The 461,373-nt window shown below is 63.3% G+C and carries 394 protein-coding genes and 1 pseudogene (2 of these 395 running past the window's edge); 200 read left to right on the forward strand and 195 right to left on the reverse strand.

The window, feature by feature from the left end; translation table 11 throughout:
• From LDO41_RS04570 to LDO41_RS04605, 8 genes are all read right to left on the reverse strand, one after another.
• Position 1 carries a 1-nt sliver of an IclR family transcriptional regulator gene (locus tag LDO41_RS04570; protein ID WP_223982540.1) on the reverse strand. The gene continues 788 nt to the left of window position 1, outside the view, so only 1 of the gene's 789 nt is visible here; its start codon straddles the left edge of the window (only 1 of its three bases is visible, at position 1); the stop codon falls past the left edge of the window.
• A gap of 10 nt (positions 2-11) precedes the next feature.
• Positions 12-755: a sulfite exporter TauE/SafE family protein gene (locus LDO41_RS04575; RefSeq protein WP_223982543.1), complete on the reverse strand. Its 744-nt coding sequence runs from the start codon at positions 753-755 to the stop codon at positions 12-14.
• Positions 748-2,016, reverse strand: a complete 1,269-nt coding sequence (locus LDO41_RS04580) for an amidase (RefSeq protein WP_223982545.1) — start codon at positions 2,014-2,016, stop codon at positions 748-750. Before LDO41_RS04580 ends, LDO41_RS04575 begins: the two co-directional genes overlap by 8 nt.
• A gap of 7 nt (positions 2,017-2,023) precedes the next feature.
• Positions 2,024-2,842 (reverse strand): ABC transporter ATP-binding protein, encoded by an 819-nt coding sequence (locus tag LDO41_RS04585; RefSeq protein ID WP_223982547.1) that lies wholly within the window; start codon positions 2,840-2,842, stop codon positions 2,024-2,026.
• Positions 2,843-2,844: 2 nt separating this feature from the next.
• Complete coding sequence (locus tag LDO41_RS04590; RefSeq protein ID WP_223982549.1) at positions 2,845-3,612, reverse strand: ABC transporter permease; 768 nt, start codon at positions 3,610-3,612, stop codon at positions 2,845-2,847.
• Positions 3,613-3,640: 28 nt separating this feature from the next.
• Positions 3,641-4,624: an ABC transporter substrate-binding protein gene (locus LDO41_RS04595; RefSeq protein WP_223982551.1), complete on the reverse strand. Its 984-nt coding sequence runs from the start codon at positions 4,622-4,624 to the stop codon at positions 3,641-3,643.
• Between the two features lie 621 nt (positions 4,625-5,245).
• Positions 5,246-6,634: an ISNCY family transposase gene (locus LDO41_RS04600; protein WP_223984182.1), complete on the reverse strand. Its 1,389-nt coding sequence runs from the start codon at positions 6,632-6,634 to the stop codon at positions 5,246-5,248.
• A gap of 392 nt (positions 6,635-7,026) precedes the next feature.
• Complete coding sequence (locus LDO41_RS04605; protein WP_223982554.1) at positions 7,027-8,220, reverse strand: Shedu immune nuclease family protein; 1,194 nt, start codon at positions 8,218-8,220, stop codon at positions 7,027-7,029.
• Positions 8,221-8,986: 766 nt separating this feature from the next.
• Between LDO41_RS04605 and LDO41_RS04610 the strand changes: the two genes are divergently transcribed.
• Positions 8,987-10,402 (forward strand): hypothetical protein, encoded by a 1,416-nt coding sequence (locus LDO41_RS04610; protein WP_223982556.1) that lies wholly within the window; start codon positions 8,987-8,989, stop codon positions 10,400-10,402.
• 239 nt (positions 10,403-10,641) lie between these two features.
• Positions 10,642-15,855 carry an AAA family ATPase gene (locus LDO41_RS04615; RefSeq protein ID WP_223982558.1) on the forward strand — a complete coding sequence of 1,738 codons (5,214 nt, stop codon included), beginning with the start codon at positions 10,642-10,644 and terminating at the stop codon, positions 15,853-15,855.
• 156 nt (positions 15,856-16,011) lie between these two features.
• On the opposite strand, the gene LDO41_RS04620 is transcribed toward LDO41_RS04615, so the two are convergent.
• The 6 genes from LDO41_RS04620 to LDO41_RS04645 form a co-directional block, all read right to left on the reverse strand.
• Entirely contained in the window at positions 16,012-17,838 is a 1,827-nt protein-coding gene (locus LDO41_RS04620) for a tyrosine-type recombinase/integrase (protein WP_223982560.1), read from the reverse strand.
• Positions 17,839-18,055: 217 nt separating this feature from the next.
• Positions 18,056-19,834, reverse strand: coding sequence for a phage integrase family protein (locus LDO41_RS04625; RefSeq protein WP_223982562.1), 1,779 nt, complete (start codon positions 19,832-19,834; stop codon positions 18,056-18,058).
• Positions 19,815-21,173, reverse strand: coding sequence for a hypothetical protein (locus LDO41_RS04630; protein ID WP_223982564.1), 1,359 nt, complete (start codon positions 21,171-21,173; stop codon positions 19,815-19,817). The genes LDO41_RS04625 and LDO41_RS04630 overlap by 20 nt, the downstream gene beginning before the upstream one ends.
• Entirely contained in the window at positions 21,170-22,192 is a 1,023-nt protein-coding gene (locus LDO41_RS04635) for an ATP-binding protein (RefSeq protein ID WP_223982566.1), read from the reverse strand. Before LDO41_RS04635 ends, LDO41_RS04630 begins: the two co-directional genes overlap by 4 nt.
• Positions 22,193-22,206: 14 nt before the next feature.
• Positions 22,207-24,075 carry a hypothetical protein gene (locus LDO41_RS04640; protein ID WP_223982569.1) on the reverse strand — a complete coding sequence of 623 codons (1,869 nt, stop codon included), beginning with the start codon at positions 24,073-24,075 and terminating at the stop codon, positions 22,207-22,209.
• 128 nt (positions 24,076-24,203) lie between these two features.
• The gene (locus tag LDO41_RS04645) at positions 24,204-24,869 is read right to left on the reverse strand and encodes a hypothetical protein (RefSeq protein ID WP_223982572.1); all 666 of its coding nucleotides are present in this window, start codon (positions 24,867-24,869) and stop codon (positions 24,204-24,206) included.
• A gap of 567 nt (positions 24,870-25,436) precedes the next feature.
• Here LDO41_RS04645 and LDO41_RS04650 point away from each other — a divergent pair.
• Positions 25,437-25,868, forward strand: coding sequence for a hypothetical protein (locus LDO41_RS04650; RefSeq protein WP_223982574.1), 432 nt, complete (start codon positions 25,437-25,439; stop codon positions 25,866-25,868).
• A gap of 310 nt (positions 25,869-26,178) precedes the next feature.
• Entirely contained in the window at positions 26,179-26,424 is a 246-nt protein-coding gene (locus LDO41_RS04655) for a hypothetical protein (RefSeq protein WP_223982576.1), read from the forward strand.
• A 19-nt stretch (positions 26,425-26,443) separates the two neighbouring features.
• On the opposite strand, the gene LDO41_RS04660 is transcribed toward LDO41_RS04655, so the two are convergent.
• From LDO41_RS04660 to LDO41_RS04670, 3 genes are all read right to left on the reverse strand, one after another.
• Positions 26,444-27,439 carry an HNH endonuclease gene (locus LDO41_RS04660; RefSeq protein ID WP_223982578.1) on the reverse strand — a complete coding sequence of 332 codons (996 nt, stop codon included), beginning with the start codon at positions 27,437-27,439 and terminating at the stop codon, positions 26,444-26,446.
• Positions 27,440-27,925: 486 nt separating this feature from the next.
• Positions 27,926-29,242: a DUF6602 domain-containing protein gene (locus LDO41_RS04665; protein ID WP_223982580.1), complete on the reverse strand. Its 1,317-nt coding sequence runs from the start codon at positions 29,240-29,242 to the stop codon at positions 27,926-27,928.
• Positions 29,243-29,456: 214 nt separating this feature from the next.
• Positions 29,457-29,987, reverse strand: coding sequence for a DUF4365 domain-containing protein (locus LDO41_RS04670; RefSeq protein WP_223982582.1), 531 nt, complete (start codon positions 29,985-29,987; stop codon positions 29,457-29,459).
• Positions 29,988-30,455: 468 nt separating this feature from the next.
• Here LDO41_RS04670 and LDO41_RS04675 point away from each other — a divergent pair, with 468 nt between their 5' ends.
• The 3 genes from LDO41_RS04675 (at position 30,456) to LDO41_RS04685 (ending at position 32,627) form a co-directional block, all read left to right on the forward strand.
• On the forward strand, positions 30,456-30,626 hold the full coding sequence (locus LDO41_RS04675) for a hypothetical protein (protein WP_223982585.1): 171 nt from the start codon (positions 30,456-30,458) through the stop codon (positions 30,624-30,626).
• Between the two features lie 171 nt (positions 30,627-30,797).
• The gene (locus LDO41_RS04680; RefSeq protein ID WP_223982587.1) at positions 30,798-32,129 is read left to right on the forward strand and encodes a hypothetical protein; all 1,332 of its coding nucleotides are present in this window, start codon (positions 30,798-30,800) and stop codon (positions 32,127-32,129) included.
• 12 nt (positions 32,130-32,141) lie between these two features.
• Entirely contained in the window at positions 32,142-32,627 is a 486-nt protein-coding gene (locus LDO41_RS04685) for a hypothetical protein (protein WP_223982589.1), read from the forward strand.
• 529 nt (positions 32,628-33,156) lie between these two features.
• On the opposite strand, the gene LDO41_RS04690 is transcribed toward LDO41_RS04685, so the two are convergent.
• The 3 genes from LDO41_RS04690 to LDO41_RS34330 all read right to left on the reverse strand — a co-directional run bounded on the left by LDO41_RS04690 (position 33,157) and on the right by LDO41_RS34330 (position 37,090).
• Complete coding sequence (locus tag LDO41_RS04690; RefSeq protein ID WP_223982592.1) at positions 33,157-34,251, reverse strand: CHAT domain-containing protein; 1,095 nt, start codon at positions 34,249-34,251, stop codon at positions 33,157-33,159.
• Between the two features lie 14 nt (positions 34,252-34,265).
• A complete protein-coding gene (locus tag LDO41_RS04695; RefSeq protein ID WP_223982595.1) occupies positions 34,266-35,180 on the reverse strand; it encodes a hypothetical protein in 915 nt (304 codons plus the stop codon).
• Positions 35,181-35,818: 638 nt separating this feature from the next.
• Positions 35,819-37,090: a tyrosine-type recombinase/integrase gene (locus tag LDO41_RS34330; protein ID WP_223982598.1), complete on the reverse strand. Its 1,272-nt coding sequence runs from the start codon at positions 37,088-37,090 to the stop codon at positions 35,819-35,821.
• A gap of 765 nt (positions 37,091-37,855) precedes the next feature.
• On the opposite strand from LDO41_RS34330, the gene LDO41_RS04705 reads away from it, so the two are divergent.
• The 7 genes from LDO41_RS04705 (at position 37,856) to LDO41_RS04735 (ending at position 45,472) form a co-directional block, all read left to right on the forward strand.
• Positions 37,856-39,025 (forward strand): ABC transporter substrate-binding protein, encoded by a 1,170-nt coding sequence (locus LDO41_RS04705; protein ID WP_223982600.1) that lies wholly within the window; start codon positions 37,856-37,858, stop codon positions 39,023-39,025.
• Between the two features lie 13 nt (positions 39,026-39,038).
• Positions 39,039-39,899: a branched-chain amino acid ABC transporter permease gene (locus LDO41_RS04710; RefSeq protein WP_223984185.1), complete on the forward strand. Its 861-nt coding sequence runs from the start codon at positions 39,039-39,041 to the stop codon at positions 39,897-39,899.
• Positions 39,896-40,858, forward strand: a complete 963-nt coding sequence (locus tag LDO41_RS04715; RefSeq protein ID WP_223982603.1) for a branched-chain amino acid ABC transporter permease — start codon at positions 39,896-39,898, stop codon at positions 40,856-40,858. Before LDO41_RS04710 ends, LDO41_RS04715 begins: the two co-directional genes overlap by 4 nt.
• The gene (locus tag LDO41_RS04720) at positions 40,855-41,670 is read left to right on the forward strand and encodes an ABC transporter ATP-binding protein (RefSeq protein WP_223982606.1); all 816 of its coding nucleotides are present in this window, start codon (positions 40,855-40,857) and stop codon (positions 41,668-41,670) included. The genes LDO41_RS04715 and LDO41_RS04720 overlap by 4 nt, the downstream gene beginning before the upstream one ends.
• A complete protein-coding gene (locus tag LDO41_RS04725; RefSeq protein ID WP_223982609.1) occupies positions 41,663-42,412 on the forward strand; it encodes an ABC transporter ATP-binding protein in 750 nt (249 codons plus the stop codon). The genes LDO41_RS04720 and LDO41_RS04725 overlap by 8 nt, the downstream gene beginning before the upstream one ends.
• Positions 42,413-42,562: 150 nt before the next feature.
• The gene (locus tag LDO41_RS04730) at positions 42,563-43,660 is read left to right on the forward strand and encodes a porin (protein WP_223982612.1); all 1,098 of its coding nucleotides are present in this window, start codon (positions 42,563-42,565) and stop codon (positions 43,658-43,660) included.
• 66 nt (positions 43,661-43,726) lie between these two features.
• Positions 43,727-45,472 (forward strand): amidohydrolase, encoded by a 1,746-nt coding sequence (locus LDO41_RS04735; protein WP_223982615.1) that lies wholly within the window; start codon positions 43,727-43,729, stop codon positions 45,470-45,472.
• A 24-nt stretch (positions 45,473-45,496) separates the two neighbouring features.
• On the opposite strand, the gene LDO41_RS04740 is transcribed toward LDO41_RS04735, so the two are convergent.
• The 5 genes from LDO41_RS04740 to LDO41_RS04760 form a co-directional block, all read right to left on the reverse strand.
• Complete coding sequence (locus tag LDO41_RS04740) at positions 45,497-46,225, reverse strand: GntR family transcriptional regulator (protein WP_223982618.1); 729 nt, start codon at positions 46,223-46,225, stop codon at positions 45,497-45,499.
• A gap of 91 nt (positions 46,226-46,316) precedes the next feature.
• The gene (locus tag LDO41_RS04745) at positions 46,317-47,570 is read right to left on the reverse strand and encodes an NAD(P)/FAD-dependent oxidoreductase (protein ID WP_223982620.1); all 1,254 of its coding nucleotides are present in this window, start codon (positions 47,568-47,570) and stop codon (positions 46,317-46,319) included.
• Positions 47,571-47,573: 3 nt separating this feature from the next.
• A complete protein-coding gene (locus LDO41_RS04750) occupies positions 47,574-47,897 on the reverse strand; it encodes a 2Fe-2S iron-sulfur cluster-binding protein (RefSeq protein WP_223982622.1) in 324 nt (107 codons plus the stop codon).
• Positions 47,898-47,935: 38 nt separating this feature from the next.
• Positions 47,936-49,372 (reverse strand): glutamine synthetase family protein, encoded by a 1,437-nt coding sequence (locus tag LDO41_RS04755; RefSeq protein ID WP_223982624.1) that lies wholly within the window; start codon positions 49,370-49,372, stop codon positions 47,936-47,938.
• A gap of 94 nt (positions 49,373-49,466) precedes the next feature.
• A complete protein-coding gene (locus LDO41_RS04760) occupies positions 49,467-50,783 on the reverse strand; it encodes an aromatic ring-hydroxylating dioxygenase subunit alpha (protein WP_223982626.1) in 1,317 nt (438 codons plus the stop codon).
• 302 nt (positions 50,784-51,085) lie between these two features.
• On the opposite strand from LDO41_RS04760, the gene LDO41_RS04765 reads away from it, so the two are divergent.
• The 3 genes from LDO41_RS04765 to LDO41_RS04775 all read left to right on the forward strand — a co-directional run bounded on the left by LDO41_RS04765 (position 51,086) and on the right by LDO41_RS04775 (position 54,219).
• Positions 51,086-51,859 carry a gamma-glutamyl-gamma-aminobutyrate hydrolase family protein gene (locus tag LDO41_RS04765; RefSeq protein ID WP_223982628.1) on the forward strand — a complete coding sequence of 258 codons (774 nt, stop codon included), beginning with the start codon at positions 51,086-51,088 and terminating at the stop codon, positions 51,857-51,859.
• Positions 51,860-51,963: 104 nt separating this feature from the next.
• The gene (locus LDO41_RS04770; RefSeq protein WP_223982630.1) at positions 51,964-53,331 is read left to right on the forward strand and encodes an MFS transporter; all 1,368 of its coding nucleotides are present in this window, start codon (positions 51,964-51,966) and stop codon (positions 53,329-53,331) included.
• 93 nt (positions 53,332-53,424) lie between these two features.
• Positions 53,425-54,219 carry a type 1 glutamine amidotransferase domain-containing protein gene (locus LDO41_RS04775; RefSeq protein ID WP_223982632.1) on the forward strand — a complete coding sequence of 265 codons (795 nt, stop codon included), beginning with the start codon at positions 53,425-53,427 and terminating at the stop codon, positions 54,217-54,219.
• Here LDO41_RS04775 and LDO41_RS04780 read toward each other — a convergent pair.
• The 4 genes from LDO41_RS04780 to LDO41_RS04795 form a co-directional block, all read right to left on the reverse strand.
• On the reverse strand, positions 54,216-55,769 hold the full coding sequence (locus LDO41_RS04780; protein ID WP_223982635.1) for a hypothetical protein: 1,554 nt from the start codon (positions 55,767-55,769) through the stop codon (positions 54,216-54,218). The two genes, LDO41_RS04775 and LDO41_RS04780, sit on opposite strands and share 4 nt — an antisense overlap.
• Positions 55,770-55,860: 91 nt before the next feature.
• A complete protein-coding gene (locus LDO41_RS04785; RefSeq protein ID WP_223982638.1) occupies positions 55,861-56,883 on the reverse strand; it encodes an LLM class flavin-dependent oxidoreductase in 1,023 nt (340 codons plus the stop codon).
• 103 nt (positions 56,884-56,986) lie between these two features.
• Positions 56,987-58,456, reverse strand: coding sequence for a sensor histidine kinase (locus LDO41_RS04790; protein WP_223982641.1), 1,470 nt, complete (start codon positions 58,454-58,456; stop codon positions 56,987-56,989).
• Positions 58,453-59,196, reverse strand: a complete 744-nt coding sequence (locus LDO41_RS04795; RefSeq protein WP_223982644.1) for a response regulator transcription factor — start codon at positions 59,194-59,196, stop codon at positions 58,453-58,455. Before LDO41_RS04795 ends, LDO41_RS04790 begins: the two co-directional genes overlap by 4 nt.
• Positions 59,197-59,337: 141 nt before the next feature.
• Here LDO41_RS04795 and msrB point away from each other — a divergent pair, with 141 nt between their 5' ends.
• From msrB to LDO41_RS04820, 5 genes are all read left to right on the forward strand, one after another.
• Positions 59,338-59,868 (forward strand): peptide-methionine (R)-S-oxide reductase MsrB, encoded by a 531-nt coding sequence (gene msrB / locus LDO41_RS04800; protein ID WP_223982648.1) that lies wholly within the window; start codon positions 59,338-59,340, stop codon positions 59,866-59,868.
• Between the two features lie 19 nt (positions 59,869-59,887).
• Positions 59,888-61,639 (forward strand): cytochrome c biogenesis protein DipZ, encoded by a 1,752-nt coding sequence (locus LDO41_RS04805; RefSeq protein WP_223982651.1) that lies wholly within the window; start codon positions 59,888-59,890, stop codon positions 61,637-61,639.
• A gap of 32 nt (positions 61,640-61,671) precedes the next feature.
• Positions 61,672-62,418: a peptide-methionine (S)-S-oxide reductase MsrA gene (gene msrA, locus LDO41_RS04810; protein WP_223982654.1), complete on the forward strand. Its 747-nt coding sequence runs from the start codon at positions 61,672-61,674 to the stop codon at positions 62,416-62,418.
• Between the two features lie 209 nt (positions 62,419-62,627).
• Complete coding sequence (locus tag LDO41_RS04815; protein WP_223982657.1) at positions 62,628-63,680, forward strand: porin; 1,053 nt, start codon at positions 62,628-62,630, stop codon at positions 63,678-63,680.
• A 195-nt stretch (positions 63,681-63,875) separates the two neighbouring features.
• Positions 63,876-65,117 carry an MFS transporter gene (locus tag LDO41_RS04820; RefSeq protein WP_223982659.1) on the forward strand — a complete coding sequence of 414 codons (1,242 nt, stop codon included), beginning with the start codon at positions 63,876-63,878 and terminating at the stop codon, positions 65,115-65,117.
• 1 nt (position 65,118) lies between these two features.
• Here the strand turns inward: LDO41_RS04820 and LDO41_RS04825 are convergent, their stop codons facing one another.
• From LDO41_RS04825 to LDO41_RS04835, 3 genes are all read right to left on the reverse strand, one after another.
• Entirely contained in the window at positions 65,119-66,270 is a 1,152-nt protein-coding gene (locus tag LDO41_RS04825; RefSeq protein ID WP_223982662.1) for an ATP-binding protein, read from the reverse strand.
• An 85-nt stretch (positions 66,271-66,355) separates the two neighbouring features.
• Positions 66,356-67,162 (reverse strand): alpha/beta fold hydrolase, encoded by an 807-nt coding sequence (locus LDO41_RS04830; RefSeq protein ID WP_223982665.1) that lies wholly within the window; start codon positions 67,160-67,162, stop codon positions 66,356-66,358.
• Positions 67,163-67,285: 123 nt separating this feature from the next.
• Positions 67,286-68,254 (reverse strand): GlxA family transcriptional regulator, encoded by a 969-nt coding sequence (locus tag LDO41_RS04835; protein WP_223982668.1) that lies wholly within the window; start codon positions 68,252-68,254, stop codon positions 67,286-67,288.
• Positions 68,255-68,565: 311 nt separating this feature from the next.
• On the opposite strand from LDO41_RS04835, the gene LDO41_RS04840 reads away from it, so the two are divergent.
• The 6 genes from LDO41_RS04840 (at position 68,566) to LDO41_RS04865 (ending at position 75,615) form a co-directional block, all read left to right on the forward strand.
• The gene (locus tag LDO41_RS04840) at positions 68,566-68,880 is read left to right on the forward strand and encodes a c-type cytochrome (RefSeq protein WP_223982672.1); all 315 of its coding nucleotides are present in this window, start codon (positions 68,566-68,568) and stop codon (positions 68,878-68,880) included.
• A gap of 19 nt (positions 68,881-68,899) precedes the next feature.
• The gene (locus LDO41_RS04845; RefSeq protein ID WP_223982675.1) at positions 68,900-69,358 is read left to right on the forward strand and encodes a (2Fe-2S)-binding protein; all 459 of its coding nucleotides are present in this window, start codon (positions 68,900-68,902) and stop codon (positions 69,356-69,358) included.
• An 11-nt stretch (positions 69,359-69,369) separates the two neighbouring features.
• Positions 69,370-71,622 carry a xanthine dehydrogenase family protein molybdopterin-binding subunit gene (locus LDO41_RS04850; RefSeq protein ID WP_223982678.1) on the forward strand — a complete coding sequence of 751 codons (2,253 nt, stop codon included), beginning with the start codon at positions 69,370-69,372 and terminating at the stop codon, positions 71,620-71,622.
• Between the two features lie 227 nt (positions 71,623-71,849).
• Positions 71,850-72,383, forward strand: coding sequence for a (2Fe-2S)-binding protein (locus LDO41_RS04855; protein WP_377741401.1), 534 nt, complete (start codon positions 71,850-71,852; stop codon positions 72,381-72,383).
• A complete protein-coding gene (locus LDO41_RS04860; RefSeq protein ID WP_223982685.1) occupies positions 72,383-73,384 on the forward strand; it encodes an FAD binding domain-containing protein in 1,002 nt (333 codons plus the stop codon). Before LDO41_RS04855 ends, LDO41_RS04860 begins: the two co-directional genes overlap by 1 nt.
• A gap of 17 nt (positions 73,385-73,401) precedes the next feature.
• Entirely contained in the window at positions 73,402-75,615 is a 2,214-nt protein-coding gene (locus LDO41_RS04865; protein ID WP_223982687.1) for a xanthine dehydrogenase family protein molybdopterin-binding subunit, read from the forward strand.
• Between the two features lie 7 nt (positions 75,616-75,622).
• Here LDO41_RS04865 and LDO41_RS04870 read toward each other — a convergent pair whose 3' ends face one another.
• From LDO41_RS04870 to LDO41_RS04890, 5 genes are all read right to left on the reverse strand, one after another.
• Positions 75,623-76,816 carry a type III effector gene (locus LDO41_RS04870; protein WP_223982689.1) on the reverse strand — a complete coding sequence of 398 codons (1,194 nt, stop codon included), beginning with the start codon at positions 76,814-76,816 and terminating at the stop codon, positions 75,623-75,625.
• 100 nt (positions 76,817-76,916) lie between these two features.
• The gene (locus tag LDO41_RS04875; RefSeq protein ID WP_223982691.1) at positions 76,917-77,450 is read right to left on the reverse strand and encodes a nucleotidyl transferase family protein; all 534 of its coding nucleotides are present in this window, start codon (positions 77,448-77,450) and stop codon (positions 76,917-76,919) included.
• A gap of 217 nt (positions 77,451-77,667) precedes the next feature.
• Positions 77,668-78,963: a c-type cytochrome gene (locus LDO41_RS04880; RefSeq protein ID WP_223982692.1), complete on the reverse strand. Its 1,296-nt coding sequence runs from the start codon at positions 78,961-78,963 to the stop codon at positions 77,668-77,670.
• A gap of 11 nt (positions 78,964-78,974) precedes the next feature.
• Positions 78,975-81,230 carry a xanthine dehydrogenase family protein molybdopterin-binding subunit gene (locus LDO41_RS04885; RefSeq protein WP_223982694.1) on the reverse strand — a complete coding sequence of 752 codons (2,256 nt, stop codon included), beginning with the start codon at positions 81,228-81,230 and terminating at the stop codon, positions 78,975-78,977.
• Position 81,231: 1 nt separating this feature from the next.
• Positions 81,232-81,687 carry a (2Fe-2S)-binding protein gene (locus LDO41_RS04890; protein ID WP_223982696.1) on the reverse strand — a complete coding sequence of 152 codons (456 nt, stop codon included), beginning with the start codon at positions 81,685-81,687 and terminating at the stop codon, positions 81,232-81,234.
• A gap of 239 nt (positions 81,688-81,926) precedes the next feature.
• Here LDO41_RS04890 and LDO41_RS04895 point away from each other — a divergent pair, with 239 nt between their 5' ends.
• The 3 genes from LDO41_RS04895 to LDO41_RS04905 are packed head-to-tail and all read left to right on the forward strand — an operon-like array spanning position 81,927 to position 84,545.
• A complete protein-coding gene (locus LDO41_RS04895; RefSeq protein WP_223982698.1) occupies positions 81,927-83,360 on the forward strand; it encodes a cytochrome ubiquinol oxidase subunit I in 1,434 nt (477 codons plus the stop codon).
• A 3-nt stretch (positions 83,361-83,363) separates the two neighbouring features.
• The gene (cydB, locus tag LDO41_RS04900) at positions 83,364-84,371 is read left to right on the forward strand and encodes a cytochrome d ubiquinol oxidase subunit II (protein ID WP_223982701.1); all 1,008 of its coding nucleotides are present in this window, start codon (positions 83,364-83,366) and stop codon (positions 84,369-84,371) included.
• An 18-nt stretch (positions 84,372-84,389) separates the two neighbouring features.
• The gene (locus LDO41_RS04905) at positions 84,390-84,545 is read left to right on the forward strand and encodes a DUF2474 domain-containing protein (protein WP_223982704.1); all 156 of its coding nucleotides are present in this window, start codon (positions 84,390-84,392) and stop codon (positions 84,543-84,545) included.
• 31 nt (positions 84,546-84,576) lie between these two features.
• Here LDO41_RS04905 and LDO41_RS04910 read toward each other — a convergent pair whose 3' ends face one another.
• The gene (locus LDO41_RS04910; RefSeq protein WP_223982707.1) at positions 84,577-85,701 is read right to left on the reverse strand and encodes a porin; all 1,125 of its coding nucleotides are present in this window, start codon (positions 85,699-85,701) and stop codon (positions 84,577-84,579) included.
• A gap of 148 nt (positions 85,702-85,849) precedes the next feature.
• On the opposite strand from LDO41_RS04910, the gene LDO41_RS04915 reads away from it, so the two are divergent.
• Positions 85,850-86,539, forward strand: coding sequence for a MarR family winged helix-turn-helix transcriptional regulator (locus LDO41_RS04915; protein ID WP_223982710.1), 690 nt, complete (start codon positions 85,850-85,852; stop codon positions 86,537-86,539).
• Here the strand turns inward: LDO41_RS04915 and LDO41_RS04920 are convergent.
• The 8 genes from LDO41_RS04920 to LDO41_RS04955 form a co-directional block, all read right to left on the reverse strand.
• Positions 86,522-87,496 (reverse strand): hydroxymethylglutaryl-CoA lyase, encoded by a 975-nt coding sequence (locus tag LDO41_RS04920; RefSeq protein WP_223982712.1) that lies wholly within the window; start codon positions 87,494-87,496, stop codon positions 86,522-86,524. The two genes, LDO41_RS04915 and LDO41_RS04920, sit on opposite strands and share 18 nt — an antisense overlap.
• 35 nt (positions 87,497-87,531) lie before the next feature.
• On the reverse strand, positions 87,532-89,151 hold the full coding sequence (locus tag LDO41_RS04925; RefSeq protein ID WP_223982714.1) for an AMP-binding protein: 1,620 nt from the start codon (positions 89,149-89,151) through the stop codon (positions 87,532-87,534).
• Entirely contained in the window at positions 89,148-89,936 is a 789-nt protein-coding gene (locus LDO41_RS04930; RefSeq protein ID WP_223982716.1) for an enoyl-CoA hydratase/isomerase family protein, read from the reverse strand. Before LDO41_RS04930 ends, LDO41_RS04925 begins: the two co-directional genes overlap by 4 nt.
• A gap of 17 nt (positions 89,937-89,953) precedes the next feature.
• Positions 89,954-91,165: a CaiB/BaiF CoA transferase family protein gene (locus tag LDO41_RS04935; RefSeq protein ID WP_223982718.1), complete on the reverse strand. Its 1,212-nt coding sequence runs from the start codon at positions 91,163-91,165 to the stop codon at positions 89,954-89,956.
• A gap of 6 nt (positions 91,166-91,171) precedes the next feature.
• Positions 91,172-91,903, reverse strand: coding sequence for an enoyl-CoA hydratase/isomerase family protein (locus LDO41_RS04940; protein WP_223982720.1), 732 nt, complete (start codon positions 91,901-91,903; stop codon positions 91,172-91,174).
• 34 nt (positions 91,904-91,937) lie between these two features.
• Positions 91,938-92,891, reverse strand: a complete 954-nt coding sequence (locus LDO41_RS04945; protein ID WP_223982722.1) for an NAD(P)H-dependent flavin oxidoreductase — start codon at positions 92,889-92,891, stop codon at positions 91,938-91,940.
• A gap of 79 nt (positions 92,892-92,970) precedes the next feature.
• Complete coding sequence (locus LDO41_RS04950) at positions 92,971-93,936, reverse strand: Bug family tripartite tricarboxylate transporter substrate binding protein (protein ID WP_223982724.1); 966 nt, start codon at positions 93,934-93,936, stop codon at positions 92,971-92,973.
• Positions 93,937-94,547: 611 nt separating this feature from the next.
• Entirely contained in the window at positions 94,548-97,100 is a 2,553-nt protein-coding gene (locus LDO41_RS04955) for a two-partner secretion domain-containing protein (RefSeq protein ID WP_223982726.1), read from the reverse strand.
• Positions 97,101-97,308: 208 nt separating this feature from the next.
• On the opposite strand from LDO41_RS04955, the gene LDO41_RS04960 reads away from it, so the two are divergent.
• Positions 97,309-98,328 carry an extracellular catalytic domain type 2 short-chain-length polyhydroxyalkanoate depolymerase gene (locus LDO41_RS04960; protein WP_223982728.1) on the forward strand — a complete coding sequence of 340 codons (1,020 nt, stop codon included), beginning with the start codon at positions 97,309-97,311 and terminating at the stop codon, positions 98,326-98,328.
• Between the two features lie 12 nt (positions 98,329-98,340).
• Here the strand turns inward: LDO41_RS04960 and LDO41_RS04965 are convergent, their stop codons facing one another.
• Both LDO41_RS04965 and LDO41_RS04970 read right to left on the reverse strand, forming a co-directional pair.
• Positions 98,341-99,540, reverse strand: coding sequence for an arabinose transporter (locus LDO41_RS04965; protein WP_223982730.1), 1,200 nt, complete (start codon positions 99,538-99,540; stop codon positions 98,341-98,343).
• Positions 99,541-99,562: 22 nt separating this feature from the next.
• Positions 99,563-100,888, reverse strand: coding sequence for an amidohydrolase family protein (locus LDO41_RS04970; protein WP_223982732.1), 1,326 nt, complete (start codon positions 100,886-100,888; stop codon positions 99,563-99,565).
• Positions 100,889-101,051: 163 nt separating this feature from the next.
• Between LDO41_RS04970 and LDO41_RS04975 the strand changes: the two genes are divergently transcribed.
• The gene (locus LDO41_RS04975) at positions 101,052-101,993 is read left to right on the forward strand and encodes a LysR family transcriptional regulator (protein WP_223982734.1); all 942 of its coding nucleotides are present in this window, start codon (positions 101,052-101,054) and stop codon (positions 101,991-101,993) included.
• Here the strand turns inward: LDO41_RS04975 and LDO41_RS04980 are convergent.
• From LDO41_RS04980 to tehA, 3 genes are all read right to left on the reverse strand, one after another.
• On the reverse strand, positions 101,990-102,670 hold the full coding sequence (locus tag LDO41_RS04980) for a hypothetical protein (RefSeq protein WP_223982737.1): 681 nt from the start codon (positions 102,668-102,670) through the stop codon (positions 101,990-101,992). The two genes, LDO41_RS04975 and LDO41_RS04980, sit on opposite strands and share 4 nt — an antisense overlap.
• 174 nt (positions 102,671-102,844) lie before the next feature.
• On the reverse strand, positions 102,845-104,008 hold the full coding sequence (locus tag LDO41_RS04985) for an AI-2E family transporter (protein WP_223982739.1): 1,164 nt from the start codon (positions 104,006-104,008) through the stop codon (positions 102,845-102,847).
• Positions 104,009-104,148: 140 nt separating this feature from the next.
• The gene (tehA, locus tag LDO41_RS04990) at positions 104,149-105,141 is read right to left on the reverse strand and encodes a dicarboxylate transporter/tellurite-resistance protein TehA (RefSeq protein ID WP_223982741.1); all 993 of its coding nucleotides are present in this window, start codon (positions 105,139-105,141) and stop codon (positions 104,149-104,151) included.
• 246 nt (positions 105,142-105,387) lie between these two features.
• On the opposite strand from tehA, the gene LDO41_RS04995 reads away from it, so the two are divergent.
• Both LDO41_RS04995 and LDO41_RS05000 read left to right on the forward strand, forming a co-directional pair.
• A complete protein-coding gene (locus tag LDO41_RS04995; RefSeq protein ID WP_223982744.1) occupies positions 105,388-106,452 on the forward strand; it encodes a maleylacetate reductase in 1,065 nt (354 codons plus the stop codon).
• Positions 106,453-106,475: 23 nt separating this feature from the next.
• Entirely contained in the window at positions 106,476-107,345 is an 870-nt protein-coding gene (locus LDO41_RS05000; RefSeq protein ID WP_253074772.1) for an NAD(P)-dependent oxidoreductase, read from the forward strand.
• Positions 107,346-107,349: 4 nt separating this feature from the next.
• On the opposite strand, the gene LDO41_RS05005 is transcribed toward LDO41_RS05000, so the two are convergent.
• Positions 107,350-108,300, reverse strand: coding sequence for a LysR family transcriptional regulator (locus tag LDO41_RS05005; RefSeq protein ID WP_223982747.1), 951 nt, complete (start codon positions 108,298-108,300; stop codon positions 107,350-107,352).
• Positions 108,301-108,442: 142 nt separating this feature from the next.
• On the opposite strand from LDO41_RS05005, the gene LDO41_RS05010 reads away from it, so the two are divergent.
• The 12 genes from LDO41_RS05010 (at position 108,443) to LDO41_RS05065 (ending at position 122,185) form a co-directional block, all read left to right on the forward strand.
• Positions 108,443-109,804 (forward strand): amidohydrolase family protein, encoded by a 1,362-nt coding sequence (locus LDO41_RS05010; protein WP_223982750.1) that lies wholly within the window; start codon positions 108,443-108,445, stop codon positions 109,802-109,804.
• Positions 109,805-109,814: 10 nt separating this feature from the next.
• Positions 109,815-111,323, forward strand: a complete 1,509-nt coding sequence (locus tag LDO41_RS05015; RefSeq protein WP_223982753.1) for a sugar ABC transporter ATP-binding protein — start codon at positions 109,815-109,817, stop codon at positions 111,321-111,323.
• A gap of 1 nt (position 111,324) precedes the next feature.
• The gene (locus tag LDO41_RS05020) at positions 111,325-112,353 is read left to right on the forward strand and encodes an ABC transporter permease (RefSeq protein WP_223982755.1); all 1,029 of its coding nucleotides are present in this window, start codon (positions 111,325-111,327) and stop codon (positions 112,351-112,353) included.
• Positions 112,350-113,330, forward strand: coding sequence for an ABC transporter permease (locus tag LDO41_RS05025; RefSeq protein ID WP_223982758.1), 981 nt, complete (start codon positions 112,350-112,352; stop codon positions 113,328-113,330). The genes LDO41_RS05020 and LDO41_RS05025 overlap by 4 nt, the downstream gene beginning before the upstream one ends.
• A gap of 41 nt (positions 113,331-113,371) precedes the next feature.
• Positions 113,372-114,337: a sugar ABC transporter substrate-binding protein gene (locus LDO41_RS05030; RefSeq protein ID WP_223982760.1), complete on the forward strand. Its 966-nt coding sequence runs from the start codon at positions 113,372-113,374 to the stop codon at positions 114,335-114,337.
• Between the two features lie 30 nt (positions 114,338-114,367).
• Positions 114,368-115,243 (forward strand): intradiol ring-cleavage dioxygenase, encoded by an 876-nt coding sequence (locus LDO41_RS05035; RefSeq protein ID WP_223982763.1) that lies wholly within the window; start codon positions 114,368-114,370, stop codon positions 115,241-115,243.
• Positions 115,240-115,542, forward strand: a complete 303-nt coding sequence (locus tag LDO41_RS05040) for a Dabb family protein (protein ID WP_290370863.1) — start codon at positions 115,240-115,242, stop codon at positions 115,540-115,542. Before LDO41_RS05035 ends, LDO41_RS05040 begins: the two co-directional genes overlap by 4 nt.
• Before the next feature lie 8 nt (positions 115,543-115,550).
• The gene (locus LDO41_RS05045) at positions 115,551-115,835 is read left to right on the forward strand and encodes a YciI family protein (protein ID WP_223982766.1); all 285 of its coding nucleotides are present in this window, start codon (positions 115,551-115,553) and stop codon (positions 115,833-115,835) included.
• A complete protein-coding gene (locus LDO41_RS05050; RefSeq protein ID WP_223982769.1) occupies positions 115,819-117,525 on the forward strand; it encodes a GMC family oxidoreductase in 1,707 nt (568 codons plus the stop codon). Before LDO41_RS05045 ends, LDO41_RS05050 begins: the two co-directional genes overlap by 17 nt.
• Before the next feature lie 366 nt (positions 117,526-117,891).
• Entirely contained in the window at positions 117,892-119,373 is a 1,482-nt protein-coding gene (locus LDO41_RS05055; protein ID WP_223984193.1) for an efflux transporter outer membrane subunit, read from the forward strand.
• A gap of 29 nt (positions 119,374-119,402) precedes the next feature.
• Positions 119,403-120,641, forward strand: a complete 1,239-nt coding sequence (locus LDO41_RS05060; RefSeq protein WP_223982772.1) for an HlyD family efflux transporter periplasmic adaptor subunit — start codon at positions 119,403-119,405, stop codon at positions 120,639-120,641.
• Positions 120,638-122,185, forward strand: a complete 1,548-nt coding sequence (locus tag LDO41_RS05065; RefSeq protein ID WP_223982774.1) for a DHA2 family efflux MFS transporter permease subunit — start codon at positions 120,638-120,640, stop codon at positions 122,183-122,185. The genes LDO41_RS05060 and LDO41_RS05065 overlap by 4 nt, the downstream gene beginning before the upstream one ends.
• Positions 122,186-122,244: 59 nt before the next feature.
• On the opposite strand, the gene LDO41_RS05070 is transcribed toward LDO41_RS05065, so the two are convergent.
• The 5 genes from LDO41_RS05070 to LDO41_RS05090 form a co-directional block, all read right to left on the reverse strand.
• Positions 122,245-123,441, reverse strand: coding sequence for a glycosyltransferase family protein (locus tag LDO41_RS05070; RefSeq protein WP_223982776.1), 1,197 nt, complete (start codon positions 123,439-123,441; stop codon positions 122,245-122,247).
• 66 nt (positions 123,442-123,507) lie between these two features.
• Positions 123,508-130,506: a calcium-binding protein gene (locus tag LDO41_RS05075; protein ID WP_223982778.1), complete on the reverse strand. Its 6,999-nt coding sequence runs from the start codon at positions 130,504-130,506 to the stop codon at positions 123,508-123,510.
• 36 nt (positions 130,507-130,542) lie between these two features.
• Complete coding sequence (locus LDO41_RS05080; RefSeq protein WP_223982780.1) at positions 130,543-131,013, reverse strand: hypothetical protein; 471 nt, start codon at positions 131,011-131,013, stop codon at positions 130,543-130,545.
• Positions 131,014-131,120: 107 nt separating this feature from the next.
• Positions 131,121-132,551, reverse strand: a complete 1,431-nt coding sequence (locus LDO41_RS05085) for an HlyD family type I secretion periplasmic adaptor subunit (protein WP_223982782.1) — start codon at positions 132,549-132,551, stop codon at positions 131,121-131,123.
• A complete protein-coding gene (locus tag LDO41_RS05090) occupies positions 132,548-134,725 on the reverse strand; it encodes a peptidase domain-containing ABC transporter (protein WP_223982784.1) in 2,178 nt (725 codons plus the stop codon). Before LDO41_RS05090 ends, LDO41_RS05085 begins: the two co-directional genes overlap by 4 nt.
• Positions 134,726-134,926: 201 nt before the next feature.
• Between LDO41_RS05090 and LDO41_RS05095 the strand changes: the two genes are divergently transcribed.
• The 3 genes from LDO41_RS05095 to LDO41_RS05105 all read left to right on the forward strand — a co-directional run bounded on the left by LDO41_RS05095 (position 134,927) and on the right by LDO41_RS05105 (position 137,712).
• Positions 134,927-135,103, forward strand: coding sequence for a hypothetical protein (locus LDO41_RS05095; protein WP_223982786.1), 177 nt, complete (start codon positions 134,927-134,929; stop codon positions 135,101-135,103).
• A 342-nt stretch (positions 135,104-135,445) separates the two neighbouring features.
• Positions 135,446-137,140 carry a hypothetical protein gene (locus tag LDO41_RS05100; protein ID WP_223982788.1) on the forward strand — a complete coding sequence of 565 codons (1,695 nt, stop codon included), beginning with the start codon at positions 135,446-135,448 and terminating at the stop codon, positions 137,138-137,140.
• Between the two features lie 122 nt (positions 137,141-137,262).
• Positions 137,263-137,712 carry a cupin domain-containing protein gene (locus LDO41_RS05105; RefSeq protein ID WP_223982791.1) on the forward strand — a complete coding sequence of 150 codons (450 nt, stop codon included), beginning with the start codon at positions 137,263-137,265 and terminating at the stop codon, positions 137,710-137,712.
• Positions 137,713-137,721: 9 nt separating this feature from the next.
• On the opposite strand, the gene LDO41_RS05110 is transcribed toward LDO41_RS05105, so the two are convergent.
• Positions 137,722-138,597 (reverse strand): VOC family protein, encoded by an 876-nt coding sequence (locus tag LDO41_RS05110; protein WP_223982793.1) that lies wholly within the window; start codon positions 138,595-138,597, stop codon positions 137,722-137,724.
• A 176-nt stretch (positions 138,598-138,773) separates the two neighbouring features.
• Here LDO41_RS05110 and LDO41_RS05115 point away from each other — a divergent pair, with 176 nt between their 5' ends.
• Together LDO41_RS05115 and LDO41_RS05120 are read left to right on the forward strand one after the other, a co-directional pair.
• A complete protein-coding gene (locus tag LDO41_RS05115; protein WP_223982796.1) occupies positions 138,774-141,707 on the forward strand; it encodes an ATP-binding protein in 2,934 nt (977 codons plus the stop codon).
• Positions 141,708-141,784: 77 nt separating this feature from the next.
• Positions 141,785-142,213, forward strand: a complete 429-nt coding sequence (locus LDO41_RS05120; RefSeq protein ID WP_223982799.1) for an SRPBCC family protein — start codon at positions 141,785-141,787, stop codon at positions 142,211-142,213.
• Here LDO41_RS05120 and LDO41_RS05125 read toward each other — a convergent pair.
• Positions 142,159-142,956, reverse strand: a complete 798-nt coding sequence (locus LDO41_RS05125; protein ID WP_318036271.1) for a response regulator transcription factor — start codon at positions 142,954-142,956, stop codon at positions 142,159-142,161. The genes LDO41_RS05120 and LDO41_RS05125 overlap by 55 nt on opposite strands.
• Before the next feature lie 221 nt (positions 142,957-143,177).
• Between LDO41_RS05125 and LDO41_RS05130 the strand changes: the two genes are divergently transcribed.
• Together LDO41_RS05130 and LDO41_RS05135 are read left to right on the forward strand one after the other, a co-directional pair.
• On the forward strand, positions 143,178-144,197 hold the full coding sequence (locus tag LDO41_RS05130; RefSeq protein ID WP_223982802.1) for an aldo/keto reductase: 1,020 nt from the start codon (positions 143,178-143,180) through the stop codon (positions 144,195-144,197).
• 172 nt (positions 144,198-144,369) lie between these two features.
• Positions 144,370-145,866 carry an ATP-binding protein gene (locus LDO41_RS05135; RefSeq protein WP_223982805.1) on the forward strand — a complete coding sequence of 499 codons (1,497 nt, stop codon included), beginning with the start codon at positions 144,370-144,372 and terminating at the stop codon, positions 145,864-145,866.
• A gap of 45 nt (positions 145,867-145,911) precedes the next feature.
• Here LDO41_RS05135 and LDO41_RS05140 read toward each other — a convergent pair whose 3' ends face one another.
• Positions 145,912-146,694, reverse strand: coding sequence for an IclR family transcriptional regulator (locus LDO41_RS05140; RefSeq protein ID WP_223982808.1), 783 nt, complete (start codon positions 146,692-146,694; stop codon positions 145,912-145,914).
• Between the two features lie 158 nt (positions 146,695-146,852).
• On the opposite strand from LDO41_RS05140, the gene LDO41_RS05145 reads away from it, so the two are divergent.
• The 4 genes from LDO41_RS05145 to LDO41_RS05160 all read left to right on the forward strand — a co-directional run bounded on the left by LDO41_RS05145 (position 146,853) and on the right by LDO41_RS05160 (position 152,848).
• The gene (locus tag LDO41_RS05145) at positions 146,853-148,883 is read left to right on the forward strand and encodes a hydantoinase/oxoprolinase family protein (RefSeq protein ID WP_223982811.1); all 2,031 of its coding nucleotides are present in this window, start codon (positions 146,853-146,855) and stop codon (positions 148,881-148,883) included.
• Between the two features lie 2 nt (positions 148,884-148,885).
• Positions 148,886-150,535, forward strand: a complete 1,650-nt coding sequence (locus tag LDO41_RS05150; protein ID WP_223982814.1) for a hydantoinase B/oxoprolinase family protein — start codon at positions 148,886-148,888, stop codon at positions 150,533-150,535.
• Between the two features lie 31 nt (positions 150,536-150,566).
• The gene (locus tag LDO41_RS05155; protein ID WP_223982817.1) at positions 150,567-151,811 is read left to right on the forward strand and encodes an ABC transporter substrate-binding protein; all 1,245 of its coding nucleotides are present in this window, start codon (positions 150,567-150,569) and stop codon (positions 151,809-151,811) included.
• 92 nt (positions 151,812-151,903) lie between these two features.
• Positions 151,904-152,848 carry a LysR family transcriptional regulator gene (locus tag LDO41_RS05160; protein ID WP_223982820.1) on the forward strand — a complete coding sequence of 315 codons (945 nt, stop codon included), beginning with the start codon at positions 151,904-151,906 and terminating at the stop codon, positions 152,846-152,848.
• A gap of 15 nt (positions 152,849-152,863) precedes the next feature.
• On the opposite strand, the gene LDO41_RS05165 is transcribed toward LDO41_RS05160, so the two are convergent.
• From LDO41_RS05165 to LDO41_RS05175, 3 genes are all read right to left on the reverse strand, one after another.
• Positions 152,864-153,763 (reverse strand): glycine betaine ABC transporter substrate-binding protein, encoded by a 900-nt coding sequence (locus LDO41_RS05165; protein ID WP_223982824.1) that lies wholly within the window; start codon positions 153,761-153,763, stop codon positions 152,864-152,866.
• 110 nt (positions 153,764-153,873) lie between these two features.
• A complete protein-coding gene (locus LDO41_RS05170; RefSeq protein WP_223982827.1) occupies positions 153,874-155,424 on the reverse strand; it encodes a UdgX family uracil-DNA binding protein in 1,551 nt (516 codons plus the stop codon).
• Positions 155,421-156,653 carry a putative DNA modification/repair radical SAM protein gene (locus tag LDO41_RS05175; protein ID WP_223982830.1) on the reverse strand — a complete coding sequence of 411 codons (1,233 nt, stop codon included), beginning with the start codon at positions 156,651-156,653 and terminating at the stop codon, positions 155,421-155,423. Before LDO41_RS05175 ends, LDO41_RS05170 begins: the two co-directional genes overlap by 4 nt.
• A gap of 220 nt (positions 156,654-156,873) precedes the next feature.
• Here LDO41_RS05175 and LDO41_RS05180 point away from each other — a divergent pair, with 220 nt between their 5' ends.
• Complete coding sequence (locus tag LDO41_RS05180) at positions 156,874-158,121, forward strand: aminotransferase class V-fold PLP-dependent enzyme (RefSeq protein ID WP_223982833.1); 1,248 nt, start codon at positions 156,874-156,876, stop codon at positions 158,119-158,121.
• Between the two features lie 7 nt (positions 158,122-158,128).
• On the opposite strand, the gene LDO41_RS05185 is transcribed toward LDO41_RS05180, so the two are convergent.
• The 5 genes from LDO41_RS05185 to LDO41_RS05205 all read right to left on the reverse strand — a co-directional run bounded on the left by LDO41_RS05185 (position 158,129) and on the right by LDO41_RS05205 (position 162,887).
• Positions 158,129-158,494, reverse strand: coding sequence for a response regulator (locus LDO41_RS05185; RefSeq protein ID WP_223982836.1), 366 nt, complete (start codon positions 158,492-158,494; stop codon positions 158,129-158,131).
• Between the two features lie 19 nt (positions 158,495-158,513).
• Positions 158,514-159,104, reverse strand: a complete 591-nt coding sequence (locus tag LDO41_RS05190; RefSeq protein ID WP_223984315.1) for a hypothetical protein — start codon at positions 159,102-159,104, stop codon at positions 158,514-158,516.
• Positions 159,089-159,820 carry a methyl-accepting chemotaxis protein gene (locus LDO41_RS05195; RefSeq protein WP_223982839.1) on the reverse strand — a complete coding sequence of 244 codons (732 nt, stop codon included), beginning with the start codon at positions 159,818-159,820 and terminating at the stop codon, positions 159,089-159,091. Before LDO41_RS05195 ends, LDO41_RS05190 begins: the two co-directional genes overlap by 16 nt.
• Complete coding sequence (locus tag LDO41_RS05200) at positions 159,817-162,198, reverse strand: ATP-binding protein (RefSeq protein ID WP_223982842.1); 2,382 nt, start codon at positions 162,196-162,198, stop codon at positions 159,817-159,819. Before LDO41_RS05200 ends, LDO41_RS05195 begins: the two co-directional genes overlap by 4 nt.
• A gap of 398 nt (positions 162,199-162,596) precedes the next feature.
• Positions 162,597-162,887: an antibiotic biosynthesis monooxygenase family protein gene (locus LDO41_RS05205; RefSeq protein WP_223982845.1), complete on the reverse strand. Its 291-nt coding sequence runs from the start codon at positions 162,885-162,887 to the stop codon at positions 162,597-162,599.
• 203 nt (positions 162,888-163,090) lie between these two features.
• Between LDO41_RS05205 and LDO41_RS05210 the strand changes: the two genes are divergently transcribed.
• The 3 genes from LDO41_RS05210 to LDO41_RS05220 all read left to right on the forward strand — a co-directional run bounded on the left by LDO41_RS05210 (position 163,091) and on the right by LDO41_RS05220 (position 165,168).
• Positions 163,091-163,663, forward strand: coding sequence for a uracil-DNA glycosylase family protein (locus LDO41_RS05210; RefSeq protein ID WP_223982848.1), 573 nt, complete (start codon positions 163,091-163,093; stop codon positions 163,661-163,663).
• Positions 163,664-163,849: 186 nt separating this feature from the next.
• The gene (locus LDO41_RS05215) at positions 163,850-164,053 is read left to right on the forward strand and encodes a cold-shock protein (RefSeq protein ID WP_223982851.1); all 204 of its coding nucleotides are present in this window, start codon (positions 163,850-163,852) and stop codon (positions 164,051-164,053) included.
• Between the two features lie 194 nt (positions 164,054-164,247).
• Positions 164,248-165,168, forward strand: a complete 921-nt coding sequence (locus LDO41_RS05220) for a YihY/virulence factor BrkB family protein (protein ID WP_223982854.1) — start codon at positions 164,248-164,250, stop codon at positions 165,166-165,168.
• Here the strand turns inward: LDO41_RS05220 and LDO41_RS05225 are convergent.
• The 5 genes from LDO41_RS05225 to LDO41_RS05245 form a co-directional block, all read right to left on the reverse strand.
• A complete protein-coding gene (locus LDO41_RS05225) occupies positions 165,159-166,472 on the reverse strand; it encodes a phospholipase D-like domain-containing protein (RefSeq protein ID WP_223982856.1) in 1,314 nt (437 codons plus the stop codon). The genes LDO41_RS05220 and LDO41_RS05225 overlap by 10 nt on opposite strands.
• 109 nt (positions 166,473-166,581) lie before the next feature.
• Positions 166,582-167,889 (reverse strand): NAD(P)/FAD-dependent oxidoreductase, encoded by a 1,308-nt coding sequence (locus tag LDO41_RS05230; protein ID WP_223982858.1) that lies wholly within the window; start codon positions 167,887-167,889, stop codon positions 166,582-166,584.
• Positions 167,886-168,638 carry an amino acid ABC transporter ATP-binding protein gene (locus LDO41_RS05235; protein ID WP_223982860.1) on the reverse strand — a complete coding sequence of 251 codons (753 nt, stop codon included), beginning with the start codon at positions 168,636-168,638 and terminating at the stop codon, positions 167,886-167,888. The genes LDO41_RS05230 and LDO41_RS05235 overlap by 4 nt, the downstream gene beginning before the upstream one ends.
• Positions 168,635-169,306 (reverse strand): amino acid ABC transporter permease, encoded by a 672-nt coding sequence (locus tag LDO41_RS05240; protein WP_223982862.1) that lies wholly within the window; start codon positions 169,304-169,306, stop codon positions 168,635-168,637. Before LDO41_RS05240 ends, LDO41_RS05235 begins: the two co-directional genes overlap by 4 nt.
• Before the next feature lie 4 nt (positions 169,307-169,310).
• Positions 169,311-170,090, reverse strand: coding sequence for an ABC transporter substrate-binding protein (locus LDO41_RS05245; RefSeq protein ID WP_223982864.1), 780 nt, complete (start codon positions 170,088-170,090; stop codon positions 169,311-169,313).
• A 179-nt stretch (positions 170,091-170,269) separates the two neighbouring features.
• Here LDO41_RS05245 and LDO41_RS05250 point away from each other — a divergent pair, with 179 nt between their 5' ends.
• The gene (locus LDO41_RS05250) at positions 170,270-171,082 is read left to right on the forward strand and encodes an IclR family transcriptional regulator (RefSeq protein WP_223982866.1); all 813 of its coding nucleotides are present in this window, start codon (positions 170,270-170,272) and stop codon (positions 171,080-171,082) included.
• A 7-nt stretch (positions 171,083-171,089) separates the two neighbouring features.
• On the opposite strand, the gene LDO41_RS05255 is transcribed toward LDO41_RS05250, so the two are convergent.
• Positions 171,090-171,395: a putative quinol monooxygenase gene (locus tag LDO41_RS05255; RefSeq protein ID WP_223982867.1), complete on the reverse strand. Its 306-nt coding sequence runs from the start codon at positions 171,393-171,395 to the stop codon at positions 171,090-171,092.
• A gap of 218 nt (positions 171,396-171,613) precedes the next feature.
• On the opposite strand from LDO41_RS05255, the gene LDO41_RS05260 reads away from it, so the two are divergent.
• A complete protein-coding gene (locus LDO41_RS05260; RefSeq protein WP_223982868.1) occupies positions 171,614-172,720 on the forward strand; it encodes an FUSC family protein in 1,107 nt (368 codons plus the stop codon).
• An 8-nt stretch (positions 172,721-172,728) separates the two neighbouring features.
• On the opposite strand, the gene LDO41_RS05265 is transcribed toward LDO41_RS05260, so the two are convergent.
• Positions 172,729-173,121 (reverse strand): VOC family protein, encoded by a 393-nt coding sequence (locus LDO41_RS05265; RefSeq protein ID WP_223982869.1) that lies wholly within the window; start codon positions 173,119-173,121, stop codon positions 172,729-172,731.
• A 165-nt stretch (positions 173,122-173,286) separates the two neighbouring features.
• Between LDO41_RS05265 and rclC the strand changes: the two genes are divergently transcribed.
• The gene (gene rclC, locus LDO41_RS05270) at positions 173,287-173,865 is read left to right on the forward strand and encodes a reactive chlorine resistance membrane protein RclC (protein WP_223982870.1); all 579 of its coding nucleotides are present in this window, start codon (positions 173,287-173,289) and stop codon (positions 173,863-173,865) included.
• A 155-nt stretch (positions 173,866-174,020) separates the two neighbouring features.
• A complete protein-coding gene (locus LDO41_RS05275) occupies positions 174,021-174,857 on the forward strand; it encodes an alpha/beta fold hydrolase (RefSeq protein WP_223982871.1) in 837 nt (278 codons plus the stop codon).
• Here the strand turns inward: LDO41_RS05275 and LDO41_RS05280 are convergent.
• On the reverse strand, positions 174,837-176,174 hold the full coding sequence (locus tag LDO41_RS05280) for an MFS transporter (protein ID WP_223982872.1): 1,338 nt from the start codon (positions 176,172-176,174) through the stop codon (positions 174,837-174,839). The two genes, LDO41_RS05275 and LDO41_RS05280, sit on opposite strands and share 21 nt — an antisense overlap.
• Positions 176,175-176,245: 71 nt before the next feature.
• The gene (locus LDO41_RS05285) at positions 176,246-177,433 is read right to left on the reverse strand and encodes a M20 aminoacylase family protein (protein ID WP_223982873.1); all 1,188 of its coding nucleotides are present in this window, start codon (positions 177,431-177,433) and stop codon (positions 176,246-176,248) included.
• A gap of 120 nt (positions 177,434-177,553) precedes the next feature.
• Between LDO41_RS05285 and LDO41_RS05290 the strand changes: the two genes are divergently transcribed.
• The 3 genes from LDO41_RS05290 (at position 177,554) to LDO41_RS05300 (ending at position 180,860) form a co-directional block, all read left to right on the forward strand.
• On the forward strand, positions 177,554-178,447 hold the full coding sequence (locus LDO41_RS05290; protein ID WP_223982875.1) for a LysR family transcriptional regulator: 894 nt from the start codon (positions 177,554-177,556) through the stop codon (positions 178,445-178,447).
• Between the two features lie 151 nt (positions 178,448-178,598).
• Positions 178,599-180,353: a biosynthetic-type acetolactate synthase large subunit gene (ilvB, locus tag LDO41_RS05295; protein ID WP_377741369.1), complete on the forward strand. Its 1,755-nt coding sequence runs from the start codon at positions 178,599-178,601 to the stop codon at positions 180,351-180,353.
• 99 nt (positions 180,354-180,452) lie between these two features.
• Positions 180,453-180,860 (forward strand): putative quinol monooxygenase, encoded by a 408-nt coding sequence (locus LDO41_RS05300; protein ID WP_223982877.1) that lies wholly within the window; start codon positions 180,453-180,455, stop codon positions 180,858-180,860.
• A gap of 37 nt (positions 180,861-180,897) precedes the next feature.
• On the opposite strand, the gene LDO41_RS05305 is transcribed toward LDO41_RS05300, so the two are convergent.
• Positions 180,898-181,884: a LysR substrate-binding domain-containing protein gene (locus tag LDO41_RS05305; RefSeq protein WP_223982878.1), complete on the reverse strand. Its 987-nt coding sequence runs from the start codon at positions 181,882-181,884 to the stop codon at positions 180,898-180,900.
• A 151-nt stretch (positions 181,885-182,035) separates the two neighbouring features.
• Here LDO41_RS05305 and LDO41_RS05310 point away from each other — a divergent pair, with 151 nt between their 5' ends.
• The 5 genes from LDO41_RS05310 to LDO41_RS05330 all read left to right on the forward strand — a co-directional run bounded on the left by LDO41_RS05310 (position 182,036) and on the right by LDO41_RS05330 (position 188,544).
• Positions 182,036-183,061, forward strand: a complete 1,026-nt coding sequence (locus tag LDO41_RS05310; RefSeq protein ID WP_223982879.1) for a tripartite tricarboxylate transporter substrate binding protein — start codon at positions 182,036-182,038, stop codon at positions 183,059-183,061.
• Positions 183,062-183,082: 21 nt separating this feature from the next.
• Entirely contained in the window at positions 183,083-184,606 is a 1,524-nt protein-coding gene (locus LDO41_RS05315; RefSeq protein WP_223982881.1) for a UxaA family hydrolase, read from the forward strand.
• Between the two features lie 48 nt (positions 184,607-184,654).
• The gene (locus tag LDO41_RS05320) at positions 184,655-186,172 is read left to right on the forward strand and encodes an NAD-dependent succinate-semialdehyde dehydrogenase (protein ID WP_223982883.1); all 1,518 of its coding nucleotides are present in this window, start codon (positions 184,655-184,657) and stop codon (positions 186,170-186,172) included.
• Positions 186,173-186,232: 60 nt separating this feature from the next.
• Complete coding sequence (locus LDO41_RS05325; RefSeq protein ID WP_223982885.1) at positions 186,233-187,036, forward strand: aldolase/citrate lyase family protein; 804 nt, start codon at positions 186,233-186,235, stop codon at positions 187,034-187,036.
• A gap of 86 nt (positions 187,037-187,122) precedes the next feature.
• Positions 187,123-188,544, forward strand: a complete 1,422-nt coding sequence (locus LDO41_RS05330) for an FAD-binding oxidoreductase (protein WP_377741457.1) — start codon at positions 187,123-187,125, stop codon at positions 188,542-188,544.
• Positions 188,545-188,557: 13 nt separating this feature from the next.
• Here LDO41_RS05330 and LDO41_RS05335 read toward each other — a convergent pair whose 3' ends face one another.
• Genes LDO41_RS05335 through LDO41_RS05350 form a run of 4 tightly spaced genes read right to left on the reverse strand, consistent with a single transcriptional unit; the run spans position 188,558 to position 191,588 of the window.
• Positions 188,558-189,562 carry an alpha/beta fold hydrolase gene (locus LDO41_RS05335; RefSeq protein ID WP_223982889.1) on the reverse strand — a complete coding sequence of 335 codons (1,005 nt, stop codon included), beginning with the start codon at positions 189,560-189,562 and terminating at the stop codon, positions 188,558-188,560.
• Between the two features lie 3 nt (positions 189,563-189,565).
• Positions 189,566-190,198 (reverse strand): cysteine hydrolase, encoded by a 633-nt coding sequence (locus tag LDO41_RS05340; RefSeq protein WP_223982893.1) that lies wholly within the window; start codon positions 190,196-190,198, stop codon positions 189,566-189,568.
• 15 nt (positions 190,199-190,213) lie between these two features.
• Positions 190,214-190,837, reverse strand: coding sequence for a cysteine hydrolase (locus tag LDO41_RS05345; RefSeq protein WP_223982896.1), 624 nt, complete (start codon positions 190,835-190,837; stop codon positions 190,214-190,216).
• Positions 190,746-191,588 (reverse strand): response regulator transcription factor, encoded by an 843-nt coding sequence (locus LDO41_RS05350; RefSeq protein WP_318036272.1) that lies wholly within the window; start codon positions 191,586-191,588, stop codon positions 190,746-190,748. The genes LDO41_RS05345 and LDO41_RS05350 overlap by 92 nt, the downstream gene beginning before the upstream one ends.
• Before the next feature lie 197 nt (positions 191,589-191,785).
• Between LDO41_RS05350 and LDO41_RS05355 the strand changes: the two genes are divergently transcribed.
• From LDO41_RS05355 to LDO41_RS05375, 5 genes are all read left to right on the forward strand, one after another.
• Positions 191,786-193,324 carry an MFS transporter gene (locus LDO41_RS05355; RefSeq protein ID WP_223982899.1) on the forward strand — a complete coding sequence of 513 codons (1,539 nt, stop codon included), beginning with the start codon at positions 191,786-191,788 and terminating at the stop codon, positions 193,322-193,324.
• Positions 193,321-194,403, forward strand: a complete 1,083-nt coding sequence (locus LDO41_RS05360; protein ID WP_223982902.1) for an HlyD family secretion protein — start codon at positions 193,321-193,323, stop codon at positions 194,401-194,403. Before LDO41_RS05355 ends, LDO41_RS05360 begins: the two co-directional genes overlap by 4 nt.
• 68 nt (positions 194,404-194,471) lie before the next feature.
• Entirely contained in the window at positions 194,472-195,830 is a 1,359-nt protein-coding gene (locus LDO41_RS05365; RefSeq protein WP_223982905.1) for an efflux transporter outer membrane subunit, read from the forward strand.
• A 143-nt stretch (positions 195,831-195,973) separates the two neighbouring features.
• Entirely contained in the window at positions 195,974-196,675 is a 702-nt protein-coding gene (locus LDO41_RS05370) for a winged helix-turn-helix transcriptional regulator (protein ID WP_223982908.1), read from the forward strand.
• A gap of 106 nt (positions 196,676-196,781) precedes the next feature.
• Positions 196,782-197,123, forward strand: a complete 342-nt coding sequence (locus LDO41_RS05375; protein ID WP_223982911.1) for a winged helix-turn-helix transcriptional regulator — start codon at positions 196,782-196,784, stop codon at positions 197,121-197,123.
• A 106-nt stretch (positions 197,124-197,229) separates the two neighbouring features.
• Here LDO41_RS05375 and LDO41_RS05380 read toward each other — a convergent pair whose 3' ends face one another.
• Positions 197,230-197,409 carry a CsbD family protein gene (locus tag LDO41_RS05380; RefSeq protein WP_223982914.1) on the reverse strand — a complete coding sequence of 60 codons (180 nt, stop codon included), beginning with the start codon at positions 197,407-197,409 and terminating at the stop codon, positions 197,230-197,232.
• Between the two features lie 297 nt (positions 197,410-197,706).
• Between LDO41_RS05380 and LDO41_RS05385 the strand changes: the two genes are divergently transcribed.
• The 5 genes from LDO41_RS05385 to LDO41_RS05405 all read left to right on the forward strand — a co-directional run bounded on the left by LDO41_RS05385 (position 197,707) and on the right by LDO41_RS05405 (position 202,247).
• Positions 197,707-198,864 (forward strand): ABC transporter substrate-binding protein, encoded by a 1,158-nt coding sequence (locus tag LDO41_RS05385; protein ID WP_223982918.1) that lies wholly within the window; start codon positions 197,707-197,709, stop codon positions 198,862-198,864.
• The gene (locus LDO41_RS05390) at positions 198,864-199,697 is read left to right on the forward strand and encodes an ABC transporter permease (RefSeq protein WP_223982922.1); all 834 of its coding nucleotides are present in this window, start codon (positions 198,864-198,866) and stop codon (positions 199,695-199,697) included. The genes LDO41_RS05385 and LDO41_RS05390 overlap by 1 nt, the downstream gene beginning before the upstream one ends.
• Before the next feature lie 13 nt (positions 199,698-199,710).
• Positions 199,711-200,514 (forward strand): ABC transporter permease, encoded by an 804-nt coding sequence (locus LDO41_RS05395; RefSeq protein WP_223982927.1) that lies wholly within the window; start codon positions 199,711-199,713, stop codon positions 200,512-200,514.
• 27 nt (positions 200,515-200,541) lie between these two features.
• The gene (locus LDO41_RS05400; RefSeq protein WP_223982929.1) at positions 200,542-201,381 is read left to right on the forward strand and encodes an ABC transporter ATP-binding protein; all 840 of its coding nucleotides are present in this window, start codon (positions 200,542-200,544) and stop codon (positions 201,379-201,381) included.
• Between the two features lie 107 nt (positions 201,382-201,488).
• Positions 201,489-202,247 (forward strand): MetQ/NlpA family ABC transporter substrate-binding protein, encoded by a 759-nt coding sequence (locus LDO41_RS05405; RefSeq protein ID WP_377741454.1) that lies wholly within the window; start codon positions 201,489-201,491, stop codon positions 202,245-202,247.
• Between the two features lie 9 nt (positions 202,248-202,256).
• Here LDO41_RS05405 and LDO41_RS05410 read toward each other — a convergent pair whose 3' ends face one another.
• The 5 genes from LDO41_RS05410 to LDO41_RS05430 form a co-directional block, all read right to left on the reverse strand.
• On the reverse strand, positions 202,257-203,090 hold the full coding sequence (locus tag LDO41_RS05410) for a phosphate/phosphite/phosphonate ABC transporter substrate-binding protein (RefSeq protein ID WP_223982935.1): 834 nt from the start codon (positions 203,088-203,090) through the stop codon (positions 202,257-202,259).
• Positions 203,091-203,101: 11 nt separating this feature from the next.
• Positions 203,102-204,067, reverse strand: coding sequence for a fatty acid desaturase (locus LDO41_RS05415; protein WP_223982938.1), 966 nt, complete (start codon positions 204,065-204,067; stop codon positions 203,102-203,104).
• Between the two features lie 180 nt (positions 204,068-204,247).
• The gene (locus LDO41_RS05420) at positions 204,248-205,711 is read right to left on the reverse strand and encodes an FAD/NAD(P)-binding protein (RefSeq protein WP_223982941.1); all 1,464 of its coding nucleotides are present in this window, start codon (positions 205,709-205,711) and stop codon (positions 204,248-204,250) included.
• A 10-nt stretch (positions 205,712-205,721) separates the two neighbouring features.
• On the reverse strand, positions 205,722-207,104 hold the full coding sequence (locus tag LDO41_RS05425) for an LLM class flavin-dependent oxidoreductase (RefSeq protein ID WP_223982943.1): 1,383 nt from the start codon (positions 207,102-207,104) through the stop codon (positions 205,722-205,724).
• A gap of 16 nt (positions 207,105-207,120) precedes the next feature.
• The gene (locus LDO41_RS05430) at positions 207,121-208,503 is read right to left on the reverse strand and encodes an LLM class flavin-dependent oxidoreductase (RefSeq protein WP_223982945.1); all 1,383 of its coding nucleotides are present in this window, start codon (positions 208,501-208,503) and stop codon (positions 207,121-207,123) included.
• Positions 208,504-208,659: 156 nt separating this feature from the next.
• On the opposite strand from LDO41_RS05430, the gene LDO41_RS05435 reads away from it, so the two are divergent.
• The 8 genes from LDO41_RS05435 to LDO41_RS05470 are packed head-to-tail and all read left to right on the forward strand — an operon-like array spanning position 208,660 to position 217,844.
• Positions 208,660-209,859, forward strand: coding sequence for an acyl-CoA dehydrogenase family protein (locus LDO41_RS05435; RefSeq protein ID WP_223982947.1), 1,200 nt, complete (start codon positions 208,660-208,662; stop codon positions 209,857-209,859).
• On the forward strand, positions 209,856-211,427 hold the full coding sequence (locus LDO41_RS05440; protein ID WP_223982949.1) for an FAD-dependent oxidoreductase: 1,572 nt from the start codon (positions 209,856-209,858) through the stop codon (positions 211,425-211,427). The genes LDO41_RS05435 and LDO41_RS05440 overlap by 4 nt, the downstream gene beginning before the upstream one ends.
• Positions 211,428-211,441: 14 nt before the next feature.
• Positions 211,442-212,983, forward strand: a complete 1,542-nt coding sequence (locus LDO41_RS05445) for an ABC transporter substrate-binding protein (RefSeq protein WP_223982951.1) — start codon at positions 211,442-211,444, stop codon at positions 212,981-212,983.
• A 19-nt stretch (positions 212,984-213,002) separates the two neighbouring features.
• Positions 213,003-213,920, forward strand: coding sequence for an ABC transporter permease (locus LDO41_RS05450; RefSeq protein WP_223982953.1), 918 nt, complete (start codon positions 213,003-213,005; stop codon positions 213,918-213,920).
• Entirely contained in the window at positions 213,913-214,809 is an 897-nt protein-coding gene (locus tag LDO41_RS05455; RefSeq protein WP_223982956.1) for an ABC transporter permease, read from the forward strand. Before LDO41_RS05450 ends, LDO41_RS05455 begins: the two co-directional genes overlap by 8 nt.
• Before the next feature lie 13 nt (positions 214,810-214,822).
• Positions 214,823-215,854, forward strand: a complete 1,032-nt coding sequence (locus LDO41_RS05460; RefSeq protein ID WP_223982959.1) for an ABC transporter ATP-binding protein — start codon at positions 214,823-214,825, stop codon at positions 215,852-215,854.
• Positions 215,851-216,858: an ABC transporter ATP-binding protein gene (locus LDO41_RS05465; protein WP_223982962.1), complete on the forward strand. Its 1,008-nt coding sequence runs from the start codon at positions 215,851-215,853 to the stop codon at positions 216,856-216,858. The genes LDO41_RS05460 and LDO41_RS05465 overlap by 4 nt, the downstream gene beginning before the upstream one ends.
• Entirely contained in the window at positions 216,855-217,844 is a 990-nt protein-coding gene (locus LDO41_RS05470) for a TauD/TfdA dioxygenase family protein (protein WP_223982964.1), read from the forward strand. Before LDO41_RS05465 ends, LDO41_RS05470 begins: the two co-directional genes overlap by 4 nt.
• Before the next feature lie 38 nt (positions 217,845-217,882).
• Here LDO41_RS05470 and LDO41_RS05475 read toward each other — a convergent pair whose 3' ends face one another.
• The 3 genes from LDO41_RS05475 to LDO41_RS05485 are packed head-to-tail and all read right to left on the reverse strand — an operon-like array spanning position 217,883 to position 220,190.
• Positions 217,883-218,539 (reverse strand): methionine ABC transporter permease, encoded by a 657-nt coding sequence (locus tag LDO41_RS05475; RefSeq protein ID WP_223982966.1) that lies wholly within the window; start codon positions 218,537-218,539, stop codon positions 217,883-217,885.
• Complete coding sequence (locus LDO41_RS05480) at positions 218,520-219,368, reverse strand: methionine ABC transporter ATP-binding protein (protein WP_377741355.1); 849 nt, start codon at positions 219,366-219,368, stop codon at positions 218,520-218,522. The genes LDO41_RS05475 and LDO41_RS05480 overlap by 20 nt, the downstream gene beginning before the upstream one ends.
• Positions 219,369-219,374: 6 nt before the next feature.
• Positions 219,375-220,190, reverse strand: a complete 816-nt coding sequence (locus tag LDO41_RS05485) for a MetQ/NlpA family ABC transporter substrate-binding protein (RefSeq protein ID WP_223982968.1) — start codon at positions 220,188-220,190, stop codon at positions 219,375-219,377.
• A 248-nt stretch (positions 220,191-220,438) separates the two neighbouring features.
• Between LDO41_RS05485 and LDO41_RS05490 the strand changes: the two genes are divergently transcribed.
• From LDO41_RS05490 to LDO41_RS05505, 4 genes are all read left to right on the forward strand, one after another.
• Positions 220,439-221,071, forward strand: a complete 633-nt coding sequence (locus LDO41_RS05490) for a hypothetical protein (protein WP_223982970.1) — start codon at positions 220,439-220,441, stop codon at positions 221,069-221,071.
• Between the two features lie 25 nt (positions 221,072-221,096).
• A complete protein-coding gene (locus tag LDO41_RS05495) occupies positions 221,097-222,368 on the forward strand; it encodes a S1 family peptidase (RefSeq protein WP_223982972.1) in 1,272 nt (423 codons plus the stop codon).
• Positions 222,369-222,461: 93 nt separating this feature from the next.
• Entirely contained in the window at positions 222,462-222,779 is a 318-nt protein-coding gene (locus LDO41_RS05500) for a helix-turn-helix domain-containing protein (protein WP_223982974.1), read from the forward strand.
• Complete coding sequence (locus LDO41_RS05505; protein ID WP_223982976.1) at positions 222,776-224,056, forward strand: type II toxin-antitoxin system HipA family toxin; 1,281 nt, start codon at positions 222,776-222,778, stop codon at positions 224,054-224,056. Before LDO41_RS05500 ends, LDO41_RS05505 begins: the two co-directional genes overlap by 4 nt.
• A 14-nt stretch (positions 224,057-224,070) precedes the next feature.
• On the opposite strand, the gene LDO41_RS05510 is transcribed toward LDO41_RS05505, so the two are convergent.
• The 7 genes from LDO41_RS05510 to LDO41_RS05540 form a co-directional block, all read right to left on the reverse strand.
• The gene (locus tag LDO41_RS05510; RefSeq protein ID WP_223982979.1) at positions 224,071-225,072 is read right to left on the reverse strand and encodes a transketolase family protein; all 1,002 of its coding nucleotides are present in this window, start codon (positions 225,070-225,072) and stop codon (positions 224,071-224,073) included.
• Positions 225,069-225,914 carry a transketolase gene (locus tag LDO41_RS05515; RefSeq protein ID WP_223982982.1) on the reverse strand — a complete coding sequence of 282 codons (846 nt, stop codon included), beginning with the start codon at positions 225,912-225,914 and terminating at the stop codon, positions 225,069-225,071. Before LDO41_RS05515 ends, LDO41_RS05510 begins: the two co-directional genes overlap by 4 nt.
• A 33-nt stretch (positions 225,915-225,947) precedes the next feature.
• Complete coding sequence (locus LDO41_RS05520; RefSeq protein WP_223982985.1) at positions 225,948-227,279, reverse strand: MFS transporter; 1,332 nt, start codon at positions 227,277-227,279, stop codon at positions 225,948-225,950.
• A gap of 75 nt (positions 227,280-227,354) precedes the next feature.
• Positions 227,355-228,104: an SDR family NAD(P)-dependent oxidoreductase gene (locus LDO41_RS05525; RefSeq protein ID WP_223982988.1), complete on the reverse strand. Its 750-nt coding sequence runs from the start codon at positions 228,102-228,104 to the stop codon at positions 227,355-227,357.
• Between the two features lie 142 nt (positions 228,105-228,246).
• Positions 228,247-229,149, reverse strand: a complete 903-nt coding sequence (locus LDO41_RS05530; RefSeq protein WP_223982991.1) for a LysR substrate-binding domain-containing protein — start codon at positions 229,147-229,149, stop codon at positions 228,247-228,249.
• A gap of 59 nt (positions 229,150-229,208) precedes the next feature.
• On the reverse strand, positions 229,209-230,180 hold the full coding sequence (locus LDO41_RS05535) for a Bug family tripartite tricarboxylate transporter substrate binding protein (protein ID WP_223982994.1): 972 nt from the start codon (positions 230,178-230,180) through the stop codon (positions 229,209-229,211).
• Between the two features lie 27 nt (positions 230,181-230,207).
• Positions 230,208-231,011 (reverse strand): maleate cis-trans isomerase family protein, encoded by an 804-nt coding sequence (locus LDO41_RS05540; protein ID WP_223982997.1) that lies wholly within the window; start codon positions 231,009-231,011, stop codon positions 230,208-230,210.
• Positions 231,012-231,195: 184 nt separating this feature from the next.
• Between LDO41_RS05540 and LDO41_RS05545 the strand changes: the two genes are divergently transcribed.
• Positions 231,196-231,900, forward strand: coding sequence for a GntR family transcriptional regulator (locus LDO41_RS05545; protein ID WP_223983000.1), 705 nt, complete (start codon positions 231,196-231,198; stop codon positions 231,898-231,900).
• On the opposite strand, the gene LDO41_RS05550 is transcribed toward LDO41_RS05545, so the two are convergent.
• Positions 231,872-232,471: a cupin domain-containing protein gene (locus LDO41_RS05550; RefSeq protein ID WP_223983003.1), complete on the reverse strand. Its 600-nt coding sequence runs from the start codon at positions 232,469-232,471 to the stop codon at positions 231,872-231,874. The genes LDO41_RS05545 and LDO41_RS05550 overlap by 29 nt on opposite strands.
• Before the next feature lie 332 nt (positions 232,472-232,803).
• On the opposite strand from LDO41_RS05550, the gene LDO41_RS05555 reads away from it, so the two are divergent.
• From LDO41_RS05555 to LDO41_RS05570, 4 genes are all read left to right on the forward strand, one after another.
• A complete protein-coding gene (locus LDO41_RS05555) occupies positions 232,804-234,033 on the forward strand; it encodes an ABC transporter substrate-binding protein (RefSeq protein WP_223983006.1) in 1,230 nt (409 codons plus the stop codon).
• 43 nt (positions 234,034-234,076) lie between these two features.
• On the forward strand, positions 234,077-235,171 hold the full coding sequence (locus LDO41_RS05560; RefSeq protein WP_223983009.1) for an Ldh family oxidoreductase: 1,095 nt from the start codon (positions 234,077-234,079) through the stop codon (positions 235,169-235,171).
• 1 nt (position 235,172) lies between these two features.
• Positions 235,173-235,871: a pyridoxamine 5'-phosphate oxidase family protein gene (locus LDO41_RS05565; protein WP_223983011.1), complete on the forward strand. Its 699-nt coding sequence runs from the start codon at positions 235,173-235,175 to the stop codon at positions 235,869-235,871.
• A gap of 90 nt (positions 235,872-235,961) precedes the next feature.
• The gene (locus LDO41_RS05570; protein ID WP_223983013.1) at positions 235,962-236,249 is read left to right on the forward strand and encodes a hypothetical protein; all 288 of its coding nucleotides are present in this window, start codon (positions 235,962-235,964) and stop codon (positions 236,247-236,249) included.
• Positions 236,250-236,380: 131 nt separating this feature from the next.
• Here LDO41_RS05570 and LDO41_RS05575 read toward each other — a convergent pair whose 3' ends face one another.
• Both LDO41_RS05575 and LDO41_RS05580 read right to left on the reverse strand, forming a co-directional pair.
• The gene (locus LDO41_RS05575; RefSeq protein ID WP_223983015.1) at positions 236,381-237,412 is read right to left on the reverse strand and encodes a hypothetical protein; all 1,032 of its coding nucleotides are present in this window, start codon (positions 237,410-237,412) and stop codon (positions 236,381-236,383) included.
• A gap of 172 nt (positions 237,413-237,584) precedes the next feature.
• A complete protein-coding gene (locus tag LDO41_RS05580; RefSeq protein ID WP_318036273.1) occupies positions 237,585-238,355 on the reverse strand; it encodes a LysR substrate-binding domain-containing protein in 771 nt (256 codons plus the stop codon).
• A 147-nt stretch (positions 238,356-238,502) separates the two neighbouring features.
• Between LDO41_RS05580 and LDO41_RS05585 the strand changes: the two genes are divergently transcribed.
• Positions 238,503-238,988 (forward strand): SRPBCC family protein, encoded by a 486-nt coding sequence (locus tag LDO41_RS05585; protein WP_223984207.1) that lies wholly within the window; start codon positions 238,503-238,505, stop codon positions 238,986-238,988.
• Between the two features lie 50 nt (positions 238,989-239,038).
• On the opposite strand, the gene LDO41_RS05590 is transcribed toward LDO41_RS05585, so the two are convergent.
• Positions 239,039-239,656, reverse strand: coding sequence for a TetR/AcrR family transcriptional regulator (locus LDO41_RS05590; protein WP_223983019.1), 618 nt, complete (start codon positions 239,654-239,656; stop codon positions 239,039-239,041).
• 112 nt (positions 239,657-239,768) lie between these two features.
• Here LDO41_RS05590 and LDO41_RS05595 point away from each other — a divergent pair, with 112 nt between their 5' ends.
• From LDO41_RS05595 to LDO41_RS05635, 9 genes are read left to right on the forward strand one after another with little or no spacing between them, the layout of a single operon-like run.
• Positions 239,769-241,061: an NAD(P)/FAD-dependent oxidoreductase gene (locus LDO41_RS05595; protein ID WP_223983022.1), complete on the forward strand. Its 1,293-nt coding sequence runs from the start codon at positions 239,769-239,771 to the stop codon at positions 241,059-241,061.
• Positions 241,058-241,858: a DUF1365 domain-containing protein gene (locus LDO41_RS05600; RefSeq protein ID WP_223984215.1), complete on the forward strand. Its 801-nt coding sequence runs from the start codon at positions 241,058-241,060 to the stop codon at positions 241,856-241,858. The genes LDO41_RS05595 and LDO41_RS05600 overlap by 4 nt, the downstream gene beginning before the upstream one ends.
• On the forward strand, positions 241,855-243,120 hold the full coding sequence (locus LDO41_RS05605; protein ID WP_223983023.1) for an SAM-dependent methyltransferase: 1,266 nt from the start codon (positions 241,855-241,857) through the stop codon (positions 243,118-243,120). The genes LDO41_RS05600 and LDO41_RS05605 overlap by 4 nt, the downstream gene beginning before the upstream one ends.
• On the forward strand, positions 243,105-243,635 hold the full coding sequence (locus LDO41_RS05610) for a chalcone isomerase family protein (RefSeq protein WP_223983026.1): 531 nt from the start codon (positions 243,105-243,107) through the stop codon (positions 243,633-243,635). The genes LDO41_RS05605 and LDO41_RS05610 overlap by 16 nt, the downstream gene beginning before the upstream one ends.
• Positions 243,632-244,906 (forward strand): MFS transporter, encoded by a 1,275-nt coding sequence (locus tag LDO41_RS05615; protein ID WP_223983029.1) that lies wholly within the window; start codon positions 243,632-243,634, stop codon positions 244,904-244,906. The genes LDO41_RS05610 and LDO41_RS05615 overlap by 4 nt, the downstream gene beginning before the upstream one ends.
• A complete protein-coding gene (locus LDO41_RS05620) occupies positions 244,903-245,439 on the forward strand; it encodes a DUF3833 domain-containing protein (protein WP_223983032.1) in 537 nt (178 codons plus the stop codon). The genes LDO41_RS05615 and LDO41_RS05620 overlap by 4 nt, the downstream gene beginning before the upstream one ends.
• Positions 245,440-245,456: 17 nt before the next feature.
• Entirely contained in the window at positions 245,457-246,242 is a 786-nt protein-coding gene (locus tag LDO41_RS05625; protein ID WP_223983034.1) for an SDR family NAD(P)-dependent oxidoreductase, read from the forward strand.
• 7 nt (positions 246,243-246,249) lie between these two features.
• Positions 246,250-246,693, forward strand: coding sequence for a nuclear transport factor 2 family protein (locus tag LDO41_RS05630; protein ID WP_223983035.1), 444 nt, complete (start codon positions 246,250-246,252; stop codon positions 246,691-246,693).
• Positions 246,690-247,577 carry an alpha/beta hydrolase gene (locus tag LDO41_RS05635; RefSeq protein WP_223983037.1) on the forward strand — a complete coding sequence of 296 codons (888 nt, stop codon included), beginning with the start codon at positions 246,690-246,692 and terminating at the stop codon, positions 247,575-247,577. The genes LDO41_RS05630 and LDO41_RS05635 overlap by 4 nt, the downstream gene beginning before the upstream one ends.
• Positions 247,578-247,713: 136 nt before the next feature.
• Here LDO41_RS05635 and LDO41_RS05640 read toward each other — a convergent pair whose 3' ends face one another.
• From LDO41_RS05640 to cqsA, 3 genes are all read right to left on the reverse strand, one after another.
• Positions 247,714-249,135, reverse strand: coding sequence for a PIN-like domain-containing protein (locus tag LDO41_RS05640; protein ID WP_223983039.1), 1,422 nt, complete (start codon positions 249,133-249,135; stop codon positions 247,714-247,716).
• Between the two features lie 223 nt (positions 249,136-249,358).
• Positions 249,359-250,663 (reverse strand): sensor histidine kinase, encoded by a 1,305-nt coding sequence (locus LDO41_RS05645; protein WP_223983041.1) that lies wholly within the window; start codon positions 250,661-250,663, stop codon positions 249,359-249,361.
• Between the two features lie 24 nt (positions 250,664-250,687).
• Positions 250,688-251,962, reverse strand: coding sequence for an alpha-hydroxyketone-type quorum-sensing autoinducer synthase (gene cqsA, locus LDO41_RS05650; RefSeq protein ID WP_223983043.1), 1,275 nt, complete (start codon positions 251,960-251,962; stop codon positions 250,688-250,690).
• A gap of 446 nt (positions 251,963-252,408) precedes the next feature.
• Here cqsA and LDO41_RS05655 point away from each other — a divergent pair, with 446 nt between their 5' ends.
• The 3 genes from LDO41_RS05655 to LDO41_RS05665 all read left to right on the forward strand — a co-directional run bounded on the left by LDO41_RS05655 (position 252,409) and on the right by LDO41_RS05665 (position 254,835).
• The gene (locus tag LDO41_RS05655) at positions 252,409-253,275 is read left to right on the forward strand and encodes a CAP domain-containing protein (protein ID WP_223983045.1); all 867 of its coding nucleotides are present in this window, start codon (positions 252,409-252,411) and stop codon (positions 253,273-253,275) included.
• A gap of 185 nt (positions 253,276-253,460) precedes the next feature.
• The gene (locus tag LDO41_RS05660; protein WP_223983047.1) at positions 253,461-254,366 is read left to right on the forward strand and encodes a LysR family transcriptional regulator; all 906 of its coding nucleotides are present in this window, start codon (positions 253,461-253,463) and stop codon (positions 254,364-254,366) included.
• A 142-nt stretch (positions 254,367-254,508) separates the two neighbouring features.
• Entirely contained in the window at positions 254,509-254,835 is a 327-nt protein-coding gene (locus tag LDO41_RS05665) for a YciI family protein (RefSeq protein WP_223983049.1), read from the forward strand.
• Between the two features lie 34 nt (positions 254,836-254,869).
• Here the strand turns inward: LDO41_RS05665 and lpdA are convergent, their stop codons facing one another.
• The 3 genes from lpdA to LDO41_RS05685 all read right to left on the reverse strand — a co-directional run bounded on the left by lpdA (position 254,870) and on the right by LDO41_RS05685 (position 259,513).
• Positions 254,870-256,675: a dihydrolipoyl dehydrogenase gene (gene lpdA / locus LDO41_RS05670; protein ID WP_377741338.1), complete on the reverse strand. Its 1,806-nt coding sequence runs from the start codon at positions 256,673-256,675 to the stop codon at positions 254,870-254,872.
• Positions 256,676-256,780: 105 nt separating this feature from the next.
• Complete coding sequence (locus LDO41_RS05680) at positions 256,781-257,767, reverse strand: Bug family tripartite tricarboxylate transporter substrate binding protein (RefSeq protein ID WP_377741451.1); 987 nt, start codon at positions 257,765-257,767, stop codon at positions 256,781-256,783.
• A gap of 54 nt (positions 257,768-257,821) precedes the next feature.
• Entirely contained in the window at positions 257,822-259,513 is a 1,692-nt protein-coding gene (locus LDO41_RS05685; RefSeq protein WP_223983051.1) for an acyl CoA:acetate/3-ketoacid CoA transferase, read from the reverse strand.
• Between the two features lie 134 nt (positions 259,514-259,647).
• Here LDO41_RS05685 and LDO41_RS05690 point away from each other — a divergent pair, with 134 nt between their 5' ends.
• Positions 259,648-260,454 (forward strand): IclR family transcriptional regulator domain-containing protein, encoded by an 807-nt coding sequence (locus LDO41_RS05690; protein WP_223983053.1) that lies wholly within the window; start codon positions 259,648-259,650, stop codon positions 260,452-260,454.
• Between the two features lie 3 nt (positions 260,455-260,457).
• Here LDO41_RS05690 and LDO41_RS05695 read toward each other — a convergent pair whose 3' ends face one another.
• Positions 260,458-262,212: an FAD-dependent oxidoreductase gene (locus tag LDO41_RS05695; protein WP_223983055.1), complete on the reverse strand. Its 1,755-nt coding sequence runs from the start codon at positions 262,210-262,212 to the stop codon at positions 260,458-260,460.
• 283 nt (positions 262,213-262,495) lie between these two features.
• Here LDO41_RS05695 and LDO41_RS05700 point away from each other — a divergent pair, with 283 nt between their 5' ends.
• Both LDO41_RS05700 and LDO41_RS05705 read left to right on the forward strand, forming a co-directional pair.
• Positions 262,496-262,936 carry an Ohr family peroxiredoxin gene (locus LDO41_RS05700; protein WP_223983057.1) on the forward strand — a complete coding sequence of 147 codons (441 nt, stop codon included), beginning with the start codon at positions 262,496-262,498 and terminating at the stop codon, positions 262,934-262,936.
• Positions 262,937-263,011: 75 nt separating this feature from the next.
• Positions 263,012-263,476 carry a MarR family winged helix-turn-helix transcriptional regulator gene (locus LDO41_RS05705; RefSeq protein ID WP_223983059.1) on the forward strand — a complete coding sequence of 155 codons (465 nt, stop codon included), beginning with the start codon at positions 263,012-263,014 and terminating at the stop codon, positions 263,474-263,476.
• Positions 263,477-263,524: 48 nt separating this feature from the next.
• On the opposite strand, the gene LDO41_RS05710 is transcribed toward LDO41_RS05705, so the two are convergent.
• Both LDO41_RS05710 and LDO41_RS05715 read right to left on the reverse strand, forming a co-directional pair.
• Positions 263,525-263,815 carry a hypothetical protein gene (locus LDO41_RS05710; protein WP_223983061.1) on the reverse strand — a complete coding sequence of 97 codons (291 nt, stop codon included), beginning with the start codon at positions 263,813-263,815 and terminating at the stop codon, positions 263,525-263,527.
• 206 nt (positions 263,816-264,021) lie between these two features.
• On the reverse strand, positions 264,022-264,501 hold the full coding sequence (locus LDO41_RS05715; protein ID WP_223983064.1) for a VOC family protein: 480 nt from the start codon (positions 264,499-264,501) through the stop codon (positions 264,022-264,024).
• Between the two features lie 163 nt (positions 264,502-264,664).
• Between LDO41_RS05715 and LDO41_RS05720 the strand changes: the two genes are divergently transcribed.
• The 5 genes from LDO41_RS05720 (at position 264,665) to LDO41_RS05740 (ending at position 269,232) form a co-directional block, all read left to right on the forward strand.
• Entirely contained in the window at positions 264,665-265,384 is a 720-nt protein-coding gene (locus LDO41_RS05720) for an ABC transporter ATP-binding protein (RefSeq protein ID WP_223983067.1), read from the forward strand.
• Positions 265,381-266,685, forward strand: coding sequence for an ABC transporter permease (locus LDO41_RS05725; RefSeq protein ID WP_223983070.1), 1,305 nt, complete (start codon positions 265,381-265,383; stop codon positions 266,683-266,685). Before LDO41_RS05720 ends, LDO41_RS05725 begins: the two co-directional genes overlap by 4 nt.
• Positions 266,686-266,749: 64 nt before the next feature.
• Positions 266,750-267,238 carry a DUF3299 domain-containing protein gene (locus tag LDO41_RS05730; protein ID WP_223983073.1) on the forward strand — a complete coding sequence of 163 codons (489 nt, stop codon included), beginning with the start codon at positions 266,750-266,752 and terminating at the stop codon, positions 267,236-267,238.
• A gap of 12 nt (positions 267,239-267,250) precedes the next feature.
• Complete coding sequence (locus tag LDO41_RS05735; protein ID WP_223983076.1) at positions 267,251-267,886, forward strand: DUF3299 domain-containing protein; 636 nt, start codon at positions 267,251-267,253, stop codon at positions 267,884-267,886.
• Positions 267,887-268,008: 122 nt separating this feature from the next.
• On the forward strand, positions 268,009-269,232 hold the full coding sequence (locus LDO41_RS05740) for an MFS transporter (protein WP_223983079.1): 1,224 nt from the start codon (positions 268,009-268,011) through the stop codon (positions 269,230-269,232).
• Between the two features lie 48 nt (positions 269,233-269,280).
• Here the strand turns inward: LDO41_RS05740 and LDO41_RS05745 are convergent, their stop codons facing one another.
• On the reverse strand, positions 269,281-270,309 hold the full coding sequence (locus tag LDO41_RS05745) for an AraC family transcriptional regulator (protein ID WP_223983082.1): 1,029 nt from the start codon (positions 270,307-270,309) through the stop codon (positions 269,281-269,283).
• A gap of 135 nt (positions 270,310-270,444) precedes the next feature.
• Between LDO41_RS05745 and LDO41_RS05750 the strand changes: the two genes are divergently transcribed.
• The 4 genes from LDO41_RS05750 to LDO41_RS05765 are packed head-to-tail and all read left to right on the forward strand — an operon-like array spanning position 270,445 to position 274,383.
• Positions 270,445-271,398: a BKACE family enzyme gene (locus tag LDO41_RS05750; protein ID WP_223983085.1), complete on the forward strand. Its 954-nt coding sequence runs from the start codon at positions 270,445-270,447 to the stop codon at positions 271,396-271,398.
• A 52-nt stretch (positions 271,399-271,450) separates the two neighbouring features.
• Entirely contained in the window at positions 271,451-272,800 is a 1,350-nt protein-coding gene (locus LDO41_RS05755; protein ID WP_223983088.1) for an MFS transporter, read from the forward strand.
• 34 nt (positions 272,801-272,834) lie between these two features.
• Complete coding sequence (gene fabG, locus LDO41_RS05760; protein WP_223983091.1) at positions 272,835-273,575, forward strand: 3-oxoacyl-[acyl-carrier-protein] reductase; 741 nt, start codon at positions 272,835-272,837, stop codon at positions 273,573-273,575.
• A gap of 16 nt (positions 273,576-273,591) precedes the next feature.
• On the forward strand, positions 273,592-274,383 hold the full coding sequence (locus LDO41_RS05765; RefSeq protein ID WP_223983094.1) for an SDR family oxidoreductase: 792 nt from the start codon (positions 273,592-273,594) through the stop codon (positions 274,381-274,383).
• A gap of 13 nt (positions 274,384-274,396) precedes the next feature.
• Here the strand turns inward: LDO41_RS05765 and LDO41_RS05770 are convergent, their stop codons facing one another.
• The 3 genes from LDO41_RS05770 to LDO41_RS05780 form a co-directional block, all read right to left on the reverse strand.
• Positions 274,397-275,605: an alpha/beta hydrolase family protein gene (locus LDO41_RS05770; RefSeq protein WP_223983097.1), complete on the reverse strand. Its 1,209-nt coding sequence runs from the start codon at positions 275,603-275,605 to the stop codon at positions 274,397-274,399.
• Between the two features lie 78 nt (positions 275,606-275,683).
• Positions 275,684-276,079 carry a VOC family protein gene (locus LDO41_RS05775; protein ID WP_223983100.1) on the reverse strand — a complete coding sequence of 132 codons (396 nt, stop codon included), beginning with the start codon at positions 276,077-276,079 and terminating at the stop codon, positions 275,684-275,686.
• A 14-nt stretch (positions 276,080-276,093) separates the two neighbouring features.
• Positions 276,094-276,837: an SDR family NAD(P)-dependent oxidoreductase gene (locus LDO41_RS05780; protein ID WP_223983103.1), complete on the reverse strand. Its 744-nt coding sequence runs from the start codon at positions 276,835-276,837 to the stop codon at positions 276,094-276,096.
• A 142-nt stretch (positions 276,838-276,979) separates the two neighbouring features.
• Here LDO41_RS05780 and LDO41_RS05785 point away from each other — a divergent pair, with 142 nt between their 5' ends.
• Positions 276,980-277,885 carry an AraC family transcriptional regulator gene (locus tag LDO41_RS05785; RefSeq protein WP_223983106.1) on the forward strand — a complete coding sequence of 302 codons (906 nt, stop codon included), beginning with the start codon at positions 276,980-276,982 and terminating at the stop codon, positions 277,883-277,885.
• Here the strand turns inward: LDO41_RS05785 and LDO41_RS05790 are convergent.
• A complete protein-coding gene (locus tag LDO41_RS05790) occupies positions 277,854-278,468 on the reverse strand; it encodes a hypothetical protein (protein ID WP_223983109.1) in 615 nt (204 codons plus the stop codon). The genes LDO41_RS05785 and LDO41_RS05790 overlap by 32 nt on opposite strands.
• A gap of 290 nt (positions 278,469-278,758) precedes the next feature.
• On the opposite strand from LDO41_RS05790, the gene LDO41_RS05795 reads away from it, so the two are divergent.
• Genes LDO41_RS05795 through LDO41_RS05805 form a run of 3 tightly spaced genes read left to right on the forward strand, consistent with a single transcriptional unit; the run spans position 278,759 to position 280,721 of the window.
• On the forward strand, positions 278,759-279,625 hold the full coding sequence (locus LDO41_RS05795; protein WP_223983112.1) for a DUF2167 domain-containing protein: 867 nt from the start codon (positions 278,759-278,761) through the stop codon (positions 279,623-279,625).
• A 5-nt stretch (positions 279,626-279,630) separates the two neighbouring features.
• Positions 279,631-280,365, forward strand: a complete 735-nt coding sequence (locus tag LDO41_RS05800; RefSeq protein WP_223983115.1) for a hypothetical protein — start codon at positions 279,631-279,633, stop codon at positions 280,363-280,365.
• Positions 280,362-280,721 carry a J domain-containing protein gene (locus LDO41_RS05805; protein ID WP_223983118.1) on the forward strand — a complete coding sequence of 120 codons (360 nt, stop codon included), beginning with the start codon at positions 280,362-280,364 and terminating at the stop codon, positions 280,719-280,721. The genes LDO41_RS05800 and LDO41_RS05805 overlap by 4 nt, the downstream gene beginning before the upstream one ends.
• A gap of 24 nt (positions 280,722-280,745) precedes the next feature.
• On the opposite strand, the gene LDO41_RS05810 is transcribed toward LDO41_RS05805, so the two are convergent.
• Both LDO41_RS05810 and LDO41_RS05815 read right to left on the reverse strand, forming a co-directional pair.
• Positions 280,746-280,955 (reverse strand): DUF6434 domain-containing protein, encoded by a 210-nt coding sequence (locus tag LDO41_RS05810; RefSeq protein ID WP_223983121.1) that lies wholly within the window; start codon positions 280,953-280,955, stop codon positions 280,746-280,748.
• Between the two features lie 29 nt (positions 280,956-280,984).
• Positions 280,985-281,509: an AAA family ATPase gene (locus LDO41_RS05815; RefSeq protein ID WP_223983122.1), complete on the reverse strand. Its 525-nt coding sequence runs from the start codon at positions 281,507-281,509 to the stop codon at positions 280,985-280,987.
• 278 nt (positions 281,510-281,787) lie between these two features.
• Here LDO41_RS05815 and LDO41_RS05820 point away from each other — a divergent pair, with 278 nt between their 5' ends.
• Positions 281,788-282,141: an XRE family transcriptional regulator gene (locus LDO41_RS05820; protein WP_223983124.1), complete on the forward strand. Its 354-nt coding sequence runs from the start codon at positions 281,788-281,790 to the stop codon at positions 282,139-282,141.
• A gap of 64 nt (positions 282,142-282,205) precedes the next feature.
• Here LDO41_RS05820 and LDO41_RS05825 read toward each other — a convergent pair whose 3' ends face one another.
• A complete protein-coding gene (locus tag LDO41_RS05825; protein WP_223983126.1) occupies positions 282,206-282,817 on the reverse strand; it encodes a hypothetical protein in 612 nt (203 codons plus the stop codon).
• A 168-nt stretch (positions 282,818-282,985) separates the two neighbouring features.
• On the opposite strand from LDO41_RS05825, the gene LDO41_RS05830 reads away from it, so the two are divergent.
• Positions 282,986-283,648, forward strand: coding sequence for a GntR family transcriptional regulator (locus LDO41_RS05830; protein WP_318036274.1), 663 nt, complete (start codon positions 282,986-282,988; stop codon positions 283,646-283,648).
• Positions 283,649-283,666: 18 nt separating this feature from the next.
• Here the strand turns inward: LDO41_RS05830 and pruA are convergent, their stop codons facing one another.
• From pruA to LDO41_RS05845, 3 genes are read right to left on the reverse strand one after another with little or no spacing between them, the layout of a single operon-like run.
• The gene (gene pruA, locus LDO41_RS05835) at positions 283,667-285,265 is read right to left on the reverse strand and encodes an L-glutamate gamma-semialdehyde dehydrogenase (RefSeq protein ID WP_223983129.1); all 1,599 of its coding nucleotides are present in this window, start codon (positions 285,263-285,265) and stop codon (positions 283,667-283,669) included.
• A gap of 30 nt (positions 285,266-285,295) precedes the next feature.
• Positions 285,296-286,750 carry a short-chain fatty acid transporter gene (locus LDO41_RS05840; RefSeq protein ID WP_223983131.1) on the reverse strand — a complete coding sequence of 485 codons (1,455 nt, stop codon included), beginning with the start codon at positions 286,748-286,750 and terminating at the stop codon, positions 285,296-285,298.
• Positions 286,751-286,798: 48 nt separating this feature from the next.
• Entirely contained in the window at positions 286,799-290,128 is a 3,330-nt protein-coding gene (locus LDO41_RS05845) for a molybdopterin-dependent oxidoreductase (RefSeq protein ID WP_223984241.1), read from the reverse strand.
• A gap of 297 nt (positions 290,129-290,425) precedes the next feature.
• On the opposite strand from LDO41_RS05845, the gene LDO41_RS05855 reads away from it, so the two are divergent.
• From LDO41_RS05855 to LDO41_RS05870, 4 genes are all read left to right on the forward strand, one after another.
• Positions 290,426-291,406: a rubredoxin gene (locus LDO41_RS05855; RefSeq protein ID WP_290370866.1), complete on the forward strand. Its 981-nt coding sequence runs from the start codon at positions 290,426-290,428 to the stop codon at positions 291,404-291,406.
• 12 nt (positions 291,407-291,418) lie between these two features.
• The gene (locus LDO41_RS05860; RefSeq protein WP_223983134.1) at positions 291,419-292,051 is read left to right on the forward strand and encodes a tautomerase family protein; all 633 of its coding nucleotides are present in this window, start codon (positions 291,419-291,421) and stop codon (positions 292,049-292,051) included.
• 110 nt (positions 292,052-292,161) lie between these two features.
• Positions 292,162-293,124, forward strand: coding sequence for a Bug family tripartite tricarboxylate transporter substrate binding protein (locus tag LDO41_RS05865; protein ID WP_223983137.1), 963 nt, complete (start codon positions 292,162-292,164; stop codon positions 293,122-293,124).
• Positions 293,125-293,198: 74 nt separating this feature from the next.
• The gene (locus tag LDO41_RS05870; RefSeq protein ID WP_223983140.1) at positions 293,199-294,728 is read left to right on the forward strand and encodes a class I adenylate-forming enzyme family protein; all 1,530 of its coding nucleotides are present in this window, start codon (positions 293,199-293,201) and stop codon (positions 294,726-294,728) included.
• Positions 294,729-294,745: 17 nt separating this feature from the next.
• Here the strand turns inward: LDO41_RS05870 and LDO41_RS05875 are convergent, their stop codons facing one another.
• A complete protein-coding gene (locus LDO41_RS05875) occupies positions 294,746-295,648 on the reverse strand; it encodes a LysR family transcriptional regulator (RefSeq protein WP_223983142.1) in 903 nt (300 codons plus the stop codon).
• A 194-nt stretch (positions 295,649-295,842) separates the two neighbouring features.
• On the opposite strand from LDO41_RS05875, the gene LDO41_RS05880 reads away from it, so the two are divergent.
• Positions 295,843-296,640, forward strand: coding sequence for an enoyl-CoA hydratase/isomerase family protein (locus LDO41_RS05880; protein WP_223984247.1), 798 nt, complete (start codon positions 295,843-295,845; stop codon positions 296,638-296,640).
• A 19-nt stretch (positions 296,641-296,659) separates the two neighbouring features.
• On the opposite strand, the gene LDO41_RS05885 is transcribed toward LDO41_RS05880, so the two are convergent.
• Complete coding sequence (locus LDO41_RS05885) at positions 296,660-297,652, reverse strand: tripartite tricarboxylate transporter substrate binding protein (protein ID WP_377741325.1); 993 nt, start codon at positions 297,650-297,652, stop codon at positions 296,660-296,662.
• Between the two features lie 53 nt (positions 297,653-297,705).
• The gene (locus LDO41_RS05890; RefSeq protein WP_223983145.1) at positions 297,706-299,214 is read right to left on the reverse strand and encodes a class I adenylate-forming enzyme family protein; all 1,509 of its coding nucleotides are present in this window, start codon (positions 299,212-299,214) and stop codon (positions 297,706-297,708) included.
• 210 nt (positions 299,215-299,424) lie between these two features.
• Between LDO41_RS05890 and LDO41_RS05895 the strand changes: the two genes are divergently transcribed.
• Genes LDO41_RS05895 through LDO41_RS05910 form a run of 4 tightly spaced genes read left to right on the forward strand, consistent with a single transcriptional unit; the run spans position 299,425 to position 303,293 of the window.
• Complete coding sequence (locus LDO41_RS05895) at positions 299,425-300,603, forward strand: thiolase domain-containing protein (protein WP_223983147.1); 1,179 nt, start codon at positions 299,425-299,427, stop codon at positions 300,601-300,603.
• 27 nt (positions 300,604-300,630) lie between these two features.
• Positions 300,631-301,029 (forward strand): Zn-ribbon domain-containing OB-fold protein, encoded by a 399-nt coding sequence (locus LDO41_RS05900; RefSeq protein ID WP_223983149.1) that lies wholly within the window; start codon positions 300,631-300,633, stop codon positions 301,027-301,029.
• A gap of 30 nt (positions 301,030-301,059) precedes the next feature.
• Positions 301,060-301,974 carry an SDR family NAD(P)-dependent oxidoreductase gene (locus LDO41_RS05905; RefSeq protein WP_223983151.1) on the forward strand — a complete coding sequence of 305 codons (915 nt, stop codon included), beginning with the start codon at positions 301,060-301,062 and terminating at the stop codon, positions 301,972-301,974.
• A 26-nt stretch (positions 301,975-302,000) separates the two neighbouring features.
• Positions 302,001-303,293 carry a CaiB/BaiF CoA transferase family protein gene (locus LDO41_RS05910; RefSeq protein ID WP_223983153.1) on the forward strand — a complete coding sequence of 431 codons (1,293 nt, stop codon included), beginning with the start codon at positions 302,001-302,003 and terminating at the stop codon, positions 303,291-303,293.
• Between the two features lie 3 nt (positions 303,294-303,296).
• Here LDO41_RS05910 and LDO41_RS05915 read toward each other — a convergent pair whose 3' ends face one another.
• Both LDO41_RS05915 and LDO41_RS05920 read right to left on the reverse strand, forming a co-directional pair.
• Entirely contained in the window at positions 303,297-304,391 is a 1,095-nt protein-coding gene (locus tag LDO41_RS05915) for an alkene reductase (RefSeq protein ID WP_223983155.1), read from the reverse strand.
• 149 nt (positions 304,392-304,540) lie between these two features.
• Positions 304,541-305,089, reverse strand: coding sequence for an acyloxyacyl hydrolase (locus LDO41_RS05920; protein WP_223983156.1), 549 nt, complete (start codon positions 305,087-305,089; stop codon positions 304,541-304,543).
• A gap of 309 nt (positions 305,090-305,398) precedes the next feature.
• On the opposite strand from LDO41_RS05920, the gene LDO41_RS05925 reads away from it, so the two are divergent.
• A complete protein-coding gene (locus LDO41_RS05925) occupies positions 305,399-305,716 on the forward strand; it encodes a hypothetical protein (protein WP_223983158.1) in 318 nt (105 codons plus the stop codon).
• On the opposite strand, the gene LDO41_RS05930 is transcribed toward LDO41_RS05925, so the two are convergent.
• From LDO41_RS05930 to LDO41_RS05970, 9 genes are all read right to left on the reverse strand, one after another.
• Positions 305,674-306,648, reverse strand: coding sequence for a LysR family transcriptional regulator (locus LDO41_RS05930; RefSeq protein WP_223983161.1), 975 nt, complete (start codon positions 306,646-306,648; stop codon positions 305,674-305,676). The two genes, LDO41_RS05925 and LDO41_RS05930, sit on opposite strands and share 43 nt — an antisense overlap.
• An 83-nt stretch (positions 306,649-306,731) precedes the next feature.
• The gene (locus tag LDO41_RS05935; protein WP_377741322.1) at positions 306,732-308,267 is read right to left on the reverse strand and encodes an efflux transporter outer membrane subunit; all 1,536 of its coding nucleotides are present in this window, start codon (positions 308,265-308,267) and stop codon (positions 306,732-306,734) included.
• The gene (locus LDO41_RS05940) at positions 308,264-311,404 is read right to left on the reverse strand and encodes an efflux RND transporter permease subunit (RefSeq protein WP_223983164.1); all 3,141 of its coding nucleotides are present in this window, start codon (positions 311,402-311,404) and stop codon (positions 308,264-308,266) included. The genes LDO41_RS05935 and LDO41_RS05940 overlap by 4 nt, the downstream gene beginning before the upstream one ends.
• Positions 311,405-311,414: 10 nt before the next feature.
• Entirely contained in the window at positions 311,415-312,710 is a 1,296-nt protein-coding gene (locus tag LDO41_RS05945) for an efflux RND transporter periplasmic adaptor subunit (protein WP_223983167.1), read from the reverse strand.
• A 59-nt stretch (positions 312,711-312,769) separates the two neighbouring features.
• Positions 312,770-313,633, reverse strand: coding sequence for an alpha/beta hydrolase (locus tag LDO41_RS05950; RefSeq protein ID WP_223983170.1), 864 nt, complete (start codon positions 313,631-313,633; stop codon positions 312,770-312,772).
• Between the two features lie 318 nt (positions 313,634-313,951).
• Complete coding sequence (locus LDO41_RS05955) at positions 313,952-314,746, reverse strand: FadR/GntR family transcriptional regulator (RefSeq protein WP_223983173.1); 795 nt, start codon at positions 314,744-314,746, stop codon at positions 313,952-313,954.
• Between the two features lie 57 nt (positions 314,747-314,803).
• A complete protein-coding gene (locus tag LDO41_RS05960) occupies positions 314,804-315,781 on the reverse strand; it encodes a Bug family tripartite tricarboxylate transporter substrate binding protein (protein ID WP_223983176.1) in 978 nt (325 codons plus the stop codon).
• 50 nt (positions 315,782-315,831) lie between these two features.
• Positions 315,832-316,983: a mandelate racemase/muconate lactonizing enzyme family protein gene (locus LDO41_RS05965; RefSeq protein ID WP_223983179.1), complete on the reverse strand. Its 1,152-nt coding sequence runs from the start codon at positions 316,981-316,983 to the stop codon at positions 315,832-315,834.
• 55 nt (positions 316,984-317,038) lie between these two features.
• The gene (locus tag LDO41_RS05970; protein WP_223983180.1) at positions 317,039-318,046 is read right to left on the reverse strand and encodes an NAD(P)-dependent oxidoreductase; all 1,008 of its coding nucleotides are present in this window, start codon (positions 318,044-318,046) and stop codon (positions 317,039-317,041) included.
• A gap of 148 nt (positions 318,047-318,194) precedes the next feature.
• On the opposite strand from LDO41_RS05970, the gene LDO41_RS05975 reads away from it, so the two are divergent.
• On the forward strand, positions 318,195-319,235 hold the full coding sequence (locus tag LDO41_RS05975) for a tripartite tricarboxylate transporter substrate binding protein (protein WP_223983183.1): 1,041 nt from the start codon (positions 318,195-318,197) through the stop codon (positions 319,233-319,235).
• A gap of 42 nt (positions 319,236-319,277) precedes the next feature.
• On the opposite strand, the gene LDO41_RS05980 is transcribed toward LDO41_RS05975, so the two are convergent.
• Positions 319,278-320,378, reverse strand: coding sequence for an NAD(P)-dependent alcohol dehydrogenase (locus tag LDO41_RS05980; RefSeq protein WP_223983186.1), 1,101 nt, complete (start codon positions 320,376-320,378; stop codon positions 319,278-319,280).
• Positions 320,379-320,588: 210 nt separating this feature from the next.
• Here LDO41_RS05980 and LDO41_RS05985 point away from each other — a divergent pair, with 210 nt between their 5' ends.
• Positions 320,589-321,017 carry a hypothetical protein gene (locus LDO41_RS05985; RefSeq protein WP_223983189.1) on the forward strand — a complete coding sequence of 143 codons (429 nt, stop codon included), beginning with the start codon at positions 320,589-320,591 and terminating at the stop codon, positions 321,015-321,017.
• Positions 321,018-321,034: 17 nt separating this feature from the next.
• Here LDO41_RS05985 and LDO41_RS05990 read toward each other — a convergent pair whose 3' ends face one another.
• Together LDO41_RS05990 and LDO41_RS05995 are read right to left on the reverse strand one after the other, a co-directional pair.
• Entirely contained in the window at positions 321,035-322,210 is a 1,176-nt protein-coding gene (locus tag LDO41_RS05990) for a hypothetical protein (RefSeq protein WP_223983191.1), read from the reverse strand.
• Positions 322,211-322,284: 74 nt separating this feature from the next.
• A complete protein-coding gene (locus LDO41_RS05995; protein ID WP_223983194.1) occupies positions 322,285-323,160 on the reverse strand; it encodes a LysR family transcriptional regulator in 876 nt (291 codons plus the stop codon).
• Positions 323,161-323,305: 145 nt separating this feature from the next.
• Between LDO41_RS05995 and LDO41_RS06000 the strand changes: the two genes are divergently transcribed.
• Positions 323,306-324,367, forward strand: a complete 1,062-nt coding sequence (locus LDO41_RS06000; RefSeq protein ID WP_223983197.1) for an MBL fold metallo-hydrolase — start codon at positions 323,306-323,308, stop codon at positions 324,365-324,367.
• 21 nt (positions 324,368-324,388) lie between these two features.
• On the opposite strand, the gene LDO41_RS06005 is transcribed toward LDO41_RS06000, so the two are convergent.
• Entirely contained in the window at positions 324,389-325,897 is a 1,509-nt protein-coding gene (locus LDO41_RS06005) for an aminotransferase class V-fold PLP-dependent enzyme (RefSeq protein WP_223983200.1), read from the reverse strand.
• Between the two features lie 141 nt (positions 325,898-326,038).
• Complete coding sequence (locus LDO41_RS06010; RefSeq protein ID WP_223983203.1) at positions 326,039-327,682, reverse strand: alpha-keto acid decarboxylase family protein; 1,644 nt, start codon at positions 327,680-327,682, stop codon at positions 326,039-326,041.
• Between the two features lie 59 nt (positions 327,683-327,741).
• Here LDO41_RS06010 and LDO41_RS06015 point away from each other — a divergent pair, with 59 nt between their 5' ends.
• Entirely contained in the window at positions 327,742-328,749 is a 1,008-nt protein-coding gene (locus tag LDO41_RS06015) for a LysR family transcriptional regulator (protein ID WP_223983206.1), read from the forward strand.
• Positions 328,750-328,847: 98 nt separating this feature from the next.
• Positions 328,848-329,189: a DHCW motif cupin fold protein gene (locus tag LDO41_RS06020; protein ID WP_223983208.1), complete on the forward strand. Its 342-nt coding sequence runs from the start codon at positions 328,848-328,850 to the stop codon at positions 329,187-329,189.
• A gap of 87 nt (positions 329,190-329,276) precedes the next feature.
• On the opposite strand, the pseudogene LDO41_RS06025 reads toward LDO41_RS06020, so the two are convergent.
• The 4 genes and pseudogenes from LDO41_RS06025 to LDO41_RS06040 form a co-directional block, all read right to left on the reverse strand.
• Positions 329,277-329,875: pseudogene (locus tag LDO41_RS06025) on the reverse strand (IS30 family transposase); the annotation flags it as partial.
• A gap of 86 nt (positions 329,876-329,961) precedes the next feature.
• Entirely contained in the window at positions 329,962-330,297 is a 336-nt protein-coding gene (locus LDO41_RS06030; RefSeq protein ID WP_223983211.1) for a hypothetical protein, read from the reverse strand.
• Positions 330,298-330,410: 113 nt separating this feature from the next.
• Entirely contained in the window at positions 330,411-330,623 is a 213-nt protein-coding gene (locus LDO41_RS06035) for a hypothetical protein (RefSeq protein ID WP_223983215.1), read from the reverse strand.
• 12 nt (positions 330,624-330,635) lie between these two features.
• Positions 330,636-333,104: a DUF6531 domain-containing protein gene (locus LDO41_RS06040; protein WP_223983217.1), complete on the reverse strand. Its 2,469-nt coding sequence runs from the start codon at positions 333,102-333,104 to the stop codon at positions 330,636-330,638.
• A 785-nt stretch (positions 333,105-333,889) separates the two neighbouring features.
• Here LDO41_RS06040 and LDO41_RS06045 point away from each other — a divergent pair.
• Positions 333,890-334,855, forward strand: coding sequence for a DUF4238 domain-containing protein (locus LDO41_RS06045; RefSeq protein ID WP_223983219.1), 966 nt, complete (start codon positions 333,890-333,892; stop codon positions 334,853-334,855).
• Between the two features lie 68 nt (positions 334,856-334,923).
• Here LDO41_RS06045 and LDO41_RS06050 read toward each other — a convergent pair whose 3' ends face one another.
• The 5 genes from LDO41_RS06050 to LDO41_RS06070 form a co-directional block, all read right to left on the reverse strand.
• On the reverse strand, positions 334,924-335,616 hold the full coding sequence (locus tag LDO41_RS06050) for a hypothetical protein (RefSeq protein ID WP_223983222.1): 693 nt from the start codon (positions 335,614-335,616) through the stop codon (positions 334,924-334,926).
• 316 nt (positions 335,617-335,932) lie between these two features.
• Positions 335,933-336,352 (reverse strand): DUF1801 domain-containing protein, encoded by a 420-nt coding sequence (locus tag LDO41_RS06055; RefSeq protein ID WP_223984253.1) that lies wholly within the window; start codon positions 336,350-336,352, stop codon positions 335,933-335,935.
• 59 nt (positions 336,353-336,411) lie between these two features.
• Entirely contained in the window at positions 336,412-336,894 is a 483-nt protein-coding gene (locus LDO41_RS06060; RefSeq protein WP_223983225.1) for a helix-turn-helix domain-containing protein, read from the reverse strand.
• A 74-nt stretch (positions 336,895-336,968) separates the two neighbouring features.
• Positions 336,969-337,424, reverse strand: a complete 456-nt coding sequence (locus tag LDO41_RS06065) for a type II 3-dehydroquinate dehydratase (protein WP_223983228.1) — start codon at positions 337,422-337,424, stop codon at positions 336,969-336,971.
• Between the two features lie 10 nt (positions 337,425-337,434).
• Entirely contained in the window at positions 337,435-338,736 is a 1,302-nt protein-coding gene (locus LDO41_RS06070; RefSeq protein ID WP_223984255.1) for an MFS transporter, read from the reverse strand.
• A gap of 178 nt (positions 338,737-338,914) precedes the next feature.
• Between LDO41_RS06070 and LDO41_RS06075 the strand changes: the two genes are divergently transcribed.
• A complete protein-coding gene (locus tag LDO41_RS06075) occupies positions 338,915-339,700 on the forward strand; it encodes an IclR family transcriptional regulator (protein ID WP_223983231.1) in 786 nt (261 codons plus the stop codon).
• A gap of 6 nt (positions 339,701-339,706) precedes the next feature.
• Here the strand turns inward: LDO41_RS06075 and LDO41_RS06080 are convergent, their stop codons facing one another.
• A complete protein-coding gene (locus LDO41_RS06080) occupies positions 339,707-340,678 on the reverse strand; it encodes a LysR substrate-binding domain-containing protein (RefSeq protein ID WP_223983234.1) in 972 nt (323 codons plus the stop codon).
• Between the two features lie 92 nt (positions 340,679-340,770).
• Between LDO41_RS06080 and pcaH the strand changes: the two genes are divergently transcribed.
• From pcaH to pcaC, 4 genes are read left to right on the forward strand one after another with little or no spacing between them, the layout of a single operon-like run.
• Positions 340,771-341,472: a protocatechuate 3,4-dioxygenase subunit beta gene (gene pcaH, locus LDO41_RS06085; protein ID WP_223983236.1), complete on the forward strand. Its 702-nt coding sequence runs from the start codon at positions 340,771-340,773 to the stop codon at positions 341,470-341,472.
• Between the two features lie 5 nt (positions 341,473-341,477).
• The gene (gene pcaG, locus LDO41_RS06090) at positions 341,478-342,056 is read left to right on the forward strand and encodes a protocatechuate 3,4-dioxygenase subunit alpha (RefSeq protein WP_223983238.1); all 579 of its coding nucleotides are present in this window, start codon (positions 341,478-341,480) and stop codon (positions 342,054-342,056) included.
• Positions 342,057-342,060: 4 nt separating this feature from the next.
• Positions 342,061-343,464: a 3-carboxy-cis,cis-muconate cycloisomerase gene (locus LDO41_RS06095; RefSeq protein ID WP_223983240.1), complete on the forward strand. Its 1,404-nt coding sequence runs from the start codon at positions 342,061-342,063 to the stop codon at positions 343,462-343,464.
• Between the two features lie 19 nt (positions 343,465-343,483).
• Positions 343,484-343,930 carry a 4-carboxymuconolactone decarboxylase gene (gene pcaC / locus LDO41_RS06100; protein WP_223983242.1) on the forward strand — a complete coding sequence of 149 codons (447 nt, stop codon included), beginning with the start codon at positions 343,484-343,486 and terminating at the stop codon, positions 343,928-343,930.
• A gap of 11 nt (positions 343,931-343,941) precedes the next feature.
• On the opposite strand, the gene LDO41_RS06105 is transcribed toward pcaC, so the two are convergent.
• Positions 343,942-344,679: a class II aldolase/adducin family protein gene (locus LDO41_RS06105; RefSeq protein ID WP_223984257.1), complete on the reverse strand. Its 738-nt coding sequence runs from the start codon at positions 344,677-344,679 to the stop codon at positions 343,942-343,944.
• A 185-nt stretch (positions 344,680-344,864) separates the two neighbouring features.
• The gene (locus LDO41_RS06110; protein ID WP_223983244.1) at positions 344,865-348,815 is read right to left on the reverse strand and encodes a hypothetical protein; all 3,951 of its coding nucleotides are present in this window, start codon (positions 348,813-348,815) and stop codon (positions 344,865-344,867) included.
• Between the two features lie 316 nt (positions 348,816-349,131).
• Here LDO41_RS06110 and LDO41_RS06115 point away from each other — a divergent pair, with 316 nt between their 5' ends.
• Positions 349,132-349,533 (forward strand): lytic transglycosylase domain-containing protein, encoded by a 402-nt coding sequence (locus LDO41_RS06115; protein ID WP_223984259.1) that lies wholly within the window; start codon positions 349,132-349,134, stop codon positions 349,531-349,533.
• 67 nt (positions 349,534-349,600) lie between these two features.
• Here LDO41_RS06115 and LDO41_RS06120 read toward each other — a convergent pair whose 3' ends face one another.
• Entirely contained in the window at positions 349,601-350,380 is a 780-nt protein-coding gene (locus LDO41_RS06120; protein ID WP_223983246.1) for a response regulator transcription factor, read from the reverse strand.
• Between the two features lie 630 nt (positions 350,381-351,010).
• Here LDO41_RS06120 and LDO41_RS06125 point away from each other — a divergent pair.
• On the forward strand, positions 351,011-352,540 hold the full coding sequence (locus tag LDO41_RS06125; RefSeq protein ID WP_223983248.1) for a CoA-acylating methylmalonate-semialdehyde dehydrogenase: 1,530 nt from the start codon (positions 351,011-351,013) through the stop codon (positions 352,538-352,540).
• Between the two features lie 49 nt (positions 352,541-352,589).
• Here LDO41_RS06125 and LDO41_RS06130 read toward each other — a convergent pair whose 3' ends face one another.
• Complete coding sequence (locus tag LDO41_RS06130; protein WP_223983250.1) at positions 352,590-354,797, reverse strand: HrpF/NolX family T3SS translocon protein; 2,208 nt, start codon at positions 354,795-354,797, stop codon at positions 352,590-352,592.
• Between the two features lie 215 nt (positions 354,798-355,012).
• Between LDO41_RS06130 and LDO41_RS06135 the strand changes: the two genes are divergently transcribed.
• Positions 355,013-355,303 (forward strand): hypothetical protein, encoded by a 291-nt coding sequence (locus LDO41_RS06135; RefSeq protein WP_223983253.1) that lies wholly within the window; start codon positions 355,013-355,015, stop codon positions 355,301-355,303.
• 48 nt (positions 355,304-355,351) lie between these two features.
• Here LDO41_RS06135 and sctC read toward each other — a convergent pair whose 3' ends face one another.
• From sctC to LDO41_RS06185, 10 genes are all read right to left on the reverse strand, one after another.
• Positions 355,352-357,379 (reverse strand): type III secretion system outer membrane ring subunit SctC, encoded by a 2,028-nt coding sequence (gene sctC / locus LDO41_RS06140; RefSeq protein WP_223983256.1) that lies wholly within the window; start codon positions 357,377-357,379, stop codon positions 355,352-355,354.
• Positions 357,372-358,820, reverse strand: a complete 1,449-nt coding sequence (locus LDO41_RS06145; RefSeq protein WP_223983259.1) for a helix-turn-helix transcriptional regulator — start codon at positions 358,818-358,820, stop codon at positions 357,372-357,374. The genes sctC and LDO41_RS06145 overlap by 8 nt, the downstream gene beginning before the upstream one ends.
• A gap of 165 nt (positions 358,821-358,985) precedes the next feature.
• Positions 358,986-359,807, reverse strand: coding sequence for a type III secretion system export apparatus subunit SctT (sctT, locus tag LDO41_RS06150; protein WP_223983262.1), 822 nt, complete (start codon positions 359,805-359,807; stop codon positions 358,986-358,988).
• A gap of 3 nt (positions 359,808-359,810) precedes the next feature.
• A complete protein-coding gene (locus LDO41_RS06155) occupies positions 359,811-360,326 on the reverse strand; it encodes a hypothetical protein (RefSeq protein ID WP_223983264.1) in 516 nt (171 codons plus the stop codon).
• 3 nt (positions 360,327-360,329) lie between these two features.
• Positions 360,330-361,652, reverse strand: a complete 1,323-nt coding sequence (locus LDO41_RS06160; protein WP_223983266.1) for a FliI/YscN family ATPase — start codon at positions 361,650-361,652, stop codon at positions 360,330-360,332.
• Entirely contained in the window at positions 361,649-362,422 is a 774-nt protein-coding gene (gene sctL, locus LDO41_RS06165; RefSeq protein WP_223983268.1) for a type III secretion system stator protein SctL, read from the reverse strand. Before sctL ends, LDO41_RS06160 begins: the two co-directional genes overlap by 4 nt.
• Positions 362,419-362,958: a type III secretion protein HrpB4 gene (locus LDO41_RS06170; protein WP_223983270.1), complete on the reverse strand. Its 540-nt coding sequence runs from the start codon at positions 362,956-362,958 to the stop codon at positions 362,419-362,421. The genes sctL and LDO41_RS06170 overlap by 4 nt, the downstream gene beginning before the upstream one ends.
• 41 nt (positions 362,959-362,999) lie before the next feature.
• Positions 363,000-363,761 (reverse strand): type III secretion system inner membrane ring lipoprotein SctJ, encoded by a 762-nt coding sequence (gene sctJ, locus LDO41_RS06175; protein WP_223983272.1) that lies wholly within the window; start codon positions 363,759-363,761, stop codon positions 363,000-363,002.
• A 5-nt stretch (positions 363,762-363,766) separates the two neighbouring features.
• Positions 363,767-364,261, reverse strand: a complete 495-nt coding sequence (locus tag LDO41_RS06180) for a hypothetical protein (protein ID WP_223983274.1) — start codon at positions 364,259-364,261, stop codon at positions 363,767-363,769.
• 12 nt (positions 364,262-364,273) lie between these two features.
• Positions 364,274-364,768 (reverse strand): HrpB1 family type III secretion system apparatus protein, encoded by a 495-nt coding sequence (locus tag LDO41_RS06185; RefSeq protein ID WP_223983277.1) that lies wholly within the window; start codon positions 364,766-364,768, stop codon positions 364,274-364,276.
• Positions 364,769-365,036: 268 nt separating this feature from the next.
• On the opposite strand from LDO41_RS06185, the gene sctU reads away from it, so the two are divergent.
• The 12 genes from sctU to LDO41_RS06245 all read left to right on the forward strand — a co-directional run bounded on the left by sctU (position 365,037) and on the right by LDO41_RS06245 (position 374,758).
• Positions 365,037-366,110, forward strand: a complete 1,074-nt coding sequence (gene sctU, locus LDO41_RS06190) for a type III secretion system export apparatus subunit SctU (RefSeq protein ID WP_223983280.1) — start codon at positions 365,037-365,039, stop codon at positions 366,108-366,110.
• 1 nt (position 366,111) lies between these two features.
• Positions 366,112-368,091, forward strand: a complete 1,980-nt coding sequence (locus LDO41_RS06195; protein WP_223983284.1) for an FHIPEP family type III secretion protein — start codon at positions 366,112-366,114, stop codon at positions 368,089-368,091.
• Between the two features lie 26 nt (positions 368,092-368,117).
• Positions 368,118-369,014: a type III secretion HpaP family protein gene (locus LDO41_RS06200; protein WP_223983287.1), complete on the forward strand. Its 897-nt coding sequence runs from the start codon at positions 368,118-368,120 to the stop codon at positions 369,012-369,014.
• A 41-nt stretch (positions 369,015-369,055) separates the two neighbouring features.
• Entirely contained in the window at positions 369,056-370,108 is a 1,053-nt protein-coding gene (locus LDO41_RS06205; protein ID WP_223983290.1) for a FliM/FliN family flagellar motor switch protein, read from the forward strand.
• A complete protein-coding gene (gene sctR, locus LDO41_RS06210) occupies positions 370,098-370,751 on the forward strand; it encodes a type III secretion system export apparatus subunit SctR (RefSeq protein ID WP_223983293.1) in 654 nt (217 codons plus the stop codon). The genes LDO41_RS06205 and sctR overlap by 11 nt, the downstream gene beginning before the upstream one ends.
• A 1-nt stretch (position 370,752) precedes the next feature.
• The gene (sctS, locus tag LDO41_RS06215) at positions 370,753-371,016 is read left to right on the forward strand and encodes a type III secretion system export apparatus subunit SctS (RefSeq protein ID WP_223983297.1); all 264 of its coding nucleotides are present in this window, start codon (positions 370,753-370,755) and stop codon (positions 371,014-371,016) included.
• Positions 371,013-371,978, forward strand: a complete 966-nt coding sequence (locus tag LDO41_RS06220; protein ID WP_223983300.1) for a hypothetical protein — start codon at positions 371,013-371,015, stop codon at positions 371,976-371,978. The genes sctS and LDO41_RS06220 overlap by 4 nt, the downstream gene beginning before the upstream one ends.
• Entirely contained in the window at positions 371,975-373,141 is a 1,167-nt protein-coding gene (gene hrpD5 / locus LDO41_RS06225) for an HrpD5 family protein (RefSeq protein WP_223983304.1), read from the forward strand. The genes LDO41_RS06220 and hrpD5 overlap by 4 nt, the downstream gene beginning before the upstream one ends.
• A gap of 24 nt (positions 373,142-373,165) precedes the next feature.
• Complete coding sequence (locus tag LDO41_RS06230; RefSeq protein WP_223983307.1) at positions 373,166-373,405, forward strand: hypothetical protein; 240 nt, start codon at positions 373,166-373,168, stop codon at positions 373,403-373,405.
• 117 nt (positions 373,406-373,522) lie between these two features.
• Positions 373,523-373,747, forward strand: a complete 225-nt coding sequence (locus tag LDO41_RS06235) for a hypothetical protein (RefSeq protein ID WP_223983310.1) — start codon at positions 373,523-373,525, stop codon at positions 373,745-373,747.
• 79 nt (positions 373,748-373,826) lie between these two features.
• The gene (locus tag LDO41_RS06240; protein WP_223983313.1) at positions 373,827-374,282 is read left to right on the forward strand and encodes a CesT family type III secretion system chaperone; all 456 of its coding nucleotides are present in this window, start codon (positions 373,827-373,829) and stop codon (positions 374,280-374,282) included.
• A complete protein-coding gene (locus LDO41_RS06245) occupies positions 374,267-374,758 on the forward strand; it encodes a hypothetical protein (protein ID WP_223983316.1) in 492 nt (163 codons plus the stop codon). Before LDO41_RS06240 ends, LDO41_RS06245 begins: the two co-directional genes overlap by 16 nt.
• 21 nt (positions 374,759-374,779) lie before the next feature.
• Here the strand turns inward: LDO41_RS06245 and LDO41_RS06250 are convergent, their stop codons facing one another.
• From LDO41_RS06250 to LDO41_RS06275, 6 genes are all read right to left on the reverse strand, one after another.
• Positions 374,780-374,917 (reverse strand): hypothetical protein, encoded by a 138-nt coding sequence (locus LDO41_RS06250; RefSeq protein WP_223983319.1) that lies wholly within the window; start codon positions 374,915-374,917, stop codon positions 374,780-374,782.
• Positions 374,918-374,919: 2 nt separating this feature from the next.
• Complete coding sequence (locus tag LDO41_RS06255; protein ID WP_223983322.1) at positions 374,920-382,857, reverse strand: hemagglutinin repeat-containing protein; 7,938 nt, start codon at positions 382,855-382,857, stop codon at positions 374,920-374,922.
• A gap of 145 nt (positions 382,858-383,002) precedes the next feature.
• Positions 383,003-385,171 (reverse strand): glycogen debranching protein GlgX, encoded by a 2,169-nt coding sequence (gene glgX / locus LDO41_RS06260; protein WP_223983325.1) that lies wholly within the window; start codon positions 385,169-385,171, stop codon positions 383,003-383,005.
• A gap of 146 nt (positions 385,172-385,317) precedes the next feature.
• Positions 385,318-385,887, reverse strand: a complete 570-nt coding sequence (locus LDO41_RS06265; RefSeq protein ID WP_377741299.1) for a lipocalin family protein — start codon at positions 385,885-385,887, stop codon at positions 385,318-385,320.
• Positions 385,854-386,966, reverse strand: a complete 1,113-nt coding sequence (locus tag LDO41_RS06270) for a mechanosensitive ion channel family protein (protein ID WP_223983334.1) — start codon at positions 386,964-386,966, stop codon at positions 385,854-385,856. The genes LDO41_RS06265 and LDO41_RS06270 overlap by 34 nt, the downstream gene beginning before the upstream one ends.
• A gap of 79 nt (positions 386,967-387,045) precedes the next feature.
• A complete protein-coding gene (locus tag LDO41_RS06275; RefSeq protein ID WP_223983336.1) occupies positions 387,046-387,948 on the reverse strand; it encodes an AraC family transcriptional regulator in 903 nt (300 codons plus the stop codon).
• A 121-nt stretch (positions 387,949-388,069) separates the two neighbouring features.
• Between LDO41_RS06275 and LDO41_RS06280 the strand changes: the two genes are divergently transcribed.
• Positions 388,070-388,831: an SDR family NAD(P)-dependent oxidoreductase gene (locus LDO41_RS06280; RefSeq protein ID WP_223983338.1), complete on the forward strand. Its 762-nt coding sequence runs from the start codon at positions 388,070-388,072 to the stop codon at positions 388,829-388,831.
• Positions 388,832-388,854: 23 nt separating this feature from the next.
• Here the strand turns inward: LDO41_RS06280 and LDO41_RS06285 are convergent, their stop codons facing one another.
• From LDO41_RS06285 to gudD, 3 genes are all read right to left on the reverse strand, one after another.
• Complete coding sequence (locus tag LDO41_RS06285) at positions 388,855-389,892, reverse strand: LacI family DNA-binding transcriptional regulator (RefSeq protein WP_223983340.1); 1,038 nt, start codon at positions 389,890-389,892, stop codon at positions 388,855-388,857.
• Between the two features lie 214 nt (positions 389,893-390,106).
• Positions 390,107-391,126, reverse strand: coding sequence for a Bug family tripartite tricarboxylate transporter substrate binding protein (locus tag LDO41_RS06290; protein WP_223983342.1), 1,020 nt, complete (start codon positions 391,124-391,126; stop codon positions 390,107-390,109).
• Positions 391,127-391,181: 55 nt separating this feature from the next.
• Positions 391,182-392,528: a glucarate dehydratase gene (gene gudD, locus LDO41_RS06295; protein WP_223983345.1), complete on the reverse strand. Its 1,347-nt coding sequence runs from the start codon at positions 392,526-392,528 to the stop codon at positions 391,182-391,184.
• A gap of 242 nt (positions 392,529-392,770) precedes the next feature.
• On the opposite strand from gudD, the gene LDO41_RS06300 reads away from it, so the two are divergent.
• Positions 392,771-393,925: an acyl-CoA dehydrogenase family protein gene (locus LDO41_RS06300; RefSeq protein WP_223983347.1), complete on the forward strand. Its 1,155-nt coding sequence runs from the start codon at positions 392,771-392,773 to the stop codon at positions 393,923-393,925.
• Between the two features lie 12 nt (positions 393,926-393,937).
• On the opposite strand, the gene gcvA is transcribed toward LDO41_RS06300, so the two are convergent.
• The 3 genes from gcvA to LDO41_RS06315 form a co-directional block, all read right to left on the reverse strand.
• On the reverse strand, positions 393,938-394,831 hold the full coding sequence (gcvA, locus tag LDO41_RS06305) for a transcriptional regulator GcvA (RefSeq protein ID WP_223983349.1): 894 nt from the start codon (positions 394,829-394,831) through the stop codon (positions 393,938-393,940).
• Positions 394,832-394,912: 81 nt separating this feature from the next.
• On the reverse strand, positions 394,913-395,686 hold the full coding sequence (locus LDO41_RS06310) for an aldolase (protein WP_223983350.1): 774 nt from the start codon (positions 395,684-395,686) through the stop codon (positions 394,913-394,915).
• A gap of 51 nt (positions 395,687-395,737) precedes the next feature.
• Entirely contained in the window at positions 395,738-396,751 is a 1,014-nt protein-coding gene (locus LDO41_RS06315; RefSeq protein WP_223983352.1) for a Bug family tripartite tricarboxylate transporter substrate binding protein, read from the reverse strand.
• 160 nt (positions 396,752-396,911) lie between these two features.
• Here LDO41_RS06315 and LDO41_RS06320 point away from each other — a divergent pair, with 160 nt between their 5' ends.
• The 10 genes from LDO41_RS06320 (at position 396,912) to LDO41_RS06365 (ending at position 406,126) form a co-directional block, all read left to right on the forward strand.
• Complete coding sequence (locus tag LDO41_RS06320; protein WP_223983354.1) at positions 396,912-397,514, forward strand: helix-turn-helix domain-containing protein; 603 nt, start codon at positions 396,912-396,914, stop codon at positions 397,512-397,514.
• Positions 397,515-397,666: 152 nt separating this feature from the next.
• Positions 397,667-398,854, forward strand: coding sequence for a methyl-accepting chemotaxis protein (locus LDO41_RS06325; RefSeq protein ID WP_223983356.1), 1,188 nt, complete (start codon positions 397,667-397,669; stop codon positions 398,852-398,854).
• Between the two features lie 13 nt (positions 398,855-398,867).
• Positions 398,868-399,236 carry a response regulator gene (locus LDO41_RS06330; RefSeq protein WP_223983358.1) on the forward strand — a complete coding sequence of 123 codons (369 nt, stop codon included), beginning with the start codon at positions 398,868-398,870 and terminating at the stop codon, positions 399,234-399,236.
• 8 nt (positions 399,237-399,244) lie between these two features.
• Positions 399,245-399,517, forward strand: a complete 273-nt coding sequence (locus LDO41_RS06335) for an STAS domain-containing protein (protein ID WP_223983360.1) — start codon at positions 399,245-399,247, stop codon at positions 399,515-399,517.
• Positions 399,514-401,526: a chemotaxis protein CheA gene (locus LDO41_RS06340; protein WP_223983363.1), complete on the forward strand. Its 2,013-nt coding sequence runs from the start codon at positions 399,514-399,516 to the stop codon at positions 401,524-401,526. Before LDO41_RS06335 ends, LDO41_RS06340 begins: the two co-directional genes overlap by 4 nt.
• Positions 401,527-401,594: 68 nt before the next feature.
• Entirely contained in the window at positions 401,595-403,226 is a 1,632-nt protein-coding gene (locus LDO41_RS06345; protein ID WP_377741448.1) for a methyl-accepting chemotaxis protein, read from the forward strand.
• A gap of 17 nt (positions 403,227-403,243) precedes the next feature.
• Positions 403,244-403,753, forward strand: a complete 510-nt coding sequence (locus LDO41_RS06350) for a chemotaxis protein CheW (RefSeq protein ID WP_223983369.1) — start codon at positions 403,244-403,246, stop codon at positions 403,751-403,753.
• Between the two features lie 10 nt (positions 403,754-403,763).
• Positions 403,764-404,570, forward strand: coding sequence for a CheR family methyltransferase (locus tag LDO41_RS06355; RefSeq protein ID WP_223983372.1), 807 nt, complete (start codon positions 403,764-403,766; stop codon positions 404,568-404,570).
• Positions 404,567-405,679, forward strand: a complete 1,113-nt coding sequence (locus LDO41_RS06360) for a protein-glutamate methylesterase/protein-glutamine glutaminase (protein WP_223983374.1) — start codon at positions 404,567-404,569, stop codon at positions 405,677-405,679. Before LDO41_RS06355 ends, LDO41_RS06360 begins: the two co-directional genes overlap by 4 nt.
• A 51-nt stretch (positions 405,680-405,730) precedes the next feature.
• The gene (locus LDO41_RS06365; RefSeq protein ID WP_223983376.1) at positions 405,731-406,126 is read left to right on the forward strand and encodes a PaaI family thioesterase; all 396 of its coding nucleotides are present in this window, start codon (positions 405,731-405,733) and stop codon (positions 406,124-406,126) included.
• Here LDO41_RS06365 and LDO41_RS06370 read toward each other — a convergent pair.
• Genes LDO41_RS06370 through LDO41_RS06380 form a run of 3 tightly spaced genes read right to left on the reverse strand, consistent with a single transcriptional unit; the run spans position 406,119 to position 414,996 of the window.
• Positions 406,119-406,544, reverse strand: a complete 426-nt coding sequence (locus LDO41_RS06370; protein WP_223983378.1) for a hypothetical protein — start codon at positions 406,542-406,544, stop codon at positions 406,119-406,121. The genes LDO41_RS06365 and LDO41_RS06370 overlap by 8 nt on opposite strands.
• Before the next feature lie 38 nt (positions 406,545-406,582).
• Entirely contained in the window at positions 406,583-407,059 is a 477-nt protein-coding gene (locus tag LDO41_RS06375) for a hypothetical protein (protein WP_223983380.1), read from the reverse strand.
• Entirely contained in the window at positions 407,059-414,996 is a 7,938-nt protein-coding gene (locus tag LDO41_RS06380; protein WP_223983382.1) for a hemagglutinin repeat-containing protein, read from the reverse strand. Before LDO41_RS06380 ends, LDO41_RS06375 begins: the two co-directional genes overlap by 1 nt.
• A 268-nt stretch (positions 414,997-415,264) precedes the next feature.
• On the opposite strand from LDO41_RS06380, the gene LDO41_RS06385 reads away from it, so the two are divergent.
• Positions 415,265-416,956 carry an FAD-dependent oxidoreductase gene (locus LDO41_RS06385; RefSeq protein ID WP_223983384.1) on the forward strand — a complete coding sequence of 564 codons (1,692 nt, stop codon included), beginning with the start codon at positions 415,265-415,267 and terminating at the stop codon, positions 416,954-416,956.
• A gap of 12 nt (positions 416,957-416,968) precedes the next feature.
• On the opposite strand, the gene LDO41_RS06390 is transcribed toward LDO41_RS06385, so the two are convergent.
• From LDO41_RS06390 to LDO41_RS06420, 7 genes are all read right to left on the reverse strand, one after another.
• A complete protein-coding gene (locus LDO41_RS06390; RefSeq protein ID WP_223983387.1) occupies positions 416,969-417,694 on the reverse strand; it encodes a cysteine hydrolase family protein in 726 nt (241 codons plus the stop codon).
• Between the two features lie 106 nt (positions 417,695-417,800).
• Positions 417,801-418,382: a TetR/AcrR family transcriptional regulator gene (locus LDO41_RS06395; protein WP_223983391.1), complete on the reverse strand. Its 582-nt coding sequence runs from the start codon at positions 418,380-418,382 to the stop codon at positions 417,801-417,803.
• Between the two features lie 111 nt (positions 418,383-418,493).
• A complete protein-coding gene (locus LDO41_RS06400) occupies positions 418,494-419,324 on the reverse strand; it encodes an enoyl-CoA hydratase (RefSeq protein WP_223983394.1) in 831 nt (276 codons plus the stop codon).
• A 42-nt stretch (positions 419,325-419,366) separates the two neighbouring features.
• Positions 419,367-420,782: an aldehyde dehydrogenase family protein gene (locus LDO41_RS06405; protein ID WP_223983397.1), complete on the reverse strand. Its 1,416-nt coding sequence runs from the start codon at positions 420,780-420,782 to the stop codon at positions 419,367-419,369.
• Entirely contained in the window at positions 420,779-421,570 is a 792-nt protein-coding gene (locus LDO41_RS06410) for an enoyl-CoA hydratase/isomerase family protein (protein ID WP_223983399.1), read from the reverse strand. Before LDO41_RS06410 ends, LDO41_RS06405 begins: the two co-directional genes overlap by 4 nt.
• Complete coding sequence (locus LDO41_RS06415; RefSeq protein ID WP_318036275.1) at positions 421,567-423,708, reverse strand: acetate--CoA ligase family protein; 2,142 nt, start codon at positions 423,706-423,708, stop codon at positions 421,567-421,569. The genes LDO41_RS06410 and LDO41_RS06415 overlap by 4 nt, the downstream gene beginning before the upstream one ends.
• A complete protein-coding gene (locus LDO41_RS06420; protein ID WP_223983401.1) occupies positions 423,701-424,723 on the reverse strand; it encodes a Bug family tripartite tricarboxylate transporter substrate binding protein in 1,023 nt (340 codons plus the stop codon). Before LDO41_RS06420 ends, LDO41_RS06415 begins: the two co-directional genes overlap by 8 nt.
• A gap of 122 nt (positions 424,724-424,845) precedes the next feature.
• On the opposite strand from LDO41_RS06420, the gene LDO41_RS06425 reads away from it, so the two are divergent.
• On the forward strand, positions 424,846-425,751 hold the full coding sequence (locus LDO41_RS06425; protein ID WP_223983403.1) for a LysR family transcriptional regulator: 906 nt from the start codon (positions 424,846-424,848) through the stop codon (positions 425,749-425,751).
• A gap of 33 nt (positions 425,752-425,784) precedes the next feature.
• Here the strand turns inward: LDO41_RS06425 and LDO41_RS06430 are convergent, their stop codons facing one another.
• A complete protein-coding gene (locus tag LDO41_RS06430) occupies positions 425,785-427,206 on the reverse strand; it encodes a PepSY-associated TM helix domain-containing protein (protein ID WP_223984265.1) in 1,422 nt (473 codons plus the stop codon).
• A gap of 272 nt (positions 427,207-427,478) precedes the next feature.
• Between LDO41_RS06430 and LDO41_RS06435 the strand changes: the two genes are divergently transcribed.
• Genes LDO41_RS06435 through LDO41_RS06465 form a run of 7 tightly spaced genes read left to right on the forward strand, consistent with a single transcriptional unit; the run spans position 427,479 to position 434,027 of the window.
• Positions 427,479-428,891: an LLM class flavin-dependent oxidoreductase gene (locus LDO41_RS06435; protein WP_223983405.1), complete on the forward strand. Its 1,413-nt coding sequence runs from the start codon at positions 427,479-427,481 to the stop codon at positions 428,889-428,891.
• Positions 428,892-428,908: 17 nt separating this feature from the next.
• A complete protein-coding gene (locus LDO41_RS06440) occupies positions 428,909-429,454 on the forward strand; it encodes a carboxymuconolactone decarboxylase family protein (RefSeq protein ID WP_223983407.1) in 546 nt (181 codons plus the stop codon).
• Between the two features lie 41 nt (positions 429,455-429,495).
• Entirely contained in the window at positions 429,496-430,740 is a 1,245-nt protein-coding gene (locus LDO41_RS06445; protein WP_223983409.1) for an ABC transporter substrate-binding protein, read from the forward strand.
• Positions 430,740-431,537 carry an ABC transporter ATP-binding protein gene (locus LDO41_RS06450; protein ID WP_223983411.1) on the forward strand — a complete coding sequence of 266 codons (798 nt, stop codon included), beginning with the start codon at positions 430,740-430,742 and terminating at the stop codon, positions 431,535-431,537. The genes LDO41_RS06445 and LDO41_RS06450 overlap by 1 nt, the downstream gene beginning before the upstream one ends.
• Positions 431,534-432,271 (forward strand): ABC transporter ATP-binding protein, encoded by a 738-nt coding sequence (locus tag LDO41_RS06455; protein ID WP_223983414.1) that lies wholly within the window; start codon positions 431,534-431,536, stop codon positions 432,269-432,271. Before LDO41_RS06450 ends, LDO41_RS06455 begins: the two co-directional genes overlap by 4 nt.
• Positions 432,268-433,137: a branched-chain amino acid ABC transporter permease gene (locus tag LDO41_RS06460; RefSeq protein WP_223983417.1), complete on the forward strand. Its 870-nt coding sequence runs from the start codon at positions 432,268-432,270 to the stop codon at positions 433,135-433,137. Before LDO41_RS06455 ends, LDO41_RS06460 begins: the two co-directional genes overlap by 4 nt.
• Positions 433,134-434,027 carry a branched-chain amino acid ABC transporter permease gene (locus LDO41_RS06465; RefSeq protein WP_223983418.1) on the forward strand — a complete coding sequence of 298 codons (894 nt, stop codon included), beginning with the start codon at positions 433,134-433,136 and terminating at the stop codon, positions 434,025-434,027. The genes LDO41_RS06460 and LDO41_RS06465 overlap by 4 nt, the downstream gene beginning before the upstream one ends.
• Before the next feature lie 104 nt (positions 434,028-434,131).
• Here LDO41_RS06465 and LDO41_RS06470 read toward each other — a convergent pair whose 3' ends face one another.
• Positions 434,132-434,515 carry a hypothetical protein gene (locus LDO41_RS06470; protein WP_223983420.1) on the reverse strand — a complete coding sequence of 128 codons (384 nt, stop codon included), beginning with the start codon at positions 434,513-434,515 and terminating at the stop codon, positions 434,132-434,134.
• 312 nt (positions 434,516-434,827) lie between these two features.
• Here LDO41_RS06470 and LDO41_RS06475 point away from each other — a divergent pair, with 312 nt between their 5' ends.
• Positions 434,828-435,109, forward strand: coding sequence for a hypothetical protein (locus tag LDO41_RS06475; RefSeq protein ID WP_223983422.1), 282 nt, complete (start codon positions 434,828-434,830; stop codon positions 435,107-435,109).
• A gap of 31 nt (positions 435,110-435,140) precedes the next feature.
• Here LDO41_RS06475 and LDO41_RS06480 read toward each other — a convergent pair whose 3' ends face one another.
• The 4 genes from LDO41_RS06480 to LDO41_RS06495 all read right to left on the reverse strand — a co-directional run bounded on the left by LDO41_RS06480 (position 435,141) and on the right by LDO41_RS06495 (position 439,275).
• On the reverse strand, positions 435,141-437,408 hold the full coding sequence (locus LDO41_RS06480) for a zinc metalloprotease (RefSeq protein WP_223983424.1): 2,268 nt from the start codon (positions 437,406-437,408) through the stop codon (positions 435,141-435,143).
• 169 nt (positions 437,409-437,577) lie between these two features.
• Entirely contained in the window at positions 437,578-437,856 is a 279-nt protein-coding gene (gene bufA2 / locus LDO41_RS06485) for a BufA2 family periplasmic bufferin-type metallophore (protein WP_223983426.1), read from the reverse strand.
• Between the two features lie 55 nt (positions 437,857-437,911).
• Positions 437,912-438,706 (reverse strand): alpha/beta fold hydrolase, encoded by a 795-nt coding sequence (locus LDO41_RS06490; protein ID WP_223983428.1) that lies wholly within the window; start codon positions 438,704-438,706, stop codon positions 437,912-437,914.
• Between the two features lie 239 nt (positions 438,707-438,945).
• Positions 438,946-439,275, reverse strand: coding sequence for a DUF4148 domain-containing protein (locus tag LDO41_RS06495; protein ID WP_223983430.1), 330 nt, complete (start codon positions 439,273-439,275; stop codon positions 438,946-438,948).
• Between the two features lie 170 nt (positions 439,276-439,445).
• Between LDO41_RS06495 and LDO41_RS06500 the strand changes: the two genes are divergently transcribed.
• The 4 genes from LDO41_RS06500 (at position 439,446) to LDO41_RS06515 (ending at position 443,769) form a co-directional block, all read left to right on the forward strand.
• The gene (locus tag LDO41_RS06500) at positions 439,446-441,278 is read left to right on the forward strand and encodes an ABC transporter ATP-binding protein (protein ID WP_223983432.1); all 1,833 of its coding nucleotides are present in this window, start codon (positions 439,446-439,448) and stop codon (positions 441,276-441,278) included.
• Positions 441,279-441,383: 105 nt separating this feature from the next.
• Complete coding sequence (locus tag LDO41_RS06505) at positions 441,384-442,448, forward strand: acyl-CoA dehydrogenase family protein (RefSeq protein WP_223983434.1); 1,065 nt, start codon at positions 441,384-441,386, stop codon at positions 442,446-442,448.
• 8 nt (positions 442,449-442,456) lie between these two features.
• Entirely contained in the window at positions 442,457-443,068 is a 612-nt protein-coding gene (locus LDO41_RS06510) for a class I SAM-dependent methyltransferase (protein WP_223983437.1), read from the forward strand.
• Positions 443,065-443,769: a glycosyltransferase gene (locus LDO41_RS06515; protein WP_223983439.1), complete on the forward strand. Its 705-nt coding sequence runs from the start codon at positions 443,065-443,067 to the stop codon at positions 443,767-443,769. Before LDO41_RS06510 ends, LDO41_RS06515 begins: the two co-directional genes overlap by 4 nt.
• Here the strand turns inward: LDO41_RS06515 and LDO41_RS06520 are convergent.
• Complete coding sequence (locus LDO41_RS06520; protein ID WP_223983441.1) at positions 443,766-444,761, reverse strand: LacI family DNA-binding transcriptional regulator; 996 nt, start codon at positions 444,759-444,761, stop codon at positions 443,766-443,768. The two genes, LDO41_RS06515 and LDO41_RS06520, sit on opposite strands and share 4 nt — an antisense overlap.
• A gap of 264 nt (positions 444,762-445,025) precedes the next feature.
• Between LDO41_RS06520 and LDO41_RS06525 the strand changes: the two genes are divergently transcribed.
• Positions 445,026-446,174 carry an L-talarate/galactarate dehydratase gene (locus LDO41_RS06525; RefSeq protein WP_223983443.1) on the forward strand — a complete coding sequence of 383 codons (1,149 nt, stop codon included), beginning with the start codon at positions 445,026-445,028 and terminating at the stop codon, positions 446,172-446,174.
• 43 nt (positions 446,175-446,217) lie between these two features.
• Complete coding sequence (locus tag LDO41_RS06530) at positions 446,218-447,195, forward strand: Bug family tripartite tricarboxylate transporter substrate binding protein (protein ID WP_223983447.1); 978 nt, start codon at positions 446,218-446,220, stop codon at positions 447,193-447,195.
• A 316-nt stretch (positions 447,196-447,511) separates the two neighbouring features.
• Here the strand turns inward: LDO41_RS06530 and LDO41_RS06535 are convergent, their stop codons facing one another.
• The gene (locus LDO41_RS06535; RefSeq protein WP_223983450.1) at positions 447,512-448,528 is read right to left on the reverse strand and encodes a 1-aminocyclopropane-1-carboxylate deaminase; all 1,017 of its coding nucleotides are present in this window, start codon (positions 448,526-448,528) and stop codon (positions 447,512-447,514) included.
• 143 nt (positions 448,529-448,671) lie between these two features.
• Between LDO41_RS06535 and LDO41_RS06540 the strand changes: the two genes are divergently transcribed.
• From LDO41_RS06540 to LDO41_RS06550, 3 genes are all read left to right on the forward strand, one after another.
• Entirely contained in the window at positions 448,672-449,181 is a 510-nt protein-coding gene (locus LDO41_RS06540) for an Lrp/AsnC family transcriptional regulator (protein WP_223983452.1), read from the forward strand.
• A gap of 32 nt (positions 449,182-449,213) precedes the next feature.
• The gene (locus LDO41_RS06545; protein WP_223983455.1) at positions 449,214-450,458 is read left to right on the forward strand and encodes an NAD(P)/FAD-dependent oxidoreductase; all 1,245 of its coding nucleotides are present in this window, start codon (positions 449,214-449,216) and stop codon (positions 450,456-450,458) included.
• Between the two features lie 396 nt (positions 450,459-450,854).
• Positions 450,855-461,373, forward strand: the 5' portion of a protein-coding gene (locus LDO41_RS06550) for an Ig-like domain-containing protein (RefSeq protein WP_223983458.1). Its footprint extends 602 nt past the window's final position; the window shows 10,519 of its 11,121 coding nt (coding positions 1-10,519); the start codon lies at positions 450,855-450,857; the stop codon falls past the right edge of the window.

Here is a 461,373-nt window from a genome sequence, read left to right on the forward strand (position 1 = left end):
TCAACAAGAGTCTATGGCCACAAGGGTGCCAGCGTGAGCAGCGCGGATGCGAACAATACCAGCAGCACGTACCTCCGAAAGCCTGCGGTACCCGCCATCCTGAACAGCCGTTCTCCGGCCAGATGTCCGCCGATCATTCCTATACCGGCGATCGCGTAATCGCTTACGCTCATGACGGAAAACGCGCCGCGAATGCCGAGCGTGGAAACCGACACCAGGCCGAGGATCAGAAAAACCGATGTCGCGGTCAGCCGGATGACGCGGGCATCGAGTCCCGGGATGGCCATCAGTCCCGCCATCAGCGGTGGCCCGGAAACACCAGCCATACCCTGTGCCACGCCAGCACACAGGCCTACCAGCGTGAGCCGCGTCGGTGTCATTGTGCGGACCAACCGCCTGCCAGCCACGATGATACCGATGGACAGAAGCAGGATCGCGGCCAGCACGACGCGCATGGTGGATTCGGGCAGCCACTGCAGCAGTACTAGGCCGGGCACCATTCCGACAATGCCACCGCTGCAGATGCGCGCCAGCAATCGCCAGTCGAGCGACCGATACTCGCCGGCCACGATCGGTATCGTACTCAGCGTCTGGAACAGTACCGCGATGGCCACGGCCTGCGCCGGCGGCCAGACCAGCGACAGCAACGGCACGGCTACCAACGAAAAGCCGAGCCCCGACACCGCGCGCACCAGCGTGCCGGCGAACACGATCGCGGTCGTCGCGGCGAGGGGCATCCAGGCGGTACTACTCATCGGCACGCTGGCCAAGGATGGATTCGATTTGCGCAGCGGCCCGCAAAACGGCTTGGTCTTCGCCAAAACGGCCGACCAGTTGCACGCCGATGGGCAACCCGTCGCGCTCGCCCACGGGCAGCGTCAAGGCGGGCAGGCCTGCCAGGGTCCACAGCCGTTGAGGTGCCCGTGAGCCCGACCCTTCGGTCAGCCACGGTGCCACATCGAGCGTCGCGGGTGCGAGCGCGATCTCGCCGGGCAGCAGCATGGCATTGAGACGCGCCGATAGCTCGGCCTGCCGTGCCTCGGCGTCGTCGAACGCCGCGGCGCCGATACCTTCGCCCCGCGCCAACAACGTCATCAGTTTTGCCGAGACCTTGTCCGGCGGCGCGGCACGCAATGTCGCGCCATGGCGTTTTGCCAGTTCGTAGGTGAGCAGCGTATCGGTTAATTCGTTCTCCGTTGCCGCCGTCTCGGGATCGACGACCAACGGATCCAGGGCGAAGCCCTCCGAACGCAATCGGCTGTAGCAGCGCTCCAGCGACGACGATACCGCAGTGGATACCTCATCGTCGAACCACGGCTGCAGAACCCGGAGCGTCAGCGGCGGGCATTCGTGCCGCGCATCTTCGGCGGCGGCCGCGAGTACACGATCCACCGCAATCGCATCGGCGACACTGGCGGCAACGAGCCCGGCATGATCGAGCCGGGACGACAGGCAAAGGAAGCCGTCCGTCGTATAGCGCCCGAAGCTCGGCTTGAACCCGACCACGCCGCAGTAAGCTGCCGGCCGGATGATCGAGCCGATCGTCTGCGTGCCCAGCGCGAACGGGACAAGGCCGGCACTCACCGCGGCAGCTGAGCCGCTCGATGAAGCGCCAGGTGAACGTAATGCGTCGCGCGGGTGCACCGTCCGTGCCGCCGCCGCCAGCGCGTACTCGGTCGATGCCGTGATGCCGACCGGTACCGCGCCGGCGTCAATCAGCCTCTGTACAAGTGGCGCGTTGACAGCCGGCCTGCGACCGGCATGGATTGGAGAACCCCAGGCGCAGTGGAGGCCAGCCACGTCGATGACCTCCTTGATCGCCATCGGCATGCCGTGGAGCGGGCCGCGCGCATGCATTGGCAATGCATCGAGCTCGGCCGCGCGCTGCATCGCGCCAGTGGTGTCGAGCTCGATGAACGCGTGCAACGTGCGGTCACGCTGGCGTGCGCGCACCAGTGTCGAGGCAATACGCTCCTGCACCCCTGCTGCGGGATAGGACGAGTTGTGGGAATCCATCTGCTTGTCAGTCCGACACCAGTTGAGGCGCGGTTCCATATGTCTTGCGAAGTTCGTCGTCGAGCGCCGTCAGGATCATGGCCTCCAGTTCACGGAAACCTGGCGTGGCCAGGGTCCGCGGATACGGAAGGGCAACGTGCTGGTCGAGCTTGATGCGACCGGGGCGACTGGTCATGACCACCACGCGAGTGGCGAGGAACAAGGCCTCCTGCACCGAGTGGGTGACAAGCAGCACGGTCTTGCGATGCTCCCGCCAGATTCGAAGCAGCTCCTGCTGGAGGAAACCGCGCGTCAGCGCATCAAGCGCACCGAACGGTTCATCCATCAGGATCGTGCTCGGCTCGGTGGCGAACACGCGCGCCAGCGCCACACGCTGCTTCATGCCGCCTGACAGCGCGTCGGGTCGTGCATCGCCGAATTCGCCCAGGCCGACCAGATCCAGGTAGCGGTTGGCCACCGCTTCGCGCTCCTTGCGCGGCATGCCGCGCTGGCGCAGGCCGAAGGCGATGTTGTCGCGAATGTTAAGCCATGGAAACAGCGCATACTGCTGAAACACCATGCCCCGCCGCATGTCGGGCCGCGTGACTTTCTCCCCGTCGACGAGTACCACGCCGGCCGTCGGCGACTCGAAGCCGGCCACGATATTGAGCAGTGTGCTCTTGCCGCAGCCGGACGGCCCGATCAATGCCACGAACTCTCCCGTCGCAATATCGAGTGTGACGGGGCGCAGTGCCTCGACCGCTTCCCCAGTGTCCGTGTGGTACAGCTTGGACACGTTGTTGACGACCACGCCTGGGCGGGTCGAGGTGTGCAGCGACTGGTCCATGCTTACCCCTTGTAGCCCAGCCGATGGCCGAGCATGCGAAATCCGGTGTCGATCGCGATACCGAGTAGTGCGATGATCACCATGCCGGCCAGCACCTGGTCCGAGCGCAGAATCTCCATGCCGTTGGCAATCAGGTAACCGAGCCCCTTGTTTGCGGCAACCAGTTCCGCCGCGATGATTGCGGCCCAGCCAATGCCGAACGAAATGCGCAACCCAACCAGGATCGTGGGCATCGCGGCCGGTAGGATCACCTGCCAGAACAGCCGCGCGTCCGAACTGCAGCCGAGCACGCGACCCGCACGTACGAGCACTGGATCAACGGCCTTCACGCCCGATACAGTGTTTAGCAGGATCGGGAAGAAGGTGGCAATGAAGATGATGAAGACCTTGCCTGCCTCACCAATGCCGAACCAGAGTATCGCCATTGGAATCCAGGCCAGCGGCGAGATCGGCCGGAACAGCTCCACCAACGGCTCGAGCACGCTCGCCAGCCGCGGGCGCGTACCTTGCAATAAGCCCAGCGGAATGGCCACCAGTGCCGCCAGCAGCCACGCGGTCAGCACGCGGCCGAGGCTCGCGCCGATATCGCGGAAGATCGTGCCGGACGCAAAAAGGTCGTAGAGCGTGCGCGCGGTCAATTCCGGCGAGGGCAGTACCGCCGGACTGGGATGGGTAATGACCACGACCAGTTCCCACACCAGCACCACCGCGATCATCGCGGCGAGATAAGGGAACACACGGCGCGCCACTGACCGGGAAAGCGAAACCATCGAAGTCTCCTCTCTGCGATGCTGCGACTCAGGGAGTCTCTGCAGCCAGCGCCTTGCGGGCGGGCTCTGGGGCGAGCTTCGGCTCGTCGCCGTCCTGCAGGATGGCCGCCTGCTTGAGGAACGAGGCATAGATCTTCATAGTCTCGGCATCCGGCACGATGTCGGTGGAGTAAACCGAGATCCCTTCCTTCAGCGAGTACTCGATGACCTTGGGAGGAAAGCCGATTTCCTTAGCCCACATCTCCACGGCCTTCTGTGGTTCCTTGTTGATTAGCTTGATCGCGCGGATCTGCGCCGCCATGATGTCGCGCACGAGGTCCGGATTGGCGTCGATGAATGCTGTCCGACCGTAGAAGCCGTCACCGACATAGTGGCCACTTTTGATCGGCAGGATCTTCTCGGCCTTCAGCAGGACACGCGTCTTGCCACTGGCGAGCGCCATCGAGATATGCGGGTCCCACGTGATGCCGGCGTCCACGCTGCGCTGTTCCACCAGCGTGCCAACCTGCGAGCCGGAGGTTTTGAACAGCTGGACGTCGGACGCCTTCAGCCCGGCTTTCTGCAGCGCGTTGAGCAGCAGCGGATATTGCTGCGACCCCTCGCCCGGATAGGCGATGCGCTTGCCCTTTAGATCGGCGATCGTGCGCACCGGGGAGTCCGACGGAACGAGGATGGCGGTTTGCTCGAGAATCGTGATGCCCAGGAGTTTCGCGGGCAGCCGGGCTGCGGCCACCACCGCCGGGCCCATGCCCGCAGAAGCCAGGTCGAGGCTGCCGGCCGCCATTGCCTGGTTTTCCGGCGCCCCGTAGGGGAAGCTGTGGAACTGGAACGTGACGTTGTACTTGGCTTCCAGCGGCGCGAGGTAGCCCGCCGCCTTGGCGATGTAGATCGGCTGCGTCGCTGGCTGCACCCCGATATTGACTACCTGCGCGGCGCCCGCTGACAGCGCAGTCGCAAACAGCGTCACCCCCAATGTGCCAAGTGCACGGTGGATCATGGAACGTAGAGACATACGGATTTCCCCTTGCGCGCTCAGCCGCGCTGCTGGTTGAAGAATTTTAAATTTTCGGGACGAATCGTCTCGCAAATGATGGACTCAAACGCAAGAGTCGGGCCACCGGCTAATGTGCTTTATGCGCCTTTTTTGGGGCGTGGGTTGCATCGAAAGGGGGCGTTCCCGACCGCATCTGCCCGGGTCTGGGGCGGAGTTCACGAAAGCCACGCACCTACTGCCTTCGCCAGTTGTGGTCGGGCAGAGGCAGTGTGATAACTCTGACTGAGCCGCCCACCCCCCAATGCAAATGGCTGCTGCGACGAGCAGCACGATGCTGCCGACGGACTAGAAAAGGAGCAGGTGGTCGAACTTGGCAAACGCCTCGTTCAGCAAGAACTTGGATGCAGCGGGAATTTTTATGGTTCATCACCGATTTCCGGAGAAGGCTGCTCGGATCTTGAGGAAGAAGTAGTGGTCGTCGCGGATCGAATTGGAAGCTGCATGAAGCCGGTGCGTGAAAGGGCGGCGACGCTCCCGCGTTGCCACCGACGGGGAGTCTTTGCAGCGGTCTGCTTCCTAACTCAAAGCAGCCGTTAGTCACGAACTGGTTGGTGTCCGAGTTGGGTCGGAAGCCGACGGTCATTCGACATGAGGTGCGACCTGAGTCAGGTCATCGTCCGACACTGCGGCCAGCGGACTTTGCCGCATCGCGCGCTCCAGATCGAGGCGGTTGATTTGTCGCTGGCGTCGCGCGCCCGGTGTGACAGGCTGTGGGCCTGGCGGCATGCCTGACATGGTGCGCGACGGCCCCTCGTAGTGCCGATTGTCGCGTAGCGCCTGCACCTTCTGCGCAATCCCCAGTACATGGCCCAGCCGCTTGTTCTCGACGATCGCGGCCTGGTCGACGTCTGGATAGCGATAGTGAGTGGTGTAGGGCAGGGAGGTGTCATCAGCCCACAGCTCGATAGGGCCGTCGGGATATTCGGCCACCTCGATGTAGCGATGGATCAGCTGCCGGTGCTCCGGGAGATCCTCGAGCAGGTACATCGTCTTGTCGTACTGGAGGCTCAGGCTGTGGGTGACCTTGCGCCATTCGCGCCAGCAGAAGATGCGCCGTAAGTCCTCACGGCTGTGTATCGGCCGATGGGCGTTGAAATCGCTGCGCGGCACCTTGGCAAAGCGTGCGTTGAAATCGGCGATGAAGGCGGGCGCATACGCGTTGGCGTCGGCCATCGAGCTGATGCCGCGCAGGCGCAGCTCCTTCACCAGCCGGTCCTGCAGCGTGCCATTCATCCGTTCGACACGGCCCTTGGCCTGGCTTGAATTGGCGCACAGGATGTCGATGTTGAGCTCGAACAGCGCTCGGCCGAACTGCGTATAGCCGCGGCCCTCGGGCGTCTGCTGGCGGTTTGCGCGGAAGATGCCAGCCTTGTCGCTGTAGAACGCCAGCGGCTTGCCGTGTCGCTCGATATAGGCGCGCGTGGCGGTGAAATACGCCAGCGTCGATTCGGTCGGCGCGAACAGCAACTGCATCAGCTGGCCAGTTGCGTCATCGACGAAGACCAGCAGCGTGCACGCCGGCGCACGGTCCTCGAACCAGGCGTGGTCGCTGCCGTCGATCTGCACGAGCTCGCCGAGGCAGGCGCGGCGGTTGCGCGGCTGGTGAACCTTGGGCGGGCGCAGGCGGCGAGGTACCCAGAAGCCGGCGTCGATCATGATTCTGCGCACCGTTTGCACGGCCAGATCGATGCCGTGACGCTCGCGCAGCTTCTCGGCAGCCAGCGTCGGGCCGAAGTCGGCGTAGGTGTCACGGATCAGACCACGTACGCGCGATTCGAGGCCGGGTGGCAATTGCCGATTGCTGCGATGGCCGCGCTTGCGCGAGCCCAGCCCGACTGGACCGTCGGCGCGATACCGGACTGCGAGCCGCTCGATTTGGCGCCGCGACAGGCTAAGCTTCTCGGCTGCGCGCCAGACCGGCAGGCCGAGCTCGACTACTGCCTGAATAAACCTCCCAGCCGTGATCAGACGTGGAAGCCGCCAGCATGCCCGGTCTCCGGGCGTTGGGGTACGACATTTCTATTCGCCTCAGATGACAATACTATTTGGCACCAACAGCAGACTTTAGCATAATCCATCTTATGTTAAATTCGATTTTTGGCAGCGGCGGCCGGATCTAACTTCGTCCTGCGCGGCAGTGCTCGCACGTAAAGTTCGGCACTCACCGCGGCGACAACTGGTGTCGAGTTGTCGAAACATCATTTTGCTCTTTTGTGCTACTTATTCTGTCGTGAGGCGCTTAGCCGGTCTTGTGTGCACGCCTTTAGGTCAAAGTTCTCTAACGTCCGCGGCCCCTGGAACCCTTGACCGCATCGCGTCGAAACACTTGTGGCGTAGCACTGACTCGTTCCCACGCTCGATCACCCGTGGTCGGGGCCTACTTCACCCGACGTACGGCCAACCTCGGACTGAACGATGAAACGGCACCGTTCGAATAGTTCGTCGAACGTCAGAATGTCGATAGAGGAAATGCTGTTTCTGTAGAGCTCGAACGATCGAAGTTGTTCTGTATTCACGCCCGACTCGGTGGTGAATTCACTCAGCGCGCCTATAACAATGAAGGCTCTCGGCTTGAAGTTGAAGACCTCTTCGCCAGTCGGCACACCTTGAATGTCTGTTGGTCGTATGTACTCGTGCAGGCTCCTCATCGCAGAGGCTACGGTGGCTTGCACTTGGGCAACCGCACCCGAAAGCTCTTTCGATGGCGCCCAACACCCTGGACGGTACTGCGTCGAATCGATGAGTTTTGTTGTATGCGTCTTGATTTCTACAAAGCAAAGCGAACTAACGATGCCTCGCGTCTTCATCAGGGCATCGGCCCGCTTTCCACGGTTGATCAAGTCGTGGCCCTGGACGACTTGTTCCAGCTTTCTATTGTCGAATCCTGAAATGAAAAAGTAGCTGAGACCGTAGCCGAAGATCCATCGATTCCGTTCGAAAAATCTCTGCCATAGAGCTTCGTCTCCCCTCAAGCCCTTGGCCACTTTCACTTGTTCGAAGTAGGACGGCTCGCTGAGCAACTTGCAAAACGTGGCAACTTGCCGCTTGCGATAGCCGAGAGCGACGACATCTTCCTTCGTAATCTCTTGGCGGATGACCTCTGCAAAGATGTCCTGGTTATCGTGAACCAAGCTTACTGCTTGCTCCTTGGATAAAACAAGCCGCCTGAGTTCAGTGTCCGTAATGTTGATTCTATCCTGGTTGGGAAACTCAACAGATGCAATGTTCTCAAAGAATGTAAGCAGTTTGGGAATCTCTTCGCCGGTAAACGAAAAATGGGTTTTATGAGGTGTGCCCGTCTGGCCATTGAAGGCCTGAATTGTCAAGACACGCAAATCCCTTGTAGATTCCAGGAACTTTACGACGATCTCGGTGCGTCCTTTTTCCGTACGTCTTAGTACGACTTCTTTCTTCACTGTCGCATAGTGAATCCCGTCCGAGTCAATCACCTTGGAGGCTATGCGTACCGAATCGTGGGCGTCGATATAGATACGCGGACTAATATAAGTCTTATTTGGCAGCTTGTTACGATGAATCTTCTCTTCGTCATCCATTGTTCCCCCTACCGGCTTCATGGTATTTAGTCATATCCACACGACTGAAAGCAGCGAAAGCCGCCAAACGCGTCCGTAGCACCGGAGACAGCTCTCAAAACATTGTTGTACTTACTGAGCTTTCGTGCGGCCAGACTAGCACTCGGCAACTCCGAAGCTTCTGTCGTCCCTGTTACCTGTTCCCCACACCCATCTCCGACACGTATTTGTAGCCCATCAAATATCTATCGTCCGACCTGCGCACACTCAGCCACAACCTGCGTATCACCGTCCGCGTGTCTCTATTGGGAGCCCGCGCCGATGGACGAAGATGACGGTCACGCGATCGCAGACCATCTGGATGTGCGCGGCACGGTCCTACACCGCCGGTTCCGCGACTTCTCTCGCGACGCGGTCATGCTCGGGCGCTTCAACTGCGCCACATGGCGCCATAGATGGCCGCCCTCCTCGCTCCGTCGTCACATTAACGCTACGGCGCGCAGCTTCGGCGTCCATTCGCGAGGGGGTATCCACGTCGCGTTAAAATATCGTCATTCGGTTCTGCCAGGGCAGAGGTCTTTGCGCAGGTAAGCCGGCGGCTGGTGGGCGAGGCGCCGACAATTGTCAACTCACCCATGCTCTATTGCAACCAGATCGTGAAAGCTAAGCCGACGGCTGATGCCATCATCTGCGCCCGCTGCTTGCCGGAGGAGCCAGCAATATCCGGGAACCGTCAACGGGGTTGCCGTGACTTATACACAGTGGCTGCAAACTATTGCCGAATACTATGAAAGAAAAGAGCCCGTCCTACGTCGCTGATCTGCTTTTCATCAAGCTGCCGCCGCAGATCGCAGGAGGCCTATTCACTCTTGATGTGAACGGGAAGGCGTCACTCAATCTCTCGAATCCACATCTCGCTGGATATTTTTTCCACGAATGGCTTCACTATGTTCACAATACGTCGACGTTGAACGGTCTATATGCATTTGCCAGCATGATTAACTTGTGGGCGAATTTCAGACATAAGCTCGATGACCGAGGGCACTCCGTGGATGAACGAGTGCTGACAGACTATGCCTCGGCGGTAGTGAAACGAACCCACCTGTATCGAAAGGAAGCGGCACGTCTCGAACGGAATGCGTCTAGCCCTCTGCGCGAAACAGCTAGCGCGGTAACTACCATTTCTGCGAAGGAGCGGGTTGAGGCCTTGGCCGAGCGGCTGCCCGGCCACGACGCCGAGCACCTGACCGTTGTTGTGTGTGAGGCGAAGAACCCTATCGATGACTCCCTCATTACGTTCGAAGTGGGCGCCGTGGAGATCCTCGAAGGGGTTGCGTTCCTGCTGGAGGAGAAACTCGTGATGGCAAACGAGGAGTGGCCCACGCCTATACGCAGTGCTCCGTACAAGCTGCTTCAGTCGCTCGCTCAGAATGTCGTCGAAGATATTGAGACGGATCAGATTATTGCGACGGGTATTGCTGCGTTGCAGACGGACGATCCACCGGGAACGCTATTGCGGACTTTGCATCGGATGAAGTTTATCGCAGCGGACGCGCGGATGACTTGGCTTGAAGATTTGGCGGCAACCCACCTTGAAAAATATGTGCCGTTGATTCTCGAAATGATCGAACAGACTGCCGGTCACTTTCCGCTCTCTGAGCCAATGGGGAACGCCGTGAGGGAACTATTGGGCATCATTTCCGGAAAAATTGCTTTGCGGATCCGCGCGCCTTTCTTTGAGCTTGCCATGTTGAAGCAGATCAAGGATGAGAAGAAGGAGCAGCGGGGGGATTTGCTGGGCAGGATCATTGCGGAATACTCCTGCCCGAGAGTTCTTGCAATGGGCTCCATGTGTGACGATCAGGGGGGCGAGGATCAAATTTTTTATTGGGGACGGCCATCGGTTTCACAAGAGGCCTTGTTCGGGGCGCAAAAACTACACGCTGCGCTTCACTATGTGTTGCTGCATCTCGAGGACGAAGGATTCTTGGCGACGGACAAGATCTCTGCATCCGAGAAGCGAAAACGATGCCCCTTCTACGATGCATGCACGTATGAGCTTCGAATCGAGCAACCGGATCTTTGCGCGCACCGACCTTGGGAGTCGCTGGCGGTGCCAACGGACCCTTTAGAGGCCTGCTGGTATCGCGCCGCCGTGCGGGCAACCCGACCTCCTCAGGAGGAAGTCGCTAGTCCCGACTAAGTCTGAATTAGGTAGGATAAGTTCCACCCCCCCTGCTCGCATTCCTGGCTCGGACTGTGCTGACAATTCGATTCGAGGCAAGCTTGACTAAATCGGCTATGAACAAACCAGCTCGACAGCAAGAAACGCTAAAGAACAAACAGGCAACATCGACGGAACTAACGGGAGGTGCCGGGTTCAGCTACGAAGACAGGGTGGTCGCCTATTATCTAGCAGCCCTACTCCGCTGCGAGAAGGCAATGCTGCAGCAAGGCTATGTCAACAGCGTTGCAGTCCAGCAGGCTGGCCACGGCCAACCAATGGACGATCTTGTCGTCGAATTTTTGGATGCCGACGGTCCGAGAATCCTTGGACTTCAAGTGAAGTCCACGCTTACCATAAGTGGGGCCGCGGCTAACAAGGACTTTAGCGACGTTATTAATCGAGCGCGCAAAACCCGGCAGACGCCAGATTTTCAAACCGATCGCGATGCTTACGGATACGTCGTCGAGAACGTAGCTGAGGCAAGACAGCGGTCGCTCAACCGGCTCATTGCGTGGGCGAAAAGTAGTCCAACTCCAGTGGAGTTTGACCGGCGCTTTGCCGAAGATGGGGCAGCCGCAGCCGCGGAACGTACTCTTCGGAGCGAACTTGCACCTCTGATCGGAGCAAGTAGAACTGACGATGAATGGGCATTTTATCGACAATTCGCAGCTGCTCGACTTAACGGACTCGACGAAACAGGTATTGTTTGGGCAGAGATCACAAACCGCCTTCAAGAGATTGTTGCTAGCAATGAAGACGGTCAGGAAGTCCTGCTTTTCGACAGACTCTGCCGCATAGTTCGCGATGGCGCTGGCACAGCCCGCAAATGGACCCGCGCTTCCCTACTCGCACAACTTCGCGGGGTCGTCCGGCTAAAGGTCTCGCCGAGCTTCCGCGACGATGTGGAAACGCTCGCTCGGTTCTCAACCGATGGACTCAACGAAATCTCGGAGTGCGTCGACGGATTCGAGGTTGTCCGAGCAGACCTTCAGCAAGCCGTATCTGAGCGCCTTAGCGTCAGCCGAGTTGTGAACATTAGCGGCCTTCCGGGTTGCGGGAAATCTGTCGTACTCAAACGGGTGGCGACAAAGGCTAGGCACCGAGGGCCGATCCTTTTCCTTAAGTCGGACCGGCTGACCGGGAAGAGTTGGATGGAGTTTTCGGCAGCGTTGGGCCTCAAACATCGGAAGCTTGATGAACTCCTTGCGGAAGTTGGCGCAACCGGCACGGCCACGCTTTACATTGACGGCATCGATCGTATCAACCCCGACCAGAAGCGGATCATTCTTGATATCCTCAATACGATCCAAGCTGAGCCTAGCCTGAGCAACTGGCAGGTTCTGGCTACGTCGCGAGACCAGGGACTTGAGACGTATCGCGCCTGGTTTCCAGCAACCTTCTATCGCGGCACTCAGATTGGTGACGTGCAGGTCGAGCCCTTCAATGATGGCGAGGCGGAGGTCCTTGCGAAAGAGAAGCCTGGCCTTCGTCACCTGTTGATGGGCGCGCCTTCGGTGAAGGCGATCGCGCGACGTCCATTCTTTGCTGCGGTTCTTGCGCAGAGCTTTAGTGACGGGACAACCGAACCGCAGACTGAGGTCGATCTCATCAACACTTGGTGGGCACGAGCGGGACATGATGCTCCGGAGGCGATCGTGCCGCAGCGGCAGCGTGCACTGCTCGATATAGCGGAAAAGGGCGTCGCTAATCTGGGTAAAAACGTCGCGGCCCGGTCGCTGACGCCGGCGACGTTCGAGCACATCGCAGCACTAAAGAGCGACCTGCTCGTGCGCGGAAAAAATGGCGACGCCTCATTCTCGTTCACGCACGATATTTTCTTTGAATGGACATTTTTCCGCCTGCTCATCGACCTCGGCGAATCCTGGATCAAAGGGTTGGCGCAGGCCGGTGAGCCCCCGTTGCTGGGCCGAGTAGTCGGCCTATTGGCTCAGCATTCGATTGCCGAGCCAGGCAAGTGGTCGGCCGGTTACGCAGCCCTTAATCAATCCACGCTTCGGCCCCAATGGCGTCGGGAATGGCTGACCGCCCCACCGTTTACTAACGCTTTTGTTACTAACGGGAAAGAGTTCACTGAGCTTGTGACGGCCAACGACCATGCACTGCTCGAGAAACTGTTGGTTTGGTTTCAAGCGCAGCACACAATACCAAGTCCAGTGGTCCTCGCCAACGCGTCGGCGGGTCAATCTGCCCTTGATCGATTGGGTCTTGCCGAACTTCTGAGTTGGCCCTCGGATTTTGCAAGTTGGGGGCGATTTCTTGACTGGCTCTTGCCGCTTGCTCCTACCTTGCCCGTCCGGCTTCTCCCCAAGATCGTCGAAGTCTTCACTGTTTGGCAGAACGCACTTTCTGAGCTCCGCACGGCGCGATCGAAGGCCATCGTTGCCATCTGTGCCGAGTGGCTGATCGAGTTTGAGAAAGCTGTCTATCCAGAAAAGCTTGCGTTCGAACACGGCCGGTGGAAGGTGCTAGGTGGCGACGCGCAAAAGCAGTTTGCTACCGCACTCAGAGTCTTGATCGTACGGGCGGCGCGAGCTTTTCCCGAGGCCGCGAATGCGCTATTTGACCGCGCGGTGACCGACAAACGGATGCGCGGCGAAGCGTATTCTGACTTCATGGCGCTAGCTTGGATGATGGCGGAGGTGTCGCCTGAGCGACTGGCGGCCGTCGCGAAAGCGGAGCTGCTTGAAGAACTGCCGCAGGATCGTGTTGATCGCGAGGAACGGACACATCAAGAAAGGCTTCAGCGCATCCAACGAATCCGCGATAAGCCGGAAAGCGAACGTACGGACAAGGAAAGGCAAGCCCTTGCGCATGTGAACTTCCGCGTCCCGCATAGCTTTGAAGGTTTCGGCCGCGAGGAAATCGGAATCGACCGACATCACGACTTCTACTATCCGGTCTCTGCGGCACACGAGCCCTTCGCCAGCCTCTTCGCCAAGAATCCCGAAGTTGCTCTCGGATTGGTTCGTGATCTCTCCAATCACGCTACTACAGGCTGGCGCCAGATCGCGGACATCACCAGGCGAATCCACGGCACCCCTGTCCCAGCGACTATCGGCTTTCCGTGGGGAGAGCAGCGATTCTGGGGTGATTGGCCCGCTTACAATTGGCAGCTTGGTCAGCTCGGTGCCCAGCCGCTTGAGTGCGCCTTTTTAGCCTTGAGCTACTGGGCTTTCCGTCAAGTCGAATCCGGCCGCCCTATCGACGAAGTGATTCACCGTATCGTCGATGGTAACGACGCGATCGCCGCACCGGGCCTGGCGCTTCGGCTGGCGCTGGAGACGTTCCATACCTCCGAAACCACTCTCGCGCTGCTGACATGTCAACGCCTTTGGCCTTTCGACATCGCGCGCGCGCGTCAGGAACCGACACGAAACATTGATCTCTTTGGACTGGGTTTAATGAACCAGCTAACCGGAGACAAAAAAGTTGCGCAGGACTACCTGGACAAGCGGCTGAGCCGGTCCCGCGACGTGAAGCAACTTGCCATGCGGTTCGTGGTGAATGGCGACGAAGCGCTCACCGAGCGGCTTAAGCAGGCATTGGCCAATTTTGTTAACGAGCTGCCCTTCGAGCTCGAAGAGCAGCGCTCCAATCCCGCAGTGAAGGCGTCGCTGACCAAACAGGCAGAGGAATATGCGGCGCTCGCCATCGCCGAGAATTACAAGGGGTATCGTACTCCCGACAAACAGGTCATGGTTGTCTATGAGCCCCCGCTTTCACCAGAAACCATTCAGCGGGGGGAGGCTGCAGGTGTGTACTTGCTCCAAAGCAGCTTCCTTACGTGGGCGATGAAATCGTTGCAAGCCTTCGCCCTCGCCCCGGACAGGAGGTTGGCAGATGCCGTTGCGCTTGCTCGCCCGCTCGACCACCCAACGCTATTTGTCGAGCGTTTGGATGTCAAAGATCATACGCCCCAGAGCATGATCGCTGCCGTCGCTGCATGCGTCATCTGCTTTGGTGATGGCGCATCCGACGACTACAAATGGGCCTTGGGTGTCTTGGCGCGGATCGAGGGGATGAAGGAGCCCGCTGGTTTTTTCTACGGCTCGAAGATCGCCTGGCATCCCATGCTGCAATTGATCGTCGCTTTGCTTCACTTGCGACGCACGAATCCGTCTGACCTCGAGCGTGCTAGGCAGCTAGTCGGACTGACGGCTTACCCGCACCAAGAAACCGCAGACCTCGCCTTCTCTGCACTACTTGCTGACCTTGACGCGCATGTTTCATGGGCTGCGGCTCACCTTGTACTGGAAACGGCGTGCCGTTATTGTTCTGCCATACACGAAGACGGGGAGCTGGACTCTCGCCGGGCACAAGAGGCAGCGAGAGCTGCGCTTGATCGCGCCCTCGCAAGACTCAAGTCTGAGCAGTTCGATCCATTTGATTCGCTGCCACCAGCTTGGGTGAAGGCAGCGCCGGATTCCGGCGAAGAGGAAGTTGCTGACGCTGATGACGGATGGACCGATCCGGATCCGCTGTTTGATCCGCGGCATGCAGAGAAACACCTCAAGCATTTTCCGATCGAGAAGTGGTGCTCATCAGGTGAGTTAAAACCGCTCGTACTCGCGCTTGTTCGGGGCTTGGTCGAATGGACAGCTTTTCGCATGAACCCGTCGGGGGACGTCGAGCGGCGGCGTGCCCGCACCACCGGGCTGATCGGCTGGAATGACGCGCTGGGTGATCTGTTGGCTCGTGCAGCTCCATTTTATGATCTGGATGTTGTCAAGGCGGAGTTTCTCGCGCCCTTCTTGAAAAAACAGGACGACGATGGACTGGATGTGCTCGCCGCATTCACCAGTAGTGTGGTCACGCGCCACGTGCTAGACGCGTTAGTAATCCCCGCCGGCACACTGGAGTTGCTGGAGCTTTGCGTTGACTACGTCATTGCTGACAACACGTTTGCGCCGGGTGGATACCGAGTGGGAGAAGTCTTAGGCCAAGATATGCCGAAGCTGATCGAAGCCCTTCTAATGGTCAATATCGAAAAGGCTGGTGGAGCCGCCCGCTTCGTCAATGGCGATTGGTCCGAAATCGGTCTGGTCATGCCAATGATCACTCGCTTGGTGTCGGCTACAGGATGGTCAACCTTTGTCATGTCGCGATTTCTGCTGCTGTGTCAGCGCACGGAGGCTGCATACCCGCTTGACCATTTCATCCAACAAGTTAGCGCAGTATTCGAGAAGTTGGACTATGCCAAAGGCAACTGGGTGGGAACTAACCTTCCGGCGCGCACGGCAACGGCAGTGCAACGCCTTGCAGACGCCAGTTTCCCGCTACGACTCGATCAGGCCCAGGGGCTGCTGCGCATTCTCGACACTTTGATTGACCTTGGCGATCGGCGAAGTGCTGCACTTGAACAAACCGAGGCGTTCAAAGGAGTGCAAGCCGGATCCTTGACCCGCTGACATTCCGGGAAGACGGTTCTCGCTTCTGCACCTGGCAAATAGCGAGTTCCACCCAATTATTGGGTCCAAGCGAGACGCTCGCATTAGCGCTGCCCAGCTTCAGTGGAGGCGCGTGAGGCGGATTTCGGGGTGGAAGCGCAAGATGCGCAGCAGCGTTCAGTACATGCCGGCCTGATCGAGCTCTCGCGCACGCCGCGCATCCTCGGCGTGGACGTACACCGAGGTAGTGGCAAGTGATGCGTGCCCAAGCTGGTGCTGGACCACGTCAAGCGCGACACCGCGTGCGATCGCATGGGATCCGAACGTATGCCGCAGCCAATGGGCGCTAGCCTGCGTGAGGCGTGCCGCAGCGGCGGGGTCTTCGGTCTCCAGCACCGCGGCGGCCTGCGCAAAGAATCCCTTCCATATCGCATCGAGCTGCGAGACCGAGAGCCTGCCCGCGGCACCATCGTTCTTGACACGGCCGACCAGCGGCGTTTCCGGGTGCAGACGCTCGAATTCCGGGACCAGGCCACGTGCGGCCAGGTAGTCGCGCAGAGATTCGATCACCGGCGCGGGCACGTGAACCTCACGGGCGCGCGTGCCCTTCCCCACGAACGACAATGTCCACACGCCGCGCTGATCGGCGGCCAGGTCCTGCTGCCGCAGGTCGCCGACCGTGACCTGCGCCTGTTCCGAAATCCGCAGGCCTGTGGCATAGGCGAAGCGCAACAGGAACTGCATCCGCGGCGTGCGTGCGTCATCGGCTGGGAGACCTGCCGCGAAGCTGCGCAGGAACTGCCATTGCGCGTCGGTAAAGCTGCGTGCCACTTTCATGCGCCCCTGCCCGGCCGCTTTGGGCTTGGGTAGCAGCGAGAAGGGGTTGTAGCGCAGATATTGCGCGCTCACAAGCCACGCGCACAGGCTCTTCAGGATGGCGAACGCCTGTTGCACGCTGCCGGGCGAGAGCGGCCCTTCAAACGGCCGCCAGTCGAAACGATAGCGCGGCGTGCCGCGCGGCCCGACCCACTGCGCCGCCGGTTGCGGATCGGCCAGGAAGGCCACGTAGGCACTGCAGTCTTCGACCGTGAGATCGGACAGGGCCTTGCTGCGCGCGAACACCGCCCACAGCAGGAATCGCTCGGCCTGCGTACGATACGCGCGCCAGGTATGGCCACCGATCGGCAGATGCACACCGAGCCAGGCGTGTATCGCCATGAGATCGTTCTGCGCGGCGATGCGCTGCTCGCTGCCGGCGGCCGCACGGTTGTGGCCATGCCGGCCATCGAGCGCCGGCGGCAGCAGCAGCGATTCCAGTGGAGCGACCATCGCAGCGGGCGGACGCAGGCTCGACAGCTGGGCGGCGGTGGCGCTGCGTCGCGGGACCAACGCGGCGAGAGGAATCGCACCAAGCTCGGTCGCAAACTCGGCGAGCCACGCTTCGATACGTCGGGCCGTGTGGGCGCCGATGCGGTCGACACGCTGATACCAACGCGCCCCACCCTCCGTGATACCGGCCTGCAACGCGGCGAGCGTAGTCCAGCCTGCGGCGATCAGCCGCCGGGCGATCGCCGGGGTGAACCAGCCGCCGACCGCATCGCCGGGGGCCGGACGTGCGGCGAGCAGTGGCTGCAGCTCTTCGAGCGTCCGCACCTGGCGCTTGCGACGTGCCTGCCGGGCCGCGGCGCTCTCACCCGCCGGCGGGTGAAACAACGCGTGCCACGCGGACTCGCGCCAGCGTCTTGGGGCCCGAGTGCGATGGTCGCCGGCGGCCACCGCCCCGCCCTCCTCGCCGTTGCCTGCGGGCCGCGTCGCCAGACGCCGTACGCCACGGGCGAGTTCCTCGGCAATCCAGTCGATGGTTGAGCGCGCTACGCGCAGGTCCAGCCCCGTGTCCAGATAGCGATCGGCCAGGCGGGCCAGATCAACGCCCTCGAGCACGCCGCGATAGAACGCGAAGTGATGGGGCCCGAGCAGGCGCGTGGGCGCGACCGCTGCGCGCACGCGCCTGCGCACCGGCGGCTGACCTGTGGGCGCGGCAGATGCTGAGACGGAGCTGGGATTTCGGGGGAGGTCGGACACGTCAACATGACTGAATCAGGACCCCTCGATGGTACCGCGCGGCCGGCGGTTGCAGGCTTAAAGTGAGTATCGTGATAAGAGTATTTATCAAGATATGGCTATTTCTGTGCGGCGATTGAATGTGCTGCATAAGGAGTTTTTAGAGGGCTGTCTTCCTCGTCGAAGTCCGGCACTCCCGCCAATCCGTGCGCTGCCGATGCCGGACGGTGAGCCGCAGCGGCCCCTCTTTGTCGCGCAGCCGTTCGGGCACGGCGAGCGCGACGGTGCCATGTGACAGGTTGCCGGGGCGCACCTGCATGGCCCACTGCCCCAACTCCCGCTGGTCGGCGGGAAGCGATGACAAAAATGCGCAGAGCGCCCGCCGCACCAGCAGCCGAAGTCCACGGGCACTGTAGTGCGACGCTTGGGCTAGGTCCCCTCGCCTCGGTTTCTTCGGTGCGCAGATGCCACGCGGATACCCGATTGCATAACACGGGCTGTCATCGCGATCCTCCCAATGCGCGCGTAGTGCTGCAAACAGCCGCGGGCTTATCGGCCGCGACCGTATCGGTCTGTCCTGACGCAGGACCACGAGCTCCCGGGGCCCCGACGCGGAGGAGACGGCACGACCCGCGAGTGGTAGCTCGTTGACACTGGCAACGGCCGCGTCCTCACAGGACAAGCCTGTCTCCGCTAGCAACAGCAGCGCCGCACGCCAGAGCCTACCGCGCGGTCCACCGCAGGCCTCGCGATCTAACCAACGGAAAAGCATCTCCCAGAAGCGGTGCGGGATATCCACCGCCGGCAGGTCTTGTTCGGCGTGCAGCGGGACGTGACGAATATCGTCCCACGGATTCACCGCCACGTGATGCTGCCGGACGAGCCAGGCGAAGAGCAACTGCAGAATGCAGCGACTGAAGGCTTGGCTGCGTGCCGAAAGCGTACCGGTGAAGGGCCGCCACGCGGGATTGGCGGCCCAGGTCTCCCCGCTCCAGAGCAGCCGCGGCGCCCGTGGGCCGCACCACTTCGAATCGGGCGACAGAGAACTCAGAAACGTCAGATAGGCCACGCAATCACTCGGCACTGTGGTGCTCAGGACTTTGCCCTGCTCGATACATAGCCATGTGGCGAACCGCGCAACCTCTTTGGCATACGCACGCCGGGTCGCGGAGTTGCCACGCCATTGCCCCAACCATCGCTGAATGGCCTCGTCGTCGCGGGGGTCGCACACGATCGACCGTGGTAGGCCCCGTTGCCCGACAGATCCGACAGAGGCTTGTGTATCGCGCGGCGCAGATCGCATGAGCGCCAGGGTGATGGCGGCGAACGGATCGCCCACGTCGGCTGCCGGGACGCCGCAAGACGATCGAAGCGTCGCGGGCGGCGGCGCGCACGCTTGAATCGTGCGCGCATCCCATCCCGGAAAGGCACTGGCATGCCGACATAAGAAAACGCTGATCCGCCCGGCACCGACTGCGCCAAGACCCGGGACGTGGCGGAACCATGCACGGCCGTATCGGTTGCAGAGGGCGATCAGTTCGTCGAAGCGATGCACGCCGGCCGCTGCGAGACAGACGCCCGTGCGAGGCGATAACCACAGGCCGATCTCGTGCCACGGTTTGGGTGTTGGCGTGCCCATTGCCTCCAGGTGGCGCAACGCATCTACCGCACAGCGGCGCGACTTCCACGTCCAGCGTACAGGGGTCAATGCGTGCGCGAGCGATGATCGGTCATGTTGGCGTGCCCGGTGCGACGCGCCGGCAAGCAGTGTGTCCAGCAGCGCCTCGGCCGCTCTGGGAGTCGGCACGTGTTCCGTCTCATCCGTCTCCACCCATCGCATCACGACCAGGTCTGCCGGCAGGCCCTCGAGCCATGCCGACAGCGCCGCATAGCGCGCGCGGCTCAACGTGCCGGCCACCTCAGCATCGGTCGCTCGCATGGCTTCCTCGCTGGCTGCGAATGAACGGTTCAGGCTGCGCCAGCGAGAGCAGCGCAGCGCTAATGCCTTGTTCAACACGCGTGAATGGTCGGGTGGGCAACCCCGACAGTCCAGGAAAACATAAAAACCCCCAGCGGACGTCTTCCGTGATACCGCTGCAGAGGACTAACTCCGCGTCGGTGCGCACCCCTTCAGTCGTGGGTGAGAAATCGCTACGCCCCTGTGATCGCAGATAACTCTCGGCGAACATTGCCAGGAATATCGCGCGCATCGGCAGACGAGGACGATCACGCAGGGACGGCTCTGCTATCTGAAAATCCCATGCCGGCGTGGCCTCCGCCAGATCATGGCAGACCGGAAGATCGTCGCGGACGTGTTCCACGGCGTGGCGCAGGAGTTGATAGGCGCGCGCAGCGTGCTCCGCTGTCACATTGACCCTGCCCGCTGCCCTTTCCTCGCCGGCCGGTTCGGACGATGGCGAGGGAGACGCGCTCATGAGCCCGCCCCGCGCGGACAGCGTCGAAATCCAGCGCTGCAGGTTACGTAGCGTGGCGCGATACACCAATACGAGGCGTGCGGGATGGCGTCTCAAGTGACTTGCGCCCGCGTGCCGCTGCAAGCGCCAGGACAGTGTGGTCAGCGGGATCGCCGGGCGGATGCAATCGGCGGGTACGACGGCGCAAAGGACACTCGCCTGGCACGTTGCCAACGCTGACCGCACAGGTCTTCCGAAATCCGGCTGGAACAACGCCGGTAAGACGCGGCGCTTGGCCACGACTCGCTTGGCCCACAGCCAGTATGGTAGCCACGCCGCGCGCATGACCGACGCATGCTCGCGCAGCGCCAGGAAGGTTTCCGCGTCTGGCACCCGTAAGCCCAGGGGACGACCGCAGCAGGCGCACAGATAGGCTTGGGGTGGTAACAAACGCCCTCGAGAGGATGGCCCGAGTGGTGCTCCGCAACACGGACACTGCTGCCAGAGCGCCTCCTGATGCAAGGGGCATTCTGCGACACAGGTCAGCTGGTAGAAATAACTGTGATAGCCCCCGGCCAGACAGCGCGCGCAGAATCGGAAACCCGGGGCAATCATATGGGTATGCCGCAGTCGGTCCACCAACCAGGCTTCACGCGAATCGACCCGCCAGCCCGTCAGTTCGCGCAAGCACCGCGCGCCCGCCTGCGACAACTCCGCTGGCGCATCGCGCCGTTGGCTTAATACGATGCCGACGCAGGCGAGATCAGCCCACCGCATGCAGTTCCAGTGCATCAGTCGCAGTAGCAGCGACTGCGTCGATTCGTGCGGCAACGGGACCAGGTCGGACCCAGCCAGGCTGCTCATGGCGAGTTTCCATACAAGCGCGGCGGGACATAATCGGCCCGTGCCTGCGCGGTGCCGACGGCCCGCCTCCATTCGTCAGGATTGAAGCGAAAATGGGCGCCATCCGCTCCGGCATTGCGCAGCAGCGCCCGTCGCACCGCACCGAACAGCGTGGCCAATGTCGCGGGGCTCTTGTCCGCATGGGGCGAGCACTGCACCATCGCCTCGTAAAGTGCTGGCCCCTCCTGCGCAAGGCGTAAGCCATGCTGATACGCGAGCGGCAGGAAGAATTCCGTCCATCGCACCTCGGTGCCTTCAGGGAAATCAAGGGAATCGAAGGCATCCAGGATGTCAGTGACGTCGCCGGGCTTGCACAGGCCGCGTAGGGGATGTTCATGGCCAAAGAACCGGCGAGACAGGTCACTGCCGCTACACGCCGTTCCTCTTGCGCTGCGTGGGAGCGGAGATGGATCGGCCATCATCACAGTGAGAAGCTCCATGCCGTTGTCCCAAAGCCTGTGCTGCAGGTCGGCCAGCACTTCAAGCTCCCGACGTTGCATGTTGTGGGCATTGTCGACGCACCACAGCGCTGTGTGGCCAATGCCGCGGCGCCGCAGATCGTCGAGGATCTTGCCGACCAGCCGCTCCCGCAACATGATCGGGCTGCCCGTTAGCACGGCGTGGCCGGCACTGGTGAGCATGTCCTGCAAGGCGACTTTCTCATTGAAAATCCCCATTTCCGTGGACACATGTTGGTAGGTGACGATGTGGGAATACTCATGTTCGAGCAGGTGCGCGCAGGCGCGCAATGCCGAGGATCTGCCCTCGCCCGGTGCACCGGTGAAATATGTTCCTGGTTGGGCAAGCAAAACGGCGACCTTGAGCGCTCGATACATGTCCTTCGCCATCGGAGTTACGATCTGATGGTCTCCGCGCAATGCTGGGTGGCGGACCAGCAGCTCTTTACGCAGCGGCGTGTCTTCGAGCACGCTGCGCTTAGGTACTGATTGCCAACCGGTAACCTCAGCTTGCTCGATCACAACAGGATCTCGGCTCACGGGGTTCCTCTTCGCTTCGTATGGCCGACCGGTACGGCATCCAGGCCAAAGGGATCAGCGGTGGTGTCAGCTGAGAAATCCGCAGGCACATCGGCCACACCCTCCGGCGCAGGCGGTGCACCGGCATTGCATATATCGCGCTGCTTCTGAAGACGGGACTCCCGCGCAACCGATAGCGCGTCATGTGATGTCTTCTTGCGCTTTGCGGGGCTGCTACTCGTTTCCATCAGGCGCTGTTGCCTCGCCAGAACCCATGCAGGCATCGGGTCGATGCGCTCTGACGCCGCGGTTCGAAGCCCAGCGCGATTGATCAGCTTGCGCAGCCGCCACGACACAGCGTGATTCAGCCAGCGAGGCTCCGGCTCGAGGGGACCGATAATCTCACCGGTATCGGCTCGAATTGCAGTCACGCGTCGCGCATCGTAGCGTTTGATCTGCAATCGGATGGTCTTGCCTAGGAGTTCCCAGCTTGTGGCTAGCGTTGGACTCGTATAGCGGCATCGCATAGGTCGTACGTGGGGCCGCACGCCTTTTTGCAAGCTGCCGCGCACGATGCAGTCCTCGTAATGATCCAGTAGGCGGGGATCACGCTGCGTCGGCAGTGGCAACGGATTACAGAAGACACCGGACTCCGCTTGGCCTAACGCGCGCGCGAGGTAGGCGACAGGGGAACTGAAACCCAGGCGCTCGGTCGGATTCTCGTTATGGACGCGACAGCAGTGCTGAAGCGCGAGCTCTACGTCGCGATAGTCAATCTTGAGGCGGATTGCTTCTGCAGCGGCGTCTGGACGTAGCGGATCTGCCGGGCCGCTGCCATAACTGGAGGCAAAGCGCTTCGTGCCAGAGGCCGAGATTTGCCCGATGGTCTTCTCGATAACAGAACGCCTTGCCCAAGTGTGAATGGGCCCAAAATTGATCGCGCAACCGAACGTGTCGATAATGTTCTTGACTACCTCATGCGCCCGATTGCAGCGCGCATTGTCCAGCTTGAGCACAGTCACTCCCGAGAAACTCAAGCCCGGAAGCAACTCGTGGATATGGACCGGGACCGGTACGCCATCTGCGTTCCGGAGCCCATCGGCATAGGCGTCCGGCCGGAGCGCCCGATCGACGGCCTCCAGCACGCTATCAGCGCTTGGTTCGATCTCGAGCGTACTGAACGCGCTCCAGGTGGCTGATGTGAATTCGTCGACAACCAGTGCGATGTACCAACGCGGCAGTACCTGATGAAGACGCTTGCCTTCCGGTGTTTCAAAGCTGAAGCAGGAGGCTGCGTCGACGCGGGCAAAGTCGAGACTGGCGAAAGTCCCCGGCCGTAGCGGCCGAATCAGCGGGGGAATGCCACGCCCGACTATCGCCATGCGCGTCGCTGCCGCGCGGCCGAAGCGCCGACGCACCGCTCGCGCGGGCTCTTGCTGCATCAGCGCATGGCAATGCCGCACCAGGCTCGTGTAGCCCCTATCGCCGGTGCAAAATGGCCAATCGGCGCCAGTCAGGCCGAGCTTGCGTAACACGGTCAACCAATGCTGGTGCAACGCGCGAAATGTCGGTGCGCGGTCAAACAGCTGGCTGTGCGGAGCACCAAGCCCCAACAGACGTTCACATAACGCATCACGCGCGGCGGGATACTTATCGAACAGCGCACCCATTGCACCGGCATAGCCGCTAGACGCGCCGGGGTTCGGGGAGACCGGCTTCTGACGTTGGTAATCACGGATGCGCAGACCCGGCACCAGTGCCAGAAGTCCGTAGACACCACGGACGGGATGCGGTGTCATGAAGCGCTGCAACAGACGAAAAACCTCCCGCCGTGACAGCCCTGTTTCGTTCTTAATGGCATCGAACGACGCGTGCGCGCTGTACATGCGCACTGCCTGCTCACGCCGCCGAAAGGTCTCGCGAGCAGTCTCGCTGAATGACTCAAGAGACGGTGCCGACCAGTCGGCAGTTGCGCTAAAGGCAGGGCTTATCCGTCTGCGGGGGCGTTTAGCTGTCATGCCCGTCCGCCGCAAATTAAGGTGGTGGGAGCCAGCAGCGCCGTTGTGAGGTCTGCCTTTGCGTTCCCTAGCTGCAGCTGCCTGGCCACCACGGCGAGCATGATGGCGGGATCGCATTGCCGCCATTGCAATGCTCGACCGAGCTCAAAAGCCGTTCGCGCGTTCAACAGTGCCGTTAGCGCTTCCGCTTCGGCGTCCCGAGGACACGATCCCGCGGCCGTCATTGCTCTGCTCAGCACCAGCCAGTTGTCAAAGAGAATGCGATGCCCTTCCAACTGGCGCTCGGTCATCATTTCGCCGCGCGCCCCATTCATCGCGGCGTCGGTACAAAGAGCCTCCCTACGTGCCCTCAACGGCTCGGTGCCGAGCGAGGCTCCATGGTAGTAACCGAACCAAGTCTGGTTGCCGGCAAAGTCCCTTGCGACGGTGTACGACCGCAGCCGAGGCGCGCTCTCAAACGACACTCCCGCACGCGGTGGCTGGTAAGAGGCGATATCGGCCCTGCCCTCCAGTAGCACACAGTGCATGAAGGGCAAATCTCCCTCGATGTGCAGATATCGGCGATTTTTGTTGGAGTGGAAAATCCAAAGATTCGCAGCAAAGTTTCGGCGCGAGCTTGCCGCCGTACCAGCGGCTTCAGCCGACGCAGATTTGGCGCACATAATGAACTCCTGACAGGATTTCGCCATTTCGCTGCGCACGCGGCCCTTGACTTCGGCTGGATAACGACCAAAATCAAACCGTAGACAGCGAGGGATAGGAAGTCGCACTGTTGGCGCAGAGCGACTTCTGCAGATAGTCGGATTTTCGAGCTAGCGTTCTCCTAGATAGGCGGGGCGACCATTCTGGTTGCCCCGTTTGCATTGTCGTGATTAGTCCCACGTCACAAGACAAAACTAATCCAAAGGCGTTGGTTTGCAAGAAATTTGTCTTACTCTCTATCCACTACTAAGCTTCAAAGGCAGAGCTATATATTTTTCCCGCGAATTTTACTAATATAATTATATTATTCTTCGTCAGATATAAATCGCCCTGTAGGCAAACGACTCCAGCGGTCACCCTCACTTCGCAACGAATCAATTCGGCCGTGCAACATTCACCTCCCGTGAGACGTAGCATTTGAGCTTGCTCGACTCGCTTTTTGGCGCTCCTGATGTCATCATCGGACGAGACCAGCCTCGCGCGATGCGCTCTGTGGTTGGCCGCGTAACAAGACTGGTGGAGACGGAATGGCTGGCGAAGGACGGCAGTACCTAATGCTTGCAGATCGCGATGACCCCGTGAGGGAGGCCTTGATAGACCATTCCGAGGACATTCTCCGGATGAAGTCTTGCTTTTCTCAAGCGGGGTATGACGTGAATGCCGAAACGCTTGCAGCAGCATGGCTCTCTTACTCTCAAGGCTTTGCCGCCACGTGGCTTGGGCTTCCGGATGACGATCGCCGCCTGCTGAGAGATCTTCTGGAGGGGCAACACCCCGCGCTAGTTTTGAGTCCGACCGGTAAGGATTGCTGGCCGACTTCTCTGGTCAACAGCAAGGACGGACATAGCCACCGTGTGGAATTGCCAAATGAGCTCTTGGCCGAGTTGGGATGGGAAACCGCCGATGTCGTCGAGATCGCGCGTCTCCCATGTGGAGAGATCCGACTTCGTAAGCTCTAGGTGATGTTCGCTTGTCCGATCGGCCTCTCGACGCCTGTGCTGGCATCGTTAGCGTGGCCCTGCGGATTTCATTGGCCGGAGAGACGCCAATCGGCCAGAAGCAGTCGCTCGACATGCGCGTGTAAATTGCACACAATCCCGAGTTCGTGACGATACGAGAGCAATTCCGAGTCTGACACATCGAATGTCACCTTCGTCACCTAGGCGGGTGTCTAGAGAATAATCTGGCAGAGGGCTTAGTCGTAGCGATCGCGAGCGCTTGCGCAACAAGTACACCATCTTCTCCCGGTCGTTTCACTTACATTTCCACATGAACCTGATACCGCTATCTACAATCAGCGACATTCGCTTCGATATCTCGCAAGACGAGCTTGAGAGCGCAATTGGTAAGCCCGTGCGGCAGGGTCGAAACCGACGTGGCGAAGAAGAACTTATCTATACCAAAGGGATTTATCGTTTCGATGAGTTTGGACTGGTCGAGGTAACGCTTGATGTTGAGGCGATCACGATTGCTGGAGAGACTGATAGCTCTTCCAAGTGCGCTGACCCAGTCTGATCCCTCCGTCTGCGGCATCCTAGGTTCGCAATACCGACTCCAATCCGTGCGCATCTCTGTGAATCTTGAGGTACTTCCTGATACCCAAATGCTTGTTGAGCACATCGCTTCGCAATCGAATGTTCTGATCGACTCCGAAGTGATGCATTTGGCCACGAACCAGATGAGGATGAATGACTACGTTACCGTTGTCGTGAAAGCCGATTAATCCGCGGTCGAAAAGTCTATCTAGGCTTGGTGTGAGGAGCAGACCGTTATCTGGATCCCACCGCTCATTTGCGCTCTTGCAATTTCCCCAGGCATGGATGTGGGATGCGATGAGGAATTCGGTCAACCTGCAGCCTGTCACTGAGCAGCCCCCCCATCTCTGAATTAGCTGCTGCCGGTAGTTGCTCTGCCCTATGCGGACCTTCATCAAAGCGAGAAACTCTGATTCGCTAAGGTCATGGTTGCCCCGTAACTCCTCTAGTGCGGCCTCATCATGAAGCCGCTCTGATGCTGGTTTGTTGGGTCTGGTATCCGGTAGCGAGTCGTATTCGGTACCACCTGTCACAGCGGCCCTAACAAACAGGCAGAACGCTTCGCACAGAAGATAAATGCGAGCAGCAAAGGTTTCACCGGCCCAATCGGAGACATCAATTGTTGCCTCATAGCCGACGACAGGCCTACCATCATCCTCCAGGTAGCGCAACCAAGACGGTCCTGGATATGCGGCATTACGTGGCAGCGCAACCCCTTCAAACGAGAAAAACTTGCCCGACAGCAGTCGATCAATTTCCTCTTTGTCTTGCTCATATAGAAACGCGCGCAGCTTCATGTAGACCGGTCCATCACCGCGGTTTGGCGTGATCCCAATAAAGCGAACTTCGTCCATGGGATGCATAACCCGAATCCAAGGATGCCCGTCTGGGTTGAGCATTAAGTGCGACTTTATTCCCTTGCGTTCAAAAAGTTGATCCAATCCATCAGCTGCGATTCTCAATGCACCGACGACCCGCTCCAATCCTTCTCGCATGCGTCCTCCCCATCAATTTAATGATGAATTCTCACACAATCGCGGCCGTCAGCGAGCATACGGTATTCTGTGCCGCTGAATAGCCTCTTGCTCAGAACATGCCTCAGCGCACATATTGCGACAGCCGTTGACGAGGCTCGGTCACGACCGTACCCCGGCGAGATCGATATCGTTGTGAATTCTCGAGAATGCTCTTCAACTTGATCGCGGCAGGCCATGAACCGCCGGCGTACGTGGCCTAGATCAGCTGTGGATTCAACCGGTGAATGCAACACACTAGACCTGCGTTCGGCCGGCTGCGTTGCCATGATTCGCTGCCACCTTGATACATGTGGAGCTCATCTGACCTAAGTTGGCTAGGGAGATTCTGGCACTGTTCGCTTTTCTGCATATCGACTTGGCCGGGCTCGGCTACGTGTTGTGGCGGAGGGAGCCTGTATCCCTGGAGCGATGAATGCAAAGCTAGTGATAACCGATTATGGATGGTCAGCCCCAGGTCTGGTTTCCCATAGCCAGTGGCAATGGTGTGAGCACGAACGCCTGCTTGTCGCACCAGGCAGTCAGACGAGCCGTGTGCTGGTCCGTATAGCCCGTACCGTCTTCGCGTATGACGATCAAGGTGTTGCGTCCGATTGAGCGTAGTTCGTTGTCGGTCCTACAGTAGACCTGAGTGTTGACGAGCTCCGCGACCACATCGTCAAGAACTGCGCCATGTTTCTTGTGAATAGTTTCGGAGAGGGAGAGATCCAGCTTTAGAGGCCCGGGTTGGAAAGCAAGTGACTTGACCACGTCAACGGCTGCTGCGGAGAGCTTTCTCGGCTCCCAATCCGTGGCCCCTGGGCGCGCGAGGTCTTTCTCTGAAAGTTCATGCGCACTAAGCTCGAAGACACCCTTTCCGTCTACGGATTCGCCTCGCACGACGAGGAGTTCCGCAAGGTACTCATGATCTAGGTCCGGGCCGAAAGGCATCGGAACGCCACAGATAACCGAAATCTTCGTCCAAAGGAATTCCAAGAGGATACGCGCGACATGGTCCCTGCCTGACGCTAGAAGAACCCATCCTCCATTTGGGGCACGGCTCAGGTACGGTTGTCCCGTACACTTCACCAGACTGAAGGTGCCGGCGGTGATCAGGGCCGGCAGGATTTCTGGCAAATTCTTTGCCAACGCGCCTATGTTGGATCGGGCGAATTTGAGCATTGCCGAGCGAAGACCGTGCTCGGTGGTGTAGCCGTTAAATCCCAGAAGCACCGCTACCGGGGCGTAGCTTTGGCGGAGAAGGGTGAAGAAATTGATCCGATCCGGCTCCGGGAGGCTTAGTGCGGCCTGTGTACTGAGAGGCCCGGCGCGGCCAGTCAGCATTTCGTACGACTCTCGCGCCGACCTTATGTCGAAGTACTCACCTGCGTTGAGCCTGGCCCGGAAATCTACGTCGCAGTGGCGTAGGATGTCTGCCAGATGCATGATGCCTTCGGCTAGTGCGGTGCTGTCTAGGGTCTTTTTGACTTCGAGCACACACAGAACCTGACGTGCAGGATAGATGTATTGATCGGTTAGGCCGTAGCGCTGCCCCTCTCCCTGGACAAGCATGCCATCTATCTGTTTGGGACAGCCATCAATGAACCCAGAAACGACGCGCAGATCCAGTTCGGGGGGCAGAACGAATTGTTGATCGATGCCTTCTTTTGCGATCGCCTCGTAGGCGCTGCCGAGCGTCGGCATATGCTGCATCGAGGTGGACTCGACCTTTTCTCTCTCTTTGGCTATGAAGGCGGTCAGGAGATCGGATGCGTTCTTGATCATGGTGAGAGATTGTTGACGCTTAAAGATTAGATTTGCAGCTGCTAGTGGCAGACGTGGGCGAAATACAAAATTCTCTGATACCTTTTGATTTGAAAGGGGTGGCGGGGAATAAGTAGGCGACCCCATGGGTCGCCTTTTATGCTGGTCGCCTACGTAAGCCTGCTCAGGTGCACAGCGTTGAGCGCCCTCAACGCACTCTGTGAAGAAAGGCACGCTACGCTGATTCGCCGTTCTCTGCCTCCCAAGCGGACTCGAAGAGCTGTTGCTTAGCCTCTTCGGTCCGATTGTAGTCGCGCAGAACATGGAACTCAGCAGAACGCTCTGAAGCTTTGACCATGAGCGCGCCGCTTTCTGGCGTGAAGAGATCACTCGCTAAGTCAAAGTAGATCTTGTATGTCCCCTCTGAGGTTCGTACATATTTTTGACTCGGATCGATCAGATGCAGAAACATCTGCTCCTTTAGAAGATCGACGAGCACAACAAAAGCCGGAATCTCTGCGGAGACCCAGTAATCGAAATGATGTGCCTCAACATAGCAGCAACTCTTCTCTTCGGCTGTTGTAGTCTTGACTTGTATTGCTACGAAGCGTCCGGTGCTTTTTTCGCCCGCCATTATTTCGACTTGTCCATCGATTCCGATGTCTATGTCGAACAGACGGCAGGGCCAACGTAGCTCCTTCGCGATCTTGTACGCTGCGAAGAACTCCCCGGCATCTCCGGTAGCGGTCTTTCTTGGGTACTTCATCTTTTTCTCTAAGATTCTGCGGTTGCAAGGGAATGCGGAAATGTCTGACCGATGCATGACACGCGCTTTAGCCCTTAACATCTATCGGCCACGCGTCCCAGTTATTGAGTTCTTTGCGTCAGGTCAGACATCCTAATTCGCCTCGGTCCTGAAGAAGCTTGCCCTGTGTCGCGACCACAACCTGCAGGGGGTGGCCTTGAGAAAGTCTGGCCACATTCTCTCTTTCGATCATCTCAAACTAAAGTGGTGAAACGCTGTTACCGTCAGGTTGCCCTGACGAAGGTCTACGCGTGGGAGCTGATCGCTGACGACTGCCTAAGGGAGAAGGTGTCGTCATGGACGCGGAGCTATCCTGTCGCTGACCTCCAAGCAAGAACTCAATGACTGCTATGCCGTTGTGGAGTCGGACTTCAATGGCCGCGGCAAGTAGGCCGCCGTGAACGTCGGCTGCGAGGGCGAGCCCTCTCGGTGTTTTCCATCGAAATGAATCCGTTGCGCCTATCAGCTGATATCGTGCACGAACAGCGCACGACCGCTGTGATCGTCTTGACCACCGGCGCGGCATCCAACGACGGTCGATTTAGCGAAGACAATAGCTACACCCCCTATACCCCGCCTTCCTCGATCTCCGATATCTGACATCCACTTTCCCTGCCCCTCATAAATCCTCGTCGTCTCGCAGATTTCCTCCTATATTGAAACCTTGCTGCTTATGCTCAGCAACTGAGAGCATTATCGGTGGCACCTCACATAGCAGCACGGCGGGACTAGAATAATTACTTAATCCGCCCCAGATCATTTGGAGAGTATATGGCGGAATTTGATTTTCCCGTGCCCAGCATTGATATAACCGTTACAAATTACAAGCCGAGCTTCGATCAAGCCTCTAGAAAATTCAGATCGTGGCAGGTGGAATCTCTACTTAATAAGGCGGCCGACTTGCTTGATCGTTGTCTAGCCGAACAGGCGAAATACGACTCTCTCCGCGCTCAACAGGCCTTCTTGTCGACGACATTGGCGGCCGAGGAGGCTTCTCTATTGACAGAGGAAAAGCTTCGGGACGATGGGCAATATGATTTCCCGTCCATAGATACAACGGCCCGTGTTTCAAAATTAGCCGAAATGGCAGTAGATTACAAGAATGCCGAGGAATGGGCGGTAGCGACACATGCTCAGGAAGGGACTCCGGCGGCCGCGGCAACTATGCATGACCACAAGATCGCACACCTTCGCTTTAAAATGGAGAATACTCTCGCAGAGGTCGAAAAAATCCGTGCAGAGAAAACTGCGCTCGGAACTGTGGCTATCCACAAGGATAGATTAGACAAAGAAAGAAAGAGATTCGATGCAACGAAGATATACACTATAGATGGTAACGCATTAGATTTTAGATTTCAGGCGGAACGGTGTAGTCGTCGCGTGGTTCGCGACTATAGAGAGGCTGTGGACCGACTTATAGTTGCAGCCAGAGGTCTGGAACAGATCTACGGATATCAAGGCTACCAAACTGATAAGGATGTGGTCGTCGATTTTTCCTCAGTCATTCAGTCAGTGAATGATCTCACCCTCAAGCCGCTTGACGCAGTTACAACATGGGTACGGGAGGCAATCCGATGGCTCGCCGCCTTCAGCCACAGCGATCAAACGATCACTGTGGTCGTATCTCTCAAACAGGCCCTCGGTACGGAGTGGAATGCACTTTTGAGCCAGCCTGGCGCGCGTTCCTTCCCTATTTCACAGGACTTATTTTACCCATACCGGTTTGTCCGTCTTCGCGGGATGAGCGCGACCTTTCTATCTAAAGGCGGCTCAAGCAGTTATCCACTCCGCTGCATTATTACGTTGCCGAAATCTGCTCGATATTTTTTTCGGGATGAGCAGGGAAATGATTTAGGAACTTCGTCTGTGAATCAAAGAGAAATTCCACCCTGCGTGCTTGGGCGAGTAGCGGACAGAGGCTCCGCACGTGAGCCTGAGATCTGCGGTGCGATATCGTTAATGAACGCCAGTCCCATTGGAGAACCCGGGCCTAGTGGTCTCTTCACCATTGACGTGCAGCGAATCACAGATGATGATAAGACTTCTATTGCCGACATCCTTCTGGAGGTTATTGTATCGGCTCAGCCGGTGCATAATTTTTGATGGGGTATCATCATGCCTTATAATAGCCTATCATCAAAGGAATCGATTCACAGCTCACTTTGGATGCCCCCGTTGTCAAGCGCGTTGCGATGTGACGAACCACAATCTCGACTCGAATTAAATGCGGAGACGGCACTCATCGCACTAGCGGATAACAATGAAAAAGTCCAATCTCGAATTGAGGAGCAAGAAAGACGAGAGAAAATTATTAATGCGGTCGTTATCTCCCTGACGGCGATAATAAATCCAGAGAAAGAGTTGGAAGATTCTAATCAAGCCGCAATCTGGTCTATTATTCACGGTATTCTTGGAATTGAAACGCCGGATATATTGGAGTATCAGTTTAGTGAAAAAGCGAAGAAAGATGAGAAGATTAATGAGCTTTTCTCCGAATTAGAGAGGCAGCGTGCATCGGATGATGCTGAAATGGACAGTGGGCGCGATCGGCTCGATGTCCCGAATTCAGATGTGCTGCATTCGTCCCCACTTCTACCATGAACTATCGGGCGGCCAACAAATGTAAATGCCACCCCTAACCATGCTGGCTCCGGAGCATTTGGACTTCTCACACTTGCCGAATCGTCGTTCACCTTTAAGCGGCACGGCAACTGCAACTCTTGCTCAGCAGTTGAGCTACCTCGCGATCTCCGCACTGAGGAGCGGCTACTCTTGGTTTTCTGCACCTCCATATCAACATGTCCGAAGTTGGATGAAGCTCGCCCACATTGCAGGCGCGACTGCAACAGGGGGCCTGTTTTACAAAAATGTCGATCAGGACGCTGAAGCTTCTGGACTACATCAATCCGAGTATGGCGGCCAAGGGAGTTCGACGAGACTGCCACTCTGGGGGCGGGCCGCTTGCCGGCAGCCGAAGTTTGGCGGGTCTTTTTCATAAGAAAGTACAGGGGAATGCCAATCTAAGGTGGGGCATTCGAGCCCGGACGGCGCCGAGGGCTCCATTCGCGGGTATCCGAGGCGCGCCCTGGCGGTATTGACCTGTCTGCGGAACGCAGCCCAAGCGGCGTCCTTACCCAGCTGGATAGGGCGGAGCGTCTACGTCTCCAGCCGGCTTCCTCTTTCTACTTAGGCCCTTCGACTGAGGGTCGGCGAGTTGGTCCACGTCGAGAAGGCGCGATACCGCTGTATTGACGTTTTTCATCTCGGCACTCTCCGGCGTTAGATGCTGGACCGTCCTCGCGTAATCTAGAAGCGCATCACACAGAGTCGACGCGACCGTGAAGGTCTGACCACCGGCGGTGGTTCCACAGGCATAGATTCGAAAATCCTCACAGGTCGTCCATGTGACGTCGCCCCCAATCCGGCCTCGACGAGGCGCCGCGCGAATGACCTGACAAAGACATCGCGCCAAATATTCGTTGTCCGGCTCATCTCTACCTTGGTCATAACAAGCAAACTCTATGTCGTCCGTAAAAAAGACAACTTGGGAAGTGTTCGATGGGCAGCCGACGAGAAAGCACTCGAGGGTAATAAAGCCATCTTTTGTGAAACGAAACTGGGAGGAAGCGCTACGAGCGACGATTCTCGGAAGCGAGTGTAGACGATGTGTGCGAGCATCAAATGCGGATGCACTTTCTAGGACAGACGAAGCCAAACTATCGTGCAACGCTTCAATAATGCTGCGTCCTACCTCAAAGGCGTCTTGAACTGAACCGCCATGAAGGAGACGATCATAGAACGCCACGGCCGAGGCTCTCGCTGCCCCATTCGATACCAAGGCGGTCGTTCCGATCGCATATGGAACAGGTCCAACCACCGCCTCGGCCATCTCCTTAGAGTTGCAAGCATTGAAATAAACAATTTTAGGCGGGCTTTCATAGTTCAGGAAAGTTCGAAGCATGGAGCCCGTCACTGCTACTGGATTTCCTTTCTCATTTGCAAGCAGCAGTTCGCCGCTGTCACCATGTGCCGACAAATGAACGATGTCCGGCTTATTTATCAGCAACTCGAGTGGTAATTGCTCAACAGGCAACGAAGGCAAAAACCTAAAATCGACCGGCTCGCCTCCAGCATACGATGCACGGCGTTGTAACGCTGTAATCTCGCGTTCAAGAGTTAGCTCGGATGCACCATCTGGATTCGACGCGATATAAAATACTTTCATATGCTCTGGTACTCCTACTCGGGGAACGCGTAGATGAGGCGCGCCACCACGGGGTCGTCAAGGTACCCGGCGATCCCGTGATGGTTCCCCATGTGATTGCGAATATCCAGGACGTTGAGGACATCAGCACGCTCGATCGTGTTCAATGATGTGCAAGACTCAAATAAGTTGCTTCGGTCTAAGGCGCCATGGAGAGCTACGATGTCATCTCTGTCGGCCACGTTGATCCATTGTCGTACGCTTTTCGGCCACCGAGGAGGATCCATTGCTAAACGGGAGCGAATACATCCAACGCTCAGTGGGCTCCCGATTGTCACAAGAAGATCGATAGGTTCGCTGCGCCACCGCCAAAGGGCTTCCAGCGCGACAACAGTCCCTAGGGAATGTGCCACCACTACAAAGCGACGATCAGCTCCTGAGCGTGCTTGATGTGCAGCGAGCATGGCGGCATCGGCCATCTTAGATATCGCCGAGTGCACTTCTCGGGATGCCAAATATGCGGCGACTTGGGAGAGTACGAGATCGACAAATGCCGCCTGCACCTTGTTCGGAAGTATTGAAGAAAGCATCCGCAAAGAGCCGCTCATAACTCCGCGATTAAGATTATCTTTGTCCGTCTGTCGAGACTTCTCTCTGGCGATTTCAGTAATGAATTCCAGCTTGATATCATCTCCACCGGAATCTGTTTTTCTGCCATTCCGTGTTCGCGTGAGATTGTCTTGATCGCGATAGGAATTTTCAGCAGGTCCGCCTGATTTCGCGTCAGCAAGCAATTCACCGTAAAATGGCATTTCAACGATGGCGTCGCGAAGCGATACCGGACTCCCAGCCCGTTCCAACCCGGTTTCTATACTCTCAATCCAGAGCTTCCGCAGCTCATTTTGATTACTTCGCTCCTGCGCGATTCCATGAAAGAATAAAAATGGCATAACGTGCCCCTCAATCGATTATGCGCTCGGCCTCTTTTTGCCTTGTTTCTCTGTTCCTGAACGGGAAGAGGCTAGCACCACTCTCTGTGGAGGGGACCCGTGCACTCTACGCCTATGTGACCATCCACACATTCATGTGAGACAGACCTCGATGGCGTAGTGCAACGTTGCCGAGGGCAGACCGCTCCGTAGGGCGAGGCGCTTCTGGTGCGCGTAACAGCCTGCATAGCATCCGAGGCACGCTACGCCATCCTTTCGCCACCTAACATGTCTTAGACGCATCGACATCGGGCGCGGGGGGTGGGCAGCCGCCCAACGAATGGCCGCGAATGGCTGGGCCGAGAGGCAGTTACGGGTCGAAGAGCGTCCGTTGGCAGTGCCTGCCTCAGGACATACAGCCAGCCTCGAGTAGCAAGGAAAAAGACCGCCGCGCTGCCGTGAGCACGCACGGCGGTCGAACTACTGCTGGGATGACACGGCCAGTATCTATGCGGGAGCCTCCGGTTTCAATTCGAATCTGATGGGCCAGAATCTGGGGCACCGCCTCGGCACACCGACGAGTGAATGCTGATGCTGCGTGGACCTGCGGAGACAGGGACGTTGACACCTGCGAGTGACCGTCTGCGTCGGCCAAGCGATCAACTCACTCTTGAGACTGCAGGACTGCCGACGCGCGGCGTTCCGGGCTTTGGCAGCGGCCGCCCGCTCAACCCGTATCTTGTGTGTTGGAAGGTTGAAACGAGGTCTGTTCGTACCAGCAGATGATGTTCAGCGGCATATCGGAGGCCTCGTTGCATATCGTGATCTTGCAAGACTGCGGCCTTAATCATTTGACCGCGCGTCGCAGGCCCGTGGCGAGCAATGAATTCCAGAATTCGAGCTGCGCAAGTGTGACCCGCAAGAACTTTCCCCCCCATTCTTCGGTGCATGAGTTCTAGTTGGGACTCGACATACGATTGGTCTTCTATCTTCAGCATCCAGGAATGCATTTCAGCCACACCGTGCCCAGTACCATAGCGTAGCTCGATGTCACCCGTGGCCCAGCCGCAAATGGCGGCACGAAGATCGGCAGGGCAGCCAACGCGTCGCAATCGGTCAACCAGCGAGTGCCTGAAGCAGTGAAGCTGCTTAGTCACGCCGCGCCGTTTCAGCCAGGCATTAGCGGTGGATGAGGCGCCAACTCCGTTCGTGCGAGTGCGCTTATTGTAGCGAGGGAACGCGTGCAATTGACCCTGTCGCGCACTATCGAGGACGCGACGGGCTGCCCAGAGCGCGATGCCAACGAGAGGTACTTCGCGAACGCTGTGAGCAGACTTTAGTCGTCTCCATGGATGCACCTGGATGCGAAGGTGCGGAGTGGAGTGACGGAGCCGAATGTCGTCGATGGACAAGCCAGCTACCTCTGACAGCCGGGCGCCAGTATCGATGAGGATCGCAATCAGCCAGCGAATCTCATCGTCTTGGTGATAGCAGGCTGCCATCAGAGTGCTCAGTTCATCCGCTGTCAGTGGTTGCCTACGAATCTTGTCGTGCCCCTCCAGCGGGATGGAGACTTTGTGAAATGGATTCACGCACGGGAAACGAGCCTCGGCCAAGTAGGCTGACGTGGCAGCCGCTAGATGATGTAGATCCCGCCTTACGGTGCCTGTCTTCACGCCACTCGCCAAACGATGGCGTATGAAGCGCCACAGGTGAGATGGGGCAATCTCCGAAATTCGTCGGTCGCCGCTGACCTGAGCGTAGCGTTCAAACGCCTTACGGACTGGCTTGGCGAACTGAGGGCCATATCTATTGGGATGGTTCTTGATATAGCGCTCCACCACGATGCTGAGCGCTGGCGTCCGGCCGCCGAAACTGGCGCGTGCTGAGACTGAAACTCCTGCTCGCCGAGTGCGAAATCCTGCAAACATGCTCCCTCACAGTAGGGTAGAAAGAAGCATGCGAGCATAAAGCCGAGACTGTCCGGCGTTCACGATGCCAGAAAATTAGGCGTTACTGACTCCCCTCCGACGCATCGCACCCAGGGCGAAAATTGCGGCAGGCCGATCCGATCACTTTTCCTCCTGTGCATGCGGTTTCGTCAACTCTTCTCGCTTAGAGACACAGGACATACTCGTTCGCCAATGCTCCTGAGTTCGGCGGCCTAAAGCCGTTCTCTAAGACACCAAAAAATCGGCGCTTTCGCTTGCGAGGCAGTTCAAGCTTTGGTTTCTCAAGGGAAGTCGCGGACTTTGAGGGTGCATGGCTTTGTGTTTAAGCACTGCGGCTGCGCATAGCCTCCGAAGCCCCTTTCTGGGGCATCCGCACCTATTCGGAGCCACGTTCGTGGCTCTCTCGCGTGCACGGGCACTCCCTACCACGCCTCTATCGCCCTTAATCCACAACGAATTCTGAGCCGCCATGAGCGCTGCATGCAGCGCTGTGAACTTGGCACACACATTGCATTGCCTTGTATTCAAGAAACGCGATTCGCCCTAGGATTGACCCTAATAAAGTGCCGTATGCGTTGTTTATATCGGCATTTGTAGCCTATATGCATTGGCGTTTGGCTTTCGCTGCATGCAACAATGCGATCGCTGTCGACAATGGCAAAGGATTTTGATGAAAACGAGCATGCGTATGGATTTGCTGCATGCAGCCCTGCTTTCGCTTGAAGACACCCATAAGAGATAGACATGAACAAAATCGTCCGATTTTTCCTGCCGCTGCTTGCGGTCTCGTGTGCAGGCGCTGCGTCGGCGGCAGATGAGCCGATCCGCATTGGTGTCATCGCCACGTATTCAGGTCCTTACGCGGACTATGGGCGGCAGTTCGATGCCGGCATGGAGCTCTACCTCAGGCAGCACGGTGGAAAGCTAGGTGGACGGCCGGTCGAGTTGGTCAAGAAGGATACCGGCGGTCCCGCGCCTGAAGCGGCCAAACGTCTCGCCCAGGAACTGGTGGTCCGGAACAAGGTGCAATTTCTGGCCGGCCTCGACTTCAGCCCGAACGCCTACGCCGTGGCGTCGGTGGCGACGCAAGCGAAGATTCCGACCGTTGTCATGAACGCCAGCTCTTCCGGAATCCCCGCGGCCTCTCCGTATGTCGCGCGCGTGTCGTTCACGGTCGAACAGGTTTCCGCGCCGATGGCCAAGTGGGCGGCAAAGAACAAGATCAAGGAGGTGTACACGGTCACGGCCGACTATGCCTCCGGCGCGGATGCCGAGACGGCATTCACCAAGGCATTCACCGCGGAAGGCGGAAAGATCGTGGGAAGCGTTCGCACGCCCATGAGCAATCCGGACTTTTCGGCGTACGTGCAGCGCATCAAGGACGCCAAGCCGCAAGCGGTCTTTATCTTCTTCCCCTCCGGTGTCATGCCTCCAGCGTTCCTGAAGACATGGAAGGAACGCGGAATGGACGATGCCGGGATCAAGCTCATTGCAACGGGCGAAGCCACCGACGATAGCTACCTGGCGGCAACCGGCGATGTCGCACTGGGACTGACAACCAGTCATCACTACTCGTACGCCCACAAGTCCGCACTGAATCAGAAATTCGTCTCCGACTTCTATGCGGCCTATGGCAAGAAGATGCGCCCCAGCTACTTTGCGGTGGCGGCGTACGACGGCATGGCTGCATTCGATCTTGCGCTGAAAAAGACCAAAGGCGATACGGATGGAACGAAGGTGATGGTGGCCATGAGCGGCCTCCAGTTCGAAAGCCCCCGCGGCCCGATCGAGATCGATCCGAAGACACGAGACATCGTGCAGACCGTCTATATCCGCCAGACCGAGAAGGTCAACGGCGAACTCGTCAACGTCGAATTCGATGCATTCGAACGCGTTGCAAATCCAGGCAAATAGTAAAAAAACGACGATGGGAACAGTGATTTTTGATGGAGTGGCCTATGGCATGCTCCTGTTTCTGATAGCGGTAGGCCTGTCCATCACGATGGGTCTGATGAATTACGTCAATCTGGCGCACGGAACCTTCGCCATGGTGGGCGGCTATGCAGCGTCGCTGGCGATGCAGCACATGGCGGTGAACTTCTATGCGAGTCTGATCGCGGCCTTCGCCGTGGCGGCAGCCATTGGCGCCATCTGCGAACGCCTGCTATTCCGACGACTGTATCGGGCGAGCGCGCTGGACCAGTTGCTGATGTCGATCGGCGTCGTCTTTGTCTCGATTGCTGGCGCAACGTACTTCTTTGGTCCTGCCGTGCAGCCATTCACCCTTCCCCACAGTCTTCAGGGGCGTGTGGTGGTCGCAAGCGTGGAGGCGGGCTACTACCGACTGTTCCTGATCGCCTGCGGCATCGTCGTCTTTGCAGCGCTGATGCTGGCGATGACCCGAACCCGCTACGGCGCCATGGTGAGAGCCTCCGTCGATAACCAGCGGGTAGCCGAAGGCACCGGCATCCGCGTGCAGCGGCTCTTCCTGCTGACCTTCTCGCTGGGCTGTGGACTGGCCGGTCTGGGTGGCGCGCTCAGTCTGGGGACACTCGGACTGGAACCGACATTCCCGCTCAAGTACCTCGTGTACTTCCTGATCGTCGTGTGCGTCGGCGGCGCTGGCTCCATCGTCGGCCCGTTTGTCGCAGCGCTCATCGTCGGGTTGGTGGACGTGGCGGGCAAATATTACCTGCCGGAGACCGGCGCATTCCTTATCTATGTCTTCATGGTCGTCGCACTGCTGATTCGACCCAACGGCATTCTTTCGCGAAAGGCACTCGCGTGAAAACGATTCCCCTGACATCGCGCCACGCAGGCCTGGTCGAGCTCGCATTCTGGCTGGCCGTGGCAAGCAGCTATCTATTCCTGCCCGACAAACTGCCGCTGATCAGCCAGATCCTGATCATGGGCCTGTTCGCCCTGTCGCTGGATATCGCATTGGGATACGCGGGCATTCTCACCGTCGGCCATGCGACCTTTTTTGGCATGGGCGCGTACTGTGCAGGCTTGCTGGCCAAGCACGGATGGGGCGATCCGCTGCTTGGCGTGGCCGCCGCATTGATCGTGTGTGCCATCGCCGGTTATCTGCTCAGCTATCTGAGTGTGCGTGGAGGCGACCTGGCTCGCCTGATGATCACCATCGGCGTGGGGGTACTGCTCGCGGAGGTCGCCAATCGTGCGAGCGCGATCACCGGGGGAACAGACGGACTCCAGGGCATCGCCATGAATCCGCTGTTCGGACGATACGAATTTGATCTCTGGGGCCATACCGCATTCTGGTACGCCTTCGTCGTCGTGGCCGTCGCCTTTCTGATCGTCAGGTTGATGCTGCGATCGCCTTTCGGGCTCGTGCTGCGGGGCATCCACGACAACCGCAAACGCATGCTCGCGCTCGGCTGTCCGGTTGACGCGCGGCTTCGCCTTTCCTACTGCATGTCCGCTGCATTTGCCGGGGTTGCAGGCGCCCTCCTCGCACAGACCACCCAGTTCGTCGGCATCGAATCCCTCGGATTCGCCAAGTCGGCCGAGATCCTGATTATCCTGGTCGTGGGCGGCGCGGGACGCCTGTACGGCGGCATGGTGGGCGCGTTTGTCTATATGGCACTGCATGACGTGTTCGCCGATCTGGACCCACAGTTCTGGATGTTCTGGCTCGGGATCTTCCTGATCGCTTCCGCGCTGGCGGGTCGGGGCGGTATCACCGGCGCCCTGTCACGGTTCGTACCCATGGGGAGGCCGCAATGAGCAGCACGCTTTCTCTGCGCACCATGGACCTCGGCGTCCGCTTCGGCTCCTTCGATGCCGTCAGTGGTGTGAACCTGTGCATCGAACCCGGTGCCAGGCAGGCACTGATTGGCCCGAATGGCGCCGGCAAGACCACGCTGATCAACCTGCTGACGGGCGTAATTTCCCCCACATCCGGGCGGGTCGAACTCAACGGTCAGGACATCACGCGGCTACGCGCCGATCAGCGAGTGCGGGCCGGACTGTCGAGAACGTTCCAGATCAATACGCTGTTCCCCCGTCTGACGCCACTGAGTTCCGTCGTGCTGGCGATCTGCGAGCGCGAGGGCCTGGGCGCATGCTGGTGGAAGCCGGTCAGGTCCATGCGAAAGATCTACGACGAAGCGACGGCGATCCTCGGAAGTCTCCGGCTGGCAGATCTCGCGAACGTTCCCGTTATCGAGATGGCATACGGCAAGCAACGGCTGCTGGAGATCGCCCTCGCCCTGGCCACCCGGCCACAGATCCTTCTGTTGGACGAGCCCGCGGCGGGTGTTCCGGCCGGCGAGAGCACCGAACTCTTCGAAGTGATTGCGGCGCTGCCGGATGACATCAGCATCTTGTTTATCGAACACGATATGAATCTGGTCTTTCGCTTTGCGCAGCGCATCTCGGTCCTCGTAGCCGGGAGAGTATTTACCGAGGGTTCTCCAGAGACGATTGCAAACGACCCCGGTGTGAAGGAGGTCTACCTCGGGCGAAAAGGCAGCATCGCCGCCAAGTCAGGACACGGAACGGCGTCCGCGAGCCAGGGAGTCGCGCTTCATGGCTAGCTCGCTGATTTTTGACAAAGTGACCGCGGGCTACGGCGACGCCATCGTCCTGGAAGCCATGGACTTCGCCATTCCTGACGGCGAAAGCCTCGCGATTCTGGGACGCAACGGTGTGGGCAAGACGACCGTGCTGGAGACCCTGATGGGCAACACACGGGTCAGCGCCGGCGCGGTCCACTGGCTGGGCGAGGACATTACGCGTCGTCGCTCCTATGTCAGGGCCCGGGCGGGCCTGGGCTGGGTGCCACAGGAGCGAGAGGTGTTCCCATCCTTGACGGTTGAGGAAAACCTCACGGTCGTCGGGACCCGCGGATACTGGAATCTTCACCGGGTCTACGACCTGTTCCCCCGGCTGGCGGAGCGGCGGCGGAACTACGGCAACCAGTTGTCTGGCGGAGAACAACAGATGCTGGCGATTGGACGCGCGCTGATGACCAATCCTCGACTCCTGCTGCTCGACGAGCCCATGGAAGGGCTCGCGCCCATCATCGTGGAGGAGCTCGCACTGAGCATTCGCCGCATGCAAAGCCAGGCGGGCCTGCCTTCGATCGTCGTGGAGCAGCATCCAAGCCTTGCCCTCGAGATGACTGATCGCGTCATTGTCCTCGAGCGCGGAAGCATCATTTACGCGGGCACCAGCGCGCTATTGGCCAGCGATCCCGGCAAGCTCGAGGCGATGCTGGGTGTGAACGTCCGCGAGGAATCCGCGGAATCATCGACAAGCTCTTGCGGCAGCGGATGAAAACGCTGACGCGGTAAGCCGCCACCCTCACCCCCCGATCCAGATTCACCAGCCCTGCGCCGCTCTTCTCGAACGGTGCGGGTAGCACTCGCCTTTCATTTGTCCAGAACTATCAACATGGCCAAGCGCCACATGACCAGGGAGAGATGTATGAAGTTGAGCCGTATCGCTGTAGCCGTCTGTTTCCTTGCCTTGCCACTGGGTGCCTATGCCCAGTCCGTCACGCTCTACGGCGTGGTGGACACCGGCGTCGAGTTCGTCAATCACGTAGGCGCGAACGGGAACGGCCTGGTGCGCATGCCGAATCTGTCAGGCACGGTGCCATCCCGCTGGGGCATGCGCGGCTCCGAGGATCTTGGCAACGGTATCAAGAGCGTGTTCGTGCTCGAGTCGGGTTTTGCGGTGGACAGTGGCAGCTCCAATCAGGGGGGGCGCCTGTTCGGTCGCCAAGCCTTCGTCGGCCTGAATAGCGAATGGGGTCAGATCGCATTCGGACGTCAGTACTCCATGCTGTTCTGGGCAACGCTGGATACGGACATCCTGGGGCCAAACGCGTATGGCAGCGGCTCCATCGACAGCTACCTGCCCAACGCGCGGCACGACAATGCCGTGACCTACAAGGGCAAGTTCGGTGGGTTCACCGTCGGCGCAACCTACAGTCTGGGCCGCGACACCGTGCGCGCGAACAGCATCTCGGGCACGAACTGCGCGGGCGAAAACCCTGCCGATGTGCAGGCATGCCGCGCCTGGTCGGCATTGCTGATGTACGAGACGGCCAAATGGGGCGCTCATGTTGCCTACGATTCGCAGCGCGGCGGCGTCGACGCTTTTGGCGGACTGACCAGCAGCAGCCTGAAAGACGATCGTCTGTCGGTGGGTGGCTATGCGCTGCTCTCCAACGTGAAGATCGGGCTGGGCGTCATCAATCGCAACAACGAGGGCTCCGCCAATTCGCCGGGTCATAGCCAGCTTTACTACGCTGGCGCGTCCTATGACGTGACGCCTGCATTCAACGTTGCCAGCGAGGTGTTCTACGTCAAGTTCAACAACAGCCCGAACAAGGCATGGCTGGGCGCGTTGCGTGGCTCGTACTCGTTCTCCAAGCGCACGCTGGCGTACGCCACGGTTGGTTACATCGATAACCACGGAACGTTAGCCCTCTCCGCCAGCAATGCGGCGGGAGGCTCGGCGCCGGCACCAGGCGCCAATCAGCTGGGCGCCATGCTCGGTATCAAGCAGATCTTCTGACGTCTTGCGCCACGCGCGCAAGCGCGTGGCCGCGTCACAGATCATTTCACACCACAGGAGACTTCGATGATTCCGTTTCACCCCCCTGCCCGCCGCGCGCGCGCCTGGCTGCCCTCTCTGGCTGCGGTCGGTGCCGCCCTCGCGGCGGCTGCCTGCGCGCCCTCCACGACTTCCTCCTCGGCTTCGACAGCCTCGCCGGCCGATACGGTCTACCTCAACGGCAAGATCGTCACCGTCGACCAACGCTTCTCCATCGCTCAGGCCGTCGCCGTCAAGGACGGCAAGTTTATCGACGTAGGCTCGTCCGACGCCATGCGTCAGCACGTGACGGCGACCACCCGCGTCGTCGATCTGCAGGGTCGCACCGTGATTCCCGGCATGATGGACAGCCATAGCCATATGATCGGCGCCGGCACGGCGGAAACTACGGCGCAGGTCATCAGCGCCACGTCAGTCGCCGATACCCAGCGCATCATCGCGGAATTCATCCGCCGCAAGAACGTCGCGCCGGGGAACTGGGTGCTATCGGGCCGTTGGCACCCGCCGTCGCAACTGGCCGAGCATCGCTACCTGACGCGCCAGGAGCTGGATATCGCCGCACCGGCGAACCCGCTGTTCGTGCAGACGGTGGGACATTTCGCGATGGCCAATACCAAAGCGCTGGAGCTGGCAGGCATTACGCGCGCGACCAAGGACCCTGTGGGCGGCAAGATCTATCGCGATGCCAACGGCGACGCGACGGGGCTGCTGGAAGAAACCGCGATCGAGCTCGTCGAGCGCAGGATCCCGCGTCCCACGCGCGAACAGTTGATTACCCAGCTGGTTGCCGCGCAGCACGTCTACAACGCCTCGGGCATTACCAGCGCCATCGATGCCGCGCTGACCGAAGAGGAGATCGACGCCTATTTCGCGGTGGCCGAGCGCAAGCAGTCCACGGTGCGTACCGGCGTGATGTGGAAACCCATCGCACTGACCGCGGCAGACTTCGAGAAACAGCTGAACGCCGCGAAGTTCAAGGACGACACCGGTAACGACTGGGTGCGTACCGCCGGCATCAAGATCGTGTCCGATGGCGGCATGACGCTGAAATCAGCCTATATCCGCAAGGCCTACGCGGATGATCCCCACAATCACGGCACTCTGGCGCTCGACCCGGCGGCCTATAAGCAGAGTGTGATCCTCGCCAACCGCCATGGCTGGCGCGTGGGCACGCATGCGGTGGGCGACGCGGCCGTGGACCTCGTGCTGGATGCCTATGCCGGGGCAGACAAGGACAAATCGATCAAGGACCGCCGCCTGGTCGTGATCCACGGCAGCCTGATGACACGCGAACAAATGCAGCGCGCCAAGGCCCTCGGCGTGCGCGTGGACGCGCAGAACATCTTTATGTGGGACAAGGCCGCCACGGTGGAGAAATACATGGGCACCGAACTGGCCAATCGTGCCGTGCCGACACGCTGGCTGGTCGATACGCTGGGCATCGAGGGCACCGCCGCCGGCACAGATAACCAGGTGAATATCCTCAATCCGTTCGTTGGCCTGTACGTCATGGTCACGCGCAAGGACCCGCGCGGCAAGGTATATGGCGCCGATCAGGCCCTTTCGCGCGAAGAAGCGTTGCGGCTCTATACCAACGCCGGGCCGTACTACACGTTCGAGGAGAAGCGGAAGGGATCGATCGAGCCGGGCAAGTTTGCTGACATGGTGGTGCTGTCTGCCGACTACACCACCGTCCCGGAAGCCGAAATCAAGGACATCAAGCCCTTGCAGACGATCGTCAACGACAAGGTTGTCTATCAGGCATCGAACTAAACCACGCGCGGCCTGGGCGGACGCTCAGGCCGCTGTCACAAACAGGCGCATCGCGGGCATGACCTGCGATGCCTGTTCCGGACGATCGAGCGCGGTCTCGAGGTTCAGACGGGCCACGTTGACGTGCTCGGTGGCCAGCGCCTGTGCGCGGGTACCTTCGCCGCGCTGCATCGCATCGAACAGGCTGTGATGCTGGCGATGCGCGTAGACCAGCCACTGCTGGCCCTCTTCCACCGCGGACTGCATCGGCAGCATCGCGCTGGCGGCTGCGAACGGCAGCCGGTTGTTGAGCTCGATGGCGCGCGCCAGTGCACTATTGCCGCTGCCCTCGACGATCAACGCGTGGAAGCGATCGTTCATATTGCTGTACGCCACGTAGTCGTCGTAGTCGAGCTGCGCTTTCATCAGCGCGCGATCGCCCTCACGCAGGCAATCCTGCAGATCCAGCGTCAGTTGTCGCGACAGTCCATGCTCGGCCACCAGGCGGGCGGCCATGCCTTCGAGATGACCGCGCACGGCAATGGCGTCCTGGATCTCGCGTGGCGTAAAGCGCCGCATCATGTAGCCGCTGCTGGGCGACGGCTCGATCAGACCTTCCTGCTCGAGCGATGCCAGCGCCAGCCTGACTGGCGTACGCGAAACGCCGAGCTTCTCCGCCAGCGGAATTTCCGCAAGGCGGGCGCCCGGCTCGAACTCGCCCTTTAGAATCAGGTCGCGCAGCTGTACCAATACCCGGGTCTGGTGGGATTCCATGACACCCCTCATTGTTTTGATTTCAGGCGGCACTGCATACCGACAGGTAGGCACTGCATGCAATGACGGTATGGTACACCAGCGCGCCTGCTCAGGCGGGCGCCAACGACTTCAATGCAATCGACTCATCGCCCAGCACCACGGGGTCGGGCCGCAGCCGCGCGGCCACGAGACGCCGCACGGCCATATGGTCGATCGGGCGATTGACCGAATCCGCACCGATGAGTGTGCCGTCACGCAGATATAACGCCGTGAACTTGCCGCTAGCCACGTCCCCGCGCAGCACGATCTGTTCGTGCCCCGCGGACGCCCCGACCATTTGCAGCTTGTAGCCGTACTGATCCGACCAGAACCACGGCACGGCGTCGTATGGCGTGGCGCGGTCCGCCACCGTGGCGGCGGCAACCCTGGCGAGATCGTTTGCGCTCTGGATGGACTCCACGCGCACACAATGATTGGCCGACCCGCCCTGCCCGGATGCATTGAGCCACGGGTTCGGATACGACGCGCAATCGCCGGCCGCCACGATCGAGGGGTCGCTGGTGCGCGCAAAGGCATCCACCACGATGCCGTTGTCGACGACAAGCCCGCAAGCCTCGGCTAGTTCGACGTTAGGGACCACACCGAGCCCGGCGACGACCATATCGGCAGCGATCACCTCACCCGATTCGAGCTCCACCGCCGCAACCGTTGCCTGACCCACCAGACGGCGCACGCGCGACGACATGCGGAACCGCACGCCCTGTTGTTCATGCGCCTGCATCAGGAACGAAGAAATCAGTGGCGGTACAGCGCGCTGCAGCAGTCGCTCCTGCATTTCGACCACGGTGACGTCGAGGCCAAGCTTGCGCAATGCGGCCGCCACCTCGAGCCCGATAAAGCCGCCGCCGACCACCACGGCATGCCGGGCACGACTGGCGGCATCCCGAATCGCGCGGGCATCGGCCAGGTCACGCAGGTAATAAACGTTGCCGAGTTCGGCACCGTCGCACAACAACGTGCGGCAGCGTGCGCCAGTGGTCAGCGCCAGGCGGTCGTAGCCGATCGCGCTGCCATCGGACAATTCAACCGTGCGCGCGTCCCGGTCGATGCGAAGCGCCCTGACACCGGTCCGCAGCACGATACGTTCTTCCGCAAAGCGCTCCGGCGACTGCAACGGCAGACTGGACGCGTCGACCTCGTCGCGCAGGAAGCCTTTGGACAATGGCGGGCGCTGGTACGGCGCATGCGGCTCGTCACCGATCATGGTGATCGGGCCCGCGAAGCCGTTGGCACGCGCGGCCAGCGCGAGCTGGGTGCCCGCGTAAGACGCGCCGATGATGACAAGATCAGCGAGATCGGCCATGGTCTACCCCTGCGTCTCGGGCACTCGCACGATCATGCCGTCCAGTGCGTCGCTGACGACGATCTGGCAGCTGAGTCGACTGAAGTCCGTGCGCGTGGCGGCAACGCCTTCGAGTAGCTCGTTCTCCATCTCGTCGGGTACCGGCAGCTTGTCCAGCCAGGCCGCATCGATATACACATGGCAGGTGGCGCACGAGCAGCAGCCGCCGCACTCGGCGTCGATGCCGCGCACGTTGCTGGCGATCGCCAGTTCCATCAGCGTCTTTCCGTTGGCTGCCGCCACCGTCTTGGTGTTGCCGTCCTTCAGGACATAGGTAATTGTCGGCATGACATCCTCACTGCATGATCGTTAAAACGTGTCGAATTTCAGAACGTATCGAAATATTCGCGCTGCTCCCAGTCGCTGACTTCGAGGTTGAAGCGATCGATCTCGGCCTGCTTGATGTGGCAGAAGTAATCGACGAAGCCGTTGCCCATGCCTTCGCGCAGCACGTCGTCATGACGCAGGCATTCGAGCGCTTCGTCGAGCGTCTTCGGCAGGTATGGCGCCGGGGTTTCATACGGCGAGTCGGCGGACGGGCCCGGGTCCAGCTGGCGTCGAATGCCGTCCAACCCGGAAACGATCTGCGAGGCGAGGTACAGATACGGATTGGCCGCGGGTTCTCCCACTCGATTCTCGATGCGCGTGGCAGGATCGCCGGCACCGCCGAGCACGCGCAGCATCGCGCCACGGTTATCGCGCGCCCAGATCGCGCGGTCCGGCGCCAGCGAATAGGCGCGAAAGCGCTTGTAGCCGTTGATCGTCGGTGTGGAGAATGCCGTGGCGGCACAGGCGTGCTGCAGCAGCCCGCCCAGATAGTGGCGCCCCACGACGGAGAGGTCGTCGCCGGCACGCTCCGGCATCATCGCATTGGTGCCATCCTGCACACGCACGAGCGACTGATGCAGATGCCATCCGCTCGATACCACGTTAAGGATCTTCGGTCGGCACATAAACGTGGCGTGGTATCCGTGGCGTTTGCAGACCTGCTTGACCGCGCTGCGGAACAACACCATCGCATCGGCGGTCTCGCTGGGACTTGCGGGCGCGAACGTGAATTCGAACTGGCTCGGCCCGAACTCGATCTCCAGTGAGCGCACCGGCAATCCAAGCTGCTGGACGTTCTTGCGAATCAGCTCGATCACGGTGTCGGTGGCGTCGTAGCGCGACTCGGTCAGGAACTGGTAGCCATGCGACAGGAGGCCGACATCGGGCGGCTCGCCAGGCTGGCCGGCATCGTCGGGCGACATATGTTCGCCGAGCAGTTTGAAGACGTGAAACTCCACCTCCAGCCCGGTCAAGAGCCGGTAGCCCTGGGCCTCCAGCTGTTGCTCTGCATTGCGCAACTGGCGGCGCGTGGCAAAGGGCACCGCGCGGCCGTCCTGGAAGTACGGATCGCAAAGCACCCATCCGGTATTCGGCGCCCAGGGGAGCACCTTGAAGGTCGTCGGGTCCGGAATCAGCGTGACATCCGCCCCGCCCTGCATACCCGGGATATCGAAACCGCCGCCCGACTGGAACACCGGAAACACCGTGCGATGCGAGGTGTCCTTGGCGAACAGCGTAGTGGTGACATTGAGGCCGCTGCGCAGCGCCTTGATGGCCTCCGACGCGACCAGCGTCTTGCCGCGCAGCACGCCGTGCTGATCGGGGAATGAAAAGCGCACGACCTCGATATCGCCCGCGCCGATGCGGTGCGCGACTTCGTCCGCCGCGCGCGCCTGCGCATCGGTCCAGAGGCCGAATTTGTCTACAAATGCCATATGGGTCCGGCCCGCCGCGTCACGTCACGCGTGCGCGGGCGGGGCCGCCTCGGTAGTTGATGCGGTAGTTGATGAATCCTGCAGTCCGATGACGTCAGCCGCGCGACGCCCACTCCGAGTCGGCGCGACGTTTCGCATCGGCACCGCGCCAGTACGCGTCGTGCTCCATGTTGCCGACACTGACGCCATCGATCGACGGCGGCCCGGTCAGCGTGCTGGCCTTCCCGGCATCCACCATCATCAACGCCTTCTCGCCACGCTCGTTGGCCTCGATCGCCTCCACCAGCAACTTCCGGTAAGCGATGATTCCCTTGTCGGTGGTGCCCAGATGCTCGCGCGTACGATCCTGGATCGGCCCTTGCGATTCGACGGCCCACTGGTCATGCACGTTGATGTCGTTGCCCATGCCCGTGTACGTCTTGGTCAACTGCTCGTACGGATTGAACCCGTACTGATTGGCCTTGTTCTGACGCGGGCGGTAGTCGGGCAGTTCGTACAGCGCCAGTCGTTGGTCGCGCATCTGCTGCTTGTTCACGGGTTCCGTGAAGCTCGTGAAGATCGCGTACCAGTAGCAGCTGGTGTCGTCGATGGGCACGTGCCATTGCGCGATGGTCATTTCCGCACTCATCGGAATGATGAAGGCCTGCGGGAACACGACATTGGTGACGCGCACGTGTTGCTGACCTTCGCCCAGATCGCGCAGCGCGGTCAGGCGCATGCCGTAATCGGTCGAAGCAAGATTGATCACTGGACATTCGAACTCACGCAGCACCTGGGTGATCGGCATGGCGGAGTCGGCCGAAGCGCCACGGAACTGCTTGCCGTAGCTCTCGGAGGTGTCCTCGTCCTCGAAGAAACGATGCAGGAACGAGGCGTGCGCCGGATCGATACCGACTTCGAGCGCCTGGAGCCAGTTGCACTCGAGCAGCCCCTTGAACGCGAAGGTGTACTGGTTCGGCGCGACAAAACAATCGAACGCCGGAAACGCGGGCGGCTCGCCCTCGCCGATAAACGCAAACAGCATGCCGCTGCGTTCGACCACCGGGTAGGCCTTCTGCTTGATGCGGCTGCACAGCTTGCTGCCAGCCGGCTCGGCCGGCGTCTGCAGGCAGGTGCCGTTGCGGTCGAATAGCCAGCCGTGGAACGGACAGCGCAGCCCACCATCCTCGAGGCGCCCGAAGCTCAGGTCCGCGCCGCGATGCGGGCAGTCGCGATCGAGCATCCCATACTGGCCATGCTCGTCCCGGAACACCACGAAGTCCTGTCCCATCACGCGTACGGCTCGCACTGGGCGCTCACCCTCGAACTCGTCGATCAGCGCGACCGGCTGCCAGTACTGGCGCAATAGACGGCCAGCCGGCGCATCGGCGCCCACGCGGGTAATGAAGTCGTTTTGTTCCCTGGACATCATGATGGGGATCTCCTGCTCGAAGGTGGGTTGTGGACGGTTGGTCGATAAACACTCGACTCACTGTATGCAGCGATACTAGCTATTGCATACACATTGCACAAGGCAGGGATCATTTCTGCGACCGAGCGCGAGTCCACAACTCATAGAATTGACGTTTGAAATGTGTTCTACATTCCTGTTTTATATACTTTTATATCGACAATAATGTTGCGGTAGGTGTTTACCCTTGATGGCGCTTTATGTATGCAGCAAACTATCATCGGCATACAGTACATCGAAGCGCAGGATCAGAAACCATTTCCATGTCGTCATTTGCTACCTCCCCTCGGAAAGCCGACCGCCCGCTGGTTGGCGTCGTCTGCGACCGGTTCTTCGTCGGAGATCACGACCTCCACAGCGTCAAGGAGAGTTATCGCCGGGCCTTGAACCAGGCAGCCTCCGTCACGCCCGTGTTGATCCCGGCGGCCGAGGACATCGACGACGTGGCGTCCTATCTCGACGCGGTATCGGGGCTGCTGCTTCCCGGGGGCGCGTCCAATGTCGCGCCGGGGCTGTATGGAGGCGAGGAGCCCGCGGCATTCCTCGTCGATCCTGCCCGCGACCACGTTGCCATGCAGTTGATTCGGGGTGCCGCGTCGCGCGGCATGCCGATTCTTGCCATCTGCCGCGGCTTCCAGGAACTGAACGTGGCGTTCGGTGGCACCTTGCACCCCAACATCTACGATGCCGGTCACGACACCGAGCATCGCGAAGATCCTGCCGAAACGATGGCCGAGCGCTACCGCTACAAGCACGAGGTCACGCTGGCACCGGACGGTCTGCTCAGCGAATGGATCCACGCGGACACGGCGATCGTCAACTCGCTGCATACACAGGGCATCCGTACGCTCGCGCCAGGTTGCTCGATCGAGGCGAGCCATGGTGACGGTCTGATCGAGGCGATCCGACGCGATGACCACCCGTTCGCACTTGGCGTGCAGTGGCACCCCGAAGTCACGGCAGAGGTCGACCCACTGTCGCAGGCTCTGTTCGCGCAATTCGGCGAGGCCTGCCGCCGCTACGCCAGACGGCCCTGACCGCACCGCGCAGGAATACAAACCCTCATAACCGACGCTCCCGCCGCCCCAGACGGTGCGACATGGGAACGCATTTACCCAATTTTTTGCCCACGGAGAGAGACATGCAGCCCTCAAGCCCACCCGCGATCGGTACGGTCGATGTACAGACCCTGATCGATAACCGCCCCTTCTCGGCCTACCAATGGGCGATTCTCGTGCTCTGCTTCCTGATCGTCGCCATCGACGGTTTCGATACGGCGGCAATGGGCTACGTCGCGCCCGCGCTCGTGCAGGACTGGAACATCGACAAATCGACGCTCGGCCCTGTCATGAGCGCGGCGCTGTTCGGGCTGGCCTTCGGCGCGATTTTCGCCGGACCGATGGCCGATCGCGTCGGACGCAAGAAGGTACTGGTGTTGTCGGTGTTCTTCTTTGGCGCCTGCAGCCTTGCCACCGCGTTCTCGCCCACGCTCGCGTGGCTGACGGTACTGCGCTTCCTCACCGGGCTCGGTCTTGGCGCCGCCATGCCCAACGCGGTCACCCTGATGTCGGAGTTCGCGCCCGCCAAGCGGCGCGCGGTGCTGGTGAACACCATGTTCTGTGGCTTTCCGCTGGGCGCGGCGGCGGGCGGCTTCTTTGCCGCTGCCGTCATCCCGCACTTCGGCTGGCAAAGCGTGCTGCTATTCGGTGGTGTGGCGCCGCTGGTGCTGGGCGTGATACTCGTCTTCGCGCTGCCGGAATCGATCCGCTTCATGGTGGTGCGCCACTACCCGACCTCGCGCATTGCCGCCGCGCTCGAGCGCGTGACCGGGGCCAATGTTGCCGGCGTCGAGCGCTTCACGATTCACGAAACCGCGCCCGCCGCGAGCTCGGCAATCGGCACGGTGCTGGCACCGCGCTACCGGCTCGGCTCGATCATGCTGTGGCTGACGTACTTTATGGGGCTGGTCATCTTCTACCTGCTGACCAGCTGGCTGCCCACGCTGATGAAGGATGCGGGTTTCTCGATTCAGCGCGCCTCGTTGCTGACGGCGTTGTTTCCCCTGGGCGGGGGCATTGGCACCATCGCAGCAGGTTGGATGATGGACCGACTGAATCCCAACAAGGTGGTGGCCGCCATGTATGCGCTGGCCGGCGCCTTGATCTACACCGTGGGCCACGGCATGGGAGATCAGGTGCTTTTGGGCATATTGATTTTCCTGGCCGGTACGGTGATGAACGGCGCGCAGGCCTCCATGCCGACGTTGGCGGCCGGCTTCTATCCCACTCAGGGCCGGGCAACGGGTGTCGCGTGGATGCTCGGCATCGGCCGCTTCGGTGGCATCACAGGCGCACTGCTCGGCGGCGAACTGCTGCGCATGCATCTGGGCTTCGACACCATCTTCACCTTGCTGGCGGTACCGGCCTTTATTGCAACGGCCGCACTGATCGTGAAGTCCCTCAATGCACGGGATGAGGTGCGTGCGACGGACGTGGTCGCGTCACACTAACTTCACCACGATTAACACCTGCATGCCGGTTCGTTCGCATAGGATGGAACGACGCGCGGCGTGGGGCCCCGCTATCCACCGAAGGAGGTCGCAATGAGCAAGTGCAAAGTGCTGGTCATTGGTTCCAATGCTGACAGGATCGAGACGCAAGGCGGCGGTTGGGGAAAGACGGGACACTATCTGAATGAGACCGTCGTGCCGGCCATGGCCGTGATCGAGGCTGGCTATGAGGTTGTGCTTGCCACGCCGGATGGCACCAAGATGACGCTCGACCCGGCATCGGATGTGCCCGCGCATTTCGGTGGAGACGAGGCCGCGTACAAACGTGGGCGGCAGTTCTGGGACAGCGATCCCGTCATGACCAACGTGCGTACGTTGAAGTCGGTGATCGACGAAGGGCTCGACAACTACAGCGGCGTCTTCATTCCCGGTGGTCAGGCGCCTGTCACGGATCTGATGCAGGATGCCGAGCTCAGAACTATCCTCCAGCACTTCCACGAGAAATCCAAGCCGACCGCCATGCTGTGCCACGGTCCGATCTCGGCGACGGCGGCCATGCCGCACGCGCGCGAGTTCAGGGCGTCACTGATTGCCGGTGATCCGCAGAAGGCGCAGGAATGGGCCAAGGGTTGGCAATACACGGGCTACAAAATGACCGTGTTCACTGCCTCGGAGGAAAAGTACATCGAGGACAATATCCTCAAAGCCAAGCTCTACTTCAACATGCCTGACGCGTTGAATCTGGCGGGTGGCGAGGTCATCATCAATCCGACCGATTTCGCCCCGCACGTGATCGAGGACCGGGAGCTGATCACGGGACAGAATCCCGCGTCGGATCACCCGATCGCGGCAAAACTGGTGGCCGCGCTTGCTCGCGCCAACGGTTAATTCGCCAGCCGACCTGCTTCCGGTTGCAGCATGACGCGGTCGTGCATGCTGCTCAGGATCTTCTCCTGAAGCTTGATGTCACCGGGTCGATATGATTCGTCGCTCTGCTCCGCCGCTTTCACCAGCGCCAGCACGTCCGTTGTATGGGTGTTGGAAACCGGATCGGTCGTGTCGCTTTCCAGGCGGCCCAACTCATACTTCTGCACGCGACGCGATTGATCGGCGGATTGGGTAATCGACGCCTTCGTCAGGTTCCCATCCTGATACCCGATCTCCGTGTTGCTGCTGGCGCTGTCGTGAATCTGTTCGTAGAAATAGTTCTGCGAGAACCTGTTCTCGTCGAGCATCAGCGAGGTGTCGGCGAACAGCGAGCGATGGAAGCTGGCATCGAGTTTGGATTCCTGATGCTGCTTGATATTCCGGTCCAGCGCGCTTGCACCGGTGATCTTTGTGTCCTGCGATACCTGATACGAGAACGCGTCGACCTCGTCGGACCGCATCGGATTGCTCTTCACCGCGGTCTGGGTGATTGACGCGGAGAAATCGGCCAAGCCGGTCATCATCCCGTGGTCACCCGTGCTGAGCTGGATGCCGCGAATCTTCGGGGTTTCATCGGCGTTAATGTTGCTGTGTAGCGCCGCGAAGGCATCCTTGAACATCGTCATCAGCGCGGCATCGCCCTGCCCGCGCGAACGTGCTGCGTCGAATTGTTCCAGATACTTGTGGACCGCATCCGCCTGCTGCGTAGCGCTGCCTAGCATGGCGGTGTCCGCGACGTTCACGTCGACGTTCACCGTGCCGGTGAGGCTCTTGGACGTGAGCGTGCGTTGCTGATCGTTGGCGACCAGATCGATGGTCTGAATGTCGTTGTGGCCGCGATCCACGCTGGCGTGGAGATTCACGGACGCCAACACCTTTGGGTCGAACGCCAGCAGGTCGCCGACATCGAGGCGCGGCGGCATGGCGGTCAGCCCGTCGATCGCCTTCTGGAAAGCCCCTGACAGGTTGCTGAGCGCGTCACGCTCGGCGTCGGAGAGCTTCCCGTTCGTCACCGCGATCTGGACCGCGAGACGATCGTCATCGTTACCCAGCGACACCGTTACCGTGGCGCCGCTGCGCGTGGTGACCGTCAGCGCGACCTGGTTATCGGTCTGCGCGTGGAACGCGGACGCTTTCACGCTATCTGCTGGCGTGCCCGCTGGCAGTTGCATCACCGCCTGCGAGAAATCGCTGCCGTCGAGCTTGAAGCGGCTGAGCAGCGCCGCACCCAGCCCGTCGAAACGGTTGGCCAGATTGGGCGCATAAATGTTGCCCGCCATCCGGCTTGTCACGGCATCGCTGGCCACGCGCTCCCACACCGACTTGGGCGACAGTTGTGCCAGCGTGTAGGTCGGATCATTGCTCTGCTGATTCAGCGTGACCGAAGTCGAACCAGCCGCCGTGCTTTGCTGGCTTTGCGGCCATGCCGCCCCTGAGGTGGAACTGGCGGACGTCGCGGCGGATCGCTGCACGTTCGGATTCTGGTTGCTGAGGGGGGAGATGACCGTCATTCGATCGAACCGAGCAGAGTTGACTTGCCCCTGATAACGGCCATTTCCCCGCGGAACTTGAGCCCCGCGGAGCGCCCTCCTCGCCCGTGTACTAACGCCAGCCCAGGCTGGGCGCGACTTTCTGCAAGATGGCTTCGATCACGTGCGCGCAGTAGTCAACGCCCAATTGATTCGGCACCGTCAGCAGCAGCGTATCCGCGGCGGCGATTGCCTCGTCTTTGGCCAGTTGCTCGATCAATGCCTCGGGTTCGGCCGCGTAGTTGCGGCCAAAGATCTTCTGCACATCGTCGTCGAGAAAGCCGACAGTATCCGTGCTTTGCGTGCCCCGGCCGAAATAGGCGCGGTCCTTGTCATTGACCAGCGCAAAGATGCTTCGGCTTACCGACACACGCGGCTCACGCGTATGTCCTGCCGCTTTCCATGCCTCGCGATACGCACGGATCTGCTCGGCCTGCTGGACATGGAGCGGAAGCCCCGATTCATCATTCTTCAGCGTGGAGGTTTGCAGGTTCATGCCCATCGTGGCGGCCCACCGCGCCGTCGCGTCGGAACCCGAGCCCCACCAGATGCGATCGCGTAGACCGGGGGAATGCGGCTCCACGCGCAGCAACCCCGGCGGATTCGGAAACATCGGCCGCGAAGCCGGTTGGGCGAAACCTTTGCCCAGTAGCACCTCGTAGAACGCCTCGGTATGGTGGCGTGCGAGATCGGCATGCGTCTCGCCTTCGTCGGGTGCGTAGCCAAAGTAGCGCCAGCCGTCGACAACCTGTTCGCCCGAGCCGCGGCTAATCCCCAGTTGCAGCCGCCCGCCGGAGATAAGATCGGCAGCACCGGCCTCCTCCGCCATATATAGCGGGTTCTCGTATCGCATGTCGATGACACCCGTGCCGATCTCGATCCGCTTGGTTCTCGCGCCGACTGCCGCGAGCAGCGGGAACGGCGACGCCAGCTGTTGCGCAAAGTGATGGACGCGGAAGTACGCGCCATCCGCGCCCAGTTCCTCGGCGGCAACTGCCAGGTCGATGGACTGCAACAGGACGTCGGCTGCCGATCTTGTTTTAGAGCTTGGGCTGAGGCCCCAATGACCGAAGGAGAGGAAGCCGATCTTTTTCATGGCAATGTCGCACAGTGGTGTTACGCGCAATTATGGAACAAGGCGCGACATTGCATTAGCCTGGAAAACCGAGACTCTCTTTTCCATCCATGGAATAAACAGCTTACGCGCCACCGCCTTTGACGGTCGCCGGCAACGCGAAGCGCAGCGTTGCCCCAATCGCGCTGTCGATCAGCCGGATCTCGCTGCCGTTGAGTTGCAGCATGCGCTGCACGACCAGTAGCCCCAGTCCGCCGCCGCGGTGCGCGCCGCCCGAAGGGAACGGGCGATGGAAGATCGACTCTCGCAGCGCCGGTGGAATGCCGGGGCCGCTATCGCTGACGGTGACCACCACCGTGCCATCGTCGGCGGCCATATCTACTTCCACGGTGCCGCCGGTCGGCGTATGGCGAATCGCATTGTCGAGCAGATTCGTCAGCACGCGCTCGATCATCCCGAGATCGGCCGTGACGGCGGGCAACGTTGGTGGCACCCCAGCGCGAAGATGAAGCCCCTTGGCTTCCGCTGGCAAGGCGAACTTCTCGAGCACGTCCTGAGCCAGATCCACCATCGAGAAATTCTCGGGTACCGCCTGCACCATGCCGTGTTCCAGACGGGCCAGCTCGAACAGCGCCTGTGCCAGGCTACCGACCTTCGCACTCTGAGCCAGCGCGATATCCAGATAACGCTGACGCTCCTCTCTGGTCAGCACATCCGCCTTCAGCGACAGCGTTTCCAGATAACCATGCAGCGAGGTCAATGGCGTACGCAGATCGTGCGAGATATTGGCGACCATATCGCGCCGCTCCTGATCCTGCTGCGCAAGCTCACGCCATTGGGTGTCGATGCGGCTGGCCATCTGGGAGAACGCGGACTCCAGCGCGGTAATCTCGTCGCGTGACGAGGGCTCCGGCGGGCGTTCGATCCGCGAGCCGTGTCCGCCCGTCGAATCGAACTGGCTGATCCGCAGCGTCAGATGTTTGAGCGGACGCGTAATCAAGGCGAACGCGGCCAGCCCCGCGGCAAGTCCAAGCGCCGCCACCAGCGCCATGGACCATAACGTCGTGCGCATGACCGCGGTGCGTGATGCCTGTGCCGCGAGCTTGTCATGCGCTTCACCCTGCAGCACGACATAGATATACCCGCCCTGCCGCAGGGGCGCGGCGCTGAAAACCTTCCGCGCGGAGGCGCTTCTGGGATCATCGCCAAAGATCGGTAAGGCCCCACCATCGATCAGCTTCTTGATGGGTTCGAGATCGACCCGGTCTCTCACCAGATGGCCTGCGGGCGCGTCATGACCGCGGATTCGCCCCTGATCGTCGAGCAGATAGACCTCGACGCTCGGATTGACCACCATCAACTGCCCAAACAAACGTCGCAGCGCCGCGGGCTCGAGTTCGCTCTGGTCCTCGCGTAGCGCCGTGCGTCCAATGTAGGCGGCCAGCCCGCGCGAGATATCCTGAACGACCTCCGTTTCGTGCATCGCATTGGCGCGTACCTGCAACCATGCGGAAGCGCCGCAGCACGCCAGCAGCAGCGCCGCGAACACGCCCGCGAGTTTCTGGCTCAGCGAAAGCTTGACGTTGAGTTTCACGATGCCGCTCCGGACTCGGCCGCCTCAGCCGCGCGTGGATCCGCGACGAAGCGATACCCACGGCGCCAAACGGTCACGATGCGCCTCGGCTGTGCGGGATCGACCTCGATCTTGGTGCGCAGCCGGTTGATATGGGTATTGACGGTGTGTTCGTAGCCTTCGTGCTGATAGCCCCAGACCTCGTTGAGCAGGTCCATGCGCGAGAACACTTTGTCGGGATGACGCGCGAAAAAGTACAGCAGGTCGAACTCGCGCGGCGTCAGGTCCAGCCGCTTGCCATCGATCGTCGCTTCGTGGGCAATCGGATCCACGCTCAGGCCCGCGAGCTCGAGAATGCCGACGTTGGCTCGAACATCGCGCGCCATCGCGTCGACGCGACGCAGCAGCGCCTTGACCCGCGCCACCAGTTCCAGCATCGAGAACGGCTTGGCGAGGTAGTCGTCGGCGCCGAGTTCGAGCCCCAACACGCGATGGACCTCGCTGGAGCGTGCGCTGATAATGATGATCGGCGTATAGCGCGTCATGGCGCGCGCGCGACGACAGATCTCGAGACCGTCCACGCCGGGCAGCATCAGGTCCAGCACCAGCGCGTCCCACCCACCCTGCTCCAGCAGCCGTAGTCCCTCGGTGCCGTCCGCGGTATGCACGACCTCGTAGCGCTCATCGCGCAGATGCAGGGCGAGGACGTTGGCGATGCCGACGTCGTCTTCGACGAGGAGAATCCGTTTGGTATGGTCCATAGCGCAGGGCTGACGGGGAAACTGGCTCTATTGTGCAGAATTCCGCCGGTGCAGTTATCACGGAATGTTTAAGTTTCGGCGAGGACTTCGCCACGCACTGGCGCGTACTCTGCCTATACCGCATCCAGTCTGGAGTTCGCCATGGGCATGTCGAGACGCTTCCTGCTATCCGGTGGCACGCTTACCGCGGCGCTGGCCGCCATGGGCGGCTGGCGACTATTGAATGCCGCGCCTCAGCCGGGGGAAGGCGGCAAAGCGCCCGCAAAGCCTGCCGATACCTTCGAATTCCAGCTTTCCGACGCGGAATGGCGCGCCAGGCTCAGCGCGAACCAGTACGCCGTGCTGCGACGCCAAGGCACGGAGCGGCCGTACAGCAGCCCGCTCAACGACGAGCATCGCAAGGGCGTATTCTCCTGCGCGGGATGTCAGCTCGCGCTGTTCTCTTCCGCCACCAAGTTCGACAGCGGCACCGGCTGGCCAAGTTTCTGGGCACCGCTCGCGAATGCCGTCGGCACCGAGGATGACAGAAGCTTCGGCATGTTGCGCAGTGCGGTCCATTGCAGCAAATGCGGTGGTCACCTCGGTCACGTGTTCAACGATGGTCCCAAGCCGACCGGCCTGCGCTATTGCATGAACGGCGTGGCCATGACGTTCAGCGCGGCGGCCGCCTGATTTATACGGACTCATTGCCATGCTGCTCCTGGTCCTTTCCTTCCTTGGCGGGGTGCTCACGATCCTGAGCCCCTGCATCCTGCCCGTGCTGCCGTTTGTCTTCGCGCGCGCCGACCAGCCTTTTGTGCGCAGCGGCCTGCCGCTACTGGCCGGCATGGGTGTCACGTTCGCTGGCGTGGCAACCCTGGCCGCGGTGGGCGGGGGCTGGGTCGCACAGGCGAACGAATATGGCCGCTGGCTGGCCATCATCCTGCTGGCCGCGTTTGGGCTCACGCTTCTGCTTCCTCGGTTGGCTGAGCGGCTGATGCACCCGCTGGTCGGCGCGGGCAGTCGTCTGTCCAACTTTGCCCAAAGCGAAGGCGGCACGAATAGCGTCTCCTCATCGTTTCTGCTGGGTATCGCCACGGGGCTAGTGTGGGCCCCGTGCGCCGGCCCAATCCTCGGTCTGGTCCTGACCGGCGCGGCATTGCAGGGCGCGAGCGTCGGTACCACGCTGCTGTTGCTGGCGTATGCGCTGGGTGCCGCCACCTCGCTTGGCATCGCATTGCTGATCGGGGGGCGCGTGTTTGCCGCGATGAAGCGCTCGCTTGGTGTCGGCGAATGGATTCGGCGCGGCATCGGTGTCGCGATGCTGGTCGGTGTCGGCGCGATTGCACTGGGACTGGACACCGGCCTGCTGACGCGGATTTCCACGATCGCGGCGGCGGGCGGCCTCGAGCAGCGACTGGTCGACAGGCTCTCGCCCAAGCACGAGAGCGGCGGCGCCATGATGATGCGTGCCGCGGACCATCCCGCCACGCTGCCGGTGGAAGGCCGCTTCCCGGGTCTCGATGGCGCGGTGCAATGGCTGAACTCGCCACCGCTCAGCGCCGAAGCATTACGCGGCAAGGTCGTGCTGGTCGATTTCTGGACCTACTCCTGCATCAACTGCCTGCGCACCCTTCCCTATCTGAAGGCCTGGGCCGAGAAGTATCGGGATCAGGGGCTGGTCGTAATCGGCGTGCATGCGCCCGAGTTTGCCTTCGAGCGCAATATCGACAATGTCCGCAAAGCCGCGCACGATCTCGGCGTGACCTATCCCATCGCCATCGACAACAACTACGCGATCTGGCGCGCGTTCGGTAACAACTACTGGCCGGCCCACTATTTCATCGACGCGAAGGGCAACGTGCGCTTCCACCACTTCGGTGAAGGCGAGTACGAGAAGTCGGAGGCGGTGATCCGTCAGTTGCTGGCGGAAGCCGGACACCCGGACGTGGCCGAAGTGGCGACGCCCAAGGCAGCGGTGCAAGGCGTGGAAATGGCTGCCGACCAGGGCGCCATGCGTTCGCCGGAAACCTATGTTGGCTATGCGCGCGCCGAGAACTTCGTTTCGGCCGGCGGTGCTAAACAGAATCAGGCGACTGACTACCGCACGTCGTCCGATCTCGCACTCAATCAATGGGGCCTCACCGGCAACTGGAAGATCGGCAAGGAAGAGGCGACGCTTGGACAGGCCAGTGGCAGCATCGTGTATCGCTTTCACGCGCGCGACCTTCATCTTGTGCTGGGCCCCTCTGCCGATGGCAAACCGGTACGCTTTCGCGTGACGATCGATGGCAAGGCGCCGGGCACCTCGCATGGCACCGACGTGGCAGCCGATGGCGGTGGTACGGTGACGGAGCAGCGACTCTATCAACTGGTCCGCCAGAGCGGCGACGTTCGCGACAGAACCTTCGCCATCGAATTTCTCGACCCCGGTGTGCAGGCCTACGCCTTCACGTTCGGCTAAACCAAACTCGTCCACTTTCAGAGAGTCTGATCATGAAACTCATCGCCATGCTGCAACGCCGGATGCGCCCGACCACGGGCAAGATTGCCGGACTGGCCATTCTCGCGGCGCTGACTGCCGGCATTGCGCAGCCGGTGCTATCCAGTGAGCCCGCAGTAAAGATTCCCGCCCCGGTCGCTGACGAGAAGCCCCTGGCGTCGGGAGCGTCGGGTGCGGGCCGCACCCAGACCGCAGTCTTCGCAGGCGGATGCTTCTGGGGCGTACAAGGCGTGTTCGAGCATGTGCGCGGCGTGACGCGCGTGACGTCCGGCTATGCCGGAGGCGCGGCGAACACCGCGCAGTACGAGCGCGTGGGCACCGGCTCGACCGGTCACGCCGAGTCAGTCGAGATCCGCTACGATCCCACGCAGGTCAGCTACGGCAAGCTGCTGCAGATCTTCTTCTCGGTCGCGCACAACCCCACGCAACTCAACTATCAAGGTCCGGATCACGGCACACAGTATCGCTCGGCAATCTTCCCGACAACGCCGGAGCAACGGACGATCGCGCAGGCGTATATCACCCAGCTCGGTAGCACCAAGTCGTATGGCGCGCCGATCGTTACCCGTATCGAAGACGACAAGGGCTTCTACGCCGCCGAGGATTATCACCAGGACTTTCTGGTCAAGAACCCCAGGCATCCCTACATCGTCATCAACGACCTGCCGAAGATCGTCAATTTGAAGGCGATGTTCCCGGAGATCTATCGCGAGGATGCGGTGCTGGTTTCGAAGCGCTAAGCAAACGTAGGGTTGTTCCGTATTCTCACTCGAGGCTTCCGCAGTGCACAATTAATTTATAAATTCGAATGCTGTTCCATATAAGAACAGCCTCAGTACAAGCCGCTTCAATGCGGTGCTTCACTGCCCTCTCATTAACCACGTATTTGGATATCCGGTCGATCGACAGACCGGATGCGAGGTTTTTTGACAGAGAGGGAAGTGAAAGCATGAAGGCGAAGGAATTGCGTATTGCTGCAACAACCGTTGCAGCTTTTTTTACGGGCGCAGCATTTGCTCAGACATCGGTTACGTTGTATGGCGTGGTCGATGCCGGGGTGGAATTCATCAACCACGTCGGGACTGGCGACAATACGTCGGTCCGTCTGCAATCGGGCAACCTGTCCGGTTCGCGCTGGGGTCTGCGTGGCTCCGAGGATCTCGGTGGTGGTCTGAGCGCGGTATTTGCACTGGAAAGCGGCTTCAACATTGACGACGGCAAGAGCGGTCAGGGCCGTCTGTTCGGTCGCCAGGCATGGGTTGGTCTGCGCAGCGCCTATGGCATGTTGTCGCTGGGCCGCCATAACACGCCGATGTATGAATACGGCGTGCAATACGACCCAATGGCCATCTCCACGCGCTATTCGATCGGCGCACAGGACCCAACCTTCCAGTCGCGTGCTGACAATGCCATCCGGTACGAAGGCAAATTCGGTCCCGTTACGGGAAAGCTTTTCTATAGCACGGGCGCGGATGGCGTAGCCGGTGTCAACGCCGAAGTACCGGGCAACTATAAGGTCGGCCGCGAAATCAGCGGCAGCCTGGCCTATGAAAGCGGGCCACTGGCCGTCGCCGTCATCTACGACGAGCTGAATGGCAGTACGGTGGCCACGGACGACAACAAGACACGCAAGGCCGCGATTGCCGCCAATTACAAGATTGGCCCGGTGAGGCCGTATGTTGGCTATCGTTATGCGCGAATCATGACACCGCCCACATCGCAAACGACAAACCTGTACTGGGCCGGCGCCCAATGGGATGTCACGCCAGCGTGGTCACTGACCGGCGCCGCCTATTATCAGGATTTCCGCAACTCCGGCGCCGACCCCTGGATGTTTATCGTCTCCGCGGATTATCTGTTCTCCAAGCGCACCGACGCATATCTCACCGTGGCTTACACGCGCAACAAGGACGGTTCGGATCTGGGTGTCGGCGGCTTCGGCACCACGGTTGCTGGCAAGAACCAGACCGGTGTACTACTGGGCGTGCGTCACAGGTTCTGATACTCACTCCATGAACAGTTGCACCGCCGGCCATTGGGAATGGCCGGCGTTAACAAAAGATCTACGATCAGTTGTAGAGAGTCGGACGGTAAATCCAGGTTAAACGCGGTTAAAGGTGAGACTGTTCTGTCTGCATCCAGTCTCGGACGTGGGATGCTGCACTTTTTGAGCACGAGAATGGTGAACGGGGCGGCCTTGAAGCGGATTTACCTATTGCTGTTCGCGTTGACGTTGACGCTCTACGTCGATCGCGCGTCGCTGTCGATCTCGGCGATCGAGGTCAGTCGCGAGTTCGATCTGTCTCCGGTGGAGATGGGTTACCTGCTCTCTTCGTTCAACTGGTTATATTTCCTCGCGCTGGTTCCTGTGGGCCAGCTTATCGGCGCGTTCGGGCCGAAGCGCGTGGGCGGCCTCGGTATCGGATTGCTTTCGGTGGTCAGCGCACTCACGGGATTGGCCACGGGCTTCGCGTCGCTGCTGATGTGCCGGCTGGCGGGAGGTCTGTGCGCCGCTGTCACCTACCCGACCGGCATGCGCGCGATCCGCGACTGCGTACCGAAAAGCCAATGGGGATTGGCGGCCGCCATCCTCCACAGTGGCAGCTTGATCGGTCCCGCGCTTGGGGCCGTCGGTTTCGCATGGCTGCTTGGCCTGTTCACGTGGCGCGCCATCTTCGTTGTGGCCGGTGTCACGGGCTTGATCTGGTTGGCGGCATGGTTCGTCTGGTATCGCGAGCGTGACCAGACTGAATCGTCGTCCAATGCGGATGGTTTCGAGACAGATGCCGATGTGGCGCCGCCGATAGGCTTGCGCGGCATTGTCCGTTCCCCCGCGATGCGCGCGATCGCGCTGGCGCATGGCAGCGCGGGATTCGCCACGCATTTCTTCCTGTCATGGCTGCCCGGCTATCTGCAGATGGAAAAGGATCTGCCAGTGATGAACACCGGCGTACTGACCGCAGGCGCTTATCTCGGTGCGGCGGCGCTGGTGCTAGTGGCCGCGGGCCTCAGTGACCGGATTCTGCATGCCGCGGACCTGTCGCGCGGCCGCCGCAAGATCTGGGCGTCCGGCGTGCTGCTATGCGCGGCGACCGTTGTGATGGTGCCGTTGGTGAGCGAGCTCTGGCTCATCATGCTGATCGTGATGTTCTCGGTGGCCACCTGCGCCTCGGCGGTGTCACTGAACCTCGCGCTGGTGAACGACCTGACGCGACACCCACACGATGTGGGTACAGCGGTGGGTTTCATCAGCACGGTCGGCAATGTCTTCGGGCTGCTTTCGCCGATCGTCACGGGCTACGTCGTAGCGGAGACCGGCAGCTTCGCACTGGCCTTCGTCATCGCCGGTTGCCTGCTGGCAGCGGGCGCGCTCGTGCTGGCCGTCGTGCCAACCCGAAACGTCGCTGTGCGGGCGCCAGCGAGCCCCAGAACGAGGTGACCTACTTCGGCACCACGTCGAGCATGCCGGCCTCGGCCATCAAAGTCGCGAGGCCGGTTTCCTCCAGCGCATACACACCGCGCGCGGCACGCCAGACCAGCGCCTTGTCCTGCAATGCCGAGAGCGCCTGCTGAGCCCCGGACACGTCGATCTTTGCATCCTCTTCAGCCAATGTCGCCTTGAGAACGGCGTTATAGGCTTCGAGCGTGGCTCCTTCGAACGGTGCGAACGTCGCACCCCGCGCCGCCATCACGCGCAGCACGGCGGCTTGCGGTGGGGTCAGGCTATGCACTACGCGCAGTTGCTCGCGATCGTATTCGACGATCTGCTCTTCGATTGCCTGGGCAAAGCGTGGCGCGACGTCTTCTGGCGCGAGCCCGAATTCGAAACGCAGTGTGTCGGCTGCCGCGCCCAGCAGTTCCGGTCGAAATGCGGCGCGCTGAAATAGCGCGTGGACCGCGACCGGATCGAGTCTGGCGCCGAGATTGACCCGATCGCAGAACCATTGCACATAGTCCATTCCCAGCGACGGAAAACTGATCAGTGGCGCACCCATGAAGGCCTGGTCGCGCCCCGAACGCAGCATGGCCAGCTTGTCGCGATTGGATCCCGTGGCCACGATGCGCAGACCATGATGACGACTGCTGTTCAGCTCGTCTCGGGCTGCTTTGAGAGCGAACAGTGCATCGTTGCCCTTCTCGCTCACGATGGCGTGCTGCGCTTCGTCGATGACCAAGGCAATGGGCTGCTTCGCCTCGTCGGAGAGTGCGGCCAGTGCAATGGACAGTGAAATGCCCTCGCCGAGGCCAACGCGATCGAGCGAGAACGACACGCCTCCGAGCTCGACCTTGTCCATGCCGGCCGCACGCGCCAGGCGGGTAATCACGCCTTCGTGCCTGCCGAGTTCCTGCCGCACGGCACTGACGATTGTGTCACCCGGGTCCGCGCGCCGGTCTTCCCACAGGTCCGCGTAGACGACCAGTGCTCCTTCCTGTTCCAGCGCGGGACGAAGGTCCTCGCGCAGGAACGTCGATTTGCCCGTGCGCCGGGGCGCGGCCAGAAATAAGCCCGAACTCGCGGCGGACGTCGGCGAGACCTCGAGGATTTTCCTGGCGAGGTCCGCAGCCAGTGCCTGACGACGGAAGAAAGTCATGTGATGTTTTATGCTCTATAGCGAATTATAGGAAATTATAGAACATTATAGTAAGAGGAGCCTTATACCTCTCATTTGGTGTACTTCATTCAAGGAACCGGCCCACCTCCGCCACGAATTCTTCCGCTTCCTGAAACAGGAAAGCGTGGCCGGCATCGGGATAGAGGATCAGTTTGGCGTCCGGGGCCTGCTGCGCGAGGACGTACGAGCGGTACGCCGGCAGCATGACGTCGTGCGCGCCGTTGGCGACCAGCATCGGCAGGCGGAGTTCGGCGGCGCGGTGCAGGACGCCTTGCCATGACGAGATGGCTTTGACCTGGGCCATAAACGCTTCGGCCGTGACACCCGAGCCGCGATTGGGTTGTTCGGCGATGCGGGTCAGGCAGGCGCGGCCGGCCGCGACCGCGGTGGCCGATTCGGGGAAGAACAGGAACAGGAAATCGTCGATGTCGTTGATGGCGTGCGTCATCACCTGTGGCACGCGTGGGTGGGGCTGCGGTCCATCGGTGATACTGCCCGGGCTTGACGCCGCGACGATCAGGCGGCGCAGCAGATGCGGGGCATCGAGCGCCAGTTGCTGTGCTACCACCCCGCCGAGCGACCAGCCCAATATGTCGACCAGCCTGAGGTCCAACGCTTCAATCAACGCGCCGACTACCGCCGCCATGCCGGCGATCGTGCCAGGCACCTTGCCATCGGACAGTCCAATGCCGGTGCTGTCGAACCAGATCACGCGGCGGTCCGCGGCGATGGCTTCGATGAATGCGGGGTCCCAGTCGTCCATCGTGCCGCGAAACCGTTGCAGCAGCACAAGGGGAATGCCGCCGTCGGGGCCGGCTGTCCGCCCGCTCAGGCGGCCGACGGACGTGTGGATGGAGAAGTCTCGGTTCATGTGCGCGGGTTCTGGTTCGAAAGTACGTCCAGCGTATTGCCGAACCCGCGCGGCCGAATGACAAAGACGCCCAAGTTAAGGACATTAAGCCCGGGACATTAAGCCCGGGACATGTACATCCGGTCATTCCGTCGCTTGCGGCTCCACCGCTGTGTCCGCGGCATCGCTGCGCCGGAGACTGCTGGGCGTCAGGCCATACGCACGCACGAACGCGCGGCGCATGCGATCGCGATCGGCAAAGCCGGTGTCCTGTGCCACCGTCTCCATCGGGTGGCGCCCCGTCTCGAGCATCGCGCGGGCTGCCTCCAGCCGCAGCATCTCCACCGCCTTGGCGGGCGATTGCCCGGTCTCTTCCCGGAACACGCGACTGAACTGCCGTGGCGACAGGCGCGCCGCATCGGCGAGTTCTTCCACCGTCAGCGCATTGCGGAGGTTCTCCTTGGCATAGGTCAACGCACGCTTGACCCGGTCGCTGCGCGGCTCCAGTTCGAGCAACGCCGAGAACTGCGATTGCCCGCCGGGCCGGCGATAGTAGACCACGAGGCGGCGCGCGACATTGCGCGCCAACGCCGCGCCATGATCGTTTTCGATCAGCGCGAGCGCGAGGTCCATCGCGGCGGACATACCCGCCGAGGTCCAGATGTTGCCGTCCTGCACGAAGATGCGGTCTTCATCGACGCGTACTTCCGGGAAACGCTCCTGCAGGCGTCGCGCATGCAGCCAGTGCGTCGTGGCGGTGCGCCCGTTGAGCAGTCCGGCTTCGGCCAGCACGAAGGCGCCGGTGCAGATGCCCGCGACGCGGCGCGCCTCGGTGCCGGCGCGGCCGATGTAGGACATGAGTCCGGCTGGCAGTGGTCCCGGTACCCGGATGCCGGCGACCATCAGCGTGTCCGGCATGTCGTTCAACGCCGTGGTCTCGATCCCCACGCCGATGGTCGAGTGCACGACGCCGCCGTACTGAGACAGGATGGTCATGCGGTAACCGTCTTCACCAAGCTCCGCGTTGGCCAGCTCGAACGCGGAGAGCGCTGAGAGCGCTGAGAGCCCGATGATCTGGAAGCCGTTCTCAAGAATCAAACCTATATGCCGCATTACTTTCTTCACCTTCTATGACGGCCTCAATCTATGCGGGACGTGTGGTGCCGTCAAGCGAGCTGCCCGTGCTCCGGCGCACATGTGGCGCAAGATGTCCGGAAACTCCGCGAATACGTCAGTCTGTCGCATGCGACCGTCCCTATGCTTGGCGTACCGTGCCCACGAGGCGCGGCCGCTCTCACCTGAAGGGACAGGAAATGCCATCACAACTTGGAACCGCTCTTGTAACCTCGCGCACCGTCGCACCACGCTACGCCGATCGCGGCGACCGAGTTATCTGAAGCAACGCCCCACCGAAGTCCCCACAAATGAAAACAATGATTCCGCTCGCCATGGTCATCATGGCTTTCAGCGCCGTGCAGCGCCCCGCTCTTGCCAGCGAAGCGCTGGCGCAGAAATACGCGTGTATTGGCTGCCATCAGGCCAATGCGCGCCTCGTGGGCCCGTCCTGGAAAGAGATCGCCACCAAGTACAAGGACAACCCGAAGGCCGCGCAGCAGCTCTCCACCAGCATCAGGTCCGGTGGCAGCGGCAAATGGGGCGCCATCCCCATGCCGGCGCAGCCACAGGTGCCCGACGCTGACATCGCCGCGCTGGCGCGCTGGATTCTTTCGCAGAAATAAGGCCCTCACGAGTCCCTCCATGACCACTCTTAATATCAACGGCAAGACACTCGACGTCGATGCCGATCCGTCCACGCCGCTGCTCTGGGCGCTGCGCGACAACCTCGGCATGACTGGCACCAAGTTTGGCTGCGGCATGGCCGCGTGCGGCGCGTGCACGGTCCATATCAATGGCACCGCGACCCGCAGCTGCGTCATGCCGATCTCGGCCATCGCTGGCGTGCGCGTCAATACCATCGAGAGCATCGGTGACGACAAGATTGGTCGCGCGGTGCTCGATGCCTGGATTCGTCACGACGTGGCGCAATGCGGTTATTGCCAGAACGGCCAGGTGATGAGCGCCGTGGGCCTTCTGCGCACCAAGCCGCGGCCGACCGATGCTGATATCGATCAGGCCATGGCGGGCAATCTGTGCCGCTGTGGCACCTACCAACGGATTCGCGCGGCCATCAAGGATGCCGCGCGGGTCATCGCCTGAGGAGCGCCAGCATGCGTATTAGTGGACTGGAAGCGCTGGCAGGCGGCAGCGGCAACAACGTATCGGAGGCGGCCGTCGCCCCGCTCACGCGACGGAGCTTTCTCAAACTGACGGGCATAGCCGGTGGTGGCCTCGCTCTGGGCATGGTCGGGAGTGCCAGCACCGCGCGGGCGGACGAAGGTGGAGCCCCAATAGCGCCATCGGCGCCGCAGGCATTCGTGATCATCGCGCCGGACAACACCGTCACCATCGCGGTCAACCGGCTCGAGTTCGGCCAGGGCGTGCATACCGCCCTGCCGATGGTGCTGGCCGACGAGCTCGACGTCGAGTGGAAGAACGTGCGATCCGTGCTGGCCCCCGCCGGCGATGCGTACCGGGACCCGGGCTTCGGCATTCAGATGACGGCCGCCTCCACCGCGATCCGGCACTCGTTCACGCAGTATCGGGAACTGGGCGCACGCGCCCGCGCGATGCTGCTGACCGCCGCCGCGAAACAGTGGCAGGTAGACCCCGCCAGCTGCACGGCCGCGCAAGGCGTCGTGACCTCGGGCACGCATCGCGCCACATACGGCGAACTGGCCAATGCGGCGATGAACCTGCCGGTGCCCCAGGCCGTTACGTTGAAAGATCCTTCGCAATTCCGCCTGATCGGCCAGCGCATGCCACGGTTGGACACATCAGCGAAGTTGCGCGGCGATCCGGTGTTCGGCATCGACACGCGTCTCAAGGACATGGTGGTGGCCGTGGTCGCTCACCCGCCGCGCTTCGGCGGCAAGGTGAAAACATTCAACGCCGAGAAGACGCGCGCGATCAAGGGCGTGGTCGACGTCATGCAAGTGCCATGCGATCGCGGCGGCTCCGGTGTGGCCGTGGTCGCCAATGGCTACTGGGCTGCCAAACAGGGCCGCGATGCGTTGCAGATCGAATGGGAGGACGCAGGCTCGAAGGTCAGCACGCAGGCCCTGTACGAGGAATACGGCAAACTTGCCACTCAGCCCGGCCTGACCGCTCGTCCGTTCGAAGGCGATATGCAGGCGGCGCTGGCCGGCGCCGCGCGCATCATCGACGCCGAGTACCGCCTACCCTACCTCGCGCACGCGCCGATGGAGCCGCTGAACTGCACCATGCAGGCCGAAATCAGCGGCAACAAGGCCACCAGCGTCAAGGTGTGGGTCGGTTCCCAATTCCAGACTATCGATCAGGCGGCCATCGCCCACACGCTTTCGCTGCCCGTCGAGAAGGTGACGCTGAACACGATGATGGCTGGCGGCGGCTTTGGCCGGCGCGCGGTACCGACGTCCGACTATCTGGTGGAATCGGCCGGGGTCATGCGCGCATGGATTACCAAAGGCCACACCGCACCGCTCAAGGTGATGTGGAGCCGTGAGGATGACATCAAGGGCGGCTACTATCGCCCGCTGCACGTCCATCGCGCGCGCATCGGCCTCGACGCCAAGGGTCAGGTGGTGGGCTGGCAGCATGCGATCGTGGGCCAGTCGATCATCATCGGTACGCCATTCGAAGGCGCGCTGGTCAAGGACGGTGTGGACTCGACCATGACCGAGGGCATCGTCGAGAACGAATACGCGCTGCCGCTGCAAGTGACCGCGCATCACCCGAAGGCCGATGTCGCCGTGCTGTGGTGGCGTTCGGTGGGCAATACGCACACGGGCTTCGTCAAGGAGACGTTGATCGACGAGATGGCCACCGCGGCAAAGCAAGATCCCGTGGCATGGCGCATGGCGCGGCTGGACCCCACCAAGCACGTCCGGCAGCGCGCCGCGCTGCAACTGGCGGTCGACAAGTCCGGCTACGGCAAGCGCAAGCTGCCGAAGGGGCATGCCTGGGGCGTCGCGGTGCACGAGTCGTTTGGCACCGTGGTGGCGTACGTGGTGGATGTGTCGGTGGTCAAGGGCGAGGCGCGCGTGCACAACGTGACCGCGGGCGTGCACTGCAATCGCGTGGTCAATCCGTTGACCGCCGAAGCGCAGATTCAGGGCGGATGTATCTTCGGCCTGGCGATGACGCGCCCGGGCTTCGCCATCGAGATGGAGAACGGTGTCGTCCGCAACAGCAATTTCCCCGACTACCCGCCGCCGCGCATGCCCGATGTGCCCCATATCGACGTATTCTTCGTCCCCTCTGAAGACGCGCCGGGGGGTCTTGGCGAACCCGGCGTACCGCCGATCGCCCCGGCCATCGCCAACGCGTTGTTCCGGCTGACGGGCAAGCGACAGCGGCAAACGCCATTCGTGCTGGCATAAAGGTTCACGGCCGGTTTCCACACCGGCATGGCACACCCCGGCTCCTCCCTCCGGCCGGGGTGTGCGCGACGCACTGCTTGCCAAAGACGAATTTCTGTCCAACAGTAAGAGCGCAACGGTCGTCGATTTTGCGGTGACAGACGATCCGGCCGTTGTAGACATTACAAAACAGCAATCTGTCGTTCCCCGTTTTCCCCACAAAACCGTGGCGACACCCTGCAGGAGGGATGATGACCGACTCCATCACAACTGGAGCGGAGGCGGACCGCATGTCCGTCACGCTTACCGTCAACGGTGTCACACATCGCGTGGCCGTCCCGGCCAATGCGATCTTGCTCGACACACTGCGTGACCAACTGCATCTGACGGGTACCAAGAAAGGGTGCGATCACGGCCAGTGCGGCGCCTGCACGATTCACGTGAACGGCATCTCGATCAACGCATGCCTGTCGCTTTCCGTGATGCACGACGGCGATGCCATCACCACCATCGAAGGATTGGCCTCGGAAGATGGCGCGCTGCATCCTGTGCAGGAAGCGTTCTGGGATCACGACGCCTATCAATGCGGTTACTGTACGGCCGGGCAGATGATGAGCGCGGTCTGCGTGCTGCGGGATGCGCGGATTCCCGCCGACGACGCTGCCCTGCGCGAGGCCATGAGCGGCAATATCTGCCGCTGTGGCGCCTACAAGAACATCATCACGGCCATTCAGGATGCGCGCGGCAGGATCGGGAATGATGCCGGCGGGAGCAAAGCCTGATGCGTAACTTCCAATATATCCGCGCGGCCGATATCGACCAGGCCATCGCGCTGCATGCGCGCGGCGCCCGCGATGCCGATACCGTGTTTCTTGCTGGCGGGACAACGCTGCTCGATCTGATGAAGCTCGATGTCATGCGGCCCATTCAGGTCGTCGACATCAATCGGATCGGCCTCGATCGCGTGGAGGTGCTCGACGACGGCCGTGTGCGTATCGGCGCGATGGTCAGCAATACCGAACTCGCGCGGCATCCGCATATCGTGCAGCACCATCCGGCGCTGTCGCAATCGATTCTCTCCGGTGCCAGCACGCAGCTGCGCAACAAGGCCACCACCGCCGGCAACGTGATGCAGCGCGTGCGCTGCGGCTATTTCCGCGATGGGGTATCGCCATGCAACAAGCGCGCTCCGGGGTCGGGCTGCGCGGCGATCGACGGGCTCAATCGCAACGTGCACGCGGTACTCGGCGGCAGCGAGCATTGTATTGCCACGCACCCCTCGGACATGTGCGTGGCGATGATTGCCATCGGCGCCACCGTTCACGTGCAGGGGCCGAACGGCAAGCGCGATTTGCCGTTCGCCGATTTCCACCTGCTGCCGGGCAATACACCCTGGAAGGAAACCGCGCTGGGCGACGATGAGCTGATCACGCATATCACCCTCGATGCGCCCATGGCCGGCAGCCGCTCGGCCTATCTGAAACTGCGCGATCGCACGTCTTACCAGTTTGCGCTGGCCTCGAGCGCGGTGATCGTGGCACTGGATGGCGACACCGTGCGCGATGTGCGCATCGCGCTAGGCGGCGTGTCCACCCGGCCATGGCGCGCGCCCGATGCCGAAGCCGTGCTGCGCGGTCAGACCCTATCGGAGGCGCTGGTCTCGCAGGCGGCCGCGGCCGCGATGCACGGCGCGCAATCGTACGGGCAGAACGGGTTCAAGATCCTGCTCGGACAGCAGGCCGTGATGCGCAATCTGTCGCAACTGCTGCAGTTGCGCACTTGATGGAACGGGAGTCGAGCGTGACAAACACTGCCATTGGCGCTTCTCCGCGCCGCATCGACGGTCGCCTGAAGCTGACTGGCGCCGCCCGTTATACCGCCGACCACGTACGGCCGGACATGCTGTACGCCTACGGCGTCTACAGCACCGTGGCCGCCGGCAAGCTGGTCGAACTGGACCTGAGCGAAGCCCGTGCCGTGCCCGGCGTGGTCGATATCCTGCATCACGGCAACTTTCCGCGGCTCTATCGCGCGCCCAAGGCAGCAATCTCGATTGCGTCGATCCTCACTGCGGCGATCACCGACGAGCACCGGTTGCCGTTCGAGGACGAAACGATCCACTACGGCGGCCAGATGATCGCGATGGTGGTGGCCGATACGTTCGAGCATGCGCGCGAGGCAGCGTACCGCGTCCACGCACACTACACCGAGGCCAAGGCCGTGTTCGACCTCGAGCACGGCATCGAGGACAACGGCCTGCATGACGCCGGCGCCGGTCACACGCGCGGCACGGCCGAGGCGGCGTTCGACGCCTCCGCGATCCGCATCGACGCGCTCTATCGCACGCCGGTCGAAGCGCACAGCCCGATGGAAATGCACGCCACGCTGGCATGGTGGGACGACGGTCATCTGTATCTCTACGAGGCCACGCAGGGCGCCACCGGGCATCGCAACACCATCGCGCAGAACTTCGGGCTGCTGCCTGAGCAGGTGACCGTCGATTGCGCGTTTCTGGGCTCCGGCTTTGGCTCCAAGCTGTTCCTGTGGCCACATTCGGTCGCGGCGAGCGCCGCCGCGCAGGTCACCGGCCACCCGGTCAAGTTTGTGGTGCCGCGCTCGGCGATGTTCTCGACCACTGGCCAACGCCCCGAGACGCGGCAGCGCCTGCGGCTGTCGGCGGGCCCGGATGGCAAGCTGACGTCGATGCGGCACGAGTCTGTGAACACGACCTCTTTCGTCGATCAGTACGTGGAAACGTGCGGCAGCATGACGCAGAGCGCCTACGGTTGCGCCAATGTCACGGTAACCCACCACACCACCAACGTGCATCGCGGCGCGCCCACCTCGATGCGTGCGCCGGGCGCGGCGCCGGGGCTATTTGCGCTGGAGTCGGCCATCGACGAGCTGGCGCTGGCTTGCAACATGGACCCGGTGCAGTTCCGCTTGCTGAATATCTCCACGCGCGACGAGAGCCAGGACCTGCCGTGGTCGAGCAACCATCTGCGCGAGGCCATCGAGACCGGCGCGCGCGAGTTCGGTTGGGACCGCCGCGATCCGCGTCCGGGTTCCATGCGCGAGGGCACCGAGTTTATCGGTTATGGCATGGCCGGCTGCAATTGGGACGCGTATCGTACGCCGGCCGAGGCGCGCGTGCTGTTGCGTGGCGATGGCACCGCGCTGGTGTCATGCGCGGTGCAGGACATCGGCACCGGCATGTATACGATCGTCGCGCAGACCATCAGCGAACTGACTGGCCTGCCGTTCGACAAGATCGACGTGCGCATCGGCGATTCGTCGGCACCGGCCGCGCCGGTGGCCGGCGGTTCGTGGGCGACCGCGAGCGTGCTGCCGGCGGTTGCCGAAGCCACGCGCAACGCGATTGCGGAACTGCGCAAGTTCGCGACCGCGGAGGGCGCGGTGTTCGCAGGCGTCAAACCCGAAGCGCTGTCGATGAAGGATGGCCTGCTGACTGACGGCAAGCGCACCGTCGATCATGCCTCCGTGCTGAACGCGGAGCGCTACAGCGCTGCCGAAGGTTTCGCGCGCACAGGCGGCACGCCGACCGACAAGGTCGCCTTTATGTCGTTTGGCGCCCATTTCGTGGAGGTGCGCTGGGATCCGGGCATCTCGCGGCTACGGGTCTCGCGTGTCGTCAGCGTGATCGACGTCGGGCGCGCGATCAACCCGGTGACGGCCAGGAATCAGGTGGAAGGTGCCATCGTGATGGGGATCGGCATGGCGCTGTTCGAGGCCACCGAGTATGACGAGCGCAATGGCATGCCCGGCAACAACAATTACGCCGAGTATGCGGTGCCCGTGCACGCGGACCAGCCCGATATCCAGGTGATCCTGCTCGACTACCCCGATCTCGCGTTCAACGAATTCGGCGCGCGCGGCATTGGCGAGATCGGCATCACCGGTTTTGCCGCGGCGGTGGCAAACGCGGTCCATCACGCGACCGGCAAGCGCATTCGCGACTTGCCGATCGTCAAGGAGAAGCTGATGGAGGGGTGACGGGCGGTCAGACCATGCTGTCCGTCCCCAGAACCGCCGGATGCGAGGCCGGCGACGAAGGCGCGCTTGCCGCGACCCGCTCTCGTTCGACGATATGCTCCATGCCGGTAAGTGCAATCAAGTCGCCGTGCTCCGCCGCGAATTCCTCGATGTCCTGCGCGAGATCGGCGGGCGGTTGCGCCGGAACCGGCACGGCAGTCCTCGCGGTGGCCGGCGCCTGATTATCGGTCACGACCTTGCGGCCGAGGAACCACGTCGACAGCGCCATGATGCTGTTGATCGCGCCGTTGATCGAATTCATCGACTGCTTGCCAAGTTTGAGCCCATCCACCGGCTGGCTCGATGCGGCATTGATGTCCCCCAATGCGCTGACGGCGCCCGCCGCGGTGCCGCCGATCAGCCGCGCCTTGAACTCGTTCCACTGCCAGTTGGCCTTGACCGCGCCGAAGCCATCGGACATGCGTTGCGTCAGCGCTTCCGCCGTCGCGCCGCCTGCTGCCGAGAAACCGACGTCGATGGCGTAGAGGATAGCGGCGTCCTTCATGGGGTGGTCCTGCTCCGGCAGGTACGTCTTGGCGAGTCCTTTCAAGGCCATGAACGTGGTGAATGTGGCAATGAAAATTGCCTGCTTCGTGGCTTCGCTCTTCATCGTCGGGGTCTGCGCGACGCCGCCACCGATGCTCTGCCGCACGGCCTTGACGCCATGCTCCACCGTGTAATGCGCGGCACCGAGCGCGGCACCGCCGGCAAGATTGCCGATCAGCGCACCGATGATCTGACCGTAAAGGCGGCCCGCTTCCTCAGCCGGCTTGCCGGCCGTCGCCTTGCCGATCAACTCGCCCACGGCGGGGATGAGATCTTCGAACGCCTTGCGCGCCACGCCCCAGCTTGCCCCGCTCACGATCAACTGCTGGATGATCGAGGCAGCCTTCGCGTGGACGATCTGCTCGGGGGTGAGTTGCGGGCCCGCCGGCGTGGCCGGCGCTGCCTGCGGTGTGGCGGGCGGTGCATTGAGCCGTCTCCGCATGCCACCGGCGGAATATGTGGAAGTTTCAAGGCGTGGCTCCAGGCCCGCGGGACCTTTGCCGCTCAGGGTCGCGGCTTTTCCGCTCGACGTTGGCTTGGCTTTGCTGTCTGAATGCTCGACGGGTTGCAACGGCAATGCGGGATCGCTGCCGGTAACGGAAGGGTTCTTGAACATTTGGATGTCCTTGTGTGGTTGTCTCCAGGCACAAGACTAGTCACCACAGCCTTCCTCTACCCCGCCGATGCGAACCTTTAGACGCCGTAGCGAAGCGCGCTTACACCGCGTAGGCCGCGGCAAGTCGCTCGCGCGTGACGATCCGGGGCTGGTTTGCCGCGGGTTTCGACGATTGCGGCCGCGCGGGCTCCCATGTGGTGAGCGTCAGCGGCATCGGTTGCTCCACCTTGCTCGCCCGGCTCGCGCTGGGCACCGCCCTCACATTGCCGTCGAGATACTGCACCTCGCACAGATCCGCCAGATGGTCGCAGCGTGAGCGGCAGCCAAAGCCAACCACCAGCAGATCGATATCGTAAGCCAGCAGATCCATGACGCGCTGCTCCCACCCGGTTTCAGGAATCACGGTATCGACACCGGGGAACTGCCGGATCATCGCGGCGCGCACCGCGTAACGCGCGCCTGGCCGCTCGCCCTTGCGTGCCGCCAGCTCGTCGGTGGACACACCAACGATGATCGTCGTACCCAGTTGGCAGATGCGCTCCAGTTGCCGGGCCTGCGCGAGGTCGAACCGGTCAAACGTGCCGTAGGTGATCACGGCGCGGTGGGGACGGGAATCAGCGAGGCGAATGGTCATGGTGGGCTGCCGGGTCATGGTGGCTGGGAAAGATCCCAGTCCCATTAGCGCAACCCGTGTGCCAGCCCGCGGCAGCCCCTCAAATGTTGCCAATCGATGGCAATAGCCCGCCAACTTCCGGCATTGAGGCACGATTTGGTTACCCAACGACAGCCACCACCCGCGCGCAGGCGTTACGCGTTACGTAACGTTCCGGGCGCGGGTAACGGCCCGCCGCTCAATCCGCTTCCTGTCCGGTGGCCTTGCGAAGCTTCGTGACTTCAGCCTCTGTCACCGCCTTGGCCTTGTTGTTCCACCCCTGGCGAATGAACGTCAGCACGTCGGCCACTTCCTGATCGCTCAGCACATCGGCGAACTTTGGCATCGGATACGGTTGCGGCAGCCCCCGGATGATCAGCTCGTCGGAGCCGTTCAGCGTGACGTTGATCAGCGATACCGGGTTGCTTTCCAGGACGTTCGGATTGCCAGCCAGTGGTGACAGCAGCGGCGAGAACGCCTTGCCGTCGGCGCCGTGGCAGTTCATGCAGTACGTCGCATAGACCTTGGCCCCGGCGTTCCCGGCTGGCTTGCGCAACGCCGCCACGGTCGCAGTGGGATCGTAGGCATACGGCGGCGAACCATCGCCGCCCTGGCCGGGCAGAGACTTCAGGTACCGCGCGATGGCCGTCAGATCCTGCGGCGACATCTCCTGCAGGCTGTGGTTGATCACGCTGACCATGCCGCCAAACGCGCTGGCATGCTTGTTCGCGCCCTTGCCCATAAACTCGACGATGTCCTGCTCGCTCCAGCGGCCCAGCCCGTTATTGGACTCGCCGGTCAGATTCGAGGCGAACCAGTGCTCCACCACCGCGCCGGTCAGGTACGGTTTGCCCTTCTCGCTGAGTGCCTTCTCCTGAAAGCCCACGCCGCGCGGCGTATGGCAGGCGCCGCAATGCCCGAGCCCCTGCACGAGGTAGGCGCCACGGTTCCAGACCACATCCTGCTTGGGATCGTCTTTATAGGGAGCCTTGTCGAGGAAGACCATGTTCCAGAACTTCAACGGCCAGCGCATATTCAGCGGGAATGGAATCTCGGACTGGCGATTGGGCTGCTTGACCGGCTCCACGCCATGCATGAAGTACGCATACATGGCCTTGATGTCTTCCTGCCGCACCTTGGCGTAGGACGGGAATGGCATCGCCGGATACAGCGTATGCCCTTCCTTGGCCACACCCAGACGCACCGCGCGATCGAAGTCCGCCTCCGTGTAACGGCCGATGCCGGTGTCCGGATCAGGGGTGATATTGGTGGCGTAGATCGCGCCCATCGGGGTCACCATCTTGAAACCGCCCGCAAATGGCTTGCCGCCCGGCGCGGTATGGCAGGCGATGCAGTCGCCGGCCTTGGCCAGATATTCGCCGCGCTTGATCAGACCCTGATCGACATTGGCCGGCGGTGCGGCCCAGGCCTGAGTTGCCATGCATCCCACTACAAAGGACGCGCCAATCCCTGCACGCACTGTCAGTCGTTGCATGATGGCGCTCCCTAGGCGGTTTTGGGGTTGGTCTTGAGCTGCTTGACCAGCGGCAGCTTGCGCAGGCGCTTGCCCGTGGCGGCATAGACCGCGTTCGCGAGTGCCGCGCCGATCGCCGAGGTGCCGGGCTCGCCGATACCTCCCGGCGCTTCCGCGCTCTTGACCAGATGCACCTCGATCTTTGGGGTCTCGTTGATGCGCAGCATGCGATAGTCGGCAAAGTTGGTCTGCTGCACCCTGCCGTTGGCGAACGTGATCTCCCCCCATAACGCGCCGGTAATGCCGAAGATGATGCCGCCCTGCATCTGGGCCTCGACGGTTTCCGGGTTGACCAGCATGCCGGCATCCACCGCACAGACGACGCGCTTGACGGCCACGTCGCCGCTCTTGTCGACGCTCACCTCCGCGATCATGCAGAGGAAGCTGCCAAACGCATGCATCACGGACACGCCGCGGCCGGAGCCCTTTGGCAGCGCGCTGCCCCAGTTGGCCATTTTGGCGGCGATATCGAGCACGTTGCGCGCGCGTGGCGTGGGCCCGAGGATGCTCTGGCGGTATTGCACCGGATCGGAGTTGGCGCGAATGGCCAGCTCGTCGATCAGGCTTTCCACCACGAACGTGGCGCGGGTGGGACCGACGCCGCGCCACCACCCGGTGGGGACGTTGCGTGGCTCTTCGCGGATGTACTCGATCTGCTGGGTAGCGATCGCATAGGGCAGATCGGTGATCACCTCCACCGCGTCGATGTCGATACCGTTCTTGAAGACGGACGGCGCGAAACGCGCGAGAATCGACGAGCCCACCACCTTGTGATACCAGGCCACGGGCTTGCCCTTGGAGTCGAGGCCGACCGTCACTTCGTCGTAGTAGCACGGCCGATAGATATCGTGCTGCACGTCCTCCTCGCGGGTCCAGATCACCTTGACCGGGCCGTTGACGCGCTTGGCCACGCGCGCGGCCTGATAGACCATGTCCGCCTCCAGCCGCCGGCCGAAGCCGCCGCCGAGCAGGTGGTTGTACAGCACGATCTTGTCGCGGGCGACGCCGGTCGCTTTGGCGACCTCATCGACCGCGCGCGTTGGTACCTGCGTGCCGGTCCACACCTCGCAGCTGTCGGCCTTGACGTGCAACGTGCAATTGACGGGTTCCATCGGCGCGTGCGCGAGGAACGGCTGTTCGTAGGCGGCCGCGAAGGTCGACGCGGCCTTGTCGAGAGCGCCGCGGATATCGCCGACGGACTTCGCCACCGCGCCCGTTTTCTTGGCGGCGCGCTTCATATCGTCGAACAGGTCGCGCGTGACCATCTTGCCGTTGGGACCGTCGTTCCACCGGATCTTGAGCGCGGAGGCACCGCGCTTGGCCGCCCATGTGTGCTCGCCAATCACGGCCACGGTGTCGTCGAGCACGACCACCTGCGTCACGCCGGGGACCTGCTTCGCCACGGAGTCGTCGACGCTGGCCACTTTGCCGCCGAACACCGGGCAATTGACGATGATGGCGAACTTCATGTCCGGGATCATCACGTCGATACCGAACGTCGCGGTGCCGTTGCCCTTGGGCACCCCATCGAGCCGCTTGAGGGGTTTGCCGACGATCTGGAACTGGTCCGGGCGCTTGAGCGCGACTTCCTTGGGCACCGGCAGCTTGGCGGCATCGGTCACCAGTTCGCCGTAGGTCAGGCGGCGGCCCGTTGCCGCATGCAACACGGCGCCATCGCTGGCCTTGCAGGTGGACGGATCCACCTGCCAGCGGGAGGCGGCGGCACTGACAAGTACCGTGCGCGCCACGGCACCGGCCTGGCGCATCGGGTCCCACGCATAGCGGATCGAGGTGGACCCACCTGTGAGCTGCCCACCGAGCAGCGGATCGAAAAACAGCTTCTCGTCGGGCGGGGCGTGCGCGATGACTACCCGGGACAACGGCACCTCGAGCTCTTCGGCCAGCAGCATCGGGATGGCGGTGTAGACGCCCTGGCCCATCTCGACCTTGGGCATGATCAGCGTGACTTGCCCATCGGTGCCGATCTGCACGAAGGCATTGGGCGCGTACACCCCCTGGGGCGACACCACATTGACGAGTTCGTCGGTGACGCCCGCGCGTATCGGCGGGCCACCCGCGGCCGGCAGGCTGAAGCCGAGCAGCATGCCGCCACCGGCGCCGGTGGTGAGCAGCACACCGGCCTTGAGGAAGGTCCGGCGGGACGGGTTGACCGATTCCGGATCGGCGGGATGGGCGGCGGGGGACGTGTTGTTATGAGTTTGCGACATGTCAGCCCTCGTTGGCAGCCTGCTTGATGGCCGCCCGAATGCGCACGTACGTGCCGCAACGACAGATATTGCCGGCCATGGCGGCGTCGATATCGGCATCCGTGGGGTTTGGGTTCGCGGTCAGCAGCGCGGCCGCCGCGACCACTTGCCCCGACTGGCAGTATCCACACTGCACCACATCGAGGCTTTGCCATGCGTTCTGGATCTTGCGGCCGGCGGGTGTGGCGCCCACGGCCTCGATCGTGGTGATGCGCCGCCCCTGCACGGCCGCCACCGGCAGCACGCACGAACGCGTGGCTACCCCATCCACCTGCACCGTGCAGGCGCCGCATTGTGCGATGCCGCAGCCGAACTTGGTGCCGGTCATGCCCATCACGTCGCGTAGTACCCAGAGCAGCGGCATGTCGTCCGGCACCGCGACATTGCGCGTCTCACCATTGATATTCAGGCTAGCCATGTCAGTTTCCGCGTGAGGTTGGTTGGTCCCAGTATGGATATACGCAACCGACAGACCATTGTCACCACAACCATCGTATGGTGCCGGTCGCACCAAAGAGGCTTCGCGCAGACACGCGTGGGGGTCTAGGATCGCTGCATGCTCGGCATAAACGTGCCGCCGCAATGTGTTACCCCAATGTGTCACCCGATTGTGCCCACCCGAATGTGCCTCCCCCAGGCCAGCAGGAAGAGACGTCGATGCCCACACTTGAAGCTCTCGATCTAGCGCGCATTCAGTTCGCTTTCACGGTTTCCGTCCACATCATCTTTCCGGCGATCACGATCGGCATGGCGGCCTACCTGGCCGTGCTGGAAGCCTGCTGGCTGCGCACGCGCAACAAGGTCTACCGCGACCTCTATCACTTCTGGTCCAAGATTTTTGCGCTCAACTTCGGCATGGGGGTGGTCTCGGGCATCGTCATGGCCTACGAGTTCGGCACCAACTGGAGCTCGTTCTCCGAGTTCGCGGGTGGGATCACCGGCCCCCTGCTCGCCTATGAGGTGCTGACCGCGTTCTTCCTCGAGGCCGGATTCCTCGGCGTCATGCTGTTCGGCTGGAAGAAGGTTGGCCCGGGCCTGCATATGTTCGCCACCGCGATGGTCTGCCTTGGCACGCTGATCTCCTCGACATGGATCCTGGCGTCGAACAGCTGGATGCATACGCCGCAGGGCTACGAGATCATCAATGGCCGCGTGGTGCCGGTCGACTGGTTCGCGGTGATCTTCAATCCGTCGTTCCCGTATCGGCTCGTTCACATGGTGATTGCCGCGTTCCTGGCCACCGCGCTGTTCGTCGGCGCTTCGGGCGCCTGGCATTTGCTGCGTGGCAATGACAACCCGGCCATCCGCAAGATGCTGTCGATGGCGATGTGGATGATCCTGATCGTCGCGCCGATCCAGGCCGTGGTCGGCGATGCGCATGGCCTCAATACGCTCGAGCATCAGCCCGCCAAGATCGCGGCGCTCGAAGGCCACTGGGAGGCTGACGCGCCCGGACCACTACCACTGCTGCTATTCGGCATTCCGGATATGCAGGCCGAGGAAACACGCTATGCGATTGGCATTCCACGGCTGGGGAGTCTGATTCTGACGCATACGTTCAATGGCTCGATCAAGGGGCTCAAAGCGTTCCCGCCGCAGGACCGGCCCAACGCGACGATCATCTTCTGGACCTTCCGGGTGATGGTCGGGCTTGGCATGCTGATGATCCTGCTGGGACTGTCAGGGCTATTGCTGCGAAGACGCGCGCGCATCTTCTCGCATCGCGGCTTTCTCACGCTGGCGCTGGTGATGGGTCCGGCCGGACTGATCGCCTTGCTCGCGGGATGGTTCACCACCGAGATCGGGCGCCAGCCGTGGGTGGTCTACGGCCTGATGCGCACCGCCGATGCGGTGTCGCCGCACAGCGTCGGGCAACTCACGATCTCTCTCGCGCTGTTCGTGGTCACGTATTTCTTCGTATTCGGCGTGGGTATCGCCTACATGCTGCGCCTGGTGCGCAAGGGACCTCAGATGAACGAAGGCGATGCATTCGATGTCGAGCCTGAACCCGCCGCGCATCAGAAACCCGCGCGCCCCCTCTCCGCCATTCCCGACAACGTCGGCGTGGCCGCGGATCACAACCGGAGCTGACCCATGGGCATCGACCTGTCGCTAATCTGGATCGTGATCATCTTCTTCGGCGTGATGATGTACGTCGTGATGGATGGATTCGACCTCGGCATCGGCATCCTCTTTCCGTTCGTGCCCGACCGTCACGATCGCGATGTGATGATGAACACCGTTGCGCCGGTGTGGGATGGCAACGAGACGTGGCTCGTGCTCGGCGGCGCGGGTCTGCTCGCGGCGTTTCCGCTGGCCTACTCGATTCTGCTTTCGGCGCTGTATCTGCCGCTGATCCTGATGCTGCTGGGGCTGATCTATCGCGGCGTGGCCTTCGAGTTTCGCTTCAAGGCCAATGACCGCGAGCGCCCGGTGTGGGATATCTCGTTCATGGGTGGCTCGCTGGTGGCGGCATTCTTTCAGGGCGTGGCGCTCGGCACCTTTATCGACGGCCTGCCCGTGCGCGACGGCGCTTTCGCCGGAGACGCGTTCAGCTGGTTTGCACCGTTCCCGCTGTTCTGTGGCGTGGGCGTGATCATCGCCTACATGCTGCTGGGGACCACGTGGCTGATCATGAAAACCGAGGGCGACCTGCATGCGCGCATGGTGCGTGTGGCCACGCCGCTGATCTGGGTGATGCTCGCGAGCATTCTCGCGATCAGCATCTGGACACCGCTTGCGCATCCGCGTATCTCGGCGCGCTGGTTTACGTTTCCCAATCTTCTCTGGTTTTCGCCGGTGCCGATTCTGGTGGTGCTGGGCGCGATCCAGCTGTTGCGCTCGCTACGCGGTGAGGTTCACTCGAAGCCGTTTATCTATACGCTATGCCTGATCTTTCTCGGCTATAGCGGGCTGGCCATCAGCACCTGGCCCAATATCATCCCGCCGTCGATCTCCATCTGGACCGCGGCCGCGCCGCCGCAAAGTCAGGGCTTTGCGCTTGTCGGCGCGCTGTTCGTCATTCCGTTCATCCTCGTCTATACGACCTGGTCCTACTATGTGTTCCGGGGCAAGGTACGGCTGGGCGAGGGATATCACTGAGCGCGGGGAGACATTGCCATGGAGAACGCTGAACTGCGTACAGAAGCTCGTCCGAACCGGCTGCGTCAGCTGGCCTGGCTGGTAGGGATATGGGCCGCCGGTGTCGGCGGCCTCGGGGTGGTTGCGATGTTTATCAGGCTGATGATGGAAGCTGCCGGAATGCGCAGCCACTAGTCATCGCTCAGAACATCGCTCAGAACATCGCTCAAAAACGGTGCCGCATGCCCAGGAACACGCCCAGGCTGTTGTTGCGGCCCGCATAGGGGCCGTTCATGGTCGCGCCGACGCGGTTATATGACGTGGCCAGATAGGTGTCGGTGCGCTTCGAGAAGAAGTAGTCGCCGATCAGGAACGCCGCCAGCTTGGTACCGTTTTCGCCCGCCGCATTGACCTGACGCGCCGCGTCATAGAGAAACGCCGCCTTCAGCACCCACGCCTGCGTCGCCTGATACGTGGTGCCAATCTGGAACACGTGGTCGGTGCGCGGTGCGGTGCTGCTGCCGATATTGGTCACGCCGGGATTCGCGTAGAACTGCGCGTTGGTGCCGTACGTCGGCACAAAGTCCTGGCTTGCGGACGGCGCGAAGGCCCCGTCGCGACGCGTGTACAGGTAGTACCCGTGCAGCGTCACCTTGCCCAGCGTGTACGCGGCGCCCACCCCCGCATTGGACTGCTTGTTACTGTTGGGGTCGCGCGCCTGCTGGCCGACCGCACCCAGCACCATGGGCCCACTGGTGTAGTTCACGCCCGCCGAATAGATCGATCCCGCCGAGGCGCCCCCCGCGAACTCGCCGAACGTATACGCAGCCTCGATCTTGAGCGGACCGATGTTTTGCTGGTACTTGAGCGAGTTGTCCATGCGTGAGCCTTCCAGCAGCTGCACCCAGACGTCGCTCGCGCCCGTATTGCCCCAGCCGATCGTATCGAACGGCAGCAGAATGTCGAACGGCACGCTGTACTGACGGCCAAACGTGATCTGGCCATAGTCGGCGTTGAGGCCGACCCATGCCTGGCGGCCGAACAACCGTCCGCCCTGCAGCGACACGCCAGTGTCGGGCGCAAAGCCCGCTTCCAGCCGGAACACCGCCGAGGTGCCACCGCCGAGATCCTCGTTGCCGAGAATGCCGAAGCGCGAGCCGTTGAAGAACCCGGGCGCGATGCTGACCGCATTGCCCGCGCGCGTGGCGCGCCCCGCCGCGTTGGTGGCCGCGATCTGATTGGTCTGGTAAGCGATGGCTGTATCGATAAGGCCGTACAGCGTTACCGAGGTCTGCGCGTGCGCGGCCCCCGCCATCGTCAGCATGACGCCGAGCGTCGAAACCTTCTTCATTGTCTCCTCCTTGTAAATTGGTTTCGAATGTAAACTAACTGATGGACAACGTAAACTATATGGGCGCAGCTTCGCGTGATGGATGTGTCTTGGCGGCGACAATGGCGTTAGAATCGTTGACAGTGACAACCATTCGGAGTCGTACCTCATGAGCGCAACGAAGTCTGCGAAGGGAACGAAGACCGCAAGCAAGACCGCCGCGGCCCCCATTGCCGCGCCGCGCATCATCACGGACCTGCTCTCGTCGCGCCTGCACAACCTGGCCGGGCTCTCGGCCGCCAGCGCGTCGCTGCGCGTGCAACGCAAGTTCGGCCTGACGCTGCTGGAATGGCGCTCCATCGGCATGCTGGGTGCCTATGCGCCGTTGTCGCTGAAGGAGCTCGCGCGCCGTGCCGCGCTCGACAAGAGCTATGCGAGTCGTACGGTCTCGGCGCTGATCGAGCGCGGGCTGATTGTTAGCGAACGCAGTGACACCGACGCGCGCGCGGTGCTGCTGAGCCTGACCAAAGCCGGTGATGCGCTCTATCGCAAGGTGATCGTCGACGCCAACGCGCGCAACGAACGGCTGTTGCGACCCCTGAGTGCGGAGCAGCGCAGGGTGCTGATGGAAATGCTGGCGGTGCTGACCACCAGCGCGCGCGACGTGTTGGATGAGGAACGACGCGCTGCGGCGGGAGACCCCATCGACGATGAAGTGGCAGGCGACAGTACGTCCCTCCCGGCCACCAGCGCCGCGACAGAGGACACTGGCGGCGGCGCGGAGCTCGACCTCGCCGAACTCCGCTCGCTGGTATCGCGACTGAACCGGCTCGTCGGCGAGTCAGGCGGCAGCTTGTAATACCGCGCGCAGCGGATTGAGCCCGCTGCGCAGCACGCGGCTGTGTAGCTGACGGCCAAGCACCGTTTCGCATTCGCGCGCGGCTTCGAGCATGCCTTCGAGGTCGATGCCGGTCCGCACGCCCATCGCATCGAGTAGCGCGACCCAATCCTCGGTGCAGACGTTGCCGGTATGACCGCCGCCGTATTGCACCTTGGCCGGATGCCCGCCCACGCCGCCCATCGCGCAATCGAAGTGGGTCACGCCCGCCTCCAGCGCTGCCACGTAGTTGACCAGACCGGTGGCACGTGTGTCATGGAAGTGGGCAATCGGCGTAACGTCCGGAAAGTCACGCCGCATCTTGCGAAACAGCGCTCGCGTGGTCTGCGGCGTGGCCATGCCCGTGGTATCGCCGAGGGTGACCAGGGTCACGCCGAGATCGCGGAAGCGGCCGACATCGCGCAGCACCTGCTGGGCATCGACCTGGCCTTCGAACGGACAGCCGAAGGCCACCGAGATCGTGCCGACCATGCGGAAGTTGCCGCGCGCGGCATCGGCCATGGCACGGACGTTTTCCCACTGGTCGTCGCGACTGCGCTTGAGGTTGCGTTCGGAATGCGATGACGAGGCCGAAACCAGCAGGCTCACCTCGTTGGCGCCAATACCCGCTTCGCGGTCGGCCAGCGCGCGCGTGACGGCGTGGCCATTGGCACAGGTGGCCTTGTACATGACGCCATCACGGCGCGGCAGTGCTCGCAGCAGTTCAGTGGCATCACCAAACTGCGGCACCACCTTGGGGTTCGAGTATGAGGTCGCCTCCACGCGCGGAAAACCGATCGCCGCAAAGCGATCGATCAGCGCGACCTTGGTTTCGGTGGGCACGAAATCGGGCTCATGCTGCAGCCCATCGCGGGCAAAGCATTCGCACAGCACGACTTCTGCGGCAACGGTATTGAGAGAGTTGGTGTCGGCGGTCATCGTCTCAGCCTGCATAGGGGGGATGGCGGACACGCTCAGTTGGCGAGCCCGAACAGCGCGATCGCGTGCTCGCGCAACTTGTTTTTCTGTACCTTGCCGCTCGCGGTCATGCCGATGCGCTCGAAATCGGTCACCACGTCCGCATAGCGCGGCGTGCGGAAATTCGCCATGCGCGGCTTGCTCCAGGCCAGCAGCGCTTCGGCATCGAGCGTCATGCCCGGCTTGAGCGTGACAAACGCGGCCGGCACTTCGCCGAGGCGCGCGTCCGGCACGCCGACCACCTGCGCCGAAGCCACGGCCGGGTGCGACAGCAGTACCTGCTCCACTTCGGCGGGCGCCACGTTCTCGCCGCCCACGCGGAAGACATCCTTGAGTCGGCCGACCAGGCGCAGACGCCCATCGGCGCGCAGTGCGCCGAGGTCACCGGTACGCAGCCAGCCATCCGCGGTGAAGACCTTCGCATTGGCTTCCGGCTGCTTGTAGTAGCCGCGCATCACACCCCAGCCCTTGACCTGAATCTCGCCGACCTCGCCGCTTGCGCAGACCTTGCCCGTCGTGTCATCGACGATGCGGACCTCCACGCCATCGTGCGGCAGCGCAAAGCCGCCCACGCGCAGCGCCTCGTCATCGCGCCAGTCGTTGAGCACAACGTTCGGCGACGCCTCGGACAAACCATAGGCCCAACAGATGCGTCCGATGCCCATCTCATCGATGATGCGGCGCATGGTGTCCGGACCGGCGGCCGCCCAGCCGCCACGCAGGTGTAGCCGCGTGCGATCGAAGTTCTCGTGCGCGATCAGCAGCTGGAACAGCGTCTCGTTGCCGGAGATAAACGTGCAACGCTCCTGGTCGAGCATGCGCAGCGCGGCACCCGCTTCGAACGTCGGCAGCGTCGCGATGCTGGCGCCCGCGCACAGTGCGCACAGCAACGACAACGTGGAGCCGGCCACATGGAAGAATGGACGGCAGTTGAAATAGCAGTCCGTCGCATCGATGCCGAGCCGTTGGCCCACGGCCGTGGCGTTGCGCAGCATATTGTCGTGCGTAAGCATCACGCCCTTGGGATGCGCGGTCGTGCCCGACGTGAACTGGATCAGCAGCAGATCGTCGGGGACCACGGCCTGCATCGCCGCATCGAGCGCGTCGTCCGAGATCTCTTCCCCGCTCGCAAGGAACGCGTCCCATCCCAGTCCAGCGCGCGGCACGTCATCGCCAATCGCCACGACATGGTCCAGCAGCGGCAGTTCGGTGCCCGGCAGCGCGTGATCGACGGCCGGTTCCGCTTCGCGCAGATAGCCCATGAAGTCGATCTTGAGAAAGCGGTCGGCCAGAATCAGCAGCCGTACGTCGGATTGACGCAGGCAATATGCAATCTCCGCCGCCTTGAAGCGCGTGTTGACGGGTACCGTGACGGCACCGATCATCGCCGCACCGTAGAAACTCGCCACCCAGCGATCGTCGTTGCCGCACAGCAGCCCGACAAAGTCGCCATGTTTGATGCCGCGCGCCAGCAACGCCCGCGCGACGCGACGCGCCTGCAGTTCCAGCTGGCGCCACATCGTGCTGCCATCGGGGGTGACCAGTGCGCGTTGCACGCCACGCTGGCTGACCTGCTCGGCCAGCACGGCGGCGAGGGTACGAGGTTCCCAGCTCATGCGTCGGCTCCCGATCGGTTGGCGGTGAATCCGCTGATGCCCGAACGCCAGTCCGAGCGAGACAGGTTCTGTTCGATCGCCAGTAATTCTTCGGCCAGCGCGCCGCGCGGGCCCAGTTCGATGCCACGGTCGATGCAGCGCTTGGCCAGCCGCATGCCGAGCGGCGGCGCCTTGCCGATGGTGGCGGCCAGACGCGCAACCTCTTCCTCGAGCACGTCGCGCGCAACGAGTCGCGTGATCAGACCGACGTCGAGCGCTTCTTCCGCCGAGAGCCGTCTTCCGGTAAACATCATGTCCTTGGCCAGCCGCTTGCCGACGATGCGCGCCAGCCGCTGCGTGGCACCAACCGTGCCCCACTGCGCTTCCGGGGTCCAGAACGCCGCGTCGGGCGTGGCGATGGCAAAATCGCAGGCGGCGGCGATTTCCACGCCGGAACCTGCCGCCGCGCCTTCGATCACGGCGACCACCGGCATTGGCAGCGCCTCCAGCGCGTCATAGGCAAAGAAGCCGCGCATGCGCCGGGCCAGCACCTGCGCTTCGTCCATGGTCTTGCGTTCCTTGAGGTCCGCGCCCGCGCAGAACGCGGGGCCCGCACCGCGCACCAGCACCACGCGCACGTCCGGATCCGCCGCCGCCGCGGTGGCGGCCGCCTGCAAACCTTCGCACATGGCCAGATTCAGCGCATTGCGGCTGTCGGGCCGGTTGAGCGTAATGGTCGCGATGCCGGCATCCACGGCATACAGCACCGCCTGTTCGTTCGTATCCGGCTGGTTGGTTTCCGTCATGATTTCCTCTGCTTGCCTCAGATTGCCTTCGCCTCGCGCAGGGCGCGCACACGATCCGCGTCCAGGCCGAGCCGCTCGCGCAGCACGGTCTCCGTATGCTCGCCGAGCAGTGGCGGGCGGCCGAGCGAAGGATCGTCCCAGCCATCGAAGCGCAATGGCACCGGCAGTGCCGGGAATTCGCCGATGGCCGGATGATCGAAGTGGCCGACCATGCCGCGCGCCTGCACGTGCGGGTCGGACAGTACCTCATCGACCGAATTGATCGGGCCGGCCGGCACACTGGCCGCATCCATCGCCGCGCACAGCGCGTCGCGATCCCATGCGGCGATGGCCTCGGTCAGATGGCGCATCACCTCTTCGCGGCGCCGCACGCGGCCCGCGTTGGTCTTCAGTTCCGCATCGGCGCCCCATGCTTCGAGCTTGAGCACCTGGCACAGCGGCACCCAGTGCTGATCGCTTGCGGTGATATGCAGCCAGCGTCCGCCCTGCGCCTGAAAACTTGCCGACGGCACGCGACCCGGGTGTTCGGTACCAAGTCGCGGCGGGACTTCGTGCAGCGCGAACCAGCGCGCGGCCGCGAGCGTCAGCAGGCTTACCTGCGCATCGAACATCGACAGATCGATATGGCAGCCCTGCCCCGTCGCGCTACGGCCTTGCAGCGCGGACAGCACGGCGATCGCGGCCCACAGACCGGAGGTCAAATCGGCCACCGGCAGACCCGGCTTGACCGGACCGCCATCGCGTTCGCCGGTCAGGCTCATGATGCCGCCCATCGCCTGGAACACCGTGTCATAGCCCTTGCGTGGCGCGTAGGGGCCGGTCTGGCCAAAGCCCGTGCACGACAGATAGACGAGCTTCGGATTGATCTCGCGCAGCGCGTCGGGACCCAGCCCATAGCGCTTGAGCGTGCCCACCGGGAAGTTCTCGATCACCACGTCGACATCGGCGGCAAGGTCCCGCACGATCTGCTGCCCCTGCTCGCTGCGCAGGTTCACGGTGATCGACTGCTTGCTGCGGTTGAACGCCATGTAGTACGCGCTCTCGCCGCCATCGGGGTTGCCGTCCTTGTCTGCCACGCGCGGTTCGAAGCTGCGCGTTTCGTCGCCGGTGCCCGGCTGCTCGACCTTGATCACCGTGGCGCCGAGTTCGGCGAGGATCATCGAGGCGAACGGACAGGCGAGGACCCGTGACAGGTCCAGAATCGTGATGTGCTCGAGTGGCCTGGCCATGGCGCGTTACCGTTCCGTTCGCACGAAGCTGCGCATGCGCTTGTTGGCCTCGCGGCCGACTTCGAGGCCCTGTGCCAGCGGCATGTCCACCACTTCATGGAAGGTCTTCTTGGTGGTGGCCATCGCGGCGCGGCTGACCGCGGCCATGCGGCTGGCCATGGCCATCGCCTCGTCCATCAGCACCGCGTCGTCATGCACGGCGTTGACCATGCCGAGTTCCACCGCGCGCGCCGCGTCGATGGTCTCGCCGGTCGCGACGAGGTGGAACGCGGCCTTGCGGCCGATCTGGCGCGTGAGGTTCGGCAGCACGATGGCCGCCACGATGCCATGCTTGACCTCGGGATAGCCAAGGCGCGCCGAACGGCCGGCGATGGCGAGGTCGCAGGCAATTGCCAGCCCCGCGCCGCCGCCCATCGCAAAGCCGTTGATCGCGGCGATCACGGGCTTGCTCATGCGCGATACGCTCAGATGCAGCTGCATCGTCAGTTCGGCGCGTTCTTCCACGCGCGACATCTGGTCGGGCGTGAGGTCCTTGAATTCGGTGATATCGGCGCCCGCGCAGAAGGCTGCGCCATTGCCAGTCAGCACCACGACGTGCACGGTGTCGTCGGTCTCCGCCGCGGCCAGTGCGTCGACCAGCGCGCGCGTCAGCGCATTGTTCAGCGCGTTGCGCTTCTCGGGGCGGTTCAGGCGCAGCACGCGCACCTGGCCGACGTTTTCGATCAACAGTTCATTCATTGTCTTACCTCGATTCGGTTCAACTCGATGCGCTTCAGCTAAAGCGCGTCGTGGAGGCCAGCGCCTCGCGGGTCTCCGCCATGATGCGCTCCACCAGCGTCGCGGCCGGCACCAGTTCGTCGATCAGCGCCGCGCTTTGACCTGCTTCCACCTTGCCTTGATCGACATCGCCGTCGACGGCGGCCATGCGCAGCGAGCGGCTGCCGAACAGCGCTTCCAGCGCTTCACGCGACTGACCTTCGCGTTCGGCCGCTTCATATTCGGCTGTGAACGCGTTGCGCACCGCGCGAATCGGCAGGCCGCGCCAGCCGACGAGCGTGGTGTCGCCCACGCCAGCACCGAGCACCTTGTCCTTGTACGCGTCGTGCAACGACGCCTCGGGCGTGAGCAGGAAGCGCGTGCCCAGCTGCGCGGCATCGGCACCGAGGCACAGCATCGCCGCTACGCCAGCGCCATCGGCAATGCCGCCGCCGGCGACGATCGGCAGATCGACCGCGCGGGCAATCAGTCGGACCAGTACCAACGTGCTGGTGCCACTCGGCGGCGGATGACCGCCCGCCTCGCCACCGACTACGACCAGACCATCGACCCCCGCGTCGGCGGCCTTGCGTGCGTGATCGGGGTGGGCCACCACGTGCAGCCACTTGACGCCCGCAGCCTGAAAGCGCGCAATGTGCTCGCGCGGGCTGCCCTGCGAGGCGATCAGGATCGGCACGTGCTCGTCGAGCACGATCTGCAGATGTTCGGCCGCGCGCTTGTTGTACAGCGCGATATTGACCGCGAACGGCGCATCGGTGATCTCGCGCACTTCCTGAATCGCGCGGCGCAGATCGTCGGGACGCATCGGACCCGCGGCGATCACGCCAAGGCCACCGGCCTTCGATACCGCGCCGGCAAGCCGGGAACTCGAGGACGCCCAGCTCATGCCAGCCTGGATGATGGGATAGCGGATCCCGAGCAGTTCGGTGATGCGCGTCTTGATGCTCATGTATCGATTCCTCTGGATTCCCGTGTAAAACCTGTGGGCCTGGCCAGCGCCCCCAGTCTCTGCGGGCGTCCGGCTGGCGCTATTCGGCCGTGATACCGGCCGCCTTGATGATTGGGCCCCAACGGCCTTGCTCGGACTTGATCTGATTGCGATAGGCGTCCGAGGTGCTGGCCTGTGCGATGCCGCCCTGCTCCGCGAACTTTTCGACGACTTCGGGCGTACGCAGCGCGGCGGTGGCCGCCTCGACGATCTTTGCCGATACATCGCTCGGCAGGCCGTGCGGCGCCACGATGCCGTAGGCGCCGGCCGCGAGTACCTTGGGCAGACCCACATCGGCCGCGGTCGGCACCTCGGGCAGCGCGGGCAGACGCTTGCTGTCGGTCAGCATCAGGCCGCGCAGCTTTCCGGCCTTGATCAGATGCGCCACGGCGGGGACTTCCGCGATGAACATATCCACCTGACCGCCGATCAGATCCTGCACGGCCGGGGCACCACCCTTGTACGGAACGTGACACAGCTTGATGCCTGCCTCGCGCTGCAACAACGCGCCGACCACATGCGTGCTGCTGCCGACGCCGGCGGAGGCAACGGTGTATTTGTCCGGCTCACGCTTGGCGGCGGCCATCAGGTCCGCGACGGACTTGAACGGCGAGTTCGCATTGACGACGAGCAGATTGGGCGTCGACACCATGGTCGTCAGGTAAGTGACGTCCTTGAGCGGGTCGAACGGCATCTTGGGGGAGATAAACGGTGCGTACACCATCGCGCCAGTACCGGCCATGCCGAGCGTATAACCATCGGCGGTGGCGCGCGTGACGGCGGAGATACCAACGAGGCCACCAGCACCCGGGCGATTCTCGACCACGATGGGCTGCCCGAGGCGCGTGCCCATGGACTTGGCCATGGTCCGCGCCATCACATCGGCCGGACCACCGGCCGCGAACGGCACGATCAAGACGATCGGTTTATCCGGGAACGCCGCCTCGGCCGCCCCAAAGGCCAGCAAGGCGGCCACGCACAGCATGCCCCTCATCACGCGCAACATTTTGTCTCCTTGGTCTGTACTGCCTGTTGTTGGTGGACATCGTATTGGATATTGTTGTGTTTGTCCACTATTTGAGTACAACCAAGGGAGGAGCGTTCCATGCACCTCTCGGCGCTAACCTGAAGCCAGGAAAAACAAGACCCGACCGAAGTCGGGTCTTGTATGAGATCGATGCTGGGACGACCTCACTAGTCGCGCACTCGCCGCCGTGCGCTTGCCCGACTAGGCATCAGGCGTTTTGCCTTCGTAAGTTCTCTTTGCTTTTTTCCATTCCGACTCAGCAAACGGCCGGAGGCCAACGAGTGCCGCGCGCGACGCCAGGCCTCCGATGAGTACGGATGCGAACCCCGCTAGAGACATCGTGATGCCAGCCCATTTGGGAAGCCATTCCATGCCCATTCCTGTGGCTCCTATCGCGATTCCAACGAGAATAAGAGCAGCGCGCGCGGGCGCCGTTAAGTTTCCATCTTCTATCAATGTCATGTCATTCTTCAGATGTCGCCAGTCGATTCCAATTATCGTTTATCCAGTTTTTTACGTTATCCATAGCGGCGCTCGATTTGACGGCTATTCCTATCTCATGGATGGCAGTACCGGCCACGGGGTAACGTTCACCAAAGAAATAACCAATTGCGCCAATAGTCGGTAAGCCCCGCCTGCCAGAGAACCAGCGTTTGCGCGGCCGTCTGCGTCGGCGTGCCCGCCGTGGTGACGATGCTCGTGCGCGTGTTGCTGACCTGATTGGCCGCGATGTCGATATCGCCATCGGCTTCGATGTTGGCCGAGCGGTTGATCAGCGTGTTGACCTGATTGGCGAGCAGGCCAGTGTTCGGGTCGCGTGTGCCGTCGCGCGCGATTTGCAGGTTGCCAGCGCTGTAGAGCGTGGCGCCGTCGAGGTTCTGGACCGAGTTGGTGGCGTACAGGTTCAGGTTCTGAACGGCGGCCATCAGTGCCGAAGCGCCGTTGTTGGTGATGTCGGCGCCGGAGACGGTCACCGCGCCCGCGGCTGCCAACGTACCCGTATTGGTCAGCGTCCCGGTCGCCGCGATCTTCAAGTTGCCGTTGGCTTGCAACTGGTTGGTGGCGTCGTTGGTGTAGTCGCCCGCGACGTTGAGTGTCAGGTCGCGGCCAGCGATCATGGTGCCGCTGCCGGAGAGCGCGCCGGCTACAGCGATGTCCTGATTGGCCTTGACGGCACCGCCCACGTTCGAGAGGGATGCCACGCCGAGCTTGATGTCTTTGCCGCCAAGCACTTGGCCGCCCGCGTTGTCGATGCTGCCTGCGACCACTGACAATGCGTCGTGCGTGTTCGCGGATTCGATGCGCCCGCCGGTGTTAGTGAGCTTGCCGTCGGCTTGCAGCTTGAGGCCGTCCTCGGCGTGCAGGGTTGCGTTGGTGTTGTCGAGCGCGCCCTGAACGGCGAGACTCAGCGCCTTCTGCGAAGCCACGGTGCCGCCAGCGTTGTTGAGTGCGCCGAGGCGTGCCACCAGCGCGCCGTTGGTCTGGATGACACCGCTCACGTTGCTGGCCGCGCCCTGGCTCGTGATAGCGAGCGCCCCGCTGCCTGCGTGGGAGAGCTGGCCACGGTCGTTGGTCAGGCTCGCAGCGGTGACGGTCAGGTTCTGGCCGTTGGCGGCAATCGTGCCACCGGTGTTGTCGAGCTTGCCACCGGCGGTGATCGTGGTGTCGGTTTGGCCGGTCTGTTTCAGCGTGCCGCCAACGTTGATCAGATCGCCCGTGGTCTGGACCGCAAGCTGGGTGCCTTCGATCTGGCCGCTGGTGTTGTCGAGCGACTGCGAGGTGATGGCAACGGTGTTGCCCGTGACGGTGCTCTGGCGCGTGTTCGGTGCGCCGGCGTTGGCGGTGATCGCGCCGCCCGCCTGCACCTTCGCGCCCGACAGATCGACAGCGCCTCCGGAGACAGTCAGATCGCCGTTGGCGGCGGTCTGGCTGCCCGCAAGGCTGACGCTTGCGCCGTGGATCGCGACATTACCGCTGGCTGAGTTGCGGCCCGTGGCAGACAAGGCGCCGGTGGCGCTCAGCGCGAGATCCGCGTTGCCGACGGACGTACCGTCGGCACTCATGCCCGCAGCAAGCGTGCCCGTGGATGCCACGTTCTGCGCGTTCACGCCGAGCCATTGCTGGGCCGCCAGCGTGCCGCTGTTGGTCAGCGTGCCATCGGTCTGGACGCCGATGGGACCCTTGGCATACGTCGTGCCGCTGTTGTCGATGCCATCGCGTGCCACGACAGAGAGATTGCCGCTGGCATTGGTCTGGCCGCCCAGAATAATCTTGCCCTCGGACGTCAGCGTGAAGTCGCCCGCCTGCGCCGCGGCCACGCCGCGTAGCGATACGCCCACTCCGAGCTCCGTCGAAGCAAGGATGATCTTGTTGGCGTACATGCCGCCCAGCAGCGCCACGTCGATACCCGCCGGTGGCGCCGTGCCCGTACCAGTAATGGCCTTCGCGCCGAGCGTGTTGTAGTCGACCTGATTGGCGCCAGCCACCACGTTGAGCTTGTTCGCGTAGAACGCCGCATTCGCCTTCACCGCGCGTGCGATCACGTCGACCTGGTTGACACCCGCCACATTCAGGCCCGCGCCTCCGATGCTGATCTGACCGCCCGTCACACGGAAGGCGTCGAGGCTGCCAAGACCGCCGTACACCGGCAGACCTGTCGTCAGCGTGGCTCGAGTGGTATTGATGAAGCCAGCACCATCGACAAAGATTCCGTTCGGGTTGGCTACCACGACCCCGGCACCTGGCCCGGCGACTTCGAGGTACCCTCGCAACTGGCTCGGCAACGTGCTCGTGACCTGATTGACAATGATGCGCGCTGACCCGCCGGGTTGCAGGTTCGGATTGCCGTTGATGTAGCCAGCCTGCTGCGTGTTGACGACGGTCGGCGAGTTGTTGAGGATCGCACCACGCTTGCCGACGTCGAATTGAGAGTAGTGATTCGTCGAGACCCCCGCACCCGACGGACGTGTGATATTGACCTGCGGCAGGCCGTTGGGCGTGGCGATGACGGTGGGACGATTTACACCAGAGGTTGGATCTGCCGCGATCTGCGCGGCGACAGGCGGCGACAAAAGCAGGCCCGCCCACGCCGCGAGCACGATACGTACGCGATGAATATCAATGCAGCAGCAAGAACAAGCCATGACGATCCAGTCCCCGAGACGGACTGGACAGTGTGACGCGCACGATATTTTTTAGAATCGCCGATTCCCTAATTCTTCGGTGCGAACATCGAGTCAATATTTAATACAGTTTTCGGAAATTTCTTGATGAAATTGAAATTGACCGAAATCAACGTTTGAACTCGATGGGCGCTCCATTCTTCAGCTTCCATTTCACGGGAGCTCATGGATGAAAGCGCTTCGCACAATCGTTACTGCCGCCTTTGCACTCGCCGTCCTGCCGCATGCCGCGCAGGCCGCCAGCGCCCTGCCCGCCTATGCTGGCGACCCGACGCAGACCTCGGTCTCCGGCTTGTCGTCGGGCGCTTTCATGGCGGTGCAGTATCAGGTTGCGTATTCCGGTTCGGTGGTGGGCGCCGGTATCGTGGCGGGAGGTCCGTATTACTGCGCGGCTGGCAATATTCTTAACGCGCAGATCTGCATGGGGCAGGTGCCGTTCGTACCGCCGAATCCTGCGCTGATGGTCGCCGCGGCGACGGGTTTTGCATCGCTTGGCCAGATCGATTCGCTGTCCAATCTGGAGCGAGCCAGAATCTATGTGTTCAGCGGGACGAAGGATACGGTCGTCTACCAGCAGGCCGTCGATACGACGGTGTCTTTCTTCAAGGAAGCGGGTGTCCCCGCCGCAAACGTCAAGTACGTCAACAACGTGCCAGCCGGTCATGCGTTTATCACGCCGGCGTTCGGTAATGTGTGCGCGGATAACGCTTCTCCGTATATCAGTCATTGCACGGTCGGCAAGCAGATGTACGATCAGGCCGGTGCGTTGCTTCAGCAGATCTACGGTGCGCTGACGCAGCCCGCGCAGGCGCTGACCGGGAGCATCGTCCCCTTCGATCAGCGCGAATTCGCGTCGGCCGGGACGGGCATGGCGGATACCGGATACCTCTATGTCCCCAAGTCATGCGATGAAGGCGCGGCGTGCAAGGTGCACGTGGCCTTTCACGGATGCAAGCAGTCGGCGGCGGTGGTCGGCGACGATTACTTCGCGAAGACGAACTACAACCAATGGGCGGACACGAACAACATTCTGGTGCTGTACCCACAGGTGAACGCGTCCACCGTGCCGTTCAACCCGCAAGGCTGCTGGGATTGGTTCGGCTATACCGGCACCGATTACGCACTGAAATCCGGTGCGCAAATGAAAGCGGTCAACGCGATGGTTGACCGCTTGCTTGCCAGGCCCTGAAACCCTGAAGCACTACCGCTGCCGGATGCGGGCCAGCAGTACAAGCACCGCGCCCAGCAGCGCGCAGATCGCGCCAAGCAGATAGACCGCCGCATACCCGGCCTGCGCGGCGATGACGCCCGCCAGCGGCCCCGCGATGCCGTAGGCAATATCGAGGAACGCAACGAAGGCGCCCATCGCGCTGCCGCGATTGGCCGGCGGCACGCGCTTGAGCGCTTCCACGCCCAGCGCGGGGAAGATCAGCGCGCAGCCGAGCCCAGTCACCAGCGCGCCGGCCAGCGCCACGCTCTCCTGCGTGGCGTACCACAGCATCAGCTGGCCGATTGCCTCGACCGCAAGCGAGTACAGTGCCACGCGATAGCCACCCATCCTGTCCGGAAGATGACCGAAGACGAGGCGCACAGCGATAAAGCCCACCCCGAATGCGGTCATCACCAGACCCGCATGGCTCCAGTGGCGCGCGGCGAAGTACAGCGAGGCGAATGCCGTCAGGCCAGCCACACCGACACCCTGCAGCATCAGGCCAAGCCCTTCGCGCCAGATCTGCGCGAGCACGCGATGGAACGGTAGCCGCTGCCCGGACGGTGACGCATATGGTCGTGCGCCAAACGCGATGAGGCCGGCCAGCACCGGCGCCGCGAGGCAGGCCAGCATCGCGGCCTGAAAGCCCCACTGCCGGTACAGCGCCATGCCGGCCGGCGCGCCGATCGCCAGCGCGGCGAACATCGCGATGCCGGTCCACGACATCGACATGCCCGCGCGTTGCGGGCCAACCGAGGCGATCGACCACGAAACGCAGCCGGTCACGAACTGGCTCTCGCCAAGGCCCGCCGCGAGGCGGCCGGCCACGATGAGCGCCAGACTAGCGCCCTGCGATAGCACCGGCAGCGCCGCGAGCATATACAGCAGACCACCCAACGCGCAGAATGCCGCGCCCTGCAGCGCCGCGCGCCGGCCACCTAGCTGGTCGGTGACCGCGCCGGCATACCCGCGTGACAGCACGGTGGCAAGGAACTGGATGCCGATCACGAGGCCAACGACCACGTTGCTGAAGCCGAGCTGCTCGTGGATGAACAGCGGCATGACCGGCAGCGGCAGGCCCACCGCGAGGTAGCCCGCGAACAGCGCGGTGATCACCGGCAAGGACGGTCGCGTAAGGAGCGCCGCGCCTGGCGGCGCGCCGGCTTTGGTTTCCATGGTGACAGAAGACATGTCGATTTCCCGGTTGTCGCCCTCAGGCGTTGTCAAACAGCGCGGTACGATAGCCGCCGGCTTCCAGCAGATAGTCGCGCGACGCCACCGCTTCCGCGTGCAGCTTGGCCACATCGACGCCAATCAGCTTGCCGCCGCGCTTGCGCAGCTGGCCGGCCACCATCACGGTGTCCACATCGGCGCGTTCGACGGCCTGCACGATCGTGCCCACAGCATCGGTCAACGGAAACACCGCCACGCCGTCAGTCCGGACCATGATGAGATCCGCCTGCTTGCCCGGCGTCAGCGTGCCGATCGCATGCGCCAGCCCGGCGGCACGCGCACCATTGACGGTGGCGGAGGCAAGTACCGCCTGCACCGAGATCGGGGCCGGCACGTTGGCCTCGCCACGGAAGCGGCGATAGCGCATGGCCGAGCGTTGCTGCCCGAACAACGCGTGCATCTCGCCAAACAGGTCGCTGCCAAACGCAGTGTCGAGGTCAATGCCAAGCGCTGGCGCCAGACCGTGATCGACCGCCTGTTGCCAGGCAAAGCGATCGTCGTCGAAACCGAACAGCGCGTCCGAGCGCGGGTTGATGGTCACGTTGACGCCGGCGTCGGCCAGCAGTCGCCACGTGTCTTCCGGCAGGCGCGTGCAATGGTTGAAGATGTTGTGCGCGCCCAGCACCCCCGGTGTCGCGAACTCGGGCCCGAGCTTGGCGAGGTCACCGATAAATTCGGTCAGGATCTGCATGTCGAGTTCGCGCGCGGCCCGCCACCAGTCGAGGTTGAACTGTCCGAACAGGCCCACATGCACACGGCTGTCGGCGCCGTTCCAACGCGCGGCCAGACGCTCGAGATCGCCCGGCAGATGCGCCTTCGATGCGCGCGTGTCCATGGCCGCGCCAACCATATGCAGTGCGCGGATGCCGGCACCCTCCAGTGCATCGAGCGCGGCGTCCGTATGGGCCGGGCTGCGCGAGCTGTGGCAGGCATCGATGATCGTGGTAATACCCGCATCGAGCGAGGCCACGGCCGTGAGCCGCGTGCTCGCGTACATGTCATCCGGGCGGTAGTGCGCGCCCAGCGTTTCGGCCGCGACGTCGATATAGGCGAATAGATCGTCCACGTTCGGCATCAGGCGGCGCATGACGCCGAGCCACGCATGGTGGTGGGCGTCGATCAGACCGGGCATCACGATGGTGCCAGTGGCGTCGATGATTTGCGCGTCGGCGGCGACAATCTCGGGGCCGATAGCGGCAATGCGGTCGTCCTCCACGAGGACATCGCCGATGGCGAGGTTGGGGACTTTGGCGTCCATCGTGACGATGGTGCCGCCCTTGAACAGCGTGCGTTGGATCGCGGACATGGTGTACTCCAGCAATGGGTTGGCAGTTGGGTTGGACAGTCGATGGCGACGTCAGGGATGCGTCGTTGCTGGCAAGAATAGGGACTGGATGATTTTTGATTAAGATAGGCAGTCTCAAATCATTTTTGCTGAAAGTCATGAATCCGCACGAAGGGAAGTCACGATGAGTTTCGATGGCAGGCTGTTGTCGGGGATGAGCGTGCTGGCCGCCGTGGTGGAAAGCGGCAGCTTTACGCGCGCCGGGGAGGTGCTGGGGTTATCGGCATCGGGCGTCAGCCGCTCGATCTCGCGGCTGGAGGCGCGCATCGGCGTGCGTCTGCTCGACCGCACCACGCGCGCGCTGCATCTGACCAGCGAGGGCGCGCGGCTGTACGAACTGGCGGCGCCCCATCTGTCGGGCATCGAGGAGGCGGCCAATGTGGTGTCCGGCGCGGCCACCACGGTCCGCGGCGCGCTAAGGGTGAGCCTGAACCCGATTTTCGCGCGCCACGTGCTGGCGCCCGAGCTGGTCAAGTTTACGCAGCGATATCCGGAAGTCGAACTCACCACCGTGACATTGCCCGACTACGCCGATCTGGTCGCGGCCGGCGTCGATATCGCGATACGCTTCGGCCAGCCGCGCTCGTCGGGCATGACGTCGCGCAAGCTGCTGGACACCCGCGTGCTGACCGTGGCCTCCCCGGCCTACCTGCGCCAGTACGGCCAGCCGAAGACACCGCGCAAGCTGGCCGAGCATGACTGCATCCAGTTTATCGACCCGCAGCGGGGCAAGCCGTTCGAGTGGCTGTTTATGCGTGGCAAGGAAACCATCACAGTCGACACCAAAGGCCGGCTCACGCTATCGGACGGCGATACGCTGATCGGGGCCTGCCTTGCCGGCGCCGGCATCGGGCAGGTGCTGGCGCTGAGTGTGGAGCCGCTGCTTGCCAGTGGCGCGCTCATCGATCTGTTCCCCGACTGGCCCGGGGAAACCTTTCCGCTCTACATCGTGCGGCCGTCCCGGCGCCTGCCACCCGCCGCGGTTGAGGCCTTTCTGAACTTCTGCCTCGAACTGTGCGGGGATACGATGGCGAGCGGCAACAGCGAGCGCGGCCGCCGGCGCTAGGCGCGGATTCCCAACTGGGCCGGTGCGGTCGCCCGGGCCACAGGTATGTCCACTTGCATCTCCCTCAGCCGCGCGAGGACCTGCTGATGGCACTCGTCGGACGGTTGATAGTGGCCGCTCGATCTGTCGATATCCTGGAGCACCCCGTCCTGCACACTCAACTCGCCGGCGCCCGCCACGCGGCCTCCGGCCATAAAGCCGGTATGGTTGTCGACGACGCTGGCGTCCGCCGCGTACAGGCGGCCGCCTCCGTCCATCACGAACATGGTGTCGGGCTTAGTGTTCATCAGGACCTGATCGCCGCTGTCGCGGTCCCGCTGATAGAGCCGGCCGTTTCGACTGGTGACCTCGATGCCGCGGCGGGCGGCGTCGTCGAGGCTGTATTTTCCCCTCGCCACGTTGGTGCCCGGATGAAACTGCCCAATGGTGTAGTACCGGTCGTCCGCAACTTTTTTCATGCGCGGGTCGGTTGGTGGAGGCGTGGCCGGGGCACGGCGCGGTGCCGAGCTGCCTGCTGCTGCGCCAACGCGTGACTGCAACCGGTAATCGCCGGTATCGGCGCGGCGCGACACAGAACCGCGCTGCCCTCGCGCCACATTGGTGGCATCGTTTTGCTGATATGCAGTGTGCGTTGACGTGTCAACGGCGGCATTGGCGGTGGAATTGCAAAGACCCATGACGGACTCCTCGGTTGAACAAGAGCCGTCATTGTTTGGGACCATACCCCCGTCCGCCCAAGGCCCGCGCGAACGTCGCGCGCCCAATCCGAACCCCAACCCGCCGCATGCCCGACGTCGCCGTTGCATGCCAAAGACTTCGTGCGGACGGGCAACCCACAGCGGCGCTGCGGGCTAGTTGGTGGTCGCGCGATCCTGTTCCGGCTGCCCCGCTTTGTCGCGCGCCTGCTGTGCTTCCACACACGCCGGGCTGCCGCTCTGTGCTTCCTCGCGCAGGGTTTCGGGTGGCGCGCCCTCGCCGATGCTGTGCAGATCCCAGCAGGCGATAAACAGCGCCGCGACCAGCGGCCCGATCACGAAGCCGTTGAGACCGAACAGCGCCATGCCGCCCAGCGTGGAGATCAGCACCACGTAGTCGGGCATCTGCGTGTCCTTGCCGACCAGGATCGGGCGCAGCACGTTGTCGACCATGCCGATCACCAGCACGCCGAAGCCGATCAACACGAAGCCCTTGACCAGATCGCCGGTCAGCAGGAAGTACACCGCCACCGGGGCCCAGATCAGCGCGGCGCCAACGGCCGGCAGCAGCGACAGGAACGCCATGATCGCGCCCCACAGCAGCGAACCCTGAATGCCCAGGATCGCGAAGATCACGCCGCCGAGCGTGCCTTGCACGATGGCCACCGCGATATTGCCTTTGACCGTGGCGCGCACGACCATCGTGAATTTCTTGATCAGATGCTGCTTGTGCCCGGGGCTCAGCGGCACCGCAAGGCGCACGCGCCGCGACAGCTGCGGCCCATCGCGTAGCAGGAAGAACAGCAGATACATCATGATGCCGAAGCCAATAAGCATATGCGCGGTGTTCTGGCCGATGCTGAGCGCGCGCTGGGCCAGGAACTGGCTGGTCTGGACCGCACTGGCACTGAGCTTCTGCTGCAGGTCCGACAGGCTCTGCACATCGAAACGCGAGAGCAGATCACGCACGTACGGCGGCAGCGCATCCACCGCGCGCTGGAAGTACAGGCCGAAGTTGATCTGTCCCGAGCGGATGCTGTCGTAGAGGTTCATGCCCTCGTTGACCAGCGAAATCGTGATCAACGTCAGCGGCAGGATGACCAGCAACAGCACCAGCATCAACGTCAGCAACGACGCGATATTGACGCGCCCGTGAAGCCTGGCCACGAGCCGGCGCTGCAACGGCGCAAAGATGATCGCCAGCACCGCGCCCCAGAACACGGCACCGTAGAACGGCAGCAGGATCCAGAAGAACGCGATCGTCACGGCCGCCAGCAATAGCAGAAATGTCTTTTGATGCAGGCCGGTCGAATTGGCCATGTCTACCCCTTGGGCTACCGGTTACCTATCCATAATGGACTGGGCCGCCGGGATGGTTACCGGCGCCCACTGCGCATTGTGCACGCGGCGGGGCCCGGTACGCCATCAGTCGCTGTCCCACAAGGTTGTAATGCCGCGGGTTACACGCTTCGACGGAACAAACGGCCTTGCAGCAGCAGACGCAGCGTCATCAGAAACAGCGCCCCGATAAAGAGGTTGACGAACACGAACAGCGGCAGCGCGAGGCTGGCGAACAACGAGTTCGGCGCCAATGCCGCCGCGCGCAGGCACGCGAGCCCGAGCGCGGTCACGCCGAAGCTGAAGGCCCAGAAGGCCGGGGTCGTGCCCGATGCGGAAAACCAGCCGGCAAGCCGCGCAAGAAACAGAAACTGCATCAGCCCGTAACCGAACATCGCGTAGAACGGCCAGTCCAGACTGCCGCCGGTTACGGTCAGATAGGCCACCGCGCCCACCACGGGCGGGGCCAGCTGGATGCCAAGCGTCGGCCGTATCGCCGGCGGCAACTCGTCGCCAAGGTAGAGCCGGTAGGTCAGGATCGACTCGATCGCGAGCCACGAGAACAGCCCGGCGCCAAAGAACAGCTTGGCCAGATCGCCCCAGCCCAGCGCGCTGAGGGCGATTGCGGAGACGAAGTTGCCGGCCACGGTCGGCAGGTACATAACGGCGGTGGTATCGCCGAGCTTGCGCCCGCCGCGCATCATGCCGCCGCTGCGGAAGGTCGAGAACCCAAGCTGGGCGGCCGCGCCGAGCGCAATCAGCACCGCCCCGAGCGCCGGCATATACCCATGCAACCAGACCGCGACCAGCATCGTCGCCACCGGAATCAGCCCGATAAAGCAGCAGGCCACGGGATGGCGCGCCTCGGCCAGGGCCTCGTCGCGTTGCCATATCCATTTGGCTGCGAACGAGAGCACCAGCACCGCCCAGATCAGCGTGGTCACCGCGAACAACACGTCGTGGACCACGAGACTGGCGCCCCACAACGTATGGGCGAGCTTCCAGCAGTTGGCCAGCCCCGACATGCCAAGCACGATGCCGAGCGCCGAGGCGGGGATGGCGAACCCCGTGGCCGCGGGCGCGACGGGGACGGAGGCATTGCCGGTGGTGGTCATGGGGGTCCTTGGGGGCGAGGAAGCAAATGAACGGAAGCTTAAGCAAGCGGCGGCCGGATGCCAATGATCCAGCGGCATTGTTGCGCCATCATGTGAAGCGCCATCGTGCCTATCTAGAAGCGTGCGTCGCAGCACAAACCCGGGCGATTCTTCCACCTGCCTGAAGACTGTTTTTCGCCGGCACTGTTTCCTTGCGCCGGCAGGAAATATAAGGTCTTGGGCAACAAGCAACGGATTCCAGAAAAAATGCAGCCCTTTATATATGAAGCCCATGCGGCGCGCGTCGTGTTCGGCGCGGGTACCGTGCGGCAGGTAGGAGACGAGGTCGAACGGCTCGGGGGTACCCGGGCGCTGGTGCTCAGCACCCCCAACCAGGCCGATGCCGCCGACCGGGTAGCCGCCCAGCTCGGCGCGCGCAGTGCCGGCGTGCATGCCGGCGCGGTGATGCACGTACCGATCGAGGTCGCGCGCGAGGCCGTGGCGCGGGCCAGAGAAACCGGCGCGGACTGCATGGTGGCGATCGGCGGCGGCTCGACGACCGGCCTGGCCAAGGCCATCGCGCTCGAAACCGGCCTGCCCTACGTCGCGATTCCGACCAGCTACGCGGGTTCGGAGATGACGCCGATCTACGGCCTGACCGAAGGCGGCCAGAAACGCACGGGCCGTGACCTGCGCGTGCTCGCGCGCGCGGTGATCTATGACCCGGAGCTGACCATCGACCTGCCGCCCCAGTTGACGGTGACGAGCGGGCTCAACGCCATCGCTCACGCAGCCGAGGGGCTGTATGCCCGCGACTCCAACCCGGTGATGTCGCTGATGGCCGAGGAGGGTATACGCGCGCTGTTCGAAGGCATCCCGGCGGTGGTCGCCAACCCGCGCGACCTTGCCGCGCGCGCGCACTGCCTGTATGGCGCGTGGCTATGCGGTACGGTGCTGGGCAACGTCGGCATGGCGCTGCATCACAAGCTGTGCCATACGATCGGCGGCAGTTTCGATCTGCCGCACGCCGAAACGCATACGATCGTGCTGCCGCACGCGCTGGCCTACAACGCCGTGGCCGTGCCGGACGCGATGGCGCGCATCGCGCGCGCGATTGGTGGCGATGCGGCCGATGTGCCGGGCCGCCTGTTCGATATGGCAGCGCGGCAAGGCGTCCCCGTTGCGCTACGCGATATCGGCATGCGCGAGACCGATATCGAGGTGGCACTCGAACGCGCGCTGGCCAATCCGTACTGGAATCCACGCCAGATCGAACGCGAGCCGCTGCGCGCGCTGCTGCAGGCCGCCTACGCCGGCACACGGCCCAGCTAACAAGACGTACAGGAGCGAGACAAATGAAAATTGCATTCGTGGGAACCGGCAAGATGGGGCTGCCGATGGCCCGGCACCTTGCCGCTGGTGGGCATGAAGTCGTGGCCTTCGACATTGCGCCCGCGCAGGCCGCCGCTGCACGCGCCGCGGGCCTGACCGTGGCAGCCTCGCTGGCGGACGCCGTCGGCGGCGCCGAGGCGACGTTCAGCTCGATGCCGCATGACGCGGCCTTTGCTGCGGTGTCCGCCGAAGTGGCCGCGGCCGCCCGGCCCGGTTCGCTCTATATCGATACCAGCACGATCTCGCCCGTGGCCTCGGCCGCGGCGGCCACCGTGCTCGCGGCGCGCGACATCGGCTATCTGCGCGTGACCGTTTCCGGCAACAACCATATGGCCGAGGCCGCCAAGCTGACCTCAATGGTGTCCGGTCCCGCGTCGGCCTATGAGCGCGTGCAACCGCTGCTCGCAACGTTCGGCCCGACGCAGTTCTATCTAGGCGATGGCGAGCAGGCCCGCCTGATGAAGCTCGTGATCAACCTGCTGATCGGCCTGACCTCGGGCATGCTGGCCGAAGCGCTGACGCTGGGCCAGAAAGGCGGGCTCGACTGGAAGTCGATGTGGCAGGTGATTACCGCGAGCGCGGTGGCGTCGCCGATCGTCAAGGCGAAGTCGGAGCAATTGTCCGTGCACGACTACACACCGACGTTTACGGTCGATCAGATGCTCAAGGATGTCGGTCTGATTCTCGACGCCGGCGCGGACCTGCGCGTGCCGATGGGCCTGACCGCCCTGCTCGGCCAGATGCTGCAGGGCGCCGCCGCGCAGGGTTTTGCCGGCGACGACTACGCGGCGGTGATCAAATCCGCGGCGCGCTCGGCGGGCCTGCCTGGCTGAGCGATCAACTGGTCCACTTCCGCTCGTAATCCATGCGGTGGAAGTGGTCGACCAGAAACTCGATAAACAGGCGCACCCGCGCGGGCAGGTGTGCCCTGTTCTGGAACGCGATATTCACGGTCAGCCGTGGCAGATCCCAGTCGTCGAGCACCGGCACCAGACGGCCCGCGACGATATCGTCGTAGATGATGTACTTGGGCTGCACCAGGATGCCCATGCCCTTGAGCGCGGCCGCGCGCAGCACCTGACCGTCGTTCGACTCGAACGTGCTGCGCACGTTGATCACGCGCTTCTCCCCGCTGCCTGCACCACCGTCCACACCCTCTTCCGCACGCCCACGCGTAAAGATCAGCTCGTTCGGCCGGTTCGCGTACGAATAGATCAGCATCGCGTGATTGGCGAGGTCCTCGACCGTGCGTGGCGTGCCGCGCTGATCGAGGTAGCGCGGCGAGGCCGCGAGTATGCGTCGCGTCTGTGCCAGCCGCCGCACCGTGAGGTTCGAGTCCGGCTCGAACTCACGCGTGCGAATCGCGAGGTCGATGCCGCTATCCATGATGTCGTAGTACCGATTGGCCGCAATGATATTGACGCTGACCTTCGGATAGCGCGCGGTGAACTCCGGTAACAGCGGCGCAATATGGATCATCGAGAACGACAGAGAGGCGGTGACCGTCAGCGTGCCGTCTGCTTCGAGCACATTGGCGCTGACATCCGCCTCCGCTTCCTTCATCTCCGCTAGCACTTCCTTGCAGCGCCGGAAGAACTGTTCACCGACCTGCGTCAGATAGAGCCGCCGCGTGCTGCGTTCGATCAGGCGCGCAGATAACCGGCGCTCGAGCGAATTCAGATAGCGGCTGGCCGCGGCATTCGACATCTCGAGATTCTCGGCTGCCTTGGTCAGGCTGCCCAACTCGGCGGTCTGCACAAACAACTCGATCTCGGTCCATCGATCCATGCGTCGTCTCCATCGCTTTGCAGCGTTATTTTCTCGCCAGGAGGAAGAAACATTTCCTCAGGCGGCATTCTTTTTCGATTTGGCCGAGTATAGACTGCTTTGCAACCGGCCACTGATGATGCCGGACCAGGAGACAACCACGATGACGCGAACGCTTATTCGCGGGGCCACGCTCGTCACCATGGACCCGGTGCACGGCAACCGGAGCGGCGTAATGACCGGCGATCTGCTGATCGACGGCGACCGCATCGCGGCCATCGGTGCCAACCTCCAAACCGATGTGCCCGCCGATATCGTCCAGATCGACGCACGCGGTTTCATCGTCACGCCCGGCTTTATCAACGCCCACATGCATACGTGGCAAACCGCCCTGCGCGGCGTCGCCGCGGGCTGGACGCTCACCGAATACTTCCGCCAGATGCACGCGGGTCTGGCCACGCGTTTCACCCCCGAGGACATCCATATCGCCACGCTGGTGGGCGCATGGAACCAGCTCGATTGCGGCACCACCACGCTGGTCGACTGGTGCCACAACAACCCGACGCCCGCGCACAGCGACGCCGCCATCGATGCGCTGGACGCCTCCGGCATTCGCGCCGCGTTCTTCCACGGCTCGCCCAAGCCCGATCCCAAGCCTGGTGTCGCACCGTTCTGGGAAACGCCGCATCCGCGTGGCGAGGTCGAACGGATCGCGCGCCGTCTGCAGGGCAACGAGCGCGTCAGCCTCGGCCTCGCGATCCTCGGCCCGCACTATTCGACGCTCGACGTGGCGCTGCACGATTTCGCACTGGCCAGGGACTTCGGTCTGATCGCGAGCATGCATCAGGGTGGCGGCGCGGCGCGCACGCCCGAGGGCTGGGACCGCCTCGAAGCGGCTGGCCTGCTCGGCCCGCATATCAATATCGTGCACGGCAACAACCTGACCGATGCGCAGCTCGCGCGCTTTGTCGAGGCCGGCATGACCTTCTCGATCACGCCCGAGAACGAATTGACGCAGGGCCACGGATTTCCGATCACGGGCCGGCTGCGCGATCTCGGCACGGCACCGTCGCTCGGCGTCGATCTCGAATCGGGACTATCGGGCGAGATGTTCGTGGCCGCGCGCATCGCGCTCGGCGTGCAGCGCGCGCTCGATCACGCCGCTTATCGCACTGCGCACGAAGGCATTGCCGCGCAACATCAGGTCAGTTGCCACGACGCGCTGGCATGGATCACGGTGGCAGGCGCACACATGCTCGGCTTGTCCGACCAGCTCGGTTCGCTCACGCCTGGCAAGCAGGCGGACCTCGTGATGATCGATGCGCGCCGCATGAACATGTTCCCCGTGCACGACCCGGTGAGCGCGGTGGTGATGCAGGCCAGCCTAGCCAATATCGACAGCGTGTTCGTGGCTGGGGTTGCGCGCAAGCGCAACGGCCAGATGCTGGCCGAGGGCATGCCGTCCGCGCTCGCGCAACTGCGTGTGTCGGGCGAACGCCTGCTGCAGGGCCATATACAAGAATAGGAGGAGACTCATGAACACAATCTGCGACGCCCCGCCACTGTTGGAGATGCGGGGCATCTCGAAGACCTTCCCGGGCGTCAAGGCGCTCGACGACGTGTCATTCTCGGTCTATCCGGGCGAAGTCCATATGCTGCTCGGCGAGAATGGCGCCGGCAAGTCATCGCTGATGAAGGTGCTGTGCGGCGTCTATGTGGCTGACGCCGGCGAGTTCTATCACCAGGGCCAGCAGGTCAGCGTGGCGAGCCCCGCGGACACCATGCGCCTGGGTATCGCGGTGATCTTTCAGGAATTCTCGCTGGTGCCGTACCTGAACCTTGCGCAGAACATCTTTCTGGGCCGCGAGCCGCGTGGCTGGCTGCCCGGTTCGGTCGATCACAAGACCATGCATGCGGAAGCGCGTCGGCTGCTCGACCTGCTTGGCCTCGACCTGTCCACGCACACGCTTGTGCATGAACTGGGCGTGGCGCAGCAGCAGATGATCGAGATCGCCAAGGCGCTGTCGCAGAACGCGCGCATCCTCGTGCTCGACGAACCGACCGCCGCGCTGTCCGACCGCGAGACCGAGCGTCTGTTCGAGGTCATCGGTCGGCTCAAGGCCGATGGCGTATCGCTGATCTATATCTCGCATCGCATGGCCGAAGTGTTCGCGCTCGGGGACCGCATTACGGTGATGCGCGACGGCCGCAAGGTCGGCAGCTACCTGCCCGGTGATGCCACGCCGGATGAATTGGTCGCGCGCATGGTCGGCCGCAAGGTGGACATGACCTACCAACGCACGCGCGGTGGCCCCACCGGCGAACTGGCATTGGAAGTGCGCGGTGTGAGCGCGGCCAACGGCATCGAAGGCATCAACCTCAATGTACGCGCCGGCGAGATCGTCGGCCTGGCCGGTCTGGTAGGTTCGGGCCGCAGCGAGGTGGCGCGCGCGATCTTCGGCGCCGATGCGATTCACACGGGCGAAATCCGCATCTTCGGCAAAGCGATGACAGGCGGCCCGGAAAAGGCCCGCGCGCTCGGCGCGGCGCTGATTCCCGAGAGCCGCAAGACCGAAGGGTTGGCCCTGATCCGCACCGTGCGCGACAACCTGATGCTGGCCGGAATCGGCCGCGCATTTCCGGCGCGCTGGTATAGCGGCAAGAAGGCCGACGTGATGTCCGCGCGCGAGATCGAGCGGTTGCGCATCGCCACGCCAAGCGGCGACCAGCTCGCGCAGAACCTGTCGGGCGGCAATCAGCAGAAGATCGTCATCGGCAAGTGGCTGCTGGCCGAGTCGCGGCTGTTTATCTTCGACGAGCCGACGCGCGGCATCGACGTGGGCGCGAAGGCCGAGATCTTCGCGCTGATCGACGGCCTCGTGAAAGATGGCGCCGCAGTGCTGCTGATCAGCTCCGAACTGCCCGAGATCGTCAACGTCTGCGATCGCACGTATGTGATGCGCGAGGGCCGGGTTGCCGGCGAGCTCGACTACACGCAAATGACCGAGGAAAGCGTTCTGCAACTGGGGATGAACGATGCCTGACATGCCTGATACCCGCCCTGCCACGCCCGCCATGCTGCATGCCGATGCGCTCACGCTGGCCTCGGCCGCGCACCACTCCGCCGCCATCCCGCCTGCGCAACTGTTGGGCCGCGTGCCCGGCGCGGCCTGGGTGCTGCTGGCGCTGATCGCCGTCTTCAGCGTGTTCGGTCCCGGCTTTCTGAGCGTGGCCAACCTGCTCAACGTCGGCACCCAATCGACGATCCTGCTGCTGATCGCGCTGCCGATGACACTGATCATCATGACCGAAGGTCTCGACCTGTCGATCGGCGCGGTACTCACGCTGTGCGGCGTGGTGCTGGCGATGGTCAATATCAGCACGGGCTCGGTGTCGCTCGCGCTGCTGGCCGCGCTTGGCGTCGGCATTGCCTTCGGCCTCGTCAACGGTGGCCTGGTCACCGGGCTCGGCATCCCCCCGTTCGTGGCGACGCTTGGCACGCTGGGCGCCGCGCAAGGACTGGCGCTGGTGCTGACCGACGGCCAGAGCGTGGTCGGCATCTCCGATTCGATCCCCGACCTCTATGCAGGGACATGGCTCGGCGTGCCGATTCCGATCTGGATTGCGTTTGCCAGCTACGCGTTGTTCCACTGGCTGCTTTATCGCACGCGCTTTGGCGCCTATGTGTTCGCGCTCGGCGGTAATCGCGAAGCGCTGAAGTTCGCCGGCGTCAGCATCCATCGCTATCTGATTGCGGTGTACGTGCTGGGCGGCGTGATGGCCGGCATTGCCGCGCTGCTGCTGACCGCGCGCATGAATGCGGGCCACCCGACGGCCGCCATTGGCATGGAGTTCGATGCCATCGCCGCTGTTGCCGTGGGCGGCACCACGTTCGATCGCGGCAACGGCTGGCTGCCCGGCACCGTGCTCGGCGTGCTGGCCGTGGGCGTGCTGCGCAATGGCCTGAATCTGCTTGGCGTGCCCTCGGCGGTGCAGGTGGCGGCCATCGGTCTACTGGTGCTGCTCGTGCTGTTGATCGAATCGTTCAAGAACACCGCGAAGGAGCGCGCATGACTACCTCGACTACCGCGGGTGCGTCGGCACCGCTGTCCCTCTCTGCTGACGCGCGTTCGTTTGTCTATCGGCTGGCCGCGCTCGGCATCCTGTGCGCCGTGCTGGCGGTTGCCTCCGATGCGTTCCTGACCACCGGCAATCTGATCAACGTGTTGCGTCAAGCCAGTCTGCTGTTCCTGCTGGCCTCCGGCCTGACGCTGGTGATCCTGACCGGCGGCCTCGACCTGTCCGTGGGCGCGAACGTCGCCATGTCCGCGTGCCTGGCCGCGAGCGTGATCAAGGGCACCGGCTCGCCGCTGCTTGGGGTCGGCGCGGGCCTCGGCGCTGGCACGCTGATCGGCCTCGCCAATGGCTTGCTGGTCGCCAAGCTGCGTATTCCGCCGTTTATCGCCACGTACGGCATGTTGTGGGTGCTGCACGGCCTGACCTACTGGTTTATGGCCGGCGAGACCATTCATGGCTTTCCGCCCGAGTTTCGCGCGATTGGCAGTGGCTACCTCTGGGGCGTGCCGATCCCCGTGTTCCTGATGCTTGCGTTCCTGTTCGTCGGGATCGCGGTGGCGCAGAAGACCACGTTCGGGCAGGAGATCTATGCGATTGGCGCCAATCCCGTGGCCGCGCGGCTGTCTGGCGTGCCGGTGGGCCGCCGGCTGGTGCTGGTCTATGTGATCAGCGGCGCGATGGCCGGCCTTGCCAGCCTGGTGTTTCTCGCGCGGCTGAACTCGGCCGAGGGCGATATCGGCGAGGCCCTGACGCTGCCGGCGATTGCCGCGGTGCTGATCGGCGGTACCTCGCTGTTCGGTGGCGTGGGACGCGTCTCCGGCACGCTGATCGGCGCGATCATCCTCACGCTTGTGCTCAACGGCATGAACCTGCTGACCATCAGCGCCAACTGGCAACCGCTGGTCACGGGGGTCATCGTCGTGCTGGCGGTGTTTTTCGACACGCTGTCCCGCCGCAAGAGCGGAACGCGCTGATTTGCCTGCTTCTTATCACCATACCTACAACGGAGACTGACATGCCCAAGAATTTGCTCACGCTGACTGGCGCCCTCGCGCTGTCATTGCTTGCCATGCCTGCCGCGCATGCCGATGGCGAACGCATTGCCGTGTTCACCAAGAACCAGACCAACCCGTACTTCCAGGCGTTGCGTCAGGGTGCCGATGCGGCGGCCAAGGATCTGAACGCCAAAGTCACGCACTACATTCCGACCAAGCCGGACAGCATCCCCGAGCAGATGAGCCAGATCGAGGACGTGATCATCAAGAAGGCCGATGCGGTGGTGTTCGTGCCGGTTGACTACAAGGCGATGGGCCCCGGCGTGAAGAAGATCAACGCGGCCAATATCCCCGTGGTTAACGTGACCGACCGCAGCGAGGTGGGTAACTTCGTCGCCTTCGTTGGCGCCAGCGATTACGAGCTGGGTCTGAAGACCGCCACGCACCTGTTCAAGGCGATGGGCGGCAAGGGCAACCTGATTCTGCTGGAAGGCGTGAAGGGCTCGGCGACCAGCATCGACCGCACGCGCGGCGTGCGCGATGCGCTGAAGGCGTTCCCGAACATCAAGCTGGTGGCCTCGCAACCGGCCAACTACCAGCGCCTGCAGGCCCTGCAGGTGATGGAAAACCTGATGCAGTCGTACCCCCAGGTGGACGCGGTGTTCGCGGCCAACGACGCGATGGCGATCGGCGCGATCGAGGCGCTTCAGGGCGCCAATCGCAAGGCGCTGGTGTCCGGCATCAATGGCACCAAGGAGGCGATCGATGCGATCAAGGCCGGCACGCTGCTCGCCACCGGCGACTACAACGGCTTTATCCAGGGCTGCCTGGGCACCATGACCGCGATCCGCAAGCTGCGCAATCTGCCGGTGAAGACCGAGATCGTGCTGCCGGCGACCGTGATCGACAAGAGCAACTACCAGTCGGTGGATATCCCCGCGGACAAGCGAGCCTGTCCGCGCTGGGAAGACGTCGACAAGGCGTAACCAACATCTTTATCACCAGGAGCAACCACTATGCGCAACCTCAATGAGGAGACCATTACCCAGGCGGTACTGGCGCGCAACAACGACATGAAGGACGCGCGGCTCAAGGAGGTGATGACGAGCCTGATCCAGCATCTTCATGCGTTTGCCCGGGAAACCAGGCTGACCGAGGAGGAATGGGCCGCCGGCATCCAGTTCCTCACTGAGGTAGGCCAGGCGTGCACGCCGACGCGGCAGGAGTTCATCCTGCTGTCGGACACGCTTGGTCTGTCCACGCTCGTGACCGCGCAGAACCATCGCAAGCCGCAGGGCTGCACCGAGGCCACGGTGTTCGGGCCGTTCTACGTCGATGACGCGCCCGATTACGCGTTGGGCGCCGATGTCGGCAACGGCATGGCCGGCGAGCCGTGCTTCGTGAGCGGCCAGGTACGCGGCATCGGCGGCGAGATCGTGCCGGGCGCCAAGCTCGAGGTGTGGCAGGCGGACTCTGAAGGCTTCTACGACGTGCAACGTGACGGCGGGCCAGCGCAGGGCCGCGGCACGCTGCTGGCCGATCGCGAGGGGCGTTTCAACTTCCAGTCGATCGTCGCGGAAAGCTATCCGATTCCGCATGATGGCCCGGTGGGACGCATGCTCGATGCGATGGGCCGGCACCCCTGGCGGCCCGCGCACCTGCACTTCATGGTGTCCGCGCCCGGCTACGAGACGCTGGTCACGCACGTGTTCCGCGAGGGCTGCGAGTATCTGGACTCCGATGCGGTGTTCGGCGTGCGTTCGTCACTGATCGCGGACTGGGTCGAGCATGCTCCGGGCCGTACGCCGAATGGCGGCGAATCCGCGACGCCGTTCTACACGCTCGACTTCGATTTCATCCTGAACCCGGTGGCCAAGGAGAAAGTCGCGTGACCGTCAAACACATCGTGATGTGGAATCTGCGCGGCGAGAGCGAGACCGACAAGGTTTCCGCCGTCGCGCAGCTCAAGGCCGCGTTCGAGAGCCTGCGCGGCAAGATTCCGGGGCTGCTGCACCTCGAGATCGGCGTGGATTCGAGTCGTGTCGATTACGCCTGCGACGTGGTGCTGTACTCCGAATTCGATTCGCAGGGCGCGCTCGAACAGTACGCGGTGCACCCCGAACATCAGCGCGTCAAGCGAGAGCTTGGCGATCTGCGCATCGCCCGGTATCAGGTCGACTATCAACCTTAGGAGCAACCATGTTCTACGTAATTCATGCCCTCGACAAGCCCAATGCCGTCTCCGTGCGGTTGGCCAATTACGAGGCGCACAAGGCCTATCTGGGCCGCGCGCAGCTGCGCACGCTGATCTCCGGCCCGCTGCTCGCCGACGATGGCGAGACCATGATTGGTTCGTTCTTTCTGGTCGAGGCCGACCGCAAGGAAGACGTGGTGGCGTTCAACGCCAACGATCCGTTCGCGCACGCGGGGCTGTGGCAGCAGGTCAATATCCATCCGTTCAACAAGCGTGTCGACAATCGCTAAGTTGCCCAATCCTGTGCGGTACTTGATCGTCGGGGGCGGCACCGCCGGCGCGGTGCTGGCGGCGCGGTTGTCGGAGGACCCCGCTAACACGGTGGTGCTGCTAGAAGCCGGTGCCGATGTCCGGCCCGAGGCGATTCCGGCCGATATCGACGATGCATTTCCGAGCGCTTCGCTGAACCCGTCCTACTTCTGGCCGGGGCTGCGCGCGCGGCGGCGCGTGGGTGGCGACGAATTTCCGTATCCGCAGGCGAGGATTCTCGGCGGCGGGTCGAGCATCAATGGCATGTGGACGCTCCGCGGGCTGCCCAATGACTACGAGCGCTGGGTCGATGCCGGCGCGCGCGGCTGGGGTTGGCAGGACGTACGGCCCTATTTCGAGCGCGCGGAAGGCGATGCTGGCCGTGCGGGCGCGCCCGGCAGCGATGGGCCGTTCACGGTGCGGCGGCCACCGCGCGCGGAGTGGCCCGGCATTGCCGCCGCGATCGAGCGTGCCGCCAATGCGCGTGGGCTGGCGACCATCGACGATATCAATGTGCAGCCAGGCTGCGGGTTCTTTGCGATGCCCTATGCCGCGCAGGGTGGCAGACGTTCGTCGGGCGTGTCGTGTTACCTCACGGCAGCGGTACGTGCACGGCCGAACCTGACGATCGTCACCAGTGCCACGGTGATGCGGGTAGAGATCGAAGAAGGTCCGTTGGGGCGGCGGGCCACTGGCGTGACCTATCGCCACAATGACCAGCTCCATCGCCTTGATGCGGACGAGGTGGTGCTGAGCGCGGGTGGCGTACATTCGCCCGCGATCCTGCTGCGCTCGGGCATCGGTGACAGCGATACGCTGCGCGCGGCCGGCATTACACCGCGCTGGCATCTGCCCGGTGTTGGGCGGCATCTGCAGAACCACCCGTATCTGCAGTTCGCCATCACGCTGCCGCGCCATGCGCGCCAGTCCGCGGCGCTGCGGACGTTTGCCTGCGCGGGGGTGCGGCACTCGTCGGGGCAACCTGATTGTCCGGAAGGCGATCTGATCGTGTCGCTACTCGGGCGTGTGGGACCCCGCAGCTTCGGCACCGATCTGGCGATGCTCAGCGCAGCGCTGTACGCGCCCTACTCGCGCGGCGCCGTCAGCGTGACCTCGCCAGACCCGGATGTGCCCCCTTCGATCGAATTCCGGCTGCTCGACGATCCGCGCGATGCGCCACGCATGGTACTGGCCGCGCGCATGGTGGAGACGCTGCTCGGGTCATCAGCGATGCGCGACAGCTATCACGACGCCTTTATCCTGCCTCCGGTAATGGCTGCCAACCAGTTCAACCGCCCCGGTCTGGCCGGCGCGCTGATTGGGCTCGGCGCCAAACTGGCCCTCAATGCCCCATCGCACGTCTCGCGGCAGGTCATGGCCAACGCACTGAAGCCCGGACGCTGGATCGGCAATGCACGCGCGCAACGGCGGCTTACCGATGACGAGATTCTCGGCGCGGTGGCACCGATGGGCCATGTCACCTCGACCTGCCGCATGGGCCGTAGCGACGATCAGGAGGCCGTGGTCGATGCCAGTTGCCGCGTCATCGGCATTGATGGCCTACGCGTGGCCGACGCCTCGGTCATGCCCTCGACGCCAAGCGCGAACACCAACCTGCCGACCATCATGGTGGCCGAGAAGGCGGCGGATCTGATGCGGATGCGGGCCTGATGTCAGCGATGCACGGTCCGTCGTGTCCCGGAAAGCCATGTGATTTATGTCCAATTATTCTGCACACATAAATTATGTAATCAGCATAATTCAGCATAAACGCCTTAAGAATCACATTTTCATACTACCGGATTAACCCCGCCTCACAGGCCAAAACTTTCGTCCCGTGCAGGTAACTACCTTGCAGCAGGTGAACTCATACCTTCGGTTGACCGGTGACACACCACGCGTCAATTGGCGTGCGGCACCCCGACTCCTAGCATTCGGGCAACAAGCCAAGACCGAGGGGGATGTATGCGTTTACCAGACTTCAGCAAGCGAAAGCCCGTGTGGATTGCCCGTGGCGTGCTGCTCACGGTCGTGGCTATGGCGGTGGTGTCGGCGCTGTCCGGCTGCGTCAATTACGCCGGTATTCGCGACGACCGCAAGATTGCGTCGCCGGACAAGTTCGAGACCAGGCAGAGCCTGCCGGACGAGCATGGGCAGTGGCCCACGCTGTCGTGGGCACAGCAATTCGGCGATCCGCAACTGCCGGCGCTGATCGATGAGGCATTGCGTGGCAGCCCGACCATCGATGCCGCGCTGGCCCGGATCAACAAGGCGCGCTCGTATGTCGGCGAGGCCGATGCCGCGCGCTATCCCAATGTCAGTGGCTCGTATTCCTGGACGCGCGCGCGCCTGCCCGAAAATTCGGTCATACCGCCGCCCGCGGCTGGCACGTGGACGAACCTCAACAACGCATTCGTGCATGCGTCGTGGGACCTCGACCTGTGGGGCAAGCAGCGCGAAGGCCTGAAGCAGGCCATCTCGCAGGAGAAGGCCGCTGAGGCCGAGGCCGAGGCGGTGCGTATCGCCCTCGCCGCCTCGGTGGCCAGCGCTTATAACCAGCTCGCCCGGCTGTACGCGCTGCATGATATTCAGGCGCGCGAGGTGGGTAATCGTCAGGACATCGGCAGCGTGACCGAGCGGCGCGTGCGCGCGGGTCTCGATACCGACGTCGAGCGGCAGACCGCGCACGGCGAGACGTCGACCACCCAATCTACGGTCAGCGGTCTCGATGGGCAGATCCTCGCGGTGCGCTATCAACTGGCTGCGCTGCTCGGCGCGGGTCCGGACCGTGGCAACGCGATCGCGCGGCCCACGTTCGCCGGGCTCGACACCGGCACTCCCGTGATGACGCTGCCGGACCACCTGCCGGCCGATCTCATCTCGCGCCGTCCCGATATCGTCGCCGCCTACTGGCGCGTCGATGCCGCGCTGCACGACGTCAAGGTAACCAAGGCCGAGTTCTATCCCGATGTGAATCTGTCGGTCGATGCGGGCCTGAGTGCGCTGGGCTGGGGCCGGCTGTTACAGACCTCGGCGCGCACGCTGATCGCGGGCCCGGCGATCCATCTGCCGATCTTCGATGCCGGCGCGTTGCGCGCGCAACTCAAAGGCCGCTATGCGGACTTCGACGCCGACGTGGCGCACTACGACGAGACGCTGACCAATGCGCTGTCCGACGTGGCCAGCCAGGTCGCACGCATCCGCGCCGCCGATCGGCAACTGGTCGATGCACGTCAGGCGCTCGATGCCCAGACCACGGCCTACAAACTCGCGCTCATACGTTACCGCGCGGGGCTGATCGAACAGTTGTCGTTGCTGCGCGCCGATGACAACCGTCTGGCCGCCGAGACCTCCGTGGTCAATCTGGAGATGGATCGTCGCGATATGCAGATCGCGCTGATCAAGGCGCTCGGTGGTGGCTTTGATGCCACGCACGACACGACGCCGGGCACGGACACACCTATTCCGGGACAGACGACCGCCACCGCGGTGCCGAACGTCGTCGTCTCCCAACACTAATTTCCAGATTCACGCTCCAGGAGCGCTCCATGAATGCACCTGCTTCCGCCACGGCCGACGACACCGGCCTGGCCGCGCCCGCCACGAAGGCCCCCACAGCGCCGCCCGCCACGCCTGACCACAAGGCGCATGCGCGCAAGCTGTGGCTGGCCGTCATCGGCATCATCGTCCTTGTGGCCGGCGTCGGCTACGGCGTCTACTACGAACGCGTCGCGCGGTTCCATATCGATACCGATGATGCGTACGTGAACGGTAACGTGGTGCCAATCACACCGCAGATCACCGGCACCGTGATTGCCGTCGATGCCAACAACACGCAGGTCGTCGAGAAAGGCCGGCCGCTGGTGCGCATCGACCCCGCCGACGCGCGCATCGCGCTGCAGAAGGCGGAGGCCGATCTCGGCCAGACCGTCCGCCGCGTGCATGCGGTGTTCGTCGGCGACGACAAGCTGCGCGCCAATATCGTGCAGCGCCAGACCGATCTGACCCGCGCGCAGGGCGACCTGCAGCGCCGCCTCGACACCGGCGCCTCCGGTGCGGTGTCCACCGAGGACGTCTCGCATGCACAGGACGCCGTCGCCTCGGCGCGCGCCGCGCTGGTCTCCGCGCAACAGGCCCTGCGCGAGAACCGTGCGATGACCGACGACACGACCATCGCGCAGCACCCGGATGTACAGGCGGCCGCAGCGCGCGTGCGCGACGCCTACCTCGCGCTGGCCCGCACCACACTGCCCGCGCCTGTCAATGGCTACGTCACGCAGCGCAACGTGCAGGTGGGCCAGCGTGTGGCGCCGGGCACGCCGCTGATGTCGCTGGTGCCGCTGGAGCAGGCATGGGTCGATGCGAACTTCAAGGAATGGCAGTTGCGCAGTATTCGTGTGGGTCAGCCCGCCACGGTGACGGCCGATGTCTACGGCGATTCGGTGACCTATCACGGCCGCGTGGTCGGCCTGGCGCCCGGCACCGGCTCGGCACTGGCGCTGCTGCCGGCGCAGAACGCCACCGGCAACTGGATCAAGGTGGTGCAGCGCCTGCCGGTGCGTATCGCGATTCCAGTCGAGGAGCTGCGCGCGCATCCGCTGCGCGTGGGGCTGTCGATGAACGTCGATATCGATATTCGTCAGGACGATGAGGATGGCAAGGCGGCAGCGCAGGCCAAGGCCTTGATGGCGACATCCTTCGCCGACGACAAGACGGACGTGTTTGCAAAGTACGGAGACGAGGCCGACCATGACATCGCACAGATCATCGCGAGCAATGCAAGATGAGCGCCGCCAACGAACTGCCGCCGCTGACCGGCGCGCGCATGGCACTGGGCTCGCTCGGCATCGGGCTGGCCGGGTTCATGACGGTGCTCGACTCGTCGATCGCCAACGTCGCGATTCCAACCATCTCCGGCAATCTGGGTGTCTCTATCGATGAAGGCACGTGGGTCATCACGGTGTTTGCCGCCGCCAATTCGGTGGCGATTCCGTTGACTGGCTGGCTGACGCAACGCTTTGGACAGGTGCGCCTGTTCGTGGCCTCGATCCTGCTGTTCGTGTTTGCGTCGTTCCTGTGCGGCATCGCGCCGTCGTTGCCGCTGCTGCTCGCGGCGCGGGCGTTGCAGGGGGCGGTAGCCGGACCGCTGATTCCGCTCTCGCAATCGCTGCTGCTGAGTTCATGGCCCAAGGCCAAGGCCGCGTTCGCGCTGTCGCTGTTCTCGATGATCGTGGTCACCGGCCCGATCGTCGGTCCGTCGCTGGGCGGCTGGGTCACCGACAGCTATAGCTGGTCGTGGATCTTCTTTATCAACGTTCCGGTGGGCTTGCTGTCCGCCGGCGTGGTCTGGACCCTGTATCGCAAGCGCGAGACACCCTCGCGCAAGCTGCCGATCGACACCATCGGGCTCGCCTTGCTGGTGCTCTGGGTCGGCGCGCTGCAGATCATGCTCGACAAGGGCAAGGATCTGGACTGGTTCTCGTCCACGACCATCGTGGTGCTGACCGTGGTCGCCGTGGTCGCGTTCGCATTGTTCGTGGTCTGGGAGCTGACCGACAAGAATCCGATCGTCGATCTGACGTTGTTCAAGCAACGGAACTTCCTTGGCGGCACCGTGGCGATCTCAATCGCATACGGCATCTTCTTCGGCACGCTGGTGCTGCTGCCGCAATGGATGCAGGAGTACCTCGGCTATCGCGCGCTCGACTCCGGGCTGGCCACCGCGCCAATCGGCATCTTCGCGGTGATCGGCGCGCCGATCATGGGACGCCTGCTACCGAAAACCGATGCGCGCGTAATCGGCACGCTCGCGTTTGTCGGCTTTGCGGTGGTGTACTACATGCGCACGTACTTCTATGTGGGCATCGATGAATGGCACATCATCCTGCCGACGCTGCTTCAGGGCATTCCGATGGCACTGTTCTTCGCGCCGCTGACGACGCTCATTCTTGCGGGCCAGCCACCCGAGAAGGTGCCCGCGGCAGCCGGCCTGTCCACGTTCGCACGCGTATTCGGCGGCGGCGTGGGCACGTCGGTGGCCAACGTGCTGTGGAACAACCGCACCATCCTGCATCATCAGGTGCTCACCGAACAGGCCAGTGCAAACAACCCGGTATTCACTGGCCAGCTCGAGCACTACCACTCGCTACTCGGCCTTGGCCGCGATGCGGGGTACGCGTTGTTCGACGTCACCGTACAGTCGCAAGCCGCGATGATGGCGCTCAACGACATCTTCTACGGCGCCGCGATTGCAATGCTGGTGATCATTCCGCTGATCTGGATCACCAAGCCCGCACGCGGCGGCAGCGGCATGTCCGCGGCCGCGCACTGACGCTGGCGCAACGCCCACGACGAGAGCCCGCCTCGCGCGGGCGTTCGTCATCGCGAGCACTACATCATGGTGGATGCAATCGTGGATATTATTTGCGCCGTTTCACTTGGAACGTAGCTTCGCTTGGCCAATGCAAAAGCCTCGTTAGCCTCCCTGCTGTAATCCTTTCGCATATGCTGAACGAGTTCCGGTATCCGGCGTGTCTCAGTTGGTGACAGGTATGCTCCGAATTGCGAGGATTGGATACGCTTGGCGAGCATTGCTTGTTCAATCTGCTGGGGAAGCATCATCAATGGCTTTCCATGTAGAAGAGACTCGGCCGCGAGATTATGACTACCGTGGCAAATTACAAAGTCCGCGTCTATCAATAGACGATCGAGTTGCACCCGAGCGGTGGGGATCCGTAGCGTCGAGCTTGCATACTCTCGTGCCCAGCGATCACCACCAGGAATCGCCACGATCGAGGACAGGCCGGATCTAGTCAACGTACTCAGCAGCATCGCCAACTGCGGATAGTCTGGCTGTAGATACCCAACAACGCGGCCGTTGCCAGATGGCCAATCGATTGCCATGTCGCCCTTCGCAGATTGCGACGTGTGCAGTGGACCCAAAAAATTATCCCGTTCACGGGGACCATAGTGATCCAGTTCTGGCCAAGTGATCAGATATCGCGCTGCCGATCTGAATATCTCGTATGTGTATCGAAACTGGGGTTGTCCGCGGGCATTAGCCAGAACATTGAGCGCATGGAGGATCACCGTTTCCGTTCTTCCTCTGCGAGAGCGCGACTGGACCGTTTCTTGCCGGAAAAAAGGAAACGGCGTTTGTGCAGGGGGCAATGTAAATCCCGTACCCAGTGCCATATGCGGAAGGTCCATCAGCGACGCCGCAAGCACGGCAAAGGGAGCACTTTCCGCAAGGAGTAGGTCGAACCGCCCTAAGTCCAGCAGATCTTGCCACGCGTAGATAATCGCCGAGAGAGAGTCGGGATCGGCCGCCCCTTGCAAGGCCAAAATGTCCAGATACGACTCAGGCGGGCCGGTATGCTCAGTCGGACTCGCGAGCGGTGGCGGCATCGGAGCCGCGACAATCCTGTAGGTATTGAGTCCCAAGAGTCGGCGCGCATGAGTGAGGTCACGCATGGCGAACGTGACCTCATACCCTTGACGTCGCAGCGAATCGGCGATCGGCTGAAGTTGCGCAATGTGGCCAAAGTTCGCCCCTAGCTCCCATGCAACTAGTATTCGCTTCATCATCAACAAGGTCTGCAGACCGCGAGCAAAATGGAAGCCGCCGTCACCGGCGGCTCCCCGGAACACTCCTTAAGCGCTACGGAGTTGCTGATTCTCGCGACCAAACTGGCCACTGGCCAGGATCGCATTGGCGACGCCGTCTGCCGACAATTGCCCCGTCATACCGTACTGATAGGCAAGATCACCGCCGAGGGCAGCTCCATCACTCGAGGAAAGATGGAAGTCGAGCAGCGCGTTGGACAGCGACCAAGACGTGACGGCGGGAGATTCGGCCTGCTCGCTGTCGAATCTCCGCACAAGCCCGGCGAAGTCAAACTGCTGCACGTGACCGGCATGCAGCTCGTCGCCATTCGCGTCGTAGCCATTTACCTGACCCATCAGTACCTGCAGGGTTCCGACGCTGTGGTTACCTCCTGCATCCGCGTACCAGTCATCAAACTCGATGCGCTGATCGTCGGTCGTCGTCAGCACGAGATTGCTCCCCTCTCGGCTGAGCTTGAGGTCTTCGAGCTTGATGCCTCCACCGAGTGACAGGGTCTTGTTGACGCCCTGGCGTGCGGACACCGTGTCATTGCCGTCCGCGGCATTGATGGCGATGACGTCGTAGCCGTTCCCACCGTCAAGATGGTCGTCGCCGCTACCACCGATCAACAGATCGTCGCCGTCCCCGGCTGTTAGCGTGTCGTTGCCGGTCAGACCCATCAGAACGTTATTGCCGCGGTAGTCGGCAAGGATGTCATCCCCCACGGCCCCAACGCGGATGTTGCTATCCGACACCGTGTGCGAGCCGTCGCGGTTGATCGTCCAGACCGTCCCGTCGGCAAACTCGACACGATTGAGCTGGTTCTCGATCTGCACATCGGTAGATTGCCCGTCGTTCGTCTTGAGCGTGCCGAACCAATGATCGAAGTAGACGCCACCCAACTCTTCCTGTGAGTCGTAGTATTCGCCCGACCATTCGTCGAACTGCGGCGCTCTGTCGTAGATACGGAAAGCCATGTCTCCATTGGACTCGGCAACAACGTTCGAAGCACGGATGCTTGCGCCGAACTTCAACGTATCGTGCCCACTGTCAAGCAACTGACGGTGCGCGGACTGTTCCGCATCCAGATCGTCCCAACCCTGCTGGCGCATGTACTCGCCTCCGTAGGCTAGGTACTTCCAGTTATGACGTGCATCAGTTATCGAGTCATAACCATCGCCAAGGTCATATTCGAAGATGTCGTTGCCCGCAGTAGCATGGATATTATCGTTCCCTGCACCACCGTGGTACGTGCCACCGGCATCCCAGATGTCTCCACGCCCCTCGTTCGCTCGCGTTCCGCCGGCGAGGATGTCGTCGTCGTTGCTGCCGATCAGGATATCGCGTCCGGCATCGCCGTATAGCGAGCCCGCCGCCGTAAGCGTGAGTGTGTCATTCCCTCCCCCTCCGAACACCGTTCCGCTGGCAGCAAACGAATTGTCGAGTGCATCGGCATCGGCAGAAGGCAATTGGGGTGCCAGTGCTCGCAATTGATCAAGAGTAGCCGTACTGCCGTCGGCAAATCGGAACAGTTCCACTCCGCTACCGGCGTTCTGATAGGCGTGCGGCATTAGGATAGAGACCGTTTGGCTCTCGTCCCCCCAAGTCAACTCCATTGCCCAGTACATCGATGTGGTATCGGCCTCCGGCACCCGAAGGTACATATCCAAGAATACTTCCTCAGAAGGACCTTGAGCCGCAACCTGGACAAACCTCACCTGCAGATTCGATAGTGTGACGCCCGCCGGTAGTTCCAAAATGTCTTGCTGCCCGGGACGCAGGTCGAAGTCTCCGATCACGTCATGACCGTCGCCAGCGGCGACGACATAGGTATCACTGCCGCCACCGCCGTACAGCAGGTCGTCTCCCGTCCCGCCAATTATCGTGTCATTCCGCAGACCACCATATATTGCGTCATCGCCGCTGTTGCCAAACAGGAATGCGCCAATCTGGGCAGTGCCCAACATCCCTGCTGCGCGCTCGCCATAGGAGACTCCTCCGTCGTCCTCACTTTTAATGATGTCGTTGCCGCCACCAGCATCGACGATGGCATGCCCAGAGATTCGAATCTGGTTCGCGCTATCACCAGCAAAGAGTTCACGCACCGATACGCTGATGCTGGTCATATCTTCGCGGAAGTATTTGGTTTCGACTTGGTTTCCGTAGTGGGGACCCGATTCGGTCTCCGAAGGATAGAACACCCTATAGCCGAGAAGGGAAGGCTCCATCGTGGCGGACAGCCCGTTGTAGCGAGGCGGTCCGTAAATGGGAATTAGAGTTGCCCCCGCTGGGACTTGCACTCCTCCATCCAGCGAATCAAGCGAGATGAAGCGATCAGCCGGCGCACTTGTCGTGTTACTCGTGAGCCTGCGCACCACAGTCTGTTCGGTCCAATTATTGCCGCTTTCCGCTGTGGTCTGGAAATCATCCTTCCAATAGAAAATTTCCGATTCGTCGCTATACGTCACCTCGCCGTCCATCGAAACCCGATACGTTGATTTACTCCAACTGTTCTCGCTATCGCTGACATCTACACGCAAGAATGTGCCATCTGCTTGCCGAGTATATCGACTAGCGGCTAGCGACTCTCCCTGATCGGCTTGAAGCTGTAACTTGAAGCGTTCTCTCAAATCTGCAACGCCCTGCGCCGGCGCAGGCATGGCGATCGCTGGAAGCGCGACAGTCAAATCCACTGGTGCCGCGTCATCTGTTTGAACCGTCCAGGACGACATGCCTGAGTAAAAATCCTTGATAATGACCCCGCTCGAGCTCTCGCGTACAGTCAAGCGCAAATCGTTCCCCGAGCGCAATGCAAACAGGTCTGACAAACTAAGTCCACTTGTCAGCTTGAGCACGCTAGCATCGGTTCCGTCCTCGAAGATCGTGTCGAGTCCATTGCCACGATCAAGGCGGTAAATATCCGTACCTTTACCGCCATACAACACGTCATTCCCTTGGTTGCCGGCCAGCAGATCGGCGCCATCGTCGCCATATAGGACATCGTCACCCGCGCCACCGGCAATCTGGTCGTTACCACTCCCTCCACGCAAGACGTCGCCAAGCTCACCACCAACGATAGTGTCAGCCCCAGCACCGCCCGCCATGCGTACAGCCTTGTTGGCGGCCACCCAATACGAGATGGGTGTCTCCGACCGTAAAAAACTGCTTTCGCTTACTGTAGTTCCATCGGACGTCCGGAACTCTAGCGATTGAACCGTATCGTCGAACGACTGTTGGATGTACACGCGGCGCCCACCACCGTTGTCGAGTGCGAGGTAGAGGTTCCCATCATCACCCTGAATGTAGGATGCCATGATGCCGGCTGCATTAAGATCTCCCAAATTGACCACGCTCTTGCCCATGCCGTCGTTAATGAGCGTCGTACCAATAGAAGAATCCAAGACATAGATATCGTCGCCCGAGCCGCCTTCCAGACGATCACGGCCTTCGCCTGCAACGAGGGTATCGTTACCACTTCCGCCGAGGAGTAGGTCGCTACCGGCGCCGCCGTTCAAGACGTCATCGCCACCGCCGCCGTCTAACTCGTCGTTTCCGTTGCCCCCGAGGAGGATGTCGTTGCCTTCATTTCCGATGAGCGTATCGTTGCCGTCGCCACCATCGAGAATGTCGTCGAACAGTCCGTATCCGCCGTCGAGGCTATCGTCCCCTGCCTCGCCAAAGAGGTGATCGCTTCCGTCATCGCCGCGGATCGAATCATCTCCTGCGCCTCCGTGAATTACGTCGTCCCCTTCATTGCCTTGCATATGATCGCTCATGGACGTGCCCGTCGCCGCATCCCCCGACGCGCCCCCTTGCCAGTTCAACGGAATGCCGAACTGCTCCAGGAGCGCCAGATGCGAGACGCTACGTCCATCTGGTAATTCGTACACCAGACCTGGCGTGTTGGAGCTGCTGCTTATATAGAGGACGTCGCCTGCGGTCCCATACGCCAATGCGTAGTGGTTTCCATAAGAATATGTGCTCGGGTGATAGCCCGAAAAGATACTCATCTGAAGACTATCCAGGGTGACGTCACCGGCGAAGCGCACATGTTGCAATCCTTCTCCGCCGACCCAATCCTTGCCATCACCCTCGCGTAGAACAAGGGTTCCGTCGTGGCCTAACATGGAGATGACGTCATCGCCGCGGCCGGCCTTGACAGTAATATGGTCCCCAATCGCCCGAAGACTGTCTGCTTGAGCCCCGCCTACCAGCTTGCTCCCGCTTGCATTAGACTCCTTTTCAATGCGGGTCTCGCCGGTGTTCATAATTAGTTCGTCCAATTCGAGCGACGGCCCATCGCCAAACGAAACCCGGAACGACGATGCCGATGGATCGAACACTACCGCTAGCGCCTCAGTCTCATCGTTGTAAGAGATCACAACCTCCGAATCACTGAGGAGATAGGTCTTCATGTCACTTAGAGAGATTCCCTCTCCAAATATGATCTGATTATTACCTTGGGAGTCGAAAATTGAGTCCAGCAGCGCACCATCGGTCGTCGCGTCACCTCCCTCAATCAGATACACATCGTCGCCTTCCTCTCCCCACATTCCATCGATCCCGCTGTTGCCAGCGAGATAGTCGTTGCCTGACCCGCCATGCACGAGATCTGAGCCAGCCCCGCCCGACAGCGTGTCGTTACCCCCACCGCCCTTTAGGGTGTCGTTACCTTCGCCGCCATCCAGCTGGTCGTCGCCCTGATAGGTCTCAGCGAGACTACCGCCCTCGCGATCCCCCTCAAGATAATCATCGCCCTCGCCGCCCCAAAGAGTGTCTGCGCCTCCGCCACCAAATATGACGTCATCACCAATGCCACCATCAAGAAAATCATCTTTCTGGTAGACATCATCCAGCGCTTCAATTGCGTTGTCACCGTAGAGCGTATCGTTGCCACCGCCACCGAGCAACGTATCGGCGCCACCGTTCCCGATGAGCACGTCGTCGTCGTCTCCGCCGTCGAGGGAGTCATTTCCGTGTGAGGCTGGGTCGTATCCGTCTGCGCCCGAATCCCCCCAAAGCGTGTCCTTCCCCGCACCACCGAAGAGTTGATCGTCTCCCCCCCCTCCTTCCAGATAGTCATCGCCACTCCCGCCGTCGAGAACATCATCGCCATGAAATTCCGAGTTCAATGACGACCCGGGCTCATCGCCGTACATAACGTCGTTGCCCTCGCCACCGGAAAGTATGTCGTCCCGCCCTCCCCCTGCCATCCAATCATTGCCATCGTCTCCGCTAAGTACGTCGTTGCCCCAGTTGAGACGCTGTTCCGGAACACTCGCCGAGTAGGCGTCCCCCCACATCGCGTCGTCGCCGCTCCCCCCATAAAGCACGTCTTTCCCACCGCCGCCTTCCAGAAAGTCGCTCCCGTCGCCCCCGCTGATATAGTCATTTCCGTGATAGGAAGGATCAAGATCCCCATTTAGACTTTGATCACCCCAAAGATGATCATCCCCAGCTCCGCCGAAAAGTTGATCATCACCACCATTTCCAATGATTTGATCGTCTCCCTCCCCTCCATCGAGAGTATCCGCACCATGCAAAGCCCCTGCGACCGTGTTTAGCAATCCCGACGTAATGGGCCCGTCCCCCATCATGTAGTCATCACCCTCGCCACCGGAGAGCGTGTCATCACCCGCCAGGCCATAGAGCAAATCATCGCCAGTTCCACCGTCGATTGCGTCATTGCCCCAACTGCCCATGATGTCGTCATCACCGGCACCGCCATCAAGACTGTCTCCCGGTCCGGTTTCCGATGTGTACGCCGGTCCGGCGTAACCCCACACCGTCGCACCCCCGTACTTCACGACGCCCCAAGTTGAACCAGCGATAACTATCTGCGATCCGGGTGGCGGTTCCCATTGATCATCCGGGCCTACGCGGCGCCCCGCCAACAAATAGCCGCTTCCCTGGATAAAGTCATTTCCATTGCCCCCTCGGATTACATCGCGCCCTTTCCCGCCCGCAATCATGTCATCACCGACACCACCATCTATCTGGTCGTCACCTTCCCCTCCGTCCAATGCGTCGTTACCGCCGAATCCGTTGATCTTGTCATTACCCGTCGATCCGTAGATCACGTCGTTGAAGTCGGCCTCAGCAATACCGTTGTTGAGGCTGCCGTCTGCATTCCAACTCGTGGCAGCCCATTGATATGTGCTGTAAACGCTGCTGTCCGGCGCAACATCAAATTCCACTTCGACACCGCGAATCAACGGGCGTTGATCGCCGTTGTAGATCTTGACCGCGTCAGGCTGAGCTTCACCGAGCGTGATACCCCATTCTCCGGGATCGAAGTCTTCGCCGAGTTGGATAACTGATCCATCGGGCAGCTCGATGCGCCACGGGCTGTTGTGGGTAAGACGCACATTTCCGCTCTCATCACGCCAAGTGTTCGATGACCCGTCTTTAACCATGTAGCCACCGGAAAAAGAATATGTTTTGCCGTTAAACAATAATCTCCCACCATCTTTGTCATCAATGATGTCATTACCATCACCTTCGTTCCAAACATATAAATCATCCCCCCTCCCGCCATTTAGGTAATCTACCCCCTGCCCTCCATTTAATATATCGACGTCCATCCCCCCGTATAGATCGTCGTCTCCCTCACCACCTTCCAAGACGTTGGAGCCGTCAAATCCAACAAGAACGTCATGACCCTTACCCCCAAGCAAAATATCCGCACCGGCGCCTCCGACAACGATATTTTGTTCCATTCCCACACTCTTTCCATCGCTATCAATAGCATCCACACGATTTATTTCCCCGAACGATTTATTCGCAGAATAATAGATTGCGAGTGGATTATAAATTAACGCATCTATTTTTTTTCCGCCGGATGGAAGCTGAAGATTTATCCATTCCACTAGCGCATTTCTTGCCTTAACAAGTGAATCAAACACTGATCTTGGCGCGGAGATAGATGTCAATCTAGGATCTTGTAGCGCCTCATCGATCAGGTTTCGGTTACCACCAGCCCCATCTGGCGATAGACCATACTTTGTCTCGTACGCCATAATTTCGCGCCGATGGCGAGTGATCATTGCATAGATATTCTTAGCCTTTACAATTTATAGAAATCAAAAGGCACTGCAGATATTTGTCACTCCAAATTGCGATATTTTTTTTAGACTTCGCTTCCCGATCGACTTTTTGTCTACGTCGTTTATTATGATGAAATAATTATTTCGAAACATGATCAAGTAGAAATATGGGCCATAAAAATCATAATTGCCCCCTCCAGATAATTTAACATCCAAAAAGCATGTCCCATCGGAGGGGCTGCCACAACTCTCCACTATCTCGTCTTCCTTTTTATCATTATCAAGGTCTACTCCGATATAACGCCGCCGCCGCCCTCCGAGATCATCATATGGCACATACAACGGCAAATCGTCGGCACCAGGAGCAGGAACAAGTGCTTGTGCGACGGCGTCACAAAATTTTTTGTCTTGCTTCCTTTCTCTTGGATCGGCAGCATAGCCGTCGATATTCCCAAATAACATCGCAAGAACCGCGATCAGAATGACGAAATTAAAATTATTAATCATGGCGAATTTTATCTATCACACCTTCCGTTTTTATCAAACAAATATAAATAACAAAAAATGATGCGAAATAATGCACTCCATTCAGATTAATTCACGGTAATTCGAGATCATCGCTCACGCGCGGCGTCGTGCATTGCACCTTTCACTGGCGCGAGCAAGTACTCCATTACTGTTCTGTCTCCATATCGAATCTCGGCGACAATCCGCATGCCTGCGCCTAATGAATAGCTGGTACCAAATGCGTCTACCAGGCGCTGTGTTTTCAGCCGAACTCGCGCCTTATATGTTGCCCCCGCGCTCCCGTCAGCCCACGTGGGTTCCTGGGCGTTCGCCCTTGCTTCGTTCTCTGTCGCGTCCACACTGACATGCACGACGGCGCCTTCGAGCATTCCGTACTTCTGGAACGGATAGGTCGCGACCTTTACCTTAGCCTCGTCGCCAACGCGCACAAATCCCACGTCCTCATTCTTAACGGACACATCGGCATAGAGAAGTTCGTCCTTCGGGACCAAAGTCATCAACACCGTCCCAGGTTGGACCACAGCGCCTAGCGTGGTCGTGGCGATGTCCTTGATTTCCCCGTCTTGTGGTGCTCTCAGTGTCAACAGCGACTCGCGATAGGCCGACTTCTCTTTATCTGCCTCCAGTTGTTGAACACGCGTAGTTACATCTGCCAGCTCCTTTCGAAGGTCACTCTCGAACGCGCTTCGCATCTGCTTGAGCTTCTTTTGCTGGGACGCTATGGTGGCCGCCAACGACGCTACAGTCGCGCGCTGGGCATCGAAGTCTCGTTGCTTTTCCGTGTAATCGCGAATCTTCTCGTCGTAAGCCATTGCGCTCACAAATCCCTGGCCCTGGAGCTTTTGGTAAGCCTCTGCAGATCGTTGATAAATTGGTACTGTCTGCTCGAGCTTCGCCAGGACCTGCAGGCCACTCTTGTATTCATGCTCATAACGAACGAGCAGCGCTTGCTCTTGGTCCACGGCATCGTTGTACGCACGACGATGAGCTTGAAATTGGCTCTGCACGACGGCATACGTTGTCGCTGCGTCACCCGCTTCCTGACGCATCTCGTTGCCGGCAAGTTCTGCTTCCATGCGTCGCAACTGGAGTCGCTGCAACGCGAGTTCCCTGTTTGCGAGGTTTGTGTCCGCACCTGCCATGGTTGCATCGAGCACAGCGAGAATCTGGCCTTTTAGAACCAGGTCACCCTCACGCACCCTCAACTCGCGCACCACGCCCGCCTCAGCGGGCTGAACGATTTTCACCAATGTTTGAGGCACAAGCTTTCCTTCCGCGGATGACACTATGTCGAGCCGTCCGAAGAAGGCCCAGATCAGCACCGCCGCGCACAGCACGATGACCGACCCAAGAACGACGCGATAGGGATTCTCCGGTGGCGTCTCCTGCATAAGTCCCAGTGGGTCGTGCCATCGGCCCGGGGCAGGCAGCAAGCCGAACGCGGCGGATTGGATAGGCACATCTGACGATGGTGCGTCCGTAGCGGGGATGGCGACTGCTGCTTGTACGCTGTTCATGCTGCGACCCCACGATTTGGACCTCTGGAGATGCCTGGCGGCGCGCCGCTCCCTGCAGCAGCTTGGCCGTGCGTCGGGACGGCCGAGAAAAGCTGAACACCGTTTCTGCCTAGTTTGTAGATTGCATCGAAGCGGAGAGATCGCGGAATGGCGTGCGTGATGAATACAATCGTCACCTTGCCGCGCAGCGAGTCAATGGTGCGTGCAAATTGTTCAGCAGTCTGGGAGTCCAGCGCGCTGGTAGCTTCATCGAAGATGAGCACGCTCGGCCGCCGAAGTAACGCACGTGCGATCGCGAGTCGTTGCTTTTGACCGCCGGACAGGCCCGCCCCGCGCTCACCTATCTCGCTCATATACCCCTCTGGCATTGCCTCGATCGTCGTGTGAATCTCCGCCATGCGACAAGCGGCGATGATCTCGTCCAGTGTTGCCCCAGGGCTCGCCATCTGCAGATTGTCAAGAATCGTGCCCGAGAAGAGAGTCGTCTCCTGCGGCACGACTCCATAGCGGCTCCGTAACTCGTTCGCGGAAAGGTTCTGCAAATCGATACCATCTACAAAAATTCTGCCACCGCTCGGCAGATAGAAGCGCTGTAACAGCTTGGCGAGCGTGCTCTTCCCGCATCCGGACGGACCGACTATCGCGATGGCCTGCCCCGCATCGATCTTCAGATTCAGGTTTTCGTAAAGGAAGGGGCCGGTATCGGTGTATCGAAATGCCAATTGGTCGAGCTGAATCGTCCCTTCTCCGCGCCCCGATCTACCCGGCACGGTTGAGTATCGTTCGGCGGGGGCATTCATAATGTCTCCCAACCTCGCAATCGAAATACGCGCCTGCTGGAACTGATGCCAGAGCCCGACAAGGCGTAACAACGGCTGCGACAGCTTGCCGGAGAACATCTGGAACGCCACGAGCATGCCGATGGTGAAATCTTGTGAGTGGATGACGATATAGGCCCCGACACCGAGAATCAGCAACGTCATGAATTGCTCGGCGGCATTGGCGAACGTGTTGTACGTGTTGGCGAGCTGTTTGGTATCGAAGCTCGACTGAAGATAGGTCGCCAGGAATCCGTTGTACTTCGCCTTGATCTGCGGCTCCAACTGCAGCGACTTCACCGTCTCGAGGCCGACCACGTATTCGGTGACATACGCTTGATTGCCGGCTCCTAGCTGGAATTGACGCTGCAACTTGCGTTGGAACATGGGCGCCACGAAGAGGCTCATCCCGACAATCAGTGCAAGGATCGCGAGGGATATCGCAGTGAGCGCTAAACTGTAGTACGCCATGATCGCGACAAATATCAGCAAGAACGGCAGATCGAGTATCAGGCTGACACTGGCGCTGGATACGAACTCTCGTATTGTTTCGATGCCGCCCAGACGCGCAGCGATGACGCCGGTCTGACGCTTCTCAAAGTATCGGGGCGGTAAACGGAAGAGATGTTCGAACACGCAGGAACCCAGCGTTGCATCGATGCGATTGCCCGTATGCAGGACAAGGTATTGACGCAACCACGTGATGAGCGCGCTGAACAGCATGAACAGCGCCATACCAACTACGATGACCGCTAGGGTGCTTTCTGTTCTGTGAACAACGACCTTGTCGATAACGGCCTGCGTGAAGAGCGGCATGGCAAGCGCAAGCAGTTGTAGCACCAGTGATCCGAGAAGGATTTCATACCAGAGACGCCTGTGCTTGCTGAATTCCGACAGGATCCACTTGAAACCAAAAGCCAGTTGTGAGGGGGCGCTTGCAGTATCGGCATCGACCGCTTCGCTCGCACGAGGCTGGAATCGCAACATCACACCGCCCGTTGCGGATTTCAGCAGCGAAATCTGAATAGTTTCCGGTTTAGAGGAACCTGGTCGGAGCACAAGTGCCCGCGCATCGTCCGCTCGGAGAACGAGAACGGGCGAACGACGATCCGGTTGTTCCTCAGAAGCTATCCAAACGATCACCGGCGCATTCTCTCGGCACAGGGCGGGCAATCGGCATTTGACCTTGAGCGCCTCAAATCCGGCCGCTTCCGCTGCTGCCAAAATTGTGGCGTAACTGTGGGGCGGAGGAAATTGTTGACTATTGAGATCGCGCGAGTTGGGTTTCCCATGTAGCGCGCAAATCGTCTCCAGACACCATAGAAAGTCTTCTGACGAGACCTCATCGTGCTCCATTTTTCACAGCTCCTATTGGACAAGGCGTGCGTCGTCCTTGGCCGGCGTCTAGCAGCCCAAAACTGGACGAGCGAAGATCTCCCGAGATCTCCAAAAATGAAGATCAGGAAAGGCTCATGACGAGCAATAAATAGGGAGCTATGAACTTCGGGACCTGAACGGCCCCTTCACCGATGTTGAGCGGCTCTGTGCGGTGTCGATATGGCCCATCTGGATTCCCCTTCTTTTTTACTTTTAATTATGACCACCATCTTTGTTGGCAAGCATGCCATTCCGGCTAAAGGCTGCCAAGGTGGTGTCACATCAATTCGCTGTAAAGCAACCTTTTTATTTTTTTACTTCTCATATAGACAATATTTATCACTCTTTGCACCGTGAACCCACCCCATTGTTAGGTTCGTCGCTACGTTTAGCTTTGGCGAAATTAATACTTACGGAATGGCGAAAACTGCCATCGCGCTCACCCGTTTGAGGGAAATTTCGCGTTCGTAGGATGAGGAAGTAGTCGCACCAGCCAATACCGAGAGGCATCACGCTGAGGCCGCCCGCGCGCGGGCTCCAGTCGTTTTTGTAGCGTGCATCTGCGCTCGAAGCGGATTTGCTTAGCTGAAATGCTTCCAAGCACGGCTTCGCAACGAGGTTTGTCGCTTCGCTGGATCTGACCCGGCGCATCGGTCGCGATCCCTACCCTTGGCATTCCTACATTTGAGGGTGAACGCCATGTCAGGTATCGAGTTGAAGAATCGGTCCCCGTTATCGCTTCAGGACCCCGACGCCGCGCGCGTGTTGGACGAAAGACGGACGCCCACGTCTACATCGTCTCGGCGGCGCGCGATCGAGGCGCAGACGCCGCCCGAGCTGCCATTACATGCGCCAGCGCGTGCGGCAACCGAGGCACCATCGCGACGTCAGCTTGCGCGCGCGCTGGATGCGACGACGGCGTATGCGGTGGGGAAATTCCATCAGATCGACGCCGTCAACGCACTCGCCCCGCGTCAGGACCTGGAGTTCCGCGCGCAGATCGATCGCACCGACGGCGAGCATGGTGCCGCCCTCACCGCCCAGTTGCGCGCGCACCTCAGCGCGATCCGCGAGCAGATCATCGAGCGCGATGGCACGGAAGGTGGCTACAAGTACAACCTCCCCGATGCGGCAAGGAACAGGTTGCTGCGCGATATCGCCAGCGTGGAATCCAGCCTCAATGGGCTGACCGAGGACAAGAGCACGGCGGCAAAGCTCGGGCTCGCCGCTACCCGCCTGACGCTGACCCCACTACCGTTGCTATTGCCGCTGCTGTCGCACGAGCAGCAGCGCAACGGTGTCGCATTGATCGTCGCATCGCTATGCAAGACATGGGTAATTGCCGCAGGGTTGTGGCGCAACCCTACCGCCAACGGCAAGGCCGTCGGCCAGCATATCCTGAACCGCGACCTCGCCAACGTCCTTCAGGCAGTCATGCTGCTCGCCAATATCGTGCCGACGAAGCAGGCAGAGAAGGTATCGGAGAATCTGGCCTACAACCTGGTGGTCGGTGTGGCGGGCTTCGTGGCGCTGATGGTGGCCTTCTACGGCGCGAACTCGATGAAGACACAGTATGACCGCGTGCGTCACGGCGCCGCGACGCCGGGCTCGCTCGGGAGATTCACGGAGGGCCTGTCAATGGCGTCGAAAACCTTTCTGGAAGGCATGGCGACCGGGACCGCGAAGCAGTACAACGCCCTGCAGGCGGCGCGCGCCGAGTTCAAGGAAAGCGGGCAGCGGCTCACCAACACCGCCGATTGGCATGTGGGGAAAATCCTCGGCGGCCTTGAACATCTCAAGAACGACATGCTGCGGCTGGCTGGCGTGCAACAGCCGACCACGCTGGCGAGTCGCAACGAGGACAAGGTCGGCAAAGGCATCATGTTCGGGATCAGCGCGGTGGTGCTGTTCGGACCGATCATTCCGGTCACCGGCGCGGGCATCAAGCCGAAGCTCGAAACCATTCCGCTGGTCGACCTCCTGATCGACTATGCCTTCACGATGTTCCACATGGGCGCGATCCTGCGCAACCCCGGCGCCAGCGTGCAGCAATCGCACGACGCGTTCTCACAATGGGTCGGCTTCAGTGGCGTGATGGCGGTCTGCTACGGCGTCAATGCCGCGCTCGGTGATCCCATTGCCAAGAACGACGTGGCATGGGGCAAGTTCATCGCGGGTCTGTCGATCGCCAACACTACCGTGGCGACGCCACTGGGCACTACGATGGCTGACGCCGTGTCGTTGGTGTTCAAGCTGCTGAGCCGTGGGGACCAGGCCGGCGCCGGGCGGCAGTTGAGTGCCATCGGCGAGGCCATCATGGCGGCACCGACGGAAGCAATAACCGAGGTGCGAACGCACGAGGAGTCGCGATTCGAAGAGGTACGCGAGGCTTAGCATCCCGCCGCAACTCACAGTCGCTTGCGGATTCGCACGACGGCGTCCGGTCGTCGTGCGGGTAACCCCTCATCGCGAATATATGATTGCCGTCCGATCAGACTTTCGACAAGGATTTCCTCATGACGGCATCGTATATTCGTGGCGCGCTAGTGGTCGCCGCGATGGTTCTCGCTGGCGCGACGCACGCGGAAGTGATCAAGCCCATCAAGTCCACGCGTACCGAGATCGGTGGCGCGATCTTCAAGGGGCCGGACGCGAAGAAGGCCAAGGAGCACGGCACCACGACCATCGATGCCATCACGCATACGTCGACGGACGGCGCGTTCCAGACCGGCATGTACAAGTCCGGAGCCATGCGCGAGGAGATCGCGGCCGCGCCAGGTTATCCGGTTGAAGAGTTCCTGTATTTCCTCTCCGGCAGCGTCAAGCTCACCTCATCGGACGGCTCGTCGATGGTCGTTCACGCCGGTGAATCGGTAACGATCCCCAAGGGCTGGACCGGCGTGTTCGAAACCAAGGGGTACACCAAGATCTACGTGGTGTACGACCCCTCGGCCATCAAGAAGTAGTCCACGCAACTAGGTGCCGCCGCCCACCGCGCGGCGGCGCGTCTCGTAGGCGTTGCCAAACGTCTGTTTGGCACGGCCGAGCACCTGCACGAACTCGAGCTGCTCGCCCTCGGGGCCCTTGCAGTAGATCAGCGACCAGCCGTCAGACGGACCTTCCGTGATGCGGTTGGTGTTGGTATCCAGCGGCAGCGCCAGACGCGCCTGATCGGTCGCGGCAGTGACGATACGGTTGGCCTTCACGTTGGTCATGCCGCGGCGCGCGGACTCGGCCTCCAGATCGCGCACGAACTGGTTGAAGTCCACGTCGTCGCGGATGTAGAAGCAGATATGCATCGAGCGCGGATACGCCGGGCTCGTCAGGTTGTGCGGCGGCGCATAGCTGTCGCCGGTGCCCTGCGGCTGATCGCGGTCCCGATATTGCAGCAGCTCCAGCACCACGTTGTCGAACTGGACGAAGCGTACGTCCAGACGCTGCGCGCCACTGCGCAGATCGGGTACACCGATCGCGCGCGGGTTCACGTGCTCCTGCCGCGCGCGGATTTCCTCGGCCAGCAGCAGCGTGTTCTGAATGCGGTCGCCGCTGAAATTGCCATCGCGCAGGATCTCGGTGCCGCCCAGCACTTGCGTGTAGAACTCGAACGCGCGATCCATGTTCTGTACCGTGAGCCCGAAATGCTGGACACCGCGCAGTCGTGCGCCCAACGAGGTGCCCGTGTTACCCGATGCCGCGCGCGGTGCGGGCTGTGCGGTTTGTGCCACAGCGGACGTCGGTGCCGCGAGCGCACCGGCCAGACCGCCAACCGAGGCCAGTCCCGCCGCCATCAACAGATCGCGCCGGCTCACCTTGTCGAGGCGATCGGCACCGCCGATATTTTCATCTGACATGTTTTCTCCCATGCTTGAGGAACATTGCAACAGATCGATGCTATCGGCCAGGGCGGCGAAGCTCCCGTTAAGCGTAGTCAAATACGGTGAAGGGCTTAATGGGGGGAACCCCGCAACGCAATATCTATCCGCTATCATCGCGGCTCCATGCGCGAGGCAATCATTGGCCAGAGACGGTGACTGAAGGACAAACGACAACCTCGGAGAACGCAGCCAGTGCCGATGGGCTCGGTTACGCCTTCGGCCGGTTCCGGCTGATCCCGAGCCGGCAACTGCTGCTCGACGGCGATGCCCCGGTCCGGCTGGGCGGGCGCGCCCTCGAGATCCTTGCCGCACTGGTCGAGCGTCCGGGCGAGCTTGTCAGCAAGGCCGAACTGATGTCGCGCGCCTGGCCGAACGTCGTCGTCGAGGACAGCAACCTCAAGGTCCATATGGCCGCGCTGCGGCGCGCGCTCGGCGATGGTCAGCCGGGCCAGCGCTATATCGCGACCGTAATCGGCCGCGGTTATCGCTTCGTCGCGCCGGTCGCGGGCACGACTTCACCGATGCAACCGACGGAATCGGTGCCGCTGCCTCACAACCTGCCCGCGCTGACCGCTCGCGTGATCGGCCGCGCCGATGCCATCGACGCGCTGATGATGCAACTGCGGGAACGCCGCTTTGTCACCGTGGTCGGGCCCGGCGGCATCGGCAAGACCACGGTCGCACTGGCGGTGGCGGATGCGGTCATCGCCAGCAACGAGCGCGAGGTCCGTTTTGTCGATCTGGCGCCGTTGCCCGACAGCCACTTCGTGGGCGGCACGATCGCCGCCGCGCTGGGGCTTTCGGTGCAGGGTACCGATGCCCTGCCAGCGCTGATCTCGTCCCTGCGCGAACGGCCGATGCTGATCGTGCTCGACAGCTGCGAGCACGTGATCGACGCCGCGGCCACGTTCGCCGAGCAGATCGTCTCCGGCGCGCCCGACGTGCGCATTCTCGCCACCAGCCGCGAATCGCTACGCGTGCGCGGCGAGGTCATCTATCGTCTGGCACCGCTGGACCTGCCACCGGCCACCACGACACTCACCGCCACGGAGGCACTGACCTATCCCGCCGTGCAATTGTTCGTCGAGCGCGCGACCGAATGCGTGGACGGATTCGAGTTGCGCGATGCCGACGCACCGGTGGTGGCCGAGATCTGCCGCAAGCTGGACGGCATTGCGCTAGCCATCGAACTGGCCGCCACGCGCCTCGATGCCTTCAGCATCCACGACCTGTCGGTGCTGCTCGAGGATCGTCTGCGCCTGCTGTATCAGGACCGGCGCGGCACCCTGCCCCGCCACCGCACTTTGGCCGCTGCGCTCGACTGGAGCTACGAGTACCTGCCGGTGCGCGAGCAGACGCTGCTGCGCCGGCTGTCGGTCTGCATCGGCCCATTCACGCGTGAGACGGCCGCCGCGCTAGGTTCGCTCGATGTGGCCCCCGGACAACCATCGGCGCATCCGTCCGAAGTCGTCGAGGCCATGGCCAACCTCGTCGCCAAGTCCCTGCTGGTGGCGGACGTGACCGGACATTTCGTGTACTACCGGCTGCTCGATACCACGCGCGCCTACGGTCAGCACAAGCTGCTGGCCGTAGGCGAGCTCGAGTGTTGCGTGCGCCGGCATGCCGAACACCATCGCGATCTGCTGATCCGCGCCGCCGCCGAATGGGAGGCGCGTCCCACCGCGGCATGGCTGGCCGATTACGGCAGCAAGATCGACGACGTGCGGGCCGCGCTACGCTGGGCGTTTTCCGTCGCTGGCGATATCGAGCTCGGCATTTCGCTGACTGTCGCAGCCATCCCGCTGTGGATGCATCTGGCGCTGTTCGACGAATGCCGCCAATGCGCCGAACGCGCGCTGGCAAGCATTACCGAGCGGACACGGGATGGCGCGGAGAGCAACGTACGCGGCGCCGACCGCGACGAGATGAAACTCAACGCGGCACTCGGTGCGGCGCTGCAGTATGCGCATGGCCCAACCGTGCAGGCCGGTCGCGTGTGGACGCGCGCGCTGGCACTCGCGGAGCAGCTTGGCGATGGCGAATATCAGTTGCGCGCGCTGTGGGGCCTGTCGGTATATCACACGTACGTGGGCGAGCATCGCATCGCGCTCGACCTCGCCGCGCGCTTCCGTGAGGTGGCTGGCGATCAGGGCGATCGCGCGGCGCAGCTCAGCGTCGATCGCATGAGCGCGACGGCACTGCGCTACCTCGGTGAACAGGATCAGGCCCGACGCTATCTCGACCGCATGCTCGGCCAGTATGTCTCGCCCGTGCATCGCTCGCATATCGCGCGCTTCCAGCTCGATCAACGCGCCGCCGCGTTGGGCACGCTGTCCAACGTGCTCTGGCTACAGGGCTACCCCGATCAGGCCATGGCCGCCGCGCGTCGCGCGCTCGACGACGCGCAGGGCACGCACCATGCGCTGTCGCTGTCCAACGCGCTGGTACATGCGATGTGCCCGATCGCGCTGCTGGTCGGGGATATTCCCACCGCACAGCGGGCACAGGCCATGCTCGCGCAGCATCTGTCGCGACAACCGGTCACGTTCTGGAATGCGCTGTCGACGGTGCTCGATGGCATGCTGCGCCTGCGTCAGCAGGACTTCACGGGGATTTGCGTGATGCGCGGCGGCCTCGATGCGCTCGAGGACAGCGGCTTCCGGCTGCGCTATCCGGCCTATCTCGGTGTGCTGGCTGAAGGCATGGGCGCCGCCGGCCAGTTTGCCGAGGCACAGGCGACGATCGACGAGGCGCTGGCATGGTCGGCGCGCAGCGGCGAGCGCTGGTGCCTGCCGGAACTGCTGCGCATCAAGGGCGAGCTGCAGCGCACCAGCGAAGCCGATCTCGAGGGCGCGGCCGCGCATCTGCGGCAGGCGGTGGATCTGGCACGCCATCAGCACGCGTTGTCGTGGGAGTTGCGCGCCGCCATCAGTCTGGCGCGACTGTGGACCGAGCAGGATCGCGCCGCGGAGGCGCTCGCGCTGCTGGCGCCCGTTCTCGCGCGCTTTACCGAGGGCGATCGCAGCGCGGACTACATTGCCGCCCGCGAATTGCTGGTGCCACTGTCGTTGCTTCACCGCGATTAACCAACCTTAACGCACGCTCGCGCGCGGGACGTGCAAAAGTGTCAGGGCCACTGACCGTTTTTTTCGGAGACCACGCCATGGCCCAGGCATCTGCCAGCATCGACCTTGCGGTGCCGCCCGATCAGGTATGGAACCTGATTGGCGGCTTCGACTCGCTGCCCGACTGGCTGCCCTACATTCCCAAAAGCGAGCTGACCGACCGCGGCCGGGTGCGCCGGCTTGCCAATCCCAACGGGGATGCGATCGTCGAGCGCCTGATATCGTTCGACGAACCGGGCCGCAGCTACAGCTATGCGATTCTCGAGGCGCCGTTTCCGGTTACCGATTACCTGTCCACGCTGCGCGTGGTGGCGCGCGATGGCGGCCGCGCCACGCGCGTGGAATGGTCGGGCCGCTTCACGCCGAACCACGGTATCAGCGACGAGGAAGCCAGCCGACTGTTCCGTGGCATCTACGAGGACGGCCTGAAAGCGCTGGCCGAGGCATACGCCGCAAAACGCTCCTGAGCTCGCCGATCGTCCCCCCGAGCTTCCACCCGGGCCTCCGCACGCCTCTCCACCGTCGCCTCTACCAGAGACTCGGCGGGTTCCGGCGGACAGATATCGAGCACATCGACCATGCGCACGAGTTCGGCAAACGACGCCGCCTGCATCTTGCGCATGGCCTGGCTGCGATGCATCTTGACCGTCGCCTCGCTAATGCCGATGCGCTCCGCCACCTGCTTGTTGAGCAGTCCGTGTGTGGCCAGCACCATCACCTCGCGCTCGCGTGGGGTCAACGAAGCGAGGCGTGCGCGCAGGTTGGCGGTATGACAGATTGCGCGATAACGTTCTCGATCGACATCCAGCCCACGGTACACCGCGTCAAGCAGATCCTGATCGCGAAACGGCTTGGCGATAAAGTCGATGGCGCCTTCCTTCATCGCCGCCACACCCATCGTGAAGTCCGCATAGCCTGAAATGAAAACGATCGGCAGCGCGCGCTCCGTACGTGCCAGCCGCGTCTGCAGCGACAGGCCGCTGAGGCCGCGCAGGCGTACATCCAGAATCATGCAGGCGGGGCTTTCCGGCGGCGTCACGGCCAGTGCCTCCTCGGCGGAGGCGAACAGTTGATAGCGCAGGCCGACCGAACGCAGCAGGTTGGAGAGCGCGATGCGCACGCCCGCATCGTCGTCGACGATCAGTACGGTCGCATCCTCGATGGGCATCACGTCGGAGTACGAGTGACTCGCTACGGCTGGATTTTTCACGTGACCCTCACTGGCTGACCGATACGGCCATACTAGGTCGAGACCGAAGTGCGATGCGTGAAAGGCGGGTTAATCGTCGTGAAGCGCCCCCTTAAGACAGGTCTCCGCGCCGAGATTGAGACCTGCAACGACTCAACTGTTCCATATTCCGTCTTGGACAGGCTCAAGTCCCCATCCTAGACTGCTCTTCATCCACTTCTTAACGAGATTCGGAATTCATCATGAGCATTCGCGACACACTGGCCGGCCACGTACTCGGCTTCGGCACCGCCCCGCTGGGCAATATGTTCCGCGCCATTCCCGAAGCGGAGGCGCAAGCCACCGTCGAGGCCGCCTGGACACAGGGCGTGCGTTACTTCGACACCGCGCCGTTCTATGGCGCCGGCCTGGCCGAGATCCGTCTGGGCGAGGCGTTGGCACAGCGTCCGCGCGACGCCTATGTGCTCAGCACCAAGGTCGGCCGCATCATCCTCGATGAAGTCGAGGACGCCAGCGCCCGCTCGCTGGGCGAAAAGAGTGGCGTGTTCGCCGCGGGCCGACCCAACAAGATCGTCAACGACTACTCGGCCGACGCCACGCTGCGCTCGATCGAGGACAGCCTCAAGCGCCTGAAGACCGACCGCCTCGATCTGGTATGGATTCACGATATCGCGCAGGATTTCTACGGCGACGAATGGCTGTCGTACTTCGAAACCGCCCGCAAGGGTGCGTTCCGCGCGCTGACCCGTCTGCGCGATGAAGGCGTGATCAAGGGCTGGGGTCTTGGCGTCAACAAGGTCGAACCAATCGAACTGACGCTGGATCTGGGCGAAGCACAACCCGATGGTTTCCTGCTCGCGGGCCGCTACTCGCTGCTCGATCACGAGCGTGCGCTGCAGCGCGTCATGCCCAAGGCGGCCGAGCGCAATACCGAGATCGTCGTCGGTGGTCCGTACAGCTCCGGCATTCTGGCCGGTGGCGCGCACTTCGAATACCAGAAGGCGCCGGCGGAAATCATCGCCAAGGTCGAACGCATTAAGTCCGTCGCCCACCGTCACGGCGTGAGCATCAAGGCCGCCGCGCTCCAGTTCGTGCTGGCGAACCCCGCCGTGGCTTCGGTAATCCCTGGTGCCAGCAAGCCCGAGCGCATCGCCGAAGACGTCGCCGCGCTCGCGGAAGTCATCCCCGCGGACTTCTGGCGCGACCTGCGCGCGGAACGCCTCGTCGCCGAGAACGCTCCGCTGCCCATCGACCGCGCTTGACGGTTGTGCTCCCTCTCCCTGAAGGGAGCGCCCCGCGCGCCAATGGTTTGCTCCCCTCTCCCTCGGGGAGAGGGGCCGGGGGTGAGGGCACTCTCACGTTTCAGAAGGATTTACCGCGATTTACCCGACTTAACCACGCATCCACGGCAGGTCCGGTAAAACGGGTTACATCATGAGCGACATTTTCGTTTTCGGCCCGTTTCGGCTATATCCGCAGGCACGCGTGCTGCAACGCGAAGGCGTCGACGTGCCGCTGGGTAGCCGCGCCTTCGACATGCTCGTGGCCATGGTGGATCGCGCCGGCGACGTGCTGTCTCATCGGGACCTGATGTCCATCGCCTGGCCCGACCTGGTCGTGGAAGACTCCAACGTGCGAGTGCAGATGGCCAATCTGCGCCGCAAGCTGGGCTGCGGCATTGCGGGCGTGCGGTATATCGCGAGCATCGCCGGCCGTGGCTATTGCTTCGTGGCGCCGCTGCAATGCATTCCGGCCGAGCGCTCCGCCACGCCGGTGCGGCGCATTGGCGTACCCCGTCCACTGCCGCCACCGCTGGAACGCGCACTCGGCCGTGGCGAACAGATCATCGAACTATCGGCGATGCTGACCAGCCGCGGCTTTGTCTCCGTGGTGGGGCCCGGCGGTGTGGGCAAGACCACGCTAGCGGTGCTGGTCGCGCATGCGATGCACCAGTACGCCAATGCCACGTGTTTTGTTGATCTCGGTACCGTCGAGCATGGCGTGATGGTGCTCGACCTCGTCATCGCTGCCGTGGGCCTGCATGTGACGGGCAGCGATCGCCTCGAGGAGTTACTTAATTTTCTGAGCGAGCGGCGCATGCTGATCGTGCTCGACAACTGCGAACACCTGATCGAAGCGGTGGCCGCGCTGGTCGAGCAACTGGTCACGCACGCTCCCTACACGCGACTGCTGATCACGAGCCGCGAAGCGCTACGCGTGCATGGCGAATCGGTCTATCTGCTGCGCCCGCTGGGGTCACCGCCGCATACCGGGCGTCTGACCGCGCGGCAGGCGTTGGCCTGGCCGGCGGTGCAGCTGTTCATGGAGCGCGCGCTGGAAGGCGGCTATCATCCGCCGCTGAGCAACGAGCACGCCGCGGTGGTGGCGGGCATTTGCCGGCGCCTCGACGGCAACCCGCTTGCGATCGAACTGGTGGCGAGCCGCGTGGGTCGCTATGGCATTCAGGGCGTGGCGGATCTGCTGGGCAACCAGCTGGCCCTGCGCTGGCGTGGCCGCCGCGATGCCGCGCCACGGCACCGTACGGTAGAGGCGATGCTCGACTGGAGCTGCAACCTGCTACCCGCGCGCGATCGTCTGGTGTTGTACCGGCTCAGTGTCTTCACCGGCGAGTTCTCGCTCGACGCGGCGGTTGCCGTGGCCGCCGACGACCTGTGCACGACAGCGGAGGCCGCCGAGTCGATCGGCGATCTGATCGACAAGTCGCTCGTCACCGTCAACACGGTCGGCGGCCGCACGCGATTGCGCTTGCTGGACACCACGCGCACGTATGCGGCGATGCGATTGGCCGAAACCACCAATCTGGCGGATACCGTGACGGTCGAGGCCCCGCTGATGATTGCCACGCGGCCGCTGCTGCCGTTGCCACGTGCCGCGGCCGTTACTGTGATGGCGACCGAACTGCCTTGCTGAAACCGCGCCACGCCCCGGTCTGGGGCGGCGAGGATTATTCGCGCCTCAGTGCGCGCGCACGGCATTGGTGATGGCGCCCGCGCATTCGCGCACCATCGGCCCGAGCTTGCCCAGCACCTCGTCGGCGGTCCAGCGGCTGCCCGGCGCCACCACGTGCACCGCCGCCACCGCGCGGCCATCCTTGTTGTAGACCGGAGCGCCCACGTTCAGATGCCCGATGTAGTACTCCTCGAAGTTGATCGAGTAGCCACGTGCCCTGCCCTCCAGCACCTGTTTGAAGATCTCTTCGCGATCGAGGTTCGTGTGCGAAGTCAGCGGCTTGATGTCCGAATCGCGCAGCAGTGACTGGATCTCGGCCTCGGGCAATCCCGCCAGATACGCGCGGCCGGCGGCCGTGCAATACATCGGCATGCGGCTGCCGATGGCCTGATGCGCGACGATCGGCTTGCGGCTCGTGAACGAGGCCACATAGACCATGTTCAGTCCGCATGGCTCGGTCAGCGACACCGTCTCGTCGCAGTTGCTGTTCATCGCCGACAGAAACGGGTTGGCGCTGTCGATCAGCGTGTTGGAGGCCACGTAGTTGCAGCCAATCTCCATGACCTTGTTCGCCAGTTCATAACGCCGCGTATACGGATCCTTGGCCACGTAGCCCAGCGCCTCGAGCGTGAACACGATGCGTTGCGCGGAACTGCGCGTGATACCCACCGTCTCCGCGATCTGGCCCAGGCTCATGTGCCGGTTGCGCGCGCCGAATGCCGCCAGAACAGCGAGTCCCTTCTCCACTGACTGATTGAACATCGGCGAATCCTTGAGATCGCTGTCCATGCGTCAACCTCTAATTGGTTACAACTTAATCGAAATGCGAACGCCGATAAGCGTTTACCGAACGCTTACTTGCTCATAAACTTTTCGTAATCGCTAACCATACACAGTATATCGCATAGCGATTAAATACATGCACTTTCTTGGTGAGGGGAAACGCAATGAAAGTTGGAGTGGAAGTGGGAGGAACGTTCACGGACCTCGTCGCGCACAGCGGCGGTGAAGTTCGCGTCATCAAGGTGCCCAGTACGCCGTCGTCGCCGGATATCGGCGTCGTCAATGCGTTGCGTGCTGCAGGCATCGATTTCTCGCAGATCGAGGACTTCGCGCATGGTTCGACCGTAGCCACCAACGCCGTCCTTGAGCGCAAGGGTGGCAAAGTCGCCTTCGTCGCCACCGAGGGCTTCCGCGACATCCTGTTCCTGCAGCGTCACGATCGCCGTCGGATCTATGACCTGTTCTACAAGAAGCCCGCCCCGCCGCTGCCGCGTCGTGCCTGCTTCGAAGCCCACGAGCGCGTGCTGACCGACGGTACCGTCGAACGCGCCCTCGACGAGCGCCGCTTCCGCGCCGAGGTACTGCCGCTGCTCGAGGCCGGTGCCTACGATGCCGTGGCGATCTGCCTGCTCAATGCCTACCGTAACCCCGAACACGAACTGCGCCTGGCGCAATTGATCCGCGATGCGCTGCCTGGCATCGTGGTCACGTGCTCGCATCAGGTCGCGTGCGAGTTCCGCGAATACGAACGCGCCAGCACCGCCGTGCTATCGGCTTTCGTGCAGCCCGTGATCGCTGGATATCTTGGCCGCCTGACCGAGACCCTGACGCGTGAAGGTTTCCGTGGCCGCTTCTCCGTGATGCAGTCGAACGGCGGCCGCCTGCCGGCAGAAGCGATGAGCGAGAACGCCATCAGCGCGTTGTTCTCGGGCCCCGCCGCAGGCGTGGTGGGCGCGGTGCGCCAGGTGGTGCGCTCCGGCTACCGCAATATCATCACGTTCGACATGGGTGGCACCAGTTCCGATGTGTGCCTGGTGCAGGATGGCAAGCCCACGCTGGCGCCGGAAACCGAGATCGACGGCCTGCCCGTGCGCACGCCGGTGCTCGATATCGTGTCGGTGGGCGCCGGTGGCGGCAGCCTGATCTGGATCGACGACGGCGGCATGCTGCGCGTGGGCCCGGAGAGCGCCGGCGCGCAGCCTGGCCCCGCGTGCTACGGCAAGGGCGGCACGCAGCCGACCATCACCGATGCACATGTGGTACTCGGCACCGTGCGTCCGGAAGCGTTTCTCGGCGGCCAGATGTCACTCGATGTGGCCGCCGCGCACCGCGCGTTCGATGCGCTGGCCGCGCACTTCAAGCTGCCGGTGGAAGCCGTGGCGTACAACGCCGTGCGCCTGTCCAACGCCAATATCGTGCGCGCGATCCAGCTGGTATCGACCGAGCGCGGCCGCGATCCGCGCGACTACGTGCTGGTGCCGTTTGGCGGCGCCGGCCCGATGCAGGCGGCCCAGATTGCCGAGGAACTCGGCATCGACACCGTGGTGGCGCCACCGAACCCCGGCGTGACCTCGGCGCACGGCCTGCTGGCCTCGGACTTCATCAAGTACGAGACCACCACGCACCGCGTGCAGGTTGGCGACGATACCTGCGGCGACTTGCGTACGCGCTTCGCCACCATGAAGCACGATCTCGAGGCGCAGTTCGTGCGCATGTCGTTCGACCAGCCGCTGACCTTCGGCTTCACGCTCGAGATGCGCTACGTCGGCCAGGCCTTCGAAGTACCGCTCGAACTCGATGCGGCGGCACTCGCCAAGCTCGATCGCGCCAGCCTCGAGGCCGCGTTTATCGACGCGCACCACCGCATCTATTTCCATAGCGACAAGTCGGGCCGTCCGATGGAAGTGGTGGCGCTGCGTGTGGGCGCCACGCTGGCCGCCCCGCCGCTCGCGGCCACCTCGCAAAACGCGGGCGGCACCGGCAGCACCGACGCCGCTCCCGGCGAGCCCGCGCTGTACGACGGCACCCAATGGGCACCGTGCGCACGCCGCACCGTCACCGGACTCGCTACCCGCCAGCAGGCGGTGCAAGGCCCGGCCGTGCTCGAGGACTACACCACCACGGTCCTCGTGCCCGCTGGCTGGAAGGCCGCCGTCGATCCGCAATCCAACCTGATTCTGTCCAAGGAGGCCTGAGCATGTCGGTCAATCCGTTCGATAACGCGATCATCAGCCAGAGCATGCTCGCGGCCGCCCGCGAGATGGGCGTCAAGCTGATTCGCTCCGCGTACACCACGATCCTGCGCGAGGCCAGCGACGGCTCCGCCGCGATTGCCAACGTGCATGGCGACATCGTCGCCCAGGCCGAGCTCATTCCGATCCAGCTGGGCCCGATCGGCATGACGCTCAAGGCGATGCTCAAGCAGTATCCGGCCGAGACCATCACGCCGGACGACTTCATGATCACCAACGATCCGTACTCCGGCGGTCAGCACTTGCCCGACGTCTATATCTTCTGCCCGATCTTCTACACCGGAAGACTGATCGGTTTCTCGGCCAGCGTCGCGCACCAGATCGACTTCGGTGGCGGAGCCCCGGGTCTCGACCCCGGTGCCAGCGATATCTATCAGGAGGGCCTGCGCCTGCCGCTGACCAAGTGGTCGAAGTCGCAGGATTGGGACGGTGGCCCGTTCGAGCAACTGGTGCGCGCCAATATCCGCGTACCAGACCTGACCATCGGCGACATGAACGCGATGTTCGCGGCCAATGCGATTGCCAACGCGCGTGTGACGCAGCTGTGCGACAAGTACGGCGAAGCCACCGTCACCGAAGTGATGGCCGAAATGGTCAACTACTCGGAGCGCCGCTTCCGCGCCGCGATCCAGCAGGTACCCGATGGTGTCTATTACGGCGAGGACATGATCGACGACGATGGCGTCAGCGACGAGCCGCTGTTGATCAAGGCCAAGGTGACCGTGGCCGGCGATTCGATCGACATCGACTTCGAGGGCAGCAGCCCGCAGGTGCGCCGCAATCTGAACTCGCCCTACTCGTGCACGGTTTCGGCTGCGGTGACGGTGGTCAAGTCGATCCTGACCTCGCCGGATATCCCGTTCAACGACGGCATTCTGCGCGCGGTGCGCGTCTCGGCGCCGTACGGTTCGATCCTGAACCCGGCCCCGCCTTCGCCGGTGCGCGCGCGCCTGGAGGCCAACTACCGCATCTACAACGCCGTCATGCGCGCGCTGTCCACGGTGGTGCCCGAGAAGGTCATCGCCACGGGCTTCGACACATTGACCGCCGCGTGTTTCTCCATCCAGCGCGACGAGAGCTACAGCGTCTATCTTGAAATCTTCGGTGGTGGCTACGGTGCCTCCCAGCACGGCGACGGTTGCGATGCGGTGGACTCGCCGCTCTCCAACTGCGCCAACACGCCCGCGGAAGCGCTCGACATGGAGTACGACTTCTTCCGCCTGGAGCGCTATGCACTCGAGGCCGACTCGTTCGGCACCGGCAAGCACCGCGGCGGTGCCGGTTTCAGCCGCGAGTACTCGGTATTGAAGGATGGCGTGGTATTTGCGATCTACGCGGACCGTCACCGTTATGCACCACGTGGGCTCTTCGGCGGCGAAGAAGGCAAGCGCGGCTATTGCGAGATCACGCGTAACGGTGTGACCGAGCGCCTGGCATCGAAGTCGATCGTCACGCTGAGCAAGGGCGATCGGGTCAAGGTGTTTATGGGCGGTGGCGGCGGTTACGGCGATGCGCGCGAGCGCAGCCCGGAGCTGGTGGAAGCCGACATCTGCGATCAAATGGTGATCAACGGCGGGATGGCCAGCGCGCACTAAACGTTCAGCACTTTCAGGGGGAATGGAAATCATGAAGCATCGTTTCAATGGTGTGCTGTCCCGATCGTTGGTGAAGTCGATCGCCGCTTCCGCGCTACTGCTTGGCGCCGGTGGCGCACAGGCGGAGATCTCCGATGGCGTGGTCCGCATCGGTTTGCTGACCGACCTGTCGGGCGCGTTCTCGCAGTTCTCGGGTCAGGGCTCGATCGTCGCCGCGCAGATGGCGATCGACGAATGTCTGGCCAAGGAGTGCAAGGGACTAAAGATCGAGCTGCTGTCCGCCGATCACCAGAACAAGACAGATATCGCGCTCGCCAAGGCGCGCGAATGGGCCGACGTCAACAAGGTGGATGCCTATGCCGACATGGTGAACTCGGCGGTGGCCCTTGCCATGCAGAACCTGGCGGTGCAGAAGAAGAAGGCCGCGCTGTTCGCGGGCGGCCCGGTGCGCATCTCCAACGAAGACTGCCAGCCCGAGTACGTGGTGCAATGGATGTGGGATACCTACTCGCAGACCGCCGCGGCCATCAAGGGCATCGCGCAGCCGAAGCAGCGCTGGTACTTCATCACGGTGGATTACGCGTACGGCAATGCGGCGGCCGCTGAAGCGCGCAAGCAGCTGGAGGCGATTGGCGCGCAGACCGTGGGCGAGTCCAAGCATCCGCTCAACAGCAGCGATATGTCGTCACAGGTCATCGCCGCGCAGCAAGCCAACGCGGACGTGGTGGCGTACGTCAACTCGGGCGCCGACTCGGCCAATGCGATCAAGACCGCCAGCCAGTTCAAGCTCGGCGCCAAGAAGATGCAGGCCGCGTTCTTCCCGACGGTCTACGAGATCAAGGGCATCGGGCTCGAACAGGCCAAGGGGCTGCGTTTCCCGGAAAGCTTCTACTGGGATATCGACGATGGCACGCGCCGCTTCAGCAAGCGCTTTATGGACATCTACAAGAAGGGGCCGCCATCGTTGACCCACGCCGGTGTCTATTCGTCGGTTCTGCACTATCTGAAGGCCGTGGCAGCCAGCAAGTCCGACGACGCACAGGTAGCCATTCGCACCATGCACCAGTTGCCGATCCAGGACGATGTGGTGCGCAACCCCAAGCTGCGCCCCGATGGCCGCATGGTGCATGACTACTACTACTTCCGCGTAAAGAACCCCGAGGAATCGAAGGGCCCATGGGATCTCTACGCGCTGGAGAAGACACTGCCGGGCGATGAAGTGTTCCTGCCTGTCAGCAACAGTCAGTGCCGCGTGTTCAAGAGCGCATCCAAGTAAGTGATTGACGGTCGCCGCGCTTCAACACACAGTTGCGGCGCGGCGCCGCTCGGGACAGAATGCAGGGGACTTGAATCATCAGGAGTACTCGCATGCTGGATATCCGCCAACTGCACTATTTCGTGGCGGTCGCCGAAGACGAGCACGTCGGCCGTGCCGCCGAACGGCTGCATATCTCTCAGTCGCCGCTGAGCCGCCAGATCGCACAGCTCGAAGAGAAACTCGGCCTCGTGCTGTTTGAACGCGCACAGCAGCGCATTCGCCTCACGCGCGATGGCCGCGTGTTTCTGGCTGAAGCGCGCGCCTTCCTCACGCACGCAAGCCGGCTCGAATCGCTCGCACGCCGTCTGGGCAGCGGCGACGAAGGTGGCCTGTGCATCGGGTATCTCGAATACGCGATGCATTCGGGCGTGCTGCCCAATGCGCTGCGGCAGTTGCGCGAGACGCGCCCCGCCGTACATATCGCGCTGTACAACCAGCAGTCGGCCGCGCAGCTCGAGGGTCTGCGGCAACGCAGCCTCGATATCGCGCTGGTCTGCGAACCGCCCGAGCCCGACGATCCCGAACTCGATGCCGCGCAGGTGTTGAACGATCCGATGCTGCTCGTGCTGCCCGCCACGCATGCGCTCGCCCATGCCACGCATTTCACGCCAGAAGATCTTGCCGCGCAGGACTGGATCGGCGTGATGCACAAGGAGAGCGTGCTGCGACACGACACGTTTATCGCGGCGTGCGCACGCGCCGGCTTTACGCCGACCATCAAGATGGAGGCCACAGAGCCACTGGCGGCGCTGGGTCTGGTCGCCGCCGGACTCGGCGTCACCACGATCCAGCAGAGCCTGCGCCATCAGGCACCCGATGGCGTGGTGCTGCACGAGCTGCCATGGTTCTCGTATCGCACACCGCTGTGGGCCGCGTGGCATCGCGTGAACCTGCGCCCGCTGGTGGAGTCGTTCCGCAAGACGCTGCTCGACGTCAGCAGCGCCCGCGCCGCGGCCACCGAAGCGCTGGAAGCGGCCCTTGCTAGCGCCGCCTGAGCTACTAAGCCATCGTCATGGTGCGAACCACGCCTTGACGATGTCCGGGTTCGCGCGCATCCACTCGCGCGCGACCGTCGCCGACGGTTTCTTGTCGACGACGATCTGACGCTCCAGCTCCGTCACCACCGGAATGCCGAGCTGCACGCGCGATAGCACCGTGCGTGTGCGCGCGGGCCAGTTCTCCCACACCGTCTTGCGCACCACCACCACCGCGCGGTCGGTACCAAACACGCCCTGCGGTTCCTCCAGCACGCGCACGGGATACACCGCGTTCAGATACTGCGGCTGCCACAGCGGCATAACCATCCACGCGCCGGATGCCGTGGCATCGCCAAGACGCTTGGCCCACTCGGGCGCCGGCGCAATGCCGAGCTTGTAGCCGGCCGCTTCGAGCCCATAACGCTTCATGACTTCACCCGAGCCCACCATCAAACCCGAGCCGGGACCCACGCCGATGATGTCCTTGTCCATGCGCGCGGCCACTTCGGGCTTGCGCAGGTCATCCACCGAGCGCACCGCTGACACCGGCACGTGCGCGGGCACGGCCCAGTAAAGGCGCGCGCCTTCATACAGCGTAGTGGCCTCCACCAGCTGGCTCGCCAGAGGCGCCTGCAGCTTGCCATGCGCATTCGGCAGCCACGACGCCACCAGCATATCGACCTCGCCCTTGCCCAGGCGATCGTAGATGGTCGGGTGATTGCCCTCGGATACGGTCACCTTGTGACCGAGGTCTTCGAGCACGGCCTGCACCACCGCGCCGGTGGCGACGTAGAACGTCAGGTTGATCTGCCCCATCGTCACCGGGGGCGCGGAGGTAGTGGGTTGCGGACTTTGCGCGTGGGCCACGCCCACTCCCATCCCCATACTCAGTACCAGCGTGGTCGCCAGCGTTCGCACAACATGCTTCAACATCGATTTTTCTCCAACGTTATTTTGTTAGAAGCTAGCATCCCGTACGATGGTGTGCAGTTAAACGCTGTGAAGATGGAACACCGGCCCCGACTGCCGGGAGTTGTAACCAGTCAGATGCGATCAGTCTGGTCAGTCAGCCGGCGTGCGCAATCGATGGCGGCCTGGATCGCCGCGGTGATCTGCGCTTGCGCGCCGGGCTCGCGAGCGCGGAGTGCATACGATGGGTGCCACGTGGCCACCAGCCACGTGCGATCGTCGAGGCGCGTCGGCGTATCGAGATAATCGCGCAACTCCGCCTTGTGGCCGAGGATCGCGCGCAATGCGGTGGCACCGAGCGTCACGATCACGGCTGGGCGCACCCGCGCGCGTTCCTGTTCGAGCCAGTGCGCGCAGGCATCGACTTCCTTCTGCGCCGGTGTCTTGTGCAGGCGCCGCTTGCCATTGGCAATCCATTTGAAATGCTTGACGGCGTTGGTCATGAAGACCGTGTCCGGAGATACGCCGGCGCGACGCATCGCATCGTTCAGCACCTGTCCCGCGGGACCGACGAATGGGCGGCCAGCCAGATCTTCCTGATCGCCGGGCTGCTCGCCCACCAGCATGATGCGCGCCGAGACCGGTCCATGCCCCGCCACGGCCTGCGTGGCGTGTTCCCAGAGTTCGCAGCGGCGGCATTGATCGAGCGAGGTCGGCACCGCGCGTTGCGGCTGCGCCTGTTCCGCATCGACGGCCACCTGCTTGCCGCGCATGGTGCCCACCGCGCTGGCCTGCGCCACGCGGCGCGCGCCGTTGCGTGCCTCGGCGACCATGCCGGGGATCAGCGCGCCTTCGGGCAGGCCCTTCCAGAAGCGCACTGGCATATGCTGGTGCAGCGCGGCCTCGTTGATACGTGCGGGATTGAAGGTGCTGCGGTAGTACGCGAGCCAGAGTGGCTCGGCGCGGTCGCCAGCGGAGGCCGAGTGTAATGTCGCTGGATCGGAAATCTCGTCGTCCGGTGCGGCCGATAGCTGCATCGTCTGGCCGTTCCATAACGCCGCGCCCTGCGGCGTGCCGATCCACCATGACGCCGTGCCCATACGCCGCGCGAAATGCTCGGCGGCTTCTTCGAGGACGTCGTGGTCCGGCTCGTACCAGGCGACAAACTGCGGCAGGCCACCGGCCACCTCTCCCTCGGCAATGGCGTCGGCTTCGGGCCCGGGCGGCGGGCCGCCACATTCGCGAAAGCGCACGTACGCAATCATGTCGTGCATGGCGCGTCTTACTGACTTGGCCATCGCGTACAGGCGCGCACCATCCTCGTCGGCGGCCGAGGCCACCGCGCGGTCGCCCTGCTGCCAGCGCCATAGCACGCGGTACAGGAAGGCCCAGCGCTCCGGCGAACGAAACCGCGCCGCGTCGCGCAGCAGCTGGCCGAGGGCTTTCGAGATGCGGACCTGCACCATGCCCGGCAGTGGCATCGCTACCTCCAATGCCGACTCGGAAGCCGGGGCGGCCAGCGTCAGTTGCTCCATCGCGCTTGCGCACCCGGGGCCGTGTTCGATCCATGTCACGGTTTCCGGCGGCCACTGCGCGGCCAGTGCGCGCAAGGCTTGCTCTCGCCACGCGGCATACCCCCCGCCGACCGTGCACTCGACGGTCAGCGTGCGCGCGGACGCCGTCATAACAGCGCGAGTTGCTGCTGCATCGGCTGCAGCGGAGACAGCACGCGTCGCAGTTGCTCGGAGGTCGGATCGGCGAGCGCGGGCCGATAGTCCTGCACGACGATAAACGGCTTGACCGTATCCATCGCGCACCGCAGTCGGATGAGGTCCTGATATCGCACCGCGCGCAAGCGCCGAAGCTCGGTAATCCGCTTCGCATTCCGCATGCCGATGCCTGGCACCCGTGCAATCATGCGCTGCGGTGCGCGATTCAGATCCACCGGAAACGACTCCCGATGCGCAAGCGCCCATGCAAGCTTCGGATCGATATCGAGCGGCAAGTTACCGCTGGCCTGAAACAATTCCTCCGCCCCAAAGCCATAGCCGCGCAGCAGAAAATCCGCCTGATACAGCCGATGCTCGCGCAGCAGCGGCGGCGCCTGCGCCGGCAACGCCGAGGGACTGTCGGGAATCGGGCTGAACGCCGAGTAGTAGACGCGCTTGAGCTTGTAAGCGCCGTATAACGTCTGCGCGGTCGTCAGGATGGTGCGGTCGTCGGCCTCGTCGGCGCCAACGATCATCTGCGTGCTCTGCCCGGCCGGGGCAGACACCGGCGCATGATGCGGCGCGCGTTTCTCCTCCTCGAACGTTTCCTGCGCCAGCCGAATCGTACCCATCGCGCGCTTGATCGTATGCACGCTCTTCTCGGGTGCCAGCCGCTGCAGGCCACCATCGGTCGGCAGCTCGATATTGACGCTGAGCCGGTCCGCATGCAGGCCGGCCGCGTCGATCAGATTCGGGTCGGCATCGGGAATCGTCTTCAGATGGATATAGCCGCGGAACTGGTGGTCCTCGCGCAGCGAGCGCGCCACCTCGACCAGTTGCTCCATGGTGTAGTCGGCGCTGCGGATGATGCCCGAGCTCAGGAACAGCCCGTCGATATAGTTGCGGCGGTAGAAATCGAGCGTCAGATCGACGACTTCGCTGGGCAGAAAACGCGCGCGCGGCACGTTGCTCGTGCGCCGGTTGACGCAATACTGACAGTCGTACTGGCAGAAATTGGTCAGCAGGATCTTGAGCAGCGACACGCAGCGGCCATCGGGCGTAAAGCTGTGGCAGATCCCCGCGCCGGTGCTTGCACCCAACCCCTCGCGCCCGCGCGAATCGCGTTTGGGCGCGCCACTGCTCGCACAGGAGGCGTCGTACTTGGCGGCATCCGCCAGTATTTCGAGTTTGGTGAGCAGTTCCATGGGGGCTGGACGACATACTGTATGGATATACAGTATTACGCGTCTGCCTTTGACATGCAAGGTGCGTGTCACCCGCTCAGGGGATCTTTTTCAGCGCAGCCTCCTTGTGGATCGCTTTCTTGCCCCTGCGAGCGCTCTTGACTTCATATTGCGGGTGTCGGGGCCTCATGTACCATGCGCGATGCAAGGCGCGACCGCGCCTGTTTTGGCAGAGGATTGCATGGCGACATCCGGACCCACCACGTGGCGCGCGCTCGATGACGACGCGCTGGCGCGCATTCGCCGCGAGACGCCGAGTCATGGCGCCACCGCGCACTTCAACAATGGCTCCGCGAGCCTGGCGCCCGCCGTTGTGCTCGACGCGCTGTCCGGTTGGCTCGAGCGCGAACGCGCGGTGGGACCGCATCGCGCGCTGGCCGAGCATGCCGACGTGCTCGGTGACGTGCATGCCAGCATTGCACGATTGTTGGAGGTGCCGCCGGACTCCATCGCCCTCGCCCCTTCGGCGAGCGCGGCGTGGTCCACCGCGCTCGGTGCGGCACTACAGTCGTCGAGGCCGGTCCACGTGATCAGCGCCGCAGCCGAGTACGCGGCCAACGCGGCGTGCCTGCAAGTGGCCCAACGCAAGGGGCGGCTCGACCTGACCGTCCTGCCGTCCGAACATGACGCGTCACTGCTGGCATCAGTCAAACAAGCGCTCGAGCGCGTCGCGCCCGGCGCGTTGCCGATCGTCTCGCTGCCCGCCGTCTCCGCCGCGCACGGTACCCTGGTGCCGCTCGATGGCATTGGCGATCTCGTGCACGCACGCGACGGCCTGTTTATCCTCGATGCCAGTCATCTGATCGGCCAGCGGCCTTTCGACGTGCACGCCAGCGGTGCCGACGTGCTGCTGTTTCCGCCACGCAAATGGCTGCGCGGCCCGCGTGGCATGGCCGCCGCGCATTATTCCGCGCGCGCGTTGCGACAACTCGATCTGCCGGATGGGCTCGATGTCCATGGCGCGTACTGGACCGCGGACGGCATGCGCGTGCGCGATGGCGCCGCACGCTTCGAGCCGAGTGAAATACATCCCGGCCTCAAGCTCGCATTCCGGGCCGCGGCCGACTATGCGCAGCAGATTGGACTCGATCGCATCGCGGGGACGATCGCACAGGTGCGCGGCCGCATCGTGACCGCCATCGAGGCCGCGTGCGGCTGGCTGCCGCGCGAGGCCATCGATGCCGATAACAGCGCGCTCATCACGTACGCACTGCCGGCGCATCTTCCGGGCGCCGAACCGCTCGCCGATGCCCTGCGCGCGCAAAATATCCAGACGGCTGCCGTAGGGTTGCAGCACACGCCGTGGGATTTCGGCGCGCCCGCATCGCGCACGCTGCTACGGCTGACGCCGCATTACTACACCAGCGACGAGGAGATCGCGACACTGGTCGCTGCCCTGACGCGCTACCTGCACCAGCATCCGGCCTGAAGCCCGCTCAGACCGCCAGTTTTTTCAAGCCTTCGAGGACCGCGGCGCCCTTGAACGGCTTGACGATCCAGCCCTTCACGCCCGCCGCCTTGCCCCGATCCTTCATCGCCGGGCTGCTTTCGGTGGTCAGCATCACCACGTTGAGGCTCTTGTTACCGAGTTCGCCGCGGATCTTCTCGACCATCGTCAGGCCATCCATATTGGGCATGTTGACGTCGCTGATGACCAGGCGGATGCCAGGGTCCGCCTTGAGCCGCGACAGGCCATCCTTGCCATCCACCGCGGTCTGCACGTCCAGGCCGTTGCCGCGCAGAAACGTCGCCACCTCATCGCGCACCGCGCTGGAATCGTCCACTACCAGAATCTTTGCCAAGGTTTTCTCCTGCAGTATTTCAAAACAATTCGAGTTCACCGTCGCTCGTGGCCATCTCGACTTCGTGTCCCGCATGGAAGTCGATGGGCACGCGTGTGAACAGGCACATGGTCACGCCGACCAGCACCGCCTCGCCGCTCGCCGCATCGAGCGTCACGTCAAAATCCGCGCGATAGTCGGGCTTCAGACTGTCCACATGGTGCAGGCAATGGCCGTCCAGCACATACGGCGTGGACATGCCGAGGTCAGGGAAGTGCCCCACCAGCTCCTGATTGATGGCGCCACAGCAGAGATTGCCGAGCTCCAGCACCGCATCGCGGAAATCGTCAGCCGCGCCCGACGCAAAGTACCGCACCGATGCCGCATCGCCGAGGAAGCGCAGAAACAGCATGTAGCGGAAGCCCATCGACGAGATCGTCAGCGCCACCACGCTATCGTTTGGCGTCACCTCATCGGGCGTCACCTTGTCCGGCGTCACCTCGTCCGCGCGTACGTCCACCCGCGTAATCGCGCACGGCTCGCCGCTCAGCACCAGCCGCGCGCGCACGGCACGCTGCAACACGGTCTCGAAGCTCTGGCGTGCTGCCACGCTGATCATGCCGCCGCGCACTGACAGGCCTCCTCGAAGCGCTCGGCCAGTATCGCGACGCTGGCCAGCGACGCCGTCACCATCTTGCCGCCAGCCTGAATATCCTGAAACGTCGCCGTGGTGGTCAGATCGCTCAGATGCAGGCTGTCGCCATAGCTTTTCGACAGCGCCTCCGAACGCGCGGCCAGCGCGCGGACCTCGCTCGCCACCACGCCAAAGCCACGTCCAGCGGCACCCGCACGTGCGGCTTCGATCGAGGCATTGAGCGAGACGATCACCACGTGCCGAACGATCGAGGCCAGCTCCATGTTCTGCTCGTGCATGGCCTGATTGCGCGCCATCAGCGAGATCATCTGCTCATGCCAGCGCTCGAACGTGTGCGCAAGCCCGCGTAGCCGCGCCATTTCCTCGGCGATGCGGCGCGCCTGCTGCAGCGCGTCGGTCTGCTGCTGGCGGCTGCCCGACAATTCGGCATCGCGCGAGGCCAGTACCGCCGACTGCTCGGCCAATACGGCCTCCAACCCTTGCAGTTCCACTTGCAGCGCCGCCATGTCCTGCTGGCAACCGTCGAGCTCCGCGCGCAGTTCGGCGTTGGCCTGTTGCAGCGGCGTCAGTGCGTCGTCCTGCATCGCCTGCATGCGCGCGGCGGTGCGCTGGACTTCACGGCGCCACGCAAACCAGGCGAGCATGGCCACGATGCCCGCTCCCAGCAACGCGCCGATCAGGTACTCACTCATACTGTGTCCTTCCGTACGTGAGCGGACGTCTCGGCCAGTGCTGCCACGCTGTCCACCGCGAAGGTCTCGGGCAGGCTCACCACGGTCTGGAACTGCCGGAACGGCGCACCCACGTGATTGTCCGTAAAGCGCAGCGAGATATCGCCGCCCGAGCGCGACAGGAACTCGCGCACGGCGTCCATGCCGACGCCGCGGCCCGAAATCGCGGTCACGGTATCGGCGGTCGAGAAGCCAGGCTCGAAGATCATCGCGGCAATGGCCTCGTCACTGACCGTGGTATGCGAGGGAATCCATCCGCGTTCCACCGCGGTCGCGCGGATCTTGCCGAGCGCGAGGCCGCGGCCATCATCGGCCACCGTGATCTGCAGCGCCTGTCCATCGACCCCCGCCTCGATGCGGATGCGTCCGGCCACCGGTTTGCCCGCCGCCATACGCGCCTGCACCGTCTCGATGCCATGGTCGATCGCGTTGCGCAGCAGGTGCATAAAGGCGTTTTCCAGCATGCCGGTGACTTCCGCGCGCAGACGGTAGCCGTTGTCCTGAATGATGACCTCTGGTGCGGCCTTGCCCAGTTCCGCCGCCAGCGAGGGCAATGCCTCGACCACCGGCGTCAGCACGTCGTTCAGGCTGGTGGCATCGAGCACGCGCAGGATGCGGTGCACCGCCGCGCGCATCGACACGAGCTCGTCGAGGTTGTCGGTCCGCGCGCCCTCGAGCAGGCGCAGGCTGGCACGCACATGGCCCAGTCCGGCCTCGGGCTGCTGGGTTGCTGTCGCGATCGGCCGGCCCGGCGCACGCCGGCGGCCCAGCTTGTCCTCGTTGATCTCGCTATAACGTGCCAGCGTGTCGCGCACGCGTGCCACATCCTTCAGCAGCGCATCGGGGTTCCAGGGGTTGGCTTCGCGCTCCAGGCTGCGCAGCAGTTCGAGTCGCTGCTCGGCTTCGTGCACCACGTCGGTCAGGTGCAGGAGCTTGTAGGTGCGGGCATTGCCCTTGATCGTATGCATGTTGCGGAACAACGCGGCGATGGCGGCATCGTCGGCTTCCGTGGATTGCCGGATGATGTGCTCGTTCTCGTGCACGAAGCCGTGCGCGCTGTCCATAAAGCGATGGAATTTCTCTTCACCGACCGCCAGGATTTCGCCAATGATCTCCAGGCTGCGGCGCTGCTCGTCGGCTTCCGCCGCGAGTTCGCGCAGCTGAGTCACGTCGCGCACGCACAGCATCAGCCGCACGATCGTATCGCGCTCGTCGGTGATGGCCGACCAGCTCAGGTCCAGCACCTTGACCTGTCCGTCGGCAAGGCGCTTCTCGACTTCGGTCGGCAGCAGATGCTCGTTGAAGACGAAATTGATGCCGTCCTCACCCAGGCAAGCCCCGATAGCCGCATCCACCTGTGACGTTGCATCGGCGCCCAGCCCGGCGTCGGCGAACACCAGTTCCATGAAGTTGCGGCCGGCTATGTCGTCGGTCTCGAAGATCTGTTCGAGGTAGGCCGAGTATTCGGGATGCACGACGCCGCCCTCCACCACGGTCAGGATGCCCTGCTGCATGTTCTGCAGGATCGCCTGAATATCGGTGGTCTTCTGCCGCAGCAGCGAGGCGCTCTCCTGAATGCGCTCGATCATCTGGTTGAACGCGACGATCGAATGCCCGATTTCGTCCATGCGGCCGACTTCGATGCGGCGCGTAAAGTCCTGGCTCGTCGCAATCTCGCTCATGGTGGCCTGCATGCGCGTGAGCGGACGGGCAATCTGGCGATGGAGCAGCCAGCCGACCAGCGATAGCAATATCACGGCTGCCGCGCTGACGAGGCCGATCGTACCGGCCGCACTGTCCAGCTTGCCGTTGAGCGTGGCAATCGCGTCGTCCTTCTCGCGATTCTTTTCCACCCGCAGCGTATCGACGATCTTTTCCATCTCGTCGCGATAGCGCGCCACGTTGGCATACAGGAATGCCTGGGCAATCTCGTCACGCCCGGCCGCCTTCATCTCGGCGGTCTCGCGGATCGCATCGAAATAGTTGGCGAGACTTTCATCGGCCTGCGTCACCAGCCCTTTCTGCGCATGCGTGGCGGCATCTCGTGCCTGGCGCGCCAGCGCCTCGCGCAGCGCCGTCTGTCTGGCCTTGAGGTCCTCCTGCGCCTGCGCCAGCAGGTTGGCGTCCGGCGCATAGACCAGCGCCATGGTGGCCAACTGCACGTCCTTGACGAGCGACACGACGTCGGCCGAGGCCAGGGCGCTGGGCACCACGCCCTCGGTTACCGATTTCACTTCAGAGGCACTGGAACGTGTCTGCAGGACGGCGTAACCACCAATAGCGGTCAACGCCAGACACATCAGAACGATCAGCAGCACGATGCGCTGACGAATGGTCATGGCAAAGCTCCCCGGCATTACTAAAGTCAAGCCCCTTCAAGGAAGGGGAATCCGCCTTGTTCTGTGCAAGGCAATCAATCGATTGGGGAGATTATGTGAATTGACGTATGACCTCGGCATGACACCTTCCCATGCTGCCATGCCCCTCGGACGGGGGGCTTCGTGCATTGCAGAAATTTCCGATGCGCGAGGCGCGTTGAAATATCTACCGCACAAACGGCTGCTGCCTTAGATCTGATAAAAGTATCGTAGATGCGATATCAGACAGACACCGACATCGCGGCACTCTATCGGCTACTAATCTTGGTCTCAGGATCTGACCCATCCTGAATCACCCCCCGAATCACCCCCTGCTCGCCCGCCGGCCTCCGGCGGGCTTTTTTTTGCAGTGCCCCTCCTCAGCCCACCGTCTGCACATGAAAGACATTGGGCGCGGCCGCCAGCGTCGGCCCGAACTGATCGCGCCATACCTCGAAGGCCGGGCTCTGCAGGAAATGCACGACATGGTCCTCGAGAGTTTTCCACGTGACGATCAGCGTGTACGACAACGGATCTTCAAGACCGCGCAGCATCGTCGCATCGACGTAGCCGCGCGCGTCTTCCAGTACGTGCTTCGACTTCTTGAACACCCTCTCGAAGGCGCCGTCCATACCGGGCTGGATCGAGAATTGCGCGATTTCCTTGATCATTTTCTTTAAGCGATGGTTGAGTGGAACATCATGGTGTTGGCTAGCATAGCCACACGTTGATTCCCTGCTTTCGAGAATGACCGCTGTTCAGGGCCGCGCCACGCCGGCAGGCAGTCGCGTGTAAAATTCGCGCCGTGTCACGCCCTCGAAACACCACGTCCCTTCTCCCTGCGACGATCCCCATCGTCCTGCCGCAAGCCGACTTGCAGCGTGAGATTGCAGACTGCAAGCATTGCGCCGAACACCTGCAGGCGGGGCCCCGCCCGATCGTGCAGTTCAGCGCCACCTCCCGCATCCTCATCATCGGCCAGGCCCCGGGCTCGCGCGTGCATGCCAGCGGCGTGCCGTTCGACGACGCCAGCGGCGACCGCCTGCGCGAATGGATGGGGATCAGCAAGGACGAGTTCTACGATCCCGCGCGTATCGCGCTGATGCCGATGGGGTTCTGCTATCCGGGCCGCGGTGGCAGCGGCGACCTGCCGCCGCGTCGCGAATGTGCCCCGCTGTGGCATGACCGCGTGCTGGCCTGCCTGCCGGAAGACCGTCTGACCCTGCTGGTGGGCACCTATGCGCAGGCGCGCTACCTGCCCAAACAGAAGCCCAAACGATCGATGACCGAGGTGGTCAGGGATTTCCCTAGCCACGGTCCAAATGTGATACCGCTGCCGCATCCATCGTGGCGCGTGGTGCTCTGGATGCGCCAGCAGCCGTGGTTTGAGGCGGATTTGCTACCTGTTTTGCGGGCGGCAGTGCGATCCGGTTTACGGCACGACTAGGCACTTCCTTAAAAAGAATCGTTGACTTGCCGGTCGGGCATCTGTATAAACATTCCTCGCAGGATCTCAAGTTGTTAGCTCGAAGTACCTGGCGCTTAGCGCCACTTTCATTGTTGCTTCCTTGAACGTCATGCCTCGGTGGTGTTTCTGCCGGCCGAGAAACAATTAATTTTTTGGGAATCCAACATGGAAACCGGTACCGTAAAGTGGTTCAACGATTCGAAGGGCTTCGGCTTCATCACCCCGGACGCGGGTGGTAACGACCTCTTCGCTCACTTCTCCGAAATTCAAGGCAGCGGCTTCAAGTCGCTGGCTGAAGGCCAGAAGGTTCGCTACGTCGCTGGCGTGGGCCAAAAGGGCCCGGCTGCAACGAAGATCGAAGCGATCTAATTGCCGCTTGTTGGCTGACTTGTTCAGCTAACGATAAAAAAGACCCCGCTCTGCGGGGTCTTTTTTTTGCCTGCGTATTCGCCAGCATCCTCTCCGACCGCTGGCATCAACGCTGGCATCGATATTGCTCCTTCGAGCTATTCATTAGCTCGGCGCCTTCGCCAGCATGATCGCCCGAAGGTGCGCCACATCCCATGCAAAAATGGCTGGCTGGACTTTCCCATTCGAGAAACTTCTTCATCCTGCTCAAGGACACCGTCTCCGCCTGGCTCGATGACTATGCGCCCAGTATGGGCGCGGCGCTCGCCTACTACACGGTCTTCTCCGTGGCACCGCTGCTGTTGATCGTGATCGCCATCGCGGGCTTGGTATTCGGCGCCGACGCGGCGCGCGGCGCCGTCGTGGAGCAGATCGGCGGCATGGTCGGTACAGAAGGCGCTGAGGCTATCGAGGCCATGCTCGTTTCTCTGAACCGCCCGGGGGCCGGCACGCTGACGGCGATCATCGGCGCCATTACGTTGTTTGTCGGTGCGACCACGGTCTTCGCGGAGCTTCAGGACGCGCTGGATCGCATCTGGCGCGTGCCCGAACGCAAGAAGGCCTCGGGCATCATCGAACTGTTCAGGACGCGCGTGCTGTCGTTCGGCATGGTGCTAGGCATTGGCTTTCTGCTGATCGTATCGCTGGTGGCAAGCGCCGCCGTGGCCGCGCTGGGGCGCGCGTGGACCTCGTCCGACGAAGTCGAAGCGGTGGCGCACGGTGTCGACCTGCTGCTGAGCTTTGGCCTGACGACGATCGTCTTCGCCATGATCTACAAGATCATGCCGCACGCCAAAGTCCGCTGGCTCGATGTCTGGCTCGGCGCGTTGGTGACCTCGGCGCTCTTCACCATCGGCAAACTGCTGATCGGCCTCTACATCGGCAAGACCGGTGTCGCCACCGGTTACGGCGCCGCAGGCTCGCTGGTCATCGTGCTGGTTTGGGTCTACTACTCCGCGCAGATCTTTCTTCTCGGCGCGGAATTCACGTGGCTCTATGCGAACCGCTATGGGTCACGGCGCGACAAGGCCGCGCCTTCCGCGGAAGCGCCAGCACCCCGCGTTGCTCAGAGCTGAGATCCGATCAACGACGATATCGCGTCGCCGATTTTCTGGCGCCAGGGGCGGTTTTTCCAGGCGTCGTAGGTGATCTGGCGGGTGTGTTTCAGGTCGTCTTCGAAAATGGCCGTCTGCTCCGCGGCGAACCTGGCGTCGAGGATGTTGAGGGTCGCCTCATCGTTGAGGCGGAACGAGCGGTTGTCGAAGTTGGTAGAGCCAACCGAGACCAGCAGGCCATCCACGATCATCACCTTGCAGTGGTACATCGTCGGCGTGTATTCGGCGATCAGGGCGCCTGCCTGCAGCAGCTTGCCCCAGCGCTGTCGCGATGCCGCTCTTACCGCCTCCGAGTCGATATGCTCGCCGGGCACGATGATGCGCACGCGCACGCCTCGGCCGATGGCCGCCAGCAGCGCATTCTCTGTGACCTTGTCCGGCACGAAGTAGGACGCCGACAGGTCGATCGACACCTTGGCGGCGGTAATCGCTAGCTGGTACATCAGCGCCATGCTCTCGCTGCCGCCCGTGGGCGAACTGCTGAACATCTGCGCGTGGCCGTCTCCTGCTGGCTTGGCGAGCGGAAAGTACGCGGGGCCATGCGACACGCGTCCCGATACCTTGATCCAGTTGTCAACGAACACCGACTGCATCTGCCCCACCACGGGCCCTTCCACCTCGAAGTGCGTATCGCGCCAGTGGTCGGGGTCCTGCGCATTGCCGGTCCACTCGGGAGCGATGCCGACCCCGCCCGTGTAGCCGAGCACGCCATCCACGATCAGCAGCTTGCGGTGCGTGCGGTTGTTGAGCTTGCTTAGCGTGTACCACCGCACGGGGTGAAACATCCGCACTTCGACACCCGCATTCGTCATGAGGTCGAGCACGGATTGCTCGACCTTGGAGCTGCCCACCGCGTCGAGCAGTACCTGCACCTTGACGCCATTGCGCGCGCGTTCGCTCAGGGCCTCGGCGAATGCCTTGCCGATATCGCCTGACCAATAGATATAGGACTCGAAATTGATAGTCTGGCGCGCCTGCCTGATGGCACCCAGCATGGCCGGGAAGATCTCGTCGCCATTGCGCAGCACGCGATAGCGATTGCCGCCGATAAACGGCGGCCCGAGCAGCACGCTCATCTCATGCGAGAACTGCGGATCGTCGATGCTGTACACCCGATCCACCCGTCGCTCGATGCGCCGGTCATCGCCCGCGATGTTCCAGACGATGGCACCGCAGATAGCCGACAGCACGACGAGCGCGACCAATGCGACGAAGGAAACCGCAGTGCGCGGGTAGATGCGTCCGGAGTGATAATGGCGGGTCATGTCATGGGGCCATCGATGGCGCAAAGCTGTGGCGCCCATGATTTCATTCGCGGCGGGAGAACGCCATCGGCGCCCCTCCTACATCGGTAGCGCCCGCGGCACTTTCACGCTAGCCGAACCGGTCTAGCAGGCTGTACCACGCCACGCCCGCGGCCACGTAGAAGCGTTGGAGTTGATGCATCGGAATGCGCACGATGGGCGAGATCGGGTACGGGAACGTGTCGCTCGTGCCGGTCAGGCGCGCGGCGATATGCTTGCCGAAGCTCGTGCAAAGCGCAATGCCACGGCCATTGCAGCCGATGGCCACGGTGACGCCCGGGGCGGGCTCGTGCACGTGCGGCATGAAGTCGCGCGTGACCGCGATGCGGCCGCTCCAGCGATACGCGTAGTCGAGCGGGCCCAGTTGCGGGAAGAGCAACTCCAGCGAGCGCTCGAGATGCGCGAAATCTTCCGGGCCCCGCGGCTCCGCGAAGAAGCCGCGCCCGCCCATCAGCAGCCGCCCTTCGCTGTCCTTGCGGAAATACAGCAGCAGCCGCTGCGACGTGGAGGCGGTTTCGCCGCGTGCGAGGATCGATTCCGCCGCGGCGGACGTCAGTGGCCGCGTGGCGACGATAAAGCTGTTGGCCGCGAGCACTGTGCTCGACAACCCGGGCCAGAGCGGACCGGAATAGCCGTTGGTGGCAATCACCACGTGCTCGGCCTGCACCGTGGCGCCGGAGGCGAGCGTCGCCTGCCATCGGCTCTGCCCCTGCGATGCCAGCGGTGTCAGCGCCACCACCGCGCTGTCGCCATGGATGGCGGCACCGGCTCGCAACGCCGCTGCCGCCAGCCCGCGCGTGTATGACAGTGGCTGAATGGCGCCCGCGCGACCATCGAGCCAGCCGCCGACGAACGCCTCGGTACCCACGCGGCGCGCCACGGCCGCACGGTCGAGCAGCTCCACCTTGACGCCGCGCCGCTCCCACTGCCGTGCGCGCGCATGCATGCCGGCCACGGCCTTGTCCGCATACGCGAGCTGCAGCCAGCCACTGCGCACCGGATGGCAATCGATGCCATGACGGGCGATGAGATCGAACACCAGGTCAGCAGAACCCGAGATGGCATCGATCAACGGCTCGGCACGCGCGGCGCCGAGCTTGCTCACCAGCTCGTCGGGATCGTACTTGAGCGTGGGATTGACCTGACCGCCGTTGCGCCCCGAAGCGCCCCAGCCCGGCTCGTGGCTATCGACGACGCAAACGGAGACGCCGCGCTCGGCAAGATGCAGTGCCGTGGATAGTCCGGTGAAGCCGGCACCGATCACGAGCACATCGGTGCGCCGGGAGGTGGTCAGCGCCGGCGTGGACGGTGCCGCGATTGCGGTGGCGGCCCACAGCGACGGCGGCAACGATGGATCGGAGGCGTGAGGCACCTTCATGCCGCATCTCCTGCCGCCACAGGCTTCTGCAATACGCGGCGCAGGAAGTCCTGCGTGCGCGCCTGACGCGGCGCCCCCAATACCTGCGCGGCCGGCCCCTCTTCCTCGATCTTGCCGCCGTGCAGAAAGCAGACGCGATCCGCCACCTCGCGCGCAAAACCCATCTCGTGCGTGACCACGATCATGGTCATGCCTTCGCGAGCCAGATTGCGCATGACCTCGAGTACATCGCCAACCAGTTCGGGATCGAGCGCCGAGGTCGGTTCATCGAACAGCATCGCTTCCGGCTGCATCGCCAGCGCGCGTGCGATGGCCACACGTTGTTGCTGGCCACCAGACAGCTGGGCCGGATGCGCCGTGGCCTTGGCGGCCAAACCCACCTTGTCGAGCAAGGCCAGCGCACGCTCGCGCGCCGCATCTTTCGGCTCGCCACGCACATACACAGGGCCTTCCATCACGTTCTCCAGCACCGTGCGATGCGGAAACAGATTGAAGCGCTGAAACACCATGCCCATGCGGCTGCGCAGACGATGGATGTCGCGGCCGTCACGATCGACGCGTTCGCCGAATGCACGGATCTCGCCCCCTTCGTACGACTCGAGTCCATTGATGCAACGCAGGACCGTCGACTTGCCGGACCCCGATGGCCCAATCAGGCACACCACCTCGCCCTTGTCCACGTGCAGGTCCACACCGTGCAGCACCTGATGGTCGCCAAAGCGCTTCTGCAGGTTCTTGATATCGATCATGGCCGCTTCCTTCCCGCACCGAAGCGGATTTCCACGCGACGCAGCGCGTACACGAGCGGCAGGCTCATCAGCAGGTACAGCAGCGCCACGAGCGTGTACACCGTCATGTTCTGGAACGTCGACGACGCGATCAGCTGGCCCGCGCGCGTCATCTCCGCCACCGTGATGGTCGAGACCAGCGACGAATCCTTGAGCATCATCACGAGCGTGTTGCCGTACGGCGGCAGCGCGATACGGAACGCCTGCGGCAGGATCACGCGCCGCAGGATCAGCGGCCCGCGCATGCCCATCGCCTGCGCGGCCTCGCGCTGGCCCGGATCGACGGCTTCGATGCCCGCCCGAAAATTCTCGGCCTGATACGCCGAGTACGCGATGCCAAGCCCGATCACGCCAGCCTGAAATGCGGTCAGGTGGATGCCGGCATCGGGCAACACGAAGTAGATATAGAACAGCTGCACGATGATCGGCAGACCGCGAATCACGTTGACGATGGTCGAACCGGTGGCCGCTACCGCGCGCACCGGTGACAGCTTCATCAACGCCAGGCCCAGCCCCAGCACGCTGCTCAGCAGGAACGACAGCACGGTGACTTCCACCGTGACCACCGCGCCCTTGAGCAGGATCGGCAGGAATTCGCGGGCGTTGTCGAGGAAGGTCGCAACTACCATCGCGTTACATGCCCCACTTCTGCACGATCTTCGCCAGCGTGCCGTCGGCCTTGATGGCCGCGATGGCCTTGTTCAGCCGCGCCAGCGTCTCGGTATCGCCCTTGCGCACCACCAGGCAGACATCACCGACGTTGACGGCCTTGTAGCTGTTGACCAGCTTCACGCCCGGAAACGCGTTCTGGCGAATCTGATAGGCGATGAGCGGTTGATCGCCGAGGCCGGCCTTGATGCGGCCCAGCGACAGATCGCGCGACATATCGGCGATCGAGTCATAGCTGCGGACTTCCTTGAAGATGCCCTTCTTGTTGAGCATGTCGAGGAACACCGTGCCAACCTGCGCCCCGACCACCTCGCCCTTGAGGTCGTCGAGCGAGGTGTAGGCCTTGGCGTCATCGGCCTTGACCATCAGGCCTTCGCCATACGAATAGATCGGGTCGCTGAACGACACCACCTGCTCACGCGCCGGCGTCTTGAGCATGGCTGCGGAAATGATGTCGATCTTGTTCGAGGTCAGCGACGGGATCAGGGCCGAGAACGCGGTCTGCTGCACGTTCACCTTGAAGCCGCCCGCCTTGCCGACCGCGGTGACCGTATCGACCATCATGCCTTCGATGGTGTTGGTCTTGACGTCGAGGAACGTGAACGGAACGCCCGTGGCGGTCGCGCCCACGTTGAAGCTGGCCGGTGCACTGCCTTGCGCCCACGCGCTGAGCGAACCGAGCGAAACAGTGCCGGCCAGGCACAGAAACAGTGCGTGACGGCGAAGGCGATTGACGTTGGACATGCGAACTCTCCTTGGCAAGGGGGTCTGAGGGGCGCGCCTTGGTGCGCGGTACTGACGCTACGCAACCTGCATGCCAATATTCGATGAACATCGATCATCTTTTAATTCTCGAAAACCATTAGTTGCATCATACGAATCGATATGCGATTCTTCTTGCATCGTTTCGTTGATCATGTGTGATGCCTAAATCTCAATCGGAAGCCCCGTCGGACAGTGACGCCCCGGCCAATTCGCTCTTCAATCAGTCGTTGGAGAAGGGATTGGCGGTGCTGGCCGCGTTCAGCGCGTCGCGCCGCACGATGACCATTGCGGAGATCGCGGAGGTGGCGGGCATCAACAAGAGCTCCGCGCAGCGGATGGTGTTCACGCTCGAGCAGCTTGGCTATCTACGCAAGCATCCGCAGACGCGGCGCTATCAACTTACGCTGCAGGTGATGAAGGTGGGCTACAACTACCTGGCGGCCGATCCGCTGATCGACGTGGCCAACCCGTTTCTGTCCGAGCTGACCAAGGTCACGGCGGAGACCACGTGCCTGACCGAACCCGACGGCGACGAGATGGTCTACCTCGCGCGCTTCGTCAGCGCGCATTTCGTACCGGTGCATATGCCGATCGGCAGTCGTATCCCCATGTACTGCACGGCCTCGGGCCGCGCATATCTGAGCGCCCTGCCCGAAGGCGAGGCGCGCGCGCTGGTGGAGCAGTCGGCAAGAGTGGCGCATACCTCGTTCACGCTGACATCGGTCGACGATGTCATGGCCGAGCTGCAGAAAGCGCGGCTACGCGGTTATGCGATGAATTCCGAGGAGCTGTTTCTCGGCGATATGACCATCGCCTCGCCGATCCTCGGCGGCAAGGGCCGGCCGATTGGCGCGATCCACGTGGTGGCCCCCACCGCGCGCTGGAATGTCGAGGATACCGAGCGACGGCTGGGGCCGCCGCTGTTGCAGAGCGCACGGGCCATCAGCAGCTCCGTACGCACGCTGGGCTAACGCGCGATCAACCTGCCAGATCACGTACCTGCACGGGCTCCGCCACCACCGCGACGCGCGTCGCCAGATCATTGACGCGCGACAGGTAGTGCTGGAAATGCGGTGTGGCGCGGTGATGATCGACCGCTGCCGCGTCTGCGTAGAGCTCGTCCAGTACAAAGCGATTCGCATCCGACGTATCGCGCCAGATGTCCCAACGCAGGTTACCTGGCTCGGCACGGGACGGTGCGACCATGGTCGACAGTAACGCCATCAAATCTTCGGACAGGCCTTCCTTGGCCGTCAGAATGGCCATGATCTTGTGATGCGCCATAGTCGCGCTCCTTTCGTGGTTGAGGCTGCGGTTACGCTACGCGTCGCTCCATCGTATTCAAGCAATCGGACGACGGTTGTTAATCGTGGTTAAACCCGCACGCGTGCGGTGGAACTGGTAACGACAAGGGCAGCGGCAAGCGCCGGTTACGCTGCTCCCGCCCGTACAATACTCCGGCAAACCTGCAGCTTCCGCCTGTACTCCAGGAGAGTCGGACGATGAAAGAGATGCTCCTGCTCGCCCTCCGGAATACCGTTCATGCATTCCGGTCCGAACTGGATATCGCGGTCTTCCTCGCGCGCGGTGGCAAATGCCTGCTGGCGATGCTGGCCGTGATGCTTGCGGCGGGCGCCTCATGGCTGCTGCATCAGCCCGAAGCCTGGTGGGCGGCGATCTGCGCGTTCGCGCTGACCGGTACGGCGCCAGGCCCCGCGTGGGCACGCGGCATCCAGCAGATTGCCGGCACCTTCTGCGGCACCGTGTTCGGGATTCTGCTGGCGCCGCTGGCATTGCGCGGCCCGCTTTCGTTTATCGCGCTCAGCACGTTGTTCGCCACCGCATGCCTGTATATCGCGGCCAAGCGTACCGCCAGCTTCTTCTGGATTCTTTGCGCGGCGCTGTTTGTCTATATGGTTTCGATCCTTCTGGCGAGCCACGGGACCGATGCCAGGCCACTCGCAGTCGCCATGTGGATCAATGCGGCGATTGGCACCGGCGCCTACCTGCTGGTGATCACGATAGCCGCGGCCATTCTCCCCGGGCAAGACCCGGAGGGCGCCAGGCCAGGTGCAGCAGCGGCCCCCTCCGGCGGCCCGGTCGATGCGGTCAGCGACGCCACGCTCGCACTGGTATGCGCAATGTCACTGGCCATCCTGTCATGGATTGTCTACAGTTTCCCGTCCGCCGGTCTCGCACAGGCCATGACCACCACCATCGTGGTCCTCGCGGTACCGCACAAGAAGGAGAGTGCACCTTCGCTGTACGACGTCAGCATCCGGATCTTTCACCGGCTCCTCGGATGCCTGCTTGGCGCCGTGGCGGTGGTCCTGATCCTGCCGCTCGCGGCGGGCAATTATCTTTATTGCCTGATCGCACTGTCCGTGCTGGTTACCGTGGCTTGTCACCTGCGACTGGGACACCCCGACGTCAGCTACCTCGGTGCGCAGTTCGGTGCGGTCTCGATCCTGGCACTCGTGCATGATCGCCACGGGCTCACCGATGACGTCACCACCGCCGGCCATCGGCTGCTCGGCATCGTCATCGGCAATATCGCCACCGCGATCGCGTTTGTCGTCGTGCATCGACTGCTATCGAAAAGGGCATGAGCACGCGTCTATTTCATCTTGAAATGGTTGTCGACGATCCCGGCGTTTAGCCCCAATGCGGGGTCTCCCACCTGCACATTCAATCCGTCGGGGTCCCTGACGTGAAAGCTTTCGAGATCCTTCTGGGGGTCGAGGCTGTTGTCGAGCAGATGCTGGCGCAAGGCTTCCTCGTCGTACTGCCGCACGCCAAACATGAAGTGGGAGATTGTCCCCGGGTTGTCGCCCACCCTCAGGACCAGCATGCCCTCCCCGAAGCCCAGCAACACGCTGTCGTCCGATTGCTGAATGACCGTCAGTCCGAACATCCGGCAGTACCACTCCCGTGAAACGTTCAGATCGGATACGGTGATCGCAATATGGTTGATGGTGGCAGCTGTCCACGCAAGCGCGTTCTCGCTCATGTCTTCCTCCTGTCGTCCTCCCGCGTTCGGCATCCTAAGAGTAGTCGTTGAGACGATCGCGACAAAAGCTGATCCGATCGGTCGTCCTCGCCAGGCGCCTCCTGCATAGCATGAAGGTACGCAAGCGCGCATCGCGCTTCCCACTTTCAACCAGGAGTCACCATCATGAATCCGCGCAATATTCTCTCCATCGCCAGCCGGCTCGATCGTATTGGCATCCCCATGGTTCGCTTTGGCGTCGCCATCGTTTTCCTGTGGATCGGCTTTCTCAAGTTCGTGCCGTACGAAGCGGACAGCATCACGCCGTTCGTCGCCAACAGCCCGTTCATGTCATTCTTCTACGCGCACCCCGAGGCGTATCACGCTCACCTGACGCATGAAGGGCAACTCGATCTGGTGCAACGTGCATGGCAGGTTGCCAATCACACCTACTCGTTCTCCACTGGCCTTGGTGTGGTCGAGATCGTGATCGGCCTGCTCGTGCTGTCTTACCTGTTCTCCCGCAAGCTCGGCCTGCTCGGCTCGATCCTCGCGTTCCTTACACCGGTGGTGACGCTCTCGTTCCTGATCACCACGCCGGAAGCCTGGGTGGCCAACCTCGGCGATGCGCAATACGGCTTCCCGTACCTGTCGGGCGCCGGCCGCCTCGTGCTCAAGGACGTGCTGATGCTGTCCGGCGCGGTGGTGATGATCGCCGACTCCGCCCGGCAGATCCTCCAGCAGGATTTCGTTCAAGCGGGGTAACCGATTCGCACACGGAGCCTCACACTGAAGTGTTATGGCGAATCTTTGCCCGACATCTAGAATCGACTAGCGCTGTTGGAAGGCCGTGGGTCACCCCCACGGCTTTGCCTTTGAGACGCCGATTTCACACACACTGAAGCAAGAGGATGCCTCGAATGAGTACTGTAAAAACCACGGATGGCGTAGAGATCTTCTACAAGGATTGGGGTCCGAAGGACGCACCCGCGATTTTCTTCCACCATGGATGGCCGCTGAGTTCCGACGACTGGGACACTCAGATGCTGTACTTCCTCGGCAAGGGTTTCCGCGTGATCGCGAGCGACCGGCGTGGACACGGGCGTTCGAGCCAGGTCAGCGATGGCCATGATATGGACCATTACGCCGCGGACGTGAACGCGGTAGTCGAGCATCTGGACCTGAAGAACGTGGTCCATATCGGCCACTCCACAGGCGGTGGACAGGTGGCACGCTACGTGGCCAAGTACGGTCAGCCGCAAGGTCGCGTCGCCAAGGCCGTGCTGGTGAGCGCGGTACCGCCGCTGATGCTCAAGACCGAGAGCAACCCCGGTGGCCTGCCGATGGAAGTCTTCGATGGCCTCCGCGCCGCGCTGGCAGCGAATCGCGCGCAATTCTTCGTCGATCTGCCGACTGGCCCGTTCTATGGCTTCAACCGTCCGGGCGCCAAGGTTTCGCAGGGTGTCATCGACAACTGGTGGCGCCAGGGCATGATGGGCAGCGCCAAGGCGCACTACGAGGGTATCAAGGCCTTCTCAGAGACCGATCAAACGGAAGATCTGAAGGCAATCACCGTACCCACGCTCGTGCTGCAAGGCGACGACGACCAGATCGTCCCCTATGCCAATGCCGCCCTGCTTCAGGCAAAGCTGCTGAAGAACGCCACGCTCAAGGTCTATGAGGGCTTCCCGCACGGCATGCTGACCACGCATGCCGACGTGATCAACCCTGATCTGCTAGCCTTCATCAAGGGCTGACCGCCTGCCGCAGGAAGGGCAGACAAAGGCAACGCCGCGGCTCCGTGATGCATCGTCACGGGGCCGCTGCATTTCTGCCCGCACCATGATCAGGCTGCCGATCAATCCCGCGCACGAACCGAACAACAGGTAGAACGCCGGGGTCAGCGGGGAGCCGGTGACGTGCAGCAGCCATGTCAGGATGAACTGCGCGAAGCCGCCGAAGATCATGACCGCCATGTTGTAGCTCACGGCCATGCCCGTGGAGCGGTTCTTCTGCGGAAACTGCTCGGCCACCGCCGATGAGAACGGGCCGAGGAACGCGCCGAAGATGCCGCACAGCACGACCTGCATCCACATGAACCGTTCCATGCCCGGGTTCGCCGTCAGCCATGCAAAGCACGGGTACAGCAGCAGCACCGACAGGATCAACGCGGTGCGCAACACCGCCTGACGCCCGATGCGGTCCGACAGCGCACCACACAGCGGAATGGCGATGATCATCACCACGATGCCCACGCATTGCGCGATGAAGGCGCTCTCGAGCGGAATGCCGAGCGTCTTGCTGGCGTACGTCGGCAGGTAGATCACCAGCACGTAGAACGAGATCGTCGCCGATGTCGTCAGCAGGAAGCTCGCCAGCAAACCCCGGCGGTGCTCCCGCAGGGTATGCCCGACCACGCCGGCCACACCGCGGTCCGTCTTGTCCGCGACCTCGGCCGTCTCGCTCAGATGGTGGCGAATCCAGATACCGATCGGCGCGATCAGCAGCCCGACGATAAAAGGAATGCGCCAACCCCATGCATGCAGGCTCTCGCGCGGCAGCAGTCCCGTGATGAGCGCCGCGACGCCCGCGCCCAGCAACATGGCCAGACCCTGACCGAACATCTGCCACGAGCCATAGAGCCCACGCCGATTGGGCGGCGCCATCTCCACGAGAAACGCCGTGGCGCTGGCGAACTCGCCGCCCGTGGCCAGGCCCTGCAGCATCCGCGCCACAATGATCATGATCGAGCTGGCCACGCCGATGGCCGCATACGGCGGCGCGAACGCGATCATCGCCGTGGCCACCGTCATCAGGAAGATGATCAGCTGCAGCGCGGCCCGCCTACCCTTGCGATCCGCATATGCGCCGATCAGGATGCCGCCGATCGGCCGCAACACAAACCCGATGCCGAAGCTCGCGGTGGTGAGCAACAGCGAGGCATAGGCGTTCTCCGCCGGGAAGAATACGACCGCGATCACCGCGGTCATGAACCCGTAGACGATAAAGTCATACCACTCGAGTGCATTGCCGATGACCGCTGCCGCGATCTGGTGCGTTGAGGACTTGGACATGATGAGGCGTTCCTACGTTGGTGGGGGGACCAGCAGGCACGGCGCGCGAGCGGCCACGGCCGCGTCGGCCGCTATGCCATCGGGAGGGCGCGTTCCGCGAGCCGCGCCAGAAAGGCGCCACCGAGCGGGATGGCGGCATCGTTGAAGTCGAAGTGCGGGCTATGCAGGCCGTGATCGCCGCCGGCAGGCGAGCCGGTGCCGAAGTGCACGTAAGCGCCCGGACGGTGCTGGAGCATGAACGCGAAGTCCTCGCCGCCGAGGCTTGGCTGCGGACGCGCGACCACCTGCTCGCGCCCGAACAGCTCGTGGGCCACGTTGGTGGCAAAAGCCGCGGCCTCCGGGTCGTTGACGGTCATCGGGAACAGCCGCTCGTAGCGCACCGTCGCGCGCGCGCCGAACGCACCGGCCACGCCCTGCACCACTTCATGCAGACGCCGCTCGAGCAAGGCCTGCATCTCCGCCGTCAGCGAGCGCGCGGTGCCGACGATCTTCACACTATCGGGGATCACCGCGAACCCATCGAGCTGCCCGCCCTGGATCGCACACAGGCTGATGACCGCGGCGTCGAGCGCCGGCACATTGCGGCTGACGATGCTCTGCACCGCTGTGATCACATGCGCGGCCACCAGCACCGGATCGACCGTCTTGTGGGGCGAAACGCCGCCATGACCGCCCACCCCGACGATCTCGATCTCGAGGCGGTCGGTCGCCGCCATGGCCGGGCCGGGGGCAATCGACAGCGTGCCCAGCGGTAACGTCGGCCAGTTGTGCAGGGCATAGATCTGCTCGATGGGAAAGCGCTCGAACAAGCCGTCCATGACCATCTCGCGCGCTCCGGCATGGCCCTCCTCACCGGGCTGGAACACAAGATAGACGGTGCCATCGAACGCGCGCGTGCGGCTCAGATATTCCGCCGCCGCCAGCAGCATCGTGACGTGGCCATCGTGGCCACACGCATGCATGCGCCCCGGGCAACACGACGCATAAGGCAGGCTGGTCTGCTCGTGCAGCGGCAGCGCGTCCATATCCGCGCGCAGGCCGATGGCGCCACCGCTCTCCCGCCGGCGGCCGTGAATCACACCGACCAGGCCAGTCTTGCCAATGCCGCGATGGAATTCGATGCCGAGCCGGTCCAGTTCCGCCGCGATCAGTTCACCGGTGCGGTGCTCCTCGAAGCCAAGCTCCGGATGCGCGTGCAGGGTCTGGCGCAACTGACGCAATGCCGGCAGGCGGGCCTCGATAGTTTTTACGATGGACATTTCCGTTCATTCCTTACTCGATTCGACGCGAGAAGAATGGGCGGAAACCTGAACGCTTGAAATAATCCTATTCCCGAATATATCCTTCGTAGATCGCAGCAATAAATTTATGGAATATCAATGGAACTGCGTCAGTTGAGGTATTTCGCGAGCGTGGCAAGGGAGGGATCGATCAACAAGGCCGCGCGCTCGCACGGTCTGGCACAGCCCGCGTTGACCAAGCAGTTGCAGCGACTCGAGGAGGAACTGGGCGTCACGCTGTTCGAACGTCAGCCACGCGGCATGACGCTGACCGCCGCCGGCACGCAGTTCCTGCAGGATGTCACCCGTGCTCTCGACGACCTCGAGGCGGCCCGGCAGCGTGCCGTCGACGCCGCCGTCGGACGTCTGGGCCATCTGGCCATCGGGCTGACCATCCTGCATCAGTTGCTGCCGGCGGTCGCGGAGATCCTGCGTCGATTCCGGCAGCAGTCGCCCGACGTTTCCGTCTCTGTCAGGCAGGTCATCTCGGGTCCGCAGATCGACCTGATTCGCGCGGGCGAGCTCGATGCGGGGTTTCTCTATTTTCGGCCGGCCGACGATCCCGCCTTCGACGGCCTGCTGATCTCCACGCAGCAACTGGCGTTGGCCGTCCCCGATGAACCGCAGTGGACCGACAACCCGCCACGCCGGCTGGCGGACCTCAATGGCCGCGACTTTCTCTGGATTCCGCGACAGGTCACCGCGTACTACCACGACCGGTTGATCGCGCATTTTCACGGCGCGGGCTTTATGCCCAAGGTCGTCATGGAGGGGACCGACAACAATTCGCTGCTGACCCTCGTCACCGCCGGCATGGGCTGCGCGATCCTGCCCGAGCAGGCGGCCGCGCAAGACATTCCGTCGGTCAAATTCCTGAAGCTCGATGACCTCGACCTGCGCCTGCCGCTGGAGCTGGTTTGGCGCCGCGACAATCGCTCTCCGATCACGCAGCGGCTGATCGAACTGACCCGGCAATGCGTGGCGGAGGCGTGAGACCACCAGCCGCAGTAACTGCCGCACAAATCGGAATCGACAGAACATTACGCTGCAGCGTCATCAATTCGACGTAGATTCGGCAGCTTGTTCCACGCATGTGGTCCTAGACTGTTTCCGTTGCCCACCCCTAGCTAACGGAGCATTCCAAGTGAACATGCCAATCGCCGAGTTTCGTGCCAAAGCCGCTGCCCCCACCGTCACCATGCGTGGCGCGGAGATGGTAGTGGAAGCACTACGGCGTGAAGGCGTAGCCGATATCTGGGGGTATCCCGGCGGTGCGGTATTGCCGATCTACGACGCGCTGGCCGCGCACGAGAGCCCGCGTCATCTGCTGACGCGGCACGAGCAGGCGGCCGTGCATGCTGCCGATGGTTATGCGCGCGCGACCGGCAAGGTTGGCGTGGCGCTGGTCACGTCCGGACCGGGCGTGACCAATGCGGTGACCGGTATTGCCACCGCGTATTTCGACTCGATCCCGATGGTCGTGATCTCCGGCAACGTGCCGACGAGCATGATCGGCGAGGATGCGTTTCAGGAGTGCGACGCGGTCGGCATCACGCGCCCGATCGTCAAACACAATTTCCTGGTGCGACATGTCGCCGATCTGGCCATGACGCTGCGCAAGGCGTTCCATATCGCGCGCACCGGACGACCCGGCCCGGTGCTGGTCGATATTCCCAAGGACGTGGCGCTGGCCGAAGGCACGTTCCAATGGCCGGAGCGCATCGATATTCGCTCGTATCGCCCCCAGCTCGACGGGCACGATGGCCAGATTCGTCAGGCCGTGCAGGCGTTGCGGCAGGCGCGTCGCCCTTATGTCTACGTCGGTGGTGGCGCGCTCATGGCGGACGCGGGCGCCGAGGTGATCGAGCTCGCGCGTCTGATCGATGCACCGATCACCACCACGCTGATGGCACTCGGCCTGGTGCCGGCGACCGAGCCGCGCTTTCTCGGCATGCCCGGCATGCATGGCACGTACGAAGCCAATCGCGCGATGCAGGAGTGCGACGTGCTGATCGCGATTGGCGCGCGCTTCGACGACCGCGTGATCGGCAAGGTGGACGCGTTCTGCGCGGTGTCGCGGCAGATCATCCATATCGACATCGATCCGGCCAGCATCGGCAAGCGCGTCAAGCCGACCGTGCCCATTGTCGGCGATGCGCGCCGTATCCTGCGGAAGCTGAATGCCGCGCTGCGCGAGCAGCCACCGGTCGATACCGCCACACGCGCCGCATGGTGGCAGTCGGTAGCGGAATGGCGCGGCCAGCGTTGCCTCGACTACCAGCGCGACGGCGTCATCATCAAGCCGCAATACGTGATCGAGAAGCTCAGCGAGATCGCCGGCGACAACGCGTATATCTGCTCCGATGTCGGCCAGCATCAGATGTGGGCGGCTCAGCATTACCGCTTTATGTCGCCACGCAAGTGGATCAACTCGGGCGGCCTCGGCACCATGGGGGTGGGCTTGCCCTATGCGATGGGCGTCAAGCGCGCGTTTCCGGAGAGCGATGTCTGCGTGATCACCGGCGACGGGTCCATTCAGATGTGCATCCAGGAACTGTCCACCTGCACGCAGCACCGTCTGCCGATCAAGATCTTCACGCTCAACAACGGTTACCTCGGCATGGTCCGGCAACTGCAGCACGTGGACTACGGCCAGCGCTACTCGGAGTCGTACATGGAGGCGTTGCCGGACTTCACCGTGCTGGCGCGCGCGTATGGGCACGTCGGCTTGCGCGTGGAACGCGAGGCCGATGTGGAACCCGCCATCCGTGAAGCGCTGCGGCTGAAGGACCGCACCGTGTTCGTGGACTTTCAGGTGGATGGCGGCGAAAAGGTCTGGCCGATGGTTCGCTCGGGCGCGGGGCTCGATGCCATGCTGCTGGGCGATATCGACGGCTGATCCCCCTTCACTCGTCTTCACCAGATTTAACTCGATACCGGGTGAGTCCTCGCACTAACGTTGAGTTCGTGCAACGTCAGCTCAACAAGGACTCACACCGTGTACCGCACCCATCGATCGATCCTTCCGCTTGCTGGCGCATTGTCGTGCCTCGCGCTGCTGGGCGCCTGTGCGTCATCGTCGCCGCCGACCACAGCCGCCAAGGGTACGCGCGCCGAAGGCCACCTTGTCACGGTCGCCACCGTACAGGCCAAGCCCGGCAAGGAGAATGAACTCCGTGCCGCCACAGTGCCGCTGATCACCGCCACGCGCGACGAACCCGGCGTCGTCACCTACGTCCTGCATGAACAGCTCGATGCGCCCGGACGCTTCGTGTTCTACGAGGTATTCCGCGACGAGAGCGCGTTTCAGGAACATGTGAAGGCGGTGTACGTGCAGCAATGGCTGCAGCGACTGCCCGAACTCACCGTCAATGGCATTACGGTTACCAGGCTCAAGGCGTACTGATCATGAAGCCCTCGGCCCGCGTCCTTGATGGGTTGGCCTAGGCTACCACCGGCTTGCGTGACCGCGGTGGCTTGAGGGCTTTGGCAGCGCGGGCAATCTCGCGCCCCTCCTCGTGCAGACAGGCCATCAGCTCCGTCACACCCGGTGCGGGCCGACGATCGCGCAGCATCATCAGGCCGATCGGCGGCAGGTCCAGGTCAACCGCCATCGGCAGCACGTGCACGCGTCCTTCGGCCTGCAACTGCTGCCCGACCGAACGCGCCACAAAGCCCACCGCCTGCCGCTGCGATACGAAGGTCGTCACCGCCAGATACGACGACGACTCGATCAGGTCGGCGGGCAACGCCTGCCCATGCCGCACGAACGCCTGCTCGATCTTCACGCGCAACGATGCCCATGGCGGCGGCACCACCAGCGGATGCGCCGACAGATCGGACCAGTCTGGGCGTGGCTTGCGCGCCAGCGCATGACCGGCCGCGACGATCGCCACCATCGGCTCCTCGTATAACGCTTCCGTCATCAGATCGGGCGCCGCATAGGCCGGCTCGAGCCGACCCACCACCACATCGAGCTCCGATAGCCGCAGTCGCGGCAGCAGATGCGTCAGGTCGCCCTCCTCGATCAGCACGGTCGCGCGCGGCGCCCGCTCCTTGAGCCGCGCCACCGCATGCGCCAGCAGCACCGGTAGCGCCGCTCCCATCGATCCCACCCGTACGCGGCCCGTCGCGCCGCTGGCCACCGCCTCGATCTCGTCGCGCGTCACGTCGTATTGCGCCAGCACCGAGCGCGCAAAGCGCACCAGTGATTCACCGGCCGGCGTGGGCTCGGTGCCGCGCGTGGAGCGCGTGAACAGCGTCATGCCGAGCATTTTCTCGACCTCGGCCAGCACCTTGGAGATCGCTGGCTGGCTCACCGAGAGAAATTCCGCGGTGCGGCCCAGATGGCGAAACTCGTCCAGCGCCACCAGCAATTGCAGGTGACGCAGCTTGATATTCGAGCGAAAGGCGCGGTCGATATGGGCCATGGCGAGGAGTCTACTCAAAGGCGTACCTAACCTCAAGGTTATGAAGCAATGCCAATTATTGATTGGATGGTTATGGCTTGGACGGCCACAATCGCTACACGATCGCTGCCGGCAAGAATCGACGGCGACAGAACAAAAGGAGACCTTCCCCATGACCGATCGCCTTCCGGTGAGCGCGATGCGCCGCCGCCTGCTGCTGGGCAGCGCCGCTGCCACCGCTGCCGCCGCCACTGGTACCGTCAGCCTGCTCGCCCCACGCGTGGCCCGTGCCGCCGGCGTGTATCCCGATCGTCCCATCACGTTTATCTGCCCATGGCCCGTTGGCGGCACCGCCGACCAGTCGATGCGCGCGCTGTGCCAGGTGGCCTCGGGCATCCTCAAGCAGTCGATCGTCATCGAAAACCGCGCAGGCGCCTCCGGCATGATTGGCACCAAGGCATTGGCTCGCGCCACGCCGGACGGCTACACGATCGGCCAGATTCCAATCTCGGTCGCGCGCTTCTCGCAGGTCGGCCTGCTGCAGCTGGACCCGCGCAAGGAACTGACGTACCTGGCGCGCACCTCGGGCCAGACCTTCGGCATTGCCGTGCCCGAGAACTCGCGCTTCAAGACGCTGGCCGATGTCGTGGCGGAAGCCAAGGCCAATCCGGGCCGCGTCACCTACGCGCACGCCGGCGTCGGCGGTGCCACGCATGTGGGCATGGAGCAGTTCGCACTGGCGGCGGGCATCAAGTTCAATGCCATCGCCTACAAGGGCGGCTCCGCCGCGCTGCAGGACGTGCTGGCGAGTCAGGTGGATCTGCTGGCGGACTCCAGCTCCTGGGCGCCGCACGTCGAGGCCGGCAAGATGCGGCTGCTGGCGACCTGGGGCGAACAACGTACGCCGCGCTTCAACACGGTGCCGACGCTCAAGGAGCTTGGCTACAACGTCGTGGTGGAAGCGCCCAATGGCATTGGCGCACCCAAGGGCCTGCCGCCCGAGGTCGAGAAGAAGCTGCGCGATGCCTTCCGCGCCGCCGTGGCGAGCCCCGAGTTCAAGACCGTGGCCGCGCGCATCGACGCCCCGATCATGTACCTGGACGGCCCCGACTATCGCAAGTACGTCTCCGAGGTCTACGACCAGGAAACGCAGCTGATCCAGCGCCTCAAACTCAAGGAAATGCTCGCGCAGAGCTGATCCGCAACACTCGTACCCACCGTGACCCAAACCCCCGTCATCCGCCTGCATGCCAACGACAATGTGTTGATCGCCCGCGGCGACCTGACGCTGGGCCAGCACCTCGATACCCTTGGCGTGCGCATGCGGGCCCAGGTGCCGGCCGGCCACAAGATTGCCGCGCGGGCGATTGCACGCGGCGAGCAGGTGCGCAAGTACGACACCGTGATCGGCGTGGCGGATCGCGACATCGCGCCGGGCGACCATGTGCATAGCCACAACCTGCGGCTGGTGGACTTCTATCGCGATCCGGCCTTTTGCGCGGACGTGCGGCCGATCGACTACGTGCCCGAATCCGAGCGCGCCACGTTTCTCGGCTATGTACGCCCCGATGGCCGCGTGGGCACGCGCAACTTTATCGGCATCCTCGCGTCGGTCAATTGCTCGGCCACCGTGATCAAGCATATCGCCGCGCACTTCACGCGAGAGCGGCTGGCCGCGTATCCCAATGTCGATGGCGTGGTCGCTTTTGCGCAGAGCAGTGGCTGCGGCATGTCGTCGCCGAGCGAGCATTTCGATCTGCTGCGCCGCACGATCGCCGGCTATGCGCGACATGCCAACCTCGCTGGCGTGCTGATCGTCGGCCTCGGCTGCGAGCGTAATCAGGTGAACACGCTCGTGGAATCGCAGGGCCTTGCGCCCGGCGAGCAACTCCATACGCTGGTGATGCAGGACACCGGCGGCACGCGCGCGACGATCGAAGCGGGTATCCGCGCGATCGAGTCGATGCTGCCGCAGGCCAATGCCTGCACGCGGCAGCGGGTCAGCGCGAGCCATCTCAAGATCGGGCTCGAATGCGGCGGCTCCGATGGATTCTCGGGCATCACGGCCAATCCGGCGCTCGGCGCGGCCATGGATATCCTTGTGCGCCATGGCGGCACCGCGATCCTCTCCGAAACGCCCGAGATCCACGGTGTGGAGTACATGCTGACACGCCGCGCGGTGACGCCCGAAGTCGGCCAGAAGCTGCTCGACCGCCTGGCCTGGTGGGAACGTTATACGGCCGGCCATAACGCTCAGTTCAACGGCGTGGTCGGCCACGGCAATCAACAGGGTGGACTTGCCAATATCTTCGAGAAGTCGCTGGGTTCCGCGATGAAAGGCGGCACCACACCGTTGCAGGCCGTGTACGAATACGCCGAGCCAATCGACAAGGCGGGCTTCGTATTCATGGATTCGCCGGGCTATGACCCCGTGGCCGCCACGGGTCAGATCGCCAGCGGCGCCAACCTGATCTGCTTCACCACGGGTCGTGGCTCGATGTTCGGCTCCAAGCCCGCGCCCACGATCAAGCTCGCCTCGAACACGCCGATGTTCCGCCGCCTCGAGGAAGACATGGACATCAACTGCGGCGTCGTGCTCGACGGCGAGTTGTCCGTGTCGCAACTGGGTGAACGGATCTTCGAACACATCCTGCGCGCCGCGTCGGGTGAGCCGACCAAGAGCGAACTGCTCGGACTCGGCGACCATGAATTCGTGCCCTGGCACGTGGGCATCGTGAGCTGATCTGCCGCATTGCCTGTCTTTCCCTCGTCGTCTTTCACGTACGCCCTCATGCTGACTACCCTCACCCATCGCGACCTGCTGCGCCAGCAGAACTTCATCGACCAGCAATGGCGAGACAGCCGGCGAGACAGCCGGCGAGACAGCCGGCGAGACAGCGGGCGCGACAGCAACGCGCGCTTCGAGGTCACCGATCCATCCACTGGCAAGGTCATCGCACACGTGCCGGACAGCGATGCCGCCGACGCGCGCGACGCGACCGATGCCGCCGCGGCGGCGTTTCCTGAATGGAGCCGCCGCACCGCACGCGAGCGCGCGCAGTTGATCAAGCGCTGGCATGCGCTGATCCTCGCCCATGATCAGGACCTCGCGCGCATTATCTCGGCGGAGCAAGGCAAGCCGCTGTACGAGAGCCTCGGCGAGGTCCGCTATGGCGCGTCCTATGTGGAATGGTTTGCCGAGGAGGCCACGCGCATCTGCGGCGATGTGATCGCGGAAGCGGTGCCTGGTCGCAAGATGATCGTGCTGAAGGAGCCCGTGGGTGTGGTCGCGGCGATTACGCCGTGGAATTTCCCGCTGGCGATGATCGCGCGCAAGATTGCGCCGGCCCTCGCGGCAGGCTGCACCGTGGTGTGCAAGCCCGCGGAAGACACGCCGCTGACCGCGCTCGCGCTGGTCTATCTGGCCGAGCAGGCGGGCCTGCCGCCCGGCGTGCTCAATATCGTCACGGCCTCGCGCGCGCAGACACCGGCCGTGGTCGATGCGTGGCTCGCGGACAGCCGCGTGCGCAAGATTACGTTTACGGGGTCCACGCCGGTAGGCAAGCACCTCGCGCGTGAATCGGCCGGCACGCTCAAGAAGCTGTCGCTCGAACTCGGCGGCAATGCGCCGTTTATCGTGTTCGACGATGCAGACCTCGACGCGGCCGTGGAGGGTCTGATGGCCGCCAAGTTCCGCAATGGCGGGCAGACCTGCGTGTGCCCGAATCGCGTATACGTGCAGGCGGGCGTGCATGACGTGTTCGTCGGCAAGCTGGCCAAGCGCGTGGCGGCGCTGCGCGTGGGTCCGGCCAGCGAGGAGACCTCGCAGATCGGCCCGATGATCAATGCGCGCGCCGTGGCCAAGATCGACCGCCACGTGCGCGATGCGCTGGAAAAAGGCGCGCACGTCGTGGTCGGCGGCGAGCGCGTGCGCACCGAGGACGGCCCGCACTACTATGCGCCTACCGTGCTCACGCGTGCCACGCCCGCGATGGCGCTGGCCGGTGAGGAAACCTTCGGCCCGGTGGCGCCGATCTTCTGTTTCAAGCACGAGGACGAGGTGATTCGCGATGCCAATGACACGCCGTTCGGCCTCGCCGCCTACTTCTACTCGAACGACGTACGTCGCATCTGGCGTGTGGCGCAGGCGCTGGAAACCGGTATCGTCGGTATCAACGAGGGCGCGCTCGCGTCTGAGGCGGCGCCGTTTGGCGGCGTGAAAGAATCCGGCTACGGCCGCGAGGGCTCGCGCCACGGGCTTGACGATTACATGCATACCAAGTATTTGTGCCAGGGGCAGTTGAACTGAGCCCACACCAGAATCGCCTTAGACGACTCGCCAAAGACGACCCAGACATCAGGAGACCGCATGCCCGCCCATAACCCGTTCAAGGCCGCGCTGGCCGCCAACCAACCGCAGATCGGACTGTGGATGTCCGCCGCCTCGCCCTATCTGGCCGAGGTCACCGCCACGGCCGGCTTCGACTGGTTGCTGGTGGACGGCGAGCACGCGCCCAACGACGTGCAATCGATCCTGCAGACGCTGCAGGTACTCGGCCCGTATCGGTCGCAGGCCGTGGTGCGAGCGGTGTCGGGTGAAACCGCGCTGATCAAGCAGTTGCTCGATATCGGCGCGCGTACGCTGCTGATTCCCATGGTCGATACCGCCGAGCAGGCCGCCGGGCTGGTCCGCGCGACCCGTTATCCGCCGTTTGGCGTTCGCGGCGTGGGCAGTGCCGTGGGACGCGTGTCGCAATGGTCGGCACGCAAGGACTACCTGGCCGTGGCCGACGACGAGGTCTGCCTGCTGGTGCAGGCTGAAACGGTCACCGCCATGCAGAACCTCGAAGCCATCTGCGCGGTCGATGGCGTGCATGGCGTGTTTATCGGCCCTGCCGACCTGGCGGCGTCGATGGGCCATCGCGGCAACCCGGGCCACCCGGAAGTGCAGGCGCAGATAGAATCCGCGATGCGCACGATCGTCGCGAGCGGCAAGGCGGCCGGCACGCTGACCTCCGACAACACGCTCGCGCGTCGTTATCTGGAACTGGGCTGCACGTTCGTGGCCACCGGCGTGGACGTACTGGTGTACGCCAACGCCGCGCGCCGGCTCGCCGCCGAGTTCCTGCCGGAACGCGCCGCCAATATTTCCGCGCCGGGCGCCGCCTATTAATTGCGTCACCCAAGCGCATCACCGATGCGCTACAACATCGAGCCACGATGACCGTTACCCCCACTCCCGCCACCCTGCTTTCCGCGATGCAGGACATCGTCGGCGCCGGCAACTGCCTGACCGCCGATGCCGACACCGAGTCCTACGTCACGGACTACCGCCGTCTTTACAAGGGCAAAGCGCCGGTAGTGGTGACGCCCACGACGACCGAACAGGTCAGCCGCGTCATGGCCTGGTGCCACGCCAACGACGTGCCCGTAGTGCCGCAGGGCGGCAACACGTCGCTGATGGGGGGCGCGGTGCCTGACGATAGCGGCACCGCGGTGGTCATCAGCCTCAAGAAGATGCACCGCGTCCTGGCGATCGACACGGTCAACGACACCATGACGGTGGAAGCCGGCGTCACGCTGTCCGCCGCACGCGCCGCCGCCGACGAGGCGCGGCGTCTGTTCCCGTTGCGCATCGGCTCGGAAGGTTCCTGCCAGATCGGTGGCAATCTGTCGACCAACGCCGGCGGTACGGCGGTCCTGCGCTACGGCAATATGCGCGACCTGGTGCTCGGCATCGAGGTGGTGCTGCCCGATGGCCGCGTGTTTTCATCGCTGAAAGGTCTGCGCAAGGACAACACCGGCTATGACCTCAAGCACCTGTTTATCGGTGCCGAAGGCACGCTCGGCATCATCACGGGCGCGGTGCTCAAGCTGATGCCGCAGCCGCGCTCGACCGCGGTGGCCTTTGTGGCGGTACAGAGCCCCGCCGCCGCGGTGGAGCTGCTCGGCCGCGCGCGGGCGCTGTCGGGCGGCGCGATCACCGCGTTCGAACTGATTTCGTCACCGGCGCTCGAACTGGTGCTCGAGTACCTCGGCAATATCCCCTCGCCACTCGAAAGCCGACACGACTGGATGGTGCTGATCGAGCTGACCTCGGGCATTGATGAGGAGACGCTCAATGGCACGCTGATGGAGATCCTCGAAGCGGGCCTCGAAGGCGGCCTCGTGGTCGATGCCGCGGTGGCCTCCAGCCTTGCCGACGTGCAGCAGTTCTGGCGCATCCGCGAAGAGATTTCCGACGCGCAGACGCGTACCGGCGGCAGCATCAAATGCGATATCTCGGTGCCGGTATCGCGCATCGCCCAGTTCACCGAGAACGCCTCGGCCAAGGTGCTGGCGCTCGAGCCGGCAACCCGCATGGTGATCTACGGCCATATGGGCGACGGCAACGTCCACTTCAACCCACTGCGCCCGCGCGAGCGCGATGCCAAATCGTTCCTCGCGCAGTGGTACAAGCCCGTGTCCGACCTCGTGGACGGTCTGGCCCATGCCGAGAACGGTTCGATTTCGGCCGAGCACGGCGTCGGCGTGGCCAAGCGCGACGACCTGCTGCAATACAAGTCGTCGGTGGAGCTGGAGCTGATGTGGCAGGTCAAGCGCGCGCTGGACCCGAAGAACCTGCTCAATCCGGGGCGACTGCTGCCGGATATCGACGCCGCGGGCAAGTCAGGCGCCTAGCGCCCTGCCATCGTCATCGATCGAGGAAGTCCCGCAGGTGCCGCAGCAGCACCTCGGGCGCTTCCTCGGCAATGAAGTGCCCGCTGCCGTCGATACGATGCGTGACCGACCCGGGTGCCTTCACATCGAGCGCCGCTTTGAGCCGGGGAAACCCCGGCCCCCCCAAGCCGAGCACCGGTATCGTCAGCGGGGCATAGGTGCCATCATCGGCAATGTCCTGGCCGAACGCCTGATACCAGCCATTACTGGCCCGGATGGCATCGCGACTCGCATACGCCGCCGCGTATACGGCACGATCCTTCGCATCGATGGCCCGCTCGTTCTTGAGCATGTAGTGGAAAAACCATTCCTGCTCGATGCCCGCCCGTCCTTCCAGCAGCTTTTCCGGGAGCCCCCTGACTTGATGGAAAGCGAACCACCACAGGTATGGGTGGTCCTCATCCAGCTTGTCGCCGAAGGTACCGGCCGCAGGCAACAATGGCAGTTTCAGATAGCCGTCGGACGGATGGGCGACATCCAGCATGACCAGCTTGCGCACCAGCTCACGGTGATTGGCGGCAAGACTGAACGCAACCATCGCGCCGATATCGTGGCCCACGACATCGGCCTCGCGATATCCGAGTTGCGTGACAAGCGCTGCGATATCGCTCGCCATGGTCTTCTTGTCATATCCATCCGCCGGCTTCGCCGAGCCGCCCATGCCACGCAGGTCTACCGCCACCACGCGATGGCTGGCCGCCAGTTGCGGCATGATCCGATGATAGCTCCACCACGTCTCCGGCCAGCCCGGCAGCAGCACGAGCAGCGGCCCCGTGCCACCCGCGACGTAATGCAGCCGTATGCCATTGACGGTCGCGTATCTGCTCACGAAGCCCGGCAAGGTCCGCACCAGCGCGGGGTCGGACGTCGCCGCCGCGTGCCGGCTCCGTCCGTCGCTCACCTGCGCGGAAAGCGGCGGCGAGCACAGGCACGCCACTGCCGTCAGCATGGCGATGACAAATCTGGTTGGCAGGGTCATCGATCAGCTGGCCGCCACCGGCAGACGACCGATCAATGCTTCGGTGTGCAAGATCGCATGAGCGTAAGCCGGGCCGTTGACCTTGAACGCCGCATGCATCCCTTCCGGGCTGAATGCGGCGGCCGCGTCCGGTACCAGCGTGACGTGATAGCCCAGCTCGACCGCAAAGCGCGCGGTGGACTCGATGCAGCTGTTCGCGATCACACCCACGAGAATGATCCTGCGGATGCCGCGCTGCTTCAGCAGGAAGTCGAGATCCGTATTGGCGAAGCCGCTTTGCGCCCAGTGCTCCTGCACCACGATGTCGCCTTCGGCCGGACCAAACTCCGGATTGAACTCGCCGCCCCACGAATCGCGCGCGAACGCTTGTCCCGGCACGCCCGCCAACTGAAACGGCGTCGCATGGCGCCATTGACTGAAGTCGCTCGGCACCGAGCGATGGTGCGGCAGGACGAAGATCTGAATACCCGCCGCGCGAATCGCGGGGATCAGCTTGCGCAAATTGTCGAACATCCCCGACGCTGCAGCCGTCGGGCGAATCAGCTCATACAGTTTCCCCCCTTCGGTCATGAAGTCGTTGTACGGATCGACCATCAACAGCGCGGTCTGGCTTGCGATATAGCTTTGATTGCTCATTCTTGTTTCTCTCTGTCAGGCGGCAAGGCGCGCAAGAACTTCCGCGGTGGTCAGCACAGCATGCGCAAACATCGGTGCGTTGACGTCGTGCGACACGTGCATGGCTTCGGCCGAAAACGCCGACGTGGCATCGCGTACGAGCGTGACGTGGTAGCCAAGCTCCATGCCATAGCGCGCCGTTGATTCGATGCACGCGTTGGCGATCATGCCGACGCATACGATGTTGTCGACACCGTGCTGTTTCAGCAGTTCATCGAGGTCGGTGTTGGCGAAGCCGCTGTAGAACCAGTGTTCCTTGACCACGACGTCGCCCTCTTTCGGCCCGAAAACCTCACTGAACTGCCCACCCCACGTGCCAGCCGCAAATGCCTGGATGCGGTGTGCGCTCGCGTGGCCCGGACTCACGTGATCCCATCCGGCGTAGTCGTCGGGATGAGCACGGTGATGCGGCAGGATGAACACGCGAATGCCCTTCGCACGCGCGTCATCGAGAAGCTGCTTGAGGTTGGCGAACATGTTGTTCGATTCCGCAACGTCCTTGATGGCGTCATACAGCTTGCCGCCGGGCGTCATGAAATCGTTGTAGGGGTCGGTCAACAGGATCGCGGTCTTGTCCGCTGGATAGGAAGTCAATGTCATCGGGCGCCTTGGTCGGGGTGATCGGATCGGTTCGGGAAGTATGCTTCAATATTTGAAGCGTGTCGAGATAGGGGCCCAGATGTGTGCGGCACAGCGATACAACGCCCAGCGTTTTTGCCTTCAGCACCAGATCGGCGAAGGTGCGACAGCCCATCTTCGTCATGACCGCCCTGCGATGGATCTTCACCGTGACGAGCGCGATACCGAGCGATTCGCCAACGCCCGCGTTCGGCATTCCGGCCACGACGAGAGCCATCACCTCTTTCTCGCGCGGAGAGAGGCGACCATATGCATGCCGCAACGCGTCAGACACGCGCGCGGTCTCACGGCGCGCTTCGTCGCGCGCAATCGCATCCGCCACGGCATCGAGCAACTGCTGGTCGCGAAATGGTTTCTCGAGAAAGTCCACTGCCCCGGCTTTCATCGCGCGTACCGACATGGCGATCGTCCCGCAAGCCGTCATGAAGACGAATGGAATCGACGCGTTCGATGCAAGCAACTCGTCATGGAATGCAAGGCCACACCGATCCTCCAGGCGCGCCTCGATCACGATGCAGGATGGACCGTCCTCGTTGTCCTGTTGCAGGCCTTTGGTTAGCAGCGCAGCGGCGCAATCAAACGCCTCCACACGGTAGCCCACCGAACGCAGCAAATCGCGGACTGCTTGCCGGATGGCACCGTCTCCGTCCAACACATAGACCAATGGCACCACGACCGGCGCGTCCGAAACTGATAAGCCTTCGTACTTCATTTTTTGAAGCATACCAGCTTTGATCGTGCTAGCATAGCTTCATATTTTGAAGCGAAAACAGGATGACTGCACCGCATACCGGATTCTTTAGCGAGCAAGAATGGAATTTCGCGCCGCACGAGCGCTCGCCGCTGCCGGGCGGTGCCGCCACGCCCGCTCATCCGCCGTTGCGGCGCCTTCTTTATGGCGCGGTCGGCGTGTTGATCGGCATTACCGGCAGTCTGGGCACTGCGGCCGTTACGGTTAACCTCCCTTACCTGCAGGGATCTCTCGGTGCCTATCAGGCCGAAATGGCATGGCTACCCGCCGTCTATGTGATGACGAACGTCCCGACCGGGATGATCCTGATCAAGTACCGCCAGCAGTTTGGCCTGCGTTCTTTCGCACTGATCTTCCTGACGATCTATAGCCTGCTGACCTGCGTGCACCTGTTCGTGGGCGGAATGACCGCGGCGATCGCGGTGCGCGCCGCCAGCGGCATTGCCGGGTCCGCCCTGACTACCCTCTGCCTGAACTACATGATTCAGGCGCTTCCCGCGACAGCGCGCCTGAGCGCTATCGCAGCCGGCATCGCCGTGCCTCAACTGGCCATTCCGCTCGCGCGGCTGCTGTCCCCGGCGTTGCTCGCGTCGGACCCATGGCGAAACCTGTATCTGTTCGAATTCGGACTCACGCTGATCTCGTTGGGCGCCGTCGCCGCGATTCGGCTGCCGCCAGCGGCCCGCGAGCAAGCGTTCGAGCGGCTGGACATCATTACGACCATACTTTTTGCGCTGGGACTTGCGTTGCTCTGTGCAGTGCTGGCCCAAGGGCGTTACGCGTGGTGGACCGACACCGCGTGGGTCGGCTGGGCACTGGCGACAGCGTTGCCGCTTTTCGGCGCGGTGTTCCTGCTCGAGCTCCACCGGGCGAATCCCTTGATCGACATGCGCTGGCTCGGCACCATCGATTTTCTGCGTTTCGTTCTGGTAGGCACGGTCGCCCGCGTGATCTTGTCCGAGCAGACCTATGGCGCAATCGGCCTGCTTGGACTGCTTGGTTCGACCAACGACGAACTGATCACCTTCTCCGCGCTGATTCTCTGCGCCTCGATTGCAGGCGTTGTCGCGGGCGCGCTGCTTGTCAAACCCGGACGGTTGCCTCATTTGGTCGTGCTTGCGATCGCAATCGTTGCCATCGCTGCCGCCTACGACTCGCAAACAACCCATCTGACCCGAGCGCCGCAGATGTATCTCAGTCAGGCACTGATCGCGTTCTCCACCACCCTCTATATCGGGCCGGCCATGCTGATCGGCTTCGCGCGCGTGCTGGCCGACGGCGGCAGGAAGTTGACCAGCTTCATCGTGCTGTTTGGTGCGACACAATCGCTCGGCGGGCTGATTGGCACCGCATGGCTAGGCACCCTGCAGTCGAGTCGCGAGAAAGCGCATTCCTTCGCGCTGGTTCAGCGATTGAGCCATGGTGAACCTCAGGTCGCCCTGGCATTGCAGCAGGGCGCGAATCGCTACGCCGCGCAGATCTCGGATCCGGGCCTGCGTGGGGCACAAGGAGCTGCCTCGCTGGCGCAGCGTGTCTCCGCGGAGGCAAATATCATGGCGTACAACGACGTGTTCGCCACCATTGCCATCCTCGCCGCAGTGACGGCCGTTCTGCTTGCACTGCGGCTGATTCGCTTGCAATGGCTCCACAACAGGACACGTGCGACGGCATCGCCTATGGAAACGCTCGCGCCATGACCGATGCCGCAGTCCCCTCCTCCGGCTGGCGCCCCGTCCGCAATGGCGCGCGCACGATCGTCGTGGTCTCGGTCATCGTCCTCGCCGGCTGCCTGGCGGTGTTGGCGGCCTGGCGGCTGCCACCGTTCGCCAATGCCATCCAGAGCACCGAGGATGCCTACGTACGCGGCGAGGTCACGGTCATGAGTTCGCAGGTCAGCGGTTACGTCTGGCAGGTGATGGTGCGAGACTATGAGCAGGTTCAAGCCGGACAGCCGGTGGCCAAGATCGACGATCGTATCTACCGCCAACGTGTGGAACAGGCCCGCGCGACGCTCGATCTTCAACAGGCGAATCTGGCCAATCACGTACAGAGCCTGGCCTCGCGCAAGGCCGCGCTAGCGTCCGCGGAAGCCCTTTCCATGACCGCGCAAGCCCAGCTTGAACGCGCGCGCGCGGATCAGCGGCGCGCGGAAGATCTGGTACGGGACGGCTCGATCTCCATTCGCGAGGCGGACCAGACCCACGCCGCGCTGCGGCAGGCGGAAGCCGCCGTGTTGCAGGCCTCCGCGGGACGGCACGGGGCGGCGCAGGATATCCGCACGGTGGTGGTGAACCGCGACGGGCTCGCGGCCAATGTCGAAGGCGCGCGGGCCGCACTGCACGCGGCCGAGATCGATCTCGACAACACGGTGATACGCGCGCCGCAGACGGGGCAGCTTGGCGAAGTCGGGGTGCGCACCGGTCAGTACGTCACCAACGGCACGCAGTTGATGTCGTTGGTGCCACCCACGATGTGGGTGACCGCGAATTTCAAGGAAGCGCAGACCTCGAGAATGATGGCCGGGCAGGCTGCATGGGTGACGGTCGACGCGCTCGACGGGGCGCGTATCAACGGACGCGTCGAGCGCATCGCACCCGCGGCCGGTTCGGAGTTCGCGGTGATTCGTCCCGATAACGCCACCGGAAACTTCACCAAGATCGCGCAACGCATCTCCATCCGGATCCGCATCGCACCGGATCAACCGCTGGCGGCGCGGCTGCGACCCGGGATGTCGGTGGAGGCCAGCGTCGATACCTCCGCCGAGGCCGGGCCATGACGTCGCAATCGCGAAACAGGCGTGGTCGATGGGCCGCACCGATGCTGAGAATCGGCGCCATCGGTGCAATGGCTATGCTCTACGGCTGCATCGGGCCGCGCCCCGACCTTCCCGCCTCTGCGGCGGTGGAGCCGCCCGCGGCATGGCGCACCGGGACCGTTGAAGCGACCGCGTTCGACCATCGATGGTGGACCACTTTCAATGAACCTGTGCTCGCGGACTTGGTCGAGCGCGCAATGACGAGAAATGTCGATCTCGAACTGGCAGTCGCCCGCGTGGAAGAGGCGCGCGCCGCCGCAAGCGTGGCCCTGGCGCAAACCGCACCGCAGGTGACCATCGGGATCAATGGCGGCAAGGCCCGGACGGTGGTGCTGGGCAAAGGCGTTACCGCCTGGGCGGGCCAGCCACAAGTCAACATTGCCTACGACCTCGACCTCTTTGGCCGGCTCGCGAGTGCCAATGACGCCGCGCGCGCAACCCTCCTCGCCTCCGCGGCTGGCAGAGATGCCGTCGCGTTGGCCGTCGCCAGCACCACCGCCATCGCATACTTCGCGCTGCGTGGCCTGGACGCGCGGCTGGAGATTGCCCGGGCCACACTCGTCGCGCGAGCCGATGCCCTGCGCTTTGCGCAACGCCGGGCCGACGCCGGCTACACATCGCGCCTCGAACTCCAGCAGGCGCAGGCCGAATACGAAGCCGCGCGCCAGTTGGTGCCGTCGGCGGAGCTGGCGGTCAGCCACGCCGAGAACGCGCTCAGCGTCCTGCTCGGCGATGTGCCGGGGTCGATCGCGCGTGGCAAGGTGCTGGAGGACCTGGACGTGCCCAGAATACCCGCCGGTCTACCGTCCGACTTGCTCAGGCGGCGGCCGGATGTTGCCGCGGCCGAAGCCATGCTCGTCGCGAGCGACAGTACCCTCGACGCGGCACGGGCGGCGATGCTGCCGAATGTCGCCCTGACGGGATCGCTCGGGGTCGCGCTATCCACAGCGTTCGTCAATCCAGTCAGCCTGTTTTCCCTCGGGGGAACCATACTGTCGCCGCTGCTCGACGGCGGGCGATTGCGCGCGCAGTCGGAGGTCGCCGCAGCGCGTCGGGATCAGGCTGCCTTTGCCTACCGCAAGGTTGCGCTGACGGCCTTCCGCGAGGTCGAGGACAATCTGGTGTCGCTCGATCGGTTGGCCGAGGAAGAGGTTGCGCAGCGCCACCAGGTGGACGCGCTACGCGAAGCCCTGCGCCTGGCCTCCAACCGCTACCGCGAGGGCTACTCACCATACCTGGACCAGATCGACGCCCAACGCGGACTGCTGGCGGCGCAGCTGGTCGCAGTGCAGATCCAGAGCGACCGCCTGACCACCGCCATCGCGTTGTACCAGGCACTCGGCGGAGGCTGGAGTCAGGCCGATCCGCGTCGCTGCCACACATGCTGAAGCAACCGGAAATGGCGCATCGGTTGCAGTACAATTGCCGTTTGTTACGTCGTACCCGCGGGTAGCGCTTGCCCCCGCATGCAACGTCGAGAACAACGCGAAAACAACAGCATCGGCAGCATGGCTTGCCCGTCAGAGAGACTATGGCCTGGGACGAAACTTCGGAAAGCATTTGCCCGATCGCGCGTGGCTTGTCCATCTTCGGCGATCGCTGGACACTCCTGATCATGCGCGAGATCGGCATGGAAGTCCGACGATTCGAGGATATCCAGGCGCAGACCGGGATGTCCTCGAATCTGCTTACCATGCGCCTCAAGCGCCTGGAGGAAGACGGCATGATCGAACGTCGGCCATACGGCGACCGAAACAACCGCTTCGAGTACTTCGCTACCGAGAAGGGCAAGGAACTGGATGCGGTACTGCTCGCCATCCGCTCCTGGGGGCAACGATGGGGCGGCTTCGAGGAAGACGCCGAGCCTTCCGTCAATATGGTCTACAAGCAGACGGGCGAAGTCATCGATCCGCGCTGGCAGGTTCCTCGCAAAGGTTTTCCGTTCTCGTTCGACGACGTCCAATGTTCGATCAGCGAAGCATTTCTGATGGAGCGCGAGGCACGGGCGGCGGCCTTCAAGGCCAATCGTCGAAAATCCGGCGTGAAGGAGACGCCAACCGAACCGGCCAATGCCAAGCCGGCTTCCAAGGCCGCGGCAAAAACTACCGCTGCCGCGAAACGCTCCCCCGCCGTGCCGGTTAAATCCGCAAAGACCGTCAAGGCAGCGAAGGCCACGAAGGCCACGAAAGCGACACCGAAACCTGCCAAAGCCAAGGCGGCAAAGGCCCGATAGCACGGCCGCCAAGCCAGGACTCGTCAGCACGAAGTTTCGCTGCACTGCACACTTCATTTTTTGAAGCTACAATGGCAGGCATCTGAACAATCGCTGACGGGAGAACATGGAAATGATCCGGCATTCGCCATTGGCCGCCTCGTCGGGCTGCCCGATCGCCGACGGTATCGCGCTGGGAAGCGACCCTTGCATCGTGCTGATCTTCCGGGAGCTGAGCGCGGGCGACCGTAGGCTGGTGGAGATCAGCAGGCGCACCGGTTTTGATCCGCAGTGTGTCGCTACGCGCCTGCGTCGGCTGGAGGCGAGCGGCATGGTCCACGGCTATCTGGATTCCAGCGCGCTGAAGCGCAGGATCTTCAGTCTTACCGTAAAGGGGCGCGCCTTTCATCCCGTCATGGACGCCATCCAGGGTTGGCAGCAAAGGTGGGGCGATTCCGTCGCAGCCTGACAAGCAAGCGGGCGAGGCTTTCGCCCCGCCCGCCCTCACTATCCGCGACTTGCTTATCTGGGAAGCCCGCCGGTCTCGACGACCGGCTTGTCGCTGAGCCGGTCGCTCAGCGCGGTGCCTTCTTCATGTCTTCCTTGGCATCGCCGTAGCCTGCCTGCGTGCGGCCGGCCACCTTCTCTGCCTTGCCCTTGATCTCGGTGGAGGTCTTGCCGGTCAGCTTACCGGCCAGTTCCTTCGCCTTGCCCTTGGCCTCGGTCATGCGGCCCTTCACCTGGTCCTTGTTCATGATTACGCTCCTTGTGGTCAGTTCAATCGCGCGGTGGCATTACACAAACTCACGCAGGGCGCTCCTGATGTACGCTTTGAAGCGCGTCAGAAGCGGCTCACTGTCAGTGTAGAAAACCCGATGCCCGGGTTTTGTAGGACAGTCGCTCAACGTACTGTCAGAGTAGGCCGGCGTTGGAACAAAACCCGAATGCCCTTATTCGCCGCGCTCCTATAACGATCCGCAAATTCCTTCGTTCGTCGGACGCGGCACCGCCGCGTATCGTGTGTGTCGGCTCCCAACCCTCATACGCGCCCCATGCCCGAACGGAACCCCACGCAGTTTCCCGGCTTGCAGTTTCAGGATCCGCAGTTCGCTCCCGCACGCCGTCAGGCGCTGCGCACGCTTGGCACGGCGGCGACGCTGGCATCGCTGGGGTCATTGACCCCGTTCAGCGCCTTCAGTGCCCCATCCGCCGGTGCCAGGCCGGAGGTCATCCGCATCGGCGTGGCCCAGCCCGCCACAGGCACGCCGCCTACCTTTGCCGGCAGTTCGCTGTCGATCGCCCATGCCAAGGGCTGGATCGAAGAGGCGTTCAAGCCCACCGGCACGCGCGTCGAGTGGTATTTCTTCAAAGGTGCCGGCCCGACCGTCAATGAGGCACTGACCAATCGGCAGCTGGACTTCGCACTGCAGGGCGATCTGCCGTCGATCGTCGCGCGCGGGGCCGGGCTCAAGACCAAGCTCGTGCTAGCCACCGGCGTGCGCACCAATATCTATATCGGCGTGCCGCCCGATTCGCCGCTGAAGACCGTAGCGGACCTGCGCGGCAAGCGCGTCTCGCTGTTCAAGGGCACCAACATGCATCTGCCCGCGCTGCGCCTGCTCGAGTCTCAGGGGCTGACCGAGAAGGACGTGCGACTGCTGAACCTCGACACCGCCGGCTACCTGGCCGCGCTGACCACGCGCGATATCGACGCGGCCATTGGCGCGATGGACATTCTGCGCCTGCGCGACAAGGGCGCCGTGCGCGTGCTGTATACCAGCAAGGGTCAGTCGCCGATCTACACACGACAGAGCCATGTGCTGGTGACCGAGGATTTTGCCGGGCGCTATCCGGAAGCCACGCAACAGTTCGTGCGCACGGCGGTCGAGTCCGCGCGCTGGGCCTCCGACGAGAGGAATCGCGAGGAAGTGTTGCGCACCTGGGCGCGCGCGGGCACGCCGTATGAGCATTGGAAAGAGGACTTCGATGGCGAGCCGCTGCGCGTTCGCCTGAATCCGAACTTCGATCCGTTTCTGGTCACCCGTTACAAGGATGCGGTCGAACAAGCCTATCGCTTCCGACTGAGCCGCGCGCGCTTCGACGTGGACCAGTGGATCGACCAGCGCTACCTGCGCACGGCGCTGAACGACCTCAAGCTGCAGACTTACTGGCCCATCTACCAGCCGGACGGCAAGATTCTGGGGGCGTAATGGCAGCCGAATCGCTCGCTATCGAAGCCCCCGCCAAGGTCCCGGTTCCGTCCGTCGCCATCGGTGGCTACAAGCGGCATATCGTCGATGTGCTGCTCGCGTGGCCGGTGCCGCTGGCGTTGCTGGGCATCTGGTATCTCGCGTCGCACTTCGAATGGATTCCGCCGCAGGTACTGCCCACGCCCGAGGCCGTGGGGCACACGCTTGCGGATCTCCACGCCAGCGGCGAGCTGTGGGACAACCTGCGCATCAGTGCGCTGCGCGTGGCCGGCGGCTTTGCGATTGGCCTTGCCGCCGGGCTGACACTCGGCACCGCGATGGGCCTGTCGCCGCGCTTTAAGGACTACGTCTATCCGACCTTCAAGGCGTTCAGCCAGGTGCCGGTGCTCGGCTGGTTGCCATTGTTGATGCTGCTGGTCGGCATCGACGAAGCGCTCAAGATCATCCTGATCGCCAAGGCCGCGCTGGTGCCGATTGCCATCAATACCTACAAGGGTATCGGCAACGTACCGACCTCCTACCTCGAAGTCGCGCGCGTCTTGCGGTTGTCGCGCTGGCATACGCTATCGCGGGTGATTTTTCCCGCAGCGGCGGCGCCGGTGTGGAATGGCATTCGCTACGGCCTCACCCACGCGTGGCTGGCATTGGTGGTCGTGGAACTACTGGCCTCGTCCGAAGGGCTCGGCTACATGATCGTGTACGGCCGCCAGCTGTTTCAGCTCGATATGGTGATCGCCGCGGTGATCGTGGTCGGCATCATCGGCTTTACGCTCGACCAGTTGCTGGCGCGCGCCGAACGGCTGGTGCTGCGCTGGCGCAAGCCGGGCTTCTGAGGAGACGCATCGCATGAGCGACACCACTATTGTCCCCGGTCGCCGCCTCGGCATCCCACGCGCGTTGCGGGGATGGATCCTGCCCATCGCCCTGACCGTACTGTGGTGGGCCGCCGTCGCCTTCGGCTGGTCGAAATCGCCGCTGCTGGTGGCGCCCTCGAAAGTGTGGGACACCGCCGTCGAACAGATCGTCAGCGGCAAACTGTTCAGTGCGTTGGCCGCCAGCCTGTGGCGCGATCTCGCAGGCTTTGCTATCGGCAGCACGGTCGGTCTGGTGTTCGGCACCGCGCTCGGCCTGTCACGCCTGTTCGAGAAGATGGTCGGCCCGACCTTCCATACCGTCAAACAGATCTCGCTGTTCGCGTGGATTCCGCTGATCTCCGTATGGTTTGGCCTGGGCGATACCGCCAAGGTCGTGTTCTTGTCGCTGGCCGCATTTTTCCCGGTGGTGCTGAACACGTTTGAGGGCATCCGTGGCGTACCGGCAGACCTGCTCGAAGTGTCGCGTGTGCTGCGCTTTACGCGCCGCCAGACGCTGTGGCGCGTGGTGCTGCCTGCCGCGTCGCCATCGATCTTCGCCGGCATTCACCTTGCGCTGATCTATGCCTGGCTCGCGACACTGGGCGCGGAGTACCTGCTGGTGTCCGGCAAGGGCATCGGCAACACGATGATCGACGGCCGCGAGAACTTCTGGATGGACCTCGTGCTGTTCGGCGTGATCGTGGTCGGTACGGTCGGCTTCACCCTCAACTGGATTGCCGGTCATATCGAGGCTCGCCTGCTGCGCTGGCGGGGTCGCTCGGTGGCCGCGCATTAAAAGAACCACTCGCCTGGAGACCCGCCGATGGCTCATACCGGCACACTCGATATCTCGCATCTGTCCAAACAGTACGACGTCAAAGGTGCCGCACTGCCCGTGCTGGAGGACATCACGTTGACCATCCAGCCCGGTGAATTCGTCAGCGTGGTGGGCACCAGTGGTTGCGGCAAGTCCACCCTGTTGCGGCTGATCGTCGGCCTTGAGGACGACTATCGCGGCGAGATCCTGCTCGATGGCAAGCGCGTAGTCGGCACCAGCCTGCAACGCGGCATCGTGTTTCAGGAGCATCGCCTGTTTCCGTGGCTGACGGTCGAGCAGAACATCTCGCTGGCGCTGCTGAACAGTGGACTCAGCGAAGGCGACCAGTTCCGCACCGTGCAGTCGCATATCGACCTGGTCGGGCTGAATGGCTTCGAGCACGCGTATCCGTATCAACTCTCGGGCGGCATGTCGCAACGCGTGGCTATCGCGCGCGCGCTGGTCACGCGACCTGACATCTTGCTGCTGGACGAACCGTTCGGCGCACTCGATGCGCTGACGCGCGCGTACCTCCAGCAGGAACTGCATCGCATCTGGGAGGCGGAAGGCATCACGATGATCCTGGTCACCCACGACGTCGAGGAAGCGGTCTACCTCGGCGAGCGCGTAGTGGTCATGGAGCCGCGCCCCGGCCGTATCCGCCGCATCGTACCCGTGGACCTCGCCCATCCGCGCGAGCGCTCGGCACCCGCGTTCTCACGCATCCGTGACACCGTGCTGCGCGAGTTCGGCGACAAGCCCGCGGCCGCCGCGGCGCCACCACTGGCACCGGAAGCGCCCGTCGTCACCGACCATGTGCCGCTCGCGTTCCAGTTTGCGATCTGACTATTTTTATAACCAACCAGAAATACAGGGGAGTGAACATGACAGCAGCATCCATCTACCGTCGCCGTACCTTGGCGCTGCTCACGGCGCTGATTGCCGGCAGCGTGATGCAGGTGGCCGGCGCGGCCGACGCGGACAAGAAGGAGATTCGCTTTGGCGCGACCGCGGGCCCGTACGCCGATCAGGTGCGTCTGGGCATCAAGCCGATTCTGGAGCAGCGCGGCTACAAGGTGACGATCATCGAGTTCAGCGACTACGTACAGCCGAATCTCGCGCTTGCCGATGGTGCCATCGACGCCAACGCGTTCCAGCACGAGGTATATCTGAAGAAGTTCTCGGCGGACCGCAAGCTGCAGCTGTCCGAGGTGGTCAAGGTGCCGACCGCGCCGATCGGCATCTACAGCCGCAAGCACAAGTCGCTGCAGGACGTGAAGCCCGGCGCCACGGTTTCGCTGCCGAACGATCCGACCAACCTCGCCCGTGCGATCGCGATCCTGCAGCAGGTCGGCTGGGTCACGCTCAAGCCCGGTACCGATGCGGTGCGCGCGTCGGAACGCGATATCGACGGCAACCCGCACAAGCTCAAGCTAGTCCAGTTGGAAGCCGCGCAGCTGCCGCGTTCGCTCGACGATGTCGACTTTGCGTTCGTCAACGGTAACTTTGCGCTGGCTTCGGGTCTGTCGCTGACCTCAGCGCTGAAGCTCGAAGCGATTCCCGACTACTACATGAACCTGGTGGCGGTCCGCACCACGGACGTGAACCGGCCGTTCGTCGCCGATATTCGCGACGCCTATCGCTCGTCCGAGTTCAAGGCCGTCACGCAGCAACGCTTTGCTGGCTTCAATCCGCCGGCATATCAGCGCTAATCAACGTGATCAAGCCAGCTGCGCGTAGCCGCGCAGCTGCGCTTCCCGTTCCATCGAAGCAATGGGGAGATAGTCCGCCACCGTCGAACGTACGACGTCGCCGAGGTGCAGTCGCGCGCTGAGGTCGGGGCTGTCGTGCAGCACGCTGCGCAGCGCGGCGCGCACGCGGCGGACCAGTGCCACGCTCGCACGTCGCGACGCGATAAACGGCAGGCCGGGCACGGGACGCGTAAAGCCGATCTGGCGTACGCCGGCGACCAGCTCTGGATGATGCTCGGCGGCAAAGGCCAACGTCACACAATCGATCGCGGCAACGTCAGCGTCGTCGTTGCCCAAGGCGGCCAACGAGGCGAGATGCGAACCGGTCAGCACGATCTCGCTAAAAAAACGACCGCCATCTGTGTCCTCGACCAGCGGTGCCACCGCATGGCGCAGCGCATTCATGCCGCTGTGCGAGTCCGGTCCGTTGCAGGCCGCGCGTGCGCCGCGGCAATCGGCCAGCGACTTGGGCCCACCAGCCCGCACCACCAGCGCGCTGCGATACCGTTGCCGGTGGCAACCGGGCACGTCGAAGCGTGGCGTGCCAATCAGGCGCACATGGGGTGCCAGACCACGGACCAGCGGCAGCCCGCAGGTCTGCGATAGCAACAGATCGTCGCGATGCCAGAACGCGTGCAGCGCATCGGCACCCTCACCGGGATCCACTGCGCGTAACGAGACCGGTGCGCCATCGCGCGCCAGTGCCTCGCCGACGCGATCGATCAGATCGAGCCAGTCGGCGCGCAATGACGCCGAGACGTTGTACATGGGTAGCGCTGCTACCCAGCGCTCGAGTTTTGCCATGAAGAATTCAGTCAGTGCAGCGGCCGATCGGTCGGCCCCTGGAACAGCGGATGCGCGACGGGCGCCACCGCGCGCCACGCATAGTGCCGCAACCATTCGCGATAGCCCCGCACGAAGAAGCCATCGTTGCGCGCGAGATAGTCATCCGCGCGCCGGCGATAGACGCGGCCGAGCGCGAACCAGGGCACCGACGGAAGATCGTGGTGCACGAGGTGATAGTTGTTGTTGAGGAACAGCAGCCGCCAGCCGAGGCCGGCGTCGTTGATAATGCTGCGGGCCGCATGCGAATCGCTCGGCCGATGCTCCTGAAACGAGCGCACCGCCGCCACCGACATCGCCGGATAGGCCACGCCGCACACCATCAGCCATGCGGGGATGCCGCACGACAGTTGCAGCCAGGCCAGCAGCACCGCCAGCGCGCTCAGATGCGCGAGCCACATCGGCACATCGCGCCAGTCCCCTGCCCATACCCTGCCAAGCGCTTCAGCCGCGATCGCATAGATCGAGAACGCCGGCTGCAGCAGCACGCGGCCCAGCAACGTATTGCGCGTGGCATACAGCCAGCGCCGCACGGCGCCCGCCTCCTGCCACTCGCGCGGAAACAGAAAATAGCTCTCGGGGTCGGCGTGCGGATGGGTGAGCTCGGCATCGTGGTGCTGCAGATGCGCGCGTCGATAGAGCCCATAAGGCAGCCATACGCCTAATGGCGCGGAACCTAGCAGCGCATTGAACCATTGCACACGCGTGGGATGGCCATGCATCAGCTCGTGCTGCAGCGACAGATACCAGGTGGTGGCCAGCGTCAACAGTACGCAGGTCACCGGCAGGCCCAGGCGCGAAGCATTTGCGGCCACGCCAAACCACGATCCATATACGGCCACCACCAGCAACCACGTCGGTATCTCTGTGCGCCAGAGCCAGTGCCGCGCGGCGCGCGCGAGCTCTTCGCGTTGTCGATCGTCGAGATAGATTGCCATGGAGACTGGGGGGCGGCCGAAGGCCGTGATACGGAAGTTGCAGAATACGGTCCATGGCATGGACTCGGGAACGAACGATTGCCGATAACCATATGCAATCGCTAGCGCCCCCTGCACTTGCGGCGCGGGAACGCATGTGATTACGCGTTCCGTGCGCGCATGTGCCCGGCGCATCTCACCTCATGCCACCGCGCGCTCGTCCTGCAAGGCCTGCTCGAGCTGCGCGACCAAGGCACGCGTAACCTTGCCCACCTGCGGGATATGCTCCGTGACGGCGTTTGATTCCCAGAACACGCCACGCAGTGGATGGCCCACCGCATGCAGGCCCGGCTGCGCACGGCCATTGGCATCGAGCAACGCGCATTCGTCGCGCGTGGCCTGCAGGCCGAAGCCGAGCGGGTCCGGCAGCACCAGTCCACGCGCCAGTACGTCGCGACTGAGCGGATCGTCACTGCGGCGCCAGTCGTACTCGAAGCCGAGGCAGTTGACCACGCGATCCGCTTCGAGCGTGTGTACTGTGGCGCCGCCGCGCTCGCGCCACCGCACCTTCAGGCGTCCATTGGCAAGTGCCTCGACGGCCAGCAACTGGCCTGCTTCGTGCCGATAGCGTCCATCCGCCTTGACGCGCGTCTGCCAGGCCAACGCCGTCGGCGCGGAGCGATGCAGCGAGACGTCCCACACCGATCGCAGCGTGCGCACGAAACGACGGCGTTCCTGTACGCTCGCGCGCGCCCACAGCACGTCGACCTGCAAGCGCAGCGTTGGCACGATACGTTGCCAGTCCTCGCCCTGCGCGGCCAGCGCGCGCAGTTGCGGATGCACCTGACGCACAAGCTCGCGCAAGGTCAGGCCCTGCTCGGGAATATTGAGGAAATCTGGCCACGGCGGCAGCGCGCGGCGCTCGTTAACGGCAAGCCCCCTACGCGAGATGGCCACATGTTCGCCGCAAAAGCCTGCGTGCTCGGCGGAGATCAACCCATCGAGCGCACTGAGGCCCGAACCGAGATAGACGATGCGCTGGTCGTCGGCAATACCATCGAGCGCGCCCGGCGCCCATTGATCGTGCACATAGCGGCGCGAAGCCAGCACGTCATCGCCGATCTCGAACGGCAGATCGGCGGTGCGCCGCTGCATCAGCCCGGTCGCAAGCACGACCTTGTCGGCATGCAGACGCTGGCCGTTACCGAGCGTCACCACATAGCCCTCGCCGGTACGTTGCAGCCCGGTCGCACGCGCGCGCACGTGGTCGAGCGTGAAACCCTCAGGCAACTTCGCGATCTGCGTGGTCCACGTTTCCTGCAGATACGCACCATACAGCTGCCGCGGCGGCAGGCTGTCGCCGAGCGCCACGCCCTCGGGCGGCGCCCACGCGCCAGCTTGCACCTGACCCGCGAGCCAGTCCGTGAAATGCGCGGGCTCGTCGTCGAACAAGCTGATCATCTTGCTGATGCCATTGATCAGGTGGTGCGGCAGCGCGGTCGAGTACGCCACGCCCAGCCCTGGCGTCGCGGCTGGCTCGATCAGGTCAATATGCAGCGGCGCAGGCGCTTGCCGCAGCAGACGCAGCGCGACGGCAACACCGGCAAAGCCGCCGCCGACGATGGTGATGCGCGGAACGCTGTTGCCCTCCGGTTGCGTGCTCATACGCGCCTGTTCAGACAATTGCGGCCTCCCTGACGCGATAGCTGGCTGCGACATGATCATCGCCGAGTAGCGCATGGCCCGTGCCATACAGCTTCTCGCGCAGCGTGCCGGGACGATACGCGGTCTTGTAGACGCCGCGACGCTGCAACTCGGGCACCACAAGGTCCACGAAATCGCGATGCGAGTCCGGCATGATCGTGTAGCTCAGATTGAAGCCGTCGATGCCGGTGTCCTCGATCCACGCCTGCATGGCGTCCGCCACCTGTTCCGGCGAACCGACGATGACCGGACCCTTGCCACCGATCGCGTTATGCCGCGCCAACTCGCCGATGGTCCAGACCCGGTCGGGATCGCCCACCGTAAAGCCTTCGATCGTCGATTGCATGGACTCGCTGTGTTCGTACGTGAACGGCGCATCGATGTCCCGTCCTGCCAGATCCACCCCGGTCCAGCGCGAGAACAGCGCCAGCGCCCCTTCCAGGCTCACGTGCTGCTCGATATCGGTCAGCTTCGCGCGCGCTTCCTCCTCGGTACGCCCAACGATCACCGTCAGCAGCATAAAGAACAGCACCGAGGCGGGATCGCGCCCCTGCTCGGCCACGCGCCGACGCGTGTCATCCACGGTATCGCGAATCACCTTGCGGCTTGGCGCGCTGATGAATACGCACTCGGCATGCTTTGCCGCAAAGTCCTTGCCGCGCGCCGAAGCACCCGCCTGATACAGCAGCGGCGTGCGCTGCGGCGAGGGCTCGCTGTAGTGCACGCCTTCCATCTGGAAGTACTTGCCGTCGTGATGCACGTCATGCACCTTGTCCGGGTCCGCGAAGACCTGCCCCTCCCGATCGCGCACCGCGGCATCGTCCTCCCAACTGCCTTCCCACAGCTTGTAGAGCAGTTCCATGTACTCGTCGGCCACTTCATAACGCTCGTCGTGTCCGCGCGCATCGCCCAGCCCCACGGCCTTGGTACCGGTGCTGCCGAAGCTCGTCACGATATTCCAGCCCACGCGGCCGCCGCTCAGATGGTCGAGCGTCGACATGCGGCGCGCGAACTGGTACGGCGGCTCGTAGGTCGTGCTGCTGGTCACCGCAAAGCCGAGGTGGGTCGTTACCTGCGCCATCGCGGAAACCAGCAGCAACGGATCGAGGCGCGGGAACTGCAACGCACCGCGAATCGCCGGCGCGTGCGAGTTGCCGTAGACGCTGTACGTGCTGAGCCCATCGGCCCAGAACAGCGCGTCGTAGAGACCCCGCTCGGCAATCTGCGCGAGTTCGGTCCAGTAAGGCAGCGTGTTGTACTGCAGCGACTTGTCGCGCGGATGCTTCCACAGGCCGGGCGACAGATGGCTCGGTGCGAACGTGACGAAGGCGTTGATGCGGATTTCTTTAGGCACGATGAGAACGAATGGTTCAGGCCGGCTGCGCGACGGGCGCGGCCTGCGTGGATTGGGCGGTGGCCGCCGCCGGATGAGCGGGCCGCTTGAGGCCAAGGTGATCGCGCAGCGTCGTACCGGTGTACTCGGTGCGGTACAGCCCGCGCCGCCGCAGTTCCGGAATCACGTGCGCGATAAAGTCATGCAGTCCGCCCGGCAGGAACGGCGCCATGATGTTGTAGCCATCGGCACCGTAATGGCGGAAGCGCTCTTCCAGTTCGTCGGCAATCTGCTCGGCGGTGCCGACGATCTGCCAGTGTCCGCGCGCACCCGCCACGCGCTGATAGAGCTGCCGAATAGTCAGGTTCTCGCGGCGCGCGAGGTCGATGACGAGTTGCTGCCGGCTCTTGGTGCCATTGGTTTCAGGCAGGTCCGGGATCGGTCCATCGAGCGGATACGCGGATAGATCGACACCGCCGGCAATCGTCGACAGCAGCGACAGCCCCACCACAGGATCGATCAGCGCCTGCAGCTGTTCGAACTTCTCGCGCGCTTCGGCCTCGCTGGCGCCGACCACGGGGAACACGCCCGGCATCACGCGCAGATCGTCATGCGTGCGGCCATAGCGCGCGAGCCGGCCCTTGAGGTCGGCATAGAACGCCACCGCTTCTTCCAGCGTCTGCTGCGCGGTGAATACCACCTCGCCACTGCGCGCGGCCAGCTCCTTGCCGGCCTCCGAGGAGCCTGCCTGCACGACCACCGGATGTCCCTGCGGCGTGCGTGAGACGCTCAGCGGCCCCTGCACCTTGAAGTGCTCGCCGCGATGATTCAGCACGTGCCGCTTGTCGCGGTCGTAGAAGATGCCGCGCTCCTTGTCGCGCACGAAAGCATCATCCTCCCAGCTATTCCACAGTCCGGTTACCACCTCGACAAACTCCTTCGCACGCGCATAACGGTCCGCATGCGCATAGTGCTTGTCGAGATTGAAGTTGCGCGCTTCATGCTCGTTGCCGGTGGTAACCACGTTCCATCCCGCACGGCCACCGGACAGATGGTCGAGCGAGGCAAACTTGCGCGCCACGTGATACGGCTCGTTGAACGACGTCGAGGCGGTGGCCACCAGGCCGATGCGCTCTGTCACCGCTGATAGCGCCGACAGTAGTGTCAGCGGTTCCAGCTGCGCCTGATAGCTATGCGCAACGCGGCTCAGCACATCGACGTTGTCGCCGCGCGTACCCGCACCGTCCGCCAGAAAGATCAGATCGAACTTGGCCGCTTCGGCCGCGCGCGCGAGGTCCGCATAGAAGCGGAAGTCGATACCGCCATCGGCCTGCGCCTCGGGATGCCGCCACGCGGCAATGTGATGACCGGCTGGGTACAGAAACGCGCCGAGGCTGATTTGTCCACTGCGTTGAGTCATGGCTGGAGGAGTGAATGCCGAGGAAGCCTCCTAGCGTAAACACTTCAAGCGGCGTCACTAAACGCGATTTCCGCATGTCGTTACCGGTTTGCATCCGCGATCCTTATACGAAATGAGTCTTTGTTCCGTAAGGTGCGCGTTCGCAAAATGCGTTCGATGAACGGACCCCCTCGTATTCCCCTTCCTGAAGCCCCATCCACCCGTCTCGCTGTCGCCACCAGGCTCGCCGCACTGCGTCACCTCGTGGAGACACGCTTTGCCGCGCGTGAAGCGCAGGCGCACGACGATGCCGCGCTGCCGCTCGACAATCTGCGCGAGCTGCACGCGGGCGGCTGGCTTCGGCTGACATTGCCGGCGGCGCTCGGCGGTATCGACAGCCGGCTCGGCACCGACGATCCGGGTACCTATCTGCAGGCGATTCGTACCATCGCGCGCGTGTCGCCCGGTACCGCGCATTGCCTGCAGGTTCACAACCATGCGTTATGGACGGTGCTGGAGACCGGCACGCCCGCGCAGCACGAACGATTCCTCGCGCCGCAACGGCAGAGCTTGTCGCTGTTCGCGTTCCTCGGCAGCGAGCCAGGCCTCGCGCCCGGGTCCCCCCGCTATCAGACCACTGCCCTGCCCGACGGCGACGGGTTCCGTGTCAGCGGCGTCAAGCAGTACGCGACCAACGGCATCGAGCATGGCTACGGACTGGCGTTCGCCTCGCTGCCGGGCAAGGAAGGCCTCGCCAACAATCAGCAGATGGTGCTGGTCGAGCCGACGATGGCCGGTGTCACACAGATTGGCGGTTGGTATCGGCCCACTGGCATGCGCGTGGCGGAGAGTCCGCAGGTACGCCTCGACGACGTCCGCATTCCCGCCTCCCATGTGCTGGGTGGCCCAGGCGATTATCAACGCGGTCGCTGGCAGGGCCGCTTCCACCTTGGCTTTGCAGCGAACTATCTCGGCATGGGCGAAGGCATCGCCAGCTGGGCCACGCAATGGCTGCGCGGCGTTCCCGAGCGCGTGGCGGATCCATTCGTACAGGCGCACGTCGGCGAGGTACAGGTCGCGCTGCAAGCGGCCGCCGCCTCGCTCGACCATGCGATCGCAAGCTGGCGCACCGGTGACGTACCGCGCGCCGAGCTCACCTCGATGGCGGCCAAGTCGACCTGCGCACAGGCCGCGATGCTGGCGGCCGAGACGATGGGACGCCTGACGGGCTCCACCGCGCTGTTCGACGATCATCCGCTGGGCCGCTTGATTCGCGACCTCCATACCCACGTGCTCCATGTCGGGCACGATCGCACGCATCAGACCATTGGCGCCGCCGCGCTCGGCCAGTCGTTCGATTCGACGCGACAGCGATGACCATGCGAACGCTCACGTGCGATGTGCTGGTGATCGGTTACGGCGCGGCCGGTGCCGCCGCCGCGATCGAGGCCGCCGATGCCGGCGCGCGTGTGCTGCTGGTCGAGAAGATGCCGTGGCCCGGTGGCCTGTCCGTGGTCTCCGCGGGCGGCGCGCGCATGGCGTTCGATGTCGACGCGGCACTGTCCTACCTGCGCCATACCTGCGCCGACCGTACGCCCGATGATGTGTTGCGTGTGCTCGCGCAAGGGATGCACGACTTCCCCGCGTGGTTGCGCGCGCTGGCCGACGACATTGGCGCGGACTTCGTCGTGCGTGAGGCCGCTGGCAACTATCCGTTTCCCGGTTTCGACGCGCTCGGCTATGCCGAGGTGCAGGCCCTGCCTGCGGGCCTCTCGTTCCGCGACCGGATTCCTGAGCACGTGCGCGCCAACTCGGCACCCGGCACGCGCTTCTTCGGGCTATTGCAGGCGCATGTCGAGCGGCGGGCGATCACGGTACGCACCGCGACGCGCGCAACGCGGTTACTGCGAGATGGCGACGGTCCGGTGCAAGGCGCCGAACTGGCAGACGGCCATGGCCCGCTGAGCGTGCGTGCCACACAAGGCGTGATCCTCGCGTGCGGCGGCTTTGAAGCCGATCTGCGCATGCAGCGCGCATGGTTCGAGCCCGCCGTGGTGCTCAACGGCAGCTTCCTCGGCAATACCGGCGATGGCATCCGCATGGCACAGGCGCTGGGCGCCGATCTCTGGCACATGTGGCACTTCCACGGCCCGTATGGCTTTCGGCATCCGGATCCGGCGTTTCCGTTCGGCCTCTATCCGAAGAGCTTTCCGATGTGGACGCCCGGCCATCATGCGGACGATCTGCCGGTGATGCCATGGATACTCGTCGACCAGCTCGGCCGGCGCTTTGCCAACGAGTACGAGCCCTACCCCGGTGATACCGGCGTGCGGCACTTCTCGCATGTCGATGGCAATCACGGCCGCAACACGCGCTTGCCGGCGTGGATGCTGCTCGATGCCGACGGTTTCAGCATGTACAAGCTTGGCCGCTTTATCGCCCACGTCACGCCTGACGCCCCGGCTGCCGCGCAGGCGTTCGTCTGGAGCAATGACAACCAGCAGGAGCTGGCGTTGGGCATCTTTCGACGGGCTGACTCATTGCGCGAGCTGGCCGTGCAGACCGACATCCCCGAGCACGTGCTTGCAGCAACGCTACACGCATGGAACGACGCCTGCGTGGCGCGCCGCGACGACGCGTTCGGCCGTCCCGCCTCGACCATGCAGCCTATCGCGCGTGGGCCGTTCTATCTGGCGCAGGTATGGCCGCTGGTCATCAATACCCAAGGTGGCCCGGTCCACGACGTACACCAACGCGTCCTTGATGTGGCAGGCCAACCGATCGACGGCCTTTACGCCGCAGGCGAGTTGGGCAGCGCGTTCGGACATCTCTATATGGCCGGCGGCAATCTCGCCGAATGCATCGTCGGTGGCCGCGTTGCGGCGCGCCATGCGATGTCGCGCCATACCCACGTCACTCTCCTCCCCGATCCGATCACAGCTTGATGGAAACACCGACAATGAAGTCTTTCGTTCTGACCAGCATCGCCGCCGCATCGTTCGCCGCATTGTTCGCCGTGGCGCTCCCCGCCAGCGCCATCGACGGCAAGCCCGCCGTCGACAAACAGACCGTCGTAGTGGCGATCACCGCGCTGCCGGCCAACCTCGATCCGCTGATCCCGCCCAGTGTCGAGTCCGCCAAGTACGCGTGGAATGCATTCGACGCGCTCTACGGTTTCGATCGTCAAGGCAACCTCGAGCCTCGCCTCGCTACCGGTTACGACATCAGCGGCGACGGCCTGGTCTGGACCTTCAAGCTGCGCAAGGGCGTCAAGTTCCACAATGGCGATGCGTTCACGGCCGATGACGTCAAGTTCTCGATGGACCGCGTGCTGCAGCCCGAGTCCAAGAGCACGCGCCGTCCGTTCTTCGCGCCGATCATCGAGTCGACGACCGTCAAGGATCCGCAAACCGTCGTATTCCGCCTCAAGAAAAAGGACGGTGCGTTCCTGAACAAGCTGGCCGGCTATCTCTATATCGTGCCGCACAAGTACGCGCAGTCGCTGCCCAATGCTGAAGCATTTGCGCAGGCGCCGATCGGCACGGGTCCGTGGAAGATCGTGCGCAATCAGGTTGGTCGCGAGCTGGTGTTCGAGCGCTTCGATGGCTTCTGGGGCACCAAGCCCGCGGTCTCGCGCCTCGTATACAAGGTGGTACCAGAGGCAAGCAGCCGCGCCAGCGCGCTGCTGGCGGGTGAAATCGACCTGGCGACCGAAGTCTTGCCGACCGACCTCGAACGCCTGCAGGCCAACAAGGGGCTCGCCGCCGAAGTCGTCGATGGCGGCAGCCCGCTGCATATCCGCATCTATTCGAATGATCCGGCCTCCCCGCTCGCCAAACGCGACGTGCGGCTGGCGATGAACTACGCGGTCGACAAGAAGGCGCTGATCACGAGCGTGCTGCGCGGTCAGGCCGCCGAGCTGAACTCGCTGATCCCGTCGAGCTATCCGTACGGTAGCAACCCGACGCTGAAGCCGTTCGCGTTCGACATCAGCAAGGCCAGGCAACTGCTTGGCGAGGCTGGCTATGCCAAGGGCTTCGACACCATCCTCACCTGCCCGAGCAACCAGCCGCGCGTCATCTGCGAGACGCTGGCTGCGTACTGGGGTCAGGTTGGCATTCGCACGCAGATCAAGGTCATCGACTCGGTTGCCTACAACCGCCTCAACAACACACACCAGAGCGGTCCGCTGGTCGTCATGGGCTTCGGCAATGCGATCTACGATCCGATTCACGTGATCGGCGGTGCCGCGACCAAGGACGGCACATGGTCCGATTACTCGAACGCCGAGGTCGAGAAGCTGGTGACGCAGGTCGATGGCGAGCCCGAGAAGAGCAAGCGCGATGCGATCTTCCGCCAGATCCTGCAGGTGACGCGCGACGACGGCCAAGCCGTGCTGCTGGCCGAGCCGAAGGTCATTTACGTCAAGGATCCGCAGCTCGACTGGAAGCCGCAGGTGGCCGGCTGGAGCCTGAACTTCCGCGAAGCCGCGTGGAAGTAATCAGGTCTCGGGTACCGATATGCTCAACTACCTGCTCCGGCGACTGGCGCAATCGGCGCTGACGGTGCTGCTCGTCATCGCGCTGATCTTCACGATCGTGCGCGCGATTGGCGATCCGACCCATCTGATGCTGCCGCCCGAAGCCACCGAGGCAGACCGCGTCGTGCTGCGCCAGCAGATGGGGCTCGATCGCCCACTGCCGGTGCAGTTCGCGAGCTTCCTCGGTGACCTCGCGCACGGCGACTTTGGTACGTCATATCGCTTTGCCAGGCCCGCGCTCGGCGTGGTGGCGGAGGCCTTGCTGCCTACGCTGATCCTTGCCGTCGCCGCGCTCGCCGTCGCGGTGCTGATTGGGTTGCCATTGGGCATCGCGTCGGCGCTGTGGCCGCATGGTGTCGTCGATCAGTTCGCCAAGGTCTTCGGCGTGCTCGGGCAAGCCGCGCCGCCGTTCTTCTTCAGCCTGATCTTCGTAAAGCTGTTCTCGCTCGAGTTCCGCTGGTTTCCCACGGGCGGCTACGGCACCGTGTCGCATCTGGTGCTGCCGATGTGCGCACTCGGCTGGTATGCGGCCGCCGGTGTGGCGCGACTGACGCTGTCCAGCATGACCACGGTACTGCATTCGGAGTACATCAAGTTCGCGCGCATCAAGGGCGTACCGGAGACTGTGATCGTATTTCGGCATGCGCTACGTAACGCGATTCTGCCGGTGATCACGTTCGTCTCCTTGCAGTTCGGCGTGTTGCTTGGCGGCGCGGTCTCGGTCGAAGTGGTGTTCGCCTGGCCCGGCGTAGGGCAATTGATCCTCGATTCGATCAACAACCTCGACTACACGATCGTGCAGGCCGCCGTGACGATTGCCGCGGTGGTGTTCGCGCTCGTCAACCTGACGGTGGATCTGCTGTACGCCGTTATCGACCCCCGCATTCGCTATGCCTGACGTCTTTCCGCTGATCCGCGAGCTGCCGGCCGAGCCCATTACCGTGCCATCGGCACCGCGCCGCACGCGCCGCATTGCCGCGCGTGCGCAGAAATGGCTCGCCATCATCGCCCTGCTTACTGTGTGCGTATGCGCGGTGCTGGCGCCGGTGCTCACGCCCTTCGACCCGGTGGCGATCTCGCTCGCCGATACGTTCCAGCCGCCCTCCGCCACGCACTGGATGGGCACCGACCCGCTTGGGCGCGACATCCTGTCCCGCGTCATGGCAGGCGCCAGCGTCTCGCTCTCCGTGGCGCTGATCGTGGTCAGCCTCGCTGGCGTGATCGGCACCACGCTCGGTGTGGTGGCCGGCTATCTGGGCGGTGCGGCCGATGCGGTGATCATGCGGCTGACCGATATGCAGCTGGCGTTTCCCGCGGTAATTCTCGCGCTGGTGCTTGCAGGCGTGATCGGCGTCGATATGACCAACCTGGTGATCGTGCTTACGCTTGCCAACTGGGCCCGTTTCGCGCGCGTGACGCGTGGCGAGGTGCTGTCGCTTAAAACCCGCGAATTCGTGCTGCTCGCGCGCCTTGCCGGCGCTGGCACCGGCTGGATCCTGCGCCGCCATATCGTGCCCAATCTGTTCGGCACGCTGATCGTGCTGGCCACGCTGGATCTTGGCAGCGTGATCGTGCTGGAGGCTACGCTGAGCTTTCTTGGCCTCGGCGTGCAGCCGCCGCTGGCTTCGTGGGGATCGATGATCGCCGAGGGCCGCAGCCATCTGAGCAACGCATGGTGGATCTGCGTACTGCCCGGCCTCGTGCTGATCATCACGGTGCTGGCCGCTAATCAGCTTGGCGACGTCCTGCGGGAGAAGCTCAATCCAGTGATTCCCGAAACATGGTGAGGAGGACTACCCCATGAACGACATCCTCCTTGAAACCCGCAACCTCACCACGCAGCTTGTCACGCGCGGTGACACCGTGACCGCGGTCGATCACGTCAACCTCAAGGTCCGGCGCGGCAAGATCCTCGCGCTGGTCGGCGAATCGGGCTCCGGCAAGAGCATGACGTGCGCGTCGATGCTGGGTCTGCTGCCGCCGAACGGGCGTATCGTCGAAGGCGAGGTGCTGTTCGATGGTGCCGATCTTGTCCGTATGCGCCCGCGCCAGTTGCGCGCATTGCGCGGCAAGCGCATCGGCATGGTGCTACAGGATGCGATGACGGCGCTCAATCCGCTGCTGACGATTGGCGATCAGATTGCCGAGGTATTCCGCTGGCACCATGGCATTACCGATCGCGCCACCCTGCGCCGTTTGAGCATCGAGGCGCTGGAAGCGGTGCGCATTCCCGCAGCGGCCGAGCGGCTTGACAGCTATCCGTTTCAGTTCAGCGGTGGCATGCGCCAGCGGGTCTGCATCGCGATCAACCTTGCGTGCGCGCCCGATCTGCTGATCTGCGACGAACCGACCACCGCGCTCGATGTAACCGTGCAGATGCAGATCCTCGGGCTGCTCAAGTCGCTACAGACCTCGCGTCAGCTGACGATCGTCTTCGTGACGCACGATCTGCAACTGGCCTCGCAGTTCTGCGACGACGTGGCCATCATGTACGCGGGACGCATCGTCGAACAGGGACCGATCAACGAGGTCTTTGCACAGCCTGTGCATCCCTATACCGAGGGCCTGTTGCGCGCGATTCCATCGCTGGAAGATCGCGACACGCCGCTGCGTACGATCCCCGGCACGCCGCCGCTCGCACGTGCATGGCCCGACGGTTGCCGCTTTGCGGCGCGCTGCGGAGAGGCGGACGAGCGGTGCCACGCCCAATATCCGAACTGGTTCGAATGGGACGACGGCCAGCGCCGCGTCGCCTGCTGGCACACCGTGCAACGTGTACAGCAATCGATCCGCAGCGAGCCTGTGGTCGTCCAGGACAGGAAGGTGGCATGAGCACGACCCCGGCATTTCTTTCCGCGCAGGATCTGCACAAGACCTACCGTGTACGTAGTGGGCTCTTTGGCGCCAGCCGCACGCTGCACGCGGTCAGCGGCGTCGGCTTCGATATCCCCGCCGGCAACACGTTTGGCCTCGTCGGCGAATCGGGGTCGGGCAAAAGCACGCTCGCGCGACTGCTGCTCGCGGCCGAGCCGGCCACGGCCGGAACGCTGCATATCGATGGGCAGCCGCTGTCGCTGCGCAATACACGCGCGCGCAAGGCGTTTCACCGCCTAATACAGCCGGTGCTGCAAGACCCCTACGCCTCGCTGAACCCAATGATGCGCATCGGCGAGATCGTGGCCGAGCCGATGCGGGTCCATGGACTGCTTCAGGGTAAGGCCCTGCAGGCACGCGTGACGTCGTTGCTCGAATCGGTCGGATTGATGCCCGATCTCGCTGTGCGCTATCCCAATCAACTCAGTGGCGGCCAGCGCCAGCGCGTGGCCATCGCCCGCGCGTTGGGGCTCTCGCCGCGTGCGCTCGTGCTCGACGAGCCGGTCTCCGCGCTCGACGTCTCCATCCAGGCGCAGATTCTCAACCTGCTCAAGGAGATCCAGCGCGCGCAGGCACTGACCTACGTGCTGATCTCGCATGACCTCGCCGTAGTGGCGTATATGAGCGACCAGATCGGCGTGCTGTATCTGGGCGAGTTTATGGAGATCGGCCCGCGTGACGCGGTGCTGCGTCATCCGGCGCATCCGTATACCCGCACGCTGATTGCCGCGAGCGAGACGCGCGTGGACGCGGCCGCCACGGGAGCGCTGGCGGCACCCACCGAGATCCCTTCGCCCGTGGCGTTACCCGCGGGCTGCCGTTATCAGGCGCGTTGTCAGCATGTGACGGCGCGCTGCCGTGAGGAGAAGCCCGTTCTCCGCGGCCTGGCCGGCACGCATCGCGTGGCCTGCCATTTCGATCTGACGCCGAACACACCCTACCCACACAAGGTGCACACATGACACAGACCCAACTTGCCGAGTTTGAATCGCCCGACGCCGCTCATGAAGGGGCGTTGGCCGCCAGCCAGGCCGGCCTGCGCATTGCGCCGCTGTCCGCGCACATCGGCGCCGAGATCCACGGCGCCGATCTCACCCAACCGCTGCCCGCCGCTCAGGTGGCCGCGATTCGTCGCGCGCTGCTGCGCTGGAAAGTGGTGTTCTTTCGCGATCAGGCGCTGACGCACGAGACGCAGGTGGCCTTTGCGCGCCAGTTTGGCGAACTGACGGTTGGGCATCCGGTGTTCGGTCACGTCGAAGGCCATCCCGAGGTCTACTCGATCGGCAAACATCGCAAAGCCAATCGGTTCCAGGGCCAGACCAACGTGCGGCCATGGACGGGTTGGCATACCGACGTCACCGCCGCGGTCAATCCGCCCGCGGCGTCGATCCTGCGCGGCGTCACGATTCCGCCGTATGGTGGCGACACGCAGTGGACCAACCTCGTGGCCGCCTATCAGGCGTTATCGGCTCCATTGCGCGGGTTCGTGGACGGACTGCGCGGCATTCACCGCTTTACCGCGCCGGCCGGAGCGAATGCCACGCGCGAGTTCGATTCGCTGGTCAATCGTGCATCGCTGGTCAGCGAGCATCCGCTGGTGCGCGTGCATCCCGAAACTGGCGAGCGCGCGCTCTATGTGAGCCCGTCGTTCCTGAAGTCGGTGAAGGATCTGACGCCACGCGAAAGCCAGCAGATTCTCGAATTGCTGTGGGAACACGCCCTTCGACCCGAGTTCACGGTGCGTTTCAAGTGGGAGCCGGGCAGCGTCGCGTTCTGGGACAACCGCTCCACCGCGCATCTGGCGCCGACTGACATCTTCGATCTCGACTTCGATCGCCAGCTCTATCGCGTGACGTTGGTGGGCGATGTACCGGTGGGTCCAGACGGGCAGTCTTCGGTGGCGGTGGAAGGTGATCCGGTGCTCGCGGCGCACGGCGCGGCGAGCTGAGGAAAGACCTGACGAGGGCAGCAGCCCTCGTCCATCGATCAGCGACGGCGGTCGAAATGTCGTGACAGGCGTTCGCCGCTGAACTGCACGAGCGTGACCAGCGCCACCAGGATGATGATCACGTTGAACATCACTGCGGTCTCGTAGCGCTCGTAGCCATATCGAATCGCCAGATCGCCGAGCCCGCCCGCGCCGACGGCGCCGGCCATTGCCGACGACCCGATCATGGCAATCACCGTGATCGTGGCACCGCCGATCAATGCGGGCAGCGCTTCCGGCAGCAGTACATGCCGCACGATGTGCCAGCGACGGCATCCCATCGCGCGCGCGGCTTCCACAAGACCGGGGTCGATCTCGCTGAGCGCCACTTGTGACACGCGCGCAAAGAACGGAATCAGATGCGCACTGAGCGGGACTACGGCCGCCCACGTGCCCATGGTCGTGCCGACGATCATGCGCGTCACCGGCAGCATCGCGACCAGCAGGATGATGAACGGGATCGCGCGGAACATATTCACAAGCACCGACAGCACGCGATGCAGGCGCGGGCGCGGCGTCAGGCCTCGTGGTGCGGTGACGGTCAGCACGAGCGCGAGCGTCATGCCCGCGATAAACACCACCGCGCAGGCAGCGGTGGTCATCAGCAGCGTTTCGCCGAAGGCCTTTACGTATTTATCAAAGACTGGCAGCCACATGACGAGGGGTCTCCGGTTGTAGCGTGGCGGACGAATGGGGAGCAGATTGCGTGGGCCTTGGCGGTCCGGATCGGGGCACCGAGGGCCGCAACGGCCGCAGCAATGCAATGGTGGCTTCCGCACGCGGTTCGGTGAACACATCCCACACCGTGCCCTCTTCCACAATGCGCCCGTGATCGAGCACCAGCACGCGATCGCACGCCTCGCGAATCACCGCCATGTCGTGCGTGATCAGCACCACGGTCAGGCCGATCTTGCGATGAATATCACGCAGCAGCGCGAGGATCTGCTCGGTCGTCTCGGGGTCGAGCGCGGACGTGGCCTCATCGCACAGCAGAATCTCGGGATGGTGCACGAGCGCGCGCGCAATGCCCACGCGTTGCTTCTGTCCGCCAGACAGCTTGGCCGGATACACCTTCGCCTTGCCCTCGAGCCCGACCAGTGCCAACACCTCGTTGACGCGCGGCGCGATGTCCTGCGCAGGCACGCCAGCGACGCGCAATGGCAACGCCACGTTCTCGAACACGGTCTTGGCGGACAGCAGGTTGAAATGCTGGAAGATCATGCCGACGCGCCGACGCAGCGCCACCAGCCCGTTCTCGTCAAGCGCGCCGATATCGCGCCCCTCGATCGTGATGCGCCCGGTGTCGGGCCGCTCGAGCATATTGATGGTCCGCAGCAGCGTCGACTTGCCCGCGCCGCTGCGGCCGATGATGCCGAACATCTCGCCGCGCGCGACGCTGAACGAGATTTCGTCCAGTGCCGGCGCCGGAGCGCCCGCGTAAGTCTTGCCGATCGTCTCGAAAACGATATGGGGAGCTTTGGACATGGCCGCTCAGAACGCCGGGATCACCGAGCCCTGGTACTTTGTCAGAATGAACCGGCGCACTTCGTCCGACTGATAAGCCTTGAGCAGCGGGGCCACCCACGGTGCGCCCTTGTCCTTCTCGCGCACGGCAATCAGATTGACGTACGGGTTGTTCTCTTTCTTCTCCACCGCGATGCCATCGCGCGTGGCGATCAATCCGGCCTGATAGGCGAACGTATTGATGATCGCCGCCGCGTCGAGGTCCGGCAGCGCGCGCGGCAGCACCACCGAGGCGCTCTCGACGAACTCGAACTTCTTCGGATTGGCCGTGATATCGGACAGGCCGGCGGTGCCGGTGAACGGATCAAACCCATCACGCAGCTTGATCAACCCGCGATCGCGCAGGATCACGAGCGCGCGCGTCTGGTTGCTCGGATCGTTTGGCAAGCCAATGCGCGCACCGGCAGGCAACGTCTCCAGCGACTTGTACTTCTTCGAATAGAACGCGATCGGCGAGATCAGTGTGTGGCCGACGTCGACGATCTTATAGCCACGCTGCTTGATCTGGTCGCGCAGGAACGGGATATGCTGGAACGCGTTGGCATCGAGGTCACCATTGTTCAGCGCCTCGTTCGGGCTGGCGGTGCCGGTGATGATCACTGTCTCCACCTTCAGCCCCTGCTTCGCGGCGACGCGCGTGACCACCTCCCAGATCTCCTCATCCACGCCACCGCGCACCCCAACCTTGAGCGGCCGATCGGCACGCTGGGCGTAGGCGGCAGTAGTGGTGGCAAGCGCGGCAAACGCGATGGCAACCGAGGCAAGAATCTGGCGTCGTTTCATGGTGGCAGGACAAAGTCATGGAAGCGGCCAGTCTAGGCAGCGCGTTGCCACGGGTCCACGAAGGATTCCGACGATGCAAATGCGCTCAGTAATCGGAGACTGCTTTCAAACCCATTCGACTGCCCGCTGCCGCTACCCCACCTTGGTAGGGGGTCTACCCCGCTTCGGCGCTTGATACATTACCGCCGACCCGCCAACGAGCGGGCGAGCCGAATTACACAATACTCAAAACAAAATTCCGGGGCACCATGCGGTTATCGGTCATTCTGGTCATTGCCAGCGCAAGCCTGGCAGGCGGCTGCGCGTCCATCGTCAGCGGCACCTCCCAAGTCGTATCGGTCGAGACCCATCAGAGCAGTACGCCCGTTCCGGGCGCTAGCTGCGAGATGGTCAACAGCAAGGGCACGTACCACGTGACCACGCCCGGCACGATCACCATCAATCGAGCCTACGGCGACCTCAGCGTCAATTGCACCAAGGAGGGTATGCCTGACGGCGTGGCGACGGTCATCTCTTCGACGAAGGGCATGGTCTTCGGCAATGCGCTGTTCGGCGGACTGATCGGCGTGGCCGTGGATACCGGTTCGGGCGCCGCGTACGAGTATCCGGAAGTCATCCGCATCCTGATGGGGGAGAGCATCGCCATCAAGGGCAACGATACGTCGCCGGATGGGGGCTCAACCGCCCTTGCATCCGCGCCGCCGGCAGGATCCGCCACCACTGTAGCGGCGGCAAAGGTCGGCCCCACTGTCGCGCCCACCACACAGGTTGCGGCAGCACCTGCTGCCGCGCCAGCCGCGAACGCCGCCGCCCCGACGGCTGCCTCTGGCCAGACGCCGGTGTCGATCAACGACCTCCGTTACCTGCTGCCGACGCGCTGACACGCGCCGATCCCGAAGCCTCGCCATGATCTTTATTGGTTCTCAAATCCTCCGCACGCCGCGGCGCGCGCTGCTGCTCGGCGTACTCGCGACCATCACTACGCACGCCAGCGCAATCGGGCTCGAGCAAATCACGTCCAACGTGTACGCGGTGCGCACGGTCGGTCCGCAGGGTGCGGTCCTCGCCAATGCCTCCGCCGTGGTGATCGGACAGAATCAGGTGGTCACCACCTGCAATGTATTGGCCGGTGCGCGTGCGATCGCCGTGGTGCGCGAGAACGTGTCCTACGAGGCCACCCTCGCCGCGCCCGATGTCGAGCGCAACCTGTGCCTGCTCAAGGTGCCGAACCTGCCCGGTGCTGGCGTGACCTTGCCCGCGGCCAACACCGCGCCCTCGCTGGGTCAGAAGATGGTGTTGGCGTCCGTGGCCGGCACTGCGGTCGCGGTGCGTGAATCGGCGGTGTCCGGGCTACAGGCTGGCGCGGACAACAAGCTAGCGACGATCGAACTGGCCGCCACGCAGGATGCGGGCGCCAGCGGCGGCGCGTTGTTCGACGACGCCGGCCGGCTGATCGGTATCCTCGTGACCAGCGCCGGCACCACGCAGCCGCGTCAACGCGCAGTCCCCGCAGCATGGGTCCGCGACGTCTCCACCCGTGGCGCCGCTGCACTGACTACCTATCAGCCTTCCGCTAACGGGACCATCGCACTCGCCTTAGCTGGGACGACGCCGCAAACGTCCGTCTCTCCGCAGGCCGACGCCCAGGCTACCTCCCCGCGCGTCGGCGAAGTCTGGCAATACGTACTGACCGACGACCTCACGCGCCGGAAATCGGACGTCACATACCGCGTGGACCGTATCGAAAACGATCGCGTGATCATCAACCAGGGCGGCCGCATCGAACGCACCAACGGCACGCTGGAGCGCATCGTCACACCGGCCGGCGGCCAGTTCGACGCCGCATCGCCCCCGTCGGGATGGGTCCCGGCGAACGTCAAGATCGGCCAGCGCTGGAAATACTCGTACCACCAGAATGGCAATGGCACGCTGACCGATATCGAAGGCATCGCCAACGGCGAATCGGAAGTCTCCACGCCCAGCGGCCGCTACCGTGCGATCCGTATCACCTACAACGGATACATCCAACGCCTCAATAACGGTGGCGGTTCAACGATCTCATCCCAGTACAAGGCCACCGCCTGGTACGCCCCGGAACTGAACCGCGTGGTCCGGTTCCAGGCCAGCAGCTACCAGTTAGCGGAAACGTTGGAACTGGCAGCACATCGGTTCGACTAAGCAACTCGATGGCCGGTCAAAAAACGCTGTAATATCAACGAAAAATGCCCAACTATCGTTGACATTATGGCGTTTTTTGCTTAGCCTCGTTTCATGACCCGCCCGCCTCTCCGCCGCCCGCCCAAACACACCCCGGTTCTGGTCCAAACTGCACTGGAACGCTTGGGTGAACGCGTGATCAAGGCGCGCAAGCTTCGCGGCATCACACAGGAACAGCTGGCCCGTCTCTCCGACGTCTCCCTGTCCACACTCCGCACGCTGGAGAACGGCGGAGACGGCGTCTCGACCGGCAACTTGCTCAAGGTGCTTCAAGGACTCCGTCTGCTTGGACAGATAGAAGACCTGCTCGCACCACAGAACGACCCCGAAGTAGTGGCGTTCGCAAACAGACAGCTGGAGGACCGTCGATGACGATCGTGCCCATCTGGGCTTGGCCGCCCGGTCAAGACGCGCCCGTGTATGCGGCCGACCTGACCGTCGGGCAAGCATCGTCCCGGTTCCTGTACCGTCGTGAGTATCTCGATCGGAATGATGCGCTTCCCCTCGACCCCGTGGAGCTTCTTCCCACGCGTATAGCCCGCGGCATCGCCATCACCGGAGAAGACGGTTTGCCAGGCGTCATCCGCGATGCCAAGCCCGCAGGATACGGCGCTGACCGATTGATTGCACTAGCGGGCACCGAACTTACCGCGCTCGAATTCCTTGAGCGTGGCGTCCCCGATGGGGTCGGCGCGATCGAGGCGTGCGTCGATATAGAGCGCAAACTGGCATGGCGACCGAAAGGCCTTGAGGAACTGAAGCCGCTCGCCGAGCAACTCGATAGCGCCGCGCCATCGAGCCGGGCATTGCGACGTCTGAACGAAGATCTCGCGACCAGCGCGGGAGGCGAACGTCCCAAGACTACACTGGTGCACGAAGGTCGCCTGTGGCTCGCGAAAATGCAGGACCGTGGCGACCGGCCCGCGCTCCCCGCGCGCGAGTTCGTGACGATGGAACTGGCGCGCGCGGCGGGTCTCGATGTCGCTCCAGTGGCGTTGATTACCTTCGGATCGCATCAGGTATTGCTCGCGGAGCGTTTCGACCGAGCGGGCGATCCTTATCGTCCTCAGCGCAAGCTCTATGCGAGCGCTCATACACTGCTCAAGCTACGGCTCAATGCGGTACGCGGTGACCCTGAGCGTTCCTATCTCGCCCTTGGCGATCGCCTACGCGTTTGGGCGAAGGGCCGAGATGACCTAGGGCAACAACTACGCGAACTCTGGCAACGCATGGTATTCAACGCGCTGGTCGGCAACATCGACGATCACCCGCTTAACCATGGTCTGCTGCACGACGGATCCGTCGAGAAGGGATGGCACCTGTCGCCGGCATTCGACATCACCCCTGCCGGAACCATCGCACCGCAGCCGCTCGAAGACGGACCGTCACTGGCCATGGCGACCGGCAAGGACGGCGGCACACGCACTAGCACGAAGCGCTTGATCGAAGCCGCATCGCACTTCGGTGTTGACGCTGACACTGCGGGCGCGTGGCTGTCCGCAACCGCAAAGCTCGTGGCCGAACGCTGGGAGCCGATGCTACGTCAGGCAGCATCGCCAATCGTCGAGGACGCCGCGCGACTGGATCGGCTGATCGTCGACGCGCGCACGGCGTTTGCCTACAGTGAATGGCTTGCGGGCAGCAGATAGGACCAAGTTTCAGATCAAGCCAACCAACTCTTGATGTTGTCCCGCATGACCGAGGTGGAAATGCCATACCGATCATGCAAGGTAGGCAATGCGCCGGCGTCGAGGAACGCATCAGGCAAGGCGACCTGCCGGAATGGGACGCTGACGCCCGCGCGCAGCAGCACGCCTGCCACCGCTTCGCCGAGGCCGCCGATGGTCGTGTGATTCTCCGCCACGATGACCAGGCGGCCCGACTTTCGGGCTTCGCGCACGATGGTCTCTGTATCGAGCGGTTTGATCGTCGGCACATGCAGGACTGCCACGCCCACACGATCCGCCTCGAGTGCGGTTGCCACTTCCAGCGCACGCATGGTCATGATGCCGGACGAGATAATCAGCACGTCCGCGCCATCGCGCAGCAGCTTGGCCTTGCCCAACTCGAACTTGTAGCCGTACTCATCGAGCACCACCGGCACGTTGCCACGCAGCAAGCGCGCGTAGACCGGGCCCTTATGTGCCGCGATCGCCGGCACCATCTGTTCGATGTCGATGGCGTCGCACGGGTCGATCACCGTCATGTTTGGCATCGCCCTCATCAGCGCCAGATCTTCGGCGGCCTGATGGCTGGGACCGTAACCCGTAGTCAGTCCAGGCAACGCGCAGACGATCTTTACGTCGAGGTTGTCCTCGGCTATCGTCTGATGCATGAAATCATATGCACGCCGCGTAGCAAACACCGCGTAGGTCGTGACGAACGGGACCGCGCCTTCATGCGCAAACCCCGCCGCCGCTCCCATCAGCAACTGCTCGGCCATGCCCATCTGGTAATAACGCTCGGGATAAGCCTTCGCAAACAGATGCAGGTCGGTGTATTTGCCGAGGTCCGCCGTCATGCCGATGATGTCCGGCCGCTCCGCGGCCAATGCCGTGAGCGCGTGACCGAACGGCGCAGACCGCGTCGCCTGACCTTCGGTGGCGATGGACGCGATCATCGCTGACGTCTTGAGGCGCGTCTTGCCTGTGCTGGTATTGCTCATGCTTGTCTCCCGGCTTCCAGCGCCTGCAGCGCCAATTGCCATTCGTGGGCTTCCACCCGGATGAAGTGATTCTTCTCGCGTTCTTCGAGGAACGGTACGCCGCAACCCATGCGGGTATCGCACACGATCATGCGCGGCTGTGGAGCCGTATGTGCGCGGGCATTGTCGAACGCCGTGGCCACCGCCTGGATGTCGTTGCCATCCACACGCTGCACATACCAGCCAAATGCCTCGAGCTTCGGCACCAGCGGTTCAAAGGCAAGGATCTGTGTCGACGGACCATCGGCCTGCTGATTGTTGACGTCGACCATGGCAATCAGGTTGTCCAACTTCCAATGGCTTGCGGACAAGATGCCCTCCCAGACGGAGCCCTCATCGAGCTCACCATCCGAGAACAGCGTGTAGACGAACGCGTCAGACTGCTTCCGTTTCAGCCCGAGGCAGCGACCCACGGCGATGGTCAGGCCCTGACCGAGCGACCCACCCGACATCTCCATACCTGGCGTGTAGCTCGCCATGCCGGACATAGGCAGTCGGCTATCGTCGCTGCCGTAGGTCTCCAGCTCCTCGGCCGGCAGGATGCCCGCCTCCAGCAGCGCGGCGTAGAGCGCGATCGCATAATGGCCGTTGGAAAGCAGGAACCGGTCGCGCCCCTCCCACTCAGGATCGGCCGGACGGTACTTCATGGCGCCGAAGTAGGCCACTGCCAGCACGTCGGCAATATCGAGCGCCTGGCCAACGTAGCCCTGGCCCTGCACTTCTCCCATCAACAGGGCATTACGGCGGATACGGTAAGCGCGTTCGGCCAGCGACACGGGCGCTTCAAGATCGGTACGACTCATGATGACTCCAGAGAATAAGATTGCGCCGCCGCGTTAGCGGTTGACAACACGGGCCGGCACAAGGAAAACGAGACAGGCGCCCAGCACGACCGTGGCCGAGATAAAGATGAGCCCCGCAGTGGACTTGCCCGTCAGATCGTTCAACCATCCGACGATGGTCGGCGAGAAAAAACCCGCGAGGTTGGCCACACAATTCACCGCGGCGATACCCGCCGCAGCCGACATCCCACCTAGCACGGCCGTTGGCAGCGCCCAGAACTGCGACGATGAAGTGATGATTCCCGCCGCGGCCACACACAGGCACACGATGGCCGCGGTCACACTGCCCAGCATCGGCAGGGTGGCAAATCCCACCGCTGCCACGAGCATCGGCACCGCAAGGTGCAGGCGACGCTCACGACGACGATCGGCGGAGAGGCCAATCAGGGGCAGCGCGATGATGGCGCACAGATACGGCACCGCGGTCAGTACACCAATCCAGAGCGGATCGGCCACGCCGCTCTTGCGAATGATGGTCGGCAGCCAGAAGGTCAGGCCATACTGGCCCAGCACAACGCAGAAGTAGATCGCGGCCATCAACCAGAGCCGGCGGTCGGCCATGAACGCGCGGATCGAAACGTGCTGAACCTTCTGCGCGTTGTCGCCCTCGACATTGCGTAACAGCAACGACTTCTCCTGCTCGGTCAACCACTTCGCATCCTTGATGCCATTGTCGAGATAGAACAGAATCGTAATGCCCAACACCAGCGACGGCAGTGCTTCGATCAGGAACAGCCATTTCCATCCGGCAAGCTCGTATGCGCCGTGGAACGCGTGCATGATCCAGCCAGACAACGGCCCACCGACGATGCCCGCGAGCGGAATAGCCATGAAGAACATCGACAACGCTTTGGCACGGCGCTCCGACGGAAACCAGTACGTCAGATACAGGATCACGCCCGGGGCAAAGCCTGCTTCGGCAACACCGAGCAGAAAGCGCAATGCATAGAACTGCGTAGGTGTGGAAACGAAAGCAAACCCCGCAGAGATCACCGCCCACGTCAACATGATGCGAGCCAGCCAGTTACGCGCGCCGACCTTGTGCAGAATCATGTTGCTCGGCACTTCGAAGAGAAAGTACCCAAGAAAGAAAACGCCTGCGCCCAGACCGTAGATCGTCTCGCTGAACTGCAGATCGTTAAGCATCTGCAGTTTGGCAAAGCCGACATTGACGCGGTCCAGATAAGCGCCGAGGTAGCACAGCATCAGGAAGGGAATCAGCCGCCGAATCACCTTGCCATAGGTGCGGGACTCGAACGACGCCTCGTCGGCGCGCGGGATCACCACGTCCGGCCCGATGGCCGACGTTGCGTATTTGGACTTCATGTTTGTCTCCTGCCGATGCCCCGGGTGGTCCTGGGTGCGTTGACATGTATGCACGGCCAGCCGGCCGCGGGAACTTCAGTGAATCAGCATGCCGCCGTTGACGTCGAGCGTGATGCCCGTCAGATAGGAGGACAGATCGCTGACCAGGAACAGGCACGCGTTGGCAACATCGGCGGCATCGCCGAGCCGGCCGAGGGGAATACCCTTGATGATGTCGGCGCGCATCTCCGTGGTTAGCTTGTCGCCAGTGATATCGGTCTGGATCAGACCGGGCGTGATGGAGTTCACGCGAATGCGGTCGCCACCGAACTCACGCGCCATCGCCTTGGCAAGTCCGAGCACTCCAGCCTTGGCTGCGCTGTAATGCGGGCCGCCGAAGATACCGCCGCCACGTTGTGCCGACACCGACGACATGCAGACAATGCTGCCGCGCTGCTGCTCCTTCATCTGCGGCAGCACGGCCTGCGACATATACAGCGTGCCGCGCAGATTCACATCGATGACCGCATCGAAGTTCGCGGCGCCGATATCGAGCGTGCGCACCGGCTGCGTGATGCCAGCATTGTTGATAAGACCGTCAATTCGGCCATAGCGCGCCACCGTGTCGCGGGCCACCGCCTCGCATGACGTTTTGTCCGTGACATCGCAGCGCAGGCCAAGATGGCCCTCGCCAAGATCGGCAGCCGCGGCCTCCGCGGCATCGCGCTGCAGATCCACAATCACGACTTTGGCACCCTGCGCCGCCAGAGCCCGGGCCGTCGCCTTGCCGATACCACGCGGCGAAGCTGCACCCGTGACGATTACCACCTTGTTCTCGACCAGCATCTTTGTCTCCTTCGTTTTGACTTGATGATGGGTCGAGTTTTGTCTCTGGAGCGACTTCGATCAATGCAGTCGGTCTCAACTATTGCTGAGAAATTTTCAGATATCGTGCGTGGCGGATCAGTAGAAACCCGAACTTCGACGCTCAGGCAGCAGCCCCGTCATGCGGACGACTGACTTCACGGTCGAGCCATGCGAGGAAGCGCGCGACGCGAGGCAAGTCGGCATTCTGCGCCGGATAGGCGACGTGGTGACTCGCCACCTCGACCGCATACTGCGCCTCGAATACAGGCACCAACGCGCCCTTGCGCAGCAGCACGGATGCCAGCAGCGAGCTCTCCAGCGCGACGCCGAGCCCGAGCGCGGCCGTCTCCAGCGACATGTACGAACGATCAAACGAAAAATCGAACGAAGACTTGACCGCAGGCACGCCGAAGCGGGCAAACCACTGCTGCCATTTGACCAGCGGCGTCTCGGAGTTGATCAAACGCCGATGGACCAGGTCGGCCGGCTCACGTATCGGATGCTTGCTCAGAAAGTCTGGCGAGGCCAGTGGCAGGATCCTCTCGGGCCTCAGCGTCTTTACCTCCAGATCGCGCCAGTGTGCGTGACCGTGGCGGACGTCGACGTCATAGAACCCCGCGGTGAACGAGACATCCTCGTACGAGCATGAGAGATTGAGCTGGATGTCGCCGTTGTCCGCCTGGAACGACTCGAGCCGCGGCAGCAACCACATGAGCCCGAAGCTCGGGCTCGTGTGCACGCGCAGGATGTCGATGGCGGACGGTGTGGCGGCGCGTTCCGTAGCACGATTGAGTTCCGCGATAACGCCCGTGACGTCACGCAGATATTGCTCGCCCACCGGGGTGAGCACGAGGCCGCGGCCCTGCCGGAAGAACAGCGGCTGCCCGATGACCTGCTCGAGGTTGCTGAGCTGATGACTCACGGCTGATGCCGTCAATCCAAGCTCTTCGGCTGCCTTGCCGACACTCCTGTTGCGGGCGACACTCTCGAAGGCAACGATGGCCTTCATTGGCGGGATGCGCATCTCGTTGGCGTGAGGATGGGGGGCGAAAGGCCATTATTATGCGCCCCTCCCCCTTCCCCCTACTCCGCCACGATCTTCTTCTCCGCCGCAACGCGCTGCCACCGCACGACTTCGGCCTTCACATAATCGCGTGCCGATGCCGAGGTGCCGCCGCCGATATCCGTGCTGAGCGCGCTCAGCTTTTCGCGCAGATCGGGGGTCTTCAACGCGTCGTTGACCGCCTGGTTCAGCGAGTCGCGTACGTTGTCCGGCAGGTTGGGCGGACCCATCAGCATGTACCAGGCGCTGATGGCGAAGCCCGGCACACCAGCTTCCGCTGCCGTGGGGACGTCCGGTAGCGAGGCGATGCGCGCGGGCGTCGTGACTGCGAGCGCGCGCAGTTTCCCATTGCGGATGTACTGGAGTACCGTCGGCACGGTGTCGAAGTTCACGTCGACCTGGCCACTCAGCAGATCCGTCAGTGCAGCACCGCTACCCTTGTACGGGACGTGAGTCATGGTGGTGCCGGTCGCCGACTGGAACAGTTCCGCGGCGAAATGCTGCTGCGTGCCGACGCCTGACGATGCGTAGTTCACCGCGCCCTTCTTGGCCTTGCATAGCGCGATGAACTCCGCGAGCGTCTTGGCCGGCGAACTGGCCGGTACCACGACTACCTGCGGCACGGTGCCGATCAGCGCGATCGGCGTGAAGTCCTTATTGGGGTCATAGGGCAGCTTCGGCGTAATGGCCGGCACCATCGCATTCGAGCTGACATGCCCGAGCAACAGCGTGTAGCCATCTGGCTTGGCGCGTGCCACCGCCGCAGCGGCGATGGTGCCGCTGGCGCCGGCGCGGTTCTCGATCACCACGGGTTGCTTCAATAACTCGCCAAGCTTCTGTCCAAGTTGCCGCGCAATGATGTCGGTGCCACCGCTCGGCGCAAAGCCAACCAGCAGCGTGATGGGTTTCGCGGGATAGGGATCCTGCGCCTGCGTCGCGCCGGTCAGCAGCCCGAGGGCGGCTGCCAGCACGATCCTTTGGATGTGTTTCACGTCCTGTCTCCTCGGGCTGGCTAGCGTTCAGTGATGCGACATCAGGCTGCCGAATCCATCGAGCTGATCCATGATGCCCATCCTGCGCAGCGCCGACCAGTAGATCACCGGACCCGACGCGAACACCGGCTTGCGCAGCCATTTCTCGGCATCGTTGGCCACCTTCGCATAGGCCAGGTTGGTGCCCAGCTGCAGGATCGCATCGGGCTTCGCGGCTTCGCAGCGCAGAGTCGCCGCCGCGAGGTCCTCGTACGTTTGCGACGCCACGTGGATGATGCTCTTGCACTTGAGCCCTTCCACATGCACTACCTCGAAACCGCGCGCGGTGAAGTAGTCGATCGCGTTCTGCTCGATCACCGGGTAGTACGGCGTCAGCAGCGCAATCTTCTTCGCGCCGCAGAGCTTGAACGCCTGCTCGGCCGACTGCGCGCCCATCGTCACCGGCAAATTGGAAATCTTCTCGAGGTGTTCGAGCAATGCAAAGCTGCCGCGCTCGCCGCCCATATAGCTCTGCGAAGACATGCCCAACACCAGATGGTCGATCAGCGCCTCCCGCAGGCGGCGCACCGAGTCGTCAAGATTGGCGGTGACGTTCTGCATGATGATCGACCAGTCCTCGTTCTGCGCGATCTTCTGGTTCGGCACGTAGTAGCGGTCCACCGCGTTGATGATGCCGCGCGGACGCATGTCCATCATCTCGTTCTCGACGTTGACGTTGGGGCCCGGCGTCATGATGCCGATGACGCCGCGCGGACCCAGGGCGTTGACGTAGCGTTGGTCGTCGTGGGTGGAACCGTCGATCTCGCGGATACCTTGTTGAAATGCATTCATTTTTGCTGGATCTCCAAATTTAATTGCTGTAAAAATCCACTCTCAATGCCGAAGTGAATGCATGTCACTGTAGGAGTCCGCTTAAGCTGTGGTCAAGCTTTTGCATGCACGAGTGGGGTAAACACGGGTCAATGGCGACGATTTATCCCTTCAAGAACCGCAAAATGCATGCATAATTGCCGCCATGAGCAAAGAGTTCGTCCACAACACCCTCCTCGATAACCTGCGCGAAGTGTTTATTCGTGGCGATGTTCCGCCCGGCACCAAAGTGCCGGAGGCCGAGTTATGCGAGCGGTTTGGTGTCTCAAGAACGCCGTTACGCGAGGCGCTCAAGGTGCTGGCCGCCGAAGGGCACGTCGAACTGCTGCCGAATCGCGGCGCGCGCGTGCATGTACTGACACTGGAAGAAGTGGACGGCCTGTTCGCAGTGGCCGGCGCTCTTGAGGCATTGGCAGGGGAGCAGGCCTGCCAGCGCATCGAGCCAGATGCCCTGGCCGCGCTGGAGGCGATGCATGACGAGTTACGCGCAGCCTTCCGCGCGCGCGATTTAGCGCCCTACTACCACGCCAATCGCCAGATTCACGAAGCCATCGTCGCGGCCACGCGCAATCCAATTTTGCAGGCGCAGTACGCGCAGCTGAACGCGCGTATCCGGCGCATCCGCTTTGACTCGCCGATGACTGAAGAGATCTGGTCGCGCGCGATGGCGGAACATGAAGGCATGCTCAATGCCCTGCAGCGCAGAGATGCAGCGGCAATGTCGAGCATCCTGAAAACCCATCTGATGCACAAGAGCGAAGCGATCCTCGACGCCTTGCGCGCCGAGGCCGCACAACAGAGGCCCGTGAAGAGTCGACGCGCTACGGCGTCAGCGAATCCACCGGCGTAACGACCATCAGCAGCCGTGCAGGCGTCTTGCCGATGTTGCGGCCACGGTGTGGCTTCTCGCAGTTGAAGTGCACGCAATCGCCGGCGTCGAGCACCGCGACCTGGCCGTTGATTTCGAACTCGAGCTGGCCTTCGAGCAGGTACAGCACTTCCTCCCCTTTGTGGCTCAATGACTCGCCGTGCATGGCCTCGCCAGGCAGATACGTGAGTTCGAACGCGCTCATCTGCTGGTCGGCCAGCACGCCGCTGGTCAGCCGATACGTGTAGCCCTTCCCTTCCATCGCCGCCGCGGCGTTGCGCTCCGACGCGCGGCTCACCACGAACTCGGGTTGCGGTTCCTGCCCCGGTCCTTCGAAGAAATCTCGCAGTGGAATGCCGAGCCGATCGGCGATCACGATCAGGTTGGAGATCGACGCGTTGGTCTCGCCGCGCTCGAGCCGCGACAGGAAGCCCGCTGACAGCGCGGTCTGTTCGCTCAAGCCATCGAGCGTAATGGCGCGCGCCTTTCTGGCTGCACGAATACGCATGCCGAGTTGCCGGGACACCGCCTCGACGCGTTGCTCAACGTTCATGGGCTGTTGTTATCTGTTGTGTGCACGGGAGTGTAGCTGGAACGCACAGAAACGGCGAGCGATATTGCCTGTAGGGCAAATTTCGAACCGAAATGGTGCAGGACTGGTACTACGCGTTTCTTGTGATTTTGTTTCCAACACTAGCGAATCACGCAAACCACTGCCATTTTTATCGCTACATAAAACCCTATATATCGAAAATTAGAGCGTAAACAGCAAGAACTCCTCTAGCACCCCAAGCGTGCCGTGAAGAAACAATTTTGCCCCCTGAGAAATTTGTGTACGATGCAAATCAACTTGCGTAACACGCAAATTCACCTCAGAGGCCCACCATGTCGAAGCTGCCTGCCGCCCGCTGGACACGCACCGCTGTCCGCCATCTCGCGCTCTGTGCGCCCTTGCTTGTGCCACTCGCCACGCATGCTCAGGTGTCCGACGGCGTTATCAGGATCGGCATCCTCAACGATCAATCCGGCCCGTACTCGGACCTCTCGGGTCAGGGCTCGGTGGAGGCAGCAAAGCTGGCGGCCGAAGAGTTCGGCGGCAAGGTCGCCGGCAGCCGCATCGAGATTATCGCGGGGGACCATCAAAACAAGGCCGACGTGGGCGCCACCAAGGCACGCCAATGGTTCGATCGCGAAGGCGTCGATGTCATCGCGGACTTCTCCAACTCGAGCGTCGGCCTGGCCGTGCAGGGCCTCGCGGCCGAGCGCAAGAAGATTACGCTGGTCGCCGCGGCATCGAGCGAATTCACGGGCAAGTCCTGCTCGCCGTATTCCACGCAATGGGTCTACAACAGCTACAGCAATGGCCATGGGCTCGCCAAGCTGCTGTCGAAGCGCGGCTATGACTCGTGGTACCTGATGACGGTCGACTACGCGTTCGGTCATGCCTTCGCGGCCGATATCCGCAAGACCGTGATCGAGTCTGGCGGCAAGATGCTCGGCGAAGTGAAATTCCCACTCAACTCGCCGGACCTCAGCTCGTATCTGCTGCAAGCGCAAAGCTCGGGCGCTAAGGTCATCGTGTCCGCGAGCGCGGGCAGCGACATGGCCTCCACCGTCAAGCAGGCGGCCGAATTTGGCGTCACACGCAAGCAATCTCTGGCGGCGCCCGCCGTGTTTATCACCGACGTGCACAGCATGGGCCTCAAGAGCGCGCAGGGCCTGCAGTTCCTCACCGCGTTCTATTGGGACCGCAACGACACCACGCGCGCATGGTCGCGCAAATTCTATGAGCGCCGCAAGGCCATGCCGACCATGACGCAGGCCGGTGTGTATTCCGCGGTGCGCCACTACCTGAAATCCGTCGAAGCGGCCAACACCGACGACGCTACCGCAGTCATGGCGAAGATGCGCCAGTTGCCGATCAAGGACATGTACACCGACAACGGCTGGATCCGCGAGGACGGCCAGGTGATGCACGACATGTACCTCGTCGAGGTGAAGAAGCCCGCGGAGTCCAAGGCTGCGTGGGACTACTACCGAATTCTCGACACGGTGCCCGCGAAGGAAGCGTTTCAACCGCTGACCGCCAGCGCCTGCCCGCTGGCGCGCAAGTAATTTCCCCCATATCGATTCTGATTCCACCGACAGGAGACCTCCCATGGCAAACAACATCTCGATGACGCTCGACGAAGTGCACGCGCTGGCCAAACGCCTGCTGCAGGCGCAGGGATTCAGCGCGCGACACGCGCAGGCGATCGCCAATACGGTCACCGCCGCAGAGCGCGACGAATGCCGCCATCACGGCCTGTTCCGCATTCCGTTCTATATCAATGCGCTGCGCGCTGGCCAGGCTTCGGGCGATGCCGAGCCCACGCTGTCGGTGCTGGCGCCGGGCGTACTCAAGGTCGATGCGCATTACGGTTTCTCGCCGCTCGCACTTGAAGTTGCGGATGCACCGTTGGCGAAGCTGGCGAGCGAGACCGGCATCGCGGCGATGGCAGTCAACAACGCGCTGAACGTAGCGGCCCTTTGGCCGGAAGTCGAGCGCCTTGCAGAACGAGGCCTCGTAGCGTTTGCATTCGTCGCTGCAAGCCCCTATGTCGCACCGGCCGGCGGTACGCGTCCGCTCTACGGCACCAACCCAATGGCTTTCGGCTGGCCGCGCGCCAATCATCCGCCGGTGGTCTTCGACCAAGCCTCGAGCGCCAGCGCACGCGGCGAGATTCAGGTGCGCCTGCGCGACGGCCGACAGTTGGAGGAAGGCTGGGCGGTAGGCCCCGACGGCGAGCCGACCATCGATCCAGCCACCGCCCTCGCCGGCGCGCAATTGCCTTTCGGCGGCGTCAAGGGCGCGGCCATCGCGATGATGGTGGAGCTGTTGGCCGGCCCACTCGTAGGAGACCTGCTGAGCTTCGAAGCCGGTGAGAAAGACGCCGCCAATACCGGCGCCCCTTGCGGCGGCGAACTGATCATCGCCATCGATCCAGTCCGCTGCATGGCCAACGGCAACCGTGCCGCGCAACTCGCGCACGGCGAACTGCTGTTCTCGAAGATCCTCGAGCAGCAAGGCACGCGCCTGCCTTCCGACCGCCGCTACGAAGCACGCAAGCGCACGGTGCTTGAAGGCGTCACGGTGCCGGCATCGCTGTACGAGACGCTGCAGGAGCTGAGCACCGGCGAGTACACCGGCAAGCGCAATGCCTACGAGGGCGACGACGCCCTGCGCGCGACGCTGGCAGCCCAAGGAGCCTGACGTGGAGGCCTACACGCCCACCGACCAGACGCGCATCCACCGCCGACCGGAGCGCGGTCACTACGATCGCGCACTGGTGCATTCGATCATCGACGAAGCGCTCGTGTGCCATGTTGGCTTTGTCGCCGACGGCAAGCCACGCGTGATTCCCACCACGATCGTGCGGATTGACGAGGCGGTCTATCTGCACGGCAGTCCGCAGAACCGGCTGCTGACAACGTTGGCTGAAGGGGCACCCGCATGCATCGAGATCACGCACGTCGATGCGATCGTCGCCGGACGGTCAGGCTTCGGGTGTAGCGTCGACTACCGCTCGGTGGTGATCTACGGCAAAGGCGAAGTCGTCGCGGGCGACGAGAAGGCGCGCGTGCTGGACGCGGTGATCGAATCATTCTTACCCGGCCACCGTGTACGCCCATACAAGCCGAGCGAGATCGGCGCCACGCTGATCCTGCGCTTCCCGCTAGACGAGGTATCAGCCAAGGTTCGGGACATCGGCGTAAAGGAAGTCGACGGTGACTACGACCTGGACCTGTGGGCAGGCGTCATCCCACTGAGCATCGTCCCCGGCAAAGTCCGCGACTGCCCTCGCCTGAAGCCTGGCGTCACGACGCCAGACTATGCGCGCGAGTATGGGGGGCCAGCACGATCTGTAACACGGCCTGCCTCCGCAGAAACAAAGCTTACGGATTGTCACTAGTTGGCAGTCAACTGCGCGTGAGGCTGCCCCGTTTTTCGGGATAAGCGCGGCAAATCGCAGCGCCCAAACCTCTCAGAAGGAATGTCGATCATGAAGAAGCTTTTTGCTGCCGTTGCCGCTTTCGCCATCACTGGTGCTGCCTTTGCTCAAGGCGCTGCCCCGACTTCCTCCACGACCACTCCCGCTGCGCCGGCCACTACGGCAGCTACCGCGCCAGCTGCGAAAGCCCCCACCGCTACCGCGACCCACAAGCATGTCACCAAGCACGCCAAGGCAACCAAGGTGAGCGCCGAGAAGGCTGCTACGCCGGCCAAGGCGGAGAAGGCTACGGTCACCGCAGAAAAGGCCGCCCCGGCAGAGGCCGTCAAGAAGCAGTAATCGCGAGCCAGTAAGCGAGCCAGTAAGCCTGCGGGTTGACGCCAAGCGCGCGCCCGCAAAGAAAACAGCCGATCATGTCGGCTGTTTTCTTTTGGATCGAACGATAGGCAGCTTTAAAGAAGATAGCTCATCTAATCGCAGATGCTATAAGCGCGAATCCTTCGCTCTTGCAGACGACACTCGAACACGATCACCACTCCGGCACTGACGGTTTCGGCATCCCAAATTGAGAATCCAAGCCGTTCAGGCGGAGGAACCATGACCAGAATGTCGGGCGGTGTCGCGGGTGCATTCAACCACTGATCAGAGAACTCTTCATATGACATCGATCGGCGCTCGATCAAGGTCAATGAGACGGCGGGAAACGATTTCGGGAAATTCTCGTAGGGCCACGAAGCAAGCGACTTTGTCGGGTGCATGCGCTCGACTGTCAGCACACGGTCGTTGCCAATCGTGTACTCGACGTAGCTGCCGTCGTAGCTGAAGCCGTACAGCATCGGCAGCTCTGACAATGGCAAGCCATCAGGATTACTCCAGCCAAAGTCCTTCTGGCTAAGTCGGACGACTTGCTGCAGCGGCGCAGGGCCATGCGGTATGCCATCGAGCCGGTAGTCGTGTTCGCCGCCGAACATCGATGCATGTCCAGTAGCGTCTGTTTGTTGGGCGAACATGTAGCACGCGCCATCGTAGTAAATATGCACGAGACGCTCGGGCTTCGTGGGGTCGCTATCGAAGCACTCAAGTTCGTAGGGGGAAGGACCGCGCCGTTGCCGCGCCTCCATCCTGATCAACTCGTCCAGCCAACTTTGCGCTCCCTCGTAGCCGAGCGAGACGGCCTCTTCGAGATACTTGCGCTTTCTCATGTGTATGACGTCAAGGCCAAGCCCGTAGCATGGGATGAAATCAAACGCCATGCACATAAAAAATTTGGCTAGCGGATCGGGGCCGTTTGCGCGCAATTCGAGCTCCGCCCGCCAAGCGGCCTGCTCGGTCTCGTCAGCAGCGTGCCAGGCCAGATCGAACAGAGGTGGGGAGAATCCTTCTTCCGCCAGCGCCCTCATTAAGGCTAGAGCCTGCTGTTGCTCTCCGGCTTCGAGGAGCTTGTGAGCCTCCTCATATCGAGAATAGAACGCCTGCATCCGCTCGTGGTACGCCTCATCCATGACACTCCTCCCGATTTTTTATTGGTTAATGGAGTGTGAGGCAAGGATGTGACAAATCATCAACCGTCCCGGTCTATCGCAATTGCCAGCGCGGTGGGTTGCCGCGCTTTGCTGCGCGAGGTCGATCAGCTATTGATTGCCGATGCGCTGGCGATTTTTGCGACCCTGCCACTCATGTCGCAGTTGGCCACAGCGGTGACGGCATCAGGAAATTCGCCTCGGCACGGACGATCTCGCGGAGGACGCGTACTACCGCTCGCGGGTCGTCGGTGCGCCAGTGGAAGCAATAGCTCAGGTTGTAAGGCGGTGGATCGCTGACTAGCGCTACCAGCCTGCCCGATGCCAGGAATGGCGCCACGTAGGCCGTGGGAAACGTGCTGATGCCCACGCCCGCCATCACTAGCGTGATCAACGCGGCAAGGCTGTTGCAGATCAGTGCATGCGGGATGGCCACACCGACATCCGTGCGCCAGCGTTCCACTTCGCGCGAGAGTCTGGCGTCGGCGCTAAGCGTGATCATTGGATGCTCGCTGAAATGTGCCGGCGTTAGCACCGTGCCCGCTGGCAGTCGTTCGGGCGATGCCATCCAGCGGTATTCCAGTTCTCCGATCTTCTCGTGCGAGAGGTTTGGCGACGCCGAGGGGCCCGGCACGATGGCGAAATCGAGTTCGCCCCGCTCCAGCATCCGCTCAAGCTTGCTGGTCAGTTCCACGTGCGGCTCCAGCACCAACTGCGGATGCTCGCGGCGCACGCGGGCGACGAACGCCGGAAACCACGTTGATGCCACCAGTTCACTGATGCCGAACCGGCACGAACCTAAGCTACAACGACGCTCCCTATCCGCAACTGGTACGTGGTAATAGCTCAACGGCGCTTCAGCCCCAAAGCTTGGCATGCCATGATGGGTTTCACCGCAGGTTGCACACAAGAAAGTGAATGTCATCACTGAGTGGACGCTTTGGAGACGAGGGAACTGTCGCACAGGACCTAGCAATCCACTACCGTAAATTAGAGGGGATAGGCGCCTTGGAGGAAAGGTATGATGGGCGTCTGGCGGCCGGCTGAAAAACTGAATATCGGAGCAGAGGAAATGACCGAGAACGTAACCGACAGCGCTGATCCCCGTGACCTTGTGATTAGTCGCGTCCTGCGCTCGCCGCCCGCTGCGCTGTGGCGCGTTTGGTCGGAGCCCGCACTGTTGAAAGAATGGTGGTGCCCCAAACCCTGGACGACCGAAGTTGTCGCCTTCGACCTGCAACCCGGCGGTGCCTTTCATACCCTCATGAAAGGTCCAGACGGGGGAGTCAGCGACAACCCGGGCAGTTTCCTCGAAATTGTTCCGCAATCGCGTCTGGTCTTCACCTCGCTGCTTACCGCAGGCTGGCGTCCGAACAAGCCCATGCTGGGTTTCACGGCGGTAATCAAGATGGAAGTCGAAGGCGAAGGTACCCGCTACACCGCCCACGTCATGCATCAGGACGAAGAAAGCCGCGCCACGCACGAACAGTACGGCTTCTTCGACGGCTGGAACACCGTCATCACGCAACTCGACGAGTTCGCGTACTCGCTTCGCTGAGTGTTTTCAGATGCTGAAGGGCGAGTCAGGGCATCACTTCCCTGCTTGATTCACACCTTCTTCACCCCAATCCCACCAAAGCAAACATCAAGCATATGGCTGACGATCGCTTCGTCATCGAGCTTCGCGTAGATCCGTAGATACTCCACAGCCGGATCGCAAGTGCGTGAGTAATAGCTGAACAGAATCACGTCATCGGGCAGGCTGGCATCGAGGGCGCCGGCTTTCTTCGCAGTCGCCACCAGCCCTTTCAGAATGCCGTTCAGCTTCAGCACTCGCGTGACATAGCGGAGGTTGCGCGTCAGCATGTCGCGCACACCGGGGCTGGTGGAAGGCAGGAACGGTAGTCCGCCACTGAGTCGTACCCTCAGCGCCCATTCCAGCAATGCACGCAGCCGCCCTACCGCGTCGAGATCCTCAGGCAGTTCTTCGAGGAACGAAAGCGCGCCGTCGATCAGGCGGATCATCGCCGCCCCAACCAGATCGTCCTTCGACTTGAAGTGCTTGTAGAGACTGGGCTTGGATATACCGACTTCGGTGGCCACGTCGTCCATGGTCATCAGGTCGAACCCCTTGCTCGCCAGAATGCGCGTGGCCGCATCCAGGATGGCGTCCTCCCGCAGCTGGAATGCCTGGTCCTTGAAGCTGAGCCTGCCGAAAATACTCATTAGTAAATCTCGCTACTATGTAGTAGTCTTCTTTCCGAAGCGGTAGCCTTATCTTAGCACCGGCGCCAAAAAGCGCACCGGAAAATGCACGAGAACATAGGGATGGCGGGTCGTGAAAGCCTATTACAGCACTCAGCAGGGTCTGCGTATTGCCGTCGTCGGCGCGGGGATTTCCGGGTTGGCCAGTGCCTGGCTGCTGTCCCGCCGCCATCACGTCGCACTGTTTGAAGCGGGCGATTATCTGGGCGGCCATACCAATACCGTGGATGTCACGCTCGATGGTCAGACCGCCCCGGTTGACACCGGCTTTCTGGTGTTCAACGAGCGCACCTACCCCAATCTCATCGCCATGTTCGACGCCCTTGGCGTCGCCTCGCACGCCAGCGACATGTCGTTCTCCGTGTCGATGGATCAGGGACGCGTGGAGTGGGCAGGAACCAGTCTCAACACCGTTTTCGCCCAGCGAAGGAACGCGTTCTCCCCCACGTTCCTGGGTATGCTGCGCGATATCGCTCGCTTCAATGGCTCGGCGCGCCGCAACCTGGCCCACGCGGACAATACCGGCTGCTCGCTCGGCGATCTGCTGGTGGCCGGCAATTACGGCCGTCCGTTTCGCCAGCAATATCTGTTGCCGATGGCCGCGGCGATCTGGTCATGCGCGGCGGCGGACGTCCTGCACTTCCCTGCCGCTACATTCCTGCGCTTCTGCCTGAACCACGCGTTACTGCAAATCAGCAATCGTCCGCAATGGCGCACGGTTGCGGGTGGCGGCCGCGAGTATGTACGGCGCATTGCTGCGCAACTGAATGACGTCCGGCTACGCTCACCGGTGCGCGCGATCCGGCGCGATGCTGACGGCGTCAGCGTGATGACGGACGAAGGCACGTCGCAGTTCGATGCCATCGTGCTGGCGACCCATGCGCCTGACACCCTGCGTATGCTGACCGATGCCAGCGATGCGGAACGCGACGTGCTTGGCGCCGTACGCTACGCGCCCAACGTCGCCATCCTGCACACCGACCCCACCCTATTGCCACGTCGGCCACGCGTATGGTCCGCCTGGAATTACCTTGGCGCGCAGCGCGACGACCTCTCGCGTGCGGTGTGTGTCAGCTATCTGGTGAACCAGTTGCAGCCGCTACCGTTCCGCACGCCAGTGGTCGTCACGCTCAACGCGTTTCGCGAACCGGCACCGGGCACCGAGTTGCGCCGCTTTCATTACGACCATCCACTGTTCGACCTGCGTGCCATTGCCGCGCAGCAGGCGCTACCCGCGCTGCAGGGTGAGCGCCGGACGTGGTACGCGGGCGCATGGACCGGCTACGGCTTTCATGAAGACGGCTTGAAATCCGCACTGCGCGTGGTCGATGACTTCGGCGCGCTACCAACATGGGCCACGCTATGAACCCGGTTGCGTGGTTGCTCCGTGCGCGCGTCATGCACGACCGCCTGCGGCCGGTGCGCAACCGCTTCGTCTATCCCGTGTTCTGCCTGAGGCTGAACGTTGACGCGCTGCCACAGCTTCAGCGCTGGTGGTTTGGCATCGACCGCGCACGTATCGTCAGCCTGCGCACGCACGACTACGGTCCACGCGACGGCAGCGACCTCGCCGTCTGGATGCGCGCGCGTCTGCTTGCCGCGGGGCTGCCGAACGATGGCGACATCTGGCTGCAGACGTTCCCCCGAATCTTCGGCTACGCCTTCAATCCGGTCAGCTTCTGGTATTGCCACGACCGCGAGGGTCATCTGCGCGCGTTAGTGGCCGAGGTGGCCAACACATTCGGCGGCCACCACGCTTATCTGATCACGGCGCCTGACCAGGGACCGATTCATGAGAGGACCGTGCTCTGTACGCGCAAATGCCTGCATGTGTCGCCGTTCAACGATGTGCGTGGCCATTACGCTTTTCATTTACGCGAAACCGAACACGCGTCGTTCGTCGGTATCGATTACTTCGATGATGACGCCCTGCTGCTGCGCACATCGATCGGCGGAACCAAGCATCCGCTGACCGGCATGGCAATGCTAACCGCCCTGCTGCGCCAGCCATGGCTCACGCTGTCCGTCATCGTGCGCATCCACTGGCAGGCCCTGCGACTTTGGCTACGCGGCGTGCCATTCCACGGCAAGCATCCGCCACTGCATCGCCCCGCGGAAGCTACGACCACGCCCGACTCCCCGCTCGACGATATTCGCCCATGACCCGCTCGATCTTCGGCCCTCGTGCCCTGCCTCAGACCGACCTTGGCGACGCGCCGCTGGCAGGCCGCGCATTCCTCGCGATGCTGACGCGCCTGACCGCGGGGCACCTCGTGGTCACGTTGCCCGATGGACGCGAGTCGATCTTTGGCGATCCACACGCATTGCCCGGCGCCCGGCTGGTGCTGCGCGACTGGCGTGCGTGCGGAAAGATCCTGCGCGCCGGCGACATCGGCTTTGCCGAGGCCTGGCGCGATCAATGGGTGGATAGCCCCGACCTTGTCGCGCTGATGCGACTCGCCATCCGCAACGAACCCGCGCTACCGCGGACCATCACGGGAACGTGGCTGGCACGGCGCTGGTATCAGCTGCGCCATCTGCTGCGCGGGAACACGCCACGAGGGAGTCGGCGCAATATCCACGCGCACTATGACCTCGGCAATGCGTTCTATGCGCTGTGGCTGGACGACACATGGTCGTACTCCGCGGCGCTGTTCGACGGCGATCCCAACCAGCCCTTACGCGATGCGCAGGAAGCCAAATACGCCCGTATCGTTGATGCACTGAACCTCCAGCCCGGCATGCGCGTGCTGGAAATCGGCTGTGGATGGGGTGGCTTCGCGCTGCATGCCGCACGCCGCGGCATCCATGTGCATGGCGTCACGATCTCGCCGGCACAACTGACATTGGCGCAGCAGCGCGTCACCGAGGCTGGCCTGCAGGACCAGATCACGCTCGAGCTGCGCGACTATCGCACGTTGACCGGATGCTACGACGCCATCGTGTCGATCGAGATGTTCGAGGCCGTCGGTCAGGCGTACTGGCGCACGTATTTCGATATCGTCCGCGATCGTCTGCGCCCGGGCGGCCAGGCGTTGATCCAATCCATCACGATCGCCGACGATCGCTTCGACGCTTATCGCGCGAGCAGCGACTTTATCCGCGAGTTTATTTTCCCCGGCGGCATGTTGCCGAGCCCGGAGCGTCTGGAGCGTGCCGCGGCGCGCTCCGGGCTGACGACGCATGATGTGCTCGCTTTCGGCGGCGACTACGCCGAAACACTGCGACGCTGGCGCCGGTCATTCACCGCCGCCCGCGATAACGTCGCGGCACTGGGCTTCGATCCCGCCTTTCTGCGCCTCTGGCACCTTTACCTGTGCTACTGCGAGGCAGGGTTCGACGAGCAGCGCACCGACGTGAAGCAATTCTTGCTCACGCGGGCAATTCCTGCTCACGCGGGAGACCTAGCGTGGCACGCCTGCTGATCGCGATCGCACTTGCCGCCGCCTCGCTGACATGCGCGGCGGGCGAGACGTGGCGCGAGGCCTTGCCCCAGTCGCCCGCACTGCGCATGATTGGCGAAGGCGAATACCGCTGGTTCGGCTTGCGCATCTACACCGCGCAACTATGGGCCGCACAGCCGTCCGTCACATTGGACACTCCGCTTGCGTTACAACTCACCTATGCACGGAACATTGCCGGACAGCGACTCGTCGACACCAGCATCGACGAGATTCATCGCATCCACAGCAGCACCGTATCGGACGCGACGCTGGCACGCTGGCGTGCCGCGCTTCTGCAAGTGTTGCCCGATGTCCGCACCGGCGACCGCATAACCGGCGTCTATCTGCCGGGCGAAGGGGCACGCTTCTACGCCGACGACCGCGCAACTGGCCAGATTGACGATCCGGCGCTGGCGCAAGCGTTCTTCTCGATCTGGCTCGATCCAGCCACGCGCGCACCAGCGCTACGCCGGCAGCTGCTGGGGCTATCGCAATGAAACAGCCCGACACGCGACGGCTTGCCGCTTACGGCGTACTTGGCTTGCCCCTGGCCATGGCCGCACTGCCCGTCTACATCCAGCTGCCCGCGTACTACACCACCCGGCTGGGCATGTCGCTATCGCTTGCCGGCATCGTTCTATTCGCCGCGCGACTGGTCGATACGGCCCAGGATCCATTGCTCGGCTGGTGGATCGACACGCTGGCCCGGCGCAACCTGCTGCGTCGCGCGATGTGGCTCGGCGCCGTGCTTCTGGCCGTGGCGTTCGCCGCCTTGTGGTGGCCGCCCATGCCGGGAGACCTGTGGCTGGCGGCATGGCTCGCCGCATCGCTGATCGTGGTGTATCTCGCGCACAGCCTGATCAACGTGGCGTACCTGGCCTGGGGCGCGCGCCTCGGCGATGGCCCGATCCTCGCCCGTGCTGCCGCCTGGCGCGAGGGTGCCGGACTGATTGGCGTGCTGCTCGCCAGTGCCTTGCCCGCGTGGCTGCTCGCCACGCCGAACGTAACGCCGCACATGGCGATGACGATCTTCGCGTCGCTGTTCGCAGTGCTGCTGCTCGCCGCGCTCTGGCTGCTGGTCCGCATCGCACCGCCCTGGCGCGCGACATCGATGGGTAGCGTTGCCACGCTGCGGATGCCATGGCGCGCGGTGCGCCACAACCAGGCGTTTCGGGCCCTGCTTGCGCCCTACTTTCTGAACGGCCTGTCCGTGGCGATTCCCGCGACGCTGGCCATCTTTTTTATCGAAGACGTGTTGGGTGCGCCTAATTGGGTCGCGCCCTGCCTCACGTTGTATTTCGTGGCGGGTGCGGTCGGCCTGCCGGGATGGGTATACGTAGCGCGCCGCATTGGGCCCATGCATGCGTGGCGCATGGCGATGTTGCTGGCCGTGGCGGCATTCGCGTGGGCGAGTCTGCTGGGCTGGGGCGATGTGCTGCCGTTTTTGCTGGTGTGCGCGCTATCGGGGCTGGCGCTGGGCGCGGACCTCGCGCTGCCACCCGTTCTGCTGGCCGCACGCATTCCCGCCAGCGAAGGGCCGGCCGTCTACTTCGGCGTCTGGACCTTGCTGGGCAAGCTCTGTCTGGCACTCGCGGGACTCACACTCCCTGTATTGGCGTGGCTCGGCTATCAGCCCGGCACACCAGCAAGCGGGTTCGCCCAGCATGCGCTGACGGGGATATATGCCGGCCTGCCGTGCCTGCTGAAGCTCGCTGCCATGGCGCTGCTGCGGACCGTCCCACATGCCTCACCGGAGCCATCGCGATGAACCGCCTTGCCAGATGGAGCGTAGCCGGCGCCGCCGCGCTATGCGTAGCGTGCTCGACGCCAGACGTTGCGAACTACGCCGATCAGCAACCTCGGCTCGACGTCGCCGCGTTCTTCGCGGGACGGACCGAAGCATGGGGCATGTTCCAGAAACGGAGCGGTGAGATCGTCAAGCGTTTCCATGTCGATCTGGAAGGCAAGGAGCGCGATGGCCGCTTCATTCTTGACGAGCAGTTTCGCTACAGCGACGGTTCGACACAACAGCGTACATGGACACTGACACGCGCCGCCGATGGCAACTGGGAGGGCACCGCACCTGACGTCGTGGGCAAGGCGGACGGGCGTGCCGCCGGCAACGTCCTGCGCTGGCGATACACACTGCAGTTGCCGGTCGACGGCAAGACCTACGACGTGCAGTTCGACGATTGGATGGTGCTGATGGACGACCGCACCATGATCAATCGCGCACGCGTCACCAAATTTGGCTTCGAGGTTGGGCAGGTGACGGTCTTCTTTCGTCGCCCGGCGCCCTGACTGATGCAGGAACCATCATGCACGGCTTCTCCCTGAATCCCCGTTGGACGGACTGGACCGGCAAACGGGTCTGGATCGTCGGCGCATCCAGCGGCATTGGTGCCGAGCTCGCACGCGCCATGCTGGCTCGCGGTGCGCGCGTAGCGGTGTCGGCGCGTCGTGCGGATGCACTGGTCTCCGTGATCGACGGCCATGTACAGGGCGTGGCCATGCCCATGGATGCATGCGTGCCGCACGACTGGGTGGCCACGCAGGAGGCCTTGTGCAAGCAGTGGGACGCCGTGGATATGGTCGTCTTCTGTGCGGCCGAATATCGGCCCCTGCGCCCGTGGCAGATCAACGCTGACGAGGCGCGTCGTACCATCGAGACCAACCTGAGCAGCGTCTACTACGGCCTGGCCGCCGTGTTGCCGGCCATGATGTCGCGCCGTGCGGGGAGCGTGGTGCTGCTAGCCAGCGTGGCCGGCTATCTGGGCCTGCCGAATGCCACCATTTATGGCCCGACCAAGGCCGGCATGATCAACCTCGCCGAGCTGCTTTATGCGGAACTGCATCCGCATGGACTTGGGGTCTATCTGGTCAACCCCGGTTTTGTGAAAACCCGACTGACGGCGCGCAACGATTTCACCATGCCGGCGCTGCAAACCCCTGAAGCCGCGGCGGCAGCCATCCTGTCCGGGCTGGCGCGCGGCCGCTTCGAGATTGCATTTCCCTCGCGATTCACACGTTCCATGCGCCTGCTCAGCATGCTGCCCTATGGATTGCGCCTGACGCTGCTACAGCGCCTGATGAAGACATCCTGACCATGCCATGAACTCCTTCGCCGATCATCCGGACCGTCTGACGCCGTTACTCGAGTGGTACGCCTCGCTGTCGCCGCAGTCTCTGCATGACATCGCACGTTTCTACGCCCCCGATGCGCACTTTGTCGATCCCTTCAACAGCGTGCGCGGCCACGCCGACATTCGCGCTTTGTTCGAGCATATGTTCGAGACCGTCGATGCTCCGCGCTTTTTTATTCAAAGCCAGTTAGCCGGAGGTAACCAAGGCTTCGCGACGTGGATCTTCTCGGGCACGGTACGTGGGAGCGCCTTTTCCGTTCCAGGCAGTTCGCATCTCCGCTTTGCCAACGACGGGCGCGTGAGCGTGCATTGCGATTACTGGGATGCGGCCGCGCTATGGAGTCAGTTGCCGCTGATTGGCGGCCCGGTGCGCTGGCTGCAACAGCGCTTTGCCGCGCCAGCCTCGCAATGAGCGCCCGGATGCTACGGTTTGCCGCAGCACTGTCGTCGCTGCTGGCGATCAGCGGTTGCTCAACGACGGACGCACTCAACGCGCTGACTTCTTCCGGCGACTATACGCGCCACGCTGATATCGCCTACGCGACCCGCCATCGCACGAAGCTTGATGTCTACGTGCCGCGTGTGCTCGCGTGTGGCGACAAGGCGCCCGTCGTGGTGTTTTTCTATGGCGGGACGTGGAACACGGGATCGCGCGGCGACTATGCCTTCGTCGCCGCCAGCTTTGCGCGCCACGGCATCCTGACGGTGATTGCCGATTACCGCCTCTACCCCGAGGTCACGTATCCCGATTTTCTGGTCGACAGCGCAAAGGCCGTGGCGTGGACACTGCGAGGGATTGGCGGATATCAGGGAGATCCTGCCCGCGTCTTCGTCATGGGACACAGCGCGGGCGGCTATAACGCAGCCATGCTTGCGTTGGATGCACGCTGGCTGGAAGGCGCCGGCGCCCGGCCATCTCAATTGCGTGGCTGGATTGGCCTGGCGGGGCCGTACGACTTTCTGCCGATCGAGAATCCCGACGCGAAGCCGGTGTTCCATCACCCCAACTATCCCGCAGGCACCCAACCGATCGATCACGTGACAAGCCAGTCCCCACCCGCGTTTATCGGGGTCGATACCGGTGACCGACTGGTCAATCCGCAGCGTAATTCAGCGCAGATGGCTCAGAAACTGCGCGCCGCCAACGTGCCAGTCACGTATCGCGAATACGGGCATCTGTCCCATCCCCTGCTGATTGGCGTGTTCGCCGGACCATTGCGCTGGTTGTCTGAGGTCAGCGACGATGTGCCGGAATTTGTTTTAGCCAATGGCGCTTGCACAACCTTCAACGAATAACTAGCGGCAATGCGCTCGGGGCTCCGGCCGCCAATACCCATGCCCCCTGCGGCGACGCGCTGATCATCGCAATCGATCCGGTCCGCTGATTGAATATGCGCAAAGCGCGGCGTGAATGAAAGTCAAAGCATCGCGATCAAACAAACATCCGCAGCGGTATGAGCAGATCGACGATGAACTTGCCGCCAGTATCCGTCACGTCGATACCGACGCCTTCGTGGGACAGTGACTTAGCCACACCCGCTAATCCCGTCTTACCCTCAAGACCATCAAACAACTCCCGGCGCGAGGAAAACCACTGCGCTGCGAACTGCGCCTTCAGCGGCTTGCGGTTTTTAAAACGCAAACGAACCAACCCATTTTCTTCGTTTGCACTTACGCCCACGCGCTTGTCTGTGCCATGTTGAAATCCATTGGCCAAAATTTCCAATACGGCACGAAAAAAAATACCGCGACTACCTCGCACCGATCGCATGCGATTAGCGGATTCGTTGAACACAATACGTAGCTCTGGAAAATATTCTGCGGTCGCCAAAATCATCTCCTTGATACTAAAAGAATCGATCGGAGACGACTCTCTTACCAATTTATTGGACTCGATCAATTCCTCCGCTTCGCTGATTGAAGAGTCCTTGATCTTGGCATCGAGATATGTTTTGGCGTACTGTAGAAAGCTGGATGTGTCGTACATGTGAAATGCTTCCAACGAAGGCGCATCTCTATAAATCTCATCCAGCAACTCCCTCCGTGGCCCAAGCCGCTTGCCGCGCTCTTCCGCCCACCAGTCCTCCTTCACATCGCCCGTTACTAGAACCACGTATTTTAGATTTTCCGATTGAGCCTTATTTATAATTTCCTTCCACAAAATAATATCTCCAAATTTCCTTACATATCGCGCGCCATCGAACGAATAGAAACCACTCTTTTTTTCGTCCTTGAATCCCGGCGGAATCTTATCTTTATAACGGGCATCACCTTCCTTACAAATTTCTTCTAGTTTTTTTTGATCAAAAGTCTCCCCGATTTTTCCACCAAAAATATCGAAAACCAAGTCCTTTATAGGATCCGTGTCATTAACATCTGCATGCCGCCCTTCCAAATTATTTATTTCTGTCAAAAAATCTGACATAAATTTAACGCTTTGTTTTATATTATCTCTGGTGATATACCGATCCGGGTCTATTACTGAATGCCTCCTTCTTAACTTGAGCTGCTCCAATTCAGTGATAAGCCCCTCTCCAGCTACTTCATATTCAGAAATCGCTTTTGTTACAAGCTCCCTTACCTTTGAGAATTTGTTTTTTTGATCTGAAATAGCATCCAGTCTGTTACTCAAGAACTCCAATGCAACTTGAAATCCCGTCCAAATTCTACCGTTGAACCGTTCGTTTCTGAGCACATTAATCAGATCATTTTTTGCTGACTGAGGAAGCCGATACAAATCCAATAGGACATTTGCATCGAAAACGAAAAGGCCGGCCTCCCATATGTCCTTGAAATTAATCTGATCAGGGCCGCGATGAATTTTAAGTAGTTTTTCTACGTTTTCGTTACTCATTAAATTAACTGTTTTTGTATTTGAATAAATTGATACCGAAATTTCGTAGATCGCGGGAAGCTCAGAAAAGCGAACTCTCGACGTATCACTCTAACTGGCATCATGCCCGCATCAGGGTCCTGCACCTCTTCGACGACGTAACTCAACGGCTCTTCAGAACCAAAGTTTGACATGCCATGATGAGTTTCACCGCAGGTTGCACACTAGAAAGTGAATGTCATCACTACGAACTCAACCTCGGAAACTGAAGTTCGAACTCCGTAAACTCGAACTCCACCGATCTGCAGGCGATCGAGGCGCCCCAGCTTCTGAGGACATCGCGGCAAAACGCCAATCCGATACCCGTGCCGCGATCTGCCGGATAGGAGAAGAACGGCTGGAACATCTTTGCGAGCACGAGCGGCGAGACACCTGTGGCGGTATCTCGAAACAGGATAAAGACGCCATCTTCCCTCGTCTCGCATCGAATGCGGATCTGGCCCTTGCCGGCCCGCTTGATCGCCTCGAGCGCGTTCTTGGTCAGGTTCGTGATGACCAGTTCGAACAGTTGGGCGTTGCCCATGACCAGCGCATGCCCGCATTCCTCGATGGTCACCACATCCCGGTACGCGGGCTCGAATGGAAATCTGGCAATGCTGTCGCGAATCGAGCCGTTCAGATCGAACGCCTCTTGTCTGGCCGACTTTGGGTCCTTCGAGTTCGCCACCAGCAATTCGATACTGTTGCTGACATACGCAACATCAGTCTGTAGCCGCGCAACGGCCTGGAGCAGCGCCTCGCATTGTTCCGATTGCGCATCGAGAACCGTCGGCAAACGATTCTTCAACCCAGCGGCTGTCATCGTCAGACTTGCCAGCGGCGTTCGCAGCTCGTGCGCAACCGTGGCCAGTGCGACCGCCATCCCTCGACGCTTCTCTTCCAGAAGCAACTGGCGGTCGAGCTTGATGACAATAAGAACGGCGATGACGAACGCGATGATCGGCAACTGGAGCAGCAATGGCTGCCATGGAATTCCGCTGAGCGAGTGCCCTGCCAATACAAACATCACAAACGCACCGACGGCCCCGGAGAGGAGCGCCACCGTCGCGAAGGCTGAACTGAAATGGTAGAGCACCACAACAGCAATGATCACGGACTCCGCCCAAACCAGCGAGCCATGATTCTCTAAATACAAGAAGATAAATGCGAACGGCATGCCCACGGTGATCGCGAACAGCGCGTAGGTTGGCAACCATCGTTTGTGCGAGAGTGCCGAGGCAAACAGCAACGGGACGAACAGCGCGGTACAGATCAGTCTTAGCCAGAGATTCTCGTAAGCCTGAGGGAAGACGTAAGACCAGATGACGAAATACAGCGGATGCCCGATAACCCCGAGTGCGCCCACCATCTGAATCCGACGCAGACGCACCACGCTTTCCTCGTCCAGAAGCGTGGTTCGCGATGCGGTTTCGAATACGGCGCGCCTTGCACTCTTCGCCAGCCGTGTCGCAACGGATTCTGCGCCGGCCTGCTCTCGCGTTGCTTCCATGTCCAGCGTCGACTCCTAGAGGGATTATGGCTGTGCTCCGCTTGCTGGACTGGATGGACCGCGGCGCGCCCTGCGCGTTGAGGACCATTCGTCCAGCCTGACTTCATCTCGGATCGCCGCCAGAACTGTAACCAGACGCTCGATTTCAGAGGCAGTCAGTTTCGCATGCAGCGTAAGGCGCATCAATGCCCTATTTTTGGGGGTAGCAGGCGAACAGAAAACCGCGCCGAAGATGCCATGTCGTTGCAAGGCATTCCGCAGCACCATGACCTGTGGTTCGGTCCCGGCCTCGAGCCCGATGATCTGCTCGGACCCGTCGCTGATGTTGTATCCCAGCTCTGTAATGGCAGCTCTGGTCGATCGGGTAATGGCATGCAACTGCTGGCGGCGGTCCTCGGCCTGGGCAATGAAATCTGCGGCGGCGTCAAACCATGCAATCTCATGGCGCAACAGGCCGGAGCTGAAAATGGCCGGACGGGCCTCGACGGCAAAGAAATCCTTGAACTGGGTCGAGCACGCGACATAGCCGGCGCGCCCCCCGAACGCCTTGGCAAGCGAAGCCGTACGGAAATGGACGCGTTCGGACAGGCCCAGCGCAGGCACCAAGCCGCCGCCAAAGGGCCCGTGGGTTCCCAGCGAGTGGGATTCATCGACGACCAGGACAGAACCCGTGGTTTCAGCGACCCGGACAAACTCCTCTATCGGGGCAACGCTTCCGGTCGTGCTGTAGACCGAGTCCACCATGATCACCCCCGGTCCGATACGCTCGATCTGGCGTTCCGCGTGGGCGAAGTCATTGTGTCGGATCGGTACGGCCTGAGCGCCCGCGGCACTGATACCTTCCCACAGCGACGCGTGCGCATTCATGTCGATGTACACCGGCACGCCGGGCCCGGCAATACATTGCACCAGCCCCACGTTGGCAGCCCAACCGGATTGCGCAATCAGGCCGTCCTCAGCGTCCATCAGCGCCGCGAGCTTGCGCTCGAGCCGCTGCTGGGGCGTATCGCCGTGGCGAAACACGGAAGACATCAGCAATTCCGGTTGCTCATCGAGCATTGCCCGCGCTTGGGCTTCCACCAACTTCCGTTCCCCGAGCAGACATAGATAGTCATTGCTGCTCAGATGCAGCGCATCCGGATTTGGAGTGCGACCGTGCAGTAAATGATCCCCTCCCCATAGCTTTTCCAATCGGTCAACAAAGTGGGTATCCATCCGTTTCGTTATCCACGCCGGTAGGGGCGCGGACACACAACTGACAGAATTTGTTAGTTTTTCTTGAGGATCGGCAAGCAGCATTCGTTAGGCTCCAAGGGGGGAGAACGCCAAGGGGGGCACAGATACAACGTCGGAGAGAGCTTGAGGCTTACCGTCAAAATCCACAGCGCCCGCGCACTCTAAAGGGACTCGTGAAGCGGCCCCCGCGCGATTAAGCGTCGTCAATTTGCAACAACAGACGGCAATTTACATTCGAGACGCGACTAAAAAAACTTCCTGCGTAACCGTTAATTCGAGACGGCACTTCAGCTATTTGGTCAAGAACACGCAGAAGAATGAACAAAAAAGCGTTCTGTACGGCGGCGCTTGCTGCAAGCGCATTGTGGAGCGGTGTGGCTGCGGCCTCCGCGACTGTCAGTGAAACTCCTTCAGCCGCTCAATCTACGGCAGCGCCCGCGGACCTCGCTCTTCAGATAAGCGTAGGCGAGCCTAGCTACGCCGCGGGCTCGGGGCACCTGGCCTTGTTTATGGCCATCAATTCGCTACGGCAAGAGCTTGGCGTTGGCCTGCTCAGGCAGGATACAAGCCTCGACACTGCGGCGCAGGCCCACGCGGCTTACCTGAGCAGCAACAATCTATCCCAGCACGACGAGGCGGCCGAACACCCGGATTTTTATGGCGCCAGCCCGCTGCTACGGGCGCGCAAGGCTGGCGCACCTGCGGCACAGTGGGTTGGCGAGGCGGTTGCCGCTGCCAAAGGCGGTAACGACAACGATATCGGCCAACGATGTTTCCGCCAGTGGTATCACACGGTCTACCACTTGCAGTCGCTGGTTGGCAATCAGGAGTCGGTCGGGGTCGGATATAGCCAGAGGGGCAGCCTCGGCCTGAACCTGTGCGTGCTGAATTTTGGCACGCTCACCGCAGCGCAGGCGGATCCCGCACCGAATGGGGTGCCCTATGTCGGTGGGCAGCAGTTCGACGCGAAGACCATTGTCACGGTGCCCCGCAGCGGTGAAACGGATGTTGATCCGAGCTTCAATGGCGACAGCGAATCGCCAGATCCTGCGCCGGACCTCAAAACGCCAGGTCGTCCGCTGATGGTCTATGCGAACGGCGCGTTTGGGGAGGTGTTATCCGTTGGCGCGTTCAAGGTGGTGGATTCCAGCGGAGCGGAAGTGCCAGCGCGGTTGCTGGTGTCTTTGGGGGCAAAGGCCAGCGGTTCAGACGGTGTGGCTGACGCCTTTGTGCGAAACAATGCGGCATTCCTGCTGCCAATCGCGCCGCTAGCGGCAAGGGAGACCTACACCGCCACATTTTCTGGCACGCGGGCTGGCACGCCGGTGAACCTCTCGTGGTCGTTCAAGACGGCTCGGGCGTCCGCTCAGTGGTGACAAAAGCAACTTAAGAGGCACAAGATAATTGATTTTGAGCAGCGCGAGCGATTTGTAATCGATTTTGAGCAGCCGTAATCGATTTTGAGCACTTGGCGGCGATCGTAAGCGTTTTTGTGCAACTTTCGGTGCCGCTGTGCAGCCGCACGACAAGATAATTGATTTTGTGCACCGGGAGAAGATCGATGGACCGGATCGATGTCATGCGGTTGTTCATTCGCGTTGTCGAGACTGGCAACTTCTCGAAGGCCGCGCGGGCTGCGGGGATTAGTCAGCCGACGGCTAGCAAGATTGTTGCGGGTCTTGAGGAGCGGTTGGGGGCGCAGTTGTTGCATCGGAGCTCTCGGCTTTTGAGCCTTACCGAGGCGGGGCAGAGCTTCTATGAAGGGGCCATCGAGGTTGTTGAGCGCGTGGATGAGGTGGAGTCGCGCGTGGTTGGTGGTGAGGCGGCGCCTGCTGGGGTGGTGCGGGTGGCATTGTCACCGGCGTTTGGGCGCATGCAGATCGTTCCTTATCTGCCACAGTTCTTCGCGCGGTATCCCGATGTGTCCGTTGAGTTCAGTGTGGACCAGCGTTACGTCAACCTCATTGAAGCTGGTATTGATCTGGCGATTCGTATCGGGCCGCTGGCGGACTCTACCGAGATTGCGCGGCAGGTTGGGAGTACGCAGTACGCTACCGTGGCGGCGCCGGGTTATGTCGAGCGCGCCGGCGTTCCGCGAACGGTTGAGGATCTGGCGGACCACCATTGCATTGCCATGATGTCGCGGGATGTGCCGCGGCCCTGGCCATTTGCTTGTCCTGGCGGCGCGATTGAACATGTGCCGATGGGGCCGGTGCGGAGCAATGACGCGGAATACGTGCGGGCTGCCGTGCTTGCCGGGCTGGGGATTGGGCATAACGCCGGCTGGTTGTATGCGCGTGATATTGCGGAAGGCAGGCTGACACCTCTGCTCGAAGACTTCCGACCCGCGCCGTTTCCTATCAGCGCTGTTTGGCCCGGTAGTCGGCGACTGCCCGCGCGCACGCGGGTGTTTGTGGATTTCCTTGCGGAGTTGTTCGCGGCAGACCCGCTTCTCGCGATTCGATAGACGACCCGCTAAACCATTCGGCGTTGGCATACGTGCTATGCCGCCCCACCCTCTACCGCTCCCGCCCTCACCGCCCTATCTTGTTTCCAACGCGCCCGGAATCGTTCCGGCGCATTCCAGACAAGTCTGCAAGGAGTGGAAAATGGTTGACGAAAACGGCCCGCATTATTTTGTCGCGTTCCAGACGCCGGGCCCGAAGTGGGTACCGGGCGTGAAGTACAACGAGCAGCCCGACTTCGGTGTCCACGTGGCCTACATGATCGACATGCACGACAAGGGCCTGACCGTGCTGAGCGGCCCGTTTATGAAAGAAGCCGGCGGCCTCGCCGGTGTGCTGGACGATGGCGGCATGACCATCTTCAAGGCGAAGGATCTCGCCGAAGCGACCAAGATCGCGACGGACGATCCGACCGTACAGTCGGGCCTGCTCAACGTCGAGGTCAAGATGATGTGGGTGCCGTTTCACTGATCTTGCCGATCGCGTGAGCGGGCACCCCCAGCCCTTACATATTCAACGAACGCTTGCGCACGGCCAGTGCCGCCTCGCGCATCGCCTCCGGCAGAGACGGATGCGCGTGGCTGATCATGCCGATGTCTTCAGACGCAGCCTTGAACTCCATGGCCACCACAGCCTCGGCGATCAGGTCCGAGGCGTTGGTCGACACGATATGCACGCCGAGGATCTCGTCGGTCTTCGCATCGGCGAGCATCTTCACGAAGCCTTCAGCGTGCCCGAGGCCAAGCGCGCGGCCGTTCACGGCCATCGGGAACTGACCCGCGCGATACTCGCGGCCTTCGGCCTTGAGCTGCGCCTCGGTCTTGCCGACCCATGCAATCTCGGGCTCGGTGTAGATAACCCACGGGATGCAGTTGTAGTCGATATGCGGCTTCTGGCCGTCGATGACCTCGGCGACCAGCACGCCTTCATCTTCCGCCTTATGCGCGAGCATCGGCCCGCGTACTACGTCACCGATGGCATAGATGCCCGGCACCGACGTGCGGCAGTGGTCGTCCACGGGAACAAAACCGCGTTGATCGGCGGCCAGGCCCACCTGATCGAGCCCAAGGTTATCGGTGTTCGGCACGCGGCCAATCGACACGATCAGGCGATCCGCTTCCAGCTTGTGGTCCTTACCGTCCTTGTCCTGATAGGCAATCTTGACGCCCTTGCCCGTGGCCGAGATCTCGCCAATCTTCACGCCAAGCTCAATCGTCAGGCCCTGCTTCTTGAAGCTCTTGGCCGCTTCTTTCGCGACGCCTTCGTCGACGGTCGGCAGGAACGACGGCAGCGCTTCCAGTAGCGTGACTTCGGAGCCGAGGCGGCGCCATACCGAACCGAGCTCGAGTCCGATCACGCCCGCGCCGATCACCGCGAGGCGCTTTGGCACCGAATCGAATGCCAGCGCGCCCTCGTTGTCCGACACGATCTTGTTGTCCACCGGCACATTCGGCAGATGGCGAGCCTTGGAGCCCGTGGCGATGATCACATCGCGCGCGGTATGCGACTGGGTTTTACCGCCTTCCGTCACCTCGACCACAAACGCGCCATCGGCCGCCCGCTTGCCGAACTTGCCATGGCCCTTGAGCCAGGTGACCTTGTTCTTCTTGAACAGGAATTCGACGCCGCCCGTGAACTTGTCGACGATCGCGTCCTTGCGCTTGAGCATTTGCGGCAGATCCAGCGACACGCCCTGCACGCGAACGCCGTGCTCGGCCATGCCATGCTGCGCCTGCTCGAAGTTCTCCGACGAGGCCAGCAAGGCCTTGCTCGGGATGCAGCCGACGTTGAGGCAGGTGCCGCCAAGGCGCGGCTTGCCGGCGCCATCGAGCCATTCTTCGACGCATGCCACACGGCGGCCAAGCTGGGCGGCACGGATCGCGGCGATATACCCGCCCGGTCCGCCACCGATCACGATCACGTCGTAATCGACCTTGGCCGCGGCGCTGACAGCCGGTGCAGCAGCCGATGCGGCAGGAGCGGGCGCGGCGGCCGAAGCTGCGGGTGCCGGGGCCGCAGCCGCCGGAGCGGAAGCCGGCGCAGCAGCCGGAGCCGCCGCAGTCGCCTTACCCTCAGTATCGACCACCGCAATCACCTCATCTGCGCGCACCGTGGCCCCATCGGGCTGCACGATCTTTACCAATACGCCTGCGCCGGGGCTCGGCACTTCCAGCGTTACCTTGTCCGTCTCGATCTCGATGAGGATCTCATCCTGTCCGACCGCTTCGCCGACCTTCTTCTTCCATTGAAGCAGGGTCGCTTCCGCTACCGATTCGGAGAGCTGGGGAACCTTCACATCGATCGTTGTCATGGTCATCCTCGTTGTTGTGTCGCGCGACGAAAACAGCTTCAGCCCGCCAGTGTATGGTGTTGTGGGCTGTTACGCATCTGGGACGTCAAACAACGAGGCGTCCGTTCAGTCGCTGCGAATATTGTTGTCCTTGATCACCTTGCCCCACTTGGCATAGTCGGTCTGCATCCGCGAAGCGAGTTGATCGGGCGGCAGATACGAAGCCACCGTGCCCGCGCCGAGCATTTTCTGTTGCACCGCGGAATCGGCCAAGGCGCCCTTCAGCGCGTCGGAGAGCTTGGCGACGATGTCCTTTGGCGTGCCGGCCGGTACCAGCAGGCCGCCCCAGGAAGATGCATCGAAGCCCGGGAAGCCTTGCTCGGCCACGGTTCTCACGTCGGGCGCGAACGACACGCGCTTGCTCGAGCCCACCGCGATCGGGCGCAGCTTGCCGGCCTTGATATGCGGCAGCGCGGCGATCATGTCGGAGAACATCATCGGCACCTGACCGGCGAGCAGATCGGAAATCGCAGGCGCGCTGCCCTTGTACGGCACGTGCTGCACATCGAAGTGACCGAGGTTCTTCAGCAGCTCGGTCGACAGATGGCCGAAGCTGCCATTGCCCGCGCTGGTGTAGTTGGTCTGCCCGGGCGCGGCCTTGGCTTTGGCGATGTATTGCTGCAAATCCGTGACATCGGGTAGCGCCTGCGGGTTCACCACCATCACGATCGGCAGTTCGTACGCATTCCCGACCGGCGTAAAGTCCTTGAAGATGTCATAGCCCTTGCGCGGCAGCAGATGCGGGGCAAGCAGCGTCGGCGTGGCCAGCATCACCAGCGTGTAGCCATCGGGCGCCGCCTTGGCGACGGTTTCCGTGCCAATGGTGCCCGATGCGCCCGGACGATTGTCGATCACGATCGTGGTCTTCAGCGTCTCGCCCATTTTCTGGCCGATGATGCGCGCGGCCGTGTCGGTAGGGCCGCCTGCGGGGAACGGCACGACCAGGCGGATGGCCTTGTCGGCCGGATAGGACGTGCCCTGCGCCAACGCGGGCGCCGCGGCAAATGGCATGACGGTGGCGGCCGCTGCGATCGCCAGCATAGAGAGCGTCATACGACGCGCTTGATGGGACTTCATATTGTTTCCTCCAAGTGTCATCTCGTTGACTTATCGTTGTTGTGGGGTCGTCGTTGTGGTCGTGGTATGCAGCTTCATCACGCCGGGCTGAAACAGCCGCGCATCCATCAGCTTCAAATCGTCGGCCACCGCAATCGGCGTCGCGCACTGGTCGAGCACATCGCGTTGCAGGTCGATGCCCGGCGCGATTTCCACCAGCGTCAGGCGCGATTCGCCTTGTAGGTCGGTGCGCATCTCGAACACCGCGCGCTCGGTCACGTAGATCACGGGAATGCCGAGCGATGCCACGTAAGGACCGTTGAAGCTCAGGTGCAAAACCTCGGGCACGATCTTCTTGACGCGGCCTTCCTTGACGATGGTCAACCGCTCGCTGCCGTCAACGCGCTCTGCCGCGATCTCGAGGCCGCCCGCGGTCAGCGTGCCCATGAACACCACCGCGCGCGCACTCTGCGTGATGTTGATAAAGCCGCCCACGCCTGCAATGAGCGCACCCTCGCCTTCGCCAAACTTGCTTACGTTGACGTTGCCGTGGCCATCGAGTTCGGCGAGACCGAGGATGGCGAGGTCGATGCCGCCGCCTTCATAGAAGTCGAACTGCGCGGGTTGGTCGATCACGGCCTCGGGATAGGCCGAAGCGCCAAAGCTCAGTCCATCGGCGGGCGTGCCACCGATCGGTCCCGCTTCAACGGTCAGCGTAAAACCATCGAGCCCGGCCTGATGGGCAAGCGCGCCGACCGCGGCCGGCATGCCTACGCCGAGGTTGACCACGCGCGGCGCGCGCCTGGCCAGCTCCATCACCGCGCGGCGTTGCACGATCGTGCGCGCGTCGAGCACCGCCGAAGCCGCGTGCAATGCCTCCGCTTCCTGCGCCACCTCGGCGGCGTGCGCGGCTTCGCCACGCCACGGCCGTACGTAGGCTTCGTTGTACGGTTCGGCAAACGTCATCTGGTGATGCTCGGGCGCTTCGCTGACCACCACGTAGTCGACCAGAATGCCCGGCACATGAATCGCCTGCAGGTTCTCGTGATAATCGACGAGCGACTCCACCTGCGCGATAACGATGCCGCCCGAGTTGTGCGCGGCCTGTGCCATCGCCAGCAACTCATGGTGGAACGCTTCGCGATGCGTGCTCAGATTGCCGCGCGTGTCGGCCGCGGTGCAGCGGATCAGCGCGCAATCGATGCGGAAGCTCGGATAGAACAGGTATTCGTCGCCGCGGAAGTCGATCGCCTCCACCCAGTTGGCCGTGCCTTCGACAATCGCCGCGCGGGCGCGCGCGTTGATGGCGCCGCCGTGATAGCGCGCATCCTGGGCCGTGCGTGGATCGACAAACGTATGCAGCCCGATCTTCGTCATCACGCCGGGCTTGCCACCCGCAATGGCGCGATACAGATGCGTAAGCACGCCCTGCGGCAGGTTATAGCCCTCGCATTGCTCCTGCATTGCCAGCGTGGCCAGGCGCGTGGCCGAACGCCAGTGGCCGCCGACGATCGCGCGCGTCATGCCCGCGTTGCCGAAGTGGTTCACGCCCCGCGCGCCGCGATCGCCCTGTCCTGCCGAATAGACCAGCGTCAGATCCTGCGGCATTCCGCCCTGCAGAAAGCGTCGCTCCAGCGCCTCGGTAACGCCTTCCGCATGGCCGGCGCCGACAAAGCCCGCGCTGGCCACGGTCCACCCGCTCTGCACGAGTTCCGCCGCCTGCGCGGTCGTGATGACCTTCATGCCTGTCTCCCGATTTTGTAATCTGCGAACATTTGTTCGGAAACCAACTATCATACGGATCGGACGGCCAGATGCAAGTTCGGTCTGACCCGTATACCGCCCCTATATCCAAAACTCGACCGGATCGATCCGACATGCCACGCACCGTCGCTACCGCCACAGAAGACACTCTGGAAGCGCCCAAGAAAGACGAGTTGCTCGATTCCCTGACCAAGGGACTGGCGCTACTGCGCCTGTATGCGAGCGGCGTGGATGGACTGACGATGCAGGAGGTGGCGGAGCAGCTTGAAGTCACGCGTGCCGCCGCGCGTCGATTGCTGCTGACGCTGGTGCATAACGGCTACCTGGCGCAGCAGGGCCGCAAGTTCGTGCTGACGCCGAAGGTGATGGACCTCGGCTATGCGTACTTTGCGTCGATGAATCTGCCGCAGATGGCGCGGCCCTATCTGCAGGCGTTGTGCGCCGAGGTTGGCGAAAGCTGCTCGATCGGCATGCTCGACCACGAGTCGGTGGTGTTGGTCGCGCGCGAGGAGCCGAGCCAGCTATTGCGTGTGGATATCGCGATCGGCCGCCGCATGCCCGCGTACGCGCATTCGCTCGGGCGTGTGCTGCTGGCCGGCCTTGATGACGAGGCGCGCGAGATCTATCTGCGGCAGGCGGAGTTGCGCAAGCTGACGCCGTTCACGGTGACGTCGCGCCAGACGCTCGCGCGCACGCTCACGCAGATTCGCAGCGAGGGACATTGCACGCTGATCAGTGAGCTCGTCGATGGGTTCGCGGGCATCTCGGTGCCGCTGCACGACCACACCGGCAAGGTGGTGGCCGGTGTGGGGCTGAGCATGGTGCTCGGCAGCCGCGATCAGGCGTTTCTGGAAAAACGCTTCCTGCCCGCATTGCGGCTGACGGCGCAGAAGATCGAAACAATTTTGCAGGCGCGCTGAGGTCTATACCGTAGCGGTCGCAGGCACGACCTCCATCGCCGTTGCCGCAGCCTCCGCGTCCGCGAGCGCGAGAAATTCGTGGATCTGCGCCACTACAGCAGCGCCCTCCCCGATCGCGCCGCCGACGCGTTTGACCGAGCCCGAGCGCACATCGCCCACCGCGAACACGCCCGGCACGCAAGTCTCAAGCGCGGCCGGATGCCGATCGAGCGGGCTATCGATTGCCGCCGCACCAGTGCGCACGAAACCCGAACGATCGGTCGTCACATCGCACCCTTCGAGCCAGCGCGTTTCCGGCTCCGCGCCGACGAACAGGAACACGTTGCGAATATCGCGTCGCGTCTCGATGCCGGTCTGCCGGTTCTGCCACGTCACGCCGACCAGGCCATCGCATGAGCCCTTGTGCAGCGCGACGACTTCCGTATGCGGCAGCACCTCGATATTCGGCGTGGCGGCAATGCGGTCGATCAGATAGCGCGACATCGTCGCCGCGAGTCCCGGTCCGCGCACCAGCACATTGACCTTGCCCGCATGTTGCGACAGGAAGACCGCGGCCTGTCCCGCCGAGTTGCCGCCACCGACCAGCACGATTTCCGCATGCGCGCAGCTGCGCGCCTCGATGGCCGAAGCCCAGTAAAAGACGCCGCGCCCTTCGAAGTCCGACAGCATCGGCACATTGGGGCGGCGATAGCGCGCGCCACTGGCGATAACAACCGTCCGCACGCGCAGATGGCGGCCATCGGTCAACTCGATCTGCATCGCGTTCTCGGGTCCCGTGCGCGCGCAGTCGAGCGATCGTACTTCGGACGGAATCCACAACTCTGCGCCGAACTTCTCGGCCTGCACGTGGGCGCGTCCGGTCAATGCGGCCCCGGAGATACCGGTCGGAAAACCCAGATAGTTCTCGATGCGCGCGCTCGCGCCAGCCTGGCCGCCATAGGCGCGCCGATCCAGCACCACCACGTGTAGTCCCTCGGACGCGGCATACACCGCTGTGGCCAGTCCGGCCGGCCCCGCACCCACGACCGCCACGTCGAACACCTCGGTCCGCTCATGAGTTTCGATCATGCCCATGCAGCGGGCCAGCTCGGTTTCCGTGGGATTGACCAGCACCGCGCCGTTGGGGCACACGACGACGGGATCGTCTCCCGCCGCGCCATATTGCTCGATCAGCGCGGCCGCGCCGGCATCTTCGCGCGCATCGACCACGCGATACGGCTCGCCGTTCATCCGCAGAAAGCTTTCCAGATGGAGCAGGCTGCCCGAGCCGGGACGTCCGATCAGCACCGGACCGCTCTCGCCCCATTCGATCAGCGATACGCGGCGCAGGATCAGCGCCCGAATCAGGTGCTCGCCGAGATCCGCCTCTTCGACAATCATCGCGCGGAGTTGCTGCGGCGAGACCAGCAAGGTCTCGACGTGATCGATCGCCACCGCATCCACGAGCGATGGCTTGCCAGACATGGCAGCAAGTTCCGCTGCAAAGTCGCCGCGCACGAACTGCGCCAACGGCCGCGTATTGCCCAGGCCATCTCGCTGGTTGATCTGCACCGTGCCGCTGAGGATCACGAACATGCCCGCCGTCCGCACGCCGGTGCACTCGAGGTGCTTGCCGGGCCCATAGCAGCGCAGTGTGCCAAAGCGTCCGATCCGCGCGAGTTCGGGTTCGGAGATCTTCATGAACATCTGATGGCGCCGCGACGACATCGAGTCAGGAATATCGCTGGTAGTCGGCGTCGTTGGGGTCGTGCTGGTCATGACGGCTCCAGTACAGGTTGTGCGGCCCACGCCGCCAGACTGAACCTTACTCCGAGTCGGCTGCGTCTGGTGCTGGGACGTCGGTTAAAGGTTGTGAACCGCGCGCAGGCGTCCCTCGCGCCACGTGCGGCAAGCATTCAGCGCCGCGCACGTCTCCTCGCACGATTTCTCCTTGACAGCGGATCTTTCGTCGACCATTCTCCGTTCCATCGTATCCGCTTCGATCGCATGCGATTGAATATGGGGCGATGTTCCTCAATTACTTTTAGACATAGAGACACACATGACCAAGATCGACAAGGTGCTGTTCACCGGCAAGACTCACACCACGCACACCACCCCCAATGCCCCGCACGGCAATCTCGATATCAAGCTCTCGCCGGGCAAGAACGCACCGGTCGCCTACGAGTTCCTGGCCACGCCGTCGCATCCGCTGGCCGAGCAACTGTTCGCGGGCGCATGGTCCGCCTGTTATACCGCCGCGCTTGGCATCGTCGCGGCGGAACGGAAGGTCACGCTGCCGGCCGATCTGGCCGTCGAGATCGAGGTCGATCTCGGCATGACCGGCAAGGAATACTTCCTGCAGGCGCGGATCAATGTGCGCGCGCCCGGCATCGACCATGACGTAGCGACCGAAATGGCGCATACCGCCGACACTATCTGCCCGTACTCGAAGGCAACCCGCGGCAATATCGACGTTGCGCTGACTGTCGTGACCGACTAAAGTCGTAAGGTATCAAGCGGATGCGATAGAATCGCATCCGCTTGTAAAACCGACTGGTCTCTACGGGGACATGCGATGAAATCTTCCTCCAACGACGTCACGCGTCTTTCAGATTTCCTGTGCTTCGCGGTGTACTCCGCGAATCTTGCGTTCGGCAAGGTCTACAAACCCGTGCTCGAGCAACTGGGACTGACCTACCCGCAATACATCGCGATCGTCGCGTTGTGGGAGGAGGACAACCAGACCGTCGGCAGCCTCGGCGAGAAGATGTTCCTGGAATCCAATACGTTGACGCCATTGCTCAAGAAGCTCGAGGCCATGGGCTACGTGGAGCGCCGGCGAGACACCGAGGACGAACGGCTGGTGCGGGTGACGCTGACGAAGAGTGGTCGTCAGTTGCGCGAGAAGCAGATGGAGGCGACGCTGAGTGAGGCCCTGCGGCTTGGCCCGAAAGACGTCGAGCGCCTGCAAAAATCAATTGTTTTGCTGCGGGACAATCTGCTCGATGCGGTTGAGGCGCGTAGCGACAAGAAACGCTAGCGTGATGCAACCGCCGACGAAGGTTGCCGGCGGTGTGTTGCTCAGATTTCAGGCCGCGTGCGAGGCGCACTCGCCCATCGTGCCGACACTGCGCGCACCGTCGGTGTAGGTGTCGCGCGCACCGATGTGATTGCCGCCGTCGGTGTACGGGTCACGCGGTCCCATTCGCGTGCCGTCCGTGTACGGATCGAAGCCGCCCCGCTTGCACGTGGTCATGCTCACATGCTTGGTGGACGCACCCGCCGGTACGAACGAATCGCTAAATGCGGCGTGTGCAGCCTGGGTGAGACCAAAGGTCATGGTGGAAAGGACAAACAGGGTTTTGGCAAGCTTCGACATCTCGACGACTCCAACGCAAACTCCAATCGGTAAGGGATTACGGCTGGCCTGTGGCCGAACCGTGGAGCTATTGTCGGTAAACAGTCAAATCGCAACATGAGGCGAGCGTCCCGGTTCCGGCCGGGAGCGCACGGCAACGTGCCCGTGCGCGTGGGACATCGGTCCCGCGTAGGGAATACCCCCTCCCTACTTTTCTCCCTACGCCTTCAACCTCTGTAGGCCTTTTCAATCGCGGCCACGTCGATCTTGGTCATCTTCATCATGGCCTCGAAGGCACGCTTGGCTGCCGCGCGATCCTTGTCGGTAAAGGCCTGTGTCAGCACGCGTGGCGTGATCTGCCACGAGATGCCCCATTTGTCCTTGCACCACCCGCACACGCTTTCCTGCCCGCCATTGTTAACGATCGCGTTCCATAACCGGTCAGTTTCGGCCTGATCGTCGGTGGCGATCTGGAACGAGAACGACTCGTTGTGCTTGAGCTCGGGGCCGCCGTTGAGGCCGATGCAGGGGATGCCGGCCACCGTGAACTCGACGGTAAGGACATCGCCCTCTTTCCCGGAAGGATAGTCGCTGGGCGCGCGATGAACCGGTCCGACGCTGCTGTCGGGGAAGGTTGCTGCATAGAAGTTGGCCGCCTCTTCGGCGCCACCGTCGTACCACAAACAGATCGTGTTCTTGCTTATCACGTCGTGTCTCCTTGGCTTGTCGTTGCGGCGGCCTGTCCGCGTACGGCCACCCGCCACTGCCAGCATACGCGCTGGCCTTTGCCCATCACAAATAACGTTCGACATTGCAACTTGGTTGCATTACGCTTGCGAGCTGTTCAAGCATTCTTCGAGCCGTCGGCCCATGTCTCCTCCTGTTGCCGTGCCTTCCCCGCTGGTGATGCTGCGCGATATCGCCTTTGCCTGGCCGGGTCAGCGCGAGGCGTGCGTGCGCCTCGACCGCTTCGACGTCGCGGCCGGAGAGCACGTGTTCGTCTCCGGTGCGAGCGGCAGCGGCAAGAGCACGTTGCTCGGTCTGCTGGCGGGGGTGCTTGTGCCCAGTGAAGGGCAGGTCGTGCTCGGCGGCACCGCGTTGCAGACGCTCTCCGGGGCGCGGCGCGACCGTTTCCGCGCGGACCACATGGGCATCATCTTTCAGCAACTGAACCTGCTGCCTTACCTGTCGGTGCTCGACAACGTGCTGCTTGCCTGCAAGTTCTCGGCCGCGCGCAGGGACCGATCGCGCGAGCAAGGCGCCACGCCGTCCGCCGCGGCTGCGATGCTGCTGGGCCGGCTCGATCTGCCAGAGGCGTTGTGGCATCGCCCCGCCTCCCAGCTCTCCGTGGGCCAGCAACAGCGTGTGGCTGCCGCACGCGCCTTGCTGGGCCGGCCGCAACTGATTCTTGCCGATGAGCCGACGTCCGCGCTCGATGCCGCGCGGCAGGCCGCGTTTATGGATCTGCTGCAACGCGAGTGCAAGGCGGTTGGCGCGAGTCTCGTCTTCGTGAGTCATGACGAACGGCTCGCCGCGCATTTCGATCGGCGCTTCGCCATGCCCGCGCCGGCGACGGAGGCTGCGGTATGACGTTGCTCGGACTGGCGGCGCGCAGCGCGTGGAATCGGCGTTACAACCTGCTGCTGATGGTGGTGGCTATCGCGCTATCGACCGCCCTGCTGCTGGGCGTGGAGCGTATCCGCCAACAGGTACGTGAGGGGTTTTCGCAATCGGTGTCGGGCACGGACCTGATCGTCGGCGCGCGCGGCAGTCCGATGCAGCTGATGCTCTATACCGTATTCCGGCTCGGCGGCGCGACCAACGACATGAGCTGGGACAGCGCGCGCCGCATTGCCGCGCATCCGCTGGTGGCGTGGACGATTCCTGTATCGCTTGGCGATTCGCATCATGGCTTTCCGGTGCTGGCCACCAATGGCGACTACTTCGCGCATTTTCGCTATGGCGCGCAGCATCCACTGCGGATTGTCGAGGGCAAGCCGCTCGATGCGCGGCCCGATGGATTGTTCGATGCGGTGATTGGGGCCGAAGTGGCACGGGCGCTGCACTATCACGTTGGCGATCGCATCGTGCTGAGTCATGGCGATAGCGATGGCGACGACGACCACCATGATCATGGGCCGCTGGGCGAGCATCACGACCATGCCGACAAGCCGTTTGTGGTGACTGGCATTCTCGCGCCCACGGGGACACCGGTCGATCGTACCGTTCACATCACGCTCGAAGCGATGGAGGCGATTCACCTCGACTGGCAAGCCGGCGCGCCGATTCCGGGCATGTCCATTCCGCAGCAACTGGTCAGGAAATTCGATCTGACGCCCAAGCATGTCACCGGGCTACTGGTCGGATTGAAGCTGCGCTCGCGCGTCTTCGCCATGCAGCGCGAGATTGCGAACGATGCGAAGGAGCCGCTGATGGCGGTGTTGCCCGGCGTTGCGCTCGACGAACTGTGGGATCTGATCAGCATCGGCGAGAAAGGCATGCTGCTGATGTCGGCACTGGTGATGGCGGTGGGACTTGCAGGACTGGTGTCGTCGATTCTCGCCGCGCTCGGCGAACGCCGCCGCGAGCTCGCAATCCTGCGCGCGGTGGGCGCGCGACCGCTGGATCTGCTGATGTTGCTGGCCGCGGAGGGTTTCTGCCTGATGCTGGTCGGTACGCTGGCAGGTTACGTGCTGCTGACCGGATTGTCCGTGGCGATGGCGCCGTGGCTGCAGGCTACGCTGGGCGTGGCATTGCCGGTGGCATGGCCGCAGGCGAGCGAGCTTCCGCTACTCGGCGCGATTATCGCCGCGGGCGCGCTGGCATCGTTGCTGCCGGGATGGCGCGCTTATCGGCTGAGCCTTGCCGATGGACTGACCCCACACACCTGAGATACCTGACGTGTTCACTCGACGACAGAGTTTGCGGGCGCTGGCCGCCCTCGGCGCCATATCCATGTGGTCAGCCGCGCGCGCCGCGAACAGCGACGGCTACCGCGACCTCGCCTGGTCCGCGTTGCTGCCCACAGGCTGGGATGCCAAGGCGCCCTTCCAGGGCATGGACCTCGACAAGCTCGACGACGCCGATCCGCGTGCGCAGGAAGCGTTGGCGCGGGCGCGCGAATACTGGAAGTCCGCGCCAGTCGAACGCTCGCTCAACGGTGCGCGCGTGCGCCTGCCGGGCTACGTGGTGCCGATGTCCGGCGATGCGCGCATCTTCAACGAGTTCCTGCTGGTGCCATACTTCGGGGCATGCATCCACGTACCGCCCCCGCCGGCGAACCAGATCGTGCATGTGAAGCTGGACAAACCCTCACGCACGCCGCTGCGAGTCATGCGCGCGGTCTGGGTCAGCGGCACCATGCGCGTCGAACGGTTCTCGTCGGCGATGGGCGACGCGGGCTATGCATTGCATGGCGCAAGTGTGGAGCTATACACCCGTTGATTTGAGAGTCCGATGAAATTCCCAGGCCCACGCCTGTCCGCCCCGGTATTGGCCACCGTGATCGTGGTGGTCTGCATCGTTGTAGCCGTTGCCGCTGGTTATTGGCTACGCGCGGCGTCGTCCACAAAAGAACCCGAAGCCAGCATCACGGCACCCGTCGAAGCCATCGCCACGCCCCCCGCGCCACCCGCCGGCAACTATCGCGAAATCGACTGGCAAACCCTGCTGCCCAAAGGCTGGGACCCCATGGCCCCCTTCAAGGGCCTGCGCCTCGACGAGATGGAAGACAACGACCCACGCGCCGAAATCGCGATGGACAAGGCCCGCAAGTACTGGCAATCCGCTCCGATCGAACCGTCGCTCGACGGCACCGCGGTGCGCCTGCCCGGCTACGTCGTATCACTCGACGGCGAAGGCGAAGCCATCCGCGAATTCCTGCTGGTCCCCTACTTCGGCGCCTGCATCCATGTGCCCCCGCCCCCATCGAACCAGGTCGTCCACGTCCGCACGAACAGGCCACTACAGGGCCTGCGCACCATGGACACCGTGTGGATCAGCGGCACCATGCGCGTGGAACGCGCGGAAACCATGATGGGCGATGCGGGGTATGCGATGAAGGATGCGGTACTGGCGCCTTATCAGCCCTAAAAGGCGAACTGGCAAGTCGCCAACCCGCGCCGCACGGGCGTTGTGTGGAAATTCGTTGACTTGGCTACAATCTGGGAGGCCCAGAGAGGCCATCCGATAAAAACACCCGAGACACCAACGACATGTCCCGCCTCGCCCCCTTGCGTCCCGTCCTGCCGATCCTGATCGGTGCGTCCGTCATGCTGTCCCTAGCCATGGGCCTGCGGCAGAGCTTGGGCATCTTTGTGCCTCCGCTCACGCGGGACATTGGCATCTCCGTTGGCGACTTCACTGTCGCGGTGGCGGTGCAGAACCTCACGTGGGGGATCCTGCAGCCGTTTGCGGGTGCGCTGGCGGTGCGCGTAGGGTTTCGGCCGTTGATGATCGGCGGATCGTTGCTGTACCTCATCGGACTGCTCCTGCTGGCGACATCGAGCGGGCTGGCTGCGGTGATTCTCGGTGCCGGGCTGTTGATCGGCGCGGCGATGGCCACCACCGGCACCGCCATGTCGATGGCGGCAGCCTCGAGCGCTGTACCGCCGCATGTGCGCAGTCTTGTGCTCGGTTTTGTCTCCGCATGCGGGTCGCTCGGCGCGATGATTGCCGCGCCGCTCGGGCAGGCGATTTCGCAGGGCTGGGGTTGGCGGTTTGGCGTGGCGTCGTTCGTGATCCTGGCGCTTGTCATGCTGCCGGCCGCATGGTCGGCCGGTCGCGTCGATGCGCTGCGGCCCACGCCCACTCACTCGCCCGTCGAACAGAGCGGCCGTCATGCGCTGATGAGCGCGCTGCGGTCTCCGCCGTTTGTCGTGATGGCGCTGGCCTACTCGGTCTGCGGCATGCAACTGGTCTTCCTGACCACCCACTTGCCCGCCTACCTCGACCTGTGCGGCATGGATCCAATGCTGTCCGCCAAGGCGCTCGGCCTGATCGGCGGCTTCAACGTGATGGGCAGCCTGTTCTTCGGCTGGGCCGGCGGCCGCGTCAACAAGCTGCATCTGCTGGGCTGCATCTACATCCTGCGTTCGCTCGGCTTCGTGTGGTACTTCCACACCTCGCCCACACCCGAGAGCACGATGATCTTCGCCGCGGTCATGGGCTTCCTGTGGCTTGGCGTCTCGCCGCTGGTGCAAGGCTGGATCGCGCAAACGTTCGGCCTGCGCTGGCAGGCCATGATCGCGGGCGTGGCGTTTTTCTGCCACCAGATCGGCAGCTTTATCGGCGCGTTCGGTGGTGGCTGGCTGTATGAGCTCTCGCGCAACTACAACACGGCATGGAAGGTCGGCGCGACGATGGGGCTCTGCTTTGGCGCCGTGCAGATCGTATTCGCGTTCGCCTCACGCGCGCGGGCGCCTCGGCTCGCGGCTTGATCGGGTCACCACTCAGGTCGCCACTCAGGTCGCCACTCAGGTCACCTCTCAAGTCGCCGCGTCACCCACCGCATCGGCATCCTTCCAGCGCTTGAACGCGCGCCGGAAGTTTGCGCCGTCGCTGAAACCCAGCAGCAGCGCGATATCGTCGGTGCTCATGCGCGTGGTTTTCAGGTACTCGGTAGCGAGCGAGAACCGTACGTCGTCGAGAATTGCGCCGAACGATGTATCTTCGGCCGCCAAGTGCCGCCGCAGCGTGCGGCTGGTCATGCCGAGCGCTTCCCCCACCGCGTCCATGCCCGGGAACACCCCGGGCTCGCGCATCAGGATCTGGTAGACCTCACCCGATACCCCACTCGATGTCTTGGCCTCGCCCACCAGACGGTCGCACGTCTCCTGAATCAGTGCGGCGGAATGCCGGTGCGCGAGCTGCGGCTTCTGGCCAAGGATCACGCTGTCGTAGATCAGTTCGTATGCGGGCTGATCGAACTCGCATTGGCAGCCGAGATATTGCTCGTACAGCGCCGCATGTGCGGGCGCCGCGTGCGCGAATCGCGCCAGCGCGGGCGGGCTGCGTTGCCCGGCCACATCCTGCAGATGCGTAGCGTGTTGCGTGAACTGCTGCTCGAGCAGGAAACGGCGCAGTTCGTCCGAGGCAATCGCCACCATCGCATCCGGGAACGTCCACACCATGCGGTCCGGATACTCGGTCCATTCGATCGAAACCGTTGGCGTCGCCAGCCGATGGTATTTGACGCCCAGCCGGAAATAGTCCCTGAGCGACAGGCATGACATCAGCGCGTACCCATACATGCCATAGGCCGCCAGATGCAGACGCCCGCCGACCACAAATGGCGTCGCGGGATCGTTCGACAGGGCCAGCGCATTGCGACACACCGCGATGTACTGCCGCACGGACGTGAGCAGCGACGTGTCGGTGAGCGAGTCCGGCTCGAGCCCCGTGCCACGCAGGCTATCCGCGGGCGCAATGCCCTGCTCCGCCAACACCTCGACCAGCGCGGCGATCTTGTAGGGCGCATGGATGCGCTCGTTGTGCAGCGGAAATCTCGGCGGCACGGCTGTCTCCTCGTCTGCGTTTCATTCTGTCCTCTTCGGACACGACCGTGTCCGAAAATGACCTTACGTCGCGCATCCTATCGAACTATCATCCCCTCGACAAGCTCGCTCGAGCCATATAAAGAGACATCGCCCGTGACACCTTCCTCCAAGCGTTCCGACGCCCGCAAAGTCATCATCTCGTGCGCCGTCACTGGCTCCGCGCACGTGCCATCGATGTCGCCGTATCTGCCGCTGACGCCCGCCGACATCGCCACGCAGGCGATCGAGGCCGCGCAGGCCGGCGCCGCCATTCTGCATCTGCATGCGCGCAACCCCGTCGATGGCCGCCCGACGCCGGACCCGGCGATCTTCCGCGAATTTGTGCCGGAGATCGTGCGCGCGACCGACGCGGTGATCAACATCACCACCGGCGGCAGCACGCGCATGACCCTCGACGAGCGCCTGGCGTACCCGCGCGTGGCGCGGCCGGAGATGTGCTCGCTGAACATGGGTTCGATGAACTTCTCGCTGCATCCGCTCGCGCAGAAAATCGACGAATGGCGCTTTGACTGGGAGAAGGAATACCTGGAAGGCATGGAGGACATGATCTTCCGCAACACCTTCAAGGACATCCGCAACATCCTCACCGAGTTCCAGGACCACGGCACGCGCTTCGAGTTCGAGTGCTACGACGTGGGCCATCTCTACAATCTCGCCCATTTCATGAACCTCGGGCTGGTCAAGCCGCCGTTCTTTATCCAGACCGTGCTCGGCATCCTCGGTGGCCTTGGCCCCGATCCCGAGAACCTCGTGGTGATGCGCAACACCGCGGACCGCCTGTTCGGGCGCGACAACTATCACTTCTCGGTGCTCGGCGCGGGCCGCCATCAGATGCCGCTCGTCACGATAGGCGCGATTCTTGGCGGCAATGTGCGCGTGGGACTAGAAGACAGCGTGTACCTGTCCAAGGGCGTGAAGGCGCGCAGCAATGCCGACCAGGTGCGCAAGATCCGCCGCGTGCTGGAAGAACTGTCGTTCGAGATTGCCACGCCCGACGAAGCACGCGAGATGCTCGGGCTCAAGGGTGCCGCCAGCGTGAAGTTCTGAGCGGCACTGATCCAACCATCGGTACGCAATACAACAAGATTCTGGAGACAACATGGTGACCCCTTCCATCGATTCCGGCAGCGACGCCACGCATCGTGAAGCCACGCGCAAGGCCATGCGGTACCTGATACCGCTGATGTGCGCGATCTACTTCATGTCCTACCTCGACCGCACCAACGTCGCGCTGGCCAAGGTGCAACTGGCGCGCGACCTCGGCATTACCGCCGCGATCTATGGCTTGGGCGCGGGCATCTTCTTTATCGGCTACGCGCTGCTGGAAGTGCCGAGCAACCTGATTGCCCACCGTGTGGGACCGCGCCGCTGGATCGCGCGCATCGCCGTGACGTGGGGCGCGCTGTCGGCCGCCATGATGTTCGTGCAGGGTGAATGGTCGTTCTACGTGCTGCGCGTGCTGCTCGGCATCGCCGAGTCGGGGCTGTTTCCGGCGCTGATGTATATGGTCACGCTATGGTTCGCGCCGCAGGATCGTCCCGTGGCCGTGGGCTGGATTTACACCGCGCCGGCCATTGCGCTCGTCATCGGCAATCCGATTGGCGGCGCGCTGATGCAGATGGATGGCATCGGCGGCCTGCACGGCTGGCAGTGGATGTTCCTGATCGAAGGCCTGCCCACGATCTTCGTTGGCATCCTGCTGTACTTCAAGCTGCCCGAGCGGCCGTCCGATGCCCGCTGGCTGTCGCGCGCCGAGGTGCAGTCGCTGGAGTCCCGCGCGGTGATCGCCGACCATGCCCGCATGAGCTCCAGGCACTGGATGGCCGCGCTCAAGCGCCCGACCACGGTGCTGATCGGCCTGATCTACTTCCTGAACCAGGTCGCGTTTGTGGGGCTGGTGTTCTTCACGCCGGCGATCATCCAGCAGATGCATGTTTCCTCGCCGCTACTGATCGGCCTGCTGTCGGGCAGCGTCGGTATCGGCTTTCTTCTGGGCGTGCTCACGCTGCCGCGCATCCATCGTCGCATGCGTTCGGACTGCAAGTTCCTGTGGGTGTTGACCGCGGGTTCGGCCCTGACCGCCGCGGCGCTCATGCTGACGTCGAACCAGACGCTGCAGATCGTGCTGCTGGCTGGCACGGCGTTCTTTGGCGGCGGCGTGCTGCCGTCGTACTGGACCATCGCGATGAAGCGCCTGCAGGGCATTCACGCGGCGGCCGGGCTGGCGTTTATCAACACCATCGGCCTGCTTGGCGGCTTTGCAGGACCTTATCTGTTTGGCATGGCCGAGGCGGCCACGGGGCGCAGCGCGTCGGGCTTTGCGGTGATCATTGGCGCGGCGTTGCTCGGGCTGTTGATCGTGCCGCTGCTGGCGCGGGCCATCGACAACGAATCCGGCGCCGGACATACGGACAATCCGCAGCAGCGCGACGTACCCGCTCGCGCGTAATATTCATCACCCTCCATCACAAACGAGCAGTTTCATGAGACTCAGCAGCAAGGTAGCCATCATCACGGGTGCGGGCCAGGGAATCGGCGCCGCCACCGCGCTCAAGTTCGCGCGCGAAGGCGCAACCGTGGCCGTGTGCGACGTCAATCCGGAGGCCATCGCGACGGTCGTGCAGGCCTGCCGCGCGGCCGGCGCGGAGGCGCACGGCTACACCGTGGACGTGACCGACCGCGGCGCGGTGGACCGGATGGTGGCGGACGTGCTGGCGCGCTGGCAGCGCATCGACGTGCTGGTCAACAACGCTGGTATTACGCGCGACGCGCGGCTGCAGAAGATGACCGCGCAGCAGTTCGACGACGTGATCGACGTGAACCTGCGTGCGGTGTTCCATGTGGCGCAGGCCGTGGTCGAGCCGATGCTCGACCAGCGCGCCGGCGTGATCCTGAACGCGAGTTCGGTGGTGGGCGTCTATGGCAACTACGGCCAGACCAACTATGCGGCGGCCAAGTTTGGCGTGATCGGCTTCACCAAGACCTGGAGCCGCGAGCTCGGGCCCAAGGGCGTTCGCGTCAATGCGGTAGCGCCGGGGTTTATCGAGACGCCGATTCTGGGCACCGTGCCGGAAGAGGTGCTCGCCAAGATGCGCGCCGACGTGCCGCTGCGCCGGCTTGGCCAGCCGGAGGAGATCGCCAACGTGTACGCGTTTCTCGCCAGCGATGAAGCCAGCTATATCAATGGCGCGGTGATCGAGGTGTCTGGCGGCATGACGCTGTAAACAAGGAATTCAAGGCATGACCATTCTTGATCTGCTCAAGCCGCGCGCCGGACTGCGCGTGCTGATCTCGGGCGGCGCGTCGGGTATCGGCGCGGTGATCGCGGAAGCGTTTCTAGAAGCGGAGGCTTCGGTCTACGTCTGCGATATCGATGCGGAGGCCGTGGCGCGTGCCGCCGGCCGGCATCCGCGACTGTTTGCGGGCGTGGCCGACGTGGCCGATCCTGTGGCGGTGGAGCGCGTGATCGACGCGGCCAACGCGGCGCTCGGTGGGCTCGATGTGCTGGTGAACAATGCTGGCATTGCCGGCCCAACCGGTGGCGTGGATGCGATCACGCCCGAACAGTGGCAGCAGACCGTCACCACCAACCTGAATAGCCAGCATTCGTTTCTGCGCAAAGCGGTACCGTTGCTCAAGGCCACCTCGGACAATCCGACGATCATTGCGATGTCGTCGGTGGCCGGGCGGCTTGGCTATGCGTACCGCACGCCGTATGCGGCGACCAAGTGGGCGATCGTCGGGCTGGTGAAGTCGCTGGCGATCGAACTCGGGCCCGATGATATCCGCGTCAATGCGATTCTGCCCGGCGTGGTCGAGGGTCCGCGCATGGACCGTGTGATTGCGGCCCGTGCGGATGAGCGTGGCATCGGCTTCGATGCGATGAAGGACGAGTACCTGAGCAAGATCTCGCTGCGGCGGATGGTGACCGCGGAAGATGTTGCGGCGATGGCACTGTTCCTGGCGTCGCCGGCCGGACGTAATGTGTCCGGGCAGGCGATCAGTGTGGATGGCAACGTCGAGTATCTGTGACGTGCTCGCTGGCTCAGGCTAGTACCTCATCGAGCCAGTCCAGGATGCGGCGATTCGCGAGCGTGCGGTTGCCCATCTCGCAATGATCGCCGGCGCCCTCCTCGGTCGAAAAGCGCAGCAGCGTCTTCGGGCCATGCAGCGCTTCGTAGAACGAGGCGGCGCCGCGCGCGAGCGAGTCGTCTTCGGCGTGGGTCAGCAGCATCGGACAGGTAATCGATGCCGCGCGGCCTTCCATCGTGAAGGCTTCGGCTGAACGCAGATAGTCGCGCAGATTGGTCACGCCGTGCACCCAGTAGCCACGCTGCACGATTGTCCAGTACATCGTGCGGTCGCTTTCGATGTACTGCTGCAGCTTGTCGAGGATGGCGTCGTCCACCTTGCTCAGTTGCTGCAAGGCGTCGGGATCGATCCCAAGCCGAACCGCCTGCGCGCGGAAGCCGCCGACGATCGACCATAACCCCGGGTCGGCAATGCAGGCTGCAAGTCTTGGTTCAGCGCTAGCCGCGCGCGGTGCCAGATAGCCGCCCAGACTCATGCCATACAGCGCAATGCGTGCCGTATCGATGCCCGGCTGCTCTACCGCGACGTCGATCACCGCGTTGATCACGACTTCCCAATCCGCTCGCATCGGCACGCGATTGCGCACGAGCGCGCTGCCCTGCCCCGGGCCATCGAAAATCAGGCAGTGATAACCGCGCGCGAGGGCCGAGGCCGCCGCCATGTAGTAGATGTCGGAGAGCGTGGAGTCGTAGCCGTTGTTGAGGATCAGCAGCGGGCGTACCTCGTTCGGGTGAGACGTCGAACGGATCAGCCAGCCCGGCAGGATGGTGTCGCCGAGCGGAATCTCTAGCTTCTCGCCAGGGACGTCGCGCAGGCTCATCGCCTTGTCGAAGGCGGCGGTCTCTTTCGCCTGCGCGGCGACGAGGCGCGGGTCGAGCGGTGCGCCGTAGATCGGGTGATAGGCGGTGGCATAGAACACGCTGGCTTTCTGCCACAACGCTGCGGCGGTGGCACGCTGGCCATTCTCCAGCGTCTCCGCGGCATCCCGTGCAACGCGGTCGGCGGCGCGCAGCCACACATCGTAGAAGCGTCCATCATCGCCATCGCCAATCTCCCGCGCAATCGCGGCCACCTCGCCATAGTCCGCCCCGCCAAACGGGATATACGCCAGCGGCCAGGTCCCAAGACGTTCGTGGAGAGGGTTCTGGAAGAGCGTGTTCATGGCTTGTCTCCGCATGTCGTGAGTCGATGAATGACATGGTAGGAGACATCAATGAGGCCAGAATGAGGAATCCTTGCCTCAGTGCTGCCAGCTCTTGTAGACGAACTCGAGGCTGTAGCCGTCCGGGTCCAGCACGTTGGCTGCGTAGTAGCGCGGGTCGTAGTACAGCCGCGCGCCAGGCGCGCCGTTGTCGGTAGCTCCGGCGGCCATCGCCGCCGCGTAAGCTGCGTTGACCGCGGCTTCGTTGTTGGCGACAAAGCCGACATGTGCGGCACGGCTGTCCACGTCGCCCTGACGCAGCCAGAAGAACACGCGGCCGTTGGCGCCAAAACCCTTGAGGTCCGGATGTCCCGGCGGGCCATCCTTGCCGTCGAAGTCGAGCCGATTCTTGATGCCGAGTGGCGCCAGTACTTCGGTGTAGAAGGCAATCGAGCGATCGAGGTCGCTGACGGAAATAAACACGTGGTCAAGCATCTGGTCTTCCTTATTTAGATAACGTAGCCGCCGGCGACTTCGATGGATTGCGCGTTGATCCATGCACCATCCTCGCTCAATAGCGATGCAATGACGCGGCCCACTTCCTCCGGCTCACCCACACGCCCCAAGGCCGTCTGCGACGCGAGCAAGGCTTCGAATTCATCGGTCAGGCCACCGCCGAGTTCAGTGCGGATTGCGCCGGGAGCCACCGCGTTGGCGCGAATGCGGCGTTCGCTGAATTCCTTCGCCATATAGCGCGTGAGAACTTCCAACGCGCCTTTGAACGACGCATACGGCGCCACGCCGGACGTTGCTACGCGGGTCGTAGCGCTCGTCAGGTTCACGATGCTGGCACCATCGGCCAGCAGTGGCAAGAGCGTCTGGGTCAGGAAGAACGGGCCCTTCAGGTGCACGTTGAACAGTCCGTCGAACTCGGCTTCGGTAACCGTTTTGATCGGGTTGTAGATCCCGTAGCCGGCGTTATTCACCAGACCGTTGAGGCGCTGCGCGTTCCAGACACGCTCCAACGTCTGCTCGACGGCATCGCGGAAGGCTTCGAACGACGCCACATTGCCCACATCGAGCTCGAGTGCCGCGGCCTTGCCGTTCGCTTCCTCGATGCGATGCACGACGGACGCCGCCGCATCGGCCCCGCTTCTGTAGGTCACGATAACGCCCAGCCCACGTCTTGCGCATTCGATCGCGGTGCTCGCGCCAATGCCACGGCTACCGCCGGTAATCAGGATGACGCTCATATCAGGCTTCCAATCAGAGAGGTTTTGAGAAGCCTCAACGATAAGGATTCACGGCCCTCCCGGCTCCCATATTCCTACCTGATTCCTGCCTATTTCTGCTTTTCCCTTGCGGCGCGGTCACGTCCGCCGCCAGAATTGCGGTATGGAAGCACAACTGAACGAACTCCGGGCCCTGGCTGCCCACGCCGAGAATCGCAAGACCGAGACGGGGATCCCGCGCGTGGCCATGGTCAAGGGCGAGATCCCGGAACATGCGCTGGCTGCGGTGTATGACCCCATGGTCAACCTTATTCTGCAAGGCGGCAAGTCGATGACGGTGGGTGACCGGACGTTGCAGTACGACCCGGCGACGTACTTCGTCATGTCGGTCGATCTGCCAGCGGTGGGATCGGTGCGCCCCGACGCCTCCGGTGCGCCGTATCTTGCGGTCAGCCTGACGCTCGATCCAGTGCTGATCGCTGGCCTGCTGTCGGACCTGCCCAAACCTGCCGCAGCCGCATCAGAAACCGCGGCCTTCTCGGTGGCCGCCGTCACGCCCGAACTGCTGGACGCATGGGTGCGCATGCTGCGACTGATGACCCGACCAACGGACATCCCCGCGCTCGCACCGGCCTACGAGCGCGAGATTCTCTATCGCGTGCTACAGGGTCCAATGGGGTGGATGCTGCGGGATATCGCCTCCCCCGATACAGCGCTCGCACGGGTCAATCTGGCGATCCAGAAGATCCGCCGCGACTATGCGTTGCCGCTAAGAATGGAAGAACTAGCCGACCACGCTGCCATGAGCGTGTCGGCATTCCATCGACACTTCAAGGCAGTGACGGCGCTGAGCCCCTTGCAGTACCAAAAGCAGATGAGACTCCTCCACGCCCGCTCGCTACTGGTGGCAGAGCGCCGCAGCGTGACATCCGCGGCGCAAGAGGTCGGCTATGAAAGCGCGACGCAGTTCAGCAGAGAATACGCCCGGCAATTTGGACTGCCGCCGGCGACCGATGTCGCGAGGATTATTGGAGAGATCAGGAACCTTCACATAGAAGGTAGCTATTGACCGCTACGTTCCAACTCTTGGCTTCATCGAAATTCTCAACGAGCCCTCGGGCGGCCAATGTGGTACCGGACATGGCCGCCTTCATTGCCGCCATTCCATGGTCGACCATGTACTTCGGGTAGTACGCCGGCGGTCCATAGCCCCGCACGGTGGCGCAGACCGATCGTCGTTGCGTTCTGTCACCCATCACCGCATTGAGATGATCCTGAAACGCCTGGAGCCAATCCTTCGCAAGAGATCCCATCGTGACCATGCGGATCACCTTCACCGCCTGGCGAGCAGTCTCGTCCGCGACCCGAAGCGTATCGAAGTAGCCATAGGCACCTCCCAGCGCGAAAGCAAATACGGCGTTGTCTTGCTGGTTCTGATTGATACAGGATGCTAGCACCTGATTGAGCACCACCGGCGTCATGTCATTGCGAAGCTGTGCGGGTTCCAGGCACGGTATCGAGGCGGCGGCAAGCGGTGGTTTGCCGGCTGACGTTCCGTCAGACGGCTTGGTACCGACTGCTTCAGCTGCAGAGGCCGATAGATGTAATGCGGTCAGTCCAATAGCAAGCGCGCAACGAATACCTTTTCTCACGAAGTCGAACTCCCTTATCCGAATAATTTGGCCACAACAGCGCGATCGATGGCAGCCACAGGCCCGCTCGCAATTGACCTGTAGTGGCAAGATCTTTTAACGGGAGCGATCGCTCAAATCTGAAGCGTGTCGTACCTATTATTTTGCGAATGTCCCGCTATCTCTGTGGTCACTTATCTATGGCCTGCAAAGCTACCACCTCACGTGTCAACTCCCCCTTACGGAGGGGCTTGCAAGCGGCTGACAAGATTCAGAATGCGTAGGTTGATATATTGAGCACGGGTGAGACTATGATTAATCCGGTAATGGGTCCCGCACCTTCCTCGCGCCATAATTTACTGCGTGGAAGCTTCCTTGCTGTTGCCACAGCTTTCCTCTTTGCCGCGAGCGCGTGGGCAGACGAGACTGTTCAAAACCCGCATTACGGTCCCTACTCGACGGCGATCGCTTCCGTTGCAACCTGGCAGGTGCCCAAAGGATACATATCACTCGACCCGGACGACACGACTCGTCTTATGGATCGAATGCAGAACCCCGGGATCACAAACAGCTGGCTTTACGGTCCGGACAGGTTGGAGCGTTGGTTCGCTGTCGTCCACTATGACCAGACCGGGCACGTTAAGGATGATGAGAAAATCGATCCAGCAGGAATTTTGGAATCGCTCAAACGCGGCGGCGAGATTTCGAATGCTGAGAGACGAAAACGCGGATGGGCCGAATTCAACCTTATCGGATGGCAGATTTCTCCTCACTATGAACCGGACACAAAGCGCTTGGCGTGGGCCACGCTTGGCGAGGTGAATGGCGAGAAAGTGGTCAACTACACAACCAAGTTGCTTTCACGCAGCGGTGTTGTAACCCTGACGCTGGTAACTGACCCTGGGAGCCTCAACCAGTCAGTTGCGGAGCTAAAAACGCAGTTGGACCATTTCTCGTTTAATTCCGATCAGAGGTATAGCGAGTTTCGCAGTGGAGACAAGATCGCGGAATACGGCCTGACCGGATTGATCGTTGGCGGCGCCACAGCCGCAGCGGTGAAAACCGGCGCTTGGAAGTGGCTGTTGGGAGTACTCGCTGCGGGCTGGAAGTTCGTCGCAGCGGCGGCCGTGGCTGCGTTCGCAGGAATCCGTTCGATGTTCAAACGCCGCGGGGCCTGAGTTGCATGCTGGCTGACTACAATCGCCTGCTTGCCATTGCCATCTGGGTCTTCTTCTTCAGTGGCATGCTGTTGATGAAGCGCCCAGGCCATGGCGTCGCCTATTTCGCGCCGTGGCAAACTCGCCTTCGTTTTCCATCATGGCGGGCGACATTCGGCAGTCGCCTCGCACTCATTCTGCACCCCATTCGTTCATTCTGGCCGATCGCGGAAGTCCAGATTTTTGCGAAGAGTCGCGCCGGTGCTCTAGACGAACTGCAAGAGTCAGCGATGCAATTATCGCGCTCGTTGCGTTTCGCGCGCCCGCTTCTTATGGGAGTGTCGATCATCGTCGTGCTGGTGATTCCGATCTGGATCATTCTGCGCGGCGCGGATCTTATTTTTTTGGTACTAGGATTGCTGGCTTATGCCCTGTACACATTCAGCCTCGCAGCGCTGGTGATGGCCGGAGAAGAGGCCGATCGGCGTCGGGCAGGCGAACAGTGGAAGACACTGCTCGAACCGCTGCTGTGCCTTCCGTACGTACCTCACCTGTGCCGCAAGCTCAGCGCAGGTTATGGGTTATCGGTTCCGCTCATTGATGTCTTGCAATCTGATATCCCCCTACATTTGGACGATCTGAACGATCTGCGACAACGTTTAAACGAGCACATCGAGGTCGCTGAAGATGCGAACGATATAGCTTTTCTGACCGCGCTAGGTTCGCACATCGAACGACGCCTGGCAGCGTGCCCAAAATGAGAATTTTCGCCCTTGTCGTCGGTGCCATGGTTGGGTTCTGGCTCATCAGCCTGGCCCTCGACCGGCGCAAACCGAATTTCGAGGCATCGCGACCTGACCCGGCTACACGCCAGGATGCACAGCTGCCGGGTATGCGCTCGGCGCCAGAATCGGAACTGATGACGGATGCATGCCGCGTGTTAGAGCTTGGACAACCATTCACTGAACAGGAACTGCTGGCTGCCTATCAGAAGCAAATCTCGCAATACCATCCCGACAAGGTTCGCGATCTCGGTCCGGAACTTCGCGAAGTTGCCGATAGAAAGACAAAGGAAATCAACGCGGCATTGGACGTTCTGCAGGGACACACGCGGTAGTTCGAGACTACCCGGAAGACGATCTCATGACGCTTGTCTTCGCTGCCACTCGTCGGCGATGTCCCCCATGGTCACGTTCGAGCCTTCGCGAATCCATGCCATGAACGGTCGGTCGAACGCGAAATTCGGGCCGCACTCTGCGATCAGGAAACGGCGTACGTTTTGTGTGTTGCGGTAGGCCTTGTCGACCACGGTACTGCGGGTGATATGACCACCGTGCCAATCAAAGGGCATCGTACCTCCGTCAAGGTGTGCAGGCCGTATCAAGTTGATTTGCTTAGAAGCGAGGGCCGCGCTGCAAGGACCGCTTGCAATCTGACCTCAACCGCATCGTCGCCCTCCAGATAAAGCACCTTGCAGGTCCGGGCCGCCAGCCACTGGCGATGCCGCGCAAGGCTTCGGCCTTCCGCAGTACCTTCGTCGTACTGCGCGGCCCATGCGAGGAACTCCGGATCGGCTTTGCCGAACCTCCGCTCCTCGCGCAACTGTAAGCGGGCCAAGCGAGTTGCCGTTGGCACGTAGAGAAAAACGACAAGGTCGAACGCATCTTCAAGGGCTTCGCCCCACCCCATCAGGGCACCCGCTACTACGGCATCCGAGCTCGCGCGAAGGTCGCTCAGTAGCGCCGCAAGGCGCTCCTCTTTCTCGAACCTTTGCTGATACGGTGGGTCCGTAGGGCGCCAGAAATAGTCGTCCGTCTCGAGCAACCGCGCATGCGTGGCGCCTGCAACCGCAGCTGCCAACGTTGACGTACCGGAACCGGCGGCGCCTGTGATCAGGATGTGCATGACGTGCGGGGATTCTCGAATGTTGGGGATTGTAGCAATGCCTTCCAGAACCATTTGGTAGTTGTTTCTATTGCTACTGCGTCATGTGGGAGCAGTCCATTGAAGCGTTCATGACAGCCTCCCACATCTCCAGTTGGCAAGGTCGTCACCTTCAATGCACCGCCGAACATTTGCTTGCCCGCGTTGATGGCGGTGGCAACTCTCAAAGCAAATCCTGCCCCCCTCGACTGTTCCTATAGATATAGACAAAATAAGCCGTCTCGTTACTATCTATAGCTATGCCAAAGACAGCTCGCGCCATATCCCAACTTCCTCCAGCCACCGCGTCAGCTATCAAAAAGCTCGGCGCCGATCTGGCTATTGCTCGTTTGCGCCGCAAGGAATCACTCCGAACTTGGGCGAAGCGGATGGGCATCTCAGTGGGTACTCTTCAGCGGCTCGAAGCGGGCGACCCGACGGTAGCAGTCGGGATCGTCGCCACGGCACTCTGGCTTATCCAACGCGATGGCGAGTTGCGAAGTCTCGCTGCACCTGAGCATGATCAGAGCGCGATCGAAATTGATGTACGAACGGCCATCGAACTCGGCCGCGCACGAGCTAAGGCGGCTGCCTTTACTCGCTCGACCAAGTGATGACATCCGACGTTCGCCGCGATAGATTTCCAATCACATTCGCTGCTGTCAATTCCAGAGACACTTATCCCCGCGGCCCGCGCCGCATGACGCGGCGGACTACGGTTTGGCGGGCGTTGGCGACTTCGCGGACCTTGTCGTTTGCGGCGCGTAGGCGGTCGATGACTGCTGCGCGGCGTTGGGCGATTTCTTCGGGGGACTCCAGGTCGGCGTAGCTGGCTTCGCCGGCGGATGGTGGCGTGCCGGGAAGCGTCTGGTTCAGCAGTGCTTGCATGGCGTCTGGTAGTGGGTGCCCCGCTCTTGCCAGCCTTGCGCGCTCTAGCTCAAACATCGCGATGCTGATTTCCGTCACGGCGACGTAGTCCCAGCGTGTGGGCACGGCGGCTTCGGAGAACCAGATTTCGCCTTCGCCAGGAGCGATGAGTGCCACCACGTCATGGCCGCGGACTTCGAAGCGGAGCATGTCGGGGCGCGGGTGTGAGAACGCGCGGTCGAGGTAGCGGCGGTACGCCAGTGCGTCGATGCGATTCGTCGCGTCGGCCTGTGGGTCGTCGGGCGATACGAAGACACGCTCTTCGCGTGGTCGCGTGCCTAGCGAGACTTCGCGGTATGCGATCGGAGCGAAGGGGATGTTGGCTTCAGGCATCGGCATCCGGCGGCAGCCGGTCTCCGGCATGAGAAGGCCTCATTATCGCGGGCGTGTACGTATTCGTCGTGACCCATTTGTGCGGACCGTGGCACCCGGGCAACGACATGGGAACGAAAAAAGCACCAAAACGCGTCACGCACTACTGCACCAAACCGGGTACACTGCAAGCGTTTGCGGTCAACCCTTTCGGAAAACATGGAGTCCATGCAAGAGCTTCGGGCCACGAATCTGCGGGAGCAGGTGGTGGAACGTGTGCGATCGGAGATCGTGTCCGGGCGCACGCCTGCCGGTACGGTGTATTCGGTGCCGGGCCTCGCCAATGACCTCGGTGTGTCGACCACACCGGTACGTGAAGCGCTACTCGAACTGAGCCGCAATGGCCTGCTCGTACCGATGCGCAATCGCGGTTTTCGGGTCGAGGCGTTGTCGCTGGAAGCGCTGGACAACCTGTTCACCATGCGCGAATTGCTGGAGCGCTTTGCGCTCGAGTCTCTCGCGCGTCAGGGCCTGAAGGATCCGAAGCCGGTGCGCGAGCTCGCCGATGCCGTCGGTCGCGCGGTCGAGCGCGGTGACGTGGCTGGCTATATTGCTACCGACCGCGCGTTTCACGAGGCGCTGGTGGCGCAGCTTGGCAATCCGCTGCTGACCCGCCTCATCATGCAGTTGCGCGACGATATGCGCCTGTATGGCATCGACTCCGACGAAGGCAAGCAGCGTCAGCGTGACTCCGTGCAGGAGCATTACCAGATGGTCGATCTGGCGATTCGCCAGGACGTGACGGCGATCGGTGAACTGATCAGCCGCCATATCCTCGCGTGGAAACCGCTGTTCCGCTCCGCGCTCGCGCAGCAGGCCTGACGGTTAGCGCATCGACCGTCAGCGCATCGACGGATACCGATAGTCCTGCGCCGGCACCCACGTCTCCTTGACCGTGCGCGGCGAGGTCCAGCGCTGCAGGTTCAACATCGAACCGGCCTTGTCATTGGTACCGCTGCGCCGTCCGCCACCAAACGGCTGCTGCCCCACCACCGCGCCCGTGGGCTTGTCGTTGAGGTAGAAGTTGCCCGCGCTGAAGCGCAGCCGCGCACTCGCCTGGGCAAGGGCGCGCGCATCGTTGGCGAACACCGCGCCGGTCAACGCATAGGGACTGGTGGTATCGACGGTGGTCAACACCTCCGACCACGTATGGTCCGGATACACCATCACCGACAGCACCGGCCCGAAGATCTCCTCGCGCATCGTCACGGCCTGTGGATCGTCGACCTCGATCACCGTCGGCTTCACAAAGTACCCTTCGCTGTCGTCATAGGTGCCGCCCGCCAGCACGCGATGGCCATCGGCGCGCGCGCGATCGATATGGCCCGCGATGCGATCGAAGGCCTTGCGATCGATCACCGCGCCCATAAAGTTCGAGAAGTCCTCGACATTGCCCATACGGACCGTCGCGAGGTCATCGAGCAGCCGCGCCTTGATCTTCGGCCACAGCGACGCCGGCAGATACGCGCGCGATGCCGCGCTGCACTTCTGCCCCTGATACTCGAACGCGCCGCGCAGCAAGGCCACCGCAACCGCATCGGCATCGGCCGACGCGTGCGCGAGCACAAAGTCCTTGCCACCGGTCTCGCCCACCAGACGCGGATAGCTGCGATAACGCGGCAATCGTTGAGCCACCTGCTGCCATAGCGCGTCGAACACCTCGGTCGAGCCCGTGAAGTGCAGGCCCGCAAAGTCCGGCGCGTCGAGCACGGCTTCTGACACCGACGACGCCGCGCCCGGTACGAAGTTGATCACGCCGGGTGGCAGTCCCGCGGCCTCCAGCAGCTCCATAAACAGATAGTTGCTCAGCGACGCCGTGAATGCGGGCTTCCACACGACCGTGTTGCCGAGCAAGGCCGGTGCGCAAGGCAGATTGCCCGCGATCGCCGTGAAGTTGAATGGCGTAACCGCATAGACAAAGCCTTCGAGCGGCCGATAGTCGAGCGCGTTGCGCATGCCGGGGCCGGAGATCGGCTGCTGCTGCATCAGGTCGCGAGCAAACGCCACGTTAAAGCGAAGGAAATCGATCAGCTCGCATGCCGAATCGATCTCCGCCTGGTACGCGGTCTTGCTCTGCCCGAGCATCGTCGCGGCATTGAGCTTCTGGCGCCATGGTCCGGCGAGCAGGTCCGCGGCACGCAAAAAGATGGCCGCGCGTTGATCGAATGGCATCGCGGCCCACTCGACTTGCGCGGCCACCGCGGCGGCAATCGCACGCTGCACGTCGGCCGGACCGGCCTGGCTCACCGTGGCCAGTTGGCGGCGATGGTCGTGCGGGGCGCATAACGGTTGCGCGCCGCTGCCACGCAGGCGCTGGCCATCGATAACAAGCGGAATCTCGGTGATCAGGCCGGCGTGGTGCGCCAGCGCGGCGCGCAGGTCCGCGCGTTCAGCAGAGTCGGGCGCGTAGTTGAGGACAGTTTCGTTAGTGATGTTCATGGTATTCAAGCTCTGGTCAGATCGAGTTCATCAATGCGCGGGGATCACAGGCGGGTGATAGCTGAAGGTCGCCATCAGCAGCGCCGCCACCGTAATCACGATCGGGGTATGGATCAGGAACTGCACGGCCGTGTACCCGACCAGATCTTTCGACTTGAGCTTGAGAATGCCGAGCAGCGGCAACATCCAGAACGGATTGATAAAGTTGGGCAACGTCTCCGCGATGTTGTAGACCATCACGGTCCAGCCAAGGTGCGCGTGCAGATCGTTGGCGGCGGTCATGATGTACGGCGCCTCGATAACCCACTTGCCACCGGCCGACGGGATAAAGAAGCCCAGCACCGCCGAGTAGATACCCACCAGCACCGAGAAAATGCCCGAGTCATGCGCAAGACTGACGAACCAGTGCGCAATCTCGTCGGACAGCGTCACGCCCTGCGCATTGCCGACCTTGGTCAGCATGTAGCCGATACCGCCGTAGAACGGAAACTGCAGCAGCACGCCCCCGACGCTCGGCATCGCACGCACGAAGCTTTCGAGGAAGCTGCGCGGACGCCAGTGCAGCAGCAGGCCCAGCAGCAGGAACACGAAGTTGTACGTGTTGAGCTGCGACATCGTGATAAACGGATTGCCGCTGCGGAACGCGTTCCACAGCCAGCCTGCGGCCAGCAGCACCACCACGATCGTCAGCACCGGGCTGAACTCGAGGAAGTCGCCGGGACGCTTGCGCTGCGAGGGGGTCAGATGGTCATCCTCGAGCTCCACGCCGAGATCCTCGGCGGTCCGCGTGGCGCTGCGACTGGGCGCGGTCATATGGCAGATTACCGCCGAGACCACTGTCACGAGCACGATTACCAGCAGGTTCTGCCACGTGAGGATGGTCTCGCTGAAACCGATCACGCCGGTAATCGGCAGCAGCGACGCCGGAATGCTGGCCGGCGTGGCCTGCAATTGCGCGGCCGAAGAACTCATGCCGAGCGTAAAGCCGCAGCCCATACCAAGGTAGGCAGCGGCACCGGCCGCGCGATAGTCGAGCATCAGCGATCGTCGCCGCGCCATCTCGCGCACCAGCAGCCCCGAGAAGATCAGGCTGAGCCCCCAGTTGACCAGCGATAGCGCGATGCTGAGTACGCCCACGAAGACGATCGCACCGCGCGACGTCCTGGGAATCTGCGCGAGCCGGCGCAACAGCGCGGCCACCGGTGGCGACATCGCCAGCACATAGCCGGTGATGGCAACCATCGTCATCTGCATCGTGAACGGGATGATGCTCCAGAAGCCGTCGCCGAACGCCTTGCTCGTGGCCATCGGATTGCCGCTGTGCAGCACGGCGCCCAGCCCGACCACGGCGCAGGCGACGACCACGAACACGTAGGCATCCGGAAACCATTTCTCGGCCCAGGCGACGATGGCCTGCGAAAAGCGCTCCATGGAGGTGGTGGCGGGCGCCAGGTCTGCGGCCGGCCGGGATTGCGGTTGGGACATGATATGCCTCGTTGCGATAAACGTGGTGGGGGATCTCGGGCGCCGTGGCTATCGGCGCAACACGATGGGGGTTAGCGGTACAGCCATGCAGGTCAGGCAGCGATCGGGCGGGCCGTCCCATGGCGTCATATGGGCGACCTTGCCTTCGACGACGGTCATCACGCAGCTCTCGCACTGGCCCACGCGGCAGCCATTGGGCAACCGCACGCCGGCCTGCTCGGCGGCGTCGAGCACCGTGCCGCAGGCGGGGGACCATTCGAAGGTGCGAGCGGAATCCGCTTCTGCGTCGGGCCCTGCGCCGGCACCGGCATCGAGCACGCGTACCGATCGCGGCGCGAGCGTGCGGGGTATCTGCACGTCGGCGGAGAACGTTTCCTCGAAGATGTCGAAATCGGGCAGGCCCCTGCCCTTCAAGGCCGCGCGCACGTTGCTCAGGAAACCCGGCGCGCCACACAGGTAGGCCAGTGGGCGTTGCGCGACCAGGGCGTCGGTGAGCATCGAGAGCTCGGGGGCTGACGTACCGTGCGCAAAGAACAGCTCTACATTGCCAATGCGCGCCGCCAGTTGTTCAAGCACTTTAGCGAACGGATGCGCGACGCCGGGCCGCGCCAGATGCACCAGCACGACGGGCGGCGTGGCATGGCCGCGCGCGCGACGTTGAGCCAATGCTTCCAGATGGCCGACGAATGGCGTGATGCCGATGCCGCCGGCCACCAGCACAATCGGCCGCGGCGTCTGCGTGGGAATCGTGAACACGCCCGCTGGCGTGGACAACAGCACGGTGGCGCCGACATCGAGTTCATGTAGCCGCGACGACATGCGGCCCGGCGGATGGTCTGCCGTGCGGGCCAGCCGCACAGCGATCGACAATTCACGCGGCGACAGATTGGGGCCGATCAATGAATACGCGCGACGGGTGTCCTGGTCTGGCAACGACACCACCACGTGCTGCCCCGGCAGGAAGTCCGGCAACGGGCCACCATCTTCGGGAGCGAAGTCGAAGCGCTCGACATCCTCGACCATGCGCTGCTTGGCGACGATACGGAATGCGCGCGCGCCGGGCCATGCGCCGTGATTGGCGGCGAGGTCGGGTTCGATGCGGCACATCGTTGCACGCAAGGGCACCGAACCGCTGACGGGGTCGCGCTCGTCATCGCTGAGAATGGCGTTGATGTTCGAGGTGGCGACACCGTGCGCGGCGGTATCGGCATGGCCGAGCGGCTCGCATCCCTGCCACCAGCCGAACTCGGCCACGGCTACCTGATCGTGCAGCGACGCGTCGATGCGCGCCTGCAGACGTACCGTACCGAGCCGTGTGACCACGCGCATCCAGTCGCCGTTGTGCACGCCGATGGTTGCGGCGAAGCCGGCGCCGATCTGGATCTGCGGCGCTGGAGCCTTGCGGCGCAGCGACGCGACGTGCCGGTGCGATGAATGCACGTACCAGCCGCTTTTGGCGGTGGTGAGCACGGTTGGGTAGGCGGTCTGCGGAACGGGATGCAACACGCCCGGATGCTGCGCGGGTTCGACGAACGTCGGCAGTGGCGGCTGGCCGATGTCCTGCAGCGCCTCAACGTACAGCTCGACACGACGCGTAGGCGTGGCGAAACCCGCGACGGTGTACTTCTCGCGCGCAATCGGCTGCGGAAAACGCAGCCCTTCCGGCTGCCGGCGCAGATCGTCCACCGTTATCCCAAGCGGTGCGAGTTGATGATCCCACCCTGCCTCGATGCTGCCACCGAACATCTGATCCCGCATGCCCATGCGCGCGGCCAGCGCCATCACGATCTCGTAATCGGCGCGCGCCTCGCCCGGCGGGGTGACCATGCGCGGGCGCAGTTGCACGTGTTCGACGGCTGCCTGCGAAATCTCGAAACCACACTTGAGCGCCTCGCGCTCCCACGGCAGATTGGCCGGCAACACCAGATCCGCATGTTCCGCGGTCGGGTTCATGAACATATCGACGTGCACGTGGAAGTCGAGCGCATCGAGCATGCGCCGATTGCGCGCGGCATCGGCCTGCGTGACCACGAGGTTGGTGCCAAAGCTGACCAGGGTCCGCACGCGATACGGTTCACCGTCGAGCACGGCGCGCGCCAGATCGCGCGCGGTGATCCACCCATGCCGCGGGGGCCCGAGCGGCAGCTCCGCGAGCCCGAGCGCCTTGGCGCGCTGCGTCGCCGGCAGCAACTGCGTGTAGTCGTTGACGGTGCGATACGGCGGCGGACTGGTCCACAGATTGCCGCCCTCGCGATCGCACGCGCCGGTCAGGGCGTACAGCGTGGCGATCGCACGCTCGGTCTGCGTGGCGTTGGTATGCTGGCCAACACCGGTCCATGCGTGATAAGCCAGACGCGGCGCGTGCATAAACAGCGCGTTGAATTGCTCGATCTGCTCGCGCGGGACCCAGGTGATATTCGCCACGTGCTCGGGCGTATAAGCGTCTACGTGGCGCGCAAGCGCGTGCAGCACGCTGGCGTAGCGGCGCGTGTGGCCATGCCGGTCGCGGCATTCGCCTGCGCTCTGCAATGCCACGTCCTCGTCGTGGAACGGCGCGGACGGATCGAATGGCCGCAGCTCGCCACCCTGCGTGCGGACCACATAGCGTTCGCCCTCGCCCCTGTCGTTCAACTCGTCCAACCCTTCCGACTCTTCCCACAAGTCCGCCGCACGCAGCAGACGCTGCGTATCGAGATCGACGAGCAACGGTGCATTGGTCCAGTCCCGCACGAACGCCGCATCGAAGCTTTGCGTCGCAATCAGATGGCGAATCGCGCCGAGCGCCAACGCGGCATCGGCACCGGGCCGCACCGGCAGCCACAGATCGGCCTGCTGGCCAGAGCCGTCCTGCTTGGGATCGATCACCACGACCCTGGCCCCACGCTGGCGCGCGGCCGCCACGCGCGAGGCCTGCGCCAGCCAGGTGCGCGCCGGGTTGTGGCCCCATAGCACCACGACATCGGCATGGTCGAGGTCCGGCACACCAATGCCGCGGCCGAACGTCAATGCATGCGCATAGTCCTTGTGCCAGCCGCAGATCTCCACCGCGTACAGCAGGTTGGGGCTGCCATAGCAGCGGATAAACCGTTCGACCCATTCGAAGCTGTCAACCATCGGCGTACCGCTGGGCGTGGTCACCGCGAACGCGACCGACTCGGCGCCATGGCGCGCGCGTTCGACAAGCAGGCGTTCCGCGATCTCGCCGAGCGCTTCGTCCCACGAGATCTCACGCCATTGCGGATCGGCCGCGCCGCGCGGCGTCGTACGCCGCAACGGCCGCGTCAGCCGCAACGGACTCGCGACGAGTTCGGGTGCGGCTCGGCCCTTCGCGCATAGCGCGCCGCCCGTGGGATGCCCAGCCAGCGGCAGTACCTGCACCAAATGGCCCTCGTCATCTATCTCGTTCAGCGATCCGCAGCGGGATCGGCACAGTGTGCAGTAACCGACAACTTGCTTCATGGTTTTAGTAGCGCGTCACACATCATATCAACGTATTGTGCGCATAGTAGCCGGTAGAACACTATGCCGCATCCGGGTTAACGCGCGCATTCCCCCCATTTATTGGTGCGTTCGGCTGCCATAAGTTTGTCCTTGCACAATCAAAAAGCGTTTTATATAACGTGTCACGCGCTACTAGATTCAGCGCATACCTCATAAAAGTGGAGTAGATAAGACATGAACAACGATCGATTGAAGCGACTCGTCTGCCTGGGCTGCGGCTTTGCCTACGACGAGGCGGAGGGGCTACCTGAACATGGCCTGGCGGCCGGTACGCGCTGGGAAGACATCCCTGAGGATTGGGTGTGCCCCGACTGCGGGACGCCGAAGGCGCGGTTCGAAATGGTCGAGCTGCCCTATGCGCACGAGCCCGAACCGGTCGCGGCACGCAAGCCCCTGCCCGCACGTCCGCCGGAAAACTTCGTGCTGCGCGACAGCGAGCGCTGCTTTCAGCAATACCTGTCGACGGGAGAGACCTCGTCGTATGTGGCCGGGCATCCCGATGCCATCCTGAGCCGACATTCGAGCTTCAACTTCGCCGATTACCAGTCGGGCCGCACGGGTTTCGGGCCGATACGCGTGTTTGGCGAGGAAGTGTTCAGCGGCGCGGGCTGCGGCTACAACATGCATCCGCACCACGACTTCCTGATCTGCGCGTTCGTGCTCGAGGGCGAGCTCACGCACGTCAATACGGTGGGCAATGTCGATCAGTTGCATCCCGGCGATTACTACGTGTTCTCGGCGGGATCGGGCGGCAAGCATGCCGAGCTGAACCTCAAGAGCGAGGACATGCGGGTCATCTATATCTGGTTCCTGCCGAACGAGCTGCTGCTGCCACCGACGTATCACCACGCGCGCTACGTGGAAGAAACCTCGCGCAACCGCATGGTCACGCTGGTCGGCGATGCCCCCGGCGCGCTGCCGATACCGCAGGACGTACGCGTTTCGCGACTGTCGACGGATGGGCCCATGTTGCAGCGCTATCAGCCGGCCTCACCCGGCCACGGCGTCTACCTGTTTGTCCTGGAAGGCTCGGTCGAATGCGCGGATGTCAGCCTGACCCGTCGCGACAGCATGGCCCTGTTCGGTGGTGAAGCCTTCGCGTTCCGTACCGGTGCCGGCCGCAGCGACATTCTTCTTGTTGAAACCACTTATTGAAGGAGCGCGATCATGCCGATCATGAACGTTACCTATGTCGAAGGCGCGCTGCGCCCCTCCCAGAAAGCCGCCATCGCCCAGGCCCTCAACGAGGTCCTGCTCGTGATGGAAGGCAATGCCCGCACCCACGGCGGCCGCGCGTTTGCGTGGGTCCTCTTCAACGAGATTCACGAGCAAAACTGGTGGATCGATGGCCGCACCGACAACAGCCTGGTGGCGCCACCGGGCAAGTTTCTCGTGCACGTGACGATTCCCGAGGGGTATATGAACGCGGCGCACAAGTCGGAGGTACATGCGGCCGTCAATGGCGCCATCCTTGGCGTGCTCGGCGGTGCGGATCATCCCGATGCGGGCGCCAGCATTCTGGTCGTGATCGACGAGGTGACCGAGGGCAACTGGGGCGCGCGCGGGCGGACCATCAGTCTGGCTACGATCTCGGAGGCGGTCGGCCTGCCGAAGGACGGCGAGCGCTATGCATGGGTGCGCGCTTATTTCGCGGCGAAGGGTCGGCAATACGCCGCGGCCGGGTATCCGAGTGATACCGGTGGCTTGTTGCCGGATGCGGCAAAGCCTCTCACGCCACCGCACGCGTCACATCATGCACCCGATTGGTTGACCGATGCCCGCCCGGCGGAGGCGGCCTGACCGTCCCGCTTATCGCATCCTCGAAGGTGCCCTTCCGCAAATGAAAATTGCCTGCACGGCAGGCGTGTCGCACAGTCTCCTCTGCCTCAAACAAAAAAACAGGAGGAGACATGCTGCGATTGATACTCACCGGCGCGATGCTGGCGCTAGTACATGGGGCGGCGCTGGCCGATGCCTATCCCTCGCGGCCGGTGCGGCTGCTGGTCGGCTATGCCCCGGGCGGACCGGTGGATACCGCGGCGCGCATCTACGCGGATTACCTCGGCCGCGTGATCAAGCAACCGGTGATCGTGGACAACCGTCCCGGCGCCAGTGGTGCGATTGCCGCCGGAATGACCATGAACGCCAAGGCGGACGGCTATACGGTCTATTTCGTGGCCAGCCCGACCATGACCATGACGCCGTTGGTGCAGAAGTCGGTCAGCTTCCGGCCCGCGCAGGATTTCACGTATGTCGGGCTGATCACCGACTACACCAACGTGCTGCTGATCAACAAGGATTTCCCGGCGAAAAACGTCGATGAACTGGTGTCGTACGCGCGCAAGCATCCGGGCGAGGTCAGCTACGGCTCTGCAGGCGTGGGCGCGTCGAATCACCTGTCGGCCGAGTTGCTCGCGCAGATGACGGGCGTCAAGATGCTGCATGTGCCCTACAAGGGCAATGCGCCGGCGATGGCCGATGTGATGAGTGGCAAGGTCACGTTCATGTTCGACATCACCGGCACCGCCGTCGGGCATATCAACGGCGGCAAGGTACGCGCGCTTGCCGTTACGTCGAAGGAGCGCAACGCGGCGCTGCCGACCGTGCCGACGTTGGTGGAGTCGGGGCTCAAGAAGTACGACCTCACCGGCTGGTACGCCTTGATCGGCCCGCCCGGTATGCCGGCGGATGTCACTGACGTTCTGGTCAAGGCGCAGCAGGCGGTCGGGCACGACCCCGCGTTCCGCGATCGGATGTCGGCTGTAGGCTACGATCTCAACGTCGCGGGACCTGCCGCGCTGCAGGCGCGTATTCGCAAGGAGCTCGCGCTATGGGGCAACGTGGTGAAGACCGCCAATATCGAGGCAGAGTAGTTGTGATAAACGATGTGATAAACGATGTGATAAACGATGTGATAAACGATGTTGCAACAATGGTGAGAACACTCGTGACACAACCCGACATCGCAAAACGCATCAGCGACATTCCCCGCCATCGTGCCGCACGCGCGCCCGACGATGTGGCCGTCTACGAAGGCGAGCGCACCGTCACGTTCGCGCGGTTATGGGAGGACATCGGGCACGCGCAGGAATATCTGCGAGCGCAAGGCGTCGGTCGCGGCGATCGCGTGATGATCGTCGGCGAGAACTCGCTGGCGCTCGTCACTACGATCTTTGCGTTGTCGGAGCTTGGCGCATGGCCCGTGGTGACCAACGCGCGCCTGACCACGCGAGAGATCGAGGAAATTCGCGCGCATTGCACGCCGCGGCTGATGCTGTTCACACATGCGGCCTCGCCGGACGCATTGCGTCACGGCCTGCGTTATCGCGCGCGCGAGATTGCGCCGCGGGGGCTCGGTCCGCTGATGGCGGCTGATCCCGATCGACACAGCGTCGCGGAACCCGAGGCGCTGGCCAATGATGTCGCCGCGCTGATCTACACGTCCGGCACCACGGGCCAGCCCAAGGGCGTCATGGTCACGCATCGCGGCCTGCTGCATTACGCGCGCGTCACGGTCGAGAATCGGCGTATGCATCCCGGCGACTGCGCCTATGCGGTCATGCCGATGTCCCATATCTTCGGGCTCGCGACCTTGCTGCTGGCGACATTTCAGGCCGGTGGCAGTCTCTATCTGGTGGCGCGCTTCAACGTGGCCGATGCGTGCGCGGCGTTGCAGCGCGATGCGATCTCGATTCTGCAGGGTGTACCCGCGATGTTCAGCCGCATGCTCGCGTACCTGCGTACACAGGGCGTCGACACCCTGCACTCTTCTCGACTGCGCTATCTGTATACGGGCGGTGGCCCGCTTGAACCCACGCTGAAACGTAATGTGGAGGCAATGTTTGGTCAGCCGCTGCACCATGGCTATGGCATGACGGAGTATGCGGGATCGCTTGTGATCACACGCATGGATCGTCCGCGCGACGATTGCGCGGCCGGCGAGGTGGTGGAAGGCGCCGAATTACGCGTGGTGGGTCCGAACGGCGAACCGTTGCCAGCCGGCACACCGGGCGAGCTGTGGGTCAAGGGACCGGGCGTGATGCACGGCTATTACCGCCAGCCCGCCCAGACCGCGGAGGCCCTGCGTCCCGATGGCTGGCTCAATACCGGCGATATCGGGCGCATCGATGCCGACGGCGCGGTGTTTATCGTGGGCCGCACGCGCGACCTGATCATCCGCTCGGGCTTCAATGTCTATCCGATCGAGGTGGAGTCAGTGATCAATTCTCATCCGTCAGTGCGGCTGTCGGCGGTGGTCGGCAATGCCACCACCGATGGCAACGAGGAGATCATCGCGTTTGTGGAGTTGCGCGAAGGCGAGACGTTCGACGAAGCGGCATTGCACGCGCATCTGGCAGAACGACTGTCACCGTACAAGCGCCCCGCACGTATCGTCCGGGTTGCTGCCATTCCGACCACGCCTAGCGGCAAGCTACACAAGCATCAACTGCGCGGCATGATTGGCGAGTTGATCTAGAGCCTGACGTAGAAGCGTCAGGCTGGCCCTCGCATGCCGTCTTCGACCAGCAGATCCACGAGCTTGCGCGCGAAGGCCGGCAACGCGGCGAGGTCGGCAACGCAGATCTGCAGATTGCGTTCGGCCCAGTCGTCCTGCAACTGCACGATACTCAGCGCCATGGTCTGCGCATGGCGTCGGGCGGTGCTCTCCGGCAGCACGCCAATACCGACATTGGCCTCGATCATGCGACCCGCCGTCTCGAAATTGCTGACCTGAATGCGCCAATGCAGTGTGCGTTGCAGATCCGCGGCCGCGCGTTTGAGGAAGTTGTGGATCGCACTCTCCTCGGGCAGTCCGACAAAGTCGTACTCGAGCGTATCGGCGTAGCGCACGCGCTTCTTCTGCGCCAGCGGATGACTGAGCGCGGTGGCCAGCACCAGTCGATCCACGCGATAGGGCATGACCTCGAGCCCCTCTGTGTGCATGACACCTGCGGCGATGCCGATATCGACCATGCCTTCCTGCACCGCGCGGACGACGTCCGGGCTCAGGCGCTCGCGGATATCGACGGTCACGTTCGGATGGTTGACGAGGTAGGTGCGCAGCACGCCGGGCAGGAACTCGCTCATTGCCGTGGTGTTCGCGAACACGCGGATATGACCCTTGATGCCCGAAGCAAATTCCTGGAGATCGCCGCTCAGTTGCTCGATCTGGCGCAGCACGCGCCGCGCGTGGGCCAGCAGTGTTTCACCGGCGGGCGTCACCTTGACGCCCTGGCTGCTGCGGCTCAGCAGCTTGACGCCAATCTGCTCCTCGAGGTTCTTGATCCGGGTGCTCGCCGCAGGCAGCGACAGATGGCAGCGTTCCGCACCGCGGGTCACACTGCTGGCCTCCGCGATGTGCGTGAACAGATTCAGATCCACCAGATCGAAGCGCATGACGGTCGTCTCCTGAATAATCGCCGATTATCTCCCGAAAGCGCACTCCGTCGATGCTCGCACTTACCCGAAAGGACGGGTTGCTTCGCACGATTGGAACGCTGGCATCGAAACATGCAAATAGCCAGCGTGCGTGACATCGTTCAAGCTGTTGGCTTGAAGAATGACGGAACACACCAATGGCCAACCAAACAATGACGGAAACTGATCCCTTACTTGTGGAGATCGATGACGGCGTGGCCACGCTCACGCTGAATCGTCCGCAGCAGAAGAATGCGCTCAATGGCCCGATGCGCGATGCGCTGCGTGACGCGGTCTATCACATTCGCGCAGACCGCACGGTACGCGCGGTGGTACTGCGCGGCGCGGGCACGGATTTCTGCGCCGGTGGCGACATCCGCGCAATGAACGTCACCGCCGCGGATGCGGGACGCGATCGCATGGACGATCTGCACGGCTGGATCGCCATGCTCGCCGATCTTGATCGCCCGGTCGTGGCGGCGGTCGACGGCGTGGCCTACGGCGCCGGTTTCAGCTTTGCGCTGCTCGCGGACCTGATCGTGGCCTCGCCGCGCGCGCGTTTCTGCATGCCGTTTATGAAAGTTGGCCTGGTGCCCGATTGCGGCGCGCTGTATACGCTGCCACGCGTGGTGGGCATGGCCCGCGCACGCGAGCTGGTGTTCAGTGCGCGCGAGGTGGGCGCAGAGGAGGCGCATCGGCTTGGCTTTGTACTCGAGATCGTGCCGCAAGACGCGCTGCATGCGCGTGCGGACGCACTGGCGCGTGGGCTGGGTGGGGCTTCGCCGGCCGCCTTCGGTATGACCAAGCGCGCGTTGCAGCAATCGTTCGACAGCGATCTGCGTGCGATGCTGGAACTGGAATCGCTGGGTCAGGGTATCGCGTTCACCACCGACTACCATCGCGAAGCGGTACGCCGCTTCAAGGAAAAGGAGCCACCGCTGTACCGGTGGCCCGCCGCATCGGGCGATTGAAGTAAGTCGAGCAGGTTTGCTACCCCGCGGTGATGCCCGCGGTCTTTATCACCTTGCGCCATTTCTCGATCTCGGCATGCAGGCGCTGACGCATCTGCTCCTGTGTGCCCGGATCGGCTTCGGCACCGGCCTGCAGCAGCCGCTGCCGCACGGCCGGATCGTTCGTCGCCACGTTGAAGTCCGCGTTGATGCGATCGAGAATCGGCTTCGGCGTATTGGCCGGCGCGAACAGTGCGGCCCACGAATACGCTTCGTAGCCCGGCAGCCCCGATTCGGCGACGGTCGGCACGTCCGGCAGCATATGCGAGCGCTGGCGGCTGGCAACGCCGAGCACCTTGATGCGTCCCGACTTGATATGTTGCAGCGCAGTCGGTGCGTCGCTGAACATCAGTTGCACCTGCCCCCCGAGCAGATCGTTCATCGCCGGACCACTGCCTTTGTACGGAATGTGTTGCAACTTGGTGCCAGCTTCCATGTTGAACAACTCGCCCGCCAGGTGCGTGCCACCGCCATTGCCGGATGAGCCGTAGGCCAGCGGCCGCTCGCCCTTCTTCGCGTAGGCAATCAGCTCACGGATATTGTTGGCCGGCACCGACGGATGCGCGCACACGAACACCGGGAACAACGCGGCAAAGCTGATCGGCGCAAAGTCGCGTTCGATGTCATAGGACAGATTACCCATCAACGTCACGTTGACGGCATGATGAATCGAGCCGACGAACAGGCCATAGCCGTCAGGCGCTTCCTTCGCCGCGATCGCCGCGCCAATGGTGCCGCCAGCACCCGCGCGATTGTCGATGACCACCGAGGTCTTCCAGATTTCACCCAGGCGCTGGCCCACGATGCGCGCGGTGCTGTCCACCGGGCCGCCGGCTGGAAATGGCACGATCAACTTGACTGGCTTGGTCGGCCACGGATCGGCGGCCAGCGCGGACAGGGGATGCGCAACCATGCCGAGCAGGCCGGCGGCCAATAGCCGCCTTCGCATCGTAAAGGTATCGAGGGTTTCCATGCAGCGTCTCCTTTGGGTCTTATAGGTGTGGTCGTTAACTACGTGACTGCGGTCTACATCGCGCCGGCCTGCTCCTGCAGCACGCGCTTGAGGATCTTGCCGTTGTGGTTGGTGGGCAGTTCCGTCAGCGCCACGATCTGCGCCGGTCGCTTGTACGGCGCCAGACGATCGCGCAGGTGATGCTGCAGCGCGCCCACCTCCAGCAACGCACCGGGACGCAACTCCACGAATGCCACGATTTCCTCATTACCGTCGCGTTCGGCGCGGCCGACCACGGCCGAGCGCTGGATGCTCGGATGTGTGTTGATCGCGTTCTCCACCTCGGCCGGATAGACGTTGAAGCCCGAACGGATGATCATTTCCTTGAGACGTCCGACCACGAACAACGCGCCATCCGCGTGCATTTCGCCAAGATCGCCACTCGCGTACCAGCCGCCTTCGCGCATCACGCCCAGCGTGGCAACGGCATCGCGGAAATAGCCGGGCATCAGTCCCCTGCCCCGCAGCCACAGTTCGCCACGCTCACCATTCGGCAGCGCCTTGCCGGAGACCGGATCGACCACGCAGACCTCGGCCTCCGCAACCGCGTAGCCCGCGCTGGTGTCGGGGCGATGCTCGCCCAGTCGCGTCACATGCACGGAGCCCGCATATTCGGACAGGCCATACCCATGATGGAGCGCGAGTCCGAACATCGCCTCCACGCGTTGCTTGAGCGAGAGATCGAGCGGGCCGGCGCCGGTGTAGAGATAACGCAGCGCGGGTGCGTCGGGACGCGCGATGCCACGCTCCTGCAGATGCGTAAGCAGTCGCGAGAACAGCGTTGGTGGCCCCTGCAGCTGCGAAATGCCGTGATGCGCGAGCGCGTGCAGCAGGTCATCGGGATCGAACTGCGGCCGCATGACCAGTTGCGCGCCAGCCAGCAACGAGCTCAGCAGCACGGTGCCGAGGCCGAAGATATGCGTCATCGGCACGAACGCATAGAGACGGTCGTTGGCATCGAGCGCGCGAGCCTCGCGCGTCACGCGCGCAAAGTGGATCAGCGCGTCGTGGGTCAGCATCACGCCCTTGGGCTGCCCCGTGGTACCGGAGGTGAAGATCAGCGATGCCACCTGGTCGCGTAACGGCGCCTCCTCCTGCGTGGCGTCTTCACGCACCGGGCTGTGTGCAAGCCCGGCCAATGCCGAAGGGGTGGCGTGAAGACGCTGTGCGTGGGCGGCGGCCGCGCGCGAGGCATCGGCCGTGAAATACACCACACGTGCATCGGCGCGTGTGACGAACGTGTCGACCTCCCCGGGCGCCATGCGCGCGTTGACGCCGCACGACCATGCGCCGACGCGGCTGCACGCGAGGATCAATGCGGCATGCTCGGGGCAGTTCTCGGCCACCACCATCACGCGGTCGCCGGGGCGCACGCGCTGCGCGCGCAACTCCGCCTCCGCCACGCGCGTCAGGGCATCGAGGTCCGCGAACGTCAGGCTGCGACCGTCCGGCAGGTGGATAAACGGCTGGTCGGGGGCCTGCATCAGCCAGTGGTCGAGCAGATGATGGATCCGCGTAGTCACGAGTGGGTCCGTCCTTTGCAAAGTAGTTGGCGCAGCATGGACGCAAAGGCACCGGGGCGCCATTCGTAAAACCCAAGGATGGGCTTCGAAGACTTGAAATCTCCAGTCAGGGTCGTTTCGCGTTCAAGAAGGCCGGATTCCGGAAACCTGAACCAGTGGGCGGCATACCTCCATAGAATGGTTGCCAGCACAACACACAGGCCAACAACGATGACCCGACATGCGAACGCATCTTCAAGCGCCTTTATTGTCGGTGCCTACGAGCACCCGACGCGCAAAGCCCCCGACAAGACCGTGCCGCAGCTTCACGCGGAATGCGCCCGGGGCGCGTTGGAGGACGCAGGGCTGACGCTCGCCGATGTCGACGGCTATTTTTGCGCCGGCGATGCGCCGGGCCTCGGCATGGTCAACATGGTCGATTACCTCGGCATTCGTGCCCGCCATGTGGATTCCACCGAGATGGGCGGCTCCTCCTATATCGCGCATGTCTCGCACGCGGCGCAGGCGATTGCCGCGGGCAAATGCAACGTCGCACTGATCACGCTGGCCGGCCGCCCGCGTTCGGAAGGCTCCAGCGGCACACAGGCGCGCAACTGGGGCGCCAATCTGCCCGACCAGCCGTTCGAGGCGCCCTACAACCCGGTGACGGTCAACCTGTATGCGATGGTTGCCCAGCGCCATATGTATCAGTACGGCACCACGCCCGAACAGCTCGCCTGGATCAAGGTCGCCGCGTCGCAACATGCGCAGCACAATCCCAATGCCATGCTGCGCGAGGTAGTGACCGTCGAGGACGTACTGAACTCGCCGATGATCGCCGATCCGTTGCATCGACTCGATTGTTGCGTGGTCTCGGATGGTGGCGGCGCGCTCGTGGTCGCGCGTCCGGAGATCGCCCGCAAGCTGAATCGGCCGAGGGTGCGCGTGATCGGCGCCGGCGAGCACGTCAAGGGGCAGCTCGGCGGCCAGGTGGATCTGTCATGGTCCGCGGCACGTGTATCCGGCGCGACGGCATTCGAAGAAGCTGGCGTCACGCCGGCGGATATCAAGTACGCCTCGATCTACGACAGTTTCACCATCACCGTGCTGATGCAGCTCGAGGACCTCGGCTTCTGCGCCAAGGGCGAAGGCGGCAAATTCGTGGCGGATGGCAACCTGATCTCCGGCGTGGGCAAGCTGCCTTTCAATACCGACGGCGGTGGCCTGTGCAACAACCATCCGGCCAATCGCGGCGGCATCACCAAGGTCATCGAAGCGGTGCGCCAGTTACGCGGCGAGGCCCATTCCGCTGTGCAGGTTCCGAATTGCGACCTGGCCCTCGTGCAGGGTACCGGCGGCTATATGGGATCGCGCCACGGCTCCGCCACGCTGATTCTCGAACGTGAATAACCCAGGCAACCGCGAAGGCAATTACTTATGACGACGCCCTACGTTCCCATGGCCCACGCGGCCCCCGAAGAACTGCCCGACAACAAGGCGTTCTGGCAGGCCGCGCGCGAAGGCCAGCTGCTCGTGCGCCACTGCACGTCGTGCGGCAAACCGCATTGGTATCCACGCGTGCTGTGCCCATTCTGCCTCGGCGATACCGAATGGAAGACCGCCTCCGGCCACGGAGAAATTTACTCGTATAGCGTCACGCGCCGTGCGGGGCCGCAACCGTATTGCATCGCCTACGTGCGGCTCGATGAAGGCGTGACGATGATGACCCATATCGTCGATACGGATCTGGATACGGTGCGCATCGGCCAACGCGTGCGCGTGCGGTTCGCCGAGACCGAAGGTGGTCCGCCGGTGCCGGTGTTTGCCCCGGTCTGATCACGCACGACAACAATCAAGGAGACACGCATGGCACAGATGATGGAAGGCAAGGTAGTGGTGGTGACCGGTGCCGGTGGTGGTATTGGCCGCGATATGGCGCTTGCGATGGCAGCGGCCGGGGCAAGCGTGGTGGTCAACGACCTCGGCACCTCGACCAGCGGCGAAGGCCAGGATATCGGACCCGCAGAGGCGGTCGCGCGCGAGATTCGCGACGCGGGTGGTCGCGCCGCGGTCAGCACGGAAAGCGTCGCTGGAGCCAGCAGCGCGGCGCGCATCATCGAATGCGCGCTCGACAGCTTTGGCCGCATCGATGGCGTGGTCAACAACGCCGGCATCCTGCGCGATCGCTTCTTTCACAAGATGGGCACCGATGAGTGGGATGCCGTCATTCAGGTGCATCTGTACGGCAGCTATTACATGAGCCGCGCGGCCGCGTCGCATTTCAAGGAGCAGGAGTCCGGCGCGTTCGTGCATATGACATCCACGTCGGGCCTGATCGGCAATCTGGGGCAGGCCAACTACAGCGCGGCCAAACTCGGTCTGGTCGCGTTGTCGAAGAGCATTGCGCTGGATATGCAGAAGTTCAACGTGCGCTCGAACTGCATAGCGCCGTTCGCATGGAGCCGCATGATTGGCTCGATCCCGACCGACACGCCCGAGCAGCAGGCGCGCGTGGCCAAGATCCAGCAGATGACGCCGGCCAAGATCGCACCGCTGGCGGTGTACCTGCTGTCGCCGGCGGCCGCCGAGGTGAATGCGCAGGTATTTGCCGTGCGCAACAACGAGATCTTCGTCATGAGCCAGCCGCGCCCGCTGCGTTCCGTGCATCGGGGCGAAGGCTGGACGCCCGAGTTTATCGCCGAACACGGCATGCCCGCATTGCGTGCATCGTTCGTGCCGATGGATCGCTCGGCGGACGTGTTCTGCTGGGATCCGGTCTGAGCGGACCGCCTCAAGACCACCACACCATGACAGCTGATCTCAAGATCTCCCACGGCCTGCCGGCACCATCCCGGCAGACTGGCGCGCTGAGTCACGTGCGCGTGCTTGACCTCTCGCGCGTGCTGGCCGGCCCATGGTGTACGCAGAACCTTGCGGACATGGGCGCCGACGTGATCAAGATCGAGAAACCCGGCGAAGGTGACGATACGCGGCGTTGGGGCCCACCGTATCTATCCGGCGACGATGGCCCGACCTCGCAGGCCAGTTACTTTGCGGCGTGCAACCGCAACAAGCGTTCGGTCACGGTCGATATGGCCACGACCGAGGGCCAGCAGTTGATTCGCGATCTGGCATGCCAGAGCGATGTGGTGATCGAGAACTTCAAGACTGGCGGGCTGACGCGCTATGGGCTTGACTACGACACGCTTGCCGCGCTCAACCCGCGTCTGATCTATTGCTCGATCACGGGCTTTGGGCAAACGGGTCCGTATGCGGCGCGTCCCGGCTATGACCTGCTGATGCAGGCCATGAGCGGCCTGATGAGCGTGACCGGCCAGGCCGATGGCGAACCCGGTGCTGGGCCGATGCGCGTCGGCGTTGCCGTGATCGATGTGTTCACGGGCATGTATGCGACCACCGCGATTCTTGGTGCGCTCGAGGCGCGACACCATACGGGACGCGGGCAATATCTCGATATCGCGCTACTCGACGTGGCGATGGCCGTGCTTGCCAATCAGGGTGCGGGGCATCTGAACTCCGGCGCGGTGCCCAAGCGCCAGGGCAATGCGCATCCGAGCGTGGTGCCGTATCAGGACTTTCCGACGCGGGACGGGCGGATGCTGCTGGCGATTGGCAACGACGGTCAGTTTGCGCGCTTCTGCGAGGTGGCGGATGTGGACTGGGCGCGAGACGAGCGTTATCGGACCAACACCGCGCGCGTGACCCATCGGGACACGCTGATACCGATGATGAGCGAGATCACGCGCGCGCGCTCCACTGCCACATGGATCGAAGTGCTGGAGGCAAGCGGCGTGCCCTGCGGGCCAATCAACGATATCGGGCAGGCGTTTGCGGATGAGCAGGTGCGGCATCGGGGTCTGCGGGTGGAGCAACACCGCTATCGCAATGGCGAACGTCCGGCGCACGACCCGGTGGACCGCATTGCCACTGCGGCCAGTCCGTTACGCTTCTCGGACACGCCGACGCAGCTACGCCATGCGCCGCCCGCGCTGGGGCAGCACACGGACGAAGTCCTGCGCGAATGCCTCGATCTCAGCGCCGCGGAGATCGAGGCATTACGGGCACGCAGGGTGTTATAGCGACTACGCGTCCAGCGAATCGTAGTCCGTGTACCCTTCCGCGCCGCCACCGTAGAACTTGGTCGGATCCGCGTCCGACAGCGGTGCGTTGCGGCGCAGGCGTTCGACCAGGTCGGGGTTGCTGATAAACGGCCGCCCGAACGCGACCATGTCCGCGTGGCCGGACTCCACCGCCTCGATGGCCATCTCGCGGCTGTAGCTATTGTTGGCAATGTACTTGCCGCCAAACGACGCATGCAGCGCCTTGAAGTCGAACGCGCTGGCCGCGTTGTCGCCGCGCGTCTGGCCCTCGATGCAATGCAGGTACGCCATGCCGAGCTTGCCCAGCCGTTCGGCGTAGTAGCCGTACAGCGCCTGCGGATCGCTATCGAGCGGGGTATCGCCTACCGCGCGCGTAATTGGCGACAGGCGCACACCGACGCGGTCGCCGCCCCAGATTTCAGCCACCGCGGTGATCGCCTCGATCGGAAAGCGCGTACGGTTCTCGATCGAGCCACCGTACTGGTCGGTGCGCTTGTTGGTGCTGTCGCGCAAGAACTGCTCGAGCAGATAGCAGTTGGCGGAGTGCACCTCCACACCATCGAAACCGGCCTCCTGCGCGCAACGCGCGGCGTTCCGATAGTCGTCGACGAGTTTCGGAATCTCGTCGGTTTCCAGCGCGCGCGGCATCGATGGTCGATCCTGCGTACTGGTTTCGAGGAACACGAGCTCTCCGGCTTGAATCGCCGACGGCGCCACGGGCGGTTGCCCATTTTCCTGTAACGACGAGTGCGACATACGACCGACGTGCCATAGCTGGCAGACGATCTTGCCACCCGCTTCGTGCACCGCATCGGTGACACGACGCCATGCGGCGACGTGCGCCTCGTTGTAGATCCCCGGCGTGAACGCATATCCACGCCCCTGGCGCGAAATATTGGTCGCCTCGGTCACGATCAATCCGGCCGACGCGCGTTGTCGGTAGTACTCGACGGCAAGGTGCGAATGCACGCCATTCTTGTCCGCGCGCGAGCGCGTAAGCGGCGCCATGGCGATGCGATTCGCTACCTCGATCGTGCCGATCGTCGTGGGGGAAAACAGGGCTGGTTCAGTTGGCATGGGAGAGCTCCTGGTGTCGGTTCAGATAAGCGCTAATACGCTAACAGAGCTCGCCAAACTAGGTCTGTTAAGAGTTGCGATTCGCAAGCATGCTGTGCCGCAAACCAGTGGCCTATTAAGGCACACAGGAATTCACAACGATTTACGGTTCAGAACCGGTAATTGAAAAAACCGGTAATGAAATCGGTGCCGGGGTTCGGCTTCTTGATCATCGCGTTGGACAGATGCTGGAAGCGGAATCCCAGCTCGGCCGCATTGCGCGGGCCGAAAGCGACGCCAAAGCCCACGGTTTCCGTAAAGCGGAACGCGGTGCTGTAGTTGTGCTGCGGCGAAGTACTCGAATGACTGAGGATGCGAACACCGATCGAAGCCTCAACGAACGGCTCCCACGATCCCCCGCGCTTCTGTAGTCGGAATAGCGGCGAGAAGCCGCCCTCCACCACGTTCTGGCGTGGCGTGCCATAGCGCGTCTGCCATTGCGCGAGGTCGAACTCCCAGTAGAGCGTCGTCTGCCAGCCCTGCGGGTTGCCCCAGTTGAAACCGGAGTCGAACTGAAAGCCGATCTCGTACTTGTTGATGTCGTGCGAGTAGTCGCGGCCAAATGCGACATGCACGGCCGGCGTCGGAATCTCGGCATGGCCGATGGAGGCGAGGCTCGCGGTCAGCACCACAAGGGCGATGGAGACAGCGCGCGTCATGACTACCCTCCGATTATCTCTGCCGATGCAGATTCTGCTGGAACACATTCATGCTACTGACGCATGGATACGCCCGCCGTACGCAAGATGGATGGTTCTTGCACGACACATCCACAACCATGTCTCAAACATGTTTCAGCCTCCGGCCGCTAGGCGGGAACGCGCTGGTAATAGTTACGAGCTCGCACCCGGCCCTTACATGGCGTGCGGGAAGAATCGACACGAGGCAACCATCGGGAGAAGGAGTCGTCCGGGCACACGGTTTGCAGTAACGGGACGAGAGACGCGCAATCAGCGAGGAGAACCGATATGAACCAACAAGAGAGAAATCACCGCGCAACGGTGCGCATCATTGCGATGGCAGCGGCGATGTTGCTATGCCCGTTGGCGTTTGGCGCGGCGGATAGTCAGCGCGCGACGACGCCGGACAGCACTGGCCCCGGCTTGTCGCAAGGGTCAGGCGGCGCCGGTGCGCATCCGATCGACAGTAATCATCCGGGCACCAACGCCGGTAGTTCGGGCAGCGGCAAGTCTGGCGCCAAGCACGGCAACACCAAACAAGGCGGCAGCAAGTCGAAGAAGACTCAGCCCGACAGCGCCGCCAGCGCGCCCGCCGCCAAGCCGTAGGCCGCGGGGCCACGTCGCGCGCCCTCTGGGTGAAACAGCGGCGAGGTCTCAAACAGGTCGAGAACCCACTCGACAAAAACCCGCACCTTCGGCGCCAGATGGCGGCTCTGCGGGTAGATCGCGGAGATTGGCAGCGTACGAGGACGCCATTGCGGCAGGATCTCGACCAGCGCACCCGATCGCAGATACTCGCCGACCATAAAGCGCGGCGGCTGCAGGAGCCCCGTGCCCGTCAGTCCGCACTCGACATACGCATCGGCATCGTTGAAACCGAGCTTGCCGGGCACCTGTACCTCGACCATGCGGCCGTCCACGGTAAAGCTCAGGGGAATCGCGCGATTGGTCTTGCTCGAGATGTAGTGGATCGCCATATGCCGCTCGAGGTCTTCGATCGTGCGCGGCATGCCGTGACGCTGCAGGTAGAGCGGGCTGGCCACCGTGATCGTCTGCATGTCCGCAAGGCGGCGAGCGATCAGCGTCGAATCCTGCAATTCACCGACGCGAATCGCGCAGTCCACACCGTCCTGGATCAGATCGACCAGCTTGTCGCCATAGCCGACGATCAGCTCGACATCGGGATAGGCCTCATGAAAACGGTACAACTGTGGCGTCACCAGCCATTTGCCAATGGTGGCCGGCATATCGACCCGTAGCTTGCCGCGCGGTCCCCTGCCCGCCCCGGCCATTGCGGCCTCGGTCTCCGAGATCTCGGCAAGGATGCGCACGCAATGCTCGTAGTAGGCCGCGCCCTCAGGGGTGAGCTTGAGCTTGCGCGTGGTCCGCTGCAACAGCGGCGTGCGCAAATGGGCCTCCAGACTCTTGACGATCGTCGTGACCGACGTGCGTGAGAGATCGAGAGAATCGGAGGCACGCGAGAAACTGTTGGCTTCCACCACGCGCGCAAACACTTCCATCGCCTGCAACCGATCCATCTTCCCTCACCCTCGCGCTTGCTGTCGTCATTGCATTTTAGATGACGATCGTTTTCCACATGCGCGACTTTATCACCTTCCCATTATTCCCGTGCGGCAGTGGCAACGGCAGCAGGCGCGGCGGCAACTGGTGCGTCCGAGGGCACCGTCCAGCCGCCCCCGAGCGAGCGGAACAGCGATACCGCGGCGCGACTCGTATTGGTGCGCGCCTCGTCTTCGCCGTCACGCGCCACCAGCAGTTGCCGGTCCGCATCGAGCACATCGGTCAGTGTGATCGCCCCGAGCCGGTATGCCTGCTCCGACAGTTCGCGCGCCCGCTGCAACGCCGCCACCTCGGCCTGCAGCTCCTGACGCCGCACCTCCGTTTGCGCCATCGCGGTCATGGCGTTCTCCACGTCCTCGGCCGCGCGCAGGATCGACTGCCGGTAGCCCGCCAGCGCTTCCGCGTAACCGCCCCGCGCCTGCTTGACCTCGGCGTCGATCTTGCCGAAGTCGAACAGACGCCAACGCAGGCCCGCCGTACCAACCGGCTGGAACGACCGCGCCGAGAACAGCCCATTGGTCGTGATGCTGTCGAAACCGAGCGCGCCGGCCAGCGACAGCTTGGGGTAGTAGTCGGCCAAGGCCGCGCCGATACGTTCGTTGGACGCCGCGAGGCGCCGCTCGGCGGCCAGCACATCGGGCCGTCGCCGCAACATCTCGAGTGGCTCGCTGGCGCCAGCCACGCCGGGCGGTTTGGGGATGCGCACAGTGTCCTGCGGGGGCGTGGCCAGTTCCGCCGCGTAAGTGCCTGGCTGCACGCCCATCAGCACGTCGAGCCGGTTCAGCTGCGCCTCGAGTGCAATGCGCAGTAGCGGCACCGTCGCCCTCGCCTGCCGCAGCAGCGCATCGGCCTGCGACACCTGACGATCGTCGGCCGCGCCATAGCGGCGACGTTCGCGTACGAGGTCGAGCAGACGTTCGTCCGTGGTGATCTGGTCCAGCGCCACCGCGAGCCGCGACTGATAACCGCGGATCTGCAGGTAGGCATCGGCGGCATCGGCAGCCACGGTTACCCGGGTGCCGACGTGATCGGCCGACGCGGCCTGCGCCTCCGCCCGTGCCGCAGCCGCACCGCGCCGTAACCCACCGGCGAGGTCGATTTCCCAGCTAGCCACCGCGCCCGCGGTGTACTCGCGCAGATTGCGGTCATAGCCGGGGAATGTGCGCGCGATCGTGCCCAGCGGACTTTGCTGGCTTTGGCGCTGCGCGGTGGCCGTGGCCGACAGGTCGAACGTCGGCAACAACTCCGCGCCCGCGGCCTGCGCCACCGCGCGGGCCTGCTCCACCCGTGCCAATGCCGCGGCAAGATCGAGGTTCTGCGCGAGCGCGCGCTCGATCACGGTGACGAGCATCGGATCGTCGAAGCCGGTCCACCACGCATCGAGATCCACCACGCGCTGGCCGGTGCTGCTGTCGGCCGAGGCCGAGGCCGCGGTGTTATGGAATAGCGCCAGCGCCGTTTGCGGCTTCACGTAGTCGGGGCCGACCGCGCAGCCGACAAGCGCCAGGCTGGCGATTGCCACACTGGACATCGATAGCCCGCGCGCCCATGGCTTGAGTTTCAGATACGGCTTCACGCGTGCCTCCGACGACCGAACTTGCGAATGAAGATATAGAAGGCCGGCGTGAACATCAGACCGAAGCAGGTCACGCCGAGCATGCCGAAGAACACCGCGGTGCCGAGCGACTGACGCATTTCCGCGCCCGCGCCCGAGGCGATCGTGAGCGGCGCCACACCGAGAATAAACGCGAGCGACGTCATCAGAATTGGGCGCAGCCGCGTGCGGGCCGCGTGCACGGCCGCTTCGACTGGCGAGGCTTCGCCCTCATCCTCGCGTTGCCGCGCAAACTCCACGATCAGAATCGCGTTTTTCGCCGCCAAGCCGATCAGCACGACAAAGCCGATCTGCGCGAGGATATCGATTGGCATCCCCCGCAGGTGCAGCCCCGTGACCGAGGCCAGAATGCACATCGGCACGATCAGGATAATCGCCAGCGGCAGCCGCCAGCTTTCATACTGCGCCACGAGCACCAGGAAACAGAACAGCGCGGCCGCCGCGAACACCAGCGTAGTCGGGGTGCCGTGTTGCTGCTGCTGGAACGCGAGCTCGGTCCATTCGAAGCCGATACCGCGTGGCAACACTTCGCGTGCCAGTTGCTCCATGCGCAGCAGCGCGGTGCCCGAGGCCACACCGGGTGCCGCCGCGCCCTGCACTTCCGCTGCCGGATACAGGTTATAGCGCGGCACGCGATACGGGATCGTGTTGGTCTCGACAGTCGCCACCGCGCCAATCGGCACCATATCGCCGAACACGTTACGTGCCTTCAGCCGCGTAATGTCCTCCGCAGTCCGCCGGAACTGACCGTCCGCCTGTGCGATCACCTGATAGGTGCGGCCCAGATAGTTGAAGTCGTTCACATACTGCGAGCCAAGGTAGACCTGCAGCGTCGAGAACACGTCGGTGGGCTTGAGGCCGACCTTCTCCGCCTTGACGCGATCCACGTCCGCGAAGAACGACGGCGAGCCCGCGTTGAACAGCGTGAACGCGCCCGCGAACGACGGATCCTTGTTCGCGGCGGCCACCAGCGCCTTGGCCGCATCCACGAGCGCCTGGGAACCGAGCCCCGCGCGATCCTCGAGCATCAGCTTGAAGCCGCCGGCACTGCCAAGACCCTGAACCGGCGGAGGCGGAATCGTCAGCACGTACGCATCCTTGATCACCGACAAGCGCTTGCGCAGATCGGCCAGCACCGTGTTGGCATCGACACCCGGGATGTGATGGTTGTACAGCGACGGCAGACCCGTGAACACGGTGCCCGCGTTGGAGGCCACCGTGCTCGTGGTCGCATCGAGCCCGACAAACGGTGCCGCGTGTTCGATGCCCGGTGTGGACAGCGCGATATCGATGACCTGACGCACCACCTTCTCGGTACGTTCGAGCGATGCGCCCGGCGGCAACTGCACGATCGTGATCAGATAACCCTGATCCTGCTCCGGGATAAAGCCGGTCGGCGTGCGCGAGAACTGCACGCCGGTCAGCACGATCAGCCCCACGTACACGGCCAGCACCAGACCCAGCACGCGCGCAAGACGGCGCGTGACATTGCCATAGCCGAACGAGATGCGATCGAAGAACGTGTTGAAACGTCCGAAGCCCGCATCGAGCCAGCGACGAGCAATATTCTTATGCGCCGGATCGTGCGGCACGTGATGCTTGAACAGCACCGCGCACAGCGCCGGGCTCAGCGTCAACGACACCACGCACGAGATCACCGTGGCAGCCGCGATGGTCACCGCGAACTGGCGGAAGAACAGACCCGTGATACCGCTCAGGAATGCCGCCGGCACAAACACCGCGCACAGCGTGAGTGCAATCGCGATCAGCGCACCGCCCACCTCGTCCATGGTCCGGTGTGCGGCCTCGAATGGCGACATGCCGGCCTGGATATTACGTTCGACGTTCTCCACCACAACGATCGCATCGTCCACCACGATCCCGACCGCTAGCACTAGTCCAAACAGCGACAGGTTGTTCAGCGAGATCCCGGAGGCGTACAGCACGATAAACGAGCCGAACAGCGAGATCGGGATCGCCACCACGGGGATGATCGTCGCGCGCCAGTTCTGCAGGAACAGGAACACCACGGCCACCACCAGCACGATGGCTTCGAAGATCGTCACGATCACCTCGTCGACCGACTTGCCGATAAAGATGGTCGGATCGTAGATGATCTTGTACTCGACGCCCTTGGGGAAGTCCTTCTCCAGATCCTTCATCGCCGCGAGTACCTTGTGCTCGACGTCGAGCGAGTTGGCACCCGGCTGCGCGTAGATCAGCATGGCGGTGGCGTCGTCGCGGTCCATAAACGACGTGGAACCGTAGTCGGCCGCACCCACTTCCACACGACCGATGTCGCGCACACGCGTGACGCGGCCCTGCGCATCGGCCTTGAGCACGATGTCCTCGAACTCCTTCGGCGTGGCCAGGCGGCCGCGCGCTTCCACGTTGATCTGATAGGCCTCCGCGGAAGGTGTTGGCGGCTGGTTCAGCACGCCGGCCGACACCTGCAGGTTCTGCGCGCGCAACGTGGACAGGATTTCGCTGGCGTTGAGGTTGTTGGCCGCGGCCTTGTCCGGATCGATCCAGATACGCATCGCGTACTCGCGCCCGCCCTGGAACTGCACGTCGCCAACGCCCTCGATCCGCGCCAGCACGTCGCGGATATGCAGCGTCGCGTAGTTGGACAGATACAGCGTGTCGCGCGAATGGTCACCCGAGAACACGTGCACGGCCAGCAGGATGCTAGGCGTGGCCTTGCGTACCTGCACGCCCAGCCGCTGCACATCGTCGGGCAGCCGTTGCAGCGCGTTCTGCACGCGGTTCTGCGTCAGGTTCTGCGCGACGTTGAGGTCGGTGCCGATGCGGAACGTGACGGTGATGGTGAGCCTGCCGTCGCCGGTGGACTGGCTGCTCAGGTAGAGCATGTCCTCGACACCGTTGATCTGCTGCTCTAGCGGCGTGGCGACCGTGCGCGCGATGGTTTCAGCCGACGCCCCCGGATAGGAGGTGGTGACCTGCACCGTCGGCGGCACGATCTCTGGGTACTGCGCCACCGGCAGCGCGAACATCGCGCCAAGGCCGATCAGCGTCAGGAAGCAGCTGACCACCGTGGCAAAGCGCGGCCGGTCGATAAAGAAGTGGGCGATTCTCATGGTCGGTCACTCACCCGTTCGCTTTGCGCTTGGCGTCGGCATCGTCGCCTTGCGCGTTGGGGGCAATCTCACCGGCCTTGACGTTGACCTTGGAGCCCGGCGCCGCATACGGAATGCCGCCGATGATCACGCGATCGTTGGCCGCGAGGCCGCCGCGGATCACGCGCAGGCCGTCGCGCACATCGCCCACCTGTACGATCTTCGGTGCCACGGTACCGTCGGGCGTGACCGTCAGCACGATGAACTGTGACTGGTCAGGCAGTACCGCGCGGTCCGGTACAAGCATGGTCGGGGCCGGTTGGTCGAGCGCCAGACGCACGCGGGCGAATTCGCCCGGGGTGATGCGGTAATCCGGGTTGGCGACCGTGGCGCGTGCGCGGATGGTGCCGCTGGAGCGGTCGAGCACGTTATTGATAAAGTCGAGCACGCCCTTGCGCGAGTAGCTGCGTTCGGTGCCGAGCGCGATCTCCACGGTGTTTGCGAGCGCGGCGCTTTTGGTACCGGACTTGCTGCCGGAGGTGCCACGATAGGTCGACAGCAACTGATAGTCGGCCTCACTGATATCGAAGTCGAAGTACACCGGATCAAGCGAGACCAGCGTGGCCAGCAGCGTGGTGGGGCTGCTGGCGGCGCGGCTGCCGGAGACCAGATTGCCGATGGACACCAGATGCGTGCCGATGCGGCCCGTGAATGGCGCCACGATGCGGCAACGGTCGACGTCGAACTGCGCATCATCGACGGCCGAGCGGGCTTCCGCCACGGCTGCCTGCGCAACCTGCCGATCCGAGCTGCGCTGTTCGAGGTTCTGCACCGAACCCGCGCTGGTGCGCTCCAGCGCCTGCGCGCGCTGGAACTCGCTTTCCGCGAGGACTTGTCGCGCCTTGGCGGTTTCGAGCTGGGCCTTGGCCTGCGACAGGCGAATGTCATACGGGCGCGATTCGATCGTGAACAGCAGCGCGCCCTTCTGGACCACGTCGCCATCCTTGAAATGAATCCCGACCAGCGGGCCGCCAACCTGCGCGCGCAACTCCACGCTGTTGACCGCCGAGAACTGGCCAAGCGCGCCCAGGCGCGCTTCGAGGTCGCGAATCAGCGGCGTGGCCACTGTCACTTCGGGCAGTGCGGTGCCCTGCTGCGCGGCGGGTACGGCTTTACCGCGCTGCTGGAAGGCCCATCCCACGGCCACGAGTGCGACCAGAATGCCAACCACGATGGCGGTCCGTCGCAGCGTGCGTTGCCTGCCGGTTTCCGAATCCGCGCCCTTCGACAAGGGCCGGGCGCCTGTCTGCTGTATTTCCGTTTCCACTGGCTTCTTCCTCTGGTTATTGTTGATGACTGATTTGCTGGTGTCTGGGGGGAGCGACGCTAATCGCGCGGCGCGGGGGAAAGGGATACGGCAGCGGTCTGCTTCTTCGGTCTGGCGCGCGGCGATAGCTGCTGCGCGAAGAACGCGGACACTTCAGCCAGCGCCCGCGCGTTGGTCGCGAGCGAGCCGTGCGAGACGTCGGGAATGCGCAGCATGTGCGTGGGCACCCCGGCCGCGATCAGCGCGCCGGCATAGGCTTCGGCTTCCAGATGCAGCAGATCGAGGGCCGCGCTGATGATCAGCGTGGGCGGCAAGCCTGCGAGGCGGCGCGATTCGAGCGGCGCGGCGTAGGGGTGCATGAGTTGGCGAAAACCGGGCAGATAGGCGCGATAGCCGTGGGCGCAGGCGGTGACGGTCATTTCGCCGACCGGGCACTCGACGAGGTGCGAGACGCGCGTCAGGCTGGGGTCGAGCAGCGGGGCCAGCAAGGCCTGCGCGCGCAGCGGGATTTCCTTGCGGTCGCGCGCCATGGCGCCGAGGCCAGCGGCAAGATTGCCGCCGGCGTCATGGCCTGCTACGCCAATGCAATCGGCATCGGCGTGCAGCCGGCGCGCATGCGAGCGCGCCCAGCGGCAGGCGAGGTAGCCGTCTTCGAGTGGTGCGGGGAATGGGTAGGCGGGCGGCAGCGAATAGCCGACTGAGATGACCACAGCCGGCGTGGCCGCGGCAATCGCACGCGCGGCGCCGTCGCCCCAGGCGAGGTCACCATGCAGGAAGCCACCACCGTGCAGATAGACAACGATCGGGCGCGTAGTGCCATCCGCCCGTGGCGCATACACGCGCAGCGGAATCCGCTGCGCGTGCCCTTCTATGGTGACTTCCTCGACTTCAACCGGAACGATGTCCGCGGTGTGCCCGGGCATGACGCTGTTCCCCTGACGCGATCTCGCAATGCGTGGATTCTGGGGAATTGGCTACCGCAGGTAAACACTGATAATCCAAATGTGAATTTGGTCTGACGGAACAATCGAGGGATGCCCTCACCCCCGGCCCCTCTCCCCAGGGGAGAGGGGAGCAAACAAAGAGTTATTTTGCTTTCACCCTCTCCCCCAACCCCTCTCCCTGAGGGAGAGGGGAGCCAACTTCGGCATAGCTGGAGCAAATCGCCGGCTCAGATCGCCACCGGTTTGCTCCCCTCTCCCTCGGGGAGAGGGGCCGGGGGTGAGGGCCGACGGCGCTGGTCAGCTCGCAGGCGCAAGCTTTTGTAGCGCTGTCTCAACACGTCCGATATGTTCTCCCATGACCCGCTGCGCACCCGCCTCGTCACACCGCCGCAGGCAGTCCACCAACTCTCGGTGCTGCCGGTTGGACGCCTTGCTGCGCGTCTTGTCGGCAAAAAACGTCGCGCGGCGATGCGCGGACATCAGGTAGAACGGGTGGACCATCTGCGTCAGCACCGTGTTATGCGCGGCGTTGAAAATGGCCATATGGAATTCGTAGTCCAGGTCCGCGGTGCTCTCCTCCGCGCCGGCGCCCTTCCCGCCAATAGCTGTCTCGAAGCGTTCGACAATCGCCTCCAGCGCGGCCAGGTCCTCGTCCGTGCGTCGTTGGCACGCCAACTGCACCGCCTGCAGCTCGACGATACGCCGTACCTCAAGCGCCTCCCGCAACTTGTCCGTCGTCAGATTGATGCCAAGCTCGGAAAACAGACTCAACGTCTCCAGACTCACGCGCTCGGGCGTTGCGGTCAGAAACACACCCGAGTTCGGCCGCCGCGTCAGATAGCGCAGATTCTCCAACACGGACAACGCCTCGCGCACCACCCCGCGCCCGACGCCAAATCGCTCGGACAGCTCGCGCTCGGACGGCAGCCGCTCGCCGGGGTCGTAGTTGCGCTTCTGAATAAACGACAGGATGTCCGCGAGCGTGCGGGTGGTGAGCTCCTGCTTCTCGCTGGGTTGTTCTTCTGTGGCTGGACTGACTTTGGGCATGTGGAAACCATGGAAAAAGCGCCCGCTCCACCGGATGTCTTGCATCGATGCGGAGTCGGGCGCCCGGATTGCCCTCCGGGTCTCACGTGCTAACGCCTGCCGCTATTGCGACTGCTTCGTGAAAATCTTCGGGGCAACGGTATTGAACGTATTTTGAATCGCCACCACCTGCTTTTGCAACTCGTCGCCGCGCACATCCGACACTTTCATGCCGTAATCGCGCGCAAAGGTCTGGTAACCCTCGCTGGCAATCGCCTTGGCGAACAGCTCCTGCAACTGCTGCGCGCGCTCGGCCGACAGGCCCTTCGGCCCCACCAGATAGGACATCTGCTGCAGGTCGCCAAACGGGAACACATCGATCTTCTTCTCGGCGAAGGTCGGCACCTTCGGCATGATCGACACGCGCTCGTTCGAGAATACGCCTACCGGCCGGATCAGCCCACCATTGATCTGGCTCAGCGTCTCCGACGGCTTCAGCACGGCACCATCGATCTGATGGCCAGCGAGATCGGTCAGCACCTTGGCGCCACCGGTGTATGGCACGTTGATGTAGCTCACCTCGTTGGCACGCGCCAGCATGGCCGCAAACGTGTGGTTGACGTTGTTGTTGCCCGCCGTGCCGATCGACACCCCGCCGGGCTTCTTCTTCATCAGCGCGACAAACTCCTCGATGGTATTGACCGGGCTGGACTTCGACACCACCAGGATCATCTGCTCGATGGTGGTCTGGTTCAGCGCCTTGAACTGATCCACCCGCAGCTTGGTCATGTCCTGCGCCACCGCGCCCATCAGCGACGAAGTGGCCAGACCGACCGTATAACCGTCCGGCGCCGCGTTGGCCACCTTGGTCAGCCCGATCGTGCTCGAGGCACCCGGTACGTTCTCCACCACCACGGTCACCCCCGACTTGCCGAGGATATCCGCCAGCTTGCGCGCGGTCAGATCGACGGAACCCCCTGCATTCCACGGCACGATCAGCGTGATGGGCTTCGACGGGAACGCATCGGCGGCGTGGGCGCTCGCCCCAACCAGTGCACTCATGGCCAGCGCGGCCGTGGCGGCAATTCGAAACAGCTTCATGACTACGGTCTCCTCCAATATTTTTATGAAATGCGGTGATGCGATAAGGCTCAGAACTTCACGACATAGCCCGGGCCATCAATAAACGGAAACTCCTTGAAGATCGCTTCATCGATCTCGAGACCGAGGCCCGGCTTGTCGAGCGGACGCACAAACCCGTTGCCGTCGGCATGGAAAGCCGGACCGAACATGTCGCGGAACGGATTGAAATGCGACACGCACGCTTCGAAGTAGCCGGGGTTGTCCACGGCGGCAAGCATATGCACGCAGGCCGAGTGGTTGAGACCGGTCGCCGAGCTGTGCGGATGCACCTTGAAGCCCCACGCCGAGACCAATGCGCCAATGCGCATGCCTTCGGTAATGCCACCGGTTTTCGACAGATCCGGCTGGAACACCTGCACCGCGCGCTCTTCCAGCAACCGCGCGAAGTCATAGCGCGTGTAGTGGTTCTCTCCCGCCGCGATGGGCACGCGCGTGCTGAGCGCCGCGGCCGCGCGATAGCCGCCAAAGTTGTCGCATGCGAACGGTTCCTCGAGCCAGCCGATGCCGGCCTCTTCGAGCACCGGCATCAGGCGCCGCACCTCGTCGATCGTGTACGCGGCGTTGACGTCGGTCAGGATGTCGATGCCATCACCGAGCACCTTGCGCACATGCCGCACGCGCGCGGCATCGTCGGCCACGTTGTCGCCAAGCCGCAGCTTGAGCGCCTGATAGCCTGCGCCGACGTACTGTTGCGCTTCTTCCGCCAGCGATTGCGGCGCCTGGAAGCCCAGCGCAATACCGCCCGCATAGGCCTTGATCGACTTGCTGCTGCCGCCCAGCAGCTTATATAGCGGCTGATTGCACAGCTTGCCGCGCACATCCCACAGCGCCATATCGATGCCCGACAGCGCGAGCGCCGCACCCGCACCCATACCGTGGCTGGCGAGCTGCATCTTGTGGATGCGGCTCCAGACGCCGTTGGTATCGAACGCATCCATGCCGACCGCGAGCGGCGCCATCGTATTGGCGATCAGGCTGGTCACCGCGCCCGGGCTGCGGCCCGGATGCGCCTCACCGTAGCCAACCACGCCGCATTCGGTCTCCACGCGCACGATGATCGCGTCACGCTTGATGGTGCTGCCAATACCAAGCTTGACCGTCTTGCCTTCGGGCAGGCGGAACGAGAGCGGGATGGCCTGGATGGACTTGATTCTGGACATGCTGGTTTGTCTCCTGAATGACTGGAATGACTCGCTTGGTGCTGCGATGTCTGGGTTATTGCGATGTAGTCTGTGGCGTGATTCCCAGCGCGGCCCACCGTGCGCGAATGGCAGGCTCGGCGTCGCGGTTGACCCAGTGCGGCGGCAGGCGGCCGGCCAATACGTCGATCACCTGCGCGGCCGCGCCCATGCTCATGGCATGCAGGCTTTGCGTGGAGATGCCGGCCATATGCGGCGTGAGTCGTGCGGTCGGGCAATCGAACAACGGGTCGCCGGCAGGCAGCGGCTGGGTTTCGAACACGTCCAGCGCGGCGCCGGCAATCTGCGACGATTGCAACGCCTGATGCAACGCGGTGCGCTCGACCACCGCGCCACGTGCCACGTTGATCAGAAACGCGCTCGGCTTCATGCGCGCGAACTCTGCGGCGCCGATCATGCCCTTGGTCGCGGGCGTTAGTGGGCAAGTCAGCACGAGGTAGTCGGCGGCGGCCAGGGCGTCGTGCAAGGGCACGTATTCGGCATGGGTCTCCCGCGTGCCGGTGCGCGTCGGGTGCACGCCAAGCACGCGCATGCCAAAGCCTGCCGCGCACATCGCCGCAACGCGACGGCCGATCTCGCCCATACCGACGATCGCGACGGTCTTGCCGCCGAGCTGCTGACCGTGATCGGCAATCAAGCGGCTTTCGTTCCACGACGCCGTACGCATCAGACGATCCATATCCGCGAATCGCCGCGATAGCGCAAGCATCTGGCCCAACACGTATTCGGCCACGGCCACCGCATTGACGGCAGGTACGTTAGCCACAAGCACGCCGCGGGCGGAGGCCGCTTCCACGGGAATCATGTCGAGGCCGACGCCGTGGCGGATCACCGCGCGCAATGCTGGCGCGCGCTCGAACAATTCTTCGGGAATGCGGTTGCGCACGACCACCACGTCAGCGTCGGCCAGGTCGTCGGCATACCCCGCGCCCTCGCGCCACGGACGGATGGAAAAGGTTGCGGCCTGGGCCAACTGGGTGTGCGCTTCGGGATGAATGCGGTCGGTCGCGATGACTGTCGCCATTGTCGTGTGGTCTCGCTCGCTTATCTGGTCGGATTTATTTGGTACTACCAGTTTGGTATGGTAAGTTCCTGCAGACGCGCATGTCAACACGGACGCTTCGATCCGATTACGTGCGCCAACCACATCAAGATGGTGACGGAGACAAGACATGACCACGACTCGCATTGGCATCGAGGCCGTTAACCCGCGCCTGCGCCCGCCCGCTTCGCTTTCCCGTTGGCTGACTGCCCTCGCCGTGCTGGCGGCGGTGCCGGCGACGCTCCCATCGGCCCGCGCGGCCGAAGCGGATACCTATCCCGACAAACCCATGCGCATCGTCGTGCCATACACGCCGGGCGGGTTCAACGACACGCTCGCGCGCACGGTGGCGGAGAAGCTCACCGGCAAGTGGAAGCAATCGGTGGTGGTGGACAACCGGCCCGGCGGCAATACGTTGATCGGTAACAGCCTCGTCGCCAAATCGCCGCCAGACGGTTACACGCTGCTGATCACGCCGCTGCCGTTCGCCGCCCTGCCCGCGCTCTATGGCAATCGCCTGCCTTACAACGCGACCAAGGACTTCACCCCGGTGGTATGGGCCGCGAGCACCCAGAACGTGCTGGTGTCGCGCAACGACCTTGGGCTGGCGACGGTCAAGGATGTAATCGACTTCGCGAAGAAGCAGCCGGGCAAGCTCAACTACGGCTCGACCGGTGCGGGGTCATCGAACCATCTGTCGATGGAGCTGTTCAACAGGATGACCGCCACGCGCATGACCCATATCCCCTACAAGGGCAGCAGTCCCGCGGTGGTAGCGCTGCTGGGCGGCGAGACCGATCTGATGTTCGACAACCTGCCGAACGTGATCCAGCAACTGCGCGCGGGCAAGATGAAGGCGATTGCGGTGACCGGCCAGACGCGATCGGCGCTGCTGCCCGATGTGCCCACCGTGGCGGAAGCGGGCGTGCCTGGCTATGAGGTCAACGTGTGGTTCGGCATTCAGGCCCCGGCCGGCACGCCGGCGCCAATCGTGCAGAAACTCAACGAAGAGATCGTCCGCTCGCTCGCGGAAGCCGATGTCGTGAAGCGCTTCCGCGACCAGGGCGTGGAGGTGGTCGGCAGCTCGCCAGCGCGCTTCGGCACGCTGATCGATACGGAGATTCGCAAATGGGGCGAGGTGGTGAAGGATGCGAACGTGCAGCTGGAGTAAGTGCCGCCGGCGTTAAACGCTGTTGAAGGCGGTAGTCAGACGTCAATTCGGTTTGATCGCCACCTTCAGCACGCCGTCTCGCTGATTGGCAAAGAGCTCGTACGCCGCCACGATATCGTCCAGCTTGCGTTCGTGAGTCACCAGCAGGCCGAGGTCCAGCCTGTTCGACGCGAGCACATTCATCAGTCGGCGCATGCGTTCCTTCCCCCCTGGGCAAAGCGCAGTGTTGATCCGGTGATCGCCAAGCCCTGCCGCGAAAGCGGACAGCGGGATGGTCAGGTCCGATGAATACACGCCCAGGCTCGAGAGCGTGCCACCGGGTTTCAAGACACGCATGGCTTGTTCGAACGTCTGCTGCGTTCCGAGCGCCTCGATCGAGGAATCCACGCCGCGCCCACCCGTCAGGCGCATGACCTCCTCGACCACGTCGCAGTTGCGGAAGTTAAGCAATACATCGGCACCAAGTTTGCGGGCAACTTCAAGTCGTGCATCGTTGCCATCCACCGCGATGATCGTTGTCGCGCCCTTGAGCCGCGCGCCAGCAGTCGCGCACAGGCCAATCGGTCCTTGCGCGAACACCGCCACGATGTCGCCAATGCGAATGTTCGCGTTCTCCGCGCCGGCGAAGCCGGTCGACATGATGTCCGGACACATCAGCACCTGCTCGTCCGTCAATCCATCGGGAATCGGCGCAAGATTCGCCTGCGCATCCGGCACCAGCACATATTCCGCCTGCGTGCCATCGATAAGGTTGCCGAACCGCCAACCCGCGGTGGCCTTGTACCCATGGCAACCGCATAAGCCTCTGGCGATCAGGTAAGTGCCATCCTGAGAAGGCACGCCATCCATCGCAGCGTACGTGTTGAAGTTCGGGCAGATCGCACCCGCAATGACCCGTTGTCCTTCGCGATATCCGGAAACGGCACTGCCGAGTTTCTCGATCACACCGACCGGCTCGTGCCCGACGGTCAGGCCACGCTCAACGGGATACTCGCCCTTAAGGATATGTACGTCCGTACCGCAGATCGTGGTGGTGGTGATGCGCATCAGCGCGTCGTTGGGACCAACGTCGGGGATTGGCTTGTCAGCGAGCTCAATGCGGCCGGGCTCGACAAAGATGGCGGCTTTCATCATCGTGGGCATGGCGAACTCCTGGATCTCACGCGTCCGATGAGTGTGCAGGCGCACGGCGACGGAAGGAATTCAGTTTTTTCGAAAGCCGTACTAACTGGATCTTTGAAACGAGTATTTGACCCCTTGCAGGCTTGCTCAGGAGTACTGTATATTTATACAGTACGTGCGCGGCGCCCGCGCTTTCTCTCCCTTTCTCCCCCTTCACCTCGAGAGGCAACCATGTTCGTGGATCGCACCGAAATCATCAACGCCGCCAAGGCACTGCGCACCAGCCAGGAAGAATCCAGGTACAGCAAGCTCGTCGCGCTCGCGAACAAGCAGCTCAAGGCGATGCAGACGGCAATCCAGAAGGGCAAGGAAGAATTCGAGACCAAACTGGTCCTCGATATCAATGAAGAGAATCCTCGCGCGGCGCTGGAACCGCGCGCGCAACGGCTTGCCGAGGACCTCAGAGCGCAGGGCTACACCGCGACGGTGAGCGCGTTTGCCGAGGTCAGCACCGACCGCAAGGACTGGACGCCGAATATCACGGTCATCATCGGTCTGGGCGATGTGGCTTCCGAAGTCGACAACGCGAAAGCCGAAAGCACGATGACCGACGAGCCGGAAGTCGCGCTGGCTGACGAAGCTGTCAGTGAAATGGCCTGAACAGCAGGCTATCCCGCTCAGCGCTGCGTCGCCGGGCGGCCCGCGCTCACGTCGTCGCCCCCGTCGTCATTCACCTCGTCGCTGAAGTCGTAAAGGTGAGTGTTGTCGGGCGGACTGCCGGTGTTCTCGCTGTCCGCTCGTGCGCGCTGTGTCGCCAACGCGGCCGCCGGCCGGTACGCCATCGGCTCCTTGGTTTTCTCGATCTCGAGCAGATGGGTCTGCGCATTCACGCGCACGCTGTATCGGCCCAGGTTGTAGAGCAGATACATCGCGTACAGGTTGTCGAAGTCACGGTATGCGCCTTGCTCACGGTTGAAGTCCAGCGACAGCACCGACGGGAAGCGGTTCGGGAGATCTTTGAACGCAATCGGCTCCTCCTCCCGCGGGTCCACATACGCTGAGCCGGCGTACTTTTTGTATAGCACCACGTCCATCCGGTATCCGCGCTGGGCCCATTGCTCGATTAGCTTCACCGCCATCTCGGTTGGTGTGTTGGCGCGGGCGGCGGCCACCACGCGGCTCCCCGGCATCAACCTGGCGCTCGTGACGTCCAGGTCCCGGTAGCCTGCGCCGTACTTGAAAGCAGAACCGATGGTCTTGGCGCAGTTCAGACGCAGGTAGTCGTACTTGATCTCGCCCCGGTGATATTCGGTGTTACGGGCCCTGCCGCGATAGTCGTCGTTCATCCGCGCGAAGTAACCGGTGAGCCCCGCCACGAGCGCAGCCTTGTCGCCATCCGGCACGCCACTCACACGCACGCCCATGACAGAGCGCTTGTAGATTTCACCAAAATCAAGGCCGAACACCGCGGTTGGCGCCAGCGTCGAGGTCGTGCCGAAGAGATACTCACGCTTCGGAATGCCGAGCATCAGCGCCGAGGTGTAGTAGGCGCCAGCGTGTTTCGGGTCGCGGTCGGCATAAAAATTCGCCGAATACACGAGGTCGTCATTACCCGCGGCGGCATCGCGGATCGCCACGGCGATATGGCCTGCCGATCCGCCTTTGGACGTCCCGAAGCTGATCAGCAATTCCAGGTCGTAGGGTTCCTGTCGCAGCACGTCCGAAATCTGCGCGAGATTGGCCGGCGGCGGGCCACCCGGATTGCCAAAATCCGCAGCCGAGGCCCAGCACGTCCAAAGCGCGAGGATCGCCACCCACCGGCTTATCCACCAACCTGCCTGCTTCATCGCCATGCCTCCTTGCGTCGGCCACTCCACGCCCGAGCATCCACCACCAAACCCACAATAGCCGATGTGACGCAGGCCGGTTAGAAGCGATGGTCCGCCAAGGCCGGAGTTTCACTGAAGATTCCGAGCAGGAAATCCATGACCGCCCGTATTTGAGGCGAACGGCGCAGGTCTTGATGAATGGCCATCCAGATATCTCGGGAGAACGGCTCGCCATTGTGCGTGACGCGCTGCAGCTTTACATCCGCCTCCGCCAGAAAGTCCGGCAGCCCGGCCACGCCAGCGCCGGCCCGTGCCGCTTCGAGGTGGCCATTGATGTCATTTATTTCGCAGGCGACGGGCCTGTCCCCTGCAACGCCCATCAGCCACTCCCGCTGTAAAACGCCAACGAATCCGGAGTCATAGGCGATGAATTCCCATGCGGATGGATCGTGCAGATGCGGATACTCCTTACTGGCATACAGGCCAAACGATATGCGCCCAAGTTTGCGCGCGACGCTGGTCGGTTCCTCCGGCCGCGTTAATCTCAAGACAACGTCCGCTTCCCTGCGACTCAGAGAAACCTGTCTTGCGTCACTGCACACGGACAGTTGTATGCCGGGATTTGCACGGCGAAAGATTGCGAGATGCTTCACCAGGAAATTCGCCACCAGTATGGGCGGCGCGCTCAGCGTGACCTTGCCGCACGGCGGCAAACGGTTGGCGTCGAGGAATCGTTCGATGGTGTGGGCGCCCTCTTCCATCTCCTGCGCCAGTTCGAACACACGCTGCCCTAACGGGGTCAGTCTGCATGCCCTGGGTTGACGTTCGATCAAGCGCGCATTGATTTCCGCCTCCAGTGCACTCAAGCGTCGACTGATCGTGGCGTGATCGACCTTGAGACTTCGTGCTGCGCCCGACATCGTTCCGGTGCGGGCGACGGCAAGGAAATATCGAATGCTTTCCCAATCGATCATGTGTGCATATTTGCAGGGATGGATTGCAGATATGAGGAATATTCAGACGATTCAAGAATCTCTATGATCGGCATTCCTCCAGCCGTTAAGGGCATCTCTGATGGGGGCATCGTCATACTATTTTTTACTACCTGCAAGGAGAAGCATGTCGCGCCGTCTCAATACCGCTGAAATGTCCGAAACCCCATGTCCCAGCTCCAACTTATTCGGAACGGTCAGGGCAGTTCTCGGCACGGTGCGGAATTTGATGTGTAGTGCGAGGCGGCCCACTCTGCAGGCAATGCTATGGGTTGGCATCGGCGCTTCACATGCGCTTGCGGCCACCGTGCCTGACGACTATTTCCATACGGGGGCCGGCGCCAGATACCTGCGCCGTGCCGACGAAGCCATCGTTGTAAAGCCTGTGCGCGAGAACGTGACCGTACTGATGGGCTCCGGTGGCAACATCACTGTGCTTTCGGGCAAGGACGGCAAGTTCCTGGTTGACGCTGGCATCAGCAAAGGACATGAGAAGGTGCAGGCGGCGCTCGATCGAATTGGATCTGCACCGCTACGATACGTCGTCAACACGCATTGGCATTGGGACCATACCGACGGCAATGCGTGGATGCACGCAGCAGGCGCCACCATCGTGGCGCAGGAGAATACTGCTCGCCATTTGACCGAGACGACGCATGTGAACGCATGGAATTGGACGTTCGATCCAGTTCCCGAGGCCGCACGCCCGACGCTACTGATCCGCGACGAGAAGGTGTTTGACTTTGCAGGAAACAGAGTTGAAGTCGAGAACTTCGGGCATGGCCACACCGACGGCGACCTCTGGGTCTATTTCAGGGACGCGGATGTGCTGGCGCTCGGCGACACCTTTTGGAACGGCTTCTATCCGTATATCGACAACGAGGATGGTGGGAGCATCGACGGGGCCATCAAATGGGCCAATGAGGCCGTGGCCTGGACGACAGACCACACCATCGTTGTGCCCGGTCACGGCCCTGTGGGCACAAGGGCTCAGCTGATCGAATTTCGCGACATGCTCACCACCGTGCGCGCCAATGTGGCGGCGCTGATGCAACAGGGTAAGTCACTCGACGAGATCGTTGCCGCCAAACCGAGCGCGGCCTTCGATGACAAGTGGGGACACTTCGTCTTCAACGGGGAGCAGTTCACCAGGATGGTTTATGCAGGTTTGGTGACGACGCGCCCGTAGTCCTCCAATATCGACTGCCCGTCAGCCTTGCTCGGTGCACGCCATGTCCCACAGCGTCGCCGAGCGGGTTCCCGTACGGCAATACGCAAGGATGGGCTTCGGCAGCTCGTTTATGAGCAAACTGAAGGTGGCAGCATCTTCGACGGTGATGTCGCCCGATGTTACGGGCAGGTAGTGCGCGGCCATGCCAAGCGAATTGGCCACCTCCGCAATGTTCGCGAACTCGGCCTGGTCGGCAGCCTCTCCATCGTGCCGGTTGCAGACGATGGAACGGAACCCGACCGCATGCGCCGCCAGTACGTCAGCTCCGCTTAACTGGCCCGCCACGCTTACGTCGTTCGAGAGCTGCTTGATCTGCACGTCCTGCCCGCCCGTGCTCACTTCCATACAGCGCTCGATGGCATTGCGGAAGCATTCGACTGCAAAATCCACGTCTGCCTGCGTGGTAAAGCGTCCAAGGCTCAGACGGATCGTGCGCGCCGCGGAATCTTCGCTCAGGCCGACGCCAGTCAGCACGTGAGACGGCTTGCCAGCCGCCGAATTGCAGGCAGAGGTCGACGAGACGGCCAGATCATCGGCCAGCATCGACGGGAGGAAGCTGGGGAGGTCCACGGTCAGGCTGAGTGTGTGCGGAATGCGGGCCGCCAAACTGACATTCTGCGTGACGACGCCTGACGCGCGCACACCATTCAACAAGCGCTCGCTCAGTTGCGCGATGCGCTCGTTGTCCGCCGCCATTTCAATGCGCGCCAGTTCGCAGGCCGTTCCCATGCCAACAATCTGATGCGTGGGAAGCGTGCCCGATCGCAGCCCCTGCTCATGTCCGCCGCCGTGCATCTGGCAGGCAATACGCGACGCCACGTCCCGACTCACATAGAGCGCGCCGATGCCTTTCGGGCCATAGAACTTGTGAGCCGACATCGACAGCAGGTCTATCCCCATCGCCTTGACGTCGATCGCGGTCTTGCCAGCAGCCTGCGCTGCGTCCACGTGAAGCAGTGCGCCAGCAGCGTGGACGATCCGCGAGATCTCGGCGATGTTGGTTAGAGTGCCGATTTCGTTGTTCACCATCATCAACGAAACGAGGCCCGTGTGATGGCTACAGGCTGCTTTGACAGCAGCCGGTGAAATCTCGCCAGACGGATCCGGTGCGAGGTAGGTAACGGAAACACCGAATCGCTCAAGGTGCGACGCGGTGTCCAGAATTGCCTTGTGCTCGAGCTTGCTGGTAACCAAATGGCGGCGCGTCGGTTCGCGCTCGAAAAAACCCTTGAGCGCAAGGTTGTTCGACTCTGTCGCACCGGAAGTCCAGACGATCTCGGATGGCTCTGCACCAATGAGAGCGGCTACCTGAGCGCGAGCCTGCTCGACTACGTCCCTGGCCTTCAGCCCCGCGGCATGGGAGTTCGATGCGGGGTTGCCAAACACGCCGGCCACACCCATGCAGCCGAACATCGCCTCCATAACACGAGGGTCCGCCGGTGTGGTGGCAGCGTAATCGAAGTACCGCAGTGTGTCCGTGCTCATCATTCATCCTTCAGAAGGAGAAATACTACGACGAACACACTGGAACTTGCTTCCAGAATCCAACGGTGATGGCGGTGCCTGTAGCATGCGATGCTACCGAACATGTACTAAGTAGAATATTCTCGCGCGCGCGGCAGAGAGGCCTCAGGCTGAGTACAACGTATCGAGGGACTCGTGCAGCTTCAGTGAGAGCGGCGATGCCTCGTACCGACCAGTCACAACCTCGATGTAGGCGCCCGTGCCGCAGGATTCTGCGCGTGCGATGGCAGCATCCAGTTCCGCGCAAGTCGTGACGCGTGCCGTGAACCACCCCTCGCAACCGAGCGCCTCAGGAAGCTTGGCATAGTTCCATTTTGCGAGGTCGTTGTAATAGGCTTCACCGTCCCGACAAAGCAGCCGCTCGATCAAATAGCCATCGTTGTTTAACACGAAGATCAACGGTTTGAGGCCGAACCGGTGGAACTGGCTCACCTCCTGCGCGGTGAGCTGATGCGAACCCTCTCCAGTAATTAGCACAGCTCGGCGATGCGGTGCCGCCATTGCCGCCCCGAACGCGGCCGGAGTTGCCCAGCCAATGGCGCCCCACAGCGTCTGGTTCTGAAAGGTGGCACCCTGTGGCATGTGTGCAAAGCCCAGCCCCATCGACGACGTGCCCGTTTCCGCAATGACCATGTCATTCGGCTTCAGCATCTTTTCCCAGCGAGGGTAAAGGTATGCGGCCGTGATGCGGTCGCCTGGCTTGCCGACCGGTTCACCCAGCCCTTCCACGCGCGGAGCTTCGACATCCTTGCGCGGAATGCGCCGCGCCAACTCCAGCAGCACATCCACCATCAACACATTGGGATAGATGGCGCTGCCGACGCGCACCGAGTCGGACAGAATGTTGACGCTCTTTGCGCGGTCGATCCGCGCGGTAAACGACCCCGAGTTGAAATCGCTGAGCATGGCACCGATGCCAATCACGCAATCGCATCCCTCTACGAAAGCCCGTACCGGCTCGTTCATCAACTGACCATCGTACATGCCGATGTAATTTGGGTGCGACTCGTCGAGAACACACTTGTCCATAAACATGGTCGTAAATGGAAGGTTCGACGCATTGACTACCGCCAATGCACGGTCGGCCATGCCATTGCGCGCCACTTGGATGCCCGGAACGATGCACGCCGTGGAGGCCGCCAGCAGCGAATGCACGATGCGCGTGACCGCGGTGTCGAGCGCAACGGGATCGCTCACCGGCGCCACTACGGCTTTTGTCGAGCCGACGACAGGCATGTTGGCGTAGTCAGATGGAAAGCCCATATAAACGGGCCTGCGCTCGCGCAATGCTGCCGTGATCAGGCGCTCCGTTTCCTCGATGCAGTTTTCAGGCGTCATGACGGCGCGGGCGCAGACCACTGGCGCGGCCATATCGAAAAAGATATCGAACTCGCCGTTGCCCAAGGTGTGATGGACAAGCCGGCGTGCCTTCTGCACGCCGCTGGTTGGCATTCCAACCAAGTGAAATACCGGAAGGAACTCCGCGTAGGCACCGGCGATGCCATTGATCGCACTCAGCTCGCCCACGCCATATGTCGTACTGACCGCCGACACACCATGGATGCGTGCGTACCCATCCGCAGAATAGGCAGCATTGAGTTCATTGCAGCTTCCCACCCACCGCATGTCCGAGTCCGCACACACCGCGTCCTCGATCGGAAATGCGTAGTCTCCAGCCACACCAAATACATCCTTGATGCCTAGGTCCTTGAGGCGGGAAAGCACGTGCTGAATCACTGTCTTCGTCATGGTCTGCTCCGTTGGTTAAGTTAACTTCAACCCGACGTCGCCGGGCCACGGAGGCAGTATTGGCGAGCGCTAACCATAATGGAAATGCTTTACTATCATGTAATCCATTACCATTGGTTATCGTGTCGATCATGGATATCCGACAACTGCGGTACTTCGTGGAAGTGGTCCGCCATAACGGTTTCGGCCGCGCGACCGAAGCGTTGCACGTGACCCAACCAGCGATCAGTCGTGGTATTCGCGAACTCGAGGAAGAACTTGGGAGCGCGCTGCTGATCCGTGAGCCGCGCAGCGTGCGATTGACCGAACATGGGGCGATCGTGCATCGCCATGCGGAGCAAATCTTGCAGCAGGTAAATAATCTGCGCGCGGAGTTGCGCGATGCGAGCGACGCCGACGAGCACATCACGGGCACGCTGCAAGTTGGCCTGCCACCCGTAATTGGCTCCACGTTCTTCGCGGATGTCATCACGGCGTTCCGCGCGCGCTGCCCTCTGGTCGATTTGCAGATCGTCGAGTTCGGCACGAACCAGATGGAACGCGCACTTCGCGACGGGATTGTCGAGATCGCCGCGGCCATGCTGCCCCTCGATGAAACCGAGTTCGATATCAAGCGTTTCGCCACGGATCGACTGCTACTGGTCACGGCGCGGGAGCACGCCCTTGCACGGAAACGCGAGGTACGCGTAGCGGACCTCGCGGCAGAACCGTTCGTGCTATTCACCGAGGACTTCCGCATCAACGATCTGATTCGCAGCGCGTTCGGCGTGCATGGCATCGAGCCAAAGACGGCAGGCCGCAGTAGTCATGTAGACCTGCTTGTTGCAATGGTCCGTTCCGGCATGGGCGTGACAATCCTGCCGCAAACGCTGTGGCACAAGATCGCCACGCCCGAACTAGTCGCCATGCCGCTGATCGAACCGGCGCTGACCTATGAGCTTGCACTGGTCCGCCGTGCTGGCAGCTACATCAGCCGCAGTTGCCAGACCTGGTTGACAATTAGCTCAACCGTGCTCGGCACCAATCGCGCTCAGGAAGCGAAGAGGGCATCGAGGCGTAGGCGGTGAGAACGGTGATTCCGGGGCGGAGTCCGGCCATGAAGCACGGAGCACGATGGCGGATTAGCTGATACTTACGAGACTAAATTAGACGGGGAAATAACGGCATGAAAATGGACGCATTTGCATTCGGCACGACCAACTGGGCGGAAGTCGAAACGACAGAGCACAGAGGGGAAACCGGTGTAGCTTATTGGCGTACGCGATTCTTCGGTGAAAAGCCGAATCAAATCCGAGTGCGTACGGTGGAATATACCCCTGGCTATCTGGCGGACCATTGGTGTCAAAAAGGGCACGTTCTTTTCTGCCTGGAAGGCGAGTTGGAAACAACGCTCGAAGATGGACGGAAATTCGTTTTGACAGCCGGCATGAGTTATCAGGTTGGCGATAACGCGGAGCCGCATCAGTCCTACACGAAGACGGGTGCCAAGCTCTTCGTTGTCGACTGAGCGGCCGCTATTGCGCGCGTCAAAGGGCTGCTGAGGGTCGGAGGCCGCCGCCTGAGACGGCACCGGCCGGCGGTCATCGGCTCGGATTCAACCGGTCGACGCAACACATTGATGGAATCGTTGTGCCGGTGTTTCGTAGTCTAGTGCCTTCCTCGGGCGCTCATTCAATCGTCTCGCCACTGCGTTAAGTTGAGCTTGCGAGTACGTCGAGAGGTCCAGGCCCTTGGGCAGGTACTGGCGAACAAGACCCTTTGTATTCTTTTGAGCCTCATTGCCACGGGCTCTGCGGATCGCAAAAGTAGATCTGGATATCCGTCGCGATCGTGAAGCGATGATGATTGGCCAACTCCTTTCCTCGATCCCACGTCAGCGATTTGTACAGTTCACGTGGCAGTTTTCAATGCATCAATGACGGTAGCTGTGTCCTTCCGGGCAATATTTATCAGTATCACGTAGCGTGTCTGTCGCTCGACCAGCGTCGCGATCTGGCTGTTCGCACTGCCGAACAGAAGGTCCCCTTCCCAATGACCAGGAACAGCGCGATCGTCCGCGGTGGCAGGGCGCTCGCTGATGGAAACGACATCACGGATTCTTCCGTGATCCTCCGTCTTCATTGTGTGATGGCGCGACCAGCGCATTGCCCGCGAGCGGCGCAAATGCTCGAGCAACTCTTTCTTCAGCGCTCCGGGGCCTAAGTGGGCACTGACCCAGACCGACGTCATTGAGTCGGACGCCTGTTCCCAACAGTGAGCGAGCTTGACGAGGCCGAGAGTCATTCTTTCCCCCAGCTAAATTCATCAAAGAACTCCGATGCTTCTTCCGCGCTATCTGCATCAAATGTTGCCAGAAGCACCGGATCAGATCCAATCGAACTTGCTTGCAGAACGAACTGACCTTTGCTGATCACACATTTCTGTCGATCACCATCTTCATCCGCTCCTTCCCATATCTCAAAAGTTTCTTTCACAAGATCCTCCCGGAACGAATGTAATTCCCTCGAATGCATCTTCGCCGACGCGCTCCGATCCACCGCCATTGCACATTGGTCGGCAAACATCTGCTGTGTAGGTATCAACCGACCGTGGCTCGGGTCGAGCATTGATGCCATATACGGTTCACGATAGGCACAAAGCTCGAGAGGCAGCAATTGTTCTGAAGCGCCCCTGTGGTCAACTCTCCTCGGCGAGTAGCCCACAAGATTCACTGCGAGGCATGTACCGCCTAATCCTTCGCAGGGTGATGCTTGCCCCAACCCATAAAATCGTTCCGCATCTGGGTCGCTTCATCGATGTCCCGCGCCTCGAAAATTTTAAGCAGGCGGGGTTTCTTCCATTCTGGAGGATCCAGATTTACAAATTTCCCCTCTTCGCACAATTCAACAGAATAGGAATTCCCGCTTTCGTTAAAGAATTCCCAAAGCTCAAACTTCTGCATCGTGTTCTCCCCTCAAGGCACAAACGCCTTGCCGCTCAAGATATCGACGTCAACGCGCTCGTCTCGCTTGCCGCCATCTGCATTCTCGTTTCTGATCTCGTCGTTGTAGAAAGACTTCTTCCTGACTGCGTCGAGTCCGCCAGCGCGCGCCGTTGATACTACGTACCTCTTCGCGTCTTTGATCGCCTGATTTCTGGTGCGAAGCTGGGTCCTATTCATGCGTGCCTCGATTCGCTCCAGCGCGCTCAGCCCCCACTCCACTGTGGGCGGGCTTAGTTGGGGACCCCATTTTTCGGCGTCGCCCACACCGGGATCGCGGTATCCGGCGCCCTGGGCCTGAATCTTTCCTTGATGAATCTGTTCTTTCGCCTTTGACCGGCAGTAGTCGATGACCCGCTGGGTCGCTATGGCCAGCCACTGCCCGGGCGTCTTCTCTCCACTGAGCCCGGGAACCAGGTCCTGCAGAGGATTTGGTGTGTAGGTACCGGGTGCCGAGCTACCGCCGCCATAGAACGGCGGCGAAGGCGCCGGTCCCGCTTGTGCGTGAGCCGACGGGAACAACCATTTAAATAGTTTGGCTATCCAGCCAAACCACGATGCAAATGGATTGGCACCGGCATTGTCAGCTCCGGACTCCGCCCTTGTCATTGCCATGACCGTTGTTCCAGTGGACTCCGGCGTAGTCAATGATTCTCCGTTGTATAAAACGTCGATCAGGCGATGAGCGGCGTCGTAGACGTACCTCGTGACATCGCCTTGGGGTCCGGTGACCTGAGTCTTCTGCCCGATCGCGTCATAGACGTATGCAGTCACGTTCTCCCCGAACTCGTACTGCGTCACTCGGCCTCGAGAATCGTAAGCGTACCCTAGCGTGTCGCCGTCAATGTTCACTGCTTCTAGCAAGCGACCGGCTTGATCATACGCCAGCGCCCGCGCCGTCCGTGATCCGTCTGTCGCCGTCAGCAGGTTGCCCTGCGCGTCGTAGGTGAAGCTCCATTGTTTGGCGATCGCACCATCCTCGACCTCGGATAGTGCTGTCATCAGCCCGCTAGCGTCATAGCCATAGCTGTTGCTGGACAGCGGGCCAGATGGGGCTGCGTTGAGCCCTTGGCTGCCATTGGTGTCGGCCGTGGGAAACCACCCATGGACGGTCATTTGACCTTGCCCATCGTAAGTGAAATAGTCCACCCGACTCGGCGCAGCGACCTTCAGTGGCAGATTCCACGTCGGATGCCATTCAGTTGTCGTGGCCTTCGCTTCGGCCGTGCCATAGCCTTCGATGCGTTGCGTCTCTCGACCCTGTGTATCGTAGCTGTAGCGAGTGTCGCTGCCATCGCGATCGACCGTACGGCTGACATTGTTGCCGGTATCGTACTGGATGGTGTTGAACGGGTCGCCGATGGGGCTTGAGCCGGATGCACCAGTGGGCTGCCGCAGCTTTCCGAACAACTGGTAGTTAAAGCTACGCGTGAACGCATTGCCGTCTGTCACCAGGGTGGCATTGGTGCCGTAGCTGAACGACAGCTTGTCGACACCGCCAGCGTGCTCCTCGCTCGTGACGAAGCCTGTAGTGGTCGCATAGTTATAGCGCGAGTAGCGTGTGCCAAGCTCGTCGGTGATGCCGGTCAGCCGGCCCGGGAGAGCGGATTTGAAACCGGAAATATCTTCGCCATAGTGATAGCGACGCAAGGTCTGATCCGGCCATGTCACTGTGGCCGTGCCATCTGCATCGTAGTCGTACCGGATCTGCTTGCCGTCCGGCGTGGTCAAGGCAGTGAGGCGGTTCTTCGAGTCGTAGGCGAATCGCAGCATCATGCCGAATTGATTGCGCACGCTCTCAAGCAGCAGCGCGTTACCACCAGGGGCGTCTGCGGTCGGACCGGTCGTGTAAGTCAGCGATGTCAGCCAGCCATTGCGATCAATGACCCGGAGCAGGCGGCCGCGCGCATCGTAGGACTCGACTTGGTCGGTAGCAGCCACATAGTACTGCCACGCTTCCGACCCCTGAATCACATTGGTCAGCCGGTCGCGAGTGCGACCGTCAGCGTCGATCCATTGCTGTCCATTTGGAATCATCCGTACAGTGGAACCATCGTCCCGTAGCGCTGAGATGGTCGGATAGCTATCGGTACGGAACGCCAGATTCAATGCGCGCTCCCAATTGTGTCGCCATCCCGGAGCCAGCGCCCATCCGACACCATACGTGGCCAATTCGGACCGATAGCTTCGCCGAAAATTCAGCGAATGGGACCCGGAGGACTGAAAATCGTCCGGTTCGCGTTGGGCTTTTTGCCCCGTCAATGGAGCTACCGGATTGCCAACCGGACAGGCGTTAGAAGTCGCCTGTGGAAGCTCGGGGCACTGCTCGTCAAGGGGGAGATTGGTATTGCGACGCCAAGACGAAAAATTGTAGAAGCCGTTCCGGGGATCAACACAGCCCATCACTGGCGCGGTGAACTTATCCCATTGATTGCTGGTCATGCGACCACCATCGTAATAGGCATAGCATTCGTATTGGATGCCGGAAGGGGGGCCAATCTTGTACGTGAAGCGCGGATTGGGCTTGCCGCCGGAAGTTACCACTCCGTTTAGGGCCGTGCACGCAGCTTCCGGCGTGGCCGCCCAGACCGTTTTTAGATCCGGCCCCAATGATGAAGTCCCCCATCGCGTCTGTGGTGGTGCAGCATAAGCATGCTGCAATAGTACCGGGACGAGATAAAGAAGACACGCGCGTATCCAATGCGTTGAGGAGTTGTCCGCCGACATTAACCGACCCTTTCATGTGCACTTCTGGTGAGCGACGATGAAGCGGGTCTAGTGTACTTTGAGTTACTTCAAGTCGAGTTTCACGTCATTCACATCTGCGGTAAATGAGTTTGAGATCAATCAGATAGGGCCGAATTACGGCAGACTGCGGCCATCGATTGCGAATCAGCCGAAAAGCTCAGATGGTGGGCTACGGACGTCAGGACCACGACGAGGCCGGGTAGTCATCGACCCAGTCGGGCGGCCCTACCTTTACACGCACAATGTCTTTCATCTCCAGGTAGTTCAGCATGCTCATTTCCAACGTTCGTCGATCTCCCCGATGCAGGGTGTTTGTTCGGTAGGCAATGCTTGCCTCATTGCCTGTCGGTATGAGATGTTACGTCGGAATGCACATTGATTGTGCCCATTACACCCCGACCCGGCGTGTTCCGTAAAGTCGGCCTATCCATAGTCATCAGGGATGACTCTAATTATCCGGACTGGCCACGCGCACCCTCATGTCAACAGACAAGAAAAGACATCATTACGTCCCTAAAGCCTATTTAAAGGCTTTTGTCGACGCTAAGGGACGCATTTACGTTTACCGCAAGGACGAACCGGATAAAGTGCTTCACGTTAATCCCGACACAACGCAATTTCAGAAATACTATTATTCTCAGCCACTACCGGAGGGAGGCACGGATAACAATCGTCTGGAAGACTTTTTCTCAACAATTGAGGATCGTTGGCCCGACGTTGTTGCCCGCATGAAATGCCGCGAGCCTTTGAACGATAACCTCGAACAGATCTTCAACTTCATCGCACTCCAACGAGCCAGAGTGCCGGCGGCGAGAGACATGGTCGAGGCTACCATGGCGACGACGGTCAAAGCCACCATAGCTTCAATGATCCGAGCCGGGAAAGTGCAAGCTCCGCCAGCGCCTTTGAAGCTGGAGGACATTGCCGTGACAATCGATCCTCATCAGAGCATTCACGCCATGAGCACGCTCATAGCTGCGATGGGGCCGATTTTTTCGAGAATGGGGTTAGCCGTGGTTCATAACCAAACGGGATCGCCATTTCTTACCAGCGACAACCCGGTCTTGTGGTTTGATCCGAGCGTACCATTTGCACAGCAACACCCCTACAATACGCGACCGAATGGACCGATTAATCTGCTGTTTCCGGTCACTCCGTACGTACTTGTTTTGGGATCGAATCGGTATCTAGAAACCTTCCGAGAGCACGGACTGCTTCACACTGACGTCGAAAGCGATGAGTGGGTGCATCTGGTCAACGCCCAGATTTCTAGATTCGCCTATGAAGCGGTCATTGCCCAAGCGCCGGGAACCGAGGCCGTAATCCGCGAGTTCGCCAGTGTTTCTCCGCATGAGCCAAGTATTCTTGAAATTGATACCGCCGAAATTGTCGTTCATCGGCAGGTGTTCGGCGCGAGACCCAAAAAGCTGAAGTGGGTGCCTTGACAAGGATACAAGGACTTGCGCTTCCCCCTGCCGTCCAAACCTCCGCAGTACACATTGGCGTTGCCACCTCAATAATAGCCCGGCTGCTGATCCATCTCGCCTAGCCAAGAATAAATTCCACTGAGCATCATGAATACGCTGTCCATGATCTCGGATAGATGTCGCACATTGACGTGCCGGAGGTCGGGAAGTGAGACCTCTCCTTTTTTGCTCTTCGGGTATCGGAACGAAAAGGACCCTGGATCGATGCTGTCTAACTTATGTATGAACCCTTCGATCGCCGGCAGTTCTTTCTCGTCTTGCCGGGGATCTAATAGCTCAAGGTGACGCCGCAGTTCGCTCCACATCGGCATAAGGCCGTGTCGTTGATCCGAGGCAGGCTCCTCGCCGGCCAACCGTCGTGCCACTGGCAATATCAGCTTCAGTTCGAGCTCCAGCCCGTGGCGGTACAAGAAAACCAGTGGATACACCACACTATCGAGAGGCGCCTTACCTTCAGCTAGCGCGGCAATCAGGGCGTCAGCAGCATCTTTGTATCCCGCCGCGTATAGATCCAGCGGGAAATGCGTCCAACCTAGCATCGCGTTGTTTTGCCAATCGTCGCCCTGGATGAATAGCTCTTGGCCGGCATAGGCCGAGGGGAATTTAGTCCGGGTAATGAGACCTGCTATCTCGCTGTCGTTGTCGCTGTCCATAACAAAATCCCTAGATTGCCATTTGCTAGTGAAAATTACCTTTCCAAACTGCAGCGGCTTAATCATATGGACACGTGGCGTGTCGCCCTGCGTTCACATCAATCACTTCCGTTAAGAAGGTCTGGAAAGAACGTCATACGTCACGCAGGCACCATAAGCCGTTATAGAAAGCCGACGGACCCCCTCCTCCGCTGCGGGTGACAGGCGCCGTTCCCTCGGCCGCCTGAAGTCCGCCATCCCTTCTTGAATTCCAAGTAGCTGCCACTCAAATGGCTGCTTAAATCTAGTATCTACCGCTTGATCTGACCGTCTAAACGGCAGTAATGGGTCGATGGCAGCCCCTCTCCTAGCAACCGAAGCACGAACAGTCGGTCTCGTGATATCACCGCGCGATCGATTTGGTAGCTTTCGCCGGCTTTGCCCGATTCAACGCGACCGCCGCCGCGATCAGCGCTCGCAGCGCAGGCTCGTCGATCTCGTCGCCTTCGTGGAAATCGATTGCACGGCGGGTGTTGCCTTCGAGACTGGCGTTGAACAGGCCCGTCGGATCCTCGAGCGAGGCGCCCTTTGCGAACGTCATCTTGACCGCGGCTTTGTAGGTCTCGCCGGTGCACACGATGCCGTGATCGGACCAGACCGGCACCCCACGCCATTTCAATTCCTCGACCGCATCAGGCGCGGCCGCCAGCACCACCGCCCTAATGCGCGCGAGCATCGCACCCCGCCAGTCGTTTAACTCGCGGATATGCGCATCGATGAGTTCGGATGCGGATGAGGTGGGGTGGGACGGGGTCGATGTCATGGGGTCTCCGCTTTTATCGTTCTGAATGCGTGTCGTCCGATGCGAGCGCTGTGGTGCGTTCACGCCCACATACCGCCGCGTGTCGCCATCAGCGCCTGCGCAAGCGTGCGCACATTCTCCCAAATTTCGGATGGCTGTTGGTGGTGGTTGGTGGCGACTTCGGAGACAGCCCCTATGACGAGTTGAAGTGGGGCCTCATCGAGAACCTGCGCGATGTGTGGCCGAAAATATTCTGGGACGTTTCCGGTGGCGAGCGCCCGCTCGAGTTCCTCCATCGTCAGCTCGCCTGAATAGCTGACGCTAGCGCCCTTCGCCGCCATCCACAGTGCGCGTTTTCTCGGTTCGGCGTCATTGATGCCCAGCGGGGGACCGAGCAAGTCGAGGAATTGCTGACGCGTCGCGACGCTAACGTTCACTGCGCCGCGCTCAATGTCATTCAGAAACTGCGGTGAGAGCCCGGCCATGCGGGCCAGCAGTTGCTGCGTCAGGCCGAGAGCCTGACGCTTCGATAGGATCGCGGCACCGAGCGTCGCGGCTTGCATGGTGAACTCCAACTTTGTCGGTTTCCACCATTAGAGTCCCTTCGTGCTTCGCTCGGCAAGCGTTCACAGAGCAACTACGCCAACGACTCAGACGCCGCCCACAAATCCTCGATCGCGCGGATGCTCAGGAGGTAGCCGCCGGCGCCGGCGCCGCAGATCACTGCCGTGGCGGCGACCGAGATGGTGGAGTGGCGGTACTCCTCCGAGCGGCGGTGGATGTTGCTGATGTGCACCTCGACGACCGGGCGGCGGATCAGTTTTACCGCGTCCAGCACGGGAATGCGGCCGAATGAGAAGCCCGCTGGATTGATGATGAGCGCGGCGTCCGCGAAGTACGCTTCCTGGATCCAGCCAATCAGCTCGCTTTCGCTGTTGGTCTGCCGGAACACGCAATCGAACTTGAACGCATCGGCCATCGCCAGGCAGTTTTTCTCGATATCGCTCAGCGTCGTGCTGCCGTAGATATGCGGCTCGCGAACGCCGAGCATGTTCAGGTTCGAGCCGTTAAGGATGTAGAGTTTTCGTTTCATGTTGGATGCTTCAGTGACTGCCTTCGAGGCTGGTGCCTTTGGTTTCGCGGGACGTGAGGATCATGAGGAACGACAGCACATTCAGCGATCCGCACACAACGACGATGGCCCACGGCGAGCCGTTGAACGCCTGCAGCAGCGCCACCGCGACAATCGGCATCGGCCCGCCGGTCAGCAGATTGGCGCCCGAGTACGACAGCGCTGATCCCGTGTAGCGCGCCTCGGTGGGGAACGACTCCGCGAACCACACCGGTTGGATGCCGCTCTGGAATTGCGTAAAGCCAAGGAACGCGCCCATGATCGCCATCGTCATGCCGAGCGAGCCCTGATTGAGGATCGGGAAATAAATAAGACAGCAGACCAGCGTGCAGAACGAGCCGACCAGCAGCGCGCGTTTGCGTCCAATGCGATCGCTGAGGTAGCCACCTGCAAGCGCCCCCACGATGGCGCACACGTTGGCCACCATCAGCAGCATAAAGCCGGTCTGCTTCGGCATGCCGAGGTTCCGCGTCAGGTAGCTCAGCGAGAACACGACGATCAGGTAGAACAACGCTGCCGGGCCGCAGAAGAACAGCGTCAGGCGTAGCGCAGTTTTCCAGTGATGACGCAGCACCGTGCCAAGCGGATTGGCGCCGCGCACGCGTTTGCCTTGCTGCTTGCCTTGTTGCTGCCCCTGCTTCCGCAAGGCTTCGAATGCCGGCGTCTCGCTGACCTTCATGCGGATGTAGATGCCCAGCAGCACGAGCACGAAGCTCGCCAGGAATGGGATGCGCCAGCCGAAGCTTTCAAAGTCTTCCGCCGACAGCATCCCGGCCAGCGCGAACAGCGTCATGTTGGCCAGGATCTGGCTCAGCGGTGAGCAGATGCCGAGCAAACCCGAGTAGATACCGCGATGCTCCGGGGATGCATGTTCCACCGCCATCAGTTGCGCGCCGGTGGACTCGCCACCCAGTGCAAACCCCTGCACGATGCGCAGACTGACCAGCAGGATCGGCGCGAAGATGCCCACCTGCTGATACGTCGGCAGCAGGCCCATCAGGAACGACGACACCCCCATCACCGACACCGTGATCAGCATCAAATTGCGACGCCCCCATCGATCGCCAAGGATGCCGCACACGATCGCACCCAGCGGGCGCGCGGCAAGACCGGCCCAGAAGCTGGCCAGCGAGGCCAGCAACGATGCCGTGGGATCGAGCGACGGAAAAAACAGCTTCGGAAAAATCGTTGCGGCGACTACGCCGTAAAGCGCGAAGTCGAACCATTCGAGCGCGGTGCCGACCGTGGCACCCGCGACCGCTCGCCGGGCCATGGATTGCTGTGCGCTGACCGGATCGGCCGCGGCACCGCTGGACTCCGTGATGACTGACATGTTGTCTCCCCTTCTTGTGGTTATCGCCCCCAATTGCTACCGGTTGCGTGCACTGGTATTGTTCGCGCCGTCAGAACTGCCCCGTTCCGCACCGGAATTGCTTTCCGCATGGTGAAATATGTCACTTAAATCGGGATTGAAGATCCTCGATTTCCTGGCCTCGCAAGGCGAAGGCGCCGCCTTGTCGGTGATTGCCGATGCGCTCGAATTGCCGCGCAGCACCTGCCATCGCGTGCTCGGCGAGCTCGTGGACGGCGGCTACGTGCGGCAACTATCCGACCAGAGCGGCTACATCCTCTCGATGCGCATGACATCGAATGGACTCGAGTTCCTGAGCCTGACCGGCATCGCCGATATCGCGCAGCCGATTATCGAAAGGATCGCCGCGGAGACCGGCGAACTCGCGCGCCTGTCCCTCGTCGACGGCGACGCCATCATCTGGGTAGCCAAAGCCGACGGTCAACGCACGGGCTTCCGTTACGACCCCGATATGGGCCTGGCGGCACGGCTCTCGTGCACCTCGACCGGACATGCCTGGCTGATGACGATGTCGGACGAAGACGCCGTTGCCCTCGTGATGAAGCAGGGATTTGGCCAACCGAACGAGTACGGCCCGAACGCACCGACGTCATTGAAAGCGCTACTCGGCTTTCTCCACGCGGCACGCGTGCGTGGCTACGCAATGATCGACGAAGTGTTCGCGGCGCGCATGGCTGCGGTCGCGGTGCCGGTAAAACGCGGCAACCGGTGTGTCGGCGTCATCAGCCTGGCCGGCCCCAAGACCCGGTTGAATGCCGCGCGCATCCACACGTTGTCCGTCCTGCTGTGCGAGGCGGCCAACGAGTTGGGCCAGCTCTGCAATATGGCCGGCTACCTCTCGCGACCGCCGTTGGGAAAAGCCTGAGCGGCCTCAGCGCGGTGCCGACAGGTCCCGCGCCATGGCCGCCAGCGCCTCGGCCATGGGTCCGAGCGTGCGGTCGCCGCGCCGCAGCAATCCGATCGGTTCCTCGGTGCCCTGCGTGTCGATGGGCAGCAGCATGAGTTCGCCATCGGCCACGGCACGTCGCGCGGCCGATAGCGGCGCGGCCCATACGTGTTCGCCCTGCGCCGTGATCAACCGACCGAGGTACGCGTCGGCGGTCTCCAGGCATGCCGGTGGCAATGACAGGCCATGCCGCGACAGCAGACTTTCTATGCTGTGACGCGGAATGGAACCCTGCGCCGGGATCACGAGCGGGTACGCGAGCACATCCAGCATGGTCGGCCGCTCGGTCGCCGCCAGCGGATGGCCGGCGCGTACCGCGAGCACGAGCGGTTCGGGGCCCAGCGATTCGAACCACAGCCCCGCCATGGCGGTCGGGTCATCCATGCGCGCAATGGCGATATCGATCTGGTCTGCCTTGAGGGCTTCGATCAGCTCTCGATTCATACCGGTCTGCACCACGAGTGCGACCTCCGGGTGGGCACGGCGGAACTGCGTGACGGTATCGAGCAGCAACGCGGGCACGATGCTCGGGAGCGCGCCAAGCCGGATCCGCTCCACAGTGGCGGCGGTCACGCCAGCCAGGCTATCGGCGGCCGCATCGACGCTATCGAGTACACGCATCGCCAGGCCGAGAAACTGCACGCCCGCCGTGGTGAGCTGGGTGCCTGAGCGCTGGCGAATCAGCAGGCGCGTACCGGCCAGTTCCTCGAGTTCGTTCAGGGTTTTCGAGATCGCGGGCTGCGTCAGGCCCAGTTGTTCGGCCGCGCGCCCCAGCCCGCGCGCCTGTGCGACGGCCACGAAGCAGTGCAGGTGCCGCAGGCGTACGCGCGAGCGGAACGCTGCCGATCGCATGCCCGCAGCCGCTTCATCTTCACCGCCGTCGGTGGGCTTTCTCATAACTTAAATTCATGCTTCATTGACGAAATCTCAATTTACATGAAGTTTTTGCGCGCATAAAGTGCTAGCCAACAAGTTATGGAGACAATGCGATGACGCGCCTTGCCCAATACCGCCGTCCTTGGTGGAACACCCAACCCGACTATCGATACGATCCCTATGGCTCGACGCAACTGCGCGCGCCGCAGCAGGCGCTGATCCCGATTGCGCAGTCATTGTCCGAAATCACCGGCCCGACTTTCGGCCCGGAGTTCGTCCATCAGGGCGACAACGACCTGACCGTCGGCAACGGCGGCGAACCGATCGGCGAGCGCATTCTGGTCACGGGCCGGGTGCTCGACGAGAATGGCCGTCCCGTGCCAAACGCGCTGATCGAGATCTGGCAGGCCAACGCGGCCGGACGTTACACGCACAAGCGCGATCAGCACGATGCACCGCTGGACCCACATTTCTCGGGGGAAGGTCGCACGATCAGCGATGCCCAGGGCCGCTATCAGTTCAAGACGATCAAGCCGGGCGCCTATCCCTGGCGCAATCACCACAATGCCTGGCGGCCTCAGCATATCCATCTGTCGCTGTTCGGCAATGCCTACGCCACGCGTCTGGTCACGCAGATGTATTTCCCCGGCGATCCGCTGCTCGCGTTCGATCCGATCTACCAGTGCGTGCCCGATGAAAAGGCGCGCGAGCGGCTGATTGCGACATTCGACTGGGAAACCACGCAGCCCGAGTACGCGCTCGGCTACCGCTTCGATATCGTCTTGCGCGGGCGCGACGCCACGCCGATGGAGTAACAGACATGCTCTACGCCACTGCATCCCAGACCGTTGGCCCGTACCTGCATATTGGCCTGGCAGGACTGGATTGCGTCGACCTGACCGCCGACGCGCCAGAACTCGCCAGCCATCGCATCGTCATCGAAGGCCGCGTTATCGACGGTCGCGGCGACCCCGTGCCCGACGGCATGGTCGAGATCTGGCAGGCCAACCCGGCCGGCCGCTATCGCCACCCCGATGATCAACGCGAGTTACGTCTGACCGCGGGCTTCACCGGCTTCGGGCGTGTGCCAACGGGCCCGAATGGCGAATTCCGCTTTGTCACCGTCAAACCCGGCGCGGTGCCGGACGCGGACGGCAAGCCGGAAGCCATGCAGGCGCCGCACATCATGGTGTCGGTATTCATGCGTGGGCTGGTCAAGCACGTTGCCACGCGTATGTATTTTCCGGACGAAGTCGCTGCCAATGCGAGCGACCGCGTGCTGGCACTGGTACCTGAGTCGCGCCGCGGCACGCTGATCGCGAGCGATGACGGCAGTGGTACGCTGCGTTGGAACGTCGTGCTACAGGGCGACGGCGAGACCGTGTTCTTCGATATCTGAACGCATGACAAACACTCCCGCGCGCGGCTCGGCGCGCCTGATGGCACCGATGTTCGGCAGCACCGCGACGCTGGCGATCTTTGACGACACCAGCACGGTCCGACGCATGCTCGACGTGGAGGCGGCTCTGGCCCGTGCCGAGGCAAGCTGCGGCGTGATTCCCGAGGAGGCGGCTGCCGTCATTAGCGCGGTCTGCGCCGACCCGAGCGTGATCGACCTCGATGCACTAGCGCAGAGTGCGGTCGCGGCCGGCAATCTCGCGATTCCATTCGTCAAACAGCTCACCGCCGCGGTGGCGCAACGCGACGGCCACGCCGCGCGCTTCGTGCACTGGGGTGCGACTAGCCAAGACATCATCGACACCGCGCTGGTGCTCCAGTTGGGCGACGCGTTGCGAGCCATCGATGCGGACCTCGTCGGCCTCGGTCAGTGCGTCGCGGCACTGGCCGCCCGGCATCACGCAACGCCGATGGTGGCACGCACCTGGCTCCAGCATGCGCTGCCCACCACGTTCGGCCTCAAGGCTGCGGGCTGGCTCGACGCGTTGCGTCGCGATCTGGCCCGCGTCGATGCGGCACGCACGCAGGTGCGTACGCTGCAGTTCGGTGGCGCGGCGGGCACGCTCGCGAGTCTTGGCGCCGCCGCGCAGGCGGTATCCATCGCCTTCGCCGATCAGCTCGATCTGCAACTTCCGGCACTGCCGTGGCACACCCACCGCGATCGTCTGGTGGAGGTTGCGACAACGCTTGGCATGCTCACGGGCACGCTGGGCAAGATGGCGCGCGATATCTCGCTGATGATGCAGACCGAGATTGCCGAAGTCGCGGAGCCTTCCGGCCCGGGGCGCGGAGGCTCCAGCACCATGCCCCACAAGCGCAATCCGGTCGGCTGCGCGGCGGTCCTCACCGCAAGCCTGCGTGTGCCGCCCTTGGTGGCGACGATGTTGGCCGGGATGGTGCAGGAGCATGAGCGTGCGTTGGGCGGCTGGCAGGCCGAGTGGGAGACGCTGCCGCAGATCGTCACGCTGGCGGCGGGAGCCCTTGCGCAGATGCGCGAGGTAGCTGGCGGACTTCAGGTCGACGCGGCACGCATGCGCGCCAATCTCGATATCACCCATGGGCTGATCCTCGGAGAAGCGGCCATGCTCGAGCTTGGGGGGCGCATCGGACGGTTGCCGGCGCACCACCTCGTGGAGGCTGCGTCGAAGCGCGCGGTGGCCGAAGGCACGAGCTTGCGCGATGCGTTGCAGTCGACATTGCAAGCCGAAACCGAACATGCGGGACTGCTTGACGAAGCGACACTTGACCGCCTGGCCGATCCCGCCAACTATGCAGGCGAATCGTCGCGATACACCGATGCCGCCGTGCAAGCCTGGCAGCTTGCGCTGGCAGCGCGTCCATCGCACTGACTTACTAAAGGAGACCCTCTTGCCTGATTCCATTGATGACGCCAAGCTCGCCGGCGACGCCGCACGATATGAAGCCGGACTCGCCGTGCGTCGTGACGTGCTGGGCAGCGCGCACGTCGATCGTTCGCTCGCCAGGCTCACGCCGCTCAACGAGGAGTTCCAGAATCTGATCACCCGCTATGCATGGGGCGAGATCTGGACGCGCGAAGGCCTGCCGCGCCATACGCGCAGTCTGTTGACCATCGCGATGATGGTCGCGCTCAATCGTGGCGAGGAACTCAAGCTCCATCTGCGCGCCGCCGCCAACAATGGCGTGACGATCGACGAGATCAAGGAGGTGCTGCTGCAGACCGCGATCTATTGCGGCGTGCCAGCGGCCAACTCGGCCTTCCATGCCGCCGAGGAGATCTTTGCGACATCAGATTCTGCGGCGTCAGGCTCGGCGCCTGACGCTTCGTCGAAGTAACGGCTTTCGTCTCACAGCAACCGAATCGCGGCGTTCCAGACGCGCTGGCAGTACTGCGGCGCGGTCGGCCGCTCGAACTGGCGGGCGGTACGTTCGCAGACTTCCGGGGACGGATGGACCAGTTCGGCGCCGCCGGAGGTCGCCTTGATCTGGGCCTGGCAGGCACGCTCGAGGTAGTAGATGTTGACGAACGCCTCTTGAATCGTGGTGCCCGCGGCCAGCAGGCCGTGGTTGCGCAGGATCATCGCCTTGTGCTTGCCGAGGTCCGCCACCAGCCGTTCGCGCTCCGCGAGTTCGAGGGCGATGCCTTCGTAGTCGTGATAGGCAAGCCGATTGTAGAAACGCAGCGAATGCTGCGAGAGCGGCAGCAGGCCCTTGCGCTGGGCCGATACCGCGATGCCATCGGCGGTGTGGGTGTGGATCACGCAGGCCAGGTCGTGGCGCGCCATGTGGACGGCCGAATGGATCGTGAAGCCAGCCGCGTTGACCTGCTGCAGGGCAGAATCCACGCCATCGTGGCTATCGACGGCACGCCCCTCGGTGTCGATCTTGACCAGTGTTTCCGGCCGCATCTCGTGGAACAGCACGCCGTAGCGGTTGATCAGGAAATGATCTTCGCTGCCGGGCACGCGCGCGCTGATATGCGTGTCGATAATATCCGTCATGCGAAAATGCGCGATCAACTGGTACAGCAGTGCCAGATCGCGGCGCACCGTGGCTTCAGTCTGGGGTTCATCGAGACCCGCCAACTCGGGAGACTCGGGGGGCGGCGCGGTAGTTACCGTTGCAATCACGTCATCGAGGTTCAAGGTCGGCTCCCTGGTGAACTTGGAGCCGCTATCGTAACGCGCGGTGAGCCTTTCGAGTAGAGGAAAAATCCCCTCTCCGGCGGGGAGAGGGGATCGACCCTGCATGCAGCTTCAGTCCCTTCCGGTCAGGCGTCCGTCGTCGCCGGAGCGGCGGCAGCGCTGTTCCCTGCGGTGCGGCGCAGGCCCTCATCCTCCTGCGACACCAACGGTTGCGGACGCGCATTCGTCGAGTGCTCGGCCGGTGCTTCCTTCAACAGCATGGCCTCGTACGCGTCGCGGCGCGCCTTCACATCCGGATCGCGGAATACGCCCTCGTAGTTGCTCGTCGCGATCTTCGTGGAGATTCCGCTCAGCGGCGGCTGGTCCGCGGGCACCGTCACATGCGCGGCCAGTGCGTCGAAGATGTGATACATCGGCGTGAGGACCTGAGTGTTGAGCGCATACGCCGTTTCTCCGTGCGCCTTGATACCGACCGCCAGCGCGTCCGTACCGAACAGCAGCCGATCCTGATGCTGACGGAACATATAGAGCCAGTTGTTGCCCGCATCGCCAGGCGCTTCGGTGAGACGGAGGAACGCATTCCGGGTAGGCTCGTCGGTCATCTCCCGCTCCACGACCGCCTTGAAATTGGCGACCGCTTCCATGTACTCCCGCCCGATGCCCCTGCCGCCGATGCGGTGCATGGCGGCCAGCGTCTTGTCTCCCAGATCGTCCGCCTTGTCCGAGCGGCCACCCTCCTCCGAGAACGCCTTGTACAGGCGCAGCAGATTCTGGATGCCGTCGCGGATCGGCTTCGACAGGTTCTCCGTCTGCAACTGGTCGTAGACGTTCTCGAGGATGTCATGCGCGATGAAATCCCACGACAGGTCCAGCGACAGTACCTGCTTCCGGGTACCGTCGGCGGCGGTCGCCATCAATTCCGGACTGCGCAGCAGCGTATCGAGTTGTTGCGTGTGGTCCTTGCTCTCCGCGGTAAAGCGCGAGATACCGGCGCCGTGCGCCCAGACGATCTTCGGAACGATCGGCGGCACATCCTTGGCGCCCGGCAGCGTGGCGAGCACGTCGTTGCTCTTGTACTCCATGCGCCCGACCCATTGCCTGATCGCGGCGAACACCTGCTGCGCGTACTGATCCTTGGATCCCGGCTCGCTACGATCGCAATGCAGGATCAGCGGCAGGCCGGCCTGCGCGCACGCGTTGAACAACTCCTGCGTGGCAGGACCATTGATGATGGGGTTATGCGGGTTCTTGCCCGAAATGATCTCCTTCTTCAGCGTGACCTCGCCTACCGCCTTGAAGACGCCGGGATACTCGCGCAGACGGTCCTTGATCGCCTGCGAGATATTGGGGCCATTGGTCACGTCGAAGCCGGTGATGCTCAGATCGAAGCGGTCCTTGTCCTTGTCCGAGAGCTTCTGAAACTGGCCGGCAAGCGGAAAGTCGTGGTCGCGGTAGTCGATCGGGTGCTGGGAGTTGGCGTAGTACTTGCGCTCGGGCGTTGGCAGATAGACCTGCGAGGGGATACCCGCCAGGTTCGTGATCTGGATATTGTTGCGATCCATGTAGCCCACGAGCTGGCTCAGCGAGTTGATGCGTCCCGAGTAGCTGGTCGGGTGGAAGTGCGCATCGTGCTGCGGCGGAAAGGCAAGGTCGACCAGTTCGCCGCTGAAACGCAGGCTCATGGCACCCGCCATCAGGCCGCGATGCACTTCGGGCATCGCCTGCTGGTCGCGCCAGAGCGACGACACCATCTCGTCCGCCGCATGCTGCAGGGTCGCGTCGGCATCGATCGGGAACTCGCGGGCGAGCGTCTCCTCGAAGCCGCGCGGCAGCGCGCTCCGCATCCGCTGCATCAGCTCCTGCTGGCCGACTCCGGCCGCCGCTTCCTCATCTTCCCGCACCGGTCCGTCCGGGGCCTGCCGCTGCCGTTCCTGGACGACGCGGAGAAAGTCTCCCGGCGTGAACTCGCCGCTGCTGAAGGCAGTCTTCAGTTGATCGGCGATGACCCGTGCCCCGTCCGGCGTCGCACCTTCCGGACTCGCGAAGCGCGTCATGAACGCCTGGACGCGTGGTTCATTGGAGACGAGGACAGGATTCAGCTGATTGCGCAGCACGAGCATGCTCGACGCGAGCCGGTCCGGAACCTTTCCTTTGAACGCCTCGTTGAGCATGCGATCGATGATCCCCGGCAATTCGGTCCGATCCTTGCCCGGGGGCAGCGCGTTGATCGCGTCGGCGACGTCGCGCGCGAGCACACGTTGATGGCCATCGGGAGCCAGCGCCATCAGCACCTCCTCCGCCGACTTATGGCCCTCCGCGTAGGCGGTCAGGTTGGACACGAACGCCTGTGCACCGGCGCGCCGGTCACCCTCGCGCACTGCCGCGAACGTCGGCATAAGCGTATCCACCAGCTTCATCACGCGTGGATTCTGCGCGACGAAGCCAGACAGACCATTGTTCTGGAACACGCTCTGCAGCACCAGCGCTTCTACGTCACGAATGCGATTGCCGATGTCCTGCAAATCCGGCTGGATCGGATTGCCTGCCGCGGCGCTCTCGCGTGTCTTGCCGATCGACTCGATCACGGTCTCGAGCATCCGCACGATTTCGTGCTCGGTGCCGGTGAGCGGCTCGGCACCTTCCTTGAAGGCGTCCAGTGCGGCCTGCATGCGCGACTCCATGGCCGTGGCCTTGCCATGATCGTCGAGCTGGTCGGCCGCCCGGCCGCGGAATGCCGCCCCACTCAGGACGGCCATGGCATCGTCGTACTCCGCCTTGCGGCTGACACCGCCCGCCGACATGAGATTCTCGCGAATGCCAACGCCGACGGCATCCAGCATGTTCTCGAATCGATCGAACGCCGAAGACCGGATCTGCCGCGACACGACGTCGCTCGCGGCAATGCCGAACTTGTTGGCGTGCTTGCCCGGATCGGCGGCCGTCGCGGTGAACACCAGCCGTACGACCTGGGCGATCAGCAGGTAGGCACCGATGCCGCAGAACACCGTCAGCGCATTCTGTCCCGGCTTGTTCTCGATATTCTCGCCCGCGCCACGGATCAGGCCATACACGCCCGCACCCAGTACGCCGCCGATGATCTTCGAAATCACCTCCTGCGTCTTGATCGCCGACGTGGTGCGGTCCATCCACGGTCCATCGGCCTGCAGATAGATCCCGTCGCGGATGGTCCGGTTATGCGCGGTCTCGGGGAGGTCCTTGGCATCCGTAACGCCATTCCGCTGCAGCGTATGCTTCGCCCCCATCGAAACCACGCCCTGCCCCGCGAGACTCATCACCCCGCCCGAGATGAGCGACCTGAGGATCTGCCCGTTCGCGTTGCCACTCATCCAGGAGCTCTGGCTGAGCAATGCGCTGGATAGCCCGTAGAGCGCGAGATTGGTCATCGCCAGAAGCAGGTCCCCCGCAATGGCCTTGTAGGAGCCCGCATTGGCAGAACCGCCGTAGGACATGCGCAGTTGCGGTGTGGCGCCGCCCAGGGTGCGCTGCACCCACGCCGCCGCCTCTCCGGCCGGTGCGGCGGCGAACGCCAGGGCAACCGAGTACATGTACGTCTGATGGCGCGCTTCCGAGAATGGCACCGACATGATGGTCGGGATCAGGAAACTCAGTGCGTTGTTGGTGAAAGCGCCCGCCACATTGCCCGCGTACTGTTGCAGCGACGGCGTCACCGCGGCGTTCGGCGCCTTCGACAGTTGCCGCAGGTGCGTGCTGACCTCGTTCAGGTAAGACTGCATGGCATCGTCGTACGTCTTCAGCGCGGCTTCCGTCGGATTGGGGGTTGCCCGCAATGCGTCCGCCGCGGCGGTCAGCTCGGTTTGCCTGCGCTCGAGTGCAGCCGGCAGTTCGCCATGCGCCGCGGGCAGCCCGCGGCGCATGGCGGTGTGCGGTTCGGCGGCAACGGCACCTTCCCGGATCGCCAGGCCATCGGGTCGAGCCGGAGCGCGCGTTCTGGTCCGGCTGTCGAGTTTGGCGGGATTGCGCCTCCCGGTGTAGACCTCGAGCTCGTGATCGAGGGGTTTCGAACTTGGACCGGCGACGGCAGATGGGGCTGGCATGGTTTTGACTCTCCTTGTGCATGACGGCGTCCGGCACTGGATGTCCGACGCCATGGACAATTAGTACGCAATCGCACCGGATGTCGCGGGCGCTTTCCGAAATGGCACGTGGAAAAGCGAAACATCGATGCCATATCGATATGCGGCATCGGCGCATGCGAAGCGTGTGTGCCGATGCCGAACCGTTGGCGGAGGCGCGGCGCGGCGCATGACTACGCTCGCGCTATTTCCCTTCCGGAGATCCGACTTGTCCCGCCCATTCCGGTTCGAATGCCACGGCCTGGCTACTGTGGCTGCCGTCGCTGCCTTGAACGCGATGGCTTGCAACGCGGCGCACGCCGACTGTTTCGACGAGGCCGCCGCGTACCATCACGTCAATCCGCACGTGCTGCGTGCCATCGCATGGGTGGAGTCGCGCAATCGTCCCGATGCGCGCAATGTGAACCAGAACGGTTCGATCGACTATGGCGTGATGCAGGTGAATTCGATCCACCTGCGCAAGCTGTCCGAGTACGGCGTGGATGCGTCGACGCTGATGGAGCCCTGCAAGAACGTGTATATCGCGGCGTGGCACCTGCGCAAGCAGGTCGATCGCTACGGCAACACGTGGGCGGCCGTCGGTGCCTATCATTCGGCCACGCCCACACTGCGCGATGGCTATGCCGCCAAGGTGCAGGCCGTGCTGCGGCGCTGGGGACATGACACTGGCACGCAGTAGTCGCTCCCCGAGTTAAGCCACATCTCAAAGGCGCCACGGCGGCGCCCGTCTTGCCCAACCTGCTCTTCTACACTGCCTGCATGGCGAGTTCCAGCCCCAACAGGGATTTGCCCTGCTCCGCCGCGCGCGCCAGCGTGGCGTCCGCCGCGCGGGCGCTTAGCGTCGCGTCGAGCCGATACCCACCGCCGTACACCGCCTTCAGCTTGAATCCGGCTTCGCCATCGAGGCACATCTTGCGGCGCACCTTGTAGATGTGTTGTTCGAGTGCGCGAGCCACCTGCTCGGGCGGTTGACCCCAGATGTCCATCGCAATACGCGGCCGCGTCAGCAGCGCGCCCGGCAGCGAGAAGAACAGCCACGCCAGCGCGAACTCGCGCGCGGTCAGGCCCACGTTCTGCCCGCGCAGGAGCGCGGTCTGCGATGGCCGGTCCAGCAGGTACTCGCCGATCTCGATATGCGTGACCTGCCTCGACTGCTCGCGCAACCGCGCCACGCAATGCACGGTGCGCGCATGCAGCTCCTCGACGTGGAACGGTCCCACCGCGATATCGTCGCCGCCCATCGCAAAGGCACGCGCCATGGCGTCGCGCTGCGGAAACTGCCCGATCACGAGAATCGCATAGTCGCTGCGCGCATGACATGCGCGCCAGGACGCAATCCGGCTGACCGCATCGAGATCGAAGTCCGCGTCGATCACGACCACATCGATGGCCTCCCGCGAAGCCAGATGACGCAGGAGGTCGAGCCGATCATGGAAGTAAGAAGGATTCCAGTCGGACTCCATCGTCGAGAACGCCGCAATGGTCTGCCGCACGGCCTGATTCCGGGTGAGCAAGGCAAGTTTCACGGAGGATTACCCCTTCTGGTTTGAACCGCAATGTTGAGCTTCTGCCGCCGCGCTCCCGCTACGAGCGCGCCCTTCCTGTCAACGGGAATGGCTGTGGCGGCATTATTGTTGGGGTGGTGCAATACGGCTTAAGACAGACTTAAATGCGAGGCTGATGATAAGGAACTTAAGCGTGCGGTTCATCAGAGTCTTTTGCAAAACTGTAAATGGAGCCGGTTACATCGCCCGCACGCACGCAGCCGGTTAACGTGCGTGTGCGGCTAACGTGCAGCGATCGGTGTGTATCTCGCACGGCGCGTGCCCCACTTTGGCTATCTCGCCTTTCCAAAATCGTGCGGAATTTAGCAAAAGCACGGCAAAGCCCGAAATCGACCTGAAAGTGCCAAAAAACATCCGCTTACATTTTGTTTCCAAATGCGAATAAGCAGATGGCATGAAACATTGCCGTGACCTGCCCCGGATATGCTTGCTGACTAGTAGCGCTGCGGCATTCAGGCCCATGGCCAGAAACCCATAGCAAATGGCCCGCAGACGCGGCAGCCAGCCCACCCGCGCGGGGCAACAATTCATACACTGGTTTGGAAACAGCGACGGCAAGCGCGCCGTTCGCTAACGAACCAGGGGTAGTGTATGAACGCAGCAACTCAAGCCGCGCCTGCGCGCGAGCTCAATCATTTCATCGACGGTCGACGCGTTGCAGGCGTCAGCGGGCGCTTCAACGATGTGTTGGACCCCGCGCTGGGCCGCGTCACGGGCCGTGTGCCGGTGGCCAACGTTGACGAGGTGGCCGCCGCGGTCGCCGCTGCCAAAGCGGCATTCCCCGCATGGAGCGAAACCCCTCCCCTCAAGCGCGCGCGACTGATGTTCAAGTTCAAGGAACTGCTCGAGGCGCATGCCGACGAACTGGCCGAGCTGATTACGCGCGATCACGGCAAGCTGCTCTCCGATGCAAAGGGTGAAGTGGTACGCGGCATCGAGATCGTCGAACTGGCGTGCGGCATTCCCAGCCTGCTCAAGACCGATTTCACCGATCAGAGTGTCGCGGGCATGGACGCGTGGAACCTGCGGCAGCCGGTGGGCGTCGCGGTCGGCATCACGCCGTTCAACTTTCCGATGGTGGTGCCCTGCTGGATGTTCGTGATGGCGGCCGCTACCGGCAACACGTTCGTCCTGAAGCCCTCCGAGCGTACGCCCTCCGCCTCGATCCGTCTGGCCGAGTTGTTCATGGAAGCCGGTTTCCCCAAGGGCGTGTTCAATGTGTTGCATGGCAACAGGCATTCGGTCGACGCGTTGATCACGCATCCCGACGTGGCCGCGGTCTCCGCCGTGGCATCGACGCCGGTGGCCGAGCATATCTATGGTCTGGGCGCGGGGCACGGCAAGCGCGTGCAGGCGCTGGGCAGTGCCAAGAACCACCTCGTCGTGATGCCCGATGCCAATCTTGATCAGGCCGTGGAAGCGTTGATCAACTCGGCTTACGGCTCGGCGGGCGAACGCTGCATGGCGACGTCGGTCGCGGTGGCCGTGGGCCGCACCGGCGATGAATTGATTGCACGCCTGGCCCCGCGCGTGCGCGCGCTCAGAATGGGTGCGGGTATCAACGACAAGCTCGATCTGGACATGGGTCCGCTGATCAACGCGGCGCATCATGCGAAGGTGACGGGCTATATCGAATCGGGCGTGGCGGCGGGTGCGAAGCTCGTGGTCGACGGCCGCGGCGTGGCACCGCCAACGGGCTACGAGGAAGGCTTCTTTATGGGTGGCTCACTGTTCGACGACGTGACAGCCGATATGCGCATCTATCGCGAGGAGATCTTCGGACCGGTGCTGTCGGTGGTGCGCGTGCCGGATCTGGCCAGCGCGATCGCGCTCGTGAATGCGCATGAGCTGGGCAACTGCGTGTCGCTCTTTACCGCTGATGGCGCCACTGCGCGCGCCTTTACGCGGCAGATCCAGGCCGGCATGGTGGGGATCAACGTGCCGAGTCCGGTGCCCTCCGCCTGGCATTCGTTCGGCGGCTGGAAGCGCTCGCTGTTCGGCGATCATCATGCGTACGGCGAAGAAGCGGTGCGCTTCTACACCCGCTACAAGAGCGTGATGCAGCGCTGGCCCGAGAGCATCGACAAGGGTGCGGAGTTTGCCCTGCCCTCGTCGAAGTAAGCTGGATCGATAGAACCAGGGGGCCGGGAGCGAACTCCCGGCACTCTGGTCAACCGGCGGTGGCCTTGTGATAGGCCTTGTCGGCCTCGTTGTACGCCACGTCGGTGACCTGATCCTTCGCGGTGTCCTTGATGGCCTCCGGCAGGACTTCCTTGACGGTACGCGTGGCCGCGCCCTCCACGGCCGATTCCGCCACGTTGACCGCGCCCTTGATAAACGCCCCCGCGCCGGGCACGCCAATGCCGCTGATAGCGGCGCCGGCCAGATCGAGGCCAGCTTCCTTCTCGGCCGCTTCGATCTCCGCCTTGCTGCCACCGCCGGCCGCCACCGAGGCCACCTTCAGCTGGCCCGAGACAAAGCTCGTTCCCACCGAGATCGCGCCCGCGATCAGATTGCCCACGCCCGGGATGATCTTGACCACCGCGCTGACGATCTGACCGACGATCTCGACGATCTTCGAGAACACCTTGAGCACGCCCTGCAGGAACTTCATAAAGCCGCCGCCCTTCGACTTCTTCTCCTCGGGCTGATCCTGGGTGCCCGCAATCATCGCGCCCGCGGCGGCCTGGGCTTCCGGCGTGGTCGGCTCGTGCGACGGCGGAATCTCGGGTGGCGGCTGATCCTTGGTCTTGAGGTTGCCAACGAACTTGTCGAGATCCGCTTCACTGATCTTGCCGTCGTCTGCCGCGTGGATCGGATCGCCAGAATGGCCGCGCTTGCCGTTGTCGAGCATGCCGAACAGCAGCGGATCGTTGAGCAGCTGGTTGGCCGCCTTCTTCACCGACTCGCTCGCGTTGGGATCGTCGGCGATCTTTTTCAGCTTGTCGCGGTTCATGGTGCCGCCATCGAAAAACGTGCCGCGATTGTCCTGCAGCGTCTTGATGGTTTCGCGCTCGTCGGGGTTCAGATTGATCTCGTGCGAGATCGCATCGCACAGGTGGCCGCGCGAGATCGAACCACCGGGCGCGATCTGCGCGAAGGCATCCGGATGTTGCAGCATGTATTGCGCGGCGGCGATGACCTGCGGCGGCATCTTGCCCATGCCACCGGTGCCACTGACCATGTCCTCGAGCGTCTCGCGCGAGATGTTCTTGGGCAGATAGTCCGAATAGCGATACATCTCGCGCATCGCGTCGTTCTGCGTCATCGGCCGCGGCTTGGCATCTTTATCGGCTTCGTCCGACGGAATATAGTTGTCGACGAAGATGGCCGCCTGCTGCTGGTTGAACTCGCGAATCTCGCCGCGGCGCTCCGTCAACCGCTCGATATCCTTGCCCGAGAACTTGCCGTCCACCTTGCCGTTCTTGCCGGAGTCGACCATGGCGATCAGCGACGGGTTCTTCTGCATCTGCTGCAGCGCCTGACGCAGATCGTCGGGCGTCTTCGGGTCGTCAATCTTGGCCTGAATGTCCTTCTCGTTCTTGGGCAAGTCCTTCTGATGACGGCCCAGCACCGCGATGGTCTGGATATCGGCGTCGTTCAGCGGCGTGCTGTCGTCCTTGATGATGAAGTTGGAAAAGTCCTTGCCGCTCGCGATGTTGTCCTTGCCGCCGAGGTGTTCCTTGAACTGCGCGCCGCCATCGGCGGTCAGCGCCTGCGCGGCCGCACGCAGCTCGGGCGGTGCATTCTCGTTGTTGGCAAGCGCCACCACATCGTCGTAGCTAAGCATCTTGCCCTGCATCGACGGATCGGTGTCCATCCAGTTGTAGACGGTGCGCGCGGCCTGACCGAACGACGGCGGTTCGGGGGGCTGCTGCGGTGGCGTCTCGACCGGCGGTGCATCGGCGGGCGGCGCCTCCACGGGCGGCTGGTCGACCACCGCGGTGGTGACCTGAGGCGGTACTGCCGGGCGCTCGGTGCCCGGTGGAATCACGAGGCCGGTATTGACGTGAATCGGCAAGGCGGGCGTCAAGGGCGCCGAAGGCAGCGTGACCGGCGCGCTGACGCCATACGCCGACAGATCGATCGGCAACTCGGCCGGATCATCGAGACCCGCCGCGATCACCGACGGATCGCGCGGCAGCGCAAGGAACTGGGCCGGGCCGTGCTGGGACAGTGGCATCATCATGACCGGTGCGGCCAGCACCTGCGGCGCATTGCCCTGCACCGGCAGCAGAACGCGTCCCGGTGCCTGCGGCGTCCGAAACATGGCGCCCACCTGCTCATCGATCGCAGTGGTATCGGCTGGGGGTTCGTCCACCGTGGTGGGCGGCAGGGTCGTATCTGGGCGATCCGCGGTGATTCGAAGTTCCATCATTGCCTCTCGATAAGCTGACGTGAATGACGCCGGCACGGGCCGGGGCTCGGGAGGATTATGAGAAGCACCCCAATGCGTGGCGGGCCCGATGCGAAACGCAGCGGCTCCATGCGAACCGCTTCGCCACCGCTATCGCCGGTTCGCAGGCGCGTTCGCGTCACGCGCGAATGCTTTCTACTGTCGGGGCTCCATCCACGTCATGTCACGACCACACCATGGCTCGTATCCCCAGCAACGGCTCTCACGCGCCGCCGCCACCGCCGCCTCCGGCCGGTGGCCACAACTCGAACGGCAATAACGGTTCGAACGGACCGAATGGTCCGAACGGCCCAAACGGTCCCAATGGCCCGAATGGTCCCAACAATGGCAATAACGATGGCTCCGGCGGCACGACCGATCCGTCGGTGCTCAACAGCGCGATGACGCAGCTGGTCCTGCAGGTGGGCCAGATGATCATCGGGCAGGCCCGCAAAAACAAACCGCCCGATCCCGACAGCGACGAATGACGCCTCGTCCGCGACGAGAAACGCCCGGCCCCGCCGGGCGTTTTGCCGTCAGGGCGCGGCCGCCACGGCGGCGGCGGGCAGCATCGGCAACGGCGCGCGCTGGGCCGACACCGTGCGCATACCCGCCACCGCGCGCACATCGCGCACCACGGTCGGCACCGCGGGCAGCGTACCGACGATGCCGGTGGGACCGCTGGTGGTATCGCCATTGAGGTCTGCCGGGCTCGGTGCGCGCAGGATGCGCGGCGTCACCAGGAACAGACGCTGGAACTTCTGCCCGGACTGGTTGCGATAGCGGAACAACCCGCCGATCCATGGGATCTTCGACAGGCCCGGCACGCCGGTTTCCTGCCGCTGGTCCTGTACCGCGGTATAGCCCGCGATCAACAGGCTCTCGCCTTCCGAGATCAAGGCCTGCGTGTCGATCGTGCTGTTCGATACCACCGGCAGGTTGCTGACGGTTTGCGACGTCAACTGGCCATCCTCGATATGCACGTTGAGCCGGATCTGCGACGGCGCGCCACCATTGTCGGAGCCGGGCACGATCATCGGCAGCACACGCAGCGACACGCCGGCCGAGATGCCGTACAGATCCGCCGACTGGTAGCCGGACACCGGCACATAGAAGGTCTGCTTGTTGTCCATCACGGCTTCGACGTTGTCGAGCGTGGCCACCTTGGGGCTCGCGTTCAGCGTGGCCTGGTCGGTCTGGGCCAGCGCACTGATACGTGACAGCAGGTACTTGCCGGCGCCACCGAGCACCGCCGTGAACACGCCGCCCACCGGCGTGGTCGGCAGCAGCGTGTTGCCGGCGCGGTCACGGTCGTTGGGGTTGCCGAAGCCGTTCGGATTCAGCGAGCCCGGATAACCAGCCTGCGCGTTCTGTCCGTTGCCGATCTCGAAGTCCACATGGCCCGAATGCGCGCGCCAGTCGACGCCGAGCTGCTGCAGCGCGTTGTCGGTGATCTCGATGATATTGGCATCGATCTCGAGCACGGCGGGCCGCACGTCGAGGGTTTCGATCAGCGACTGGAACGAACCCATGCGATCGGGACGGCCGCGTACCAGAATCGAGTTGGTGCGCGGATCGGCCTGGATGATCGGCCGATCCTCCGGATAGACGTCGGTCACGCGCCCACCGCGACGTGCCGCCGGTGCAGCCCCGCCCTCGCCTGCCGCCGCGCCACCGGGCAACGGCGCGTTGGCGCCACCGCCGCCGCCTCCACCGGTCAGCCCCGGCAGGCCAATGATCCAGCCGCCCTGCGACTCGGGTTGTCGCGGACGACTGCCGCCGCCCGGCGAGCCGGTATCGGTCTCGGAGACATTGCGCAGGCGGCGCGCATCCGACTGCGGCGCGGTCTGCGAACCGATGCGGCCGCCATCGGGCTGATACAGGTCGCGCAGCATATTGGCCACGCCGCGAATCGTGATCGACTGGCCATCGACGGTCACGGTATGGTCCGAGGCCCACGCATAGCGCAGCGGAAACACACGCACGGCCTGACCGTGCTGCTGATCCACATGATTCTGATCGACGAGCTTGGCCACGTCGTTCACGAGTTCGACATAGCGCGGCGGGCCGGACACCACCGCCGTGCGCGCGTCGTCGTCGAAGCGAATCGGAAAGCGCGGATCCTCGATCTGCAATTTGGATAGCGAGCGGCGCAGCGCCGCGGTGGAGGCCGCCGACAGACCGATGGTGGTCGATACCACCTCGTCCGCGCTATAGATGCGTAACACCGCGCCATCGTAGTACCAGATAAAGCCGAAGGTCGCCGCCATGCGTTCGAGCATCAGTTGCGGACGCGTGTCGAAGCGCCCGCTGACGGTGCCTTTGACCTTCGCCGAGATCTGCACGGCCACGCCCGCGCTGGCGCTGATATCGCGCAGCACTTCCTGGATGTCCTTGCGGTCCGCCACATAGCTGATATTGCTCGAGCGCCACGGAATCGGCGCCGCCAGCGCCGCGGGTGCGAACATCGCCGAGAACGCCTGCAAGCCGAGTACCAGGCCGATGGCAGCGGTGCGCAGCGGCCGGCGCGCGCGAAAGGCAATGTTGCGGGATCGGTTAGCCATGGATGGTCTCGGACGGCGATTCGTGGAATTGGCGGCGATAGTTCTTCAACAGCGAGGAGCGGCTCGTAAAGCCCCAGCGGCTGGCGGTGTCGAGCACGGTGGCCTGTGTGCGCGTGTCGTCGAGCAGCTCGCCGCGCACGCCTTCCAGCCGCAACTGACGGATCAGCGCACTGGGCGACATCCCGAGCGATCGTTTGAACTCCATCTGCAACGCGCGCTCCGTCACGTCGATATGCGCAGCCACTTCGCGCGTGGTCAGCGTGCTGTGGCCGATGTTCTCGACGATGTAGAGATAGGCGCGACGGTACTTGGCGGGCAGACGTCCGGCGATATCATCCGCGCGGGCCTGGGCAGCAGAATCGGCGCGCGGATCCTGCGCGCGCATCGATATCACCTCGGTGCGCAGCCGGTGCAGCGCTTCCTGCGAATAGATCATCCATAGATCGAGTGCGGAGGCCACTTGTCCGCGCAGCGCAGCCACCTTGCCGCTCGCATACAGCAGATCCAGATGACCACGCACCGCGCCAGCGGTATCGCCGCGCTTGTCGAGCGTGCTGTAGAGCCGGTCCGTGAGCAACGAGAAGCCGCCGCCGAGCGCGGCCATCAGCGAATCGATGCGCATATGCGCGTGTACCACCGTGCGCTCCGGTAGGGACAACGCATCCATGCGCGTCGGCAGCATGCGCGCCGCGTCGCCGTCTCCGGCGGCGGTGGCGGCGAGTTCGGTCAGGTAGGACGCGTGACGCGCCATGAGCGTGAGGGTCCACGGGCCGCTCGCGATGCCGCGCAAGGACGCCGCCACCGCCGCATCCTGCGGCAATGAGGATGGCGAAGCTGCGCGCACCGATTGCCAGAACACATGGTCGGCCAGCCCCGGCGACCAGCGGATGGTCAACTGAATGCCGATATCGAGCGCCAGCAGTTCCACCAGTTCCGCCCACAGCTTGTCGTCGGCCATGGCCGCACTGTTGCGCGCCTGGGCAATCGCATGCTCGGCCGCGCGCTGGTGGCCAAGCTGATGATCAATCAGCGCCAGCGCGAGCGCCGCTTCAGTTCGTTCGGCTGCACTGGCGGCATCGTCATGCATGATGCGCGTGAAGCAGTTGCGCGCCAGGCTGGTGCGGTTGCGCTTGAAGGCCTGCCAGCCGGTGTTGCGGCACGATACGAGTCGAAGCTGCTCGGCGTCGCGGCATACGCGCTGGGCGCGTGCATAGCCTTGCTCTGCTTCTTCATCGAGGTCGCGCAAGGCCAGCGCGTCGGACAGGGCCTGCAGCCGCACCATCGCCGTCACGCCCAGCTGCCGCTCGTCGCCGTCGGCGGCATCCGCCACCAACGCGTAGGCCTGTTGCCAGTCAGCCTCGAACACTGCCTGCGCGTAGCGCGGCAGATGCGCGCGGGCGGCAATGCCGCTTGCCAGCGCAAAATAGATTCCGCTCACCATCTGACTTCCCCTTCTTCGTTATGCGTCGTTGCCTGGGGCTTCCGTTCCAGCAGAAGTTGAGACAACGATAGCGAAGAAGCGCTCGCATCAAACTCAAGAAACTCACACGCAATTCTCAATTTTTACGCGGTGAATTTCTTCGCTCGATGTTCGTTCGCGCATGCGTCAGTGACGCAGCTTCTCGAGCAGGCTGGAGAATCCGGTGAAGTGGATGGCATCGCGTACTTGCACGGAGATCGCGCCGATCATGGCGACCAGCAGGACCACGCCGATCAGGCCGCGCAGTGGCTGGCTCAGCGAGTTCGGCTCGAGCTTGCCCGCGGCGCGGCCGATGATGGATAGCCCGACGTCGATCAACACCAGCGCCAGCATGATGGGCGCGCAGATCTTGACCGCAGTGCTCAGCATGCCATTGCCTTGATCGATTGCCAGCGAGGCCGCGGCGTTGCCGAGGTCCGGCACGGCAGAGATCAATGGCCACCAGTGGTACGACTCGAATAGCACGCCCAGCAGCACGGTCATGCCGCCCGAGATATGGAACAGCGTGATGGTCAGTTGCACGAGCAGCGAGGCGACCGGTGTACTCTGGTCGCCGTGCATCGGGTTGGTCATCTGCACGTTGTTGAAGCCTGCCAGATCGTCGATAAGCGTGCCCGCGGATTCCGCGATCCAGAAGATGATCGATGCCAGGTAACCGATCATCAGGCCGATGAAGGCTTCTTTCATCGTCAGCAGCAACATGTCGGGAATCGTGAGGTTCTCGAATGCCGCTGGCGATTGGCCAGCAGCGATAAACCACGTCATCAGGTAGCACGCGCCCGCGCGCACCGCGCCGGGCACGGCCTGCGACGACATGGCCGGCAGCACGAGGAAGATCGTCGTGACGCGAATGCCGGAGAGCGCGATCAGGAACAGCAGCCCATGGGCCTGCGTGTTGAGCGCAAGCAGCGCGCCGAGCGTGTTGGCGTCTATCGCGGAGTCGAGCATGGGCTAGGCGGGTCGCGCGGCGGCGCGGGTGCGTTTGCGGGCGTGCAGCCGTGCGGCGGCGGTTTCGGAGGATTCTTCGTCGAGGGCGGCCTCGGCGGCGCGTTGAGCGGCGTCGATCATGGCTTGCAGCCGTTCCTTGCAGGTGTCGCGCGATGTCTCTGCACGCAGCAACGCGCGCTGCGCGGTATCGACCTTCTGCTGGGCGGAGACGCGGTAACGCTCGGCTACTTCGATGGCTTGATCGGCGGCTTTCAGTTCGTCCTCGAGGTAGCGCAGGTAGGCGACGTGCATCAGGTAGGAAGCTGGCGCGAGGTCACGCGACGAAAGCAGACGCGCCAACTCGGCCCGACCTGCATTGAGCCGGGCCTGCGCCTGCGCGCGGGCCTCGCGTGCGGCGGCTACGGCGGCCTCGCGCTCGCGTAGTTCCGCGCGCCGCGCGCGCAGGGCCTCGTTGGCGCGATCGACCGCGCGCACCTTGACCACGAGCACGGTGCGCCAGGCGCGCATGGTCTGACTCATGGATCATTCCTGCGCGTAGCTGATAACGATGCCAGCGGTCTCGAACGCCTCGGCGTGTTCCTGTGTGCCCTGCCCCAGAAAGGCTTCGAGCTCTTCGTGCCGTGCGATCGCCTCGTCGGCGAGCGGATCGTTGCCGCTTTGGTATTCGCCGACCTGCAGCAGGGTTTCCACTTCCGCATAGCGTGCGAGCAGCTTGCGCATGCGGCCGGCACCGGCCATATGGTCCTGGCTGGCCACCAGTGGCATCACGCGGCTCAGGCTGTTGAGGATATCGATTGCGGGATAGCGATTGCGGGACGCGATATCGCGCGAGAGGATCAGGTGGCCGTCCAGAATGCCTCGCACTTCCTCGGTAACCGGATCGCTGCCGCTTTCGTCTTCGGCCAGCACCGTATAAAGCGCGGTGATCGAACCGACGTCGCTGGTGCCGGCGCGTTCGAGCAGGCGCGGTAGTTCGGCAAAGATCGATGGCGGGAAGCCGCGGCGCGTGGGCGGCTCGCCGGCGGCGAGGCCGATCTCGCGCTGGGCGCGGGCGAAGCGGGTGAGCGAGTCCATCATCAGCAGCACGCGCAGGCCCTGATCACGAAAGTACTCGGCTACGGCTGTGCCTACGTAGGCGGCCTTGGCGCGTTCGATCGACGAGCGGTCCGAGGTCGCGCACACCACGACCGTGCGGCGCATGCCGGCTTCGCCGAGGATGAGCTCGATAAACTCGCGCACTTCGCGCCCGCGCTCGCCGATCAGCACGATAACGCTGATGTCGCAGTCGGTGCCACGTGCCAGCATGCCGAGCAAGGTGCTTTTGCCGACGCCAGCCGGCGCGAAGATGCCCAGACGCTGGCCTTCGCCGAGGGTCATCAGGCCGTCGATGGCACGTACGCCGGTGGCGATGGCGGTGTCGATGAGCTTGCGGCGCATCGGGTCGGGGGCGTTGGCGAACACCGGGACATATTGCGTGGCCTCGATCGGCCCCAGGCCGTCGATGGGCTCGCCAAGGCCATCGATCACGCGGCCGAGCAGACCCTGGCCCACGCCGATGGCCAGTGCGCGGCCGCTGCCGACTACGCGAGTGGCGCGGGACAGGCCGACGGTGTTGCCAAACGGGGCCAGCAGCAGCATGCGGCGGCTGAAGCCGACGACTTCGGCGCGTTGCAGCAGCGCGCCGGACGGTGCTTGCAGCTCGCAGATCTCGCCGAGCGAGGCGTCGAGCCCGCCGACGTGCAGCAGCGTGCCGGTGACCTCGACGATCTTGCCGTAACGCGCACCGCCCTCGGATGTGGCCAGCGCACGATCGATCCGGTCGGCGAAATCGAGGATGGTGTTCATGCGGTCATCTCGTGAGGGTTCTCGTCGATATTCGCGCTGGCGTATTGGCCCTCATCGGCCGATTCGAACGAAGTGGGCGCGGGCGAGGCCATCAGTTCGCGCTCCAGCAGTCGCTGCAGCGAGGCCATCTCCTCGTCGAGGCTGGTCACGAACACGCCGTTGTCCCATTCGCAGCGGCAACTGCCGGCCGGCGCGGCCGCGTCCGGCACCACGTCGAACGCGGCATTGCGGCCGACGGTGTCGCGCAGCAGGCCAAGCGCCTCGCGGGCGCGGGCCACATCGTCGGGGTGCACCGTGAGCGTGACGAACGACGCCTCGTCGATCAAACGCTGCAATCGCAGCGTGACGCGCGCGAACAGCGCGTCGCGATCGCTCTCGCAGACCACCCGCTCTACTGCTGCCATGACCAGATGCGCGAGCCGTGCCTGCGCGCTGGCCATCGTGGCATAGGCGTCGTATGTCTCGTGCAGCATCACGGCGTTGGCCTCGTCGTGCGCGCGGCGCAGGCCCTCTTCGTAGCCCTGTGCCGCGGCGGCTTCCCAGCGTGCCTGCGCGGCGGCGTCGGTGGCCTCGGCATGCGCGATCGCCGCCTGACGGATCGCGGCAGCCTGCGCATGGGCGTCACCGACGATCTGGCGGGCCTCCGTTTCGGCGCGCGCCAACGCGTCGTCTATCGACAGCACGGCGGCGTACTCGTCCGCACGCAGGACATCGCCCTGCACGCCGACGCGCTCCCGATAGCGTTGCTTGCGGTCGAGCCAGACGATCATGTCCACTCCGGCATCCATTGCGACAGGCGGAAGAAAAAACGCGTGTTCTCGGCTTGCGTATGGTCCAGGGCAAGGCGCTCCGGGTGTCTTTCGTTGCCCGGATAGCCGGCAAGCGTGGCCAGCGCAGCAGCCGCCGGTTCGCCGGCGAGCAGCCGGGCGAGGCCGTCGCGCGCCAGCGCGTCGGCCTCAAGCGCCGGCGGGAGCGCCAGCACAGTTTCACCGTCCTCGGCGGCCGCGCCGCGCAGCAGTGTCAGCACACTGCTGCCGCCCACAGCGACGCCCATCGCCGACAGGCCGGCGCGATCGATGCAGCGCCGCACCGCGGAGCGGCGCGCGAACAACGCGCGCAATGCCAGTAGTTGCCGCCGCCGCGCGGGCGACGCCACGCAGACTCGTGCGGGCGGACGCAGGAACGCGTCAGCGGGCACCACGCTGGCGAGCGTGGCGGCGCGACGCCAGCGCGCTGCGCCGCCCAAGCTAAACCCCTCGCACAACCGGGCCTCGTACTCATGCAACGCGGCCAACGTCAGTGTCAAGGCGTCCGGCTGCCCAGCATCGGCGCGCGGCACGACCTCCGTCACGTTGCCGCTCCGGTAGCCGGCCGTGCCCGCGCGCCGCGTCGGCGCTGTGCCATCGCCTCGGTAATCCGATCACGCAGCAGGAAACCCGCCACGCCCAGCGCAACCAGCAGTGCCACACCCACCGCGCTCCAGATCGGCCACGTTGATGTCTTGCGCTGCACGCTGCGCTGCACCTCCGCCGGAATAAACGTGACGCTCACGTTCTCGTACGTGAGCCCCTCCACGCTATGCATCACAAGGTTCTTGATGCTCGGCAGCAGCGATGCCACATCGGTATTCGGGCGGTATTTGATAAACACCGCCGCCGACGACGGCTTGACCACGTTGGAGAGCGGATCGTTGTTGGGCAACACGATCTGCACACTGGCAAACGACACCCCATCCACGCGCGACAGCACCGCCGACAACTGCTGCGACACACCATAGATAAAGCGCACGCGCTCCTCGGTGGGCGTGGAGATCAGCCCCTCCTTCTTGAACATGTCGCCAAGATTCGCGTACTTCTCGCGCGGCAGGCCATGCGCGCGCAGCGCCTTCATCGCATCGGGGAAGTCGTCGCTGGCCACCGTCAGCGTCCAGGTCTTGCCGCTGTCGGGCGTCTCCTTGTCCGGACGCAGCCCCGCGTCGAACAGCACGCTCATCATCTCGTCGACGTCATTCTCGGTCAGCTGCGAGTAGAGCTGCTTGTTGCAGCCCGTCAGCAACAACACGAGCAAAAGACCAACCAGCCAGCGTGGGCGCAAGAGAGAGGGAGCCATAACCGCTACTGGTTCTTCATCAGGTTCTGCACCGCGCTCTTGCCGCCCTGCGCAAAGCCCACGCCCAGCTCGATGCGGGCCATCGAATCCGCCAGCTGGTACTGCAGCTGCACCATCTGCGCGGTGAACTCGCGCTGATCGAGCGATGGCGCGGCTTCCTGAAACGCCTGCACACGATGCTGCAACTGGCTGAACATATCGTCCTGCGCGCCCACCAGTTCGGTAATCGCGGACGGCCGTTGCGTCGGGCTGGCCTCCAGACTACGCGTCTGCATATCGGACGCGGCACGGTCCAGTAGCTGGCGGAAGCGCGTCTCGGACTCCGCCGACGCCGGTGGCACCGCCGTTTTCGAGACGCTCGTCGGATCGCTGGGGCCACCAACGCCCGACGGCGGGAACGGGCCGGAGGCGCTCGCCGCCATGGCCGGGCTCACGCGGGACGGACCATCGATGGCACTGATGGCCTGAATGGCCCCAATAGAAGGATCGATCATGGACATGTGGGGCTCTCCTCAGACGCGCAGGAAGTGGGTGGTGGAATACGGCGAGAGTTCCGACGAACGACCGGTGGAACGATCGGCAGCGCGCTCCTTGGTAATGAGGGCGGCGCCGGCATCCTCCTCCTTGCGGCCCATCAGAAGATTCACCAGCCGCACGGATTCGGGATCCTCCTCGCGCGACAGCACCTGATTGGCAAACATCTGCCAGCCCGGATCACGCAGCGAGAACAGGCACGTGGCCAGCAGCGCGGCCACATAGGCGTTGAACGGCGCCTGCAGCGTCTGCGACTCGAGATCGCGCAGCGTGCGCGCGGCATCGTCGTAGCGCTTGCGGCCCATCATCAGCCAGACGTCGTAGATATGGAGCTCCCGGAAGCGCGGCCTCATCACGTGCAAGGCCGCCAGCAGGCGTTCCGCCTCGTGGCTGTATTGCTTGTTCACGCTCGTGACAAGCAGTTCGATCAGGGCGGATACGAGGGAATCCGGGCATTCGGTCATGTCGAGCATGAAGGTCTCCAGCGGGACGGAATCTGGGACTGGAGTGTGGTGCCCCCCAGCGCAGGCACCCGGTCCGCATGCGAAGACAGCACGCCCGGGGCGAAAGGTCGCGAAAGCAGGGCGCGGAGGCAGGCCGCGGGCCGGGCCGGCCGCCGACGCCCTTCCCGACCGCACTTCGCCCCTCGCCGCCCGGCTTCGGGTACGTCAGCGCGCGCCGGACGCCACGCAAGCACCATCGCCAGCGTTGCCAGCCTGAGCGATGCGAATCGCGCGCGTCATGTCCGACGAAAAGACCGAAGCCCCCACACACAAGAAGCTCGATGACGCCAAACGCGAGGGCAAGTCGCCCAAGAGCACCGACCTTGCCGCCGGCGCGCTGCTGATCGGCGCCGGCGCCACCATGTCGTTCGCGGCACCGTTCATGGGTGAACATCTGCGCAACCTCATGCATATCGCGCTCGATGTCGGCCGCAACGCCTCACCCCGCTTCGACGTGGGCGCATTCATGCTCGCGGTCAGCATCGAGGCCGGATGGGTTCTGATGCCGCTACTCGGCGCGGCGCTGCTCCTGCCAGCGGCCGCGCTGGTCGCCCAGACCGGCTTCAACGTCTCGTTCAAGTCGGTCGAGCTGAAGCTCGATGCGATCAACCCGGCGGCTGGCATCAAGAAACTGTTCTCGCTGCGTTCCCTGCTGGACCTCCTCAAGATGGTGCTCAAGGCCGCGGTGCTGGTCGCCGTGCTGGCCAAGCTCACGATGTTGCTGCTGCCGACCACGGCTGCCCTCGCCTACCAGTCGATTGCCGATGTGGTCGCGGTGGTGTGGATTCTGCTGTGGCGCTTTATCGCCGCATCTGGCGTGCTGTTTCTGCTGATCGGCGCGGCCGACTACGGCCTGCAGTACTGGCTATTCATTCGCGAACACCGGATGTCGAAGGACGAAGTCAAGCGCGAGCACAAGGAGTCCGAAGGCAACCCCGAGATCAAATCGAAGCGCAAGTCCATCGCGCGCGAGAACGCCATGAGTGGCCCCACGGCCAAGGTCGAGGAAGCCCAGGCCGTGGTGGTCAATCCCACGCACTACGCGGTGGCCATCCGCTACGTGCCCGAAGAACACGGGCTGCCACGCGTGATCGCCAAGGGCGTCGATGCCGAGGCGCTGGCCATCCGCGAACGCGCGGAGGCCCATGGCGTACCGATCATCCCGGCGCCGCCGCTCGCGCGCGCGCTGTACACCGTTCCGCTCGAGCAGGCTGTGCCCGAGTCGCTGTTCGAAGCCGTAGCCGAAGTGCTCGCATGGGTCGCCCAGTTGACGCCGGCGGCCGACACCCACGACCAACCCGAGGCCAACTGACATGTCCACCCCACGCGCGTCACAAGGAGCGGCCACGAATACCGTGCTACGCGACTTTTCCGGCGAAATCAGTATCGCCGCCCTGATCGTCGCGATCGTGGCACTGATGATCCTGCCGCTGCCGACCATCTTGATCGACACCCTGCTATCGATCAACATCATGCTCAGCGTGATCCTGCTGACCGCGACGATGTACGTGCCCAGTGCCACGTCGCTCTCGGCCTTCCCTTCGCTGCTGCTGTTCACTACGCTATTCCGGCTATCGCTGAACATCGCCTCCACCAAGTCGATTCTGCTCAAGGCCGATGCCGGACACATCATCGAAAGCTTCGGCCAGCTGGTGGTGGGCGGCAACCTCGTGGTGGGCCTGGTGGTGTTCCTGATCATCACGACCGTCCAGTTCATCGTGATTGCCAAGGGCTCCGAGCGCGTCGCCGAAGTGGGTGCGCGGTTCACGCTGGACGCCATGCCCGGCAAGCAGATGAGCATCGACGCGGATGTGCGTGCGGGCAATATGACCGCCGAGGAAGCACGCGATCGCCGCGAGATGCTGGCCATCGAGAGCCAGCTGCACGGCGGCATGGACGGTGCGATGAAGTTTGTGAAAGGCGACGCGATTGCCGGGCTTGTTATCACGATGGTCAATATCGTGGCTGGCATCGTGATCGGCACCAGTTACCACGGCATGACCGCCTCGGAGGCTGCCTCGCGCTTCTCGGTGCTGTCGATCGGTGACGCGATGGTGTCGCAGATCCCGTCGCTGCTGATCTCGGTGGCCGCCGGCATCATGATCACGCGCGTGTCGAAGGAGCACGAGAAGCCGCGCTCGCTCGGCATGGAAATTCTTGCGCAGCTGTCCACGAGCTCGCGCGCGCTCTCCACCGCGTCGGTGCTGCTGGCCGGTTTCGCACTGGTGCCAGGCTTTCCGTCCACGATCTTTCTGCTGCTGGCCGGCGGTCTCTACGGTGGCGGTCATGCCGTACGCCGTGCCGCGCGCCGCCGCAACAATGACTCCGACGAAGCGCTGACCTCACTGCAGCGCGAAGGCGCCAAGCAGGACACCGGCAGCATCCTGCGCAATGCCCCCGCTTTTGCCGCGCCGCTGGCGGTCAAGCTGTCGCGCGAGCTGGCCGAGAAGCTCGACCTCGAGAAGCTCGATCAGGCTTTCGAGACCGGACGGCGCACCGTGGCGGAGGAGCTTGGCCTGCCATTCCCCGGCATTGTGTTCTGGGGCGACGAGCATCTGCAGGGCCTGTGCTACGACGTGCTCGTGCATGACGTGCCGGTGGCGTCGGGCGATCTGGGCGCGGCCGGCAGCCAGACACCCGAAGCCGAGCGCGAAGCGCGCATCGCCGAGCATGCGGTGGAGACGCTGCGGCGCGAGGCACGGCTGTTTATCGGCGTGCAGGAGGCGCAGTGGATTCTGGAACGCATCACCGCGACGTACCCAGGGCTGGTCTCGGAAGCGCAGAAGGCGCTGCCGGTGCAGAAGATTGCCGATGTGCTGCGCCGCCTGCTCGAAGAGCAGATTCCTATCCGCGATATCCGTTCGATTCTGGAAAGTCTGGTGGCGTGGGGACCGAAGGAGAAGGACCTGGTCATGCTGACCGAGTATGTGCGCAGCGACCTCGGTCGCATGATCGCGCACCGTGCCACGCGGGGCTCGCGCCAGCTGCCGGCCATCGTATTGGATCAGGAGCTCGAGCAGACCATTCGCCAGTCGATCAAGCCAACGCCAGCCGGCAACTTCCTGACGCTGGAGCCGCGCGTGATCGAGATGATCCTGCAGCGGCTGGAGAAACTCGCCAACGGTCCCAATGGCGAGGGTCCGCCCGATCGCCTCGCGGTGGTGACCGCGGCCGATATCCGTCGCTACTTCCGCCGCTTGATCGAACGCCGCTTCGAGCGGCTCGATGTGTATTCGTTTCAGGAACTCAATGGCGAGATCGACCTGCAACTGGTCGGCAGCCTGTCGCTTTGATCGTTCCGCCGGCTCTTCCATACACCATGACCCGAAACCATCTGCCCATGCCGCCGGTGCGCATCGTGCCGGCGCCTACCGCGAACGAGCGTGCCTCGGCCGAGCACGATGCGCAGTCGCGCGAGGCCGGCAACCGCTTTCGGCGATTGCTTGACGCGCAGCAACGGCGCGCGGCCGCGCCGGCTTTGACTGCGTCGCTGGCGGCGGCGCTGCATGGCCATGCGTCGGCGGAGCATGCCGAGCAGGCGGCGGAGCTGCCAATGGCCGAGCACGAGGCGGCGCGACAGCATGACCCGCTGCCGGAGACCCCAAATAACGTGCGTGACGCCGAGCGCCAGCCGCACGAGGCGTACGACGACGAGCGTCGTGCCGGCATGAGCGCCGACACCAACAACAGCACAGTGGCGGACTCACGCACGTCAGACCGCCGCGATACGCAGCCTGGTCCGGGCTCGGCACTCGACTTCCCGCGCGCGCAGCCACAGCCCTCCCCTGCGCGGGCGCACCTGACGCACGCACAGCAACTCCCCCAGCTCCCCGCCGCGCGCGAGCGTGACGCCGGTCAAGACAGCGGCCCCCGCATGGGCGACACCAGCCGGCAGGACGGCGACGCGCACGACGGCGGCGGCCGCACGTTTCAGCCCGCCTTTGTCACGCAGCTCGAGCGCGACGTGGTCGAGTTCTGCGGTGCCAGCGGCCTGTCGCTCGAAGGCGCCGCCCGCACCGTCACCCTCACGCCGGATCCGCGCATTCTGCCCGATACGCAGCTCACGATAACGATTTCGCCCGATGCCCTGTCGCTTCGGTTCCACTGCGAATCCGCACGATCGCGTGAATTACTCTGCTTGCACGGCGATACGTTGAAGGCCCGGCTAGTGCTCCGCACCGGACGCACAGTCGACCTCGAAGTGGTCGCCGGTTGATCTACCGAACCCCAGGCATTCGACATAGGCACCGCAGCAACATGTCCGCTCACCCCTCCGTCCACATCGATTCGCTGCGCGCCAGGCTGCCGCACCACGCTCCGGCGCTGGCGCGACTGTCGCGCGCGCTGCCCGCCATCGCGCGGCAGGCGCGGCTCGATGCGACGCTGTTGGTGTCGGCACGCGAGCCGGTGATGGTGCTGCCAGCATGCGCGACGATCGCCTCCGATGCGGGCGACGCGGTGCTGCGTTTCGATCTGGCCAGCTCGCCAGCACTGGAGAGCATTGCCGCGGATCGTGACGACGCGCGGCGTGTGGCGCTGGCCAATCTGTATCTCGCACCGTGGCTGGCGGCGTTGCAACCGGCCCACACCGGCGCGCTGGTGGTACGCGACATTGGCGTGGCCACGCGAAGCGGCGATGGACGTGGTCTGTCACTGACGTTCGGCACCGACGCACCGTGCGTGATCGATGCCATCGACCTGTCGTTGGTCGAGGCGCTGGAACGTAGCCTCGATGCTTCGCCGTTGCGGGCGGATGCTCCCGCGGGACGACTGGCCGGGCGGCTCCAGATCGCCACCCGCATGCTGCGGCTCGATACGCTGCGCGGCCTGCGCGTCGGCGATGTACTGCTCGGCTGGCCGCTGCGTGCCCTTTTCATGTCCGGCGCGCCGCTGCATGGCCTCTCGCTGCGCTGGGGTTCCGCGCAAGGCGTGCAGGCGCATGCCACTGTGTCCGTCGACGGCAGCACTCTGACTCTGGAAAGTCCCCTGACCATGACCCACGATACGCAAGACTTCGCGGTCGAGATCGCACCGGAACTCGAGGTGCCCGAGCATGACGCACCGCAGGATCTCGCCGCACTCGACCTCGGCCCCATGACAGTTCCTGTGCGCGTAGAACTGGTGACGCTCGAACTCTCGCTCGATGCGATCGCCGCGCTGCACGCCGGCAGCATCGTCGAGCTGCCCGCGCCGCTCGATGGGGCGATCGTTCAGCTCGTGTGCTGCGGCAACACCGTTGCCAGCGGGCAACTGGTCGCCGTTGGCGACAACCTCGGCGTGCGCATCGTGCATCAGATCGATGGGCGCTAATCTCAACATCGCGTCGCTGCTGATCACCCTGCTCGCGCTGGGGCTGCTGCCCTTTATCGCGATGGTGGTCACGTCGTACACGAAGATCGTCATCGTGCTCGGCCTGCTGCGCAACGCGCTGGGCGCGCAACAGGTGCCGCCGGCGATGGTCACCAACGGTATCGCACTCATCGTCTCGTGCTTCGTGATGGCACCCGTTGGTCAATCGGCCTACGAGGCCGCCCAGACGATGTCGAATGGCAATCTCGTCGAGAACGGTAACGCCGCCGTGCTGTTCGATGCCGCGCGCGAACCGTTCCGCCAATTCCTGATCAAGCACACATCGGAACGCGACCGGGCGTTCTTTATGCGCTCCGCCAAGGAAATCTGGCCGCCCGAGATGGCCGCCAAGCTCAAGCAGGATGATCTGCTCGTACTGGCGCCCTCGTTCACGGTCAGCGAACTGGCTGCGGCGTTCCGCATCGGTTTTCTGTTGTACCTGGTGTTTATCGTGATCGACCTCGTGATCGCGAACATCCTGATGGCGCTTGGCCTGTCGCAGGTAACGCCGACCAATGTGGCCATCCCGTTCAAGCTGCTGCTGTTCGTGGCGATGGACGGTTGGTCGGTGCTGATCCACGGTCTGATTTCCACCTACAAATGACATGGACTACGACAACATCGTTCATCTGACAACGAGCGCGCTCATGGTCTGCCTCATGGTGTCGCTGCCGGCCGTGGCCACTGCGGCGGTGTCGGGCCTGCTGATCTCGTTCCTTCAGGCCATTACCTCGCTGCAGGACTCCAGCATCTCGCAGGTGGCAAAGCTGATCATCGTCACCGCGGTGCTGCTTGCCACCGCGCCCTGGGGCGCTTCGGCAGTGCTCGAGTTTGCCAACGCGGTCATGCGCACGGTGTTTCCGTCATGAGAATCGTCAACGGCTATATCCAGTCCATGGATCCGTCGGATCTGCCGACGACGCCCGGCGCTCACGGGCACAAGAAGCGCGCGCAGGGGCAGCCCAAGCGTCCGCAGAGCCTGCGGGCCGCGCGTAGCGCACGGGCACGTGGTGGCGTGCAGCACGACCCCGAGGGGGTGGAGTCGGGCCATACCGCGCATGAAGAGAGCGAGCTGACCGATCTGCACCGGATCGAAGGCCATCATCCGCGCATGGCGCGCAAGGCCGCCAAGCGGCGTGGCGCGGCCACCGCCGCGCACGATCCCGAGCAGGAAGGCGAGGAGCAGGAAGAGTTGGTCGAGGTGCGCGAGCACGACGATCGTCAGGATTGGCGTCAGCGGCTGGTCATCCAGTCGGGCGATCACACCGGTGGCGAGGATGGCGAGCGGGACGATCAGGAGCGCCGGCACGATGCACGGCATGAGACAGCGGGTGGCCAGCGTGCGGCTGGTGCCAAGAGCGACAAGTCCGCGCAGCAGCCGTCCGTGCTGCCCCGTCGCTCCGCCTTTGCGGCACCTGCCCGCGATGCCGATCTCGACTGGGCGCAGTCCGTACTGCTGGCGCAGATCGCTGCCAACCAGCAACCGGGCGCGTCGGCGGGCCGACTCGAGCGCCAGACCCGCGAGACCATGCTGCGCTATCTGGCCCAGCGCGTGCGCAAGGGGCGCGCGGCGGATTCCACCCTGCCCCCCGGCAAGCTGGAGGTGGTGCGCGCTCAGTTGATCGCCGAACGGCAGCGTCTGCGCGATCGCGGCATCGAGCCGCGCCCCGCAGCGATGCTCGACGAAGCGCAGCAACGACAGTTCCTGCTGCGGCCGCTCAAGCTGTTGATGTTGTCCTCGCCGGGGCCGCGCCGTCATGGCAACCAGGCGATCGCGGCTATCAAGTCGCTGCTCGGTGATCACCGCCACGCGCACAGGAGTAAGTCATGACGCGCCAGCTTCGCATTCTCACCGGATATCACGCCGGCGCCAGACTCGATCTGCCAACGGGCCGGCATGTGATCGGCGCCGACGAGCAAAGCGATGTGCAGCTGTCCGACTGGCACGGCGAGCCGGTGGCGATCGCGTTCCAGGACGACGGTACGGTCACGCTTGCCAGCGCCGCAGGCACGGCGGAGGCGCCGGTCGCACTGCATGACTTCGTACCGGTTCGGCGTGGCGACATCGTGCTGTGCGTGGGACCGACCGACGCGCCGTGGCCGGCCGAGGTGAAGCTGCTGGAGTCCATGTTTACGCCGGCGCCCGTGGTGGGTGCGCCCGTCGGCGCGACGGCATCGGCAAGCCCGTCCGCACCCACGACGGCGGCGCCCTCCCCGGCGCCCACAGCCAGCGCGCCACGCCCACGAACGCGCCGTCGCTGGCTGCATGTCACGGTTTGCGCGCTGGCGGCCACCACGGCAATCGGCGCAGCGATGGCGATGTCGATGACGCGTGTACCAAAGGCTTCGGCCACCGTGCGCACGCCGGAGCTCACACCCATGCAACGCCGGTTGGCCGCAGTCGAGCACACGCTTAAAACCTCGGGCCAGCGCGATCTCAAAGCAGTCATCGCGGAAGACAGCATCGTGGTCAGTGGCATGGTACCCACCGCGGCGGATGCCACGACGCTGCGGCGTGCGCTGACACAGGTCGATGGCGGACACGTGTCGGTACGGCTATCGGTCGCGGCGAGCATTATCGACGACCTGCGCGCATCGTTGTCGGACTCCGGCGCCGAAGTCAGCTATACCGGCGACGGCGTGTTCCGCGTCGGTGGCACCGTGCGTGACCCGGCGCGAGCGCGCGCGCTGATCGAACGCATGCGCGGCGACTACGGTACGGCCGTGCGACGCATCGACGTGGACCTCGCCGGCCAGGCCGCCGATACCACGCCGCGTAACGTCCATGCGGCGCTGCATGTGGAAGGCCTGCGCTATTACCAGTTGCCCGACGGCACCAAGAACTTCCCGGATGAGGTGTTGACGGCGGAGGCGCCGGTACCGGGGCCCGATGCCGACGTAGTCGCCACCAAGGGCGCGGCGGCATTGCCTGCCGGCGCCCTGCCCCTGCCGACGATGGCGCCCACCAAGGTGTCGGCCAAGTCCGTCCGATAGTCCTCAGCAAACAGGAGCCCGAACATGTACGACACCCTGACCCCCGACACGATCCGCTCGCTCGACCAGATGGTGAGGATGATCGAGGAGAACCCGAAGGATCCGCGCGTGGCCAGTGGCATTGCGCAACTGAAAGCGGCGGCATCGGCCATCGTCGATGCCTCGCTCGCCGAGCCGGCGGCCCATGCCCGCAACGCGGCGCGCGTGGTGGCCGATGGCCTGATGGCCGCTGCGGCCGTATGCGAACGGCTGCGAGACGAGTAAAACCAGACAGCGCGGCCGCGCCTCAGGGCGAGGCTGCCTGATAGTGCCGGACATCATTCCGATAACCGGCATCACACTACCGGTCCGAAAGGATCATTTCACAACGAGGAGTTTGTCATGCCAGGTCCAGGTCCCGTCAGCGGTGGTAATACGGCAGGCAACGTTATCGGCGCAGGTGCCGACTACGCGAACACGAAAGTCGGCATGGATTCGAATACGGCCAGCGCGATCGCCCAGATCAACGCAGCGGCCGAGGCGATGAATGCGATCAACCTCGCAACCACACTCGCGCAGTTGAAGGAAGCGGGGCCGAAGAACGCGAAGTCGCTCACGCAGGGTTGACCACCACGCGGTACGTCCCGGCGGCGCCTGCTTCCGGGACGCTTTCTTTGTTATCCCAACTTTCCGCAACACGCGCGTCATGAGCCTGGAACGCCGAAACGAGCTGATCGTCGAGCTCTGCGAGGAACTCGATATTCCCGACGCCGATGGCATCGTCGAAGCCGGCCTGCTGAACGCGAGCGGATTCGATCTCGCTATCGACTTTTTCGAGGAAGATCCGCAGGCGATCTACCTCAACTTCGAATACGGCATTGTCAGCAGTGGCCGCACGCTGCGCATCTTCCGGCTGTTGCTCGAGGCCAATCTGACGATTTATGCGCAGGACCAGGCCCAGCTAGGGCTGGACCCCGACACCGGTGGCATCGTCCTGCTGCTGCGCGTGCCACTCGGCGACGATGTCGATGGCGTCTACCTCGGCGAACTCGTCGATCACTACGTCGAGCATGGACGCTATTGGCAGAACAATATCGTCGGCTCCTCCGACGAGATGTTCGAGAACCTGGCCAGCGGCGACTATATGTGGATCCGTGTGTGACGTCAGGCGATACAGGTGCCAGCGACGGCCAAGAGACACAGGACAGACGGCTGCGCAAACTGCGGCACGATGCGTTCCGGTTGCTCAGTGGCAGCGCCGAAGAGGCGCGGCACGCGAGCGGCGACGGCATGCTGATGGTGGACGGCGCGCTAGTCGCGGTGGCACCACGCGCCCGCCGGCACGGCGCGGTGGCGCCTGATGAACCGGGGCTGATGATCACCGCCGAGGCCGGCTACCGGCTGGAGTCGGAAACACTGACCCGCGTCAAATCCTCGCTGGCACTGGCCGGCGAACTCTTACTACGCTTTGGCGCCTCAATCGGCTGCGACGCCCAGGGCGGCCTGACCCTCAACCGCTGGCTGGCGGCCCGACACCTGACGGTCGACCGGCTGGCGGCAGAGATCACTGCTACGCGTCAGTTGCAGCGACTGATCGAAAGCGCCCCAGAGGGCAGCGATGGGACTGCGGCGCGGTGACGCCGCATGGCATCGTTGGTCCTATGAGAGAAACTTGATGTATATCCCATGAGCAATGACGGACAGACCAACCACGACGAAAGCGATGTAGGTGATTTTTTCTTCTTTAGTCATCTTCTTCCAATCCTCTGGATTCGGACCACCACCGATTGCCGACATCTTCACTCCCCCTCTGAGGTTTGCTCTATCGGGGAAGAATGTCCCCAAGGCATGATTCCAAAACTGAGACGGCTGCCCGCCGCGATACCAAATTCTATAGCCGTGGAGCTGCCATATGCGTGGGTGACGCCTACATACCCGTTCACACGAAATGGCGTCGGAATTGAGATGAATGTGTGATTCCCGTCCCCCTTCATGAATGAATTCGTAGCTGCTGCGTTGCCAGCACCAATGATCCAACCAAAACTCGTTACGAGACCTGGTGAGAAAGACACTGCGGAAGAGTTTGTTTTGACCACGCCGGCGGTGAAATATTGCTTACCGTCGTGCAAGTTCACTGCTCTCCCAACCGTCCCTGAAAGGGAACCTCCGCTCACTGTTGCATAGTCCGGCAGCAGACCCCTTCCTTGCTGCCCCAACCCGGCCGCGCATTCAGCAGTGATGCAGCCATTTGGTGCTGGCGTGAATGGGTTCGTCGCCAACGGTGTCGTCGCGGTTCCTGATCTACCTAGGGTGCCGTCATCCCACGTATATGGAGAACCGTCGCCGCCTGTCATTGCCTGCACGTACTCGGCCATTGTGGGATCGACTTGGGTAGGGAGTGCTTGTACGAGCGTACGGCCATCGCCTGATGGCACTGTGAAGGCTGCGCCGGTATCGTAGACCCCTTGTGGATGACTCACACCGTCCACGACCATGCCGCCCACGACCGACTCGCCCAAGGCGCTATTGCTTGCCGATCGCAGGGCATCGGAGATCTGCTGTTCCGTGTACTTCCCGTCACTGGCCTCGGCAATCCTTTGGGCGAGTTTTCGTTCCAGCGGGTGCAGTTGCCGATTGAACCGATCGGCATTCCCCGCTGTTGCCGCGCCGGAGCCACCTCCCACTGCCGCGCCGATTCCCCCAGCCGCGAGATTGGCCGCTAGGTTGCCGATGGCTTCGTCTAGATCCTTGTTGCCGATGCTAACGCCGCTCTCCACCGACTTGCCTAGAGCCGCGAGCTTTTGGGCCGCGAGCGACGAGAGGCCAGCACCGGCTGCGCCAGCAATGGCGTTGCCACCGCCGAGGCCGGCGATCATTCCGCCGCCGGCAGCATGCAGGGCTGCGCGGTACGCGCCGCCTTCGTCCCAGCCTTTCACATCTGCGTTGGCCTGCGCCAACGCGACCCGGTTCTCTTCTGTGGGGTCCGCGTTGTAAGCTTTCTCCGCCTTCTCTTGCGCAGTGGTCGCTTCTTTTAGCTTGCTGCCAGCAACCTCACCAACCGCCTTCGCCACCGCCTCCCCGGCCGCCTGGGCCGCCGCCATCATGTCGGCCTGCTTGCCAAGTACGTTGTTCAGGTCCGGACCCTTGCCGATCGTGGCGTTGGTATTGGCGGTATCTCGATTGAGCGCGGCGATGTCCTGATTCTGGCTGGCCTGATCGGTGATCGTGATCGTGCCGGCGGCGATGCCTGACTGCGCTACGCCGTGCTGGCTACCGCTTTCGTGTTGCGGGATCATGGGGCTGACGCCGCCGGTGTTCTTGCCTGAAGTCTGGCCGCTTGTCTTGTCCACGACCTTCTGGCCGAACGTCAGGCCGCCGGTGACGCCCATTGACGTGCTGCTGTAGTCGGACTTGTTCTCGATATCGCTCCAGCTCAGCGTGCCGGTCGTCAGCTGGTTCTTGTCCTCGGTCGCCGTGCTGGCGATGATCGCGCCCTTGAGGTCGGTGTTGCCCTTCACGTTGATGTCGAAGCCACCGTCGCCCGCGAGGATGCCGGACTGCTCGGTGACATTGGCGTAGCTGCTGTCGGCCTTGCCCTTCGACGCCGAGAACGAGCCGCTCGCACCGCCGCCCTGGCTGATGCTCAGGCCACCGCCCGCGCTCTTTTGTTCGGCGTGGCTTTCTTCGGTGTCTTGTCGGCTCGCGAGGTTCAGGTTACCGCCGATGTCGGCGGAGACCTTGCCGCCGCTGACCACACCACCGAGGATATTGGTGTCGTTGCCGGACACGATCGTCACCGACTCGCTGCCTGCAACGTGGCTGTTGACCTGTGCGGTGCCAACGGTGTCGCTATTGCCCTTGCTCATCTGGCCGGACACCGAGACACCCCAGCCCTGCGCGCCGTAGGACACGCCGATGCTGCCGCTGCTGGACTTGTTCGTGGTGTGGTTCTCGTAGGTGTCAGTGGCCGAGACGATATTGACGTCACCCTTCGCGCCCAGACCGACCTTCGTGGCGGCAATATCGGAACCGATGATGCTCAGGTTGCCGGCGGTCTTGTTGCCATCCGCGTCCACGCCGGTAGCGATGAAGGTGGCGGTGCCGCCGGCCTGCACGTTCGAGCCAGTGTGGGTGGTGCTGTCCTGCGACAGCGTGTTCTTGCTCTGGCTGGTACCGAACGACAACGTGATGGCTGTGCCCTCCGGACCCTTGCCTTTCCCCAGTGCGTCCATCGCGGCGCCCGCGCCCATTGCGGCGTCGTAGGCGTCGCGGCCTGCGGCAATGCCCCACAGCGCCGAGGCGCGGCCGTCTTCGCTCTTCGTGCCTGAGTTGACCTTCTGGCCCGCGCTGATGGCCGCGCCGAGGGCACCGCCGCTCACGCCGAGCGTAAGTCCTGTCTGCTTGATCTCGTGGGTTTCGTCGTGGTGCTCGCTGCCCGCTGCCGCATTGATGATGACGTCGGCGCCAACGCCGGTCAGATCTTTCGCGGCAATGACCTGGCTGCCAGTGATTTGCAGCGTGCTGCCCGCCTTCAGGCTGACATTGCCTTCGGTGCTGCCGACCAGACTGCCGGTCTGCGTGACCGAGCTGTCGTGCGTCGTGTCTTTCTGGTCCTTCATGCCATAGGACAGGCCACCACCGGTGGCACCGAAGCCGGTGGCCTTGGTGTGCGAGTAGGTTTCGCTTTCGCGGGTGCTTTCTGCGGTGGTGATGGTGAGATTGCGGCCGGCCTGCAGCGTGACGTCGTCGGTCGCGGCGACCGTGGAGCCCGCGATGGTCATGTCGCGGCCGGCGCTGCCGGTGATGGACTCGCCTGACACGACGGAGCCGACGGCCACGCTGTCGCGCGAGCTGGTCTTCTCCGTGGTTTCCTTCTTCGACATGAAGCCGGAGCTTTCGGTATGCGACCAGCTGTCGGCGCTGTGCTGTTCGTTCACGGCGCCTATGTTGACGTCGCCGGTGGCGACCAGCTTGACCGCACCCTCTGTGCTCGTGACACCCGACCCCAGCACGGCGACGTTGCCGGTGATGTTGCTGTCGAGCTGGGTGGGAGCAATGCCGTTGGCCTGAAGAATCTGGCCCACGATGCCCGCCTGGCCTGCGCCGAGGGTCACGTTGCCGCCGGCCTCGATTGAAGCGGCACGCGTGCCTTCGTCATAAGACGATTGCGTGAACTGCGAGGCCTTGTTGCTGAGGGCACCGGCACTTTGCGTGCTCGTGTCCATCGCTGCCGTCACCGTCGTGTTGCGTCCGGCGACCAGCGCGGCGTCGCCGCCTGCACTGAAGGCTGATGCGGTCAGCGTGACATCACGTCCGGCCACCGCCGTGATGCTGCCACCGGCCTGCACAGTGCTGCCTTGATTGATGACTGTCTCGTTGTGCAGGTAGTCCTGACCACCGTGGGCGGTGGCGTCCTGGGTGGTGACGAGTTGTGCCGTGCCGATGTTGAGGTCGCGGCCTGCGGCGAGTAGCGCGTTGTTGCCGGCGCTTACCGAGCCGCCCGCCATGGTGATGTCACGACCGGCCAGCATGGCGACACTGTTCGCACCTGCAATGGTGCCCACCGCCCCGATGCCGGTTGCGCTCGCGCTGTTGCCGTTGGCCAGCGTGGTCGTGTTCGTGATCGTTTGCGCGTCGTTGACGATGTCGCGGCCGGCGGCGACCACCACGTCCTGGCCGCCGATGCGGCCGCCGAGGTTGCGGACGTCTTGGGTGGCGCTGACGACGGTCGTGCCCGCGCCGCCGATGGCGCCGCGGTTGATGATGTCGGCGCCCACCACTTGGGTAGCCAGGTTGCCGACGATGGAGCCGCTGTTGTCCACCGTGCCGGTGGCGTTGATCGACACCGTGTTACCGGCTACCAGTGCGCCGGTGCTGTTCAGGTCTACAGCGTTGCCTTGCGCCAGATAGACCTTGGGCACCAGCACCGACTGGACGGAGCCGTCCGGCAGCGTCACGTCCTGCGACACCATCCACACCATGTCGGTGGTGAGCTGCTGCATCTGCGCGTCGGTCAGGCCGATGCCCGGCGTCAGGTCGAAGGCCTTCGCATACGTGACGCCGTTGTTCATCAGCGCCTTGTATTCCTCGAGTTGATCGGTGTAGCCGTTGAGGAAGGTCTTGCCGGTGAGCTGCGTGATCTGGTCGCGGACCAGCTTCTCCTCGTAGAAGCCATCGCCGAGGCGCTTCTGGGTCTTCTGAGGATCGAGGCCCAGCGCGCCCAGCATGTAGTCGCTGGAGATGAAGTTGGTGTACTGGGTGAAGCGTGGGTCGGTCGCGACCAGATACGTATCGCCCGGTGCGGTGCGGAAGCGGTACAGGCCGTTGGTGGGCAGCGTGAGGTTGGGGATGCCGCCCTGAGGGCTGCCCAAGGTTTGCGCGACGCCTTTGACCGTGCTAGCGGCGACTGCGGCGTCGACGGTATTGACCGACGCGATGGTGATGTTCTGCCCCGCTGTCTGGACATTCTGGTTGGCCGTAGCGACGGCGGGAAGTGCGGCCACGGTGGACGGCGCCTGCGGTGCGCTCGGGAAGGCCACGACCTGCGAATCTTCGCTGCTACCGGTGCGCTGGTGCCAGTAAAACGTGGAGGTGTCCTGCGTGGTGACAGTTTGCTGGAGCACTGTCCCCACGTCCTGAATCGTGCCATTGGCGGCCACGCGAATCAGGTTTCCGCCTGCCGCCATCGTCGACGACTGATTCAGGATGTTGCCGTTTTTGCTGTGGATGCGAATGCTGCCGGCCGCCTGAATCTTGGCGGCGCCCGTCGCGCTGACGAGCCGGTCGGACGCCGTGGTCGTAATCTTGGTGCGGCTGATCTCGTTGTAGTCGTGACCGAAGTTGGCCTGCTTCACCTCATCCGGGCGGATGTGGATATTCGGATCCCAGTCCGGCCACAGCGTGATGCTGTAGGTGCTGCCGTTGTCCTGAATCGACTGGTAGTACTGCGTCGGGCGCGTCGCAATGTCCCGTGTGCAGATACCCGTATCGATGTCGCACTTCGGGTTCTCCATGTGCGTCAGGTCCAGGTACTCTTCGATCGGAGACCTCACGAAGGACAGGGTCTTGCCGGTGGTGTCCAGGTTCTTGACGTCGGCCTTCTCGACGGTCACCGTGATTGAATCGCGCAGCGCGTTGGTTTGCGGCGTGCTGACAGGTGCGCCGGTTGTGTTCCAGGTCCAGCCGGGGAAGGTCAGGCTAGCGTGCATATTGCGATCGAAGTCGGTAAGCCCCGCCTGCCAGAGAACCAGCGTTTGCGCAGCCGTCTGGGCTGGCGTCCCCGCCGCGGTGACGATGCTGGTGCGCGTGTTGCTGACCTGATTGGCCGCGATGTCGATATCGCCGTCGGCTTCGATGTTGGCCGAGCGGTTGATCAGCGTGTTGACCTGATTGGCGAGCAGGCCAGTGTTCGGGTCGCGTTTGCCGTCGCGCGCGATTTGCAGATCGCCGGCGCTGTAGAGCGTGGCGCCGTCGAGGTTCTGGACCGAGTTGGTGGCGTACAGGTTCAGGTTCTGAACGGCGGCCATCAGGGCCGAAGCGCCGTTGTTGGTGATGTCGGCGCCGGAGACGGTCACCGCGCCTGCGGCTGCCAACGTACCCGTATTGGTCAGCGTCCCGGTCGTCGCAATCTTCAAGTTACCGTTGGCTTGCAACTGGTTGGTGGCGTCGTTGCTGTAGTCGCCCGCGACGTTGAGTGTCAGGTCGCGGCCAGCGATCATGGTGCCGCTGCCGGAGAGCGCTCCGGCCACAGCGATGTCCTGATTGGCCTTGACGGCACCACCCACGTTCGAGAGGGATGCCACGCCGAGCTTGACGTCCTTGCCGCCGAGTACCTGACCGCCGGCGTTGTTCAGCGTCGCGCCGGTCTGGTTGAGGGTCAGGCTCTGGCTGTACAAGGTGCCGCTGTGGTTGTCGAGCTGGGAGCTGACCTGCAGGTCCAGCGCCTGGCCTGCGACCACTTGACCGCCGTTGTTCGCGAGCGTTTGCGCCGCGAGGGTGACGTCGCCGTTGGCGCCGATCTTGCCGCTTGTGTTGGTAAGCGTGGTGCTTGCCGTCACGGTCGTAGCACCGCTGCCAGCGTTGACCAGCGCGCCGCGTGTGTTGTCGATGGTTGCGGCACGGGCTTGCAAGTCGCCGTTGGTCTGAATGACACCTGCTGCGTTGGACAGCACCTGCTGGCTGGTCACGCTCAGGGCACCGGTGCCTGCGTGGGAGAGCTGGCCACGGTCGTTGGTCAGGCTCGCGGCGGTGACCGTCAGGTTCTGGCCATTGGCGGCAATCGTGCCACCGGTGTTGTCGAGCTTGCCACCGGCGGTGATCGTGGTGTCGGTTTGGCCGGTCTGTTTTACCGTGCCGCCGGCGTTGATCAGATCGCCTGTGGTCTGGACCGCAAGGTGGGTGCCTTCGATCTGGCCCGATGTGTTATCAAGTGACTGCGCGTTGATGTCAACAGTGTTGCCCGAGACGCTGCTCTGGCGCGTGTTCAACGCACCGGCGTTGGCGGTGATTGCGCCGCCGGCCTGAACCTTGGCGCCTGACAGGTCGACAGCCCCTCCGGAGACAGTCAGAGCCCCGTTAGCAGCGGTCTGGCTGCCTGCAAGGCTGACGCTTGCGCCGTGGATCGCCGCATTACCACTGGCCGAGTTGCGGCCCGTGGCCGACAACGCGCCCGTGGCGCTCAGCGCGAGGTCCGCGTTACCGACGGACGTACCGTCGGCGTTCATGCCTGCGGCAAGCGTGCCCGTGGATGCCACGTTCTGCGCGTTCACGCCGAGCCATTGCTGCGCCGCCAGCGTGCCGCTGTTGGTCAGCGTGCCATCCGTCTGGACGCCGATGGCACCCTTGACATACGTCGTACCGCTGTTGTCGATGCCATCGCGTGCGACGACAGAAAGATCGCCGCTAGCATTCGTCTGGCCGCCCAGAACAATCTTGCCGTCCGCCGTCAGCGTGAAGTCGCCGGCCTGCGCCGCGGCTACGCCGCGCAGCGATACACCAACCCCGAGTTCTGTCGACGCAAGAACGATCTTGTTGGCATACATCCCGCCCAAGAGGGCTACGTCGATGCCGGCCGGCGGCGCCGCACCCGTGCCGGCGATAGCTTTGGCACCGAGAGTGTTGTAGTCGACCTGATTGACGCCGGCCACCACATTGAGCTTATCCGCGTAGAAAGCTGCATTCGCCTTGACCGCGCGAGCGATCACGTCGACCTGGTTCACACCTGCGCCGTTCAGGCCTGCGCCTTCGATGCTGATCTGGCCGCCCGTCACCCGGAAGGCGTCGAGGCTGCCAAGACCGCCGTATACCGGTAGACCCGTCGTCAGCGTAGCTCGAGGGGTATTGATGAAACCAGCGCCATCGACAAAGATTCCGTTCGGGTTGGCCACCACGACCCCGGCACGTGGTCCGGCGACTTCGAGATAGCCCCGCAACTGGCTCGGCAACGTGCTCGTGACCTGATTGACAATGATGCGCGCGGAGCCGCCGGGTAGCAGGTTCGGGTTGCCGTTGATGTAGCCGGCCTGCTGTGTCTGGACGACGGAGGAAGAATTGTTAAGGATCGCACCACGCTTGCCGACGTCGAACTGAGAGTAGTGGTTCGTCGAGACCCCTGCACCCGACGGGCGTGTAATGTTGATCTGTGGCAGGCCATTGGGCGTGGCGATGACGGTGGGTCGATTCGGACCCGAGTTCGGATCGGCCACGATCTGCGCGGCGGCAGGCAGCGCCGAAGCCAAGCACACCCATGCCAAGAAGATGGCAAGGGTGCAATCAAAGCTAACGCGGCGGCTAAATCGTTCCATGTCTACCCAGTCCCCTTACGGACTGGGTAGTGTCGACTTGCCGCAGCAGTAATTAAATCAACGAATCCTTAATTCAACATCAACTCTTGAGCTCTCGCTCCAGCCGCTCGAACACACGCTGCGTCGAGCCGCTGGCCTCCAGTGAGAACACCAGCAGCGAGCGGCCCGTTACCTGATAGACGTCGCCGGTCGTGAACGTTGGCAGCGCGTCGCGCACTGGCATATTGGTGTCGATCAGGCAGGTCCAGCGGTCGGTGCCCGGGATGTCCGGCAGGCGGAAGTCCACCACGTCGTGGTGTGCATTGAACACGATCAGCACGGTGGCGTCCGAGGCTGCCCGGCGGATGCCGGTGGCGCGTGCGCGGCCATCCAGCACCAGGCCGAAGCAGCGCATCGCCGTATCGCCCCATTGTTCGTCGGTCAGATCATTGCCACCGGCGTCGATCCAGCGCACATCGGCCACCTGCGTCGCCTCGTCGAGGTTGCCATTGAGAAAACGCGTGCGGCGCAGCACCGGCAACGCCTGCCTCAGCGTGATGAGGTTCTGCGTGAATGCGGTGAGCGCGCGGCCCTCGTCCCCCCCCTCCCAATTCACCCAGCTGATCTCGTTGTCCTGGCAGTACGCGTTGTTGTTGCCCTGCTGCGTGCGGCCGAACTCGTCGCCCGCGCACAGCATCGGCGTACCTTGCGATAAGAGCAATGTGGCCAGCAGGTTGCGCTTCTGCCGTTCGCGCAGGGCGATGATCTCGGTATCGTCGGTCGGCCCTTCCGCGCCGCAGTTCCACGACAGGTTGTCCGAATGCCCGTCGCGATTGTCCTCGCCATTCGCCTCGTTGTGCTTGTCGTTGTACGAGACCAGATCGTTCAGCGTAAAACCGTCGTGCGCGGTCAGAAAGTTCACGCTCGCCCACGGCCGGCGGCCGCGGTGGTCGAACAGGTCCCCCGAACCCGTGATGCGCGCGGCCAGTTCCGGTACCACGCCTTCGTCGCCCTTCCAGAACTTGCGCACGGTATCGCGGTACCTGTCGTTCCACTCGGCCCACCCCGGCGGGAAGTTACCGACCTGATAGCCACCGGGGCCGCAATCCCACGGTTCCGCGATCAGCTTCACGCTCGACAGGATCGGATCCTGGCTACATGCCTTCAGGAAGCCGCTGTCGTAGTCGAAGCCATTTGGTTCACGCGCGAGAATCGTCGCAAGGTCGAAGCGGAAACCATCCACCTGCATCTCCGTCACCCAGTAGCGCAGGCTGTCCGTCACCATCTGCAGCACGCGCGGATGCGACAGGTTGAGTGTATTGCCGGTGCCAGTGTCGTTGATGTAATAGCGACGCTCGTCGGGCATCAGCCGATAGTACGAGGCGTTGTCGATGCCGCGGAAGGACAGCGTGGCGCCACGCTCATTGCCTTCGGCGGTGTGGTTGTACACCACGTCCAGAATCACCTCGAGGCCCGCCTCGTGGTAGTTGTCGATCATCTGCTTGAGCTCGGCGAGCTCGCCGGCCTTGCGCGCGAAGAAGCGCGGGTCCGCGGCAAAGAAGCCGATCGTGTTGTAGCCCCAGAAGTTCGTGAGGCCCTTGTCCAGCAGGTGGCTATCGTTGGGAAACGCGTGAATCGGCAACAACTCCACCGAGGTCACGCCGAGGCTGCGGATATAGTCGATGACCGCACGCTGGCCCAGGCCATCGAACGTGCCGCGCAGCGACTCCGGCACCTCCGGATGCCGCATCGTGTAGCCGCGCACATGCGTCTCGTAAATGATGCTGCGGTCCCACGACACGCGCGCGGCCAGCGGATGGCTCCATCCAAAGCTCTGGTCCACCACCACGCATTTCGGCATGAACGGCGCACTGTCGCGGGTGTCGAACGTCAGGTCTTCCCCTTCGGCACCAATCGTGTAGCCGAACACCGCATGGTCCCATTGCAGTTGCCCGATATAGGACTTGGCATACGGGTCGAGCAGCAGCTTGTTGGGGTTGAAGCGGTGCCCATTCTCGGGTTCATAGGGCCCATGCACGCGATAGCCGTACACCGCGCCGGGCGCGAGGCCATCTACGCGCACGTGCCAGATCTCGTCGGTGTACTCGGGCAGATCGATGCACTCGACCTGCGTCTTGCCTTCGGCGTCGAACAGGCACAGTTCCACGCGCGTGGCATGCGCGGAAAATAACGCGAAGTTGACGCCGCTTCCGTCCCACGTTGCACCCAGGGGAAATGGGTGCCCTTCGCTGATGCGGCGATCGCTCATGATTTTCTATAGATGGCTCGTTGGAGTGGGAGCCACAAGCAGGAGCCATGCCGGCGCGGCGCGCGCGGATTCACACGCGCTGGCGGCGTTGCGGGCACTGCAATTTGTACGCGTTGCGGACGCGATTGAAAAAATTGCTCGGTGGCTTATTGCGCAGTCATACGCAGCATCGACGTGTCATAGCCCAGCGCGCGGGCCCGGTCGATCAGCGCCGCGCCCTCGGTGGCGGACGGTTTCGACGCGCGCGTCAGGATCCAGAGGAAGCGGCCCGACGGTTCGCCTACGATCGACCACGTGTAGTCATCCGCATGGTCCAGCACCCAGTAATCGCCGACGTAGAACGGACCAAAGAACGAGACCTTTAGCTTGGCGTTGCCGCTATCGGGCACCACACGCGCCCGCCCGTCGGAGGTCTTGCCAGCGCCATCGGCACGCGCGCCGCAGGTATTGCTGACGGAGATCAGGCCATCGTCGCGCTTGCCATATTCGGCCGTCACGTAATCGCAGTCCTCTTCGAAGCTGTTCTCGTAGCGCGCATATTCGTACCACTTGCCGAGATAACGTTCGAGATCCACCGTCTTGGCGGGCTGCGGCACGGCGGCATTGCCGCGCTTGCCGCCCGCAAATCCTCCACACGCCTGCAGCATCAGTACGGTGGCTGCAAACGCCGCGCCGAAGGCGGTTACGGCGGTAATACGCCTTGTCCATCGTTGCATCGCATGTCTCCGTCAGACTTGGTGCGGGCTTCTCGTTCTCCATCGCCTTCAATGCGCAGCCGTGGCAGAAACTGCGGATACTCACGCTGCATGAAGTCGATCAGCCCTTCGCGCACCACGCAACGCAGGTCCCATGCCAGCCCCGACGACGCCGCGGTACACAGCACGCGCAACTGCATCGTGCGGTCGGTGGTGTCGGACACGACGAGGTTGAAGAAGCGCTGATCCCACTCGGGCGCGGCGTGGACGATGCGCTCGAGTTCCTTACGCAGCGGCGCCAGCGGCATGCCGTAATCGACGTAGAAGAACACCGACCCCATCAGGGCCGAATTGTTGCGGGTCCAGTTCTGAAACGGCTTCTCGATAAAGTATTGCAGCGGAATGATCAGCCGACGCTCGTCCCAGATCTTGAGCACGACATAAGTACCGGTAATCTCTTCCACCCTGCCCCATTCGCCCTCGATGATCAGTACGTCATCGAGCCGGATCGGCTGGGTCAGCGCCAGTTGCAGCCCCGCGATCATGTTGCTGAACACCGGCTTGGCCGCGAAACCGGCGATCAGGCCGACCACGCCGGCCGAAGCCAGCAGGCTCGCGCCGACCTGCCGTGCGCCCGGGAAGGTCATCAGCAGCATCGCCGCGCCCATCACCGTCACCAGTGTCATCGCGGTGCGCGACAGCACGCGCGTCTGCGTATGGATGCGCCGCGCGGCCACGTTGTCGGCGACATCGAGCGGATGCCTGTCGAGAATGCCCTGCGCGAAACCCGCGATAATCCGCACCAGCAGCCATGTGGTGGCCGCGATCATCAGCAGCCCGTTGACGTGGCGTACGTTGTCGATCCAGCGCAGCTCGTCGGGTGCGCCCTGCCAGACTGTCTGCAGCGCCAGCAGCGGCAGTACGAACTTGGCCGGAGTGCGGATCTTGGTGAGGATGGCGCTCAGCAGATGCGAATGGCGCGCAACGCGCAGCAGTATCAGCCCGCCGAGCTTGTGGACGATCAGTGCAAGCACCACCGCGATGACGGCCACGGCCCAGGTGTTGAACCACGGATGATTGATCAGGATGTCTAGGTTCATTGAGTCGGTCCCGGTGCCGGCAAGTACGCCAGCCTCCACTTAACGGACAGATGGATGAAGCGGAAGTTCGCCGCTCTCGTTAAGGCGTTGCGCCCGCCACGGCCATGGCGCCGCGCATACCCTCGGCATCCTTCGCCGGCGGCAAGCCGAACATGCGGCGATATTCGCGCGTGAATTGCGGCACGCTCTCGTAGCCGACCGCGAATGCGGCATCGCTGGCGGTCATGCCATCGGCCAGCATCAGCCGCCGTGCCTCGATCAGGCGCAGCTGCTTTTGAAACTGCAGCGGTGACAGCGACGTGACCGCGCGAAAGTGCTGATAGAACGAGGACGGGCTCATGCCCGCGACGCTGGCCAGTTGCTCCATCGGCAAGGGCTGGGCGAATGCCTCGCGCAGTACCGCCACCGCGCGCGCCACGCGCCGCGCATTGCCTTCGGGCCACCCCAGGCGACGAATCGCGGCACCGTGACGGCCTTCGAGGAGCCAGTAGTGGAGTTCGCGCACCCGCTGCGCGTGCAGCACCGGCACTGCCTCCGGCCGTTCGAGCAAGCGCATCAACCGCAGCGCGGCGTCCGCGACTTCGCCATCGGTCGGCTCGAAGCGTACGGCGCCGCCATCGGGCACCGAGGCGGTTTGCATCTGCATGCTGAGGTCCGCGATCACGGCTGGATCGAGGTCTAGCACCAGCGACAGATAGGGCCGTGCCGCGCTCGCGGCGGTGACCTGACTGACGGTCGGCACATCGGCCGTGATCAGCAGCGAGTCGCCGGGCCCGAACGTCAATGTCTGCGAGCCCATGGTGACCTGCTTGGTGCCCTGAAGCACCAGGCACACCAACGGCCGCGCGATCGCATAAAGCAAGCCACTTGGCGAGGTGGAACGGATGGTGGTCAGCCCGGGCACGGGCGTGCGCGCGAGGCCATCGGCATCGGCGTACGTGTCCGCGTAACGGCGGACGGCATCGAGCAGGGTGTCGGTCATGGAGGGAATCGTATCCGATTCGGAGAATCAGGCAAGTAACACCGAGGAATTGACTAAGGCTATCGAACTGGGAACTTCAATAATTCGGTGCACCAACCAACCGAAACAACAGGAGCCAGTCATGACCCAATCCAAGATCGCCATCGTCACCGGTGCCAGCCGCGGCCTCGGCCGCAACACCGCGCTGGCCATCGCCCGCAGCGGCGGCGACGTGATCGTGACCTATCAACGTAGCGCGGCGGAAGCTGACGCCGTGGTCGCTCAGATCGAGGCGATGGGCCGCAAGGCGCGCGCGCTGCAACTCGACACCGGCAACATCGCCGGCTTCGCCCCTTTCGCCGAACAGCTGCGCGCCGCGCTGCGCGAAACGTGGCAACGCGACACGTTCGATCACCTCGTCAACAACGCGGGCCACGGCGAATACGCGTTGATCGCCGATACCACCGAGGCGCAGTTCGACAGCCTCGTCAACGTGCACTTCAAGGGCGTCTATTTCCTGACGCAGGCGCTGCTGCCGCTGATTGCGGATGGCGGACGGGTCGTCAACCTGTCGACGGGCCTGACGCGCGTGTCGTTTCCCGGCTACGCCGCTTACGCGGCGGTCAAGGCCGCGGTGGAGGTGTTGTCGGTCTATATGGCGAAGGAGCTCGGTGCGCGCGGCATCGCGGTAAATACGGTGGCGCCGGGCGCCATCGAGACCGACTTTGGCGGCGGCGCGGTGCGCGACAACCCGGGGGTCAACAAGCTGTTCGCGGATATGACCGCGCTTGGCCGGGCGGGCGTGCCTGACGATATCGGCCCGATGATTGCGAGCCTGCTGTCGGAGAGCAATCGCTGGGTCAATGCGCAACGTATCGAGGTGTCGGGCGGCCAGGGCATCTGAGCCTGCACCGGTACCGGCGGAGTTCAGGTGCTCGCGCGTTCGACGATCGTGAAGCCGACGTCGATGATGCGCTCTTCGAGCGGTTGGCCGAGCGCGCGGCTGACGATGCAGTGGGCTGCGAGTTCGCCGATGCGTGGACCGTCGATGCGCACTGTCGTCAGTGCGGGGTCCAGTTGGGCGGAGAAATTGAGGTCGCCGAAGCCGACCACGGCGAGCTGGCCGGGCACATCGATACCTTGTGCGCGCGCTTCGATCAGCACGCCCAGTGCGAGCGCGTCGGAGCTGCAGAAGATGGCGTCGACATCGGGGTGTTCGGCCAGCAGCGCACGCAGCGTCTGACGGCCATCGCCAAGCATTGCTGGCGCGGTGACGAAACGCGCGACCGGCGCGCTCAGGCCGAGCGCGCGGGCGGATTTGGCGAACGAGGCCCAGCGGCGCTTGGAACGGACGTCGTCGGCGCCGATCAGTGCCAGCTTCTTGCGGCCCTTGCCTACGAGGAAGCGACTGACTTCGCGGCCGACCGCCTCGTGCGAGAAGCCCACGAGCACGTCGAGTGGATCGGCCGTCAGGTCCCAGGTTTCGACGATCGGAATGCCGGAGGCCAGCAGTCTGCGGCGGCCTTCATCGGTGTGCACCACGCCTGTCAGCACGATGCCATCGGGACGGCGCGAGATGATATCGGTGATCAATTGGTCTTCGCCGGTTGCGCTATAGCCGCTCTGGCCGACCATCAATTGATAGCCGCGTTTCGCCAGCCCGGCGGTAAGCGCGCCGATGGTGTCGAGAAAGATGGGACCTGTCAGCGTGGGGAGCACGGCCGCGATCAGGCGGCTTTTGCTGGAACGCAGTGCCTGCGCCGCGCTGTTGGGCACATAGCCCGTGCTGGCAATCGCCGCGCGGACCTTGGCCACGGTGCCCGCGGGGATGCTGTCCGGCGCGTTGAGCACGCGCGAGACCGTCATCGCCGACACGCCCGCTACGCTTGCTACGTCTTTAAGCGTGACGCGGATGTGCGGCGATTGGGTCTGGACGGGGAGCGGATTCGGGCGAGTTCGGGACATGCGGCATTGTAATGGAGTGTTGCCCTCTCCCCCGGCCCCTCTCCCCGAGGGAGAGGGGAGAAAACAATAGGTAATTCAATTTCACCCTCTCCCCCAACCCCTCTCCCTGAGGGAGAGGGGAGCAAACCATCGGTGGCGTGGATGCGCGATCAGCCCAGCCTCGACCGCCGAGGTAGCAGAGCAAACCGCGGGCAGCATCGCCTGACCAACGCATTTACTCCATCGTGATGCCGCCCTTCTCGATCACTTCCTTCCAGCGCTTCAGCTCCTGCTGCTCGAACTGGACGAACTGTTCCGGCGTGTTGGCTACCACTTCGAAGCCCTGTTCGCTGAGCTTCTTCTGCATGCCTTCATCCTTGAGCGCGCTCACGATCGCGCCGTGCAGGCGCGTCTTCACGTCGGCCGGCAGGCCCTTCGGTGCTGCAGCCGCTTGCCACGAGTACACCTCCACGTCCTTCACGCCACCTTCGGCCATGGTCGGCACGTCCGGCAAGACCGCCGAGCGCTTCTCCGACGTCACGGCCAGCGCCTTGAGCTTGCCCGAGCGGATATGCTGCAGCACCGCGTTGACGTTCTGGAACGACACATCCACCTGTCCCGCGAGCAGATCCGAAATCGCCGGCGCGCCGCCCTTGTACGGCACGTGCAGACCCTGCGCGCCGCTCTTCTGCCAGAACAGCGCCGCGGTCAGATGGTCCGACGAACCGGCGCCCGAATTGGCAAACGTCACCTTGCCCGGATTCTTCTTCATATACGCCACGAGCTCCGCCAGCGACTTGACCGGGAAGTTCGGATTCGCCACCAGCACGTTCGGCGCACGCACCGCCACCGTCAGCAGATCGAAATCCTTGGCCGGATCGTAAGCCAGGTTCTTCTGCAGGAACGGATTGACCGCATACACGCCGATCGACGCGACCATCATCGTGTAGCCGTCGGCCGGTGCGCGCTTGACGAACGTCGCACCGATTGCACCCGTGGCGCCCGGACGGTTATCCACCACGAACGGTTGCCCGAGCTTCTCGTTGAGCGGTTGCGCCAGCATGCGCGCGATGGTGTCGGTGGAACCGCCAGCCGGGAACGGCACCACCACCGAGACGGCCTTGGTCGGCCAGTTGGTGGTACCGGTGGCAGCAACGGCCGTGCCAACGGCGGCGCTCGCGGCCACACCGACGGCAATCATCGCGCAGCGGCGCAGCAACCCTGCCACGCGCATCGAGGGGCGGGAATCTTTCATTTTGTGTGTCTCCTGGATTGACCTGAATTCTTTGGGCCGGCTTCTCGCCTTGGCCTTAGCGCACCATGCAAGGCGCCTTGTTGTTGAACTTCCAGTTGGGAATCAGATATTGCATCGTAAGCGCGTCATCGCGCGCGCCCAGACCCTTCTGCTGGTACAGCTCATTGGCGCGAGCCAGTGCGTCCATATCGAGTTCCACACCCAGCCCCGGAGTCTTCGGCACCTGCACCAGGCCACCTTCGATCTTGAGCGGCTCGCGCGTCAGGCGCTGGCCATCCTGCCAGATCCAATGCGTGTCGATGGCGGTCACACGACCCGGCGCGGCCGCAGCCACGTGCGTGAACATCGCGAGCGAAATATCGAAGTGGTTGTTCGAATGCGAGCCCCAGGTCAGACCCCATTCGGAACACATCTGCGCCACGCGTACCGAACCCTGCATGGTCCAGAAGTGCGGGTCGGCCAGCGGAATGTCCACCGAATGCAGGCGCATCGCGTGCCCCATCTGGCGCCAGTCGGTGGCGATCATATTGGTCGCGGTCGGCAGGCCAGTGGCCTGGCGGAACTCGGCCATGATCTCGCGGCCCGAATAGCCACCCTCGGCGCCGCACGGGTCTTCCGCATAGGCCAGCACACCATGCTTGTCACGGCACAGGCGCACGGCCTCGTCCAGCGCCCACGCGCCGTTCGGATCGAGTGTGATACGCGCCTTGGGGAAACGTTCGGCCAGCGCGATGATCGCTTCCATCTCCTGATCGCCGCTGAACACACCACCCTTGAGCTTGAAATCGTTGAAGCCATAGCGTTCGTACGCGGCCTCGGCCAGACGCACCACGCCTTCTGGCGTCATGGCTTCCTCGTTACGCACGCGGAACCAGGCGTTGTCGCCTTCGGGTTCGGTGCGATAGTCGAGCGGCGTACGGCGGCGGTCGCCCACGTAGAACAGGTAACCGAGCATTTCCACCGCATCGCGTTGCTGGCCCTCGCCGAGCAGCGCGGCCACTGGCACCTGCAGGTGCTTGCCGAGCAGATCGAGCAGCGCGGCCTCGAGTGCCGTCACGGCATGAATCGTGATGCGCAGATCGAAGGTCTGCAGGCCGCGGCCGCCGGCATCGCGGCTCGCGAAGGTCTCGCGCACCTTGTTCTGGATGGCCTGATATTGGCCGATCGGCTGGCCGACCACCAGCGGACGGGCATCCTCGAGCGTCTGGCGGATGCCTTCGCCACCGGGCACTTCGCCCACGCCGATATTGCCGGCACTGTCCTTGAGGATCACCACATTGCGCGTGAAGTACGGGCCATGCGCGCCGGAAAGATTCATCAGCATGCTGTCCTGGCCCGCAACCGGTACGACGGTCAGTTCGGTGACGACAGGAGTGGCTGAATTCGAGGTCGCTTGCTGCACTGAAACTCTCCGGTATAAGCTTAGTTTAACGATAACATTGCGGTTCGAATACTAGCACGTCGGGGGCGGAATGCACGCGGATGGGGCCTAGGGTTTTCCCGTGCGACGCTCCCCTCGCACGGCGCAGGACCGGCACGCGCTGTCATGACAAATACTCATATCTGAAGCCTAAACCCGAAGTTCACAATGCGCGTGCGATCGGCGATCCTGCTTCCATTGCAACGGGATCAAAGAGACCATCCATGAATTTCGAACTCAGCGAAGAGCATCAGGCGTTTGCGGAGTCGGTGCGACGCTTCGCGCAGGACAAGCTGGCGGCCGGCGCGCTCGAACGCGCGCATTCGGCAAACTACCCGTGGGATGCCGCGCGCATGCTCGCGGAGCAAGGTCTGCTCGGCATCGCGTTCGCCGAAGAGGATGGCGGCCAGGGTGGCACGCTGATGCACGCGGTCATCGCCATCCAGGAAGTGGCATTGGTATGCCCGAAGAGCGCCGACATCGTGCAGGCCGGCAACTTCGGTCCGATCCGCACGTTCGTCGAGTACGCGACGCCCGAGCAGAAGCAGCGCTTTCTGCCGGACCTGCTTGCTGGGCGCAAGCTGATCGCGCTCGGCATGACCGAGCCGGAGGCCGGTTCCGCCGTGACGGAACTCAAGACCTCCGCGCGACTCGACGGCGATCATTACGTGATCAACGGCAGCAAGATCTTCTCGACGCATAGCCCGGAGGCCGAGCTGTTTCTGGTGTACGTGCGCTTTGGCCCGGGCGTTGGCGGCATCGGTTCGGTGCTGGTCGAGCGTGGCGCGCCCGGCTTCCAGATCGGCGCGCCGTCGAAGTTCATGAGCGGCGAGGAATGGTGCCAGCTGTATTTCGAGGACTGCCGCATTCCGGTCAACAATCTGCTGCTCGGCGAAGGCGGCTTCAAGCGCCAGATCTCGGGCTTCAACGTCGAGCGTCTCGGCAATTCGTCGCGCTCGCTCGCGCTGGGCCGCCATTGCTTCAATATTGCGCGCGAACACGCCAAGATCCGCAAGCAGTTCGGCCGCGAGCTGTGCGAATTTCAGGGCATTCAGTGGAAGTTCGCCGAGATGGCGCTCAAGCTCGAGTCGGCACAGCTGCTGCTGTATCGCGCGGCGATGGAAGGCGAGCACGGCCTGCCCTCCGCGCATAGCACAGCGATGGCCAAGCTCGCCTGCAATCAGGCCGGCTGGGAAGTCGCCAACGAATCGCTGCAGGTGATGGGTGGCATGGGCTACAGCCAGGAATCGATCGTCGAATATTGCCTGCGCCGTACGCGTGGCTGGATGATTGCGGGCGGTTCGATCGAAGTGCTCAAGAACCGCATCGCCGAAGGCGTGTTCGAACGTACGTTCTCGCAACGCGCGCCGAAAGGTTGACGTAATAACCGACTAGCGCGCCACGGTCTCCAGCAACCAGTCGCGGAAGGCCGATACCTTTTTAGCCTCGCGCTGCACGCGTGGGCGTACAAGGTAATACGCCCTTTCGCGGCGCAGCGGCTGCGCAAACGGCCGCACCAGACGGCCGGCGTCTAGCTCGCTCCGCAACATGGCGGTCTGACCGATGGCAATACCAAGCCCATCGAGCGCCGCCTGCCACGTCAGCACCGAGCTGCTGAAGCTCATGCGCTCGGTGCCCTGCCCCACCTCCGCCATGCCGGCGAACGCGAGCCAGTCGTCCCAGTCGAGGCGGCGGTAATGCGACACCAGCAGGCGATGCTGCAACAGCGGCTCCAGCTTGTTGCGCTTGCCACGATGCTCGGCCAGATAGGCCGGCGTGCAGACCGGCTCGATCTCGTCATCGAATAGATGATCGGCCACAAGGCGCGGCCAGCGTCCGTCGCCGAACTGGATGGCCACGTCTGCCGGGTCACGATCGAAATCGACATCGGGCGTGGCATTGTCGATGCGTACCTCGATGCTGGGATATTGCCGCTGGAAGTCGGGCAGCCGAGGAATCAGCCATTTGGCCGCGAACGTCGTGTACGTGCGCACGCGCAACGCGCCCTGCGACGTGCTGCGCAGCAGCCGTGCGGTGGCATTGGCCACCGCATCGAACGCCGGCACGATCTCCGCCGCATATCCCTGCCCCACGCGCGTGAGCGTGACGCCATGGCGCTCGCGCCGAAACAGCTCCACGCCGAGGTACGACTCGAGCGTGGCGATCTGCCGGCTCACGGCCGACTGCGATACGTGGAGTTCCTGCGCGGCGAGTGTCAGGTTCTGCGTGCGCGCCACGACTTCGAAGACCCGCAGCGGGTTTAGCGGGGGAATACGCCGTGCCATGTTGTCGTCAGGCGGAGGAGGAATGACTTTTGATTATATCTCCGCCCGACGCACGCACCCGCGCACCCGCGCGCTCGCTCGCTAGATCGCCAGTTCGCGTCCGGCGCGGCGCGAGTAATACGCGAACGTTGCCTCGAACCGCTTCTGCGTGCTGACCCAACGCTGCGCCTCGCGGCCAAGCTCCGGCGGAATGGGCTTGATCTCACCCGCGGCCATGGCCAGCAGGTGCAGACGCGCCGCGCGCTCGAACATCACGCCAAGCACGCACGCTTCCTCGACCGAGGCGCCGCCCACCAGCAACCCATGGTGAGACAGCAGGATCGCCTTCTTGTCGCCGAGCGCGCCCGAGATAATCTCGCCCTCTTCGTTGCCGACCGGAATGCCGGGCCACTTCTCGAGAAACGCCACCTGGTCATACAGCACGCAGGTGTCCATATGCGAGATCACCAGCGGCACTTCGAGCATCGCCAGCGCCGACGCATGCGGCGCGTGCGAATGCACGATGCAGTTGAGGTCCGGACGCGCGCGATACAGCCACGAGTGAAAGCGATTGGCGGGGTTCGGCATGCCCTTGCCCTCGAGCACTTCGAGATCCTCGTTGACCAGCAGCAGGTTGTCCGACTTGATCTCATCGAAGCCCAGACCGAGTCGCTGCGTCCAGTACGTGCCGGGCTGCTCCGCGCGCGCCGTGATCTGCCCCGAGAGGCCCGAGTCGTGACCGAACGCGAACAGGATGCGGCAGGTCTCCGCGACGGCTTCGCGCAGCGGCAGCTTTTCCGCGCGTAGTTCGCTCTGCATTTTCTTGAGCTCGCCGGCGACGATTTCGCTCTTGCTGAGTTGCATGGTATCGGCCATGTCTGATTCCTTGTGCTTTGGGATTGTGCTGAAGAGTGAAGGTAATGGATTCTAGTTTTTAACGTCGGCCTTGAGCAGCGCGGACCAGCGGCGGTCTTCCGTGCCGATCATCTTGCGAAACTCTTCCGGGGTCGACGCAGCCGGCTCTGTGCCCTGTGCCACCAGCACGGCCTTGAACTTCGCATCGGCCACCGCGCTGACGATCGCGGCATTGAGCTTGTTGACGATCTTTGCGTCGATGCCGGCCGGGCCCACCACGCCGGCAACCGAGCCGGACACGATGTTCGGATAGCCGAGCTCGGCAGTGGACGGCACGTCCGGCGCGGTCGTGAGCCGCTGCGGATTGGCAACGGCCAGCGCACGCAGTTTGCCCGAAGTCACGAACGGCATGACCTGCGGCGACGCCTCGAAAGTCAGATCGACCTGGCCCGAGGCGACGTTGGTGACCGACTCCGAGCCGCTCTTGAACGGCACGTGCAGGAACTGCACCTTCGAGGCGTCCTCCAGGATCTTCATACCCTGGTACGGAGAGCTACCCACGCCAGCGGTTCCCACGCTAAGGCTGTCCGGCTTGGACTTCGCCAGTTTGATAAGGTCCGGCAGCGTCTTGACCGCGACGTTCGGACCGACCACCAGCACGTGCGGTGTGGACCCGACCAACGACACGTACGTGAAGTCCTTGGCGCTGTTGAAGTTGACCTTGACGTCGGTGTGCGGATTGACGGCCAGCACGCCTACGGTCGCGAACAACAGCGTGTAGCCGTCCGCCTTGGCCCGCTTGACGTAGTCGGCGGCGATATTGCCACCGGCGCCGGGCCGGTTCTCGACGACGATCGGCTGGCCCAGCTGCTCGGACAGCGCCTTGCCAGTGGCGCGCGCTACCAGGTCGGTAATGCCGCCGGCGCCGAACGGCACCACGAGCGTGATTGGACGATCGGGATACGCCGCTGGTGACGACGATTGTGCGGCGGCTGCGCCACTTAGCGTGAGCGCGGTGCATGCCAGCGCGGCCGGGCGAACCAGCGCGCGTGCAATGGCATGAAGACAGGAACGGTGGGGGCGCACTCGATTTCTCCTTCTGGGATAAACAACCTTGGAAACAGTCGTGTCTATCATGACACCATAGTTTCCTAAAGGCAACCGAGTTGCCGAGTTGGTGCGCGAACCTTACAATGCACGCTTTGCCGCACCGAAGGCGGGCATGCACACATGCCCTCCAGCACCGATGACAAGCAAGCAAGAATCCAGCGCCGACGCCAGCGCGGCCAATCTCGCCGAGCGGCTGGCCGAACTCCGCAAGCTCAACGGTCTCACGCTCGAAGAGCTCGCCACGCGGGCCTCGCTGACCAAGAGCTATCTCTCCAAGCTCGAACGCGGCCTGTCGTCGCCAACCATCGCGACGGTGCTCAAGCTCGCCGAGGCCCTCGGCGTGACCGTCGATCAATTGATCGCCAAGCCCGATCGCGCAAATGAAATCCTTCACGTCACGCCTGCGGATCGCGTGCCGTTCAGTCCCTCGCTCGAACGCAACGGCTATCTCTACGAGGCCATCGCCACCGCGCGCGCCGACAAGACCATGATGCCGTTCATCATGAGTCCGCCGTTCACGATCAACGAGGAGCAACCGCTCGCGAGCCACGCGGGCGAAGAGTTGATCTTTGTCGTGCAGGGCGAGATGGAGGTCCTGTTCGAGCATCGCACCGTGCGCATGAAGGCCGGCGATTCGCTGTACTTCAATGCATCGATCCCGCATCGTTCGCGCTCGATCGGCAAGAAGCAGGCACAGGCACTGGTCGTGGTTGGCGACCGAAAGAAGACCAGTCAGTAACGCCATTGCTCGACTCAGGCATTACGCCTTAAGCAATACGTGTGACCCAATCAGTCTGAAGTGAGTATTTAAGTATCGAATCTCGCGGTCGTTAAGAGAAGCAACCGTGCGAAGCCTTCGTTTTTCGCCGGCGCTTTGCTTTCGAGATTCAGATGATCAATACCGCCAGGCTGTTTCAGCCCGTCCATTTTCCCGCTGCATTCGGCGTACTCGGTGCGCTCGTCGCAGTGGGCGCATCCGGCGGCAATGTCGCCGGCATCATCGGTGCAGTGCCATTGCTCGCCATCGGTGGCGCGGCCACCTGGCACGCGCGACGCGAACAGGCCAACACCATCGCCGCGCAGCGTGAGTTGCTTAACGGCATGCACGATTTCAGTGCCACGCTGTCGCCCGTGTGGGCCGCCCATATCGAATCCTCCCGCAGTCAGATGGAAGATGCGATTACCGCGCTGAGCGCGCGATTCGCGGGCATCGTCACGCGTCTGGGCCAGACCCTGCAGCAATCGGGCGAGCAAGGCGGCAGCGCCGACGGCGCCGCGCATGCGGTCTATGCCGCCAGCCAGCAGCAATTGCAGGGCGTGGTCGAGTCCCTGCGCGACGCGATGGCCGGCAAGGCGCACATGCTCACCAAAATTCAGGACCTGCAGACCTTTATTGGCGAACTGCAGGACATGGCCGACGGCGTCTCGCGCATCGCGCATCAGACCAATCTTCTCGCCATCAACGCGACCATCGAGGCCGCGCATGCCGGCGAACTCGGACGTGGCTTCAGTCAGGTGGCGCAGGAAGTGCGCGCGCTGTCGCGCATGTCGGGCGATACCGGCCGGCAGATTGCCAGCAAGATCTCTTTGATCAATGCCGCGATCGAGGAAACACGCAAGGCCGCCGATGCCTCCCGCACGCAGGAGGACCACGTGATGACGGACTCCGAGCAGCGCATTCAGGAGGTGCTCAGTCGCTTCGACGGGCTGACCCACACGCTCGCGCAATCGGCCGAGATGCTGCGCGACGAAAGCCGCGGCATCCAGGTGGAAGTCAATGAAGCGCTCGTGCAGCTGCAGTTCCAGGATCGCGTAAGCCAGATCCTGAGCCACGTGCGCGACAACATCGACCGCGCGCCCGCCGTGGTGCAGGAGCACGTGGCGGAACGCGAGCGCGGTGCCGCCGCGCCGCTGCGCGCCGATGGCCTGCTGCGCGAGCTCGAGGCCACGTACGCGATGGCCAGCGAGCGCGCGGTCCATCACGGCACGCAGTCCTCCGCCGGCGCGTCCGCGCCTGCCAAGGCGGCCCAGCCCGCCATAGCAGCGGCCACCCAGCAAGACGACATTACTTTCTTCTGAAGGACCACACACCATGGCAAAGACCATCCTGATCGTTGACGACTCTTCCTCGGTTCGCCTGGTGGTGGGGATCGCACTGAAAGGCGCCGGTTACACCGTGATCGAGGCCAGCGATGGCCGCGACGCACTGAGCAAACTCACCGGCCAGAAGGTGCATCTGATCATCAGCGACGTGAACATGCCGAACATGGATGGCATCACGTTCCTCAAGGCGGTGAAGGCACTGCCCGCGTATCGCTTCACGCCGGTGATCATGCTGACCACCGAAAGCCAGGAAGAGAAGAAGCGCGAAGGCCAGCTGGCCGGGGCCAAGGCGTGGGTGGTCAAGCCGTTCCAGCCGCCTACCCTGCTGGCGGCGGTCGAGAAGCTCGTGCTGCCATGAGCGATGTCATGCGCCTCGCCCTCGACGGCGAACTGACGATTTATCGCGCAGCGGAACTCCGTGAAGAACTGCTTGCCGCATTGCCCGTGGCCCCCACATCGATGGAGATCGACCTCGCGCAGGTCAGCGAGGTCGATAGCGCCGGCGTGCAACTGCTGATCGCCGCGCGGCGCGCGGCCCAGGCGCAGGGCGTGGCGTTCGCGCTGGTCGACCCCAGCGCCGCCGTGCGCGAGGTGCTTGACCTGTTTAATCTCTGTGCCGAACTGGAGCTGCCCGCATGAACATGGATCAGGCCCTCCAGGCATTTATCGTCGAGAGCCGCGAGCTGCTCGAGGATATGGAATCGGCGCTGCTGCGCGTGACGCACGAAACCGACCCTGCCGATTCGATCAACGAGATCTTCCGCGCCGCGCATACGATCAAGGGCTCGGCCGGTCTGTTCGGCCTCGACTTTATCGTCAACTTCGCGCACGTCGCGGAGAGCGTCCTTGATCGCGTGCGCGAAGGCGCGTTGCCGATCGATGAGGCAGTGGTGTCGCTGCTGCTCGCGTGCGGCGACCATATCGCGCAACTGGTCAGCGAAGCGGCCGAGGGACGCACCGAGGCGACTGCCGAGCTGGATGCCGCGGCGCAGCCACTGCTGGCGCAGCTGCATGGTTACCTCGACGCGCCGGAGATCGTCGCCGAAGCCCTGCCATCGGATGGCATCGATACCGGCACGGAACAATGGCGCATCGCGCTGCGGTTCGGTGCCGACGTCCTGCGCAATGGCATGGACCCGCTGTCGTTCGTGCGCTACCTCGGCAAGCTCGGCACGATCGTGTCGATCGACACGCTGACCGACGCGGTGCCGCCACTTGCGGAGCTGGATGCCGAGTCGTGCTATCTCGCATTCGAGATCCAGCTCATCAGCGACGCCGGCCGCGCGGCCATCGAAGGCGCGTTCGAGTTCGTGATGGACGACTGCGATGTCACCATCGAGGCCATGCCCGAGGCCGAGGGCGAGGCCGAGGGCGAGGCCATACCGCAGGTTGCAGTCACACCAGTACTGGCGGACCCGGCCAACGCTGAACGCCCGACCCGGGACAACCGCGCCAGCGAACGCCAGTCAGTGCGCGTTGACGCGGACAAGCTCGACCGGCTGGTCGATCTGGTCGGCGAGCTGATCACTGCCTCCGCCACGGCGATGCAGGCCGGCCGCGCGCTGCATAGCTCCGCGCTGCACGAAGCGCATTCGACGCTCGCGGGACTGGTGCAGGAAGTACGCGACAACGCGTTGCAACTGCGCATGGTCAAGATCGGCGCTACTTTCAGCCGCTTCCAGCGCGTGGTACATGACGTGTCGCGCGAGATCGGCAAGGATATCGTGCTCGAGATCAGCGGCGAGGATACCGAACTCGACAAGACCGTGGTCGAGAAGATCGGCGATCCGCTCACGCACCTCGTGCGCAACAGCATGGATCACGGCATCGAGCCAGCCGATGTGCGCGCGGCCCGCGGCAAGTCCGCGCGTGGCACCGTACGCCTGAACGCCTACCACGACTCGGGCAGTATCGTGATCGAGGTCGGCGACGACGGTGGTGGCCTGTCGCGCGAGAAAATTCTGGCAAAGGCCATCGATCGCGGCCTGGTCGAAGCGGGCAAGATGCTCAGCGATCAGGACATCTACGCGCTGATCTTCGAGCCTGGTTTCTCCACCGCCGAGCAGATCACCAACCTGTCCGGCCGCGGCGTCGGCATGGACGTGGTCAAACGCAATATCACCGCGTTGCGTGGCACCGTGTCAATCGACAGCGAAGCCGGCGTGGGCACGACAGTATCCGTGCGGCTGCCACTGACCCTGGCCATCATCAACGGCTTCCAGGTCTCGGTGGGTAGCTCCGTGTTCGTGCTGCCGCTCGAAGCCATCGAGGAATGCGTCGAGTTCCGCGAGGATACCGGGCATGACTTCATGGAGTTGCGCGGTCAGGTGCTGCCGTTCGTTCGCTTACGCACGCTGTTCGATATTCCCGCGCCCGCCTCCGCACGCCAGAGCGTGGTAGTGGTGCGGCACGCGGGACAGGGCTTCGGAATCATTGTCGACCGCCTGCTCGGCGAAGCGCAGACCGTGATCAAGCCTCTCGCACGCATGTTCGCGCATCTGCAGGGCATAAGTGGTTCCAGCATTCTCGGTAGCGGCGATGTGGCGCTGATTCTCGACGTCCCCGCACTCGCCACGCTGGCGCAGGACGGCAGCGATGACGCCCACGCCGCCCATGCCGCCCGCGCCCTGCTTGCCGCACCGGCCTGACGCCCTGCCCCGGATTTACAAAGTCTCTTTCGCATCGATACCTACAAGGAAAGATCGTGTTCACCAACATGAAACTCGCGACGAAGCTGTTCGGCTCGTTCGTCATCGTGCTCGCCCTGATGATAGGGCTCGGCATCTATTCCATCGTGCAGCTTTCCACCGTGAACGCCTCCACCGTGGATATCGCCACCAACTGGATGCCCAGCGTGAAGGACGTGCTGCTGACGCGCGGCAATCTGCACCGTGTACGCGTGCTGGAACTGCGTACGATCCTTGCGCAGGATCAGAATGAAATTCGCGAAGCCACCGCCGAAGCCGCCGACCGCATCGCCTCGATGCGCAAGACGTGGGACGAGTACGGCAAGCTGCTGGCCTCGCCGGAAGAGAAACAGCTCTACGACCAGGCCAAGGCGGATCTGGATGGCTTTATCGGCGAGCACGACAAGATCATGACGCTCGGCACGCAGAACAAGAACGAGGAAGCCAAGGCCCTGCTCGACGGGACCTCACTCAAGCGCTACAACGCGTTCCGTACCACCTCCGACAAGCTGGCCGAGCTCAACGTCAACGGTGCCGATGGCGCCGCGCGCGAAGCCGCGCAGGTGTTCGCCTCAGCGCGCGCCTGGGTCATCGGCACGCTGATCGGCTGCACGGTGCTCGCGCTGGGCATGGCATTCGTGATTACGCGCTCGCTGGTACGCCAGCTCGGCGGTGAGCCGGCCTACGTGGGCGAGATTGCCAACAGCGTGGCAAACGGCGACCTCACGCTCGACATCCAGACCCGCGCCGGCGACAACACCAGCGTGCTGGCCGCGATGAAGAACATGGTCAGCAAGCTGTCGCATATCGTCAGCGAGGTGAATGGCGGCGCGGAAGCGCTGGCCGGCGCTTCGGAGGAAGTCAGCGCCACCGCGCAGTCGCTGAGCCAGGCTTCGAGCGAGCAGGCTTCGGGCGTCGAGGAAACGAGTGCGTCCGTCGAGCAGATGACCGCATCGATCTCCCAGAACACCGAGAACTCGAAGGTCACGGACAGCATCGCGACCAAGGCCGCGACCGAGGCGTCCGAAGGTGGCGAAGCGGTACGCGCCACGGTTTCGGCGATGAAGCAGATTGCGCAGAAGATCGGCATCATCGACGACATCGCCTATCAGACCAACCTGCTCGCGCTGAACGCGGCGATCGAGGCCGCACGGGCGGGCGAACATGGCAAGGGCTTCGCTGTAGTAGCCGCCGAAGTGCGCAAGCTCGCGGAACGCAGCCAGGTGGCCGCGCAGGAGATCGGCGATGTGGCCGGCTCCAGCGTGGAACTGGCGGAGCGCGCGGGCAAGCTGCTCGACGAGATGGTGCCGAACATTCGCAAGACGTCGGACCTCGTGCAGGAGATTACCGCCGCATCCGAAGAGCAATCGTCGGGCGTGAGCCAGATCAATGCCGCGATGACGCAACTGAGCCAGACCACGCAGCAGAACGCGTCGAGCTCGGAAGAACTCGCCGCCACGGCCGAAGAGATGAGCGGTCAGGCCGAGCAACTGCGTAACACCATCAGCTTCTTCCGCATCTCGGGCATGGCCGATGCACGCCGCGCCCGCAGCACGGCACGCAAGCCGGCGCGACCTGCCGCGCGCAAGGCCACGCCGTCGCTGGACCTCGCAATGGCGGACGGCGATCTGATCGACGAATCGTCATTCGCGCGCTACTGAGCGACCGGAGCGCAGCGATGAGCAGTGTCCTGACATCAACCGGTGGTCTGACCGAGACCACCCAGTATCTGACCTTTCAGCTCGGCGGCGAGATGTTCGCGATCGGCATTCTGGCGATCAAGGAGATCATCGAGTACGGCTCGCCGACCGTGGTGCCGATGATGCCGCCGACCGTGCGCGGCGTGATCAACCTGCGCGGCGCGGTGGTGCCGGTGATGGATCTGCAGGCGCGCTTCGGCCAGCCGTCGAGTCCGGTGGGCAAGCGTACCTGCATCGTCATCGTCGAGGTGCCTGCCGGTGACGAGTATCAGGTGGTGGGCGTGGTGGTGGACGCAGTGAATGAGGTGGTCGATATCGGCCCGACCGATATCGAGCCCACGCCGTCGTTCGGCGCGCGCATCCGCACGGATTTCATCGAGGGCATGGGCAAGGTCAAGGGCAAGTTCGTGATTCTGCTGAGCCTCGAGCGCGTGCTGTCGCTGGAAGACATGGCCTCGCTGGCGCAGTTGCCGCTGGAAGCCGCCTAAAAAACGCGTCATGCAACAATTCACGCTTTCCGATCAGGATTTCGGCAACTTCCAGCGCTTTATCTTCGAGGCGGCCGGCATTACGCTCTCCCCCGCGAAGAAAGCGCTGGTGTGTGGCCGACTGGCCAAACGCGTGCATGCACGGCAGCTGGAGAGCTATTCGGCGTACTTCGACCTGCTGCGCAGCCGCCGCGACCTGAAGGAAGTGCAGGTGGCGGTGGACCTGCTGACCACCAACGAAACCTACTTCTTCCGCGAGCCCAAGCATTTCGATCTACTGCGAGAGGTGGCCGCCGCGCATGAGGGCACACGTCCGTTTCGCGTGTGGAGCGCAGCCTGCTCCAGCGGCGAGGAGCCCTACAGCATGGCGATGGTGCTCAGCGACTGCATGACCGGCCGCCCGTTCGAGGTGACCGGCACCGATATCAGCATGCGCATGCTCGCGCGGGCGCGCACGGGCCACTACCCCGATGCCCGTGCCCGGTTGATTCCCGCCACGTACCTCAAGCGCTTCTGCCTCAAGGGTCAGGGCGAGCACGAAGGCACCATGCTAGTCGACCGCAGCGTGCGGGCAAAGGTCCACTTCACGCACGCCAACCTCAATGATCGCCTGCCCGAGCTGGGGACGTTCGACATGGTGTTCCTGCGCAACGTGATGATCTACTTCAATGGCAGCACCAAGCGTCAGGTCGTGGCGCGGGTACTCTCTCAGTTGCGTCCGGGCGGTTACTTCTGCATTGGCCATTCCGAGACGCTCAACGATGTCAGCGACGCGGTCGAGCAGATCGCGCCGTCGGTCTACCGCAAGCCGCAATGACGGCGAACGTTCGTGGGAAGGCCGCCGCGCCGATCCGCGTGTTGGTCGTCGACGATTCCGCCGTGGTGCGGCAGGTGCTGGTGGGCCTGCTGACCGCCGCGCCTGGTATCGAGGTGCCGCACGCGGTGGCCGATCCCCTGCTCGCGATGGAGCGCATGCGCGTGCAATGGCCCGACGTGATCGTGCTGGATGTGGAAATGCCACGCATGGATGGCATTACCTTCCTGCGCAAGATCATGGCCGAGCGTCCGACGCCGGTGGTGATCTGCTCCACGCTGACCGAGAAAGGTGCCAAGACCACGATGGAGGCGATGGCCGCCGGGGCGGTGTCGATCGTCACCAAACCGAAGCTCGGGCTAAAGCAATTCCTGCAGGAGGCAGCCGACGAACTGGTCGCAACTGTGCGTGCTGCCGCGCGCGCCAATGTGCGCCGACTGGTGCCGCGCCCGGGTGCGGTTGCACCGGCGGTACCCACGGCGAAGCATTCGGCGGACGTCATTCTGTCCGCTGGCCTGCCTCCGGGAGCGACCCGCGCGATGGCACAGACCACCGAACGCGTGGTCGCGATTGGCACGTCCACCGGTGGCACGCAGGCGCTCGAGCAGGTGCTGACGGCGCTGCCGCGCGTCTCGCCCGGCATCGTGATCGTGCAGCATATGCCCGAGAAATTCACGGCGGCGTTTGCCGCGCGCCTCGATACGCTGTCGGCCATCAGCGTCAAGGAAGCACAGACCAACGATCGCGTGGTGCCGGGGCGCGCGCTGATCGCACCCGGTGGGCGTCATCTGCTGCTGCGTCGCAGCGGCGCGCAATACTTCGTTGAAGTCGTCGATGGCCCGCTGGTCAATCGTCACCGGCCGTCGGTGGACGTGCTGTTCCGCTCGGTGGCCAAGTGCGCGGGCGCCAATGCGCTGGGCATCATCATGACGGGTATGGGTGACGACGGCGCGGCGGGCCTGCTGGAAATGCGCAACGCGGGCGCGCGCACGGTGGCGCAGGATGAAGACAGCTGCGTGGTGTTCGGCATGCCGCGCGAGGCCATCAAGCGCGGCGGCGTCGATCGCACGGTGCCGCTCAGCGTGATTGCCAAAGAGATTGGTACGGCTTGACATGGTTTGCGTCAGAATGACGTTTTTGGCCATTGCAACGCTGAATCTTCCGTGACCTACGCTACCGACAATCCCCTGCTCGACGACCTCGGCATTCGCCTGACCGAGGTAAGCCATGGCGCCTGTACGCTCGTACTCGATATCGAACCCCGCCACCTCAATCGCCAGGGCTCGCTACAGGGCGGCGTGAGCGCCACGCTGCTCGACGCCGCGTGCGGGTACGCGGGCCTGCAAGGCGAGGACGGCAAGATGGGCAACGCGGTAACGCTGATGCTGACCATCAGCTACCTCGGCCGCGTCAACACCGGCCGCGTCCGTGCGGTGGCCCACGTGACGCGCGCGGGCCGCAGCATCTATTTCTCGTCCGCCGAACTGCTCGCCGAGAACGGCGATCCCATCGCCACGGCACAGGGCACGTTCAAGCGCTCACGGGAGGCGACTAGCTAATCTCGCCAACCTCCCCGCCTACTTCTCTGCCGACCCACAGCGACCCCAAGCCGAAGGCTGCCAGCGCGAGCGTCACGATAGAAATGAGATCGACCCGGGCGATAAGTACCAGCAGGCCGACGATGATTTGCAGAATCATCACGCCAACACAGATGCGCCATGCTACACCGGTGTTGTCGCTGGAAAGCTTGGACGATAGATACATTAAGCCTATCGTCCAAAACGCGTTCTGTACCGCAGGGACAGCGAATAGCAGGATGCGATTGCCACCTTCTGGAATTTTTACTCCGGAGGCAGAAAATGCTCCGACAGCCTGAAAACCGGACGTCACTCCAAGAACGAGCGCGAAAATGTACAACGCGACCTGCGCCAATGCGTAACGATCGTTTGTTAACACGGATGGTGTTTTTATTTTCATATCGTTTATTATTTTTTAATAACTAATTTTTGAGACGCTTAAAATTTCCCGATATTCGCGAAGAACGATCCGAGCCCCACCGAATGACGGTACTCTTTTCCTTCATACTCTCCTGAAACTTCCGCGCCAAAACGTCCCATTCCGATGTAAATAGTCGGAACAGTTACGCCACGCATTCCAAAACAAACTTCATGGCGCCGCCGATACTCGAACAGTTCATCCAGTTGATCATCCGTATAACTATCAAAGTTATCGTAAATATTATCTATCGATTTTCTTATGGACTCGTCCCACCGAACAAAATTTGGAAGCGACTCCTCCATTAAGAATTTTGAATTTTCTTCCAACCAATTTAATAGCTCATCAAGATTCCAACGAACATTCAAAATGACATCACACGCGTCACAATGAACGACTGACATAATAATTTTACCTGCACGCGCGCCCTCCGGGAATCCCAGATCTGAATTTGAGATTTTGGATTCTGGAAAAAAATCTAGCTTTAGCTCACCCATTATTTACCTTTAATCAGCTTTCGATATTCCGCTCTAGTAATATCACCGCGACCCAACAGGGCTCTCAATGCGGTAGCAGGAACCTCGTTACCCGGCACTGGATAGCCATGCCATCCTCCCACGTTGTCGGGCTGGAATTCATACACTTTTCCGTCCGAAACACCATAGCGCTGCTTTCCACCCTGCACTGAATTATTAAGCACTTTCTGCGCCGCCACATTATCGAGATCCATCGGCGTCCCCCATCCGCCAGCGTCGTGCTTCGGAGTAGGAACGTACTTGGGTGCGCCGTCACTGCTACTGAAGATTGGACCGAGTCCTTCGACAACCGTCAGCGGATTTGGCAGTATTCCGCCGACTATGACTCCCACAAGGTCGGCTGCGTCAACTATCGGCTGAACAATCGGCTTCGCTTGGTTTTCTGCTGACTGATTGGGCGTGCCCGTAACCGCGAGCTCGGCCGGATCCATCGGCTTTGCAGGCGTCTGGAACGGCTTCTGCGGAGTTGCAGATCCCCAGACCGGAGTGCCCCCGCTTTGTATCGGCGATAGCTGATTATTGTCGATCTCAAAGGTGGCCCCATTCATCGCAGTAGCAGGATTGCTCCCCACCGCCCCCGCAACGCCGGCTACCAGGCTCTGGATCAGACTCTCGCGAGCCCGCTTCTGCCCTTCCGACATGCCTTCCGTCGGGCTCAACAACGAACCAAGCAGCGAGGCTGTTGCTGCGCCCATTGCGCCGGCCCCGCAGGATTGGCTGGCTGCAGCCGCACCAGCGCAGCCCACGATTGCGTGTAGCGCGGCGCGCGCCGCTTCTGCTTCCGGTGTCCCCTTGCCGAGCGAGTCGGCAATTGCCTTCACCTCGCCCGCTGCAAGCCCTTGCAGGTAGCCTACCGCTGCACCTTGCACAAACTGCGCGGTAGAGCCCGTCACGTTGCCGCTGGCAGCTGCCATCAAGGCCGTCATCACGCGGCGGGAGTCACCGCCCGGTCCCCATGTCGCGAGGTCATCGACCCGTTGCTGGAGCTCTGCGAGTTTCTCGGGCGAGACGTCGGGGTCCTTTGCCGCATTGGTCAGCGCCTTCTTGGCCGCGTCTGCCTCTTCCGCCCGGTTGTTCAGATAGACGCCCGCTTCACGCTGAAGCGCACCGACGATCTGGAAGTCCGCCTTGATCTCGTTGACATCGAAGATCGGGCTGAGCGAGTTTGCGGTGTTCGTCGTATCACGGTTGACACCGGCGATCGTGTCAGCAGCGCTCTTGCCGGTGAGTTCCTGCTGCTTGGTCTCGTTGCGGATCGTGATGTTGCCCGCGCTGATACCGCTCTGTGTCGTACTGCTGGCGTTACCCGAAGCGGCTGCCACCATCGGCGGTGCCGCAGAGAAGCCTTGTCCACCTCCGCCGCTGGTTGGCAGGTCAGTTCCCGGCACTGCGCCGGAGCCGGCCGTCGACGCCTGACCGCTCTGATTGACGCCGACGCCCGATTTGCCGCTATTGCCCCCATACGAGAAGCCACCACCGATACCGATACTGCTGGCGCTGTAATGCGCGCGGTTCTCGATGTCGCTCACGGTCAGGGTATCGGTCGACAGACTGTTCGTGTCTGCGCTACCGCCGGCGAGCACCGCGCCCTTGAGGTCGGTGTTGCCCTTGACGTCGACCTGATAGCCGCCCGTGCCAGCGCGAATCGCGGTCTGCTCACCCACGCTGGCAAAGTCGCTGTCGATCTTCTGCTGGCTGATGCTCGCGCTGCCAGAGAACCCAATGCCCACAGTGACGCTGCCGCTCGCGGACTGATCCTTGCTGTGATAGGTGCTGGTGTCCTGCAGGCTTTCCATGTTCAGGTTGCCGCCGACGTTGGCCACCACCTGATTGCCGGAGGCCACCCCACCCCGGATGTTCGTATCGCCAGCCGACTCGATCGTGAGCGTGTTGCCCGCCGTCGCATGACTATTGGTCCATGTTACGTCGTTGCCGTCGGCGTTTCCTCTTCCAGCCGCTGCATTAGCGGTCACACCAAACGCGAAGCCCTTCGAACCCACGCTGACTGCAACACCAACTCCGCCAGAGACACTCTTGCTGGTGCTGTGCTGCTCGGCGGTGTTCTCTGCTGCCTGCAGATTGACTTCGTTGTCGGCCTTCAACAGAAGATCGTTACCCGCCTTGATATCGCTGCCGATGATGTTGATGTTGCTGTTTTTGCCGTCACCAGTCGCGCGAATGCTGACGTTACCCCCGGCGTTGACCGTGCTACCCACGGCAGTCGTGCTGGTCTGGGTCTGCGTGCTGTCGCTCTTCGATGCGCCGACCGTGACGCTCACACTGATCCCGCCTGCGGCCTGCGGATCCTTGCTGACCGCATCATAGGCATTCTTGCCGGCGAGGCCTGCACTCGCCCCCGCGAGCGCCTTCATGCGCGGATCGCTGGTCTCGCCTTGTGCCTTGGCCATTTGCGCGGCCGTCTGCGCCGCCGCGATGATGGGATTGGACACCGCGATGGTCAGGCCACTCTGCATGAAGTGCGTTTCCTGATCGGATCGCGCCGAGTCCGTAACGGTCGTGATATCGACGGTCTTGGCACGGATATCGACGTCGCCCTGGAGAGCGGTTACGGTGCTGCCCGCCTGCGTGTAGCCTTCGCCCGCGCTCAGATTGACGTTCCCCCCAACGCTGCCGATCACGGAACCCGTGTGAGTCGTGGATTGTTCTGTCTGGGTCTGATTGACCTGTTGCCTGCCGATGGTCACCGAGGCACCACCGCTCGAGAACAGGCCGGACGTGCGGGTTTCCTGCGACGTGGTGCTCGATGACGTGTTCTCGGCCGCGCCGATCGTCAGATTACGATCGGCATGCAAGCTGACATCGCCGCTGCCTGCAATGCTCGATCCAACCACGCTCAAATCGCGGCCTGCACTAGCCGTCACGCTGTCGGCCGACACCAATGAGCCCACAGCCACTGTGTGCTGCTGACTGGTTTCCGTGGTGGTCTGCGTTTTCGACAGGAAGCCTGAGCTGCTGGTCTTCGACCACGTATCCGACGAATGCTGCTCGGTCACCGTGCCGATGGTGATGTCCCCGGCTGCGGCGAGCTTGGCAGTACCACCACCGCCTTCTGCGCTACCCGTGCTTACTCCGGACCGAAGGATGGCGAGATTGCCTCTGCCTCCGGCCTCGGATTGCACCGGCGTAATGCCATTGGCCTCGAGAATGGTCGCCGCCACGGCTTGCCCTGCACCCAGTACCGCGCTGTTGCCCGCATGCACAGAACTGCCTTGAGCGGTCTCGTCATACGACGATTGCGTGAATTGCGATGCCTTGTTGCTGAACGCCCTGGAATCCTGCGTACGCGTGTCTATTGCCGCCGTCACGATGGTGTTTCGGCCGGCGATGAGCGCGGCGTCACTACCGGCGTCGATGATCGAGCCCGTCAGCGTGGCGTCTCGGCCGGCCACGGCCGTCACGCTGCCACCAGCGTTAATCGTGCTGGCTGCGTTGGTCACGGTCTCGCTGTGCAGGTAGTCCTGACCACCGTGGGCGGTGGCGTCCTGCGTGGTGCCGAGCTGTGCCGTGCCGATGTTGAGGTCACGACCTGCGGCGAGTAGTGCGTTGTTGCCGGCGCTTACCGAACCGCCCGCCATGGTGATGTCGCGGCCGGCCAGCATCGCTACGCTGTTGGTCCCCGCGATTGTTCCGACTGCGCCGATGCCGGTGGCACTGGCGCTGTTGCCGTTGGCCAGTGTCGTGGTGTTCGTGATCGTTTGCGCGTCGTTGACGATGTCGCGGCCGGCGGCGACGACGACGTCCTGGCCACCGATGCGGCCACCGAGGTTGCGGACGTCTTGGGTGGCGCTGACGACGGTCGTGCCGGCGCCGCCGATCGCGCAGCGGTTGATGATGTCGGTGCCGACAACCTGCGTGGCCAGGTTGCCGACGATGGAGCCGCTGTTGTCCACCGTGCCGGTGGCGTTGATCGACACCGTGTTGCCGGCTACCAGTGCGCCAGTGCTGTTCAGGTCGACGGCGTTGCCTTGTGCCAGATAGACCTTGGGCACCAGCACCGATTGCGTCGTGCCGTCCGGCAGCGTCACGTCCTGCGACACCATCCATACCATGTCGGTGGTGAGCTGCTGCATCTGCGCGTCGGTCAGGCCGATGCCCGGCGTCAGGTCGAAGGCCTTCGCATACGTGACGCCGTTGTTCATCAGCGCCTTGTATTCCTCAAGCTGGTCGGTGTAGCCGTTGAGGAAGGTCTTGCCGGTGAGCTGCGTGATCTGGTCGCGGAGCAGCTTCTCCTCGTAGAAGCCGTCGCCGAGGCGCTTCTGGGTTTTCTGGGGATCGAGGCCCAGTGCCCCCAGCATGTAGTCGCTCGAGATGAAGTTTGTGTATTGCGTGAAGCGTGGGTCGGTCGCGACCAGGTATGTGTCGCCCGGCGCAGTGCGGAAGCGGTACAGGCCGTTGGTCGGTAGCGTAAAGTTCGAGATGCCCCCTTGCGGTGTGCTCACGGTCGGCACAACGCCTTTGACCGTGCTAGCGGCGACTGCGGTGCCGACGGTATTGACCGACGCGATGGTGATGTTCTGCCCCGCTGCCTGGACATTCTGGTTGGCCGTAGCGACGGCGGGAAGTGCGGCCACGGTGGTCGGCGCCTGCGGTGCGCTCGGGAAGGCCACCACCTGTGCTTTCTCACTGCTACCGGTGCGCTGGTGCCAGTAGAACGTGGACGTGTCCTGCGTGGTAACGGTCTGCTGGAGCACCGTGCCAACATCCTGAATGGTGCCGTTGGCGGCCACGCGAATCAGGTTTCCGCCTGCCGCCATCGTGGACGACTGGTTCAGGATGTTGCCGTTGTTGCTGTGGATGCGGATGTTGCCGGCGGCCTGAATCTTGGCCGCATTGGTCGCGCTGACGAGCTGGTCGGTCGCCGTCGTCGTGATCGTGGTGCGGCTGATCTCGTTGTAGTCGTGACCGAAGTTGGCCTGCTTCACCTCATCCGGGCGGATGTGGATATTCGGGTCCCAGTCAGGCCACAGCGTAATGCTGTAGGTGCTGCCGTTGTCCTGAATCGACTGGTAGTACTGCGTCGGGCGCGTCGCAATGTCCCGTGTGCAGATACCCGTATCGATGTCGCACTTTGGGTTCTCCATGTGCGTCAGGTCCACATACTCTTCGATCGGAGACTTCACGAAGGACAGGGTCTTGCCGGTGGTGTCCAGGTTCTTGACGTCGGCCTTGTCGACGGTCACCGTGATCGGGCTACGCAGCGCGTTGGTTTGCGGCGTGCTGACAGGTGCGCCGGTTGTATTCCAGGTCCAGCCGGGGAAGGTCAGGCTGGCGTGCATATTGCGATCGAAGTCGGTAAGCCCCGCCTGCCAGAGAACCAGCGTTTGCGCGGCCGTCTGGGTTGGCGTGCCCGCCGTGGTGACGATGCTCGTGCGCGTGTTGCTGACCTGATTGGCCGCGATGTCGATATCGCCATCGGCTTCGATGTTGGCTGAGCGGTTGATCAGTGTGCTGACCTGATTCGCAAGTAGCCCGGTACTCGCGTCGCGCGTGCCGTCGCGCGCGATTTGCAGGTTGCCGGCGCTGTAGAGCGTGGCGCCGTCGAGGTTCTGGACGGCGGCCATCAGTGCCGAAGCGCCGTTGTTGGTGATGTCGGTGCCCTGGACCTGAACGTTGTTGCCGATGACCGTGCCGGTGTTGAGCGTCGTCGGGCTGGAGATTTGTACGGTGTCGCCTTCGATGCGGCCAGCGTTCGACAGAACGTTGCCGGCGGTCACCGTGGTGGTCGTCGAGTTGATGTCCGCGGAAGCGGCATTGACTACGTTGGCGCCGGAGACGGTCACTGCGCCTGCGGCAGCGAGCGTGCCGGTGTTGGTCAGCGTCCCGGTCGCCGCGACCTTCAGATTGCCGTTGGCGTGTAGCTGGTTGGCAGCGTCGTTGGTGTAGTCGCCCGCGACATTGAGCGTCAGATCGCGACCGGCGATCATGGTGCCGCTGCCGGAGAGCGCGCCGGCGACGGCGACGTCCTGATTGGCCTTTACCGCACCGCCGAGGTTCGAGAGGGATGCGACACCCAGCTTGACGTCCTTGCCGCCGAGTACCTGACCGCCCGCGTTGTCGATGCTGCCTGCGACCACTGACAATGTGTCGTGCGTGTTCGCGGATTCGATGCGCCCGCCGGTGTTAGTGAGCTTGCCGTCGGCTTGCAGCGTGAGGCCGTCCTCGGCGTGCAGGGTTGCGTTGGTGTTGTCGAGCGCGCCCTGAACGGCGAGACTCAGGGCCTTCTGCGAAGCCACGGTGCCGCCAGCGTTGTTGAGTGAGCCGAGGCGTGCCACCAGCACGCCGTTGGTCTGGATGGCGCCGCTCACGTTGCTGGCTGCGCTCTGGCTCGTGATAGTCAGCGCCCCGCTGCCCGCGTGAGAGAGTTGACCCCGGTCGTTGGTCAGGCTCGCGGCGGTGACGGTCAGGTTCTGGCCGTTGGCGGCAATCGTGCCATCGGTGTTGTCGAGCTTGCCACCGGCGGTGATCGTGGTGTCGGTTTGGCCGGTCTGTTTCAGCGTGCCGCCAACGTTGATCAGATCGCCCGTGGTCTGGACCGCAAGCTGGGTGCCTTCGATCTGGCCGCTGGTGTTGTCGAGCGACTGCGCAGTGATGGCAACGGTGTTGCCCGACACGCTGCTCTGGCGCGTGTTCAACGCACCGGCGCTGGCGGTGATTGCGCCGCCGGCCTGCACCTTCGCGCCCGACAGATCGACAGCGCCTCCGGAGACAGTCAGATCGCCGTTGGCAGCCGTCTGGCTGCCTGCGAGGCTGACGCTTGCGCCGCGGATCGCGGCGTTACCGCTGGCGGAGTTGCGACCCCTGGCAGACAGTGCGCCGGTGGCGCTTAGCGCGAGGTCCGCGTTGCCGACGGACGTACCGTCGGCATTCATGCCTGCAGCGAGCGTGCCTGTTGACGCCACGTTCTGCGCGTTCACGCCGAGCCATTGCTGCGCGGCCAGGGTACCGCTGTTGGTCAGCGTGCCATCGGTCTGGACGCCGATGGTGCCCTTGGCGTACGTCGTGCCGCTGTTGTCGATGCCATCGCGTGCCACGACAGAGAGATTGCCGCTGGCATTGGTGTGGCCGCCCAGAATGATCTTGCCTTCTGAGGTTAGCGTGAAGTCGCCGACCTGCGCTGCCGCTACACCGCGCAGCGATACGCCTACCCCAAGTTCCGTCGAAGCGAGAATGATCTTGTTGGCATACATGCCGCCCAACAGGGCGACGTCGATGCCCGCCGGTGGCACTGCGCCCGTACCAGTAATGGCCTTCGCGCCGATCGTGCTGTAGTCGACCTCATTTGCGCCCGACACAACGTTGAGGTTGTTCGCGTAGAACACCGCATTGGCCTTGACTGCGCGTGCGATCACATCGACTTGGTCCACACCCGCCACATTCAGACCCGCACCTTCGATGTTGATCTGGCCGCGAGTCACGCGGAATGCATCGAGACTGCCGAGGCCACCGTACACCGGCAGGCCGGTGGTCAACGTGGCCCGGGTGGTATTGATGAAACCAGCACCGTCCACAAAGATTCCGTTGGGGTTGGCCACCACGACCCCTGCACGTGGCCCAGCAACTTCGAGGTAGCCGCGCAACTGGCTCGGCAACGTGCTCGTGACCTGATTGACGATGATGCGCGCGGAGCCGCCGGGCTGCAGGTTCGGGTTGCCGTTGATGTAGCCGGCCTGCTGTGTGTTAACGACGGTTGGCGAGTTGTTAAGGATTGCGCCGGCCTTGTTGACGTCGAACTGGCTGTAATGATTAGTCGAGACCCCGGCACCTGACGGACGCGTGATGTTGACCTGCGGCAAGCCATTGGGGGTTGAGATCACGGTGGGACGGTTCGCATCCGATTTCGGATCGGCAACGATTTGCGCGACGGCAGGTCGCGGCAAGACCACGCTCACCATTACCCCGATTAGCGACAAGACTCCGGATAGACGCATCGTCCTTCTGTTCGTAACAGACAGGCTGGCATCGTCCCGCAGTGCCGTTTACTTTGAAATAAACGAATCTTGAAATGAGATGCATCGGGCTATCAATGCAACATCGCTACCTTGCGTCCTTAGGCCATTACGGCGGTTGCACCCGAATCTGACCCGCGCCGCGCTTCTCGCCTATATTGACTGAGGGCAGTTGCCGTCAGCAGAGGGAGTAGTGGCGATGAGCGAGGATCTGGAGGACGATGAAAGCGTGCGCAATCACCCGCGCTACGCCCAGATGTTTCCGGTGCTCCGCGACACCGAGCTCCAACGCGTACGGCGCTTCGGCACGCTGACTCACCATGCCGCCGGCGAGTACCTGTATCGCGCCGGTAACCTGTGTCCGGGCGTGTTCGTGCTGCTACAGGGCAAGGTGCGCATCATTGGCCGCGACGGGCTCGGTCACGAACGCATCGTCCATACCTATACGCAGCGCGGCGAATTCACGTCGGACGTCACGCAGCTGTCGAGCAAGCCTGCCGTGGTCGACGCGCTGGTGATCGAGGACGTGCAGGCCCTGCTGCTGCGGCCGGACGAACTGAGTGCGTTGATGATCAGCGAGGCCGATGTCGGCGAGACGCTGATGCGCGCGCTGATCTTGCGCCGCGTGCTGGTGATCGAGCGCGGTCACGGCGTGATCCTGGTCGGTTCGGGCGACGATGCCCGGTTGCAGGCGTTGCAGAACTTCCTGCGCCGCAATGCGTTTCCGTACGTGACACTCGACGCCACGCACGAGGCCGAAGCCATCGCCTTGCTCGCGCGGCTGACGCCGGCGCCCGACGATTTTCCGATCGTGGTGTGCCCGGATGGGTCCGTGATGCGCAATCCCGATCCGGGTCAGCTCGCATCGTGCCTCGGCCTGATTCCTGAATTCGACGCCACCCATCTCTACGACGTGGCGGTGGTGGGCGCCGGTCCCGCCGGGCTGGCCACCGCCGTTTATGCGGCCTCCGAGGGCCTGTCCGTCGCGGTATTCGACTGCCGCGCGCCGGGCGGCCAGGCCGGTACGAGCGCGCGCATCGAGAACTACCTCGGCTTTCCCACCGGCATCACGGGCCATGCGCTGGCCGGACGCGCTTTCGTGCAGGCACAGAAATTCGGCGCGCATATCGGTATCCCGTGCGAAGTCAACGCGCTGCATTGCAGCCGCTCTCCACTCGGCCTTTCGTTCGACGATGGTGGACAGATCCAGGCGCGCACGGTGGTCATCGCCAGCGGCGCCGAGTACCGGCGTCCCGCCGTGGCGGACCTCGAACGCTTCGAGGGCAATGGCGTCTACTACTGGGCCACACCGATCGAGGCGCGGCTATGCCGCTCGGAACCGGTGCTGCTGATTGGCGGCGGCAACTCGGCCGGTCAGGCCGTGGTGTTCCTCTCAGCCCATGCCGAACATGTGCACATGTTCATTCGCGGCGGCGACCTCGAGCAAAGCATGTCGCGCTATCTCGTCGAACGCGTGCGCGCGCTGCCTAACGTGACGCTCCATACGGGCGTCGAGCTCACGTCCCTCGAAGGCACCGCGCGGCTCGAACGCGTGCATTATCGCGGCACCGGTGGCATGGAGGGCAGCATGACCACGCACCATCTGTTCGTGTTTATCGGCGCGGATCCGAATACCGATTGGCTGCGGCCCAGCGGCGTGCTGCTCGACGACAAGGGCTTTGTGCTGACCGACTCCAGTCTGCCCGCGTTCGCCACACCGGGACGGCCCCCGCTGCTGTTGCAGACCAGCATGGAGGGCGTGTTTGCGATTGGTGACGTACGTTCGGGCTCGACCAAGCGCGTGGCGTCCGCGGTCGGCGAAGGCGCGGCAGTGGTGGCGCAGCTGCATCGCTTCCTCGCATGGCAGCGCGAGGAAGCGAAGAAGATCTGACCCACGCGCGTTTCAGCTGCCGAGCAGTGCGACCACTTCATCCGTGGTCCACAATCCATTCGCGATAAAGCGGAAGTTGATCAGCGCGGCGAGATAGCCGTCGCCTTCGGGGACCTTCGGTCCGGCGATCGCGTCGCGCACCACGCCGACCTCGAAGCCCTGCTCCAGCAGGTCGCGCAGATGCGACTCCACGCACAGATTGGCGGCCATGCCGGTCAGAATCACCTGATCGACATGACGCTTGCGTAGTTGCAGCGTCAGATCGTTGACCTGCGGCCCGTACAGCTTGTGGGTCGAGCAGATGATGGTCTTGCCGTCTTCGATAAAAGGCTTCAGTTCGGGCAGAAAGTCCGCGCCCGAGTCGCGGAAGCCCTCGAGCGTCAGCGCACCGGGGCGATTGAACATACCGAGCGCGTGCTGCAAGACTTCGCCCGGCCCCTGGAACGCCCCTTCGTGATCATGCGGATAGTAGTAATGTGGCGACACGGCGACCGGTAGCCCGGCGGCCTTGGCCGCCTGAAACAGGCGCGCGAGGTTCGGGACAAGGTTTTGCTCGGTCACGCTCTCACCCACCACCGGCCACGCGGCGCCTTGCGGGCTCATAAAGTCGATCTGCGGATCGATGACGACCAGCGCCGCGCGCTTCGGGTCGAGCTTCATCGTGTGCTTGGGCAGCGCGGCGTCGGCGGGGTCGGCGTACTGAGGCAAGGGTTGAGGCAAGGACGTGGTCTGGCACATGGTGGTTCTCCGGGGATAAAAAACCGATCTATATATAGATGACCGGTCATCTTGCTACAAGGCAAAAAAAGACGAGCAATACGCTCGTCACTGTGAGGTGAATGGATCAGGCCAGCAGTTTCGGCAGCACCAGCCGTTCGAAGCGCAGGTACGGCTCGCGATTGCGCTGCACTTTCGCGCGCAGCACGGCCCCCTCCCACGCTTCGATCAACACGCCCGCGAGATCGCGTGCGCGTTCGCCCGCACCGATATGCGAGAGCGCGGCCAGGCACTCGGCCAACGCGTCTTCCCAGCGCTGGAACAATTGCATCAGGCGGCGGCGCGCATCATCGCTTTCGGTAGCGAGCTCGAGCGAGAGGTTGCCGACCAGGCAGCCCTGCGCGAAGTTATGCTGGCCATGGTCGTCAGCCAGCGCGCGGAAAAAGCGCGCCAGCCGCGTGGCCGGCGCTTGCGACGTATCGCGTAACAGCGGGAAGTGCCGCGCCTCGATGCCGAGCCAATATTGCTCGAGCAGTTCGATGGCGAACGCTTCCTTGCTGTCGAAGTAGTTGTAGAACGAGCCCTTGGGCACCCCCGCCGCGGCCGTGATGTCCTGCACGCCCGAGCCGTTGAAGCCACGGCTGTGAATGACCTGGCCGCCGGTGGCAAGCAACCGGGCGCGCACGTCGGGGTTCGGGGGTCTGGGCATGGCAGCAATCTTCCGGCAGGGAAGGCGGGTGGGTGACGATAGTTAGCAAGATAGTCGGTCATCTATCTAAAGTCAACCCCGCCCCAGCTCCGCTCCCCTGCCCTCGGCGGGCTAACGCCCGGTAAAGCGTGCCGGCCGCCGCTCGATAAAGTGCGCCACGCCCTCGGTAAAGTCTTCGCTCTGGATGCTTTCGAACATCTCGGCATTGGCCACGCGGGTGGCGTCCGCCAGCGATTGGAACGGTTGCTCCCACAGTTGGCGCTTGATCACGCCGATCGAGCGCGGCGACACGTTCTCGGCGAGATCGTCCGCATAGGCGATGGTCTCGTTCAGCAATGCATCGGCTTCGTACACGCGGTCGACCAGACCCATGCGCAGCGCTTCGTCGGCGAGGACCTTGCGCGCCGAGTACAAGAGATCCGCGGCATGACCGGGACCGACCACGCGCGGCAGCAGCCAGCCGATGCCGTGCTCGGCAATCAGGCCGCGGCGCGCGAACGCTGTGCTGAACGCGGCGTTTGCGCTGGCAAAGCGCATATCGCTATAGAGCGCGAACACCAGACCCAACCCGGCCGCCGCACCGTTGATCGCGGAGATCACGGGCTTGCGCAGCGCGGGGAAGTAACCATAACGCGTCTGGTAGTCCGCGCGCCGGTTCATGTCGAACGGCCGCATCCAGCGCGCCGCGCGGATATCGTCGGGCGGCAGGATCTCCAGCGCGTTGATATCCATGCCGGCGCAGAAGCCCTTGCCCGCGCCGGTGAGCACCACCACGCGCACCTCTTCCTCGCGGTCGAGCGCTTCCATGGCGTCGCGCAACTCGGTTTCCATCACCTGCGTCAGCGCGTTGAGCTTGTCCGGGCGATTCAGCGTGACGATCGCCACGCGGCCGCTGCGGCCGGCCAGCGTGACCGTCAGTTCTTCATACTTTCGTTGATTCATGATTCGATTCCTGTGTCGTGTGCGGGGCCACTGCGAGGCAACTCAAGGCGACTGCACCGCGCGTGGTTCGACGAATTCTTCAAGGCCGAAGACGCCGCCCTCGCGTCCCATACCGGACAAGCCAAACCCACCGAACGGTGCGGCTGGATTGAAGCGCGCGCCGTTGACATCGACCTGTCCCGCACGTAGCGCGTCGGCAACTTCGGCGCCGGTGGCGTCGTCGGCGGCCCACACGGTCGCTGCCAGCCCATACGGCGTGCCATTGGCGAGGGCAATCGCCTCCTCCACCGTGTCGTAGCACTGCACCGCCAGCACGGGGCCGAATACCTCTTCATTGGCGAGGCGGCTGTCCGGCGCTACGTTGCCGTAGACCGTGGGCGCCACGAAGAAGCCGCGCGCCGGCACCGGTGCATCGGGGCCGCCCGCGATGCGATCGAAGCCCGCGCGTTCGGCCTCCGCCAGATGCACGCGTACGCGCTCACGCTGCGTAGCCGAAAGCAGCGGGCCAATACGCGTGGCGGCATCGGCGGGATCGCCGAGCGTCATCGCTGCCGCAGCCTGCTCGAGCAGCGCGCGGCATTCGGGATACGCTTCGCGCGCCACGATCAATCGGGTGGTCGCGCTACAGGTCTGCCCTGAGTTGAGGAAGCACGAGGCCACGGTCGCCTTGACCGCCTTTTGCAGATCGGCACCGGGCAGCACCACCGCCGCGGACTTGCCACCGAGCTCCATCGACACGCGCTTCATATCGCCAGCCGCGCTTGCCGCGACCTTGCGGCCCACTGCCGTCGAGCCCGTGAACGACACCATCCGCACGTCGGGATGCGCCACCAGCGCGGTGCCGAGTGCGGCACCGCCTGAAACGATATTGAGCACGCCGGCCGGCAGGCGCGCGGCCTCGCAGGCTTCGATCAAATGCAGTGTGGCGGCCGGCGCGAGTTCCGACGGCTTCAGTACGACCGTGCAGCCCGCCAGCAGCGCCGGTGCGATCTTGCCCGTGATCTGATGCAGCGGATAGTTCCACGGCGTGATCGCCGCGACCACGCCAACGGGCACCATCGTCACGCGGGAATGACCGACGTGTCGCACGAACTCGAAGGTTTCTGCCAGCGCCGCCGTGGCACGCCATGCCGCGATCGGCGCATCCACCTGAATCCGGCGCGACAGCTTGAGCGGCATGCCGACTTCGCGCGAAATATCCTGCGCGAGATCGGCGGCGCGCGCTTCCAGCGCATCGGCGATGGCCAGCAGATATTGCGCACGCTTGCCGGCACCGAGTGCCTGCCAGTCAAGCGCGGCCCGCGTGGCGGCGCGTACGGCGGCATCGGCGTCGCTGGCATTGCCCAACTTCACGTCCACACGCGGCGCCTCGGTGGCGGCATCGAGCACGCGCACGATGTCTTCATTGCCGATCGTACGGCGCGCACCATCGATATAGTGTTCAGATAAAAGCTTCACTGCGACTCCCTGTTTTGCCTGGTATTGCGTTGTTCCAGAAACTGCGCCATGACGCGCTGCGGTTCCCCATCGGCATAGCATTCGAGCTGCGCGCGAATGCCGTTCACGCAGGCTTCGTCGAAGCCCGGCTGCGTCATCGCGCGCAGGCGCTGCCGGGATAGCCGCACCGCAGTGGGCGGCAGCCTGGCGAGGCTGCGAGCACGATCCAGCGCGGCCGGCATCAATTCCGCCTCCGTGTGCAGCGCGGTGACCAGGCCCATTTCGTAGGCACGCTGGCCGCTGACCAGCTCCCCCGACAGCGACATCTGCACGTTATGCGTGTGCCCGACGTGCAGCGTCATCAGATACGAGCCGACGATGCTGGCCAGACCGGCCTTGACCTCCGGCTGGCCCCAGCGGCTCTCGGGCGTCGTCAGCCTGAAATCCGCGCACAGTGCCACCTGAAAACCGGCCCCCGCCGCCACGCCGCGCGCGGCGACCACGCATGGCTTGTCGAGATCGCGCACGGCCTGGTACATCGCCCGCTGCCGTTCGAGCCATGGCACCAGTTGCTGCCATGTCACCTCGGCCGCTTCATCGAGGTCCTGCCCCGCGCAGAACGCGCGTTCGCCCGCACCAGTCAGCACCAGTGCGCGCACGTCGGCATCGGCGTTGAGGGTGCGCAGTGCATCGATCAGCGCGCTGCGCAGCGCGCCGTTCACGGCGTTCATGCGCGTGGGACGGTTCAGCGTGACGATGGCAAGATCGCCATCGCGCTCGATGCGCACGACCTGTGTGTCGTCGCTCATGTCTGTTCCTCCAGCTGGACGACCGCATCGACGGCGATCACGCCCTCGCCCGCGGCCATCACCATCAATGGGTTGATATCGACCGAGCGCACTGCGGAGCGATGGCGCAACGCCCAGTCGCCCAGCGCGACTGCGGCGGTGGCCAGTGCGTCGAGATCAAGCGCCGGGACGTCGCGATAGCCTGTGAACAGCGGCGCGATACGCAGGCGCGCGCACGCGGCCTTGACGTCGTCGGCCGTGAATGGGGCAAGCAAGGTCACGATGTCCTTGCGCAATTCCAGCAGCGTGCCGCCCTCGCCGATCATCACAAGCGGGCCGAAGGTGGGGTCCACCGACACGCCCAGCGCGAACTCGTGCCGGCCCTTGACCATTTGCGCCACTACGATCTGCGGCGCTTCCACCTCGAGCTTGCGTAGCGTGGCCAGGCAGGCGCGCGCGGCTTCCGCGACGTCGGCGGCGGACGTCAGGCGCAGATGAACGAGGCCGTGTTCGCTCTTGTGCGGCACGGCCGCCGCACAGCCTTTGACGACTACCGCGCCGGTGCCGGCCGCAGTCAATGCCTCGAACGCGGCCACCGCCTCTTCCGCGCTTGCACATAGCCGGTAAGGCACGGCAGGCACGCCCGCCTCGGCCAGCAGCGCCAGACTCCGCGCCTCGTCCTGCAAACCCCGGCCTTCAAGGGGCTGTGCGACCGGCGCGGGAGACATGTCCCTCGCCCGCGCGGCGCGCTGGCGATGCGCGGCATACTGCGCGAGCGCGGCTACGGCATCGGCTTCGGTCACGAATGTCGGTACGCCATGGCGCGTGAACACGTCACGCACGCTCTGCTGCGGCGCGCTGGCGACCAGCGGCTTGCGATGCGCGGCACTGAACGCCGCCGCATCGCGCGCCAGCGCTTCCACATCATAGCCCGGACCCGCCACGGGAATGCCGACCATCACCATGTCTGCCTGCGGATCGGCGCCGAGCGCGTTGAGCACGCGCGGAAACATATCGCCCTTGCCGAGCAGCGCGGCGGTCATATCGAGCGGATTGTTCGCGGTGCCGAAGTCGGGCAGGATCGCCGCGAGGGCGTGCAACGTGTCCGGCTGCAGTTCCGACAGTGGCAAGGCATGGCGCTCGGCCAGATCGGCCGCCATCACGCCCACCGCGCCGCTATGGCTCATCACCACCGTGCGGCCTTGTGCCGGCGCATGGTCCTGCAGATACAGCGGCACCGCGCGCACCATCTCGCCGATATCGCGGGCACGCCAGATGCCATGCGCGGCCAGAAACGCGTCGATCGCCGCGTCGTTGCCAACCAGTGCGCCCGTATGCGACGCCGCGGCCTGCGCGCCGCGCGCGCTGTTGCCGGCCTTGATCGCCACGATGCTGGCGCCACGCGCGCGCGCCGTCGCCGCGGCGAGGGCCAGTTCGTCGGGATTGGAGATCGATTCGAGGTACACCAGAATCAGCCGCACCTCGGGATCGGCCGCCACCGCGGCGGCAATGGCGCACGCATCGAGGTCGGCGTCGTTGCCGGTGGCCACGAGGTAACGCACGCCATAACCGGCCTGCCGCAACAACGCATACGGCATGACGCTGGCCGCGCCGCTCTGGCTGATGATCGCGATCGGGCCGTCCTGCGGCGCCACTTCCATAAACATCGTCGAGAAGTTCAGCACCGCACCGGTGGCGAAGTTCGCGGTGCCCTGCGCGTTCGGGCCAACCAGTCGCATGCCACGTGTGTTGGCGAGGCGCACAAGCTCCTGCTGGCGCTCGCGGCCGGCCGCGCCGGTCTCCGCAAACCCCGATGCCATGATCACGGCCGCCTTGACACCTGCGTCCGCACACAGGCGCACCTGTTCGAGCGTGGCGTCGCCGGAAACCGCGATGATCGCAGCGTCGGGCGTCTTGCCGCTGGCGACAAGATCCGTGAGGCTGGCGTATGCAGGCAGGCCCTGGATGACATCGCGCCCAGGATTGACCGGCAGGATGTCGCCCCGGTACCCGAACGCGCGCATGTAATGAATCGGGCGACCACCGACCTTGTTGGGATTGTCCGAGGCGCCGATCACGGCGACCGAGGCTGGATGGAACAACGCATCCATAGCAGCTTCCATGGCGTCGTGCAGCGGCGAAAGCGTGGCGTCAGTCAACGGTCGCTCCCGACGCCTTGACCACCGGGCCCCATTTGGCCGCATCGTGCTGGATCAGCCTGGCGAAATCGGCAGGCGTGCCCGGCAACGGACGTGCACCGAGCGCGGCCAGTTGAGTCTGCACATCGGCTTGCGCCAGCACGGTCTGCAATTCGGTATTGAGCCGGCGAATGGCGTCGGGCGGCGTGCCCTTCGGTGCCGACAGGCCGAACCAGATCGTCACGTCAAAGCCGGGCAGGCCCGCTTCCGCAACCGTCGGCACCTTCGGCAACGCTTCCGAACGGGTAGCACCGGTGACGCCGAGCGCGCGCACCTTGCCGCTGCTGATGTACTGCACCTGGCTCGACACGGTGTCGAACATCATCGAGATGCGGCCACCTAGCAGGTCCGTGAACGCCGCGGCCGAGCCCTTGTACGGCACGTGCACGACATCGATGCCGGCCATCGACTTGAACAATTCACCCGACAGATGGTTGGAGCTGCCATTGCCGGCCGAGCCAAACGTCAGCGTGCCGGGCTTCTGCTTCGCGAGCGCGATCAGCTCCTTCACGTTATTGGCCGGCGAATTGTTCGGCACCACCAGCACGTTGACCGTGGCGGCCACCGAGCCCACCGCGTCGAACGCCTTGACCGGATCGACCTTGAGCGCGCGATACAGCGACGGGTTGATCGCCATCGTGCCCGTGGTCGAGAAGAACAGCGTGTAGCCGTCCGGCGCGGACTGCGCGACGGCCTCGGTGGCAATGGTGCCGCCTGCGCCGCCGCGGTTGTCGACCACCACGGGCTGGCCGAGTTGTTGCGACAGATGCTGGCCGATCAGGCGGGCCATCGCGTCGGTGGGACCGCCAGCCGGAAACGGCACCACGAGGCGGATTGGTTTGGCGGGATAGGTACCGGAGGCGAACGCGCTACCGATGCTCATCGGCGCGACGGCACTCAGCACAAGAAATGGGGTCAGAAACGCGGCGCGCAGCGGTCGGCGCCATGCGCGAAGCAGGTGGGTAAAGCGCGGCATGTTGTCTCCATATCGTTTTGCCCTCTTCTATATGAGGGATGACGTCAGTGTATGGAGTCTTCCGCCAATGCAAAAGCGTACAATCCGCGATATCTGATATCGACTTTATGGATGTCTTCGCCATGAACCTCAAGCAACTCGAAACGGTCGCGCTGGTGGCTGAACTTGGCTCGCTGTCGCGGGCGGCGCGCGCGCTGGGCATTGCGCAATCGCTGGTCAGCCGGGCCATTGCGCAGATCGAGAGCGAATGGGGCGACCGGCTGTTCGAGCGCACCGGCCGGGGCGTGGTGCTGTCGGAGTTCGGCCAGCGGATCGTGCCGCATGTGCGGCTGCTGCTCGATCAGTCGGCGCGGCTGCAGGACGAGGTGAAGGATGCGGCGGGGATACCGGTCGGGCTGGTGAAGATCGGCGTGTTGCCGTCGATGGCGCCGCGTCTGGTGCCGGCCTTGTTCGAGGATTTACGTGCGCAGGCGCCCGGCGTGCGGCTGCATGTGGCGGAGGGTTTCAGTGGGCAACTCGACGAGGCGCTGGAATCGGGGCGTATCGATCTGGCGCTGATCAATCGTTATGGCCCGGGTCCGCGGCAGGATGAAGATGTGTTGGCGCAGGTGCCGACTTACCTGATCTGCACGCCCTCGCATGCGTTCGCGCGGTTGACGCAGTTGCCGTTTCGCAAGCTCGATCGCATCCCGCTGGTGCTGCCGCCCTCGCCCAATGGCTTTCGTTCGATTCTGGATCAACACGCGCGCCGGCTCGGCATCACGCTCGATGTGGCATTGGAGGTCGAGTCACTGAGCACGATGAAGGAGGTGGCGCTGTCAGGCTGCGCGCTGACGATCCTGCCGAGGCTCGCCGTGGCGCAGGATATGGAGGCGGGACGGCTGGCGGCGGTGGAGATCGTGGAGCCGCGCATGCCGCGCGGTATTGCGATGGGCGTCACGCGCCATCATCCGCTCTCGCGTGCGGCGCGGCTGGTGCTGTCACGGCTCCATGATCTGGTGCCGCGCGTGGCCAGCGGCGCGCTGTGAGGTGTCGTTAAATGGCGCCGCTAGAAAGCGCCGTTAAATCGCGGCGCGGCGGGCCTGCCGCCATACGACGCCACGATCGAGGACCCATACCGCCAGCATCGTGGCACCCATCATCGGGAAGATCGCGCCCAGCACGCCGAGCCCGATCACCCATGCACGCATCGGTGGGATTGCCGCCGGATGTTTCGGCGCGGCCAGCGCGCGTGCGGGCCGGCGCTTCCACCACATCACGAAACCACTGATTGCCAGGGTCATCAGGCCTAGCGAAATCGCCGCGCAGATGATCTGGTTGGCCATGCCGAAGTAACGGCCCATATGCAGCGAGGTGCCGTACGATACTGCGCGCGCGACCGCGCCGTAATCGTCGTAGGAGATATCGCGCACCACGCGGCCATCGTGCGGGTCGATATGCAGCGTGCGTTCGGCCTTGGGATCGGCGGGGAAACACGATACGGTGTAGACCGCATCGGGCTTGGTCGGCAGGGCCACCTGGCAGCCACTGCCCGCGCCGCGTGCGGCGGCGATTTGCGTGACCTGATCGAGCGTCAGCGTGGCGGGCTGGCCGCTGCCGTTGGGCACCGCCGTGAGGCCGGTGGCCCATGGCACTTCCGAGAACGGCAGCGATTCCATGGTGTGGCCGGCGTGGCCAGTGCCAGTGCCGGCGGCACTGCCGCCAGTGTGCGCGGCATGGTCCATATGGCCAGCGTGATTCCCTTGCTGCGCGGGGGCACCCGCCTGCGCAGCCGGCGCGGCCGCATGCCCATCATGCCCTCCGCCCGTGGCCGGCCGACCCAGATTGGCCTTGGTCGCGAGCGCCTTGAACTGCTGGCCCCACGACGCGGTCCACGGCAGGCCCGACAGCACAAATGCCAGCGCGCCGATCGCAAGCCATGCGCCCAGTACGATATGCAATTCCTTCCACCACCCGCGCTTGCCGGCCGCCTGCCCCATCTTCAACGCCGCGGCACCGCTCGCGCGCCAGCGCGGCCACCACATCGCGGTGCCCGTGGCCAGCATCACAAGCACCCAGCATCCGGCCAGCTCCATCAGCAACTCACCCGGCTTGCCGACCAGCAACGCGCGATGCAGCATGCGCACCTGCTTCATCAATCGATCTTCCACGCTCAGCGTGCCAAGCCGCTCGCCCGTGTACGGATTCAGGTAGACGCTCTCGCTCTGGCCCGGCCCCATGCGAAACACAAACTCCGCGCTCGCGCGCGGATTGTCATTGACCGTATAGGTCGTCGCCACGGCACCAGCCGGCGCGTGCGAGCGGGCGCGCTCGAGCAAGGTCTGCGCCGGCAGACGCTGCCCTGCCGGTTCCACTCGCAGCAGTTGCGGATAGAGCAGCGGTTCGATCTGTGGCTGGAAACAGTAGATCGTGCCGGTAATGGCAAGCACGATCAGGAAGGGCATGACAAACAGCCCGGCATAGAAATGCCAGCGCCACAACATGCGATAGGCGGAGGATGAGGTGGTGGACGAGGCCAAGGTCGCCGGAATGTCGGAGGACACGTGATGGGAGGCAGGAATAGTTGACGGAAGAATACTTCTTTTCCTCACGAATTTCGACGCGCCAGAATGTCGCAGATGTGCCTCAATGGTGGCCAGCGAAAACCCGTGAGCGACCCACACACCGCACCGACCGCATAACCGCATGCGAAAACCGTCGTTCCGCTTTGGTGCGCGGCCCCCGACAATGACCCGCTTTCGCGCCGGCTTTCCGCATGTCCCGCCAGATCCGCCTTAACGCCTTTACGATGAACTGCGTGGTCCACCTTGCCCCCGGGCAATGGACCGCGGAGAACGACCGGTCCGTTGACTACCTCAAGACCGGCCACTGGGTCGAACTCGCCAGGCTGCTCGAGCGCGGGTTGTTCGACAGCCTGTTTCTCGGCGATATCACCGGAATCTACGACGTTGCCGGTGGTTCGCCCGAGATCGCACTGCGTACCGCCGCGCAGGTGCCGATGAACGATCCCGCGCCGCTGATCCCGTTGCTGGCCCATGCCACGGAGCATCTCGGCTTTGGCGTAACGCTGTCGGTCTCCTACGAACACCCCTATCTGCTAGCCCGCCGCCTGACCACGCTCGATCACCTGAGCGAAGGTCGCGTGGCGTGGAATATCGTCACGTCGTATCTGGACAGCGGCGCACGCAGCCTCGGCCGCGATGCGCTGGCCGCGCACGATGCGCGCTACGACCGCGCCGACGAGTACCTCGACGTGTGCTACGCGCTATGGGAAGGCAGCTGGGAAGACGGTGCCGTGGTGCGCGATCGCACGACTGGTGTCTATGCCGACCCCGCACGTATCCATCCGGTACAGCACGCCGGAGAACATCTGCGCACCGATGGCGTATTCCAGTGCGAACCGTCACCACAACGCACGCCGCTGCTGTTTCAGGCCGGCGGCTCCGATCGCGGCACACGCTTTGCGGCGCGTCACGCGGAGTGCATCTTCGTCGGCGCGCCCACGGCGGCGGGCCTGCGGCGCACGGTCGATCGACTGCGCGAAGCGCTGCGGCAGGAAGGCCGTGATCCCGCTTCCGTACGCATCTTTGCGATGTTCACGGTGATCGTCGACGAGACCGAGGCGCTCGCCCAGGCCCGCCACGACGCCTACCGCGCGCGCGTGAGCTATGACGGCGCGCTGGCACTGCTGTCGGGCTGGACCGGCATCGACCTGAGCCGCTACGCGCCCGACGACACGCTCGCGTACGTCGATACCAATGCGGGCCAGTCCGCGCTGGCATCGTTCAGCAAGCTCGACCCCAGCCGCACATGGACCGTGCGCGACGCGGTGGAATTCGTCGGCATTGGTGGCCGCGGCGGCGTGGCGGTGGGCGATGCGCGTCAGGTCGCGGACACGCTGCAGGCGTGGATGGACGAGACCGGCATCGATGGTTTCAACCTCGCCTCGGTGGAAATGCCGCGTACGTTCGAGGACATCGTCACGCACCTCGTGCCCGAACTGCAGCGGCGCGGTGTGTACAAGACCGCGTACGAGCCGGGCACGCTGCGCGAGAAGCTTGGCGGTGAAAGTGCACGCCTGCAGGCTCCGCATGTCGGCGCCGCATTCCGCCACCAGAACGATGGCCACGAAAGCGATCTTCGCGCCAACGACAACCCCGCATCCTGAATTTTTCCGGAGTTCCCATGCCTCGTGTACCCGAGTTGTCCCCCGACACGTTCGATAGCAGCCGTCGCGCGCTGTTCGATGCCTTCACCGGCAACGGCCATCATTTCGCCGACCAGTTCTCCGTGCTCGCGCACGTCGGGCCCGCAGTCGATCATCTGCCGCAGATGCTGCTGGAGCTCAAGGCGCGCAACGCCGTACCGCACCGCTTTATCGAGATTGCCATCGTGGTGGTGTCGCTGCTCAACGACTGCGAGTACTGCGTGAGCAATCATGCGCCGCGACTCGCGGTGGAAGGCGTCAGCGAAGCCGGCGCGCGCCGGCTGCTCGAGTATGCCGATCACCCCGAACTGTCCGAGGTGGACAAGCTCGTGGTCGAGTACGCGATCGCCGTCACGCAGCAGCCGCAACGCATCCGCGACAACGCCTTCGCGCGGCTGCGCGCGCATTTCACGGAAGCGCAGATCGTCGAGCTGACGCTGCGCATCGCGCTGTGTGGCTTCTTCAATCGTTTCAATCAGGCTCTGCAGATCGGCGAAGACGCTACTGCCGTGCATCCCACCTGAGCGCCTGAGCGTCTTCCACCACCGTCCAAGAAGAAATATCCATGTCACGTCTCGCCTCGGCCCAGCGCCGGGCCCTGCTGCGCGCCATTGGCGCCGGCACGGCTGCTGCCTCCCTGTCCCAATTCTCGTCCCTCGCCCGCGCGCAGGACAATGGCCCCATCCGCATCGGCATTCTCGCGCCGCTCAGCGGTGGCGGCGGTGCTTATGGCGCCGGCATGGTCAACGCGGCACGCAAGGCGGCCGAGTACATCAACACGCAGGGTGGTGGCGTGCTGGGTGGCCGTCGTATCGAGATCCTGGTCGAGGACGACGAGAGCAACCCGACCGCCGGCGTGGCCGCCGCGCGCAAGTTGCTCGATGTGTCGAAGGTCAGCGCGATCGTCGGCGTGTGGAGCAGCGCGGTGGCAATGGCCGTCAAGCCGCTGAGCATCGAGCGCGGCATTCCGCTGCTGGTCACCGGCTCGGGCGACGAAGTCACGCAGGGCGACAACAAGGGGCTGGTGTGGCGCTTTCAGGCGCGCGGCAGCGACTGGGGCGCGGTGTTCGCGCACGCGGCACTCAAGGATGGCGCGCGCAAGGCCTCGCTGCTGGTGCTGCAGACACCGTTCACGCTGAGCATGGTCGATCCGTTCGTCAATGCGTTCCGCAAGGGCGGCGGCGAGATTCTCGATACCGTGTATTACAACCCGAACCAGCCGTCGTATCGCGCCGAGGTGGAGAAGGTGTTCGGCCGCCAGCCGCAGGCAGTGTTCGTCCCTAGCTATCTGCCGGACCTGTCCGCGATCGCGCGCGAAGTTTATCGCGGCGGCTTCAGCGATACGCGCATCTACGCAAATTCGTCGTCGGCCGATGCGGAAGGCGCGTTTATCAAGAACGTGGGCAAGCAGGTGGCCGAAGGCATTCACCATATCCAGTCGATCCCGCCCGCATCTTCCACGGCGTACCGCACATTCGCGAAGGAAGCCGGCATCCCGGCCGGCACACTGGCGATCTTCCCATCCAACGTGTGGGACGAGATCTCGGTGCTGGCACTGGCCATCGAACGTGCCGGCAGCGCGGACCCGAAGGTGTTTGCCAAGGCGATTCCGACGGTCGTCAACGGCCCCGGCTCCGCCGTGGAAAACCCCGTCGATGGCCTCAAGGCGCTACGCGCCAGGCAGACCATCGCCTACAGCGGTGCGGGTTCGCAGTTCCGCTTTACGCCGACCGGCGATCAACTCAATCGTGAGTATGGGCACTTCGTGATCCGCAACGGCGCCAATCAACTCGTCGATACGCTGCGGTGATGTCGCAATCGTTCGCGCTCTCGGCTGACTCACTGCGTGTGGCCTTTGGTGGCCTGGTTGCGCTCGACGGCGTCTCGCTGCGGCTCGCGCCGGGTCGCATCACCGGCATCATTGGCCCCAATGGCGCGGGCAAGTCCACGCTGTTCAGCGTACTCGCGGGCACGCTGCGGCCCGATAGCGGCCGCGTGCTGCTCGGCGCGGACGATATCACCAGGCTGCCGGTGCACCGCCGCGCGCGCCGTGGGGTGGCACGCACGTTCCAGCTCGCGCGCGAGCTCGACAGTCTGACCGTGCTGGAAAACCTGCTGCTGGCCACGCCCGATCACCCGGGCGAACGCCTGTGGCCACTCGCGTTTGCGCGCGGACGCGTGCGCCGGGCCGAGCGCGAAGCCACCGAACGCGCCATGGCCCTGCTCGACCGCGCGCGCTTGCAGCGGCTGGCCAACTCGCCTGCGGGCGCGCTATCCGGCGGGCAGAAGAAGCTGCTGGAACTGTGCCGCGCATTGATGGCGGATCCCGATATCGTGCTGCTCGACGAGCCCGCCGCCGGCGTCAACCCGGTACTGGTGGAATCGCTGGGACAGTTCATCCTCGATCTGCGCGACGAGGGCAAGACGTTTGCATTGGTCGAACACAATATGGACCTGATTGCCGCGTTGAGCGATCACGTCTGTGTGCTGGCGCAGGGCGCCATCCTGACCGAAGGCTCGTTTGCCGAAGTCACCGAGGATCCGCGCGTACGGGCGGCCTATCTTGGTGGCGAGCTGGCGCGCGAGCCAGTGGGAGCCGCGGCATGAGCGCACCGCTGATTCTGCAAGGCGTTACGGCTGGCTATCACGGCAAGGCGATCGTCCATAACGTGTCGCTCGAAGTGCCCGCTGGTGGCGCGCTGACCGTGATTGGCCCCAATGGCTCGGGCAAATCCACCTTACTCAAGAGCGTGGTCGGCCTCGTGTCGCTGATGGCCGGCGGCATGCGGCTCGGCGAGCGCGAGATCGGCCGGCTCGATGCCCCGGCGCGCACGCGGCTCGGGCTGGCCTACGTACCGCAGGAACGCAATGTATTCCCGAATCTCAGCGTGGCCGACAATCTGCGGCTCGGCTGGGAAACGCTGCATGGCCGAGGCGGCGCGCGAGAAAGCGCACGCCGCGACGAGGTACTGGCACTGTTCCCCGAGATCGCCGACCGGCTCGCCACACCGGCTGGCCTGCTCAGCGGCGGCCAGCGGCAGATGGCCGCGATGGCTTCGGCGTTGATGCAAGGCCCGTCGCTGCTGGTGCTCGACGAGCCGTCGGCCGGACTATCGCCGCGCAATGCCTCACTGCTGTTCGATCGCATCGCGGATATTCGCGCCACCGGCATCACGTTGCTGATGATCGAGCAGAACGTACAGCTTGGCCTGCGCGTGGCCGACCATGGCGTGGTGCTCGTCAATGGCGAGATCCGTCTGCGCGCGAGCGCCGACCATCTGGTGCACCACGCGGACCTGCCGGCTTTGTTCTTTGGCCACGCCCCTGCCCTGTCTTCATGATCGATACGCTTCAGATTCTGTTCAACGGCTTGGTGTCCGGGCTGCTGGTCGCCCTGCCCGCGCTGGCGCTTGCCTTGACCTTCAGCGTGCTGCGCTTCGCCAATTTCGCGATCGGCGCGATGCTGACCGCGGGCGCGTATGCCATCTATGCGTTCAATGCCGGACTGGGCTGGCCGCTGCTGCCGTCGGCGCTCGCGGGTATCGTGCTCGGCGGTGGCGTAGCGATGCTCGTCGATCGGCTGGTCTATCGGCCGCTGCGCGAGCGCTCGCCAGTGACGTTGCTGGTGGCGAGCATGGGCGTCGCCTTCGTGCTCGAGAACCTTGTGCGCTTTATCGCCGGCAATGCGCCGGTCGGCTATGCGGTGGATCCCGCGCGGCCGTTGCGATTTGCCGGCCTGCGCGTGAACCACGAACAACTGCTGATCGTTGGCATTGGCATCGCCAGCCTGGCGCTGGTCTGGATCGTGTTCCGCTTTACCGCGCTAGGCCGCGCCATGCGCGCCGTCGCTGATAACGCGCCGTTGGCGGCCGCACGCGGCATTGTCGCCAATCGCGTGATCGGTGCCACGTGGTTTATCGCCGGCGCGCTCGCGACCACCGCGGGCATGCTGATCGGCCTCGACTCGACGCTCGACCCGCAGATGGGCTGGAACTATGTGATCCAGGTGTTCGCCGCCGCGATTCTCGGTGGCATCTCGCATCCGATGGCGGCGGTCGCGGGCGCGCTCGTGCTTGGCGTCAGCGCCGAGCTATCGACGCTCGTGATCGCCCCGCATTACCGCCCGCTGGTGGCGTTCGCCGTGCTCACCGTCCTGTTGCTCATCCGCCCGTGGGGCATCTTCGGCACCGCCCGCCTCGCCAAATGACTAGCTACCTGTTCTCGATTCTCGTGCTGGTGTCCATCGCCGGCATCGCCGCGCTCGCGCTGAACCTGCAGTGGGGGCTGACCGGCATGGTCAACTTCGGGCTGTTCGGTTTCTACATGCTCGCGGCGTACGTGTATGCGCAGGTGGCGGCGACCGGTGCCTCGCCATGGCTCGCGCTCGCAGCCTCGATTGCGCTGACCGGTGTGGCCGGCGCGCTCACGAGCCTGATCTCGCTACGCCTGGCCGATGACTACCTCGCCATCGTCACGCTTGGCTTTGCCGAATGCTTGCGGCTCGTTGCGATCCACGAAGAGTGGCTCACGCGCGGCAGTCTCGGCATTGCGAGTATCGTTCGACCGGTCGCCGGCGATGGTGCATTTCTCAACCTGTGTCTGGTGGCGTTGCTGCTGAGTTTCGGATTATTGGAGGTGATCGCCCGCGCGCCGCTGGGACGTGCCGCGCGCGCATTGCGCGACGACCCGCTCGTGGCGGCCACCACCGGCAAGGACGTGATGTGGCTGCGCGTGAAGCTATTTGGCATTGGCGCGGCCATTACGGGTGTAGCGGGCGCGCTGCATGCCAGCTACTACCAGTACATCGATCCGACGCAGTTCGGGCCGATCATCACCGCCTATGCGTTCATGGGGGTGATCATTGGCGGCCGCGGCAGCAATCGCGGGGTGATCGTCAGTGCGTTCACGGTGATCCTGCTGCTCGAGGGCACCCGCTTTCTCAACGATCACGTCGGCTGGCTCACGCCGGCGCAGCTGGCGGCCTTGCGGCTGATCCTGATTGGTGTGGGCCTGATTCTGGCGTTGATCTATCGTCCGCAGGGGCTGGTGCCTGAGTATCGGCTGAAGGTGCGGGTCCCCGCCCCAGTCGAAGGCTGACCGCCCTCCCTGCCAGCCGCATTCGCGCCGACCCGCCCGGCTTGGCCGTTAATTGAGCAATTTACGATTGACGAAGCCGCGGAAGATCGCGGCTTTCGTGGGGCTTAGCGCGCCGTACCGGGCTTGCAGCTCTCGATCTTCCCCGTTACGCGGCCGGCGCTCATCAGCGGATGCCACTCATCCGCGCTGCGCAGCTCGACCGTCGTGCCGGCGCGCGCCTGGCGCAGACTGACCAGATGGAAGTACTTCGATTCGGCCTGCCCGCCGTCGGCAATGCGGATATCCACCTTGCCGGGTTCCGGATACGCGATCACGGTGGCATCTTCCCGCAGCCAGGTCTTGAGGCAGACCACGAGGTCGCTCACGCTCGCATCGGAATGGATGACCTTGGGGTCGCGCGCTTCGATCACCGCGGGGCCGCTGGCGGCACAGGCGACCAGCAAGGGGGTGGCAAGGGTGGCAATGCAGAAAGTCCGGATACCGCTCATGAAGTCTCCCGTCGAGGTTCGAATGGATCGGGCGACATGATATGACATCGCGCGCACTGGAGGCTTTCGAACGAATAACAACCACGAGAAACGTTCGTGTGCGGTGACAGGCGTGCGCGGCTTGTATCGCAATGTAAATGGCGTGCGCGCGAGCGACATTTTCATACAACGCGATGCGTTCCACGAAATAGCTGAGATACAGGTTGGCGTTTAAATGGATCCAACGAGACAGCAGCATCTTACGGGCACCGATGGAATAGAAGGCCCACTGCAAACGTCTTACGGCACACCATCACGAAAAAGGAACGCATCATGAAACGCCTCGCCCTCTCCACGCTCGCCGCAACGTTGCTCTTCTCGGCCTTTGCCGTCAGCGCTCAGACGACTACGCCAGTGACCCCCGCACAATTGACCACGCGCCCCTATATCGACGCGGATCTGGACGCGTATGTGAAGTCCGGCCTCTCGCAACTGAACCGCGGCGACGGCTCGCCGTTCGTGTTCGGCGGGGAATACGAGCGCCGCCAGGCGCTGTACCAGAAGCTCCGCGCGGAGAACTTCGCGAAGCTGCAACAGCAGCAGGCACAAGGGTAAATTCTCCCCCTGGCCTGCGCCGATGTCGCTGCTAGCGCGAGATGCGGTGCACCTCGTTGTTGAGTCCGTCGCTGAACGTCACGATGTACTCGGTGGCACGTGCATCGGCCTCGCCGTCGAGTGCACCGCCCACCTGCGCTACCGCGATCGGAACCATTCGACCGTCGACCCGCGCCCAGGCGCTTGACCACGGATAGCGCCGTGCGTCCCACTGCAGGCGCAACGTGCGTCCGTCGATGCGATAGCTGCCCCATGCCGTGCGCACGGCGGCGGCGTCCGGCGCGGTCGCCGCGGGCACGGTGACACCCGATTCCGGCGCGGCGAGCATCGTGGCCAGCGTTTTGCCCTCGTGCACCACGCGTACCGATTCGATACCACGCATGGCCGGAATGGTCGCACTGAACACCGTCGAGTGGCCCGGCATGGCGTGGTCGACGCGGGCAAGCTGCAGCGCGAATCTGTAGGTACCGGTGGACGCGCGCACCTCGAGTTCGGCAGATCCCCGCGGTGCCGATGCGATCAGTGGTACCGTCTCGGACGCGACGGGCATGGCCACCAGTGGATCCAACCGCGCCGTCCCGTTGTTGTCATTGATGGCTCCGGAGACATGGATGGCCATCGTCGCGGAGTCGGCGCAGGCCGATGCCTCGCATGCCACGGCACCCGGTGCCACAGGCGCCAGGAATGCGCTCGACGGTCTGATCTGGGCAGGCATCAGGGACAACACTCCCGCGTAGGTATAGTCCGCGATCGACATCGGCTGGTTATACGACATGATGTCGTGGTAAGCCAGCGGGTTGAACAGCCCACTGCGGGTGAAGCGCCATGGCCCGCCCGCGAGCGCTCCTTCCTCGAACGGCTGCGTCGCACGCACACCATTTCGCCAGTACGGGAAGCGGGGATCTTCCCAGGTGTGATCACGCCCAAGGTTGTGACCCAGCTCGTGCATCATCACGTTTTCGGGGTGATCGCCCGTCGCGGAAATCCATTGCGCGGGCATCACCGCCGAGCGGCCGGGCATAAACGCCAACCCACTTCCCAATGTTGGAGAGAACCCGACGAAGAAATCGCTGAACGCGCCCGCACTTGCCACGCGCTCTTTTTCCAGCGCCATGAGCCATTCCTCTTCATTGCCCAAGAACGGTTTTCCCGCTAGCCTGACTTGCCTTGGGTGCCTGACGAACTGCACATCGGAGAGCGGGAACTGCTCTCGCAAAGCGCGCTCCAGCACTGCGAAGTCAGGCGCGATAGGCCTGGTGCCATCGGGAACCAGATTGACCACATGCACACGCATGAAGGTGCGCGGGTGAATACCCGTGCCGGCCATGTACGAGACGCGGCTGACCTTGGATGGGGAGCGCCGATCATGGGCCTCGACGCCCAGTTTGAACCCGCGTTGCATCCACGAGCTATCGAGCTCCAGCGTGTAATTGTTGGCAAAGTCATTTGCCGCTACGGCTCCGGCGCCGAGCATAGCGGGGCCTTTCATCTCGAACCAGCGCGTTCCGCTGAAATCGTTGGCAACGCCAAGTCGAACCCTGGGCCACAGCTTTCCCGCACCTGGCGCGCCTTTCAGCCGCACCGTTACCAGCGTTGGTTTACCGGAAACAAGCCGCATATACGGATACTTCTGCCCCCGGCCGACCGAATAGAGATGCGTTTGCCCGATTTGCACATCGTCGATCGTCAGCGGTAGCGAAGGCTTCCTTACCGCCACATGCCCCGCTGAATAGCTGCGCTTGCGTGCGTCCCATAGTTCGATCGCGCCGTCGCTTGCATCCTCCGGGACGACGACATCGAGCCACGTGCCGTCGCTCGCGGCATCGCTCACCGTCGCGTTGGTGCCCGTCATATCAACCTGGGTCACCCGCTGCAGTCCGCGACCGGAAATGCGCACCACGTCGCCGGCCTCCACATCGGATTTGTCCATCGATGTCACCGTGGGTACCGCTTCGAGCGTCAGGGATGTGGAAGCTGCCGCCTTCGCGCCATCTTCGCGGACGGCCTCGACAGTGCCAGTTACGTCAGCATCGAGGTCATTGCGTGGGAGTTCGAAGGTGATACCCGTAGCCGACTCGAACTTGGCATTGAACAACTCATTGCCCCATCGCACTTTGGTGTCGCGCGTGAAGCCACTGCCGCGCAACGCGATGACATCTCCCTCGCGTGCAATCGCCGGCTCGAACGCGTCGACGCGCAACGGCACCGATGCGGGCACGCCGGGCAATGTCGGTGCGGAAAGACTGGCTGCTGGTGGCGGCGGCGCGGCCGGACCGTCGTCGCCTCCACAACCCTGCAACAGAAATATAACCAGCGCGACAACATTGCAACCCCTGCGCCCGGCTGTGTAACTTCCACTCATGTACATCTCTCACCCATTGAAAAGGGCACATGATGAGATCCGGCATGAGCTTGCGCGGCGGTGTTGAGGAAACTTTGGCATTGCGCCGATCGACCGCGCAGCAGTGTTACTTCTTCTGCTTCGGCTCGGTCAGCGTGCCGCCTTCCTTGAGGCACGTCGAGGCCGGCTTGACGATGACGCCCTTGCCCTTGCAGTCGTTCAGGCCCGCGCAGTCATTGCTGGCGGTGGCGCACAGGCTTTCGCCCTTGCACGCGTTCACGCCGTAGCAACGGCCTGGCGCGTCTTTCTTGTCGGCCGCGTGGGCCGGCGCGGCGCCGGCGGACAGCGATGCCAGCGCGACGAGCGCGGCGGCGGTGGCAAGGGTGGCACGGGCGGTCTTGGTCATGGACATATCGGTAACTCTCTGAGTCGGTTCAATAGTTTGTTGCTTAGTTTGCGGATTACTTCGCGCTGCGCGCAGCTTCTTCAATAACCAGCGCGACGGCTTCCGGCTGCGATACCTGCACCGCGTGGCTGGCCTTGATCTCGGTGACCTTGGCGCCCGCGCGCTGATACATCCAGCGTTGCAGGTCGGGGTTCACGACGCGGTCTTCGGTCGCGACGATGCCGTAGCTCGGCTTGTTGCGCCATGCGGCAGTCCACACGTTGGCGTTGTACGCGGCCGAGGTAATCGGCACCTGCGACGCGGCCATGAAGTCCGTGCGATTGGTGGTCAGGTCGCCCGCGTAGTCCGCGTTGAACGTCGCCGGATCGATCGACAGATGACCGTCGCGCGTCGACTTGAGCGCGGCGCCGGCGGCCGGCATCGATGCCACCAGCTGGGCCATACCCTCGCCCACATCGGGCTGCAGCGCCGCCACATAGACCAGCGCCTTGACCTTGTCGCGCGCGCCGGCTTCGGTAATCACTTCACCGCCGTAACCATGGCCCACGAGCACGACTGGACCGAGCTGCAGGCTCACGCGCTCGCGCACGATCGTGATGTCATCGCCGAGCGTGGCGTGCGGCAGTTGCACGACGCTGACGTTGTAGCCCTTGTGAATCAGAATGTCGTGCACCACGCGCCAGCCGGAACCGTCCACGAATGCATCGTGCACGAGCACGATGTTCTTCGCGCCGGGGATTGCGGGGGTGGCGGAAGCAGCGGGAGTCGTCGGGGCAGCATGGGCCGTTGTATAGCCGAGCGCCGGAATGACCAGTGCCGCCGCGGTGGCGAGCATCGGGATGAATCGCATTGAATTGTCTCCAGCAGTTGCCAAAGGGGTAATGGAAGCTTGCGGGACGTATTTGAGGCGATGGATGTGTCGAGCGCGTAACCGTTGTGCACGCGTTCTGTCATGGCGTGTATCCGGACCGTGGGGCGATACAGTCGGTTACCAAAAGGCGGGGGGAGCAGCGAGGGGGGATGGAACTATCGCGTCGCGCGCGGCCCGACGGGTGCGGGCGCGACGTGGGTGACGGACTGCGCCAGCATTCAGGCTCCGTCGGTGTAGACGCTACGTGCGTCGTCGATGCGATAGTGCTGTGCCATCAGGTGGAAGCCCGAAGCTTGCGGCTGCACCGAAGTACCCAGCGCGGCAACGCGATCCTGTGCGGCGATCTTGGCTTCGGCGCGTTGGATGTCCACCGGATAGTTACCGTCCTGGCCCGGACCGACATGGAAGCCAGCCTTCTCCACACGGACCAGATCGGCACGGACTTCCGCGCGCGTCAGCGGACCATTGTTGTCAACGCTTTGGGCGAACGAAACAGCCGGAACAGCCAGGGTGGCGGCGATCAGCAGGGTGCGTGCAAGTGTTTTCATGATAATTACCTCTCTTTGGGTTGGTTGCCTTTTGGCGGAGATCATCAGTGCGATGAACTTGTACGTAGTATTGGCCGCGGGCACTGACCCAAGACTGACCGAATCATTACAAAATCGTCAGCGTATGATTGGGCGTTCCTAACGAGAGCCGAGACCAAAGGACCGCCGCAATGCTGATTCGCCGCCTGGAACGACTGATCGATCCGTTCCGCTACCTGCCCGATACGCAGCCGCCAGACCGCATCTGGCCGTTCTATCTGCACTTTCTGCGCGAGGTACGTGGCGTGATGACGGCGCTGCTGTTCGTCGGACTGATCGGCGCGTTGGTCGAGGTGGCACTGTTCAGCTTTCTCGGGCGGCTGGTCGATCTCGCGCGCGAGGCGCCCGACGGCGCGTTCTTCTCGCGGCATCGCAACGAGCTGCTGTGGATGGCGTTCGTCGCGATCGTGTTCCGTCCGCTGATGATCTGGCTGCACGATGTGCTCGTGCATCAGGTGATCAATCCCAGCCTTGCCAACATGGTGCGATGGCAGAACCATCGGTACGTGCTCAAGCAGAGCCTGTCGTTTTTCCAGAACGACTTCGCCGGCCGCGTGGCGCAACGCATCATGCAGACCGGTTTCTCGCTGCGCGACTCCGCGGTGCAGACCGTGGATGCGCTATGGCATGTGATCATCTACGCGGTGAGCGCCCTGCTGCTGTTCGCGGAGGCCGACTGGCGGCTGATGATTCCGCTGGTGCTGTGGATCTTCGGCTTTATCTTTGCGCTGGTCCGGTTCACGCCGCGCGTCAAGGAGCGCTCGGCTATGGCGACGGAATCGCGGTCGCGGTTGATGGGCCGGATTGTCGATGGCTATACCAACATCACCACGCTGAAGCTGTTCGCGCATACGCACCATGAGGAAGGCTATGCGCGCGACGCGATGGCGGACCAGACCGACAAGAGCCGACAGGCTGGCCGCGTGATCAGTTCGATGGATGTCACCGTGTCCATCATGAATGGCTTTCTGATCGCGGGCACCACGGGCGTGGCGCTGTGGCTGTGGAATCGGGGCGAGGTGAGCACCGGTGCGATTGCGCTGTCCACCGGGCTGGTGATCCGCATCAATAATATGGCCGGCTGGATCATGTGGGTGGTCAATGGGATCTTCGAGAACATTGGCTCGGTGCAGGACGGCATGAAGACGATTGCCGTGCCGCGGCGCGTGGTTGACCGGCCCGATGCGCAACCGCTGGCGATCTCGCGCGGCGAGGTGCGCTTCGAGAACGTGGCATTTCACTATGGCAAGGGCGGTGGCGTGATCGATGACGTTACGCTGACCGTCGGGCCCGGCGAGAAGATCGGTCTCGTGGGCCCATCGGGCGCGGGCAAGTCCACGCTCGTCAATCTGCTGCTGCGGCTTTATGACGTGGAGTCTGGGCGAATCGTCATCGATGGCCAGGATATCGCCACGGTCACGCAGGAGTCGCTGCGCGCGCAGGTGGGCATGGTGACGCAGGACACTTCGCTGCTGCATCGCTCGATTCGCGACAATCTGCGCTATGGCAAGCCGGATACTACCGAGGCGGAGTTGCACGAAGCGCTGCACCGCGCGCGTGCCGCGGACTTTATCGACGATCTGGTCGATGGCAACGGGCATCGTGGGCTGGACGCGCTGGTGGGCGAGCGCGGCGTCAAGCTATCTGGCGGGCAGCGCCAGCGCATTGCGATTGCGCGCGTGCTGCTGAAGGACGCGCCGATTCTGATCCTCGACGAGGCCACGTCGGCGCTCGACTCCGAGGTGGAGGCCGCGATTCAGGAGAGCCTGGAGACGCTGATGCAAGGCAAGACCGTGATCGCCATCGCGCACCGGCTGTCCACGATCGCGCGCATGGACCGGCTGGTGGTGCTCGACGGCGGGCGTGTTGCCGAGACCGGCACGCATGCCGAACTGCTGGCGCAGGGTGGGCTGTATGCGCGCCTGTGGGCGCATCAGACCGGGGGATTCGTGGGCGTCGACTGAGGTCCGCGTGGGATTCCACTGACAGCGCTTCGCGGCGCGACCCGGCTGCCTTCGCGCACGCACGGCTTCTATGCTGAACTTGAATGCATAGAACGAGCCAGCGCCATGGACACCCGCGCGGATCACACCGCGACACCCCCTTCCCTTCGAGAAACTATCGACCGTTACGCGCCTGACGCCAACGCGCCGTTGCCGGGCGCCGGCCAGACGCTCGAACGCTGGCGCCTGCTGGCGCGCGTCGGGCACGCGCATGGCGCGGTGGCGATCAAGCTGTTCGAGTCGCACCTTGACGCGCTGGCGATTCTGGCCGAACTGGCCGCGGCACGGCCGGCAGTACGTCCGGCAACGACGACGCGCTGGGCGGTGTGGGCGGCCGAGCCACCGTTTGCTACCGTGGACGCACAGCCCGGCGAGAGCGCGGATAGCGCGCCCGACGCGCTGCGCCGCGACGCGGGGCTAGCGTCCGACGCCCAGACCGTGCCTGTCCGCCTTACCGGCCGCAAGGCATGGTGCTCCGGCGCGCGCGAGGTAACGCATGCGCTCATGACATGCCGCGACTGGCATGGCGCCCGCCGCCTCGCCATCGTGGCCATCGAACCGCGTGCAGCCGGCGCGGTGGAGACTACTGACGAAGGTTGGGCCGCCGTCGGCATGGCACGCACACATAGTGGCGACGTACTGTTCCGCGAAGCACCGGCCCTGCTGCTCGGCGATGCCGATGCCTATCTGAACCGGCCGGGGTTCTGGCAAGGCGGCGCGGGCATCGCCGCGTGCTGGTATGGCGCGGTACTTCCTTTTGCGGACGCGCTGCGGGCCGCATTGAACCGCCGCGCCGACCCGCATGCCGCCGCGCATCTCGGCAGCATCGACGGCCAGCTGCGCGCGGCCGCCGCCTTGCTGCGCGACGCTGCCGCATGGATCGACGCGCATCCCGCCGACGACGCCATGGCGCATGCCCTGCGTGTACGTACCGCCGTGGAGGCCGCAGTCCAACACACGATGCAGCATGCCGGCAATGCGCTCGGCGCCGGCCCGCTGTGCCGCGACGCGCGCCTTGCCGCGCTTTACGCGGACCTGCCTGTATTTGTCCGCCAGAGCCATGCCGAGCGTGATCTTGCGACGCTCGGCGCGCAGCTTGCCGCCGATGGCATGACGGGGTGGTCGCTGTGACCCGCGCGATGAACAACATCGGGACCGCTCCCAAAAACACCGAGTTCGAAGCCATCTTCGCGTTGCCCGATCCGTGGGGGTTCGAATCGCTGTGGTACGAGGCACGCAAGCGCGAACTGCTGCTGGCCGCGCTGCCGCACCGCCGCTATGGACGCGTGTTCGAGCCTGCGTGCGCGAACGGTTTGCTGACCGACGCGCTCGCACGACGTGCCAATGAAGTGCTCGCCATGGACACAGTGCCGCAGGCAATCGCCCTGGCCGAGCAACGACTTGCAACGCATCGCAACATCACGCTGCGCGTGGGCACGCTGCCGCGCGATTGGCCCGCGCAAACGTTCGATCTGATCGTGCTGAGCGAATTCGGCTACTACCTGTCCAGCGATCAATGGCAACAGGTGGTCGCACGCGCCGCGGCGTCGGTCAGCGAGGATGGCGTGATTGTGGCCTGCCACTGGGCGCGGCCGTTCGAAGGCCGTACGTTGTCCACGCGCGTGTTGCATGCCTGCGTCGGTCGGCAATCGGGTCTGCATCGCCACGCCCATCACCTGGAGCCGGATTTCGAGCTCGACGTGTGGTCACCGAACCCACGTTCGCTACGCAGCCGCGAGGCGTCCGCATGATCGGCGTTGTGATCCCCGTGCATAACGAGGAGGCACACCTCGAAGCGTGCCTGCATGCGCTACGCGAGGCCGCCCTGCATCCCGGGCTCGAAGGCGAACCCGTTACGATCGTGGCCGTGCTCGATGCGTGCGGCGATGGCTCGGCGCTGATCGTCGAGCGACATCTGGGACCGTCGTTGGCCTGCCTGACGATCGATGCGCGCAACGTTGGCGCGGCGCGTCATACGGGGGCGGAGTATCTGCTTGCGGCGCGTGCGCGCTGGCTGGCATTTACCGATGCCGACAGCCGCGTGGCGCCTGACTGGCTGGTCGCGCAACTGGCGGAGCGTGCCGATGCGGTGTGCGGATTGGTGACGGTGGACGATTGGAGCCACCACCCCTCGCTGGTAGCACGACGGTTTGCCGCGCACTATCAACGTCGGCACGATCACCGGCATGTGCATGGCGCGAACTTTGGTGTGACAGCGGACGCGTATGTTCGCGCGGGCGGGTTTCCGGCCTATGCGGCCAGCGAAGATGTTGCGTTGGTCGAGCGGCTGCAGGCCATCGACGCCCATATCGCGTGGAGCGCGGCGCCGGAAGTCGTGACCAGCAGCCGGGCGACGGGGCGATTGCGTGGGGGATTTGCGGATTTTCTATGCCGGCTGCGGGAAGAAGCGGCACCGGTCGTCAGCGGCCTGCCGCCTGCTGTCGAGCCTTAGGTCGTCCCGCGCTCCACGATCCGAAACCCCACATCCACCACCGGCTCCGCCACCGTCGCGCCATTGCAGCGCTCCAGCAGCAAGCGCGCTGCCAACGCGCCGATCGAGGCGCCGTCCACCTGCACCGTCGTCAGCGGCGGGTCCATATGCGCGGCGAAGTCCGCGTCGCCGAAGCCGCAGATCGCCAGGTCTTCGGGCATGCGTAGCCCGCGCGCCTGCGCTTCCACCATGACACCTTGCGCCAATTGATCAGAGCTGCAGAAAATCCCCTCGATGCGTGGGTCCTGCTCCAGTAACTGCGTCAATGCGCGGCGCCCGAGTTCAAGGCTGCTCGGTGCCGGCACCACAGCAGTCGGCACATCATGCCCGACCGTTGCGATAAACCCCTCCCGTCTCACCGATGCACGCTGGTCGTCCCCAGTCGCGATGCCCAACCTCCGCCGGCCCTGATTCAGAAAGAACCCGGCCACAGCGCTGCCCACCTTCACATGCGAGAACCCCACCGCCATATCCACCGGACGGTCGCTGAGGTCCCACGTCTCCACCACCGGAATGCCTGAACGCCGCAATCGATCGCGTGACACCTGCGAATGAATCAACCCGGTGACCACAATGCCATCGGGCCGACGGCCGATCATCGTGTTGAGCAACGCTTCCTCGCGCGCATGGTCATAGCCCGTCTGGCCCAGGATCAACTGATAGCCAGCCGCGTCGAGCGCATCGGTCAGTGCCTTTACCGTGGGCAGAAACTGCGCCACCGCGATATTCGGCACCAGCGCGGCAATCATCAGGCTCTTGCGCGACTTGAGCCCACCGGCCACGAGGTTCGGAAAGTAGCCCGTGACTTCCACAGCCTTCCGCACACGCGCGATGGTCTTCTCCGACACCATGCCGGGATTGCCAAGCGCGCGCGACGCGGTGATCAGCGAAACGCCCGCCTCGCGCGCCACGTCGTGCAGCGTCACGGATTTGGGTGCCTTGTTATTGCTCATGCCAATGACTCATGCGGGGTCTGACTCAGGGTAATTCTCTACGGTGACCGTGTCGGAACCGGTTGACCGAGGTAAATGACAACGTTAGCATCTAGTCCGTTGTCTGTCTGCCGCGCGACCCAATGAGCAGCGCGGAACGGCGCCGATTATACGCGCGATGTGCTGTAAAAGCGCGGCACAAGCCCAATCGACATGCCTTTCGCGCCAATTTGCGTGACTAAATGACAACGTTGTCATAGTGAATCACTTAAGAGCTTGCCAACCATGACCCTCTCGACCGCCACCGCCACGGACTCCATCGCCTGGATCCGCCTGTCCTCGTGTTACCTGCCGCTTGCCACGCCGATCAGCGACGCGAAAGTCCTGACCGGCCGTCAGAAGCCGATGACCGAAGTCGCCATCCTGTTCGCGGAAATTCGTACCGCCAATGGCCACGAGGGTCTCGGCTTCAGCTACTCCAAGCGCGCGGGCGGCCCCGGCCAGTACGCGCATGCGTGCGAGATTGCCCCCGCCCTGCTTGGTGAAGATCCGAGCGATATCGCGCGCCTGTGGGACAAGCTGTGCTGGGCCGGTGCCTCGGTGGGCCGCAGCGGCCTGTCGACACAGGCCATCGGCGCGTTCGACGTGGCGCTGTGGGACCTCAAGGCCAGGCGCGCGGGTCTGTCGCTGGCCAAGCTGCTGGGCTCGCACCGCGATGCGGTGCGCTGCTACAACACGTCCGGCGGCTTCCTGCACACGCCGCTCGACCAATTGAAGGTCAATGCGGCAGCGTCGGTCGAGCGTGGTATTGGCGGTATCAAGCTCAAGGTGGGCCAGCCCGATGGCGCGCTCGATATCAAGCGCGTGTCGGCCGTGCGTGAGCACCTCGGCGACGCGGTGCCGATCATGGTCGACGCCAACCAGCAATGGGACCGCCCTACCGCGCAGCGCATGTGCCGCACGTTCGAGTCGTTCAACCTCGTGTGGATCGAGGAACCGCTCGACGCCTATGATCATGAAGGGCATGCCGCGCTGGCGAACGCCTTCGACACACCGATCGCGACCGGAGAAATGCTGACCAGCGCGGCCGAGCACTGGGACCTGATCCGCCATCGCGCGGCGGACTACCTGATGCCCGACGCGCCGCGCGTGGGCGGCATCACGCCGTTCCTCAAGGTAGCGTCGCTGGCCGACCATGCGGGGCTGATGATTGCGCCCCACTTTGCGATGGAACTGCATATCCACCTGGCCGCGGCGTATCCGCGCGAACCGTGGGTCGAGCACTTCGACTGGCTCGAACCGTTGTTCAACGAACGGCTCGATATTCGCAATGGGCGCATCGTGGTGCCGACGCGCCCCGGCATTGGCGTGAGCATCAGCGACCAGGCCCGCGCCTGGACGCGTGAACACGCGGAGTTCGGCGAACACGCCTGACACCTCTATTCCCACCGAGATCAAAACAACACCGGAGACAACGATGAAGAAGCTGCTTGCAACCGTCTGCGCGGGTATCGCGCTGTGTACCTCGATGGCCGCTCAGGTTGCCTATGCGGCCGCTTGGCCCGAGAAACCCGTGACCATGCTGGTGCCGTTCCCACCGGGCGGCTCCACGGACAACATCGCGCGCATTCTCAGCGCAAAGTTCGCGCAGCAGTTTGGTGGTAGCTTCGTCATCGACAATCGCCCCGGGGCGGCGGGCATGATCGGTGCCGCGATGGCCAAGCGCGCGCCGGCCGATGGCTACACGCTGTTCGTGTCGTCGCTCGGGCCGTTCGTGATTGGCCCGCATTTGACCAAGACCGCTGGCTACGATCCGCTGAAGGACTTCGACTACATCAGCGTGGCGGTGCAGGCGCCGAATGTGCTGGCCGTGCCGGTGAATTCGCCGCACAAGACCATTCAGGATGTGATTGCGTTCGAGAAGGCCAACCCGAACAAGATGACGTTTGCGTCGGCGGGCAATGGGACCAGCGACCATTTGACGGCGGAGCTGTTCTGGCAGCAGACCAACACCACTGGCATTCACGTGCCGTACAAGGGCGGCGCGCCGGCGCTCAACGATCTGATCGGTGGGCAGGTGGATGCCACGTTTATGAACATCAATACGGCGGTGCCGCATATCAAGGCGGGCAAGCTGCGCCCGCTGGCGATCACCAGCACGGCACGCTCGCCGATTCTGCCGGATGTGCCGACCATGGATGAGGCGGGCATCAAGGGGGTGACGGTCTACTCGTGGCAGGCCATCGCCGCGCCGAAGGGCCTGCCGGCCGACCTGAAGACCAAGCTGCACGCGGCGGTGGTGTCGGCGCTGAACGATCCGGCGGTCAAGCCCAAGCTGCTGGAACTGGGCTTCGAAATCGTGGCGAGCACGCCGGAGCAATTCACGTCGTTCCAGGCGAATGAATATGCGCGCTGGAAGAAGGTGATTGAGGTCGGGAAAATTACGGCGGATTGACAGGCTGTGTGCCCTCTCCCCCGACCCCTCTCCCTCGGGGAGAGGGGAGAAAACAAGAGGTATTTCTTGTCCCCCCTCTCCCCCAACCCCTCTCCCCTCCGGGGAGAGGGGAGCAAACAAGGAGCGTATCGCATGCCAACGCTTTGCCCCCTCTCCCTGAGGGAGAAGAGCTGGAGACACAACGGGCGAATCGCATGCCAACGCTTTGCTCCCCTCTCCCTGGAGGGAGAGGGGTCGGGGGAGAGGGTGAAAGTTAATCTACCAATTGTTTGCTCCCCTCTCCCTCGGGGAGAGGGGCCGGGGGAGAGGGCCTGCTTTAGCCGTCCTTGAACAGGAAGCTGTAGGCGTTCAACGCCGGCGCACCGCCCAGGTGCGCGTACAACACGCGCGAACCCTCGGGGAATTCGCCCAGTCGTACCTTGTCGATCATGCCCTGCATCGACTTGCCCTCATACACCGGATCGGTCATCACCCCTTCGAGGCGCGCGCACAGGCGAATCGCCTCCAGCGTGCCATCGGACGGCAGGCCATACTCCGGGCCACCATAGCGCGTGTCCAGCACCACATCATCCGCCGTGATATCGCGCCCCAAATCCACCAGATGCGCGGTGTTCTGCGCGATGCGCAGGATCTGCTCACGCGTCTGCTGCGGCTTGGCCGACGCGTCGATACCGATCACGCGATCGGCGCGGCCGTCGGCGGCGAAGCCGACCACCATCCCCGCCTGCGTGCTGCCCGTGACCGAGCACACCACGATGTAGTCGAACTTGAACCCCAGTTCCTTCTCCTGCGCCCGCACTTCCTCGGCAAAGCCAACAAAGCCCAGCCCGCCCAGCGGATGCTCCGAGCAGCCCGCCGGAATCGGATACGGCTTGCCACCCGCATCACGCACGCTCTGCATCGCATCTTCCCAGCTCGGGCGAATGCCGATATCGAACCCATCGGCCACCAGCCGCACGTCCGCGCCCATCATGCGCGACATCTGGATATTGCCAACACGGTCGTACACCGCGTCCGAATAGTTGACCCAGTTCTCCTGCACCAGCACGCACTTGAGACCCAGATGCGCGGCCACCGCCGCCACCTGACGCGTCTGGTTCGACTGGATGCCACCGATCGACACCAGCGTGTCAGCCCCCTGCGCCAGCGCATCGGGAATCAGATATTCGAGCTTGCGCGTCTTGTTGCCGCCGAACGCCAGACCGCTATTGCAGTCCTCGCGCTTGGCATAGAGCTTGACCTTGCCGCCAAGATGCGCGCTGAGCCGCTCGAGCGGCTGGATCGGGCTGGGACCAAAGGTCAGCGGATGGCGCGGAAAGCGCTTGAGGTTCATGGCAGTGCTCCCTTCGGGGGTTGGGGTGAATGAGATTTCCGATAAGCAAATAGTAGGCATTTGTTGACGAAACGTGCTTGCAAAGAACGCGCATCAGGCCGAACATAACGTGTCCCCTGCTCTCAGACTCTTTCCAAAATTCCATGGCAACGTCATCACGCGGAACAAAATTTCGTACCCTTCCGGCCGAGCGGCCAGAGCTCGATCGCACCGACAAGGCCATCCTGCGCGCGCTGCAGAAGGACGCCTCGATTTCCAACGTGGCGCTGGCCGACAAGGTCAACCTGAGCCCACCCGCGTGCCTGCGGCGGGTGGAACGCCTCAAGTCCGGTGGCTTTATCCGCGGCATCGTCGCGCTGCTGGAACCCCGCATGCTCGATGTCGGCATGCTGGTGATCATCGGTGTGGTGCTGGACCGCTCCACCCCCGACTCGTTTGCCGCGTTCGAAAAGGCCGCGCAGAAGATCACCGGCTGCATGGAGTGCCACGAGGTGACCGGCGAGTTCGACTACTTCATGATGATCCGCACACGCGACAACGACAGCTTCAACAAGCTCCATGCCGAGCAACTGCTGTATCTGCCCGGCGTGCGGCAGATCCGCACATTCATGGTGCTCAAGCAGGTCCTGTCGAATACGCAGTTGACGGTGTAGTAACGACGACGGCATTGGTACACTCTCTCGCCATGCAATCATCGAACGCTTCTACCGCCCCAACAGCTGCCCCCACCATCGCCATCATCGGCGCCGGCATCGTCGGCTGCTGCATCGCACTCGCGCTCCGCAAGCGCGGAGCCACCGTCACGCTGATCGATCGCGAAGGGCCGGCCGCAGGCTGCAGCTTCGGCAACTCGGGCGCGATCAGCGAAAGCTCCGTCGCCCCGCTCGCGATGCCCGGCGTGCTCGCCTCTGTGCCGAAAATGCTGCGCGACAAGGACGGCCCGCTGCATCTGCCACTGGCCTACCTGCCCACCGCCGCGCCATGGCTCGCGCGCTTCGTGCTGTCCGCCACACCGGGCCGCGTGGAACGCGCCGCCACCGCGCTGGCGGACCTGCACAAAGGCGCGGTCGCCAAACACGCCACGCTCACGCGCGAGGTCGGCGTACCCGAGCTGTTCCTGCAGCGCGGCCACCTGCATCTGTATCGCGACCCCGCCGCGCTCGCCGACGATGCCGCCGCATGGGAGCTGCGTGAGCGCTTCGGCTTTCGCGCCGAACGGCTCGACCGCGCCGGCATCGAGGCACTGGAGCCCAACATCGCGCCGCACTACACCACCGCGATGTACCTCGCCGACCATGCGACGATCCTGAATCCCGCACGCTATACGCAGGCAATCGCCAACGCGTTCGTCGCGCGCGGCGGTACGCTGGTGCGCGACGAGATCCGCGGGATCGCCCAGCGTAGTGACGGCGCAACCGCAACATGGACGCTCAGCGGCACACAGGACAAATATGTGGCCGATCACGTGATCGTCGCCACCGGCGCGTGGTCGCGCAAGCTGCTCGACCCACTCGGCATCGCACTGCCGCTCGAGAGCCAGCGCGGCTATCACGTGCAGTTCAACGGCACGCGCGCGGTAGTCTCGCGCACCGTGGTGCTGACCGACCGCAAGATCTTCGTCACGCCGATGGAAGAAGGCCTGCGCGTGGGCGGCACCGTCGAGATCGCGGGACTCGAGCGCGCACCCGACATGCGCCGCTTCGATGGCCTGGCCGCCATCGCCCGCGAGACGTTCGCGGGTCTCTCCAGCGCAACGACGACGTCATGGATGGGCCACCGTCCGTGCATGCCCGACTCGGTGCCCGTAGTGGGCGCCGCGAAGAATCACCCAGGCCTGTGGCTCGCCGTGGGTCACGGTCACCTTGGCCTGACCGACTCGGTCAACACCGCGGATCGCATCGCGGACGCATTGCTGCCGTCACCGCATTAAATCTCGCACTCCCCCTGCTTCGGGGGGATGTCATCGATTTTCCTCCAAATCAAAGGGTGTTTTTTCAAACGCCCTTTCGTCTTTTCTCGTTTTATAAATGTAACCAATGTTAAAAATACGGCGTTTACGCTACAGTCGGTGTGTACATTAATAAAGCCATCTCCAGCTCACTTTAAGTAATATTTAATTCTAAATTAGAAAATACTAGAACTCGGCTTCTGGCTTGGGTTCCAGCCTTACGCAATTTCTATCATGCGTTTGAAACGCGCATGAATGACGCGTATGGCGCGACGAAAATAGTGCAAGGCTTATCAGGGGTTGTAATAAGTAAATATAAATTTACCTGAATTTTGCAATTTTTTCGCACGACCCGATTTCCAGAAAAGGAGTTCGATCATGGCTTCGCCCGCCGTTTTGAATGACCACAAGGACCTCGCCGTCGCCGCCGGTACCAACACGGTTGCCGCGCCGGACGGGCGCACGAACTTCCTCGTGGCCGCCAGCAAGGACAACGTTGCCAACTACGCGCGGGAGGGCAACGATCTGGTGGTGAGCTTCAAGAATGGGCAGTCGCTGAAGATCGAAGGCTTCTTCGCGAACGGCGCGCAGTACAACAACCTCGTGCTCGTGCAGGAGGATGGCCGCTGGCTCGTCTCGTTCGACCAGGCCATGGTCGCCGGTGGCGACGGCATTGCCGAGGGCGCGGTGCTCTACGAACCGATCGGCATGAGCACGTCGACCAAGGCCCTGCTCGGCCTGCTGGGTCTCGCGGCAGGCGTGGGCATTGGCGCGGCGGCGGCCGGCGGTGGCGGCGGTGACGGCAATCCCAGTAGCGGCAGTGGCGGCGGCGGTGGCGGCGACGGCGGTACGCCCCCAGGCGGCGGCACGCCTCCGAGCCCGCCCACGGTCACGCCAGTCGGCAACATCATCCCCGGTTCCGGCATGCAGTACACACGCGATGCCGCGCCCATGCTGAGCGGCACGATCTCGCCGCCGAATGGCAGCGTGCTGATTGCGATCGACGGACAGCCGCCGGTCACGGTCACGCCCGATGCCAACGGCAACTGGAGCTATGCGGTACCGCGGCTCGGCGAAGGCACGCACCAGATCGTGCTGACGCACGTGAACCCTGATGGCACCACGAGTACGCCCACCGAAATCAACGTGGTGGTCGATACCATCGTGCCGACCGCACCGACCCTCGACCCGAGTTCGGGCAATGTGCTGACCGGCACCGCCGAAGCCGGCAGCCTGGTCAGCATCGACCTCAATGGCGACGGGCGGCCCGATGCCACCGTCACGGCCGATGCCAATGGCAACTGGCGCTATGCACTGGCCACGCCGCTGGCCAACGGCACCGTGGTGTCCGTGACCGCGAGCGATCTGGCCGGCAACGTAAGCCCGGCTACGGTAGGCACCATCGACGCGGCCGCACCGGGCGCGCCGTTGATCCTGCAAAGCGACACCTCGGCGCTCGCAGGCACCGCGGAAGCCGGCAGCACCATCGACATCGATCTCAATGGCGACGGCACGCCCGATGCCACGGTGGTGGCCGACAACAATGGCAACTGGTCCTACACCATCACCACGCCGATCGCAGCCGGCACGGCTGTAAGCGTGACCGCGAGCGATGCCGCGGGCAACGTAAGCACGCCGTCCACCGCCACGCTCGCGGATGTCACGCCGCCCGGACTGCCGACCATCGCCGCGACCAACGGCAACGTGCTCAGCGGTACCGCCGAGGCCAACGCCACGGTCGGTATCGACCTCGATGGCGATGGCACGATGGACGTGTCCGTCACCGCGACCAACGCCGGCACCTGGACCTACACACCGGCCACGCAGATCGCCAACGGCATTGTCGTGACCGTTACCGCGCTCGATGGCGCAGGCAACGCCAGCCTGCCGGCAAGCGTGACTGTTGACGCATCGCCACCGCCGCCACCGGTGGTCGGCAGCGTGACCGACGACAGAGCGCCCGTCACCGGGCCGCTGGCCGATGGCGCCAGCACCAATGACAACACCCCCACGCTGAGCGGCACCGCCGAAGCGAACAGCACGATCACCATCCTCAACGGCACTGCCGTGGTAGGCACGGTCACGGCAGATACCAACGGAAACTGGTCGTTTACGCCGGGCACCGCGCTGCCCGATGGCACTTACACTCTGACCGTTACCGCGACCGACGCGGTCGGCAATGTCGGCAATCCGAGCGCACCGTTCGGCCTCACCATCGATACTGCCCCGCCGGCCGCGCCGACGATCGCAGCCACCAATGGCGGCACGCTGTCGGGCACCGCGGTCGCGGGCAGTACCGTGGCCATCGACATCAACGGCGATGGCGTGCCCGAAGCCACGGTCACCGCCACCGGTGGTACCTGGACCTACACGCCCGCGCCGCCACTCGCCAATGGCACCGTCGTCACGGTCACCGCGCTCGATGCGGCCGGCAATGCCAGCACGCCGGTCAGCACCACGGTCGATGCGGCCGCGCCTCCCCCACCCGTATTCGTCACCGTCCTCGACAACGTGACGCCAGGCACCGATCCGGTCGCGAGCGGCGGCAGTACCAACGACAACACACCGACGTTCACGGGCACTGCGGAGATTGGCAGCACCGTCAACGTGTACAACGGCACCACGCTGATCGGCACGGCGCTCGTCGATATCAACGGCAACTGGAGCGTGACACCGTCGGCGGGATTGCCCGATGGCACCTATTCGTTCACCGCCACGGCCACCGATCCGCTCGGCAATATCAGCCAGGCGGGTGGACCGTTCGGGCTGACGATCGACATCGCGCCGCCCGCCACACCGGTGATTACGCAGAGCAGCGCCACCACGCTTGCCGGCACCGCGGCGGCGGGCAGCATCATTGCCATCGACCTCAACGGCGACGGCACAGCCGATGCCACGGTCACCGCCACGCCCGGCGGTACGTGGACCTATGCGCCCGGCACACCGTTCCTCGACGGCACTGCAATCAGCGTGACCGCTGTCGACGCCGCCGGCAATGTCAGCCCGCCGGCCACCGTGACGATCGATGCCGCGCCGCCGGCACCGCCGGTGATCGCGTCCGTCACCGACAATGTGGCGCCGACCACGGGCCCGGTCGGCAATGGGACTAGCACCAACGACAACACGCCAACCATTACGGGCACCGCCGAGGCCGGCAGCACCATCAATATCTTCAACGGCACCGCCTTGCTTGGCACCGTGGTGGCCACGGGCGGCAACTGGACCTTCACGCCGCCGGCGGGCCTGCCCGATGGCACCTATACGATCACCGTCACCGCGACCGATGCGGCGGGAAATGCCAGCACGCCCGGCACGCCGTATACCTTCGTCATCGATACCGCCGCACCCGCCGCGCCGTTGATCACCGGCGCCGCCGACAACCAGCTGCCGGTCATCGCGCCGATCACCAACGGCGGCGCGACCAACGACACCACGCCCACGCTCAGCGGTACCGCTGCGGCAGGCACGATCATCAACCTGTACAACGGCACGACGCTACTCGGCACCACCACCGCCGACATCAACGGCAACTGGAGCGTGGCCCCGACCACCGGGTTGACCAACGCCACCTACGCGCTGACGGTGACCGCGACCGACGCGGCTGGCAATGTCAGCGCGCCGAGCATCGTCTACACCATCACCGTCGATACGGCGCCGCCATCCGCGCCTACGGTGAGCGCGACCAACGGCACCACGCTCGCGGGTACGTCCGAGCCGAATGCCACCATCAGCATCGACCTCAACAACGACGGCACGCCCGATGCGACCGTGGTCGCCAACGGCAGCGGCAACTGGTCCTATCTGCCGGCCACGCCGCTGCCCAATGGCACGGTGATCAACGTGACCGCAACCGATGCCGCCGGCAATACCAGCGGCATCGGCACGACCACCGTCGATGGCAGCATCGTCGATACCACCCCGCCCGCCGCGCCCACCATCGCGGCCACCAATGGCATTACGCTGACCGGTACCGCCGAAGCCGGTAGCACCGTCAATCTCGACCTCAATAACGATGGCACCGCCGATGTGAGCGTGCAGGCCAATGGGGCCGGTAACTGGACCTATACGCCCATCACACGACTGCCCGATGGCACCGTGGTCAGCGCCACCGCCACCGACGTGGCCGGCAATACCGGCGCGGCGGGGACGGTCACCGTCGATGGCGCGCCGCCGCCGCAGCCTGCCATCCTCTTTGCGACGGACCCCCGAGGTCCGCTCCTCAGCGGCGGCAGCACCAACGACACCACGCCGACGCTGACCGGCGTTGCCGAGCCCGGCAGCACTGTCACCGTGTACGAAGGTACGACGGCGCTCGGCACCGTGGTCGCCACCGGCGGCACGTGGACGTTCACGCTGCCCACGGGCGCGCTCGATGGCAGCCACACCTACACGGTCACAGCCACCGATGCGGTCGGCAATATCAGCACGCCGAGCAATGGCTATACCGTCGTGGTGGATACCGCCGCGCCCGGCGCGCCGACCATCGCGCCGAGCAACGGCAGCACGCTGACCGGCACCGCCGAAGCAGGCAGCACCGTGAATCTCGATATCAATGGCGACGGCACCGCGGACGCCACCGTCACCGCGACCGGCGGCACGTGGAGCTACACGCCGGGCACGCCGCTCGGCAACGGCACGGTGGTCAACGTTACCGCGACCGATGCGGCCGGCAACACCAGCGTCGCGACCACGCTCACAATCGATCGCGCGGCGCCTGCCGTACCGGTGATCGCGAGCGTCACCGATAACGCCGCGCCAGTCACCGATAACGCCGCGCCAGTCACCGGCCCGATCCTCACCGGCGGCGCGACCAATGACAACACGCCGACGCTGACCGGTACCGCCGAGGCCAACAGCACCATCAACATCTTCAACGGCGCCGCGTTGATCGGCACAGTCACTGCGGGTCCCACCGGCAGTTGGACCTTCACGCCCGCCGCCGGGCTGATCGATGGCACCTATACGCTGACCGCCACCGCGACCGATGCGGTGGGCAATACGAGCGCGCCGACGGCGGTGTTCACCGTGACGATCGATACGGTGCCGCCGGGCACGCCGACCATCGCGCCGACCAATGGCATTGCGCTTTCGGGTACCGCCGATCCGGGCACGCTCGTGCGTATCGACTTCAACGGCGATGGCACCTCGGATGTCACTGTGACCGCCACGCCCGGTGGCACGTGGAGCTTTGCACCCGCACCGCCGCTTGGCAATGGCACCCTGATCACCGTGACCTCGGTCGATGCGGCTGGCAATGTCAGCGCACCAGCGACCACGGCGATCGACTCCGCGCCGCCGGCACCGCCGGTCTTCACGGGGGCGTTCGACGATACCGCGCCCGTCACCGGGACGATCGGCGCGGACGGCGTGACCAACGACAAGACCCCGACGATCACCGGGACCGCGGAAGCCAATAGCACGATCAACCTGTACAACGGCACCACGCTGCTTGGTACCGTGACCGCCAACGGCTCCGGCGTGTGGACCTTCACGCCAACGATCGACCTGCCCGACGGCGTGTACACGGTGACCGCCACGGCTACCGATACGCTTGGCAATGTCGGGGCGCCCAATACCGCGTTCACGTTCACGATCGATACCGCACCGCCGGCGCCGCCGACCATCGCGCCCAGCAATGGCACCGTGATCTCCGGCACTGCCGCCGCAGGCAGCACGATCGCGCTCGATTTCAACGGCGATGGCACCGCCGATGCCACGGTGACCGCCACCGCTGGCGGCACGTGGACTTACACGCCGACCACCCCGCTGCTCAACGGTGTGACGGTGAGCGCCGTGGCCGTCGATGCGGCGGGCAATACGAGCACGCCAACCACCGCGACGATCGATCGCGCGGCACCATTCGCGCCGCTTATCACGGGCGCACTGGACGATGCCGCACCGATCACGGGCCCGATCCTGACGGGCGGCGTGACCAACGACACCACGCCCACGATCTCCGGCACCGCGGAAGCGGGCAGCATCGTTCGTCTCTTCAGCGGCACCACGCTCGTCGGTACGGCGGTGGCCAGTATCACCGGCGCCTGGAGCATCACGCCCTCGCCTGCGCTGCTGGACGGCAACTACTCGCTGACCGCCACCGCGACCGATCCGGCTGGCAACGTCAGCGGCGCGAGCGCGGCGTTCAATGTGGTCATCGACACCACGCCGCCGGCCGCGCCGACCGTGGGCCCGAACAACGGCACCATTGGCTCGGTGCTGAGCGGCACCGCTGCCGTAGGCAGCACGGTCAACCTCGACCTCAATGGTGACGGCACCCCCGATGTGACGGTTGCCGCCACGGCGGGCGGCACCTGGAGCTACACGCTGCTGGCCCCGATCGCCAACGGCATCGTGGTCGGCGTCACGGCGACCGATACCGCTGGCAACGTCAGCGCACCGGCCACGGTCACCATCGATGGCGTAGCACCCGCCACGCCGGTGCTGGTCGGCGTCTCCGACAACACGGCGCCCGTCACGGGCCCGGTGCTCACCGGCGGCAGCACCAACGACACCACGCCGACACTGACAGGCACCGCCGAGCCCAACAGCACGATCAATGTGTTCAACGGCATCGCGTTGCTCGGCACCGTCGTGGCCGATGCGAACGGCAACTGGAGCTTTACGCCAGCCACCGGACTCATCGACGGCACCTACACGCTGACGGTCACGGCCACTGACGCGTCCGGCAATGTCAGCACGCCAACGGGTACGTTCACGCTGATCGTTGATACCGTGGCACCGCCCACGCCGATCATCGCCGCCAGCAATGGGAGCACCGTCACCGGTACCGCCGCGCCGAACAGCACCATTGCGCTCGATCTCAACGGCGATGGCACCGCCGATGCCACCGTGACGGCCAACGGTGCCGGCGTGTGGACCTATACGCCCGCCCCGGCGCTGGCCAATGGCACCACGATCAGCGCGATTGCGATCGATGCCGCCGGCAATGCCAGCGCACCGGCCACCGCAGTCGTCGATGCGGCCCCTCCGCCTGCGCCGATCATCGTCAGCGTGACCGACAACGCCGCGCCCGTCACCGGGCCAGTCCTGACCGGTGGCAGCACCAATGACAACACGCCGACGCTCACCGGCACCGCCGAAGCCAACAGCACCATCAATATCTTCAACGGCGCCGCGCTGCTTGGCACCGTCAACGCCGATATCAACGGCAACTGGACCTTTACGCCGGCCACGGCGCTACCGGATGGCACCTACACGCTGACCGCGACCGCAACCGACGCGGTTGGCAACACTGGCGCGGCAAGCACCGTCTTTACGGTAACGATCGACATCGTGCCGCCAGCAGTCCCGGTGATCGTCGTCAACACTGCCGCCACGCTGAGCGGCACCGCCGATGCGGGCAGCACCATCGGGCTCGATCTGAACAACGACGGGACCGTCGATACCACGGTTGTCGCCAACGCCAGCGGCAACTGGACCTATACGCCGGCCACGCCGTTGGGCAATGGCGTCGTGGTCAACGTCACGGCGATCGATGCGGCCGGCAACAGCAGCACGGCCGCCACCGTCACGATCGATGCCGCGCCACCACCCGCACCGGTGCTCGTGAGCGTGACCGATAACATCGGCCCCGTGCTTGGTCCGGTCCTGACGGGGGGCAGCACCAACGATGGCACGCCCACGCTGGCGGGCACCGCGGAGGCCGGCAGCACGATCAACATCTTCAACGGTGCCACGCTGCTCGGCACCGTCACGGCTACCGGCGGCGTGTGGAGCTTTACGCCGCCCGACGATCTCGCCGATGGCACCTACGCCTTGACCATCACCGCGACCGATGCGGCCGGCAATGTCAGCACGCCGAGCGCGCCGTTCGTCTTGACGATCGACACCGTAGCGCCGCCCCCACCGGTCATTGTCAGCGTGACGGATAACGTTGGCCCGGTCCTCGGCACGGTTGCCCCCGGAGGCTTCAGCAACGACAACACGCCCACGCTCGCGGGCACGGCGGCGGCGGGCAGCACGATCAATATCTTCAACGGCGCCGCGCTCGTTGGCACCGTGAGCGCCGATGCCATCACCGGCGCGTGGACCTTCACGCCCGGCACGGCATTGCCCGACGCCACCTACACCTTTACTGCGGTAGCCGTGGACGCCGCGGGCAACCCGAGCACCGCCAGCGCGAGCTTTGCGGTGACCATCGATACCGCACCGCCGCCCGCGCCGACCATCGCGCTCACCAACGGCACCGCGCTGTCGGGCACCGGTGAGGCTGGCAGCTTCGTCAATATCGACCTCAATGGCGACGGCACCGCCGATGCCACGGTGGGCGTCGATGGCAGCGGCAACTGGTCATATCAACCGGTCACGCCGCTCGGCAACGGCGTGGTGGTGACGGTAACGGGCACCGATCGCGCCGGCAATACCAATCCGACCGGTGCGTCGACCACGGTCAATATCTTCCTCAACGACACCACGCCACCGGCCGTGCCGACGATCGCGGCGACCAACGGCACAGTGCTGGCCGGAACGGCGGAAGCGGGCAGCACGGTCAATATCGATCTGACCGGCGATGGCGTGGCCGATGTATCGGTCACCACCACTGCCGGTGGGGCGTGGACCTATACGCCGCCCACGCGTCTCGGCAATGGCATCGTCGTCAGCGTTACCGCCACCGATGGCGCGGGCAATACGAGTCCGCCGGCGTCCACCATCGTCGACGCCGCGCCGCCCGCCGCGCCGGTGCTGCTCACCGTGACCGATGACGTGGCACCGACACTCGGGCTCGTCCTTGCCAACGGCGTGACCAACGACACCACGCCCACGCTGACGGGCACGGCCGAGGCCGGCAGCCTCGTCAATATCTTCAACGGTGCCACGCTGCTCGGCACCGTCACGGCTACCGGCGGCGTGTGGACCTTTACGCCGCCCGCGCTGATCGATGGCACCTATACGATCACCACTACCGCGACCGATGCGGTCGGCAACACCAGCGTGGCGAGCGGCGGCTTTACGTTCCGCGTGGATACCACCGCGCCCGCGTTGCCGACGGTCGGGGCCAGCAACGGCACCACGCTGAGCGGCTCGGCCGAGGCCGGCAGCATCGTCGGCCTCGATTTCAACGGCGATGGCGTGGCCGATGCCACGGTCACCGCGACGGTGGGCGGCACGTGGACTTACACACCGACCGTCCCGCTGGTCAATGGCACCGTGGTTGCCGTGACCGCGACCGATGCGGCCGGCAACGTGAGCGCGCCCGCGGGCACGATCATCGATCGTCTTGCGCCGGCGGCACCGTTCCTTCTCCTCGTGAACGACGATGTCGCGCCGCTGACGGGCAGTATCGCGCCGGGCAGCCGCACCAATGACACCACGCCCACGCTTATCGGCACCGCCGAGGCCGGCAGCACCATCAGCGTGTTCAATGGGGCGACGCTGCTTGGTACCACGGTCGCCGATATCAATGGCAACTGGACGTTCACCACGCCTGCGCTCTCCAACGGCGCTTACGCACTGACCCTCACCGCCACCGATGCGGTGGGCAATATCAGCACGGCGACCGCGCCGTACGGCTTTATCGTCGATACCATCGCGCCGGTGGCGCCGGTCATCACGCGGGCCAGCGGAACCACGCTCACCGGTACGGCCGAGGCGGGCAGTGCAGTAGGGATCGATCTCAACGGCGATGGCGTGGCCGATGTCACCGTTACCGCCACAGTGGGCGGCACTTGGTCGTTCTCGCCGTCGCCGGCGCTTGGCAATGGCATCGTGATTGGCGTGACCTCGACCGATGCGGCTGGCAATGCCAGCCCACGCGTCACCGCGACCGTCGATGCGCTGGCGCCCACGGTGCCGGTCATCAATACCGTGGTGGACAACGTGGCACCGGTGGTCGGCAATCTGGCGAGTGGCGCCAGCACCAATGACACCACACCGACGCTCAACGGCACCGGCGAGATCGGTGCGCTGATCAGCGTATTCAATGGCGCCACGTTGCTCGGCACCACGCTGGTCGATGGCACCGGCAACTGGAGCTTCACACCGACCGCGCTGGCCAACGGCACCTATGCGCTGACGGTGACCGCTACCGATGCGTCGGGCAATGTGAGCGTGCCGACCGCGGCGTTCAATGTCACCATCGATACCGTTGCGCCGACTGTCACCACGGCGATCACCACGATCACCGATGACACCGGGACGGTGGGTGACTGGGTCACCGGCGATACCACGCCGATTGTCGGGGGCACGCTGAGCGCGGCGCTCGGCGCGGGCGAGGTGCTGCAAGTGAGCCTCAACGGCGGCACCACGTGGACCAATGCGATCGTCACCGGTAATACATGGCAGTGGTATGCGCCCGGCGTGCTGGCCGATGGTGGCTATACCATCAGCACGCGCGTGGTCGATGCGGCCGGCAATATCGGCGGCATCGCTAGCCAGGCGCTGACAATCAACCAGGCCGTCGCGCCGTCGGTTGCCGTGCGCGATGCCGGTGGGTTGCTCGGCATCGCCGATGCCAACGTGCTTGGGCTGATCGAGCTGGGCCAGCAGCAGTTCTTCGCGGCGAGCGATTACAACGACAATATCCGGCAGGTCACGCTGTCGTTCGGTGGCGTGGTGGATCTGCTGGCACTGCAGACGCTCAATGGCAATCAGGCGCTTGCGGCCGAGCTGGGGCTGCGCTTCACGGTGGTCAACAACCCCGGCTTGCTTGGCATTGGCGCATCGTCGGTGCTGACCGTGACCTCGCTGGATGGCGGGCCGATCGACAACCTGCACCTCAACGAGTTTCTGGGGTCGGTAACGCTGAGCAGTGGGTTGCTTGGGATCAATGTGGGGCTGCTGAACTCGCTGTCGATCTCCGCCACCGATACCACCGGGCTGACGTCGACTTCCACCGCGAGCCAGTTGCTCAGCGCCGGGGTGCTGGCCAACCTGCTGG

This window comes from Cupriavidus pampae (assembly GCF_914271485.1).
In the GTDB taxonomy this organism is placed as follows: Bacteria; Pseudomonadota; Gammaproteobacteria; order Burkholderiales; family Burkholderiaceae; genus Cupriavidus; species Cupriavidus pampae.

Bases quoted from the DNA above. Each gene is read 5' to 3' on its own strand.
- LDO41_RS04575 (WP_223982543.1), bottom strand. From the start codon at position 755: ATGAGTAGTACCGCCTGGATGCCCCTCGCCGCGACGACCGCGATCGTG.
- LDO41_RS04580 (WP_223982545.1), bottom strand. From the start codon at position 2,016: ATGGATTCCCACAACTCGTCCTATCCCGCAGCAGGGGTGCAGGAGCGT.
- LDO41_RS04585 (WP_223982547.1), bottom strand. From the start codon at position 2,842: ATGGACCAGTCGCTGCACACCTCGACCCGCCCAGGCGTGGTCGTCAAC.
- LDO41_RS04590 (WP_223982549.1), bottom strand. From the start codon at position 3,612: ATGGTTTCGCTTTCCCGGTCAGTGGCGCGCCGTGTGTTCCCTTATCTC.
- LDO41_RS04595 (WP_223982551.1), bottom strand. From the start codon at position 4,624: ATGTCTCTACGTTCCATGATCCACCGTGCACTTGGCACATTGGGGGTG.
- LDO41_RS04605 (WP_223982554.1), bottom strand. From the start codon at position 8,220: ATGGATGACGAAGAGAAGATTCATCGTAACAAGCTGCCAAATAAGACT.
- LDO41_RS04610 (WP_223982556.1), top strand. From the start codon at position 8,987: ATGAAAGAAAAGAGCCCGTCCTACGTCGCTGATCTGCTTTTCATCAAG.
- LDO41_RS04615 (WP_223982558.1), top strand. From the start codon at position 10,642: ATGCTGCAGCAAGGCTATGTCAACAGCGTTGCAGTCCAGCAGGCTGGC.
- LDO41_RS04625 (WP_223982562.1), bottom strand. From the start codon at position 19,834: ATGCGAGCGACCGATGCTGAGGTGGCCGGCACGTTGAGCCGCGCGCGC.
- LDO41_RS04630 (WP_223982564.1), bottom strand. From the start codon at position 21,173: ATGAGCAGCCTGGCTGGGTCCGACCTGGTCCCGTTGCCGCACGAATCG.
- LDO41_RS04640 (WP_223982569.1), bottom strand. From the start codon at position 24,075: ATGTACAGCGCGCACGCGTCGTTCGATGCCATTAAGAACGAAACAGGG.
- LDO41_RS04645 (WP_223982572.1), bottom strand. From the start codon at position 24,869: ATGTGCGCCAAATCTGCGTCGGCTGAAGCCGCTGGTACGGCGGCAAGC.
- LDO41_RS04650 (WP_223982574.1), top strand. From the start codon at position 25,437: ATGGCTGGCGAAGGACGGCAGTACCTAATGCTTGCAGATCGCGATGAC.
- LDO41_RS04655 (WP_223982576.1), top strand. From the start codon at position 26,179: ATGAACCTGATACCGCTATCTACAATCAGCGACATTCGCTTCGATATC.
- LDO41_RS04660 (WP_223982578.1), bottom strand. From the start codon at position 27,439: ATGCGAGAAGGATTGGAGCGGGTCGTCGGTGCATTGAGAATCGCAGCT.
- LDO41_RS04665 (WP_223982580.1), bottom strand. From the start codon at position 29,242: ATGATCAAGAACGCATCCGATCTCCTGACCGCCTTCATAGCCAAAGAG.
- LDO41_RS04670 (WP_223982582.1), bottom strand. From the start codon at position 29,987: ATGAAGTACCCAAGAAAGACCGCTACCGGAGATGCCGGGGAGTTCTTC.
- LDO41_RS04680 (WP_223982587.1), top strand. From the start codon at position 30,798: ATGGCGGAATTTGATTTTCCCGTGCCCAGCATTGATATAACCGTTACA.
- LDO41_RS04685 (WP_223982589.1), top strand. From the start codon at position 32,142: ATGCCTTATAATAGCCTATCATCAAAGGAATCGATTCACAGCTCACTT.
- LDO41_RS04690 (WP_223982592.1), bottom strand. From the start codon at position 34,251: ATGAAAGTATTTTATATCGCGTCGAATCCAGATGGTGCATCCGAGCTA.
- LDO41_RS04695 (WP_223982595.1), bottom strand. From the start codon at position 35,180: ATGCCATTTTTATTCTTTCATGGAATCGCGCAGGAGCGAAGTAATCAA.
- LDO41_RS34330 (WP_223982598.1), bottom strand. From the start codon at position 37,090: ATGTTTGCAGGATTTCGCACTCGGCGAGCAGGAGTTTCAGTCTCAGCA.
- LDO41_RS04705 (WP_223982600.1), top strand. From the start codon at position 37,856: ATGAACAAAATCGTCCGATTTTTCCTGCCGCTGCTTGCGGTCTCGTGT.
- LDO41_RS04710 (WP_223984185.1), top strand. From the start codon at position 39,039: ATGGGAACAGTGATTTTTGATGGAGTGGCCTATGGCATGCTCCTGTTT.
- LDO41_RS04720 (WP_223982606.1), top strand. From the start codon at position 40,855: ATGAGCAGCACGCTTTCTCTGCGCACCATGGACCTCGGCGTCCGCTTC.
- LDO41_RS04725 (WP_223982609.1), top strand. From the start codon at position 41,663: ATGGCTAGCTCGCTGATTTTTGACAAAGTGACCGCGGGCTACGGCGAC.
- LDO41_RS04730 (WP_223982612.1), top strand. From the start codon at position 42,563: ATGAAGTTGAGCCGTATCGCTGTAGCCGTCTGTTTCCTTGCCTTGCCA.
- LDO41_RS04735 (WP_223982615.1), top strand. From the start codon at position 43,727: ATGATTCCGTTTCACCCCCCTGCCCGCCGCGCGCGCGCCTGGCTGCCC.
- LDO41_RS04740 (WP_223982618.1), bottom strand. From the start codon at position 46,225: ATGGAATCCCACCAGACCCGGGTATTGGTACAGCTGCGCGACCTGATT.
- LDO41_RS04745 (WP_223982620.1), bottom strand. From the start codon at position 47,570: ATGGCCGATCTCGCTGATCTTGTCATCATCGGCGCGTCTTACGCGGGC.
- LDO41_RS04750 (WP_223982622.1), bottom strand. From the start codon at position 47,897: ATGCCGACAATTACCTATGTCCTGAAGGACGGCAACACCAAGACGGTG.
- LDO41_RS04755 (WP_223982624.1), bottom strand. From the start codon at position 49,372: ATGGCATTTGTAGACAAATTCGGCCTCTGGACCGATGCGCAGGCGCGC.
- LDO41_RS04760 (WP_223982626.1), bottom strand. From the start codon at position 50,783: ATGATGTCCAGGGAACAAAACGACTTCATTACCCGCGTGGGCGCCGAT.
- LDO41_RS04765 (WP_223982628.1), top strand. From the start codon at position 51,086: ATGTCGTCATTTGCTACCTCCCCTCGGAAAGCCGACCGCCCGCTGGTT.
- LDO41_RS04770 (WP_223982630.1), top strand. From the start codon at position 51,964: ATGCAGCCCTCAAGCCCACCCGCGATCGGTACGGTCGATGTACAGACC.
- LDO41_RS04775 (WP_223982632.1), top strand. From the start codon at position 53,425: ATGAGCAAGTGCAAAGTGCTGGTCATTGGTTCCAATGCTGACAGGATC.
- LDO41_RS04780 (WP_223982635.1), bottom strand. From the start codon at position 55,769: ATGACGGTCATCTCCCCCCTCAGCAACCAGAATCCGAACGTGCAGCGA.
- LDO41_RS04785 (WP_223982638.1), bottom strand. From the start codon at position 56,883: ATGAAAAAGATCGGCTTCCTCTCCTTCGGTCATTGGGGCCTCAGCCCA.
- LDO41_RS04795 (WP_223982644.1), bottom strand. From the start codon at position 59,196: ATGGACCATACCAAACGGATTCTCCTCGTCGAAGACGACGTCGGCATC.
- msrB (WP_223982648.1), top strand. From the start codon at position 59,338: ATGGGCATGTCGAGACGCTTCCTGCTATCCGGTGGCACGCTTACCGCG.
- LDO41_RS04805 (WP_223982651.1), top strand. From the start codon at position 59,888: ATGCTGCTCCTGGTCCTTTCCTTCCTTGGCGGGGTGCTCACGATCCTG.
- msrA (WP_223982654.1), top strand. From the start codon at position 61,672: ATGAAACTCATCGCCATGCTGCAACGCCGGATGCGCCCGACCACGGGC.
- LDO41_RS04815 (WP_223982657.1), top strand. From the start codon at position 62,628: ATGAAGGCGAAGGAATTGCGTATTGCTGCAACAACCGTTGCAGCTTTT.
- LDO41_RS04825 (WP_223982662.1), bottom strand. From the start codon at position 66,270: ATGACTTTCTTCCGTCGTCAGGCACTGGCTGCGGACCTCGCCAGGAAA.
- LDO41_RS04830 (WP_223982665.1), bottom strand. From the start codon at position 67,162: ATGAACCGAGACTTCTCCATCCACACGTCCGTCGGCCGCCTGAGCGGG.
- LDO41_RS04835 (WP_223982668.1), bottom strand. From the start codon at position 68,254: ATGCGGCATATAGGTTTGATTCTTGAGAACGGCTTCCAGATCATCGGG.
- LDO41_RS04840 (WP_223982672.1), top strand. From the start codon at position 68,566: ATGAAAACAATGATTCCGCTCGCCATGGTCATCATGGCTTTCAGCGCC.
- LDO41_RS04845 (WP_223982675.1), top strand. From the start codon at position 68,900: ATGACCACTCTTAATATCAACGGCAAGACACTCGACGTCGATGCCGAT.
- LDO41_RS04850 (WP_223982678.1), top strand. From the start codon at position 69,370: ATGCGTATTAGTGGACTGGAAGCGCTGGCAGGCGGCAGCGGCAACAAC.
- LDO41_RS04855 (WP_377741401.1), top strand. From the start codon at position 71,850: ATGATGACCGACTCCATCACAACTGGAGCGGAGGCGGACCGCATGTCC.
- LDO41_RS04860 (WP_223982685.1), top strand. From the start codon at position 72,383: ATGCGTAACTTCCAATATATCCGCGCGGCCGATATCGACCAGGCCATC.
- LDO41_RS04870 (WP_223982689.1), bottom strand. From the start codon at position 76,816: ATGTTCAAGAACCCTTCCGTTACCGGCAGCGATCCCGCATTGCCGTTG.
- LDO41_RS04875 (WP_223982691.1), bottom strand. From the start codon at position 77,450: ATGACCATTCGCCTCGCTGATTCCCGTCCCCACCGCGCCGTGATCACC.
- LDO41_RS04880 (WP_223982692.1), bottom strand. From the start codon at position 78,963: ATGCAACGACTGACAGTGCGTGCAGGGATTGGCGCGTCCTTTGTAGTG.
- LDO41_RS04885 (WP_223982694.1), bottom strand. From the start codon at position 81,230: ATGTCGCAAACTCATAACAACACGTCCCCCGCCGCCCATCCCGCCGAT.
- LDO41_RS04890 (WP_223982696.1), bottom strand. From the start codon at position 81,687: ATGGCTAGCCTGAATATCAATGGTGAGACGCGCAATGTCGCGGTGCCG.
- LDO41_RS04895 (WP_223982698.1), top strand. From the start codon at position 81,927: ATGCCCACACTTGAAGCTCTCGATCTAGCGCGCATTCAGTTCGCTTTC.
- cydB (WP_223982701.1), top strand. From the start codon at position 83,364: ATGGGCATCGACCTGTCGCTAATCTGGATCGTGATCATCTTCTTCGGC.
- LDO41_RS04905 (WP_223982704.1), top strand. From the start codon at position 84,390: ATGGAGAACGCTGAACTGCGTACAGAAGCTCGTCCGAACCGGCTGCGT.
- LDO41_RS04910 (WP_223982707.1), bottom strand. From the start codon at position 85,701: ATGAAGAAGGTTTCGACGCTCGGCGTCATGCTGACGATGGCGGGGGCC.
- LDO41_RS04915 (WP_223982710.1), top strand. From the start codon at position 85,850: ATGAGCGCAACGAAGTCTGCGAAGGGAACGAAGACCGCAAGCAAGACC.
- LDO41_RS04920 (WP_223982712.1), bottom strand. From the start codon at position 87,496: ATGACCGCCGACACCAACTCTCTCAATACCGTTGCCGCAGAAGTCGTG.
- LDO41_RS04925 (WP_223982714.1), bottom strand. From the start codon at position 89,151: ATGAGCTGGGAACCTCGTACCCTCGCCGCCGTGCTGGCCGAGCAGGTC.
- LDO41_RS04930 (WP_223982716.1), bottom strand. From the start codon at position 89,936: ATGACGGAAACCAACCAGCCGGATACGAACGAACAGGCGGTGCTGTAT.
- LDO41_RS04935 (WP_223982718.1), bottom strand. From the start codon at position 91,165: ATGGCCAGGCCACTCGAGCACATCACGATTCTGGACCTGTCACGGGTC.
- LDO41_RS04940 (WP_223982720.1), bottom strand. From the start codon at position 91,903: ATGAATGAACTGTTGATCGAAAACGTCGGCCAGGTGCGCGTGCTGCGC.
- LDO41_RS04945 (WP_223982722.1), bottom strand. From the start codon at position 92,891: ATGAGCATCAAGACGCGCATCACCGAACTGCTCGGGATCCGCTATCCC.
- LDO41_RS04950 (WP_223982724.1), bottom strand. From the start codon at position 93,936: ATGTTGCGCGTGATGAGGGGCATGCTGTGCGTGGCCGCCTTGCTGGCC.
- LDO41_RS04955 (WP_223982726.1), bottom strand. From the start codon at position 97,100: ATGGCTTGTTCTTGCTGCTGCATTGATATTCATCGCGTACGTATCGTG.
- LDO41_RS04960 (WP_223982728.1), top strand. From the start codon at position 97,309: ATGAAAGCGCTTCGCACAATCGTTACTGCCGCCTTTGCACTCGCCGTC.
- LDO41_RS04965 (WP_223982730.1), bottom strand. From the start codon at position 99,540: ATGTCTTCTGTCACCATGGAAACCAAAGCCGGCGCGCCGCCAGGCGCG.
- LDO41_RS04970 (WP_223982732.1), bottom strand. From the start codon at position 100,888: ATGTCCGCGATCCAACGCACGCTGTTCAAGGGCGGCACCATCGTCACG.
- LDO41_RS04975 (WP_223982734.1), top strand. From the start codon at position 101,052: ATGAGTTTCGATGGCAGGCTGTTGTCGGGGATGAGCGTGCTGGCCGCC.
- LDO41_RS04980 (WP_223982737.1), bottom strand. From the start codon at position 102,670: ATGGGTCTTTGCAATTCCACCGCCAATGCCGCCGTTGACACGTCAACG.
- LDO41_RS04985 (WP_223982739.1), bottom strand. From the start codon at position 104,008: ATGGCCAATTCGACCGGCCTGCATCAAAAGACATTTCTGCTATTGCTG.
- tehA (WP_223982741.1), bottom strand. From the start codon at position 105,141: ATGACCACCACCGGCAATGCCTCCGTCCCCGTCGCGCCCGCGGCCACG.
- LDO41_RS04995 (WP_223982744.1), top strand. From the start codon at position 105,388: ATGCAGCCCTTTATATATGAAGCCCATGCGGCGCGCGTCGTGTTCGGC.
- LDO41_RS05000 (WP_253074772.1), top strand. From the start codon at position 106,476: ATGAAAATTGCATTCGTGGGAACCGGCAAGATGGGGCTGCCGATGGCC.
- LDO41_RS05005 (WP_223982747.1), bottom strand. From the start codon at position 108,300: ATGGATCGATGGACCGAGATCGAGTTGTTTGTGCAGACCGCCGAGTTG.
- LDO41_RS05010 (WP_223982750.1), top strand. From the start codon at position 108,443: ATGACGCGAACGCTTATTCGCGGGGCCACGCTCGTCACCATGGACCCG.
- LDO41_RS05015 (WP_223982753.1), top strand. From the start codon at position 109,815: ATGAACACAATCTGCGACGCCCCGCCACTGTTGGAGATGCGGGGCATC.
- LDO41_RS05020 (WP_223982755.1), top strand. From the start codon at position 111,325: ATGCCTGATACCCGCCCTGCCACGCCCGCCATGCTGCATGCCGATGCG.
- LDO41_RS05025 (WP_223982758.1), top strand. From the start codon at position 112,350: ATGACTACCTCGACTACCGCGGGTGCGTCGGCACCGCTGTCCCTCTCT.
- LDO41_RS05030 (WP_223982760.1), top strand. From the start codon at position 113,372: ATGCCCAAGAATTTGCTCACGCTGACTGGCGCCCTCGCGCTGTCATTG.
- LDO41_RS05035 (WP_223982763.1), top strand. From the start codon at position 114,368: ATGCGCAACCTCAATGAGGAGACCATTACCCAGGCGGTACTGGCGCGC.
- LDO41_RS05045 (WP_223982766.1), top strand. From the start codon at position 115,551: ATGTTCTACGTAATTCATGCCCTCGACAAGCCCAATGCCGTCTCCGTG.
- LDO41_RS05055 (WP_223984193.1), top strand. From the start codon at position 117,892: ATGGCGGTGGTGTCGGCGCTGTCCGGCTGCGTCAATTACGCCGGTATT.
- LDO41_RS05060 (WP_223982772.1), top strand. From the start codon at position 119,403: ATGAATGCACCTGCTTCCGCCACGGCCGACGACACCGGCCTGGCCGCG.
- LDO41_RS05065 (WP_223982774.1), top strand. From the start codon at position 120,638: ATGAGCGCCGCCAACGAACTGCCGCCGCTGACCGGCGCGCGCATGGCA.
- LDO41_RS05070 (WP_223982776.1), bottom strand. From the start codon at position 123,441: ATGATGAAGCGAATACTAGTTGCATGGGAGCTAGGGGCGAACTTTGGC.
- LDO41_RS05075 (WP_223982778.1), bottom strand. From the start codon at position 130,506: ATGATCACTCGCCATCGGCGCGAAATTATGGCGTACGAGACAAAGTAT.
- LDO41_RS05080 (WP_223982780.1), bottom strand. From the start codon at position 131,013: ATGATTAATAATTTTAATTTCGTCATTCTGATCGCGGTTCTTGCGATG.
- LDO41_RS05085 (WP_223982782.1), bottom strand. From the start codon at position 132,551: ATGAACAGCGTACAAGCAGCAGTCGCCATCCCCGCTACGGACGCACCA.
- LDO41_RS05090 (WP_223982784.1), bottom strand. From the start codon at position 134,725: ATGGAGCACGATGAGGTCTCGTCAGAAGACTTTCTATGGTGTCTGGAG.
- LDO41_RS05095 (WP_223982786.1), top strand. From the start codon at position 134,927: ATGGCCCATCTGGATTCCCCTTCTTTTTTACTTTTAATTATGACCACC.
- LDO41_RS05100 (WP_223982788.1), top strand. From the start codon at position 135,446: ATGTCAGGTATCGAGTTGAAGAATCGGTCCCCGTTATCGCTTCAGGAC.
- LDO41_RS05105 (WP_223982791.1), top strand. From the start codon at position 137,263: ATGACGGCATCGTATATTCGTGGCGCGCTAGTGGTCGCCGCGATGGTT.
- LDO41_RS05110 (WP_223982793.1), bottom strand. From the start codon at position 138,597: ATGTCAGATGAAAATATCGGCGGTGCCGATCGCCTCGACAAGGTGAGC.
- LDO41_RS05120 (WP_223982799.1), top strand. From the start codon at position 141,785: ATGGCCCAGGCATCTGCCAGCATCGACCTTGCGGTGCCGCCCGATCAG.
- LDO41_RS05130 (WP_223982802.1), top strand. From the start codon at position 143,178: ATGAGCATTCGCGACACACTGGCCGGCCACGTACTCGGCTTCGGCACC.
- LDO41_RS05135 (WP_223982805.1), top strand. From the start codon at position 144,370: ATGAGCGACATTTTCGTTTTCGGCCCGTTTCGGCTATATCCGCAGGCA.
- LDO41_RS05140 (WP_223982808.1), bottom strand. From the start codon at position 146,694: ATGGACAGCGATCTCAAGGATTCGCCGATGTTCAATCAGTCAGTGGAG.
- LDO41_RS05145 (WP_223982811.1), top strand. From the start codon at position 146,853: ATGAAAGTTGGAGTGGAAGTGGGAGGAACGTTCACGGACCTCGTCGCG.
- LDO41_RS05150 (WP_223982814.1), top strand. From the start codon at position 148,886: ATGTCGGTCAATCCGTTCGATAACGCGATCATCAGCCAGAGCATGCTC.
- LDO41_RS05155 (WP_223982817.1), top strand. From the start codon at position 150,567: ATGAAGCATCGTTTCAATGGTGTGCTGTCCCGATCGTTGGTGAAGTCG.
- LDO41_RS05160 (WP_223982820.1), top strand. From the start codon at position 151,904: ATGCTGGATATCCGCCAACTGCACTATTTCGTGGCGGTCGCCGAAGAC.
- LDO41_RS05165 (WP_223982824.1), bottom strand. From the start codon at position 153,763: ATGTTGAAGCATGTTGTGCGAACGCTGGCGACCACGCTGGTACTGAGT.
- LDO41_RS05170 (WP_223982827.1), bottom strand. From the start codon at position 155,424: ATGACGGCGTCCGCGCGCACGCTGACCGTCGAGTGCACGGTCGGCGGG.
- LDO41_RS05175 (WP_223982830.1), bottom strand. From the start codon at position 156,653: ATGGAACTGCTCACCAAACTCGAAATACTGGCGGATGCCGCCAAGTAC.
- LDO41_RS05180 (WP_223982833.1), top strand. From the start codon at position 156,874: ATGGCGACATCCGGACCCACCACGTGGCGCGCGCTCGATGACGACGCG.
- LDO41_RS05195 (WP_223982839.1), bottom strand. From the start codon at position 159,820: ATGAGTGAGTACCTGATCGGCGCGTTGCTGGGAGCGGGCATCGTGGCC.
- LDO41_RS05200 (WP_223982842.1), bottom strand. From the start codon at position 162,198: ATGACCATTCGTCAGCGCATCGTGCTGCTGATCGTTCTGATGTGTCTG.
- LDO41_RS05205 (WP_223982845.1), bottom strand. From the start codon at position 162,887: ATGATCAAGGAAATCGCGCAATTCTCGATCCAGCCCGGTATGGACGGC.
- LDO41_RS05215 (WP_223982851.1), top strand. From the start codon at position 163,850: ATGGAAACCGGTACCGTAAAGTGGTTCAACGATTCGAAGGGCTTCGGC.
- LDO41_RS05220 (WP_223982854.1), top strand. From the start codon at position 164,248: ATGCAAAAATGGCTGGCTGGACTTTCCCATTCGAGAAACTTCTTCATC.
- LDO41_RS05225 (WP_223982856.1), bottom strand. From the start codon at position 166,472: ATGACCCGCCATTATCACTCCGGACGCATCTACCCGCGCACTGCGGTT.
- LDO41_RS05230 (WP_223982858.1), bottom strand. From the start codon at position 167,889: ATGAAGGTGCCTCACGCCTCCGATCCATCGTTGCCGCCGTCGCTGTGG.
- LDO41_RS05235 (WP_223982860.1), bottom strand. From the start codon at position 168,638: ATGATCGATATCAAGAACCTGCAGAAGCGCTTTGGCGACCATCAGGTG.
- LDO41_RS05240 (WP_223982862.1), bottom strand. From the start codon at position 169,306: ATGGTAGTTGCGACCTTCCTCGACAACGCCCGCGAATTCCTGCCGATC.
- LDO41_RS05245 (WP_223982864.1), bottom strand. From the start codon at position 170,090: ATGTCCAACGTCAATCGCCTTCGCCGTCACGCACTGTTTCTGTGCCTG.
- LDO41_RS05250 (WP_223982866.1), top strand. From the start codon at position 170,270: ATGCCTAAATCTCAATCGGAAGCCCCGTCGGACAGTGACGCCCCGGCC.
- LDO41_RS05255 (WP_223982867.1), bottom strand. From the start codon at position 171,395: ATGGCGCATCACAAGATCATGGCCATTCTGACGGCCAAGGAAGGCCTG.
- LDO41_RS05260 (WP_223982868.1), top strand. From the start codon at position 171,614: ATGAAAGAGATGCTCCTGCTCGCCCTCCGGAATACCGTTCATGCATTC.
- LDO41_RS05265 (WP_223982869.1), bottom strand. From the start codon at position 173,121: ATGAGCGAGAACGCGCTTGCGTGGACAGCTGCCACCATCAACCATATT.
- rclC (WP_223982870.1), top strand. From the start codon at position 173,287: ATGAATCCGCGCAATATTCTCTCCATCGCCAGCCGGCTCGATCGTATT.
- LDO41_RS05275 (WP_223982871.1), top strand. From the start codon at position 174,021: ATGAGTACTGTAAAAACCACGGATGGCGTAGAGATCTTCTACAAGGAT.
- LDO41_RS05280 (WP_223982872.1), bottom strand. From the start codon at position 176,174: ATGTCCAAGTCCTCAACGCACCAGATCGCGGCAGCGGTCATCGGCAAT.
- LDO41_RS05285 (WP_223982873.1), bottom strand. From the start codon at position 177,433: ATGTCCATCGTAAAAACTATCGAGGCCCGCCTGCCGGCATTGCGTCAG.
- LDO41_RS05290 (WP_223982875.1), top strand. From the start codon at position 177,554: ATGGAACTGCGTCAGTTGAGGTATTTCGCGAGCGTGGCAAGGGAGGGA.
- LDO41_RS05305 (WP_223982878.1), bottom strand. From the start codon at position 181,884: ATGGCCCATATCGACCGCGCCTTTCGCTCGAATATCAAGCTGCGTCAC.
- LDO41_RS05310 (WP_223982879.1), top strand. From the start codon at position 182,036: ATGACCGATCGCCTTCCGGTGAGCGCGATGCGCCGCCGCCTGCTGCTG.
- LDO41_RS05320 (WP_223982883.1), top strand. From the start codon at position 184,655: ATGCTGACTACCCTCACCCATCGCGACCTGCTGCGCCAGCAGAACTTC.
- LDO41_RS05325 (WP_223982885.1), top strand. From the start codon at position 186,233: ATGCCCGCCCATAACCCGTTCAAGGCCGCGCTGGCCGCCAACCAACCG.
- LDO41_RS05330 (WP_377741457.1), top strand. From the start codon at position 187,123: ATGCAGGACATCGTCGGCGCCGGCAACTGCCTGACCGCCGATGCCGAC.
- LDO41_RS05335 (WP_223982889.1), bottom strand. From the start codon at position 189,562: ATGACCCTGCCAACCAGATTTGTCATCGCCATGCTGACGGCAGTGGCG.
- LDO41_RS05340 (WP_223982893.1), bottom strand. From the start codon at position 190,198: ATGAGCAATCAAAGCTATATCGCAAGCCAGACCGCGCTGTTGATGGTC.
- LDO41_RS05345 (WP_223982896.1), bottom strand. From the start codon at position 190,837: ATGACATTGACTTCCTATCCAGCGGACAAGACCGCGATCCTGTTGACC.
- LDO41_RS05350 (WP_318036272.1), bottom strand. From the start codon at position 191,588: ATGAAGTACGAAGGCTTATCAGTTTCGGACGCGCCGGTCGTGGTGCCA.
- LDO41_RS05360 (WP_223982902.1), top strand. From the start codon at position 193,321: ATGACCGATGCCGCAGTCCCCTCCTCCGGCTGGCGCCCCGTCCGCAAT.
- LDO41_RS05365 (WP_223982905.1), top strand. From the start codon at position 194,472: ATGGCTATGCTCTACGGCTGCATCGGGCCGCGCCCCGACCTTCCCGCC.
- LDO41_RS05370 (WP_223982908.1), top strand. From the start codon at position 195,974: ATGGCCTGGGACGAAACTTCGGAAAGCATTTGCCCGATCGCGCGTGGC.
- LDO41_RS05375 (WP_223982911.1), top strand. From the start codon at position 196,782: ATGGAAATGATCCGGCATTCGCCATTGGCCGCCTCGTCGGGCTGCCCG.
- LDO41_RS05380 (WP_223982914.1), bottom strand. From the start codon at position 197,409: ATGAACAAGGACCAGGTGAAGGGCCGCATGACCGAGGCCAAGGGCAAG.
- LDO41_RS05385 (WP_223982918.1), top strand. From the start codon at position 197,707: ATGCCCGAACGGAACCCCACGCAGTTTCCCGGCTTGCAGTTTCAGGAT.
- LDO41_RS05390 (WP_223982922.1), top strand. From the start codon at position 198,864: ATGGCAGCCGAATCGCTCGCTATCGAAGCCCCCGCCAAGGTCCCGGTT.
- LDO41_RS05395 (WP_223982927.1), top strand. From the start codon at position 199,711: ATGAGCGACACCACTATTGTCCCCGGTCGCCGCCTCGGCATCCCACGC.
- LDO41_RS05400 (WP_223982929.1), top strand. From the start codon at position 200,542: ATGGCTCATACCGGCACACTCGATATCTCGCATCTGTCCAAACAGTAC.
- LDO41_RS05405 (WP_377741454.1), top strand. From the start codon at position 201,489: ATGCAGGTGGCCGGCGCGGCCGACGCGGACAAGAAGGAGATTCGCTTT.
- LDO41_RS05410 (WP_223982935.1), bottom strand. From the start codon at position 203,090: ATGGCAAAACTCGAGCGCTGGGTAGCAGCGCTACCCATGTACAACGTC.
- LDO41_RS05415 (WP_223982938.1), bottom strand. From the start codon at position 204,067: ATGGCAATCTATCTCGACGATCGACAACGCGAAGAGCTCGCGCGCGCC.
- LDO41_RS05420 (WP_223982941.1), bottom strand. From the start codon at position 205,711: ATGAGCACGCAACCGGAGGGCAACAGCGTTCCGCGCATCACCATCGTC.
- LDO41_RS05430 (WP_223982945.1), bottom strand. From the start codon at position 208,503: ATGACTCAACGCAGTGGACAAATCAGCCTCGGCGCGTTTCTGTACCCA.
- LDO41_RS05435 (WP_223982947.1), top strand. From the start codon at position 208,660: ATGAACGGACCCCCTCGTATTCCCCTTCCTGAAGCCCCATCCACCCGT.
- LDO41_RS05440 (WP_223982949.1), top strand. From the start codon at position 209,856: ATGACCATGCGAACGCTCACGTGCGATGTGCTGGTGATCGGTTACGGC.
- LDO41_RS05445 (WP_223982951.1), top strand. From the start codon at position 211,442: ATGAAGTCTTTCGTTCTGACCAGCATCGCCGCCGCATCGTTCGCCGCA.
- LDO41_RS05450 (WP_223982953.1), top strand. From the start codon at position 213,003: ATGCTCAACTACCTGCTCCGGCGACTGGCGCAATCGGCGCTGACGGTG.
- LDO41_RS05455 (WP_223982956.1), top strand. From the start codon at position 213,913: ATGCCTGACGTCTTTCCGCTGATCCGCGAGCTGCCGGCCGAGCCCATT.
- LDO41_RS05460 (WP_223982959.1), top strand. From the start codon at position 214,823: ATGAACGACATCCTCCTTGAAACCCGCAACCTCACCACGCAGCTTGTC.
- LDO41_RS05465 (WP_223982962.1), top strand. From the start codon at position 215,851: ATGAGCACGACCCCGGCATTTCTTTCCGCGCAGGATCTGCACAAGACC.
- LDO41_RS05470 (WP_223982964.1), top strand. From the start codon at position 216,855: ATGACACAGACCCAACTTGCCGAGTTTGAATCGCCCGACGCCGCTCAT.
- LDO41_RS05475 (WP_223982966.1), bottom strand. From the start codon at position 218,539: ATGTGGCTGCCAGTCTTTGATAAATACGTAAAGGCCTTCGGCGAAACG.
- LDO41_RS05480 (WP_377741355.1), bottom strand. From the start codon at position 219,368: ATGTCCAAAGCTCCCCATATCGTTTTCGAGACGATCGGCAAGACTTAC.
- LDO41_RS05485 (WP_223982968.1), bottom strand. From the start codon at position 220,190: ATGAAACGACGCCAGATTCTTGCCTCGGTTGCCATCGCGTTTGCCGCG.
- LDO41_RS05490 (WP_223982970.1), top strand. From the start codon at position 220,439: ATGCGGTTATCGGTCATTCTGGTCATTGCCAGCGCAAGCCTGGCAGGC.
- LDO41_RS05495 (WP_223982972.1), top strand. From the start codon at position 221,097: ATGATCTTTATTGGTTCTCAAATCCTCCGCACGCCGCGGCGCGCGCTG.
- LDO41_RS05500 (WP_223982974.1), top strand. From the start codon at position 222,462: ATGACCCGCCCGCCTCTCCGCCGCCCGCCCAAACACACCCCGGTTCTG.
- LDO41_RS05505 (WP_223982976.1), top strand. From the start codon at position 222,776: ATGACGATCGTGCCCATCTGGGCTTGGCCGCCCGGTCAAGACGCGCCC.
- LDO41_RS05510 (WP_223982979.1), bottom strand. From the start codon at position 225,072: ATGAGCAATACCAGCACAGGCAAGACGCGCCTCAAGACGTCAGCGATG.
- LDO41_RS05515 (WP_223982982.1), bottom strand. From the start codon at position 225,914: ATGAGTCGTACCGATCTTGAAGCGCCCGTGTCGCTGGCCGAACGCGCT.
- LDO41_RS05520 (WP_223982985.1), bottom strand. From the start codon at position 227,279: ATGAAGTCCAAATACGCAACGTCGGCCATCGGGCCGGACGTGGTGATC.
- LDO41_RS05525 (WP_223982988.1), bottom strand. From the start codon at position 228,104: ATGCTGGTCGAGAACAAGGTGGTAATCGTCACGGGTGCAGCTTCGCCG.
- LDO41_RS05530 (WP_223982991.1), bottom strand. From the start codon at position 229,149: ATGCGCATCCCGCCAATGAAGGCCATCGTTGCCTTCGAGAGTGTCGCC.
- LDO41_RS05540 (WP_223982997.1), bottom strand. From the start codon at position 231,011: ATGAATGCATTTCAACAAGGTATCCGCGAGATCGACGGTTCCACCCAC.
- LDO41_RS05545 (WP_223983000.1), top strand. From the start codon at position 231,196: ATGAGCAAAGAGTTCGTCCACAACACCCTCCTCGATAACCTGCGCGAA.
- LDO41_RS05550 (WP_223983003.1), bottom strand. From the start codon at position 232,471: ATGAACGTTGAGCAACGCGTCGAGGCGGTGTCCCGGCAACTCGGCATG.
- LDO41_RS05555 (WP_223983006.1), top strand. From the start codon at position 232,804: ATGTCGAAGCTGCCTGCCGCCCGCTGGACACGCACCGCTGTCCGCCAT.
- LDO41_RS05560 (WP_223983009.1), top strand. From the start codon at position 234,077: ATGGCAAACAACATCTCGATGACGCTCGACGAAGTGCACGCGCTGGCC.
- LDO41_RS05570 (WP_223983013.1), top strand. From the start codon at position 235,962: ATGAAGAAGCTTTTTGCTGCCGTTGCCGCTTTCGCCATCACTGGTGCT.
- LDO41_RS05575 (WP_223983015.1), bottom strand. From the start codon at position 237,412: ATGGATGAGGCGTACCACGAGCGGATGCAGGCGTTCTATTCTCGATAT.
- LDO41_RS05580 (WP_318036273.1), bottom strand. From the start codon at position 238,355: ATGACATTCACTTTCTTGTGTGCAACCTGCGGTGAAACCCATCATGGC.
- LDO41_RS05585 (WP_223984207.1), top strand. From the start codon at position 238,503: ATGACCGAGAACGTAACCGACAGCGCTGATCCCCGTGACCTTGTGATT.
- LDO41_RS05590 (WP_223983019.1), bottom strand. From the start codon at position 239,656: ATGAGTATTTTCGGCAGGCTCAGCTTCAAGGACCAGGCATTCCAGCTG.
- LDO41_RS05600 (WP_223984215.1), top strand. From the start codon at position 241,058: ATGAACCCGGTTGCGTGGTTGCTCCGTGCGCGCGTCATGCACGACCGC.
- LDO41_RS05605 (WP_223983023.1), top strand. From the start codon at position 241,855: ATGACCCGCTCGATCTTCGGCCCTCGTGCCCTGCCTCAGACCGACCTT.
- LDO41_RS05615 (WP_223983029.1), top strand. From the start codon at position 243,632: ATGAAACAGCCCGACACGCGACGGCTTGCCGCTTACGGCGTACTTGGC.
- LDO41_RS05620 (WP_223983032.1), top strand. From the start codon at position 244,903: ATGAACCGCCTTGCCAGATGGAGCGTAGCCGGCGCCGCCGCGCTATGC.
- LDO41_RS05625 (WP_223983034.1), top strand. From the start codon at position 245,457: ATGCACGGCTTCTCCCTGAATCCCCGTTGGACGGACTGGACCGGCAAA.
- LDO41_RS05630 (WP_223983035.1), top strand. From the start codon at position 246,250: ATGAACTCCTTCGCCGATCATCCGGACCGTCTGACGCCGTTACTCGAG.
- LDO41_RS05635 (WP_223983037.1), top strand. From the start codon at position 246,690: ATGAGCGCCCGGATGCTACGGTTTGCCGCAGCACTGTCGTCGCTGCTG.
- LDO41_RS05640 (WP_223983039.1), bottom strand. From the start codon at position 249,135: ATGAGTAACGAAAACGTAGAAAAACTACTTAAAATTCATCGCGGCCCT.
- LDO41_RS05645 (WP_223983041.1), bottom strand. From the start codon at position 250,663: ATGGAAGCAACGCGAGAGCAGGCCGGCGCAGAATCCGTTGCGACACGG.
- cqsA (WP_223983043.1), bottom strand. From the start codon at position 251,962: ATGCTGCTTGCCGATCCTCAAGAAAAACTAACAAATTCTGTCAGTTGT.
- LDO41_RS05655 (WP_223983045.1), top strand. From the start codon at position 252,409: ATGGCCATCAATTCGCTACGGCAAGAGCTTGGCGTTGGCCTGCTCAGG.
- LDO41_RS05660 (WP_223983047.1), top strand. From the start codon at position 253,461: ATGGACCGGATCGATGTCATGCGGTTGTTCATTCGCGTTGTCGAGACT.
- LDO41_RS05665 (WP_223983049.1), top strand. From the start codon at position 254,509: ATGGTTGACGAAAACGGCCCGCATTATTTTGTCGCGTTCCAGACGCCG.
- lpdA (WP_377741338.1), bottom strand. From the start codon at position 256,675: ATGACAACGATCGATGTGAAGGTTCCCCAGCTCTCCGAATCGGTAGCG.
- LDO41_RS05680 (WP_377741451.1), bottom strand. From the start codon at position 257,767: ATGACGCTCTCTATGCTGGCGATCGCAGCGGCCGCCACCGTCATGCCA.
- LDO41_RS05685 (WP_223983051.1), bottom strand. From the start codon at position 259,513: ATGAAGGTCATCACGACCGCGCAGGCGGCGGAACTCGTGCAGAGCGGG.
- LDO41_RS05690 (WP_223983053.1), top strand. From the start codon at position 259,648: ATGCCACGCACCGTCGCTACCGCCACAGAAGACACTCTGGAAGCGCCC.
- LDO41_RS05695 (WP_223983055.1), bottom strand. From the start codon at position 262,212: ATGACCAGCACGACCCCAACGACGCCGACTACCAGCGATATTCCTGAC.
- LDO41_RS05700 (WP_223983057.1), top strand. From the start codon at position 262,496: ATGACCAAGATCGACAAGGTGCTGTTCACCGGCAAGACTCACACCACG.
- LDO41_RS05705 (WP_223983059.1), top strand. From the start codon at position 263,012: ATGAAATCTTCCTCCAACGACGTCACGCGTCTTTCAGATTTCCTGTGC.
- LDO41_RS05710 (WP_223983061.1), bottom strand. From the start codon at position 263,815: ATGTCGAAGCTTGCCAAAACCCTGTTTGTCCTTTCCACCATGACCTTT.
- LDO41_RS05720 (WP_223983067.1), top strand. From the start codon at position 264,665: ATGTCTCCTCCTGTTGCCGTGCCTTCCCCGCTGGTGATGCTGCGCGAT.
- LDO41_RS05725 (WP_223983070.1), top strand. From the start codon at position 265,381: ATGACGTTGCTCGGACTGGCGGCGCGCAGCGCGTGGAATCGGCGTTAC.
- LDO41_RS05730 (WP_223983073.1), top strand. From the start codon at position 266,750: ATGTGGTCAGCCGCGCGCGCCGCGAACAGCGACGGCTACCGCGACCTC.
- LDO41_RS05735 (WP_223983076.1), top strand. From the start codon at position 267,251: ATGAAATTCCCAGGCCCACGCCTGTCCGCCCCGGTATTGGCCACCGTG.
- LDO41_RS05740 (WP_223983079.1), top strand. From the start codon at position 268,009: ATGTCCCGCCTCGCCCCCTTGCGTCCCGTCCTGCCGATCCTGATCGGT.
- LDO41_RS05755 (WP_223983088.1), top strand. From the start codon at position 271,451: ATGGTGACCCCTTCCATCGATTCCGGCAGCGACGCCACGCATCGTGAA.
- fabG (WP_223983091.1), top strand. From the start codon at position 272,835: ATGAGACTCAGCAGCAAGGTAGCCATCATCACGGGTGCGGGCCAGGGA.
- LDO41_RS05765 (WP_223983094.1), top strand. From the start codon at position 273,592: ATGACCATTCTTGATCTGCTCAAGCCGCGCGCCGGACTGCGCGTGCTG.
- LDO41_RS05770 (WP_223983097.1), bottom strand. From the start codon at position 275,605: ATGAACACGCTCTTCCAGAACCCTCTCCACGAACGTCTTGGGACCTGG.
- LDO41_RS05775 (WP_223983100.1), bottom strand. From the start codon at position 276,079: ATGCTTGACCACGTGTTTATTTCCGTCAGCGACCTCGATCGCTCGATT.
- LDO41_RS05780 (WP_223983103.1), bottom strand. From the start codon at position 276,837: ATGAGCGTCATCCTGATTACCGGCGGTAGCCGTGGCATTGGCGCGAGC.
- LDO41_RS05785 (WP_223983106.1), top strand. From the start codon at position 276,980: ATGGAAGCACAACTGAACGAACTCCGGGCCCTGGCTGCCCACGCCGAG.
- LDO41_RS05795 (WP_223983112.1), top strand. From the start codon at position 278,759: ATGATTAATCCGGTAATGGGTCCCGCACCTTCCTCGCGCCATAATTTA.
- LDO41_RS05800 (WP_223983115.1), top strand. From the start codon at position 279,631: ATGCTGGCTGACTACAATCGCCTGCTTGCCATTGCCATCTGGGTCTTC.
- LDO41_RS05805 (WP_223983118.1), top strand. From the start codon at position 280,362: ATGAGAATTTTCGCCCTTGTCGTCGGTGCCATGGTTGGGTTCTGGCTC.
- LDO41_RS05810 (WP_223983121.1), bottom strand. From the start codon at position 280,955: ATGCCCTTTGATTGGCACGGTGGTCATATCACCCGCAGTACCGTGGTC.
- LDO41_RS05815 (WP_223983122.1), bottom strand. From the start codon at position 281,509: ATGCACATCCTGATCACAGGCGCCGCCGGTTCCGGTACGTCAACGTTG.
- LDO41_RS05820 (WP_223983124.1), top strand. From the start codon at position 281,788: ATGCCAAAGACAGCTCGCGCCATATCCCAACTTCCTCCAGCCACCGCG.
- LDO41_RS05825 (WP_223983126.1), bottom strand. From the start codon at position 282,817: ATGCCGGAGACCGGCTGCCGCCGGATGCCGATGCCTGAAGCCAACATC.
- LDO41_RS05830 (WP_318036274.1), top strand. From the start codon at position 282,986: ATGGAGTCCATGCAAGAGCTTCGGGCCACGAATCTGCGGGAGCAGGTG.
- pruA (WP_223983129.1), bottom strand. From the start codon at position 285,265: ATGAACATCACTAACGAAACTGTCCTCAACTACGCGCCCGACTCTGCT.
- LDO41_RS05840 (WP_223983131.1), bottom strand. From the start codon at position 286,750: ATGTCCCAACCGCAATCCCGGCCGGCCGCAGACCTGGCGCCCGCCACC.
- LDO41_RS05855 (WP_290370866.1), top strand. From the start codon at position 290,426: ATGAACAACGATCGATTGAAGCGACTCGTCTGCCTGGGCTGCGGCTTT.
- LDO41_RS05860 (WP_223983134.1), top strand. From the start codon at position 291,419: ATGCCGATCATGAACGTTACCTATGTCGAAGGCGCGCTGCGCCCCTCC.
- LDO41_RS05865 (WP_223983137.1), top strand. From the start codon at position 292,162: ATGCTGCGATTGATACTCACCGGCGCGATGCTGGCGCTAGTACATGGG.
- LDO41_RS05875 (WP_223983142.1), bottom strand. From the start codon at position 295,648: ATGCGCTTCGATCTGGTGGATCTGAATCTGTTCACGCACATCGCGGAG.
- LDO41_RS05880 (WP_223984247.1), top strand. From the start codon at position 295,843: ATGACGGAAACTGATCCCTTACTTGTGGAGATCGATGACGGCGTGGCC.
- LDO41_RS05885 (WP_377741325.1), bottom strand. From the start codon at position 297,652: ATGGAAACCCTCGATACCTTTACGATGCGAAGGCGGCTATTGGCCGCC.
- LDO41_RS05895 (WP_223983147.1), top strand. From the start codon at position 299,425: ATGACCCGACATGCGAACGCATCTTCAAGCGCCTTTATTGTCGGTGCC.
- LDO41_RS05900 (WP_223983149.1), top strand. From the start codon at position 300,631: ATGACGACGCCCTACGTTCCCATGGCCCACGCGGCCCCCGAAGAACTG.
- LDO41_RS05905 (WP_223983151.1), top strand. From the start codon at position 301,060: ATGGCACAGATGATGGAAGGCAAGGTAGTGGTGGTGACCGGTGCCGGT.
- LDO41_RS05910 (WP_223983153.1), top strand. From the start codon at position 302,001: ATGACAGCTGATCTCAAGATCTCCCACGGCCTGCCGGCACCATCCCGG.
- LDO41_RS05915 (WP_223983155.1), bottom strand. From the start codon at position 304,391: ATGCCAACTGAACCAGCCCTGTTTTCCCCCACGACGATCGGCACGATC.
- LDO41_RS05920 (WP_223983156.1), bottom strand. From the start codon at position 305,089: ATGACGCGCGCTGTCTCCATCGCCCTTGTGGTGCTGACCGCGAGCCTC.
- LDO41_RS05925 (WP_223983158.1), top strand. From the start codon at position 305,399: ATGAACCAACAAGAGAGAAATCACCGCGCAACGGTGCGCATCATTGCG.
- LDO41_RS05930 (WP_223983161.1), bottom strand. From the start codon at position 306,648: ATGGATCGGTTGCAGGCGATGGAAGTGTTTGCGCGCGTGGTGGAAGCC.
- LDO41_RS05940 (WP_223983164.1), bottom strand. From the start codon at position 311,404: ATGAGAATCGCCCACTTCTTTATCGACCGGCCGCGCTTTGCCACGGTG.
- LDO41_RS05950 (WP_223983170.1), bottom strand. From the start codon at position 313,633: ATGCCCGGGCACACCGCGGACATCGTTCCGGTTGAAGTCGAGGAAGTC.
- LDO41_RS05955 (WP_223983173.1), bottom strand. From the start codon at position 314,746: ATGCAAGACATCCGGTGGAGCGGGCGCTTTTTCCATGGTTTCCACATG.
- LDO41_RS05960 (WP_223983176.1), bottom strand. From the start codon at position 315,781: ATGAAGCTGTTTCGAATTGCCGCCACGGCCGCGCTGGCCATGAGTGCA.
- LDO41_RS05965 (WP_223983179.1), bottom strand. From the start codon at position 316,983: ATGTCCAGAATCAAGTCCATCCAGGCCATCCCGCTCTCGTTCCGCCTG.
- LDO41_RS05970 (WP_223983180.1), bottom strand. From the start codon at position 318,046: ATGGCGACAGTCATCGCGACCGACCGCATTCATCCCGAAGCGCACACC.
- LDO41_RS05975 (WP_223983183.1), top strand. From the start codon at position 318,195: ATGACCACGACTCGCATTGGCATCGAGGCCGTTAACCCGCGCCTGCGC.
- LDO41_RS05980 (WP_223983186.1), bottom strand. From the start codon at position 320,378: ATGCCCACGATGATGAAAGCCGCCATCTTTGTCGAGCCCGGCCGCATT.
- LDO41_RS05985 (WP_223983189.1), top strand. From the start codon at position 320,589: ATGTTCGTGGATCGCACCGAAATCATCAACGCCGCCAAGGCACTGCGC.
- LDO41_RS05990 (WP_223983191.1), bottom strand. From the start codon at position 322,210: ATGGCGATGAAGCAGGCAGGTTGGTGGATAAGCCGGTGGGTGGCGATC.
- LDO41_RS05995 (WP_223983194.1), bottom strand. From the start codon at position 323,160: ATGATCGATTGGGAAAGCATTCGATATTTCCTTGCCGTCGCCCGCACC.
- LDO41_RS06000 (WP_223983197.1), top strand. From the start codon at position 323,306: ATGTCGCGCCGTCTCAATACCGCTGAAATGTCCGAAACCCCATGTCCC.
- LDO41_RS06005 (WP_223983200.1), bottom strand. From the start codon at position 325,897: ATGATGAGCACGGACACACTGCGGTACTTCGATTACGCTGCCACCACA.
- LDO41_RS06010 (WP_223983203.1), bottom strand. From the start codon at position 327,682: ATGACGAAGACAGTGATTCAGCACGTGCTTTCCCGCCTCAAGGACCTA.
- LDO41_RS06020 (WP_223983208.1), top strand. From the start codon at position 328,848: ATGAAAATGGACGCATTTGCATTCGGCACGACCAACTGGGCGGAAGTC.
- LDO41_RS06030 (WP_223983211.1), bottom strand. From the start codon at position 330,297: ATGGCATCAATGCTCGACCCGAGCCACGGTCGGTTGATACCTACACAG.
- LDO41_RS06035 (WP_223983215.1), bottom strand. From the start codon at position 330,623: ATGCAGAAGTTTGAGCTTTGGGAATTCTTTAACGAAAGCGGGAATTCC.
- LDO41_RS06040 (WP_223983217.1), bottom strand. From the start codon at position 333,104: ATGACCAGCAATCAATGGGATAAGTTCACCGCGCCAGTGATGGGCTGT.
- LDO41_RS06045 (WP_223983219.1), top strand. From the start codon at position 333,890: ATGTCAACAGACAAGAAAAGACATCATTACGTCCCTAAAGCCTATTTA.
- LDO41_RS06050 (WP_223983222.1), bottom strand. From the start codon at position 335,616: ATGATTAAGCCGCTGCAGTTTGGAAAGGTAATTTTCACTAGCAAATGG.
- LDO41_RS06055 (WP_223984253.1), bottom strand. From the start codon at position 336,352: ATGACATCGACCCCGTCCCACCCCACCTCATCCGCATCCGAACTCATC.
- LDO41_RS06060 (WP_223983225.1), bottom strand. From the start codon at position 336,894: ATGCAAGCCGCGACGCTCGGTGCCGCGATCCTATCGAAGCGTCAGGCT.
- LDO41_RS06065 (WP_223983228.1), bottom strand. From the start codon at position 337,424: ATGAAACGAAAACTCTACATCCTTAACGGCTCGAACCTGAACATGCTC.
- LDO41_RS06070 (WP_223984255.1), bottom strand. From the start codon at position 338,736: ATGGCCCGGCGAGCGGTCGCGGGTGCCACGGTCGGCACCGCGCTCGAA.
- LDO41_RS06075 (WP_223983231.1), top strand. From the start codon at position 338,915: ATGTCACTTAAATCGGGATTGAAGATCCTCGATTTCCTGGCCTCGCAA.
- LDO41_RS06080 (WP_223983234.1), bottom strand. From the start codon at position 340,678: ATGAGAAAGCCCACCGACGGCGGTGAAGATGAAGCGGCTGCGGGCATG.
- pcaH (WP_223983236.1), top strand. From the start codon at position 340,771: ATGACGCGCCTTGCCCAATACCGCCGTCCTTGGTGGAACACCCAACCC.
- pcaG (WP_223983238.1), top strand. From the start codon at position 341,478: ATGCTCTACGCCACTGCATCCCAGACCGTTGGCCCGTACCTGCATATT.
- LDO41_RS06095 (WP_223983240.1), top strand. From the start codon at position 342,061: ATGACAAACACTCCCGCGCGCGGCTCGGCGCGCCTGATGGCACCGATG.
- LDO41_RS06110 (WP_223983244.1), bottom strand. From the start codon at position 348,815: ATGCCAGCCCCATCTGCCGTCGCCGGTCCAAGTTCGAAACCCCTCGAT.
- LDO41_RS06115 (WP_223984259.1), top strand. From the start codon at position 349,132: ATGGCTTGCAACGCGGCGCACGCCGACTGTTTCGACGAGGCCGCCGCG.
- LDO41_RS06125 (WP_223983248.1), top strand. From the start codon at position 351,011: ATGAACGCAGCAACTCAAGCCGCGCCTGCGCGCGAGCTCAATCATTTC.
- LDO41_RS06130 (WP_223983250.1), bottom strand. From the start codon at position 354,797: ATGATGGAACTTCGAATCACCGCGGATCGCCCAGATACGACCCTGCCG.
- LDO41_RS06135 (WP_223983253.1), top strand. From the start codon at position 355,013: ATGGCTCGTATCCCCAGCAACGGCTCTCACGCGCCGCCGCCACCGCCG.
- sctC (WP_223983256.1), bottom strand. From the start codon at position 357,379: ATGGCTAACCGATCCCGCAACATTGCCTTTCGCGCGCGCCGGCCGCTG.
- LDO41_RS06145 (WP_223983259.1), bottom strand. From the start codon at position 358,820: ATGGTGAGCGGAATCTATTTTGCGCTGGCAAGCGGCATTGCCGCCCGC.
- sctT (WP_223983262.1), bottom strand. From the start codon at position 359,807: ATGCTCGACTCCGCGATAGACGCCAACACGCTCGGCGCGCTGCTTGCG.
- LDO41_RS06155 (WP_223983264.1), bottom strand. From the start codon at position 360,326: ATGAGTCAGACCATGCGCGCCTGGCGCACCGTGCTCGTGGTCAAGGTG.
- LDO41_RS06160 (WP_223983266.1), bottom strand. From the start codon at position 361,652: ATGAACACCATCCTCGATTTCGCCGACCGGATCGATCGTGCGCTGGCC.
- sctL (WP_223983268.1), bottom strand. From the start codon at position 362,422: ATGATCGTCTGGCTCGACCGCAAGCAACGCTATCGGGAGCGCGTCGGC.
- sctJ (WP_223983272.1), bottom strand. From the start codon at position 363,761: ATGGCTCCCTCTCTCTTGCGCCCACGCTGGCTGGTTGGTCTTTTGCTC.
- LDO41_RS06180 (WP_223983274.1), bottom strand. From the start codon at position 364,261: ATGTCCATGATCGATCCTTCTATTGGGGCCATTCAGGCCATCAGTGCC.
- LDO41_RS06185 (WP_223983277.1), bottom strand. From the start codon at position 364,768: ATGCTCGACATGACCGAATGCCCGGATTCCCTCGTATCCGCCCTGATC.
- sctU (WP_223983280.1), top strand. From the start codon at position 365,037: ATGTCCGACGAAAAGACCGAAGCCCCCACACACAAGAAGCTCGATGAC.
- LDO41_RS06195 (WP_223983284.1), top strand. From the start codon at position 366,112: ATGTCCACCCCACGCGCGTCACAAGGAGCGGCCACGAATACCGTGCTA.
- LDO41_RS06200 (WP_223983287.1), top strand. From the start codon at position 368,118: ATGACCCGAAACCATCTGCCCATGCCGCCGGTGCGCATCGTGCCGGCG.
- LDO41_RS06205 (WP_223983290.1), top strand. From the start codon at position 369,056: ATGTCCGCTCACCCCTCCGTCCACATCGATTCGCTGCGCGCCAGGCTG.
- sctR (WP_223983293.1), top strand. From the start codon at position 370,098: ATGGGCGCTAATCTCAACATCGCGTCGCTGCTGATCACCCTGCTCGCG.
- sctS (WP_223983297.1), top strand. From the start codon at position 370,753: ATGGACTACGACAACATCGTTCATCTGACAACGAGCGCGCTCATGGTC.
- LDO41_RS06220 (WP_223983300.1), top strand. From the start codon at position 371,013: ATGAGAATCGTCAACGGCTATATCCAGTCCATGGATCCGTCGGATCTG.
- hrpD5 (WP_223983304.1), top strand. From the start codon at position 371,975: ATGACGCGCCAGCTTCGCATTCTCACCGGATATCACGCCGGCGCCAGA.
- LDO41_RS06230 (WP_223983307.1), top strand. From the start codon at position 373,166: ATGTACGACACCCTGACCCCCGACACGATCCGCTCGCTCGACCAGATG.
- LDO41_RS06235 (WP_223983310.1), top strand. From the start codon at position 373,523: ATGCCAGGTCCAGGTCCCGTCAGCGGTGGTAATACGGCAGGCAACGTT.
- LDO41_RS06240 (WP_223983313.1), top strand. From the start codon at position 373,827: ATGAGCCTGGAACGCCGAAACGAGCTGATCGTCGAGCTCTGCGAGGAA.
- LDO41_RS06250 (WP_223983319.1), bottom strand. From the start codon at position 374,917: ATGTCGGCAATCGGTGGTGGTCCGAATCCAGAGGATTGGAAGAAGATG.
- glgX (WP_223983325.1), bottom strand. From the start codon at position 385,171: ATGAGCGATCGCCGCATCAGCGAAGGGCACCCATTTCCCCTGGGTGCA.
- LDO41_RS06265 (WP_377741299.1), bottom strand. From the start codon at position 385,887: ATGCAACGATGGACAAGGCGTATTACCGCCGTAACCGCCTTCGGCGCG.
- LDO41_RS06270 (WP_223983334.1), bottom strand. From the start codon at position 386,966: ATGAACCTAGACATCCTGATCAATCATCCGTGGTTCAACACCTGGGCC.
- LDO41_RS06275 (WP_223983336.1), bottom strand. From the start codon at position 387,948: ATGACCGACACCCTGCTCGATGCCGTCCGCCGTTACGCGGACACGTAC.
- LDO41_RS06280 (WP_223983338.1), top strand. From the start codon at position 388,070: ATGACCCAATCCAAGATCGCCATCGTCACCGGTGCCAGCCGCGGCCTC.
- LDO41_RS06285 (WP_223983340.1), bottom strand. From the start codon at position 389,892: ATGTCCCGAACTCGCCCGAATCCGCTCCCCGTCCAGACCCAATCGCCG.
- LDO41_RS06290 (WP_223983342.1), bottom strand. From the start codon at position 391,126: ATGAAAGATTCCCGCCCCTCGATGCGCGTGGCAGGGTTGCTGCGCCGC.
- LDO41_RS06300 (WP_223983347.1), top strand. From the start codon at position 392,771: ATGAATTTCGAACTCAGCGAAGAGCATCAGGCGTTTGCGGAGTCGGTG.
- gcvA (WP_223983349.1), bottom strand. From the start codon at position 394,831: ATGGCACGGCGTATTCCCCCGCTAAACCCGCTGCGGGTCTTCGAAGTC.
- LDO41_RS06310 (WP_223983350.1), bottom strand. From the start codon at position 395,686: ATGGCCGATACCATGCAACTCAGCAAGAGCGAAATCGTCGCCGGCGAG.
- LDO41_RS06320 (WP_223983354.1), top strand. From the start codon at position 396,912: ATGACAAGCAAGCAAGAATCCAGCGCCGACGCCAGCGCGGCCAATCTC.
- LDO41_RS06325 (WP_223983356.1), top strand. From the start codon at position 397,667: ATGATCAATACCGCCAGGCTGTTTCAGCCCGTCCATTTTCCCGCTGCA.
- LDO41_RS06330 (WP_223983358.1), top strand. From the start codon at position 398,868: ATGGCAAAGACCATCCTGATCGTTGACGACTCTTCCTCGGTTCGCCTG.
- LDO41_RS06335 (WP_223983360.1), top strand. From the start codon at position 399,245: ATGCGCCTCGCCCTCGACGGCGAACTGACGATTTATCGCGCAGCGGAA.
- LDO41_RS06340 (WP_223983363.1), top strand. From the start codon at position 399,514: ATGAACATGGATCAGGCCCTCCAGGCATTTATCGTCGAGAGCCGCGAG.
- LDO41_RS06345 (WP_377741448.1), top strand. From the start codon at position 401,595: ATGAAACTCGCGACGAAGCTGTTCGGCTCGTTCGTCATCGTGCTCGCC.
- LDO41_RS06350 (WP_223983369.1), top strand. From the start codon at position 403,244: ATGAGCAGTGTCCTGACATCAACCGGTGGTCTGACCGAGACCACCCAG.
- LDO41_RS06355 (WP_223983372.1), top strand. From the start codon at position 403,764: ATGCAACAATTCACGCTTTCCGATCAGGATTTCGGCAACTTCCAGCGC.
- LDO41_RS06360 (WP_223983374.1), top strand. From the start codon at position 404,567: ATGACGGCGAACGTTCGTGGGAAGGCCGCCGCGCCGATCCGCGTGTTG.
- LDO41_RS06370 (WP_223983378.1), bottom strand. From the start codon at position 406,544: ATGAAAATAAAAACACCATCCGTGTTAACAAACGATCGTTACGCATTG.
- LDO41_RS06375 (WP_223983380.1), bottom strand. From the start codon at position 407,059: ATGGGTGAGCTAAAGCTAGATTTTTTTCCAGAATCCAAAATCTCAAAT.
- LDO41_RS06385 (WP_223983384.1), top strand. From the start codon at position 415,265: ATGAGCGAGGATCTGGAGGACGATGAAAGCGTGCGCAATCACCCGCGC.
- LDO41_RS06390 (WP_223983387.1), bottom strand. From the start codon at position 417,694: ATGTGCCAGACCACGTCCTTGCCTCAACCCTTGCCTCAGTACGCCGAC.
- LDO41_RS06395 (WP_223983391.1), bottom strand. From the start codon at position 418,382: ATGCCCAGACCCCCGAACCCCGACGTGCGCGCCCGGTTGCTTGCCACC.
- LDO41_RS06400 (WP_223983394.1), bottom strand. From the start codon at position 419,324: ATGAATCAACGAAAGTATGAAGAACTGACGGTCACGCTGGCCGGCCGC.
- LDO41_RS06410 (WP_223983399.1), bottom strand. From the start codon at position 421,570: ATGAGCGACGACACACAGGTCGTGCGCATCGAGCGCGATGGCGATCTT.
- LDO41_RS06420 (WP_223983401.1), bottom strand. From the start codon at position 424,723: ATGCCGCGCTTTACCCACCTGCTTCGCGCATGGCGCCGACCGCTGCGC.
- LDO41_RS06425 (WP_223983403.1), top strand. From the start codon at position 424,846: ATGAACCTCAAGCAACTCGAAACGGTCGCGCTGGTGGCTGAACTTGGC.
- LDO41_RS06430 (WP_223984265.1), bottom strand. From the start codon at position 427,206: ATGTTGTGGCGCTGGCATTTCTATGCCGGGCTGTTTGTCATGCCCTTC.
- LDO41_RS06435 (WP_223983405.1), top strand. From the start codon at position 427,479: ATGTCCCGCCAGATCCGCCTTAACGCCTTTACGATGAACTGCGTGGTC.
- LDO41_RS06440 (WP_223983407.1), top strand. From the start codon at position 428,909: ATGCCTCGTGTACCCGAGTTGTCCCCCGACACGTTCGATAGCAGCCGT.
- LDO41_RS06445 (WP_223983409.1), top strand. From the start codon at position 429,496: ATGTCACGTCTCGCCTCGGCCCAGCGCCGGGCCCTGCTGCGCGCCATT.
- LDO41_RS06450 (WP_223983411.1), top strand. From the start codon at position 430,740: ATGTCGCAATCGTTCGCGCTCTCGGCTGACTCACTGCGTGTGGCCTTT.
- LDO41_RS06455 (WP_223983414.1), top strand. From the start codon at position 431,534: ATGAGCGCACCGCTGATTCTGCAAGGCGTTACGGCTGGCTATCACGGC.
- LDO41_RS06460 (WP_223983417.1), top strand. From the start codon at position 432,268: ATGATCGATACGCTTCAGATTCTGTTCAACGGCTTGGTGTCCGGGCTG.
- LDO41_RS06465 (WP_223983418.1), top strand. From the start codon at position 433,134: ATGACTAGCTACCTGTTCTCGATTCTCGTGCTGGTGTCCATCGCCGGC.
- LDO41_RS06470 (WP_223983420.1), bottom strand. From the start codon at position 434,515: ATGAGCGGTATCCGGACTTTCTGCATTGCCACCCTTGCCACCCCCTTG.
- LDO41_RS06475 (WP_223983422.1), top strand. From the start codon at position 434,828: ATGAAACGCCTCGCCCTCTCCACGCTCGCCGCAACGTTGCTCTTCTCG.
- bufA2 (WP_223983426.1), bottom strand. From the start codon at position 437,856: ATGACCAAGACCGCCCGTGCCACCCTTGCCACCGCCGCCGCGCTCGTC.
- LDO41_RS06490 (WP_223983428.1), bottom strand. From the start codon at position 438,706: ATGCGATTCATCCCGATGCTCGCCACCGCGGCGGCACTGGTCATTCCG.
- LDO41_RS06495 (WP_223983430.1), bottom strand. From the start codon at position 439,275: ATGAAAACACTTGCACGCACCCTGCTGATCGCCGCCACCCTGGCTGTT.
- LDO41_RS06500 (WP_223983432.1), top strand. From the start codon at position 439,446: ATGCTGATTCGCCGCCTGGAACGACTGATCGATCCGTTCCGCTACCTG.
- LDO41_RS06505 (WP_223983434.1), top strand. From the start codon at position 441,384: ATGGACACCCGCGCGGATCACACCGCGACACCCCCTTCCCTTCGAGAA.
- LDO41_RS06510 (WP_223983437.1), top strand. From the start codon at position 442,457: ATGAACAACATCGGGACCGCTCCCAAAAACACCGAGTTCGAAGCCATC.
- LDO41_RS06515 (WP_223983439.1), top strand. From the start codon at position 443,065: ATGATCGGCGTTGTGATCCCCGTGCATAACGAGGAGGCACACCTCGAA.
- LDO41_RS06520 (WP_223983441.1), bottom strand. From the start codon at position 444,761: ATGAGCAATAACAAGGCACCCAAATCCGTGACGCTGCACGACGTGGCG.
- LDO41_RS06525 (WP_223983443.1), top strand. From the start codon at position 445,026: ATGACCCTCTCGACCGCCACCGCCACGGACTCCATCGCCTGGATCCGC.
- LDO41_RS06530 (WP_223983447.1), top strand. From the start codon at position 446,218: ATGAAGAAGCTGCTTGCAACCGTCTGCGCGGGTATCGCGCTGTGTACC.
- LDO41_RS06535 (WP_223983450.1), bottom strand. From the start codon at position 448,528: ATGAACCTCAAGCGCTTTCCGCGCCATCCGCTGACCTTTGGTCCCAGC.
- LDO41_RS06540 (WP_223983452.1), top strand. From the start codon at position 448,672: ATGGCAACGTCATCACGCGGAACAAAATTTCGTACCCTTCCGGCCGAG.
- LDO41_RS06545 (WP_223983455.1), top strand. From the start codon at position 449,214: ATGCAATCATCGAACGCTTCTACCGCCCCAACAGCTGCCCCCACCATC.